The following is a 439,094-nucleotide window of genomic DNA, read 5'->3' on the forward strand; positions in this document are numbered from 1 at the left end:
ACACTTCGGTCTCCCGTCTTCGGTCTTCCAGCATTTAGAAAATCACTTTATGCCGTTTACTCTTTCTTCTTCTTCTTCAGCTCCGCTTTAGCCTCAGCTTCCGCGGCTCGGAATTTAGAGATATCGGTAATCAATTGAATCGGTAGAGGCTTATCTAGTGGGAATTGAATAGCGCCAGTTGAGGTCACATATTTCTTGAGCTCTTTTTTGAATTCAGTCACACCACTGCTTGTAGGGTAGAAGCCTATGTGCTTTTTGGCAGCAGAGAAATATACCAGTACCTCTGTAGTTTTATATGCTGGCATGTGATAACTGATAACTTCTTTAGCTTTTGGAATAGCTTTCAGAATAGTTGTGCGCATTTGTTCAAGCTTTTCTCTTACCTCCGGAGAGCACCAACTGAGGTATTCTTCAACTGAAGATGGTTTTGCGTTCATCATTTTCCAAAGATGTTAGATTTTAGACTTAAGACTCAAGACTTTTTCATTAAAAATCAGTCAAGCTTATTCGCCGCTGGAACAAATTTAGCTTTCAAATCTGGATCTGCCATCGCAGCATCTAACGGGAACATCGGACGGTTAATTCGCTTGTATCCTAATCTCTCCAAATCCTGATCAACTCCGCCCGGAGTCAATGCCATAATCCAATCTCCTCGCATATCATATAATTCCGGCACTAAATAGCCAATTTTCACTACCACAATATTTGCCTCTCTTGGCTTCAATCCAAGGTTTGTGAAGTCACTTTCTCTATGATAAGGCTTGCGCTTTTTGGTCACGATTACATGCACCGAGCCAACCTTCACTACTACTTCAACTTCAGCTGCGTTGTCGCCTTCTTTGATTGCTTCTACAGTTCCTTTCAGCATCACAGGAGGTGCAAACCTGTCGTCAATAGCTGCTCCAGCAGTTCCTTCCACTTTTCCTCCAACTCCAGCAGCAATTGCCTTCTCCACAAACTCAGGACCTGGGATAGACGCATAAATCAATATTGGACCGTCTTCAGATTTGAATTCAGGTCTTTTTAAAATTTCTGTCAATGTCCAAGTTACATCGCCAGCACCACCAGCAGTTGGGTTGTCACCCATGTCGCTAATCATGAAAGGCTTTTTGTCACTAGCTAATGCCATTTTCAAGCTTTCATCCAAGGTGGCTACAGGAGCAACAAATTCGAATTCATTCCGCACATCCCAGAAGCTCTTCGCAAGTTCCTCAGCCGATTCTGTCACCTGTTTCTCATCATCTCCAGTCACCATCACCACGGCATGATTTCTAGGCTCATCTGCCCAAGCATATCCAATCCATATCGCAGCATCGATCACTCCTTCTTTCTTGGTCATTGGGTCTACTTTTGCATAAAGACTCATGCCAGGGTCGATTCTAGTACTTGTCTTTTCGCCAGGTAGCAAAATAGGAACCGGAATCCAAGCTTTGTAAGCAGGTTTTCCTTTGCCACTTTCCAGCCTATCCAACATATTTTCTACTGCTCTTTGCTTCGATTCTAGCGCATCCTCATGGGGAGCCATTCTGTAGCAAGTGATCAAATCTGTGTTTTCTGCCAGCCTCCATGAAACATTTCCATGTAGATCCATAGAGGTGGAAATCAAAGTCTCTGTCCCTACAACTTCTCGAACTCTGATGATGAAATCCCCTTCTGGATCATCTAATCCTATCACGCTCATGGCACCATGGATATCGAAGAAAAGTCCGTCATAGGGTAGATTCTCTTCTAGCATTTTCAGCGTTTTACCCACCAACTCTTCATAAGCTTCCCGGGTCACTATTCCACCTGGAATGGCATGACCTCTAAGGGTTGGAAACCATTCGGCTCTCCCTCTATCCGCAGAAGCTGAATCAAGGAACGGGTAATAAGAGAATATATCGGCGCCTTCTCTAGTTCGGAAGGACTCTACATCACTTGTCGCTGGTGAAAAAGTGCTCGACTCAATCGCTATTCCTGCTATTGCAATGCGTGGAAGCTGTTTTGGTTCTTCCTTAGTAGAACAGGAAACAGAAATAAGTGAGGTAAAAAGAAGAATAATGAAATATTTCATGGCTTAACTTGTAGAGTTTGTGAATATCCAATGTGAGGAAATCCTCAGTCTATATACACGCCTCAATTTAAGCCAACATCTCGAAACATTATGTAAATTTTTCTAGAATTGTTTTTTGTAACCTGAAAATTTTTTAAAAGACTACTTACTTTTCTTTCTCCTTTTGTGCTAAAACCTGCGTAGTATGAGCAAATCTATCCAGCCAACCGCGTCGATCTTTTCTGATAAAAGTCACCATAACGGTTCCAAAAAACCAAATGGCTAAAAATAACATATATAGAAATAAGTAAAAATTGTCATCGAATCTGGTGTCAATCAAAAATTTAGATACTTCACCAACCAAAAAAGGGAGTATCAAAAATATGCCATAACGAGCAATTAAATCTTTGTAACTGAGTTTAAGCCCATCCATTCTGACGATTCGAATGCCCAATAGCTTCTTGCCAAAGGTCTGTCCATTGGTCAGTTTGCTTGTAAGAATAAAATAGAAATATAGCAGTCCGACTTTCATCAGAGAGAGTAGCCACACTTTCTCTGTAATCCCCTCAATAATATAGGCGGTAAACAAAATCACCAAAAGTGAATCAACAAATATTGCCAAAAATCGCTGTGTCAACGTGACCGAGCTTTGATTTAAAAGTGGCTTACTGGATACATTTGGAAGAAAAGTAGTATAGGATGCAATGGTAAATCCGACGAAACATCCAAACGTGTTGGTGATCAAATCATCCACCTCAAAATATCTGTATCGGCATGGATATAGTCCGTAAAGGGCTGTAAGTTGCGTGATTTCGAAGAATAGAGATGCTAAAAAACCTAGCAAAGTTGCTATTCCAATACTTTTAATTTGGAATAGATACTTTAGGAAAAAGCCCAATGGCATTAATAACAATACATTAAAAGCGGTAACCATAAAGGTGGTGCTTTGTACAATACTGAAAAGTGATATATTTCCTTGTACCTCTCTGAAGGTATTTATCACAAAACGAAATGGAAAAAATGTTGGAGGAACACTTCCTCTGAATTCACAGAATTTAGCTGAAATCGGTGGAAGAGGGAGAACAGTTAGGAAAAATGCTGTCATCAGATAAAATGCGAAGACATAAAAAACAAAGCCTCTGTTAACTTGAACATATCCTATCCTACGATATTGGAAATATGCATAGGGCACAAAGCTTAGAAAGGCAATAAGCGGAAAATAAAGAATGGAGGTTCTGATCGCTTCGAAATATGAATTCATAAAACCCTGATTTTGCTTTTAGCAAGTTTTAAAGACTTGCCTTGGGCATACCTAAAATTGAAACTGCTTTCTGCAAGAACCGAACCGATTAAACTTGATTTTTGCGGTGGAAACTAATAGATTGTTAATTTTGGTAAAACTCAAAAGTAATATGAAATCCGAAATTACCATCTCTGAAGCCCAACAGCAAGTAGATCATTGGATCAAAACTGTCGGTGTCCGCTACTTCAACGAATTGACTAATATGTCAATATTGATGGAAGAAGTCGGAGAGTTAGCCAGAATCATGTCCCGAACCTACGGAGAGCAATCCTTCAAGGAATCTGATAAGGGAAATGATCTAGGCGATGAGATGGCAGATGTGCTTTGGGTGTTGATCTGCTTGGCTAATCAGACTGGTGTTGATCTCACTGATGCGATGAAGAAGAATTTCGAAAAGAAGAATATTCGAGACATCGATAGGCACAAGAATAACGAGAAGCTGAAATAGTGAATGGGTTAATTCTATTCTGAAATTACTTCAGTAAAGGATTTCGATTGACTGAAAAAATTTATCCCAAATAACCTCCATGATAAAATGCCATTTACTTCGAGCTTTCCGTCACTTTCGTATACTCCTGATTGTTCCCAATCTAAACCTGACATAAAACCTGTAAGATTTGAATCTGTGTATTGCGTTAGGATTTCACCCGATTCTTTGTCACGGATAGAGACAATGGAAATATGGTTGGTCAAGGTTTTACCTGTTTCTACAATAGTTACCGTTGTGGGTTTATTGTAACTCATTTTAGGAGCGACAGAATCCTTTGATTTAGCTGAAAGTAAGACGAGTAAACCGACAACAAAAAAAATAGAATAAGGTCTTGAATTTCCTACCGCAATGTTTTTTCGTCTAAAAAAAAGGCTGAATCCAATCCACAGCCAACTTAGAATCAATAAAATATTTAGAACTCCCCAAATCAGATAAATCATAAACTTAAATTTTTGCTATGTTAGAAAATATAATTATTACTTAGTTTTAAGTAATTCCTTATTAATCAAACAATCCAGTATTTCCTTTTTCCAACAAGGGCATTAATTCAGTTACTATTTTCGGGTTTTGTTCGGCAATATTGATCGTTTCTAGCGGATCTGTCTGATGATCATATAGCTCAATAGTTGGCTCGACACTTCTAAAATACTTCGTTAATCTATAGCGATCGGTTCTGACCGAAATCCCTTTGTTGTAGTAGGAATAGGCGACATTTCCAGATTGAGATTCTTTGGTTTTTAATAGACTTGCGAAGCTGTCTCCATCCATATTTCCAGGCGTTTTCACGTCGAGTAGTTCCAAAAGTGTAGGATAGATGTCAACTGATTCCACAATTGACGAATCAATTTTACTAATAGTAGATCCGGGGATTTTGAAAATTAGCGCAGAATTTAATGCATTTTCAAAAAGCGTATGCTTTCCCCAAATCTGCTGCTCACCCAAATGCCAGCCATGATCTCCCCACACAATTACTATGGTGTTTTGATCCAGTTCAAGCGCCGTCAATTCGTCTAGAATTAAACCAATCTGGGCATCCGAATAAGACGCGGCAGCATAATAGGCATGCTTGATTTTTCTGGCATAATCATCGGATAGGATCTTATCCAATCCAGCTTTTTCTTCACCCAATTCATAGCCATTGAACTCACCACTTTCTTGGAGACTAGAATTTGCCACGTTTTTAGGCTTCCTAGGATTCTTTGCCACAGGAATTTGATCTTCGTCGTAAAGATCCCAGTATTTTTGTGGAGAGGTAAAAGGCAAATGTGGTTTGAATAGACCTACACCTAAGAAAAATGGCTGTGATTGATTTTTTAATTCCCGTAGTTTTTTGATTGCTAACTGTGTTGTCAATCCGTCCGGGTATCCCAAGTCATCTACGTCCGCTGCCTCGTAGGGCTTAACTTGCTTTTTCATGCTTTGGCGATTTTCCCCATTTGCGTAAGCAAAAAATGCATTCCAGCCAGTTTCCCATTGCCCATAGTCAAATGGCATTTCATCCCAGCTGTATGGCAATTCTCTTTGATTAGAAACTGCCTCCTCGTATCCATAAACATATCCATCTGCTGAATGGGAGATTTTGCCTATGCCTACAGTATGATATCCATTCCTTCGAAGATGATGGATAAATGTTTCTGGATTTTCTGATTCAGGTTTAATGGACCATTCATCGCCCATTATATTATTACCTAGTTCAACAATTCTGCTCGGTCTTTTCCCAGTGAGAAAAGCCGCACGAGAAGCTCCGCAGGTGGGAACTTGCACAAAATGGTGGCTAAAACTTACGCCTTCGGAAGCTAACTTATCGAGATTTGGCGTAATGATAGTGCTGTTTTCAAAGTGGCCTAATTCAGATCGAAGATCATCGACGGCGATGAAAAGTACATTTGGTTTGCTTGTCTGTGCATAACTTTTAAAAAATACTGAGGCCAGTAAAATGATAAGAAGTGTATGATTTAAAAATTTGTATCTCATAATCCGCTGTAGTTTCAGCCTGTCAATCTAGGCCATTTGTTGCGGAGATAAAAGTGTTGTCAGCTCATCTTTTAACTAAGGTCGCTGAATAATAAAAAGAGCTGGCAGTATTTGCCAGCTCTTGAAAAGTCTAAATGATTTCAGTCCAAACAGAAACTGATCCCGGAGCACAATGGAATTCTGCCCATCCGGACTCATTTACCCATACTTCATCTTGGATTTTACCTAGGATATCACGGAAACTTCTCCCTGAATATCTAGTCCCAATCTCCATTGAGATAGTGGCGCCATCGGCATTGGACATCACTACTGCACATCCAGAATGCTCCTCGTCTCCCTCTCTTGTCCAACCGATTGTATTCATGCTTTCAAAATAATCACGCTGAGTTCCAAAAGCGAAATCTTTTCTAACATAAAGCATTGCTTCCAATCCGTCCACTTTATTGATAAAAATCTCATAATCTTGACCATCGTCCCCTTTATCCCAATAGCTCGCACCAAAGAGATCAGGATAAAATACACATGGATAACCATCGTTGCGCAGCAAGATAAGTGCGTAAGCAAGCGGCTTGAACCATGGTTCAACTGGCGCTTCCAGTGACTGAAGTGGCTGCGTATCGTGATTGTCCACTAGTGTTACAGCCAATGCTTGGTTGTGCGCAACTAATGATTCATCGAAGATTGTTCGTAGATCAAACTCACTACCTGCGTTTGATGCTTTATGAAGATTGTGTTGAAGTGCAGAATCAAACACACTCATTGTGCTGTCAGTAGCATCAATATAGCGCTGGAGTAATTCTAAATAACCTGGGGCCCAATACTCACCAACTGCAAAGATTTCCTTTCCTGTCCGCTCTCTAAGTAGGTGAAGAAATTCTTTAAAATATTGAGGTGGTATGTGTTTTACGGCATCTAAACGCACTCCATCGAAATAGGTGAGTTCGTGTAGCCAAAGAGAATAATTTAATAACTCTTCACGTACTGCTGGATTTCTAAATTCTATATCGCAGAACATCAAGTAATCATAATTACCCTTTTCATCGTCGATCACGTTTTCCCAATCGTCACCATATTCGCTCAAAAAATTAAATATGCCGTTATCTTGATTTCTATGATCGTAATCTACTCCACTAAAGCATTGTTTATCCCATATAAATTTAGAATACATTCCATTTCTTCCAGGAAAAGTAAATTTAGTGAAAGCTTCAATATCATAAGGATCTGAGATGTTCTCCAAACGATTTTCTTCACTAACCTTTATGGCTTTGATGACTTCAGTTTCATCTCCTCCAGCTTTGTGATTAAATACTAAATCAACAATGACCTGAATTCCTTTATCATGAAGGGCTTGAGTCGCTTCAATAAATTCATCTTTAGTACCATACTTAGTCCTTACAGAACCTTTCTGGTCAAATTCCCCGAGGTCAAATAAATCGTAACTATCATACCCTACACTTCTTCCTCCTTGTTCAGCTTTCGAAGCTGGAGGAAGCCAGACACTTGTAATTCCTAGATTTCCCAGGTATTCTGCTTTCTCTTTTACTTCCTTCCAAATGGTATCCTCTGGGGAATACCAATGGAAAAATTGGATCATAGTTCCGTTTTTCATTGTTAAAAGTTGGTTGATGGTAGTTTAACTTATCGGTAAACGCCAAAAATCAAGGATGGTTCAAAAAAAAAAAATCTTTATAAAACCACCTATTTAGTCATGCCTAGAGCATAATAAGGTCAGATAATTATCAATACTTTAATCTGTTTTGAAGGGACTTTCGTACTTTTCAACGTGAGATTTATATTCCTGTTCCTATTTGTATCATTCAATTGCCTAGCTCAAAAAGCTGACTCCGATGGAATTGGAAAAAATGATAAACTTACAATTTCTGTATTGCCTCTGGTTTATTATACTCCTGAGACTAAATGGGTGTTCGGGGCGGGCGCAGTAGGTTCGTTCAAGCTCGCAAACATTGACACCTATGAGAGTCTAATAACAGCTGGGCTTGCCTATTCTCTGAGAAAGCAAATTTTAACCTATGCAAGTTGGAGGATTTTCACACCAGCGAACAAAGATCTTTTTATTGGAGAAGTGGGATGGTACAGCTATGTATATTATTTCTATGGAGTTGGAAATGATATAGCAGAAAGTGATCAAGAAAGCTATTCCGCCAAATATCCGAGGATTAGGTTTGATTATGCACGTAAAATTTCACCCAATTTGTATTTAGGTATTCGATATGGATTTGACAGTTATGATATATACGATCTAGATCCTACTGGTCAGTTAATCAATGGGGAATTTACAGGACCCCAAGGAGGTGTTGTAAGTGGGATTGGTCCCTTACTAGTTTATGATTCTAGAGACAATCAGCTATATCCCACAAATGGGAATTATGCGGAGGTTAGTTTTCAGCAATACGCTAAGTACTTAGGAAGTGATTTTAAATACAACCGTGTAGTAGTTGATCTGAGAAACCTATTTCCGATAAAAGATAATCAGGTATTTGCGACTAATTTTTACTCTGAACTTACTTCAGGAGGAGCTCCTTTTTTTTCGCTGGCAAATATGGGAGGGAACAAGCGGATGCGGGGTCTTTTCGAAGGGAAATATAGAGATCAAAATTCGGTGATACTGCAAGGAGAATATCGATATAAATTTCTTCCACGTTGGGGTGCAGCGTTTTTCTCGGGAGTTGGAAATGTATTCTCTGCTGAAAATAAATTTCAATTTCAAAACACAAAACTTACCTACGGAACCGGGGGGAGATTTCAACTCACTAAAAAGAAAAAGCTAAATCTGCGACTAGATTTAGCTCATTCTCCTGGAGAGGATCTTCAGTTTTATTTTACTTTTGGAGAAGCATTTTAAAGCTTTATACCAGTTAGAATCCCGTTTTCAACTTTGCCTACCAAGCTGAATAAATCCAGCGTAAGACAAAAGTCTATATCGGAATCGATGTTGTGATTTTGTAGACGTTTTGCATGGGAAGCCTGTGAAAGAAAATTCTTCAGGTCATGCCCTTCTTTTTCATACAAAGACTTCATAGCAATCGCTGCATCATCTTCAGAATAGTGAGTTGCCTCCAATGCTTTTACCAGTGCTCCGGCATAGAGAGAGTCTTCTAGGTTAAACTTTCCTTTCCATCCAGCACAATGAATTAGGACATCCATTTCTCGTGATTGAATGTAGCTAACAGTTGCCTGTAGATTTGGAAAAGCACCAATCAAAATCTCTTCGGCTCCAATAGATTTAGAAATTGCCAGCGTACCATTAGTAGTAGTCATCGCAAGTTTCTGGCCTTGATATTCACCGGTAAGATAGGCTAGAGGTGAATTTCCCAACTGGAAACCTTCCGCCATGATTCCATTTCTTTCCCCTGCAATTAAATAGTCCGAAGAAGCCATAGTTCGGCATTCTTCCAGGTCAGCGCAGGTTTTTATTTCTGAGATTCCATTTCCCAATGCCGCAACCATCGTGGAAGTGGCTCGAAAAATATCAACCACTACCACGATTTTGCCCTGTAATTCATGCAGGTGAATTAATTCTGGACTGAAGCAGATTTCTACGTGTTGCATTAGGCTTTCAAAAGTGGAAGTTTCTCCACCACTGCTTTTAAATTCTTGTTTCTTACTTGGATGAAAATCTCAGTTCCCACCTTACTGAATTCTGTTTTTACATAACCTAAGCCGATACCAACTCCCATGCTTGGAGATTGTGTGCCTGAGGTTACTTCACCAATTACCTCTCCAGCTGCATCCACGATAGGATAATGTCCTCTTGGAATACCTCTTTCTTGCATGATGAAGCCAACCAATTTCTTTGATACTCCAGCTTCTTTCTGTGTTGCAAGCGCATCAGAATTGGTGAAGTCTTTATTGAATTTGGTGATCCAACCCAACCCAGCTTCCAAAGGGGAAGTGGTATCGGTGATGTCATTTCCGTATAGACAATAACCCATTTCCATTCTGAGTGTATCTCTAGCACCTAGGCCGATTGGCTTGATGTCAAAGTCTTTTCCAGCTTCGAACACAGCGTTCCAAACTTTTTCAGCATCCTCATTTTTCACGTAGATCTCAAATCCACCGGAGCCTGTATATCCCGTTCCAGAGATGATCACATCCTGAACTCCTGCAAATTCTCCTACAGTGAAATGATAGAATTTAACCTCAGAAAGATTAACTGGCGTCAGGGATTGTACTGCTTCGATAGCTTTCGGGCCTTGAATAGCGAAAAGTGACATCCCATCAGAGATATTGGTGAGGGTAGCGCCCATGGTATTGTGCTGGTTTACCCAAGTCCAATCTTTGTCAATATTACCAGCATTTACGACAAGCATAAACTTCTCGTCTTCAAACTTGTATACGATAAGATCATCTACGATACCACCAGTTTCGTTTGGAAAGCAAGAATACTGCGCTTGTCCATCGACGATTTTAGAAGCATCGTTTGAAGTAACTTTTTGGATCAGGTTGAGAGCCTCTGGGCCTTCCACCATGAATTCGCCCATATGGGACACATCAAAAACGCCCACGCCATTTCTCACGCAAAGGTGCTCTTCATTATCAGAACTGTAACGCACAGGCATATTATATCCTGCAAAAGGCACCATTTTACCGCCAAGGGCAACGTGCAAGTCATTGAGTTGAATTTTTTTGATTTGCTCTTCCATAATCTGGGTTAATTTTCTAGTGGGCAAAGGTAAGGATTGAGGCGAAAAATGCACTAAAAAAGGCAACCCGATCAGGTTGCCTTCTTATGATTTGCAAGAATGCTAGCTTATACGGAGAAGCTTTCGCCACATCCGCAGGTTCTGCTAGCATTTGGATTGACGAATTGGAAACCTTTTCCATTCAGTCCGTCGGTGAATTCCAGTGTAGTTCCGGCTAAGTATAGTAAGCTTTTTCTGTCCACTAGGATTTTCACTCCTTTATCTTCAAATACATGGTCAGTTTCTATTTGAGCGCCATCGAAGCCTAAGTCGTACATTAGACCTGAGCAGCCGCCACCTTTCACCGAAACACGTATATTTTCATTTTCTGCGCGTCCTTCCTCTTTTTTGAGCTCTAGGATACGCTCTTTGGCTTTGTCAGAAACGATTATCATATTTTTATATATTACTTTGTCTTAAGTTGAATATTGGGAAAACAGGCTTGCTCCCAAAATGATTCACTGCAAATATAGCAAATTTAAAAATGAGGAAAATCGAGCATATAGGAATCGCTGTAAGCGATCTAGAAAAGTCTAATTCACTTTTTGCGAAGCTACTTGGAAAAGAACACTTCAAAACGGAGAAAGTAGATGGAGAGAAAGTAGCGACATCTTTTTTCCAAGTAGGAGAAACCAAAATTGAACTACTCCAAGCGACAGATGAAAGTAGTCCGATTGCTAAATATCTGGAGCGAAAATCAGAAGGTGTTCATCATATCGCATTTGATGTGGAGGATATCACGGCTGAAGTTGAAAGACTCAAAGGTGAAGGCTTCGAAATCTTGAATGAAAATCCGAAACTGGGAGCAGATAATAAATTAGTGGTATTTTTACATCCTCGAAGCACGAATGGTGTTTTGATTGAGTTGTGTCAGGAGATATCTTAACTTCAATATTCATTAGTGAACATTTATCATTAGATATTTTTGATGGAAAAAACTTGTCCGCCGGGGCGGATTGAAAGATCTGAAAATTGAAAAAGTTGGTTTAGAAGATGCTGAATTGTAGGAAGGTCTCAAAGTGGCGAGAGTTGTAGAAGAACCTCAACTTCACTTTAAATCTCGTAAATCTGAAATTCAAAAAGTGCCAATAGAATAAGTACATAAAACGCTGCGTTTCCCGATAGCTATCGGGAGCGCCGCCGCGAGAAATAATACTATGTCAGAAAAAAGAACAGAAATAAACGATTTGGGTGAATTCGGCTTGATCGATCATCTAAATAAAAAAGTAATTATTAAAAACTCCAGCACCTTAAAAGGTATTGGAGACGATGCTGCAGTGATTGAAGCTGGAAATATGGTCAAAGTCGTGACCACTGATCTTTTGGTGGAAGGAGTTCATTTTGATCTATCCTATGCACCATTGCCTCACTTGGGTTTCAAAGCTGTGGCTGTGAATGTATCTGACGTGGCAGCTATGAATGCTGTTCCAAAGCAGATCACGGTAAGCATCGCGCTATCTAACAGATTCTCCGTGGAGGCAATTGACGCTTTGTATGAAGGTATTCATGCAGCATGTGAGCATTATGGTGTGGATTTAATTGGTGGTGATACTACTGCTTCGAGAAGTGGCTTGGTGATCTCTGTGACTGCGATCGGCGAAGCAAAACCTGAGCAAATCTCTTATAGATCTGGAGCTAAAGAAAATGATATTCTTTGTGTGACTGGAGATCTTGGGGCAGCCTTGGTTGGATTGCAGATCTTAGAGCGTGAGAAGGAAGTATTTCTTGCCAATCCTGATATGAAGCCTGATTTGGGTAAATATACCATTATCACTGCTCGTCAATTGAAGCCAGATGCCCGAGTGGATATTATCCATGAACTACGGGAAATGGATGTAATCCCTACCAGTATGATAGATATTTCGGACGGACTAGCTTCGGAGATTTTCCATATCTGCAAAGCCTCAGGAGTAGGAGCTACGATCTATGAAGATAAGTTGCCAATTGATAAGCAGACTTTTGATACTGCTGTGGAATTGAATCTCGATCCGATTACCTGCGTCATGAATGGGGGAGAAGATTACGAATTGCTATTTACGATTGATCAGAATGACTTTGAGAAACTAGAAAAGCATCCTGATATTCACTTCATAGGTCATATCACAAAGTCGGAGGAAGGGAAATTCCTAGTCACTAAAAGTGGAACGGCTGTGCAGATTAAGGCTCAGGGCTGGAAGCATTTTTAAAAATCTGATTATCCCAAATGATGCCATTTATATTCTTTTCTTTGCTTACCGAGCTGGAAGACCGATGACCGGTGACCGAAGTTACTTTAGTGCGAGTGTTTACCATACATTAAGAAGCTTTTGTCTTTTACTGGTTCAGTTTCGGATTAAAAGATTTAAAAATAGCAAATACTTGGAAACCAAAAAACCTCTTCAAATTCAATTGAAGAGGTTTTTTTATGGTTAAGGATCTTTTCGGATTAACCGATAGATACTCTTTTAAATGCAGATACAGTCATACCTTTGCTTACGCTATCAAGATATTGAGCGATCGTCATGCTGTTGTCTTTTACAAAAGACTGGCTAAGAAGTGTGTTCTCTTTGTAGAACTTATTCAGTTTACCCAAAGCGATTTTCTCAAGCATTTCTTCAGGTTTGCCTTCAGCTCTTGCTTGCTCTTTTCCAACTTCGATTTCACGCTCTACAGTAGAAGAATCAACTCCGTCTTTGTCTAAAGCAACTGGGTTCATCGCTGCAATTTGCATTGCTACATCTTTTCCAGCTTCTTCTACATCAGTTCCGTTTGTATTAGTCAAGCCTACCAATACACCTAATTTACCATTAGAGTGGATGTAAGGAACTACAGTCTCAGCTTCTATTACCTCAAAGTGTGAGATCTCAAGTTTCTCTCCGATTTTGCCAGTCATCTCAACGATCTTAGCTGCTACGAGCTGATCTTCGAAAGGAAGTGCAAGAATAGCTTCGATCGTAGTAGCTGAGTTTTCGACTGCGATGTCCATCAAAGAATTAGCAAACGTCACGAAACCTTCGTTTTTGGCCACGAAATCTGTTTCACAAGTCAATGTAAGTAAATATCCTTTTGAGCCATCAGTAGTGATTCTAGTTAATGCTACACCTTCTTTAGTCTCACGATCAGCTCTGGAAGCAGATACTTTCTGACCTTTTTTTCTAAGGATATCAACCGCTTTTTCGAAATCGCCTTCAGCTTCAGTTAAAGCTTTTTTGCAATCCATCATACCGGCGCCGGTCATTTGTCTCAATTTGTTTACTTCTTGTGCAGTAATTGCCATGGTATTATCAGTTTGTATGATTAAACGATATAATTCAATTTCAAAAACTTCTAGCTCTCAGTGAAGAACGTAGACGTTTTGTGCTCGGTAATGGGGTGCATTGGTCTGAGTGAGAATTCTCAAAAGGCAAATGCAGGTAAAACAAAAAAATTGAACATAGGCCGAAACCTGATGTTCAATTTTTAATATATTTCAATCAAGTAGTGGATTAATCTTTTGTTTCAGCAGCGTCCACAGCTTTTTTCGCTTCTTCCTCTTCAGTAAGTTTAGCGTCTTCTTTGTCTCTCTTACGCTCTGAAAGACCTTCTTCGATAGCTGCGCCGAATGCTTTAACCAGTAAAGATACGGACTTGAAAGCATCGTCATTAGCAGGGATTGGGAAATCTACCTCGTTCGGGTTAGAGTTCGTATCTACTAATGCGAAAACAGGGATACCAAGCTTTTTTGCTTCAGCAATAGCAATGTGTTCTCTTTTGATGTCCACGATGAAAAGTGCAGCAGGTAATCTGCTCAAGTCAGCGATACCGCCAAGAACATCTTCCATCTTGTCTTTCTGACGAGAAACCATCAAACGCTCTTTTTTCGCAAGGTTCTTATAAGCTTCCTCTTTCATCAATTTGTCCAAGCCAGACATTTTCTTCAATGATTTACGGATAGTCGCGAAGTTGGTCATCATACCACCTAACCATCTTTCGGTTACGAAAGGCATGTTTAGTCTCTTCGCTTCTGCAGCTACAAGATCTTTCGCTTGCTTCTTAGTAGCAACGAACATCACTTTTTTGCCTGAGCGTACGATTTGCTTGATTGCGTTAGATGCTTCGTCGAGGCATACAAGCGTTTTGTTAAGATCGATAATGTGGATACCATTTTTCTCCATGAAAATGTATGGAGACATTCTTGGATCCCACTTTCTCGTCAAGTGTCCGAAGTGAACACCAGCATCTAGTAAGTCTTTATATTCTAATTTTGCCATAATATATTTTGTATATCCAGAAGTATATCCAGATTAACGTTTTGAGAACTGGAATTTTCTTCTTGCTTTTCTACGTCCTGGCTTCTTACGTTCCACCATTCTAGGGTCACGAGTAAGGAAACCTTCTTTTTTCAATGCTGGTCTATGCTCTATGTCGAACTCACATAGCGCACGAGAGATAGCCATACGAGCTGCCTCTGCTTGACCTGTACTTCCACCACCATCTACATTAATCTTGATGTCGTAGTTACCATCTACACCTACTAGTGTCAATGGCTGTTTTACTACAATCCGGTGAAGTTCAAAAGGGAAGTGAACTTCTAGAGATCTGTTGTTAACGGTGATTTCACCTTTTCCTGGGGACATATAAATTCTGGCCACAGAGGTTTTTCTTCTACCGATTTTGTTGATCATTTCCATAATAGACGATTAAAGAGTGATTGGTTTAGGCTGCTGTGCAATATGCGGATGCTCAGATCCTTCATATACGTACAAGTTGCCGTATAATTTTCTTCCCAATCTGTTTTTAGGCAACATGCCTCGTACAGCTTTCTCGATCAAGATAGTTGAAGATTTCTCTTTCAATAATCTTGGCGTAGAAATACGCTGTCCACCTGGATAACCTGTGTGTCTCACATAAACTTTGGAGTCCCACTTGTCACCAGTTAATCTGATTTTGTCTGTGTTAATTACGATGACGTTGTCACCACAATCAACATGAGGCGTGAAGCTTGGCTTCGTCTTACCTCTTAAGATTTTTGCTACCTCACTAGCCAATCTACCTAAAACTGCAGCTTGGGCATCCACTACCACCCATTGCTTTTCTACAGTTGCGGCATTGGCTGATACGGTCTTATAGCTCAAAGTATCCACTGTGTAACTGTTTAATATTTAGCTTGTTAAATTTATTTCACCCTCAAAAAGGGACACAAAGATAGGAGTATTTTGTTTTGGATGCAAAATATTTCCAATACTAAGTCCTAATTTTCACAGGCTTAGCTTTTTACTACCAATCATTTTCGGGTTTTTCTTCACTTTTTTCGATGGGGATCTCTTAGCTGGTTTTCTCTAGCTGAGTAACCAAAACCTTGAAATCCTTAGGATAGGGGGCATTTATGAACAAATCTGCTCCGTCCAAACCCTGAAATCCAATCGAATAAGCATGAAGCGAAACCCGCTGCATAATTGGTAATTCTTCTGTCTCTTTTTTTAAATTAAATCGACGCTTGATAGAAGAAAGGTATAAAGGGTTACCTCCATATAAAGTGTCTCCGCAAATCGGGGACTTGAGGTAAGCCAAATGAACCCTAATCTGGTGCAGTCTCCCAGTGATGGGTTTGCACTCGACTAATGTATGTGCGTAGTAGGTTTTCAACGTATTGAAAATCGTCTGCGCTGGCTTGCCATCTTTACTTACTTTGGCTATTCCTTTATTGTTGGCTGCGAGATTTCTGTCCACCAGCTCATCGCTGAATTCCTTGATCCCTTCCACCACTGCATGATAGACTTTGTTTACTTTTCTGCTTTCAAACTGCATGGCCAAATGCCTGTAGGCCGCTGGATTCTTAGCAATCACTAGACATCCTGAAGTTTCCTTATCCAATCGATGGCACAGTTGGGAATCGGGTGTGTGAGCCTTGGCTAAGTCTAGGATGTTCTGCGCTTCGTGCCTATCGTCTAAGCTTGATAGATACGGCGGTTTATTGATTACTAAATAATCCTCGTTTTCAAACAGAATAAGATTGTCAAAATCTACTTTCTTCATGGATTCTCCTGCCTCTTCAATTGAGGCTGCAAAAGTAGGGAAAAAAGGATGGGTAAAAAACTTCTCTGGATTTTATTCTTTATGGGTTACCACTTATGGTTATTCTTCGGTAGGATCGACTTTCACTAGAGGTAGCGAAAAGCTGAAAATAGATCCTTTACCCACGGTAGAACTTACAGAAATCTTGCTTTTGTGGCCTTCTAGAATATGCTTAACTATCGCTAATCCTAAGCCTGTGCCCCCTTCTTTTTTATTTCTGCTTTTCTCCACCCGATAGAAGCGTTCAAAAATTCGCTTTAAGTCTTCTGGAGGAATTCCCTGTCCATCATCTTTGATATCCACTTTGATGGTGTTTTTAAGAGTTTTAAGGGAGATGTTTACTTCTCCGCCAGTATGATTGTACTTCATGGCATTGAAGATCAAGTTTTGGCAAACTCGGTAAATCTTCTGTCTGTCTCCATTTGTCAAGTAGTGCTTAGTTGACTCTACTTCAAATTCTATGTGTATGTCCCGCTTAGAAGCCTTGTGTTCTAGCTCCTCCATTACTTCTTCGAGAAGTACTTTCATATCAAAATCCGTAAAATTGAATTTGATTACACCACTTTCCATTTGATTCAGCGTGAGAAGATCTTGAACAAGTATATCTAGTGAATCTAGACTTTTGGCAGCTCTTTTCAGAAAGCGCATTCTAACTTGTTTGTCGTCAATCGCTCCGTCTAAAAGGGTGTGAATATACCCTTGGGTAGCAAAAATCGGGGTTTTTAACTCATGTGAAATGTCGGCAATAAATTCCCTTCTAAATTCAGCGTTCTTCTGCAGGGTATCAATTTCTTTTTGGCGTGCTATCGCATAGGAATTTATGACTTTATTGATTTTCCTCAACGGAGAAATAGAACTTATTCTTCCTTTTTCACTGATTTCAGATAAATCTTTTCGTTGGATTTTCTCCAAAAGAGAATAGATATCTCCGATTTCCTTGAATATAAAAAACTCCAGTGTGAATGAAATTAGCAAGTAAGCCGATGAAAAAGCAACGCCCCAAGCTACCAGGAGCAATAGGTAAGTCGACTCATTCATCAAGGACAAAAATGCGACAACCAGGGCCGAGATGGCTAAAGCCAGGATCAAAGAGATTCCTCTGGAAGTGGTAAACATTTATTGTCCTAATTCGAATTTATAACCTACACCTTTTACGGTAGTAATGTAATCATCTCCAATTTTCTCACGTACTTTTCTGATGTGCACATCGACAGTTCGCGCCAACACATATACATCGGTTCCCCAGATATTTTGAAGAAGTTCATCTCTACTGAAAACGATATTAGGGCTTTTGGCTAGGAAATACAACAACTCAAATTCTTTCTTAGGAAGGATAATTGTCTTTCCTGCTTTGTCAATCGTATAGCTGCCACGGTCAATAATCAAATCTCTGATTTTGATCTGGATCTGATCTTGTTCCTTCTTGGACTCACGTCTGAAAAGCGCTGAAATCCTGCTCATCAATGCGCGTGGCTTGATAGGTTTGGTGATGTAATCATCTGCCCCAACGTCAAATGCCGCTACTTCTGAATATTCTTCCATGCGAGCTGTAAGGAAAATGATGAAGGTATTTTTGAGCTCGGGGATCTGTCTGATTTGAAGGCAAGTTTCTACGCCATCCTGATTAGGCATCATGATATCCAAAAGAATCACGTCAGGTAGGAACTTTGCTGCTGTTTTTACTGCTTTCAATCCATCTTCCGCAGTGGCTACATCATAACCTTCTTTGAGGAGATTATATTTTAGGATTTCAACAATATCAGGTTCGTCGTCAACTACCAGAACTTTGATTTTTTGCTTTTCGCTCATCAGGGATTTCTTAATGTTTGATTTAAAATTAAGAAATATTTAAGGATTGGGACCTAATAAATGAGCGCAGGGGGTGTTAAAAATGGATGCAAATGCCTAGAATGTTTGATAATAGCGACACTATGTTACCCCAGTGTTATGTACTTTTGGATTAATTGTTTTTCAAACCCTTGGCAGAGATGATGTCTAGATTGAGAGAGCCAATGAATAGATTGGCCTTGATTTTAACTGGGATTTTATACTGATCCTTTGTGACCCATACCTTCACAGGGAATTCTCCTCGAAAAAGTTTATTCTTAGGGAGCTGTGGAGAGAATATGTACGTTTCCTTTTTTCCAAGATTGGTATCTAGGGTTTCTGTGCCCTCGTAGATTAACTTAATGTTATATATTTCCTTATCAAAGAATCCGCGGATTAGAATAGATTCTCCGGGCTTCAAATCCCTTAAATCTTGAGATCTTAAGTGATAAAATCCGCTGACCAGATCCTGAACTTGACCAGGTAAATCAAAGTCTTTTGTGTCCTTTAGATTTCTGTTTTCCTTATCAAAAAGCTTCATAGTTGCTTTTTTGTTTTTTTGATCGAAGTGGACGTACTCGTGCTTTCGGTATTTGCCCTCTTCAATATGTCTATAGGATAAGGAAGGGAGGTTAGTTTCAATATCGAGGTAGGTTCCCCAGTTATCATTCACTTTCCCAAAAATCGTTGCTGCGCCTTTAGTTTTGCCGTACACATCAATTTTATAATGTGGTTTGTCATTCTGACTTTGCGGTTTTTTGGAAACTTGCATTTTGGCATCAGCAAGATTGAGCCATCCGTAGGAAACTTCAAAAGATAATTCCTCACCAAAAGTATAAGGATAGGAGCTTACTTGATCTTGTGCGGAGAGATCGAATAGGGTAAAGAATACAATGAGAGTAAGTGATCCGAGGATTCTTTTCATAAATTATAATGACAATACCTGACGAAAAGGATGGTATTCTATAGGTATTACGAAAAAACGTGCCGAAAGGCGATTAAAATTACGAATTTGCCTTTCCAAAACAATAGTTGTGGCTGTCTTGCTTATAAACTACTGTTTATTTACTTTCATATAACTATAGGATCTAACAAAATAATAGCATGAGTAATAACGCTGAAAAATTAAAAGCCCTGCAACTGACCATCGACAAGTTGGAGAAGACTTACGGTAAAGGCACGGTAATGAAACTGAGCGATAATAAGGTTGTGGATATTCCTGCCATATCCACAGGTTCGATAGGTTTGGATATCGCCTTAGGTGTAGGTGGGATTCCACGTGGACGTGTGATTGAGATTTATGGACCTGAATCTTCCGGTAAAACTACCTTGTCGCTGCATTGTATAGCAGAGGCGCAAAAAGCTGGTGGTATGGCGGCCTTTATAGATGCTGAGCATGCATTTGATAAGGCCTATGCAGAAAAATTGGGTATAGACACAGAGAATCTTCTGATCTCTCAGCCAGACAATGGGGAGCAAGCTCTTGAGGTTGCAGAGCATTTGATTCGTTCCGGTGCGATAGATATTATCGTGATTGACTCTGTTGCCGCTTTGGTGCCAAAGGCAGAGCTGGAAGGCGATATGGGTGATTCCAAAATGGGTTTGCAAGCTAGATTGATGTCTCAGGCTTTGCGAAAGCTAACTGGAGCAATCAATAAGACTGGCTGTTCCTGTATTTTCATCAACCAGCTTCGTGAGAAAATTGGTGTGATGTTCGGTAATCCTGAGACTACTACTGGTGGTAATGCATTGAAATTTTATGCCTCGGTACGTTTGGATATTCGAAGAATCGGTCAGATCAAAGAAAGTGCTGATAATATCCTAGGTAATAGAACCAAGGTGAAAGTGGTGAAGAATAAAGTTGCGCCACCATTTAAAGTGGTAGAATTTGATATTATGTACGGGCAAGGAATCTCCAAAGTAGGAGAAATAGTTGATCTTGGTGTGGAGCTGGATATAGTAAAAAAGGCTGGCTCTTGGTTCTCATACAATGGGGAAAAACTAGGTCAGGGACGTGAGTCTGTGAAAACCCTTCTGCTGGACAATCCTGAACTGATGGAAGAGCTGGAATTAAAGATCAAAGCTGCATCTGGCTTATCCTCCAAAGGAACAAGTGAAGTAGTGGAGAAAGAATAGGTTTGAATTATAAAGCATTTATATACAGAAAGAGGTTGATCATTCATTTGATCAACCTCTTTTTTGTATAGTGAATTAGCGTGTATTAATTCGTTCTAATAGCTTCTACTGGATCCATTCGCGCTGCGAGCGTGGCAGGAACGATTCCCGAAACTACTCCAATGATAGTGGATACTCCGAGACCTAAGATGACATTGCTTAAGGAAAGTGTGATTTCCAAAGTGCCTAATTGGATAAATGTCATGAAATAGACAATTATAATTCCAGTAATTCCACCGATCAAACTCAGAAGAACAGATTCAAATAGGAATTGAAAAAGGATAAAGTAATTTTTAGCTCCTAGCGACTTTTGAATACCAATAATATTGGTTCGCTCACGAACGGACACGAACATGATATTAGCGATACCAAATCCACCTACTAAAATTGAGAAGCCGCCAATAACCCATCCTGCCACGGAGATTACGTCGAAAATCGACCCGATGGCATTCTGAATAAACTCTGTTTTGTTTAATGCAAAATTATCCTCGTCTCGTGGTTTTAAGCCTCTTTTGGCTCGTAGCAAACCCGTCATTTCGTTTTCTAGTGCTACCAATCCTATGTCTTCTTCCATGCCTTGTACGGCAATGGTAGGTTCCATACCGTTTCTTCCGGTATAATACATCTTATTAAAAGCTCCATAAGGAATAAGGCATGCTTGATCCTTAGATGGTGCGTCAAATAATCCTTCCCCTTCTTCTTCAAATACACCGATAACGGTGAATTTCATTCCTTTAATTTTAATTGATTTACCGATTACTTCCTGTTGAGGATAAAGTGTATTGGCAATTTCTCTACCGATGATTGCCATGTTTCTTGAGGCGTTTATTTCGGACTGAGTGAAGAACCTACCTTCTTCAATTGTTAGCTCGTACACATCCTGATAAGAATAGACCGCTCCAGTTAGTTGCATGCCTTGATACGCGTTACTTCCTGCTTTTACAGTAGTGCTAGAGGATGCAGAGATGGTAACTGCTTTCGCAGAGGTCAGGTTTTGTTCGAGAAATTCGTACTCAGCTACTGTCCCTGGTGGTCTTCTGAAATATTTCCACCAAGGATAATCTTGGGGGCCATTTGCATAGGGAAATCTATCCACTCGCATAACATTAGTACCCAAAAATGAGAAGGATGATTTAATGTTTGCTTCTAATGAATCAACGAGTGTAAATACTGCTATAATAGCAAAGATGCCTACCGTAACTCCCAATAGAGATAATATGGTACGTGTCAGACTAGTTTTTAATGCAGATATTGCGAAGCGAAAACTTTCCCATGAGAGTTTAAGAAATAACATTTCTATAAAGTTGGTTTAAAACAATTTGTTAAGTTAGCAGTAATTGCCTGATATTGTTAGTATCTTTGCATTTTTTAGAGTTATTCTAAATCACTCAAGACATCTAAAATTTATCTATGAAATCGAGCATGTCGAAAACGACATTAATTGGTACGAATATCAGCCATGCGAGATTCCATATGGACTTTAAAAGACAAATAATAAACATATGAAATTATCGGATTTCAAATTTGACGTTCCAAAGAAACTAGTAGCTCTTTATCCTGCACCAAATAGGGATGAATCCAGATTGATGGTCCTCCATCGGGATTCTGGTAAAATTGAACACAGAGTTTTTAAAGATATCACCGAATATTTCGGTGAAGGTGATGTCTTTGTTACCAATGATACGAAAGTATTTCCAGCTAGACTTTACGGAAACAAGGAGAAAACCGGTGCTGAAATCGAAGTTTTTCTCTTAAGAGAATTGAACTCTGAATTGAAGCTTTGGGATGTCCTAGTAGATCCAGCTCGAAAAATTAGAGTAGGTAACAAACTTTATTTTGGAGATTCTGACCTAGTTGCGGAGGTTATTGACAACACCACTTCTAGAGGACGTACTATTCGTTTCCTATTTGACGGAACTGATGAAGAATTCCATAAGACCATAGATACCCTCGGTGAAACCCCTCTTTTGAAAGAATTTATCGAAAGAAAAGTTGAAGCTGAAGATAAAGAAAGATATCAAACAGTATTCGCTAAGAACGTAGGTGCTGTTGCAGCGCCAACTGCTGGCTTGCACTTTACGCCACATTTGCTTAAAAGATTAGAGCTTCAAGGCGTAGACGTAACTCCAATTACACTTCATGTAGGCCTTGGTACTTTCCGTCAAGTGGACGTAGAGGATCTGACTAAGCATAAAATGGATTCGGAGAATTACAGCATCCCTGAAGAGACTGTGGAGCTTGTAAATAGATCCTTGGATGCTAAAAAGAGAGTAGTGGCTGTAGGTACCACTTCCTTGAAAACTATTGAGTCATCTGTAACTGCCAACGGTAGATTAAAAGCAAGCAGCGGATGGACAGATAAGTTTATCATCCCTCCTTACGAATTTAAAATCGCTAATTCATTGATCACTAACTTTCACCTTCCAGAATCCACTTTGCTGATGACCGCATCTGCTTTTGGAGGATATGATTTGGTGATGAAAGCATACAAAGAAGCCATCAAAGAGAAATATCGATTCTTCTCCTATGGAGATGCGATGTTAATCCTCTAATACTGAAAGCTCCGAAAGGAGCTTTTTTTATGTTTTAACCATAGAATTAGCAGCAGTTCGGCAGGCTCACTAGTCAAGATTTACTTAGAGCGTACCACAGTAAGGAATGTTCTAATTCCTGAATATCTAGACATTGGGAGCTTTTATTTCCGTTTTTGAATTCGCTGTTTTTGGCTTTTAACAAAGACTTAATTTTGCAGTAAAACATTGAGGTGTTTGATTTCATACTTTTACATTAAAAACAGAATGAAAAATAAAGCAGCGATAATCGTAGCAGGGGGGAAAGGTTTGAGAATGTGTGGGCCAATCGCCAAACAATATTTACCTGTTGCTGGTCTTCCCGTGTTGATGCATACACTTGCTGTATTTAACCGGGTAGTTCCTGCTATAGATTTGATTTTAGTATTGCCAGCAAGTGATTTTCCATACTGGGAGGAGTTATGTGCAGAATACAAATTCACTCTACCGCATAGAGTTGTTTCTGGTGGCAACTCAAGATTTCAATCCGTGCGTAATGGCTTGGAAGCCTTGACGACAGAGGCCATATTGGTTGCAATCCATGATGGAGTAAGGCCATTTGTGTCAGATCAAGTAATACTGGAGAGTTTTGTAGAAGCAGAGCGAACTGGAAGCGCGGTAGCTGTGGTGGCGTTGAAGGATTCCATTAGGAAGCTTAGAGATGATGGGAAATCTTTTTTTGAAGAGCGACAATACTTCCGATTGGTACAGACTCCCCAGACTTTTCAAGTGGAGAAAATTAAAAAAGCATTTAAAGTGACAGAGCTCCAGCAATTTACCGACGATGCTACAGTCTATGAAAATCAAGGTTGGCAGGTGACCCTGATCCCTGGGAATGTAGAAAATATCAAAATCACTACACCGGAAGACATGGCCTATGCAGAGTTTATAGCATTGAGGAAATTAGCAGATAGGTAAGTTCTCCCCTTGTAATTTCACCGACTTTTTTGCTGGCTTCACCGACTTTTGGGAGTAGCTGACCTATTTCTTATTCCAGAGTTAGAGTCCTTGAGCTACTTTCGATCATCATTTAAAAAAAAAACTGATGAAACGAAATCGCATAAATAACAATGACGGAGGAATGATCTTCGGATTTATCATCCTCGGAGTAGGAGTCCTGATTTTACTTAGAAAGTTGAATGTTTTTTATCCTGTATGGTTGCTTTCATGGCCAATGATACTAATTGCCATAGGAGTGATCACACTTGTCAAGCATGAATTCAAGAGCTTATTTGGCGTGTTGATGCTTGGGCTAGGGATGTTCTTTCTTTTAGAACGGGAATTTAATTTCAATTTTGGCTTGCAAAACTATGTTTTCCCTATTGCATTGATTGTCGTGGGCATTTACCTAATTACGAAGAAGCAACAAGAAAAGCAGGCATTAAGTGATTTTCAGGAGAAGATAAACGCAAGAGCGTCTTCAGTCAAAAACTCGACAGAAACAACATCTTCTGATGCAGAATACGACAAAGAAGGAAAGACAGCTTTCTACAGCCAATCTACGGATAAAAAATCCTTCTCAGGAATGTCGGGAACATCTGGGACGAGCTATTCTGATAGTGTCTCCATAGATTCTATCATGAGCGGGATCAATAAGCGAATGCTAACTAAGAATTTCCAAGGTGGAAAACTGACAGCTGCCTTTGGAGGAATTGATCTGGATTTGACGCAATCAGATTTCACAGGAATGGTTACACTGCAGGTTGATGTGATATTTGGCGGGATCAAATTAGTAGTGCCGCCACATTGGGATGTTCGAGTAGAAGTGACCAATATTGCTGCGGGAGTAGAAGATAAGCGTTCCTATCGGCATGCTGATGTAGATTCAGAGAAAATCTTGCTTATCAGAGGTACAGTCTTCTTTGGCGGTTTGGAAATCAAATCATATTAACGTTATTCCTTCTTAACACTATTCGCTTGTTCTCAAAAGTATTTACTAACCCTTCCAAAAGTTATTTGATCATCCAAGGATCTGGACTCATCTGGTTCCTTGGTACGTTTGGTTTACTTATGTTTTATGGGGTTGATCAATCCACTGCGATTGTAGATGCCCTAGTTTTCGCCCTCTTTTTCTCTTTGGGCGTAAATATGTTAGATAGAGTTTTCGGATTCTATATCCCGAAAGGCAGTAATAATTGGTTGCTATTGGGATTACCTCTGATATTCAGTTTAGTGGCAGTTTTAGTACATCAATACTTATTGAAATGGATTTATTCTGATCAGGAAGGCTATCTTATTTTTCTAAAATCTCATTTCTATCTACGTTGGGCTATCTTGGGTGTCGCTGAGGTGTTAGTTGGCTTGATTGCCATCGTAGTTTCCAAGCTAGAGCAGCAAGATGAAGCGCAGAAAAGAGAAACCTTGATGAATGAGCTTTCTAGGGAAGCTGAGCTATCCCGGTTACGACAGCAGCTTCAGCCACATTTCCTGTTCAATAGCCTCAATTCTATCTCTGCACTTACGATCTCTCAACCAAAAAAAGCACGTGAGATGGTACTGCAGTTGTCGGATTTTCTGCGCGGAACGATTCAAAAAGATCATCAGCAATGGGTGAGTCTTGAAGATGATTTGGGCTATCTGAAAATGTACCTCGATATCGAACGGGTTCGATTTGGACATAGACTCGAAGTGGAATTTGATATATCGGATGATACAATGTCTATGCATCTTCCTCAATTATTGATTCAGCCACTTCTAGAAAATGCCATCAAACATGGCTTGTACGGCATTACAGAGGATGTCAAAATAATTCTTCACGTTTTCAAAGAACAAAACTATTTGATATTGAAAATCGAGAATCCTTTTGATCCAGAAGTAGCTGCGCCCAAAGGAACAGGATTCGGTTTGAGTTCTGTAGCTCGCCGCTTGTTTTTGCTTTTTGGGAGGAAAGACTTGCTAGAATCAAAAGCTTTAAACTCGCTTTTTACTGTAATTTTAAAAATCCCCCAACAGAAATGATCAAGACATTAATCATCGATGATGAGCCGTTGGCGGCATGTATTGTCCAAGAATTTTTAACAGACTTCCCACAATTTGAAGTTTTGTCTATTTGTAGAGATGGGTTTCAGGGTCTCAAAGCTATCCAAGAGCATGGGCCTGATTTGATTTTCCTGGACGTGCAGATGCCCAAAATAACTGGTTTTGAGATGTTGGAGCTACTTGATAAACCTCCAGCAGTGATCTTTACCACTGCCTTTGATCAATACGCATTAAAAGCTTTTGATGCCATGGCGATAGATTACCTGCTCAAGCCATTTTCTCAGCAACGTTTTACACAAGCAATAGAGAAATTTCTTTCCCTTCAGGGAGGATCTGAAGAGTCTGTTCATAAGCTGAATGAATTGGCTGAGAAAAGCAATCGTTTGGTTGTCCGTGTAAAAAATGAAATCAAAATCATTCCAACTCATTCAGTGAGTTACTTCGAGGCAGAGGATGATTACATTGCCATTCATACAGGTGATGGTAAATACCTGAAGAAAATGACCATGAAATCACTGGAGGATGCGCTCGACCCCACTAAGTTTGTGAGAGTACATAGGTCCTACCTGATCAACCTCAATGAGATCACGAAAATAGAGCCATATGAGCGAGATAATTACTTGGTCATGCTTCGGGCTGGCGCAAAAGTTCCCGTGAGTAAGGCGGGCTATACCAGACTGAGGCAGGTGCTAGGATTGTAAGGCGAAAAAAGGGATCAGTCGCAGTGTCAGTCTCAGGCTTGCACAAGCCTACAGACTGCTATTTCACCAATGTTAAAATTTAACACCGTCCGTAGGAACATTGCTTGAAAATCAATTCACGATGCGTAGCGGTGGTAGGCTTTCCCACTAATTGATCTCATTTCCTACAAATCAGATTTTCCTATGGAACATACAGCTAACACCTTCGAAAGGTTTTATGCTATGCTGAGAAATGCTTGCCTTAAGCAGCTTAATAAGAATAAACAAGTAGCTGTGCTTACTGCGATCCCGATAGCTGTAGAGACTCCTAAACTCAGAGACGCAAAATTTAAAATGAAAAAAGCCCTGATCACTCAGGGCTTTTTTCATTTAATATTCGTCTTCGTTGAAAAAGAAGTCGTCTTTGGTCGGATAATCTGGCCAAATTTCTTCGATGGTCTCATAAGGTTCGCCATCATCTTCTAATTCTTGTAGGTTTTCAACTACTTCCATTGGTGCGCCGGATCGGATGGCATAATCAATTAATTCATCCTTGGTGGCTGGCCATGGTGCGTCCTCTAGATAGGATGCTAATTCGAGTGTCCAGTACATAGTGTTTATTTTAAAGGAGTTCCGGAGATTAAGGGTTGCAAAATTATTCTTTTTTTATAATAATCAGCGGTGTATGACTAATTAAAAGAGAGTTGTTTCAAAATATAATTTTTCACATCTACTTTTCTCTTCACCGCAAATAGTTTTTTCTTCATCATTATGTCAAAATCAGCAGACTGAACGCGGAAATTCTCCGTATTGTTTTGCGCCGCTTCCAGCTCTGTTTGATCTCTACGCAATAAATCTTTTAGTAAAGCCGATTTTATTTGAATTTGTTCAGATTCAGGCTTTTCATCAAAATCATCATATTTACCGTGAACAAGTTTCTCAAGAAAAGCTTTCTCAAAAACGATATCGGAGAAGAATTGGAAGGATCTGACAATGAGATTTGCCTCTTTTGGCTTTCTCGGAGGAAGTTTTCTCCATTCTTCTTGTATCGCTTTTGCTTTTCCTACGAGTTCAAATGACGTAGGTTTTCCTGCCAGAATTTTTATTTCCTCGGTCAGTGTCTCTATTTTCTGCATAAGTTCCCTAGGATTCATTTGAGGGCCAGTTTGCAGCGTTCTTTTATACCTGGAGAAAATGCGATTGTTCAATTTTGAGAACTCATCCCAAAGCGGCTGCCGTTTTTCCGCAGGTACCTTTCCTGCTTCTTTCCATTGACGTTGGATTTTCTTAGAAATATCAAAAGCTGTTTTTGCGTCAGGGAAATCATGAGCCTCTCTTGCTTGTAACACAAGTGCTTCATAGACTTTGATGTTTTCTTCTGCTTGAAGAGCTAAACCTTCAAAGAAATGCCTTCTGTTTTCAAAGAAATGCTGAACAATCTCATTGAATGTTTCCTCTATTTCCTCTTGATTGTCTTTGTCAACAGGGCCAGTTTTGATCCAACGAAGTTTAAGTTCTTTATAAAATTCGGTAGTTTCTTTCCAGTCTGTATCATCCCTTTTCTCTTCAGCTTCTTGAATTAGAGCTTTCTTAACTTCAAGATTTTTACTGCGATTTACCTGAATGATTTCGTTTAAAAACTCCTCCTGTTCTTTCAGTTCATCAATTAAAGGCTCAAAATCACCCAATGCATCAGATTGCATTAGAGATTCTCTTAGGTGAATAAGCTTCATCAGAAACGATCCTTTGTTCTGATTTTCTTGAATATCATTTTTGAGTTTGCCTACTTTTTCTTTGAGTAATTCAAATCGATCCTCAAAATATTTAAGTGTAGAGGCCTCATCTTCTTTAACTTCGCCGATAATTCTATCATCCTGCCCTAAAAATCCCCTCAAATAAACTTTGTCGTTTTTGATATATCCATACGGATGCTCCATTGTTATAAGGTAGGTTAAGTGGCAGTTTTCAAATTTCCGCAAATTAATTAATTCAAAAGCACTTATCCTAAGAAAGCGGTTTTTTTGCCATCTTTGATATTTAAGTGCAATTCTAAAGTAAATAAATAAAGCATGAGTTCAGAAAAAATCATCTTTTCAATGGCAGGGGTTTCCAAAATCTACCCGCCACAGAAAAAAGTCCTCAAAGATATTTATCTCTCTTTTTTTTATGGAGCCAAAATCGGGGTTCTAGGTTTGAACGGATCAGGCAAATCCTCTCTTTTGAAAATCATAGCCGGTATGGATAAGGAATTCCAAGGCGAAGTTGTTTGGTCTGCGGGCTACACAGTTGGAATGCTGGAGCAGGAGCCAAAACTTGATCCCACTAAGACGGTGAAGGAAGTGGTAGAAGAAGCGGTTTCAGAGACGGTTGCTTTACTAAAGGAGTTTGAAGCAATCAATGAGAAATTCATGGATCCTGCTTTGATGGAAGATCCTGACGCTATGAATGACTTGATCGAGAAGCAAGGTGTGGTGCAGGAGAAGCTAGATGCAGCCAATGCGTGGGAACTCGATGTTATGCTTGATAAAGCAATGGATGCGCTTAGACTTCCTCCTAGTGACGCCAACGTGGCGAACCTTTCGGGTGGTGAGAAGAGAAGAGTAGCACTTTGTCGCTTGCTTCTGCAGGAACCAGACGTTCTTCTACTTGATGAGCCTACCAATCACCTTGATGCTGAGTCTGTGCATTGGTTGGAGCAACATTTGAAAAATTACAAGGGTACCGTAATCGCGGTAACTCACGATAGATACTTCTTGGATAACGTAGCCGGTTGGATTCTTGAACTGGATCGTGGTGAAGGTATTCCATGGAAAGGAAATTATTCTTCTTGGCTGGATCAGAAGCAAAACCGCTTGAAGCAGGAAGAAAAGACCGAGTCTAAGCGTCAGAAGACCCTAGAGAGGGAACTGGAATGGATCAGAATGACTCCGAAAGCGCGCCAGGCCAAAGGTAAAGCAAGATTGAGTGCATACGACAGATTAGTAGGAGAGGATTCTAAGGAAAGAGAAGCGAAACTGGAATTATTTATTCCTCCAGGGCCACGTCTCGGCGCGAAAGTGATAGAAGTAAATGGTGTGTCCAAAGCTTACGGAGATAAATTGCTTTTCGAAAACCTGACTTTTGCTTTGCCACAAGGTGGGATTGTAGGTGTGATCGGGCCAAACGGTGCGGGTAAATCCACACTTTTCAAACTAATCACTGGACAAGAAAAACCAGATGCTGGTAATTTCGAAGTAGGAGAGACAGTGCAGTTGGCTTATGTTGATCAAGGACATGATATCTTGGATCCAAACAAAACTGTTTATCAGACAATTTCTGAAGGAAACGAGTTGATGAAACTTGGAAATAGAGAGGTTAATTCCAGAGCCTACGTTTCCAAATTCAACTTCGGTGGAGGAGATCAGGAGAAAAAGGTAGGAATACTTTCCGGAGGAGAGCGTAACCGAGTTCATTTGGCACTTACGCTGAAAGAAGGCGGAAACCTTTTACTTCTCGATGAGCCAACCAATGATTTGGACGTGAACACACTTCGAGCGCTGGAAGAAGCCTTGGAGAACTTTGGTGGATGTGCGGTGGTGATTTCCCACGATAGATGGTTCCTGGATAGAATCTGTACTCACATTTTGGCATTCGAAGGAGATTCTCAGGTGGTGTGGTTTGAAGGGAACTTCTCCGACTACGAAGAGAACAAGAAAAAGCGTCTAGGTGACGTGGAGCCTAAGCGGATTCGATATAAGAATTTGAAATAAAGTCTGAATGCTGAAGTGAAAAAGCTGAAAAGCTATTTCCTAGGTTAATAACCTATGAGGTGTCACCCTGAGCGAAGTCGAAGGGACTTTTCGAAGGTTCATGCTTTTGGTGTTTTTCGATTAAATCTTAGAACCTCTTTCAATCTTGATAATCAGGCTTGGAGGAGGTTTTTATTTTTTATAGGTTTAGTTCAATGAACAGTTTTTTATCTAATTGCTCTTTATGTAAAAAATGGTAATCTAAATTGAATTTAATGAAGAAATCAATCAATCTGGATTTTGACAGGGTCAATAAGTACTATCAGCAATCAGATAGGACTGGCTTTTTTCAGGATATTTCTTCCAAGCTTTGGAATGATCTGGGGATGGAAGAAGTGTTTTTTAAAATAGATTATACCCTTACCAAATACGGGGAGCAATTCTTGTATTATTCCCTTCGATTGGTGAAAAAGGGGCCATTGGTAGACGAAAGTTTAGAATCAACAATTCAGTTACTCGATAAAAACCCAGGTTTTAAATCCTTTTTGAAGAACAAACTTGAAATCTTAGCAAAGAATGATTCCTATTTTTTGTGTAATGTTTTTCAAAGAGACACAGCTAAAAATCCTTGGTATATCCTCTTGTTTTATATTCTATCGGGACTTTCTGTCATTAGTGTAGTCTCGGCATTTTTCATACAATGGATGATTTTTCCAGCTATACTAGTGATCACCTGCAATTTCATAATTCACTATTGGAGCAAACTGACTGTGTCTCTAGAGTCAAGGACATTTGGCCAGCTTGGAGAAATGCTAGCCATTTCGCAGACCATTCTTAAAGAATCAAAAAATCAAAGAATTTTCCTGCCCAAACAGCCAGAAATCGAAAAGGTAGGGGGACTCATTTTTAAGGCATCTATGCTTAAACCGAGAATAAAAGGGTTTAGTGAATTAGCGGAATTGGCTGGGTACATTTTGGAGTTGATTAAGGCTGCGTTCCTGATAGAAACCCTGCTCTATTATTCACTACTTAAAGATATACGAGAGAAGCGAAGCGTTATAGAAGATAATTTTGAGTACGTTGCATACCTGGATTTTGCGCTATGCATTCTACAACTTAGGAGGTCAGACCCTTCGATTACCTTGCCTCAAGAGCATGATTTGCTGCAAATTGACGGCAAGGGTATGCTTCACCCTTTGCTTTCAGAATCTATTCGAAATTCTATTCTGATTGATCACAATGGCGTTTTGATCACTGGCGCTAATATGTCAGGGAAAAGCACCTTCCTAAGAATTATCGGTTTGAATTGCCTGTTGGTCCAAACCATTAATTGTGCTTTCGCCTCGGAACTGACGCTGCCCAAACTGAAAATTTATTCGTCTATCCAGACTTTTGATGAGTTGGAAAGTGACAAAAGTTATTTTTACAGTGAGGCCGAGACGATTAAAGGAATGCTTTCAGTTCAAAATGAGCAAGATTTTAACTTGGTTTTGATCGACGAGATTTTCAAAGGAACTAACAGTCGTGAGCGACTGGTGATTTCTTCAGAAGTTCTGAAACAACTAGCCAAAGAGAATTCTATTGTGATTGCCACGACTCATGACTTGGAGCTGGTTCATGGACTCTCTGGTTTTATGTTTTTCTACTTTACCGGACAGAATGTGGCTGGTAAATATCAATACGATTTCCAGCTCAGATCTGGAGTTTTGGATAGTACCAATGCTGTTTTTGTGCTGAGAGATATGGGATATCCTGCAGGCGTTTTAGATAAAATCAGGGGAAGGTTAGATAACTAAATTGAGAAAAAGGTTGAGTTTTTGATTCTAATTATTCTTTAAATCCTTTATACAGTATTTGCTTTGAATTTTAAATGATGAGAAAAATTAAAAATCATGTTATATCTGCGGAATTACTCGAGAAATTTAAACTATTTAACACTCAGTTTATTCAGGCACTAATAAAGTTAAATGAGAAATCTCCGGAGGTAGCCTTAAAAATAGCTAAACAGGGATGGTATTTAGGGTTAATTTCCCACATGGGGGCTCCATTAGAACTTAATGTTTTTCTTGAAAATAATCAGCTTAAGGAGCTTGATGAATGGATGATGGATGAAGTAAAAGGAAGAATGGAATGGATTGAGCAATCGCTTTTAAAACGAAACCCAGAGAGGAGGCTATTATTTCAAGAAGCTTTCGATAATCATAGAAAAGGTCGGTATTTCTCTTCAATAATTCTATTACTTTCTCAAGTAGATGGAATGTGTAATGAAAGATTTGGGAAATCATTTTTCAGTATAGACCGCGGTACGCAAAAGCCAGTTTTAAAAGAGCCTATTGAAAAAATACACCTTCATGACTTAAACTGGATGCGAATTGCTTTTAAGAGTTTGACAGCTATAAATGACAAAACCTCAAATTCACATAAATATCCCGATTTTTTAAACAGACATAATATTCTGCACGGCTTTGACACTAAATATGGCACGGAAATCAATTCATTAAAAATCATATCATTTTTGAATTGCGTAAATGATATGATCTACTTCGATTTAGAACTATAATAGCGCTAATAACTAAGACTTTTTAATTGATCAATCTAAAATATTTACCAGCAATCTTGAATTTTTAAATAAAAAAACATCAAAGGTCAGCTCACTTATTTCACTTCTGTCTGCGTCACCTAATACTTTTGATCATAAAATTTCCAACTGATGATTTTTCCAAGCAGCTCCTTCCAAAAATACAGAATGAGGAAGGCTCAAATCCCAAGTCCCAAGTCCCAAGCTTTTTTAAAAAGAAAGCATTCGCATGAATTTTCTTCAGGGCTACAGCATTTTGCTAAGCAGGGTCTACAGCCAAATTGTAAAGCATTGGCAGTCTGTCTGGAATGGTTACAAGTTTCCAAACTTTATGAAACTAAGTGCTCTCAAGATTTATCTAAGAGCTTAGCAGTGGAACCAGATAGATATGCCAAAATACTAGGAGCAGTTTTAGCTATAAATAAAAAAGTTGTTATGATTTAATATCGGACTAATAATGTCTGTTAGCTGAAACCATCGATACTGTCACTCTGTCTCAATCAACAGAATAAACTAGACGGTGTTCAAGGTTGATTCTTCTAGACCAGAAGCCAGAATAGTTATTTTTCAATCGATCTGGTTTACCTGTACCAGTTTCAGAATGCTGGATGAAATGAGAGATGAAGGAATTGAAATCAGGTTTTCCAAGCGGTCGAATTCCTTTGTTTTCGAGAATTGTAAAGGCTTAAATGTGTTTTTCTCACTTGAGGTTTTGGAGTCAAGTGAAAATAGGAATATCTCTGCCGGAAAAAGTTTGAATTATGTTCCAGCATCTAAAATTTTAGACGGAACTATGTTTTCTTTAACCTATGATCAGTCGGCAAAGAGAAAGGCTAGCTAACTTATTTGCTCGTGCTGAGATTGGGAATTCCGATGCCCGGAAAAGATTGGTGTAAAGCATAAATTGTTTAACTTATGGATAATTTTAAAGAGTTGACTTCATCTGAAATTAAATTTATTGATGGGGGTGGTTGGATTGCAGATGCTGTAGAATGGTTTGTTAGTGGGCTGATTTGCGGCTGCACAAATGATGCAAGAGAAGGTGCAAGAGGGTACGGAGGTGTTCTAGGGATGAATGATTATGTCCCAAATTCTGCCAAATAAATTATATAATTATGAAAAAAATTAAAATCGATATTATGGAAAATTTACTTGAAACCGAATTGTTATCAATTTCTGGAGGACAAAATTTACTTGGCCCAACTTTCTGGTGGTTGTATGTGTTTACGGAGGTTATGGAAGGAGTACAAAAGGGAGTGGTAACTGATTGTAGTGAAACTTGTACTAACTAACAAAAATAAATGGGTAGAAAATCATTTCTACCCATTCTAGATATTATGAATGAAAAGTTGAAGTTTGTGATAGTTTTTTTTGGACTTATTATCTACAATTTTGTTTTTGTTGATAAGATCTCATTCCATTTTGGTCTTGAAGGTAATACCAAAGCATTTTCAAGTTTAACTTTAATTTCCATTATATCGGCGATAGTGATTGCTCCAATATTGGAAGAAAGTATATTTAGGTGGGTGCTTTTAAAGAATGAAATGATTAAATATTATTTATATATTTTGTATAGTTTATGTATTATATTATTTATTGATGTCAATACTGGAGTGATTTTATTATTATTTTTTTCTGGAGGACTTCTTCTTTTACACAAAGTAAAAGAAGAAAGCAGTTTAATTTTTTATGTTTTTATTTTTTTCGGGGCAATAACTTTCAGTTTGATTCATATTCCTGTTATAAGTGGGTCGTCATTAAGAATTAATTTGATTATAGCAATATCGGCATTCCTTCCAATAGGCTTCTTTCTTTCTTTAATTAGAACTAAATTTGGATTAATTTACTCTATATTGTTGCATTGTGTTTATAATGTCATTATTTTATCTGTAAATGAAGTTGTATATTAAGTTTATTATTTATTCCATATTAACATTTTTTGCAATAAGTTCCATTGATTTAATAATTGAAGTTTTTTTACGGGGATTTTCATTTAAGGACTGGTTGAATAACTTTATAGTTATAAGAGTTAGAATAAACTTACTAGTTTCAATACTTTTTTCTTTTTACATAATAATAATGCGTAGATCTAAATAAATTTTTCAAACACGAATTTAATGGGTACTTATCTCTAAGCAAAAAGATGTTTATAGAGTTTAATTTCCACAACCCTGCTTAAGTTAGAGGAAGACTGGGAAGTCCAATTGATTGAAACAGCTCCCTCTCTCTTCCTAGCAAAGCAGCTAATATGCAGCGTCTGTACGAAATCCAAAAAGAGCTGGGTTTAACCCTCTCACTAAATGAATCTGTGAAACTAAGTGGAATAACATCTGATTACTGTGTGGATCCCACTCAGTCCAAAGGAGCATAGGACTACGAAGTATTGGTATTTGCCTATCAATACTCTATGCAGTATTCCTACAAAAGGAATGGATGATAGTATTAATACAGTTTGACTTACAAATTTTCTACGATCAGCTAAAATATCTCCCTCACGGGTTCCGGTAAGGGATTGAAATGTTCCGTTTAGAAAACGCACAATATCTTCGCCAAATAGAAAAACCAGTATGATCAACTTCGGAATCAACGACAATACCAGAAGATAGATAATCCTTCCAAAGTTGGGACTAGGACTATTTCGGCTGAAGCTCAGAAAACCGTAGGCAAACAAAAGGAATACGAAAATTAAAAAGACCAAATCACAATCTTGACCCAGCATTGCTCAGAAATTAGGGTTGTGAAAGCTTGATAGGAATACCAGTCAATTAGGAATAATAAGACTATGACAATTACAATGCGAACCAATAGGGAAAGATTTTTTAAACGAAAAAATATATTGCGATTTAAAGAAGACTCTAAAAAGTTAAGCCTAATAAAATTAGATCCTGTATGCAAAAAAAACAATTCATTGGTTGAAATAGATGCTAATATATTATGCATCAATGGTGAAAACATTAGTCGCCATTCTTGATTCTCCGTTCTAATTTGTTCTCGGCTGCGTCACCTGATATTTATAATCATACAATCCCAACTGGCGCTTTTTCCATTCATCCCCTTACAAGAATATAGGATGGGGAAGATTTACATCCCAAGTCCCAAGTTTTTTTAATAAGTAAGTAGTCTTATCAATGTTTTTCCAGAGCTAAATTATTTTCCTCAGAAGGATCTTCAGCCAAATTGTAAAGCATTGGCAGTCTGTCTGGAATGGTTACAAGTTTCCAGATTTTATGAAACTAAGTGCTCTCAAGATTTATCTAAGAGCTTAGCAGTGGAACCAGATAGATATGCCAAAATACTAGGAGCAGTTTTAGCTATAAATAAAAAAGTTGTTATGATTTAATATCGGACTAATAATTTCCGTTAGCTGAAACCATCGATACTGTCACTCTGTCTTAATCAATTGAATAAACTAGGCGGTGTTCATGGTTGATTCTTCTAGACCAGAAGCCAGAATAGTTGTTTTTCAATCGCTCTGGTTTATCTGTGCCAGCTTCATGATGTTGGACGAGTTGAGGGATGAGGAAATTGAAATCAGGTTTTCCAAGCGTTCAAATTCCTTTATTTTCGATAATTGTAAAGGCCTAAATGTGTTTTTCTCACTTGAGGTTTTGGAATTAAGTGAAAATAGAAATATCTCTACCGGAAAAAGTTTGAATTATGTTCCAGCATCTAAAATTTTAGACTGAACTATCTTTTCTTTAAGGTATGGTCAGTAGGGGTCAGGTTAAATTAAATTTTTAAAAAAATAGATAAATTTAAAGAGTTGAGTTTGGAGGAGATGCAAGAATTTAATGGAGGATTAACCTGGCTAGCTTTGGCTGGGGCTGTCGCATTAACCGTTGCATTGGAAGCATTAATGAATCCTAAAGCAACAATTGATGCAATGAGTAGTGGATGGGGTAAAGCAGAAGAACTTGAAAAGTATTCGGATAATTAATCTTAAAAAAAATGAAAGAATTACATGAATTAAAGGAACGTGACCTCCTTGAAATACAAGGTGGGGGCTTAAGTGAAATTACAGAAGCTTTCTGGGATGGAGTAGGTTATGTAGCTAGAGTTTACGTAATATGCTGTGAAATAGCAGTAAAAACTGACACATATCAAGACCCTATGTATTATAGTAAGTAGTTAATTAAGATTAATAATCACTGAGAATCATAATTCTCCAGTGATTTCTTTTTTTGCATGATATGATTAAGAAAAATTATAAGCGGGTTGTTCTTATTTTATTGCTATTCATCTTAGCCTTTCTTTTAGTTAACTATTATAGACCTTTCAAAGCCAAGCATGGTTTTTTTGATTTCGGATTGGCAGATAGTGGTTCAGGAATGATCTCAATTGTCATAGTTTATTTTTTTTTATCAAAAAAAAGTATGTCTTTTCTAGAGTCGCTAAAATTAGCATGCTTGATTTTCTCCTTGTATCTCACTCAAGAGATTTTGTCTTATTTTTCTCCGTTTATTGGAACATTTGATGTGAAGGACTTACTATATTATTTCTTTGGTTTGGTAATCGTTTTCTATTTTGATATTAGGAAAAGAGAAGTCTTTCCTGAAGAGAAAATGCACTAAATTATATAGGCTTGCTGATACTTAATTGGTCAAGCGTCAAGTCATCAAAGTGAAATAAAACTCGTTTTTCGAGTCCCGATTAATCTCGCGGATGTAAACTCGAAGTTTGATCGGAAGATTTGTAATCTTAAAAACTAAGTCTATTTTCCTAGTATTTCGGATTTGAAATCCTATTATATAGGTTCAGGATTGCAAATCCTGACCAGTATACCCTACTTCCTCTTCAACTTAATCACCGTTATTTCCGGCCAAATACCTACCCTCCCAGCAAAGGCTAAAAAACCAAAGCCACGGTTTATATATAAGTAGCGGCCTAGTTCTTCATACAGTCCGGCCCATTTAGGATAGCGAAGGGATACCGGGCTCCATTTGATAAAACCGGGAATTTCGATCCCAAATTGCATTCCATGGGTATGACCACTCAAGGTTAGATGGATAAATTGGGAGAAATTTTTTACTTCTTCATCAAAGTGAGAAGGGTCGTGGCTCATGAGTATTTTAAAACTTTGATCGCTGAGATTTGCAGTAGCTTTCTTGAGATCTCCATACTGCCCAAATCCCTTTCCCCAATTCTCTATCCCAATCAGGTCTATACTTGCGCCTTTTCTTTCAAGCTTGACATTTTCATTACGTAAGAGTGTAAAACCTAATTCTTTTTGGATTTTGTACAGGCGCTGCATATTGGCTGCTTTGGCCTCCTTGCTAGGCCATGATACATAGTCCCCGTAGTCATGATTGCCTAGGATGGAGTAGATACCCATGGGAGCTTCCAGCTTTTTAAACGTTTCTATCCATGGTTCCATTTCTATTGCTTGGTTGTTCACCAGATCTCCAGTAAATAGGATGACATCTGACCCTTGCTCATTTATTAACTCAATGCCATATTCCAGCTTCTTTTTATTATCAAAACTTCCGGAGTGTATATCTGAAATCTGCGTAATCGTAAAGCAATCAAACTCCTCAGGTAGGTCGTCAAATTCCAAGGTATGGTGTATTACCCGGTATCTATATTTGCCTATTAATACGCCATGCAATATTCCTAAAAAAGGAATTGCAGAAATTACCAATGCAGTTTGACTGATGAATTTTCTGCGCTCAGCTAGGAAATCACCTTCATGGTTTCCGGTAAGGTATTGATAGGTTCCGGTTAAAAAGCGGACGAGATCTTCTCCAAATAGAAATGCCAGAATGATCAACTTTGGGATCAAAGACAGCACAAGCAAGGAAATAAGCCTGCCAAAGTTTGGAGTAGGGCTGCTACGGCTGAAGGTCAGAAAACCGTAGGCGGCAAAAAGGTATACTGAAATCGAGAAGATCCAAAAGCCGATCTTAATCCAGTTTTGCTCCGGAAATAGGGTTGCGAAAGCTTGATAGGAATACCAGTCGATGAGGAAAACAAAGACTAGGAGGATTATAATGCGAAGCAATAGAAAGAGATTATATTGAACGAGGAATTATAAGATGATTTGCCAGAGAATTTAAAACCTAAGGCAAACTAGGATAAACCCTGTACGCAAAAGAATAGATTATTGGTTGACTTAGATGCAATTATTTATACTTCAAAGGTGAAAGGCCTAGTCTCCATTTTTGATTCTGAGTCTATTTTGTTTTCGGCTGCGTCACTTCGTATTCATGCTCATACAGGCTCAACTGCCGTTTTTTCCAAACTGCTCCTTCTAAGAATACAGGATGAGGAAGATTCACATCCCAGTTACCTAGCTTTTTCAATAGATAGGTAGTTTTGTCGAGGTTCTTCAAAGCCAAATCGTTTTGTTCGGATGGGTCATCAGCCAGATTGTAAAGCATAGGCATTCTATCTGGAATACTTACCAGTTTCCAATCACCCTCTCGAATTGCTCTGCTAATGGTGAATTTCCAAGTCATCTCCCGATTGGCAAGAGGAGCAGTTTTTCCAGTAAGGTGAGGGAGTAAATCCAATCCAGTAAACATATTCATGTCGGTTTCTTTGTCTCCAGCTAGTGCAAGAAAGGTAGGGACGATATCAAGTGAAGTCACTTGTTCATCATAGTTTAGGCCTTTTGGAAGTAAACTCGGTAAATTCATCACGAAAGGAACATGGATTCCGCCTTCAAGCAAAATTCCTTTCTGTCCCCGATAAGGCGCATTGTTAGAAGCATTGCTATCCGTTGGTCCACCATTATCGCTGATGAATACCACCAGTGTGTTTTCTTTGAGACCTTGGTCTTCCAGTGATTGCATGATTTTTCCCACATTCAAATCAAGTCGGTGCACCATCGCCGCATAGGTGCGTCGCTTTTTGTCAGCAATGTTTTGGTATAAAGCCAAATCCTCTTCTAGTGCTTGCATAGGAGTGTGAGGAGCATTGAATGCTGCAAAGAGAAAAAACGGCTCGTCCTTATGTCGAGTGATAAAATCCACGCTTTCATTTCCTACATCATCAGTGATATAAGTGATCGGAGCGGGAGTTTTGAAATTGCTCTCCAAAGGTTCTTTGTAACCTGTTCCATTAGGCAAGGCCTCAAAGTAATCGTGACCACCGCCAGTATATCCCCAGAATTCATCAAATCCTCTCTTCAGGGGATGGAATTGAGGTTCTTTTCCCAAATGCCATTTTCCGATCAAACCATTGACATAACCTAGCTTATTCAAATGATCAGCGATTGTTTGTTGGGTGAGTGGAAGTCCGTTGTATTCAGGGTCAAACCCAGGTTCAACTCCTCCCAGGTTATTGTCGTGGCCGAATTCCACTTGATTGATTCCTGTGATAAACCCAGCTCTAGAGGGGCTACAAACAGCAGAGGAAACGTAGCCTTGAGTAAAGGTGACGCCACTCGCAGCGAGTTTGTCTATTTTTGGTGTTTTGATCTGTGTGCTACCTGTAAAACCCAAATCTCCATATCCTAAATCATCAGCGACGATCAAGACCAAATTATAATGAGTGGGAGCAGGATTTTTTGTCAAAGTGTCGATCGTAGCTTGGCTAAAAAATGGATAAAGCACAAGTGCTAGCGTGATAATGTGGGTTAGTAGGGTTTTCATTTCAATGACTTTTGATACCATAGGAAACGTTAAGGATAAGACAAATTCCAGTGAAAAAGAATCTCAAATACAATTAGTGTTAAGGTGGGTATAAGTCATGATGTAAATCTTCCTTCTGAACTTTTGTTATTTTATTCCATTTTCTAGGCTTTTTCGTTTCTTTACACCCGAATTATTTTGCATTCAGCCTAACAAACCTATGAGACAGCTACTCCTCAGACCCGGAGCCGAAGAATTGACGTATGAAATTCGTGGAATTGTAAAAAAAGCCCGTCAAGTGGAAGCCTTGGGCTATACGATGACTTGGGAAAATATCGGAGATCCTATCCAAAAGAGCAATCGAGTGCCAGAGTGGATGAAGGAAATCATAGCCGATTTGCTGAAGGAGGATAAGACGTATGGCTATGCGGATTCCAAAGGAGTGTTGGAAACGCGTAGATTTCTCGCTGATCTCAACAATGCAAGAGGAGGGAGTCAAATCACTGCAGAAGATATTTTATTCTTTAATGGGCTAGGGGATGCTATCGCAAAACTGTATCAGTTTTTGATCCCGACAGCAAGAATTATTGGTCCTTCACCAGCATATAGTACGCATAGTTCTGCTGAAGCCGCTCATGCCAACGCTGCTCCGATTACCTACAAACTTGATCCGGATAATCAGTGGCTACCAGATATGGAGGACTTGTATTTGAAGGTTCGTTATAATCCTTCGATAGTCGGAATCTTGATTATCAATCCGGATAATCCAACGGGGATGGTTTATCCACGGGAGGTGTTGGAGGCTTTTGTGAAAATTGCCGAGGAGTTTAATCTGCTACTTATCTCGGATGAGATCTACCAAAATATCACCTACAACGGAATTACGGCTGTTCCACTTGCCGAAGTAATTGGAGATAGACCTGCAATTTCACTGAAAGGGATTTCCAAGGAATTTCCTTGGCCAGGATCACGCTGTGGCTGGATGGAATTTTATAACCGAGAGTCCTCCATAGAGTTTTCGAAGCTTTGCCAGACGTTGGAGAATGCCAAGATGATCGAGGTTTGCTCTACTATTTTGCCTCAGCTAGCAATTCCAAAAATCATGAAGCATCCAGCTTATTTCAAGTACAGAGAAGAAGCAAATGCTCAAATAGGTAAGCGTAGCGATTGGATGCGAGAGATTTTAGGAGATATTCCAGGGATTAAATTTAACCCTACTCAGGGAGCATTTTATAATACCATCGTATTTGACGAGGGCGTATTGAAGGAAGATCAATTTCTCCCAATTCAGGATGAGAAATTACAAGCATTGCTAGATACTTGGCTTTTGGAAAAAAACATGCCGATGGACAAGCAATTCGTCTATAATTTATTAGCAGCAGAACAGATTTGCGTAGTGCCGATTTCATCCTTTTGCTCGGATTTGAGAGGTTTCCGAGTGACGCTTTTGGAGGAAAATGAAGAGGTTTTCAAAAGTACGTTTAGGAGAATAGGGAAAGCGATTGAGAGTTATTTGAAGTAGTGAAATGAACTCTCCGAGGGTTCTAAAACCCTCGGAGAGTTTCGCGGTTAGAATTTCAATTTATTCTTCAGAAAGATCAAAATCTAGTTCAGCTGGAGATTTGTGAGCAGAAATCATCTCTTCTTTCCCTCCAAACCATTCTAAGACTTTTTCTCTTTCTAGATGAGTTTGCTTCTCAGAAAAGAAAGCCTTCCAAGAGCTATGTTTCCACTTAGAAAAGTCTTTTGCAAATCCGTGATGAGTAGGGTTTTGATGGATATATGTGATACACCTTGTGAAATATGAGTCATTACTTATCTTTTCTCTTTTTAAATTAGACATGAATAAACTCCCTTTTCTATGGTATTTCTTATTGTAGAATTGGCAATAAGAATTAAGAAGATTAGAAAAGGCTTTGCTTGTGGATAGTGCTGGATCTTCATTTACCTGAATCAAAAAGTGGAAATGATTTGGCATAAGGCAATAAGTGAAAGTCTTAACTGCAGGGGACAAATAGAAGGAATACTTCGATAGGAAAAAAAAGTAATTTTCGTCCTCTCTAAAAATATTTTCTTTTCCATTTGCATGAGTCCATACATGGTAATATGCGCCAGGTTCAAAAGGTGTTGTAGGTCTAGACATAGTAAAAGTTATTTGACTGAATAATTATTGTAATCCTCGGAGGGTTTTTGAACCCTCCGAGGGTTCTTTACATTTTCAATGGTCCCTCACTTTAATCCCTGCATCAGGCACTATCACTTCTTCAATACCTGATTCCTTTGAAAAAGTCGACAAATCCGGTTGCCCGGCATTAACCCAGGCAGTAAACCAAAAGTCAGCGATCATCTTGATAGACTTTTTCATTTGCCGCTCGATTTGGTTGTCTAGTGCTAGGGCATACGCTTCTGTGAATTCTCTAGAATAAACGCGCACAGTCAAAGTATTTCGCTCTTCGTAGCTATACTTCTGGTCTGGAGAGAAGCTTTTGGTCAACTCTTTTTCTATCCACAATACGCTGTCAACTTGATTGTGAGCTGCTGCCACGGCATCCCAGATGGCGAGTTGAGGCTTTTCTACATATTCGGCCTGCCCGATCCAAAGCGCATAATCTTTAGCCTGAAGCTCAGGAATTCTGCTTTCCCAGAAGCCATGAATTCCTATCTGATCAGTTAGCTGCCCATTATAATTTACCGTAGTGTGTAGAGGTACATATAGGTCTGCGAGATAATGTCCTAAGTCTGCTGAAAGCCGAAGTATGGCGTTAGAATTTTTAGTTTCGAACGCTTTTGTGAGGTTGAGAAAATTAAAATATGCCGACCAGGGACCAATTCCATACAATCGTAAACTGTCTTCAGAATATTTTTCTACTGCTTCATTCCAATATTTTGGGAGTATTTGCAAGGCTGAATCACCATAATAATCCAAATCTATGTAGTGCTTCTCTGCTTCACCTTCCACAGCATATCTCCTGCGATCAGGATTCACTGCATTCTCAGTAATGTACTGGATTTGAGGTTTGTAAAAGCCAATCATTTCCTCTGGAAGTGAGAAAACTGCGAGTCTATTAATAAGCGAATGCCCATAAAAACCCCAAACAATAGGTGTCGCTGAAATTAAAAAGAGAAGGACAATCCAGGTTAGAAAAAATCTCATACCTAAAAATAATCAAAATCTTTATCAGGTTAATGCCTAGATAAAAGGTATATTTGCACCCATAATAGGGGGCTAACCAACTTATTGTATTTGAAAAAGTACTGCAACTCGAGGAATGTTTGAAATTCGTTTGGCAGATTTAATAAATTACAATAACTTTGCACTCCGATTCGGAATAGGGACACGTAAAAGAAATTCAATTATAATTAAGATATGGCAAATCACAAATCAGCTCTGAAGAGAATTCGTGCAAACGAGGCTAAGCGTTTGAGAAACAGATATCAGGCTAAAACGACTAGAACTTTCATCAAAAGATTGAAAGCAACTACTGATAAAGTAGAAGCTTCTGAGCTTTACAAGAAAGTATCATCTATGTTGGACAAGTTGGCTAAGAAGAATGTGATTCACAAGAACAACGCAAGCAACAAAAAATCAAGATTATCCAAGATCGTTACTGCTCTAGGTTAATTTTCCAAGATTTTATTTCTCTAAAACCCTGCTGGTCGGGGTTTTTTTTGTGCCTCGAAGTAATTAAATTCATAGCTCACTTTTTAATGAAATGCTATGGATGTTTATTCCTCAATCAAGATTTCACAGCTAGCAGAAGAAGATCGACCTCGTGAGAAAATGCTTCTCAAAGGAAAATCTGCTCTAAGTGATGCTGAGCTCATCGCTATACTCATTGGATCTGGTACAGCATCGGTAAGCGCAGTTGATCTTTCAAAACACATACTATCAGCGGTAAATTATGATTTACGAGAGCTGGCAAAGATGTCAATCCAAGATCTGAAAAAATTCAAAGGAATAGGAGAGGCAAAGGCAATTTCAATTATTGCTGCAATGGAATTGGGGAGGAGGCGAAAAGATACGGAGCCTGTAGCCAAGCCTATAATTACCTGTTCCCATGATATTTATGATTTGATGAAACCGGAATTATTTGGTGAACAAGTGGAGTATTTTTACTTAATTCTACTTAATCGCGGTAATAGAGTAATGAAAAAGCAGTTAGTTTCACAAGGAGGCACTGCAGGGACAATTGTTGATGCTAAAGTCGTATTCAAAATTGCTCTAGAGCATTTGGCTCAGTCGATTATCTTGGTGCATAATCATCCTAGTGGCAATACCTCGCCTTCTGATCAAGATAGAAGACTAACCCAAAGGTTGATTAGTGTAGGCCGCGATTTGGATTTGCCAGTGCTAGACCATGTGATTTTTGCAGATAGTGGGTACTTTAGCTTTGCCGATGACGGTTCACTGTAAATTATATGAAATCAAACTTGACCGAAGAACCCAAAGTTTTATGCTCCCATAGTTAGAGAGACTATAAAAGCGAGGCTCTTCCGGGATCTGTTTGCCAAGAGGAGACCAGTCCCGGGATTGCCAACTGACTATAAAATTCCAAGACTATATAAATGAAAAATAATACTATTATAATTCTGATTATTTCCGTGGTGGTTTTGACCGCGGTTGTTTACACGCTGACAGAGACTGAAACTCCTGAAGATTATATTGAAAAGATAGAAGCTGAGCGTGAACGACAGTTTAAATTTATCCGTTTCAACTACGAATCACCATTGACAGATGAGCAAAAGCTGAAATTTAAAAAACTTGAGTTCTATCCAATTGATCCAGCTTACAAAGTCAAAGCTCGAATGATTTTAATAGAGGAAAGAAAAGTAAGAGAAGTTCCACTTACAGATGGGACAAAAGAAAAATATCTGGAGCATTCTTGGGCAGAGTTTGAATTAAATGGTAAGCCTGAAAAGCTGTTGCTACTTCAAGCGATCAGCGAACCTGACAAACGCAATTTCTTTTTGGCGTTTGCCGATAGTACCAGTGCAGTGGAAACCTACGGCGGCGGCCGATATATCAATGCCCGTCAAGACGGAAAAAACAGTATAACCATTGATTTTAATATGGCCTATAATCCGTATTGTGCTTATAATCCTGATTATGGCTGTCCACTTCCTCCAAGGGAAAATTTGCTAGAAATCGCTATTCCAGTAGGGGAGAAAAATTACGAGAAATAGCCTTTTGCCTAGCTCAAATCTTTTAAATTTGTGAGCATATTTGAATAAAGAGGGGTTTTCGAACCCCTTTTGTTTACTACGCAGGTCAATTTTGATTTGCTTTATTACCCAATTACTGATGAAATCGAGCCTGAAGGAACAAAACAACTAGGAGTTTTTAAAATTCCTACGAGTTTCCTTCCGATAGCTACTGATACTTATGGGGTCGGAAAGGTCGATGAAAATCAAATTATAAACACATGAAAATCTCAATCAATAGATTAAAAAAATATATACCTCATACAGAATCAGCGGAGGAAATAGGCGCATTGCTAACCCAATCTGGCTTGGAAGTGGAAGGAATCGAAGAATTTGTATCTATCAAAGGTGGACTTGAAGGGATAGTGATCGGAGAGGTGTTGACTTGCGAAAAGCATCCCGATGCTGATAAACTGAGTTTGACCACCGTAGATATAGGAGGCGATGAACCTTCTCAAATTGTTTGCGGAGCGCCAAATGTAGCTAAAGGCCAAAAAGTATTATTAGCAACCGTAGGTGCTACACTATATCCATCTACAGGCGATTCTTTTCAGATCAAAAAAGCTAAAATCAGAGGCGAAGTTTCTGAGGGGATGATCTGCGCTGAAGACGAACTTGGAATTGGCGCAAGTCACGCTGGCATTATGGTGTTGGATACAGATTTGCCTAATGGCACTCCAGCTTCCAAATTTATTGAAATTGGTCAAGATCAGGTTCTGGAAATCGGCTTGACACCTAATCGTGCTGATGCAGCTTCTCATTTGGGCGTAGCAAGAGATCTGAAAGCACTTCTTGGAAGAGATTTGGTAATTGATTCTGCACCAGAATTGAAGGTAGTTGCTTCTACTACTACTATTAAAGTGGAGGTTGAAAATTCTGACGATTGTCCACGCTACGCAGGCGTGGTAATTTCAGACTTGAAAGTTGGGCCATCTCCGACTTGGCTTCAAAATTTCCTAAACGCTTTGGATTTGGAGCCAATTAACAATGTGGTGGATATTACCAATTTTATCCTTCATGACTTGGGGCAGCCCTTGCATGCATTTGACACAGAGAAAATTTCCGAGGGAAAAATCATCGTAGGTAAGCGTCCAAAGGATTCGAAGTTTGTGACTTTGGACGAAAAAGAGCGCAAGCTTTCCGGAGAGGAATTAATGATCAAAGACTCAACAGGAGGACTTTGCATCGCAGGAGTTTTTGGTGGTGTTGATTCGGGTGTTTCGGATAGTACCACTTCTATTTTCTTGGAATCAGCTTATTTTTCTCCAGATATAGTGAGAAAAGGAAGTCAGTTTCATGGCTTGAAGACAGATGCTTCTTTCCGCTTTGAAAGAGGAACTGACCCAAATATGCCAGTTTATGCGCTGAAAATGGCTGTGAAACTGCTACAGGAAATTGCTGGCGGTAAGGTAAGTTCAGAGCTAATTGATATTTATCCAGAACCTGTAAAGGATTTTGTAATCGAAGTGAGTTACGGAAATATAAACAGGTTGATAGGTAAGAAAATTGAAGCATCTCAGGTGAAGTCAATTTTGGAGAGCTTGGAGATTAAAGTTACAAATGAAACTGCTGAAGGATTTACAGCTACAGCTAAGCCTTATAGAGTAGATGTGACGCGTGAAGCTGATATTATTGAAGAGATTTTAAGGATCTATGGCTTTCATAATGTAGAGCTTTCTGATAATTTGAGGACGGATTTTTTAGCGGAGCATCCATTAAAGGATCTGAATAAACTTCAGTACAGATTGACTGAGATTTTGACCGGTCAAGGATATTATGAGATGATTACAAATAGTTTGACCAAGTCAACCTATGCTGAGAAATCTGGCTTTTTGAATCCGGAGAAAAACGTAGTCATTTACAACAAACTTAGCGAGGATCTTGATGTGATGCGTCAGAGTCTCCTTTATTCTGGATTGGAAGTTCTGGCCAGAAATATAAACAGACGTCAGACCGATTTGAAATACTTCGAGTTTGGCACCGTTTATCATAAGGCTGAAGAAGGATATGCAGAAAGCAGAAGGTTGTCACTTTTCCTTACAGGTAAAAAGACCGGTGAAAGCTGGTTAGAGCCAACTAAGGGATTTGCCTTTGCAGATTTGTATTCAACAGTGGAAGCAATTCTAGAGAAGCTGAATATACAGGCTGGTGATCTTTCGATGATGGAGACTGCGCCTTACAACTACGGCTTGAAGATCATGCTTGGCCAGAAAGTACTGGCGACAATTGGATTGCTTGAGGATAGAATTTTGAAGCAAGCAGAAGTACGTCAAGAAGTTTGGTTTGCGGATTTGGATTGGGATTTGCTTTGCAAAAAAGCCTCTGGACTGAAAAAGTTTGAGGAGCTCTCGAAATTCCCTGAAGTTCGCAGAGATCTATCTTTGGTAATCGATAAAACTGTGAATTACGATCAGGTGAAAGCTGTTGCGATGAAGTTTGGAGGAAAATTATTAAAAAGAATTGGAGTTTTTGATGTATACCAAGGAGACAAAATTGATGCAAGCAAGAAGGCTTACGCATTAAGTTTTCACTTACAAGATCAGGAAAATACACTGACCGATAAGGTAATTGACAAAACTATGAGTAAATTGATTCAAGCCTTTGAGAAAGAGGTAGGTGCTTTGATAAGAACATAGAAATGATTCAAGAGGAACTGCAAAAATTAGAGAAACTAGCGCTACAGGCTAGTAGTAAATTGCTTGAAATACGTGAGGAGAATGAGCAATTGAAGCAAAAATTATCTGAAGTCAGTAGTACTTTGGGTAAAAGGGAGCAGGAAATCGAACATTTTAAAAATAAAATTAAAATTAGTAACATTGTAGACAACCAACGGGTGAATCCGGAACAGTCAACTGAAATGAGTGAACAAATCAATAATTATATACAAGAAATCGATCATTTAATTACCTACTTATCCGAGTGATATGGAGACTACACTTGCCATTAGATTGAAAATAGGGGATAGAGAATATCCTATGCGCGTTAAGATTGAGGATGAATCCAAAATCCGTCATGCTGGCAAGCAGATTAATGAAAAATTAAGAAAGTATAAAGAGGAATACGGCCTGGACGATAACCAGGATTTACTGGCGATGGTAGCCTTCGATTGCATGGTGGAATCGTTAGAGACCAATCAAGTAAATACGGATGATTCCGAGCATATTAAATCCAGTATTTCTCACATTAACGCCTTATTAGCTAAGGCGTTATAATTATTTACAACACAAAATTTAGATGATTTTTCAGATTCCCGAGGTTTAATTTATATCCAAAATACCTATGGGAGAAATACTATATATTGTCCTTGCAGCCCTAATCGGGACTGGAGCAGGAGCGGCAATTGCTGGCGCATTAATAAAAAATAAAAATTCTAAACTAGAGGAGGAAACTCGTGAGCGTGTGAAAACAATGCTTCGAGAAGCTGAGGTCAACGCGGAAACTATTAAGAAAGAAAGAATACTGGAGGCCAAAGAAAAGTACCTTAAGTTGAAGTCTGAGTTTGATGAGGAAATGGGTAATAAGAAAAATATTATCCTGACTAATGAGAATAAAGTAAAGCAAAGAGAGCAACAAGTTTCCAAGGAATTGGAGCAAGTAAAGCGCAAAGAAGCGGAACTTGATAGTAAGACTGAGAACCTAACTGCACAGCTACACTCCGTAAAAGTCAAAAAAGAAGAGCTCGATCGAGTAACAAATCAGCGTATCACCGACTTGGAAAAAGTAGCAAATCTGACTAGAGAAGAAGCCCGTGATCAGTTGGTAACTATGCTTACTGAAGAAGCTAATTCCAGAGCATCTTCCCAGATCAAAGACATTCTTGACGAAGCGAAACTTACTGCTACCAAGCAGGCGAAGAAGATCGTTTTGGATACCATTCAGCGTACTGCAACGGAACATGCTGTGGAGAACTGTGTATCAGTATTTAGCATCGAAAGTGACGATATCAAAGGTAAAATCATAGGTAGAGAAGGTAGAAATATTCGTGCGCTGGAAGCAGCAACCGGAGTTGAAATCGTAGTAGATGATACACCTGAGGCAATTATTATTTCTGGTTTTGATCCAGTTAGGAGAGAGATTGCTAGACTTTCGCTTCATAGATTGGTGCAGGATGGTCGTATTCACCCAGCTAGAATCGAAGAAGTCGTAGCCAAAACAGAAAAGAATATAGAGGAAGAAATCGTAGAAATCGGCGAGAGAACCTGTATTGATCTAGGAATTCATGGGCTACACCCTGAGTTGATCAGAATGGTGGGACGTATGAGATACAGATCTTCTTACGGTCAAAACCTTCTTCAGCACTCCAGAGAAGTTGCCAAGCTTTGTGCTACCATGGCAGCAGAAATGGGTCTTAATGCTAAGATGGCTAAGCGTGCCGGCTTGCTTCACGATATCGGAAAAGTATGGCATGAAGAGCAGGAACTTCCACACGCAATTTTGGGTATGGAGCTGGCTAAGCGATACAAGGAGCATCCAGAGATTTGTAATGCGATCGGAGCTCACCACGATGAGATTGAGATGACTACGATGATCTCACCTATCGTTCAGGCTTCGGATGCGATATCAGGTGCAAGACCAGGGGCAAGACGAGAAGTGATGGATAGTTACATCAAGCGCTTGAAAGACTTGGAGGAGCTAGCCCTAGCCTTTGATGGAGTGAACAAATGCTTTGCTATGCAGGCAGGTCGTGAACTTCGTGTGTTGGTAGATGCAGATAATGTAGATGACGTAACTGCAGGTAAGCTTTCATTTGATATCTCTCAAAAAATAGAGAAGGAAATGCAGTATCCTGGACAGATCAAGATCACGGTTATTCGTGAGATGCGGTCTGTTAATTACGCTAGATAAAGGAGCTGGAAGACCGAAGACCGAAGACCGAAGTAGCGAATATCAACTAGGCGATTGGTCTTTGTTTTGACTTATAAATCAAATGGCAGTTACTGAAAAGTGGCTGCCATTTTTTGTCACCTCGGCCTGTGTCTCACAGGCCGAAAACTTTCAGGCCATATGATATGTGCTGGCATTGCAGATAGACAGGCTTAATTGACCAATTATATATTAGGTCTGTGAGACACAGACCACGGCGGCAAGGGGAACATTGGTCTGTGTCTGCCTTGCAAGTAGGCATATCTCACAGACCGATTTAAATTAGGTACAAACCACCGATAGATTACCCTAGATAACCTTGCTATTAATTCTTATTTTGAGGGCAGTTACTGAAAAATAGCTGCCCATTTTATTCGCCTATGTTCTTACTTCATTCACTTTTATTTGAGATTTTCGAGTGGCTATCAGACGGAGTTGGCTATCTAAAAAGGAGAAAAATGACGAGTTCGGAGAAAGCAATTCTGGAAAATACTTTCCCATACTACCAGAGACTCAATCAAAAACATAAAGATGAGTTTGTGAGAAAACTGGAAATGGTATTAATTGGCAAATCTTTTATAGCTAGGGGAGATATCCGCGAAGTAACTCCAGAGATGAAAATACTCATTGGCGCAACGATTATAATGGTTACTTTTGGCTGGAAAGATCTTCGTCTGCTGCATTTCAAAAAGATCTTGGTCTATCCAAGTACTTACTATAGCACTATTTCAAAGCAGTATCATCGAGGTGAAGTTAATCCAAGGCATGGTATTATTGCGCTCTCGTGGAGTTGCTTCTTGGAAGGAATGGAGAATCAAAAGGATGGCGTAAATCTCGGAATCCATGAAGTTGCCCATGCATTGAAGCTGGAAAACCAAATTTACTACAATTCTGAAAGTGACTTTTTCAACCCAGAGGTTTATGACTCCTTCCAGCTATTAGCGAATAAGGAGATAGAAAAAGTAAAAGCCGGATACCTGACCGTGTTTAGGTCAAGTGCCGGCTTAAATGAAGATGAGTTTTTTGCGGTCGCGTTGGAAACTTTCTTTGAGAAATCGCATGAATTCTTTCAATACAACCCTGAATTGTACGGAACTTTAATTCGGTTGATGCGCCAAGATCCGCGGGTTTGGATTAAGTGAAAAGCAACCCATCCACCGCCTCCGTCACTGCGTCCACCAATCCATCATAAGCTCTCAAATCCTCCCCCCAATACGTTCTTTCGCTAAGCAGTTTGGCCACAGTCTCTTGAGTAGATCCAAGTGCCCAAGCTGAATTAAACTCAGTCATCAGCGTTGGATTGTCATTGACTGGAGTTTCTACTCCCTTATAATTTCCCTTGTAGAATACCAAGATCGCTGCAAATGAAAGAATCAGTTTCTCTGGCCATTCCTTTTTCAGTTCGTAATAGGCTAGGAGAGATGGTAGCACGCGAACTTTGAATTTGGAGATGCTATTCAGCGCAATAGACTTGAGTTCGTGTACGATAAATGGATTGGCAAATCGCTCCAAGACATCAGCTGCAAACTGCTCCAATTCTTCCTTGGGCATGTCTAGCGTAGGGATGATCTCGTTGTAAATAGCCTCTTTCAGAATCGCTCCGATTTCAGAATCTTCCACTGCCTCTCTTACAGTTCTAAGGCCTTTGAGATATCCATAAGGTACCATGGCCGTATGTCCTCCATTTAGGATTCTTACTTTTTGAGTTCGGAAAGGAGCAAGGTTATCCACAAATTTCACATTCAGCCCTGCTTTGTCCATCGGAAATTCTTCTTTCACAGTATCAGCTCCCTCAATTGCCCAAAAGTGATAAGGCTCCACTATCACAGCCATGTCATCTTTATATCCGATCTTCTCCTGAATCTCTTCAATAAAATCTTTTGGAAATCCCGGCACAATTCTATCCACTAGCGTATTGCAAAACGTATTGTGCCAATCAATCCAGTCTGAAAATCCCGCCGGCAATTTCCAGTATGAAATGTATTTCTGAATACAATCCTTCAGCGCTTCCCCATTTCCCTCGATCAATTCACAGGGAAGAAAAATTAATCCTTTGGAAGCATCTCCATTGAAAGTTTTGAAGCGGTGATAAAGCAAAGCTGTGAGCTTGCCAGGGAAAGTATTGGAAATACTGTCTGCTGAAGAATCGGTGGGTTCAAAGACAATTCCAGCTTCTGTAGTATTAGAAACTACAAATCTTAAATCTGGATTTTCACCGAGCTTCAGATATTCTTCATAGTCTTCAAAGACATTTGTAATCCCTGCCACACATGTAATTAGTGTTGTTTCCTGCACCAGTTTCCCATTTTTCAAGCCTTTCTCTATCACATGAAATAGGCAGTCCTGATCCTTCATAGGATTATTTGCGGACTTGCTATACACCTGGACGATGTGAATATCACCATTAAACACCTCAGCACGATTTGCCTTTTCAATCATCCAATCAGTAAATCCGCGTAGAAAATTCCCATTTCCAAATTGAAGGATTTTTATTGGGCGTGTTGAGGTGGTTAGCTTGGATTTGGAAAGAAGTTGCATGGAGAATTGGGTCTAAGTCGAGGTATTAATTTTCTTTGTTGATCGATGAATTCCGTATGATCAACTCAGGTTTAAGAATAGTTTTTTTCGGGATGATGCTTCCTTGATCCTTTTGGTTAAGGATTTCAAAAAAGGTTTCTGCAGTTATTTGCCCCATCGGAATACTTTTTTGATCCACGGTAGTTAATGTTGGCTCTGTGAAAGATGTAAATGGCTCGTTTCCAAAACCTACCAACTTTACATCTTGAGGAATATTTAAGCCATTCTCTTTTAACACCTGCATCGCTCCCATGACGGAATAATCTGAGGAAGAAAATACAGCATCAAACTCAATTTTCCTATCTAAAGTCTCCTGCATGATTCTTCTTCCATCTTCAAGCTGCATGTCACTAAAAAGTATCAATTCAGGATCTACGCCGATTCCATGTTTAAGTAAAGCATCCTCATAGCCTCTTTTGCGATCTTTATAGATGTTGATGTTTTGAGCACTTGTGAAATGTAAGATTCGTCTGCAGCCTTCAGTTATCAAGTGTTCAGTTGCTTGAAATGCGCCGTAATAATCATCAATGACTACCTGGCTGACATCCAAATCATTAGTCACTCGATCAAAAAGCACTAATGGAATTCCTTTTGAAATTATTTTCTTGAAATGATCGACGTTTTTTGTCGTCTTTCCCAGAGATGCAATTATGCCGTCCACCTGCACATTTAGCAAGGCTTCTATGGTTTGCTTCTCCTTTTCGAAGTCATCGTAAGATTGCGAAATCACCACTTTGTAGTTTAGCGAATTGGCAAATTCTTCAATTCCTCTGATAACTGAGGAAAAGAAATTTCTATTTGCTGTAGGAACTACTACTCCGATTAGCTTGCTTCTGCCGCTTCTAAGCGCTGCGGCAATATTGTTAGGCTGGTAGTTTAGGTCTTTTGCAGCTTTCAGTACTCTTTTCTTCGTAGCATCAGAGATTCTTGGATTGTCGTTCAATGCTCTCGATACGGTGGAAGCAGTTACCTTGAGTTTTTCAGCGATGTCATGAATGGTGGCTTTCCCGTTTCTCATTGCCTTGTTTAGTGTAGGAGAAAAATGATTGTTTAAAATCGAAGATAACTATTCACCCGCGGGTTTACCTAGTGTGGCGAGGATTCCCCCGTCAACATAGATTATTTGTCCGTTGACGAAATCGCTAGCGGAACTGGCTAAAAAGACTACTGCCCCTCCAAGATCGTCGGGGTTTCCCCAGCGACCAGCAGGAGTTCTATTTAGTATAAAGTCATTGAAAGGATGACCGTCCACACGGATCGGAGCGGTCTGCTCGGTGGCAAAATACCCAGGTCCTATGCCATTTACCTGAATGTTATACTTCGCCCATTCGGTCGCGAGATTTCTTGTCAGCATTTTCAAACCACCTTTAGCTGCTGCATAGGCACTTACTGTATCGCGGCCAAGTTCGCTCATCATGGAGCATATGTTGATAATTTTTCCTTGTCCATTTTTTACCATGGTTTTGGCTACTCGCTGAGATACTATGAATGGTGACACAAGGTCAATGTCTATCACTTTTCTGAAATCTTCCGGATCCATTTCTAAAGCTGGCACCCGCTGGATCATTCCAGCGTTATTAACCAGAATGGTTATGTCCCCTATTTCTGCTTCGATTTTAGAGATTGCCTTATCTACAGCTATGGCATCGCTGACGTCGAATAAATAAGAATGCACTGAGATTCCCTCGGAAGCATAATCTTTGATTGCGGCCTCCATTTTGGATGGCGTGTGTCCATTGATGACTAAGGTTGCGCCTTGATGTGCAAGTGCTTTGGTCATAGCCATACCTAAGCCATGTGTTGCTCCTGTGACTAGCGCGATTTTTCCTTTAAGGTCAAAATTAGGTTTCATGGATTTAACAAGTTTTTATAACAACAAAAGAAGCAGCTTTAAGGTGTGACTATGTCTTGATAGTTGTAAATGTAGAAGCATTATTTTTTTATTAAACTTCTAATTAATGTCGCTTAGGTCTTCAGTCTTCTAACCTTTTACTCAAAGAAAACAATGCAATTTGCATCCTTGAGGATAATCGGATTTAGTTATTTCAATTCAGAAGGCTTCACCATGTCCATGTCTCCATAATCCATGTTTTCACCAGCCATTCCCCAGATAAAAGTGTAATTGGAAGTGCCTGCTCCACTATGGATTGACCAGACGGGGGAAATTACAGCTTGATGATTTTTCAGCCAAATATGTCGAGTCTCGTCAGGAGCGCCCATAAAATGGGAAACCACATTTTCTTCTTTCAGATCAAAATAGAAATAAGCTTCCATTCTTCTATCGTGCACATGTGCTGGCATTGTATTCCAAACGGAGCCAGGTTTTAGCTCGGTCATTCCCATCTGTAATTGGCAGGTTTTTACAACGGAGTTAACAAGGAGCTTGTAGATCGTTCTATGATTTGAGTTTTCCAATGAACCAAGCGTGACCGTTTCTGCATCGGCTTGTGTGATTTTGCGTGTTGGGTAGGAGCAATGAGCAGGGGCAGAATTGAAATAGAGTAAAGTCCGACCATCAGAAGCAGGATGAAATACTACATTTTGAACACCCTTACCGATATAAAGCGCCTCTTTTCGACCCAAGCTTATTGATTCTCCATCCACTTCTATAATGCAGCTTTCGCCAACATTGATAATTCCTATTTCGCGTCGTTCTAAGAAGTAAGGTGATTTCAATTGATCGATAGTCTCCAGTTGCACAGGTTTATCAACTGGGTGTATTCCGCCTACGATCAGGCGATCTTCCATTGTATAGACACCAGTGATTTGATTTGGAACAAAAATATCTTCCAGAAGGTACTTTTCTCGAATTTCATCGGTGTTATAAATGCTGAAATCTTCTGGATGTGAAGAATACCGTGTTTGTATAGAAATGCTCATAATAGTTTGTGTAATCGGTTGCGCAATATATGGGATAATATATAGATAAAGAAAGAATTACGGATTTCATTGAAGGTTAACAATCAGCTTCGTTTTTGACTTTCAGGTAATTTAGAATCACTCAAATCAATGCTTTATTATGAATATTTTTTCGTTTCAATTTCTAATTTGTTATTAATCTGATTATCTATGCAATCGATTGTTTCATAAATTCTTTTAAACTTCTAACATAAACCACAAAATCTATGGATAATAAGTTTTCACGCCGCTCTTTTCTCTATGCCATTAGTATGCTGGGAGCAGGCGCGGCCATGCCGATTCCTGCTAATGCCTTTGGTAATAAGGAAAAACTTAGAGTTGTACTGGTCGGCACTGGTGTACGTGGTATTTCCTTTTGGGGCAAACGCCTTGTAGAACAATACCCTGACTTACTCGAATTTGTAGGGCTGAGCGATATCAACCCTGGCAGACTGGATTTTGCCAAAACATATATGGGAGTTTCTTGTCCTGTATTCATAGATTTTGATCAGATGATTTCTGAGACTAAACCTGACCTGATTATCGTCACCACGAAGGATTCCAATCACCACGAATTTATCATCAAAGGTCTGAATGCAAATATTGATGTTCTCACAGAAAAACCTTTAACGATTGATGAAACTAAAGCGCAGGCGATAATTGACGCAGAGAAAAAATCTGATAAAAATCTTATTGTTGGCTTTAACTACCGTTGGAGTCCATATATAACCAAAATTAAAGAGCTATTGAACAATGGTGAGATCGGAGAGATTACATCCGTAGATTTTAATTGGTATCTCAACAATCATCACGGTGCTTCATATTTCAGGAGATGGCATGGATTGATGGACAGCGGCGGATCTTTATGGGTGCACAAAGCAACGCATCACTTTGATTTGTTGAACTGGTTGCTGGATTCAGATCCTGTGGAGGTTTTTGCCTATGGGGATCTAGAGCATTACGGAAGTAATGGGCCTTTTAGAGATACAAATTGTCGTCCATGCGCACACAAAGCAGATTGCGCTTACTATTGGGACATCACCAAAAGTAAGCATGACATGGACCTATATGTGGCGAATGAACAGCATGATGGATATCTTAGGGATGGATGTGTGTATCGCCCGGAAATTGATATTTATGATAAAATGTCGGCCCAAATCAAATATGCCAACAACGCAGTGGTAAATTATTCTCTGACTACTTATTCGCCGTATGAGGGCTGGAAAATTGCTTTTAATGGTATGAAAGGTCGTATCGAAGCCTGGCTTGACATTCCTTTCATGAATAATGAAAGTATGAGTCAGGAGGAACTTCATGCAGCAGAAATGAACCAGAATTCTAATGAAGATATGATGTTTGAGCCTTTGGTACTTCATAAAAATTGGGAAGACTACAAGATCATTCAAGTGTCCAGCGAAAGAAGCGGCCACGGCGGGGGAGATAAGCGATTACATGATAAAATCTTTATAAATCCTGATGCAGCAGATCCGCTAAAGCATTCTGCAGGACTTCGAGATGGAGTTATGTCGGTACTTATTGGAGTCGCAGCGAGGAAAAGCATTACCTCCAATCAGCCTGTCAAAATCGCTGATCTCACTAGCATTAAGCCCACCGCGAACAGGACTTAATCTTCTTTTTTAGGTAAATCAAACAGCGGAGCTACAAACATGTCTCCGCTGTTTGCGTTTATTTGCCACTACATTTCCATATATCATTGCAATTTTGGATTGACATGAAGTTGTGCTCCGCTCTAATAAAATTAATTTAGCCAAATAGGATCTGAATAGAAAATAGAAAAACTATACAATGAAATTTGAACATTTTGCGCTTAATGTAAACGATGCTTCAGCAGCCTCACTCTGGTACGAGGAGAATCTTGGTTTGAAAGTAGTCAAGAAAATGACTGAGTCGCCATTCATGACTTTCTTGGCTGATGATAGCGGTACAGTGATGCTGGAGATTTACACCAATCCAAAAGGCGAAACCTTAGATTTTGATGCGCTACATCCACTTGCGGTTCATTTAGCTTTAGTGTCTGAAGATCCTACTGCGGATCGAGATCGATTAGTTGAGGCTGGAGCTCGAGTGATTACTGATGATGTTTTGCCTGATGGTTCTCAACTGGTAATGCTAAAAGATCCTTGGGGAGTAGCCTTACAACTTTGCAGAAGAGCAACACCAATGATTTAATTATCTCAATTTTAGTAGCAGAGCTTTTATAGTAGGCTTGAAACAAGTTATTATTGGAAACCCATGAACGATATTCTTATCCCATTTGAGGAGTTAGCAAAGGCACTTGAAAATATTCTATTAAAAAGAGGCTTCACAGCAAAACGGGCACAGCGCTGTGCTCATCTTTTCGCAAAAGCTGACCTTGATGGCGTGCGATCGCATGGGGCAAATCGCTTTTTACTTTTTCTGGATTTCATCAAAAAAGGCTTGGTTGACCCTGCTAAGGAACCAATCGCATTAAGCCAGCTTGCCATGTTTGAGCGCTGGGATGGTCAGTCTGGAGTTGGAAATCTAAATGCTGACTTTGCTATGAACCGAGCGATTAATCTTTCTAGGGAGTATGGAATTAGCTGCGTCACTTTACAGAACACAAATCACTGGATGCGCGGTGGAAATTTTGGATGGCAAGCTGTAGAAGAAGGTTGCATCGGAATTTGTTTCACGAATACGATTCCTAATATGCCGGCTTGGGGAGGAAGTGAACCTAAAATTGGAAATAACCCGCTCGTCATAGCGATACCAAGAGCAAATGGACCAGTAGTTTTGGATATGGCTTTTACCCAGTTTGCCTATGGAAAACTGAGTATCGCCAAAGCTAAAGGTGAGCAGATGCCGTATGAAGCAGGATTTGATACTGATGGCAACCTGACTAAAGATCCGGGAGCTGTAATCGATAATCTCTTAGGCCTACCGATTGGATTGTGGAAAGGCTCAGGTTTGAGCATGGTTTTGGACTTACTCGCAGCGGTACTTTCGGGAGGAAATGCTTCATTTGAAGTTGGAAAATCTGGTCACGAAAGTGCTGTTTCACAGGTATTCCTCTGCTTTGACCCGAAGAAGCTTGAACTCACAGATTGGATAGAAACCAAATCAGATGCCTTGATAGAAGACTTAAAAAGCTCAGCGACATTTATGGACAAATCAGTTAGATATCCGGGCGAAAATACCTTAGCAACACGAAATGTAAATCTTAAAACTGGGGTGCCGATCTCAGAGAAACTTTGGGCGGAATTACAAAATGAATTGGACTCATGACAAAACTTAAAATAGGAATAGTAGGGACTGGCGCTATCACTGGCAAACATGCCGATGCAATAGCTGAAATAGAAAATGCCGAATTGGTCGCACTTTGTAGCAGTTCATCGGAAAGAGCGCAAGCAGCAAAGGAGAAATTTGGAATTGATACTTACTCGGATATCTCTGCTTTTTTGACCCATCCCGAACTCGATATAGTGTGCATTTGCACTGCAAGTGGGCATCATATGGAAGCTGGATTATTGGCTGCCAAAGCAGGTAAGCATTTGTTGATCGAAAAACCTATTGAGATCAACCTTGGTAGAGCTGATCAGCTGATAGAAGCGTGTGAAAAATATGGTGTAAGGTTAGGGGTAATATTTCAAAATAGGTTTTCAGCTGACTACTTGAAGCTTAAAGCGGCGGTTCAAGAAGGAAGGTTTGGTAAGCTTCTCATGGGGAACGCACATGTGAATTGGTATAGAGCTCCGGAATATTACAGCGGCAGTCCATGGAAAGGCACCTTGGAAGGCGACGGTGGAGGAGCATTTATGAATCAAGGCATTCACACAGTTGACCTTTTACTGGACATTATGGGCGATGTGAAATCGGTTTTTGCAAAGGTAAAAACAGCACTTCATCCTATTGAAGGTGAGGATCTGGGCACTGCCTTGGTGACTTTTGAGAATAAGGCCTTGGGAAATATTACTGCTTCTACAGCGCTATATCCGGGCTTACCTGAGCGCTTAGAGATTTTTGGGAAATGTGGATCTGCCGTTTTGGAAGCTGGGAAAATAGTGCAATGGAGTATTCTAGGAGAGGAGCCAGAGCCGATCATTGCTGATTCCAATACTGGTTCAGGTGCCGCTGACCCGATGGCAATTGGTCATGGATTACATCGAGCACAGTGGGAGCATTATTTGAAGGCGGTAGAGAATAATGAGCCCTTGTTGGTAGAAGGAAATATGGCTCGAAAATCAGTTGAGCTGATCCGAGCCATCTATAAATCTTCAGAACTTGAGAAGGAAGTTGAGTTGCCTTTTGTAGATTATACTTAAAGCGAAACTCCTCTTTTCCATGGAATAAAGTCATCCTGGCCTAGTATCATAGCTTTGGATTTCTCTTCACCGCTTGCCACCTTAATTACTTTCTCTAGAATCTCTTCACCCATCTGCTGGATATTCTTCTCTCCTGAGATCACAAAGCCTGTGTTGATATCAATGATATCAGGCATGCGCTCAGCTAATTTGTGATTAGAGGAAATTTTAATCACAGGAGTAATCGGATTTCCGGTAGGCGTACCAAGACCCGTGGTGAAGAGAATCATATTTGCTCCAGCTCCGGCCATGGCCGTGGTGCTTTCCACGTCATTTCCGGGAGTACAAAGCAAAGTCAATCCTGGAGTGTTGACATATTCGCCATAGTCGAGCACATCAGTCACGGGAGAAGTCCCCCCTTTTTTTGCAGCGCCAGAGGACTTCATTGCATCTGTGATTAGCCCATCTTTTATGTTTCCTGGACTTGGGTTCATATCAAAACCAGACCCTGCAGCTTCAGCAGCGGCGGCATATAGACGCATCAATGTTGAAAAGCGCTCAGCTTTTTCATCAGAAACGCAGCGGTTTATAAGTTCTTGCTCTACACCACATAACTCAGGGAATTCAGACAAAATTGCTGTTCCGCCCAAGGCTACGACCAAATCGGCCGCGTAACCCACAGCTGGATTTGCAGAGATTCCAGAGAAGCCATCTGAACCGCCACATTCTAAGCCGACTACCAGTTTGCTCAGAGGGGCAGACTCTCTTGATTGCGTATTGGCTTCAGCCATACCGATAAAAGTTTCTTTGATAGCTCTGCTGAGTAATTTTTGCTCAGTTCCTTCTACTTGCTGCTCCAGTATGATCAATGGCTTATTGAAATTCGGGTTGATTAAGCGCAATTTTTCTTCCATATAAGAAGATTGTGCGTTTTGGCAGCCCAAGCTCAATATAGTAGCACCAGCCACATTCGGATTATTAATGTAACCTGCGATGAGAGCGCAAAGTGCCTGAGAATCTGTTCTAGTGCCTCCACATCCTAAATGATGATTTAAGAATTTGATTCCATCTATATTCTCAAAAAGTTTTTCTTCCGTTGTTTCTACCATAGTTTCTACAGAAACAGAGTCGAAAGCACGGGTCTGACCAGACTTATACAGATTTGCCATTTCCCGTACCATTTTCTTGAATGGATTTGGCTTACCAAAACCTAGTTCTTCGAGAAATGCATCCTTGATGATGTCCACATTTCTATTTTCGCAGAAAACCATAGGGATTACCAACCAATAATTTCCCGTTCCCACCTGACCATCAGGACGGTGAAAGCCCATGAACGTCCTGTCTTTGAATTTGCTGATGTCCGGTGCATCCCATTGATAATCACCCGTCTTTTCGCCAAAATCTTCAGCCTCATGAATTACATTTTGAGTGCTGAGCACAGCTCCCGAAGGAATAATAGAAAGTGCTTTACCTACGATCCCTCCATACATAAATACCTGATCGCCTTTTTTCAGTTCATTGATAGCAAATTTATGTTTTGCGGGGATACTTTCTTTGAGCGTGATAATTATTCCTTTGTGGTCAAAAGTCTCACCTGCTGAAAGGTCTTGTAAAGCAACTAGTACATTGTCTGTCGAGTGAATCTGTAGGGTTTTATGGTTCATTGGAAAAGGTTTATAGTCGGTGCAATCAGTTAGATGAAGGTTTGAGATTGAATGCAATAACGAAAATCGTTGGTTGATTTGAAACTATTGCAGAGTGGAACAAAGCCGAATTTGAGATTTTTGGAAAGTTTAGGATTTAAAATTAGGCTTTTTGTCCTAATTCTTTTCATTATCTAATTAGCTTTCTTGTCATATAACTAAATCGATTCCGTAAATCGACACGAACTATGAGTTCAGAAACAGCTATACTTGTGTAGTATGTTTTATTTTCAATAAACCCATGAGATTGAGTATGAAGAAAAACCTAAGCAATTGGAATGTCCCGATGACTATCGGAATAACCTACGAGATCCCATCTGAAAATTGAAAAAGAATAAACAGATGAAAATCCATAAACTTCAAATTCTTTCTTTTTGTGTTGTACTGACGCTATTTTTTTCTTGTCAGGGCACATCAGATAAGCGAATAATCAAACTCGGTCATGGCCTTGGGATCACACATCCAGTGCATGAAGCCATGCTTTTTTTAGCCGAAAAAGTAGCGGAAAAATCTGGCGGAAAAATGGTTGTGAAGATATATCCTAATCAACAATTGGGATCTGAGAGAGAGCTTGTAGAGCTTTTACAAATAGGAAGTCTAGGGATGACCAAAGTTTCCTCTGCAGCATTGGAAGGCTTTGCTCCCACGATGCAAGTTTTTGGAATGCCTTATTTATTTAGAGATGACGCCCATCAGCTTGCTGTTTTAGAAGGAGAGATCGGTAAAAAGCTTTTGCTTGATCCGCAGAAATTTTTGTTACGTGGTCTTTGCTATTATGATTCTGGGAAAAGAAGCTTTTATACTAAAACCAAACCCGTGGAAACTCCAGCAGACTTAGCTGGTCTAAAGATCCGTGTAATGGAGAGTAATACTGCTTCGAACATGGTGAAAGCCCTGGGAGGATCGCCTACACCGGTTTCTTATGGTGAACTGTACACAGCTTTGCAACAAGGGATCGTGGATGGAGCTGAGAATAATGCTCCAAGTCTATATACTTCCAAACATTACGAAGTATGCAAATATTATAGCATAGACGAGCACACTGCATTGCCGGATGTGATGATCGTGAGCACTAAAGTGTGGGAAAGTTTAAATGAGCAGGAGCAACAATGGCTTCAAGATGCTGCGGATGAATCTGCTATCTACGAATATAAAATCTGGGCTGAGGCTACTGAACATGCTTTAAGTGAAATGCAAAAAGCAGGAGTGATTATTTCTTATCCTGACAAGGAGCCATTTCGTCAAGCGGTAGAGTCTATGTACTCAGATCTAAAAGTGCAACAGCCAGAAATCTATAAAATTGTGGAGCAAATCCGCGCAGTAAAATAACAATCAACCCAACGATATAAACCTATGTTTTCACCCCATACCAAGTTAAGCCTTGATAAATGGATTGCCCATATCTTGGTCATCTTGATGGCTCTCATGGTGCTCAATGTGACCTGGCAGGTCACTTCTCGCTATGTTTTTCAAAGCCCGAGTTCGTTCACGGATGAATTGTCCCGTTATATGCTGATCTGGGTAGGGATGCTGGGAGCAGCTTATGTCGCAGGGAAAAATGAGCATTTGGCCATTGATATTCTCCTGACTAAACTGGAAGAAAAAGGACAGGATAAATTAATGATCTTGATAAATAGCTGTGTTTTAGTCTTCGCACTTGTAGTAATGGTTATTGGCGGGACTAACCTAGTTTATCTTACATTTATTTTGGAACAGAGATCTGCTGTGCTGCAGATTCCACTGGCATATATCTACGGAATAATCCCATTTAGCGGGCTATTGGTGATTTACTATCAGGTCGTGGCAATTAAATTTTTGACAAGTATTAAAGCTACGGTGTAATGGAGATTTTAAGCGTATTAATATTAGTGATTTCCTTTCTTTTCTTTTTAGGAATAGGAGTGCCAGTGGCTTGGAGTCTTGGGCTTTCCAGCATGCTGACCTTACTGGTGACAGTTCAAACTATGCCGGCAATCACCACCATCGCTCAGCGAATGGGTACTGGATTGGATAGTTTTTCCTTACTGGCGATTCCTTTTTTCATTCTCGCAGGAGAATTGATGAATCGTGGAGGAATAGCCAATCGACTGATTGAATTTGCAAAGGCCTTAACAGGAAGAATGCGAGGCGGATTGCTACATGTGAATATCATTGCAGCGATGCTTATGGGGGCGATTGCGGGTTCTGCAGTAGCAGCAGCATCCTCTATGGGAGGAATTTTGGGCAAGAGAATGGAGAAGGAAGGCTATCCAAAAGAACTTGGCGCGGCAGTGAATATTACTTCTTCTACTACCGGATTGATTATCCCTCCATCCAATGTATTGATCGTTTATTCATTGGCTTCGGGAGGTGTTTCAGTTGCAGCCTTATTCGTTGCAGGTTATTTGCCGGGATTATTGGTTGGCGGATTGTTAATGGTGACAGCTGCAATTATGGTAAGAGTTCATAAGCTACCAGCAGGAGAAGGTTCTTCTTTTGGTGTAATTCTGAAAACATTTTGGGCGGCCGTTCCTAGCTTATTCCTGCTGTTTGTAGTGATCGGCGGTATAATAGGCGGTGTATTTACTGCCACAGAAGCTTCGGCTATTGCGGTAGTGTACTCATTAGTCCTGTCGCTTATTTATCGCGAACTTAAAGTGAAAGATTTGCCATCAGTTTTGCTGAAATCAGCAGAGACTACTGCAGTAGTAATGCTACTCATCGCAACTTCCATGGCAATGTCCTGGGTGATGTCAAGTGAGGAAATCCCTCAAAATATTTCGAATTCTCTATTGGGATTGAGTGATAATATTTTTGTGATTCTTATTATGATCAATTTGTTACTACTAGTCGTCGGGATATTTATGGATATGACTCCAGCAGTACTGATTTTCACTCCGATATTCCTTCCAGTTGTGACGGCGCTTGGTGTGGATCCAGTTCACTTTGGTATTATGATGGTGCTTAATCTTTGCATTGGTCTTTGTACTCCTCCAGTAGGTTCAATCCTCTTTATTGGAGTGGGTGTGGCGAATACCACTATACAGAAAATCATCAAACCTATGTTGCCATTCTATGCAGCCATGGTCATAGCCTTGATTCTGATTATGCTTTTCCCTGAGATTACACTTTGGTTGCCTAGAGTATTTGGAGTGTAGGTAATCGTGGAATGATGCATGTCGGATGACTGATGAAAAATGAAAAAGGCGGTGGTTGTAAAACCTCCGTCTTTTTGCGTTAGGCTATTTACCATTACTTAAACCTTTTCATATTTTCTCAAATTACTTTTCAGTAAAAAAATTTTTGGACTCTAGTATTTTAAAGAAGTTAAGCCTATTTTTTTTATGCTTATCCACATTTGCGCCAGCAAAAGGCAAAAAGTGAATTAATATATGGTTAACATTTGCATATCCGGCTCTTCGGTCTTCCGTCTCCCAATAGCGATTGGGAGGTCTTTCAACCGGAGAAGCCATGAAAGAGAGTTTACTGCCCTCAATGCGGATAATCATTTTTCCTTTAATCTGTAGCGTTTTTAAGCCGCTTTCCGTCAGGATATAAAAGCACTATGAATTCACTTCTGAGAATCTATCTGGTTTTGATATTTACGAGTAGCGCTTTTAACGCTGGCTCGGAGAATGACTCAATCAACACGGGTTTTCCGGTAGAAGGACTTAATTTTGCGAAGGTTAATCATCCTCAGAATTTACAAGGAATGGCAGATTGCCTCACTACTGGAGATGTAAAAGAGTATAGAAAAATTTCTGAAGCTACTGCTGAAATCAGCTCCTCGAGCTTGAATTAAAAAAGCGCAGCTACAAAATGAAAAATTCCGACTCCAAGATGGAGATCGAAACCATAGATTAAAAGGGTTGAATTGAATTGGACTGATCAGGAGTTGATCGAAGGTTGCAAACGACGATCAGCGAAGTACGAAGAGGTATTCTACAAAAAATACTATGGCTATGTCATGGGGATCAGTCTGTCCTATTCCAAAGATAAGATGCTTGCAGATGAGATTACCAACGACTCATTTATCAAGTTTTTCGGATCGATTAAGAAATTCGAGGACTTCCAATCTGTCAAGGCTTGGCTTCGCAGAATCACCGTAAATACTGCGATAGACTATTTTCGAAAGCAGAAGAAATTCCAAAATCAATCCGATGTATCTGAAGAAACCGGAGTTTTTCACGAAGTGAATGCCTTGCAGGATTTGGCATTTCAGGATATCATAAATTTAATAAATCTGTTACCAGTAGATCATAGAATGGTATTTAATCTCTATGAGATCGAAGGCTATAGTCATAAGGAGATTGGCGAAAAGCTTGGCTTAACGGAAAGTTCATCCAGAGTCTATCTGGCTAGGGCAAAAGCTCAGCTCCGCAACTTAGTATCATTACACTTGAAAGAATATGAAGGAAGATAAGCTGGATAAAGAAATTGCTGCTTCCCTTAAAGAGAAGTTAGCAGAAGCTTCAGTGCCCTACGAATTGGGCGCTTGGGAGGCTTTTCAGAAAAAGCGTGGGCAGCGTAAGCGTAGACAAATTACTTATTGGGTATCGGGGATCGCTGCGTCTCTACTATTACTAGCAGTAGGATTAAATTCTTTTGATTTAACTGAGAATGGAATTACGAATTCACCAGAAATACAACTTGCAGATGGAACAACAAGAGCACGCGAAAATAAGGCAGAGCACCTTCCTTTAGTGGATAGAGAGGTAGTTGAGCCTAGTGCTGAACCTATGATTGATCAACAAACAGTTTCACCTAACTCTGGCACAAAACTATTGTTAGAAGGAGAGGAAGAGCAAAAATCTTCTAAAACTACGATCGATCCGAAAGTATTAAATAAATCTGTTCGAGCTGAAAAGGCTGAGATTAAGGAAGACGCTACCATTCTTCCTGTAAAGCCACTTACTCCAATCGAGAAAGGACGAGAACTGGATAAAGAACGAATAAGTATTCAAAAACCTCCGCTGATAGCCGAAACAAAAGTAATTGAAAAGGCTGAAAATCAAATGGTAGAGAGATCGGTAGAAGAGTCATTGGCTCTGACAATTGAAGAGTCTGCAACCAAGGTAGAAGAACCTCTCACTACGATTGCGCCTTCCGATAAGCAACAGTTTGTGGCTGAAAGTGATTTTCCAGAAATAGAAAAAGAAAAATCTAACGTGGGACTAGGTATGGGTCTTTCACCGGGTTTTGGAGCTATACAAAATGACAATCAAGTAGCAACGGCTCAGACAATCGGACTTGGGATGTTGGTGGATATTAAGTTGCCAGGCAAGTTTACGCTAGGTTCTGGTCTTGGTCTGAATTACCTCAGTCAGAATACCGAGCAACAGAGCACTGTGATGGCATTTGGAAATTCTTATCCGCAAACTGAAAAGTTGGAAATACGTCAAATGCAATTAGAAGTGCCAGTATTCATCAAATATCCGCTGACTAAAAACAACTCCATTTCGGTACAGGCTGGTTTTTCTAACTATTATGCGCTTAATGAGAGTGGGAGACAAGAAAATAGTTATGATCGGCAAGTGGCTAGTTACAGTGTAAATGCGGATGGATTTTCTTCTGTTTCTCTGAGTAGTAAATCAATGAATAGTGCCGCTTCTCTGGAAGCCACGGAAAGCAAATTCTATCCTTTTGCTACGATAAACTTTGGACTGAACCTACTTTTACTGGAATCCAAAAGTGCTAGCTACGTGATTATGCCTTTCTATAATTACCAGCTGAAGCAAGTTTCTGGCTATGGTGATACGTATGGTTTGTTCGGTGCAAGCTTTAAGATGAACTTCGGAGGGAATAAATAGAGACGAAAGATTTTTCATCCGAAGGTTCATGATTTTAATGAACAAATCTTAAATCGAAAAATGCCTTCTGTGTATCAGAAAGGCTATTTTTTTGCTATTTTTCGTAGAAACTATTTAAAGCGATTGGCTCACCACGGTAATTACACAAAGCTCACATAGATGACCTGCATTTTCATAAGCTGGACCGACTTGGAGTTTATAACATACCATAAATAGCTAAGCTATCATTTCCCTATTCGAACAAGATTTCCATCTCAAGTAGCCACCTGTATACCCAAACATTTCAATTGCTCATCAAAAGCAGAAAAGTGATCTTAACTGAAGGATACCTGTGACTTCATTCTATAAGTTGAGTCCATTGAATATTCTGAATTGCAAATTCCAATGATAGGAAGATGTAATAGGAAATCCCAACTCAGCGTTACTGCTTTGTTTTAAGAACAGTCTGTACGTGGAGGTGAGAACTACCTACTCATGATGTGAAATAATTGATGATAGTCTTTACAGGCAAAGTCATTCAGAATAGGAAATCATAAAAGCTGGCGATCTCTGTATCATCCTCTGTGCCCTACTGCGTTAAAAATAAAAAAATCCCGACCTAATTCAGATCGGGATTTTGCATTGTGGTAGTATGATTACTTAGTAATCTATATAGTTGGTAATTAATTGCAAATCAAGCTTTTTGGAGTTAACAGTAGAAAGTTCATATCCTCTTACCACCAGCGTATAAACTCTGCTACCTTTCAATTCAATGTTCGTAGCTGTCGCAAGGATTTCTCCTTTGCTAGAAACGACTGAAAGGTTATAGATAGAAGTGGCTATACTTTCAAATTCCGAGTTGGATTTGAAAGCAACATCGCTGAAGATAGGAGTCTCTAGTTTGTCGAGTTTTAACGATACAGAACCTGCATCAGGGGAAAGATTTACCATTCGAAGTTGAGCTTCAGTTGTAGTAGGCTCCGACCAATCGTCATCAACTAGGATTGCATCTAAAGCTCCAGCGACCTCTATTATAAACATAGAGTAAACAGAATCCACCTTGATTTCAAATTCTTTTTCCAAAAGGGAAGTAAGGGAATTCGGTTCAGAAAATTTAAAGAGTCTTTTACCCGGGTAGAAATTTTTGTAGGGTAAAACTTTTGAATAATTTAATGGAAAATCGTTTACCTTATTTTGATTGGCATATACAATCGTCCCCTCGTTACTGGGTGCTCCATTGTAAATAGAAATGTAGCCCGCATCTGGGTACTCGATTGGATCATTGTCATCCATGCAGCTAGTCAACCCAATCGTTCCAGCTAATAATGCTACTGTAGCCAAAGATTTAAGATTCTTTGTTGCAAATGATTTTACACTCATCATAATGTATTTATTGGTTTTAGTTTTAAATCAATACCAAGACGTCTTCGCTATTCTTTTCGCTACAGCACGCCAGAAAGTTTGTTTATTTGGCTTGATTCAAATGAAATAGAATGCTGTCGATTCCGCTGTTTTTCCATAGCAGATCTAAAATCTACCAAAGATTGTATAAGGTGAATCAAATGTAGAATTACTGTCATTTAGGATATTTCGTCTCATAGAGTTAGACTCGTTTGCATTAGTTTAGCTCAAAATTGAAATGTCGGGTGAAAGTCGGGTCAAAACCGAGCATACTACGTCTAAAGTCAAAATCTAATCAGAGAAATTGCCATGGTAAATCAAACTATACACAACATGAAGCAACCAGAATTAGGCAAGCGTATCTCTGAAATGAGAAAGGCAAAAGGACTGACACAGGAAGAGCTGGTCGAACTTTGTAATTTGAATGTGCGGACAATACAGCGCATAGAAGCGGGAGAAGTGACTCCAAGGAGTTATACCATCAAGACACTGTTTGAGGCTTTGGGAGCACAGTGGGAGAATATAGAGAAGGGTACGGCTACTTCTTATCCGAAGTCGATAGTGACTTGGCTATACGTAGGTTTTGGAGCTGGCTTGGTTTATTTCTGCTTAAGTTACTTTGAAATCAGTATGGAGATTGAGTGGATGGAAGGGAGTTATGTAAATACCCTGAATTTTGGGTTAGTGAAAGCGGGCGTTTTGATCACTTTTTCTCTATTTATTTTTGGCTTGATCAAAATGACCTCAGCTTTCCCAAATAAAATTTTACAGATCGCACTTTGGGTGATGCTTCTTGCAAATGCGCTGTGGGCGGGAGTAGATTTCCTTGCCTTAAATATGAGTAGCTTGGATCTTAAGGACTATTACGAAGTCAAGATCAGCACATTTGGTTTAGCCTATGCTTTTATGGGAGTTGGGTTTCTTAGCTATAAAAAGCTTTGGTCCAATATCCCTCAGGTTATTGGTGCTTTGGGATTAGTGTCTGGAGTATTGATGTTTACCGTTGTAGGAGCGCTTTTCGCGTTAATTCCGCTGACCTTATTCGAATTGGGAGAGCTTGGACTTTTGGTATGGAGCATAAATACAATCGGGAGAACTTCTTCTCCCGATTCTACTATTGGCGCTGAATTGCAGTCTTGATTTTTTCTTTTACGGATTTCAATATTTCTGCGTTTAGAGGGCTGGAAGTTTCGATTTCCAGAATTTTTGAATGAAGCGAATCTTCATAAAAGTCCTCCAATGAAGCTTCCAATTCTTCCTGATTCACGACTTTGGAATAAAAGAAACCAAACTCCGTAGCCAGATGCTGAGCTGTCAGATTTTGTCTCGTTTCGAAATACTCTTCCAGCTCAGGCTGATTTTTTGGCCCATCGATCAATCTAAATATGCCACCTGCGTGATTGTTGAGTAAAATAATACGAAGATTAGCAAAGGTGTAATTATGCCAAAACGCATTGCGATCGTAGAAGAATGCCATGTCACCGGTAATTAATGTGACGATCTCTTTTGTAGTAAAAGTACATCCTACTGCTGTGGAGTTGGATCCATCGATGCCACTTGTACCACGATTGCAGATTACTTCCTGATTTCTTTTACCCAGCAAATTCAAATAGCGAACAGCCATGCTATTGGCGACGTGGATTTTAGAATGAGAAGGAGTTTGACTTAGACAGAAAGCAAGTGCTGAATATTCCCCAAAAGTTTCCTTGTTTAAAATTTGAGGTAGATTCTCTGCAACTGATTTTTCCAACGTATGCCATGCTTGGTAGTAATCAGCGTTTTGAACACCAAGATTTTGATTTAACCAATGCAGGAAAAATGCTGGTGATGTACCAATATTCCTTGTCAGTCGCAGAAAAGTGTCTTTTGCCATACCGTCAGGTTGGACATGCCAATGCGAGGCTTGAGTCTTTCTGAGGAAAAGCTTGAGTGATTTTGAGATGACAGACTTTCCAAAACTAATAATCAAATCAGGCTTCAATTCTTCTGAAATGGCCTCGTTTCCAAGCCAGTGATCGTGAAGATTAATAGTTTGATCAGATTGAAGGTTGCTAATGGTATCTGTGACGATTACCACATTTAAGTCTTTAGAAAGATTATCCACTAAGATTTGAAGCTGCGCGTTTGGCCGCTGCTGTCCGGAAATAATCACGATTTTTTGAACAATTTCCAGTCTGTTTTTGAACTGGACCAGTGATTCATCAGTGGGAATAGTTTTGCTTTTTAAAACACTGAAAACCCGTGGCTTTTCTGGGAAAACCAATTGTTCATTAACCTCTGGATAGAAGGGCTCTCGTAGAGGAATATTGATATGAACTGGTCCTGCGGGAAATTGATTAGCTAAGTTGATTGCTTCATTGACAATGCGTGATGAGTGCCAAAGTTGATCCGGATTGCTAGATGAGTCCGGGAATTGGAAGCTCCCTTTCACGTGCTTTCCGTACACATCGGGCTGGAAAATAGTCTGTCCATCGTACTGATCAATCCATTCTGAAGGACGATCAGCAGTGAGGATCAGCAGTGGGATTTGTTGGAAAAATGCCTCTGCAATTGCTGGAAAATAATTCAAAGCCGCGGAACCACTAGTACATACCAGTGCTACAGGTTGCTCTAGTTGCTGTGCAATTCCCATTGCTATAAATGCAGCCGATCGTTCATCAGAAATTGATCTTGCATGAATGTCAGGATGTCTAGCAAATGCTAATGTCAATGGTGCGCATCTCGATCCTGGAGAAAGAATGACGTTAGATATGCCTTTTTTGGCACAAATAGCTACTAATTCGGTGATTTGAGTAAGAATCAAGCGCTTGGATTTTGAATGAATCTACCTATGATTTGGCATTTAAGCTCTGTTTCTTCCCATTCTTTTTCTGGGTCAGAATCTTCAGTAACACCCGCTCCCGCATACAGCGTGGCTTGATCGTCATGAAGACTGGCAGTCCTCAAATTAACATAGATCGAGGTGCTTCCCTGAATATTTACTGATCCCAAGAATCCTGAATAAAATGAACGATCGAACCCTTCAAATTCCTGAAGGAAATCATGCGCTTCTCGTCTAGGCATTCCGCAGACTGCCGATGTAGGATGGAGTAGTTCAAGCATGATGGATCCAAGTTCGGGGAATCCGGTTTCTTGCATGTTGATTCTGAAGTCTGATCGAAGATGCAGAAGATTGCCAGCCATAACTGTTTTTGGCCCATGCTCTTCGTATTCGCGTAAGCGTATTTTTTTGAAACAGGCAACTATATATCTACTGACTAGTGCTTGTTCCTCAATTTCCTTTTGTGTCCATGCAACAGACTTGAGTGGATTATCTCCACTTGCTTTTTGCGTTCCGGCTAGAGACATAGTATAAAATGTATCTCCTTTTGTCTCAATCAAGGTCTCGGGAGAAGCGCCGATCCAAGTGCCAACATGAGGCAAATGGAAGAAATTAATAAAGGCATTAGGATAAGAATCCATTAAGTTCAGCAGTGTACTGCCCAAGTTGAAATCCAAAGGAATAGAAATAGTCTTGGTTCGAGCAGGCACAACTTTTTCGAGCTGTTTTTGCTGAATCGCTTCGATACCTTTTTTCACCAGCTGTATGAAATGTGCTTTTTCCTCACTCGATTTAGAAGTTTTAGTCTTGTGAGTAAGGGTTTGCTTGGACAATAAATCCCGGATAGCATTAGGAGAAAGTCTCTTCTGATTTGTTAATTGGATTTTGGCCCACTCAGGTAAATCAGCAGTGGCTAATGGGTTGTCAAGCTCAAAGGAAAAGTACTTATTGGCCTTGATGAAATAGGCTTTTTTGTCCATCTGATCTGCAAATGGATGAACAATAAATCCTGGGTCAAGCTTTTCAATCGATAAATCAACTTTAACAGGAATGGTAGTCTCATCCAAGACAATTTCAATATTGTTGGTTTTGGGCTTTCGCCAAATGGCGAAAGAACCACCAGAAGTCATACCCAGCTGAAGCAGGAGTTGAAGGATTTCTGTATTTGTATGATTTGTGGCTACGTTGGTATGCATTACTTTTTATCTAAAATCGCCATGGTAATTCTGCTAATACAGCAAAGCTGCCCTTGCTCATTTGTGATTTTTATCTCCCAGACCTGAGTACTTCTTCCTAAGTGAATAGGTTTGGTAGTTCCAGTAACCACTCCTGACTTAACGCCTTTTAGGTGATTAGCATTTATTTCTAGCCCTACGCACACTTGTTTCGTCAAATCAATAGTTAGCGAGCTGGCTACACTCCCGAGCGTCTCAGCAAGCACGACATTGGCTCCACCGTGCAACAAGCCCATAGGTTGCTTAGTTCGTTCATCTACAGGCATAGTAGCGCTTAGGTGATCATCTCCAATATCTGTGAAAACAATTCCCAAGAATTCTGTCATTGTATTTTTACCAGTTAAATTAATCTGATCCAATGAAGGCTTTTGAACGAATACCATGAAAATTAGAGTAAATGAGTTTTCTTTGGGGCGAAGACAAAAATAGAGAATCTTGAATCGAAAAAAAATTTACCTAGTTAGGCACGGACAAACTGATTTTAATCTAAAAGGCGTAGTGCAGGGAAGTGGAATTGACGCGCCCATCAACGAGAACGGCAGAAGTCAGGCTGCAGCTTTTTTTGCAGCGTATAAAAACATTCCGTTTGATCAGGCTTATTACACTGGACTACAGCGTACGAAGCAATCAATTCAGTCATTTTTGGATTTGGGAATTCCAGCGATTTCCACCACCGATCTCAACGAGATTTCTTGGGGAGATTATGAGGGGCTACCGATGACACATGAAGAGAATCAATATTATTTGCACATGCTTGATCAGTGGCGCCAGGGAAACCTAGATTATTGTATCGCAGGCGGAGAAAGTCCAAATCTTGTAGCCAAGCGAATGCAGAAAGGAATCGATGCAATTATTGCAGGGCCAGGTAATACGATATTGGTCTGCATGCACGGGCGTGCGATGCGCATCTTTTTAAGTTTGATTATGAAGCGGGATTTGTGCCATATGGATGAGTTTGAGCACAAGAATCTTTGTTTGTATTTACTCCAAGAAAAAGAAGATGGGACTTTCGAGTTACTAAAAAGAAACGACACCCTGCACCTTAAGGAGCTGGGGTAGTACTTCGCTTATCGTTTTTCTTCTTTTGCTGATTTGCTTCAATAGCTATCAGGTAATTATCCAAAGATTTTTTATTAGCCGTCATGTCAATCAGTCGGAAAGCAATTTCCTGAAGCTTGATGTTTTCGCCTTTGTCCAGCGATACTAAAAACTGTCCGAGAAAACATGCATCAAAATCGCATTCCGGAATGTCTATGATCATCGCAAGCTCAGAATTTCCAGCATATGTCCTGATTTTAAAGTCAGAAGAAAATTGTGACTGAATTTCTTTCAACGAGGTATTCAGCGATTTTAATTCCTTTGATTTGAACAATACCAAAAAAGTTTTGGAGTCAGTCTCTGTAGCAAATACAGAGAGAGAGATAAATAGGGTGATAGCTAGAATTCCAAGACTTTTCATAGCTGTCAATATAGATAAATTATTGCGTTCTATACAAAAATCAGGACAAAAAGAAACCCCGAGCTTCAAGCTCGGGGTTTCTTTTATATGGATAATGCTGTATAAGCAGCTTACGCCTTAGTTGCCTTAGTAGCTTTAGTCGCTCTTTTTTTCTTTGGAGCTACTTCTTCTACTACTTCATCTTCTACGCCGGCAAGGATTCTACCGCAATGCTCACAAACGATTAGTTTTTTCTTCTCACGAATATCAGCTTGTCTTTGAGGGGGAACTGTGTTAAAGCATCCACCGCAAGCACCTCTTTTAACCAAGACTACTGCTAAGCCATTTTTGGCATTTGCTCTAATTTTGGTGTATGATTTAAGAAGTCTTTCGTCAACTTTTTTAAGCGATTTATCACGATCATTTTTAAGTTTCGCTTCATCAGATTCGCTTTCAGATACAATCGAAGATAATTCGTTGTTTTTCTGATCTAAATCTTTCTGGCGATCCTTTCTCACTGCACTTAATTCTTCTAAATCGACTTTTTTAGTGTCAATTCGGTAACCAGCTTCAGTGATTTTTTTCTTCGCAACCTGAATCTCTAGATCCTGAAGCTCAAGCTCCTTGGTGATCGCATCGTATTCGCGGTTATTGCGAACATTCATCTGCTGCTCCTGGTACTTTTTGATCAGTTTTTCAGAGTCCTTGATGCTTTCTTTAAGCGCCTTTATTTCGTTATCAAAAGAATCTATTTCACTTTGAAATTTCTCCAATCTAGTTTCATAACCAGCAATTTCATCTTCTAAGTCTTGAACCTCTTCAGGAAGAGCTCCGCGGACTTTAATGATGGCATCTAGTTTTGAATCTAAAAGTTGAAGGTTGTGAATAGCTTCGAGTTTCTGTGCTACTGTACTTTCCATGTACTATCGGTAGGATGAGGGATTTGTAACTACTTTTGTCAAATAGAGTGCAATATTAGGGAAATTTTGTGACAATAACTCGTGGAGCAATTCTTTTGTGAAAATTTCGCTCTCGTAATGTCCGATGTCACAGAGAATTAATGCTCCGTCTGCGTCGAAAAACTCATGGTATTTCACGTCAGCCGTGACAAACACGTCAGCTCTCGCTCTTTTTGCATCTCCAAGAAGAAAGATTCCTGCACCGCCACAAACGGCCACTTTCTTGATTTTCCTCGGTAATACTGCTGTATGCTTGAGTACATCTAAGTTCATTTTGTCTTTCAAGTAATCCAAAAACTCTTCACTGTCCATCTCCTCCGATAGTGTACCGATCATACCTGCACCGACTTCCTGATTTTCATTTTCAAGACCTTGCACATAATAAGCTACTTCCTCATAGGAATGAGCTTCACGCATTTTTTGCAATACACCAGATAGAAGATAATTAGAGACTAAGACTTCCACACGTACTTCTTCCAGCTCCTTCGCTTTCCCACGTTCCCCGATCGATGGATTTGCTTTTGCCGAAGGCGTAAAAGTTCCTGTCCCATTTACCTGAAAAGAGCAATCTGCGTATTCGCCAATTTTTCCAGCTCCAGCTTTATAGACTGCCTGAAGAACCTTGTCTTTTTCTGCCTCAGGTACATAAAAGACAAGTTTGCTGAGCAAATGCTTTTTTGGCACTAAGATTTTGGTATCCAAAAGTCCCAGTCGATCTGAAATCCGCTTGTTTACGCCCTGCGCTACGTGATCGAGATTAGTGTGAATAGCATAGATTGCGATGTCATTTTTTATCGCTTTGATGATCGTGCGCTCTACATAATTCTTTCCAGTGAGACTTTTTAGTCCTTTGAAAACGATCGGGTGATGAGCCACAATCATATTGGCTCCCAAAGCTATAGCTTCTTCGATAGTAGATTCTATGCAGTCTAGCGAACAAACAATTCCTGTGACGTCGGAATCTCTGTCGCCTGTAATCAAAGTTGCGTTATCGTAAGACTCCTGATAGGATGGAGGGGCGATTTGTTCCAAGTAGGAAATCACATCGCTAATCTTGTATCCCATAATTTTTCTGTTTATTTGATCAAAAATAGTAATTCTCTAATGAGCAGGTACGCTTTTTTGCTTTATCCTTTTGCTTTATTGTACCATTTGGTCACTTGGATACGTAATTGGTTTTTCGAGTTGGACTGGCTGAAAAGTGTACCTTCTCCAATTCCAAGCATCGTAGTTGGCAATCTGAGCGTGGGAGGCACGGGTAAAACACCAATGGTAGAATTTCTCATTCGAATGCTTTGCAAAGAGAAAAGAATTGCTGTTCTGAGTAGAGGTTATGGAAGGAAAACCAAGGGTTTTTTAGAGGCAAACCCGCAGATTTCTCCAGATGAAATAGGCGATGAACCCTTTCAGATATATCAAAAATTCGGGCAAGACATTTCAGTTTATGTAGGTGAAAATCGAGTAGCCGCACTACAGGAAATTGCTGCCAAGACAGATTTTGCTGAACTGGTAATTTTAGATGATGCTTTTCAGCATCGCTATGTAAAAGGTGACTTGAATATTCTTTTGACGACTTACCAAAAGCCTTTTTTCTCCGATTATTTATTGCCTATGGGCAGACTCAGGGAAGGTAGAGCTGGCGCAAAAAGAGCTGATGTTATCATTGTGACCAAATGCCCGGATGTGTTAGATCGTGTAGAAAAGGATAGTGTTACAAATGAAGTACGTGCCTATAGTCATGCCAATACGCCTGTTTTATTTTCTTCAATTTCCTATGGTATCCCTATTCCATTAGAAGAGATCAATACTTTTTCCCGAAAAATAATCTTATTAACTGGCTTGGCAAATGATCAGTCTCTGGTAAACTATGTGGCGGAGAATTATGAATTGTTGGAAGTGCTTAGATATGCAGACCATCATGACTATGTGGAGGCTGATTTCGAAAGGATTCGCGCAAAAGTGAAGCAACATGGTGCACAAAATCCCGTTGTGCTAACGACCGAAAAAGATGCAGTGAAAGTTAAATCCTACGCTCCCAAAGGTTTTCTGAAAGAAATTCCGATTTTTGCACTACCGATAGAAGTGAATTTTTCTACTGATGATGAGTTAACTTTGGCACAACTAATCCAACATAAAGCCTTCAAAAAGGCCGATATCTAAGTGAATATACGATTACTCTGTTTTATATTTTCCCTCAGCATTTCGAGTTTTTACGCCGCTTTTGCGCAGCGTACGGTACCTGTTACTGGCCAAAATCCTAATCAGCAACGAAATGGAGAAGGCCTTGACCCTGAAGAAGAGGAAGGTGGGCAGAGAAAATCATTACTGGATGATAGTACACGTATGGTCTATGGACCTAAAACAAGTTTGTACTTTTATGAAAAAGATATCAAGCGAAACAATCTGATTCTTTATCCTCAAGATACTGCTTTAAATAATTTTCATAATTACGATCCTGTTGCCAAAAGCAATTGGAAGTATCAGAATCTGGGTAATGTTGGTAGTGCGACTAAGCCAATGTTCTATGAGATCCCCGATGTAATTGGTACTAGATCAGGTTTCTCAGCGTATGATTTGTACTATCATGCTCCAGAAAACAATAAATATTTTGATACCAAATCTCCCTTCACAGAGATGTCGGCATTATTTGGTGGAGGCCAACGAAACATGTTGGATATCGCCTTTGCCCGGAATATTAATTCTAGATGGAATGTAGGCTTCGACTTTCATACCATTCGAGCTCGGAAAACCCTCAATCCTGTAGCGAGAGATGATAATATGGTGGTTCAAAATTCCTATTCTGTGCACACCAATTATCGTTCTGAAAATGGAAAATATTGGCTTTTGGCTAATTTTTCCAGAATGCTTCATAAGGTAAATGAAATCGGAGGTATTATTCCGCCTGATGTGGATAGTACCTCAGTTTATTTCACCTATGAAGATGCCAAAGTATGGCTCAGCAACACGCAAACGCGAGATTTGAGGCAGGAGCAAAGAGCTTATCATGAGTACAGCATCAGAGATGAGCTGCAGATTTATCATATATTTGACTATAAGAATAAGGATTTAGCATTTGATGCAGCCTTAAACACCTCGGATTCCCTATTTTATCCTAAAACTCGCTACAATGCCTTATTAGATAGCAGTCAGTTTGACACGACGATGAATAGGCATAATTTCAGAGAATGGGGAAATGAAGTTGGGTTCAAAGGAAGTTTCAAAGGTTTCTATTATAATGCTCACGCGAAATTTCGTGGAGGACGTATGAAAAGCCCCTTTTATCCTGAAGGTGAGAGTAACAACTTCAATGAGGTTTATCTAGGCGGTGAGCTAATCGGTAAAATTTCCGAGAAATGGTCGATTAGTGCAGACGGAGAGTATCTGATTCCAGGAGCTTTCAGATTGCACGGTTTGTTTATTTCTCCCTGGCTAGAGGTAGATTATACCAAGGCTGTTTACAAACCAGCTGCTATGGAGCAGATGTACTTTGGGAATCATTACCAATGGGATAATGCGTTTGATAATGTAGGTGTAGATCAGATTCGAGGGGTGGTGAAGATAGATTTCCAAAAGATCAAACTCAGGCCTTCCTTGACGATAAATCGTATCAATAACTACGTGTATTTTAACGAAGAGCGCATAGCCGAACAAGCGAGCGGAGAGGCATTTATGTTGATTCCAGGATTGAAAGCTAGCATGCGCATCGGCCAAAAGTTTCAGTGGGATACTGAGGTAATTTTCACCCAAATCACAGGAGAATCTGGTGATAACTTTAGAATCCCCAAATTATACGGGAACACCAAATTTTATTTCGATAGTCCAATGTTCAATGAGAACGTTTATGTCCAAATCGGTTTGGATATTCGCTATCATTCAGATTATTTGGCAACCGCCTATTCACCCGCCACTCAGCAATTTTACCTTCAGAATGATTTCAATGTCTATGCCTATCCTGTGGCGGATGTTTTTCTGAATTTTCGGATTAATCGAACCCGAGTTTTATTGAAATACAATCACCTGAATAGTGGGCTAATGAAAGACGAAGGATATTTTGTTACGCCAGATTACACGGGTTATAAATCGTTTATTGATCTGGGGATTACCTGGTATTTATTTGACTAACTATGAGTTGGGAAGAAAGCACACGCGAGAAAATGTTGCATTTGAAATTGCCCACAGACCCAAGATGGGCTGGTGTCGCAGCTTTGAAACTAGAGGACATCCTCACCGATCATGCATATTGTGAACAAAAGGCTGCTTCCTCAGGCATTAGTTTGATCGTGCGCTTTAATGATTATGTTGATGTGGTAGATACAATGATGCCAATTGTCGCAGAGGAATGGGGGCATTTTGAACGAGTACTTGAGCAGATTAGGAAGCGAGGGTTGACTTTTGGGCCGAATCGAAGGGACGAGTATGTTACTCAGCTTACTAGCTTTATGATAAAGGGCGGAAGTAGGAAACAGCAACTTACTGAGCACTTGTTGCTCAATGCATTAATAGAAGCGAGGAGTTGTGAAAGGTTTAAACTTTTGTCTACTCAATTGGAAGATCAGGAACTCCGTAAATTCTACTATGAACTGATGATTTCTGAGGCTGGACATTACGTCACCTATTTAGAATTAGCTCGCAAATATCAGGATGCTGATGAGGTAAATCAACGATGGAAAGAATGGTTGGACTTCGAAGGTGAGGTTATAAAGAATTTGAAAGTTCGTGGTGATAGAATTCACTGATCAGTTCTTTAATTATATAACTGGATAGTCATTTCCCAAGGAATTATTTATACTTGATATATCTAGTCGAAATTGGCTTATAATTTCGTTCTATTATGAACATACTATGAATTTGATCGAAAACGTACGTGAAGCAGTACGCTCTATAAAAGTTAATCTATTAAGGACTGTTCTGACGGGTGCTATCATTGCTATAGGTATATCCTCACTTGTCGGGATGCTTACCGCTATTGATGGAATCAAAGCTCAGATTGCCGATAGTTTTTCTGGCTTAGGCGCAAATTCATTTGACCTCAGAAATAAGGGATATAGTGGGGGTAGAGCTATTCAAGATGGTAAAACCGAGAAAACATATCCCAAGCTTACCTTTAGAGAGGTGATGAATTTCAAGGAAAAATACAACGATGTTGGTATTTCTACTGTGTACGTATCTGTCACAGGAAATGCAGAAATTAAGAGAGGTTCTAAAACTACTAATCCGAATGTTCGTGTTCGAGGTGGTGATGATAACTACCTAACTATTAAAGCGTTGAAGCTGGATTTTGGCAGGAATTTTAGCAGCATGGAAATTCAAAATGGCACTAATGTATGTATTATTGGTAAGGAGCTTAAGACCACACTTTTTGAATCAAATGAAGATCCAATAAACCAAAAAATCACTGTGTTAGGTAAACCCTACACCATAGTTGGGATCCTTGAGGAACAAGGGGGAATGGGGCCAGACCAAGGTGCTGACAGACAGATTCTTATTCCTATAGAGAACGCTAGCCGATTAGATAAAAGAGGGAATTTCACTTATAACATAACTGGCGTGGCATCTGGTCCTGAGCGGATAGATTATGAGATGGGTCAGGCGATTGGTATGATGAGAGAAATCCGTCAAGATCGCGTTGCGCAAGAAGATTCATTTGATTTGACTAAAAGTGAGTCAGTAGCTGAAAGTCTGGAAGAAGTTGCTGGATACCTAAGATTGGGAGGTTTCGGTATTGGTTTTATCACACTTTTAGGGGCTTCCATAGGATTGATGAATATCATGCTGGTATCCGTAACTGAACGAACAAGAGAAATCGGGATTAGAAAAGCGCTAGGCGCTACACCACTGAGAATCAGACAGCAATTTTTGCTCGAAGCCATTATGATTTGCATAATTGGCGGAGCAATGGGAGTTCTTTTGGGAATCTCCATTGGGAATGTGATAGCCTTAGTGATTGGGGTTGGAGGTTTCTTGATTCCTTGGATGTGGATGTTAATAGCCTTTGGGATCTGTATCTTAGTTGGATTGATGTCTGGTTATTTCCCAGCTTACAAAGCTTCCAAACTGGATCCTATCGAATCCTTAAGATACGAGTAAAAAAAATCAGTCCATAAAAAAGGCTTTCAATTAATTGAAAGCCTTTTTTATGTCAAAACCATAGTTTTCCAAATCAACTATTTCCCCATTTCCCCATTATTTTTTTGCTCTAATAGGGCTACCTGCTTTTCCATTAATTCCGTCATTCTGCTTAATAGCTCAATATTTTTTGGAGTTGTAACGGTTGCGTTTTTAGGATCTTCTGCTTTGTTACGAAGAGAATTCATCAGTTTGACTATAAGAAATACGGTGAAGCCTATGATTAAAAAGTCCACAGAAGCTTCGAGCAGTTTCCCATATCCTATAGCTATTTCCTCCGGATGACTAACTCCTTCTATTGTTATTGCCTCTCTTAAAATTATCTTTTTATTTTCCCAGTTAATTCCATTAGTCAAGAAAGATAGTGGCGGTAAGAAAATCTCTTTGACTAAGACATCTACCACTTTATTAAAGGCTGCGCCAATGATCACACCGATAGCGATGTCGATCATATTGCCTTTAACTGCAAATTCTTTGAACTCTTCTAGTAATTTTATTTTCATGTTAGCTTTAATTTTTCAAATGGCACTTAGTTCAAAGGTTAGCATCATTTTGAAAGTGTGTTGCCTTAATTTCTCCATTCTCAATTGTTCGATTCCAGATCAGGTTGGTTGCCAATGGGAATAAATGTGCGCTTGATTCGAAAAAGTGCATCATGTAGCCAGCTGTATTCACAAAAACCACCAAATCGCCGACCTGAGGAAGCTTTGGCAGATCGAGTTTTCTTTTTAGAAGGACATCTCGCTCCAGACAATAAGCTCCAGTGAAATATGCTTTGACTGCTAGTTCATTTTCATTAGACTCTTGATATATTACGAATGGGTCAAGCAAAAAGTCCGCGCTCCCGCTGAGCATTTGAGTCATGTTCATTTCTAGCCCCACCAGCCAATCATCAGAGGAATCCTTTTTGCGAAAAGCTACCTTTGCAACAGTAATACCTACTTGATCAAGCATTGATCTTCCAGGTTCTATCCTAATTTCAATTTCAAGTTTCTTCGCTATTTCCGCTAGATTTTCACCCGTATGAGTTTTGTGAGATAAGATTTTTCGGATAGAATCTCCTTTAGAAATGGTATTCCAGAAAGGATAAGTTTTCAATTCTCCACGCATGATTCCGTCCCAAGATTCAATGCCAAGCCCTTGATTTTCATATGTTATTGGATCAATTGCCCTCCCAACTGCTTTAAATAGTTGTTGGTTGAAGTGATCCCATTCCTTCTGATCTTTTAAGTAATTCATTAAAATCCCCCCACCAATGTCAATAAATTCTGTAATCATTCCCTTCTTTTGAAGTAACTCTGAAAATGACAGACACTGTGTCAATGCAAAGCTTCGCTCTTCTAGAGAATAGCCATTTAGGTGAAAATGTAATCCTTTGTATACAAGTCTATCGAATCGGTCTGAGGCGATTAGTTTCTCCGAAATGAAAGGCTCAATGTCTAGTAAATCAAATCCAAATCTGCTTTTAAGCTTTCTTTTGTTAACAAAAAAACCGCTTACTCTAAACCCTATGTTTGCTTTCTTATCAAGTGTTTCAGCCACAGATTGTAAAAGGATGCATTCATCTTCATTATCCAGAATTATAGTCGAACCATTATCTATTGCCTTTTCTATCAATTTGCGGTTTTTTACCGCAGCAGTCACAATTAAATTCGATCCATCAATACCCATCTCCAAACATTGCGCATATTCTTGATAACTAGCCGTGTCTATACCCATGCCTAACTGATGTGCTTTCTGAACAGCTCCTTTAGTCTTGTTTGCTTTTCTTGCGAAAAAGACTTTATGCTTTAATCCGAATTCTTCAAATACACTTTTGTAAGAATTGAAATTTTCTTCCATGGCATCTGTTTGATGAATATTGATCGGAGATTCATGCTTTTCTAGAAGTTCATTCAAGACATTTTTTTCTTCCATAAGATCGTGCATCCATGGAGAAGTAATAGGTGTTAATTTAGGTAAAGCAGACATTAGTGAGAAGATATAATAATTGGTGAGTTTGAGATTTTAGCAATTTATTTTGTTAAGTTTTTCGCCCATTCACTGACGAAATCATTCCTTTTGCGTGAAAGTGTGTCGTTGTCGTATGTCAGCCCTTCCGTCGGGGTGCCTGAAAACGTAATTGATTGATTTGCCAAACCTGTTTCATCAATAGGATGTCCTTTTTCATTGATTGAAACACAGCCTGGTTTAAAATCCAACCTTCCTTCCAACCGATTAACATAGGGATGAATAAGCTTTTCTTCCAGCATCTTACCATATAATTCTCCCGCATATCGGTGCAACTGAACCTTAGGAATCCGAGCTTCAATCAAGAATTCTGCTTCTGCCGAAGTCTCATTGGCCGTGAGAGTATAGTGTGATGTTTTTGTAATAGTTGGGTTTTGAGAAAATGAGAAATCGATCAATCCAGCTTTTGCTATCGCGTCTATCTTTTTCAAGTTTTCGATAGGAGGGCCGTAAGAAATTCTGTTAAAGTGACCTGCATATTTCTCTAAGAACACTTTTTGTGATTGCGGTTTCAATCCGCCGAATTTGTAAAGCTCATTGAAATCCTCACTTAGATGTCTCCATACGCTAGCCACTGCTGCATAGGGACTTATTTCTTCGCCTATTTCTGCCTCACGAATGCATTCTTGCAAATATTCAAGCATGTTCATATGTAAATCATGACTTGGAAGAGGCCCCGAAAGGAATTGATGAAAATCAAACTTTTTCAACTCAGGATACGCTTCATGGAATTGATCTATTTGAAAATCAACTTCTGAAAAATCTCTAGATAGTAAAAGTTTTTTTCCTCTCTCTGCAAATAATTTACTGTAATACACTGCTTTAAATTCCTGTTCAATTAGGGGTAGAAGTTGCCTCTCAAAATCATATTTCCCACTCATCGTCTCCAAATATTGAAAAGAATTTTTGCAGAAATAAATTGGCTCGTAAGAAGGTTTTCCATAGGTATTACCCCTTGGAATCATCATTAGGCCAGACTTGGAAAATGGATAAATCATCTTTGGCTCGTAACCCGATCTTAAATAGGTGAGATTTCCATTTTCATCTTCACTGAATTGACCTTGTCTTCCCTGGGTTAGCGCCAAAACTGCATCTATGAAAGTTAATCCCATCCCCTTAATAGCAACCGTGCTTCCTGAAGCAATACTAGCTAAACGCTTATCGGTGGGATATATAAAATCGACATATCTTTCTTCAGAAGTAGAATCTGGATCATTTACACATGGATGGCCTGTGCAAATAAGTATATCGTGAATACCTTCTACTTTGGTCGGTATAGCAGGTATTGAGTTTATAAAATGAAGGTTGTACTCATCTCCTTCTCGAACAATAGCAATTACTTCACCTACATGTTTGATAATGTCTACGTTTTCTGGACAATTGTCTACCAGGCCTTGAAATCCTTCTGAGAGATATTTGCCAACGGTTGCCCGTGATGAAAAAGTATATGCGTTAGAATTGGGAAATTGCTCCTGATGTTCAGCTACCCATTCAGTGAATGATTTTGGATGTGGCACTACAGGTTTTGGTGCGTTCTCTGACCACATATTAATATGTCCATTGACATAATTCATCATGAGATAGGTTGGTTGACATGTGTTGTATATGTCTCCCGTTCCAAAAGAATCTGTTTTATTGAAGAGATGTATTTCTACAAGGAATTTAAGCTCGGCTTCAGCCAAATTTGCAAGCACACGTTCTAATCCATAAAGCCCTTTTGGCCCTAACCCTACGATTGCAATTCTTTTAATACTGGACTCATCACTCATTTAAGATGTATTTAAGTTGAAAAAAATTCGTATTTAAACTAAAACCTCCATTTTCTGGCTAATATTTTTAGTAATCCATTCAGGATTATAAATGGTATCTAGGTATCGCTCGCCCCTATCACACAGGATCATTGCCACCGTAGCGCCGTATGGAAGGGAGTGCGCCATTTTCTGCACTGCAAAAGTCACTGCCCCAGAAGATCCACCGCAGAGAATTGCTTCCTTATTTAGAAGTCTATGGCAACCGTCCACACATTCTTCATCATTGACATGTACCACATCAGAAATTAATTTTCTATCCAAAAATTGGGATTTTCTTCCAGCTCCGTGCCCAGGGATTTTTCGAGCTCCTATAGGAGTTCCGAAAATGATGCTGCCCACAGCATCCACCGCAATAATTTTAGTTTTTAGCTTGTTCAAACGAACGTAGTCTGTACATCCCATTAAAGTACCACAAGTGCTAGTGGCAGCAAAAAGGTAATCTGGAGCATAACCAAGATCCTTTACTATTTCATGCATTGTCTGTTGATGAGCGGCTGGGTTTTGCAAATTGCCATACTGGTTAGTCCAAAAACTCCTAGGATTTTCAGCTAAAATCTCTTGAACTCGGTCTAGTCTCGCTTGCAAATAACCTCCCTCTAAAGCTGGATCAGTGACATAATTTACCTTGCCACCATACGCTTTGATAATCTTTACATTCTGACTATTAACCATGGGATCGACAACTACTTCTAGGTTCAATCCGAAGTATTTACAAGTTTGAGCCAGACCAATGGCCATATTACCCGAACTTGATTCTACCACTGTATCCCCTTTTTTCAGTTCTCCATTTTCCATGGCATGCGTAATAAGTTGTAGGGCTGTTCTATCCTTGATACTTCCGCCTGGATTAAAGGCTTCCATTTTACCGAATATCTTAAGTTGATTGTCAGGGTATAGTCTATTCAATCTTATCAAAGGAGTTCTTCCGACAGTATCTAGAATCCTAGCGTATTGAGGTGATTGTGATATTATCATTAGTGAAGGGTTAAGTATAGGATGGGATAAGTCCCTGGTTTTGTAATATTCCAAGGATTTTTTAATGCAAACATCTTGGGATGTGAGAAAGCCACATTTCCACATGATTTTAGGGAAGTGTCTACCGAGAAAGACCAAATATTCCGCCATTTAGAGCTTTCTATAAAATGTAGCTCAGACCTTGCTACAGTAGCTTTTTTGGGTCATAATTAGCTTGGGGGATAGATTTTCACAGGAAAAAAAATTCTCACTCTGTGCAAGAGACTCCTTTTATGAAATCTCAAGGAATTTTTTGATTGAAGGTTTGCAGCTTAAGTTGACAAAAGCATAGAAGTTCCTATGTGTTACCATAGGAGCTTTGTAAAAAATAAGTCGTTTACAAGAGATGAGAGCTTAAAAAGTTTTGGAGCTGACCTCCGGGAAATATAAATTAATTACTGTTCCTTCTCCTGGATTGCTAACTGCTGTAATATATCCTTTATGGTTTTTCATTATTTTCTTACACAAGGCTAAACCAACCCCAGAACCGCTGTACTCGGTAGCTAAATGAAGTCTGGTGAATACATTGAATATAGTTTCCGCATATTTCTGATCAAATCCTATTCCGTTGTCACTTACTGAAACCACCCAGAATTTCCCGTTATTCCCCGTTGAGTAGGGAATGGAATTGGCCCTTGAAGTGATTTCTATTGTTGGGGGTACGCCATCTTTAGCGTATTTAATAGAATTTGAGATCAGGTTCGAGAAGAGCTGTTTTAAGAAAAATGGGATACCCATTATGTGTGGTAATTGCTGAACCTCTATTTTAGCGGACAAGCTTAAATCATCATTGGTATCGGTAACAATTTCTTCAATAAGTTTCTTCAAATCAACGTGTTCAAAAGATTCCTCCGAATATTTTAAGCGTGTGTACTTTAAGATATCCTGAAGGAGCGTTCTCATTCTTTTGGCAGAAATGTTCAATCGTTGAAGTGAATTCATAATGCTAGGAGACAATTCCTCTTCACTAAGCAAATGTGAGGAAATGAGCTGCATTTTCCTTAAGGGTTCTTGGAGGTCATGAGAGCTGATCCAGTTCATGTTTTCCAACTCTGCATTTGCTTCCTTTAGCATTTCACTCAGCCTCCGGTACTTTTGCTCTTCTCTGGTTATTTTTATAAGATTTATTTGTCTTTGCAGGCCGTTAGCATAGAATGCTGCCATATCTATCTCCGGTTGGAGCCAAGGCTTACTTGTACAATTCACGATCTCTTTCCATAATTCAAAAGAATTGCGGGGATGAAGACCTTTTTCATTCTTAATAATAGATTTTTTAGGATCACCTGCCCACGTGACCTCTGACTTGGTTTCTGGCCTATACCATATGATGCAGTTATTTTCTTCCAGATCCAGCGAATGGTAAATAATACCTGCCGTGTTTTCACAAAGGCTCTTAAGATCTGGTAAAAAATTCACCAGTTTATTGGTGTGGAAGCTTGTTTTAATATTGGAATCGTTAAAGTGGTTAGCAAGAAATATAATTTCCTTTTCTGATGGCGTATGACCATGTTTGTATACTTTTCCCTCAATAACTATTGAGACTCCAGTGGAATTGCACAAGGACAATAGTTCTGGCTGTTTGATTAGCTCCTTAAATGATTCAGGTTCTCCTGTTAGATTAAATGAGTCAATTTTATCGATGGCACTATTTACCTTTCGAGATACTTCATATTCTTCTTTAGATTGCCTTACATCTATCTGCGAAGTGATGAAATGGCCTTGCAATTGTGCTGCAAGTCGTAATTCAGGGGTGAGGTTTTTTGGCGTATAATGATGGCAAGCAATAAGACCCCAGAGTCTTTGTTTATATATTAAAGATATCGTCATGGTAGCCCCTACACCCATATTACGTAGATATTCCATGTGAATTGGTGAAGCACTTCTCAGAATAGAAAGGCTCAAATCAAGATTTTTAATTTTACTATCATCGACGGTAAATATTGGAACTGGTGTATAATTAATATCTGTGATGATTCTCAACAGATTTTTCATGTACAGTTCTCTTGCTTGCGGTGGAATGTCGGTATGCGGATAATGAAGGCCTAGAAATGGTTCTAAATCCTCCCTAACACTTTCTGCATAAACCTCTCCATTTTAATTGTCATCAAAGCGATAGATCATTACTCGATCGTAACCGGTAATACCTCGCGTGCCCTCGGCCACTAAATTACAAAGCTCTTTAAGACTATTAGTGGAGTGCATGTAAGAAAGAAACTGTGAAGTACTATCATACACCTCATTCGCTAACTTAACCTGAAAATTTTCAGGCTGAAATTCAAGTATATAGATGTTTTCACTTTGGTGTACTGTGCATAGAAAATCATATTGTAAAAGTTTGATTTTCAACATCGATGATGAAAGCATCCGATTTTTAGAGATGTACTCAAAAAGTGATTCTTGTGCCTTTATACCAAAAATTGCATTAAATACACTACCCAATAAGTCTACATAAGGAATTCCTAAATATTCTTCAGTATTTGCACTGCAATAATCAATAATAAAGGAATCTTGTAATAGTCCGATAAGGAAACCATGCGGCTGAATACTTCCAGGAATATGAATTGGTTCTTGTTCACAATTAGAAAGATTGACTAAATCTCTATTTACAATGTCTTTTAATCTCATAGAAATTAACGTACAGAATTATTTATAAAATGGTCTTTGATAGCTGTAAAAGTATAATTGGCACCAGCGATAATGTCCTTTCCACTTTGACTTTGAACTTCAAAATTAGTAATAGCGGTCATAAACTGCTTCCATAATATTCCAGTCTGATCGCTATATCCAGCAAAGTATGACGCGCCTGTTTGCAAATCATATCCTAAAGTTTTATGAATATGTTTATAAATATATCTGCCTCCTAATGACGAACCTTCTATCACATACATCATTCCCATAGCAAACCCAATGGATATTTCATTTTCCAAAGCCTTAAATACCGGGCATACGTTATCCTTAGTGTATCCTAAATTTTTAAAATCTTTTTCTAGTAATGGGAGCTTACGGCGCTGATCCAAGTCACTAATTTCATTCTTTAGTACAGGAAACAGTGTTTTTTCTACTTCTCTAATGGCATCATACATCAAATCCAGATAAAGTATGTAGTTCTCTCTACTCACATCGTCCGACAGGAGAGCAGCAGAAATAGGTAAATTTTCTAATTCTTGATGAGGTTTTGAAGTGCTTGCTTTTAGTTGTAAAAGAAAGGAAGGAGAAAGGTGTGGTTCACTCATTGCTAGGGTTAGCTAGTTATTTTTTGTATAAAAAGCCATTAAAATCAGGATTAAAGCTGTCCCAATTAATTTCAAGGGCATATTGAATTGATGCTTTCAGCTTTAAAAAGCTATCTGCTTTTGGGATAAAGAAATTCGCACCTAATTCATGAGCTTTTCTAATGACTAACTGATCTTGAGTTGTTGAAAACATGATTATAGGAAGAAGTCCATAATTTTTAGATTTCCTTATATTTTCCAAAACTTGCATACCGGTCATTCCAGGCATATTGATGTCCAAAAACAATAAATACGGATTTGGGGGTGGATTTTCTAAAGCCTGAATTAATTGAAAACCATCTGTATAGGTGATTAATTCATACTTTTCACTAATTACTTCAATTATTTTTCTAAAAAAATCTAAATCGTCTTCGTCGTCATCAGTATAAAATATGGTTAGCTTATCTTTCATGGTAGGGATTCAAGACGAGGGAACGAGCTTAGGTCAGCACAAATATACTGAAAAGAAAAATAGGTGAAATATATGAGTACTAGATATGCAAATTCTTCTGGTATAATTGCTGATCCAAGATATCAACTTTAACGATACCCTCTCAAATAAGCTACTTCGCCCAAAATCAAGCAACTTAATGTAAAATTTTTTTTGCAGGTCATTGCTTTTCTGCCTATGTAGTTTTCAGTAAAATTATGCAGGAATATAGATGTCAAATGTAGCTCCCTTATCTAATTCACCTGATGCTTTAATAAAACCTTCATGATTGTCTACTATTTTCTTGACAATAGCTAGTCCAATACCAGTTCCTATATAATCTGCTTTGCCATGAAGTCTTTGAAACACTTCAAATATTTTTTCGCTGTAAATAGAATCAAACCCAATACCGTTATCTGAAACTGAAATGTGATGGTACATAATGTTTTTTTCAAGCTTGGGAACACTTGAGTCCTTACTAGAAACCAGTTTGCTATCGATCATTATTCGTGGCGATCTGGAGGGGTCTGAAAATTTAAGCGCATTACTAATTAGATTCATCAAAAGCTGCTTGAATTGAAACGGTATTACTCTAAGCTTATCCTCAGACTCTAAAATCAACTCAGCATCTTTTTGAAGAAGCTCTTCTTTCAAATCATCCTTAAGATCGTTGATTATCGAATTAAAACTCATTATTTCAAATTGCCTATCCTGACTAGTGGTACGGGAATAGGCTAATAAGTCCTGAATAAGTGTTTGCATTCTCTGTGCAGCACTTAGCATCCGCCCAAACATTTCTCTTCCTCTTTCGGTCATATTTGGGTATTCATCCTCCATTAGCATACTAGAGAACGTCTGGATCTTCCGAAGCGGCTCTTGCAAATCATGGCTTGATATGTATGCGAATGATTGCAACTCCTTATTCATTTTTTCAAGATCGTTATTTTTTAAATTCAGCTCTTTGGTTCTATCCTCTACCTGCTTTTCTAATTCTACTGTAAAGAGTTTTTGATCCTGAATATCTGTACTAGAACCCACCCACATTCTTATATTTCCCTGTTCGTCTCGTTGTGGAATGGCGCGACTTAGCTGCCAGCGGTAACTCCCGTCAGTTTTTTTAAATCTATGTTCAAAATGAAAATCTTTGCCAGTGGATATAGCCTGTTTCCACTTCTCAATATTATCTTTTCTCTCATCTGGGTGAACTATTTGAAGCCACCCTTCACCACTTATATCCTCGTATTTAAAACCAGTGAAATCATATAGAGCTTGATTGTAATAGTTCAAATTGCCTTCGCTGTCAGATGTCCAAATCATCTGAGGCATGGAGTCAGCCAAAAGTCTGAACTTTTCCTCCCGCTCCAATAGCAGCTTATGGAAACCCTTTGCATCGGTGATGTCTCTTATAGTACCAACCATTCGATCAGGCTGACCTTGATCATCAAGGAAAACTTTTCCTCGAACTTCAATCCAATTACGCAAACTGTTATTTTTTACGATTCTACATTCAAAAAGTAATGTACCAGATTTATAAGATTGCTCATAAGCTTCTTTGATCTTCTCAAGGTCATCTGGATGAAATCTCTCTGTCAATTGAGAGGTGGTAATAATCTCATAGCTTAAAAAGCCAAAAATTTCATTACACCTACTGGAAATTATACTTGTTTCATTTTTTATATCATACTCCCAGACACCTAGTTCACTGGCATTAACTACTATATTTAATCGCTCTTCGTTTTTCTCAACCTTTACTCTTGCTTCCACTTTGTCGGTTACGTCATTGACGGTGATCATCATACCCGATGTAAAACCTTCAGCGTCTAATAATGGGGCATATTCAAAATCCAAAAAGAATTTTCTGATCCCATCAGCTCCTCGCACTAATGCCGGAGACTCTTTCTCGCTGTGAGTTACACCGGTAGCATAAACTTTCCTGAGTAGTTCAGGATACTTCTGATCTTTAAGTTCAGGGAAAGCATCCAAGATTGAAACCCCTATCAACTCAGAAGGCTCTCTGCGCCATACCGATTCAAACATCGCTTTGTTTGCAGACTCTATAATGTACTGATCGCCTCTTAAGATAGTCATGGGTATAGGAGATTGCATGATTAAATTACGAAAGTGATTCTCGCTTTCTAGAAGCAAATGTTTTGCTTTCACAGTATCTGTGACCTCAGTAGCAACCGCCATTATTCCACTGATTTCTCCGTTTTCTTCCTTCAAAGGATGGTAGACAAAATTGAAATAGGAAACCTCTTGTTTTCGATACCTATTTAAGGTGACAGGAAATTCATTTCCGAAGAATGGCATTCCTGTTAATTTGATGTCTCTAAAAATATTTTCAATTACATCTTTTACTTCAGGGAGAGTGTCAAAAATTGGCTTTCCGATAAACTCTTCAGAAGTCTTATCTACCAAGCTTAGATAATTTTCATTGGCCATTTCCACGATATAATTATCTCCTCTAAGAATGGTAATGCCTAAAGGGGCCTGTTCAACGGAGTTTCTAAATCTTTTCTCGCTTTCTTCTACTTGTTGTTTTGCAAGATGAATATCGGTAACGTCTGCGGCGGTGTTCATCACTGCGTATACTTCGCCTGAAGTATTGTAGAGTGGGGTAAAGCTATAGTTATAATAAAATGGCTTCAATACTCCGTTTATTTCAAGGAAAACATGCATGTTTTTAGCATGAAAAGGAACTCCTGTAGAGAATACGCCCATAATCTGACTGAATACTTCAGTGTCCTTTAATTCAGGAAGGACTGATCTATAAGACTTGCCTATAATGTCATTCCCTTTACCCCAAACATCCTTGATGGTCTGGTTGGCTAGTGTGATAATGAGATCTTCACCTTCAAAAACCCCGATAGGAAAAGGAGAATTATCAATTATGGATCTAATACTTTGTTCCCTTTCTTCTATTTTATTTCTAGCAAGTACTTGCTCGGTGACATCTTCCAGCGTTCCATTTAGCCTATAGCAAACATTATCTTCTGTAAACCAAGATTTGCCCTTTGCGTGAACAATCCTTTTTTGACCTGTATCAGAATTTGTAATAGCATATTCTATATCATAGACCCCACCGGATTCTATTAAAAGAGAACGTTCTATTGAATTTATCACCCTGATTTTATCCTCGGGGTCAATTGCGTTTAATGCTACATCCAAATCTAACTCCTCATCAGTAGCAAGATTAAACCAGGATTTAAGTTTTTCATTCCCAGAAAAGGTTTTGCTGATAGGATTATAATCCCAAGTGCCCAGACCTGCAGATTCAATTGCAAAGAATAATTGATTCTTACTATCCTCTAGTTTCCCTTCAATTAGTTTCTTTTCCGTGATTTCCACAGCTGTACATAATATTCCTACTGTGTTTCCATCTAGATCTTTAATGGGACTATACGTAAAGTCGTAATTTTTTTCGCTTAAATGCCCTTGACTAATTGTCAAAATGGAATCTGGAATAAATACAGGTTCACCATTCAGTACCCTATGGAAAATAGCTTGAATACCTGCCCACTTTGTATGGTATGTTACTTCTGCACTTTTACTGAAAACATTGTTATGCTCTGGTTCACCGAGAAGATTCGCAAATCCGTCATTGTATAATTGGATAAAATCATTGCCCCAAAAAATGCACATCGGCATTGGATTCTCCATGATCAGTGAAACCGTGGAAAGTAAGCTCACTGGCCAGTTTTGAGGGTTTCCAAGGGAAGTATCAGCCCAATTAGTTTTTCTTAAAAGGTCTCTAAGTCTACTTTTTCCCGATAGGAACTGCCAGTTGAAATTTATTCTGTCCACAAAAATGTGTTTATGTATAAAAATGTGATTATGTATTTAAAGAAATTGTATCCAAAACTTATTATTCTAGTAGTGTTATGCTTTGCTCTGGATATAATCTACATGATATACGCTACTAAAACAGTGCGAGGGAATGTCGGATAAAATATAAAAAACAGATAGTTTATAAAAAATCAATGCAAGCCCTAACTATCGAGCACTTATTGGCGATTGGATGAAAAGATGGAGATTGATTTCTGCAACCAGTAAAAATATGACAGACAAAAATCTTAATATCTACTAAATTTTAATGTAGAAAATACTACGGATTACTGGGAGAATTTGCCCCAGTGTATTTGATTGAACTGCGAGATGAATTACAGTATTTATCTACTTTGACTATGAATTCACAGTTTTAGGTTAGCCTATTAATGCGATTTATACAAGATTAGGTTTAGTCATGACTTTTAAAGTAATGTTTTCAGCTGTAAGTAATTTGATACTTTAAGCACGAAAAGGATTGCCCAAAAATTGCAATAAAAAACTAACTGGAATTTTAAATGAAAACGCTTAATACTATCATCACCAAACTAATAGTTTATGAAATCAATCTGGAATGGCACCTTGGGATTCGGTTTAGTTAATATTCCCATCAAAATGTATTCTGCTTCCGAAAACCGAACTATCGATCTTGATATGCTTGATTCGGAAGATCATGCTCGAATTAGGTATCAGCGGGTGAACGAGAAAACAGGTAAAGAAGTAGAGTGGAAAAATATAGTCAAAGGATTCAAAATGGATGATAAATACATCATTCTTGAAGATGAGGATTTTGAAGAGGCCAATGCGAAAAAAAGTAAAGTAATAGAGATTGAGGCTTTTGTAGAGGAAGTCGATGTTGCTGATATGCTTTTCAAAAAGCCCTATTTTTTAGAGCCACAGAAGGAGGGAGGCAAAGCGTATAACCTACTTCGTGATGCGTTGAAGAAAACTAAAAAGCTTGGGCTCGCCACTTTTGTTATGCGTCAGAAAGAGAATCTCTGTTTAATTGGAATCTATAATGATGTACTTGTACTGCATGTAATCCGTTTTTCAGATGAAATACGAAACCCTTCAGATCTTAAAATCTCTACTTCGAAAACTACCAAAAAAGAAGTAGAAATGGCTGAATCTCTGATTAAGCAATACAGCGAAAAGTTTGACTTGAGCCAGTATAAAGATCAATACAACGAGCAGTTGATGAAAGTAATCAAAGCAAAATCTAAAGGTAAGAAGGCGGTGGTGAAAAAATTTGTGCCAGAAAACACTCCTTCAAAAGATCTCATGGCACAGCTCAAAGCAAGTTTGGAAAAACGTAAAAAAGCTTCCTGATGTCTCTGGAGGAATATAATAAGAAGAGGGATTTTAAGAAAACAAATGAGCCAAGAGGTGATATAGCCCCACAAAATGGAGAGCTTAGATTTGTAATACAACGACACGATGCAAGCCATTTACATTTTGATCTAAGGCTGGAGATAGATGGTGTATTAAAGAGTTGGGCTATTCCAAAAGGGCCTTCGATGAATCCGAATGATAAGCGATTAGCAGTCCAAACGGAAGATCATCCTTTGAAGTACCTGGATTTCCAAGGAATAATTCCCAAAGGAAATTACGGTGCTGGTGAGATGACTATATGGGATTCGGGCACATTTACATCGATGTCGGATGACATGGACATCTTGAAAATGATTGAAGATGGAGATTTGAAAATCACCTTTATCGGAACAAAGCTAAAGGGGGATTTTGCCTTAGTGAGAACAAATTTTGATGGCAAAAAACCGCAATGGCTCTTGATCAAAAAAAAGGATAAATATGCAACGGAGCTTGATTACGATGCAAACCTACACTTAAGCGAAACCTCTATTGATGGCTCCGCGCCACCATCCAAATCCTTTAAGCTTTCGCAACAAGTTGCTCCCATGCTAGCTACTACGAGTAAAGAGCTCAAATTTAGCACTTCAAAAAACTGGCTTTACGAGATCAAATGGGATGGGTATCGCATGATCTGCAATCATTCCTCAGCTACCACAACACTTTATTCTCGAAACGGAATTGATTATTCGAACGCATTTCCAAGTCTCGTCAAACATCTGAAAGAACTTTCCAAAAGTGCTATTCTTGATGGAGAAGTAGTGACTTTGGATAAAAATGGAGCTTCCAAGTTTCAATGGCTTCAGCATTACAGTGAGGAGCCAAAAGGGGATTTGATATACGTAGTGTTCGACTTGCTTTATTTGGATGGGCACAGCATTGCTCATTTAAAGCTAGAGGACCGCAAGGAATTATTGGAGGCTTTGGTAGAGGATATACCTCAAATTCGCTACAGTGATCATATAGTAGGAGGAGGAAAAGCATTTTTTGAAAAGGTGAAAGAACAAGGATTGGAAGGGATTATTGGGAAAAAAGCTGATTCCTTTTATTATCCAGGCGTACGGTCTGAGTCTTGGGTAAAGTTTAAAACGCAGGAAAGTATAGAGACAATTATCTGTGGCTATACCAAATCGGAAAATCGACCATTCGGCTCTTTGATTTTAGGTCTTTATAAAAACAATGAATTGAGTTATGTAGGTAACTGTGGCACTGGTTTTTCTATTTCCCAGCAGAGAGAAATGAAAAAAGAGTTTGACAAGATCACTCAATTAAAATCACCTTTTCCTGATAAAATAAATCTTGCCGGGAGACAAGCAGTCTGGCTTCAACCACATCAAGTAGCCGAAGTCACTTTTGCAGAGTGGACTGAAAAAGGGAGACTAAGACAGCCGGTTTTCAAGGGATTTAGAAGTGATAAAATCCCCCAAAAGTTAGAATTAGAAAGTCCTAAGTTATCTACTCATGCAAATAACACATCCGATAACTCCTTAGAAATAGATGGGATTAATGTGCCTGTGAGCAATTTGGAAAAGCCTCTTTGGCCAAAAGATGGGATTACTAAATATGATCTAATAGACTATTACATAGCTGTATCGGAGTACATTCTGCCCTTTTTGAAAGATCGTCCTCAGAATCTACACCGCCATCCCAACGGTATTGAAAAAGAAAGTTTTTATCAAAAAGATACGCCGGAAGGCTATCCTGATTGGATAGAAACGGTGAAATTATATTCGGAGTCTTCGGACAAGAATATTGATTACATGCTATGTCAAAAGGAAGCTACACTGATTTATATGGCGAATCTTGGCTGTATCGAGATTAATCCTTGGAACTCGAGAGTCGGTTCCTTAGAAAAACCAGATTACATCGTGATTGATTTAGATCCTTCTGAGAAAAATGACTTTCAGGAAGTTGTGGAAGTTGCTCAGTCTTTTCATCATTTACTCAATGAATTGGGGATAGAAGGATATTGTAAAACTTCAGGATCAAGTGGCCTTCATATTTACATACCAATGGGAGCAGTCTACACGTTTGAAGAAGCAAGAAATTTCTGCAAGTTGCTCTGTACCATAATACAGGAGCAACTTCCAAAACTTACCACCATGGAAAGGCCTCTGAAAGCGCGAAAAGGAAGGATCTATTTGGACTATCTTCAAAATCGATCCGCTCAGACGCTGGCATCTGTCTATTGTGTACGTCCCAAGCATGGCGCAACAGTTTCTACACCTTTGCTATGGAAGGAAGTGAATATGAAATTGGATAAAGGAGATTTTACCATTTTCACAGTTATGGAAAGGATTGAAAAATTTCCAGATCTTTTCAAAGAAGTTCTAGGGAAGGGCGTGAGCATAGAAAAAACACTGGAGAGGCTAGAGGGAGGATAAAAGTCATAGTTAAGCCCGAATTGGGAATATTTTTTCACAGTCATTTCGATTTACTTGTTGATTTCTGGCAGAAACTCACCTAATAGATTGATAATCGCATTTATCTGCCTATTTATTTTTTGGCTGTATGATTGGTTCTAAATACAGTTGAATTGCTAATCTTTATAAACTATGCACATAAAATCTTTGATGCCATTCTTAGCTCTGGCCTCTATATCCTTTGTTTCATGTCAGGAAAAAGTATCAAAAAGAGAGAAAAAGGAAATCTCACAATCCAAGCCTGATAGAGTTCAGACTGCAAATGGAGAAGTTATTTTACCACCGCCTTATTCATCTGAATCTGTTAGAAATGAGAGTAAATTAGTCGACTGGCCAGATGGAGAAACCCCCACTGCGCCCGCAGGCTTCTTAGTGACTAAATTTGCCGATAAATTGGATAATCCACGGAATACCTATGTGGGTCCAAACGGAGATATTTTTGTAGTCGAAAGTAATACTAAAAAGGGTGCCGATCGGATCACTGTTTTTAAGGACAAGGATAAAAATGGTGACTACGAGACTCGTGAGATTTTTAAGGAAGATCTATATCAGCCTTACGGGATGTTGGTTCTTAATAATCATTTCTATATCGCAAATACAGATGGACTATACCGATATCCTTACCAATCAGGACAATTGAAATTAAATGGTGAAGGAGAAAAAATAGTTGATTTACCCGCAGGTGGCTACAATAACCATTGGACTAGGAATTTGATAGCAAACGAAGATGGGAGCAAAATCTATATTTCCGTGGGATCAGCTAGTAATGCAGGTGAGCATGGCATGGAGGAAGAACATCGAAGAGCGGGAATTTTGGAAGTAAATCCTGATGGTACAGGAGAAATTATGTTTGGCAGTGGTTTAAGAAACCCTGTAGGCATGTCTTGGAATCCTATCACAAAGGAACTATGGACTGCAGTAAATGAGCGAGATGAATTAGGTGATGATTTAGTGCCGGATTATATCACTAGCGTGAAAAAAGGTGGTTTTTATGGCTGGCCTTATTCCTATTTTGGACAAATAGAAGATCCTAGACTATATGGTAAAGCTCCAGAAATGGTAGAAAAAGCACTAGTTCCAGATGTATCTGTTGGTAGTCATACTGCGTCCCTGGGTTTAACTTTTTATAATGGATCTACTTTTCCTGAAGCGTATAGAAATGGCGCTTTTGTAGGACAACATGGATCTTGGAATCGTGAAAAACTGGCAGGTTATAAAGTTTTGTTTATCCCATTCACCGAAGGAAAGCCTTCAGGTCAGCCGCAGGATTTCTTAAGTGGATTTGTCTCTGATATCAATAAATCAAAAGTTTATGGACGTCCAGTAGATGTGACGATATTACCTGATGGATCTCTTCTTGTCAATGATGATTCAGGTAACGTTTTATGGAAAATAGCATATACAGGCAATTAGTAGGGTCAGTTTCAAAATTTTCGCAACAATTATCATTACGAAATCCAAACTCATGTCAATAAGCAACACACGGAATGAAAGCTAAACAAATTCTATTTATCCTAACATTACTGATAGTAGGAACTTACTTTATGCTTCTAGGTACAATAGAGGCAGCAGGATTTCTGAAGCCCTTCGCAGTAGCGATACTTTTGACATTAATATGCATACCTCTTTGCAGAAAATTAGAGCGTTGGAAATTCTCAAGAGCGCTTGCTGCATTAACTAGTGTAGTTATAAGTTTACTTTTATTTCTTTCGTTTTTTGTAGTCTTATCCGCGCAAGTAGTAAATATCTCAGAGCGTTGGCCAGAAATAAAAACAAGTATTCAGCCCAAGTTGGAAGAGTTTAATAAATCTTTAGCTGAGAAAACAGGGTTGGATTTTGGGGAAGAACTTGGAGAATTTTTTCCTTCTCAAGATTCTAACTCAGTAAATCAATCAGCTAAGACTGAAACAGCTGCTGTGGCAAATAGTCCCAATCAAGATGCCTCTACCCAAGGATCTTCTACAGAAAAGATTGCTGCGAAAGCTGCATCTGAAGTTGGTTCATTACTTAAAAATTTTTTCAACTTTATCTCTAGCGCTGTTCTCACACTTGTTTATTTGTTCTTCCTATTGCTATACAGGAATAAAGTAAAGCTTTCCATCTTGAAGTTTTTTAATAGTCAAAATAGAAAAGAGGCAGAGGACGTGATGAATAATTCTATAGAACTTTCTTTAAATTTTATAGTGGGGAGATTAATCTTAATCGCTTTTTTAGCGGTCATCTATAGCATAGGATTATCTGTGTCGGGAATCGAAAATGCAATTCTTATAAGCGTGATAGCTGCAATCTTATCGCTTGTGCCATTTATTGGAAATATCATTGGATATGGATTGGCTATGGTCATGGCGCTATTTGCGGGTGCGGAAGTTGGCGGTATAATAGGCGTATCAGTCACTTTTGGGATTGCACAATTTGTAGAAAGTTACATTCTAGAGCCATATGTAGTAGGAAGTAAGGTGGAGGTCAATCCATTAGTTACGATAGTTGTAGTTATTTTAGGAGGATCTATTTGGGGAATTGTTGGAATGATACTAAGTATCCCAATTACCGGTATTGCCAAGATTATTTTTGATGCAACTCCTTCTTTAGAGCCATTGGGATATGCACTTGGTGAAGAAGACCTAGAAGGAGCAGATGAGCAAAATTTTCTAAGTAAGTGGGGACAGAAATTGTGGAGTAAAGTCAGTAAATAATGTATTGTGTATATCCACTATGATATCAGACAATCCACATCCCTTGCTTTGAATGATGTAGGACTTTCTGAAAGCTATCGGTAGAAGGGAGCGAAGGGGCAAAAAATATAGAATTTATTGCACATAGTGGGGAAATTCGCTTCAATGAGTACTAGCATAATTTTCATTTGACATCACTAAAAGCACTCTAAACTCTATACAAATAAGGTATTAGCGTGATTGGGTAAGATTTTGATTAGATATACAATTAATCTTTGCAATTAAATTTAAATAATATCATAATGAAAAAGCACTTAGCTATAATAGGATTGGCGTTATCTAGCATGACCTTCGCCTGCAACGAAAAGAAAGAAGATGGTAGTATTACAGAAGATGGAGTGATGCAGGTGGAAGAAGTTACTTCCGAAAATGGTCAAATATTGGCTGGTAAAGATTCCAGTATGAGATTGAGTGACGGGACTAGAATACCAGTTGAGATCACATCAGCAGATTCCATCAATCTCCCTCAGGAATTGCTTACGATGATAGAAAAAACGGACGATTTAGATCCAGGCAATATCGTAGCAAAGAGAAGATTCATTGAAAACAATATCACTTACTATGAACTTGAATTTAAAATGAGGGAGGGGTCCAACCAAACTTTCATTTTTGATGAGGATGGAAAGAGAAAATCGAAAGACGAATAATATTTGAATTCAATATCCCCTGGATTCCGAAGTTTGAATTCAGGGGATTTTTTTGGAAAACCTTCCATAGATTTTTATCCACGTTCTGAGGAATTTTTAAGACAAATCCCACATGGTTATATGGTAATTCAACTTTGAATTTTGAACAATATGTTTTTTTTTGGTACACTCCAATTCTCTTCGTTTCTCAGTTGATTCCACACAAAATATGTTTTTCGTGTTATTTACTATATCTGATTCTTTTAGGAAATTAAAATATCCAATGTGTTATTTTTAACTGGAATGTTTTTGGAGAACTATATTCTGATAACCACTAAATTATTTTATAATGATTGAAAAAGATAAGGCGCAAAATAATGCCACAAACCCAAAAATTGATGATCTCAAAATGAATTTGGAAGATGGGGCAGGTCAGCCTCTGACGACAAACCAAGGTTTGAAAATCAATGATGATCAAAATTCTTTGTTAGCAGGAGAGAGAGGTCCGACACTATTGGAGGATTTTCACTTTCGAGAGAAAATGACTCATTTTGATCACGAGCGTATACCTGAACGAATAGTTCATGCTAGAGGATCTGGTGCGCATGGATACTTCGAGTCATACGGTGATTTATCAGAATTTACTAAAGCAGGTTTTTTGAATAGTAAAGGCAAAAGAACTCCGGTATTTACTCGCTTTAGTACGGTAGCTGGATCTAAAGGATCTACCGATTTGCCTAGAGATGTGCGTGGATTTTCTGTCAAATTTTACACAGAGGAAGGCATTTATGATTTTGTAGGCAACAATATGCCGGTATTCTTCATACAGGATGCTATGAAATTTCCTGATTTGGTTCACGCCATAAAGCCAGAACCAAACAATGAAATTCCCCAAGCAGCTTCGGCTCACGATACGTTCTGGGATTTTATCTCACTAATGCCGGAAAGCATGCACATGATTATGTGGGCAATGAGTGATCGCGCGTTACCGCGGAGTTTGACAATGATGGAAGGGTTTGGCGTTCACACCTACAGATTTGTGAGCGAATCAGGAAAATCATCTTTCGTTAAATTCCATTGGAAACCAGTTGCGGGTACACACTCGGTCACATGGGATGAGGCACAGAAAATCTCTGGCCAAGATCCTGATTTCCATAGAAGAGATCTTTGGAATGCTATCGAAAATGGCAATTTTCCAGAATGGGAATTTGGCGTTCAGATTGTACCAGAAGAGGACGAATTTAAGTTCGACTTTGACTTGTTGGATCCTACTAAGCTTATTCCTGAAGAATTGGTACCAGTGAGACTGATTGGAAAAATGGTGCTAAACAGAAATCCTGAAAATTTCTTTGCCGAAACAGAACAAGTTGCATTCCACCCAGGACATGTAGTGCCTGGCATTGACTTTACAAATGATCCATTGCTTCAGGGTAGATTATTTTCTTACACAGATACACAGCTTTCCAGATTGGGTGGACCTAATTTTCATGAGATTCCGATCAACCGATCTGTCGCGCCTGTGCACAACAATCAACGAGGAGGTATTGCACGTCAGGCTATAAATAAGGGACAAACTAGCTACAGCCCAAATAGCCTAGGCGGTGGATGTCCATTCCAGTCCAAGATGGCCGAAGGCGGATTCACGCATCATCAAGAACGTGTGGAAGGTCATAAAATCCGTACAAGAAGTAAAAGTTTTATGGATCATTTCTCCCAAGCAAAACTTTTCTTTGAGAGTCAGACTAAGGTAGAGCAGGATCATATGGTGGAAGCACTAAGGTTTGAACTTGGAAAGGTGACCATAGAAGAAATTCGTGAGAGAATCGTCGGTATGCTAACCTACATTAATGAGGAGCTAGCTCAAAAAGTTGCTAAGGGTCTCGGTATAGAAAATATTAAAAAACCTGAGAAACCATTGAATCATAGCTTTGGGGCAGATGCAAATCCGGAAGATTATCAGCCTACAGAAGTTAAGAAATCAATCGAGAAATCTCCTAAGTTAAGTTTGATGGCTTCCCCCGGTAAAGGTATTAAGGGAAGGGTTGTAGCCATTTTGGCAAATGATGGAGTAGATGTAGCAAGTGTAAATTCTTACATGGCAGCTTTCAAAAAAGAAGGTGCGGAAGGTAAAGTAATCAGTTTGCACGCCGGAATGATTAGTGGATCAAATGGAGAGAAGATTAAAGTGGATCATAGCATTTTGACTACAGCTTCAGTGCTATTTGACGGTGTTGTGATTCCTGGCGGTGAAAAAAGTATCGATGCGCTAAGTGCAGATGCTGATATTATCCGCTTCGTAGATGAAAGTTATAAGCATTTCAAATTTATCGCCTATCAGGGTGATGCGAAGAAGCTTTGGGATAAAACATACGCCTCTAGAAATCAGAATGCAAAAGGTGTTCTTGTGGACAAGAGCCCACAAGATTACGTTTCCGCTCTGGAAAAGCATAGAATTTGGGAGCGTGAGGATGCCCAGCAAATTCCAGTTTAATACAGATGCAGGCGATCAAAATGAATCGCCTGCATTTTTTAATACGATTAACGCATGGATATTCAACACTTTATTATAACTATTCTATCGGGTATGGCTGGCACGATTGCTATGACCCTGATAATTTATATTTATGCCTATATAAGTCAGAACTTCACTAAGGTCGTCCATATTCTAGGCAATATGTTAGTGGGGGAACGTAACTTCTACACACCAACTAATAATGCATTTGTAGTAGGAACTATTGCACATTTTTCCGTCGGTATACTCTTTTCTTTCGCATACTTTCTACTTTGGAATTGGGGCGTATTCCAAATTGACCTGAAGGATTCTATTTTGATAGGAGTGACAAGTGGTATTTTGGCTATACTAGTGTGGAAAGGTTATCTAAGTCTTCATTCGAATCCACCTACTTTCTCCCACCTACATTACTTTATAGCACTATTTATAGCCCACATCGTATTTGCTGTCGTAAGTGTTAGTGTTTTCCAATTGATTACAGATAGTCCTGAGTTATGGTATCAGCTCCAGGATAAAGCCAAGCTCTCCATATGAATAGCATCAAACATATACTCACTCTTTTTATTATTGTTTGCATTTTTTTCACTTCATGTAACAATCAGACTTTACGGATTTTTAAATCCAGTTCTGCCCGAACCCAATATACAAATACCCTGAATAGCTCTGGGATTGGCGCTACAAAAATCGGTTTAGAATGGAAGAACTCAGCAAATGAGTCGATCTTAAAGGCTCCCGATCTTGCTGTTCCCGTCTCAATTCAAGGAAGTTTTAAGTCCAAAAGTATTGAAGCAAAAGCTTGGAAGATCAAGTTAGAGCAAGGTTCGTCAGTAAATATTTTTGTAAACTGGCAAGCGAGTGATAGTAGCAAATTGATTGTGGATTTATTGGAAGGGTCCGAGTGGAAAGAATTAGAATCTTTCACTATACAAAGTGACTCATTGAAATTTGAGGCGGAAAAATCGGGAAGCTACTTGCTTCGACTTCAGCCTGAATTACTTGGAGAAGGGAACTTTCAGATCAAAATAAGTGGTACTGCTACTTACGCTGTGTTTCCAGTTCAGGGAAAAAATAGCGCTGCTATCCAAAGTGTGTGGGGTGATGTACGAGATGGAGGTCAAAGATCACATGAGGGAGTTGATATATTTGCAACTCGTGGCACGCCTGTATTGGCACCTGTCGCGGGAGTAGTTACAGCCGTTCGGGATAGAGGTTTGGGAGGAAAACAGGTTTGGGTTCGAGATCCTGAGAGAGATTGGAATCTTTATTTTGCGCACTTGGATACTCAGCTTGTAAGCAATTTACAACGCGTAAATCCTGGAGACACTTTAGGTTTGGTGGGGAATACCGGTAACGCTCGCACGACGGCTCCACATCTTCATTTTGGTATATATCAAAATGGTGCTATTAACCCTTTTCCAGCTATTGAAGATAGGTTTAAAGCAGCACCTGAACTCAAAGCCGAGGAGCTACCACATCTAATGAAAGTTGGGACAAACCAAGCTAAAATGAGGCGTGAGCCATCTACCAATTCAGATGTGATATCTACACTTAAATTAGATATGATTATAATTACAGTAGCAGCTACAGCAGATTGGTATCAAGTAGAAACTATGACTGGCGAAATTGGATTCTTACACAGGAATTTAGTTGCGGCTAGCGAGTTTACTTCACTAGAATCCAAATTAAGCTATGCTTTCAGTAGCCCGATTTCTAATGCTGACAGCTTATATGTGAATTTGGAAGAATTTAATGTGATAGGAGAGGCACTGCCAGGTTACAATTTAATTGTAGATATGGATGGAAACTTACTTTACCTACGTTCTTCCACATCAAAATAACTTTGATTTATACCCGCTTCGGGGATTTTTTTACATATGCCTCCACAGTTTCAATGGCGTAAATTCTTTTGTTAATTTTTTAAATATGCTCAAAACCTAGCTTATAAATCTGCTATCCTTCATTTACGCTTTTTCAATTGAATTCCCTTCTATGAGGCATCCATGTTGCTTTTAACTAAGGAAATCAGAAAAGCTATGAAAACTAATAAGCCAGAAAACGAAAAAAGTCTTAAGGATAAAACCACTGAGGAACTTATCCAAGAAGCAAAAGTAACCAAAGAAGATCTTCAAGCTTTAGGGCCAAAAGATGCTAATTTAAGTCAGGACGGTGGAGATGATGAGCAACTTCTAGAAAGAAAGAGAAAAGTTGATTTCACTGGTGATGACCTAGATGTGCCAGGCAGTGAATTAGATGATGATCAGGAAAGAATTGGTTCAGAAGATGAGGAAAATAACTCTTATAGTAACGCAGACGAAGAGCAAAAATAATGATCGATAAAGAGACGAAGGAAGCACTTACTCATGCCCTGAAAACAGGGAAAGTTCTTAATCTTTCCCTAGGGGGAATCAACCGATTAAGGATAGAACGACGTCTACCTTTTCTTTTGATCTATCGTGAAGAAAAACAACACCATTTTAAGATTCCTGATTTGGTGAAAATGGAATCTTCCTATCTTATCACGGAAGCCAGCACAGATTTCAATTCTGACATTGCAATTCTTGCCAAGGATTTGGCAAAGGAAATTGCAGAGGAATATGGTTCTGTGATGGTATTAGAAGTTTGGATTGGAAAACCAGAAAGTAAAACTTTTGTGCTCAAAACAGCAAAAGAAAAAGCTCCTAATACGGTCAAAGCATTGCAAGATGGATTAGTACAGTTTTGTCAAACTCATCCAGAATTGAATGTAGTCGTGGAGGAAACTGGAATTCGTCATCCTGATCACTTGGCAGATTTCCTTACAATAAAACAATGTCAAGAATCGGGTATTTACCTGATGGGGTTGGAGATCCCTCCATTCTTTCAGAATCATGACAGTAAAGAATTTTATTACTTGGTTTTTAAAGCATTCAAACTTGCTTTTTCAGGTATTCTTAGAAAATCTGTTTATGAGTTCATACGTGTTCAGACCTCATTTGATATTCAGAATTATCAACGATTGGGTAGCACTATGGTCGATGATAAAGTATGGGAAGTAGATCGACGCCTCTCAGAAATTGAGGCTAAATATCAGTTCCTCCTTCTTATTTCTCCTGTGAATACTATGCAGGCTAAGGAGGAGTTCACTGCCAATAATTTTACTAAAAATCCGAAATTTCTTTACCGTAATTTACCTATAGATCCTGATCGATTGAAGGAAGAATTGTTTCGGATTGACATCCAAGGAATTGAAGACCCTACACTCTCTTTTCTCTATACAGAAAAGCGTGAAGAGTTGGAAAAGCAGATCACTATGCTTAAAGAGCGGGGTACGAAGAACTTTATGTACAGCAGCATTCGCTTGTACAGTTCTCCCGGAGTTGAGCTTTATGAAACTGCAAAGCATATTCTGAAAACCCTTCCTCCTGATCATTTTGAAGAAATAGAATGGATTGATGCATACGATATGGCGAAATATTGTGCGTCAGAAATTGAGCAATACAGAGAAAGCTTTCCAGATTTAGATGCTAAAGTGGAGGTGAAAAATGACATTGTAGGAATGCTCGTCTCTAGAGGCCAACTCTACATTGGTTCAAGTTTCAAAATTCCAAAGCAAAGAATCAAAGCCTTGGTTCATCATGAAATTGGTACGCACGTACTTACTTTTTATAATGGGAAGATGCAGTCTTTTGGACAGATGAGCAGTGGATTTGCAGATTATGATGAACTGCAGGAAGGGCTTGCTGTCTTAGCTGAATACCTCGTCGGAGGACTTACCAATAACAGACTACGAACCCTAGCTGCGCGAGTGATCGCCGGTAGAGCAGTGACAGAAGGTATGACTTTCGAAGAGACTTATCATGCCCTTACTGAAGAATACAATGCATCACCAGAGCAGGCGTTTCAGATTACAGCTCGAACTTATCAAGGAGGAGGCTGCACCAAAGACATTATTTATCTCAGGGGCTTGATCAAGCTCATCGAATATTTGCAGAATGAAGGCGATTTGGAATCGCTTTATGTAGGGAAAATTGGCTTCAAGCATATTCCCCTAATTCAAGAATTACGCATACGAGATATTATTAAACCATCTCCACTCATTCCTAGCTTTCTCAAAACAGATTTTGCACAGGAGCGATTGAAAAAATTAAAGGATGGACTGACATTATCAGAACTAGTTAATTAAACCACTAATCACAAAAAAAATGAAGATTGGATTTGTAGTAAACCAAATAGAAACCGAGACTGGAGGATATAGTACCACACAACTTTCCTCAGCAGCTGTACATCGCGGGCATGAAGTTTACCTTATCAGCGTAGGTCAGCTATGCTACCTCGAAGATGGTAAGATGGGAGCTATAGCAATAAAAGCCCCAACTACTAAGTTCCGAAGTTTGGATAAATACATGGAGGCGATCCACAGCCCAGAAGCAGAACGCATGCATATCTCCACAGACGATTTAGATGTGCTTTTCCTTCGAAATAATCCTTGTGAAGAATTTGGGGAAAGAGCCTGGGCTCAAACCGCAGGTATGGTTTTCGGTCAGGTCGCTAGCGTAAATGGAGTGTTAGTGGTAAACGATCCTTATGCGTTAATGTCTTCATTCAACAAGATGTATTTCCAGCATTTTCCTGAGGCTGTAAGGCCTAGAACAATCATCAGTCGGGATGCTGATGAGATCAAAACATTCTACAAGAAAGAGAAGAAGAAGATTATTTTGAAACCACTGCAAGGTTCTGGCGGAAAGGATGTTTTCTTAGTGGATAACGATAAAAATCTTAATCAGATTGTGGAAACGATCAATCGCTATGGGTTTGTGATTGCTCAGGAATATTTGCCTGCTGCCAAAAACGGTGATATACGAGTAATCATGATGAATGGAAAAATCCTCGAAATAAACGGAAAAGTAGCAGCTGTGAATAGAGTTAACAACAACGATATTCGAAGTAATCTACACTCTGGAGGCCAAGCCATTCGTGCAGAAATTACCGACGATGTGCGAAGATTGTGTGAGATCGTTGGCCCTAAATTGGTGCAAGACGGAATGTTCCTAGCAGGAATTGACATTGTTGGCGACAAAATCATGGAGCTAAATCTAGATAGCCCTGGTACAATCAATGCCATGCACAGACTTGAAGGTGAAGATTTCTCATCTGCCATTATTGATTCACTAGAGAAGAAAGTGGAATACCAAAAGCACTACGATGGTACTTTACCAAATGCTTTCTTGGCAACTATGAATCTTTAGTTTGGAGTGTCCTCGAGATATGTATTGATTATATTAAACTGCCTCCGTTCGTGAATAATGAATGGAGGCAGTTGTTTTATTTCACTTAAATTGACGCACTGAACTAACTGTTTTTCACACCCTACACAGTTGGTCGCTATACAGTTGAAAATAAAAAGGAAAAGCCATAATTAGCTTTTCCTTTTTATTTTACCGGCAGAGCCAATAAGATTTTTGTAGAGGGCAGATTTTTTATTATAGATGATTTTAGATTTTAGACATATCAATCACGCTTAGTGACTAGTCAAGTTTTCATGCATAGTGAAGTCAATGAGGCGAAAAGAATATTAAAGAGGTCAGATCTTTTCTGATCACGCTGGTTTTACGATAAAATAGCCGTCTGATCCTTGTGTCTGATATAGCGGAAGGAAGACTCGGCCATCGGTATCTGAAACAAGCTCTTCTCCATCCAAAGAAGCCAAGCGCTGCCCTTTTGTAATTTCGGTGAAATTAGCGAAGCCTGGATCCATTTTAAATTTCTGCTTCTCACCAATCTCTTGTCTATAAGTCACCTCAAAATTATCATTGGTAGGAGAGGCTTTCTCTAGAAGTTCGAAAAAGTGGTCATAAGCAATTGCTGATTTTTCCAGCATTCCAGTTTCTACTAAAATTACCCAGATCGCTGCCTCATGATAATCCACTGATTTTGGGTCATCGTGCTGACCCGCTTCCATGGTGAAACCTGCATGTCCTTTCAACGTCTGATAATGGTCGAAATGACCTGGTATATATTTTTCAATTCCTTTCACAACAGGCAGTGGCATCTGCTTCGCAAAAGCAAAACTGTCCTCACGGCGATTTACGCTGATGTAGGGTGCCGTACTGGATGACGTAGTGTGCAAATCCATAAAATGAAATTCGGTGTTACATCTTTCGTTTTCTAGTTTCTCGACGATAGCAAGCAACTCATTAAACTCTGAAGCCTCATGAAAGTCAAGTGTCTTTCCTTCTTTTAAATGCTTTTCATTCTCCAGCGTGCAAACCCTGTTTAGATCCTTGTCAATCAGGCGCACTCCTTTCTTCAAAGCAGCAATATTTCCAGCCACTCCTACCAATTTTCCTTTCAACTCTGGTTTACTCTCTTGAAGTTTCTTGAAGACCCGTTGCAAAGCTAGAACGCCGCTCGGCTCATTTCCATGGACTCCACCGCTTATAAGTAAGTAGGGGCCGGAAGTTTGATTTGTTGGTTCGTTAGGATAATCACCGAGTACTCGGGTAAGATTTTCTGAGTCTATTATTTCAGTGTTAGAATTCATGGTAAGCTAGTTTGCTGATGCTAGAAGTAGCCAAACATTATACCATACGATAGTGCTTATTATGAACTTGTGTCAATGTCCGTTTAAAGGGAAGATTAGGTGGTAAAGTTAAAAGTTGTACTAGTGAGTTTTTTTGATAAAAATGCTATTTAGGGTTTATTGAGAGCTATATTCCTCAACATGAGGAGTGTTTCTAAGGAAGGATTAGGCTAATCTGAATCCCTGGAATTAATATTTATGCTTTTTAAAGCTGACTTTTTAGCTCGTCTATTTTTCACATGTACCTTAATTGTTCTCAATAAACTAGTTTTAAAAGATTGAATATTCGTTCTATTTACTTCACTCTATTTTAGTATATGGTGAGGAATAAGATTCATATTTCTCTGGTTCAATTCTGACCTTACGAATTTAGTTTTGCAACTGTTAATGGAAAATTCTGTAAAAATCTATATTGAATTCTTTAGCTTCCAGTCATGAAATCTAATCAATTTGACGCAATCGTAGTAGGATCGGGAATTAGTGGAGGTTGGGCGGCAAAAGAACTTTGTGAGAAAGGCTTGAAAACTTTAGTGTTGGAGAGAGGAAGAGATGTGCAGCATTTAAAGGATTACCCTACCATGACAGCTGCACCCTGGGAGATGCCACACCGCAATCATATTCCTAGTGCAGATAAGCTTGAGAATCCTGTAGTCAACAAGTGCTATGCATACAAAGAGGACACTCAGCATTTTTTTGTCAAAGATTCAGAACATCCTTATGTACAAAAGAAGCCTTTTGATTGGGTACGAGGCTATCAAGTAGGTGGGAAATCACTGATCTGGGCACGACAAACTCAGCGATGGAGTAAATTTGATTTTGAAGGTCCAGGTCGTGACGGTTTTGCAGTAGATTGGCCGATTCGATATGATGACGTAGCCCCATGGTATAGTTATGTGGAGCGTTTTGTTGGGATAAGTGGGAGCTATGAAGGTCTAGAAACACTTCCAGACGGCGAATTTTTGAAAGCTTGGGAAATGAATTGCGTAGAGAAAGAGATTCAGCAGCGAATTAAATCGGCCTACGAAGATCGAAATGTAATTATTGGTCGCTGTGCTCATCTCACCGAACCTAAAGAGATTCACTTGGAGCAAGGTCGAGGTCAGTGCATGGCAAGAAATCAATGCTACAGAGGATGTCCTTTTGGTGGATATTTCAGTTCCAACTCATCCACTTTGCCTACTGCGGCTAAAACTGGTAACCTGACTATTAGACCTGATTCAGTGGTTCATTCCCTTATTTATGATGAGCAAAAAGGTAAAGTTACGGGAGTGAGGGTGGTAGACAGAATCACCAAAGAATCTTCAGAATATTTCGCTACCGTAATTTTTTTAAACGCCGCAGCCTTGAATACCAATTTGATATTAATGAATAGTACTTCTAAGCGCTTTCCAAATGGATTGGGAAATGACTCCGGAGTTTTAGGAAAATACATAGCCTTTCATAACTATCGCGGATCTATTAATGCGAATTATGAAGGTTTTGATGACAAATATTATTTTGGAAGAAGACCTACAGCGGTAATGATGCCTAATTTCAGAAATGTCCATCAACAAGAAATGGACTTCATGCGAGGATACATGACTTTTTATTCCGCTGGAAGAGCAGGAGCTGGGCACGCTGATGTTCCTCTTGGCGCTGAGCTCAAAGAAGCTAATTCAAAGCCTGGTCCTTGGTCGGTTTATATGATGATGCAGGGAGAAACTATACCCAAGGAAACCAATCGTGTCAGCCTAAGTTCTGATCAGCAAGACGAATGGGGAGTGCCTTTACTTCAGATTAATGTAGGTTACGATGAAAATGATGAGAAAATTATACGGGATTTCCATCAACAAGGAGAGGAGATGCTTACTAAGGCTGGTTGTGTGAATATCCGAATTTGGGATAGTCAGCAGTCGCCTGGCTTAGACATTCATGAAATGGGAGGAGTGAGAATGGGAAGAGATCCAAATACTTCCATGCTCAATGGATTCAATCAGATGCATTTGGCTCCCAATGTCTTTGTGACAGATGGAGCATGTATGACTTCGACAGGTACACAAAACCCATCAATTACTTACATGGCATTGACTGCTAGAGCTGTTGATTATGCCGTGAAAGAAATGAAGAAGGGGAACATAGGTTGATTAGGGAAGCTGGAGATCAGGATCATGAGTCTAGTGCCATCAGAAAGAAGATCGAGTCTTACTACATGTGGAAGATTTCACCGTTCATTTAGGCCTAATCCTTCAAGGATTTTTGGAGTGCACTTTTCAATTCTAGCTTCCCTTGTCTTAGCCTGTTTGGGAGATGAAAAATACAGAATATATCCTCGTTGCTTTCCGGGAGTCAATCTTGCAAAAGCGTCTTTCAATGTAGGAGATTCGGTAAGTTTATTGTGAAATTCTTCTGGAATAGGTTCAGGATTTTGTGTGAAAACCACCTTCAGTCCTTCCTTTTCTACCTCAATTGCTTCAAAAATATAGGCTTTTATAACAGATTTCAGCTCAGCAATTTCTTGCACTTTGGTAAACTTAATTAGTCGAGCCGCCTGTGTATTTTCTCCAGGTTTGGAAAGAATTTCATGCTCATCATTTAGCAAAGCGCCTTTGAAAAAGTTAATTGAGCAATATTCATTAAAGGCTGCCAGAATCAGAATAATACTTTTCTGAAAAGTGTAACAAGGAACACCCCATTTTGACTCCTCTGTCAGGCCACAGTCAAGAATGAGCATTCGTAAAAGCTTTAACTCTTCTGTCCAATTGTGAACCTTGCATTGTGGCGTTCCGCCAAATGGGCAGCGGCCACATCCGGCAGTGAAATAGGTGTCAACTGAGGTATTCATCTTCATGCGCTCTAGTTGTTAGTCAGTTTTCAACCAAGGAACAGAACCTATAATTTCATCTTTTCCTGAATAGGTTGGGGCTAAGGAATCAGTTGTGATCCACCAAGATCTACTTTTTATCAAATTCATTCCATCAATATCGATCAAATCGTCAGTACGAATTTCTTCAGCTTTGGACTCGAAATTCTTATTGAAAGCAAAGCCAACTAATTGAAAATCTGCCTTGTCGAAGTAGAAATGCCACTTTTCCTTCTCAAAATCTATTCTAACACGATAGGAGGGCTTTTGATAAAAACTTGTATCTGCGACGAATTCATGAACTATTCCGTCTTCGTTTTGAAGAGTCATGGGAAGGCCTAAGATAAAATGATAGAAGTTCTTTGTCCAGGCTGATTGCTCACAGCTTTTACTTCCACTTATTACCAAGCAGGTGGAATCAGAAAAAAGTATTTCTTGTCCTAAAGTCAGGTTATGGTAGGAAATTAATTGCTTTGCGTTGTCCAATCCGATTATGAGGCTATCAAGCGAAATACTTGGGTAGACAAAATCACTTTTCACATGGATACTTTCCAGCAAACTATTCCATTTATTATTAGGGTCATGAAAGTCTATGCTTTTTTTCAAAACCTGTTTTCCAGTTGGAGCTGAGCTACAAGCTGAAATAATGAAAAATAGGAAGAAATAACGTGTCATGAAATTTTGTAGTGATGTACTAAATAAGGTTGATAATCAATTGTCATCAACCTTATTTAGTTAATTGTTGTCTCCATAGTATAAGTATGGGATTTACAGCTACTCTTAAACTTTCTTCAATACCATTACTGTTCGATTGGGAACATACAATTGTAAACACTGATGCTTATCAGTCGGGTAGCTAATCGTTTGATCCAATCGCTCAAATCCGCTAAATTCCTTCTCATCGGAATTGAGTAAAATCTTATATTTCCCCGCTGTAGGTACCTGAATAGCAAGTCCGAAAAATGACTCTGTAGGGTGGAAGGAGAAGACGAATATCAATCCACTTCTCTCATATGCCAAAATCTTTTTATCTGGATCCAAATGCAGTTGTACTGCAGGTGCAGCAGCGAGAAGTAGGTAGTCTGTTGCAAGTTTGATGATAGCCTTGTCCCATGCATCAAGCTGTCCATACCGTAGTAATGGATCGTCAACAAGTGACCATAATCGTTGTGCATACTGATGGCTCCAGTTATTTCCTTCACGTGGAAAATCGACCCAGTCAGGATGCCCAAATTCGTTTCCAATAAAATTCAAATATCCTTCACCACCTAGGGTAAGAGTGACCAGTCTGATGAGTTTATGGAGGGCAATTCCACGATCTACTGTCAAATTTTGCTGCAGGACAGACATAGAAAAATACATCTGTTCCTTCATAAGCCTGAAAGCGAGTGTTTGATCTCCTACTAGTGCTTGGTCGTGACTCTCGGCATAGCCAATAGATCTTTCTGCCTGAGGTCTATTGGTGAGTTGATGCCAAAGTTCGAACATGTCCCACTCTTCATCTTGTTTATGTTTTAATGTTTTGATCCAAAAGTCAGGAACTCCCATTGCCATCCGGAAATCAAACCCAATTCCTCCGTCTGCGATCGTTCTTGCAAGACCTGGCATGCCGCTCATATCTTCAGCGATAGAGATATTTTCCTCCTTTAATGTATGGATAAGGGTGTTTGCAAGCTGCAGATATAATACTGCGTCTTCATCTACATTATCGTCAAAATATAAATCGACCGAATCAAAATCCATAAATAATCCGTGATGCGAATACATGATGGAAGTCACACCATCAAATCGAAACCCATCAAAATGGAACTCCTCTAACCAATAGCGAATATTTGAAAGCAAAAACTGCTGTACTTCCCGCTTAGCGTAGTCAAAGACTTTGGAGTCCCAGGCTTCATGATATCCTTTCTCGCCAGGATGAAAATATTGATGTTGGCTACCATCAAATTCATTAAGACCTTCATTTACATTTTTGATTGCATGGGAATGTACTATATCCATTACCACGGCAATTCCCATTTCGTGTGCTTTGTTCACCAAAGATTTCAGCTCCTCTGGAGTACCAAACCTGGAAGTCGGTGCAAAGAAATTGGAAACATGATATCCAAATGATCCATAATAAGGATGCTCCATTATTGCCATCATTTGAATGGTATTATATCCAGCAGCTTTGATTCTCGGAAGGGTAAATTCTTCAAACTCTTGATAGGTTCCCACCCCCATTTTCTCCTGAGCCATTCCCACATGACACTCATAGATCAGAGGTTGTTTAAGACTATTCTTGGTGGAAAAAGAATTGTCTGTCCATTTGAAATCGGCTGCAAACCAAAGTTGACCTGCCACGTCATGCGTATGCTCATCCTGAATCACTCTTCTGATATAAGCTGGTATTCTATCTAATTCCCCATTATCAGCAATCACGTGGACTTTTACTTTGCTGCCATGCAGGAAGCTGTCTTTGTATTGGTCAAAGGGTAGGAAAATTTCCCAATCGCCACGCCCGCTCTTTTTCATTGGATGTGAGCGTCGATCCCAATCGTTGAAGTCCCCAAAAAAATAGAGTTGCTTGGCTGCAGGTGCCCATTCCCTATAAACCCATCCTTTTCTCCAAACTTCGAAGTGAATCCCATAGAAATTATGGTTCGATGCATATTCGAGAATATTGCCACTGAATTCATCTATCCCTATTATAGCTTCTTGGTATCGGTCAAATCTTTGCTGGATTTGAGGTTCATATTCTGCTAGCCATTGTTCTTCTCTGATTAAAGCGAGTTTCTGCGAATCTTCCACGTATTATTTAATTAGCTGATCTGAATTTATAAAAATGTAGGAGGAAATTACCAATTAAGCACTTTAGAATTTTCTTTCTTTAAGTATAAAAAAAAATCAGCCTGAAGAAATTCGTCTTCAGGCTGTTTTGACACATTATATAGAGTGAACTTTAATGCTTTTCAAAAACCATTTCTGGCTCTAGCACTTCGACATTTCCTTTTTCATTGATTAGATCCAGTGTTACCACCTTAAGTTCATTGATTAGCATAGGGTCATATTTGGCTGCTACTCGAATGTAATTTTCGGTGAAGCCGTGGATTTTACCATCCTCTACATCTTCTTCGAAAAGCACGGTGAAAGTTTTTCCCAGGTTTTCAGTATAGAATTTCCTTCTTTTTTTCTCAGAAAGAATCCTAAGCATTTTAGATCGCTCATTTCTCTTCTTCATAGGAACTACCTCATCCATCTCAGCAGCTCTCGTATTAGCTCGCTCGGAATAGGTGAATACGTGCAGGTATGAAATGTCTAGCTCATTCAGGAAGATATATGTTTCGAGGAAAAGCTCATCTGTCTCACCTGGAAATCCTACAATCACATCTACACCTATGCAAGCGTGTGGCATTAAGGTTTTGATCTTCGTCACACGATCTACATAGAGCTCACGAAGGTATCTTCTGCCCATTTTTCTCAAAATTGTATTAGAGCCAGATTGTAGCGGGACGTGAAAGTGAGGAACAAAGCGCTTTGATTGTGCAGCAAAGCTTATGATCTCATTGGTAAGTAAGTTGGGTTCGATGGAAGAGATTCTCAAGCGATTGATGCCTTCGACCTTGTCAAGCGCATAGACTAGGTCTGCAAATCGCTCATTTCGTTTTCCGTCTACTATTCCAAAATCACCGATATTCACACCCGTCAACACGATCTCATTGACACCGGTAGCAGCGATTTCGTGTGCAGATTGCACTACGCTCTCAATTGTATTACTCCTGCTTTTGCCTCGGGCTAGAGGAATGGTACAGAATGCACAACCGTAATTACAGCCATCTTGTACTTTCAGGAAAGTCCTCGTGCGGTCATTTATTGAATAAGCATTATTAAAGACTGTAGCTTCTTGAATCTCTGAAGCCAAGACCTTAGTCTCTTGCACTGCTGCAAAATCATCCAAAAGTTCAATCAAGCGAAACTTCTCAGCTGCTCCAAGTACAGCATCGACTCCAGCGATCTCAGATATTTCCTTTGGTTTCAGTTGTGCATAGCATCCAATGATAGTCACATAAGAGTTAGGTGATATCTTTTTAGCCTCCCTTACAATTTTCTTACATTTTTTGTCGGCATTCTCCGTAACCGAACAGGTGTTGATGATAAAAATATCGGGATTATCCTGAAAATCAACTTTCAAATAGCCCTTTTCTTCAAATTGGCGACTGATAGTTGAGGTTTCGGAGAAATTTAGCTTACATCCTAGTGTATAAAAGGCTACTTTTTTCACAATTACGCTTCTGACAATGAGATTACAAAGGTAATTAATCTTAGCTTGTTTTCAATTTGCCAATTTTTCACCAGAATTAACCCTGTTTCGAGCTAAATGGTGTCTTTTTAAGATGATTTATTGAATTATGTGTAATTTTTATCAAAAATGAGGTCAAAAATTGACCAAATTCGTTTTGGAAAGCAGAATTTTCTATTATTGTGTATAATTTCAAACCACATATTGTAGAAATGGCAACACTAAGACAACAAGCATTATTAATGGTGCAGAATAGACAGCGAGTAGCTGTAAAGGCACCATCGACCAAAATCTCAGATTATTTCGGTGTGAATACCTTTGGTATCGCACAGATGAGGGTATCATTAGCTCCTTCAGTCTTCAAAAAGGTGATGGAAGCTATTGATAAAGGAATCAAGATCGACGGAACTACTGCAGAAGAAGTAGCTTCTGCAGTAAAGACTTGGGCATTGTCCAGAGGAATTACGCATTATACCCACTGGTTTCAGCCTCTTACTGGTTCTACTGCAGAGAAGCATGATTCATTTTTTGACGCTTTAAGTGGTATGGAAAAATTTAAAGCATCATCTCTTGTTCAGCAGGAGCCAGATGCGTCTTCTTTTCCTAATGGTGGGATTCGTTCTACTTTTGAAGCAAGAGGATATACGGCTTGGGACCCTACTTCTCCAATTTTTATCTTTGAAAATACACTTTGTATTCCAACTATTTTCGTGTCTTACACGGGTGAAGCTTTGGATTATAAAACTCCATTATTGAAATCTGTTGAGGCAATCAATGATGCAGCTGTAGCCATCTGTCAGTTGTTTGACAGAAACGTTAAAAAAATTACTCCCTCTCTAGGTATAGAGCAAGAATATTTTGTGATCGACAAAGCACTTTTCACAGCTAGACCAGATTTGGTAATGGGTGGAAGAACAGTTTTTGGTCATAGTCCTGCTAGAGGTCAGCAGTTGGATGATCACTATTTTGGTTCTATTCCTACCCGAGTGAAAGACTTTATGGTCGACTTTGAAACTGAAGCACTTAAGCTGGGCATTCCAGTGATGACCAGACATAACGAGGTTGCTCCAGGTCAATTTGAAGTTGCTCCTTTATTTGAAGAAATCAATAAAGCCACGGATCATAATCAATTATTGATGGATGTGATGGAGAAGGCAGCTGAAAGGCATGACTTGAAAGTGCTTCTTCATGAGAAGCCTTTTGCAGGAGTGAATGGTAGTGGGAAACATAATAATTGGTCTTTGATCACTGATACTGGAATCAATCTTTTTCAGCCAAGCAACTCTGCAAGAGAAAATCTCCAATTCCTTACATTCTTAGTAGCAACCATAAAAGCTGTATATGACCATTCAGATTTATTGAGAGCTAGTATTGCATCAGCAGGCAATGATCATAGACTTGGTGCTAATGAAGCTCCTCCAGCAATTATTTCAGTTTTCTTAGGCGCAACGCTTACTGAAGTGTTAAATGAGCTTGAGAAAAATGGCAATATCAAAATTGAGAAGGGAGATAATATGTATATGAAATTGGGTATCTCTAAGATTCCTGAAATCATCCTTGACAATACTGATAGAAACAGAACTTCTCCATTCGCTTTCACTGGAAATAAATTTGAATTCCGTGCAGTTGGATCGCAGGCCAATTCTGCAGGACCAATGACTGTCTTAAATGTGATCGTAGCTGAGGTATTGACGGAAATGGCTAAGGACATTGACAAGGAAATGAATGCCGGCAAGGAAAAGAAGATTGCTATCGTAAACGTATTGAGAAAATATATTAAGGATAGCAAGAAAGTTCGATTTGAAGGCGATGGTTATTCAGATGAATGGGCGGCTGAAGCACAGAAAAGAGGCTTGTCTAACTTAAAGTCTACCCCTGTGGCATTGGATGTTTATGCTACAAAAGCTACTAGAGAGCTTTTTGATAGACATAAAGTTATGAACAGTATCGAAGTTCATGCTCGTCACGAAATTATGCTTGAGAGCTTCATGAAGAAAATTCAGATTGAAGGTCGAGTGATGGGCGACTTGGCGTTGAACCATATTATTCCAACTGCAATCCTTTATCAAAATAAGATTATTCAAAATGCGAATGGTCTGATGGGACTAGGTTTAGATAATACTGCTGCTGTAGAGACGATCAAAGAAGTGTCTAAGCACATAGAGTCTTTGAAGTCTAATATCACAGCTATGGTGGAGGCTCGTAAGAAACTTAATAAGGAGACTGATATAGTGAAAATGGCGAAGGGCTACCAGACAGATGTCAAAGAAGCTTACTTTGACAAAATTCGATATGCAGTAGATAAGCTTGAGCTATTGGTTGACGATGAGTCATGGCCATTAGTGAAGTACAGAGAGATGCTTTTTCTTAGATAGTACTTCTTAATATGATATTGAAAGCCGTTCCGAAAGGGACGGTTTTTTTTTCAATATTAACTTATCTGTAAATTAACCTAATTCTTTAGTCTATATGAATAACTGTTATTTTTTACTACTCTGAGTAAGTACAATAACCTATTGTAAAGTGTTGATATTATGAAAATATAATAGGATAAATGCTTTACATAATAGAAAAAATGCATCAAAAGGGCTTCTTTTATAAAGAAAATGCAAACATCACCTTTGAATGATAGTTGTTTTCTCTAGCTTTATATCCCCAATTATATTGTGCTGAATCTTTATGTATATTGTCATAAATGGTTGGATTCAAGAAATTTAGTATAAAACCTAATTACAAATGTGATGGAAAACTTTTCACCAAAAATTCGACTAAAGAATCCATTTGTGATTCTTTAAATTGAAATCAGTTTATTGTAAACTTAAATTTATCAGCTATGAAAAAAATTTTATCAATTGCTTTTGCTCTGGGGTTTATGCTATGTGCAGTGCATGTAGTACAAGGCCAGAGTAGGGTTTTGAAAGGAGTAGTGACTGGGGCCCCTGATGGATTGCCTATGCCAGGGGTTACTATCTTTGAGAAGACTAGTAAAACAGGTACTACTACAAATGCGGACGGTGAGTATTCATTGTCAATTAGTCCAAATTCAGTTTTGGTTTTTTCTTTTATTGGTTACTCTTCTCAGCAGATCGAAGTAGGTAATCGTACCGAATTAAATGTATTATTAGAGGAAGATGCTAGTGAGCTTTCCGAAGTTGTAGTTACTGCTCTAGGCATTAGCAAGGACAAAGAAACCTTGGGTTATTCGGTGACTCAAGTAGGTAGTGAATCCCTTACTACTGCTCGTGAGACCAACGTTGCTAACTCTCTAGCTGGCCGAGTTGCCGGTTTGGTGGTAAAAGGCACAAACAGCGGTCCAGGTGGAACATCTAAGATCACATTGAGAGGTTTACCAAGTATCAGTGGTACTGGATCTCCACTATATGTAATCAATGGTATTCCTATGGATAACACGCAAAGAGGTTCCGCCGGTCAGTGGGGTGGAGCAGATGCCGGTGATGGTATAGGTAACCTTAGCCCAGATGATATCGAAACAATGACTGTTTTGAAAGGTCAGGCTGCTTCGGCACTTTATGGATCCAGAGCTTCCAATGGTGTTATTTTGATTACTACCAAAAAAGGAGCTAAAGGTGGCGATTGGTCTTTGACTTATACTATGAACGTAATGGCAGAAAATCCAGTGGATTTCACAGATTTTCAAAATGTATATGGTCAAGGTGTTGGAGGGATAAAGCCAACTACAGCGACTGATGCGCAAACATCTGGTCGTTTAGCTTGGGGTTCCAAGATGGATGGTAGCTCAGTTATTGGTTTTGATGGAAATCAGTATCCTTATTCTCCTTCTAATGATCGTTACATTGACTTCTACAGAACTGGAACGAATTTCACCAACACAGTATCTATCTCTAAAGGATTGGGTAGTGATGGATCTTTCAGAATGTCTGTTTCTAATCTTGATGCGAAATCAATCGTTCCAAATAGTGGAGTAGATAGATTGTCGATAAATTTGAATGTAGAGCAGAACATTACAGATAAGTTTACTGTAACTGCGATGGTAAACTACACGGATCAGCAATCTACCAATGTTCCGAACTTAAGTGATGGCCCTAAAAATCCAAACAACTTCTTGTTGCTAGCTCCAAATATTAGCCAAAGCATTTTTGCTCCTGGTTTTAACCCAGACAATGGAGCTGAGACGGTGTTTAGTGATGATATCTATGTTACTAATCCTTACTTCATATCAAATCAAGGTGTCAATGACATCGGAAGAAAGCGTACTATTTCTGCTGTATCAACTAAATATAGCTTTACGAAAGATATCTACGCGATGATCCGAATGGGGAATGACGCTTCCAATGATGACTTTTTCGGGGTAGATCCTTCAGGGCTTGCTTATTCTGCAAACTTACAAGGGGGTCTTAATGGAAGAGGTCAATCTACCAGATCTGAAACCAACATTGACGGTATTTTAGGTGCTAACTTTGATTTAACAAGTAAGCTGAATCTGGATCTATTGGCTGGTGCGAATAGAAGAAACAATAAGTATGAGGCAGTAGGAGTTGGCGGAAGTCGTTTCGTGATTCCTTACTTGTATTCTCCATTCAACGTAGAGAATTTCTCAAGATCTTATAATTACAATGAAAGAGAAGTTCAATCTGCATTCTATTCAGTTGGTATCGGTTATAACAACATCTTAACTTTGACCACAACGGGTAGATATGATGTCTACAGCACTTTACCTACGGACAACAATAGTATTTTCTCTCCCTCAGTGGCAGCAGCATTTGTTTTTGATCAGTTGATCGATATGCCGGCACTTGATTTTGGTAAGTTTAGAGCCTCTTATGCTGTGACAAGTGGAGAGCCATTTGATGCCTACCAAAGTACATTTTATTATAATTCTGCAAACTCTTTCAATGGAGTGCCAGCAGGATCTTCTCCTACATCTCTTCCTAATCTGAACTTAAAGCCGTTCACTACAAGTGAGCTTGAGTTAGGTTTGGATCTTAGTTTCTTCAATAACCGTTTAGGTTTTGATATAGCTTACTATGAGAAGGAGACGCATAATGAGATCATGAATGCTAATTTGAGTATTACTTCAGGTTTCAATAGCTCAGTAGTTGCTACTGGTTCTACTAGTAACAAAGGATTGGAAGTGTTGGTAACTGGTACTCCAGTGCAAACCACAAACTTCTTCTGGAAAACTTCATTCAACATGTCAAAAGTGAAAAATGAAATTCTAAGCACAGATCCTAATAATAATCCGATCAATTTGGGACAAAATAGAGGAACGCTTGGTAATGCTATCACTGCTTACGTGGTAGGAGAATCTGGACCTCAGATCAGAGCATATGATTATGCTTATAATACAGATGGAAGCATCCAGGTGAATGAGGCTGGACTTCCTGTTCGTGGTGAATTGATCAACATGGGTACAGTATTACCTACACTATATGGTGGATGGAATAACGAATTCAACTACAAAGGTATTTCTTTCTCTTTCTTGATAGATTACAACTATGGTAATAAGGTCCTTTCTGCGTCTGAGTTCTACTCCATTTTCAGAGGACTAAATCAAGTTACTCTTGAAGGAAGAGAATCCGGTGTGACAACTGGTGGTGTAACTGCACCTGCACAAGCCTATTACCAAGCTTTGGCACAAAATGTAACAAGCACAAGTGTTGTTGATGGTGATTTTATTAAGTTAAGACAGTTGACTTTGGGCTATACTTTCCCTGCAAAATGGTTTGGCAACACACCGATCTTGAAAGGTTTGAGTGCATCTCTAGTCGGTAGAAATCTTGGTTTTATAATGCGTAAAGCTAAGAACATAGACCCTGAAGCTAATTTTGGTTCTAACATTAGTTATACAGGTATTGAAGGTGGTAACCTTCCAAGCACTAGATCTTTTGGTTTCAACCTTAATTTCAAATTGAATTAATATGAAAAAATATATAAGCATATTTCTTACGGGTATTTTATTAGCCGTATCCAGCTGTGACGGGGATTTCGCCGATATCAATACGGACCCAAATCGTGCGTCTGCGGATGTCTTTGATCCTAATTTGATTTTGCCTACAGTTTCCCATAACTACGGAAACTTGATGACAGGCTACACGGGAGCTATTCTATTCCAAAGTATGTGGGTACAAGTAATGGCTTCTACTTCAACAGGAGGAGCAAATTACTATTCCAATGCAGATAAGTATGTAGCGTCTGGAAGTACAAACAGTTATATCCAAAGTGTTTGGAATGACGGATATTCTACTGCATCTAGAGTTTATCAAATGCAAGCTCTTGCTGAGAAAAAAGGCTTCACTAACTTAATTGCTGTAGGTGAAATCTGGAAAGTTCTCACTCTATCCTTCGTCTCGGATGTCTATGGAGATCTTCCTTATAGCGAAGCATTGATGGCAGAAGCTGGAATTACTCAACCAAAATACGATTCTCAGTCTGAAGCCTACATGGCTATGCTTTCTGATCTTGAAGGAGCTCTTTCTTCAATTTCTGATTCTGGAGATCCAATCAAGAATGATGTGCTCTACGGTGGTGATTTAGCCAAATGGAAAAAGTTAGGCTATTCTATTATGTTGCGTATGGCAATGAGATTGGTGGATGTTGATGCAAGTACTTCGAAATCATATGTACAAAAAGCTATCGCAGGTGGTGTGTTTGCTTCACCAGCAGATGAGGCAGTTTTGGTTTCAGATCAAAGTAATGGTTACGCTAATTCAAGTGCGAATGCGCTGAATGTAACGGATGATGTGTACGAAGTTCGTTGGTCAAAGAAACTGATTGATTTCTTGAAATCTAACAATGATCCACGTCTATCTATTATAGCTGAAGTTCCTCCTGCAGGCCTTGCTGCTAATAAAAGTGGTAGTGTTGTAGGCGACAATGATCCAATGGTTCAAATTGGTTTGCCAAATGGTTATGATTTGAAAGGCGGAGCTACTGATGTAACTAAAGAGCCAAATTATCCAGGACCAACTGGCTCTGGTGCAGATGTTGCTCCGATCGGAGCATATTCTAGACCCACAGCTGTATATAGAGACAGAAATGCTCCTGTGTTTATCCTTACTTATGCAGAGATTCAGTTTTTGCTAGCTGATGCAGCAGCTAGAGGTTATTCTGTACCTAAATCTGCTTCAGCATATTATGCTGCAGGTTTGGAAGGCGCTTTGACTACTATCGGTAAATTTGGTGGAGCGAGTGTTTCTCCAGTTGTAGCTGCTGATTTTGCAGTTGCTAATCCGTTGGATATTAGTAGTCCTGCTGCATCATTGAAAATGATCAATGAGCAAATCTGGGCTACTACAGGTACACTTGCAAACTTTGTAGAGTCTTGGAACAACTGGAAGAGATCAGGTTATCCACAATTAACTCCAGTTAATTATTCAGGTAACTTTTCTTCAGGTCAGATTCCTAGAAGACAACTTTATCCATCTGGTGAAAGCACTACCAACCCGCAGGGATTGGCTAATGCAATATCTAATATGGGAGGTGATACTTGGGTCAAGAATGTATGGTGGGATAAATAGAGTAGATTCCCCACCCTTTGATTTATAAAATAGTGATAGAGGCTTTGATTAATTTCAAAGCCTCTTTCTTTTTACACTATGTCCAGAAGATTTGAAGAGGTTGTTTATAGTGTTTAGTGGTCAGTTTCGCAAAGAGCGGATTTTTTGTTTTTCTCGTTTGGAAAGCGGTTTAATGAGCCCATAAAGAATAAATAAATATTTTCGGTATTATTTAGAAAGTTAAATTATTAGGCCTATAGGTCTAATAAGATAGTTAAAAAAACCTGACGCTTTACCCATGTTTTGGAAAATTTCTATAGATAAAATGATACATCTGTAAAATCTAATCACTCATTGCTGATGTTAAGGAAAAATGATCAATACCATCATATACTTAATTAAAAAATTACAATATTTTCTTCTCTTTTATAAAAAAAATGCTTTTGTGAGCTTTGATAGAAATTCTTTTTTTCTAGCTTTATGAGAAATTAACATCTTGGTCGCTGACTTATAGTAAGTTGACTGGATATTTTAATTCAAATAATTATTTTAAACCCTCATTACTGAACTATGGAACAACCTCTACTAGCAATTCATCATGAAAATCGGAAGATGGTTCATGGCTCCAAAATTTTATTATTGTTAACCTCAAATTACCAGCTATGAGAAAAATTTTATCAATTGCTTTTGCTCTGGTCTTAATGTTGGGCTATACAGCCACAGCACAGACACAAAAGCGAGTTTTGAAGGGAGTTGTGACCTCTAAGGAGGATGGACTTCCAATGCCCGGCGTTACGGTTTTAGACAAGACAAACCAGACAGGTACCACTACTGATTTAGATGGTAATTATTCTATTTCGGTAGGATCCACTTCCGTATTGGTGTTTTCATTTATTGGATATGAAGTCCAAGAGTACTTAGTAGGTAACCGATCTGAAATCAACATTAGCCTAGGTGAAGACACCAGCGAACTTGAAGAGGTGGTGGTCACGGCTTTTGGTATGGACAAGGCACAAAAGTCTTTAGGCTATGCCACAAGTACAATTAGGGCAGACGAACTGGTAAAAACAGGTACACCGAACGTAGCTTCTGCTTTGTACGGTAAGGCTGCTGGTGTGAAAATTAACACTGGTGCTGGGGGAGCAACATCCGCTGTCAACATCCAGATTCGTGGCATTAATTCTATCACGGGTAAAAGTCAGCCATTGATTGTGTTAGATGGTGTTCCTATCCGAAATGAGGAAGTAAAAAATAACGACTATTGGGGTGATCAGCGATTGAGAGGTAATGGATTATTGGATATCAATCCTGCTGATATTGACAATATCTCTATCTTGAAAGGAGCTTCTGCTGCTGCACTGTATGGCTCTGAAGCTGTGAATGGTGTTGTTTTGATTACCACTAAGAAAGGTAAGGCAGGCAAAAAAGGTATGCAGGTAGATTTTAATACCAATTACTCAGTAGATGAGATTGCGTATTTACCAAGATATCAAAATGTAAGAGGTCCAGGTTTACCCTCTCATGTGCAGAATTTGGAGCAAGCTGCGGATGGATTCAATTATACTGCGGATGGTATACGTACTGTACCAAACACCTCTGTGAACTATGGACCTAAATTCGACGGCCAACCTATGTTGGCATGGGATGGAGTTTCGAGACCTTACAATGCACAGATAGATAATTATTCAGCATTGTTCAATACGCCTGTTAGTTCTCAAGTCAATGTTTCGATTTCTAATGCAACTGATAAATCAGACTTCCGTCTTTCTTTGACTCGTCAGGACAATGAAGCGTTGAGTTTGAATTCTAAGAACAGTAAAAATATAATTAACCTCAATTCTGGTTATCAGGTAAGTAAAAGATTAAAGACTGACTTGATGATTAATTACATTAATCAAAACACTAAAAACCGTCCATATTCAGTCGATCGTTTGATCAATAACTTTGGTGGTATGATGACCCGTTTTGATAATGGAGCTTGGTATTTAGATAAATATCAGACCAGTAGAGGGTATCGTTATGTGACAGGAAATGGACAGAGTTTGACTCCTGATGAGAATATTACAGGCAATGGCTTTAGAGGGGATATTGCAGATTATGTTTGGAGAGTTAATAATAATCGCTCATCAGAGCTTAGTAATCGGGTGATTGGTAGTTTGACTAACACATTCCAAATTACTGAAGAGTTGAATTTGAGAGCACGTGTATCTACTGACTTTACAAGTAGATATTCTGAAAACGAAAACTCTACAGAAAGACCACTTGCATTTGGCCCATCAGGATCTTTTGGTATGCAATCTGAATTGTTCAATATCCTTTACGGAGATTTGATGCTTAATTACAAAACAGCAATTACTGACGAGATTACTGTAGGTGGCATGATTGGTTATACAGCTAGAACTGAAAGTTTCAGCAGCATAGGTAGAAGTACGAGTGGTGGTTTGAGTACGGAAAACCTTTTTGATGTCGTTGCTTCGACAAACCTTCCTAATAATAACTCCGAACGTTCCTACAGAACTATTGATGCATTTATTGGTACTGCAAACTTTGACTTCAAAAATATTTGGTTTGTAGAAGGTACAATTCGTAGAGATAGAATCTCTACTATGAATCCTGATAACAATGCGTTTATATATCCTTCTGTCAATACAGCGCTTGCTATTTCAGATGCATTCAAATTACCTGAATTTATTACTTTCTCCAAGTTAAGAGGCTCTTGGGGTATTGTAGGTAATTATCCTGACATCTATAGAGCGAACATTGCTTATTCTCAGAATACTCTGGGTGTGCAGCAGACTGGTGGAGCAAATGTGCTTTACACTACTTTGTCATCATCTTATGGGAATGACGTCATCAAACCAGAGCAAAAGCATGAGTTTGAATTTGGTTTAGATACAAGGTTCTTTAACAACAGATTTGGTATAGACATCTCGTATTATAATGCGCAGATCCGTGATCAGATCCTGCCATTGACCCTGCCTTCTTCTTCAGGAGCTACCTCAGTATTAACTAACATTGGTACACTAAGAAACACGGGAGTTGAAATTCAGTTGACTGGTGATATCATTGCAACACCTAATTTCCAGTGGAATGCTGTTATTAACTTAGCTAGAAATATAAACAAAGTAGAGCAATTAGCTAACGGTGCTACTGAACTATTGCATGCTGATTATGACGGAAACGCCGCTCAACTTAGATCTGTAGTAGGTAGACCAATGGGTGATTTCTACGCTCGCCCTATTGCACTTGATGCAAACGGTGATAAAATCGTGCAGCCAAATGGTCTTTACAAAATTGATGACCAAAGTTGGATTCAAGTAGGAAATGCTATGCCTGATGCCGTTGGAGGTATTATCAATAATGTTTCGTACAAGAACTTCAGTTTATCTGCAGTGATGGACTTTCAGATCGGAGGTTCTGTAATGCCAACAGGTATCAATTGGATGATCAGCCGTGGTCTAACAGAGGAAAGTTTGAACTACATGGATGAAGCTAGTGGAGGATTGGGTTATTATCAGCAAATCACTAAAGATGCTGAAGGTAAAGTAATTGAAACCAGAGGAATTCAGGTTGAGCATTCAACAGCTCAGGGTCCTAATGGCGAGACTGTTTTTCATGATGGTATGGTGATGGATGGTGTAGTAGCTGATGGGTCTAATAATAACAACGTAATCTCTCAAGCTTACTACTATTGGAATACTTACAATTGGGGTGGACCTCAGTATGGCCAGTCTAGATATGAATTGTATATCCAGGATAATGATTACATCAAAATGAGAGAATTGTCTCTGGCTTATACTATACCTAATCACATCACTTCTAAAATTGGAGCATCTAATGTGAATATTTCTGTATACGGCAGAAACTTGTTTTTCCTTTATAGAAATATCAAGGACCTAGATCCAGAAGTATTGACTGGTGGATCTAGATGGACTCAGACACTGACTAGTGCGGGTACAAACCCAGCTACCAGAACCTATGGTGTGATGTTAAGAGCTAGATTCTAATTGTTGGTTAAGTTAAAAACATATGAACATGAATTTTAAGAAAATATTTATATACACCCTATTGATCAGCGGCTTAGCCAGTTGTACAATAGATGACTTTGCAGATGATTATTCTGATCCATCCAAACTTGCTAATACTACGGTAGGAAAGCAGTTTACTGGTATGATCATGTCTAACCGCCAATCTGTATTACCGTCTTATTGGGATTACTTTGTAATCAAAAGAATTACGTCTAACAGATTTACTCAATCTGTAGGATGGGTGAACATTGAAAACCAATATGTTCCAGGTTCTGCTGCAGTAAATGATAGATGGAATAGTTACTACAATTTCATGGCTCAATACAGAGAGCTACAGAAAGTGTATGATGGATTGACTGATGTCAAAAAGCAAGAAAATCGTGTGTTTATGATTGCTGCTGCTACTTATTTCTACGATCATACGCAGCAAGTAGTGGATTTACATGGCGATATTCCGTGGACTGAAGCTGGTATGCTTAGTACAAATGGTGGTGATTATTCTAAATCTTACGCAGGCTATGATAAAGCAAGTGATATCTACACTAAGATGTTGGATGATTTGGCTGGCTTCGCTACAGAAATAGGTTCTTTGCAAATCAATGCTGCTACTGTTGTTGAATTCAAAACACAGGATCTGATCAATAATGGAAATATTGATATGTGGAAGAAATATATCAATTCCTTGAGATTGAAAATGCTTACTAGAGTAAGTGGCACGAGTGAATTCAGTGCTAGAGCTAAATCAGAAATTGCCTCTATTTTGTCAAACCCTTCTCAATTCCCTATTGTAGCAGATAATGCTAGTAATATCATGTGGGATATTTACTCTTTAGGTACTGTAATCGGCACAAATGATTTCCGTAGCGGTTTAGAAGACTGGAACGGTAATATTGCAGGCAAAGCAATTTTGGATCACATGGTTGTTAATGAAGATCCTAGATTGACTTATGTGTTTCAAACAGGTATCAAAGCAAACGGAGCTTATATAGGGCTTGACCCCTTGATGAATCCTACTGTTCAAAATGAATTGGTATTGACTCAGACGTTGAGTGTTTACAATTTCTCAACTATCAGCAGAAACCAATATTTTCCAGGTATTCTTATTACTGCCCCGGAGGTTCATTTGATGGCAGCAGAGTTTTACTTAAAAGAAGGACAGGATGCTACGGCAAAAATGCACTTTGAGGAAGCTGTAAAGAAATCAATTGGTTTTTATCAGTACTTGAGAAGTATCAGTAATAATGCTGAAGCAGGCGCGCCTGTTGTTCCAACTGAACAGTCAATCAGCAGCTATTTGTCAATGGATGAAATTTCTTGGAGTGCCGCTTCAAGTAAGGACGAAAAACTTTCGTTAATAGCAGATCAAAAATGGCTTCACTTCAATGTAATTCAGTCAAACGAAAACTGGCATGAATTGAGAAGACTTGGAAAAGTAGATTTGGACTTCTGGACAGATAACTCAAATCAGCAAAAAACTCCTCCTTCTCGCTGGATGTATCCAGGATCAGAGCAGACTTATAATATGGAGAATTATGTAAAAGTTCAGCCGCAGGATAAGCTGACAAACTCAATTTTCTGGGATATAAATTAATTATAGATTGGGTTACAATGACTAATAAAGGCCTCTCAAAAAATTGAGAGGCTTTTTTTGTATTACCTTTATTTGTAATAATGTGTTTTGTAAGGATAGTGAGAATTAGGTGCCATCGTACGCTGGTATGAAGAAAATTTATTTCTTATTATTGATATGGTGGATCAATTAAATCCTGCTGATAATGGACTTTTTCAGTCAGGGAAAATCAATAGAGGTTTGCCTTTTTTAGAGATCCAAGAATTGATGAAGGATTCTACCTATGTGCGATATTGGGATGATAAAGCTGCTGCTCCCTATCTTTACTCAGAAAGAAATTCGGCCTGGGTTACCTTCGAAGACGAAGAATCTATAGCAAGTAAAATGGATTTTAGTATTGATAAGGGTTTGGGAGGAGCAATGTTTTCGGAGCTTTCAGAAGACCCAAGTCGGTCACTTTTAAATACGATGTACCGTCAGTTGAATTCTGATCTAGAAAATTAAGTTGTAAGTTTGAAGACAAGTAAAAAATAGGAATCTTGAAGAAACTGATTGGAGTAGATATTGGAGGCTCGCATATTTCAGCAGCACAAGTTCAGTTGCAAAATAGAACTGCGGAAATATGTGATTTTCATGAGGATGATGTCGATACGTTCGATTCTGCCGAAAGTATAGTGTCTGCTTGGACTGCTGTGATCAAAAAAGCAGTTGGAGAGTCGCGTGATTTTGAAGTTGGAATTGCCATGCCAGGCCCGTATAATTATGAAAAGGGGATTTCTTTGATTAAAGATCAGGGGAAAATGGCATCACTATATCAGCTTTCTGTGAAGGCTCTTTTGTCAGAAAGTTTAAGGATTTCTCCCACCCAAATTGCCTTCACAAATGATGCAGAGGCATTTCTTGCAGGGGAAAGCATGGCAGGTGCTGGCCGGGATTTTCAGAGCTCCATTGGAATTACCCTAGGCACAGGACTTGGTTCGGCTATCAAAGTCCATGACGTGATCAAAGATGGAAAACTCTGGACAGCGCCTTTTCGGGATGGAATAGCTGAGGATTACCTAGGAACAGCCTGGTTTCGAAGCTATGCTCTCGAGCAATTTGGAATTAAGATTTCTGGGGTGAAAAACCTTTTTGATGAGGTTGTTGATTCAACTATTTCTAAGCAAATCTTTGAGACTTTCGGCCGAGCATTGGGTGAGTTCTTATTTCCATATTTGATCAGATTGCATTCTGAAGGAGTTGTGCTTGGTGGAAAAATCAGTTTAGCCGCTGATCATTACCTCCCAGCAACTCAGTACTTTTTAGAAAGCATGGGTTATTTTGTGCCTATTAAAGTTTCCGAACTCGGCGAGAAATCTGCTTTGATCGGATCTTGCTTGCCATTTAGCTCAAAATAATTAGCTCTAATAAAAGAAAGATTTAAGTGCAAATCTATCCGAAATCGCCAAAGCTTGGAATAAAGGAGGGCTTGCAGGTGAATTCACTACAGAACTGAAACTTACCCGGGAGCAAGTTTCAGTAGTATTGGATTAGCTATTGGATCCATTTGCAATTGAAGTGGATTGGCAAGGAAGAGTTTTCAATTAAGACAATTGAATTATTCTATTCTGCCATGTTTTCTCAGACCAGTTCCTTCAGAATTAGTTAAGGCATCTCCCATATCAGCTCTACCTTCATCTGCTAGTTGATGCATTTTGGTTAAAATCTCTGGATTGTTCTCGGAAACATCTGTAGTTTCATTTGGGTCTTTTGACAAGTCAAATAATTGCGGTGTTTCTAGCTCTACCATTTGATATATAACAGGAATACCATCATTGGTTAATTTGGCATCTATAGGGATTGTTCGATACTTGTGTGGGAAAACCAGCTTCCACTGACCATATATCACAGCTTGAAGCTCGTTTCTATTGTAATAAGCGAAATATGCTTTATCATCCATTTCTTTACCCTCAAGAAGAGGTAAAATACTTCTTCCATCAACTTTCAACCCAGGTAAGGAGGCGCCTGTAATCTCTGCCAATGTTGGCAATATATCAATTGTCATAGCTGCTTCGTCTATCACTTTCCCTGCAGGAAAATGTCCTGGCCATACGAATATCCCTGGTTCCCTAATACCTCCCTCCCAAGATGTTCCCTTTCCTTCTTTCAATCCGCCAGTCAATCCAGCCTGACCGCCATAAGAAAGCCAAGGTCCATTATCTGAAGTGAAAATAATAATGGTATTCTCGTCCAGTTCCAGCTCTTTTAGCTTTTTTCGCACTTCACCCACAGACCAGTCAATTTCCATCATGACGTCACCATAAAGTCCTTGCGTTGATTTTCCTTTAAACTTATCAGAAACGAAAAGTGGCACGTGAGGCATACTATGAGCGAAATATAGAAAGAAGGGTTTGTCCTTGCTGTTTTCTATGAATTTCAGCGCCTCCTCGGTATAATTAGTAGTTAGTTGACTTTGATCATCTAGCGTGTCAATCACAGCAATATTTCTATACAAAGGAAGTGGAGGGTAATAGTTTTTAGACTCTGGATGATGAGGCCACATATCATTGGAATAGGGAAGTCCATAATATGAATCAAAGCCTTGTTCTGTAGGCAAGAACTCGGGCATGTGTCCCAAATGCCACTTGCCTACCATGCCTGTTGCATATCCATCAGATTTGAGCATTTCAGCAATGGTTGTTTCTTCCGGATTTAGTCCATGCTTCGCAGTATGATCCAACGCTCCAAAAATCTCCAGTCTATTCGCATAAGTACCTGTAAGAAGTGCAGCTCTTGATGCTGAACAAACCGCATGAGGCACATAAAATTGTGTGAAACGCACACCATCTGCGGCTAGTTGATCTAAGTTTGGAGTTTTCCATTCTGTGGCTCCGTACACTCCCAGATCGCCATAGCCCATGTCATCAGCAAAAATCACAACTATATTTGGCTTGGATGTTTTCTTAACTTCCTCAGCTTTTTGGCAGGAAACTAAACAGCTTAGAAGTACGAAAGTGTTAAAAAGGTAAATGCCACTTTGAGTAATTTTCATATAGTTCTTTAGATTTATTTTTTAACTTTTCCCCAGATCATATCTCCAATTTTTTGACCTTGCTTGACTCCTTCTTCTATAGAATCTCGGAAATGAATTCCTCCATAAAGTCTCGAAATAGCTGCTTCTTCTGATGCTGATAGAAACGATGTAAAATTTCTTTCGGGAAGCCCAAAATAGATTTCTGAACTGTCGATAAAGTCAAAATTGTCGCCGAAATATCCTGTCAAAACAACAGCGGAGGTTCTGCTAATCACAGAGTGACCTGAGGTATATTCCGGAAAAGGAGGAGTTTGAAGTAATGGTTTCCATCGCTGATCTATTTTCTGATTGATCACTGTTTCCGGGCGGATTCGATCGGTGTCATATTTAGTTTTCCAGCAGGAAATAAAAGAATCGTGGAGTGCCATTCCCACTAGCGTATGTACATAGGTGGTCTCAGCAAATGAAAGCTTCGCCTTCTCCGCAGCAATTCCTGTGATCCCGATCCAATGCCCTCCAGGTGATATTTTCTTCACTCCAATAGCCATATGTCCGGAAAACTCAACTTTGAATGGATTGCAATCCCAGAAGTTGGCGATTAACTTTCGTTCTTCATTCAGTTCGTTGGTGGTGGTATATACTTCCATCATCTGCGTGTGAAATAAACTTCCTTCCGTCATATCAAATGAAGCCATGGGGGCAGCTTCATAGTCTCCCAAATTTTCAATGAAAAATGGTGTGATCGTTTTCCACTCTGGCTCTACTGCGGAGATATATGCCGGTGGCGTTGGGTACCAAAAGCCCTCTCCTTGCTGAGGAGTGTAGCGTGTAAGAGTGGAAAGTTGTAAGTATCCGTCTGTTTTTGCTACGTCCATTATTTTAGAAGCCACATCCGAAGCGAAATCAAGATGAATCTGTAGCGTCTTTTTGTTAATAATTTTAGCTTTCAATGCAGATTCAATCCACTGCGTCTGCCTTTCTTTCAACAGATAGCCAGAGGGCATAATTGCTTCTCCCACTTTTAGCATCGCATATATTGCAGCAAATTCAGGTGAATTTATTTCAGGACTCTTAAGTGTCCAATTTTGATTAGCTAAATAGGTTTGACTCAGGATATCCTGGTGATCAAAATTGCCACCAAATTCTTTTGCTATCAGGTAGGGCGCTAAGTTAGCGTAGGCATAGATTCTTGCAGCAACGGGTGGGCTTGCTACATCGGTTACCATTACTTCGGTAATATGAAAGAGCTCTTCAGCATATAACTTTGGCCAGTTTATTTCTTTTGGCTTCGCAAAAGAATTCGGAATCATTACGCAAATGAATATTAAAAAAGTGAAGGTTGATTTTGCGAATTGCCTCATCTGATGGTGTAACTTTGCACTGCCTGCTGATTGATTCCAAAAAGGAGTTGAATTCCTTGTTCTGTTTTGATAGGCAAGATAGATTTTATATCTCCTTTGATAGCCAATCCTGCTTCAGCGGGACTAAGCGGAGTGAAATTTCCACTCCCGTCACCGATTAGCACTAATCCCAGACCAGCGTCCATTAATCCAATTCGGATTCGGGCGTAACTTTGATTGCCTCCCATAATTAAGTCCATGTTCCCATCTTTATTTAGGTCAATTGGCAAGATGCTAAATATAGGAAATGACTGCGCTAATCTAGGTAGTGGCTTGACAGTGAAATTATTCCCATTGTAAATTAAAGCGATTGATTCCAAGGTGTTTGCTTCCAGCACCTGTGCATTTTCTAATTCCTTGGTGGTGAAAAGATCGCTCATTTTTGCCTTCGAATATGAAGCATAATCCGTGAATTTACTTCGCATACTTGCCATTTGATCAAGCAGTTCATCACGGCTTGCGTATGGATACATGCTGTCTCCCACGAAGCATTCGAGGATTGGATCAATTGATCCATTTTGGTCAAAATCAGCAGAATACAGGCGTAGTGTCTTATTCTCGTTTGCTTCAAATTGAGAGTTTAAACCAAAATTACCTGCAATCAAGTCCATATCTCCATCGCCATCCAGGTCAGCTTTTGAAAGTGTATTCCACCATCCAGAAAGTGTCGAACCGAAATATGAGTCTGATTGATCTATCAATGCATCGCCTGTGTTGATCAAGGCAGTTATTGACATGTATTCTCCTGCGAGGATAAGGTCCAGCTTGCCATCTGAATTCAAATCCATTAATTCTGAGGAAGTAATTAGACCGAGTTTCCCTTCATTAGGTAGATAGGTTTTACTCTGATCACTGAAGTTACCTTTACCATCGTTGATCAGCACTTTGCTCTCTGGGATCATAGGATATCGTCCCGGGATCATTCTTGCTCCAACAAATAAATCCAGCTTCCCATCTCCATCTACATCAAAAGCCTGGGCAGTTCCCGTGCTAAATTTGTATGCAGGAAAATTGGCTTGTAAAGTCATTTTGCCTGCACCATCATTCAAATAAAGTCTATCCTGAAGAGATTCATCAGAACCTAAATAATCATGATATCCGCCACTTCCTACAAATAAATCTTGGAGCCCATCTCCATTGAAATCCTCGAAAATAGCGACAGCATCGGTGAATTCATTTGAAGATCTATAGCCATAATAATCCTTCCAACCTCCGTTTTCGAATGACATGATTTTGCCAGCTTGACCTTTAGATCCGCCAATAAAAACTTCTGAATTTCCATCACCATTTAGATCTCCTTGGGACAGCACAGGACTTATGTAACTAGGCATGGTCAGCATCAAAGGCTGACGTTTGAAGTCGTTATATTGATTTGATTGAGCGTTGTATCCCGGAGCGAAATTAGTTTTTTTCAATAGCGGAGACAGTAGTGGTAATTCCTGAGCGCGATCTATGCTTTCCTTTTCAATGGTGAGGTGCTGATTAGCAGGGATGTTTTCAAGGAATTGCTGAGAATCATCTGACCATGTAATTTGAATAGAAGACACAGTATATGAATCAGCTAGCCCAAAATGAAGTCTGGGGCTCACGGAAGATTGAAAACCTCTGACGGGCTGTATTTCAAGCGTCTGTAATTCCCCGCCAGCTGTTACTTGAACTTTAGCGCCGATTGCAAAAGTATTTGCATTATTGTCTTTTAGTGACACTTGAATCCAGTTCTTAGTAGGACTTACATTGCGATAAATTGAAGCTTGCTCATTTAGGTTGTTTACCACCAAGTCTAATTTCCCGTCATTATCTAAGTCTGCATATGCCACACCGCTGGAAAATCCTTTTTCCTCAAAACCCCAGTCCAATGATCGGTCTTTGAAGTCTAAGTCTCCCAAGTTTTCAAAAATGTAATTATGAATAGGGGTGGAGGTCATGGTGGTGACCAGATGAAGCGTATCTGCCTTTTCTTTGGCTATTGCTTGTTTGAAATAGTAATCTCCCTTGTATCTCAGGAAATCTCTATTGGTATAGTCTCGATAGTAACCATTGGAAATAAAAAGATCCTTTTTACCATTATTAGTTGCGTCAAAAAATAAAGCTGACCAGCTCCAATCGCTATTAGAAATATTTGCCATTTGACCTACTTCTGAAAACAATCCTTCACCTTGATTAATCTGAAGCATATTTCTCATGCTCTGATGGTGAAAACCCTCCTTTATCATCAAGGCATACTGTTCGTAATTTTCGGGTCCGTAGAGTAACTTTTGACGTTGATTGTCAGCAGGAAGCATGTCCAAAGTGAATACATCAGGTTTACCATCGTTATTGATGTCCGAAATATCAGCACCCATAGAAAAGTGGGAAATATGCTGAAAATATTCTGTCAATCGATCAGTAAAAGTACCATCTCCATTGTTGATATAGAGGTAATCAGGTTCTATGTAGTCATTGGTGACGAGGATGTCTGGCCAGCCATCTTGGTTAAGATCTGAAGAAACTATTCCTAAACCAAAGCCCAATGCCGAGCCTTTAATACCTGCCTGCTCACTGATGTCGACGAATTTTACATTGTCGTTTCTAAAAAGTTTATCACCCGCGTATGGATGTCTGGTTTTTTTTGAATCACTAAATTCCAATTCATTTATTACCTGAATATTATGATTGAGTAGATATAGATCAAGGTCTCCATCCTTATCAAAATCAAAAAATAAACCTTGCGTGCTATTTGAAGGATCAGCTAGTCCATAAGTTTTCGCTTCTTCCTTGAATAAAAAATTACCTTGATTGATCCAAAGTTCATTCTCTCTGGATTCTGGATTTCCTTTACCAGAATAACAAATATAAATATCTAAAAGGCCATCCCCATTTACGTCGGCCATACTAACGCCTGTAGTCCAAGTGTCTTTTCCTGCTACTCCAGCCGATTTGGTTTTATCCTCAAATTTCCAATTACCAAGGTTTCGATATAATTTGTTGGAAGTCATGTTTCCAGTGAAAAAAACATCCTCCAAACCGTCATTGTCCAAATCTCCTACAGCTACTCCACCTCCGTTATAGAAATACTCGTAGCGTAGGATATTGTTTTTTTCATCTTCCTTAAGTTGGTTCTTGAATGAAATCCCAGACTTTTTGGTTGAGACCTTTTCAAACTTTGTCGAAGATTGAGCTAGAAGGAGAATTCCTGCATGAGGTGATAAGAAAGATCCTAGAATTAGTGCAATTACTGTTATGGATTTGTTGAGTAAACGCATGAGTTTATCGTGCTTTAGCCCAATCGGCTGATTATATCTTCAAAGAGCATTTCATTTACCACAGCAACTCCACCCAAAAGACCAACATCCTCACCTAATTGATAAAGTACTAGTTTGGATTTCTCTCGCGATTTGGCCATGCTGTAGATGTTCAATGCTTGTTGGATAGGGGTGATCAAATATTGATTGGCCTCAGCCACAGATCCACCAATGATTATTAACTCTGGATTTAGCACCTGAATAAGCATAGAGATACCTCTTCCGAGATCTAAGCCAGCTTCCGAAAGAATAGTAATAGCTCGCTGATCACCAGCCAAAGCCGCTTCTACCACAAGATTTGGCGCTATACCTCCTTCAAGGTTTCGAGCCATTCTTGCCAGTATACTGTCTTTGTCTAGTTTAATGGCAGCTTCAGCCATTTTCACAATCGCGGTACCTGATGCCACAGCTTCTAAGCAACCTTTTTTCCCGCAGATACAGGTAACATCTCTGGATTCGAAAATCGGTGAGTGACTAAATTCGCCCGCAAAACCTGAGGCTCCTTGGTACAGTTTCCCGTCAATGATGATTCCTAGTCCAATTCCCCATCCGATAAAAAGGCCTAGTACATTTTTATAATTATGATCAGTAGCGAATTTAAATTCTGCTAAGGTCATAGCTCGCGCATCATTCTCCAAGAATATTTTTTTGGAAAATCTGGCTTCTAAATTTTCAAGAAGCGTGTTTTTGCCAAACCTTAGGTAGGTGTAATTAACTCCACCAATAGAGTCTGTCAATCCAGGCATGGAAAAGCCAATAGCGATAACTTTATTCGGAGGGATCCCTGTTTTAAGCAGATATGTTTCTATCAGCTCACAGATCTGATCGAAGGTTTCCTTTTCGTTGTCTAAATTAATTCTATGACTTTCCTTTTCAGAAACAACGCTGTGAGTACATGAGTATAGCGCAAGATTTATGTTGAACTTAGACAGATCTACTGACAATACATAGAATGCATCTGGTGCCAATCTATATAGGTCTGGTTTACGTCCTCCTTGTGACTCTGCACGTCCTTGCTTGATTACTTCTCCACTTGTGATTAGGTCATTCAGCAAAGCATTTACGGTGGGTAAGGATATTCCGACTTCCGCACAAATCTCGCTTGCAGTATTTGCTCCTTTAGTATAAAGGTTCTTAATAATCTTAATTTTGTTGAGGTAGCTTTTTATTTCTACTACTCCATCCATTTTAGCGATTACTTCCTGAGGGTTTATTAAATGCATAGGTTTAAGTTATTCCTGAATTACGGTAATTTTTGATTTTCAAAAAAATACTTTTTTAAAAAAATAAGATAACATCGATTTTATTTGTTGCAATTTTATAGAATTCTTATCATGAGTGGTGTTATTTTCTAGAAAAGATTCCAAATGTAAGTAAAGTGTAGAGGATTATTTTTTTAGAATGATTTAATTATTTTTGAGAATTATATTTTAATTAAAATTATGGATGTGATAGATATCAATAGTGGTCTAGGTAAAGAGGACGTTTTTACAAGAGCAGAAGACTTTTTGACAGAAAAAGGATTTAGAATCTCAAAAGTTGATCAAACAAGACCATGGGGTGGTTTTTTTGTCTTAGATGAAAGTCAGATTCGTGAATTCAGCGCTATGTTTTTTTCTGACATTGTACTTTCAGAAGAGCAGCTAAAGCAGAAATTGAGTCCCAAATTCTTGTTGGTAGCTCCTGGAGCCCGCCTTTCTTGGCAGTATCACTTTCGTAGAGCCGAACTTTGGAAACTCATCAATGGTGAGGCTGGAATTGTTCGAAGCGAAACTGATGAGCAAGGTCAATTAAAGAAGATGGAACTTAGTGAGACTGTTTCTCTGAAGCAAGGTGAACGCCACAGATTAGTTGGCTTGGATAAGTGGGGGATAGTAGCAGAAATATGGATGCACGTAGATCCTGACCACCCATCTAATGAAGATGATATTGTGAGGCTAGAGGATGATTATTCTAGAAAATAAAAATAAGCTCGGGATAATCCCGAGCTTATTTTTTATAATAATTCTATCTTTTTTGCTATTTCTTCCGCTTCGGTAGCTAGTCGATCTGATTCTTTTCTGTTCACTTGCGATGCTTTGTGAGCCTCAGCTAGTTTTTTAGTATAGGCTTCCTGCAGCTTTTCTTTTTCTGATTTCTTGTTGAATAATCCAAACATAGGGTCTTTTCTAAGTAAACAGGGTGATGGTCTAAAATGTTATTGATCGATTAATTTGACTAAGGAAGAAAGTGATTCTTCCTGAATTTCATCGCCTTTATAATTAATTAAATCTTCTAGACGACCTGCAGGATTATAGTATCTCCACGCACCTTCTTTCCTTCCATCTTTCATCAAGCCTTCCGAAGCTTTTCTGCCATTTTCATGATAAAAAATCCAAGTCCCATCGGCTTTTCCTGAGACATAATTACCTTCAGACTCTTTCTTTCCATTTACATAATAAGTGATTCTCGTTCCGTCGCCATCCTTTAGCGTACCCTTGTCCAGGCTTTCACTTCCATCAAATGTTTTGTACTCACTTGTGTTCATCAGGCGACCATTATCCCAAAATTCTTCTTGAGTGAGTTGCTTATTATCATAAAAAAGACCCCAGATACCTGTTTCAAATCCAATATTATAGCTGCCCACAGATTTCAATTGACCACCATCGTAATAATAAACCCACTGGCCATTTTCTAAGCCAAGTGTATATTCTCCTTCAGCTACCAAGATTCCGATTTTATTAAAATATTTCCAAAGACCCGTTTTGAGATCATTTCTATACTCTCCGATGGAGTAGATTTCCCCATCAGGGAAAAAGTTTTTCCAAATGCCCGTTTTCATACCATTTTGATATTGACCGGACACGGATACATTGCCTGAGCTATGGTATTCTACATAATTACCTACAGGAACTCCTAGTTCATAGGTTTTACGCTTCGCTATTTCCTTATTTGGAAAATATTCTTCCCAAGTGCCCACCGCAATGCCATTTTCATATCTCTCAATTCTGGCTAGCCTTCCATTATCATAATAATATTTCCAAGTACCTATCCGATTGCTATTCTTGTCATAGAACTCCTCTGATTCTTTGGATTTTGTCCCTACAAAATATCTTGTCCATTCTCCTACCTTTTTTCCATCGGCATAATTCCCAATCTCTACTAAGAGATTTGGATAAGTCAATCGTTTAAACGTGCCTTCCAATTCCCCTGCTTTATACAACCCTTCTGTGATTAAGAGTCCATTTTGGTCGTATTCTAAAAATGGCCCTTCTCTACGCCCTTTTACATAAAATTCACGAACTGCAACTTCACCGTTGTCATAATATTGAACCCACTGGCCAGTCTTTTTACTGTCTTCATATTGACCTTCTATGGAAACCTGGGAGGCATCTATGTAAGTTGGGACACCAGTCCTTCCGAAATATTCCACGTATTTCCCTACGATAACAGAGTCTTGAAAAATCATTTCTTTTTTCAATGCGCCATCAGCATCGTATAATTTTGATGGGCCGAAGAGTATACCATTTCTATAATCTGCTACTACTTTTCTTCTACCATCTGGGTAAAAACTAGTCCAATTTCCATCCCGCAATCCATTTTTGAAGTTGCCTTCAGTTAAAAGTGTATTTACCTTGGGATTGAAATATTTCCAAAGCCCTTCTCGCAAGCCACCTGTAGAGATGATTCCGGTAGCCATGAGCGTTGAATCAGAATTATACTGGCGAACTACCGTGCTTTCTTGGGCAAAAAGTGGTGTGCTTAAGAGAATAAGTACGAAAAGGATATATTTCATGTGTTTGTAATTTCTTTTTTAAGGCCACTCGGAATCTTGCATAGGTGATGATCCGCTTAACTTATAAATCTTGCCTGCCTGTCACAAGCATAATCGATTTGATGTTTTTTTTGTTTTGAGTGTATTACCTGAATCAATCAAAAGGATAATCTGAATAGTTTACGAATGAATGAGATTCCTGTTTAAAAATAAGTTAATTCCGCGTTTATCCCATTTTTAGGATAATAAGAAAAACAATTTATTCAGTTCATCCAATATCTCCGCCTTTATTAATTCAATTTTTCCAGTAAGGTGAATCGGCTTATGCCATTGGTAGAAGCTTGATTTCTCTAGGCAAGCATGTACAGGAGAATTTGTTGACGCACCATTGAGAAGTATTTCAGGATAATCCCATGGTGTAGTAGATTGATCAAAGGACCAATTGTGTTCGAATAGATTGCGAAAAGGGGCTTTGGCGTGATTTTTCCCGATTAAAACAAATACGAAAACTCCATGCCCAAACCAGTTTAATATCCGAATATTTAGACCTTCGTTAAGATCAAAATCTCGAATTAAATCCAGGACTTGATAGGGAAAACCAGAGAGATCATTTCCTTTAGAAAGTTTTACGCCACGACTTGCAGGGTGAATTTGTAAGAGAGTTTTAGACTCTATGGAATTACCAACTGCGGCTAGAATCTCCCAAAATTCAGTTTTAAGTTTGTTCTGCCGTAAAATTATATCTTTATCGAGCCAGAGTTCTAAATCTAAATTTTCGGAGTTATCTGCCATTTACCATTGAAGTAAGGCAGATGCCCACGTGAATCCGGAGCCAAATGCAGCTAAGCAAATCATGTCGCCGTCCTTGATTCTGCCTTGTTCCCAAGCTTCGCTAAGCGCGATCGGAATAGTAGCAGCAGTGGTGTTACCCATGGTCATGATATTGTTGAATACTTTTTCATCAGGAAGTCCAAGTTGCTTCTGGATGTACTGACTGATCCGCAGATTTGCTTGATGGGGAACGAGTAAATCTATTGCAGATTGATCCAGTTGATTTGCTTCGAGTGCTTCTTTGATCACTTCCATAAATCTCACTACAGCGTGCTTGAAAACAGCATTTCCGTTCATCTTCAAAAAGAAGCTACCTGATTCAATCAGTTCTGGTGAAAGTCGCACTTCCCGACTACTTCCAGGGTCTTTACAATACAATTCTTCAGCATGTTCTCCCTGAGAATGTAAATGGGTAGAAAGTATTCCTGGTTGATTGGGTTCTACAGCTCCTACTACAGCCGCTCCAGCACCATCTGCAAAAATCACAGAACTAGAGCGCCCTTCATCGCTTTTGTCTAAGGCAGAAGATTGAATCTCAGCACCTACTACCAATATTTTTTTATACATACCAGTTTTGATAAACTGATCTGCGATGGAAAGTGCGTATATAAATCCTGAACATGCATTTCGGATATCGAGCGCACCTATTGTTCCTATTCCCAATTCACGTTGAAGTAAAACACCGTTTCCCGGAATAAAATAATCAGGAGTAATGGTGGCGAAAATAATGAAATCGATTTCAGATGCCTGTACTCCAGCTCTGTCCATCGCCATTTCTGAGGCTTTCTTGGATAAACTTGTGACCGTGTCTACGCCTGGTGTAAACCAATGTCTTGACTCAATCCCAGTTCTTTCTACGATCCATTCATTATTTGTATTCATCATCTCGGCGAGCTCATGGTTAGTCACACTTCGCTCTGGCACATAGTGGCCAACTCCTAGAATTCGGGATTTTTTCATGTGTTTATAGGTTGATTTTTATAGCCACATGGAATCTCGCATGGATAATTACTATCCTTGAGTCAAATGCTTGAATCCTGCTCGATTTCATGTCAATTTGGGTTTGCTTTCAATATGCTGCTAATATCGCTAGATCAATTTTCTCTTGCAAAAGGGTAATGATCAGCGGTAGCTCTAGCCGAAGAGTGTGTAATTCCCATGTTGATCCATAGCAGATGTCTTGCGTATGACAGCTGGGCTATCATTTTTGACTGAATTCACTAGAGGTGAAACAGTGAATCCTAGCATTGAATCTGCCGGATAAGGATTGAGTAAACCTAATAGCTCCTCTTCTTCAGTATAGGTATCCAGCCATTTTTTTTCAGTATTACTATCTAAAATCACAGGCATTCTGTCGTAGATTTCCGACACTACCGAATTGGGACTTGTAGTAAGTATTAGAAAAGTGTGTTGAGTTTCACCGTTAAGCGTTTCATATTCTTCCCAAATTCCTGCAAACGAAAATAGCTCATCCTCACGTAAAGTAAATCTATAAGGAACTGAAGTTTTCTTGCCCAAACGCTTCCATTCGTAAAAACCATCCGCCGGAATTATACAACGCCTTTGTCTAAAAGCTGTTTTAAAAGAAATTTTTTCATTGACAGTTTCCGCTTTAGCGTTGATGAGTTTTTGAGCTACAGGTCTGTTTTTTCCGAATTCAGGTGTAATGCCCCAGTAGAAATAAGAAAAGCCTTTTGGACTTTGTGAAGTGATCACCGGTACCAATTGTGTTGGAGCAATATTGTATCTGGGTTTCAGATCCGAAAGCATTTCTGCCTGAAACCGCTCCTCCAATTCTTCTTTACTCTTGCTAAGGGAATATCGTCCACACATAATTATATATCGCTGTAGTTGGCAGGAAGTTAGAGAACAGTGCTTATAAATTCAACTGCTCTTTGCTCTGAGTAGAATTGTTTTGATGAGTTTTCTGGAGAAAACCCTACATGACCTCCATGCTTTGGGAATTCAAAATAGACATGATCAAGTGATTTTGCCAAATTTTTTGGAAAGCACTGTTCACTTAGAAATGGGTCATTTATGGCGTTTAGAACCAATGTAGGGACTTTGATTTGATCTAGAAAGTAGAGCGAAGAATTTACTTCGTAGTACTCTTGCGCATCTGCAAAACCATGAAGTGGACCTGTAAAGAAATCATCGAAATCAGTCAAAGTTTTAATATTACTAAGCGTTTTCACGGGGATTTGACCTGGATGTGCCTCAGATTTTTCAAAAACTTTCTTTTTTAAGCTTCGCAAAAAGCGTTTGGAATACAGGGAGTTTTTAGTTTCAGAGATCTTTTTGGAGGAACTTCCAAGGTGTAAAGGGACTGATATGGCTACTCCTTTATTGATTTTCGAAATACGATCACCTATTTCACCCAAATACTTTAAAGTCAGGTTACCACCCAAACTGAAGCCTATCAAATTAATCTCTTCATATCGGTCAATTGCATGATTTACCACGAGATCCAAGTCATAAGTAGCGCCTGAATGATAGAAGATCACTTGCTTATTCATCTCATGACCACAACTACGAAAGTTCCAAGTAAGCACATCGTAGCCCTTTTGAAGGAAAGTTTTCACCATTCCGAGCATATAGGAGCGGGTACTATTACCTTCTAGTCCATGACTGATAAGGACCAATTTTGACTTGTTTTGTAGATACCATTCCAAATCTAGAAAGTCTCCATCAGAAGTTGATATTCTTTCTTGGGTGGGCTTGGGGACAGTTACTTTACGGAAAAGTGAGGGGTAAATTGTCTCTAAGTGTCCGTTAAAAAGCCACTTAGGTCTTACGTAAATGCTGTTTTCTAATAAGGGCATATTAGAAGAATATGTTTTGGAGGCTGAACTGCTTGGGGAAATTACTAGTTTTAAATTTGATTAAAGACATTATAAAAACTATTTTTGAACACTTTAAAAATGAATTAGCGCGGAATTACCTATGGCCGAAATAATAAGAATGCCTAAAATGAGCGACACCATGGAAGAAGGTGTGATTGCTGCTTGGTTGAAAAAAGTTGGAGACTCAGTGAAACCAGGGGATATTCTGGCGGAAGTAGAAACCGACAAAGCAACCATGGAGCTTGAATCCTACGATGAAGGTGTGCTTTTATATATTGGAGTGAAAGAAAAAGATGCTGTACCTGTTAACGGTGTGATAGCTATAATCGGAGAGAAAGGTGAGGATTATCAGCATCTGCTTGACGGTGGGGACTCTCCGAAAGCTGAAAAGCAAGAAGAGGCTCCGAAAGCTGACAATAAAGAAGATGCTCCGAAAGTTGAAGAGGAAAAAGCAGAAGCGACCAAATCTGAAGTTCCAGTTGAGAAAATTGATGTATCCAACATCAATGCTACTGTGATCACTATGCCTAAGATGTCCGATACCATGCAAGAGGGAACGATTGCGACCTGGTTGAAGAAAGTAGGTGATGATGTGAAATCCGGAGAAATCATCGCAGAAGTAGAGACAGATAAAGCGACGATGGAATTGGAGTCTTATGACGACGGAGTCTTGCTGTATATTGGAGTAGAAGCTGGTGACAGCGTAGCAGTAGATGGTGTGATCGCTGTGATCGGAGAAAAGGGAGCTGATTTCGAGACGCTTTTGAAAGCTCAGAAATCAGATTCTTCTGCTGCTCCTGCCGAAGCTAATCCTGCACCAGTAGCTGAAACAAAAAAAGAAGAAGCTCCAAAAGCTGCTGCTCCAGTAGCAAATAGTGCCCCAGCAACTACTGCTGAAGGCGATAGAATGAAAATATCTCCTCTAGCTAAGAAAATGGCTGAGGATAAAGGAATAGACATTAGAGCTGTAAGTGGTTCTGGTGACGGTGGAAGAGTGATCAAGAGAGACGTAGAGAACTTTATTCCTACTGCTGCTCCTCAAGCAGCTGCAGCTGTGGCAGCTTCCTCTGGACTTGGAGTAGAAAGCTTCAAAGAAGAGAAGGTTTCTCAAATGAGAAAAGTGATTGCGAAGAGGCTTGCTGAAAGTAAGTTCGGAGCGCCACACTTCTATGTGACCATGGAAATCAACATGGACAAAGCGATCGAAGCTAGAAAAAGTATGAATGAAATCTCTCCTGTGAAGATTTCCTTTAACGACATGGTGATCAAGGCAACAGCATCAGCTTTGCGTCAGCATCCTAAAGTGAACTCTAGCTGGCTGGGCGACAAAATCAGATATAATGACCATATCCATATCGGTATGGCAGTAGCTGTGGATGAGGGATTGTTGGTTCCGGTGATCAGATTTGCTGATAGCCTTTCACTATCTCAGATCTCTACGCAGGCAAAAAGCCTAGGTGGAAAAGCAAAAACTAAGGAATTGCAGCCAAAGGATTGGGAAGGAAACACCTTCACAATTTCCAACTTGGGCATGTTTGGAGTGGATGAATTCACTGCAATTATCAACCCACCTGATGCGTGTATCCTAGCAATAGGAGGTATCAAGGAGACGGTAATCGTGAAAGATGGCCAGATGAAAATCGGCAACTTGATGAAGGTTACTTTATCCTGCGATCACAGAGTGGTAGATGGCTCTATAGGTGCTGCATTCTTGATTACTTTGAAAAGCTTACTTGAAGATCCAGTGAGAATACTGGTTTAAGAATATTAAAAACTGCCAAAAAGTCCTGATTTCAGGACTTTTTGTTTTTTGTACACTTTTGGATAGTAAAGAAGTATTGCGTTTTTGAAGAAACTATTTCTTAAGCAAAAACTAATTAACCACACGAGAATAAAATTCACATGACAAGAATAAAATCAACAACCGTAGTTGCTATCAGACATAATGGAGAAGTAGTCATTGGAGCGGATGGTCAAGCGACTTTAGGGAATACGATAGCAAAAAGTAGTGTAAAGAAATTGCGAGTGCTTCAAGGCGGTAAAATTGTTACTGGTTTTGCTGGTTCTACAGCAGATGCGTTTACCCTTTTAGATAAATTCGAAGAAAAACTTGGTGCCTTTGGCAATAATATGAAGCGCTCAGCGGTTGAATTGGCCAAAGAATGGAGGACAGATCGCATGCTTTCTAAACTTGAAGCCATGATGATCGTGGCCGATCATGATGATATCTTGATTATTTCTGGAAATGGCGATGTAATCGAACCTGATATGGAGATTGCAAGCATTGGATCTGGTAGTATGTATGCACAGTCTGCAGCAAGAGCTATGAAGCAGTTTGCACCGCATATGACAGCAGAAGAAATGGTGAGAGAAAGCCTGAACATTGCTGCCGATATTTGTATTTACACCAATCATAATTTGGTAATAGAGAAAGTGAAAGGATAAACCTTTTCCTAACTACATTTCTAAACCGAAGCTAATCACTTCGGTTTTTTTTATGGAGTTTTTAAACTGCGAAGGGCACAAAAGTTTCGCAGAGGACGCAATTTTAGGGGTGGGTTGCCATAAATCAATGGAATAATTTTGTCTCTCCTTCATTACGCTGGTAAGTATCGCACAGGAAACTATTTATACTTTTTGCTAAATGGCCTGAAACCACTAAATATCAAAGCCCTGCCTGAAGGGCTGGGGTCAGACAAATTGCTTGGTTGTTTGAGCTCTGAAAGAGCAGAATAAGGATTATAATTTTTCATAATGATCTGTGTCGCTCAGACTACAAATAGACTTTGCCCTCTCAAATGTTTTTCGCTCTTTTCTAAACCTCTTGGCAAGCTTGGCTGTTAACCAATTGTATAAAAGCAATTCTATGGACACTACCACTGATAAGAAACTCACGAAGAAGAATTACAGAAAGCTGATTTTGGAAGGATTTAAAAAGCATGTGCTTGAGCATGGTGAAATGCCTAAGTCAGTGTTCAAGTTTGCAAAGGATTTGAAGATGAAAGAAGAGGATTTCTATATATACTTCACCTCTTTTGAATCTATTAAGTCAGCAGTTCTGGCAGATATTTTTGATGAGACATTAATACAAATTGCGGAGCAAGGTGTATTTGAAGAGTATTCAGCAAGAGAGAAGTTTTTAAGCTTTTTATTTACTTGGATAGAAGAATTGAAGAAAAATAGATCCTATCTGCTGAGCCTTTATGAAAGTAAGTCAAAAAGCCTTGTGACTTTATCTAAAGAGTCTGCGCAATTCAAGGAGAAATTCAAGGCTTTTGCGAATGAGATAATTCTCGAGGGTAAAGAGACTGAAGAAATTGCGACGCGTCCGGTGATCTCGGATCGATACGATGAAGCACTTTGGATTCAAGTTGGCTTTGTATTCAGGTATTGGTTAGATGATAGTTCTCCGAGTTTTGAGAAAACTGATGCTGCCATTGAGAAATCAGTTAATCTGGGCTTTGACCTGATGGGAAAAAGTGCGCTAGATTCTTTTATTGATTTCGCAAAATTCATGTATCAGTCCAAATAACTTATGACAGATCACTTAAATGAGCAGCAGGCTATTCCTGTTTCCAAGGTTCAGCGTGCCGCCAAATTTATCTCTACTGGAGCAAAAGTAGGAGGTAATTACGTGAAGCACTACGCCAAAAAAATGGTGAACCCATCGATGGATAAGGAAGAGCTTCACAAGAACAATGCGTCAGATATCTATTCCTCATTAAGCCAGCTTAAAGGTTCTGCATTGAAAGTAGCACAGATGATGTCCATGGATAAGAATCTTTTGCCAAGAGCTTATCAGGACAAATTCACGATGGCTCAGTATTCTGCGCCTCCGCTTTCATTCCCTCTGGTAGTCAAAACTTTTCAGAAATATTTTAGTAAATCTCCAGATCAAGTTTTTGATACATTCACCAGATCTGCAGTCAACGCTGCTTCGATTGGACAGGTTCACAAGGCTACTTTAGGCGAAAAAACTCTTGCAGTAAAAATACAGTATCCAGGAATTGCTGATTCTGTTAGCTCGGACTTGAAACTCGTTCGTCCTTTTGCACTTCGCTTGTTGAATATGAATGAGCGAGAATTGGATCACTACATGGAAGAAGTGGAAGAAAAGCTTCTTGAGGAAACAGATTACATTCTGGAAGTTAGACGTTCTAGAGAGATCTCTGGAGAATGTAGCCATATTCCCAACCTGAAGTTCCCCATTTATTATGATGAGCTCAGTGCAGAGCGAATCATTACAATGGATTGGATTGATGGAGTGCACATGAAAGAATGGTTAGTAACTAATCCTAGCCAGGAGTCCAGAAATCAGATTGGACAAGCACTATGGGATTTTTACGATCATCAGGTTCATAATCTTAAGACAGTTCATGCCGATCCGCATCCAGGGAATTTCATCATTCAGGAAAATGATCAGTTGGGTATTATTGATTTTGGTTGTGTGAAAGTTATTCCGGAGGATTTTTATCAAGGATATTTTGCCTTGATCAAAAAGGATCTGTTGATCAATAGTGATGAGTTAGATCAAGTGTTCTTTGACTTGGAATTCATATCAGATAAGGATTCTCCAGAAGAACAGGAGTATTTTAAATCCGTCTTTAGGGAAATGATATCTCTTTTAGGTAAACCTTTTCATTCGGATAAATTTGACTTTTCAGATGATAGCTTCTTCCAAAGGATCTTTGAATTAGGAGATCGGATTTCTAATGATAAGAAATTTAAGAAGTCCAATCAGGCTCGTGGCTCTAAGCATGGTTTATATGTGAATAGAACCTATTTTGGTTTGTACAATCTACTTAATCAGCTGCAAGCTGAAGTAGTGACGACCAAGCCGGATTGGTTGAAATAATTATTTAGGCAGTAAGACAGGTGACTGATTTTAGTAGTCAGCTGTTTTCAGCAAAAATATCCTATTCCTTTATCAGTGCGAGCACAAAATTTTTCTGAGATTGAGAATGGATTGAGAACACTTAGTTTAAAGTAGATGAGTAAAATATTTAATATTCCAGTTGAATTAATATTAGCCTAAAAAAGGGAAGCAGATAGCTTCCCTTTTTTACTAGTTATTTCGCAGAATAAGTAACCCTATAAATCACCCCGGCCATATCGTCGGATATCAATAAACTACCATCTTGCATTTCCTGTACATCCACTGGGCGACCCCATGCTTTCTGAGATGCCTCATCCAGCCATCCAGAAGCAAATTCTTTCTCTCCTGAAGCATTAGATCCTTCAACTTTAATAGATGTGAGAACATAGCCTGACTTTTTGCTTCTGTTCCAAGAGCCGTGCTTAGCTATGAATACCTGGTTTTGGTATGCTCCTGGGAACATATTTCCTTTGTAGAATCTCATTCCTAAGGGAGCTGTGTGTGCGCCTAGTTTTGCAGCTGGAGCAACATAATCACTTGCAGGCCCACCTTTATCTCCAAATTCCGGATCTTTTACCGATCCCTCATGCCAGTAAGGATATCCGAAATGCTGGCCAGCTTTTGTGACATGATTCAATTCACAATTGGGGACATCATCTCCCATCATATCTCGGCCATTGTCAGTAAACCACATATCCCCAGTTTTAGGATCCCAATCGAAGCCTACTGTATTTCTAACCCCGTGAGCTACTATTTCAGGAGTTGGATTTGGTGAATCCACATCAATTCTCGTGATCGATGCAAAAACCTCATTTTCTGACTCACAAATATTGCACGGAGCGCCTACTGGGATATATAATTTTCCATCTGGTCCAAAACTTATGAATTTCCAGCCATGATGTGATTCCGTCGGATAGCCATCGTAGACAACTTCATAGCTAGGATTATCAAGATTGTTTTTGATGTCTTTGAATCGAATGATTCTATTTACCTCTGCAACGTATAGATCACCGTCTTTATACGCCACGCCATTAGGCATATTGAGACCATCTGCGAGTGTGTATTTGGTATTAGCTTTTCCATCCCCATCTTCGTCAATTACCGCGAAAACTTTGTTTTCCTGACGATTTCCTACAAAAACGACCCCGTCTTCAGAAATTGCCAAGGAACGGGCGTTTGGAATATCAGCTGCCCAAACTTCTATTTTGAAATTTTCAGGTAACTTGATTTTATCAAGCTTTACCTCAGCATTAGCATTAGTAATATCATCTTTGCTTGCTCCATTCGCGCTGATAATTCCTTGTGCTTCAGCATTTTGATTTTGTTGACAACCTAATAGAAACAGGGAAATGCCTATTCCTAGAACTAGTGATACCTTAGATAAATATTTCATAATTGGTTGGTTAATATAGGTAGTAAGTTAAGAAATATTCAGAATGTTTGGGATTGAAAAGGTTATGATGTGGTTAATGGTTAATTTTGCGCAATGTTATCGATTTCCAATCTCTCTTACTTCATTGGTGGGCGTCCACTTTATGAAAACGCCAATTTACACATCAAACCTAAAGACAAGATCGGCCTAGTAGGTCAAAATGGTACGGGTAAATCCACTTTATTGAAAATTATCAATGGTGATTTCCAACCTAGTTCTGGAGAAGTTCAGAAAGCCAAAGACTGCACTATCGGGTTTTTGAATCAAGATCTACTTTCTTATCAGTCAGATGATAGTATTTTGAATGTTGCTTTGGCGGCCTTCAAGGAGACTTTGGAACTTCAGGAGGAGATAGATGTAATCTTGAAAAAGATGGAAACTGACTATTCTGATGAGATAATCAATAGACTTGCCTTTCTTCAGGAAAGATTTGAAGCTAATGAAGGCTATACGATCAAAGCTAAAGCTGAGGAAGTATTAGAAGGAATAGGTTTTAAATCTGCAGATCTGAATAAACCACTTCGTACTTTTTCCGGAGGATGGAGAATGCGAGTGATGCTTGCTAAGCTATTGCTTGAGAAGCCTTCACTTTTGATGCTCGATGAGCCTACCAACCACTTGGATCTTCCTTCTATCGAATGGGTAGAGAACTACATGAAGAACTATGAGGGTGCAGTGATTGTAGTTTCCCACGACCAGACTTTTTTAGATAATTGCATTAGCAGCACTGTGGAGGTGGCGAGTAATTCTCTAACGCTCTATTCTGGTAATTACTCTTATTATAAGGAAGAGAAAGTGGAGCGGATGGAGATCCAGCAGAATGCCTTTGAGAATCAACAGCAGATGATCAAGCAGACCGAGAAGTTCATCGAGCGATTTCGTGCAAAAGCTACCAAGTCCAATCAGGTTCAGTCAAGAATCAAAGCATTGGATAGGTTAGATCGTGTGCACGAGGTAGTGAGTGATGAGGTGTCTGTAAACTTCAAGTTCAAATTCTCCAAGCAGTCTGGCCGTGATGTGATCACGCTGGATAATATCTCCAAGGCATATGGAGATAATGTGATCTTAAAAAACGCAACTGCCCGAATCGAGCGAGGAGATAAAATTGCGTTGATCGGTGCAAATGGAAAAGGTAAATCTACACTACTCCGGATAATCGACGGTTCTGAAAAGAATGTACCTGGAAGATCTGAAGGATATAATGTCGTAAAATCCTTCTTTGCGCAGCATCAATTGGAAGCGCTCACGCTGGACAATGAGATCATTCAAGAAATGGCTCAAGCAGGAAGTGCAAAATCGGAAATGGAACTTCGAGGTGTACTAGGATGCTTTCTTTTCACAAATGAGGAGGTTTTCAAAAAGATCAAAGTTCTTTCTGGAGGGGAAAAATCCAGAGTTGCTTTAGCGAAAACCTTGATTTCAGAATCGAATTTTTTGCTTTTGGATGAACCTACCAATCACTTGGATTTTCAATCGGTAAATATTCTGATTCAGGCACTTCAACAATACGAAGGTACATTTGTCACAGTCTCTCACGATAGACACTTCATCAGAGGCGTGGCCAATAAAATTTGGTACATCGAGAATCATGAGATTAAAGAATACTTAGGGACATACGCTGAATACGAGGCTTGGAGAGAGAGACAAGTAGAAGTACCAGTAGTAGCTGCTCCGAAAGCAGTAAAGAAGGAGCAACAGAAGCCTAAAGTTCAGGTGAATAATCCTGAAGTTCAGCAGGCTAAGAAAGAGTTGCGAAAACTTGAAGAAGAACTTGATCGTGTAGAAAAGGAAGTAGAAAAGCTTGAAGAGAAAAAGCTGGGTCTAGAGCGAAAAATGGCTGATCCAGAATTGTATTCCCGTGAGGAAGAAGCACAGGAAATTCAAGAAAATTATCAAGGTCTTCAGGCAGCGCTCGTGGGTTCTAATGAGCAGTGGGAGCTTTTAGTAGACAAAATATCCAATTTACAAGAAGTCATTTCCTAGAATATTTTAGATTTGGTCTTCATTTTGCCTACTTTTCGGGATGAAGACCAAATTCTTTTTTTTATGTTTTTTGCTGAACATTGCTGCTATATTTCAGCTTTTTGCGCAGCAGCTAGAAGACAAAGTATATAAAGATCATATCCAGTCAGTTCGATTGTTTCCTGCTGGTGAGACATTCGATGCGTCCTTAGATGCTCCTGTAATTTCGATACGAGCTCTCACGCCCTTGGTTTTGCTGTTTGATGATTTGGCTTTTGACCCAGAGCTATATAGAGCTAGGTTGATCCATTGTGATGCTAATTGGCAGAGATCACAATTGAAGGACAACGATTTCTTGACAACGTTTAATGAGTTTAATATTCAGGATTACGAATATTCGGTCAATACGCGTATACCGTATATTCATTACCGTTTTGAACTTCCTCGTGTCACTAAATCAGGAAATTATCTAATTCAAGTGTATAGACAGAGTGATGAATCTGATGTTATTTTGTCTAGGCGTTTCATGATTTATGAGGAGATCTTCACAGTGGGAGCTTCGATAGTTCCACCTTCTCAAACAGCTAATCGCCAGAAATCACAACAAATAAATGTAATAGTCAATTACTCTGCGGGTGAAGTGACCAATCCGGCAGGGCAAATAAAGGTGCAGATGAGACAAAACCAACGCTGGGATAATGCGAAGTTTTTGTCAAAGCCAACGTTTATGAACGAGAGTTCGAAAGTTCTGCGATATGAGTCTTTTGATGGTTCTAATACCTTTGATGCTGGAAACGAGTTTCGTTTTGTTGACTTAAGATTTATCAGAGCCAATGGTGTCAATGTAGCAAATATGCGTGTTGAAACTGATGTGATTTTTGCAGATGGAGACATCAATAAGCTTAGGCCAGAGACGGTCTATTCTCAATACTTGGATCTGAATGGCCAATACCTTATTGAAACAATGGATCGTCCGGGGGGTAACCCAGAAACAGAAAGTGAGTACATGCTAATGACCTTTAGGTTAGGGGTGGAGCAAACTTCAAATCCGATTTATTTGCTTGGCTCTCTGACTAACTGGGGGAAGAATCCAGAAGCAAAGATGGAGTGGGACCCGAAGATGAACGTGTACACTACATCCGTTTTGGTGAAGCAGGGATGGTATGATTACCAATACGCTTATTCAGTAGATGGGAAATTTGAGCCTCAACACTTTGAAGGGAGTTATTTCGAAACTGAAAATGAATACGAGGTGCTCGTGTACTTCAGGAATTTAGGCGCTAGATATGATCAACTGGTAGGGTATATATATATGCAGCCAAACCGACGGAGATTGTGAGAAGAGTTATGTAAAGCTCGTAACTGGTGGGATGAATGTTTCCGCCACAGTTTGTTTAAGTAAGAAGGGAAATGCAGTAAGTAAAATGTTATTAGCAGAGAGATGTTGTATTTAGCTATGCCCTCTTCAAAAAGCATATATGAACTTCGCGGTTAATCATATAAAAGCAAAAATCCCTTTCGAATTAACGAAAGGGATTTTTTTATGATTCTTCTGTAGATGGAATGTCTGTAGAAGGGGAGTCTTCATTGTTCTCATCACCTGCTGGGGCAACGTTCTCTCTAACCCGCTCACTAGGCTTATAAGGTACAAATCCTTCTCTCTTAAACTTATAAGTTGTAGTTCTAGGGCCAGTTGGATGATTGGCCAAATCTAGCATTCCAAAACCCTTGTGAGTAAATGCTCCTAAACCGCATTTGAATACAAAGTCTTGAACTTCAGGCGCTGCATACAAAGTGATAGGAAGTGTATATCCTCTTACTTCGTATTTTACATCCATGTCGTAAACGGCATAGATTCTTGCGAATTTCTTCTGAGCTTCTTTAAGCTTATTTACATAAACCATGTCGGGAACTACTTGAAACTTGTAGAAAGTCTCCATTTGCTCCGGAGTGTACCAACCAGAACGCTCCATTCTAGTAAGCGTAGATTCATAAAGCAAATCGGAAAACTCATCACTATCTGGACTTATGAATCGCTTACCAGCTTCCTCATTGAAAGCAGGTGTGATCAATACTAGTGGAGAAATACAAACAAACTTGTTTGAAGTTTCCAAAATAGGCTCTACTTCTATTTCAGTGTATTCAGGGACCATGATTAGGTTGCCAAGTTCGATTTTTGGGGTGGCAAAAACCTGCTCAAGCAAATAGTCCATGAAGTCTTCACTTTGGGAAGACACTACTAGGGTGACTAAACTGGAATAGTAATGCAGACCACTTCTACTCACTTTAGTCTGACCTTTCAAGCCAGAGAAGTTGAAATAGTTGTAGTTGTAAAACTCTTCTCTTCCACCTTTCACAATTAATCCTTTAAGGAATTGCGCCAGTATATACTGATGATGAAATGGTAAATAGGAGCCCTTGTTTTTTAGGGAAAATATTAGTCTAACTCTCACGGTAAATTAAAAATAAAATGAGACAATAAATAAGATAAAATTGTAACTCTTGGGGTGAATTAACAATTACAAAATTATCATTTTTTTTTAGAAACTATTATACATTAAATCTAAAATGCATAATGTCACCATCTTGAACAACATATTCTTTCCCTTCGATGGCGATTTTTCCGTTTTCTCGGCAAGCAGCTTCAGTCTTGAATTTCTGATATTCAACTAGTTTAATTACTTCAGCTTTGATGAATCCTCTCTCAAAATCTGTGTGAATCACTCCAGCGGCTGCAGGTGCTTTCCATCCTTTTTTAATTGTCCAAGCTCTAACTTCTTGTACACCAGCGGTAAAATAAGTAATCAAGTGTAAAAGAGAATACGCGCCATAAATCAATTTGTTCAATCCACTTTCTTCAAGACCATATTCTCCGAGGAACATTTCCTTTTCTTCAGGATCTTCGAATTCTGCGATTTGAGCTTCTATAGCTGCGCAAAGGATGATTACTTCAGCGTTTTCATCTTTTACTTCTTCTTTCAATTGATCTACATATTTATTTCCAGTAAGTAAACTTTCTTCGTCTACGTTGGCTACATAAATCACTGGTTTGATAGTCAATAGGTGTAGGTCATAAACAGCTAGCAATTCTTCCTTGTCAACTTCTACAGATCTTGCATTTCTACCAGAAGTCAAGGCTTCTTTGAATAACAAAAGTGTTTCCAGTTCTTTTCTGGCTTTTGCATCTCCGGCTTTTGCAACTTTTTCAGTCTTCTGAATTTTTTTCTCGACAGATTCTAGATCCTTCAATTGAAGTTCCGTGTCGATTACTTCCTTATCGAAAATTGGATCGACACCACCTGCTACGTGAACGATGTTCTCATCGTCGAAACACCTGATTACGTGTATAACTGCATCCACCTCGCGAATGTTTGCAAGAAACTTATTTCCAAGACCTTCCCCTTTGCTTGCTCCTTTCACCAAACCAGCGATATCTACAAATTCTATCACAGTAGGAAGTACTCGTTGAGGATTGACCAGTTCTTCGAGGATCTGAAGTCTTTTGTCCGGAACTGTAACTACACCCACATTAGGCTCGATAGTGCAAAAAGGGAAATTAGCTGCTTCAGCTTTCGCACTTGATAGGGCGTTAAACAGAGTGGATTTTCCAACGTTGGGAAGTCCTACAATGCCACATTGTAATGCCATTAATTCTTTATTTTATTTGAAATATTCTATAAGATTTATACCCTTTGTAGAATTCCAAAATGAAAACTCTAAAAATGGTATAAACCGGTATGGCGAAAATCATCCCGACTACTCCAGCGATTTTTGCCCCGGCAAAGATAACAACAAATATTTCAAGCGGATGCGCTTTCACAGATTTAGAAAAGATCATCGGCTGAAGAAATATGTTGTCAGTAATCTGGACTAATCCAAATACTGAAAGTATTTTAAATATTAGGTAATTCAATTCGGCATTCGTATCAAAAGTTCCCGAAGAAATCCCGACGATTATACCAAATGTAGCGCCAAGTAATGGGCCTGCATAAGGAATAAGATTTGCCACTGCAGCAAATAGAGCTATTGTTAAGGCATATTCTACGCCCATGATCGTTAATCCGAAGCTTGCTAAAGAGAAAATAGCAAGCATTTGGAGCAAAAGTCCTGATAGATAATTTGATAGTAGCTTTTCTGCTTTTGTGAAAGTTGCAACTGAAAGCTCGAAATAAGGGTTTGGAATCAAATTGAGTAGATTCCTTCGCAATAGTCCATTCTCCAAAAGCAGAAAAAAGCTTATAAATGCGATAGCCATGGTTCCAATAAAAAGGCTACTTGTGGTATTGATGACTCCACCTATAAAAGAGGTGAAATCAAATCCTTTGATCATTTCGATCATACTGTATTTGAATCGACCGAAAAGATAGCCAGGCTCGTTTTCCAATAATTCATGCCTGAAAAGAAAACCTTCTACTCTAGTGACTGGAACTTGTATTTGCTCGTAGATTCCGTTCAGATCCAATTCACTTAAGATAATGATTTGGTTATTGATCAGTGGAAAGAAAAGAAAGCTTAATAAGACCATCAGCAGAACGATGGCTGAGTAGGATAGGAGTATAGCAGCCCATCTAGGTATATGTTGGCCTAATAAGTGAAAGTCATTCAGTTGATTGGTCAGCGGTCGCAAAAGCGCAGCTAGAATTAATGAAATGACTAAGTAGATAGTAATATTAGAAAAATACCAGCCAAATAGCAGGAAACCTACTATGAACAAAATAAGATAAATGAAAAATCTTTGCATATTCTGAAATAAGAAAAGGAGACATTACTGCCTCCTCTAATATACTATTTCTCTATTTTGAAACTAGAAATCCTGTCATTCTAAATGGATTATTCCCACTTTAATTCGTCGTTATAATCTGATTCAGAATCTTCTTTTTCGTATTGCTCAAAATCAACATCTGGAAGAAGTTCGTTTTTTACGTGATCAACAGATTCATTTAGAGCCTCTACAAATTTGAAGAAATCCTCTTTGTAAAGGAAGATTTTATGCTTTTCGTAAGTGAAGTTCTCTCCATTTACTTTTCTCTTACTTTCCGTGATCGTCAGGTAGTAATCGTTTGAACGAGTTGATTTGACATCAAAAAAATATGTTCTCTTACCTGCTTTTACTTTTTTAGAGAAAATCTCCTCTCTATCATAGCCTCTCTGATCTTCCACAATTCTTGTTATTATAAGTATACGGTTGGTTAAAATACGACCGAATATAAAACAATTCAATTCTAGAAATCAAATCCCAAGGCTAAAAATTTAACCAATAGGTGTTTTTCGTAGAAAATTATGTGTTAAAAAGAGGGAAGTGCAAGATCTTAGCAGAAACGAAAATTTACTCTCCGTGCATCATGGCTTTCTTCGCCAGGAGTACTTCTTCTGATTCTCTATGGTCAGGATCATCCACGCAGCAATCCACGGGACAGACAGCCGCACATTGAGGCTCTTCATGAAAGCCATTGCATTCTGTGCATTTATCAGTCACGATATAATAGAACTCATCCGACACTGGCTCTTGCTTTTCGTTTGCGTCTTGTACAGTACCGTCTTCTAAAGTAACTTCTTTCAAACTAGTACCGCCACCCCAAGTCCACTCTACTCCACCTTCATAGATAGCAGTGTTTGGGCATTCTGGTTCGCATGCACCACAATTGATACATTCGTCGGTAATCATTATAGCCATAACTTCAATTATTTTAAACCCAAAAGTACTAACCATATAACTGAGAGGCAATAAAAAAGTTGTCATACTAACTAATTTAATTCAATTCTAACTTTCCTTCTTTTCAAAAGAGCTAAATTTGGCCCATAAACTCTACTCAATGAAGCCAGCTGAACGAATTTCTGCATTTGTCAACCTAGGAAAAGCCATCGAAACCCTCAAACTTGAAGAGAAGGAGGAATTGTTATGGAGAGCCGAAAACAACAACAACTGGTTTACTAAGGAATCTGTGGAATCAGCGTTGAAAGGTATTAGCTTAATGCTTTCTGAAGAGAAATTGAACAGTTGGCTTTCCGCTTATGAATTGAAAGAAGTGGAATCTCCGATGTCTGTGGGTTTAATGATGGCAGGAAATATACCTGCCGTAGGTTTTCATGATTTGATGTGTGTGATTTTGTCGGGTAATGAAGCAGTGATCAAATTGAGTTCTTCCGACGAGATCATGATGAAATGGATCATCAAAAAGCTGATAGAGATTGAGCCAAGACTGGAAGCACAGATTCGAACTCAAGAAATGCTGAAAGGAATGGATGCTTACATAGCTACAGGAAGTGATAATTCTTCGCGGTATTTCAATTATTATTTTGGGAAATATGCACATGTAATCCGTCAGAATAGAACTTCTGTGGCAGTGCTTTCTGGAGATGAGACTACGGAAGATTACGTAGGTTTAGGGCGAGATATTTTCCAGTACTATGGCTTGGGATGCAGAAACGTATCAAAGATATATGTGAAGTCAAAAGCACAACTTCAAGATTTGCTAGGCGCTTTGGAGGTCTATTCGCCTATAGCCTCACACCACAAGTATCATAATAACTACGATTACAATAAGTCTATCTACCTAGTGAACCTAGAGGATCATTTGGATAATGGATTTTTACTAGTAAAGGAAAGTGAGGATTTAGTTTCTCCAATCTCAGTTCTTTACTACGAAGTATATGAAAACGAAAGCCTATTAGCAGAAAAGCTGGCGGGATTGAAGTCTAAAATTCAATGTGTTGTGGGTGGGGGAGTTGATCAGATTCCATTTGGCGCGGCTCAGAGTCCTGAACCTTGGGAATATGCAGATGAAGTGGATACGATGGAATTCCTGCTGGGATTAAGCCAAAATTAAAATAAGTTAGCTTACTGCTATAGGTAGTTTTATGCAGAATTTGGTGCCTTTTTCACCATCTGAGGAAACTGCTAAATGGCCGTTATTCTTCATGATATATTCTTTCACTAGTATTAGTCCAAGACCAGTTCCAGTCTCCTTATTTTGGCCTGTAGTGGTAAACGAAATTCCATTTTGAATTTTCAATAGGTTTTCAGGAGAAATTCCTATGCCATTATCTTGAATACAAATTTTCACAAAATCAATTGTGTCTAGTGTTCTAATGGTGATTTTGCTTCCATTTTCCGAGAATTTAATAGCGTTATTTAAAAGGTTTCTTACAACCAATTCGATCATGTTTTTGTCCGCTTTTACCTGAGATTCAGCTTGACCATCGATCAGTATTTCTACTTTCTTTTCATGAGCAATTCTCTCCAAAATACTCTTTTGTTGAATTAATATTTGTTGAATATCAAACTCTTGAGGAAATACTATCTCGCCCCCTTTGAGCTGAGAGCTTGACCATGCAAGAAGGTTTTCAAGCAACATAGCCACCTGCTCCATATTTTTAGAAACCTCTGGAAGCATGTCCATAAATTCTTCCTGAGAGACTAAGCCTGTATTAGTCATATGAATCAACTCTTTAATTCCAAACACAGGGCCTTTCAGATCATGGGAAATTATAGTGAAGTATTTGTCTTTTAGATTATTTAAACTTTGAAGTTCATCTGCTTGAAATTTTAACTTTTCGTTTATCTCAATTTGCACAGTAATATCTTCGAAGAGAAGAATAGTTCCTATTGATTTGTCCTCCTCAGATAGGTCAATTTTTTCCACATGAATATTTCTCTTTTCACCCTCTTGTTCTAGTTCATACCTAATGCATTTTTCTTCCGAATTTGTCATTAACATAAGCACTTCGCTATGATTTGGGAAGTGATCCTGCCCTGAATCGCCAGGTTTAATTGTAGTAGAGCCGGTCAGAAAAGATTTCATCATTGAATTGAAATCAACGATTTCAGATTTGGCATTCAATACTAAAACACCTCTAGTAAGCGCCTCTATAATCTTATTTTGTGCTATGGGCTTGATGTTGAATAAATTGTGTCTCGCAATTGAAGCCCCAATCACACCAAAGGAGATTAGAAATGAAAAAGGTGTGAGATCTATGGTGTCAAAAGGACGAAGTACACCTGATTGGTAGAATATGTTAAAAGCAATTGGAATAGAGCCTGCTAAGATGATTTGTTTGGTTTGCGTCTTGAAAAGCTGGTTGGAATGTCGAAACCGTCGCCATAAAATCACTAATCCAAGTAAAAATGTTGAATAGGAATAGGCTACTTGGACGTAATACCAGGGAGCTTTAACCAATACCATGTTGGTGAAATTGTCTTCCTGAATGAGTGTTATGCTTTTGTAAAAAAATGTTTGATTAGGACTTGTGATTACTAGTCCCACCGTAATAGTTGGGATTGCAAAAAGCATTACTAATATAAGATAGAATTTTTCGGATTTATAACTCGTGTATTGAAGGGCAAACAATACCCAAAATCCGGCGATAAAGGCAATACCAAAATACTGAAGATCTAAGAACAGTAACTTGAGAACAAGAGTGGAAGAAATCAATTCAAGGCCATAGAAAAACCCCCAAATTGAAGCACACCACATCGTAAAAACTACTGAGGTAGTCAGCTCTTTAATGCTTGTCATTATATAGATAGCAAGCATGCTGACTAATAAAGCCGAAAGGATTAGTGTGAACGAAAACAGATAGGTGGGAAATTCCATTGAATCAATAAATCAACTTTTGATTGGGTGAAAGACTAGCAAAAGTTGATTGATAAAACTACTACGAATAGTCTACCTAAAAAAGTAAAATGAACAATCAGCAGCAATTACTTATGTGATTGATTTTAGGGGCTTTGAGGTCCAAATTTCTGTATTCAAATATTTTGAAATATGCAGGTTTAAAAGTGAAAAATCTCCCAAGGGAAGCTAAAATGGTTTTAAATAAGGAGAAAGGGTGTGTCACGGCAGGTGAATGGTTACATATTATTGGGGTAACTTCCTATATTTGCAGTCGTTAAAATCGAAACTTTTACCAAACAAAAATCCCTATACAATGGCTTTTGATATTGAAATGATCAAGAAAGTGTATGCCAGATACCCTGAGCGTATCGAAGCGGCTCGTAAGGCTGTGGGGCGTCCACTTACTTTGACTGAAAAGATACTTTATGCACACTTGAGTGAAGGTGCTGCTTCACAGGCATATGGAAGAGGTGTTTCATATGTTGATTTTCAACCAGATAGGGTTGCAATGCAAGATGCGACCGCGCAGATGGCTTTGCTTCAGTTCATGCAAGCTGGAAAGACTCAGGTGGCAGTTCCTTCAACGGTACACTGCGATCACTTAATTCAGGCTGAAGTAGGTGCTGTACAGGATTTGACCAAAGCAAAAGATAAAAACAAGGAAGTCTATGATTTTTTAGCTTCTGTTTCTAATAAATATGGCCTGGGTTTCTGGAAACCAGGGGCTGGAATTATTCACCAAGTAGTTTTGGAAAACTATGCTTTTCCAGGTGGAATGATGATTGGCACTGATTCGCATACACCAAATGCTGGTGGATTGGGAATGATAGCAATTGGAGTAGGCGGAGCTGATGCATGTGACGTGATGGCTGGTCTTCCGTGGGAGTTGAAATTCCCAAAATTAATTGGTATAAAACTAACTGGTAAACTTTCTGGATGGACTTCTGCCAAAGATGTAATCTTGAAAGTGGCAGGCATTCTTACTGTAAAAGGTGGTACAGGTGCTATTGTAGAGTATTTCGGAGACGGCGCTAGATCTCTTTCCGCTACAGGCAAAGGGACTATCTGTAACATGGGAGCTGAAATCGGAGCTACAACATCTATCTTCGGATATGACGAGAAATCAGCTGCATATTTGAGCTCAACTGAAAGAGCTGATATTGCCGATTTAGCAAATGGGATCGCTGAGCACCTTACTGGTGACGATGAAGTTTACGCTAATCCTGCCACTTACTTCGACGAAGTAATCGAGATCAATCTTTCTGAGTTGGAGCCACATGTGAATGGTCCATTCACTCCAGATTTGGCTTGGCCTATCTCTAAGTTTGCTGCAGCTGTAAAAGAAAATGGCTGGCCAGTAAAATTGGAAGTTGGTTTGATAGGTTCTTGTACTAACTCTTCTTACGAAGACATCTCTAGAGCTGCTTCTTTGGCACAACAAGCTGTAGATAAAAAGCTTGTAGCAAAATCTGAATTTACTATTACGCCAGGATCTGAACAGGTAAGATTTACAGTTGATAGAGATGGATTTTTAGATACTTTTGGACAAATGGGCGGGGTAGTGCTAGCTAACGCCTGTGGACCTTGTATCGGTCAGTGGGCCCGTCATGGTGCTGAAAAGCAAGAGAAGAACTCAATCATCACTTCGTTCAACAGAAACTTTGCTAAGCGTGCCGACGGTAATCCAAACACGCACTCTTTTGTAGCTTCTCCAGAAATAGTCACTGCCATGGCAATTGCTGGTGATTTGACCTTCAATCCGATGACAGATAGCCTAATCAACGAAGAAGGTGTTGCGGTACGACTCGATGAGCCAAGTGGTCTTGAGTTGCCTACCAAAGGTTTCGCAGTTGAAGACGCTGGATATCAGCAACCAGCAGAAGATGGATCTTCAGTTTCTATTGTGGTAAGCCCTTCTTCTGATCGTCTCCAATTATTGGATTCATTTAAGCCGTGGGAAGGAGTAGATTTGAAAGGTCTAAAACTTCTGATCAAAGCAAAAGGAAAATGTACTACCGACCATATCTCTATGGCTGGTCCATGGTTGAGATATAGAGGTCATTTGGATAATATTTCTAATAACATGCTGATCGGAGCTATCAATGCTTACACAGATGCTACTAATTCAGTGAAGAATCAATTGACAGGTGCATACGATGAAGTGCCAGCTACTCAACGTGATTACAAAGCAAATGGAATCGGTTCTATTGTAGTAGGAGATGAAAATTACGGAGAAGGATCCTCTAGGGAGCATGCGGCTATGGAGCCTCGTTTTCTTGGTGTTCGTGCTATTTTGGTGAAATCTTTTGCTAGAATTCACGAGACGAACTTGAAAAAACAAGGAATGCTAGGATTGACTTTTGCTAATCCTGCTGATTATGATTTGGTACAGGAAGATGATTCAATTGATATTGTTGGACTTACCACATTTGCACCAGGAAAGCAGTTGCAAGTAGTTTTCAATCACGCGGATGGATCTACCGATACTATCCAAGTGAATCACACCTACAATGAAGGCCAAATAGAATGGTTTAAAGCTGGATCTGCTCTTAACTTGATCAAAGCTAAAGCCTAATAATAGTATTTAATTATAAGCCGTAGCGAATTTCGTTACGGCTTTTTTCTTGTCTAAAATTCATGAAAAAACAGTTTCAATACCCAATTATTTTCAGCTTAAGTTTTATGCTGATTACTTTCTGTTTTCAAGATTCTTTTGCCCAAAATGAATCAGATGAAAGAGCACTGATCAAGGTTAAAAATGGGATAAGTATATCTAAGGATTCTCTGTTTCTTTTAAACCTGAGGTTTAGAATGCAAAACCGTTTTGGTTTCACTACTGCTAGTGGGGAAGATCTTGAGATTGATCAAGTGGATTTCCGAGTTCGAAGACTGCGTCTTCGTCTTGATGGCTATGTGTTGAACCCACGAATTCAATATTACATCCAATTGGGATTTTCTAAGTCAGATTTGGATTTGGAGTCAGGTGGCTATGCTCAGCCTATTCGAGATGCAATTGTGTATTACTATTTTAATCCCAATTTTTATGTGGGTTTTGGGCAGTCAAAATTACCAGGAAATAGAGAACGGGTGGTAAGCTCAGGAAATCTACAATTTGCTGATAGATCCATTGCCAATGGCTTTTTTACATTGGATCGTGATTTTGGCTTTTTCGGATATTACACATACCAGACCAACGGACAATCACAATTTCAGCTGAAAGGATCTATCAGCACGGGCGAAGGTAGAAATCCATCTGTTGGTGATAAGGGGTTAAGTTATACAGGAAGGATAGAGTATTTGCCTTTTGGGAAATTCAAGAACAATGGAGATTATTCTGAGGGTGATTTGGAGTTTGAAGAGCTTCCAAAATTATCAGTTGGTATGACATACAACTGGAATGAGAATTCGCACCGCACAAGAGGGCAGTTGGGATCACTGCTTTACGAGGGTAGAGATATGAACGTGTTTATTGCTGATGCAATGTTCAAATATTCTGGATGGGGGGTTATGGCAGAGTTTTTTAAACGTGGATCAAACGACCCGATCACAATGAATGACAAGGGAGATATTAAGGTAGTATTTATTGGAATTGGTACAAATCTGCAGCTTAGTAAAATGATATCTAGAAAAGATGAATTTGCATTGAGGTATGCTTCAGTTCGGCCAGATAAAATAATTACTCAGCATGAAAATAGATTGGAGGAAACAGCGTTTGGATATACACGATATCTTAATGGGCATAGGATAAAACTTCAAGGAAATCTTGGATACGCTTGGAATAATGGACAAATCCAAGTTAATAATTTGCAGAATTATTGGTTTGGAACCTTCCAAGTTGAATTTGGTATTTAAATTTATTTTTCAAAATAATGTATTTATAAATCAAAAAGTTTGGCATGAAATGCAAATTGCTGTATGTTTACTTAAAATGTAAATGGTTTTGTAATTTATGATTTTATCAAGATCAAAACTAAACTTAAGCAAGTACTATTTCAATGCAAGAGAGAGGAATCAACAGCACATTTAGGAAACTAATTTACGAGGCATCAGAGATGGTGTTTCTTGCTGATGCTACCTTTCCATATCCTATTTTTTATTCCAATAAGTCATTTGAGGAGAATATAGGAGCGCATCTTACAGATAAAAGTCTTGTAGGACTAGGACTAGATATCGATAGTTTCTTATTAAAGGATAAGCTCATATTTGTTCATGATCGGAATGATTATGAGTTTTTTATCGAACATCCACAAGATGTCTCCTCAAATCATTTCCTTTTTTATAATGGAAAAAGAATTAAAACACAAGAGCTCCTCACTAACAAGGATTCCCAACAGTTTCTCTTAGAATCTCCAAATGCACAAATTATTGTGAATTTAGGTGGTGAAATTTTTCACGCGAATACTGAAGCATTAAGTCTTTTTGGAAAAACTTTATATAATTCAAATATTCATCTTCGCGAATTAGTAAATATGTTCGCTGGTTCTCAGGATTGGGAAACTTGGATCAGCTCCGCTATTTCTCTATCTGAAACACATCAATTTTCCTCTACACTGATTAGAGCTACTAGTGATCCTTTAATTCTCGAAATCGCTTCCAAGCACCTCTTAATCGAAGGGATTCAGTATGTAATTTTTTCATTCCAGAATAGTTTTGAAAGGGTTCTGCCTGAGAAAAACTTGAAGGATAGCAGTAATTTCTTGTGGAATCTTACTGAGCAAGTGCCTGGAGGCTTGTTCCAAGTTGTGATTAAAAGTGAAGGAGAAATGAAATTTTCATTTCTCTCCAAAGGCATTGAAAATGTGTTGGGTTTGAAGACTGAAGAAATTGAGAGTTTTACTCATATTTCAATGGCAATTTCCCGCGTTCACCCATTGGATTTGCAGCAAGTAATTATGAGCTCTATAGCTTCAGCTAATAATATGGAGCCTTGGCAGTTTCAGTTTCGGGTGAAATCGGATCTCAATTCAGAGGAGTATAAGTGGATAATGGGAGCTGCCAGACAGCAAGAGCTCGAGAATGAAGATGTGGTGTGGTATGGATTCCTTACAGATATAAGCCTCCAAAAAGAGTTTGAAGCTACGTTAGATGAGTCTAGGAGAACTGCAGAGAAGGCTAATCAAATCAAGTCTGATTTCCTTTCTATGATAAGTCATGAGCTACGAACTCCACTAAATGCAATTGCAGGCTCTATCTATTCTTTACTTCAAGATGAATCAATATTTCATCAAAGGTCAGAGTTAGAGACCATTAATTTCGCAGTAGATAATTTGATCATTATGATTAATGATTTGCTAGATTTTCAAAAAATTGAAGCTGGTAAATTGACCATCGAAAAGGCTCCTTTCCATCTTGGATCATCAATCAAACAAATTGTAAATGGCATGACCTTTCATGCTAGAGATAGTAATAATAAATTGACACTTATAGTTTCTGAGAGGTTGAACTTTGTGGTAGCCGGCGACAAAACGCGAATATCGCAAGTTCTGAATAACCTCATCACTAACGCTCTGAAATTCACAGATGAAGGCGAAGTGAAGGTAATAGTAGAATTAGTAGAAAGTCATAATGGTAAAGCGAGGGTTTATTTCGAAGTGAAAGACGACGGAATTGGAATAGCTCTAGAGCATCAAAAAATGATCTTCAATAATTTCGATCAGGTAAGACCTACTTTTAGCACTAAATATGGCGGGACTGGTTTAGGACTTTCTATCACGAAAAAGCTTTTAAATTTGATGGGAGCAGAAATTGGAGTTCAATCTAAGTTGAATGAAGGAAGTAGTTTCTTTTTCGAATTGGAATTTGAAATTGCAGAAATACAAGTAGAAAAGACTAGTATTACAACTGAATATTCAAGCCCGAGTTCCTCACTTCATCTGCTAGTGGCGGAGGATAACGATGTGAATGCCTTGGTTTTGGGTAAAATTCTCGATAAGTGGGGATTCACTTACGAGCATGTTTACAATGGACTTGAAGCTGTAAGGGCAGTGAAGCATACTAATTTTGATTGTATTTTGATGGATATTCAAATGCCAGAAATGGATGGTTTTGATGCAACTTTGGCAATTAAAAAAATATCAGAAACTCCCGTGATTGCACTTACAGCAGCAGCAAGACTTCAGATTTTAGATCGCATTGAAGAGTGTGATTTTGATGGTTTTGTAGCAAAGCCTATTGACGCCTCTAAACTACGGAAGATTATTCAAGAAGTGCTTCTCGAAAGAAATCAGAGTGTCTGAGCCTTTTCAAGGTACTCTTTTACTAAATCCATATCAGGGTAATTTTGATCCAATTCCACCAAGTATTGCAGAGCAGAAATATTATCTCCTTGCATTACATAGTAAATCCCCTTGTTTCTTAATGCAAAAGGATTCTTTGAGTCCATCTGTAAACTTTGATTGATCAAAGCAAGTCCTTCCTCTTGCTGATCCAAAAAGAGTAAATACAAACCTTTGTTATTGTAAAAATAAGCTTGGCTATTATTTAAAGAAATTGCTTTTTCTACAGCATCCAAAGCTTCTGCATAATTTTGCTCATCAAAATAAATCATTGATCTTAAGTTGTGCAGGTTAGGCTCTAATGGATTAACGTCCATCGCTTTAATTAAAATCTTTTTTGCACCTGCAAGATCCTTTTGATAATATAAGATGGTTGCTTGATTGACTAGTAGATCTGAATTCTCAGGATTGAGTTCTGCTGCATTGCTAAATGCTAATAAAGCAGCAGGGAAATTCATTAATTTTTCTTCCACCAATCCAGAAAGAAAGTGGCTTTTCCAGTTCTGATCGTCAAGAGCTACTAGCTTTTGCGCGTCTTCACGGGCGTTGTAGAATTCTCCAATATCGAGATAACTTAAGCCTCTTTGAAAGATTGCCTCATAATAATCGGGCTGATAATTAATAGCTAAACTAAGATCTTGAATACTTTCGAAAAGCTGGTTTAATTGTATATGAGCCAATGCTTTATTATAGTAGGCATCAGCAAATGTGGAATCCATTTCAATAGCTTCGGAATAGAATTCCATGGCACCTTTAGGATCATTTGCCTCCAACTTCTCATTACCTTTTAGAAGGAACCTGCCTTTTTTACTTTCGTCCGTATCACAAGAAAACACGAACAAGGACAATGCTACTAAAGTTAATTTTTTAATGTTTTTTTTCATTTTCAATCTCTTCAACCTCATCTTCATGCGCTTCTATTTTCTCTTCTTCTTTCTCCTCACCAAGCAATAATGCATATGGTCTAGTTGATTCACTCAGGTCGAATATTTCTCGCAAAATTGCCATCATGGGAATAATTAATATCATTCCTGCCACTCCCCAAATCGTGCCTCCTACAATCAATCCTAGAAAAGTGATGAAAGCATTGAGGTTCACATTTCCACCCACAATCTTTGGAGTCAGAAAATTTCCCTCAATCATCTGGATTATTTGGTAACTCACAAGCACACCAGCTGGATAAAACAAACTATCCTTGGTCAGGAATGAATATATCATTGGTAGCATAGCGCCGAAAAATGGGCCTACGTAAGGTATGATGTTCAACATGGCTCCTAGCGTTCCGAAAAACACTGCGTGCTTAATACCTAGCAGTGAGAAGGCAGTGATATTAAGGATAGCTAGAATACCCATCACTTTAACTACACCCACGATATAGTTCAGGATGACTTTTCGGAGGCTTACTATTCTCATTTTCACCAATTCAGGATCTTTATCCTTATAAATCTGGATAATTACATGTGTCAGGTGATTTCTATATAAGAGGAAGAAAAACATAAAAACCGGAATTAAAACGAGCCCAGTAAGTGACCCAACGGCATTCAAAGCAAAGTCTCCAATACTAGAACTGTTTCTGGTTAGTACATTTTTCAGGTAATCAGTATTAGCCTTCTCGCTCAGTTCTGGATCAACAGAAAATGTATTTATTGACCACTGATCGATATCTTCAGCATAATCAGTGAGTCGCCCCGATACATCGTCAAAATCCTGGGTGAAACTCGCCACATTTCCGATGACAAATGTAAGAATTCCGCCAACCAGAGCTATCATTACTAAAAGAGAAATGATACTAGAGAGTGTTCTTGGGACTTTCTTCGACTCCAACCACATGGAAAGTGGTGTTAGCAGAATAGCAAAAAAACCACCCATAAATAACGGGACTAGAAGACTTTTTCCTACAATAAGAAAAAACACGAGCACGATTATAAATATCATGACAGTGAGAGCTCTTATATAGGCAGGAAGTTCCAAGGTTTGAATTTTCATTAAGTTTTGGATTTAGAAATCAAGAAGTCTTAGATGGGATAATTGAGTAAAGAAAGTGAATTATTCCTATATCAATCCAGCTCTTTTCAGTAAAGCATTTTGTTTCGGTTCTCTCCCTCTAAATCGCTTATAGAGAATGGCCGGATGCTCGCTTCCGCCTGCAGCTAGAATGTTTTTCACGAAGGAATCAGCAGTAGATTTATCGAAAACGCCTTTTTCTTGGAACAATTCAAATGCATCAGCATCCAGAACCTCAGCCCATTTGTAGCTGTAATATCCTGAGGAGTATCCGCCTTGGAAAATATGTGAAAATGAAGTGCTCATAAGCGTTCCTGGTACTTTAGGAAGTAAATCGGTAGCCTTCATCACCCCTTCTTCAAAGTCGAAAATGCTACTGATTCCACTTGGATCGTTGCTATGATAGGACATGTCCAAGAGGCTAAAACTGATTTGTCTTACCGTCTGATAGCCCTGTTGAAAATTAGAAGCGTTCTTGATCTTCTCTATTAGGTCTTCAGGGATTTTCTCTCCTGTTTCATAGTGTTTTGCAAATAGATCCAAGCACTCTTTTTCATAACACCAGTTTTCGAAAATCTGAGAAGGCAACTCGACAAAATCCCAGAATACGCTCGTTCCGGAAAGTGACTCATATGTTCCTTTCGCCATCATCCCATGAAGTGCATGTCCAAATTCGTGGAAAAGTGTAGTCACCTCATTGAAAGTCAGTAAGCTTGGCTTAGACTTGGTAGGCTTAGTGAAGTTGCATACGATGGAAACATGTGGGCGGATATCTTCCGAACCCTTGATGCTTTGGCCTTTATAGCTCGTCATCCATGCACCATTTCTTTTGCCAGGACGAGGGAAATAATCCGCATAAAATACAGATAGATGTTTGCCATCTTTATCTTTCACTTCATATGCAGTGACATCTTTATGGTAAAGAGGAATTTCTGGATTTATGGTGAATGTTATTCCGAAAAGCTTCTCAGCTGTTTGGAAAACTCCATCTATTACCTTTTCTAACTGAAAATAGGGACGAAGCAACTCATCGTCGAGTGAATATTTTTCCTTTTTCAGTAATTCTGAATAGTAGGCAAAATCCCATTTTTTCAAGTCTTCGAGTCCATCTAATTCCTTTGCAAAAGCCTCCAATTCTTTCATCTCAGCAATAGCCTTAGGTTTGGCTTTTTCAAGTAAGGAATTCAAAAATGAGATGACTTGATCTGGGCTTTTGGCCATACGCTCTTCGAGCACAAAATCTGCGTGGCTTTTATAGCCCAGCAACACGGCACGTGTATGACGCAGCTTTAGGAGTTCTTTGATAATATCCTGATTATCCAGTTCATCACCTTTGGCGCATTTTGAACTACTAGCCATGAATAGTGTCTCTCGTAGCGCTCTATTTTTCGCATAGGTCATAGCTGGAATGTAACTCGGGTAATCTAGCGTAAAAGCCCATTTTCCTGACTCACCTTTTTCCTCGGCGATTTGAGCAGCAGCTTCTTTGATTCCTTCTGGCAGTCCATCCAAGTCAGATTCCTGAGCTACGATATGCACAAATTTGTTGGTCTCAGCGAGAACATTTTCTCCAAATTTCAGAGAAACTTGAGCTAATTCTTGGTCTATTCTTCTAAGCTGATCTATTTTTTCCCCCGTGAGTTTTGCTCCGTTTCTCACGAAAGATTTATAAGTCTTTTCGAGCAAAGTGGTTTGCTCTGTAGTTAGAGTTAGCTGTTCTTTTTGTTCAAAAACCTTTGCTACATGCTGGAATAAAACCTGATCAAGTAATATGTCATTGGCATGCGCTGTCAAGAGTGGTGATATTTCCCTAGCTAGCGATTGAATTTCTTCATTGGTTTCAGCAGAGTTAAGGTTAAAAAAAATACCTGTCAATATGCCAAGACGTTTTCCAGAACTGTCTAGTGCTTCAATCGTATTTTTAAAGGTCGGATGAGTTTCCCCTTTAATTTTAGAAATATCCTCTTTAGCTTCAACAATAGCAGCTTTTATAGCTGGAAGATAATGTGAAGGGCTGATTTGGTCAAAAGGAGCAGTTTTAAATGGAGTGGAGAAATCCACCAATAAAGGGTTGGTCATAGCACTTAAATAGTTTGCCTTATTTAAACTGGAGCTTTCCAAGAAGGTTCCATCAGATGGCCTACTTTATTCAATTCCGCCGCTAATTTACCCATTTGTGCTGTAAAGCTTTCCCACATCCAGATTGGATGCGAATTTATTTTGGCCAGCTCCATGTTTTTTTTATACTCAGCAAAATTTCCCAATCCAAAATTTGCTTCTGCTCTATTAGCAGAAATCCAAAATTTTTGGGCATTATAATATTCTTGTAATTCTTGACCGGCTTTTGTACCATCGCTTACTCTAGCGGCATCATTTTTTTCTTTTTCTAAGAAAATAGGCCAGTCTCTATCACATAAATACAGCACACGCCTCCAAGTTCTTTTTGCCATCACCAAATCAGCCATTCTTTCTATATCACTAGTTGCAAGTCCTGAATTTGCCCGATATACATTTACCAAGGCCAGGTTGATTCCATTATAGCGATTATTCAGTGTGTAATAGCTGCGCAAAAAATAGAGTAGGGATTCTTCCAAATGTATATCTCCTTCACCAGATTCATACAACTTTTTCTTGACTGTACCAGCTAAGGATACCGTTTCAGGGTCATTGGTATGTGCCAAATTGATTGATTCAAGCAGCTTCATTGATTCTTCAAGTGAGCTAATCAAGTTAGGCTTAGCTGTTTTGTAGGTTGCAAAGGCTAAGCGATGAACTAAATAGATATCTGGTTGCGTAGAATTTAAATTGGCCAAGACGACGGCAGTCTGAAATAACAGTTTAGCCTTTTCAAATTCTTTCTCTTCAATTAGGTCCTCTGCATCTTGAATAATTTTTGAAAGGGCATTTCCTGTTTCTATTGGAATAGCCTCTGTCTCAGTGATTTTCTCTACGGCTGCTTCTATTGCCTCTTGAATTTGTGGCGGAATCAGTGCATTCAGATAAGTATATACTGGACTGTCAGCTTCATCTTTGTTGATTACCGCATCGATCTGCTTGCTTAATCCCTCTTTAAAGCGCTCAGCTTCTTCAATATCTATAGCATCACCGAGATGGTTGTACTTATTGATCACCACATGATTTAGGTCAAATGGATATACAAGTTTGTCTTCAGATATCACTATCGTGGTAAAAGGGCGCAATGCATGTCGGATTCCGAGTTCATAAATTGCATTACTGTTGGAAGTGGAGAGATCAGCTATCACCAAGTCAGCCATCAAAAGCTCTTTGTACATTTGCACATCAATAGAGCCAGAGTGGAGTATTTCGTCAGCGCGTACGCATTCGATTCCTTTGGATTCCACCACAGGTTTGATCAGATATTTATAAGATTTATTTAGGTCAAGCTTTCTGCCACTTACGTAATCTGTTTTAGTGCCAAAACCCATCACAACAAAACACCTCTTTCTCGCATCAGTCATAAAAATATAAGATTATTGAATTCAATATAAACTTTATCTTTCTCGCGTTCAATTGATAAAAAAAATAAAAGCTGACAATTACGCCAGCTTTTATACTATTTCACTCAAACTCTACTAGAATTCAAAATCACAACTAATTTCAGACATACCTATCGGTGAGCCATCTGGGGCTTTTAAGGTTTCCTGTACAATTAGCTCCTCAGGTAGATTCAAAAAAGCATAGGCTTTTGCACCCAAATAATTTCGGTGCTGAGTAGAAGCTTTACCAGCCATGCCTACTACTTCTTTGGAGACTGCAAAATAACCTAATCTCCCTCTCGCAATCGCTCTGATGGTATTTGAGACATCTGCATTCTTGGCTAAAGCAATTAAATGATCTATATATTTTGATTGTGTCATGAGAATTAACTCTTGATTGATGTCCTCTGTGTTGTAAGCTTTGAAGAGTTGTTTTTCAACAGTGGTAAGCATCTCATTTAAACCAAATAAATTGTTTTGCTGCAAATGCTGAAGGTAAATTCTACTTACTCTAGCCCCATCTAGCATAAACTCAAATGTAAGATCTACTATGCTTTCAGCTGGTGCTATTGGATCAAAAATTGGATTAACTCTTGAAACAAATGTCTCTCTACTTCTACCATAGCCAAAAGGTCTAGGAGGAATTAATTTTAAGATATGATCAGGAACTCGGAGTTGATCTGGGGAAACAGTTAAGAGGAGAGCTTTAAGAGCTGCTTCCTGATCCGCCGAATTTACCCATCCGTGGTTTGGTTGATTGTCGCCTTTTATTTTATACCGATAATCCACGCCCCCCAACAATTTGCTAGCTGCTTCGATTTGAAATCTATGCATCAAATAAAGTGGCACAAAAACCTCCTCTAATAGTGCTGTGGGTTGTCCTTCTGGGATAGCATTCAAGCCAAAAGTTTTCATTCTATTTTCTCTAAGGCTCAGCATCCGTACCAATTCCTCAGAAGCAGAACCGCCGTTATCCCAAAGATGGGATGTAGGATGCGCTCCACTTTTACTTCTTGAGTCAGAATCGGTGATGAATTGATGACCAGCATCATAGGTGTCTTCCAGCATTTTGGTGAGGAAAGTAGCTTCTTCTTCTCCCTGAGGAATCGATGCATAACCGTATTTGACTGCCCATTTATCCCAATCTCCGATTTTGTCATCATAAGAACTGCCTAGATCAAGACTTCCATCTGCTGCTTCTGTGATCATAGGATAAGGGTAATCCATTACCGAAGAGCGATTATTAGCTGAGGTAGCATAGCTATGAGCTATACCAATCGTATGACCAATTTCGTGAGCGGATAGTTGTTTCAATCGAGCTACAGCAAGTTCGAGCATTTTAGGATTTGCCGGTGCGCCATCTTCGAAGGGCTGCAACAATCCCTGAGCGATTAAAAAGTCCTGTCTCACACGAAGCGATCCTAAGGATACATGACCTTTCATTATCTCTCCCGTTCGTGGATCTCTTATACTTGCGCCGTAAGACCAGCCGCGTGTAGATCGATGCACCCATTGGATCACATTGTATCTTACATCCATCAGGTCCATTCCTTCAGGGGCAAGTTCCACACGGAAAGCATTGATATACCCAGCGGCTTCAAAAGCCTGATTCCACCAGTTTCCTCCATCGATCAAAGCCGAAGCTACAGGTTCTGGAGTTCCTCTATCAAGATAATAAACAATTGGCTCGACGGCTTCTGACATCGCAGCGCTAGGGTCTTTCTTTTCCAATCGATGTCGGGAAATGAATCGCTTCATGATAGGTTCAGAGATTGGCGTAGTGAAATCCATGTAGGAAATACTTCCAAATCCTGCTCTAGGATCAAATACTCTAGGCTCATACTTGTCATCTGGGAGTTCGATGAATGAGTGACGCTGACGTACCGTAACTGCATCTGCCGAAGGTGTTACCGACCTTAGATTCGCACCCGTAGCTTGACCCGTCAAGGTAATTGTCATTTCCACTTCAGTATTCTGAGGGAAATTTTTGGTCATAGGGAAATACAAACCTGAGCGACTGGCATCAGGCCTAAACGTTCCTTGGCGACTTCTAGTCAAAGTTTCTCCTACTCCATGGACATCCTGAAGATAGAAATTGGTGGCATCTACGATTAATTTATCTCCATCTTTCTGTGCAATCTCAAATCCCCAAAGAATAGATTCTGCGAAAGCATCCTGGATAGATTGAACTTCTGCTGGATTATCAGAATAAGCTCTGAAATCGTAGTTTTTATGGACAAGGAAAAGCTTGTTCCCTGATTTCCTGAATTCCACAATTCTTGTGTCTCCCAATTGCCCGCGATCCAAGCCGATATCATTGGATCCTATACCAGCGGTAAGGGAGCTGACATAAAGAAATTCCCATTCCAGCTTGTCGATTTCTAAGTAGATTTTACCTTTTTCCTCATCTAGGTAAAAGGGGATGAATCCATCTTTCTTGCTCAATTTACTGATGTCAAGGTTTTGAGCATAAGCAAAATTCAGCGAAAAAAGGAGCAGGAAAGTAAGTCCAAGTGATCTTTTCATAATTCGATGTGGTTTGGGTACAAATTATTAAAAAAGAAGGCTCTGGCTGGTACCATTGATGGAAATTTATCGATGAAGCATGTAGCGAAGCAGCACAGTCGTTTCACTTTGTATGGAACCAGAGATCTCTTGTAGCCCTGAGCTGATGACTTCTCGGTCTGTGTAGGCTGTTCTTGAAAAACGAAAATAGGTCGTGAATTGCGAATTGATTTTGTATTGTGCTAGCAAATAGTAACGCATTCCCTGGCCCGAGAATGCTGGAATGGAGAATGTCCACAACACGTTGTTTTCGAAAGCATAGAGCCTTGTATCGTAATCATCGGTATCAAATAGTGCTACTCTGCCCGTGACTCTGAATTTACTGAAACTGTATTGCGCATCTTGGAGAATCATGAATCCACTGGATTTTTGATCATTGAAGTTTACTCTACTGAATAGGATTCTAGATCGAAAAAAGAATGTTTTGCTGACTTGATATTCCAGACTGAGCAATCCATTTATTTTATTCAATGGTCGGATTTGATAGGGCAGGGCAGGTTCTCCAGAATCTGATAGGTTTCGGTCTTTTTGTTCTTCTCGGATTTGAAGAAATGCAGTTAGATTTCTCTTGGGTTGGAAAGTCAACCTACCTAGCCATTCATAGCCTTTAGAAGGTGCATAAACTCGATATCGAAGCCAAGGGAATTTGAAATAGTCATAATAGAAATTAATTTTCCATTTGGGAATTGGTTTGATCGAAATTCCTAGATACACTGCTTGTTCATTGACTGGTCTCGTGCTTTCGGAAAATGAATTTGCATAGAAACTATGGAAGTCTTTGTCGTATTTTCTCCATAGTAGGGAGAAGTCTACCTCTTTGCTCAGACTGGATATAAAACCCAGCACGTTGCCTCTACCTGCTGATTGCGAGATAGCAGATTCTCCGAATAGAAAGAAGTTTTTCCAATTGTAATTCAAGTATATACTCCCCACCTGATTGCTTTTTCCCGCAAAATCAAACTGGTTATATAGCGTGGGTTCCTTGATCCATGAGCGATCAAATTTTGTAAATAGATAGTTGGAGCCAGCTTGAAGCTTGCCTGATGTAAATTGGATATTTCCCCCTAGGTTTATCTCTCTGAATTGGTTTTTGGTTTCCAGCTCACTGCTTGTACGATGCAATCCACTTTGATTGAATGAACTAATTGTCAAATCTTCCTTACTAAGTGTGTCTAGGGAGCTTGAAGTTCGACCGTCTCTTGGGGCATAAGATGCTATCAAACTGCTTTGCCACTTCCCACTTTGATAAGTAATTCCAGCTCCACGGAAAAAGCCAAATTCTAATGCAGCAGTATAAGGTAATATCCCAATACTACTTCTGCGAACGGTAGGTACTGTTTCAGCACCCTTGCCTAGTGAGTATCCTGCTCCAAATACCAGCCCTTGTCCAAATTGAGCTTGAAAATCTCCCAGGGCTATAGTTTTCCATTTACCTACATAATACTTGGTAAAGTGAAATGATAAAAAGTTGAAACCGTATCTCGCTGTTTTCCCATCCCAAGTAAATGGTTCGCCAGGATCTTTGTCCAAGGTAAAGCCAAGGCTGAAATCCCGGGAATGCTGGATTCGGAATCTAAGATAGAACTCGTTTGGATCTCCTAAATACCTGCTGGAGATCTTCCCTGTAGAACTTGTGTCTGGAGGAGTGAAACCTTTGCGTGTTTCCCATGTTCGACGATGGCGAAGTATGAAATATGCCTGCTCTTCTGTTGTAATACGCTTCCAAAAAGTTTGAGTTTGATTTGAAGATCCTGCGCCCAAAGTTAAAAATGGAAGAATCTGTTCGATAGTTTTTAGATCAAATCCTGGGACTGCTTGAAGTTCGTAGAGTGAAATCAACATTCCAAACTTGGCCCTATAGGAGATTAAGTTGCTGATCTGTAGCGGATCAAGTAAGTAGCTTCCTGCCAGTATTTCAGCACTTGCTCGATTGACATCAATGGGATTCAGATAAAGTTGAAGCAACACTTCATAAATGGATTCGTAATCCAAATCCTCATCTTGAACTGGAAATAGTCGCTCCATGAATGACTCTAAATTTATTTCCTGTTTTGGAGGTACTTGTGCAAAAGCATACGAAGTCAGAGAACAATATAGAATCGCTATGAGTATAAGCGACTTCATTTCTCAGCTAGTGAAAAGTTAAGGCTCAGGTGATTGGTACTGCCTATCGCTTGGTTTTGTCCGTATGCATAATCCAAAGTAAAGCGAGATGAATTCAACCCGATCCCAAAAAACATTCTACTCGGATTACTATTGATTCCTGTACGGAGGAATATCCAGTTTTTGATTCCGTACTCTAATCCAACTTTTACTACCGGTTTAATTTGTATGTCTTTTTCTATTTCGAGGTGTAGTTCAAGTTGAGGGATAGGTGAGTAGAATACGCCCAAACTCACACCTGTGGGTAGTCTTGTTTCAGAATCTTTGGAGATCTTGGAGCGGTTTAGATTTGAAATACTAGCTCCAATGGAGAACTGAGAACTTAGCTCTGCCATTCCTCCAAGACTAAAAATAATGCTATTGCCATTTCCAAACCCTTCTATTTGAGTCTGAAACCATTCCAGCTTGCCTCCGACACAGACTATGCCCAACTGATTTGCGAAAGCTAAGCCTAAGGATTGCTGGTTAAATAATTTCCCTCCAAACCTGGAAATTCCAAGCCCCAGTGTCCCATCTTTTATTTTCCAGGCACCCACTAAATCTACTGTGCTTAATTCATTTAGTCCAAATCGATTGTCATAGCCCACCGAAATCGCTGAAGCTTCCAGATGTGCAAGCCCGCCGGGATTATTGAAATAGCTCCAGGTATCCATTCCGTGCACGCGAAGATTGCCCATGGCCTGGCTCCTAGCTCCATGCACTTGAGTTAGTGGATCTGTCTGTGCTATTGTATAGAAATGCAGAAACAGCAGGAAGCAGGAAAAAGTCAATTGCTTCATAATGAATCGAAAAAAAAGTCTTAACTAATTTAGTTAAAATCTTAATATTCAATTCAAAAGAATAGGATAAATTTTATTTATATCAGCTACTGTTGCACTAGCCAAAATTATTGTAAATCTAAATTCATGAATGGTTCGAAAACTGCTACGCTTTTTAAAACTGAGATATCATGATTCTGAATTTGAAGCAATAGGATGTATTACCTAATTTAAAAAGCTTTCATTTCTTCATATACATCACTCTGAATAAACACATTAGATTTTACGATTAATTTTTAGTCAAACAGGTCGCAAATCTCAAAGGCAAATTATATTGAAAGTTATACGTCTTGTATTGCTAGACTTAGCGGAGTTGAAGTGATGATATGACCGTTGTAGGATACTTATTTTCAATTTGAATTTTCCAGAATAAATCTATTTAGAATGGCGCAGAAAAGTTGAAAAATAAGTTGCCTTCTTTGCTGTTATTCATAGAATATTCAAAACGGAAAACCATATCGTAAAAACCAATCAAATCTATTCCAGTGCCATATCCCATTAAGTATTTATTGGCAAGTCGTGAATTCTCAGGAATGTTATTTCGGTCTTTCACATAGCCATGGTCAAAATTTGCACTTAGGTAAAGACGAATTGGAATCGTACTGAATTGCTCAAGTTTCATCATGTTGGAAATATCTATTTCCCAATCGACAAATTTCCATCTAAAACTATTTTTGTGGACGTAGAGTTGTTGACCTTCTACCACGTTTAGCTCATAACCCCGAATGAAATTAGGACTATATCCTATACCTCTCACCAATGGGTATGGCTGACTTTCACTCAAAAACCAGTTTGCTGTAAGTCCTGTATTAAAGTGGAATTTATCAGAGATCTTTATATACTTGTTTGCTGTAATATTCACTTCTACTTCATCTAATTCGTCTGTGAATATGATTCCATACTTGGTAAGTGAAAACTGAAGTAGTTCCCCATCAGTGGCATAGGAGACATTGTCTCTTCTATCATGCCTGAAAGTATATGTTGCAAATGCGTATCTCAGATTATTGCCTCCGTGCTGGAAATATTCAGGGTTTTCTGTCAATATTTCATCAGCGACCCACGTTGAGCTATAACCTAAGCTCAAAAAGTGATAATTATAATAGCTTCGTCTATAAGTATATCTAAGAGCTGCAACAAAGCTTTTCTTAATTATATCCTCATTTTCATCCGTGTAAAATACCTGCTTATTGTATAGGGATTTTATCGCAACGGTTTTGTTTTCTTTATAAGAAAGCTGAACACCTAATCCATGTTTCTGTTTTTTGTCTATATATGGTTTGCTGTACTGAAGATCCAAAGCTTTGGTAAAGCCTAATTGACCTGCAAACTTTAGCTTCTCATTGCGACCTCCCACATTACTATGGCTTAATCGTAGGCCATAGTTTACTCTTGAAAAACTGTGATTCTGATTAGTCCACCATTCCGAGAAATTTCTGTCTGCAAGCTCAAAAATGATCTGTGGCAATATATACCAGCGCTCTTTTACTGTTAGAAGGATTTCCACTTCATTGTTCCCTGTTATCAATGGTGTAATTTCTACAGAGGTAAAAAGCCTAAGGTTGTAAATCTTCTTCTGATCAGCTGTTAAAATTTCTAATAAGGTATTCCAGTCGTAATAATAGTCAGTAGTAAAATCCAATTCTCTAAGAATTACAGACTTTTTTGTCTTTACATTTCCTATGATGAAAATATTATTGACTTTTACGCTATCAGGGGAATTGGTAATTGCGGGCGCTAAAGAGGTGTCGCCTTGAGCAAAGGAAATACTGTCTCCTGTCTCCAGAATGAGAGCTAAGAATAGTATGCAGAAATAAAGGATATTTGAGTTCTTGATTATCAAGAGGGAATTCAGAAAGGTTATTATTGGTTACTTACGCAGTTACCACAATTTTAGGACTAATTCATGGCAAAATCCATACTTCGAAAGATAGCTATATTTCCAGTACTGGTATATCAATACACCATTTCTCCCTTGCTTCCTTCCAGCTGTAGATTTACGCCGACTTGTAGTCAGTACATGAAGGAGGCTATATTGAAGCATGGAGTTTTCAGTGGAGGTTGGATGGGGTTAAAGCGAATAGTCCGTTGCCACCCTTGGGGAGGCCACGGGCATGATCCTATACCTTAGTTTTTGATAGGTTTAAGGCCTTTTTGAAGTGCTAGAACTACGAGCACTACTCCAGCGATCACAAGTGGAACACTAAGTATTTGCCCCATGTTGAAGGCCATACCTTCTTCGAAATCCACTTGACTTTCTTTGAAAAACTCCCAAATAAAGCGCATTCCGAATACTGATATAAGGAAAATCCCAAGTAAAATACCTTCCGGCAATCTTTCTTTGTATTTGTTCCAAAGGGCGTAAAGTACCAAGAAAATCACAAAATAGGAGAGTGACTCGTAGATTTGAGTTGGATGCTTAGATCTGCCAAATGTTTTGACTGTCACCAAATAGTGATCGCCTTTGTCAGCTATAGTCATATCCAGAGGACTTTCTATAGGCTCCGCCAAATATTCCTGACTGGAGCTGAACTGAGTCAAAGCATACTTAATATCTCTTCTCAGTGTACTTTCTAATTCTTCCAATGAATAAGATCCTTTGTTGATAGCTAGATCAATATTCAACGGTACTATGCCATTGCCTACCAACTCATTCTGCCGGTCATCAGGCTTATATGGGTCGATTGACTCAATTGGCACTTTCAATGTAGAGAGTAATTCTTCTGTGTCCCAAGCGTAAACTATCCCGTAATCAGAGCCAGTGTCTTTTCCGCCGATTTCCGAATTCATTAAGTTTCCAAATCGAATCAAAGCACCCGTCAGTGCGGTAACAATCACAATACGGTCAACTACCCATAGGTAACTCTGACCGGGAGTTTTTTTGGCATATAGCCATAATGCGATCAGAATAGCTATGGCTGCTCCATGACTTGCAAGACCACCTTCCCAAACTTTTAGGATATCGATCGGATTGCTTAGGTATTTTGCAGGCTCATAGAAAAGTACGTGACCAAGTCTAGCACCTACGATGGTGGCTACCACCATGTAAATAGTTAATTTGTCTACCAATTCGGGATTTTGACCCTCCTTCTTAAAGAAGTAAACCATGAACTGCTGTGAAATGACAAAGCCAGCAGCGAACAGCAGACTATACCAAGGTGGTCTTTCCCAGCCGTGAATGACAGCAGGATTAGCATCCCAGACCATATAATTCATGATTAAATCAAGCATAGTTGAATGTTTTAAAGTTGATCTAGTTGTGCAAGTTCTTCTGCAAATCCCCCAGACAAAATAGGGAATCTGTACCAGGTTTTTGGATCCACATTGAACTCATCCAAATGGAAGGAAGGAGCAAGACGTTCTCTTTTCCACTGATTGCGGGACCAAAGTTGGAAGAATTTTTTGATATAGCCTTTTAAAGTGGCCGAATCCAATTCGAGATCATCCGAAAGAATATGATAAACATCCATTGGGGAACGCCGATCTCGGATGGCAAGTTTTTCAATTTCTACGATTATAGCGTAGGGCATCAAATCTTTTTCATCCGTTTGGGTTCTCTCTAGTGGACGCAGTTCGGCTGAGGGTTGCAATGAATTTACTTTCGCGAGTCCAGGACGATCAAGGTTTTTCTCAGCCCAGCTTAGCCAGTTTAGGATGAATTGTTTATCTACGGCAGCTATCGGAGAAATACTTCCTGACGTGTCACCATCCATCGTAGCATATCCCACATCTCCTTCACTTCTGTTCGAAGTAGTGAGGAGTAAAGCATTGTTAATGTTTGCCAGCATCCAGATGATAGGTGAGCGGGTTCTGGCTTGAATATTCTGGAGCGTGATATCATCCAGCTCCCAAGTTAATTTCCTACCTATTGCATTTTCAATTTTCGAGGTGTAGGAATTCACTTCCTCATCGATTTCCCAATGATAGAAAGTTGCGCCAATACTTTCCGCCAAGAATTTAGCAGACGAAAATGTGTCGTTGGAGGAGTTTTTGGTTCCTTGATAAGCAGTTGTTAAAAGCTGTTTCATCAATTCTTGCTCTGGATTCTGTGAGATTGGAAAGTTTTTTATTCCAGCTTTTTTGCAAAAATCTTCCAGTCCCAATTCGCCTATTCCACGCTTCACCATTTCGGCTACCAAGATGGCTATCGAAGAAGAATCAGCACCTCCAGAAAGAGAAAGAACAAAACCATTGCTTCGACTTTTTCTCATATAATCGAAAAGTGCTAAAGCTGAAGCTTGTACAAATTCCTCATTTTTTGAAATAATAGGTGCTATTTTCTGCGTTTTGGGAGCTAGAAAAAAGCTACATACCTGAAAATCTTCAAATGAGAGTAGCCTGTTTCGTGAGAGTAATTCTCCTGATTTGGCAAGTAGGATCTCCCCGTCAAAAATCATCCGACCAGATTCATTCCCAAGCAAATTTGCATAGCAATAATAGCAGTCGAATGCAGCAGAACTTTCTTCAATCAACTCTTTGCGAAGCGCTGTCTTGCCCATTGCAAAATGACTTGCACTTGGATTGAAAATCAGATCAACTTTGCGATCACAAAGTTGATAGCCGGGTCTCAATTTACCTCTCCAGGCATCTTCACAGATCTCGAATCCATAGTGAATATTTTTGTGATGGAAAGTTAAATCTCCAAGCGGGATAAGCTGCTCTTGAAATTCGATCTCGATTATTTCATTTGCTTTCCAAGGAGTAAACCAGCGAAATTCATAATGAACTCCGTCGATAGCCATGAATTGCTTGGCTACAAAACCTTTAACTTCACCATCTTCGATGACAGCTACACAGTTGAAAACTTTATCCTGAATTCTTACCGGCAATCCTACTGCTATCGTTATTCCTTTGCAATATGGGAGCAATAGAGCGAGCTGAGACGTTGCTTTCTTTGGATACCAATAGCTTAAAAATAAATCTTCAGATCCATATCCTGTGATTGCCAGTTCTGGCAGGCAGAGGATTTCTACCGCTTGTTTTTTCGCTTCTTCGATAGCCAGAATAATTCTATTAAGATTTCCTGACCAGTCTAATGGCGTTTGATTGACGGTTGCTCCAGCGATTTTTATTGAAGACATGAATTGGATTAGTTGAACCTGAAATTACTCAGCTAGGTGGCAATTTTAAGTGTTTCGCAGGCATTTTTGGATGCTTCCTGTTCTGCTTTCTTTTTGGTACTCCCTTTTCCTTGAGCTATTTCAACACCTGCCACCTGCAAAGAGACATTAAATTCTTTGAATCGTTGGTTACCAATTACGCTAAGTACCACGTATTCCACATCCTTATTTTCCTTTTGTGACCACTCGATGATTTTGCTTTTGTAATTAGTGGTGGTAGCGATCATATTCTCCACATCAAAGTGAAGAAGGATTCTTTGGATGATAAATTTTTTGGTGAAATGGTACCCTTTGTCTAGATAAATGGCCCCAAGAAAAGCCTCAAGCATATCACCATACAGCGATTTATTTCCTGTAAAGTGGCGCTCTCCAATCTCCATGTCTAAGGCTTTTCGTAATCCAATTTTGATCCCAGTATCATTGAGTGTCTCTCTGTTTACCAGTTTAGATCGTGTTTCGGTGAGAAAGCCTTCGTCTCGGAAAGGATATTTCTGAAAAAGGAATTCGGCGATGACAGCCCCCAAAATTGCATCTCCTAAGAATTCCAAGCGCTCATTTGAAAGTCGAAAACCTTGGGACGTTTCCTCGCCAAGTCCAGATGGCGTAAGAGCAAGCCTGTAAAGCGATAAATTAAAAGGCCTGCTTCCGATCATCAATTTGATCGAAGTAGCAAGCCTTTTGTCTTTTTCACTTAAGAATAAATTATTAAACCCGATTCTTTGAAATAATTTCAAAATTCAGATTATTTATATTTTTTGAAAATTACTGAACAATTATGTCCACCAAATCCAAAAGTATTGCTCAACGCATAATTAATTTCTCTCTCTTGCGCTTTGTTGAAAGTCATATTTAATCTTGGATCAAAAGCTTCATCGTCCTCGAAGTGGTTGATCGTAGGAGGTACTATGCCTTTATTCATGGCAAAAATACATGCGATGGCTTCAATAGCACCAGCTGCCCCTAGCAAGTGGCCAGTCATTGACTTGGTACTGCTTATGTTAAGCTTGTAAGCATGATCGCCAAAGACTTGTTGAATTGCCTTTACTTCACCCAAATCACCAAGAGGAGTAGAGGTGCCATGTACATTGATGTAATCAATATCTTCTGGCTTAAGTCCAGCGTCTTCCAAAGCAATTTTCATTACACTACTTGCTCCCAAACCGTCTGGATGTGGAGCTGTAATATGGTGGGCATCAGCAGTCATTCCGCCACCCACAAGTTCTGCGTAGATTTTGGCACCACGTGCTTTAGCGTGCTCGTATTCTTCAAGGATTAAAGCTCCAGCTCCTTCTCCTAACACGAATCCGTCCCTGTCTTTGTCAAACGGCCTCGAGGCAGTTTGGGGGGATTCGTTACGTTGGGATAATGCCTTCATAGCATTAAATCCACCAACACCCGCTTCGGTAACTGCTGCTTCTGAACCACCGCTGATAAAAATATCAACTTTGCCCATTCTGATGTATGTGAATGCATCGATTAGGGCATTGGTACCGGAAGCACATGCAGAAACTGTCACAAAGTTTGGACCGCGAAAACCATATTTAATTGATAGAAAGCCAGCGCTGATATCAGCAATCATCTTTGGGATAAAGAACGGATTAAAACGAGGCGTCCCGTCTCCAGTGGAGAAGGCCGTTACTTCATCTTGGAAAGTTCTTAAGCCCCCAATTCCAGATCCCCAGATTACTCCAGCTCTTGATTTATCGATTTTTTCTAGATCCAATCCTGAGTCTTTCATGGCTTCCTCAACAGAAATCATGGCGTACTGAGTGAAAGGATCCATTTTCCGCGCTTCTTTTCTATCCATAAATTGCTCTACATCGAGGTTTTTAACCTCACAAGCAAATTGTGTTTTGAAGAGGGAAGCGTCGAATTTGGTGATCGGTGCAGCACCGCTCACACCAGTAGACAGACCGTGCCAGAATTCCTCTGCGGTATTGCCTATTGGTGTGAGAGCACCTATACCTGTTACAACAACTCTTTTTAAATTCATGGAATGAATTTAGGAATTATTATTTTACGTTAGCTTCCAAGTAGGTTACTGCTTGTCCAACAGTACCGATTTGTTCTGCCTGATCATCTGGAATAGAGATGTTAAATTCCTTTTCGAATTCCATAATCAATTCTACGGTATCAAGAGAATCAGCACCAAGGTCATTGGTGAAACTAGCCTCCAAAGTAACTTCAGACTCTTCTACGCCTAGTTTGTCAACTATGATGGCTTTTACTTTCTGTGCAATTTCAGACATTTTGTGATCAGTTTAGTTATTAACACTTCGCAAAGAAATATATTTAATGCCTAATTGACAAAGAAAAGATTCAAGTAAATTTTTATGCAATTGGTTGTCCGTAGAAGTTGAATTATATTTTCTAACTTTGTTTGGATAGATTTTTTCCCTGAATGAAGAAGGCCAAATTACTGATTGAACATACGTATGATTTCGAGCTTTTGGGGCTTGTATCGCCTGTTAAGGACCATAAAATGGCTTGGCTAATCAACAGGGATTTAGACCTTAATCTTATAAGATCCGAAGATCTTTTGCTTGAATTTATGACCCTTCCAAGCCTTAAAATCTCACAATATTTACTTTCTTTACCTCATGGATTTGTTCAACTTTTAAGAAATAAAGCCTTAAACTCAACAAATCAAGTGTCCTACCTGATACCAGAATTGAAATCAATGGATTATTTCCTTTTGGTTCAAGACGAGACCTTTCAAATAAGTATTAATACATTTGCCAATCAGCTGGCTAAAAATCGCTACATACAAAATGTAATGAAGCTGGATGTAAGCAAACTTAAATCAAAAGAAAACCTATTAACTTATTAATACCCTAATGAGCCATTTCAATAAGACAAAAATCCTAGCAACTATAGGCCCTGCTTCAAACAATTACGAAACTATCAAAAGCCTGGCTGCTGCTGGAGCTAATGTGTTTCGTTTGAATTTTTCGCACGGTACACATGAAATCCACGCTGAGGTAGCAAAAATCATCAGACAGATCAACAAGGATGAAGGTCTAAACCTCGGTATACTTCAAGATCTTCAGGGACCTAAAATCCGTGTAGGTGAAGTAGAAAATAACGGCGTTGAGATCAAATCAGGAGAATTGATCACAATTACCAATGACCCTGTGGTTGGAACCAGTAGTTTGGTGAGTACAGTATATCAAAACCTTCCAAACGATGTGCAGACGGGTGATCGTATTTTGATTGACGATGGTAACCTTGAAGTCAGAGTAAATGATACCGATGGCAAAAATGTAAATTGTACAGTGATCCACGGTGGAATTCTTAAGTCTAGAAAAGGCATTAACCTTCCTAATACTAAAGTAAGTGCACCTTCTCTTACGGAGAAGGATATAGAGGATCTAGCGTTTGGCTTGGAGCAGGAAGTGGATTGGATCGCACTTTCTTTTGTAAGATCAGCGGAAGATATCATTGATCTGAGACAAAGAATTGAAGCTAAAGGCAAGGTTTGTAAGATCGTTGCGAAAATTGAGAAACCTGAAGCGCTAGATAATATCGATGCGATTATCGAAGCAACTGACGCAATCATGGTGGCTCGAGGTGACTTGGGAGTGGAAGTTCCAATGGAAATTGTCCCTCTTTGGCAAAAAAGAATTGTAGAGAAATGTAAGGTTGCTTGTAAGCCTGTGATCATTGCGACTCAGATGATGGAAAGCATGATCGTAAATCCTCGCCCTACTCGTGCTGAGACTAATGACGTAGCTACTGCAGTGCTTGATGGCGCTGATGCGGTAATGCTTTCTGCTGAAACTGCCTCAGGAAAATATCCTGTAAATTCTGTAAAAGCAATGAGTAGCATCATTAGCTATTTGGAAGAAAATGCTGATATCTATCATAACCTCTATAAAATCCCTGAGGATGATGAAACATTTCTAAGCAACAACCTAGTTTTGATGGCTTCTAGACTTTCTAGAAATGTGAAAGCTAAGGCAATCGTAGGAATTACTTCTTCAGGCTTCACGGGCTTCAGAATAGCATCTCACAGACCTTCTGCAAGTGTTTTTGTATTTACCAGAAATAAGGCTTTGATTACTCAAATGAGTTTAGTTTGGGGAGTTCGAGCGTATTTTTATGAAGATCAAGTTTCTACAGACGCTACCTTCTTGGATATTGAAAATACTTTGAAGGAAGATGGACATGTGAACTCAGGTGATATCATTATCAATACTGGTAGTATGCCGCTAAAATCTAATGGCAGAACTAACATGCTGAAAGTTCATATTGTTGAATAAGCGGTAGAAATACATTAGCAAAAAAAAAGAGACTTCAGAAATGAGGTCTCTTTTTTTGCATTCGTATGAGTGAACGGCGGTAAGCATTCTGAAGACTTTCCACTATAGCAACTTATTACTTACTACTTACCTCCAACAACCAACAACCAATAACCAACAACCAAAGACTAATCACCTTTTCCAAAAATCTCTTCTGGCCCTTTGGGGATCACCATCAGCACCTTTTCCTTTTCTACTAACACAGAACCTGGCGGAGAACCTTTTACCTTTCTTACATATTTGGCTTCCGTGTGGATCACTGGAGCTAGGGATTCATTTTTATTTTTGGAGTAAAAAGCAGCGAGTGAAGCAGCAGTCTCTAGGACGGCCATAGGGATGCTTTTAAGCCCCGAGGTTTTGATAAGTACATGTGAACCTGGAACCATGCGTGCGTGTAGCCATATGTCGTCTTTCTTGGTGTAGCCGCGTAGCATGTCGTCATTTGCAGAGGCGGACTTGCTCACCCAGATTGGAAAGCCCTCAAATTCAAATGTCTTGAATGGCAAAACCACAGCATCCTTTTGCAATACTTTATCCTCCCCGTGAGATTTCTTATAGCTTTTCAATGCTCTGAAATCTTCAATAGCATTCAACTCTGCTATTTTTGATTCGAACCCGCTAGCCTGATTGATTTTTGCTGCAATGGTCTTATCCAGTTGTTCCCATTCCAGTTTCCTGTTCTTAGATTTTCTGTACAAAGAAGCTGCATGATCTTGAGGTTTCTGATTGGGTTTGAGTTTGACTTGGATAGATTCTCCGCTATAAAAATCCATCAATTCAGCCTCCATTCTTCCATTTTGAAATTCATGCAAATTAGCCATGATCACATCCGCAAGCTGCGAAGGTGGTGGGGAGTTACGAAGCTCTTCTAGCTTCTGTGACGATTTCTCTATGTATGAGTTGGTTCGCTTGAGCTGATCTTGATACTTTTTAAGTAGGCTGTTCTTATCTTTTTCGAAATTTCCTCGAACAAGCGCCAGATAAAACAATTCGTTGACGGCGTGGATAGGGTTGGAGAAGCTTTTGACTGGATTTTCCTCTGGTAAAAGGGTCAAGTGTATTTCCCCGGTTTTCTCTACCAATGAAAAAAGTGGTGTGTCTAGCATGTCCAAAAGCTCTTGCATTAGCGTCCATTTAGATTGAAGATCAGCTTCGGGGTAGCCTTTATCTTTCAACCAGTTCCTTGGAATAGCGCCTAAGGTAGGAAGGAACTTAGATGCATTTCCTTCTAGTTCCTGAAAGCTTTCCCAAGTTAATTCATTGGTTTTATTCAATGCAGCCCAATCCAATTCCCGGTCTTCGGCGATGCCATTTCGGAATAACTTTAATGGGGCTGTGCGATTCTTTTCGTACAGCAATACATTACTTCTATTAGCATGTAGTTTGAATAGAAGTATTTTGCCTGAGCTGAGCTTAAAATAAAAAGCTCGCTCAAAACTTAGTACAACGCATTCATTGATCTTATCCCCAATCAACTCTTTGAAAAGATCTATGCTATTACGTTTAGCACGTTGAAAAGTCTCTGGAAAAGATAAGTATATCTGAGGTGGGAGTAAATGAGCACGAATAAATCGAGTTTCATTTGCATCCTCAGTTTCTAAAATCAGCTCATCTTTGTTTTGGGAAAAACAAGCGATTATTTTTTTACCCAAGAATGCTTTTTCAAGCTCCGGGCAGAGGTATTTCAGGAAATGATAATTGAGATGCATTAGTCCAAAGTTAGCTGAAGCCCGTCATAGGCCAAGGCTATTCCTTCAGGTAATTCCAGATCTACGGAATTATGAAGCCCAAGTTTATGGGAGATATGAGTAAAATAGGTTTCTTTGGCTCCGATTTTTTTAGCTATCTCTACTGCCTCATTCAGCGTGAAATGGGAAATATGTGACTCTCGTTGGAGCGCATTTAGAACCAGGATCTCAGAGCCCTCTATCAACTTAAGCGAATCCTCAGGAATATGATTGGCATCTGTGATGTAGGTGAAATCACCTATTCGAAAACCCAGTATTGGAAGCTTATAATGCATGACAGGAATTGGTGTAATCGTAATTCCTTCAATAGTGAATGCATTTTCATCAATCTCAATGGTCTCTACTTGTGGGATTCCTGGATAACTTTTTCGGGCAAAAATATATTCAAATTCCTGTTTGACTTGATCCAGCACTTGACGCTTACCAAAAATTGGCATGTCTCGTTGTTGCTTGAAATTGAATGGGCGAATATCATCTAGACCAGCTGTGTGATCTTTGTGTTCATGAGTGAAAATAACCGCATCAAGTTCGGTAATTCCGGCTCTTAGGATTTGGCTGCGAAAGTCTGGGCCGGTATCAATCACGAGACTTAATTTCCCAACCTGAATGTAAACAGAAGCTCGGAATCTCTTATCTCGAAAATCTAATGAATTGCATACTTGACAGTCGCATCCTATTACGGGTACGCCTTGAGATGTGCCGGTTCCTAAAAAAGTTACTTTCAAAATTTTAATTGGGTTTGTCTCAGTTCAGTAAGGAAGTCATGATTTGCTTTGTCAGTGAAATCCTCAGGATCAAGATTTAGTTCGATGAGAATGTCAATAAGTGCATTGATTTTCCCTTCAAGAGGAAAATATTTATTTACAATTACGATTTTCGAGTCATTCAAGACACAGTAGCCGGATTTAAAATTCCCCTTTTCATATCTCAAAATGTATTCTGATGAAGCGAATAGGTTTTCGAGTTTATCCAAAAAATGCTTTGTGTGCTTTATGACCATCTCAGCCTAGGATTTTCTTTACAGTAGCAAGTAATTTATCGTAGTTGAGCGGTTTTTGAATGAAGTCGTCAAATCCCATTTTTCTAAATTCATCCATCGTATAGTTATTCATATTTCCGGAAATCGCAATTATAGGCAGCTTTGATTTGATAGGATCATCCATGTTTCGAATCATTTTTGTGCAGGAGGCTCCATCCAATACTGGCATATTGAGGTCCATCAGAATAAGATCAAATTCTTCTGTTTCTAATAACTCTAAAACTTGCTTTCCATTTTTGGCAGCCTTCATTATATAGTTTTCAAATGATAATATGCTTTTAGTCAAGTTTATTATCACTGAACTGTCTTCTCCTACCAGTATTTTTTTTGGGTTATTCATTGCTTAAAAGTAGTTTCTTCTTTGAGATATGTTTCAAATTTAATACGCTCATTTTTTAATTTTTTTAGTGTTGTTTCCAAAGAATCCCAGTCCTGAGATCGTGTGTTTTTATCTGCTTCATGAGACAATATATAAATAGCAGTTGCTCCTAAAGTACCTGAATTGCCTTTCAAGGTATGCAAGCTTTCCAGCAAAATTTGTAGATTTTTCTCCTGAAAAGCAACGTCAATAGGATAAATTAGCTGATCAAACTCATCTAAGAAATCGATATATATTGACCTTATTGTGTCTAAATTATTATATTTCAACAGTTGGTCAAAAACCAATCTATCTAACACATCATTGGCTTCACTTACCGCTGCAAATGTCGAACTCTCTTCGCTTTCTATGTCTATTTTACTGGTGATAAAAGTTAGAAATTCTTTAGGACGAATAGGTTTGATGATCATATCATCAAACCCCATTTCCATAAATAATTTTCTCGAGGTTTCTGCAGAATACGAAGTGATCGCTAGTATTGGACATTGATGCATAGCCTGTCGTCTAATTGTTTTCATGGCAGTAATTCCATCCATTTCTGGCATTTGGATATCCATAAGTATCAAATCATACTTTTCGCTGGAAGCCTTTTTTACCGCCTCAATGCCATTCTTAACTGCTTCAGTGCTATAAATCTGACCTATCAAGGTTTCAAATAACTTTCGATTTAAGTCATTATTCTCTACAATCAATACCTTTTTGCTTTTCATTCCTTTACTTTGGATTTTTGCTTAAAGCTAATCATACTCATTTTGTCTACTCAATCTTATTTGATCATGGTGGTAGGGCCTACCGCTGTAGGTAAGACCGATCTTTGTCTAAAACTAGCCAAAAATTTCAAGACTGAAATTGTATCCTGCGACAGTAGACAATTTTATCGCGAAATGAATCTTGGGACAGCTAAACCTAGTTTAGAGGAGATGAGTCAGATTCCTCATCACTTTGTTAATAGTTTGTCGATAGATGAAGAATATGATGTCCGTAAATTTGAACGTGATAGTTTGCTTTTGCTTGAGAAATTATTTGCTAAGCATCAAATGGTAATTATGACTGGGGGGTCAGGTTTATTTGCGGATGCGGTGGTGAATGGTTTGGACGAAATGCCAGAAGTAGCAGCAGAAGTTAGGCAGCAGATAATTGAGGAGTATGGGCGGAAAGGCTTGGAGTTTTTACAAGCTGAAGTAGCTGCAAATGATCCTGAATACTACGAAAAGGTGGATCAAAAGAATCCTCAACGATTGATGAGGGCATTAGAAATATGGAGAGGAACAGGAAAGAAATTCAGCTCTTTTCGCGTGAAATCTAAAAAAGAGCGGCCTTTCAAAGTGATTAAAATTGGCTTAGAAAGGGTCCGAGAAGAGTTGTATTCACGGATCGACTTACGTATGGATCAGATGATAAAAAATGGCTTGTTTGATGAAGCCGATGCGCTCTTTGACAAAAGACATCTAAACGCATTGCAAACGGTAGGCTACTCTGAGATCTTCGGATTTATGGAAGGAAAATATGATGTGGAAGAGGCAATTCGTCTTCTCAAAAGAAATTCTAGACGGTACGCTAAGCGCCAAATGACCTGGTTTAAAAAAGACGAGTCAGTCAATTGGTTTTCTCCTGAAGATCAGGAAGGTATTCTGGCTTTCCTTCCTGATCAAATTTTTTGAAAACGTGCAATAGTACCCACCCAGTTATAAGGAGGATTTTTTAATAGTGCATTATATTGAATTCGGTTGACTTTTAGTTCTCTGATGATGCTTAGCGCATTTTCAGTAGTCTGTTTGTCCAGCTGCTTATTTTTTAAGCGCTGCGTTAGCAGATCAGGATCTGTAGCATCACCTACCAAAAAGCCTAATTCAGGATTGAGCGAATTTAATTTACTAAGTAATTCTTTCTGCAGGTTCAATTTGCGAAGCAGGGCATTTTTCACAGTAAGGAAAAATAGGAGCCCTCCGGCTCCTAGCATGATGAATATCGGTATGAATCCCATCTTAAATACTCAAGATTTTCATTAATTTAAGGTGATCTTCGATCAGAGCTTTTGTCTTTCCTATGCAGTCTTCAAATGTGGTATAGACGACTTGTTGATTGATGACCCCTGTCATGTGAAACTGATGCCCAGCGATAAGTCCTTCTACTGCTGCCATTCCGCATCTGCTAGCTAAGACACGATCTCGTGCCGTAGGATTGCCACCGCGCTGAATATGACCCAAAGTGGTCACTTTAAAATCTTTGGTAGGATCGTTCAGCTTGGTTTTTACTTTTTCCATGATGGTTTGCGCATTACCTGCATCATCACCCTCAGCTACCACGATAATACTGGAGGATTTTGTTTTTCTAAGGTTTTTCAAGGATTTCACGACTACATCTAAATCCGTATGTGTCTCTGGAACCATAACGAATTCGGCGCCTCCACCGATTCCTGACTCTACAGCGATAAATCCCGCATCTCTTCCCATCACTTCGATGAAGAAAATCCTGTCGTGAGCCGCTGCTGTATCACGGATTTTGTCGATAGCTTCCAACGCCGTATTCACAGCTGTGTCAAAACCAATCGTATAATCTGTGCCAAACAAATCATTGTCGATGGTTCCCGGGCAGCCTATGGTAGGAACGCCATATTCTTCATAGAATAACTTCGCTCCTGTAAATGTACCATCTCCACCTATTGCCACCAATCCTTCAATACCGTGAGCCATCAGGTTGTCGTAAGCCTTCTTTCGGCCTTCAGGGGTTTTGAAGTCCATAGATCGGGCAGACTTTAAAATTGTGCCACCGCGCTGGACGATATTACTTACCGAATGTGAATGAAGTCGCTTGATCTCTCCATCAATCATTCCTTCGTATCCCCGATATATTCCATATACCTCTAATTCTCGGTAAATAGCTGTACGAACAACTGCTCTTACACAGGCGTTCATGCCAGGACTATCTCCTCCAGAGGTAAAAACTGCTATTTTTTTCATGTTAATAATTCTTTTTCAACGGTCATATGATATCTCGCATAGTTATTCCGATAGTTACCGGGACATCCTACTTAGTGAAGATTTAGTCATGCCTGTCTGCCGCAGGCAGGCTCGATTTCATGTACATAGGTTTTAAGAATTCAAAAATAGGGATTAAAGAAAGAATGCTTTCAGTTTCTTGCATTATTAAACCTTTAAAAATATTTGAGTTGGAGAAGAATTTGAATTCCTCCACCAATATCGTGAATTTGGGAAAATGGAGAAGATAAAATTACCTGCATTAGATTTTGAAATCAGCCCGATTGCACTAGGATGTATGTCGCTGAAAGGCAATATCAAATCAGATCAACAAATTATTGACGCAGCTATCTCGGGTGGAATCAATTTTTTGGATACGGCGGATCTATACCAAAAGGGGTTGAATGAGGAGATTGTTGGTGCTGCGGTAAAGGGCAGGCGAAAACATATTATCCTAGCTTCAAAAGTTGGAAATCAATGGAGAGAAGATGGCTCTGGCTGGGATTGGAATCCTAAAAAAGCCTACATTCTAAAGTGCGCGGAAGAAAGCCTTCAAAGATTGCAAACGGATTACATAGACCTTTACCAATTGCATGGCGGCACGCTCGAAGATCCCTGGGATGAAACGCTCGAAGCTTTTGAAATTCTTAAAAGTCAAGGGAAAATCCGTGCTTTCGGTATCTCCTCTATACGCCCTAATGTGATTCGGAAAGTGTTGGAATTGTATCCTCCTGCGACTATCATGATGCAATACAATCCCTTGGATCGAAGACCTGAGGAAACAGCTTTTCCTCTGATTGCCACATCTAAGGCCAGAGTTTTAGTTCGTGGAACTTTCGCAAAAGGCTTATTGATCGATAAATCTGCAGAATCCTACATGGACCATTCAGATGAAGAAGTAGGAAAAGTGCGTAAGTTGATTGCTGTTTCAGGGATGCTTCCTGAGGCTTTTTTAATTCGATTTGGGTTGAATCAGGCTGCCGTGGGCTCGCTTGTGATTGGAGCTAGTTCGGTGGAGCAAGTGGAGAAAATGCTTTTAGGTTATGAGCAAAACGAGATGATTTCTGAAGAACTACTGCAAGAAATCACTAAGCAGTTACCGCTAAACCTATATACACAACATCGGTAAAATTCCAATTGCCTATACTCTTCAAATAGCCTATTTTGGTACGATTGAATTTGCCCCGCCTTTATAAACACCCAACTATGAAATTTAGATTGCTATTTTTTGCATTACCGGTTTTAATCTGGTCTTGCGAACCTAAGGAGCTCAGCGAATCCGAGCGATGGGAAGACACTGCAAGTAGAGTGGAAATTCTCCGAGATGATTACGGGATTCCACATATTTATGGCAAAAGCGATGCAGATGCGGTTTTTGGATTACTCTATGCGCAGTGTGAGGATGATTTCAGGCGCGTGGAGCGAAACTACATTTGGGCAACAGGCCGCTTGGCTGAGTTAGAAGGGCCAGACGCGATCTTCAGCGATCTTCGCGCAAACCTATACATGACCGAAGCAGAAGCTAAAGCAGCCTATGAAACAGCTCCAGATTGGTTAAAGAAATTGTGTGTGGCTTTTGCTGACGGCGTTAATTACTATTTGGCAACTCATCCTGAAGTGATCCCTCAGGTGATTACTCGATATGAACCATGGATGCCGATGTTTTTCAGTGAAGGCTCCATAGGTGGAGATATTGAGCAGATTCCCACTCCAGGAATTAAAGCGTTTTATTCAGCCAAGGAAACAGATGTGATGGCATTAAATGAGCCTGCAGTGGATAGAGAATCTCTTTTAGATGAGCCAAAAGGGTCTAATGGAATTGCCATAAATGGAAAGATGACTGCTTCTGGCAATGCCATGCTGCTGATCAATCCCCATACCTCATTTTATTTTAGACCGGAAGTTCATGTAGTAAGTGAAGAAGGTTTGAATGCTTATGGTGCAGTGACTTGGGGGCAGTTTTTTATTTATCAAGGATTCAATGAAAAAACCGGTTGGATGCATACATCAACTCAGGTGGATTTCATCGATGAATTTGTGGAGGAAGTAACCGAAAATGACGGGAAATATGAATATCAATATGGCGACGAAAGTAGAGCTGTAGAAGAATTTCAGATTTCTCTAAAATACAAGTCAGGAGCAGAATTGAAGGAGCGGCCATTTACTTTCTATAGAACTCATCACGGCCCTATTACTCATCAAATCAATGATAAGTGGGTAGCGACCAAGATCAATTGGGATCCGGTGAATGCACTGATTCAAAGTTTTACACGAACAAAGCTGAGCAATCATGACGAATTCAAGAAGATGATGGACATCCGTACCAACTCTTCCAACAATACTGTCTTTGCAGATGCCGATGGAAACATTGCTTATTTCCATGGAAATTTTATCCCGAAACGAAACGATGGATATGACTTCTCCAAGCCGGTAGATGGCTCAGATCCGAAGTCCGACTGGCAGGGATTGCATCCAGTGGATGAAACAATAATGATCCTGAATCCGGGCACAGGTTGGATTCAAAACTGTAATTCTACGCCTTTTACAGCTGCTGGAAAGTTTAGTCCAAAAAAAGAGAATTATCCATTTTATATGGCGCCAGATCAGGAGAATTACCGGGGTATTCATGCGATGAAAGTTCTAAATGAAGCTTCAAAATTGACACTGGACGGTTTAATCAATTTAGCTCATGACCCATATTTGCCGGCATTTGCAGAATTGATTCCTATGCTAATAAAAGCGTATGAAGCAAAAGGAGTTGGAGACCCAAAATTCACTGAAGCGATTAAAGTTCTAGAAACTTGGGATTATCGCACTTCAAAAGAATCGGTAGCGATGTCACTTGCGCACTTCTTTGGGATGAATTTTATGAGGGATCATGGCAATATCAATAACCTGCTCACTTTCAATCAAGATGAAAACACCAAAATCCCTAATCCTACAGCTACCGAACTTCTCGCAACTTTTGGAAAAACGCTGGAGGAGATGAATGCAGATTTTGGTTCTTGGAATACACCTTGGTCTGAGATTAATAGGTTCCAACGTCTTACCGGAGAGATCGATGCGCCTTTCGATGATTCGAAGGAATATACTCCGGTGGGATTAGCTTCAGGTACTTGGGGGGCTCTGGCTGCTTTTGGTGCGAAAACCTATCCAGGAACAAAGAGACTGTATGGCTATAGAGGAAATAGCTTCGTGACTGCGGTGGAGTTTGGGGAGAAAGTGAAAGCTAAATCTATCCTTGCCGGAGGACAAAGTTCAGATCCGAATTCCCCGCACTTCTATGACCAGACGCAGGATTACGTGGATGGCAAGTTTAAGGATGTAGCATTTTACCGAGAAGATGTGGAGGCTAGGATGGAGGAGAGATATATCCCGGGGAAGAGATAGTAGTTTTTGTGAAAAGTAAAAAGTAAAAAGATTCAAAAAATAGTCAGCATATCAATTCTACTCTTAGTTCACACTTATTCTGTGAGCGTGGAAATGGATTTTTAGCTTAGTTTTTCATCGTGAATAAAACCCAACAAATAGGTATGAGAAAAATACTCTTTTGCATGCTCTTTAGCAGTTCAATAGCTTTTGCGCAGCAAGAAAATGCTAATCCGCTACGCAGGTCCATAGAAACGGATACACGTGTAATACGCCAAGATGTACCAATGACGAATTCTATTCGTAAAGCTTTTGATGAAGGCTCAAGAAACTTCTCAGGTACCCCGGGAGCTAATTATTGGCAGCTGGAAACTGATTTTACCATCAAGGCTAGCTTGGATCCAAGCACGCAGACGATCACCGGATCTGAGAAAATCTTGGTGCATAACAACAGCAAAGAGGACATGACTTCCATAGTCCTTCGATTGGATCATAATGTTTTCCGAGGAGATGTTCCTCGTGGAAGCTCAGTTCCAGCGGAAAATACCGAAGGAATGATCGTAACGTCTATAAAAGTAGCTGGTGAATCTGTGGATTTAAATGCTCCTCCCATTCAGCGAAGAAGAAATGAACCGGCGGCAGCTCCGAAATTAACCGTTAGAGGTTTGCAAAGCACTGTGGCAACAATCACACTGGTAAATCCAATTAAAGCAGGAACAACAGCTGAAGTAGAAATCGACTGGCATACCAAATTGCCTGGTGGTGACAATGGTAGAGGTCATAGAATGACTCAGCGTTTTGACAGCACTTTATTTCAGCCTACGCAGTGGTTTCCAAGATTGGCTAAGTTTGATGATCTAAGAGGATGGGAAACCAGCCTTTATTTAGGTCCCGCAGAGTTTCATAATAATTTCGGGAAATTTGATGTGTCTATTACTGTACCTGCAGGCTGGATTGTAAGTGGTACCGGTGTATTGCAAAACCCAACTGAGGTATTGACTCCGACTGTTGCGGAAAGATTTGCTAATGTATTAAAGTCAGATGGTGAAGTGACGCTAGTAGGAGCAGATGAAAAAGGCCCTGGCAAAGCAACAAAAGCTGGAGATCAACTGACTTGGCGCTTTGTGGCTGATAAAGTGAATGATTTTGCTTGGGCAACTTCGGATAGATTTATCTGGAAAGCTACCAAAGCTGATATTCCTGGTAAAGGCCCAGTTCCTATATACATGGTTTTCACCCCTGAGCGAGCTCAGTTATTTGAGAAAGCTGGAGAAAACACCAAACATGCGTTGGAATTCTATTCCAAACTTTGGGCACCATATCCTTTTCCACAACTAACCCTACAAGACGGCCCAAGTGCTGGTATGGAATATCCAATGGTGATCAATTCTAATCAAGGCGCAGCAGATCATGAAGCAGCTCATCAGTGGTGGCCAATGATGGTGGGTACCAATGAAACTCGCTACGGCTGGATGGATGAAGGTTTCAACCAATACATGAATATCCTTTCTAGTGCAGATAGCAAAGGTGTAGATTATAATCTCGATGGTTTGGGTCAAAGCTATGGCAGAATCTCTGGTATGGAAGATGAAGCGCCTCTGATGTGGAGTGCTAATGACGCAGGTAGCATGTATGGATTCCAGACCTATTCTAAAACTCCGTTGATGTTATCCATGCTGGGTGGAATCGTAGGAGATGAGGCTGTAATCAATGCGATGAAAAAATATACGGCAGCTTGGACTTTCAAACATCCTTCGCCCTGGGATTACATGTTTTTTATGAATAACGAGCTGGGTCAAAATCTGGAGTGGTTCTGGTATTACTGGTTGTTCACTACGGACGCTGTGGAAGGTTCTATACAAAATGTGAGTAATGCTAATGGCAAAACAACTGTGGCAGTACATCAGCCTGGAGAAATGCCTTCGCCAGTTGTGTTGAAAGTAGAGTTTGAAGCTGAAGGTCCAGCGATTAAGAAGTTGGCGAACGCTGAAATGATAGATGCTACTACTGCTGTAGTTACATGGCCAGTGACAGTTTGGTTTGACGGAAAAAGAACGTTCGATGCAGTAATGGACTTCGGAGATCGAAAAATCAAAACAATCACTCTTGATCCTTATGGACGTTTCCCTGACAAAGACAAGGCTGACAATGTTTACACAAGATAAATAGAATGAAAATGAGGCTCGAAAGAGCCTTTTTTTTTTGTTTTATTTAATGCTGAGGTCAAAGAGGATAGCGCAGTGTCCGCAATTTAGATTTGTAATGCTTCTCCAGAAGTTGGGCTTGGTATCAATTTTTTATTTCCGTTCGTCTTACACGAACTGTGGCGTGAAACGCTAACTTTTTCATGGAGGAAACGCGTGTCAGCCTGAGCGAAGTCGAAGGCTCTTTTAAATTTAGGTAAAATTTTGTCCTCGAACCTCTAGACTCCCGTCTCTCGGGTGCTCGGACTGACCAGCATTTCGTGCCCTCAAATCAATCCGCCATTGGTAGCGAAGTCGAAGTCTTTTTTTATTTCTGAGTTGTCCTACTTCTCAAGAATTTTGGCCTGGTAAAAGGGCTGAAAGTCCAAAATAGCCTAGCCCAGCTTAAGGGCTGGATAAAATTACGATCCAATTTTTATAGCTCTGAAGAAGCGAAATACTAGGTTATCTCCATTCGCGAACTCATACTATTCACGGATGATTTTTACAGAGAAGAATAACTTAGATTTAACATGAAAGAATCTTCATCCAATTCCATAGCAGGTAAGTTTGTTTTTTTGAATTGGGAATTTTCGAGCAAGATTTATTTCTTGAAGGTTCCTGCATAACTCAACCACTAATCACATGAACTCATACTTTCAGCTTACTCTTTGTTTTTGCCTTTTAGCCGGCAATGTTTTTTCTCAAAATTCCAATCCAATTCTTCCTACAAGTGGACTTTGTGCGCATAGAGGAGCGATGGAAACTCATCCCGAAAACACAATTCCTGCTTTCCAGGTGGCAATTTCCTCTGGGGCTCAGATGATAGAATTTGACGTATGGCTAAGTAAGGATTTGGAAATGATAGTCATGCACGATGAGACTGTAGATAGAACTACTGATGGGAGGGGAGAGATCTCAGGAATGACTCTGGCTGAGATCAAAAAATTGGACGCGGGGAGCTGGAAATCTGCTGATTTTGAAGGTGTCCTAGTTCCAACTTTGGAAGAAGTACTGGAAATCATGCCTTACAATATCTGGTTGAATATCCACATCAAAGGAGAAGGTGAACTTCCTGCAATGGTGGCAGAATTGGTGAAAAAGCAGAACAGACTCCATCAGGCTTTCCTGGCGTCTAGTTTAAAAGGAGCCAGAAAAGCGCAGAAGTCAGTACCTGAAATGATGATTTGTAATATGGATCGTCAGAACTCAACGGAGGCTTATGTCAAAGGAACTCTGCGTGCTGGGACAGAATTTATCCAGCTAAGAGATTGGGGAGATACTTATACTATCGAGCAACTTAAAAGCCTGAAAAATGCCGGTGTCAAAATGAATTACTTCAAAGCCAATGCACTTGCTGAAATAAAGAAAATGCTGGCTGATGGTATTGATTTCCCATTGGTCAATGACATTGTCTTATTTATGAAATCAGCTGAAGAATTGGGGATAAAGCCAGTTGTACCTCAGTTTGATTTGAATTTGAAGGATTAGTATGGGTTAATGAAACAGGAAGTCAAAATCTCTCTTGACTTCCTGTTTTAATAATAAATTTACTTCACTCCTGTATCGCTCATCTCCAATTTCAATTCTCCTCCTCCAGTAATCTGGCTATGCGAAAGCTCAAGGTGATCTAGAACTTGATTCTTCCAGTTAGCAGATTTTACATACACATTGGAAGGGTTATTCGCTTCTGCTTTGATGATGAATTCCTTGCCTGAGTAGTATTTTGGATTCAGCTCAATCGTGATTTTATCAAAAATAGGACTACCAATCTGATATGCTGGGTCAGCTTCAGTGCCCCCATTCATTTGGAACAAACCAATCTTCATCAACACAGCCAAGCTTCCCATCAGACCTTGATCTTCATCTCCATTGTAGCCATTTTCTGGGCTCAGATCCGAATAAACACTTTTCACTACCGCTCTAGACCAATATTGAGTAAGGTCTGGTCTTCCTAGTTTATGGAAGACAAAAGCTGTCTGAATAGAAGGCTGATTTCCGTAATTGACTGGAATTCTACGATACTCAGGATGAGTTTCCTGGGAATGGGAAGTGCCAGAGGTAAAACCAAGTTTCTCAGCTTCTTGGAAGGAGATGTTCAAACGCTCGATTGCTTTTTCTTTTCCTCCCATCAAATCTGCTAGTCCATCTAAATCATGAGGGACAAACCAAGTGTTTTGACTTCCATTTGCCTCGTTGAAGCCAGCATCGTATTCATAAGCATCGAATGGTGTCTTCCAATTTCCTTCTACATCTCTTGGACGCATCCAGCCAGACTCTGTATCGAAGGTGTTAGCATAATTGGTGGAACGTTTCATGAATTCCATCTCTCCAGCTTCATCTCCCAGCGCTTTTGCCATCTGTGCAAGAGTCCAGTCTTGATAAGCATAGTCCATTGTCAAACTTGGGCCGCCCTGGTGAAATCCAAACCTTCTTCCTTCTGGATTTGGCCATGGGACATAGCCGTTTTTCAAGTAATAGGATAATCCTCCGCCTTGAGAGGTTTTGTGCTCATAGCCTGCTTTGTCCATGATTCCACCAGGTCGGTGATTCTTTTTCAAACCCTCGTAGGCCAGTTCAACATCAAATCCACGAATGCCTTTCTGATATGCACTGACAATAAATGGTGTGCTCGAAGCTCCAGTCATCACGTAAGTGTAATTTCCTCCAGAAGGTCCTCTAGGGATCAAACCACCATCCACGTAGTAACGCAACATTGAATTCACAAACTCCTCCGTGATCTCAGGATAAACCAAGTGCCAAAGTGTATTGATCGTCCACTGAGCGCCCCAAAACGAATCCGAATTGAAGTGTCTGAATTTAGGTTTTCCAGCTTCGTTCAGCGGAATTTGCTTTGGTATAAGCGTTCCACTAGTCATGTCTGCGTATTTGCCATTCACATCTGAGATAGTTCTACGACCCTGAAGTGCATGAAACAAATCTGTGTAGAATCTTCTTCTATCTTTTTCAGTTGATCCCTCTACTTTTATTCTCCCCAGATAGCTATTCCATTCATCGAAGGATTCCTTTTTTGTTTTCTCAAAATCCCAATGCGCCAGTTCCGTATTCAGATTGAGCATTGCTTGCTCAGCACTTACATAAGAAATCCCAACTTTCATCAGTAGTTCTTCTTTTGAGTTCTCAAAAGATAGTAGTGCGCCAGAGTTTTCTCCCTTGATTTCAGATAAGGCGGAGGTTACTCCATTTTCTGACCAGCCTTTGATTTCTGCAATTGGCCGGTTTAGTTGGATTGCATAAAAAATAGCAGTATCAAAGGGGCGTCTGATAGTTTTCCCGTTGATAAGGTGCCCTTGAAGTGTGGTTTTGTTCACTTGGGTAATTTCCCCATCGATGATATTCGATGGACCAAGCATACCGCCAAGACGGATCATGACTTGTTGCTTAGCATTTTTTGGAAAAGTATAGCGATGAAATCCTGCACGAAGTGTGGAGGTGAGTTCCACTTTGATGTCGTATCTGTCCAGTATTAACTTGTGATAGCCTGGCTGTACGATTTCAGTATCATGGGAAAAAGGCGATGCAAAATCTGTGTTGTTCTTTAATTCAATGTCCGAAACTGGAAGGACCGAAAGCGCAGAAAGTTGCCAAGCATGAACGTGGCTTAATCCTTTGATTGAGTCACTTTCATATCGGTATCCAGAGCCCCAAGCTCCCCCAGTATCAGTGTCAGGGCTGAGATTCACCATTCCAAAAGGTCGAGTAGCTGTGTTGAAAAAGAACCAACGCGAGTTTTTACTATCCACGTAAGGGTTCACCAGATCGGCAGGGGTATCTTTCGTCTGGGCGAAAGCGACGAGAGAAATCTGTAAAATGAATAATGTGAGGCAGAGTTGGCGTATCATTATGTGGGTTCTTTGAATTGAAACTTTAAGTACGTTTCAAAAAATCATAAAACAAACTTAGGGTGTTGGGTATTTGTGCAAAGGATTTCGGTTAATAGGTTTATCATAGGGGACTATGTGCCTTTTTTAGTATGGTAATGCAAAACCTTAATACCTTCAGGTTTAAACTTTTTTGAGTTTTATTTGCATTTATCTAAACGATCGGTTAGTTTTGTCGTATAGTATTTAAGCATGGCGAGACAGAAGGCATATAACGAAGAGGTAGTGGTGGAGAAAGCCATGAATCTATTTTGGAGGAATGGGTTTGAGACCACTTCCATGCAAATGCTAGAAAAAGAAATGGGTATAAATAAATTTTCCATTTATGCCAGTTTCGGAAGCAAAAATGGCTTGTTTCTAGAAAGTTTGAAATGCTATATGGGTAAAATCAAATTCCTCCTGAATACGCTTGAGAACTCAGATTTGGGAATAGCTGGAATCAAAAAGTATTTCTATGATTTTATAGAATTTACTAGAGAAACAGATTTCGGAAAGGGTTGTTTGGTAACCAATACCGCCAATGAGATCAACGATGAAGCTGACGAGAAAATCAAGCAAGTCATCGGGCAATTTACAGGTCAGGTTCGTGAAGCTTTTGCTTCCATTCTCAAGCGGGATGATACAAAAGATCAAGTGTTAGTTGATCAGCAAGCAGATTACCTGATTATCGCCATGGTAGGGCTCTCTTCTGCTACGCGATTTTTCGCCCAATCGCAGCTGGATAATTACATAGAAAATGTTTTCAATTCCATCTAAAATAGAAATTGAAAAAAGGGAAACTAGCATCTCCTTTTTTTGACATAAAACTAACCAATCGGTTAGATAAGTAATCATTTATAAATTAATTTAAAAACCAAAATCATGAGTAACACAGAAACAAACCAACTAGTACAGATTCACAGTGTAGAAACAGCACCAGAAGGCAGCAAGGCTCTTCTTGAAAAGTCTCAAAAAGCGTATGGTTATGTGCCTAATTTACATGGCGTCTTGGCAGGAGCTCCAGGCTTGTTGGAAGCATATCAGACCCTCCATCAATTGTTTATCGATTCATCATTTAATAATGACGAATTAACAGTGGTGTGGCAGACCATCAACGTAGAGCACGCGTGCCATTATTGTGTACCTGCACATACGGGAATTGCCAAAATGATGAAAGTAGATGATGCGATCACGGAAGCTTTGCGTAATCAAACTGAAATGCCAACAGCAAAACTTCAGGTGTTGCATGAGACTACGCTCACTATAGTTCGCAACCGTGGAAATATCTCAACTGAAGAGGTAAACAATTTCTTTGAAGCAGGTTACACTGAAAGAAACCTTTTGGAAATCATCCTTGGTCTTTCCCAGAAGGTAATCAGTAATTACACAAATCACATTGCTAAAACTCCTGTAGATAAGGCATTCGAAAAGTTTGAGTGGAAGAAATAAACTTCTAGTAAAGCAAGTATGTTGAATATGATTGGCCCCTAAGTAGTGAGATACTTGGGGGCATTTTTTTGCTATGGAAAATTGGTTGTGGCTAATTGACTTACTGGCTGATCTGTGACCCAGTATAGTATATAAAGCCATCGTGACTTTCGTGTTCTGGGTTTCTTCCATATGGACTAGAATTTTGCTTATCTAGATTCGAGGCTGATAGTGGTTGTGTCGTTGGCACAATCGGAGCAAAAGATTTGGATGATGAGCCAAATATTTTGTTTGATATAATTGGGGCCTATCATTCCTTCCCTATCGAAATATTACACCGCTTGCCAAGGGTAAGATCAGTAAAAGCCCAGAAGGCAATTCTGAGTTTTGAGATGAAATAATAATTCCACGAGTACCAACGGCACGATCGGTATAACCTACCTCTGTGGCGCAGTAGAGATTTAAACTAAAAAAGGGTTGGATGCTAACCTGCTTCCAACCCTTTATCATTTACTCGTCTCCTTTCTAAAAAGGCAGATCAGCTTCCTCCTTCATCTTCGCAGTTTTCTCGCCCATCAACAAGATTTCATTGACCACGATCTCGGTGATGAAGCGCTTCACGCCATCCTTGTCAGTATAGTCCCGATTGCTGATTTTCCCTTCTACTGCGATCTCCGAACCTTTATCTGTGTACTTGTCTAGCACCTCTGCATTCTTGCCCCAGATGACGAGTCTGTGCCAGGTGGTTTCGGTGACTTTCTCACCCTTTTGATTTTTGTAGGACTCGTTGGTAGCGATGTTTACGTGGCCCACGATTTTGCCACTTTCTAAGGTTTTCAATTCTACTTTGGCTCCTAGGTGACCGATTAGCTGTACTTTGTTTCATCTGTTTATAATTGTTTTTCAGCTGTCATATAGCCTGTCCCGATTTTTCTTCGGGAGAATCTCGCTTGACTTACAATCATCAAGTGTGGGACATTTTTTTCACGCTCGATTTCTTAGCGCATTCATGATGTTTGTTGTTTTGGTTAGAAGATGTGTTTGTCGTTTTCGCTAGCCAAAAAACTTATGATCCAAAGTTGGGGGATCGGTCAGCGCTAAGTCGGTAGCTAGTCGTTTGTATTTGATAGTATCCGTTTGTGATCGGATAGAGTGGGTTTATTCACTTTAAAGGGTGATTGAGAATATAGAAAAGTTTAGTAGGTTTAGAGAAGGGGAGAGGGAGTTGCGTATATACAACCGTTGTAGGTAAGGCGGCCGGACACTTTTCCCCAAATAAATTAAAAACAATTGACAGTCATAAATGAGTCAGAAAAAGTTGATAGTAATATTTATAGTCTTCCTATTGGGCGGACTATACGGTGGATACTCAAATGACTTCATCCAAAACGATAAGGCACTTTCCGCGACATTCAAATGGTGTACTGTTCCGTCAGTCATTATTGGCTTATACTATGCCTATTGTTCGACTTTTGGGTATAACAAGAAAATCGCTGTTTGGAAAAACAGCTTAGGGTTGTTAATGTTAACAGCAATTTTCGGAATAATTTTTCTAAAGTCTTTTCAAGGCTATCTCGTGTTTTTCAATTGTAATCTTGGGTCACAAGAGACAGTATTAGTAACGGGACAAATAACGGAGTTGGACTATCCAAAAAACAAAAAACCATTTAACAACTACACAATAATAATTGAGACTCATAACAACGAGTACATTAAACTTGATGTTCCGACAAATAAATACTTTGTTGGACAACCATTCGATAAAGAATTGACTTTGGGCTCATTGGGTTTTTTGTATAGCCGACAATAGGGTATGATTAAAAAGGGTGTGAAAGCCGCCCTACCTACAACAATGCCTATAATTCATACCGGCGGAAACTAATTATTATTTATTAAATTGGTCCGCCGGCACGAAATTATAGGCTGGCGTTAGGGTATATTATGAAAATAACACCATACCATATTTTGGTACTGTTTAGAATAGTATTTTCAATAGTACTTACCTATATATTATTCCGCTATTTTGGCTCTGAAAGTGGATTTAAAAATTTCGGAATATTATGGATCATTACCTATCCTATTATACTAATCGTCATCATAGGAAATCTTTTGTTAAACTTCAAGCAAGTTCCAAAAGCCCTTAAATATTATAATTCTTTACTTTTATTGGTTTTCTTGGTGTTTCTTTTTCTTCCAGAAAGAATGGAAAAGGGTGTAATTCTAGAAGCTCATTTAAATGAAGAGAGGTCATCTTGGAACATAAAAATTTTTGAAAACAACAATTACCGAGTAAGAAGGTCAGATCTTGGAGGATTTAAGGATTATGAAGGGCGATATATACTTGTAAATGACACACTAAAAATAGAAAGGTTTGAATGCAATCAATGTAACTTTACTAATGAATGGATTTTAGGAGATAAAAAATTAATTCCATTGAATTCTAATTCTGAAAATTGCTATGGTTGTTTTGAGATAGTGTATAGGAAATAAAAACATGCCCTAACATCACCTTGGAATACAGCGGGCGATTTCGAGTAAATATGAAATTAAGTATCTTTAAAAAGCTTGGAGTAGGCTGGAAGAGAACGGATTTGAAAACCTGCCGTTTCCAAGCTGAATCACGTTATGGATTCCTAATCTAAACTTCACTACTTTTAATTGCCATTCTTACCAGAGCCGAGAGGTTTCCATCTTAATAAAACCATTTTGCTATCACCGAAAATCAGGAATTCAACTCTTAATTTTTTATATAAACTACCATTAGTATTACTTCTGATTCTGGGTATTTCTTGCCAAAATCCGGAGACTACTACCATCCCCTCAAAAAACCAATCTATAGGTCCCAGCAATGGGACTTTGCTAATAGGTGGAGGAGGGATGACTGATGACATGTGGCAAGTGTTCTTGGGATTAGCCGGTGGAGATTCTGCCAAACTTGTTGTCATTCCAACGGCTTTCGATGAGAACTCGATTAATTACGATCCGGAATTCAAGATTTTGGAAAGGGATTTTAAAGCGCGTGGATTTAATGATGTACAATTTATGCACACAAGAGATTCCCTGTTTGCGGATACGGGTGAATTTGTAAAACCTTTGAAATCCGCCACAGCCGTTTGGCTTGAAGGTGGCAGGCAATGGCGATTGGCAGATGCCTATTTGAATACCAAAACGTACACGGAATTAAAAGGCGTTTTGAATCGCGGGGGGATTATTGGCGGGCATTCCGCTGGTGCTTCCATCCAAGGCTCTTATTTGGTTAGAGGCGGAAGGGGTGATGATGGGAATTTCAAGATCATGGGAAATCCAGAGGTTGGTTTTGGCTTTGTGACAAATACAGCCTTTGACCAGCATCATCTTTACCGCAACAGGCAGTATGATATGTTTGATTTGCTGAAAATCCGGCCAGAATTATTGGGTGTTGGGATAGACGAAGACACAGGGATTTTGGTGCAGGGGAATGAATTTGAAGTAATAGGCAATAAGTATGTAGCTATTTACGATGGGACTTTTTGGTCGCCTTATTACAATGAGATTGATACGCTTGAAACTGGGGAAAATAAATTCTATCTCTTGAAAAATGGAGATAAATACAATCTGAAAGAGCGACGGATTCAACTAAATAAGTTTATAGAACCACAAGCAATTTCAACTGAGGAGTTACAAAAGTATGTTGGAAATTACTTGTATGAAAAAAGTAAGGTCTTCTGGAATAATATGCTGGTTGAGAACGATACCTTGAAATTTCAAGGATACAGACGAAATTTAGTCCTTGACCGCATTCCGATTTATGCGTACGAAAAGGATGTGTTTTTTGATACAGACGCGGAACTATGGTTTCATTTTGTAAGGGATACTTCGGGTAGAATTATTGGCTTTGATAAAAAGACCCATCAATTTATTGGCGGGCAAAACCAACGGTTCAATAGGACGACGGACTAGTGAGTTAAGATTTTCGCTTGAATGCGCTACTTGACTTTCCAACTGAAAAGGCTGGAAGTTCGAACTCCCAGCCTTTTAATATTTAACTTATCTTTTGACTTTCCTTAAAAAGGAAGATCAGCTTCCTCCTTCATCTTCGCAGTTTTCTCGCCCATCAACAAGATTTCATTGACCACGATCTCGGTGATGAAGCGCTTCACGCCATCCTTGTCAGTATAGTCCCGATTGCTGATTTTTCCCTCGACTGCGATCTCCGAACCTTTATCTGTGTACTTGTCTAGTACCTCTGCATTCTTGCCCCAGATGACGAGTCTGTGCCAGGTGGTTTCGGTGACTTTCTCACCCTTTTGATTTTTGTAAACTTCGTTTGTCGCGAGGTTGACATTACCTACAACCTTGCCACTTTCCAGGGTTTTAACTTCGATTTTGGCTCCTAGGTGACCGATTAGCTGTACTTTGTTTCTTAGCGCATTCATGATGTTTGTTGTTTTGGTTAGAAAATTTGTTTGACGTTTTCGCCAGAGGAAAAACTTATGATCCAAAGTTGGGGGATCGATCTGCGCTAAGTCGGTAGCTAGTCGTTTGTATTCGATAGTAGCCGTTTGTGGTCGGATAAAGTGGATATATTCGATTTAGAAGGTAGTTGAGAATTTATAAAAGTTTAGTAGGTTTAGGGAAGGGGAGAAGGAGTTGCGTATATACAAGTGTTAGCGAACATATGATGAAACCCATCTACATATTTTTGATTCTGATTATAGTTGCTAACCAATCAAAAGCGACCTCTCAAATTCCTGATGTTATATTTTTTGGAAAGGATACTTTAATTTTTTATGACTCTCCGCTAGATAAGTTTGAAGGAATAAGTGATAAAATCTTGAGATTAAGGAACGATGAATATGTAGTATCTTCTGATTGTTGGAAGGGCTTTCGAGCAGAATGGCGAATAATTGATGATGTTTTGTATTTATCGAATGTATTTGATTGCCATTCAGAAAAACATTTAAATCCACTGATAGAAGAAATACTAAGGACAAAATTTACCGATGGATTAATAAAAGCAGATTTTGTTGATGGAGTTTATTGGGCAGGGAAAAACCAAGTTTATGAACAGTCATTTTATACTCCTATTTTTAAACAGGAAATTAAATTTGCCATTAATAAAGGAAGAGTTGTCAATTCAACCAAAATAGAATCTATTCCATGTGAATATTCCGAGGAAGGAGATTTAAAGAATTTTATCTTAAAGAATCTCAACCATAATGAAATGAATGATATGAAGGGGGAGTCAATAACGATTTCAGCGAATATAAAATCAGACAGAACAGGGAGGGTAAGGGAAGTGAAAATTGAGCATTCCACGCATTCCGAAAGTAATGGCCTATTCAAAGAAGCAATAATGAAATTGCCATGCCGTCCAGTTTATTTTAATAAAGGAGAATATTGGTCTTGTAAAGAATCAATTTACTTTTCCTTTAAAACGAAGGAATTAAAAGAATACGTTCGCTAACATCACCTTGGATACAGCGGGCGGTACCGAGTAAATATGAAAAGCAGTATCTTTAGAAAATTAGGAGTAGACTGGAAGCGAACGGCTCCGAATGCCTGCCGTCTCCAAGCTGGATCACGTTGACAGCAATCTCCTAAGTACTATTTTTGATTTTATATAAACTGACTCTACGGGATTTTGCACGTAGCCAAATATTATTTGACAGCTTCCCGAAATTGTTCGGGACAAGTAGTGACAAGTAGTTCCTAAATAGGTCGAATTGGTTTTCCTTGGCTAAAAATACACAAAGCCATGAATATCATCGAGTTTATCCAGCATTTTCCAAACGAGGAAAGTTGTGAATCCTACTTGAAAGCGTACCGTGAGAAGACAGGGATCTATTGTAAAACCTGTAAAAGTAGCCCTAAGCAATACTGGTTTTCAGGAAAAAAATTCTTCGAGTGCAGTCAATGTAGAAGAAGAACTTCTCTAAAAGCCGGTACAGTTATGGAGTCGAGCAATCAGTCTTTACATACTTGGTTTACCGCTTTTCTATTGATGTCTGCAACCAAGAAAGGATTTTCTTGCCTGGAGTTTCAGCGACAGCTAGGATTAAAACGGTACCAAACCGCCTTCTCCCTGATGCATAAAATTAGAACTGTAATGGGTAAACGAGATGATTTATATTTTCTGAATGGTATGGTAGAATACGATGAAGCCTATGTGGAGAAAGCAACAAAAAAGGCACTCCAAGAACATCTCAAACGAGGAAAAGGGAGTCAGAAGCAGTCCATAGTAGCTGTAGCCTCAGAATCTACCCCACTGGAAAACCCTCAGACAGGTGAGAAAAGTCGGCATTGTGGATTCTTTAAAATGAAAGTGCTGCCAAACGTATCGGCAGATTCGGTAGAAAGATTTGTTCAAAAGACGATTGATCGAGAAAGTGTACTGTTCACAGACAAAAATCCCGCATACATAAACCTGGAAAAGATGGTAGAAAGTCATATTCAGATTAAATCTTCAAAGGACTCCACAAAAGCTAACTTACCCTGGGTTCATGTGGCCATCAGTAATCTGAAGAAAAATCTTCTGGGGATCTATCACATGGTAAGTGAAAAACACCTTCAAAACTATCTCAATGAGTTTGTCTACAAGCTCAACAGAAGATATTTTGGTGAACAGCTATTCAATAGACTAATTATAGCTTCTGTTTATCCTTACGTGCAACATTACGAATAGTCATATTATATAATTATAATTTTGATGTATCGTAATTCTATGTCTATTTTCCTTATGAATTCAACAGAACTATTTAAAGGAACTCTTACAACCATCCTACTTAAATTACTTGATGAAAATGGGAAAATGTATGGCTATGCCCTAACTCAAAAAGTAGAGGAACTATCAGACAATAAAATATTAATTAAAGAGGGTTCCCTGTATCCTGCCTTGCACAAGCTTTTGAGTGATGGTCTTGTGGAAGTTGAGACAGTGAATGTAGGAAAACGGATTCGAAAATATTATTCTATAACAAAACAGGGACAGGAAAGAAAGATCGTTTTATATAATGAGGTAAGTGAGTTTCTTAAGACAATTCAGCATATTGTATTTCCCCCTCAAAAAGCTTCTTTTCTATGACTTTAGAGGACAAAGAGGTGTCTTTCATGTAAGGGGAAATTGAAAAAAGTAAAATTTCTATCTCTGATCTTAAAGATGACTTGCTTGATCATTTTTGCTGCTTTATAGAAAACGAACTAAATAAAGGGGGTTCATTTGCATCTTCTTATATAAAAGCCTTGAAGTACATATGCCCCAATGAAATTAATGAAATTCAAAAGGAAACTATTTATTTGTTAAACCCTAAAAAGATAATTACTATGAAAATGATTATGTATTTAATTGGTCTTTTAGCCTCTATGAGCATGACCCTAGGTTGGTTATTTAAGTATTTAAACTGGAAAGGTGGAGGAGACATGTTAACTTATGGAATGATTTGCTTTTTACTTCTCTTTGTGCCAATGCTAGCTTTTAACAGATATAAAATGACCTTGGGTAAAGCTTTATCTGAAAATCTTGAAATCATTTTAGGCTTCAGTGGTGCTATTGTAACCGGTTTAGGTATCATATTAAGGACAAGCGGAATGCAATACGGTTCTTTACTAGTTATTATAGGGACATTAATAATTGCATTCGGATTTCTGCCTTTCCTATTTTTTAGAATGTACCGAAAATCACTAGAGCAGATTTAATTTAAATTCAAATGTACAGCAGTCAACATTGGCTAAGAGCAAGTGGGCGGAAAGTGCTAAATCGAAAGTGATTACCTTAATAAAATTTGGTCGCGACGGACAGCTAATCTTGATTTAATGCCCGCCTGCTCTCAGCCTTGGCCGTTCCTATCCAATCAATCCTTGACCGAGAGATTGCCTGCTTTTGGAAAATCCACTTTTATAGCCAATCGGGTACAGTTCACATTTCGGCTCTTTTGATACCATTTAGACTTTATTTTCCTCAACATTCAGAGCACTTGATGTGTTGAGAGACTAGTCTCGTTCCCTACCTACTGCCCAGACCAATAAACTTCAGAAAATTAACCAACCCATGACAAGCAAATTAGATTTAAGACCAATTATTAAAACAGAAGAGTTTGAAAAAAGCACGGATCAAGAAAAATTTCAAACCCTTACGCTTCGCCCTATTCTAAAACTTCAAAATGAGCTTTTACTTGGGCTATTTAAAAACCACATTGTTGAATCTAAGAGTACGTATTACTCTTTATCATCTGAAGGAAAAGTCCTCTTTATAGAAAATAGCTTGCAGAAAAACATCGTGTTAAAGAACAAACTGTTAGGGATTACACTTGGCATGCTGACCATAGAAGAATTTGCCGTTTACAGTACCGATATCAACTTATACAATAAGCGAATCATGAGTCTTATCATTGAGCGAATTAGAAGTCAGAGCACTTTGCTCTAGCGAGAATCCCCAAATGTTTTCTAGAGTACATTTTAAAAATTGTGATTTTAGGTTGGTAATATGTCGCTATTGAATTCAATACTTCTCCGAGAAAAAGCATAGTATTCAGCCAAATTCTGATTGCCTTGAGGATTAATAATTTGGTATGAGAGTAAATAAGTTAACCGAAACGACTTCAATTTTTTACCTTACCACAAGGAATTAATCGAATTTGATAACCAGAGATTTGCTCATCAAACAACGCTAGCATGAAAAGACGCCCATTTCTCAAAAACTTAACGCTACTTGGAAGCGGTTTGGTAGCCTTGCCCATCGCGGGCTTTCCTCTTACTGTTTCTAGAAGTCAGTATTTAGAAGATTTTCAACCAGTGTTTAAGTTTGTAACCGCTTCAGATGGACATTTTGGACAACCAGATACGGATTATAAAACTTCCCATCAAAACCTGATCGAAGCCATCAAGCGAGAATCTGATGTGGACTTGGTGGTGTTCAATGGCGATTTGATTCATGATGATCCATCATTGATGCCGGAAGTGAAAAAAGTCTATGATCAGTTGTCACCCTTGCCTTACTATGTGGCGAAGGGCAATCACGATATGGTATCCGATTCACGATGGCTTGAAATCTGGGGACAGACATCCAATACGTTTTTTACGGTCAAGAATAATTACGGTATGATCATTCTTAATTCTTCCAATGAGGCGGGTGATTACTTGTGCATAGATCTGTCTTTTTTGCGAACAGCTTTAGCAGAATTGCAAGCCTTGGAGCAGGTCTTCATCTTTATCCATATTTCTCAGAAAGATTGGACGCGGCATGGAATAGATTGCCAGGAAGTGCTGGATCTCATTGGCAGCTATCCGAATGTGAAAGCAACTTTCCATGGACATGATCATGATGTGGATGGCGTGATGTGGCAGCAGAAAAAGCCTTACTTCTGGTCGGGTCATTTTGGAGGGAGTTGGGGAAACCCATTTCCTAGCTATCGCATTTGCGAAGTGGATGAAAAAGGAAAAACGAGAACAGCATTGAAGCGGATTTCTGATGGCCTGATGCTGAATTCGCACCAAATTTAAAGTGTTAGGCTTTTCTCATAATCTTACTGTTTTGGGTATTTTCAGGCTTGATAAGAGCAGTATTTTAGAGCTGGGCCTCCTTAAATTCTGTATAGTTTTAACCTAAGAAATAACTTCTGATCATAAGTTGTAGGAAGGGAGTGCGCTAAGTAGGCCGCTAATTGTTTGTGTTTTATAGTATCAGTTTTGGTAAGATATAATGGGTTTTATGGATTTGTATAGGGAATAATTAGTTCGGAGATTTTTAGTAGATATAGAGAAATCATTGCTTTTGTTTAAACTGGTTTTGAAACCAATTCATCTTCTACTATACACCCCAGATTCAAAATAACTGGATTTATTATGTCATATTTTTTCAACTCAAGTAACTAATATAAGTAGAGGGTAAAAAACACTAAATGCAGAATACAATAAAAACAGATTTCGAACAGGTACTTGAGAACAATAAGGATAAAATCTACAGAATTTGTAAGATTTATGCTGCTAATCCAATTGAACCCGAAGACCTTTTTCAGAAAGTAACGATTAACCTTTGGAAGTCTTTTTTATCCTTTGAAAATAAATCAGGCATAAATACCTGGGTGTATAGAATAGCTCTGAACGTATGCATGAGATATAAGAATAAGTTGGAAAATCGAGATGGAAAGACGATTAGGTTAGAATCAATTCAATTTGAACCTACTGCATCTATTCCAAACAACTTCCAAGAAGAAAGATATAAAGCACTCTACAGTTGTATTCACTTACTCGACGAAGTAGATCAATCAATTGTCATATTGTCTTTAGACGAGCTGCCCTATAAAGAAATCTCCAAAATCACTGGTTTGACAGAAAACCATATAGCTGTAAAAATGAAAAGAGTGAGGAAAGTGCTATTAAGATGTATAACCGCTAAACTGAAATAAGATGAATAACAAGAAACAAGAATTTGATTGGCAGGAATTAAAAGAGATTTGGATAAATTCCGCTCAAACAAAGAAGATCCATATACAAGTATCGGACTTGCTGAACGAACTGAAAGGAAAGGTAAGCCAATTTGAAAAAGATTCGATCAAGTCGGATATAGGCATATTGAAGTCGAGCTGGATCCAAACCAAAAGTAAAGTGAGTCAATTTGAAAAAGATGCTATAAACCGTGATTTGGTGACTCTTACTAGGTTGCTTAAACGATTTCTAAACCTTTTCAAAAGTGGCAAATAGTTGGTAAAACCAATGCCTTCAATAGATCTGAAAATGTAACTAATCTGCAATTGGCGGGACTACATATCTTTCCTGTGAAAGGAGTAGATTCCACCGAGATATTTAAGATGGTTACCTTACTTGGCTATGATCAGCTGAAAGATTATAAATTGTACGATTTCACAAGATTGGGAGAATAGTATGATTTAATTGTAGACTGTAAAACCAGCAAATCTCTCTTTTCTTACCTGAAGGCGTTGAAGCCAAATGGGATTTATGTCACTATAGGCGGTATAATACTCGACTTAATTCATGTGCTATTTTGGAGTAAGCCCCAAGATCGATTCATTTTTTTGGAGAAGGTCTTTACAAATTAGAAATTGTAATGCGAATGCATTAAGATAGATAAAGTACATGTAACCCAAAGGAACTCCCTACAGCTAGAACCAAGGTTTAGCATTTTTTTTAAATAGAAATTTTCAATTAAGTAAACCCATTAACCCATGTGGTGGCAGTATCTTCTAGTTTTTCTTGGTGCTCTATTATTTGATATTGTTCCTTTTCCATTTCCGCCGGCATTTACGATCATGGTTTTTCTGCAGATCGTATTTAAGTTAAACGAATGGTGGGTTATTATTTTTGGCGTAGCTGGATCAGTGCTAGGCAGATATATTTTGCTTTTGTATGCGCCAGTTCTTGCTGTTAGGTATTTGAAAGAGTCGAAGAACAATGACATTCAGATCCTGGGTGATAAAATGAAGAAAAATAAGTGGACGGGCCAATTGATTGTGCTTTCCTATTCTTTGTTGCCGCTTCCTACTACTCCGCTATTTTTAGGGGCAGGTATTTCAAAATTGCATCCCATTTACATCATTCCCGCCTTTATCATCGGCAAATTCACAAGCGATACCCTTGCAATTTTTGCAGGTGCATACGCAGTTGATAATGCCCAAAATATTATTGATAACGCCCTGTCGTGGCAATCTATCTTGAGTTTATTTTTAGGCTTATTTCTACTTTTTTGCTTGTTTTTTGTTGACTGGAGAACATTAATTCTTCACAAAAAGCTGGTCTTTAACTTTAAAATTTTGAAGTAGATTTGCTTAGAAATTTATACTAAAACGAACCACTCTTGCTCACCAAAATCTTAGTCGGACTATTTATCGCCCTTATTCTATATTTGCTTTTTCGCCCGAAAAGCATAAAAAGTGGATTCAACGTCCCTGAGATCTTTCCAGAAAAATGGAGAGTTTATTTGCTTCAGGAAGTGAATTTTTATGCTTCTCTTGCTGCTGAAGATCAAGCGACTTTTGAGGCAGATGTTTTGCGTTTTCTGAAGCGGGTGCGAATCACCGGGATCAAAACAAGGGTGAATGATGAAGATCGCTTATTGGTGGCGAGTAGTGCTGTGATTCCAGTTTTTGCGTTTCCGGAATGGGAGTATAACAGTTTGCATGAGGTGCTTTTGTACCCAGATTTGTTCACAGAGAAATATGATTTCAAGGAGCAGGGAAGGAACATCTCAGGAATGGTTGGCAGTGGGGGAGTGATGCATCATGTGGTGCTCTTTTCGAAGCCTGCTTTGCATCAGGGTTTTGACAACGCGAGTGATAAAATGAATGTGGGAATCCATGAGTTTGTGCATTTGTTTGACAAGCAGGACGGGGAAATAGATGGTGTCCCTACTATTATTATGAAAAATCAGGCGGTGATGCCTTGGCTGCATTGGATTTCAGAGAATACCAAGGAAATGCTTGCTGGCAAAAGTGATATCAATGTGTATGGAGCGACGAATAAGCAGGAGTTTTTGGCAGTTGCCAGTGAATACTTTTTTGAGAGACCACAGCTTTTCAAGGAAAAACATCCTGAATTATATACTGTCCTCTCGGCTGTTTTTCAGAACGATTTGGCTGAAAGCCAATCAGGAGACAATAAGCTGAAGCGCACCATTGGCAGGAATGATCCTTGCCCATGCGATAGCGGAAAGAAGTTTAAGGACTGCTGTATGACTGATGATTGATTAACTTAGATGGAACAATAGAAAAATTCTTTAAACCATGAAAAACCTATTTTTAATCCTAACTCTCACGATTTGTTTTGATTGCTTTTCGCAGGAAACTGAGAAGACAGAAATAGCCGCGGTAGAGGTTGTTGTAAATCGATTTTTCGAATCCTTAGAAAAGCAGGACACTGTATTGCTTAAAGAAGTCGCTTTTATGGAAGGACAAATCTGGACGGTAAATAACACCGTCAGTCCTGCAAGACATAGAATGCGATATTTTAAAGACGATCTCAAGACTTTTCAATCTAAGAATACCTTCCAAGAGGAAGCCTACAAAATAGACGTGCAAATCCATGAGGGAATAGCTATGGCGTGGGGTCCGTATGAGTTCAGGCTGAACGGAGCCTTCTCTCATTGTGGCGTTGATGTGTTTACTTTGGTGAAAAATGAGGGGAATTGGAAGATTATAAATCTGTCCTATACCATTGATAAAGAGGGATGTGAGGAGCTGAAAAGCAAGAAATAAGTGGCTAGGCCGCATTGGTCATCGCGCATCGGTCATCGGTCCACTCAGACCCAACAGCAAGAATCAATTTTTAATTTTAAATTTCTCAATTTCAAATTCCCTAATCCTTTAATTCATACCAGTCAATCCCAGTAAGTGGCATTCTTCGACCATGAGATTCTTTTGGGCCATAATTCGTCGCTAGATAATCCAAGATTATAGATTCATTACCGCCAAGATCCCAAAGCCCTTGAGTCTCTTGCATCCACACGATCTTCTCATGCCATCCTTCTCGGGTGAATCCGCTTTGTAGAATCAGCGCGCTGGAGTGACAAGCAGTACAATTTCCTTTGACGATTTCGAGTCCATCTCCTGCGAGCAATCCTGTGTCCACGTCTTTTCCATCAATTATTTGATCTGTAAGCGCCGTATCGTTATCTGCAAGGGCAGGAGAAAGTTCTGAGGAAACTGTCGGCATCAGAGCCGAGATCTCCGGTTGAAAAACTAAAGCAAGGATCAATCCTACAAGTAGAACTACGATACCTATCAGCCCTGCTACGGATTTGAAGAGCGTATTTAGAAGTGGTTGATTTTTCTCTTTTGCAGAGTGGTGATGGCTGGGTTGATTGCGCATAGTTTAGCTAACTTTCACTGCGATTCTATGACATGCATTGTTCAGATATCCTTTTGGATTCCAGCCCGGCATCACCATGGTTTGAGATATTCCTTTTGAATCATTTGCTTTAGCCCAAATCTCATAATATCCTGCCTGAGGAAAACTCAAGTCAATGGACCATTGCTGCCAAGCCAGTCTATTGGCAGGTTTTTTCAAATTGCAGGTTTTCCAAGTTGCTCCAAAATCTGTAGTCACTTGCATCTCTTTTACCTCGAGATCTCCAGCCCAGGCATGACCTTGCACTTTCAATTTTTTGGATATACCAAACATGGCTCCCGTTTTAGGATAAGTGATTATAGACTTCACGGGCATGGATTCTATGATTTTCATGTCCTCATCCGGCACTTCTTGACCGGGAGCGACTGGATATTTAGGAACTCGATAGGAGTCACCCAGCATTTTCTCTCCATCATGAACTTTATTTCTAACGACGAGCTTATTCAGCCATTTTCCAGAAACTGAAGCTGGCCAACCACCGCAAACCAATCTAAGCGGAAAGCCATGAGCCAAAGGAATGTCTTTACCATTGAGTTGAAATGCCAATAGCGACTCATCCTCCATCGCTTTGGCAAGCGGCACGCCACGGGAGATAACGACCTTAGTTAGATCGCCATTGAGATGCTTGTCCGCACCATAATACCCAATGTAAACAGCGTCAGACTTGATGCCCACATCCGCCAAAACATCTTTTAATCTCACTCCAGTCCATTCAGAGCAATATACAGCACCCTCTTCCCATTGATTTCCGGCTGTTAGTGGGTAAAAGCCGGCACGGCCATTTCCACCACATTCCAACACGAGCTGATAGCTGTAGGATTTGAATTTGCTTTTAAGCTCCGCTAGGCTGTAAGTTTTTTCCTTAGTCACTGATTCTCCAGCGATCGTAAGCGTCCAGCTATTCACGTCTATGTCATCGGGAATCAAGCCATTATTTCTGATGAAAATGCTTGCAAAAGGAGTCACCGCATCATTTAATAGATGAGGTGCTGGCTCCACGTTCCAAGGTTTCTCGTTTCTAATAATCATTCCTTCGCTTTTGCCTTTCATCGGGTCAAAATCTGCAGGAAGTCCTACTGGAATATAATCTACAGGCATGGTAGACGCATGAACTATTTCCGCACCTAAAAATGCTGCCATGGCTGCAAGTGTACTTTTTTGCAAAAAAGCTCTCCTGTCTTGAGTGTTATCAGGTTTTTTCATCGAGCTATTAAAGTCTTTTTTTGACATGGCAATGTTGTGTTGAAAAGTGACTTGAGGCAAAATTAGAAATCTTAACGACTATTATCCCATTGCAAGTGATGATTTGGTGTTTCAGTAGCTAACAGGACAAAGTTTTATGTGCACCCAACCGGCGGAATACTGAGACTGATCTCTGTTCATACTGAATACTGTTTTATAAACTTTGCCCACCAGCGGACAAAAACGTTCGCTTGATTGTGAAAATGCTCTACTTGAAGGTCAAATAAGGTCTATTTTATCAGTTTTATACTGGCACAGAAATTTGATAGTAGGGAAAAGAGAAAACTATATTTAGAGGGCTTCGACTTCGCTCAGCCTGACAACGACTTCGTTCAGTTTGAAGGTGAGCACATCATTGCGTGGAAGGAGTTCTGACGACATATCAATCTGGCAGTTACTTCGGGACAGATTGCTTCGTTGCTCGCAATGACGAATAATGTTAATCTTCGAATTTTATAATTTTTCAATTTAGAAAAAATGCTAAAGAACTACTTTAAAATCGCTTGGAGGAATCTCAGAAGAAATAAGCTCAGGACAAGCATCCATGTTTTGGGTTTGTCGATAGGGATCGCTATCTGCTTTTTGATTTTCAATGTGGTGACTCATTCGTACAGTTTTGACCAGTTTCATCCTGATAAGGAAAGAATTTTCCGAATTAATACCCTGACCGATTGGGGAGATGGGGGCGGGAGTTTTCCTAATTCAGGGACTCCTGGACCTCTTGCCGAAGTGATCCAAGATGAAATCTCAGGCGTCGAAGTGAAGGGCAAACTCTATACGATGTATTCAACATTAGTAGCCTTGCCTACTTCTGACAAAGTATTTGGTAGATCTGATAAAGTGACTTTTGCTGATCCGGGATTCTTTGAGTTATTCCCTAGAGAATGGCTGGCCGGTAATCCAGAAACAGCTTTGATCCAACCCGAATCAGTGGTGATCTCAGCCAACAGTTTGCATAAGTATTTTCCGGGAACTGACCCCTCAGACGTCTTGGGTCAGGAATTGATGTTTGTGGATTCGGATTCGATCTATGCAAAAGTGACGGGTGTGATTGCGGACTATACAGAAAACACAGACTTTATTTTTCATGATTTTATTTCTTACAGTACCATTCGAACGCCAGAGCAACTCGACTGGTATGGCTTGCACGACTGGTCATCAGTAAATTCGAGTTCACAGCTTTTCGTCAAACTCGCAAAAGGAGTGACGCCTGAATCGGTGGATGAAGCATTTAAACCTTTGGTCACTAAAAATATGGAAGCTGGAGATGATGGAGAATACAATACGAGTTTCTTCGCAGAACCTTTAGCAGAGATGCATTTTGTGCCAAATTATGGAAGTACCAGTGTTTCTAAGGTATTCCTAAAAGGCTTAAGTACCATTGGCTTAATCATACTTGTGTTGGCTGCGCTGAACTTCGTCAACCTAGAAACTGCACAAGCCATCAGTCGATCGAAGGAAGTTGGGATAAGAAAAACTATTGGAGGGACTCGCCTGCAGTTGATTATACAGTTTCTCGCAGAGACATTTTTAATTGTGATTTTCAGCACTGTTCTCGCACTTGCTATGGTAGAAGGGATCAAAATCCTTTTTACAAGTTACTTACCTCAGGATTTCCGTATAGATTATTTCTCCGTTTACAATAGCTTGTTCTATGTAGGTTTCCCTGTTTTGATCTCGATGATTACAGGTATGTACCCAGCACTGATTCTTTCTAACTATGATCCACAGCGTGCATTGAAGGGGGATATGATCCGAAATGGGAAGTTTTCTTTGGGAGTATTCATGAGAAAAAACCTTACCGTGATTCAATTGTCTGCTTCCATGGCATTTATCATCCTGGTTTTGGTGCTGAACTATCAATTGAAATATGTGACCAGCCAGCCTTTGGGTTTTGATAAAGAAGCAGTGATGTACGCTCGACTGCCTTTCATGTCTGATCCAGATAAAATGATTCAGCTCCAAGATCGCTACAATCAGGAGTCAATCGTACAAAGCGCAAGCCTCAGCGGAAGCTTGGTGACCTCTACAAGCTTATGGACTTCCAATGCGAAAATCCCAGTGGATACGACAGAGATTGAGATTAATATCCAAGTGATGAACGTGGATTCAGCTTTTGTTCGGGTAAATGGTATTCCATTGCTGGCAGGTTCGGATAAGATAACTAGGTCGGATGAGATATTGATCAATGCTCAATTTGTGAATGAAGCGGGCTTTGAAAGTCCAGAGGAAGCGATAGGAACTGAGATCAGATATAGTGATAAGCAGGTGCGGATAATTGGAGTTGTTGATGACTTTCACTCCAGATCACTCCGGGAGAAAATCAGGCCCTTGCTTTTCACCTACAATCCATCCTATTTTCAGTCGGTAAGTGTAAAGCTTAATTCTGATCAAAATCTGGCAGCAAGTAAGGAGCGACTGGAGCAGATTTACCTCACGGTTTATCCTTATGAAGAAGCTTCCTTCAGCTTTTTGGATACACAAATAGATCAATTCTATCAGGAGGATGAAAAGATAAAAAATGTGTTGGGCTTCGCTTGTGCACTTGCAATTATGATTTCCTGCTTGGGATTATTTGGACTTTCCAGTTTTACCATTGCGCAGAGAACTAAAGAAATCAGCATCAGAAAAGTTTTGGGAGCAACTTTGCAGCAGATCCTTTTTCTAATCTCCAAAGAGTACATAATTTTACTGGGTCTGTCCTTTTTGATCGCAATTTTACCGGCCTATTATTTCTTGAATAACTGGCTTAATGGCTTCAGTACCAAAGTCGATATGCCTTATTTCATCTTTGTTGCTGCTGGCTTGGGGGTTATGGCAATTTGCTTGCTAATAGTTGGGATACATTCTTATATCGCTTCGCAAACTAATCCTGCTAAGGTGCTGAAAAGCGAGTAACTAACCTTTGTGGTTTTCTTAAAGCCCGAAGGTTTTGAATCTGAAAATTTCTCGTAACGGCGCAACGTTTCGAAAAATCTATAACATCAGATTACCTCCGCAAGCGCGCAAAGGCGCCACGGTAATGACTTACCTTTGGGGTTTTGTTTGAACCCCGAAGGTTTTGAATATGAATTACTCTCGCGGCGGCGCAATGGCGCAACGTTTTGAAACAAGTTTTTTCGCGATAACGAGCACCACAGGTGCGACCCATATTATAGCCCCGGTTTCAACCATGGGTAAATTGAATGGATAAAGTTTTTTTGGGTTTTGGCCGGGGGAATGTTAAATGATTAAATGCCAGTTCGCCAAAACGAGAGGAGTTAAAGATTTAAAATCTAAATGGAAGGACTTTGGGATCCTGTGGTGGAAAAAGTATCGGTGATGAGATATACATCGAACCTATTGTGAGGTAAGTCTTTAGCTTGTGTTCAACCCTTTCAGGGTTGCCGTTTCCATCAATTTCCCAATTGTCCACGGGTCCCGATAGCTATCGGGACACCCGAGTTTATTGAAAAGTTGGACCATCACGAAATTACTTCGCTCATCGGGTCTGTCGCTTCGTATTCGTTCGTATAAATCTAGAACTACAAGCATGACCCCGAATGGGGTCAAACCATTCATAACCATGGGTGCAACCCATGGTTTGAAACAACAACAAATATTCCCACGACCCCGAAGGGGTCGAACTGTTTTTCATCCAGCACAATCACTGACAATACCGCTCGTGCCGTTGGCACTCTGGTAGTTTCTCATCCTTCCCATCTCCCAGCATTTCGTTGCGCTCATACTGGGCAAGTAGGGTACGAGCTGTTAGCGCTTGAATATCTTCACCAATTCTGAACCTAAAATTTGGCTAAAGCCTAAAAACAATCTTGCTATCCCTTTTACCTCCAGCTAAAGCAGGAGGCAACGCAGCAAAAACTACCAGGAATTGCAATGTGGCTTCAGCCAAAATCCCCGCTACCCTATCTGCAATAGACAGGCCCGATGGGAGCCCGAACTCATCAGAATCTGTATTGATCTTCGGCTTAATCATTATTCACCTATTTGTTATTGGGTTTGTGTCTTCACGAACCTAGGGATGTAAGGGTGAATAGTTATTTACCTCTACCAATGAATCGTTTTTATCTTCTCCGAAAAAATAATCAAATAACCACCTAAGTAAATAAAATTTTTAATTAAGTTTTTTGACTCAAAATTGCCATGAAAAGCTAAATTGCATTTCAGTTTATTATTTTAAATCTTCTTTCTAGCAAATAATCACCTTCATGACGAGATTCAAAAATCTAATTTTTCCAGCCTTCCTGTTATCTGCTTTCCTCTTTGCTGCGTGCAATAGTCAAAAAATCCGTTCAGACGCAGGATACTCAGCCCTTTTCAATGGAGAAAACCTAGACGGCTGGGTAGGGAATAAGACTTCCTACAGAGCTGAGGATGGTATGATTGTCATTGATCCAAAAGGAACGGGTGGCGGAAATCTTTTCACGGAGAAAGAATACGGAGACTTTTCACTTCGCTTTGAATTTCAATTAACTCCAGGCGCAAACAATGGCTTGGGAATTCATGCACCACTTACCGGAGATGCAGCTTATATGGGTAAGGAGCTTCAAATTTTGGACAACACAGCTGATAAATTTGCCAACCTAGAAGTATATCAATATCATGGCTCGGTATATGGTGTAATACCTGCAAAGCGTGGATTTTTGAAGCCAGTAGGTGAGTGGAATTCACAGGAAGTAATCGTCAAACATCCACATATCAAAATCATCCTAAACGGAGAGGTTATTTTAGATGGAGATTATCTAGAAGCTAGCAAAAATGGCACATTAGATAAAAAAGATCATCCAGGTTTGCAGCGTAGTTCAGGGCATATTGGCTTCTTGGGCCATGGGGATGTCGTTCGATTTAAAAATATTAGTATCAAGGAATTAACAGCAACTAAGTAATAACTTCAATAAGAAATGAGTAAGAAAATAGCAAGTATTGATCGTAGAGACTTTGTCAAAAAAAGTGGCTTAGGGATTTTAGGAGCTGCTTTGGCACCTTCTCTTTTGGCTAGACTAAATGCCGGGGAGCGCCTAAGAACAGCCCATATCGGCCTTGGTAGTATGGGAATGGCAGATTTGGGGGCTATTTCATCCCATCCATTAGTGGATGTCACGGTACTTTGTGATGTGGATAGTGCGAATTTAGCGAAAGCCAAAGCACTTCATCCCAACGCAAAAACGTACAGTGATTACCGAACATTGCTTAAGGAAATGAGTGGTGAGATCGACGCTGTCATTGTTTCAACTCCAGATCATACGCATGCACCAGCATCTATGATGGCAATGGAAATGAACAAGCCGGTGTATTGTCAGAAGCCTTTGACTCACCATGTGAGTGAAGCTAGAGCGATGAATGAGCTTGCTGCGAAAAAGAAGTTGGTGACTCAGATGGGTATCCAAGTTCACTCTTTTTATGACTATAAATTAGCTACACTTTTGATCCAGTCTGGCATCATTGGTAAGGTGCATACTGTTCGTGCTTGGTCACCAAAAGACTGGGGTTACGATGGTCCGGAACCAGCAGGGTCTGATCCAGTTCCAGCTACCTTAGACTGGAACCTATGGCAAGGAACTGCTCCAGAGCGTCCTTATAAAGAAGGTTTTTATCATCCAGGCAACTGGAGAAAAGTAATGGACTACGGTTGTGGTACACTTGGCGATATGGGAGTGCATATTTTTGACACGCCATACAATGCCTTGGAACTAGACGTTCCGCGTACGATTATCAACGAGTGCCGCGAGCCTACGGGATTTGGTTTCCCAGCAAATAATATCGTGACTTACGAATTCCCAGGTACTAAGCAGACCGCAGAGACATTGAAGTGGGTTTGGTATGATGGAATCGGAGCTCCAGAAGCCCACGAAGATTTAGTTCTTCCTAATGGTGATGAATTGCCAGATCAGGGAGCAATGTTCATGGGTGAAAAAGGCAGGTTGTTATTGCCACACTTCCAGCAGTTGCCACGTAAAATCGTTGATGGAAAATATGTTGAGATGGACATAGAATCATTCAATTTGGGCAAACCAGTGAAGGATTATGCTGCTGAAAGCAATAAGCATTACCATCAGTTTGTGGATGCTTGCTTAGGCAAAGGCGAGACTACTGCACCATTCTCTTATGCATCTAGATTGACAGAAACGATCCTGCTAGGCGTGATTGCAGGTAGATTCCCTAACGAGACACTACACTGGGATAGCAAAAAAGCAAAATTTGCAGAGAAGAAAGCGAATAAGTTCTTGAAAGGGAAGTATCGCAAGTTTTAGTATCAAGGCAAAAGTATCTAGACACAAGAAATAAGACTCTGGTTATTGAAAATTGACAATTGAACATTGACAATTGATCATTGTGAATTGAACCTGGATAATTTGTTTTGTGCGCTAGCGAACAAAAATGTTCGAGATAGCAAAGCTAATAAAAGTATAGAAATGCCTCTGGAGTTAATTCAGAGGCATTTTTTTATGGCATAAAAGTGGAAAAGAGTAATAAGAGTTTAATATGTAGATTGAATATTATGTAATCTTCTAATTCACTAGGGGACTAATAAATCAAGTGTAACAATCTTCCTATTTCCAAATATTTCAATACAAAATGATAGAACTTAAGAAATTAGACAAATACATAGAATCGCGTTTTCAGCGTGTGTTTATTCTCAAAGGGATTGACCTTACGATCAAAGAAGGAGAGTTTATTACACTGATGGGACCAAGTGGTGCAGGGAAATCTACGCTGCTAAATATCCTAGGTTTGTTGGATGAGGAGTATGCTGGCGAATATTGGTTTGGGGATAGAGACCTGGCTAAAATGAAAGACAGAGAGCGTGCGGCATTACACAAAAGTGAATTTGGATACATCTTTCAAGCCTATCATTTGATCGATGAACTGACGGTTTATGAGAACATAGAGACGCCTCTTCTATACAGAAATGTATCTTCAAGTGAAAGAAAAAGCATCATAGCAAATCTTCTAGATAGATTCAATATGGTGGCAAAGAAAGATTTGTTTCCTGCACAGTTATCAGGTGGACAACAGCAGCTGGTAGGAATAGCCAGAGCCGTGGCAGGAAGACCACGGGTACTTCTGGCAGATGAGCCTACAGGGAATTTGCATTCTGGTCAGGCGAAGGAAATTATGGAAGTATTTCAGGAATTGCACCTCGAAGGCACTACCATTATTCAGGCTACACATGCAAGAGAAAATGCAGATTATGGCACACGATTAATTGATATGCTGGATGGTAAAATAGAAAACGATGAAGCGATTATTCATGGATAAAAAGTATATAATTCTACTTATTGTAGCGCTGTTATCTGGTGCGATTCAAGCTCAAGATACACTGAGGATAGACTTTCGTCAGGCGGTGGATCTTGCTCTGTCTGCAAATGTGGATTACCAAATGCAGACAAATTCTATGGAAGTGCTGAAAGTCGAAAAGCAATCGGCTTTCCTTTCTCACTTACCAAATGCCAATATAAATAGCTCATTTTCTCAGCAATCTGGACAGCAGTTTCAGCAAATTGAAGGAGAAATTGTAGTGACTAATGTGAGAAATGAAGTGGTCAATGCAGGTCTGAATATGAATATGCCAATTTTCAATTCTGGAAGAAGGATTTTGGATACTCAATCTGCTAAATTGGCTTACGAAGCTGGAGAGAAAGGCTTGGACAGAGCCTCGCAGCAAGTGATGTTTGATGTGGCAAGACGCTATCTTCAGGTGTTATTGGACGATGAATTAGTGAGAATCTCTCAGCAAAATCTGATAAACCAAAAAGAGCAATTTAGACAAATTGATGGTTTTGTTGAAGCTGGGTTAAGAACGCTTTCAGATAAATACAATCAACAATCTGAAGTTGCAAGGTTGGAATCTGTCCTGGTAGATGCAGAATTACAGTATCAGAATGACGTCTGGGATTTGTCTGAGTATCTACAGTTAGATCCGGGAGTAGTGCCTGTATTGGAATCAGTGAATCCAAGGTTGGATGAGTTGAGATATGATGGGATGAGTATGACAGAATTGTATGACCTAGCTAAAGTAAATCGGGCAGACGGTGTACAGCAAGAGCTTTTGGAGTTTTCCTTTAAAAAAGATATGCAAGCGATCAAAGCGATGTATTACCCTAGAATTGGAGCCTTTTATAATTATAACACCTTTTTCACATCCTTGGATGATAGGAATTTGCAAGATCAACTCTTTAATGTTTACCCTCAAAATACACTTGGCTTAAGTCTGTCAATTCCTATTTTCAATAATTTCCAAAACAGGTTGAATGTGAGCCGAAGTAGAGTGACATATAAAAATCAGATTTTGCAGAAGGAATCTGTTAATAGAAAAATCTATCAAGACGTAAAGCTAGCCCATCTTAATTATATGGCGGCAGTGAAAAAGGAGGGAAATACTAGCATTCAAGTGATGGCGGCTGAGGAAGCGCAAAATGCTATTTCTGAGCGTTTCCGTCTTGGTCTATCCAATTTCGTCGATCTTGCTACTGCAAATCAGCAATTGGTGGCTGCACAAGCAGATAAAGCTCAGGCGGTGTACACACTTTTCTTCCAAGAAGTATTGATGCAGCATGCGTTGGGTACGTTGGAGGTGTTGAAGTAGATAGGAAAATTAAGACGTTAGACATTAGATTCAAGGTAAAGCAGAATTAGAAGATTACTTGTCTGAATTCACCAGTCGTTCCTACGGAACGAAAAGTACTAACTATTTATACATTTTCTACAGACCAGACCTTCCTACGGAAGGTTGAATTTACGCTGAAAACTTGCCCCAAGGGGGCAATTGGTTTGTAGCTAGGAAGTCGCAATTCATTTAATCGTTCCAGCGGAACGAGTCGTGATTGTTCCGAAAATGTGAGAAAAAATATAGTCCAGCTTCTGGAGTAGCAGGACATAGTTTAGCGTTCTCTGCGAAAAACTCTGTGTCCACTGCGGTAAAAACATAAAAAAAGCAGGCTCTGGAGCCTGCTTTTCGGTTGTGGTGGTTAAAGTGGTTGGTTGATATTTGCTTATAGCATTGCGAAGAACATATCCAAATCAGGGATAAGTACTATTTTAGTTCTTCTGTTGATCGCCATGTTTTCAGGAGAATCGTTGTCCACAAGAGGCATGTAGCTAGCTCTACCAGCAGCTATCATTTTCTCTGGCGCTACACCAAATTCTTCTTGAAGTCTTCTCACGATACTAGTCGCTCTTTTCACTGAAAGATCCCAATTATCCTGAATTACTCCTGTAGAGATAGTTCTAGGATCTGTGTGTCCTTCGATCATTACTTGTAAGCTTGGTTCAGCATTGATCAATTTAGCTAATTTCTGAAGTAAAGGATCAGCTTTCGAATTCATTCTATAGCTACCTGTATTAAAAAGTAATTTATCTGAAACAGAAATCATTACTACAGTCTTGTCTATACTAATTTGAATATCATCTTGTTGTCCATCTTCAGAAGTTGAAGTAATGTTTTTCTTAAGATTATACTCTACTGCTAAATTTACAGAATCTTCCAAGGTTTTAGCCTGACCTAGTTTGTCCTGATCAACAAAAGCTAAGGTTTGCTTCATTTTATCCTTAGAATTTTTGGACATCACAGTTGCACCGTCTAAGCTAAGCATGCCATCATTCTGCATTGTCAATGCATCATTTGTATCACGAAGCGAATTTATTCTTGAATTATACTCAGCAACTCTATTCTCAATGATCTGCATTTTCTCTTCAAGCTCAGCTTTCTCTTGCTCAGTAATTGCAAGTTGGGATTGAGTGCTATAAAGATTGCCTTCTAATTCGGTGTACTTCTTTTTGGATACACATGACACCATCACAGAGGCGCTCAAAAGTCCTATAACAATAAGTGATTTTTTCATAGTTGATTTCTTAGTATTTAGATCAACTATTTCAAAGCAATTGCCACATCTGAAAACTACGAATGAATTCTTTCCATAATAGTTAAAATGATTGTTTTAGGTTATTAGGGCCATTTTTTTAAAAAAAAAGAAGCCCTAAATTATTTCTAGGGCTCCTTTAAATAAATGGGGAGTGACTACACAGATTGTCTAGTTAGATACTCATTGTAGTTGAAATTCATTCCAATTGTTTGATTAAAACCTTAAATTCATTCATGACTCTATAAGCTGCACGTGTAATGTCAGATTGGAAATTTGGAGAATCTGTATCAAAATTAGCTGCAGTGTATCCTTGCCAAATTGTGTTTCCTTTTTTACCGTCGATCACGTAAATAACAAGCATGCCTTGGTTTTTTGTGTATCGTACTAGATTGTAAGTTTCATCTCGTTCTAATTCCTTATCAATCTCTTCATCTAGGGGTGTGGGCATTGTTCCGGTGCGACGTAACCAAAAATCAAATTCAGGCTGCACATATCCACGATATTTGATAGAATCCAAGAAGATTTTATAGCTAACCAATAAATCAGGTTTAGTATCTTCTTCTCTAAATCCCTGTGAACCGAGTCTTGCGCCAATTGTCGCATTCAGCACAGGCGTAATCATTGTGGTGTCTTTTACCGATGGCACTACAAATGCAAAGGTCTTATACTTCTTAAATGATGCTTGATAATTGTAATCATAATCTGTCACATAATCTTTGGAGGAAAAGCAACCCCCACAGATGAAAAGAAGAAGTGCAAAAAGCAAGTATGTGTTTTTCATGGGATAAGGAGATGAGTGGTTGAAAGATGTTTTATTACTTACGAACTAAAGTGATTAAATGGATTTAACATAGATTAACATGCTGTAATCTGAAGTAAAATCTTGGAATTCAATAGAGTAGCCTATTAATTTACTATTTAATCAGTATTAAATTGACTATTACTCTTTATTCTTTCTTTTTTTCAGCTGAAATGAGTATCAAACTAAATCATAGATTTGTTAATGGATAGTTTTCACACATTAGTGACAAATGCTAGGGGATGTACTCTTTGCCAAAAGTTTCTGCCGCTAGGCCCTAGGCCGGTATTTTCCATCAATCCTAAAAGCAAAATACTGATCATCGGACAGGCACCTGGAACCAAAGTACACGCTACCGGGATCCCCTGGAATGATGCAAGTGGAAATGAACTTCGAAGATGGCTGGATGTGGATAGAGATCAGTTTTATGATCCTTCGATCTTTGGGATTATGCCCATGGGTTTTTGCTATCCTGGAAGGGGAAAAGGAGGTGATCTTCCTCCAAGACCTGAATGCGCACCCACTTGGCATCAGGAAATGATGGATCATATGCCTGAGGTGAAATTGACTTTGCTTATTGGACAATATGCTTTGAAGTACTATCTGGGAATAACTCGAAGAAAAACTTTGACAGAAACGGTAAGAAATTACGAGGACTACCTACCGAAATTTTTGCCTTTGGTGCATCCTTCTCCTCGTAATCTGATGTGGAGGCGAAGAAATTCATGGTTTGAAGAGGAAATTGTACCAGTGCTTCGAGAGCGTGTTCATGAGTTGATTAGGTAGTTAGAGCCATATTTTATAACCAAATTTTGTTAAATCGTAACTTGTTGGAGATTGCTCCTTATATTATTGGTTAGATTTATTGCCTAAACACCAGCTACACTTTGTACTCAATATATTTCTCTGAAATATTTTTCACTAGAAAGTCACTTTAAATGGCTGATGAATCCTATATATTGATTCAGAGAATTAGTGATGGGGATCAGATTGCTTTCAAAGAGCTTTATGATGTGTTCAGCGCGCGAGTTTACAATACACTTTTGAGCTACACGCAAAATGAAGAAGATGCGGAAGAATTGCTGCAGGATGTATTTGTGAAGGTGTTTCATGAAGCAGTCAAGTTTAGAAATGACTCGTCGGTAAGCACATGGATTTATAGGATTGCGGTCAATCGAGCCTTAGATTTTAAGAGAAATCAGCAAGCCACAAAGCGAAAGGGTTTCTTTTTCTCCCTTTATAAAAAAGATTCTGGAGATATTCAATATGACCAGACAGATTTTGTGCATCCAGGTGTCCAAATGGAGAATAAAGAAGATGCAAAACAGCTTTTTAAAGTGATTGAGACTCTACCTGAAAATCAAAAAACTGCTTTTATCCTAACCCAGATTGAAGGCCTTAATCAGACTGACGCCGGAGAGATAATGCAGGTATCTCGGAAGGCTGTAGAGTCCCTCCTTAAACGCGCAAAAGAAAACCTCAAAAAAACTTTAATTCATTTGTATCCGGAGCGAGGGATCAATTAGAATATAACGTCATAAGATTATGGAACATTGGACAGACAAAACATTGGAAAGTGTAAAAGGTATGCAAAGGGCATTGCCTCCAGAGGATGCGTTTGGGAAAATCCAAGCGCGTTTGGATAAGCCATCAGTTCAGCTTGAGTCTGTAGAGAAGCGGCCTATGATGGCTGCGGCGGCGGCTATAGCTTTGCTGATCAGTTGCAATCTCTATGTAGTGGCAGATTATTTCAGTACAAACGCACAAGCGCAGACCGAAACCCAATACGAAGGAATTATATCTGACTATAACCTCTATGCGGAATGAAAAGTAATTTGATGATTAAAATAGGTTTCGCTTCCCTGGTTCTTCTGAACCTTGTGTTGATCTTTTTACTCGTAGTCAAACCTGCAGGACCAGGGATGAAGGGTAGAAATGTAACTATGGAGAAGATTATTTCCGATAAGCTAAATTTCGATGAAGCGCAGAGATTGCTATTCATAGCTTCTGCCAAATCTCATAATGAGGAAATGATGAAATTGAATCATCAACAGATGAAAGCCATGAATGAGTACTTCTCTCTTTTGAAGTCGGAGCAAATCGATGAAGATCAAAAGGCAACAGCCTTTGAGAACTTAAAGGAAATAGAAGGAAAAAAGGTGAGTATTACCTTTAATCATTTTGAGGAATTAAAATCAATTTGTAAGGAAGATCAACTTTCTGAATTTGAGGAAGTTGTGAATCAAGTGATTCCTATGCTGCTAGGCAGCGGAAAAAATATTCCACCTCCACCGAGGGATAAATAGAAAGATGGGGTCTAAAGTAGTATATGAAAAATACTATGAAAACGATCAGACTTAGCCTACTATTAACCTTAGGAGTTTTTACTTGGATAGCTTGCACCAATGGCGGTGAAGATGAAATTCCAGAGACAATAGTTACAGAATTGCCAGCAGCATTTGCAGACTTTGATGCTGGAAACACAAGTGTATATCTTGACGGACAGCAGATAGTCATCGAGTCAAACGGGATGGCAAACCATCAATCTCCCTATTGGTCAAACACCCACGAGCGATCTATCTCAGGTCCAAACGGCGGTGGAACTATGGTGACCGCTGCAGCTGCAGTTGATCATCCTCTGTTCGTAGAACCAACTATTACAGATTATAATCTAATGGCACCAGGAAATATCGATGATTTCAATGGTTCCTACACTCTCAGAATCCCCGCTTCTCCACAAAAAGCTTCTTCCACTACTTCTACAGGACTAGGCCCTATAGGTATAGCTGTGAGTGGTGGAATGATCTATAATGATGAGGAAGGCCCTAATGTTCCTCTTGATGGTGCTGTGTCTTCTTTAGATTTCAACGGTGCACATACAGGCCCACAAAGTTATCATTACCACTTGGAACCGATTTCGTTTTCAAACGATGATGACAATTTGATTGGAGTGATTTCCGATGGGTTTTTATTGTACGGTAGAAAATGTGCTTCCTCGGGGACTTACCCTACAGATCTAGATGCATCTGGAGGACATACTGCTATTACCAAGCATTCAACCACGGAACTTTATCACTACCACACACAAAATGAACTGTACCTGAACAAGTACTATATTTTGTTCCCGGGAAATTATCAAGGAAGCTCCAATGCCATTTATTAAGCTGCTATTTATTACTCTGATCAACCTAGTGTTATCAGAGAGTGAAGTAGTATTTAGACAATTGGATACTACTCATATTTCTAGCGTCTCCATTAGTGGTGAAGTGAATGAGCGTGAGCTCTCACTTCATCCTAATGAGGGTAAGGTTTATTATCGTGACGAGCCATTCACAGGATTTAGCTTGAGTTTTTATGATAATGGCCAGCTGGCACAGAAGGCTGCTTATGTAGGAGGCAAGCGTCAGGGGACCGAACAAAAATGGTTTGATAACGGGGTGCTAAGCTACGAAGCAAGTTACGAATCCAATAAGCTTCACGGGAATACTAAATCTTGGTGGGCTAATGGGAATCAACGCTCTAAATCAAACTATGTGGATGGAAAAGTAGAAGGTGAGCAGTTGCAATGGTACACCAGTGGGAATCCTTTCAAAAGCATAAACATCATCAATGGGAAGGAAGAAGGGCTACAGCAAGCCTGGAGAGAAAATGGTAAGCTATATGCGAATTACGAAGCCAAAAATGGAAGAATCTTCGGATTGAAGCGAGCCAATTTGTGTTATGAACTTAGCGAAGAAGACATTCAATATGCGAACTAATATCCTTTCATTACTATTTGTATTTCTGCTTGTGGCCTGTCATTCTCCTCAGATTGAAACTAGCATTCTTGAGGAGGCTAGCATCGAGGGATCAACTACGCAGCAGGAAGAGCTTCCATATTATTCAGAAGCGACCTTTATGCCCCAGTGGTTTGAAACGGACGACACGATACCTCAAGACTTTCATTCTATTCCGGACTTTACCCTTGTCAATCAAAATGGAAAAGAAGTCACACTTCAAACTTATCAGGGTAAGATTCAAGTGGTGAGTTTTTTCTTCACAACCTGCCCAGGTATTTGTCCTAAGATGGCGAGCAATATGTATTTGATTCAAGAGGAATTTATTGAGGATGATCAGGTCAAGTTAATTTCTTTCTCTGTGACTCCAGACTATGACACAGTTTCCATCTTGCGTGAATATGCAGATAGAAAAGGAGCACTTGATGGGAAGTGGGATCTGCTGACAGGTGATAGATCTCAGATCTATAATTTGGGGAGAAATGCCTATTTTATTGAGGAGGATTTGGGAATAGAAAAGTCAGTTGATGATTTTATCCATACGGAGAATATTTTGCTTATCGATGGTGATCAGCATATTCGAGGGATTTACAATGGGTTAAATAAGGCATCTATCATGCAATTGATGGCTGATGTGAAGACATTAGAGGCAGTTTGAAGATTTAGTTAAAAATCCTTATATGGCTTGAGTTTCTTTAAGAATTTAGCTTTTTTAGGTATGATTTAAACTGTCATGCCTTTACGCTATTATTTTTCAATCCATAATTTTTATTTATGAAACTCAATTCAGTTCAGCTAGCACTCAGCGCATTAGCTTTTAGTGTGTTTTCCTGTGGTGAGAAAGCAGAAAAAACTAATGAACCCAAAACCTTTTCTCTGGAAATCACTGACTCAGTACAGGTAGATTATCTCGGCGAGATGATGTTGCTTGATTATGAGCCTAAGGCAGATAAATATTTGCTTGCAACAGATTCCTATTATGAATATCTGGAAGTGGATGAAAAGGGAAAGATTATTAACCATCATAAATTCAGTGAGGATGGAGTCGATCCAGTAGGGCAAGCATTAGGTCTAGGGTATTTCAATGGTGATGTGACTGTATTCAATCCGCCAAAGGGTTATTATAGATTTCAAGATTCCACCAAAGTTGGTGAATTTACAATCCCTTATCCGCATCAGGTTTTCATGATGTATCCAAAGTTGGGTGTGTTTGAATCTGGAAACAAAATTTATTATCCAAAGCCTTGGCCAGAATCACTTGCCGTAAATATGTTAGAAGGAGAGTTCTATCAGGCTATGTATAAACTTCCGATCATAGAAGCTCAGGATAAAACCACGGGAGATACGCTTGCTGCGTTAAGCTTACCTAGAAATTCAGATTTGCTTGGAGACCAGATACATGGATTCCCTATTCCTGTGTATACTCTGGATCAAGATAAGTTGATGCTAAGTATGTGGTTTGAGCCTCGATTCTATGTATATAATAAGGTCGGAGATCAATTTGTATATGAAAAGACAGTGGATGTGAATATTCCGGATTGGGTTCCGTATACGCCAGTTCCGCTAGATAGGCCAGAGCAATTTTTTGCAGAAAATCAGAAAAAAACACCTGGGAATCTAACCAATATGCTGGTGTCTGGAGACTATTATATCGCAGTTTATAACAAAGGACTTTCAGAAGCAAAGATGACAGAACTTGGGCCACCAACTGATGGTGGGCTTGCTAAGCGCAGAAATAACCCGAATTACGCAGCGATTTTCGATAAGGACTTCAATCAATTGGCTACAAATGTGCCATTTCCTTTGACTAGCAATTTCCCAATGGTAGTAAATAATGAGGGCGAACTAGTTGTCTCCAAAGTTGCTGGTTTGTCAGATACAGAAGACGATGGGATTGTACTTTACAAGCTTAAGCTGACGGAAAAATAGTCTATAACTTAAAGGGACATCGACTTTTAAAATCACTTTTATATAGCTTACAAAAACTGATTAAAATGAATTGTTGGATTTAAATTCATTTTATGTTTGTGTATATCCGCAATTCTACCAGTAAGCAGACTAAAGCAATACAAAATAAGCTCAACTCTAAATTTTAGGCCACTTCGGTCACCTGTCTTCGGTCTTCCAGCCGGATGAGCAAAGAATTAATGGCTGCTGGCAAGAATGCGGATAATCATATTATGTTTTTATATAAAAACCATAGATCTGAATTCATTTGAGGCTATTTTGAGAAGTTTTAAAATCAACCCTCGCATATGAAATTTTTATCCCTACTATTTTTAGTCCTATTATCATTTTCCTGCCAACAAAAAGACGAAAATGTATTCACCGCTGACTTGATCGTGTATGGTGGGACATCTGCTGGAGTCATGTCTGCAGTCCAGGCAAAAAAGATGGGTAAGTCAGTCATCATTGTCTCTCCAGACATACATTTAGGAGGACTTTCCGCAGGCGGTTTAGGCTTTACTGATACGGGTAATAAATCCGTGATTGGTGGATTGGCTCGCGATTTTTACCATAGAGTATATATGCACTATCAGCAAGACTCTGCATGGAAGTGGCAGAAAAAAGAAGAATATGGTAATAAGGGTCAGGGAACTCCAGCGATGGATGGAGAGAATAGGACTATGTGGATCTTTGAGCCTCACGTTGCTGAGCAGATATTTGAGGACTTGACCCAAGAAAATGACTTGGAAATCCATAGAGATGAATGGCTCGACAGAGAAGCTGGTGTGACGTTGGAGAATGGTAAAATCACTCAAATCAAAACGCTGTCTGGCAAAACCTATCGAGGAAAAGTATTTATAGATGCCACATACGAAGGAGATCTGATGGCGGCAGCTGGGGTAAGCTACCATGTGGGCAGAGAATCCAATGCGACGTATGACGAAACTTGGAATGGGGTGCAGGTGGGAGTCTATCAGCACAAGCATTATTTCAAGGAGAATATTAGCCCTTATGTGATTGCTGATGATCCATCGAGTGGATTGCTACCAGAGATTTCAGCTAGTCCATCGGGTGAAAATGGGTCAGGAGATAAAAGACTTCAGGCGTATAATTATAGAATGGCACTTAGTCGGCATCCTGAAAACCGTGTCCCTTTTCCTAAACCGGAGAATTACGATCCTGCTCGCTATGAATTGCTTGCTCGTGTATACGCTGCAGGCTGGGGCGAGACGTTTGAGAAGTATGATCCCATACCGAACCTCAAGACAGATACTAATAATCATGAGCCATTTTCTACCGATTACATAGGAAAAAACTATGATTACCCAGAAGCGAGCTATGCTGACAGAAAGGTGATGTTGAAAGAGCATACAGACTATCAGCAGGGCTTATTGTATTATATGTCTCATGACGAAAAGATTCCTGACTCAGTAAGATCAGAAATGGCACTTTGGGGATTGGCAAAGGATGAATTTGTAGATAATGGAAACTGGCCACATCAAATCTATGTGCGTGAAGCACGGCGTATGATCGGTGCATATGTAATGACAGAGCATGATGTTTTGGGTGCTAAGGCAGTCCCTCATCCTGTAGGAATGGGTTCTTATTCTTTAGATTCGCATAACGCACAGCGCTTTGTCACAGCAGATGGATTTGTGCAGAATGAAGGTGATATAGGAGTACATCCCGAAAATCCCTATTCAATTTCCTACGGTACGCTTGTTCCAAAAAAGGAAGAATGCACTAATCTACTGGTTCCTGTTTGTGTATCAAGTTCGCACACTGCTTTCGGATCAATCAGAATGGAGCCTGTGTTTATGATTCTCGGACAGTCAGCTGCGGCAGCCGCTTCTCTAGCAATTGATGGCAATGTGGCGGTGCAGGATGTGAAATATGAAGAGTTGAAAGTTATATTAGATCAAGAAAATCAGGTGCTAACCCAGAAAAAATAGAGTTTTTAGCCGTATAGAACATCTTGAAAATGCAATGTCACGGGTTTGCTTAACTGATTATTGAATTTGAAAATTGATCATTGAGCTTCAGTCCTTCTTTCCACCAGAGATTTTGTAGATCAAATAACCTATGCCCACTACAAAGTGGAGGATGACTATACCGACTATAATGTATAGGAATGTGTTGCTCATTGGGGAAGCTAGTAATCTTTAGAAAACACCATTTCGTGTGTTCATAAAAAGTAGAAAGCCATTCGGTTTAAGAATGGCTTTCTGTAGTTTTAAAATCCAAATATTGAAACTTGAACTAGCGGTTTATTTATTTAAAACCAATTTCTTTCAATCCATCGTGAGAGATTTTAATAGCTTCCATGGGATCCAAACCAAACGTATCGTCTTGCTCTACTAGGTAGAATTTCATTCCTGATTTATCTTTTTCAGCTAAAATTTTCTTGAAATCAATTGAACCAGTGCCTACAGGAGCGAATTTACCTTCCGCATTCATATCCTTCACGTGCCAAGCGATGAATCGTCCTGGATATTTTTCGAAGTATGCCAATGGATCAACTCCAGCTTTTGTCACCCAAAAAAGGTCCATCTGGAAATTGACAAACTTAGGGTCACATTTCTCTAGCAAAAGATCTTCGATGATGGTGCCGTCTGCCAATGCTTTGAATTCGAAATCATGGTTATGATACAGGAGTTTGATGCCGGCGTTAGCACATTTTTCACCTAGGGTGTTAATGATCGCTACCAATTCATCAGGAGTTCCTTTCATGCCCATTCCTTCAGGGCCATAGGTAAACATTCCCATTGGAGGAACAGGTAATACGAAATATTCAATTCCAGCAGCTTTCACATCAGCAATCAGTTGGTCCGCATTTTCCATATTGACCATGCCCATGTGAGCACTTTTGGCAGTAAGGCCAATTGACTCTAAATAAGTTTTGAATTCGGCTGGAGTCATTCCGTAGAACTTACCAGCTTCATAGTTTGCAGCTTCTACATAAGCATATCCAGCATCGGCAACTGCCTGCAAGGTTGCTTTTGGATTGTCCGCCATAGCATCTCTAACTGTGTAGAGCGCTAGGCCGCCAAAATTTGCAGCTTCTACTGCTACGACTTCAGTGCGTTCTACAGTGGTTTTCTCATTATTACACGCCGTAAAGCCAAGGGTAAGGGCTAAAAGTAGTGTAATGCTTAAATTGAAATTTCGTTTCATAGGTTTTTGTTATTTGATGCTGTGAAGATACCTAAATCAGGTTGAAATAGAATATTCTGAAGGCTGAAAGGCTAAATCAAGGCATGATCTGTAACTCTTATGTTTGGCTTTACATGAAAATAGAACCTCTAATCAGCAGTTGGATACTTTTTCAACACTCGCTTTACCAAAGGCCCAATCGTCAATCCCTGTACGATAATCGAGAATACTACGATCACGTAAGTCACAGTAAGGAAAAGTTCGCGATGCATCTGTGGTTCGAGAGACAGAGCTAGAGCTATAGAGATTCCTCCGCGAATTCCACCCCAAGTCATCAATAAGCCAGTTTTAGGAATGAAATCCAACCGGTTTTTGAAAAGTGCGACTGGTCCAGCCAAGGCTAGGTATCTGGCAAAAAGCCCTATTGGAATCGCTATTAATCCGAAAATAAGGTAAGTGCTACTCAGAGATATGATCATCAATTCCAGACCGATCAATACGAAAAGAAGTGCATTAAGCAGCACGTCAATTAATTCCCAAAACTTATCAACGTAGTTTTGAGTGTTTGCTGACCAAGCGATTTCTGGTGATTTATTTCCAATAAAAATCCCCGCTACTACCACGGCTAGTGGTCCGGAAACATGTAGGTATTGTGCCAAAGCAGTCACCCCCATTACTAGAGCCAAAGTGATCATTACTTCAGTTTCAAAATTGTTAATCACTTTCATCAGTCTAAATGCCAGCCATCCTGCGAGTAATCCCAGAACAATCCCTCCAACTACCTCTTCTAAAAATAGCAAGCCAACATCTCCAAAACTCATCGAGTCCAAACCCTGCTGAGCGATCTTGAATATCACAATAAACACTACTACGCCTACGCCATCATTGAACAACGATTCGCCAACAATCTTGGTTTCTAGCTTTTTTGGGGCATTTGCATCTTTCAAAATCCCCAATACTGCAATGGGATCGGTAGGAGATATCAGTGCTCCGAATAGTAAACAGTAGATGTAATCAATCGGATAGCTAAAAGCTGCAAACAAGAAATACATCATCGTACCGATCAGAAAAGTAGAGATCACTATTCCGATAGTAGCGAAGAGAGCTATGGGGCCCTTTTGCTTTTTCAAGGCATCTAGCTTGGTATGCAGAGCACCAGCAAAGAGTAGAAAACTCAGCATCATATCAAGCAGCACGGTTTCAAAGTCAATCGACTCGATCAATAAATCCGCTTCTTCCAGTATGATAGGATTGAACATTCCTAAAATATTGATCGCCACGGTGAAGACAATTGCGATTATCATCAGTCCTATGGTAAATGGCAGTTTCAAAAACTTGGTGTTGATAAATGCAAAAGCTGCAGATAAGACAGTCAGTATGGTGATGATTGTAAAAATATCCATTGAAAGAATTGATTTTGATAACTGTGGACAAATTATAATCTTTTTTTTTATAGCATCAAAAAAGGGCAGGTACCAATCTGAAAGAATGATGCCTGCTAGGAGTGTTTTGTTTTGCGAGCTTGCTAGCTCAACTTTTTAATTTAGGTACCAATCTATTTATTGGAATGAACATAGTCATCTTAGCAGCTACTAATAACCCGATACTTCCAATCACTAATGCGTAGTCTTGATGCTTGAATATTGCGAAAATGAATAGGTAAAACACCGAGTGAATTCCAGTGAAAATCCCTGTGGTTTTGAGCTACGTGAAAAGGCTTTCGGAGTAAAATGCTAGAAGTACAACCGTGGCCAAGCATGCGATTTGTTAGGCTGGTGAAAACCCAATTGTTCAGAAAGAGCGATTAATACCGCATACTATAAGACAATAGCAAAACTAACGAGCGAATTCTGAATGGGATGAATTCTCTATTTGGTAAAGGTCAGGACTGGTGTGAGGTGAAATTTTGGGAAGTTTTAAGGATTGTAGTTAATCCTCAACCATAGCCATGGTATGATTTCCTACCAAAAGGCATTTCCCATCAATTTCCACATAGGTTCGCATAAAATGATATCTAATAGGTGAAGGGCCTCGATCCACGATGGTAAATCCAGTAACAATCGCTGTATTGCCGGTGATTGCCACTCTCACGTCGCTTTGGATTCTGGAGCGCGTATTAGAAGTGCCAGCAGCCTTTTGGCGCTCAGCTCGCGCTACAGTCGATTGTTTGGTGTCGATCGTCGAAGCATGGTTGTGAACCCATACGAAATTCTCATCCACATTATTCTTGAAAAATTCCGGATCCGGATCAAGGTTTTTAGCCTCCCATTTTGCATCAAGTGCCGTGATGTTTGCTACAGTCATGCAGGTTTGCTGGGCAGATGCTGATAAAAAAGTAATAAAACTGAGGAGTATTACTAGGATAAATGATTTCATATCTGATTTAATTTGAGTGAAATTTAACCTATTAAAGAAATTGTACCTAATACTAGCGCTATAAATCCAACTAACCAAAGCAACCAAAAAGGCTTTTGTTTTAGCGGGTTTTTACCCCAAAATGCCAACGTGAGCTTCATCATGATTGGCCGATTCTTTGCAATCCAATTGTAGGAATGATCGTTTATTTTTTGAAAGAATCCTGATTTTTGATACCAGCGATGCCAATGTTTTTGTGGCTTTTTAAAATACCAGAAAGTACGATAGGCTGAATCCGGACCACCGTAAACAGAACCATCGGGTTCTATTAGTCTTGATGCTTTTTTGAATTCTTTGAGTGGAATATCAGGAAATTCCCCGGCAACTTCCTGAAATGTTTTGTAGTCCAAACCTTCTGTTTTGCTTTTCCAGATAATAATCCAATACTTACAAAACCCACATTCCCCGTCCCAGATAAATAGGGGCTGCTCGGGTGGGTTTTGTGTTTTTTGGATTTTTGTGAACATTGAAAAACTCTTATGGGTGGAATATGAGGATTGGATAAATAGCAGGATATCTCAAGAAGTTAGATTCGGAATGAGTTATTGCCTTGAAATTTTTAAATATTAATATACCAGTTATTGACAAATCTGCAATCTTTTTGTCAGTTAGAAAGAGTTTCTATTAGTTAGGACTCTAAAGCTTTTATCCCTTGATAGGAATATTCTTAGTTAAAAATTACACTTAAAGCAGGATTGTGATATTGAATTTTTAACTATATATTGAAAGAGGCTTTGTTAGTATTTTTATGTTAGATTTTTTCTCATTTACGCAGAGGTAGAAATCTTTTCTTGAAATGTGGGTCTAAGATTTCTTTTCTGGTTGGTTTTCGAAAAGAATCGGACAATACAAGCTGAAGATAACCTTGTCTTTTGGCAACCAATAGACTAGGTGTTTTTTACAGATTTTTAATTTGAACCTACTTATAGGTTAACCTTATCAATATGAAGCAAAACTCGATTACAATTCTGGTTCCTGTGATTCCTGATAAGGTTCATGATTTACTGTCCCAACTGAAAGAAGTAAAACTTAAATCCCAAGAGGGAATCTCAAAGGATTTGGATGGCCTAGGTATTATTCATTATGCACGATGGGTGGTGATCGATCATGGAAAATCATGGATAAACGATGAGCAGAAGCGAGCCCCTAAACTACTTTTTGTAGTTGATTACGATGGTAATGAGGCAGATATGCTCCATAAAGTATGCGAAAGCACTAGCACAATCTTGGATCTGATTTATGTTTTTTGCAATGATTACCCGCCGCTAAATTCTATTAATGAAAAAAGTAGAATTGATTACTTACGCTATCATATAATTAAAGATACCGCCGTCTATATCGGAGCTCCTGGTAGGTCAGTGTTGCAAATTCAAAACGAAAGAAAGCTTCGCAATTATATCCGTAATTTCTTAGACTCAAAGTCTTGGATTGGAATTCCTGCTCAAGAAGTTCTTCAGGAAATACAGTCGAAGGTCATGGACTCTGGTGACTTTGGTTTTTTGGAAACGAAAAATGTGTCATTCCCAAGAATCAATTATCCAGTTTTGATTTTAGTCGGATTACTTGTCCTGATTTTACTCCCAATATGGCTTCCTATCGTTTTAATTTGGATGTTTATCCTTCACTTTTTCTACGAAAGAAAGGATGAGAACTTCACACAAAAAAGAAGTCAGTTGGATGATGGTTATCTAACAGATCTAGAGAAATACGAAGACTGGAAAAATCAAAATCAGTTCACACAATTAGTGGATATGAAGGAAGGGAGTTTAAGACTTCTTTCGATCAAGTTCATGTTTATGTTAACTAATTTCTTGATCAAAATGGTCTTCAACCAAGGGAAGTTGATGGGAATTCCTACGATTCATTTTGCCAAATGGGTGATGTTTGAGAAGAATTCGAGAGTGCTTTTCTCCTCCAATTTTGATGGAAGCTGGCAGCAATATCTGGGTGATTTTATAGACAACAGTGGCTGGGGCCTCACGGGAATATTTTCTAATACCAAGGCTTTTCCTAAGACAAATTTTCTGATCACTGGTGGCGCATATAGAGAAGAGTACTTCCTCGCATGGAGTCGTAACTCAGAGTTAATTACCAATTTCTGGTATTCAGCCTATCCGGATCTTTCTATCAAAAACGTCAACAACAATACTAAAATTAGGGTGCAGCTGATGCAAGCTCTTTCAGATCGACAGGCCACCAAATTCCTTAAACTCCTTTAAACTATGGATATGACATTGCTTCAACTCGAAAATATCCAAGGATACCTAATCCGAGGATACGCTCATATGTTGTATTCGAGGTTTGTTTATATGAAAATATCGGATGCAGAAGCTGCTAAAAAATGGTTGGCCACCTCTTGGAAGGAGATGACGTCTGCAGAGCGAATTCATGATAAATCGAAGATTCCACCTACTCATCTGAATATTTCATTTACCCATGATGGCCTGAGAGCGCTAGGACTAGAGGAAGAGAACCTTCGCTCATTTTCACGGGAATTTCGTCAGGGGATGGTGTCTCTGCATAGATCTAGACTACTCGGCGATGCAGAGTTGAGCAGTCCTCATCACTGGAAGTGGGGAGCCAAGCATCACGATGAAATCCATCTTTGCTTGATGGTTTTTGGCAATGATAAGTCAGCTAAAAATGATCTGGAGAAAGACAAAATAGTATGCCTTGATTATTACTATGAGCTGGCGAGTAAGTTTGCTGAAAATGGTTTGCAGGAATTGTTTCACATCGATGGGCAGACTCAACCTGACAATAAAGAGCATTTTGGATTTCGAGATGGAATATCGCAGCCGATCATCGAAGGATCAGGGAGAGTAGGTAACAAGGATGATGTGATCAAAGCAGGGGAGTTTTTGTTTGGCTACAAAAATGAATTTGGAGTATATCCGGACACACCGCTTCTAGTGAAAGAACAAGGGAATACCAATCTGCTTTCCACCGATGCTGGGGGGTCAGGGCAGAAGGATATTGGTAAAGACGGGACCTTTATGGTAATGCGTCAACTTGAACAGGATGTGACTAAGTTTTGGGATTTTATGAATGAAAACAGCCAAAATCCAGATGGTAGTATCAATGTGGCAGCAAGCTTAAAGCTAGGAGCAAAATTTATGGGGAGATGGCAGAATGGCGCTCCTGTTACACTTTTCCCGGATGCAGATCCAGGTTTAAATAGTGACATCAATGATTTTGGCTACTTGAAATTTGATAAGGATGGATTGAAATGCCCTTTTGGCTCACATCTGAGAAGGCAAAATCCTAGGGACGCTGTTGATGATCATAATCGGCATACATCTCTCAAACTCAGTAAACAACATCGGATTATCAGACGGGCTAGACTTTATGGGGAGATTTATGAAGGTTCTCCGACGAATACCAGGCCAAATGGAGAAGTAGGCTTGTTGTTTATTTGTTTCAATGCGGACATCAGTAGGCAGTTTGAATTTCTCCAATATACTTGGGCTAATCTTCCAAAGAATAAGGAACTCTACAATGACCCTGATCCGATCTTGGGGGTAAAGGAGAATCCGATGATCGATGAAGAGCAAAATTTCACGGTTCAGGATACGCCCGTTAATAGAACATACAAAAATCTTCCTAGAGTCATCACCGTAAAAGGTGGCGCCTATTTCTTCCTTCCATCGATTAATGTCTTACGGTACTTATCTACGATTTAGAAGGTAATTGATAGAGTCTTAGACTAGTCAATTTTGCCCTGCTTCTCGAGAAGTAGAGTAGAGAAGTTGCTCTGAGTTTTGCTAAAATTTTGTGATTTCTAGGGTGAAAGTTCGATGACAAGAAACCACTTTTCCAACTTAATCTTCTAAAAAAGACTTTGCATTATTCAAGCCATTTTGAAGGTATTTTTTAAGGAAAAGCGGGGCAAAAATTGAGAGAAAGATTCTTGCCAATAAATTTTTATATGTGAAAGTATATACCCAACGAAGCCTAGTCTTATCATCCACCGTATCAAACCACATGTGACCATAGGTTTTGTTGGTGAAATGCTTGAACACATCGCTGAATTCTGTGGTTTGATAGGAGTAGTTAGAATAATGATGTACTGAGATGAGTTCTTCCACCAAGGTGGCGGAGTCTCCTCTTTCTACCAGTCTATTATCTCCAACTTTTGCCCAATCTCCCCGCAACTTGGTCACTTTGATGATGCCGTAAATAGGCCCGGTTTTCAGTAGCCAGCTTGATAGCTCCTCTACGCTAGACACGAATTCGTAAGCCTTCAGTTTGTCCACATCCACGATTACCTCAGCGGTAGTGAATATGACATTTTTTGAAGGTATCTGCTGATCTAAAGTTACTTTTCTGTTCAGTTTATTGAGTCCGTCAAGGAAGTCATCCGAATCCTTTGGCTCAACATCGGGTAATTTGTTTTTATCGTGTCGGAACTTTGACATGACTTCATAGACTCTTTTTCTCACTCTATTAAATCCTCCCAAAGGTCTATGCTCAGGTAAGGAATGCCAAGGGTTGAACGATAGGTTATCTCCATATGCGATCTGCTCATTTGAGTCAAAAACCTGTGGATGAATTGTCAAAGTAGCCACCTTGATGTTTTGCGAAGTCCACGCAACCGTAGGATCCTCTATTGGCATGGCGTCTGCATCCGTTTGAAACTGTACAAAAAAATCAAATTTAGCCTCGTTGTCATGCAAAGTTTGAGCAAGATTATATCTCAAGAAATTGTCATCCGTAGTGTTTTCTACTACTATTAAATTGCTGGGAGAGGGCCTAAGATGATATTTGACTGCTTGGCCTTTCCCGTATTGATAAGGTTGCGTACTCCAATAGGGGATTTCTAGAGGGTTTCTGCATTTAACCTTTCTTTTGATTGCTCGCCCTAGTGTAGGCCAGAGAAGTGGGTTTAGAAAAAAAAGGTTGCTTTTTATGAGATTCGCTGAAGTCATTGGTTTAAGCAGTTTGCTCAATTCCTTGACTGTTTTTGCAAAAAATGTCTCGGAACTCATTAATAGGAAATCCTGTGTTTCTGCATTTATCTCATCATTCAGAATCTTTTCTCCCTGTACTCCCAAGAGCTTGATCGCTACTCCACGAATATCTTTTTTCTTATCTTTTTCAGGTTTTGTGTTTCCGTTAGAAAAGCGAACCCAGGCATGATAGTTTTTTGGCTCTCCGGCAAAAACTCCGACTATCAATGCCTCTGGGAGATGTTTTTCCACATTAAAGGAAGCTTTCACGCAACCATGCATTTTGGTGTGAACCTGCCGAAGCATTTTCTTATCCTTGTACATTCTGGTTACCTGAGCTTCGAATTCTTGGATCATTTTAAATGCAATTTGATCCTCATCATTTTGCACATATTCACGGCCTATTATTTTTGGAGAAACAGTCGTATTTGCCATCACGGTCTTTTAAAAGGAGGTTAAAAAGGGCTAAAAATCAAATGGAATTTAATTAAAAATATGGTAAATCTCGTGTAATTTGAAATTTAATTTTGTGTTTTATTTACTAGAAATTGTATTAAATTTAGTAATCATGTTTTTTCAAAATAACCTATTGATAAAGTCTAAACATGTATCCTATAGTTAAAAAATTCTTTTTCGATGAAATGGCAAATTTTATACTCAGTTAATGATTCACATACGCAGCATCCAGAATCAGGCTTGAGTACTAGTTTTGTTTCCAAAAATATACTGCTGTCAACGCTCTCACAGATCGAATCATTAAAGGCTAATAATGAGGCTGCCTTTTTTAGCCTATCAATTCCTGGCTTTAGGAAAATCTTAGCATGTGAGAATAACGGCACTGAACTTAATTTGAAACTTCAGTATATAAAAGGGCAAACGCTAAAAGAGCTGCTGACTAAAAAACTTACTATTGGAGAGAAAGTCCAAATTTGTATTGACTTAGTGAAACAACTTAAGGAGGTCCATCGAAAGGAGTTTGTTCATCTCAATCTCACTCCAGAGCATATTTTAATTGAAGATGAAACGAGTCAAGTATTTTTCATAAGTCTTGGACTAGCTACTCGAATAAAGCGGAAAATTGGAATTGAGAAAAGGCTGGTTTTTTTTGAGGCTGACTATGATTTTATAGCACCAGAACAAACGGGGAGAATCAGTGCCGACATTGGATTTTACACCGATATCTATGCCCTTGGAATTATATTTTACTGGATTTTTGCGAAGCAAGTTCCCTTCGAGTCCAAGGAAGGTGCGGCTAAAATTCATGCACACATCGCCTTAACTCCAAAGCAGCCCATAGAATTATCCAAAATCCCCCAAGTTCTTTCTGATTTGATTATGAAAATGATCGAAAAGGACGTTCAAAACCGATATCACTCTACTCAAGGGGTGCTCTATGATTTGGAAATGATTCTTTACTCCATTCAAAAGGAGCTGGATATTGATGGGTTTTTACTAGGTACGCAGGATTCCTCAGGCTTGCTGATGTTTTCAGATCAACTTTACGCTAGGGAAAAACAAATCAAGGCGCTGAGAGAAGCATTTTCACGGACAGTGGAAGGAGAAAAAAATCTCCTCTATGTTTTAGGAAATTCCGGCGTCGGCAAATCAGCCTTGGTGGAGCGAATGTATAGACCTGTGGTTCAAGCTGGCGGATTTTTTATCTCCGGTAAGTTTGATCAATTGCGAGCTGATGTTCCTTATTCTGCATTTTCTCAAGCTTTGGGAAAGTTGATCTACCAGATTTTACTCCTAAATGAGACAGAGCTGAATAGATGGAAATCAAAGCTTCATGAATTGCTGCAGCCTATAGGAAGAGTATTGTTCGAGGTAATTCCGGGTTTGGAAAAGTTTCTTGACAACGAGCCTGAAATACCTGTATTGACCGGTGCAGAGGCTCAGCTGAGATTTAATTATGCCTTCATAAAGTTCTTCAAGGTGTTTGCTGAATTGGGCAAACCCGTATTTATATTCATAGATGATCTGCAATGGAGTGATGTATCGTCTCTTGACTTGATGAAAACTGTTCTTGTCAACAAAGAACTCAATAATATCCTGATCGTAGGCGCCTACCGTGACAATGAGATTACTCCAGGTCATCAATTTCAGCAGTTTAAATTGGAGCTGGAGCAAGATGGGCTAAAGCCTGAGGAGATTCTTTTGGAAAATTTACAGGAGGAAGATATCAGGCTTTTAGTTAAAAATGTACTTGGGAAATCTGAAAGATCCTTAGATGAGTTAGCGAGCATTGTTTATAAAAAATCAGTAGGCAATGCCTTGTTTGCCAATCAGTTTATTAAGGCGATTTACAAAAATGAGATGCTGTTTTTTGACAGTGATGCAGGCTCATGGAACTGGGATATTGATAAGCTGATCAGCTACAATGTGGAGGGGGATATTGTCAATTTGTTCCTTGAAACAATCAATGATCTACCTACCCAAACATTATCAATACTCAAGATTGCATCCTGTATAGGCAACAAATTCTGGCTGGGAGATTTGGTGAAAATATCCGAGCAAGAAAGTGAAATTGTCATCAAAGATTTTAATCTAGCCTTAGATTTAGACCTAGTTATTGAGAGTTTGGATGGTAGCTTTTACTTCGTCCACGACAGGGTGCAGCAAGCAATTTATTCGCTGATAGAAGATGCCGGAAGTAAAGAAAACCATCTAAAAATCGGTAGGATTCTTTTAAAAAACACCAAAGGGAAAGACCTGCGAGAACAAATATTTGATATTGTAAATCAGTTTAATTTTGGAAAGGATTTAATCTCTGAATCACTAGAAATCAAAAAGCTATGTGAGTTGAATAGCATAGCAGGACAGCGAGCACAAAATTCCACTGCCTACACGCTGGCAATGCAATATTTTGACAATGCATTGCAGCTTCTGCAGTCAGATTCATGGAAAAGTGACCGGGATTTCACGTACGACCTTTACCTGAAATCTGCTGTTGCAGCCTACCAGTGTAACAATCAAAAATTGTTTGGAGAGTTCACCAAGTTGTTAGATACCCATGCTTCAAGTGCGTTGGATAAGTTGAGACTTGCTGACTTGAAGATCCAGAATGCTAATGTAGAAAACGATCAAAAACGGGTTATAGAGATAGGATTGGAGGCACTTCATCTTATTCAAATAAACCTAAATCGTAATCCTACTCAGCTGCATGTGCTTTTTGGGTTTTTTCGCACAAATTTGAGATTGGCCTTGAGTTCAGAGGACAAGATTCTTAAACTTCCTGTGATCAAAGATGAGAAACTGCTAATAGGAATGTCTATTATGCACCACATGTCTTTGGCGGCTTATCTCACAGCGCCCAATTTACTGCCTTTGATCATGTTTGAGTTGATTAGGCTCACCCTGAAAAATGGTTTAGGCTCAAAAACTCCCGTTGCTTTTGTAGTCTTTGGCTATATCAATATCGCTTTTATGGGTAATATGGCCAAAGGGCTCAAGATGGGGCAGTTGGGCAACAGTGTATTCGAAGTTCTCCAAAACGAGAAAGAATTTGTCTCTTTCAAACAGGTTTATGTGATGTTCATTTCACATTGGTTGAAACATTTGGCTGATAGCATTCCTGAATTGGAGGAGGCCTTGAAAAAAGGACTGGAAACAGGAGATTTTGAATTCACCTCAATTATTGGGCAGTTGATCATTTATTGGAATTTCTATGGAGGGGAGCCGTTATCCAAGATTTTGCATCGCGGAGAATTGCTCAGCAAGCAAATCGCTCCATTAAATCAAATCATGCAAATTAAGCGGATTGATTTGTTTCGTCAGTCCACCAGCTGCCTGATAGAAGGAGTCGAGGATTTTGAATTTTTGAGTGGGGAGATTTTTGATGAGCGCGCAATTGAGTTTCCCGATGAACCTGCTTTCAGTTTGTATTTTCACAATTTATATGCTCAGAAGACAGTTTTGAGCCTAGTTTTCAACCAGAATGAAGCTGCTTGGAAGTTTTCCGGCCTGGCCAAATTGCATCTGATTCCAGTGAAGGGATCTATTACTGAGATGTTGTTTTTCTACTACGAAAACCTCTGCATTACCCCAATTTTTCATAGCAGGTCCGCATCTGAGCAAAAATCACTTTTGAAAATATGTAAAAAAAATCTGAAGCTAATCGGCGGGCTGGTAAGTCACTCTGAGATGAATTTCCAACATCGTTACGAATTCATGAAAGCAGAATACGAAGTGCTTAGAGGACATTTTGACTTGGCCGTCAAATCTTTTACCTATGCCATCAGATACGCGCGAGTTCATAAATATGTGCAGGATGAGGCATTGATGTGGGAGAGGGCAGGAACCTACTTTGCATCTCAAAAGCAACCCGAAGCTGCTCAATTCTACCTGTCAAATGCCTATAAATCCTATGAAAAATGGGGAGCAAAGGCAAAGTTGATTCAGATGAAGGAGGTTTATAGTGAATTTATTTCGGCTGAAGAAATTGGTCAAAATGCCAACATTCTTGACTTGGATACTATCTTAAAGACGATCAATCTTATCTCTGGTGAAATGAAATTAGAGAATATCCTCAGGGGCTTGATGCAGTTAGTGAGCGAAAATGCCGGAGCAGATCGGGCATTTCTTATTACTATCGAAAAGGAAAAGAAGCTGATCAAAGCTTCAATTGACAATTCCACCAATGAGATCGAGGTCATGCAAAATATCATATACGATGAATTTGAAGAAATCAGCCACTCAGTGATCAACTATGTGCTGAGATCTGGTGAGACCCTTGTGCTGGATGATGCCACGAAGACCTTGCCTTATTCCGATGAGGAGTACATCAGTACAAATGCTATAAAATCTATTCTCTGCATTCCTCAGAAACATTCTGGACTTGGTTTTTCGCTGTTATACTTGGAAAATAGCTCCCTTTCTGGAGCTTTCACCAGAGAGCGAATTGAGATCCTACAAGTGATGGCTACGCAGACTGCAATCTCACTTCAAAATGCCATGCTTCTGGAAAGTACCAATAAGCTGAATGAGCAATTGCTTCAGGAAGTAGAAGTAAGAAAAGAGGTGGAGGAAAATCTGATATTGAATGAGAAAAGATTGGAGGACTACAATGCAAATCTCGAATCAAAAGTGAAAGAGAGAACCTTGGATCTTCAGAATGAAAAAGAGAAATCGGATATCTTATTGTTAAATATCCTTCCGCTTGATATTGCTAGAGAGTTAAAGGAAAAAGGATTTGCCGAGTCCAAAAAATATGAGAGCGTGACCGTGATATTTACTGATTTCAAGGGATTTTCAATTATTGCAGAGCAAATGAATGCAGTAGATCTTGTCTCAGAAATTGATTTTTGTTTTAAGGAATTTGATCGAATCATTGAAAAGCATGGCATAGAAAAGATCAAAACTATAGGAGATTCTTACATGGCTGTTGGAGGGATTCCAGTGGAAAATAGCACACATCCAATCGATGTAATCCATGCGGCATTTGATATTCAAGATTTTATAGAAGTTCATAAGGAAAAATGCATTCGAGAAAAAAGGCCTGTTTTCGAGTTGAGGATAGGGATTCATACCGGAAATGTGGTGGCTGGAATTGTCGGCTTGAACAAGTTCGCCTACGATATCTGGGGAGATACAGTCAATCTGGCCTCTCGAATGGAAAGTGGTAGCGAAGCAGGCAAAATCAACATATCAGGTGCAACTTACGAGCTCGTCAAAGAGCATTTCACCTGCACTTACCGAGGAAAAATAGAGGCTAAAAATAAAGGAGAGGTGGATATGTATTTCGTGGAGAGGAAGTAGTTAATGCCTCGGCAATTTGGTTTCGTTAATAGCTTCATAGATGTCAAGTCAATAGGAATAAGACTTGATAGTATAACCTGCTTCTTTGACTAGATTTCGTGACAATTGATTGTTCGATTGAACTGCCTCCTGCTTTAGCTGGAGGACAATTGATTGTTCGATTGAATTGCCTCCTGCTTTAGCTGGAGGCGATGAAATGATTGGTATCCTTGCTGGGCTTTAGCCCAATTTTTCTTTGGCTAGAAATAATTTGAAGAATGGGCTAAAGCCCAATTCCTGTTGAATTGAAATCATCCTTTACAATGGGCTGAATGCAGTTTTTATAATCCTGCCCAATTCCTATTCCTTTGAATTTAATGCTTTAGCTGGAAGCAATGAATAGATTTAAATTTTATGGAATTTTAGCCCAAAAATTACTTTTTCCCGATGGTTCAATAAACTACCTTGAAAGTGCAAAACACTATTCTCATGAAAAAGCTATTTTCACTCTTCCTGCTTTTGTTTTCCTTTTCTGCTATTCAAGCTCAGCAAAAACCTTGGATGCTAGGGCCCTTTCTTAGAGCCAAGGCCGCCAAACCAATCATTGAGTGACAATTGATTGTTCTATTGAATTGCCTCCTGCTTTAGCTGGAGGCCATGAAATGATTTGTATCCTTGCTGGGCTTTAGCCCAATTTTTCTTCGGTTAGAAATAATTTGAAGAATGGGCTAAAGCCCAATTCCTGTTGAATTGAAATCATCCGTTACAATGGGCTGAATGCAGTTTTTATAATCCTGCCCAATTCCTATTCCTATGAATTTAATGCATTAGCTGGAAGCAATGAATAGATTTAAATTTTATGGAATTTTAGCCCTATTCCTACTTTTTCCCGATGGTTCAATAAACTACCTTGAAAGGGCAAAACACTATTCTCATGAAAAAGCTATTTTCACTCTTCCTGCTTTTATTTTCCTTTTATACTCTTCAAGCACAGCAAAAGTCTTGGATGCTAGGGCCTTTTCTTAGACCCGAGGCCGCCAAACCAATCATTGCCCCTCAAGCATCCACCAGCTTTGTAGATCCTATGTCTGGGAAAACCGTGTTTTGGGAATCTATGGCCACTTTTAATCCCGCAGCTATCGCTAAGGATGGAAAAGTATTTGTGCTCTATCGGGCGGAGGAAAAGTTGGGCGAAAAAGAAATTGGTGGTCATACATCGAGAATTGGAATGGCTATCTCCGCTGATGGATATTCCTTTGATAGAGAGCCAGAACCGTTTTTTTACCCAAAAGATGACAATCAAAAGGAATTTGAATGGACTGGCGGCACAGAGGATCCTCGAATCGTGGAAACCAAGGAGGGATTGTTCGTGCTCACCTACACACAGTGGAATCGCGATGTACCGAGACTTGCGGTTGCTACTTCCAAAGACCTCAGACATTGGGAGAAGCATGGCCCGATTTTCAAAGATTGGAAGGATGGGAAATATCATACTACCGAATCAAAATCCGGAGCAATCGTCACCGAACTGAAAGATGGGAAGTTGACAGCAGCCAAAATCGATGGAAAGTATTGGATGTATTATGGAGTGCCGCATATCTGGCTGGCCACTTCAGAGGATTTAATTCACTGGCAACCCGTAGAAAATCACGAAGGCAACCGAGTGCCTGTGTTGAGTCCGAGACCTGGATACTTTGATTCTTGGTTGGTAGAGGCTGGACCGCCGCCAGTTTTGACTAAAGATGGAATAGTCGTGCTATACAATGCCGGAAATTCCCAGCAAGTAGGAGTGAAGAACCTTGGAAACCGAGTTTACACTGGAGGACAGGCGCTTTTCTCTGCTACCGAACCTTGGAAGCTCTTAGATAGGGTAGAGGCTCCTTTTATCCAGCCAATGTTGTCATTCGAGAAGTCTGGGCAATATCCAGAGGGAACAACATTTTTGGAAGGGCTAGTTTATTTCCAAGGTAAGTGGTTACTCTATTACGGCACCGCGGATAGTATGGTTGGAGTTGTGTCTTGGGATCCAGAGAAATGAGTTTTATTTCAAAAAAGGAAGTATGTGTCTTATGAAATTAGATCCGACTACAGTAGGAATCCCTCCTCAATTCAATTAATCTTTCGACTAAACTAAGTAAGATCCTATTCAATTTGCAGGAGTATGGACCTCTGGCTAGGAGATAAATCATCCCTATGGGACTTTTAAGAAATAATGCTGCAAGCATGATTGATTATGTAGCCAGCCATTTCAATGGCTGGAAAAAGGTTGAACATCAGTTTCCGAAAATACATTGAGCATGACAGATAGTGGTTGACGAGATCTGATTTTAGTCATTGTTTAACTATGAAAAATTATCGTCCGTCCCGATGGGACTTTGTGAGACCTCTTTGTCATTCAACATCCAGAGGTTAAAACCTCTGGCTAGGAAATGAAGCGTCCCTATGGGACTATAAAGAAATAATACCGTAGTCATGCCAACTTAGTAGCCAGCCATATCAATGGCTGGAAAAAGGTTGAACATCAGTTTTCGAAAATGCTGTAGGCATGACTGATCTTGATTGACGAGATCTGATTTTAGTCATTGTTTATCTATGAAAAATTATCGTTTGTCCTGATGGGACTTTGTGAGACCACATATATAATTCAACATCCAGAAGTTAAGACCTCTGGCTAGGAAATGAAGCGTCCCTATGGGACTATAAAGAAATAATTCCGTAGTCATGCCAACTTAGTAGCCAGCCATATCAATGGCTGGAAAAAGGTTGAACATCAGTTTTCGAAAATGCTGTAGGCATGACTGATCTTGGTTGACGAGATCTGATTTTAGTCATTGTTTATCTATGAAAAATTATCGTTTGTCCTGATGGGACTTTGTGAGACCACATATATAATTCATCATCCAGAGGTTAAAACCTCTGGCTAGGAGATAAATCGTCCCTATGGGACTGTAAAGTAAAATGCCGTAGGCATGACTGATTAGGTAGCCAGCCATATCAATGGCTGGAAAAAGGTTGAACATCAGTTTTCGAAAATGCTGTAGGCATGACTGATCTTGGTTGACGAGATCTGATTTTGGTCATTGTTAAACTATGAAAAATTATCGTCCATCCTGATGGGACTTTGTTAGACCACATTTATAATTCATCATCCAAAGATTAAAACCTCTGGCTAGGAGATAAATCGTCCCTATGGGACTGTAAAGTAAAAATGCCGTAGGCATGACCGATTAGGTAGCCAGCCATTTCAATGGCTGGTGGAGAATATCAATTGAGAATTTAGCAGAATGCCGTAGGCATGACTGATTTTGTTTAAATTAGTTCATGTATTTAAAATGAATGTCCTATGCCAAATACCTATACAAAAATGTATTGCCAGGCTGTCTTTGCTGTCAAACACAGAAAAGCAGTTATTCAAGATGCCTTCAAAGGGGATCTTTATGCAGTTATAGGGAATCTGGTTAACGAGACCGAAGCAAAGATTTTAATAGTTAATGGGCATTTTGACCATGTCCACTGCTTATTCCAGTTTTTTCCAAAACAATCTGTTTCAGATATTATGAAAAATGCTAAAGCCAAATCTTCCAAGTGGATAAATGAATCTCAATTGCTTGAAAATAGATTTGAATGGCAATCAGCATTTGGAGCATTCACATATAGTGAAAAGGAAATACAAAAGGTTTTTGACTATGTGAAAAATCAAGAAATGCATCACCAAAAAATGACTTTTAGAGAAGAATATCTCATGATGCTTAAGGCTCATGCTATTGATTTCTCTCCAGAATATCTCTTCAAAGAGTTGGAGTAGAAATCGCCCGTCCCAATTGGGCTGTAAAGATATAATGCCGTAGGCATGCCAACTTAGTAGCCAGCCATTTCAATGGCTGGAAAAAGGTTGAACATCAGTTTTCGAAAATATATTGAGCATGACAGATAGTGGTTGACGAGATCTGATTTTAGTCATTGTTTAACTATGAAAAATTATCGTCCGTCCCGATGGGACTTTGCGAGACCTCTTTGTAATTCAACATCCAGAGGTTAAAACCTCTGGCTAGGAAATGAATCGTCCCTAAGGGACTTTAAAGAAATAATGCTGCAAGCATGATTGATTATGTAGCCAGCCTTTTCAATGGCTGGAAAAAGGTTGAACATCAGTTTCCGAAATTACATTGAGCATGACTGATTTTGGTTGACGAGATCTGATTTTGGTCATTGTTAAACTATGAAAAATTATCGTCCGTCCTGATGGGACTGTGTTAGACCACATTTATAATTCATCATATAAAGGTTAAAACCTCAGGCTAGGAAATGAATCGTCCCTATGGGACTTTAAAGAAATAATGCTGCAAGCAAGATTGATTATGAACCCAGCCATTTCAATGGCTGGTAGAGAATATCGATTGAGAGTTTAGCAGAATTCCGTAGTCATGGCTGATTAAAAAGAAATCGCGAAGCTCCTGTTTATAATAAAGGATTACAGCCAACCTATAGAAACACATTTCGCACTAAACCAATCCATTCCATCAGGATTCTGAAGGTCGTGGATTTCTTTGATCACCGTCATCGTATTGGTGTCAATTACTACCAGCTTTTTTCCTTTGCTTACCGTGTAGTATGCCCGAGGACGTACCGGATCGATGAAGATGCCTTCACCACCGGCACCCACGTCAATACCTTTGAGCTCCTTTCGTGTAGCAACATCCCAAACACGTAACTCATTGCCCTGAAGCTCATTCATCAAAAGGTATTTTCCGTCTTTTGTAAACTTAATACGGTTGTTCAATCCACCTTCAAAGGAAATTGTGCTGATTAGTTTTTTCTCCCGCACGTTAATGATCGATAGTTTCTTAGCATTCATGTGAAGAGCCCAAAATTCATTTCCATCGGGTGAAAGCGCCATTCCTTCCATGCGGGTGTCTCCGGGAAAAGTAGTAAACAATAAATTTTTCTGGCCTCTTTCATTGCTTACCCTATCGATAATTGCAATCAGGCTACCATTGCTGCTTGCTGTGAAAATGCGCTGCTCATCGGGAGTGACTAGCAACATGTGAGATCCACCCGGCAATCCTATGACTTCGTCAAACTTTTTTGTTGCCGGATCATAGCGTGAGATCAGGCGCTGGTTCTCATGGCCGAGATAAAGATGTGTTCCTGCAAAAGTAATGGCGTGAGCGGCTCCATATGCGCTGATGTCAATGGGCTCAACCCGCTTTTGGGCCATTACATCCACTACCGTAATTCCCGGAAGATTTGATCCTATATATACATACCGCCCATCGCTTGCCAGTTCATGAAGGTTTCCACCTGCTGGAATACGCGCAACAATTTCGAGCGTTTCTGGATCGATGATCACCAGGCGGCCAGCATCCTTCTCACCTACGAGCAAAGCCTCCTTAGGAGAAGGCCCAAAGCTCACTACCGGCGAATCCGGATCGACTGCTCGTGCTCCGCCTTGGGCAAGTACTGTCTGTAATTCGAGTAGGAATAGGCTTATTAAGAGCAGTAAAAAACCAGTTGTTTTTATCATGACGTGAATATTGAATAGTCATATTTTATGAATACTAATCTAAGAAATTGTCCTGTGGTGTCTTGAAACTTATGGATTCAATTTTCCCGTAAGTAAATGCAGTAGCGAATGGAAAATACTGCTTGGCTTTTTAATTTGGTATAGCTAGTGGCAAAAAATTCTTTTCAGCAAATCCCCGTTCCCCGATTAGAGGAAAGTAATCCCCGTCCGGTAATTGTTTGTTGAGGCGATTTAAGTGCAAAATTATAGGGAATCACATAATCGTTAGGGAAGGTAAAAGGCGTTGCAAACGTCAATAAATAGGCCAGGCTAGGCGGGAAGGAATTCAATTCCAATATCTATGCTGATGCTTACCCAACTGTTTAGATCCAGTCTGATCAAAATATCTCTACTGGCATGATTGTGGAAACCACGGACTTTAAAATAATATTCTTATGAATTTGAAAAGAATTTTCGGAGCCATACTTACAATTTTGGGTATAGTAGGACTTATTTATGCCGCTGTCACATTTGCAAATGACTCAGCAACTACTAAGCAAATGATGGTATTTGGAGTATTGGGGCTAATATTTTTTGTAGCTGGAATCGGCTTAGTCAAAACCACCAAAGATGAAGGCTTATAAGTACGTTTGGAATTAAGCCAAAAAATCAATGAGCTCTTAGCAAGGTTAATTTTATGAAGTTTGTTTGGATTATATAGCATCGATGGCTGAGGGAAGTTTGTAACTTCATCTTAGTATCGTTATCAATTTTTAATTGTTTGAGTGTCTGTATATTCGAGCTGAGTACTAAAAAATTCAAATTTTTACAGAAAGAAAGGTATATATACAAATTGAACCTAGGGTATTATTCTGAACTTAGGGGAGTTCAAATTCATTAAAATCGCTTTTAAATTCACTGCTAGCATTCACAAATTTGATTTAAAATAAACTCCCGAAGTTATAGAAATCGTGAGTAAAATGTTAGTCTTATTCATAAATGGATTTGTAAAATAATTATCGTGAACATCTCCTATAATCAAAGTAAGAGACCGTCAGCAGTAGCATGCTCTTTATACTTTATTGGGTAAAGTAGTGACATTTTTTATCCAATATTTCTTTTCCAATCCTCTAACATACTTTATCGAATTTTCTGAAAAGATTGGAGGGTTTTTTTTATCTTTTTTGGCTGCCTTGTTGTACAGGTAAATAAATGCGAATGGATTTTGAACGTTCTTTACTAATTGTTTTTTATAGCCATTTCTCACAATGATGTCTGCCATATAATAGCCTGGATTATGGCCGCTTGACCAATTAAAAAGGTTCCTGTAGTCTATTTCAGTTTTAAATAACTCACCATCCGATTGGGCAGATTCAGTTAAGTTAGCATCGAGCTGAATGACTATACTATCTGGATTGGTAAGTAGAAATTCTGTAAAAACAAGTTCAAATGGCAGTTTATCTTTGCTGTCTAAACTTATTTTCTTATCTATCATGTCAGCGCTACCTTCATTTAAAATTCCATTCAATGCATACAAAATGCCTATGTCCTGCTCCTGAATATTTTTAAATGATATGGGTTCTCTAAGGATGTGGTGCATCTCATGCCCAGTAAGGACGCCCATTTCTAATTTCTCATAATTGTAAGCCGACCATAGCGTCAAAATCATGAGTTCTCCACCAGCTATAGCGTCATTTTCTATCCCTAACAGATAAACATTAGTTGCAGGCGCTTTCCTATGTAAACGCTTAGGCAACCATTCCCACGCATTTTTATAAAAAGTATCAACGTAATCCGGTTGCTGGAATTTTTTTTGAAATTCTTTTAGTTCCCCTTCATTAATTTTATAGTTGCTTACTTTGTAGGTGAGCCAATTAGTAATAGGATCTTTTAGTAGTTCTTGCACGATACTGTCATTCCCAGGTTTATAAACCATCTCTATAGTTTTTCTTAACCTATTTAAATAATCTTGATCAAATGCTTGGTTCTTAATATAAATATCGTTTGCCTCTATTTCCAGAAACGCCAGCCACTCTTTATCAGCTAAAGTATGGCCTGATTTAAGTTTTTCTGTTAATTCCCAGTAGGCATCTAAAGGTGCTGTATTGATGGTTTGTGCTGTACTCGTTAAAGAGTAAGAAATTGTCAAAAAGGACAGGAATATTTTTACAATTGGTTTCATTCTTCTTCTTTAATATATTTTACCTAGCGGATTGCTACCATCCATTGTAGCTGATAGCTGTCAGAAAAGTGATGTTGAAGCTAGTATTGATGATATTTATTGTAAAGTTATTCGAAAGAGTTACATAATGTAGGTGCCAAGTGAATTTATTGTTTGATCGATTCCTTTTGTGAAAAAATTGTAAATATTACAAATCCCAGCTTGTTCCTACCGTCATGATTGTGGAGGCCACGGAACTTTAAAATATCTTTCTTATGAATTTGAAAAGAATTTTCGGGGCCATACTTACAATTTTGGGTATAGTAGGACTTATTTATGCCGCTGTCACATTTGCAAATGACTCAGCAACTACTAAGCAAATGATGGTATTTGGAGTATTGGGGCTAATATTTTTTGTAGCTGGAATCGGCTTAGTCAAAACTACCAAGGATGAAGGCTTATAAGTAGTTGTTTGTAACAAACAAAACAAGTATCCCTTTGCAGGTTTGAAGTTCTGGTAGGTTATTGGTAGAATTCTGGAGGACGTACTGGTGGAAATTTCAAATTCTACCTGATAGGAAGGTGTAATTACATCCGACTGCTGTACGGATTACACCTAAGCTGGCGATCTACGCCTAGTGGGGAATTGAAAATCTCTAATTCCGGCGCATCTTGACCCATTTAATTATTTATTAAAAAAATGGTTACTGAAGTAGCATTTTTTAGGTTTTAAGGTACTTGACTTTAATTGTGTTACAAATTCCAAACATTAAAAAAGCGTAGTTTTATACTACGCTTAGTTTGTCGATCGCTATACTTACCGCAGGGAAATTTAATGTTTACTTGAATAGTTTTTTTATAACCCAAAAGACAATAGCAATAACCAGCACAACAATGATAACCCCAACCCATAGACCGGCTTCAAAAATGTCACCGACTACACTGCAACCGGTCATAGTGATCATCAACACTAAAAAAACAAAAGCTTGAGTTAAGTGATTTTTCATAATATTAAAATTTATAGCAGTTTCCTTTATTAAATAATTTTAGTTTCTATTATTAAATATTTACAAAAACTTTACCATAAGATTTTTCTATCCATCTTTTCAATCAATTGGTCCTTTTCGGCTCAAACTATAACATAACAGTGCTTCTCTGTTTTCTGAACGGTGAAATGGTATTCAGAAAATGTAGCGTTGTGGGGAATCTTTTCCATTATTGATTTAATTGGTTAAAAGACAAAATTCTCATTAGGATACGTATCGCCTGAATTATAAATACTAAATGATAGAAAGGTGTACTTACATCGGACTACTGTACGGATTACAGCTAGGCTAGCGGAGAAAAGGAATTACAAATTCCTTCCAATATAAAAGCGTAGTTACAAGCTGCGCTTAGCCAAGTTCTCTACATCTAGAAGGGCATTACCCATAGGCTGGCGTTCTATACCTAGCGGAGGAATGTAATTTTAATAGGGTCCTCAGCGATACCGTCTGCTATCTTTTCAGAATGTTTTAATCAATCTCCTCGTAATAGTAAGAATAGTCTATTCCTTTCAGATACATTTCTCGGCTATCGATTTGATCAGTCAATGCTTTTTGCAACAATTCTTTCAGGTCGCTACTATTCACCGTACTCCTTACCATGGCACTCATGTATTCGGTCTTACCAATCATACTCCAATCCACGCATTTCTTTAGACGTTTTTTCAAGATCAAATCCAGCCAGATTCGGGTGGTTCTGCCATTGCCTTCCATAAAGGGGTGAGCAATATTCATCTCTACATATTTGTCCATTATTTCGTCAAAGGTGTTTTCGGGCATTGCACTTATTCGTTGTAGGGTAGTCTCTAGAAAGCGAGCCACGGCAAATTGAAAGCCACCCTTAGAGATATTCTTCTGCCTGATTTGACCCGAAAAATCATACAATCCGCCAAACAAATACGCGTGCATTTGTTGTAAACCGTTTATGCTTCCTACTTCTATGTTGGCGATTAATGAGCTTTCAAATAAGGCATAAGCTTTAGTTTTGCTTTTGCCATCAATGGACTTATCGCTGTAGGTGAACCATTCTATAAATCGATTGGCTTTGGTACCCGGAAAGGTCTTGCCCAAGGCTATGATGCCATCGTAATCGAGTACGTCAGCTGTGCGCTTTTTTCCGTCAGGGGCGAGTAATATCAACTGGGTAGTAGCACTAACCACTTGACTATTTTCTTTCTTGAGTTTGGCTTTGAGGTATTTCCAGTAGTTGCGGGTTTTGGAATAGTCGTCTTGGTCGGTAAGCACAGCTACTATATCCAATACCGAAAACCACCACTTAGCATTTTGCTCATCCCAAATTGCACGGACTTCACGGTCGTCAAAAAATCGAATGGATATTTTTTGCTGCTCTTTACTCATTCTCCAATTTCATCATTTTGGTATTCTGTTTCAACTTCACACCCCATATTCTCTAAATGGCTATCGGGATCTTTGTACTGTGTCATCGAAACTCAAACATTAAAACTTCAATCTCATTTATTTTTTATCGTGTACTTTTAGTATTGTGTATATCCGCAATTCTACCAGTACCCAGACTAAAGCAATACAATATAAGCTCAAGTCTAAATTTCAGGCCACTTCGGCCTGCCTACCGTTAGGCAGGTCACCTGTCTCCCGATAGCTATCGGGAGGTCTTCCCTGCCTACCGGCCAGGCAGGCAGCCGGATGAGCAAAGATTTAATGGCTACTGGCAAGATTGCGGATAATTATATTTAATATTCATCAAATCCAAAAAGATCAATGAATCTAGCTGCCATCGATATCGGTACCAATTCCATTCATATGATAATCGTCAAAGTCACCTCAAGACAAAGTTATGAGGTGTTGGTTCAGGAGAAGGAAATGGTCAAACTGGGTGCGGGGGTTTTTGCAAATAAGGTAATCAGTCAGGAAGCATTTGACAATGGTTTGGAAACCATTTCCAGGTATGTGCAGCTTGCCGACCAATATGGGGTGGAACATATCATCACTGCTGCTACATCCGCCACTCGTGAAGCCAAAAACGGCAGGGAATTTTTAGATAGATTGATCCAGGATGTGGGGCTATCACCCCAGATGATCTCCGGAAAAGAGGAGTCCAGACTGATTTTTTTGGCAGTGAATAAAACCATAGATCTAGGAAAAGAAAATGCCCTAGTCCTTGATATCGGCGGTGGAAGTACTGAGGCAGTGGTAGGAAATCGGGAAGAAGTACTTTTCATGAGCAGTATGAAACTCGGTGTCCTGAGACTATTAGATCTGGTAGGAAATCAGGATCCACTGGACAAAAAACAGCAAAAAGACCTGAAAGAACATATCCGTTCAATTGCTGGTAAAATCATTTCAAAAGCTTCACAGGTGGGTTTTTCCAAGGTAGTAGGCACTTCAGGTACCATCCGGACCTTGGGAGAGGCAGCTTTGGCCCTAAATGATAAAACCATCATCAGTTCCGTCAATGCTGAGGTGGTCAGAATAAAGGATCTTGAAAAAATCATCGCTAAGCTCTTGGAACTTGAGCCTGGAAAAAGAGCAGCTATTCCCGGCATCAGTGCCAACCGCGTGGATGCCATCCATCTGGGTGGACTTTTGCTTTTGGAGTTGTTGAAAATGTCTAAGGTGGAAGAAATCACCCTTTCGGATGCTTCCTTGAGAGACGGATTGATTATAGACTATTTGGAGAAAAATGGCCAGAAACTAGACCGCCTGGAGCAGGGTAGAGATGTCCGTGAAAGCAGTTCGCTGATGATGGCTCTGCGCTATGATACAGATATCGAGGAGAAAAAGCATATCTCGAAGTTAGCACTTCAGCTTTTTGACCAACTGAAAGACCTGCACGGCCTGGAGGATTCAAGCCGGGAGTTGCTTCACCATGCAAGTCTGATCTATGATATAGGTCAATTTGTGAATTTTAAGGATTTCCATAAGCATTCCAGGTATTTGATTTTGAAGGGAAGGCTGAGGGGCTTCAACAATGATGAACTAACAATACTAGCCCATCTGTCCAGATACCACAGGAAATCCGGCCCAAAAAAACGTCACAAAAAGTTCAAAAAGCTGGATAAGAATTTGCGAAGATTGGTCAAAGGACTTTCAGGAATTTTGAGGGTCGCGGTGGGATTGGATAAAACCAAAAATCAATGGGTGGAAAACGTCTATTGCATCCCTTCGGAGGATAAGCTGTGCATCAAGCTATTTGGCGAAGAGAGCCTGGACCTGGAGATCTGGGAAGCACAGCGTTTTTCGGATACCTTGGAAGAATTTTTAGGCTTGGAAGTGGAAATTGTCAAAGGTTGAGTCAATTACCTGAACTGAGAATCTCGCTTGAGTGATTCTTGCCTACATTTTAAAGATCTTCAATTGCTCGATTTCTTGATCTCTAACCTGATAGGCTCCTCCCATAGAATGAAAATAAATCTTATCGCCCGAATTGCTCCCGACTGCTGTACGGGATTCTTATAAAATAAAAGCGTTTTGCTCCCAACAATTGTCGCGGACTACGCTTAAGCTAGGATTCTACGCCTAGAGGAGGGGGAGACTTCAGTTTACTCTTTCAGTAATTTTATTTCGGACATAATGCTACTTACACTCTCTTTTTCTAGCCTAGAAAAGGCAAACCACTTTTTACCCAAATCTTTGAGAGATGCGCCTAAATGGTACACTTCTGCGCCGTCAATAATTAAGAATCGGTCGTGGCTTTGCGCAAAAGATTTGAGTGTAAAGTTTCCGTATTGTTCTTCAGCTTTTTGAATGTCTAAGCTTAGCTGTTTGCTAACGGTTTTGGTGAGCAGTAGCACTTGCACTTCTTTTCGTTTTTTAGATAAAAGCGTCAGTGTACTTTCGTCAATAAAGTTATCTATCAATACGATACTTTGCTTGGCAGATCGGATGATTTTAGAAGTTAAGGCATAGGCGTCAAACACTTGGCCGTTAAAAAACACGCCTTGATTGGGAATGAACTCCGTATTTATCTGTAATTCAAAATCGTTCACCTTGTTTTTCAAGATTTCAAATTTGTCTTCCAACCTATTCATACGGTTGTTTATGGAATAACCTTTCAGAAGGTAATCCTTCAAAACTCCATTTGCCCAAATCCGAAATTGTGTGCCTTGTTTGGATTTTACGCGATAACCAACTGAGATTATCACATCTAAGCTGTAGTACTCTATTTTTCGCTTGACTTTTCGATTCCCTTCTGTTTGAACTGTCAAGGAATCCTTGACAGTTGCTTCCCTTTCCAGCTCATTCTCTCTAAAGCAATTATTTATATGTAAACTAATATTCTGTTTAGTTTGCCCAAATAATGCAGCCATTTGCTGTTGTGAAAGCCAAACAGTTTCATCCTCAATTCTCACCTCAATATGCTCGGCAAGTGCATCAGGGCGATATAAGATGATTTCATTTTTCATATCCATAAAAAATTGAGTTTAAGATCTCAGACTTCTATTTCGGGAAGAAGTTGATTTTCTTGAAAAGTTTCGGAACAAAGTGGAATTTAAGGAGATAAAAAACCTTTTCAAATACTTGCTGTGGATCGGTTGAAAGGGGGAACTACAAGTTCCTGAAAAATATGAAAGCGTAGTTACAAACGCTTAGTCGAGCACGCTACGCCTAGCGGGGGGTGGGGATTATAGTGTTCCACTTGTCTTTCAACTAGCCTTCCATCTTCATTTTGAACTATCGCAAATTTTGCGACAGTTCCGCTTTCTTTCAGTTCACCCTCAGCAAAAACATTATTAATATGTTTACCAATAGTTTTTATATCTCGATTGAACAATCCAGAGATCTGATGACGGTTGAGCCAAACAGTTTCATCCTCAATTTTTACCTCTATGTGCTCGGCAAGTTCATCAGGACGATATAAGATAATTTCATTTTTCATGTGTTTATAATTTGTTTTTTAATGGCCACATGGAATCTTCGCAAGCATTACAATCATACCTCTGTGTGTCGTTTAGGATCATGCTCGATTTCATATCCATAAAAAATTGAGTTTTAGATCTTAGGCTACGACTCAGGGAAGAAGTTTATTTTCTTGAAAAATTCTGATTCTAAGTGGAATTTAAGGAGATAAAAAACCTTTTCAAATACTTTCTGTGGATCAGGTGAAAGGGGGGACTAGAAATTCTGCTCTTATCAGGGAGTTAGCTGGGTGATGTTTGTAACTTCACCCTAATATCCTTACCATCCCGTACAGCTGTCGGGATGTAACTGTTTTGGCTTTTATTACACTCGAGGGCACTATAATAAAATTACAAATTCCTAAAAATATAAAAGCGTAGTTACAAACTACGCTTAGGCTAGCGCTCTACGCCTAGCGGGGGGAATTACAAATTCCTGAATAATATAAAAGCGTAGATACAATCTACGCTTAGGCAAGCAATGAATGCAGCATCGACCCTTTCCTTTTTTTTAAGCTTGGGAAAGCCAATTCCATTTTAAAAAGTATCTTAGTTGAAAAATTATTCTTTAGATATAGTAGCAATGGAGATCAATATATTGAAACCTAGAAAGGCGCTCAATAAAGCTTTTTTGAAAGTAAAACCCAATCGGATTGAAATAGAAGGATTTAAAACCAATCTCATCAAGCTACTCGATAGTACAAATGAAACGGAATCGGAAGAGTTTCATAAAAACTTGGTCATAGATTTTTTGAAAAGAACCTACTATGACCCAAACCATTTCATCAATACCAAAGGTAGAAACGACCTAGTAATCCATAATGGGGACAAAGCTAAAAGCACGGTTGGCGTAATCATCGAAGCAAAGAAACCGACTAATAAAAGTGAGATGATGACGACTGATAAGCTGAATACCAAGGCTTTTCAGGAATTAGTACTCTACTATTTGCGAGAGAGAATTACCCATAAAAATCTTGATGTAAAGCACTTAATCGCAACCAACATCAATGAGTGGTTTATTTTTGATGAACATCTGTTTGAAAGACTTTTTGCTCAAAACAAATCATTGGTAAGACAATTTGAGAATTTTGAAGCGAGTAAAAAATCGACTGAAGTATTCTACAAAGAAATTGCCGAGCCGTTTATCGCAGAGATCACAAGTGAAATTGAGTTTACCTACTTCAATTTTCAGGATTATCAGAAGCCACTTCGGAATGATGATAGGACAGACGATAACAAACTGATCGCACTTTTCAAGTTGCTTTCACCCGAACATCTGCTTAAGCTACCCTTTACCAATGACAGCAACAGCCTTGACAAACGCTTTTACAGTGAGTTGTTGCACATTATTGGGTTGACTGAAACCAAAGAAGGAAGTAAAAAGCTGATCGAGCGAAACAAATCAGGTCAAAGAAACACGGGAACCCTCCTCGAAGACGCCATTATTCAGCTGGACAGTTTGGATAAAATCAGCAGACTAGCACGGCCAAGTCAATATGGTTCTACTAATCCCGAAAGGCTCTTTAATGTTGCCTTAGAACTTTCGATCACCTGGATTAATCGAATCCTCTTTCTCAAATTGATGGAGGGCCAACTCATCACGTATCACAAAGGAGACAAGTCGTATTCGGTTCTCAATCTTGACAAAATCAAAAGCTACGATGACCTGAACAGCTTGTTTTTTCAGGTGTTGGCGCGGAAAGCTGAACATAGAAATGAAGATGTAATCAAACTCTTTGAGAAGGTACCTTACCTTAACTCTTCCCTCTTCGAACCTACCGAAATGGAACAGGATACGATTTTCATCAGCAATCTGAGAGATGATAAAACCATTCCTATCATTTCCTCTACCGTGCTGAAGAATGAGCAGGGGAAGAAAAGAACAGGGAGCTTGACTACACTTCACTACCTTTTTGAGTTTCTGGACTCCTATGATTTCAGCAGTGAAGGCTCAGAAGACATCCAAGAGGAAAACAAATCTTTGATAAATGCTTCCGTACTGGGATTGATTTTCGAGAAAATAAACGGGTATAAGGATGGGTCATTTTTCACACCGGGTTTCATCACCATGTATATGTCGAGGGAGACCATTAGAAAGGCCGTCGTTCAAAAATTTAATGAAGCAAAAGGATGGGGTTGCAATTCCTTCGAAGAACTGAAGGAAGACATTAGGGAAGAGATAAAATTAGGTAATCGTAAGAGTGTAAGAAAGCTTGCAAATGAAATTATCAATAGCCTAAAAATTGTGGATCCTGCCGTGGGTTCGGGACATTTTTTGGTATCGGTTTTAAACGAACTAATTGCCATCAAAAGTGAATTGAGCATCCTAGTTGATACTGACTTTGAACCCATTAATAATTATACGGTGGAGGTGGTCAACGACGAGCTAATTATTTATGATGAGGATGGAATCTTATATCAATACAATTACAATAACAGAGAAAGCCAACGAATACAGGAAACCATTTTTCACGAGAAGCAAACTATCATTGAAAGTTGTCTTTTCGGTGTGGACATCAACCCCAACTCTGTAAAGATTTGTCGCTTGCGTTTGTGGATAGAACTATTGAAAAATGCCTATTATAAAAACGCTACCGAACTTGAAACGCTTCCAAACATTGACATCAACATCAAGTGTGGCAATTCCTTAGTGAGCCGTTTTGACATTGACGCTGATATAAAGCAAGCGCTGAAAAAAAGTAAGTGGTCGATAGACAGTTACCGTATAGCGGTAGACACGTACCGAAATGCAGAAAGCAAAGAGCAGAAACGAGAAATGGAGCGACTAATATCTGACATCAAGTCGGATTTCAGAAGTGAGATTTCTTTGAACGACCCTAAAGTAAAGAGGCTTCGTAAACTATCGGGTGAATTATTTCAAATGACCCAACAACAGCAGCTTTTTGAAATGTCCAAAAAGGAAAAAGCAGCTTGGAACAAAAAAGTAGCACAATTAACAGCAGACACTAGAAAGCTTGAAACTGAAATTGAGGAAATTAAAGCAAATAAAATTTTTGAAAACGCCTTTGAGTGGCGTTTTGAATTTCCTGAAGTGCTAAATGATGCCGGTGATTTTGTGGGCTTTGATGTGGTGATTGGGAATCCGCCTTATGTTGTATTGAGTTCATTTGAAGGACCTGAATTTAAGTATCTACAAGAAACTTATAAAACTGCTTATGGAAGAATAAACACCTTTGCAATTTTCCTTGAGAGAATTACAGCTTTGACAAGCAATAAAGGAGAATGTTCTGTAATAATTCCGGACTCCCTTTGTTTGATTGATTACTATTCCATGCTGAGAAAATATATACTTGACAAAACAACTATCAATGAAATAATTGAATTGGGAGATGGTGTATTTGAAGAAGCAGTTGTGCCAGCAATCATTTTTTCTTTTAGAAATAAGTATACTAAAAATAATGTAATCAAAATTGGTTTTGGGAAAGAATTACTGGAGAGTAATGATGCAACAACTATAAAGCAAGATTACTATTTAAAAACCCCTAAGTATTCTTTTAATCTTCAAGTTGATTCAATATTTATCAAACTACAATCATTGATTGAAGAAAATAAAGCACAGCGTTTGGTTGATGTGGCGACAATAAAAATAGGAGTTTGCACAGGAAGCAACAAAAAGTTTCTTGCAGATTCAGCGATATTCAGCAACTCAAAAAAAGTATTGCAAGGTAGAGACATAAACCGATATTCTTTAAACTATACAGGTCAATTTATTAATTACTCTCGTAACGACTTATTAAGAGCTAGAGATGAATCAATCTTTTTAAAAAAAGAGAAACTACTGATGCGACAGACTTCAGATAAATTAATCTTAACCTATGATGATTCTCAATTTTATACAATTGATTCTTTATTCATAATATTTAATGATGATGAAAAGATAAACTTGAAATACCTACTTGCATTACTAAACTCAAAACTCTTAAACAGACAGTACCAAAAATTGAATCCTGAAAAAGGAAGAGTATTTGCACAAGTCAAAATTGATTTTGTAAATGAGTTGCCAATCGTTGTTGCAAATATTAAAGAACAAAACGAAATTTCAATATTGGTTGAGAAAATAATAGTCTCAAAAAACAATGATATGCAATCTGATACAATAGACCTTGAGAACCAAATAGACCAATTGGTTTACCAGCTTTATGATTTGACGGAAGAGGAAATTGAGGTAATTGAGAACAGCTAATGGTAAGTTTTGAAGACATGTTAAAATCAATTCAGTTGAGCCAAAATATTCTGAAATCTTCAGGGCTCAGTTCTCAAATTTCAGAAATACTAAAATCCCAAGAAGGCATTACCAAAAGTTTAAGCGGATTTAATATGATGGCTGAAATTGCTAAAAGTATTCAATTTCAAAAAATGTTTGTAGGTCCTGATTTGTCAGCGATTGAAGCAAGGTCAAAATCAATTAGCCATCAAATAGAATTCGCAATTCCACAAACTACGATTGATTCAATCTCATCTATAAATAGACAACACGAGCAATTTATTAGCGGAATAAGAGCATTGGCAGAAACTGTAAGAATTCAGTCGCCAGTTTTGAGGCAATTTAACGAACTGAATTTTGCGCTAAATAGGATTTCAGGACAGATTGCAGCTCTAGCAGCACAGCAAAGAAATTGGGCAGTAATTGATGACTATGAAGAAATAACCGGACAAGCAATTGAATTTTCTGAAAGTCTAACAGAAGAAGTTACAGAAGAACAACAAAGACAGTTTCAAGTATTACTTACTTTAGTGTCGGCATTTATAAAGAAATATGGCGTTCAAGCTTATCTAATTATTGACATCATTTTACGATTTGCAGGGTTTCATCAATATTATGACTTTTTAAAAGAGAAACCTGTATTAGCAACAAAAGCAGAAGTCCATCAAATTTCGAACAAACAAGATTCAATAAGTCATTTTATACAAATACTTTCAGAACAATTAAAACAAACAAATGACTATCGAATTACAAATCGACATTGTGATGTGAAATTGAAACCCAAGACAAAAACTTTAACAGTTTCTAGACTACCTAAAGATTTTGAATTGGTTGTTTTACAAGTCAATCATAAATGGGTTTTAGTAAGCTTCTTTGACCCAAAAGATAACTTGCCACAGACAGGTTGGGTAATGAAAAAATATTTGAGCAGACCAGCTCTTTGAGGTTTGCCCCTTCAACCGCCTGCCAAGAGTTTTGTATTTCCTCAAAAAATCCCAAGTCCCCACTTTATCACCTTCACACCACCTCAGATCACATAGTTATCAGTTCAACACCGTTGGCTGGGTGAATCCCGATTATCGGGATGTAATTGGAATAGCATGCTTTTCCTATCGGAAAGCCTAGGTCATTAGAATTACAAATTCTAATTGATAGAAAGGTGTAATTGCAAATTGCACCTAGGATAACATTACACCTAGCGGGGGTAGAACCAGAAAAAATAGTTGGGCAGTAGCTCAGAGTCAAATCCTGAACACTACCATAACTTTATCTCGCCTAAGAAGAAAGGATACGAATCGATGCTTTCTTACTACCTCAAAACGCAACCTACAATCCAATGAACCACCGTATACGAGACCCGTACGTGCGGTGGTGTGATAGGCGCACCGTGGGCATATGACTCACGGCCGTCTCTCGATTGTGCAAAGTTCTTTCATAGTTTGAAGGGTTTAATTTCTTTTTGATTCACTACTTCAACTTGTTCAGCGACATCTGTAAAGGGAATTATATTTTTACTTTGAAGTTTGCTGCGTAGATTGATAAATTCAATATCTTGTTCTGTTTTAAGATTTAATATTTCTCTTCCTGCAATTCCTTTGGGTGTAATTTCATCTCTTTCGTTTTTGCCAAAATGAGCAAAAATAAATTTATTTTGATTAGTTTCAATATCGTCTAAAATCATTGAAAACTCAAAACCAACCCCACCCTTCATTGTGTCTGCTTTTTGCTTGTATGTTGGAGAAAGTATTGTTATTATTTTCTGATTAGAACTAAACGCTTCAATCATCATTTTTTTAAAATGGATAGCAGTTTCTTCTTGAGTTTTTAATCTATCCATCGATGCACTATAGCCTTTTTCTCTTAGAAAGTTTACAAATGAAATTACAGTGTCGTTATGTTGGTTATTCTCCCAAGCATACGTAACAAATACATCAATTTTCTCCCTAACTACTGTAGTATTAACTTCTTTTATATCGCTTTTCTGTGATGTTGGCTTAGCTGATTTTTGTAATCTCTTTAGGTGTTGTATAAGTTTCTCTCTTACTACTGTTAAAATATTTTGAAGGTTACTTTTTCCGAATTGATGAAAAGCTTCCAGTACGGTTATGTTAGGATTATTGTATTTAACGATGTGGTTCAATGAACTTACGAGTTCTTGTGGTAGCTGTCTCTTTAAAATATCTTTAGTAATATTTTTTAAGTTGTCTTGAATAAATCCTATACCATCAGGGATGTGAATGATTGTGAAATCAAAACCTGCTTGCTTAGAAGCTGTTGATAAATCAATAGGAGTATTGTTTTGAATACCATATGCAGTTTGAATTGTGCATATAATTTCACCTTTTATTTTCCTGTAGGATGGTATTTCTGCATTGTATCCGTTCAATTCGTAATTAACAAATTGTTCGAGGTCAGAATCATTATAGGATTCTGCATATTCATTAGCTTCGAGGAGTAATAAGTTTAATTCTCCATCTCCTATTAAAAGTCTTTGTATGAGTACATTCATTTTTTAAAATTTTGCACAACCTCTTTATTTATTCATCTTTTTGATAGAAAGTTATCAGAATTGGTCAAATAATCACACCTTTTTGCCTTCTATTCCCAAACCCCAATAACCCCAATTCTCCTCCCCCCCCACAATACCCTATACAGGGTATATTTTACAAAATCTGCATCTTTTTTCACTTCACCGCCTTCTCCATCCTCCCTTTTCCTCCCACGATCGGCAGGGTCAGCACCGTACCAACTAGATCTATCGTCAGTTCTGTGCCTGGCTTTGGAAGCAGCGTGTACTCTGCGTCTGAGGAGAAGATCATTAGTCCGATCTGCTGTCCTGCGGGGATGATCTGATCGTCTGGCTGTAGGTCGAAAGTGACCTCGTAAAACTTCCCTGGCACTAGTGGTTCGCCTTTTCGGATGGAGGAGTGGTTTTGTGGATCTGCCCAGCCTCGGGTGATGATATTGTCTGTGATTTTGGCATTTCTCCCTTCCGTCCAAGGCAAGGAAACCAGCCATACTGAAAGGTTAGCTGCAGGTTTATTCGAAGCGAGTTTTACGGTGATCTTCGGAATTCCAGAAATATGAATCGGCTCGGTTAGCACCGGGCTGAGATAGATCAATCTATGCTCGGTATAGTCTGCCTGCGCCAAGGCTGAACCAGAAAAGGAATAGTTGTCTACTAGCGTTTCTTGTTTGCCAGTAGTCTTTTTCTTCAGACTCATACTTCCTGCTGCCGGAGCTCCTGCTTTCAGGTAGAAGTTCACGTCTGAAGCCTCAGGATTTGGGAAGTCTTCATAAGGAGTTGGATTGCTTTGTTCGTCTCGCTCTCGGACGATATAGGCTTTTGGTCCTTCTTCCACACCGTTATCAACGCCATGAAGGTATTTGGTAAACCATTGATTCATCATAGCAAATGGGGGAGGTCCGCCATGGCCGTTTTGGTGATAATAGATTTTGGCAGGAATCCCTTTGGCGCGAGCCGCATCATAAATCCTATAGCTGTGTTCGGGCATCACGTTCCAGTCATTGAAGCCATGCGACATCAGCAAAGCTGCTTTCATCGGGCCCATATCATTGATGTAGTCACGGCCAGCCCAGAAGTCATTGTAGTCACCGGTAGCTCGATCCATGCCTTGCGCCATTTCGGTATCACGGACCGTCTTGTTGTTGTAGGCACGTTTTGACTCATCTCCACTATGGATGAAATCATACAAGACATCGATATCCTCTCCCAAATATCCGCCCGGTGAGCGAACTAGTCCATTGGATCGGTAATAGTGATAATAGGAGGTATTGGGAGCGATGGGGATAATGGCTTCCAGGCCTTTTACGCCGGTAGTTGCCGCTGCCAGTGGGAGCGTGCCATTATAGGAAGTTCCGGTCATGCCCACTTTCCCAATGGACCAAAAGGCCATCACTTTTTCATTTCCGTCGGGCGTGGTATAGCCATTGTCTTTGCCTGTTAGCCATTCGATCACAGCCTTTGGTGCCAAAGATTCATTGTCTCCACCGACGGTGGGCGAGCCCTGCGAAAGTCCGGTGCCGGGAGAGGAGGAGTGCACCACGATGTAGCCACGAGGAACCCAAAGCATAATTTCAGTATTGGATATAATTGGCCGCTTACCTGTGCGAACTACCTCTGCTTTGTTTCTTGGCTTGGCTACTGCACCAAGTTCATGCTTTACATCCCAAAAGATGGGAGCTGATCCAGCAGTTCCTGCATAATAAGGGCTGCTGGCATAGACCACAGGAAGCTTGAGTCCTTCCGTTTCGGTTTGTTGCGGACGGGTTACATCCACATGCATCCGATCTTTTTTGCCATCTCCATCGGTGTCAAACTCCGTTTCCACCCAGAGATCAGTACGAATCCAGTTGGCAGAATCCTTCAGTTCTGGGATGATTTGAGCTTCCCCATTTATAAAAATGGGTTTGACTTGTGCCAGTAGGTTGTGCGTTCCGAATACGAGTACCAGTAGAAAAAGTAGGGAGGGTTTGAAGAATTTCATAAAGCGGAATTTAATGTCGTTTTAATGGAATTCTTAAGATAAGGTAAAATGGGTTATTTGGAGAGGTTTCTTATTTGAATGATCGGTAGAAGGTAAATACCGATCGTGCCCTTGGCACTCTTGGTCTTTGTTTTCGATCTTACCCCGAATTTCGCTGCGCTGTATTCGGGGCTAATACGGGTTTTGCCTTTGGCAAAAGGGTAGTGCATAAGAAAATCCCTAATGTCTGTTGTGTTTCTTTTTTAAGATAAGGCAGAGGAAACAAAGTATTAATTTGCTGCCTCATAAAAAAACTTGCTGTGATTACTGAACCCTTGCCAAAGGCAAGGCTAGTAAAAGCCCAGAATATAATTCTGGGTTTGAAACATATGTGATTTATTTATAGAGTGCCAAAGGCACGATCGGTGCTAAACAATGTTACATCATCTATTTGGTTAACCTTTCCCCGAATTTCGCTGCGCTGTATTCGGGGCTGATACGGGTTTTGCCTTTGGCAAAAGGGTAGTGCATAAAAAAATCCCTAATGTGTGATGTGTTTCTTTTTTATGATAAGGCAGAGGAAACAAATTATAAATTTGCCGCCTCATAAAAAAACTTGCTCCGATTGCTGAACCCTTGCCAAGGGCTAGGCTGGTAAAAGCCTAGAATGTGATTTTGGGTTATGTTTCAGATTAAATTTTCGGAAAAAGGAAATACCGATCGTGCCCTTGGCACTCTCATAATCTTTCTTGTTGATCTTACCCCGAATTTCGCTACGCTGTATTCGGGGCTGATACGGGTTTTGCCTTTGGCAAAAGGGTAGTGCATAAAAAAATCCCTAATGTGTGATGTGTTTCTTTTTTATGATAAGGCAGAGGAAACAAATTATAAATTTGCCGCCTCATAAAAAAACTTGCTCCGATTGCTGAACCCTTGCCACGGCAAGGCTGGTAAAAGCCCAGAATATAATTCTGGGTATCGAAATCTAATCGATATATTTATAGAGTGCCAAAGGCACGATCGGTATTAAATATTTATAAGTAATAGGACTATGCCACAATCCCTTGCAAAAGTATATCTCCATGTTATTTTTTCAACAAAGGATAGAAAACCTTTTATTTCTCCAGAAACAAAACCAATCCTGCAGGCTTACATCATTGCTTTAGCTTCCGAACTTGGAATTTACACTCTAGAAATCTTCGCTAATCCAGATCATATACATTGGCTTTGTACTCTTCCAAGAACACTGAGCATTGCCGACATGATTCAAAAGATTAAAATTCCCAGTTCAAATAAGATGGCTAGAATTGGTCCCAAGGAATTTCATTGGCAGAAAGGATACGCCGCTTATTCAGTAAGTCAATCAAAATTGGAAACAGTTAAAAAGTACATTCAAAACCAGGAAGAGCATCATCGTAAAATAACTTTTCAAGAGGAGTATATTCAATTTTTGGAAGAATATGAAATCGAATATGATTTGAGATACGTCTGGGATTGAATTATCGAAAGTCAGTAAATACCGATCGTGCCCTTGGCACTCTTGAAAGAGAGGATGCTAAACTCACCCCGAATTTCGCTGCGCTGTATTCGGGGCTGATACGGGTTTTGCCTTTGGCAAAAAGAGCTGTCGCGTCATTGCCGAACCCTTGCCAACGGCAAGGTTGGTAAAAGCCCAGAATGCAATTCTGGGCTTGAAATATAGGAGATGTTTTTATAGAGTGCCAAAGGCTCGATCGGTGATAAACAATCTCGTATGATCTATTTGGTAAACCTTACCCCGAATTTCGCTGCGCTGTATTCGGGGCTGATACGGGTTTTGCCTTTGGCAAAAAGAGCTGTCGCGTCATTGCCGAACCCTTGCCAACGGCAAGGTTGGTAAAAGCCCAGAATGCAATTCTGGGCTTGAAATATAGGAGATGTTTTTATAGAGTGCCAAAGGCACGATCGGTACTAAACAATCTCGTATGATCTATTTGGTCAACATCACCCCGAATTTCGCTGCGCTGCATTCGGGGCTGATACGGGTTTTGCCTTTGGCAAAATAGCTGTCGAATTATTGCCGATTCCTTGCCAAAGGCAAGGTTGGTAAAAGCCCAGAATACAATTCTGGGTTTAAAATAAATTAGAATTTTTTTGTAGAGTGCCAAAGGCACGATCGGTGATGAACATTTTTTTCTCATGAGTAAATCAAAATTTTCAACCTCTATAAATTGAATTGAAATATATATGGGATTGGATTATGGTAGAATTTAATACCGATCGTGCCCTTGGCACTCTTGTTCTATGATTTCGAATTTACCCCGAATTTCGCTGCGCTGTATTCGGGGCTGATACGGGTTTTGCCTTTGGCAAAATAGCTGTCGAATTATTGCTGAACCCTTGCCAAAGGCAAGCCTGGTAATAGCCCAGAATGTAATTCTGGGTTATGTTTCTGATTAAATTATCGAAAAAAGGAAATACCAATCGTGCCCTTGGCACTCTCATAATCTTTCTTGTTGATCTTACCCCGAATTTCGCTTCGCTGCATTTGGGGCTGATACGGGTTTTGCCTTTGGCAAAAGGGTAGTCGAATTATTACTGAACCCTTGCCAAGGGAAAGGCCAGTAAAAGCCTAGAATGTGATTTTGGGTTATGTTTCTGATTAAATTTTCGGAAAAAGGAAATACCGATCGTGCCCTTGGCACTCGCATGATCTTTCTGGCTGATCTTACCCCGAATTTCGCTGCGCTGCATTCGGGGCTGATACGGGTTTTGCCTTTGGCAAAAGGGCAGTCGAATTATTGCTGAACCCTTGCCAAGGGCAAGGCTAGTAAAAGCCCAGAATGGAATTCTGGGTTTGGAACGTATGTGATTTATTTATAGAGTGCCAAAGGCACGATCGGTAATGAAAATTTTCATCCCATGAGTAAATCAAAATTTTCAACCTCTGCAAATTGAAATTCATTACATATAGGTTCGGGATTGAATTATCGGGGTCAGGTAAATACCGATCGTGCCCTTGGCACTCTTGTTCTATGATTTCGAATTTACCCCGAATTTCGCTGCGCTGTATTCGGGGCTGATACGGGTTTTGCCTTTGGCAAAAGGGCAGTCGAATTATTGCTGAACCCTTGCCAAAGGCAAGCCTGGTAATAGCCCAGAATGTAATTCTGGGTTATGTTTCTGATTAAATTATCGAAAAAAGGAAATACCAATCGTGCCCTTGGCACTCTCATAATCTTTCTTGTTGATCTTACCCCGAATTTCGCTTCGCTGCATTCGGGGCTGATACGGGTTTTGCCTTTGGCAAAATGGCAGTCGAATTATTGCTGAACCCTTGCCAAGGGCAAGGCTGGTATAAGCCAAGGATGTGATTTTGGGTTATGTTTCTGATTAAATTTTCGGAAAAAGGAAATACCGATCGTGCCCTTGGCACTCTTCTTCTATGATTTTGATTTTACCCCGAATTTCGCTTCCCTGCATTCGGGGCTGATATGGGTTTTGCCTTTGGCAAAAGGGCAATCGAATTATTGCTGAACCCTTGCCAAAGGAAAGGCCAGTAAAAGCCCAGAATGTAATTCTGGGTTTTGAAACGTATGTGATTTATCTATAGAGTGCCAAAGGCACGATCGGTGCTAAATAATCTCAATAGAACAATATTATTATTTATACTTACAGTACTATATAATACCTTTTCTTAAATTAATTTATGTATATCCGCTTTTCTACCAGTAAGACGTCAAAAGCAATGTAAGATATGTTAAACTTAAGAATTGAGGCCACTTCAGTCTTAGGTCATCCAACCTGATAAGCAAAGAATCTAAGGTGACTGGCATCATTGCGGATAATCATAATTAATAAAACTATTCTATTTCGCTAATGTCTGAATGTCTCGCTACCATAAAACAAAATATGCCATAGCCCAGCATACCCAACGCTACTGCTCCCATCAAAAAATTCCCATAGGGCAGACTAAGCAAATATTGTAAAGCGCCTTCCGTTCCCTGTAGTTCATCACTGTCATGAGCCAAAATAACTTTAATTAAAAAGAAGGAAATTACACCGAAAACTACTCCTCTTGCTATATACCCGTATTTTCCAGCTCGTTTTACCAGTTGGTATTCTTTATTGTTATCAGGATTTTCGTCTAACTTTTTCATGTGTTTTCCACTAAATCCTATATAGGCTTGCCAAATAGCATTTATTCCTGAGCCTATAGCAATTATCCAGATCACCCAAACTCCCCATTCCTTTTCGAGCAACATGTTTAATGCTGCTTTTTTAGAATCATCTCCTGATGAACCTCCACTAGTAAAGAGAGGTTTAGCAAAGGAATAAGCAATGAATGCGTACAAAATTCCCGAATAAGCGTATTTGATTCTAGAAGCAATTCTCTTTTTGCCTTCATCGCCGTTGGGGTCAACTGCAGCTTGATACAAACGCCATAAGCTATACGATAATAAGCCTAATGCAACAATGCTTGTAAGGATCACTCCACCAGGCAATTCTTGGAGGAAACGTACAATTCCAGATTTTCCTTTTATATCACCTCCTAAACCAAATGCGGCCATTGCAGCTAATATTCCGATCAAAGCATATACTAAACCTTTACTATAATAACCGAATTGTTTTACCTTTTTTACTTTGTCTTTCTTTGAGTTTTCCATATGCTAAAGCTGCTGCAAGGTTGATTATATTTATGATCCAAGGGTGCATGTGTTGTGCCAAATAAACTAGAGAGCAATTTAATTTGAGCCTCGTTCATCTAATCTTATATATTGGGATTTCAATTTAGCTATTTAAAGTTAAGGCTGTTTGCTCAAGACTAACTGCTTATTTGTTCCTTCTCGAGGTGATCTTGACTCCGCCATTGCGAGGAACAGTCTGTCCCGACATGTCGGGGAAGCAATCTCATTGATAATTCCTAATTCCTTAAAATACCTTTTCTTAAATTGATAAGGCTACTCCATTCCGCTAATAGCAGAATGTCGGGCAACCATAATACAAAAGATGCCAAAACCTAGCATTCCCAAGGCCACTGCTCCCATAAGAAAACTGCCATAGGGCAAACTCAATAAATAATGAAAAGCACCCTCTGTGTCTTTCAGAGCATTGGCATTATGAGCCAAGCTAACCAATACTAAAAAATATGAAATAACTCCAAAAACTACTCCTCTTGCCATATAGCCATATCTTCCGCTGCGTTTCACCAATTTGTACTCATTTTTGGTATTAGGGTTTTCATCTATCTGAATCATAAACTTGCCACTAATTCCCAGATATACCTGCCAAATAGCATTCCCGGCCATACCTATGGCAAAAATCCACATCACCCAGATTCCCCAATCCTTTTCCAACAGTATACTTAATGCAGCTTTTTGAGACTCACCTTCCGATGAAACTACAGAACTGAAAAGTGGTTTGGCAAACGAATAGGCTATGGCTCCATAAAAAAATCCTGAATAAGCGAATTGAATTCTTGGCCCAATTCGAGTTTTGCCTTCTTCGCCGTGGGGATCAACTGCGGCTTCATAAAAGCGCCATAGGCCATGTGCTAATAATCCTAAAGCTACAATTGCTGTAAGAACTATACCACCAGGCAAGTCATGAAGAAATTGGGCAATACCAGCTTTACCTTTAATATCTCCTCCCAAGCCAAAGGCAACTAGTGCAGCTAATATACCAATCAGGGAATACACCAAGCCTTTACTGTAGAAGCCGAATTGCTTCACCTTTTTTATTTTTTCTTTTTTTGATTTTTCCATTTCCTAATACTTTCTAAAGGGCTGTCTCTTTCCTCGGTTTAGGAGATGGACTGTAACTGTAAGGGGTTTAGCTTACTTAAATAAAGTAGTGTGGTTTACAGTAATTACGCATTTAATAGGTTATAAAAAATAATTAATACCTATTACACTAAGGATTGTGAGTTTATCAATTCGCCAGAGTTGTTAAATTCAGCCAGAATTGCTCAATTTTTAATATAGCACCTAGAAATTCATCCATATTTAGTGGTTTTTTCACATAACTGTTGCAGTGGTTATCATAGGCTTTATCAATATCCTTCTGACTGGATGAAGTCGTCAGCATTATGACAGGGATTTTTTTTAGGCCTGGATCAGCTTTGATTTGCTTTAAAACCTCATGTCCATTATATATGGGAATGTTGATGTCCAAAAGCACCAGGTCAGGTTTTTTGCTATTGATATATTCCCCTCTCTTAAATAAAAAGTCAAGCGCTTCTTGACCATTTTTGACGACAGTTATCTCTGCTTTTATTTTAAGATCTTCGAAAGATTCTAATATGAGAAATATATCACCTTCGTTGTCTTCCACTAAAAGGATATGGGCCATTTTCATTTTGTTATTATCCATTCTATTTGATTTTAGAAATTGTGAAATAAAATACTGTGCCTTCGCCGAGGATGGACTCCAACCAAATCTTGCCCCCTAAAAATGCTACATGCCTTTTGGCAATTGAAAGACCTATTCCTGTCCCAGCAAATTCATCCTTATTTTGTAATCTTTGGAACATGACAAATATTTTATCGTGGAATTGAGGATCTATTCCAACCCCATTGTCTTTGATTGAAAATTTCCATTCATGTTCGTATTCCACTCCTTCAATCTCGATTTGTACTGGATTATCAGAGTACTTCAGTGCATTGTCAAGCAGGCAATGAAAGATTTGCGTTACCACTGCTTTATACGTTTTTAAGGTTGGTAGTTCCTGAAGTGTAAAAGAGGCCGATTTCTCTGAAATGAGTTTTCTCCGTAATTGCTTAAAATCAGCAATTACTTGGTTTAGATTTAGCTCTTCTGTTCCTTCAGTAGGTTTACTTGCTCTAGAATACTCCAATAAATCAAGAATGATCTGCTTCATTCTTTTGGCGCCATCTGTTGCAAAGTGAATATACTGGTGTCCTTTTTCGTCCAATTGATCTCCGTATTTCCGCTTCAATAGATCCATAAAGCTTGCAATCATTCTCAGTGGTTCCTGTAGATCATGGGAAGCAACAAAAGCAAATTGTTCTAATTCTTCATTAGAACGCTCAAGTTCCTGCGTGTATTTTTGAAGTTCTTGATTCAGATCATTTAACTGAATTTGCATCACTTTTTGCTCCGTCACGTTAGCCATAGCTCCAACCATACGGACCGCTTTCCCTTCTATATCTCTGACTATAATTCCCCGATCGATTACATACAGTATTTCACCTTTTTCATTATATACTCTATATTCTAGTTCCCATCGGGAACATAATGGATCTGAAATAGCATCATCCAAGCTCGCCTGTATTTTGGGAAGGTCTTCTAGATGAAATTTATCTTTCCAGAATTCACTTTCCTTAAGAGAAGCGGAAGCTTCTTTTCCAAAAAACCTTTCAATTGAACTGGATCGGTAAAATGTATGGTTGACTAGATCCCAATCCCAAATAGAATCCTTGGTTGCTTCAGTTACTTTTTCAAATCGCTCGTGTGCTTGGAGGATACTTAATTCTGCTTTTTTACGCTCGGTAATATCCAGGATAATTGCTAAAAATCTTTTGTTGTACCCTTCTATTATAAATTGTAAATGGACTTCCACAGGGTAAGTACTTCCGTCTTTCCGTTGATGATTGGTGAAAAATATAATTTTCTTCTGATCATCAGTTACCAATGGATTTATAAGCTCTTTGAAAGAAGTAGATGTGAAATCGGGCTTTATATCAAGAGGTGATATTTCTTTTATTTCCTCCTCTGAATAGCCAAGATTATTAAGCGCACCTTTGTTGACATATATAAATTGGAGTGTATCAGCATCGAATATATAAATTTCATTTAGGCTGTTTTCTATGGTTGCCTGCAGACTAGACCTTTTCTCTTCCGCTTCCTTACGTTCTGTTATATCTCTCGTTATTCCCAATAATGAAGTGATAAGCCCTTGCTCGTTCTTCATCGGTACAGAATGTGTCTCTAACCAGCGGTGAGTGCCTTGAAGCCCTTCAATCTCATATATGAGTTTCCCAGCCTCTCCTCTAAATACATTTTTTATAAGATCAGCAAATGCTTTTCTATGATCCGGCAATAGAATATTTATTACAGCTTTCCCTAGCACTTGCTCCTCGCTCTCAGCTTCCAACATTGCCAAACCTGCTTGGTTCATCATTAAAAGTTTACCATCCGAGTCTAATAATTTTACGCATTCTGGTTCTGCTTCTAAAATAGTGCGAAACTTATTTTCGCTTTCCGCCAGTTTTATTTCTGATTTCTTTCGTTCATCAATGTCCTGAAAACTTCCAAAAATCCGTTTGCATTCACCTTCTATAAATTCAGAATTACCGGTGGCACGCACCCACAATTCAGTCTTGTTTTTAGTAATTAAAATAGCTTCATAATCAAATGGGGTTCCGAAGGAGATAGAATTTTCTATGTTTTGCTGTACTAATTCGCGAAAATCCTCTCTGAAGAAGTTGATACCTGTTTCTAATTTTGGTATAAATAATTTAGGGTCCGTTTCATGCATTTTATGAACCTCATCTGACCAAAAAAGGCTTTGATTCACTAAATCAATATCCCAACTTCCAATTTTGGCCAACTGATTAGCCTGACGATTTAATTCCCTAAGTTTCTTTTCTTCCGTAATATCCTTTGCAACCGCATAGATAATACCATGCTCCGGTGCTGAAGTTGCCGACCAGCTCAACCACACTATTTTGCCCTGTTTGGTGATGTACCGGTTTTCATAATTGGATTGTCTTCCCCCACTGTATAGATTGAATTGCTGATCTTTGGTCTTCAGCCTATCATCCTCATGAACAAATGATCTGATCGGCTGTGAGCACATTTCTTCTAATGAATATCCCAGTAATTCTAAACCAGCTGGGTTGATCCGTTTTAGATAGCCATCAAAACCTGCAACACAAATGATTCCAGGGATGAAGTCAAAAATCTGAGCCAATTCGATTTCAATTTTCTTACGACTTAGTTCGGCACCGATAGAAGACTCTAATTTTTGCAGTAGAGCTGAATAATGGACTAAAGCCGATTTCGTTTTTTGCGTACCTAACAGCAGCACACCTATAACCTCTTCTTTATCTTTCAATGGCACTCCCATCATGGCCACTATACCTGCATTCATCGCAGCCACTTTTCTGCTTGTAAGCCACTGACCCTCGAAATTCCCCCAAATCTCTGTCGTTTGATATTCCCAAACATAGCCGGGCATTCCCTCGCCTATGGCACAAGTCTTTATTTCTTTGGTCGCTTCATAAAAGGTATTTCCAGCCTTGCCTTCAGCGTAATTAGTGACCCGATTAATTGTTTTAGCGTCAATAGCAGGCAACCAAATTTCAGCGAAATCAAAGTCTCCAAACTTAGTTATGTGCGCGCAAAGTTTCGTCAGACATTTTGTCAAGTCATTGTCAATACTTTGATTGAATATTTTACTTATTTCATTAATCAGATCTTTTTCAAGTTCCTTGGTTTTTTTCTCAGTGACATCCCGTTCAATAGAAATCCAATGGGTGTACCAGCCATTTTCATCTGCTACCGGAGTCAACGAAAAGTTTATCCAAAATTCTTCTCCGCTTTTTTTATAGTTTATGGTGGTTAATTCGCAAGGCTCCCAATTTCTCATTTTACGGCCTAGCTTTGCCAGTTCTTCTCTATTGGAATTAGGTCCCTGAAGAATTCTTGGTGTTTTTCCTAGGACTTCATTGGCTGTATATCCAGTCATTTTGGTAAATGCCTCATTGATATAAATGATCTTGGGTCCAGGTTCGTCAAATGGCTCCGCTTCGGTTATCAAAACGGCATCATTTGTATTGGTAATGACACTTTCGAGGAGTTTTAGTTTCTGTTCCTCTTCTATTTTATCTGTGATGTCCCTTGAGTTCGCTACAATTCCTCTCACTACAGGATTATCCAACATATTAGTAACCACTGTTTCAACCCAACGCCATTCCTTTTTCTTGTTTAGAAAACGAAAGGGTTTTAAACTAATCCTGCTTTCAATTGCTATTTTCTGCAAACCTTCTGCTGTTCTTTCTACATCATCAGGGTGGATGAATTCAAATGCACTTTTACCAATAAATTCTTCTGGAGCAATTCCTAGAACAGCAATACTTGTAGGACTTACATATGTGTATCTTCCTTCTGCGTCTAGTATTCCTATTAGGTCAGAGCCATCTTGAACCAGCGCTCTAAATCGTTGCTCGCTTAGAAGAACTTTTTCTTCATGCTCAACTTTTTCCGTGATATCTCTTGAATTGACTACAATGCCGTTTATTGTAGGGTTATCGATCATATTTGATAACACAGTCTCAACCCATCGCCATTCATTTTTTTGGTTTTTAGCTCGGTACATGGGGACTGATACCCTTCTTTCGCTCGCTACTTTTTTTAGGCTGGCTAGGGTTCGTTCAGCGTCATCTGGATGAATAAACTCAAAAGCATATTTGCCAATAAATTCTTCTGGAGGAATGCCTATAATTCCTGTACTGGAAGGACTCATATAAATATAATATCCTTCCAAATTTATAATCGCGAAAAGGTCATAACCTTCCTGAACCAAGGCTTTGAACCGTTGCTCGCTTTGGAGAATCTTTTCATCCTGCTCAATTTTTTCCTTACCATCTCTGGCTACACAATACATCAGTTGAGTAGCTGGGTCCCATCTTACTGACCAAATATTATAAGCGATATCACCATTTTTTTTGATATACCTGTTCACAAAAGACCTAATGTCCTGACCACTTAGTATGCTTGCAGATATTTCAATGGTTTTGGGAAAATCCTCTTCCAAAACAAAATTCATGTAAGGTTTACCTACCAGCTCTGCGGGTGCGTAACCCCAATGATTTGTGCTGGCAGCACTAACATATACAAAGTTGCCATGTTTATTAATTGTACAAAAAACATCTAACGAGGAGTCTATCAATTGATTCGCTTCAGATCGTTGTTTTACTATCCGTGTGATATCTTTTGATCGGCAGGCAACGGCAAAAATCTTACTATCCTCTCCTGATACTGGTTCAAAAGTAGTTTGACCATATTGAATTTCATTTGCCTTGGGGTTGAAGTGATGATCTTCTATTTCAAAATACTCTCCCTTAAAAGCTCTCTTATAATAGGTTTTCCATTTTTCGATAACTTCCTCTCCAAAGTCTTCTATAAAGATAGATTCGTATAGTTTGTGTTCAGTCCCTCTGACTGTTTTCACAATGCTTAAATACTTTTTATTGGCGTAAATCAATTGGAAATCAAGGTTGATGATCCAAAAAAGGTCTCTGCTTTGATCAAGTAAGAGGTGGGGCAGCTGAGTTTGTTCCATGCTATAAACCTGTTTTTATAGTATTTATAAAAAGTTCAAGTGGAATCCAGTTGGATGAATCTTTCCGTGCAGGGATAATCTGAGCTTCCCCATTTTCAAAAATAGGTTTCACTTGTGCATGTAGATTATAACTTTCTATGAATAGTAACAGCGTAAAAAGTACGGTCTGTTTAAAGGACTTCATATAGCGTGCGATAAAGTGGTTTTAATGGAATTCTTAAGTTAAGGCAAAATGGGGTATAGGCGGGGTAAACGATTCAATTTTGCAGATATAATTACTTTTATGGAAGTTTTCTTCGTCTTTTCCATATGTAATTGCTATACATAGCTACCATGTTGTGATGTGGAATCAGTCAAAACAGAGCAATTCCAACGAAGCAATCTGACTAACACGAGCAGACCGCTTCTTCCACGAAGAATTGGGAAAGGAAGTAGCTCCTCGCAGTGACTAGGGTGAGAAACATTGAAATTAGCTTTCTGAATCTTTTTCACTCTCCTTCCGTTATTCTGATCTTTGCTATTCTACTTGCTTTAATGTGCTATTGAACTTCTCAATTTGGCAATTGCAAGGGGCAAAAGTATCTTTGTATTGAATTCATTTAAACCGAACTATTTTGGCAAATAAAACTGTAAAAGTGGGCTTAGTCCAGTTGACTTGTTCTGGAGACGTAGCCGAAAACATGACCAAAACCATTGCAGGTGTGCGTGATGCTGCGGCAAAGGGCGCTCAAGTCGTGGTACTTCAGGAGCTTTTCCGCTCGCTATATTTTTGTGATGTGGAAGATTACGAGAATTTTAAACTTGCCGAGTCTATCCCCGGCCCATCCACAGATTCTATGAGCTCATTGGCCAAAGAACTTGGTGTCGTGATCGTAGCTTCACTTTTTGAAAAACGTGCTGAAGGATTGTATCACAATACCACGGCTGTTTTGGATGCAGACGGCAGCTATCTGGGTAAATACAGAAAAATGCATATCCCAGATGATCCGGGATATTATGAGAAATTTTACTTCACTCCAGGTGATCTAGGGTATAAGGTATTCCCAACCAAATTCGGAAAAATAGGAGTGCTAATCTGTTGGGATCAATGGTATCCAGAAGCAGCTAGAATTACTGCACTTAAAGGTGCTGACTTCTTGGTTTACCCTACTGCTATCGGTTGGGCAGGTACTCAGGACGAAGCAACAAACGACGAGCAATATGGCGCATGGCAAACCATCCAACGCTCGCATGCAGTAGCGAATGGAATTCCAGTAGTGTCTGTTAACCGTACTGGAGTGGAAGGACCAATGCAGTTCTGGGGTGGAAGTTTTGTTTCCAATGCCTTCGGTCGGGTGACTTACAAAGCACCTCATTTGGAAGAGGAAGTTCACGTAGAAGAATTGGATCTGACAGGTTCGGATCGATACCGGACTCACTGGCCATTCCTTCGTGATCGAAGAATCGACTCTTACCAACCTATCACTCAGCGCTACCTCGACGAAGAATAAGCTATGGAAGATATTTTTGAACTCGCCAAAACAGGTGCGGCTACTCCCGCTAGTCTTGGATATTATTTTCCGGCAGAATTCGATCCTCAGGAGTCCATGTGGCTAAGTTGGCCGCATAAGGAAGCTTCTTGGCCTGGCAAAATCGAAACAATCTATGCCCCTTATTCTCTATTTATCAAGGAGGTTTCCAAAGGCCAAAAAGTAAATATCAATGTGGCTGATGAAGCTATGAAAACTTTTGCACTAGCACATCTGGAAAAAGCTGGAGTAGATCTAAGTCAGATCCGATTTCATTTTTTTCCAACCAATGATGCGTGGTGTCGTGATCATGGACCAGCGTTTTTGATCAATCCAAAAGCTGATGTGAAGAAAGTGCTCGTGAAGTGGAACTATAATGCTTGGGGTGAAAAATATCCACCTCACGATCTAGATAACCAGATTCCGATTAAAATCGCTGAAGAACTTGGGATTCCTTATTTCACTCCAGGGATGGTCATGGAAGGAGGCTCTGTAGAATTTAATGGTAAAGGGACACTCTTGACATCTGAAGCTTGCCTATTGAATGAAAATAGAAATCCGCATCTTAAACAAGCTCAGATTGAGCGCTACCTTCAGGATTTCTATGGAGTAAATCACATTCTTTGGGTAGGAGATGGCATCGTGGGTGATGATACTGATGGACACATCGATGACATCACACGATTCGTCAATGAAGATACTGTGGTGACTGTAGTGGAGGAAAATGTAGCCGATGAAAATCATGGCTTGCTTACCGAGAATTTGAAGCGTCTTAATAAGATGCGACTAGAGAATGGCAAGCAACTTAATGTGGTTGAGCTACCTATGCCAGCTCCAGTGATCTATGATGATCAGAGACTACCTGCTTCATATGCGAATTTCTACATAGCCAATGAATCTGTAATCGTTCCGACTTTCCGTGATAAAAATGATCAGAAAGCCTTGGATATCCTTACTGATTGCTTTCCAACGCGTAGAATTGTAGGGATTGATAGCACGGATATTATCTGGGGACTTGGGAGTTTTCACTGCTTGAGTCAGCAGGAACCTTCTGTTTAGAAAATTAGCCTCTCGCAAAGACTCTAAGGCGCAACGTTATATAACCTTCTAAGTCTATTCAGATCACTTTCTGAATTGACTTCGAAGGTTTTTTTATGCCATGAAATATTGTACATAAAATATAGATTTTCAGTTAGATGGGATGATTTGTAATCAAATGTTTCAGACCATTTTTGCTCAATAGAGAAAGCCAAATAGCCATTGCGGGATCTTTTTCTCAAAGCTAATTTCTAGTTCATCCAAAGCCCAGAAGCTATATTTTAATCCTTTGATTTGTTCTTCTTCTTTTGATTTGCCAATGATATAATATCGAAAAAAAGATAGCTAATCCATCCTAATGAGATTAGAATAAAAAGATTTTTTTCCATGGAAACTGTCTTGACTTCAATACAATTATGAAGTCCTTCAAAGCGGGCAAATACTTTTATCAGATACTAGACAGAATAGTGACAATCGAAATCAGGCATCGTCAATGCAACTAATAACAACTAACTCCTAACCTGCCCATTTCCTCTCACAATCCACTTGTAGCTGCAAAGTTCATTCAAAGCCATTGGTCCCCGCGCATGAAGTTTCTGGGTGCTGATGCCTATCTCGGCTCCCAAGCCGAACTGAGCACCATCGGTGAAAGCAGTAGAAGCATTTGCGTAAACAGCAGCAGCATCTACTTCGAGGAGAAAGCGATCTATGGTTTCCTGATTTTCTGCGATGATAGCTTCGGAATGCTTGGAAGAATAGGCCTCGATATGATCCAGCGCTTCATCCAGATTCCCCACCGTTTTTATGGATAATTTCAGTCCGAGGAATTCTGTTCCAAAATGGGATTCGTCAGCTTTAGAAATCAATTCGTTGGAATTTAAAGCTGCAAAGGCTTTTTCATCGGCAAATACCTGAACCTTGCTTTCCAGCATTGGTTGGATTAAGTCATTTAAGATTGGCAAATGATCTTCATGAACAATCAGGCAATCCAAAGAATTACACACGCTTGGTCGTCGGGTTTTGGCATTGAAGGCAATTTCTTTGGCCTTTTCCAGATCTGCAGATTCATCCACATAGGTATGCACGATTCCAGCTCCAGTTTCTATTACAGGCACTTTTGCATTTTCTCTGACGAAATTGATTAGCCCCTGAGAACCACGTGGAATAATCACATCTACAAAACCTACAGCTTCCAAGAGTGCTTTTGTCGCAGCTCGATCGGCAGGTAAAAGTTGGAATGCTGAAGTAGGTAATTCATTAAGTTCAAGTACCTGATGGATCAAACTCATGATCGCGCGATTGGAGAAATCTGCATCCGAACCGCCTTTCAGTACGAGTCCGTTACCGGATTTGAGTGCCAGAGTAAATACATCAAAAGTTACATTTGGCCTAGCCTCGTAGATAATTCCTATCACGCCAAGAGGCACAGTAGTTTTCTCCAGAGAAAGCCCATTTTCCAGCGTTTTACTTTCCAATACATGATGTAAAGGACTTGGTAAAGCAGACACCTGAATAATCTCTCCGGCGATATTTAGGATGCGTTCTTCTGTAAGCAACAAGCGATCATACATGGGATTGTCCTTATCCATGCGATCCAGATCTTTTTGATTTTCTTCCAGAAGAAAGTAGGTGTTCTCTACCGCCAAAATCGCCAGATTGTGCAAGACCTGATTGACTTTATTATTTGAGAGTCCAGTCAGTTTTCTAGCTCCTTTTTTTACTCCTTCAAAAATATGTTGATACTCAGTCATGATCGAAAATATAGAGGTAATCGTAGTGAATTAATGCTTTTTGGTTCTTTTGTCCAACTCGTTCATTGGCTACTTTGGAAGAATACTCTGCGCGGCCTAGTCCTATTTTGTGGCCAGACTCATCTCGAATCAGCAAGATATCGCCCTTGGAAAACTCACCCTCCAGTTTAATAATTCCAATTGGCAACAGACTTCGGATCACTTCGGCGGTCAGTGAGATTTTAGCTCCTTCGTTTATGGTCACTTCTCCCACGTAATACTGTTCGCCATGAGCGAGCCATTTCTTCGCACCCTGTTTTACTTTTTGAGGTTCAAACCATGTACAGCGAAGTGTTTTGTCTGCAAACTCACCCAACACATTCTCCCGCTTACCGTTTGCGATGACCACTTGTATTCCTAGATCGGCAGATTTCTTGGCCATGGCATACTTGGTGAGCATACCACCGCGCCCGAAAGAAGACTTAGAAGCTGAAATATAGTTGGAAACTTCGGGCATGCTCGACTCCACTTTTTCTATAAGTTTCGAATTAGGGTCTGAAGGGTTACCGGTGAAAATCCCATCCACATTCGTCAGCAGCATCATAGTATCTGCATTGATCATCGCAGCGGTGAGACTTGCGAGTTCGTCGTTGTCGGTGAACATCAGCTCGGTGATCGTAACGGTGTCATTTTCATTTATGATTGGCAAAATACCCTGTGAAAGAAGCGCCTGCACGCAGTTCTTCATATTTAGAAAATGCTTTCTGTCTCGAAAATCCTCCTTAGTAACCAAGATCTGAGCCACCGGCTGTTCGTGCTTTTCGAAGAAATTTTGGTACTGATTGATTAGACGTATTTGACCAGTAGAAGCCCAGATTTGTTTTTTTATTATAGGGTTGAGTTTCTCAGGAAGAGAGATGGCTTGCCGGCCAAAAGCTACTGCACCAGAACTCACCAAAGCGACTTTCTTTCCGCTTGAAATCAAAGCCTGGATTTGTGCCACAAGTTTCTCCATGCGGTCCAAATCAGGAAGTCCATTTTCCTGAGTCAAAACGTTTGACCCGATCTTGATTACAAGTAATTTGCTGTCTAGCATTATTGCGAAATTTGCATGAAAATAGGGAAGATGATGTGGAATAGCTAAGAAATGAACTGTTTCATTTACGAATTTAGGTTTGTCATTAGTGAGATATGTATATCTACTTTTGTACCATTAGCTAAATTTATAACATATCTATGTATCATGAATTTAATCCAGAGTTCGAAAAAGATCCGAAGGATTGAAACGATTCATGGACCTCGGCAAAGCCGGGGGTCGTGAACTTATATGCGTTTGTAGTCCTGAAAGGGCGAAACCGTGAAGCTGCACCCTTTCAGAGCTACAGTTTATAATTTCATCAACCTCCCTGAACTTACATACCGGGTCATGAATCGTTTGGCACGTCCGTAAAGTTATAGGGACGGCGCCACATGTAACTGCAAATTCAGAATCCTAAAAATATTATCATTTTGCTAGATCATATACTGATTAGGGTTCTGTACTGGCAAGATTGTGGATAATCATATTACGGGATCAACTCGCTAGTAGATTTCATTTTTTCCTAATTAAGCATCCGTATTAGGTGATGTCGTAAATCGTAATTCCTAATTACAATAACCCCATGCTCAGCGTACCCACCAGCATCAAAACCTTGGCAATTGTGCTCAATCTAGTGAAGTGGTCTTTGCGGTCAGCAATGTAAATCCTATACATAAAATAGGTGAAAAAGATCCCTAAGCCTCCAAAATAGTAATAAATCAATGGGCGATCTAGCTTGATAGTGACTACTAGGATCGCACAGACAAATACTGTTGCGATCAGAAATATAACTGCCTTAGTCTTTCGAAATCCTAGAACAATCGGCAATGTGCGACATCCGTGCTTTCTATCTCCTTGTCGATCCTCTATGTCTTTGATAATCTCTCGGATGAGATTTAAGAAGAAAGCGAAAATAGCATAAGTCATTACCAGTAGCTCTGATTTTTGGAAATAAAAACCAATCAAAAAAATGGAAATACCAGTAAGGAGTGCGACGGTAAAATTACCGATAAAAGGCTGTCTTTTGAGTTGATTGCTATAAACCCAAAGTAAAAATGCTGCAACAAAGTTGATCAAAGCGAAGCTTGGGCTTACAATTAATCCAATGGCAATGGCAGTGAAATTAAGTAGTGTATGAAGAAATAATACCATACGGCGTTTGATTCCTTTGCCTACTACTACATTTCTTGGGCGGTTGACATAATCGATTTTAACGTCATAATAATCATTGATCATGTAGCCTGCTGCGGTGATCATCAAGGTGGATACAATGATAAGGTAAAGGTTAGGATCTCTAAGGACTGGGAGACCAGAATTGGAAGTTCCAACTAAAAAATAGGCCGTCATTAACTGAGCAAAAGCCACCATCAGCAGATTAATCGGTCTGCTGATCCGAAAAAGTCCTCGGACCGAAATAATTCTTTCAGCACTCATGGTGTTCATCTGTATTATTTTGTTTTTTTGGTCAGATGGAATCTCGCATGGCTTAGAGCATGCCAGAGTGTGACGTTTTGGTCAAACTCGATTTCATACTTCAAAAATAGATTCAATTCCTTACACATTTATAGAAATGTCTCGGTATGTGGATTTATTACCGCAGAGCACACTGAGGTTTCGCGGAGGGCGCGCAAAAGGATATAATTTGATTATGTGGAGGTATCAACTGTTGATGAGAAAGTACGGTTGTAAATAAATGTACAGCAGTAACATTTTTTAAAACCTTTTCTTCCCATTTTCAGTCCAGATGGGGCAGGCTTGCAAAGCCATAGAAGTTGATTAATGAAATATTATTCGTTCGTGGAGACTCGGACAAAGGCGGTATTGAACTCTATTGAAAACCCATTGATGCTCAAAATGATAGATTGGATGTCCCTACTCATTTACGAAAACTTTGTGCCTCTTTGTGTTTAAAAAAAAACTTATTCATACTTCACACTCGTCTGCCTCTCCCGATTCACACTTAGCTGCAGCACATCAGGACGAGAATAATGCCCAACCGGATCAAAGTTTTGACGCTCTTCCAATACTCGATTAAAATCCAAGGTCGCTATCAGTAAGCCTTCTTTATTTTCCACAGGCTCTATGACCCATTTACCATCCGGTCCGGCAATACATGATCCACCGTCCGCCAAAACTTCAGGAGCATTTTTTAAAATTAAATCTAGATGAGGTGTGTCAGACGGAAAGTCTATTTTTCTCATCAAACTGGATACAGAAATCACAAAAGACCTGCTTTCCTGAGCGATCATTCGAGTGATGTTTTCTGTGTTTCTAACCGACCCAGGCCATACGGCGATATGCAGATTTTCCCCCAATCCATACAGTGCAGTTCTAGCTAGCGGCATCCAATTTTCCCAGCAGTTCAAACCACCAACTGTAAACTCTTTCAGTGGGTGAACTTGCAAGCCATGTCCATCTCCAGGTGCCCACGTGAGCCGCTCTTCGTATGTTGGCTGAAGTTTGCGATGCACAGATTTAATCTCCCCGTCAGAGTTGATATAGACTAAGGAGCAATAAATGCTGTGTCCACCACGATCAAATGGTCGCTCAATAATGCCTAAATAGATAGCTATTTTTAAGGATTTAGCGAGTTCTTGAATCTCCCGAAGCTCTCCATTCTCAATTTGAACAGCATTTCTCACATAATGTGCATGAATTTCTTTTTGCACTTGATCATCCCAAGCAGCTCCATTTGTCATGGCCAGCCAAAATGGATATCCTGGAACTGTGCCCTCGCCAAAAACAATCAGTTCGCAACCTTGAGCTGCGGCTTCAGTGATGGAGGTTTTTACCTTTTCAAGGGTTGCTGTTTTATTGAGCCAGATGGGTGAAATCTGTGCTATGGCTACTTTCAAGAGATTGGAAGGGATCATGTAAATCAAGTTTAATCGAAATTACCAGAATGTGATCTCCGATCAAAATTGAAGTTAGGAGTAAGAGTTGTGTCATGCAGGTGAACTTGTTGCTTAAATATTCTCAGTTGACCTCGGCATTGTATTACCTCTATCAAAAGATCGATATATAGGAAAAGCCAAACTGTGGTCTTATCATACTTTTTCCTCCCCATAACAAGACTAAATATCTCCGGACACCGAGCTTGTCGAGGTGCTAAAGAATATTATTTATCTATTGTCACGATTGCGTACAATCATATTATATAATATGTATATCCGCTTTGTTACCAGTAAAGAATCAAAAGCATAATAGGATTTGGTCAACTCAAGAATTTAGGCCGCTTCGGTCACCCTTCTTCGGTCTTCTGACCTGATGAGCAAAGAATTTTTGGGTACTGGCATGATTGCAAATAATCATATTATTTAATTCGTAGTTTTCCTATTAAACGCTTTTACACCTGCTTGTCCTTTAATTTCACTTTCAATCATGATTTCTACCCAACTACTTACTTTTTTTAATAAGTTCACTAACAGAAATTGCATATCAACAAACCAATCATTCGTATGAGATTAAAAAATATAACAGTTTTATCGGTCTTACTTCTCTGGAGTTGCCTGTTGGCGGCTCAAGACAAAAAGCCAATCCAACTCAGTGATATGGTCAAGATCGTGACGGTTTCTGATCCTGAATTTATGCCTGATGGCAAGAATGTTATTTTCGTAAAAAGCTTTATCGAGACAAACAAAGAGAAGGAATACGAGTACAAAAGCCAGGTGTTGATGATGGATGTAGCAAATCCTGAAATCGTAAAAGTTCTAAATAGTCCTTCTTACGATCTTTCCAGCTACAGCCTTTCTCCTGACGGAAAAAAACTAGCTTTTACCAAAGCATGGGAAGGCAAGTCTCAGGTTTGGATTTTGCCGCTTGACGGCGGTGAAGCGCAGGTGCTCACTTCTGAGAAGCACGGAGCTTCTGGGCCTACTTGGTCGCCAGATAGCAAGAAGATTTTATTTTCTATATCAATGCCGATGTGGGCGATGGAAGGTGCTCCAAGCTGGACTTATCCACGTCCAGGTCGCGAGTTTGGCGATGAGCCAAATTATGCAGCTATAAAAGATGGCCTATCCAAAGATTCCACCAAGACGGATATGGATGGAAATGTTGCCGAATTGAGAGCGTGGCTGGCTAAGAATGCCTCCAAAAATGACCCTACAGTAATCGATCGAGTGAATTTCCTAGGTGAGCGAGGGCTTTCCACCGATATAAGTTTCAGACATTTAGGAGTAATCGATGTAGCAACCAAAAAATCCGAGATCCTGACTTCTGGCTACCAAAGTTTCGGTGGAGCAGCATGGTCGCCAGATGGCACTTATATTTTGGCTAGTAGTATAAAAAGCGAAGAGCATCCTGACGATATTCAGGATTCGGATCTGTATAAAATCAATCTTTCAGACAAAGCTATATCTATATTTCTTCAGAAAGAGAATTACCGTCTCAGCAGTCCTCAATTTTCTCCTGACGGCAAACTGATTTTGATTTCAGGTCAGCAGACAGAAGATAGAGCATTCAACCAAAGTCTCATCGGTACAGTAAAGACGGATGGTTCTGGACTTAAGTGGTTTACTGAGGAATTAGATCGTAGAGTTGGCGATGCCAAATGGTCTGGAGATAGTAAGAGTGTATACTTCTCAGGAGCAAATGAAGGAGGTATTGCATTGTATCGTGCAACTGTTTCTAACGGAAAGGTAAATACGGTGATTTCTGGGCCTGTCGGCATTAATAGTTTTGATGTTCTGGGAGAGAAATTAGTTTATTCCAAAACAGAAGTCTCTAACCCAAGTGAAATATATGCAGCTACTATCGAAGGGAAAAATGAAAAAGTTCTAACTCATTACAACAGCGTTTGGTTAGCAGATCGATGGGTTTCTCAACCTATTGCACATCGATTCGAGCAAGATGGCTTTAATGTGGATTACTGGGTGATGCCTCCTTACGGCTTGAAAGAAGGTCAAAAATACCCTACATTACTTGAGATGCACGGTGGGCCTACAGCGATGTGGGGTCCAGGCGAATCAAGCATGTGGCATGAATTCCAGGTGTTGGCCGGTAGAGGTTACGGAGTTGTTTATGCCAATCCTAGAGGAAGTGGTGGATATGGAAAAAGCTTCCAAAAAGGAAATTATCAGGATTGGGGCGATGGTCCAGCGAAGGATGTTTTGACTGCCCTGGATAAAGCAGGAGAGGAATATTCTTGGATCGATGAAGATCAATTGGTATTAACCGGCGGATCTTATGCGGGTTATTTGGCAGCTTGGATTGTTGGTCATGACAATCGATTCAAGGCTGCGCTTGCGCAAAGAGGGGTCTATGAGTTGACTTTCTTTATGGGAGAAGGGAATGCTTGGAGACTGGTGCCAAATTATTTCGGTTACCCATGGGAAGAAGGGGTAAAGGAGATATTAGAATACAACAGTCCTCAGACTTATGTGCAGAATATTGAAACTCCACTGATGATTTTTCACGGAGACAATGACCTGAGAACAGGAGTGAGACAGTCTGAGTTGCTTTACAAAAGTTTGAAAATATTGGGCAAGCCAGTAGAATACGTCCGCTATCCAAATGAAGGACATGAGCTATCACGCTCAGGTGCTGTGCATCGCAGATTAGATAGAATGGGTAGAATTGTCGAATTCTTTGAACGCTATGTAGAGCATCCAAATTGATGCGCAATTAATTAATTCTTAGATATTTTAAAAGTTGTATGCCCCTCTAATTATCAAAATTATTGGGGCATACTTTTGTGTACACCTACTGATTAATCATTTCAATCGAACAAGTTTCCCTTTCCGTTTGACTATGTTTTTATAGTCCCATTGGATGTTTTTTGATTTCTCGAGCCAGTGAATCAATTTGTCTTCATCGATTTCTGCTATGGTGTTGTAAAAAATAGAAGCGTCTTTGAATTTTTTACCCTTCTTATTTAAATCCTCTTCTTCAAAATCTGCCCCACTCCAAAACATAAGACGAATGCCAGCCTTCTGTTTACTGTATCCTACAATTGGGTTTTCGTCTAAAAACCATACAGGATGTGCATGCCAAATTTTACACGTTGCATCTGTTAAGACAGAATCAATAGTCGCAGCTAAACTCTCGCAAATTACTTGGTCTGAAGGAGTTTGATTTTGGTTGTATGATTTGATTTCGGGATTCATTTAGTTTTACTTTCTCGCATCTATCAGTCTGAACAGTAACTCAGGCTCGTCGGTTGTGATGAAATCTGGGTTGTGGTCCAGTATCCAATTCAAATCAGCCTCAGAGTTTACTGTCCAGGCATTCACCGTCAAACCTAATTCCTGAGCTTCTTTGATCCAATGAGGATTCTTCTTTAGCACATTGATATTGTAGTCAAAACCGAAGAAACCGGCTTCTTTTAATTCAGCAGGAGTTTTGTTTCCTGTCAGGTAAGCCACATTTGCATTTGGATCCATTTCGATTGCTTTCAAACCTCCTTCGTAACTGAAAGTGATGTACTCCACCCATTTCTCGGCTTTCATTTTCTTCACGGCTAGCACAGATTTTTCGGCTATTTCTATACTTCTCTCTACTGAGATTTTAGAAGGCTTAAATTCAAAAATCAATTTGGTTACTTTCTGCTTTTTTCCAGCCTTCAGGTATTCTTTCACGGTAGAAATTTTTTCGCCGTTCGCATGTCTTTGGGTCAAAAGCTCCTTATAGGTAGAAGTTTCGATATCAATTCCCTCAAAATCCGCATCGTGATTCACCACCAAAATGCCATCAGAAGTCATCCAAACATCAAATTCCGAACCTTCACAACCCAGTTTTACAGCTTCTTTCAGCGAAGCCAATGTGTTTTGTGGAATGTCTTGTGTTTTCCATGCACCACGGTGAGCGATCACCTTATTTTTATTAAAGGAATTTTGTGCGAAAGTAGCTGAGCTGGCTATCAAAAAAGTAAGTAGTGTGAGGAAGATTGATTTCATGAGGTAAGGTTATTTACATTTAAACTAGGAAATCAAAGCTATAAAATCGGGGGATACGAACTATCCCGTTTGTCAGAATTCACAAAAACTTAATCATTTAGAGTTTCAACCGTAGTGGACACGGTGCGAAACGTGGAGATCAGAAATAGGTATTTGACCTATATGATCATTGAGTTTGAGCATTGACTAATGATGGTTTTAGGCTATTCCGGCTTCTGGATAAGCAGGAAAATCTCATAGCAGAAAATTCACAAAGCGGGACAAGTAGGGCAACATTGACTTGCTCCCACAGCAAAATCTCTGCGTGCACTGCTGTAATAAAAAAAACACCTTAGAATCTTTAGGCTCTAAGGTGAGTAGGTTAGTATTCCAATTGCACTGGGCTTAACTGCAATTAATTCTTTGGATAGGATTGTCGAATGGATAAGATTTCAACTTTTTTTAGTGTTGGAACCTCCACAAATTCATCAACAATATACTGATCATAGGAAGTACTGCTTTTAATAATATCTATTGACTCTACTTGCATTTTGCTTAGATCTGAAAGCAGGGGATAAGTGGTCTTTATCTCTGCAGGTAGTTCAAGACCAAAGGAAGAAGTGTTGCCTCGAACAAACCACCTCACATTTTTAATTGGCTCTGGGTAGCTGTATAAATTTGGATAATCAAATACGACGACAAAATCTGTTGCTTCTGGTGAAAGAGAGAAACTGAAATCAGTGATTTCTTTCTTCTGCACTTGGATTTCAGGGATATTAAGAAAGTTGATCTTTTCAGGCACATCACCAAGTTTATAATAATGAGAAGTAGTCTTAGCATCTTTTTGCGGAGATGCCTCAACTCTCGTGGAATAAATTTTAAATTCATTCAAATAACCTAGCTCTCGAGATGGACTACCAAACTTGTTACTACTTACTAAGTAGCTAGGAACATAAAATCCATTATTCTCAATCATTGCATTCACTGAATAATAAAGGTAGGTAGAGGATAGGTTTTCTATTTTAATCGTCTTGTCGTAAGATTTCAGAGATTCGAAATTGAAACTATATGACTTGTCTTTCTCCGGGTCTGTCAAAAAGGTGTATCGTGTTTGACCACTACTATTTCCCACAGACACTAAGTATTTCTTTTCATTAGCATAAAGAGGAGTAGTGAGGTGTATGTCGTACTCAAGGTTATAGGAGGAAGTTTGATACGTATTAAATGAAGATGACGCATAGGCAGAATTCCCATAATCGTTGAGCTTAATGGTCACATCAAAATTCCCAGTAGGTGCTGGGGTGCTTCTCCCTGCTTTTGCTAATCCAAAATTAATGTTCCTTGTGACTTTGATGTTTGTGAAAGTCTGGATGAAATTAATATCCATGTCGGATGACATATTCCTCATGAATAAACTTAAATGATATCTCTTCTCTCTATCCACATCAAATTCTGTCTCCCCGGCTGCATCAACTTTTGCGTAATCAATAGGTTTGCCATCCAAATCATGGAGAATAAGCCAAACTTCGTTTCTCGTAGATAGATAGGTTGAGGGAATATTTACGGTAAAAGGGCCTTGTGAAGGCACTTCAGGTTCATTGTCAATTATTGGGTCTTCATCTCCAGTTTCACATGAAAACAAAGGCAGAAATAGCAGAAAAATCAGCAAGTTTTTTTTCATTTGGGATGGACTATTTTGAGATTCAAATGTATAATTCAGTTCAAATTAAAAAACAATTCTAAACTAAAAAATTATACCAATTAAAAACTGATTTATCGTCGAACCTTAAATTTTCAATATCATGGATTTTTATAGCTTCCGATATTTATCATTAGACGCAGAGTTAGCCAAGAAAATTGCTAGGACTTATACATTCCTTAAAAAAAATCTTTGCGACAAACTCAGCGATCTTCGCGGTGAAAAAAGTTCAACCCCTTCAGGGTTACCATGTCCAAAATGGGTTTAACTGTTCCACGGGTTTCACCCGTGGCTATTGAAAGGTTCGACCACTTTGTGGTCATTTTAATAAAATCATTTTTCGGTGAACACCATTCTAATTGTGCTATTTCCAATTGATGATCCTGAAAGGATCGAACCATGAATAGCCATGTGTGAAACCCATGGTTTGAAAATCAATCAAAAGATTGGACGACCCCGAAGGGTGTCGAACACAAATAATTTTCAACTCTATGGTGGGAAATTAACATTTGAAGCAGTCCGAAGATAGCATAATCCTGGAGTCCAAATCTGAAGACTTGAGCCATAAAGGGAATTAAATCCCAATTTGTGGCCTCTGCGTTAACCTCAGTGTTCCCCGCTGTTTAATCCTTTTTTATTTTTAGCTATTTGTAATTCTTTTCAAAAAAGTTCAACCCCTTCAGGGTTGCCATGTCCAAAATGGGTTTAATTGTTCCACGCGTTTCACCCGTGTCTATTGAAAGGTTCGACCACTTTGTGGTCATTTTAACAAAATCATTTTTCGGTGACCACCATTCTCATTATGCTATTTCCAATTGATGATCCTGAAAGGATCGAACCATGAATAGCCGTGGGTGAAACCCATGGTTTGAAGATCAACCAAAAGATTGGACGACCCCGAAGGGCGTCGAACACAAATAATTTTAACTCACCCTATAATGTGAAATTAACATTGGAAGCAGTCCGAAGATAGCATTGTCCTGAGTCCAAATCTAAAGACATGAGCCATACAGGGAATTAAATCCCAATTTGTTGCCTCTGCGTAAACCTCCGTGTTCAAAGCAGTTTAATCTTTTTTTATTTTTAGGGATTTGTAATCCTTTTCAAAAAAGTTCAACCCTTCAGGGTTGCCATGTCCAAAATGGGTTTAACTGTTCCACGGGTTTCACCCGTGGCTATTGAAAAGTTCGACCACTTTGTGGTCTTTTTAACAAAATCATTTTTCGGTGAACACCATTCTAATTGTGCTATTTCCAATTGATGATCCTGAAAGGATCGAACCATGAATAGCCATGTGTGAAACCCATGGTTTGAAGATCAACCAAAAGATTGGACGACCCCGAAGGGCGTCGAATACAAATAATTTTCAATTCATTCTATGGTGGGAAATTAACATTGGAAGCAGTCCGAAGATAGCATTGTCCTGAGTCCAAATTTAAAGACTTGAGCCATACAGGGAGTTAAATCTCAATTTGTGGCCTCTGCGTAAACCCCTGTGTTCCCCGCGGTTTAATCCAAAAAAAAACACCTTGGAATACTTGAATCCCAAGGTGCTTAGATAAGAAGATCAAACGAGCTGAAACTTACTTCTGCTGCTGCAAATAAGTGATCAATGAAGCTAATTCCTCATAGGAAAGTGAATTGACCAAGCCTGCAGGCATCATAGATGTTTCCATGATCTTACGTGTTTTGATTGTGTTCTTGTCTAGTTTGGTAGCTGTGCCTGTAATATCTGTCAGCACCACTTCGTCTGCCGTTTCTGCTGTGACAAAGCCCATGTAGCTTTTATCGTCATTGGTAGAAATAAGCACAGAAGCAAAGCCCTGAGAGATGGATGCATTCGGCTTAAGGATAGACTCAGTGATCTGGGAGCGGTTCATAATGGAGCCGACTTGTCCCATAAATGGACCTTTCAGTGGCTGACCTTTTTCGATGCTATGACATGCTACACAACCTTGGCTGGTGAATAGTGCTTTTCCTTTGATAGGATCGCCTTTAAGATCTTGTACTGCAATCATCACATCTTCAATAGACGAGTTGCCCACTTGGCCTTTCTTGTTTTTGATTTTCTCCAAATCAACCTCAGTTTCTTGGATTACTAAATTGGATTGATCTTCACCAAACTCTTCAATATTCATTCTGTTACGCTCATTAAGCTCAGTGAAATATTGTCTTTTGGTAGGGTCTTCGTAGGAATTACGCTCTCCTAATAAAAAGTCCTTGATTTGGTCAGATGATTCCCAGGTTATTCCTTTATAATAAGGGCCATGAGTGTCAGGTCGAGTTCCCCACCACCAAGATCCATCGTAAGGAGCTTCTTTGGTGTATAATCTAGACAGCACACCCAGGATCTCTGCCTTCAGCTCCATGTCCTCTGTAGCTCCATAAGCTTTGATAAGTCCATTAACAGCCTTTTGATCGTGCATGTAACGTAAAGTCCATAGCGCAATTTTTGAATTCTCTGTGCCTATAGCATTCACAGTCTCATCGACTGCATTAAGCTCTACCAATGCTTTTACAGCTACGTGTGGAAGGATAATTGCTGAATTAGGAGTCGCATGTGGACCTTCAGTCCCTTTCTCAGGTTGCTTGAAAGAAGAGGGTACATTTACTTTTAATAGCTCTTTAGCAGCTTCTGGATTTCCTATTCTTCCCAAAGCTATGATAGCTGCTGATTTCACACGGTCATTTGGATCAGTGACCCCTTCGATGAATGGATCAATTGGAACGCCCTGAAGACATGTTTTACGATCAGCCATTGCGCGAAGTGCGAATTCTCTTACTTTCTCATCCTGGCTTAATTTTACTAATTCTCCATTACCACTTTCGCAAGTTGCCTGAGCATAGGTGTAAATGCCTGCTACTCGCACTGCAAGAGTTAAAGTCTTGTCAGTCGCTACAGAAAGTGCAGCTGCACCAGCTTCATTGGGGAAACGAGCTAGCAATTCACGCTGTGCGTGGAAGCGTGAAACTGAGTTGTGTGCTTTAAGCATGGCAGTCAATTCTTCTACTGTTGCTGCTTTCAAATCAGGAAAAACTTCATAAGTCCAATCTTTTGGCACCACACGAACTACGTAGCCTTTATCCTCACTACCGAAATATCCCGCTCCATCCCAAGCTGCTAGGAACATACGTCCAGAACCATCAACATCAAGATCTGAGATCTGTGGAAGTTTGATGAATTCTTCCTGCTGCTGTGTAAATCCAGCGCCATCCATCGTCACACGGTGAATGTATAAATGGCTTCTGCCCCAATCCGCCATCATCGGCACGTGATTGTACTTGGCTGGCCAGCGATCATCATCCATGAAATAACTGCCGGTACCCGATCCTCCTCCCACATCAACTAGTGCCGGGATCGTTTCTTCAGTGAAGTTTTTGAAAAAGTTAGGATAACCATACTCGCCTGATTGAGTGTAATGAATGAAACGAATGTTCCAGCCACCACCATCATTCGTGTTGCCACGTGTATAAATATTCATAAATGGATCGATGGCTACATCATAGATATTTCTAGTACCATGGATGTATTCTTCCATTTCGGTGCCATCAGGGCGAACTCGTACAATGCCTCCGCCAAGCATGGTCATTTTCTTGCCATCTCTATCGGTAGCATTGTGGAATCCAAAATCACCTACAGCTATATAAATCCAGCCATCGATGCCCATTCTGATTCCGTTAGTAGAGTGATCTGTGCCACGAGAACGGATAGATTCAGGTGAAGAAATGCTTTCTATCAGCATATTGGCAGGACCATCAGCCACACCATCATTGTCCTTGTCCTCAAAAACCACCAAGTTCATTCCTTCGGCTTTGCCGGTAGCCTTAGAAAACTGAGTGTGAAGCACGAAGACCTGATCTCTCACTGCGATAATTCCTCGAGGATTATCAACTTTCACGAATTCCGTATGAGAATCCAATTCTCCATCGTTATTGCTATCTACCAGGCGGACAATAGCTCCTTTTCCAGCTTCTTTACCCAAAGAACCCATCATATCCACCCCTACAAATACTTTTCCGTCAGAGGAAACTGCCAAAGCTGCTGGAGATGGAACGATATCCGGGCCGGCAAAATTGGTCATGATCAGCTCAGTACTGTCGGCACCGTGCTTCGCGGTGTCTAAGGGGTATTGCGGATAATAATTGATAAGCTCTTCTAAGTCGGCTTTTCTGGTATCGGGACTTGCGCATCCAAATGCCAGTATAGAGCCAATTAATGCTACTACTGGAAGTGAAATTTTTGACATATTAATAACTAGTGTAAGAGGTTTATTATGTTGAGGCTGCTGACTCTTTGCAGTCAAAGATACCAGATTCAATTTTTTTTAAAACTGGATCCACACCTTCATTTGTTTGTAGGAACTATGCTAGGATAAATGGCGTGTAGCTGGACCAGAATAGATGATCTTGTATTGAAAAAGCCGAAATGAATGATTTAAATCTTTCTATGGATACTAATGCAATTATTATTTTGCCTCTTAAAGGACAAAAGCATCAGACAATATCTTCTTTAAAGGATTTTGTCAAGTAGACATCTGACAACAATCATTTTTACCTTTTTATCTGATTTTCAAATAGAAAAATCCCGTTCTTATTTGCGATCACAATGTCAGGTTTTTGATCCTTGTTCATGTCTTGTACAGCGATGTTTAGACCAGCACCCGAGTCGTTATCAATGATGTGTTCTCGGAAAAAAGGGCTTATTGATGGAGTAAATTCTATGTAAAATAAGTAAGGAGTGTCATCATCTCCTGCATCATTGCCGTTGTGCGCCAAATACCTTTTTCCAGCTATCATTTCCATATCTCCATCGCCATTGAGATCGGCCATAAATGTGGCGTGAGTCTGTGAAGTGAGGTTGTTGATCAAGTGAGTTTGGAAGGTTGAATCATTGAGATACTCCTGCCACCAAACACCCATTGAATGTGCGGACGAGCTAACTACATCATTTTTTAAATCACCGTTTACATCCAAAATCTGCATGTGAGCGGCTTTGTCGCTGATGGCCGCAGGGTAAAAGATCCAATCCGCTGACTTCAGGTCTGTTTTACCTTTAAACCAGCCTTCGGAAATTATCACGTCATTGATTTTGTCACCATTGATATCGCCAAATCCAAGGCCATGAGAAAAGCGGTCTGTGCCAGGGACATTTTCTTCCGTTAGAGCAAATCGTTTCCATTCTGTCTCTCCAGGTTTTGTTGGGGCTTGTAGCCAGATGATTTGTCTGGTCTTGTAATCACCACATAGAATGTCAACTCTACCGTCTCCGTCCATATCCACAAATGCAGGAGATTCATTCGAAATCCCCACTGAGTCTGCGATGATATGCTTTTGCCAGTTGTTGCTTTCTGTTTTTGGATTTTCAAACCAATAAGCTGGAGTGCCAGGATAATCAATGATGATCACATCGTCCCAGCCATCGAGATTCACATCCATTGCAAGATTCAAGAAGGAATTGCTGTATTCCTTTCTTGGGTCAAAAGCCCGAGACGGTGAAAGTTGATGTTGTACCCAATGGGGAGCTTCGAACCAGTAATAACCCGCCACGATGTCGAGTTGACCATCGTTGTTAATATCAGCTACGGCTACACCTTCCGAAAGGAATTCTCGAGAGATCACTGTTTTTTTGAAATCTTGGTCTTGGCCTACAGCAAAATTTGAGAAGAGGAGTACTGCCATAAAACCGGTTAATCTCACAGTAACCTTTTTAAAAATTCTAATATTCATAACTATTAAGTTTAAAGGATTTGATTTTAGCACTTTAATTTATTTGCTGTTAAAGTAATTACAGGCCCGCCAAATCCCACTTTTTAATTATCTCTTGGATGAAGGCTGATACTTTTGCATTTACTTTTTTGAAATACTCATGTGCTTGTGCCTGATCAAAATTTGGGTATCCCTGACCTTCTTTGTAAAGTCCGATAGATGATGGGAAGGGGCTAGCAGACCAAGTTCCAGTTGCAGGATATGCAGTTGCCATGTCAGCACTGTATTTTTCCTTATGTACCAAAGTTGGGTCGATAGCCTGTATATAGGCAGTCTCATTGAGTCCGGCATGACCACCATCTTCTTTGAATACTTCCAAAGTTACATCCGAGGCAAATGACCACCAGTTCAGAACGAGGGTTCTTACGCCAAGTTCTGTGGCTACCTCAGCTGCTACTTCTTGCAAAACTTTGGTTTGACCACCACCATGGCCATTTAAGATGATGATGTTTTTGAAGCCATTTTTTGCCAGACCTCTAAGGATATCTTTGATGAAAGGGCGATAGGCTTCTTCGGTAATTTGAAAAGCACCTGGGAAAGCTGCCATGCTTCCCGTAATGCCATAATTAAGCGTAGGAGCGATGAGGGCATTTAGGTCATCTGCAATAGCTAAAGCCATTGCCTCAGGAGCCGTGTTATCTGCTCCATTGTTTATCACACCATGGGGTTCTAATGTCCCAGTCGGTAATAAAACGGAATTTATATTCCCAGGAACATATTCTGCAAACTCCATCCAATTGATTCGATTCATTTCTCGGGTAGAAATTTTTTGCTGAGCATTAATCTGTAAAAGCGTAAATATCAAAATACATGTTAAAACTAAATATTTCATGGTTATATCACTTAAAAAGCATGTTATGGATAAAGTAAGGGGAATGAGATACAGCGTATTAACTTAAAAATACTTATGAATTTTTGATTAATCTCAAAAAACTTTGGGCTTTACTAAATCCACTTGAGAGAAAGGCTTCGTAATTGTCTTTAAAGTACCAGGTCGATCAAAATAGATACTGTTTTTAGTATTTAAATATTATGAAAACCAAAACCGGATTATTAACCTAAACAATCAGAAAATGAAAAATGAATTAATTAAGCCGCAAGGACTGATTCAAAATGCTAATCGCCGACAGTTCCTTAGAACAGGCTCTCTTTCGGTAGCTGCCGCAGGACTGATCATGGTAGGCTGCAAGGATATTGTAGACATGGATCCAATGCCAACGGGCGGAGTGAAACTAGGCTCTGGCGATATTGGAATCTTGAATTATGCTTATGCTTTGGAGCAACTAGAAGCAGCATTCTACGCAGCAGTGATCACAGGTGGATACTTCGCCAATGCAAGCGCTGAAGAAAAGACAATTTTGGGAGATGTAGAGAAGCATGAAAGAGCTCATCGTGAATTTTTCAAAGCTGCTCTTGGCTCTGCTGCCATAGCAGGTCTTGAAGTAGATTTTAGCTCTATTAATTTTGGAGATAGAATGTCAGTGTTGAATGCTGCTAAAACCTTTGAAGATTTAGGGGTAGCTGCTTACAATGGTGCTGGACAACACCTAGAAAGTGTTGATTATTTATTAATTGCAGGAAAGATAGTCTCAGTAGAAGCAAGACATGCGGCTGCAATCAGAGATCTATTGAATCCAGGTTCTGCAGATTTTGCAGGAGATGATTTGATCGATGCAAATGGACTAGAGCGTACGTTGAACTTCTCGCAAGTTTTGACTGCCGCTAGTACTTACGTAAAGACGCCAATTGATTTCAGTCAATTGCCATCATAATCCACCACCATAAACTACAAAGACATGAACTTATTGAATTTATTAGATAAAATGTGCCCGGAAACAAATACTCCGGAAGAGAATGATATATTCTTCTCAAGAAGAGATGCTTTTCGCAAATTCGGAGATATGAGTAAGAAAGTAGCTATGGCTGCTGTACCATTGGGTATTCTATCAGCTTTGCCAAAAGTGGCTAAGGCAGATACTGCAAGTTTGATTGGCGTATTGAATTTCGCCTTAACCTTGGAGCATTTGGAGTATAGATATTATCAGATGGGTATTGAGTCAGGGGTCATTGCAGGAGCAGATGCAGCGATTTTCAACAAGATCAGAGATCATGAGAAGGCTCACGTGAAGTTCTTGACCGAAGTAATTACCAACGTTTTGAAAGGAACGGCTGTGGCAGAACCAAAATTTGACTTCACAGCAGGTGGAAATTTCTCTCCATTTACAGATTACCCTACATTTTTGGCACTTTCTCAGGCATTCGAAGATACAGGAGTAAGAGCTTACAAAGGTCAGGCAGGTAATGTAATGGAAAATGATGTAGTCTTGACTGCAGCGCTTTCAATACACTCTGTGGAAGCAAGACATGCTTCTATGGTAAGAAGATTAAGAACGAAGAAAGGACAGGATACCGTTAAAGGTTGGATTACTGATGGATCTAGAGGAACACTTCCTGCTCCTACACAAGCTATCTATACCGGCGAAGAAAACGTCACGCATGGGGGTGTTAATGTCGTTAATTTGACCGGTATTAGTGCTGCTGCTGTATCCGAAGGATGGGATGAGCCGCTTAACAAAGAACAAGTGTTAGGAATTGCTTCCCTTTTCCTAGCCTAATAAGGTTATTAGTTGGGGTTGAGTGGTTTAGATGTCACTTCCAGTTGGAGGTGGCATCTTTTTTTTTGATAAATAGTCTCTCGCCAAGGCGCAACGCCGCAAAGTATTATTGTTATCCTTCGTCTCCAGAAGCCGGATTTTACCTTAAATTAGCTGGGAATTGCCATCAGAACTCCTTGCCACAGACTGGTATGAGCAGAGAAAAATGAGCAGATTTCCGCTGATTTTCCCCAATTTTTTACCACTTACTACCTCTTACTACTTACAATTTTTCACCTCTTTATTTCCTTCTCTGAAAGCAGTTGCTGAAAAAAAGTCATAGTCTCCGGATCAGCATTCATAGCAGAAATAGCAGGTAAATCTGAAGGATGCCAAGTTCGGAAACCAAGTCGCTGACTTTGGAATAGGTAGGGTAAATTCATTGTTGAATTTAATAGTTTCAGAAAATAGTTGCTTGAATTTTTTGATTTTCAAAATCATTTAATACTTTAGTGTCATAATACACTATGACAGTATAACACTATGATCGTTTCAGTCAAAGATTTAAATTTTTCATATCCAAAACGGCCTCAGCTTTTCGATGGGCTTCATTGGTATATTCCAGAAGGTTCGGTTGTAGGACTACTCGGGAAAAACGGCACTGGCAAGTCCACCCTTCTTCACTTGCTGTCCGGACTGCTTTTTCCCAAAAGTGGCACCATTACTCTGGCTTCACATATTCCTCGAGAGAGGAAGCCGTCTTTCTTAGCCGAAGTTTTCTTTCTCGCCGATGATATTGCCTATCCTGGGAATATGAGCATTGGAGCGTATGAAAAAATAATGGGGGCATTTTACCCGGAATTTGATTCATCTCAGTTTGATCAGATTTTGGCTGACTTTGGTTTGGAAAAGAAAGTCAAACTGAAAGAGCTTTCTCTAGGCGAGCGGAAGAAGGTGTTTTTGTCCTTTGGGCTGAGTACGAATTGCAGGTTTTTACTTTTCGACGAGCCGACTAACGGGCTGGATATTCCTTCCAAAAGTATTTTTCGAAAAGTAGTGGCCGGCAATCTCACCGATGAGCAAACCTTGATTATTTCCACACACTTGGTTGCTGATGTGGAGAACTTGATAGATCGAGTGGCGATTTTGAATAATGGAAAGATACAGCTGGATGCAGATGTTTTGGAATTGTCTGATCGCTGGGTATTCGGTACTTCCTCCAATCTTCCTGATGAAGCTTTGCATACAGAAAAAGTTGGGACAGGCTACCAATTTATCAGGTCAAGAAAACACCAGGAGCCTCAGACTCCTGTTAGTTTGGAATTGCTTTTCAATGCAGTGCTCCACAATAGTATTAATGAGAATTCGATTCTACAAACTCAAAATTCCGAAGTCCTATGAATGCCAACACAATCAGTTCCCGCCGTGTTTTTAATCTATTTCGATTTGAGTTTTCAAAGAATCGAAAACTTTATTTAATGGGTATCCCCGGGACATTTTTAATATCTGCCATGTTATTCCTGGTCATTTTTTACTCGAATAAATATGCATCTAGTTGGGGTGCACAGAACTATGCGGTTTTGTATTATGCAGGTTTATTTTTCCTGACCTTGTTTGGCATAGGGTATAGTTTTATTGAGCTTAGGGACAAAAGATCAGCACAGCTTTACTTGATATTACCGGGCTCAGCGATGGAGAAGTATTTGATCCAATTCCTGACTCGAATTGTTTTGTTTCCAATACTTTTTACACTCCTGTTTGTATTGGGAGTAGAAGTTTCCAAAAGCATATTTCAAATCAGCTCAGTCACCATATATGGTAAGTCCCCCACACTTGTGGTAGATGATTTGGATGTTTTTAATATGCTATCTCTTTTTTATTTATGGAAATTGCCAATTCTTTATTACATGTTCATTGGTATAGGAGGGGTAATTGTCTCAATTATGTTCACCGGGGGAATAGTTTTTGGGAAATGGAATGTATTACTTATGCCGTTGTCTTTTTTAGGATTTACTTTACTACTATTCTTGACATCCATCGTGTTGTCATGGATAGTTATAGGTATACCTGAGGATAGTTCTGAGCTTTTTATTTCCCAAATTCGTTTTCAACAACCTGAAATTTTCACCGATACCCCCCTGATTGTTTTTGTAGTCACAGTTTTGATGTGGTTGGCGATTCCACAGTTTTTTTTGGTTGCTTATTTCAAACTCAAAGAATACGAGGTTTAGGATGGAGTTTAACGAAACAAAAAACATCTTCCTTCAGATCCGGGATTGGGTAGCTGATCAGATTCTTCAGGGTAAAATCCTAACCGGAGAGAAGATTCCCTCTGTGCGGGATCTTGCGGTGGATATGGAAGTTAACCGAAATACAGTGATGAGAAGTTATGCGCTGATGGAGGAGGAGGGAATCATCGAAAATAAGCGGGGTATAGGTTTTTTCGTAGCTGCTGACGCAAAGCGAAATCTGCTTAAGAGGCAAAAGCAGACATTTCTGAACGATGAACTGCCCTCGATCTTGCATCAAATAGAAGTTCTTAAACTCAATTCCGAGGATTTACAAATCCTGATTCAAACCATTCAATCAAACGATCATGAAATCAAGCCTGACTAAAAAGTCACGAGCTAGGATGATTATCATCCCTGCGAGATTCCACCCCGACAGATCGGGGCAAGTTATGACCATTAAAAAAAAATATAAACACATGAAAACCAGTAATAAAATAATCGTTTCCTTTTTGACTTTCGCTTGGCTTCTTTTTATCGCCACCCTCCTGATTTCACATCAATTCGCTGATTAATATAATGTAACTGGAAAGCGCAGGGTGATCAAAACCAAGACAGCTTTAGAAGATTTTTCGGTAAAAAATCGAAGAAGCTTCTCGCCTGCACCTCTTTCCTGGCGATAGCAACCGTTTGGATTACGACGAATTATTTGGAGATGGAATTAAGCCTCCTAAGACCGAACCAATTCAAGATTATACAGTGAAAAATGACACCCTGTTTATTAAAAACCTGCGTAATGCGATTAATGGCGGTTACACTTTGAGAGTAGGTAATCTAAAGCATCTGATAGTGAAAAATGTTGGTGAGATTGATTTAGTAGGCTTTTCACAGGATTCACTTTTAATTAACTCTGAAAACAGCAACGTTATTATTTCTAAAAACTCTGAATTTTCTTTTCTGCATCTAAAATCAGGGCCAAAATTCGATCTGACTTTTAAATCTGTTAAAGGTTTTAGCTTGTCATTAAAAGAATCTAATTGTAATGTTTCTGGTGATATAGAGGAGATTTCAGGAACAATAGGGAATTATGCAGGACTAGGTATTCCTAGAAAAACAGAAAAAGTGGATGTTGATACCTCGATCAATGGCAAGCTACACTATGTCTTTAAGTAGTTTCAGAATTTGATATCTCACTTTAAAAACAATTACTTATCCTCCAACTCCACTATCACCTCTATTTCCACAGCCATATTATTAGGTAAAGCAGCCACACCAACAGCGGAGCGGGCATGCTTGCCTTTTTCTCCAAAAATCTCTACCATGAGATCCGAAAAGCCATTGATTACGGCAGGTTGCTTGTCGAAGTTAGGATCAGAATTTACCATTCCCAGCACTTTCACAAACTGTTTGACTCTGGTAAGATCGCCACCTGTGGCCACCTTCAAAACTGCGATAATTTCTAGTCCGGTTTCCCTCGCTGCCTGGTAGCCTTCATCGATCGTGAGTTCAGCTCCCACTTTGCCGAAGACATCTGGCCCAGATCCGGATAGATAGAGCAGATTGCCCACTTGCTTCCACTTTACGTAATTGGCAATTGGGATTCCTACTTCTGGGAGAGATAGTCCGAGTTTCTCCAATTTCTGATCGGGAGTTTGGGCGTTTGCTATGAAAGCGACAAAAAGTAAAGGCAATATGATGGTAAGATTTCTAAGTTTCATAAGAAGGAGGGTGGTGTTTGGATGACCAATCTAAGCGATTCTTTTTACTTTTGTCTTTCCCGCCACAAAAGTTTTATATGGAAAATATTAAGATTATACCCTATTCATCTGAATTAGGCCCATTTTTCAAATCCATAAACCAACCTTGGGTGGAGGAGCTTTTTGCAATAGAAGCATTTGATCAAGCACAATTTGATAATCCAGAAGATACGATCATCAAACCAGGAGGGGCGATCCTGTTTGCTGCTTTGGGAGAGGAGATAGTTGGGACTGTAGGACTCCATAGAATCTCTGATGGGAACTATGAGTTAGTCAAAATGGGTGTGATGCCAACAGCTCAGGGTAAGGGAGTAGGAATGCTGCTTGGTGAAGCTATTTTAGAAAAAGCCAGAGAAATGGAAGGTAAAAAGGTGGTTCTATACAGTCATTCCAAGCTTATTTCTGCGCTAAAGATATATCGAAAGCTAGGTTTCAAAGAAGCAGAACTTGAAGAAGGAAAATATTGCAGATGCGATATTAAGATGGAGTTGCAGCTCTCAAATCTGTGATTTCAAATTTGAGAATGCTTTTACCAGAACCTGAAGGCTTTCTCGTTTACTCTGTTTCTAAGGAAGAAGTTGTCCCAAATATCTGGAGAAAGATAGATTTCTATTCCTAAGTTGAAAGTCATATAGCCATCGTATCGATGTGTAAGTCCTGAACCTCTACGGATTCTGCCTCCATTTTTTAATATTTTAGGAATATCAGGAAAGCCATTATCATCTAAGAAATCTGGGTTTCGAACAGCAAGTCTAAGACGGTCCGGATTCTTTCCTGTGACATAATCATCAACTAGATCAAGGTAAAACTCGCCGATGTTATAGGCGGATATATCGTCCATGTAATCAGTAAGAGTAAAACGATAGTTTCCTTCAAAAGTCAAATCCGTATAAACGTTCAGCTTATATTTTAAACCTAAGCCCATTGGGAACACTAAGATATTTCGCTCATACGGGTTGTTTTCTAACTGTAGTGGTCGAAGATCGACCCAATTACCATCGAGCTGAGTTTCTGGGGTATTGGTGGACATCCCTAAACCTGCAAAAATGTAGGGGTTCCAGAGGTTTCTGTGGATATTTGGAACCTTAACAGGAAATAGATAATATTCTATCATCGCCGTCCCTTCCCAGTTTTGTGCTCTGAAGTTTAAGTTACGTATTGCTCTATTAGCACGTGGGTCAGAGGGAGGGTCTTGCCCAGATATTTTAATGTAAGAAAAATCTAATCTAGCCCTCAAATTAGTGCCGAATGTATAATGGATGGCCACGTTAGCATTCCAATCTGGTTGTACACCTTCATTATATTTCCAAAAAGAATACAACTCTCCGAAATATTGGGTAGGTCCTATGCTTGCAGATAATGACCAAGGCTCTTCAAACTTGAAACGATAAAAACTCTGGGAATAGGCCAGTGAAGAGGAAAGAAAAAGTAAAATGAAGAGTAATTTTTTCATAGTTGGCCTTCACAGGATATCACCAAAAATGGGATCATGGGTGAAATTTAGGCTAATTTTCTAACTTATCAAACCCAGATTTGAGATGCAGATCGCGTTGAGGAAATGGGATTTCAATCCCTTGCTCTCCGAATTTTTTGAAGACCGCATAATACAACTGGCTTTTCAGCACTTTGGGACGGTTAATGTATTCCGAAGACCACACCCGCAGTATGAAGTTGATACTATTATCACCATAGCTGTCGAATAGTACGTCTGGAGCAGGGGTACTCAATACGCCACTATTTTCTTTGGCTGCTTCAATTAGGATCGCTTTTACCTTTTCTGGGTCTTCTTTGTAAGATACTCCCACAGGGAAATTGAATCGGATGTTTCGGTCGTTATGGGACCAATTGATTACAGGACTATCTATGAATTGACTATTTGGTACAATTATCGTGATGTTATCATTGGTGACAATGGTAGTAGACCGAGCCGATATTTTGATCACATCACCAGATACATCGCCCACTTCTATACGATCGCCCACCTTAATGGGCTGCTCGAAGAGAATGATCAATCCAGAAATGAAGTTGTTGGTAATGTTTTGTAAACCAAAACCAATACCCACACCTAGTGCTCCAGCTAGAATACCAAAAGCACTTAAATCAACACCGTTGGTTTGTAAAATGGAGAAAATCCCTGCCATTACCAAGATGTATTTGACAATCATCCCAATGGAAGATCGAGTGCCTGATTCGATCTGATATCGGGTCAGTACCTTGTTTACCAATAATCTGCGTATCCATTCTGTAATAATGAAAAGCGCAACAAAAGATATGATTAGCGTAAGAATTAAGCCTATAGTAAGCTTAGACTCCCCTAAGCTGACGAGGCTGTAACTGAATATTTCTTGTGCCCATTCTATAAACCCCTTGGCTTTTTCCTGAGCTACTTCTTTTAATTCTTGTTGCATTTAGTAAATTCTAATTTTTTTCTCGCAGTTCTAAATCTATTCACATTTGTTTTTAAAAACACATATTTCTATCACAACCTGATATTTAGCTCAATGTTCCCTTTCTTTTCGATAGGATTGAGTCTGTGGGAATATTTAATTGAATTTGGCTAATTTTGAACCATGAGTAAGCAAAAAGAAGAATTAGAACATAGACTAAAGCTGAGGAATGTAAAGCTTTCGGACTATGAGGATATACAGGAAATCATGAGTTCCATCTACAAAAATCAAGGTGGAGCATGGACTAAACAGGAGTTTAAAAATCAACTCAAAGCATTTCCTGAAGGACAGATAGGTATCGAAGATAATGGTAAGCTAGTTGCTGCAGCACTGAGCATTGTAGTCGATTACACTAAGTTTGGTGACAATCATACATACGATCAGATCACCGGCTTTGGCAAATTCGACACCCATGATATGGAGGGTGACACCCTGTATGGGACAGACATTTTCGTTCATACCGAATATCGAGGCATGCGTATCGGGCGAAGATTGTATGATGTGCGAAAGGAAATTTGCGAGAATCTGAACTTAAGATCTATTATTGCCGGTGGGAGAATTCCCGGATATAAAAACTACGCGGATGAAATGACGCCGCGAAAATACATTGACCTTGTTAAGAATAAGGAGATCTATGATTCCGTTTTGTCATTTCAGATTGCAAATGAATTTCACGTACGTAAGGTTATCACAAAGTACTTGCCCTCAGACACGGATTCAAGAGCCTATGCTACTTTGCTGGAGTGGATCAATATTTACTACGAAAAAGACGAAAAGTTAATTGGTAATAAGAAGTCTATTGTTCGTCTAGGTCTGGTGCAGTGGAAGATGCGTCGCTTCTCCAATGTGGATGATTTGATGCAGCAGGTAGAGTTTTTCGTAGATACAGTATCTGGTTACAAATCAGATTTCTGCCTACTTCCTGAGTTTTTCAATGCTCCGCTTCTGGCAGAATTCAATGACATGGATGCTTCCGAAGCGATTCGTAATCTCGCGGACTATACGGATGAGATTATTAGCCGAATGAGCGATCTGGCTGTTTCTTATAATGTGAACATCGTTGCTGGCTCCATGCCGGAATATGATGGTAAAAAACTCCGGAATGTGAGTTACCTCTGCCGTAGAGACGGTACACAGGATAAGCAATACAAGCTCCATATCACTCCTGATGAGGCTTCTTACTGGGGTTTGCAGGGCGGAAATGGTATCAATGTCTTTGAGACCGATGCAGGAAGAATTGGGATTTTGATCTGCTACGATGTGGAATTTCCCGAGCTGGGAAGAATTCTGGCTGAGCAGGAGATGGATATACTATTCGTGCCATTCTGGACGGATACCAAGAATGCTTTTCTCCGGGTAAATACATGCGCCAAATCTCGTGCAATCGAAAACGAGTGCTACGTGGCCATCACAGGTTCTGTGGGTAACCTTCCGAAAGTGGAAAATATGGATATCCAGTATTCTCAAGCAGCGATTTACTCGCCTTCCGACTTCTCATTTCCGCATGATGCTGTAGTAGCAATGGCTTCTGAGAACGAGGAAACAATCATCGTTGCCGATGTGGATTTGGATCTTTTGACCAAACAGCGAAAAGCAGGAAGTGTACGAAACCTCGAGCAAAGAAGGCTCGATCTTTATTCAATCCAATGGAAACAGAAAAAATAATAGCTGATTACTTTGCACATATTTCGGAAGAAGTCTGGGAAAAAGCCGCTAAAATTAAACTAATCATTACCGACATTGATGGCGTGATGACGGACGGTGGAATTCTATATGATGATAATAAGTTGGAATTCAAAAAATTCAACGTAAAGGATGGTTTAATCGTCTATCATCTACGAAAGAGTGATTTTATAGTAGGGGCTATCACAGGAAGAGAATCTTATGTGGTGCAAAATCGCTGTGAGGAGCTAAAGTTTGATTTCCATTACCATGGCGTGAAAAACAAGGGCAAGAAGTTTGACGAAGTGCTAGAGACATTAGAGCTAGAAGCTGAGGAGGTAGCTTTTATTGGAGATGACCTAATTGACCTTCAGATTTTGGCGCGCGTAGGATTTGCTGTAGTTCCCAGCGATGCAGTCGAATATGTAAAGCCCTTCGCTCATTATGTTTCGAGATTTGCTGGAGGCAAAGGTGTTTTTCGTGAAGTTGGAGATTTGCTCCTTCACGCCAAAGGACTATTAGTCCCAATTATTCATACTTTATCCCATAAGGAAAATGACAAGAAATAATCAAGCCATGCGCATCACTGATTCGGTGATTTTGGGTAAAGATAAACCTGTTTTGTTCTCTGGGCCTTGCGCTGTGGAGAGTTATGATATATGCCTGGAAATAGGCACTAAGGTTAAAGAATGGGCTGAGTTACATGGCTTTTCTTATGTATTCAAAGCTTCTTTCGACAAGGCAAATCGTACTTCCTCTGGATCATTTCGAAGTATAGGGATGGACAAATCATTGGAAGTTTTGCAGCGCGTAGGAAATGCGCTTAATGTTCCTTTGGTGACAGATATTCATGAGAGCTACCAAGTAAAAGATGTGGCAGAAGTGGTGGATGTGCTTCAGATTCCGGCATTTCTTTGTCGGCAGACAGATTTGCTTTTGGCGGCAGGCGAAAGTGGAAAAGCAGTGAAAATCAAGCGTGGCCAATTCATGGCACCTGAAGACATGCAGTATGCGGTGTCTAAAGTGAGATCAACTGGGAATGAGAATGTGTGTTTGACAGAAAGAGGCTTTTCTTTGGGTTACCACAATCTGGTTGTGGATATGAGGGGATTGCCAATCATGCGCCAATTTGCGCCGGTGGTGTTTGATATCACGCATTCAGTGCAGCAGCCAGGCGGGCAAGGTGGAACTAGTGGAGGTCAGCGCGAGTTTGCGCCGATCTTGGCAAGAGCAGCGGCGGCAACTGGAATTGATGGGTTCTTTATCGAAACTCATCCAGACCCATCTGTAGCGCTGAGCGATGGGCCAAATTTGATCCCACTTCATAAAATGGGTGTATTCCTAGAAATGCTGAAGGAAGCTTGGGTTCTCGGTAGAAAATACCAGGATTTTGACGTAAACAATTAATAGAAAATTATGCATAAGCATTTGTTATTAATATTGCTCCTGAGCTTGGCTCCGGGGCTTTTTTGTGTGGCTCAAGGTACTGATCTTCAAGATAATATTCGGATCCGACTGGAGCAAGATCAGCCAGATATTCCGCTAAATGTGAAGCAACAAGAACTTTTCGCAAAGAGTGAGATTCACCAGTTCTATACTGATCGGTTGTTTTTGCAAGCTTGGTCTGAGGGTGGGAGATTGACAGAACTTGCGTATGAACTCAGATTTGAGATCATGCAAAGCGAGTTTGATGGACTCAATCCACATGATTATCACCTGAATCTGATCAATGTATTTTTCACTCAATTTGAGGCAAATAAAAAGCAGAATATTAACAATGAATTAGATGATCTGGCAGATATAGATTTACTGCTTTCTGATGCATTTTTTCATTTGGCAGCACATCTGGAAATAGGTAAGGTGGATCCAAAGTCGCTGGTGGGTGACTGGCAGATTACTTCCAAAACTTCAAAAGTATCATACAATTCATTGCTCGAATTAGCACTACAGAAGCAGCAGATTAGGCAAACACTAGAAACACTTTATCCTAGTATACTAGTATATAAAAAGGGACGTGAAGTGATACGAGAATTGGATGAAATCCGTAAATACGACACGCTCAACTGGAAGAATGTGAAAGTTTCGAAAACTATTAAAGTTGGTGAAACAAATGGTGGAGTGCCAAATTTGCGGGAGAGGCTTGCCTTTTGGAAGTTTCTAGAGCCCTATCAATACGAGGATGAGAAAGCATACGACTCTACGATGTTTGCTGCCGTGCAAAGATTCCAGCAACGAAATGGATTGGAGCCTGATGGAGCTTTAGGTAAAAATACTGTCAATGTTCTGAATCAATCTCCATCGGATTTAATAGATAAGGCCTCCGTTAACATGGAGCGTCTTCGCTGGTTGCCGGATACCTTACGAGGTGCTGAGATGATTATGGTGAACATTGCTAATTATCAATTGGATTATCTCAATAATCGGGATACGCTATTTTCTACTAGAGTCATAGTAGGGAAGAAATATCATGAGTCTCCTATCTTTTCTTCTGCGATGAGCTACATCGTATTCAGTCCCTATTGGAATTTGCCTACTTCCATAGTAAGAAATGAAGTGATGCCCGCTGTGCGTAAAAACCCTAATTACCTAGCGCAGAAAAATATGGAAGTAGTTACCTTCTCAGGCAAGCCTGTGGATCCAGCTTCGGTGAATTGGAGCGGCAAATCTATTCCTTATATGGTTCGTCAGAAGCCGGGAGAGCATAACTCCCTAGGCTTGGTAAAATTTATGTTTCCCAACGAACATAGTGTTTATATTCACGATACGCCAGCTAGAAGTCTTTTTACTAGAGAAGATCGGGCACTAAGCCATGGTTGTATTCGGATTCAGGATCCTGCAATTTTTGCATCCCTACTGCTTAAGAGTAATAGTGCGTGGACGCCAGAAAAGATTAATTCTGCTATGCATCAAACTCGAGAGCAGATTGTGACCTTAGATCGCAAAATACCAGTAGTGCTACTTTACATGACTTTTTGGGCGGACTCAAAGGGCCAAGGTCATTTCAGGCAAGATATTTACGATAGGGACGAGGAGGTTTTGGCGGCGCTTCGCAAATAGTGGTTTTATAAGCGTAAAGACCGCGAAGGGAGCGCAAAGGGTAGGGACCTTTTTGAATTATACCTAATGTTTTCTTTATTGTTGCTCTTCTATCCTCTGCACATCTTTGTTTTTTTGCGGTTAAAAAGGATAATTTATATCAGTTCATATCACACCAACGGTGCCGAAAAAACTGTAGTATTTCATGCTATACGAACAGGATTTAGATTAAAGCCTGTGCCCCAAATTGGGCAATTCAAGACTCATTGAAAATTGATCGTTTTACGACTTTTGGAAATCATATTATTTCAACTTATTGATTATAAGAAGAATGTATTGGAGTGGACAAATTTTCTGCAAGTAGAAAATTAAGCGTACGAAGTTTGAGTGAGTGCATGCATCACAATACTCCTTTATGAACAATAAGATAATAATTTCAATTTCTGCAGTTTTACTTCTAGCAGTAGGACTTATTTGGTTTTTAAACCAACGCAGGTCTGATTTGACAGATGAACTTCAAGCAGCTCTAAGTGGAGAGAAAATTAGTGTTCTAGCCAACTCTAAATTTTCAGATGAGATTCAAAGTTTCTATGCCGATAGAGAGTACATGGAAGTTTGGCATTTTAACGGATCGCTTTCCAAAACTGGAAAGGAAATGTTGGCACAAATTGAAAATTCAAAATTTGATGGTTTGCAGCCAGAAGATTATAATCTGGCCAAGATTTATGAATTTTCTTCAAATCAGGAAAAAGAGAATAAGAAATTCAGAAACCTCTCTGCTGAGGAAAAAGTTACACTAGAGCTTCTTTTAAGCGACAGCTTTTTCAGCCTAGCTCATGATTTAGAGAAGGGTAAAGTAAACCCTTCCAACTTGGATGCGAATTGGAAATTTGAAGAGAAAGAGACTGATGTGAATTATACAAATCTATTGGAAAATGTAGCAAATGGAAGTTCAGTAGAGAAGGCTTTTGCAAGCTTGTATCCAAGTTCAGATTTATATGCTCATGGTAGAGACGCTATTAAGGAGCTCTATCGAATTCAGGAAAATGATACACTTACATGGGAGTTTGCTGCGGTGGAAGGAGCTATCAAAGTTGGAGAGAAACATTCTGCTATTCCTGCATTGAGAAAACGATTAATATTTTGGGATGTTTTAAAGCCTTATGATACGGAAGATCCTTTACTTTTTGACTCTACCATGTTTACAGGACTTCAGAATTATCAAGCATCGAATGGTATGAATCCAGATGGTGTGATCGGAGCTTTGGTTGCTGAGTCATTAAATAATTCGCCACAAAATCTAATTGATATCGCATCTATCAATATGGAAAGATTACGTTGGATGCCTGCAATAGACTGGGATCAAGAAATGGTGCTTGTGAATGTTGCCAATTATCAGTTGGACTATATGCAGAAGTCGGACACAGCGTTTAGTGCTAAGGTGATCGTAGGAAAAGAATACAATGAGTCACCAGCATTTACTGCACCTATGAGCTACATCGTATTTAGCCCGTATTGGAATATTCCGGAGTCAATTACGAACGAGGAAATTATCCCATCAATAAAGAAAAACTCAAATTACCTTTCTCAGAAAAATATGGAAGTGGTCAATGGATCTGGAGAAGTTGTGAAAGCTTCCAATGTAAATCTGTCCAAGGATCAAGGATATAGAGTTCGTCAGAAGCCAGGAGGAGACAATTCCTTAGGATTGGTGAAATTTATGTTTCCCAATGAATATAATATTTATATCCACGATACGCCTGCTAGAAGTCTTTTTGAGAAAGAAACAAGGGCTTTAAGTCACGGTTGTATCCGAATTCAGAATCCAGATCAGTTTGCAAAAATCTTATTGGATAACTCAGATTGGGATGATGAAAAAATACAAGATGCTATGCATCAGGATAAGGAAGAAGTGGTGAAACTTGATAGAGATATCCCTGTAATGATACTATATATGACTTTTTGGGCAGATAAAAATGGTAAAGCTAATTTCAGATCTGATGTTTATAATCGAGATGCGGCACTTCTAAAAGCTTTGCGCATCAACAAATCAGGCCTTGATCAGGCTTGATTTGTTGATGTAATTTTCATCTTTTCCGAAAATGAAAAGTAGAGAACCATCTTTAATCAGATCAATTGCTTTTGCTGATAGCTCGCTTGGCAAAGCTGGACAACCAAGACTCCGGCCTAATCTTCCAACTGATTCGGCAAATTCTTCACGGGCATAATCTGCTCCGTGAATTACTATAGCACGGTTTCTTGCTTGATCGTTAAAGCCCTTTTCCAAACCATCTAATCTCAGGGAATAGCCGTGTTTGCCAGAGTAAGTTTCAGCAGTTTTGTAAAAACCTAGACTACTTTTAAAGGATTCGGGAATATTAGAAAAATTATTCGCCATTAAATCTCCTGAATTTCTACCATGGGAAACTACTGAATTCAGTAAAATCACTCCGGATACAGGATCTATAATCCACATGCGCTTGGCGGTAGAAGGAAGGCTGAAATCTATGACAGTCAAAACCTTTGTTTTAAGCTTATCTTTCATTTTACTCCAACCTTGTGCTGCCATCATGAAAACTTCTTTGGAAGGCAGCTCATCACTATTTCCCTGTAATCCCTCGTAGATAGTTGAAATTGGATCGATGGAAATGATTTCGGTGGTTGTGGATTCTTTAATTTCTGGACTTGGGAAAATTCCTATTGATAATAGGAGGGTAATCGTAATAGTCTGATAGAGCATAAGCATTTGGGTGATTTTGCAAATTTAATATGTAATCCATTAAGTCAAACGAACATCTAGTCAGTCTCTTATAAATTTGCTCATAAAAGATGTGAAATTTTGCTGGGAACCTTCCTATTGGCATTTTTGGTTCTTGATAACACAGGCAGTTTTGGTGATTTTAAAACCAATAGATTATTCTGTAATTTTATTTTCCGAAAATTATTCCACTGAAATTCAGTTGGCTTGTAGTTCTATAACAGTTTATTACTAAAATAATTCAAACAAAAGTTGAAAAACTGCTGTTTCACCAACTCATGAAAGTATCAGTTTTTAGAAAAGAACATTTTAATGCGGCGCATCGTCTTCATAACGCGGAGTGGTCTGACGAGAAGAATCAAGCAGCTTTTGGCAAGTGTAATAATCCCCATTTTCATGGGCACAACTATGAATTAATAGTGAAGCTTCGTGGGGAAACTGACACTCGAACTGGCTATGTATACGATATGAAATTGCTCTCTGATTTAATAAAGGAGCATATATTGAGTAAATTAGATCATAAAAATTTAAATCTTGATACCGATGAATTCAAAGAACTTAACCCAACCGCTGAAAACATTGCAGTGGTTATTTGGAATATTTTAAGGGAAAAAATTGATCGCAAACTCGAGTTAACTATTCGACTTTATGAAACAGAAAGAAACTTTGTTGAATACGATGGGAATTAATATCGCTAGAGCATCTTCAGAAGATATAGGAGATGAACACGTAGGAACTTCCCTTGAGACACCTCTGAGAGAGGATGCTTTCGAAATGGATGACGAGCTAAAAATTGAATTGATCGAAAAGCACTTTAGAGAGATCATGCATGTTATGGGACTGGATCTCACTGATGATAGTCTAAAGGGCACTCCACATCGTGTAGCAAAGATGTATGTTAAGGAAGTTTTTAGTGGATTAAATCCTAAGAATAAGCCTGTTGCAAAACTTTTTGAAAATAAATATAAATACAGTGAAATGCTCGTGGAGAAAAATATCACGTTCTTTTCACACTGTGAGCATCATTTTGTACCAATTTATGGCAAGGCACATGTTGCCTATATCTCAAATGGTTCTGTGATCGGATTGTCAAAGATCAATCGTATCGTGCAGTATTTTTCTCAGCGTCCACAAGTTCAGGAGCGCTTGACTATGCAGATCGGTAATGAGCTGATAGAAGCGCTGGGAACGGATGATGTGGCTGTAATCATGGATGCAGATCACATGTGTGTTAGTTCTAGAGGTGTGAAGGACACAACAAGTTCTACGCTAACCTCGTTCTACGGAGGTAAGTTTGAGAAAGACGAGCAAACTCGAAATGAGTTTCTTAAGTATATCAGCTTAGAGAGATAAATTTTGAATTACTAAACCAACATTGAAACCGGGCTGTGATGCTCGGTTTTTTTTATGCTTTTTTTAAACCGCGAAGAGCGAGAAGAAAACGCGGAGGAGCGCGGGGTTTGTTGTGTTATTTATCTAAGAAGGAGGGCTTGTTTAGGGGAATTTAGAAGGTGTTTGCCAACTTTTGTATATCCCCAATTGGTGATATATTTAATTTTTAAAATTGGGGATATCTCCCGTAAAGGTTTGATATGCGTAAGACCATTTCTTTTGCTGACCTAAAATAAACTGTTTTCAGGTATTTAAATTAAGAAATTCGTCGAAGGGAAAGGTTAGCTCTATTTTATTCCTTTGCGAAAAACTCAGCGAACTTTGCGACTTGGCGGTAGGTACAAATCGATCAGGTGATTGTGAACTATCCTTATTGTTTGGTAATAGAGGTAAATGAACGGTTTTTACTAGTAACTGGGTGCCGATGTGAGTATTCTTGTCGATACTGATCAAGTGAGTGATGACACTCACTGGGGCGTTAGGGAATATGACAAAATAGACGTGAGCAAAAGTGATTTTGCAGTGGAAAAGGACATACAGGTAGTTTATTTTTATGAGTTGAAATAAGAGAAATTTCAAACAATCCCCCTCTCAAAATGCTTTAACCTAAAAGCATTTAACCACATGAAAGGAAAGAATATTGTAATCATCGGAGGGAATTCAGGGATTGGAAAAGCTGTGGCTGAACTTGCAGAAAACAACGGAGCAAATTTGTTTCTCTATTCCAGAAGTGGAGAGGGGAATTATCAATTTGACGTCACAGATGAAGCTTCAGAATTGCAGGATTTGCCTGAGGTAATTGATGGCTTAGTTTACTGTCCAGGTTCTATCAACCTCAAACCATTCCATAGAATATCGCTGGAGGATTTTAAGGCTGAGATGGATGTTAATTTTTTTGGCGCGGTAAGAACACTTCAAGCCTGTTTGAAAAATCTAAAAAAGTCAGAAGCTCCTTCGGTGGTTCTTTATAGTACTGTTGCGGTGCAAACAGGAATGGGATTTCATGCTGGAATAGCATCCGCAAAAGGAGCTGTGGAGGGATTGGTTAGATCCTTGGCTGCAGAATGGGCACCAAATCACATCAGAGTTAATGCCATTGCTCCATCATTGACGGACACACCGCTAGCACAGCAGTTGTTGAGCACCGACGAAAAGCGAGCTGCATCTGACAAAAGACATCCACTTGGTCGCATAGGTACACCACAGGATATTGCTGAGGCGACTTTGTTTCTTTTGGATGATAAATCATCTTGGGTCACAGGCCAGATCCTTCATGTGGATGGTGGAATGTCTTCTCTGAAGTAGGAAATCAAGATTATCCTCAATGAGGTCAGCACCCATAATTTCTTTGCTCAATCGGAAAGAAGACCACTGCCCGAGCTGCAGGCGGGGAAGACAGGTGACCGAAGCGGCCTAAAAGTTAGTCATATCCTATGTCTATAATGCTTTTGTGGTACCACTGATAGAAAAGCGGGTTTTCATATAATAAGAATTAAATCAATTGAAATTCAGTTGATTTTATCTGGAGCAGTTGCTTAGTTTTATAGATGAAGCATATTCTATTTCTTGGGTTAAGCTTTTTGCTCTTAGGTTTTTCCTGCTCAAATCCTGAGTCTCAAACCACCTACATCAATACCGTCACTGGCCCAATTCCTATAGCTTCCATGGGGATCACACTGATTCATGAGCATATGTTGGTGGACTTTATAGGAGCAGATTCAGTATCGTCTGAACGATATAATCAGGAAGAGGTGATTGCCAAAGTCCTGCCTTATTTACTTGAAGTGAAGAAATATGGGGTAAAAACGATTTTTGATTGTACTCCTTCCTATTTGGCAAAAGACCCAGTTCTGCTCAGAAAACTCAGTGAGCAGTCGGGAATTCATCTCGTCACAAACACTGGTTTTTACGGTGAAGTAGGAGGTAAGTATCTGCCGGATTTTGCTTTTACGGAAACTGCTGAAGAACTGGCAAATCGCTGGATAGATGAATTTGAAAATGGAATCGGAGCTACAGGAATCAAACCTGGATTCATCAAGATCTCTGTAAATGAAGAAAAACCACTTCGGGAAATAGATGCAAAATTGGTTAAAGCTGCTGGTTTCACTCATCGGGAAACAGGTTTGCAAATAGCTTCTCACACGGGCACTTGGACTACAGCAAAGCAGGAGATTAAAATTTTGCAGGAAATGGGAATTGATGCTTCAGCTTTTGTTTGGGTGCATGCGCAAGCTGAAGAGGATTTTCAGAATTACTTCGAAGCTGCTAAACTTGGCGTTTGGATAAGCTTGGATGGAATTGGTTGGAGCGTGGATGAATATGTAGCTCGCTTACTCTTCGCCAAAGAAAATGGTTTCTTAGGTCAAGTGCTGATTTCCCACGATGCAGGTTGGTACGATCCAGCCAAACCCGATGGTGGAGATTTTCAGCCCTTTACCAATATTTTCGAAAAGCTGATGCTAGCATTGAATGCGAAGGGATTTGATGAAGCAGATTGGGAAATGTTTTTAGAAAAGAATCCTAAAAGAGCTTTTGGAAATGAGCAATGAGCAATGATCAAGTTCAATTTTCAATAATCAAATTCAAGTATGGGAAGGTGTATATTCGATTTTCAGTTTGAACCCATCAAATAACAATCGCTCCCCCGTTGCGCCTCCCGATAGCTATCGGGAGCGAGATTTTATTAAAGCTGGGGCACTTGAGCCTTGATAGCTTCTTTGGCCAGTACTATTCTCCTCAATGTTTTTTCATCATCAGCAGGAACCAAGTCCTGTATCGAATTCATAGTCTTCACATAATAATCAGCCCACGTGTCTAGGATCAATTGCTCATCTTTGGTTGATCCACCGTCTGCAATAACTTTTTTGCTAAGCTGAACTTCTGTCAGCAATCGTATGTGAGCTTTTGCTGCAATCATAGCTATCAATTGATCTACCGTTTTCGTATCTGCATTCAATAAAGTAAAAGCAGAAACTAAAGCCGCTGTTCCTACATTGACCATTGTTTTTTGAGAAACTTTATCCAGGCGATCATTGTCCGTGTGGTAGAACTGATCGGTAAAATGCCAAAGTAGTAATCCAGGAATATCTGCTTGAAGGAATGGTGTGTGATCGGAGCCACCTTCAAAAGGATTGGTTTTCACCACCCAGTCAGCATACTCGCCTTGAGCTTCGAAGTTGGTCAGGATAAAGTCATTCAAATAATGAGGCTTCATATCTTCCACTTTCAATGGTCGACCGCCCCATTCGCTGTGTTTGTCTTCTCCACGAGTCCAGATTGCACTTGGATCAGGCATCTTTTCGATTAGGAAAGTTCCACCTGTGACGTCAGTATTTTCACCCACCATATCCAAGGAAATTCCCCAGTTGATTTCGGCTTTACGCTTATCTTTTTCTTCTATGTACCTTTTCGTAGAAATAATCTCATCTCCCCAAAGGAAAGTCAAGGTGCGCTTCAGGTCAAGCTTTCCTTTTTTTATCAAATCTGATGTGATGCTCGCCATTTCCAATTGAGTGCCCACTCCAGTAGCGTTATCATTTGCGCCAGGCTCTTGGATGTGAGCTGAGAAAACTAAGCTTTCCAGAGGCAAGTCAGATCCTTTTACATTCGCTACTACAGTGAGTTCCTCGGATTCATAGATCTTAGTTTCTGCCTTCACTGTTACTTCTACCTTGCCTTTTGCTAGCTCAGCTTTCAGTTTTTCTTTGGCTTCGAAAGAAAGTGCAATCGCCCAAGCTGGATTCTTAGCATCGTGTCTCAAACCTCTAAACTGAATGGAGGTAGTATTTTTCTCAGGTTGCAAATACGCAGGCAAATCATAGGTCAACACGCCCAAAGCGCCTTTGTCTGAAACGGATGATTGTAAAGTCCTGTAACTAACCTGATCCGAAAAGAGGATTTTCCCTTTCACATCTATAGCAGAAAGCGCTTCCTTGCTCTCCACATAAATCACTTCTCCAGTAACCCCATCCGCCGGAGTGGAGGAGGAATACTGATAAATCATATTTCGGTTGGTCTCCGATGAAAGTAAGTTTTCAGTGGCGCCGACGATTTTCAAGGAAGCGGAAATTGGCTCCCAAGTAGGTTGACGCATCTCCCGAGTTTCGATTCTATAGGTGAATCTATCCGAGTCGCTAGCTTTCTCTTCGAGGACATAACCCGCAGCTTCCAGTTTCTCAGCGATTCGATATACGGTATTATTAAAACCAGTATTTCCCGCGATTCTCCAGTATTGCTCCACAAAAGCTACCGTTTCATAAGCTAAATCACCCTTAAATTCTGGTCTTACGAGCTTAAAATAAGGATCGGTAACTTTCTGAAGAGGAGCGTTTTGAGCAAAGGAACTTATGCTTAGAAGTAGTAAATACAGGGAAATAGTTGGTTTTATAATCATGTAGTAGTCTTGAATTCAATCGCTTTAAGGCCGCAAGTTAGCTGATTATGATTATTTCTTACCGACTTTAAATCTCATTTTATACGTAGCATTGAGGTACCATGGTATGGAATTGTCCGCTCCGAATGCAGAAAGGCTCACTGCATTTTTTCGATTAGGATTCTTAGAATTCCACTCAGCTTCTAATTCCATGAATAAGCCGATACGTTGATACTTGTTTACATAATAACTTGTAGAAGGTGCTTCTGAAATAAAATCGGAGCGTATGAAAGTTTCTCCTCCAAGCTGAAGTGAAGGTCCAGCTGAAAAAGCCAAGTTGAAACCAGAAGGGCGTTGTATGATGTCGTATTTGAACGATGGGGTAATAAAAATACCAGAGGACTGTTCATTATTCTTTCCATTTGAATACTCAGGCAATGTTTTCTCATTGTAACTGCCCAGCGATTGATAGAAGGAGAGACCAGCATTGAAAGAGGTTCTTTTGCCAAGCCTCACATTTAGCTCATTGGTGAAATTGAGCCCATAAAGATCATTCATTCCGTCAATTGAAGAGCCGAATCCTACGGTGTATTGTAAGTTAGGCTTTACCTGTGCATGAGTAGCTAATGGTAGCAAACTGCAAAATAGAAGGATCAGAAGTAGTCGATGTGCTTTCATTTTTTAAAGGTTTTAAAAGTTGATTTATCGAATTACTACTAATCTTTTGTAATACTAAAGTATCTTTAGTTTATTTAACTAAAAGTTTGTTAAAATACTATTGGTCAATACATTGGTGGTTGTTAAATGATGTGATTCTATTTTTCAATCCACTACGGATTTCAAATAATTACAATTACTCAATTCAAAAACAGTAAAAGTCTAAGCAACCTTATTACGGTATGAACTGGAACCACTTTCCAACATTACCACCTTCCAACCTTTCAACTCTTTCTGTCCTTACAACATTCAACCCTAATTCTCCAACCCTTCGACTTCGCTCAGGGCTACCAAACATTATTCTGTAAAATTTCACAGATCATTTCCTCAGTTTGCCTGCCCTGATTACCTTTGCGCATGGCAGAACAAATCTTGATCCTCGACTTCGGTTCCCAGTACACACAACTCATCGCCCGACGAGTTAGAGAACTGAACGTTTATTGCGAAATCCACCCTTATAATAAAGTTCCAGAGATTACCTCCGATATAAAAGGAGTAATCCTTTCAGGTTCTCCATGCTCAGTGCGAGATGCAGGTTCTCCTGATCTGGATTTGGACGCTTTGAGAGGTAAACTTCCACTTTTGGGTGTTTGCTATGGCTCTCAACTTTTGGCTCAAAAATATGGTGGAGAAGTAGCTCCATCAGAGATCAGAGAATATGGTCGTGCAAATCTGAGTCATCTAGATAACCACTACGATTTACTCAGAGAAATGACTCATGGTTCTCAGGTGTGGATGTCTCATGGCGATACTATCAAGAATCTGCCGGATAACTTCGATGTGATTGCCAGCACTGAATCTGTTCGTGTGGCTGCATTCAAAATTCAGAACGAAGAAACTTACGGGATCCAGTTTCACCCAGAAGTAACACACTCTTCAGAAGGCAAAAATCTTCTTAGAAATTTCGTGGTAGGAATCTGTGGTTGTGCTCAGGATTGGACTTCTGATGTGTTCATCGATGCGAGCATTGCAGATTTGAAAGCGAAAATCGGTTCGGATAAAGTCGTAATGGGTTTATCTGGAGGAGTTGATTCTTCTGTAGCTGCGACTTTGATCCATCGTGCGATAGGAGAGAATTTGATCTGCGTATTTGTTGATAATGGTTTGCTTCGCAAAAATGAATTCGAAGAAGTACTTGATTCGTACAAGCACATGGGATTGAATGTGATTGGTGTAGATGCTAAGCAGAAATTCTATGATGCATTGGCTGGTGTCACCGACCCTGAAGCAAAAAGAAAGGCAATTGGAAATGCATTCATCGAAGTTTTCGATGAGGAATCAAATAAATTGGAAGGCGTAAAATGGCTTGGTCAGGGTACGATTTACCCAGATGTGATCGAGTCTATTTCTGTAAAAGGCCCATCTGCTACGATCAAATCTCACCACAATGTGGGTGGATTGCCGGACTTTATGAAGCTCTCAGTGGTGGAGCCATTGAACACACTTTTCAAAGATGAAGTAAGAGAAGTAGGTAGAGCTTTGGAAATTGTAGAGAAAATTATTGGGCGTCATCCATTCCCGGGTCCGGGGCTTGGCATTCGTATTTTGGGAGATGTGACTGCCGACAAGGTGAAGACACTTCAGGAAGTTGATTATATTTTTATCCAAGGACTAAAAGATCATGGTCTTTACGATCAGGTTTGGCAAGCTGGCGCAATGTTGCTTCCAATTCAGTCTGTAGGCGTAATGGGAGACGAGCGTACCTATGAGAAAGTTGTTGCTTTGAGAGCTGTAGGTTCTGTAGATGGCATGACTGCTGACTGGATTCACCTGCCTTATGAGTTTCTAGGTAAGATTTCCAACGAAATAATCAATAAAGTAAAGGGGGTCAATCGCGTTGTATACGATATCTCATCAAAGCCACCTGCTACTATCGAGTGGGAATAACCTCCTTTGAGGTTTACAAAACCTCGAAGGTGTTGTAAACCTTTCACCGGTAAATATTCAAAAACCCGAAGACTATTCTTCGGGTTTTGCTTTTTTTATAGAGCAGTATAGATCTTAAGAATTAATGTGAATAAAGCACTGAGGCTACTTCTGTCTCCCCCGCCTACGGACGGGCAGGCGTCTTCTGTCTTCGGTCTAAGAAAATAAGGAAAATGAGGATATTGATATCTATTAAGATAATCATATTCCTTCATAAGGCTTTTCGGCCTGAACTTTGGGTTTGAAAATAATGGGTTAAATTTGCACACCTTGTTTAATATATGATTCCGACTATAAAATGAAAAAATCTCTTTTAGTAATACCGGTATTTTTCATCTTGAGTTTAGCAATTGCTCAAACTCCAACACCGGATGCTTATCGCAAGGCTCAGTCAGAGTTAGAAGCCAAAAACTATTGGGATGCTATCCCGCTTTTCAAGCAATTCACTGATTCGAAAGAGTATGGGAATTTAGCGAATTATGCTGCATTTCATTTGGGTGAAGCATTACTTGGTGCTAATCAGCCTGCTCAGGCAGTTGCGGCTTTGAAACCAATAGTGGGTGGAAACTGGGCGAAATCAGACGATGCTAAATATCTTTTGGCAATAGCTTATTTCAAAAATCAACAGAATATACAAGCTCTTCAGATAATCAATAAGATCAAAGATGATGGGGTAATGAAGATGGCTGAAAATGCCACCTATGAAAATTTAAAGAAAGTTAGTGTCAGTTTTATGATTGCTAATCTTTCAGAATTCAAAGATAATAAAGGATATGGAGAGGCACTGAAGGATGTATTGGAAAGTCAGACCATCCTTTCTGCTGCTGAACGAAATGCCTACTATGAATTGCAAGGCAAAGCGAATGAGACGAGAAAAGGAGTGAAGGATCAGATTTTGGATATAGTGGTGATTTTGCCATTCACCAATTCTTCCCGAACTAATTTGTCGAGCATTCCACAAAATGACTTTGTATTTGAATTATACCAAGGTTTGAAATACGGTGTGGAGCAATTGGAGATCAATGGAACCAAAGTCAATATGCTGACTTTTGATTCTAAACGTGATGTGTTGCATTTACAAAAGCTATTAGCAGATCCTGCTATTGCTTCCGCTGATATTATAATAGGTCCTATTTATCCTGAAGAAACTGATTTGGTGAGTAGCTTCGCTGAAACAGCCCGGATTCCATTCGTTCATCCACTATCTAATTTGGGAGATAGATTTGAGGAATTAAACTACAGTTATTTGTTTCGACCTGCTGCCAGTTCTATCGCTTCGGGAATTGTGGAAGGATTAAAAAAGCAAAACTGGGGTAAGAAAGTAGCGATAGGATATAGTGCAAGTTCCAGAGACGAGATGCTTGCTAAAATGCTGCAAGATCAATTAGGAAAGGCAGGATTTCAATTATTGAAGTTTGAGCAAATCACTCCAAGAAATACGAGTACCTTTTTACAAGGATTAGGGATCAGAAGCGGTCAGTCAAGGTCCACCGTAGATCAGGTTATCTTGCTTTCAGATGACCCATCTATTGCTCAACCAGCGTATTCTCTAATGGAGTCAATTTCTGCTTCTATTCCAATTTTAGTTATGGACTCTTGGTTGGGGTTTAACTTTGCCAACTATGAAATGCTAAAATCTTCTAACTTCTATTTTATAGGTAATAATTCATTGAATTTCTATGGAGAGTCAATGCAGCAATTTCGAAATAGGTTTTATTCTAAAAATCTTATCTATCCAAGTTTGAATACTGCACTTGGAGCTGAACTCATAAACTGGGTTTCTTCCAATATGTCAGATTCAAAAGGTTTTGATTTGAGAAGAAATCTTGATCAGAACGCATATCAAGCAGGTAAATTAACTTGGGGATTCAACTTCCAAGGCACTCACAATAATCAATATGTACCTCTGTTCACATTAGAAGCAGGGGAATTGAAACCATTAGATTAATCATGAATATTTCTAAGAGTAAGGCGCTTTTTGCAAGCGCTCAAAATTCCATTCCAGGCGGAGTGAACTCACCGGTTCGTGCATTCCGTGCAGTTGGCGGAGAGCCACTTTTTATCAAGAAAGCTGACGGCGCATTCTTGTACGATGAGGATGGGAACAAATTTATAGAACTGATCAATAGCTGGGGGCCGATGCTCCTAGGTCACAATCACCCGAAGGTGAAGGCTGCAGTGATTAATGCAATGGAGGATGGCACATCATTCGGAGCACCGACTGCGCGTGAAGTTGAGATAGCAGAGTTGATCGTAAGTATGGTTCCTTCCATTGAGAAAGTACGAATGGTGAATTCTGGCACGGAAGCGACTATGTCTGCGATCCGTGTAGCAAGAGGTTTTACGGGAAGAGATAAGTTCATTAAAATGGAAGGGCATTACCATGGACATGGTGATTCATTTTTGATTGCTGCCGGTTCTGGTGCGATGACTATGGGTGATCCCGATTCTCCTGGAGTGACCAAAGGCACAGCGAAGGATACCTTGATCGCTCCTTACAATAATCTGGAAGCTGTAGAAGCATTAGTAGCTGCAAATCCAAGAGAGATCGCAGCCTTGATTTTGGAGCCAGTTCCAGGGAATATGGGACTTTGTCTTCCGAAGGAAGGTTATCTACAAGGTTTACGGGATATCTGCACCAGAGAAGGGATTATCCTGATTTTTGATGAAGTGATGACAGGTTTCCGCTTGGCAAAAGGTGGCGCTCAGGAAGTTTTCGGAGTGACTCCAGATATGTGTACGTTAGGCAAAATTATAGGTGGAGGTATGCCGGTGGGAGCTTATGGAGGAAAGAGAGAGTTGATGGAGTTTGTGTCTCCTGCTGGGCCTGTTTATCAAGCTGGAACACTTTCGGGTAATCCAATTGCCATGGCAGCTGGCTTGACGATGCTCAATTATTTAAATGAGAATCCTGACGTCTATGCAGAATTAGAGCATATCGGATCGAAGCTGACAGAAGGGATAAAAAATATTAATCAGGAATTAGGCTTAAAATACACAGTAAACCACATCGGTAGCATGTATTCTTTGTTTTTCACTGATCAACCAGTGTTTGACTTCTATTCTGCTAAGACTGCGGACACAGCGTTATTTGGAAAATACTTCCAGGCTATGTTGAAGCGTGGAGTTTATTTGGCTCCATCACAGTTCGAGAGTTTGTTTCTTTCTACTGCCTTAAAGGATGACTTGATCGATCAGATTTTAGTTGCTCATAAGGAAGCAATGGTGGAGATTATGGGATTATAGCTTTTTGTAATATGATTATCCGCAATGATGCCAGTCACCTTAGATTCTTTGCTTATCAGGTTGGAAGACCGATGACCGAAGACCGAAGTGGCCTCAATTCTTAAGTTTAACATATCTTACATTGCTTTTGACGTCTTACTGATAGAAAAGCGGATATACATATTTTGTAATTATTCTTATTTGAGTCAGTTACATTATCGCGTTAATTTAAAGGTTGGAAGACCGGAGACGGGAGACCGAAGTGGCCTAAAGTAAAGTGTTAACCAGACCGCATAATCTTTTCTCTCTTTACTAGTAGAAAAGCGGGTCTTAATAAAATATTTAAAAATACACCTCATGTCCATCAAAGTTTACGGAATAAAGAATTGCAATACGATGAAGAAGACCTTCGATTTCCTGGCGGAAAAAGAAGTGGAATATGATTTTATCGACTACAAAAAGCAAAAGCCAGACGCAGCACTTTTAGAAGGATTTTTGAAAAAAACTGAATTAAGCTCACTAGTTAATAGGAAAGGAACGACTTATCGAAAGATGACAGATGTGCAGAAGTCAGCCTTAGAAAATGAGGAGACAGCTATTCCAATTTTGGAAGAAAACTCAAGTATGATTAAGCGTCCTGTCATTGTTTATAAGGATGGGAGTTTGAGTCTGGGCTTTGATGAGGACGTGATTGCGGGGCATTTGAAATAAAGTCTCATGCAAAGATGTGGTAATAAAGTCTCTCGCTCCCGATAGCTATCGGGAGGCGCGGCGGCGCAACGTTTTATTGTTGCTGTTTGGGTAGGACTATTCGAGATTTGTAACTTGAAGGATTTATAATCCATTAATAAAGCATAGTAGTTTCAAATATCAAGTACAGATTGATCCAGGAGAGTATTTCAAACGTTGCGCCGCCGCGAGATATAGCCGAGAAATAAACTAGTACACAATCGTATCCGTAGCCAAAGGTGGCAAATTGAGATTCCCTGTTTCTAAGTGAAAGCTAAACTGAGAATAGTTACCCGAATCAGCTGCTGATGTGTTAAAAGCGAATATTTTCTCTAACGTTGGATGCCCATCAAGTGCTCCTAGCTTTTCAAAACCGACCTTGGTGTCATTGATATAAAGAAGTTTCAAGTTTTTGTTACTTACTAACTTTTCGAAGCCTGCACCAGAAACAGCAGTCTTACTCAACTTTAAGACTGTCAAATTCGGAAGCATAGCTATTTTCTCTACAATTGCATCCGTTATCTCTGTTTCAGTGAAATCTAAGTAAACAATTTGGTCCTTTGCAGCTTGAAGTAAATACCAATCTGAATCTGAAAACTCTGGAAAATTCACACAGCTGATAGATAGAAATGGAGAGCCTTCTTTAATTACTTCTGCAAAAAAACCATGGTCTCGAAGCTTTGCAATGGAATCGAGCGGAAGCATAGAGATTTCAACTGTTGGATAAAATGGCTTCTCATTCTTTTTAAAAAATGGCTCGATCAAGCGCTCGGTAATTTTCGATTCACCGAGTTTTGCTTTATCAGAAGCACCAGTTTCAATCCAAGCTTTAATCAACGCTATTTCTTCCTTTCTAGGCTGACGTTTATCCTTCGGAGGCATGTGATCTTCATGATCTTCTGGTAATACCAATCGTGTGAACAGTGCGCTCTCTTCAAAGTTTTTAGCCACTAAAATTTTGCCTTCTTCGCCCCCTTTTTGAATTGCTTTGAAGGAACTCAGATCTAATTCACCCTTCAGCTTTTTAGGATTGTGACAGCTTATGCAGTTCTGATCCAGAATTGGCTGGATTGCTCCAGTATAGAATTCAATTTCTTCCCAGTTCTCATAGGGAAGTTCGAGTGGCTCGGTATTGCTAAATTCAACACCCAATAAAGATTGCAATTCTGGAGGTAAAACTTCCGTAAAGTAACCTTCTCCATGCGTGATATTTCCGCCCAGATGTCCGGTCAGCATAATTATCGTCAGGAGAACCGCGCCTTTGATTCGTAAATGTACAGGAGTTAAAACTGCTTTTTTCAAGTGGTACCATAATCCACAAGAAAGGAGCGTGGTGAGAATTCCTAGAATCAAGTGAAACTTAACAGTATCCCAGGTATATCCTTCATTTTGGTAGTGCAGAAAACCACTGAGGCTTGCTAACAGGGCAGATATTCCACCAAGCAAAAAAGCTAATTGTATAATTTGTGAATAGGTTTCATACTTTTTCCCAAACAAAAAAATCAAAATCACTCCAAAAACCAGAAATCCAATAGGCAAGTGGACCAAGACAGGGTGAAATCTCCCGAATAATGGTAGAATAAAATTAATCATTTGCGAAGCGTTCTTTTATGGCTTTCATGATAAAAACATTGGCTTCCCACTGATCAGCAATGGGCACATTGGAAAATGGAACGGTAGGTAGATAGGGTGGAGGTCCAAATTCAGTGGTGATCGTGAAAACTTTATGACTCGAATTCTGAATTATATGCTCCCAAATATCCAAGTGAGTAGTAAGTGTGGATTGCCATTCAGGAGCTGTAGGGTTATTCACTTGTGGGCCTTGTGCGAAGCCTACTCTTGCATGAATGTGATCTATGCGCGGAAGGATTTGCTGTAGCAAAGCATCATTCAATCCTATCACACGCTCATGAACAACCATCCAATGACTGATGTCAAGATTCAGGCGTAAGTCAGGGGCTTGATTGATCATCTCAAGGGTAAGTGGGACTGTATATGAAAAGCGGCCACGGTGTGTTTCATGAACGATGGGAATTCCCGATGCCTTACTAGCTTTGTTGGCTATATCTATGAATGCCTTATTCTCTTCCAATGTCCAGTAATCGGATCCTGTATGGGAATTAATTTTAACCGGCTTCCAAGCGATTATTTGTTGTAAGTTTTCCTCATAAAGGTTGAGCGCCTCTTCGTATGTAAGCCCTTTATTTGTTCCGACAAGAAAAATCACTTTTAGATCATATTTAGCTAAACCCGCTTTTAACTTTTTTTGAGCATCCACGTCATATGGAAACCAAGTTTCTATTCCGTCATACCCATCGTTTTTAGTACGCTCTAGAAAGTCATTTATAGCTAATTTATTTCCCCAGTCCGTTTGGAAAAATTCGAGTTTTTGTTGCGCAAAAACTGGTGAAAATAAGAATAAGAATAGAAAGGCAAGATGGGTGATCCGAGAAAGCATGGAGGGTTACGCTAGTATTTTGTTAATTAACTCACCTTCCACATCCGTCAATCGGAAAGGTCGGCCTTGGAAATCATAGGTGAATTTTTCATGATCAAAACCCATCAGGTGTAAAATCGTCGCATGGATGTCATGGACAGATACTTTATCCTCAATTCCTGAAAAGCCGAAATCATCAGTTCGGCCATAGGTCAAACCTGGCTTGATACCGCCACCAGCCATCCACATCGTGAACGCATCTACGTGATGGTCTCTGCCCAAAAATCCTTGGGTTTTGCCGTCGCGGTTTTCTTGCATAGGAGTTCTGCCAAATTCGCCTCCCCAGACCACGAGTGTGTCTTCTAGCATTCCTCTTCTCTTCAAATCAAGCAATAATGCTGAGATCGGTCTATCAATCTCACGGCATTTGTTTCGAAGACCCATATCGATTGAGCCGTCATGATCTGTACCATGAGTGTCCCAGCCCCAGTCGTAAAGTTGTACGAATCGTACTCCTTTCTCCACCATTTTTCTAGCCAAAAGGCAGTTATTTGCAAAGGATTCTGCACCAGGCTGCGTACCATACAATTCATGAATTGATTCAGGTTCATCGTTAATATTCATCACCTCAGGCACTTCGATTTGCATTCTATATGCCATCTCATACTGATTGATTCTAGAAAGAATCTCGGGATCGCCATAGGCATTGAATTCCTCCTGATTTACGGTGTTGATCGCGTCAATGACATTTCTTTTGAGATTTCTGCTCATGCCTTCAGGGTCATCCAAGTACAAAACCGGATCACCTTTGGATCTACATTGTACGCCTTGATACACGGAAGGCAGAAATCCAGATCCCCAAACACTTTTTCCTGCATCTGGAGTTTTTCCTCCAGAAGTAAGCACGACGAAGCCAGGTAGATTCTGATTTTCTGTTCCTAATCCATAGGTCACCCAGCTTCCCAAACTTGGTCTTCCCAATCTTGCACTGCCAGTTTGCATGAAAAGCTGAGCTGGACCATGATTGAATTGATCCGTATGCACAGCTTTCAAAAAAGAGACTTCGTCAGCGAGTTTTGAGAAATGTGGAAGATAATCTGATATCCAAGCGCCTGATTCTCCATGTTGAGAGAAGTTTGCCTGAGGACCTAGAATGTTGGGAGTTCCTTGGATGAAAGCAAATTTTCTTCCTTCCAAAAGCGAATCAGGACAAGGCTTATTATGGTATTTTATTAGCTCTGGTTTGAAGTCAAAAAGCTCCAATTGTGAGGGAGCGCCGGCCATGTGGAGGTAAATGATCGACTTAGCTTTAGCTCCGAAAGGCGGTGGTAAGGGTGCAAGTGGGTTGAGATCGCGCTGACTCAAGTTTAAACCTTTGGATGCGGCAGATGACCCAGTATCGCAACCAAACATTAAAGGAGCCATCGCAAGTCCACCAACTTTAGATACACAGTCCATTAGGAAATGTCTTCTTGTTTGAGTTGCCAGCTTTTGCTGTGCAAACTCGACGAGCATTTTGTCTAAACTTTTCATGTGCAGGTTGTTTTATCTTCAATCATGCTAATAGGTACTATTTATATTGCTTGATTTCATGTCAGGGTTTGGTTAAAAACTCATCCAAATTCAACATGGCGTTGGCCACTACGGTCATCGAAGCTTGCTCTGCAGTTATGGTTCTGTCCTTCCATCCGAAAAAAGAGTTGAGTTCAGCAGGATTTTTTTTATACTGTGCAGAAGCCTCAGTATGAAGTTTTTCTAGAGCTGCTAGTTTAGGCTTAGAGATCGGAGCTAAAATCAATTTTTGGTAGCCATAGCTGATTGCTTTTTCAGGATTGGAATCACCATGAGCTAGCATGTCTTCGGAAAGGAAATATGCAGCTTCGAGATATACTGGATCGTTTAATGTCACTAGAGCCTGTAATGGAGTATTAGTTACTAGTCTTCTACTCAGACATATCTCGCGGCTACCTGCATCAAAGGACAAAAATGATGGGTAAGGACTAGTTCTCTTTAGGAATGTGTAAACTCCCCGACGGTGCGCGTCTTCGCCTGTGCTTTCTGTCCAAGTTCCACCATTATAGACCGTCTGCCAAATCCCGTCTGGTTGTGCAGGCATTACACCTGGACCGTACATTTTATCACTCAATAAGCCAGCTACCGCCAATGCTTGATCTCTAACCTGCTCGGCACTCAACCTAAATCGTGGTCCCCGAGCATAGTATTTATTTTGTGGGTCTTTGGTAAAAAGCTCTGTTGATATCACTGAAGATTGCTTGTAAGTTTTGGATGTGACGATTTCTCGAATAAGGCTTTTTATGCTCCAATCGTATTCATTCATCGTTTTCCAAGCCAAATAGTCAAGTAATTCTGGATGGGATGGTGGATCAGATTGAGTACCCATATCTTCCAAAGTACTCACTATTCCTCTTCCCATAAGTTGATCCCAGACACGATTGACAAGTGTTCTGGAGGTCAGCGGATTTTCCTTATCTGTTAGCCAGTAAGCAAAACCAAGTCGGTTATTTGGCCATTCCTCTTTCCAAGGATTTAGTTCTTTTGGAGTTCCCGGTTGGACTTTGTCACCTAAAATCATCCAATTGCCACGTTCGAAAACACGAGTTTCTCTGGTCATGTAGTCCGGATTTTCTATCAAGATAGGAAGCTTTGTTCCTCTGAAATTCAACTTTGCTTCCCAGCTTTTTTGAATTGCTGCATAACCACTTTTATTTTCCCCTTCTAGTTTCGGCACAAAGGCAAACCAAATAAACCTAGCAGCAGTTTGGTCAGGTTTGGCATTTGGATTTTCTATTTCTAAATACAGATCAACTGTTCCTTTTATTTCTTTAAATGGGATAGGACGGATGATTTGCCCAGTAGAATTGATTGGAAATGATGCAAGAAGTTCACCTTCAGGTCCTCCATTTCGGATCGTCATCTTACTTCCATCAAGTCCGGCTGAATACTCCATCAAGAGTTGGTCTGAGCCTTGTGTATTTATATTTCTTAAATAAGCTGAGCCATTACCCTCAATTCCTAGCCATTTGCTGTCTAGCAGAGTAGCGTTCACAAAGTCCACCGCTGAGTGAGAAGGATATTTGGGTTCCAAATATGTCAGAAAATCTTCCCTGGCTTTAGCTGCATTTTCTCCTTCGTTTTCCTTTACCCATTTGGTGATAGATGCTATTTCCGTCTTTTCATCTGGGGAAAAAAAACGAAGTCTAGGTTCCTCGTCGTGCGTATCTTCATCACGGGAATTATTGAAAAATGCTGCAGACTGATAAAATTCTTCATGTCTAATCGGATCATAAGTATGGCTATGACATTGCACACAGGCCATGGTGGTACTTTGCCATACTTCATAAGTAGTACTTACTCTATCCAATACCGCAGCCACTCGGAATTCTTCATCTTGTGTACCACCTTCATCGTTGTTCATGGTATTGCGATGAAATGCGGTAGCAGTGAGCTGATCTTGTGTAGGATTAGGTAATAAATCTCCGGCTAGCTGCTCAATTGTAAATTCATCGTAAGGCATATCTTTGTTGAAGGCCCGAATTACCCAATCCCTATACGGCCACATGGTCCGGTTCACATCTCGTTCGTAGCCCTTGGTATCTGCATATCTTGCCATGTCTAGCCACCAAGTTGCCCACTTCTCGCCGTAGGTAGATGCAGCCAGCATCTGGTCCACTGCTTCTTCGTAGCTAATCTTTTTTGAAGAATAAGCTTCTGTAATTTTTTGAGTAGGAGGCAAGCCCGTGATGTCGAGTGAAGCTCTACGAATTAATTTTAGATAATTTTCCTCTGGTGAAAATTCAAGTTCTTGTTCTTCTAGCTTTTGAGAAACAAAAAAATCTATAGAATTAGAGGCAGTCACATTACCTTCAGGAGATATTCCAGCAGTAAGTTTTCCTTCAATTTCTTTTGGTTTCTGTACGGTTTGATATGCCCAATGCTTACCCCATTTAGCTCCCTGCTTAATCCAAGTTTTTAGTAAATCTATTTCATCCTTCGAAAGCGGCTCTTTTTCATAAGGCATTCTCAATTCAGGATCTGAAGCTGTCAGTCGCTTGATTAATTCACTTCCATTTGGATCTCCAGGGATAATTGCCGCGTGACCAGATTCAGTAATCGCAAATGCTTCCTCTTCAAAAAGCACTGAGAAGCCACCGTTTTTTTTGACTCCACCGTGACAGGTAATGCAGTGTTTATTAAGTATAGGTTTGATCTGCGTGCTGTAGTCTACTTCCTTTTCTGAACCAAATATCAAAAACCCGAGAATCGCTATGACGAAAGCAAGGGTAAGAAAGCCGGCTATTTTAAGATTATTCATGGGCTAGTGAATGATCCTGAAAAGTAAAGAATTCTGAATTACTACGAAAACCACTTATATCATTAAGGTAAAATTGTATTAGGATTTGCTAATATTCTGAAATTCTGGTCTGGGCAACTTAGATAAATAGAAGATGTAATTTTGGATGGTTTCGCGATAAGTAATAATAATCGGTTATAAAATTCCCCTTGCCCCCTTTGTCAAAATCTCGTTTCCAGATTCTATCTAAAAGTCAAGGAGGAGTTGATCCAATTCTGGAGTGCCTTCCGAATGACTCTAAAGGTTTAAGATAAATAATTGCCGCTTTCACATTAAAATAAGTAGTAAAAAAGCGATGAATGAGAGCGTGTAGGTCCTGCTTCTGGAGAAGAGGGATAGTCCTGAACTACGGTCTGTGTTTTCCTCTGTGCACACCGTGGTGAAATATACTTTAAAAAAAATACCCCACTTGAGAGAGCAGGGTATTGAAATTAGAATTTGAAGTTTGGAAGATTTTCCAAAATATCTTTGGTCATTCGGGCAAGATCATAATCGTGTTTCCATCCCCAATCTTCTCGTGCGCATGTATCATCGATACTATCTGGCCAGCTGTCAGCAATAGCCTGACGGAAATCAGGATTGTATTCGATTTTGAAATCTGGAATGTGTGTAAGTATGCACTGATAAATTTCCTCGGGAGTGAAATTCATCGCCGCAAGATTGTAGCTTGAGCGTATTTTAACAATTTCGCGTGGAGCATTCATTATGTCTAAAGTCGCCTTAATTGCATCTGGCATGTACATCATCGGCAAAGAAGTGTCCTCACGAAGGAAGCAGTCGAACTTCTCACCAGCCAAAGCTTTGTGATAAATATCAACCGCGTAATCAGTCGTACCACCGCCTGGAAGTGATTTGTATCCGATCAATCCTGGATAACGTAGGCTTCGAACGTCTACATTGAATTTCTGAAAATAGTATTCACACCATCTTTCTCCAGCTTGTTTCGAAATACCATAAACAGTATTCGGCTCTTTCACACAATACTGTGGCGTATTGATTTTAGGAGTATTTGGTCCAAAAACGGCGATAGATGACGGCCAATAAACTTTGTTTAGCTTGAACTCTTTGGCGAGTTCTAGGACATGAATCAAACTATCCATGTTGAGCTCCCAAGCGAAAAGGGGTTTTTTCTCACCTACTGCAGAAAGAACTGCCGCCAAATGATAGATCTGTGTGATATTTTCGTTTTTGACCAGATTTCTCAATCCATCCTTATCCATTACATTAAGAACTTCAAATCGGCAAAAATCAAATTTAGATCGAGCAGATTCATTTAGATCTGTTGCAATTACTTGCTCTGCGCCATACTGATCTGCCAGTGACTTAGTGAGTTCTGAGCCTAACTGCCCTGCAGCGCCTATTACTAGGATTTTTTCCATGGATATTTCTTTCAAATAGAACCTAAAGAAGAGCTCTAGGTTTTTGTTTATATTTGGGTTTGCAGTCGCAAAAGTACAAAAAAAAGTACGCTCTGAGTGGAATTTTTGACCAGTAGAATCAGACGTTTTTGAAAAATATTTAATCAACTAGCTATCATGTACGATCAATTCAAATCCAAATTACAAGAGGAACTAAAAGGAATAGAAGAAGCCGGGCTTTTCAAAAAGGAACGCGTCATTACTTCTCCTCAAGCAGCACAAATCACGATTGCAGGTGGTCAGAAGGTATTGAACTTCTGTGCAAACAATTACTTAGGACTTTCCTCGCACCCAAGAGTGATAGAAGCAGCTAAGTCAGCGATTGATTCTCATGGTTTTGGAATGTCATCTGTACGATTTATTTGCGGTACTCAGGATATTCACAAGGAATTGGAAAGGAAGATTTCAGAATATTTAGGCACTGAAGACACGATACTTTATGCTGCAGCTTTTGATGCAAATGGGGGAGTGTTTGAGCCTCTTTTAGGAGCCGAAGATGCGATTATCTCTGATGCTTTAAACCATGCATCCATTATCGATGGTGTTCGGCTTTGCAAAGCCATGCGTTTCCGATACGAGCATAATAATATGGAGGATTTGGAAACTCAGTTGAAAGACGCAATTGCTAAAGGAGCAAAGCAGAAAATTATTGTGACTGATGGTGTTTTCTCAATGGATGGCACCATTGCACAATTGGACAAAATTGTAGAACTAGCTGAAAAATACGAAGCATTAGTGATGACAGATGAGTGTCATTCTACTGGTTTCATGGGTAAAACTGGACGTGGTGTTCACGAGCATTGCAATGTGATGGGTAAGATTGATATCATCACGGGTACGCTAGGTAAAGCATTAGGTGGTGCTTCTGGAGGATTTACTTCAGGTAGAAAAGAGATAGTAGAATTGCTTCGTCAGCGGTCTAGACCCTATTTATTCTCTAATACCTTGGCTCCTTCGATCACTGGTGCTTCAATAGCAGTTTTTGATTTGTTGTCTGAGACGACAGAATTGAGAGATAAGCTGGAAGAGAATACCAAGTATTTCCGTGAGAAGATTACTGCAGCTGGATTTGACATCAAGCCTGGAGAGCACCCGATTGTTCCGATAATGCTTTATGATGCTGTGCTATCTCAGAAAATGGCTGAGAAAGTTTTGGAGAAAGGTATTTATGTGATTGGTTTCTACTTCCCAGTGGTACCAAAAGGACAAGCAAGAATTCGGGTACAGATATCAGCTGGTCATGATCGTGCACATTTGGATCAAGCAATTGCTGCTTTCACTGAAGTTGGAAAAGAGTTGGGGGTGATTGATTGAGAAGTAAATTAATTTTTAAGTAATGAAGCTATTTCTTATATATAACAATGCCGGAATTCAAATACAGAATTCCGGCTTTTTTGATTGTTAATCAAATTATAGTGCAGGGACCTAGTTAATTGAGCCTTGATAATAAAGTTTGTTAGGTGATTATTGACGGTTACCTAACAGTCACATGATAACAACTCTGGTTCCTTTCTTTTATGAAGAGAATTTTATCTGATTTTTGATATTCATCTAGAATCATTTCAAGCTTTTTTTGTGCGTCTCTATTGCCACCTTTTTTTCCATTAAATCTAATATAGGAGATATCAAATGAGACTCCATAGGAATGGGAGCTTTCACCAGAAGTTGCATTTCTATTACGTTTTCTGAGACTTTGCTGCTGCTCAGGAGTCCGGGTAACTGATGTGATTGTAAAGAAACTTTCAGTATCTGTTAACATCTGAAAGGCTTGTCCAAGTTCTTCAAGTACTATTTTAGAATAGGGAGTAATGTACGGATGGCTATGTGTCAATTTCATTACATCGTATCCGGCTCCCTGACTTACTAGCACTAACTTATTCTCTTTGATAAGACTCTCAAAATGACTTTCACTCGATATTAAACCTATTCCATTACTTTCTCCTGCAAACAAATGTTTGTCATATTCTTTGGTGATAATTCCTTCAGGAATAGGTAGTATAACTCTAGGAGCAGGTAGTTCAAGTTTTACAGGTGGGACTTCTCTATCGACTGGTATTGCTGTTTCTGTGTTGCTGGTTAAGCTAGAATATGTGTTTTTCAACTGTTGCTTCAACTCGGGCATGTAGGACTGCGTTGCCAATGCGCCTGCTGAAAAAAGTATGAATATTGAGGCAAGTTGTATGAAAGGGGGTTTTTTCATAGGTAAAGGATACTTTATTTTTTTATTTTTTCTGAGAAGCTTGGTTTGGGCGTAGCAAAGATTAATCCATAGTTCTTTCTAAGAGTAAAACTGACTTCAATTTATAGATTAGTCAACTTGCTATTTGGGTGAAACAAATCTCAGATGAAATTTTTTCTTTAGGCTGCTAGGCTTATAAACGGTAGTTTAAGGAGAATAGTACAGGCTGACATCAAAAATACATGCTAGTCTTAAAAAATTTTAGTAGTTCAATTTATTTTTAGAATTCTTAAAAATAAATAAGAAAATGGATTGCAAAGCGTCAGGTCCAGAATTTAAAGCGACTCGATTTAAGAAGAGCTTTTAGCAAGATTAATAAGCAGAATCTGCTTTAGTTAATTAGAAAAATGTTCAACGAATGAAAAATTCTGAAGCAATACCGCTGAAGAATACGATCCTATAATTGTTCAGTTCTTTAGGCTTAGCCCAGATGTCGTAAGTCAAAAATTACAAAATAGATGGAGTAAGTAAACTAGGCCAGGATTTGTTCAACTTCATCTTACAAGGTCTATTTGTTAATATTAATCTCACACTCATCAACATGGGCGGCAGCTTTATGGTAATTTCTGGGAAAGGAGATATCCAGCCTAGTTATTTGGAGAATGGGTTATATTTTCTGCTTAGGCTTGTAGCAAATCTGTATTTACTTGTCGTTGCTATGATTTCTTGGAATATATATCGTATCAATAAATGCTTGCCACTGAAATACGCTCTAAAGATTAACTTTTTGAAATAAAAAAAACGGTAAATGGGAGCTTGCCGTTTTCTATGTGGATGTCCTACTCGTCATGGCGAGTTTCCTTCGTTTTTTCGATTCGTATTCTTCAATGTCCTCGAATCGAGTATCTACATCGAGGTTATTTAAATAATCATTAATTAATTCTCTGATTTCTTGGAAGGACATATTATGAATTATCTTACCATTTTTTGACATAGACAACTGCCCAGTTTCTTCTGAAACTATCAGTACTATCGCATCAGTGGTCTCTGACATTCCTATTGCAGCCCGGTGACGCAGGCCAAACTGAGCAGGGACTTCACGTTCAGTAACTGGCAGGATGCAACGAGCGGCTTTGATTTTACCGTTATGGATGATTACAGCGCCGTCATGGAGTGGGCTATATTTGTTGAAGATCGAAATAAGTAATCTTTTCGATAGTTCTGCATCGAGAATATCTCCACTTTCAGCATAGAACTTTAGTTCAGTGCTTTTAGAAATCACCATCAAAGCTCCTGTATTACTACCAGCAAGTGTTTTGGACGCATCAATGATAGGACTGATATTGAAGAGTGAATTGTCTTTTTTTCTCCAAAAGAAAAGCATGTCTTTCCATACATTGTCGTCCGAAAGGAGAGAAGATCGTCCGATTAGCAATAGGAATTTCCTGATTTCTGGCGCGAAAATAATGATGGCAGCTATCACCCCAACTCCCATAAACTGACCTAAGATGGCCGTAAGTAACTCCATACGAAGTGCCCGAACTAGTAGATAGATCAGGTAAATAGATAGGAATCCGAGAAAGATTTTGATTGCAACACTACCTTTCAGCAGCTTATATACTTGATATAATAGGGCCGCAACCAAAGCTATATCGATGATATTAACGATGGAGATATCTAAAAATCCTATTTTGAAAAGTAATGTCAAGGGTATAAAGTGTTGAATAATTTTAAGGTTTCGTTTGCTTCTTTAACGTCATGAATTCTCAGGATGTTTGCACCATGACATAAAGCAAACATGTTTAATGCAGTTGTTCCATTTAGTGCTCGACCGGCCTCAACATCCAAAGCTTTTGAAATCATCGATTTTCTCGATATTCCCACAAGTATAGGGAGGGAAAGAGTTTGGAATTGATGAAGATTTCGGAGTAAGTAATAGTTCTGTTCGAGAGTTTTTGCAAATCCAAATCCAGGATCAATTATTACATCTTTGATGCCAGACTTTCTAAATTGTTCCAGTTTTTCAGCGAAATAATACAATATTTCTATTAAAATATCTGAATAATTCGACTTTTTCTGCATGTTTTGAGGATTTCCTTTCATATGCATTGCAATATAAGGGACTTGAAGCCTAGCTACAGTCGAGATCATATCTTGATCCAAGTCTCCTGCCGAAATATCATTTATGATGTGTGCTCCGGATCGGATTGCTTCTTCTGCGACCTTTGCGCGAAAAGTGTCAATTGAAATTAAGATGTCCGGGTAAGTAGCAGTGATCCAACTTACCGCTGGTATAACTCTGTCGAGTTCCTCTTGTAAACTAACATCTGAAGCACCTGGTCTTGAGCTGTATCCCCCAAGATCAAGTATACTAGCGCCGTTAGTAATATGGGATTTGACTAAAGCTGCTACTTTTTCTAGTGATTTCTCAGTTCTGCTCCCCTCAAAAAATGAATCTGGAGTTAAATTTACTATTCCCATCAGCTGAGGTTTGTTCCAGCTGATTAGCCTTCCATCGATTTGAAGGGTGTTTTTATGGGGAAATGATTTATCTTCGATTTTGGAAGAATTACCCGGATGAGGAAACATTAAATTAAAAGACTTTGGAGACGCAAACGAGTAACGAATATAAGGAAGTTATTAGCCGTTGTAAAGAACTATTTCGTAAGAAGACTATAGATTATGGTACAGCATGGAGGATTTTTCGCTTACCATCTATTACAGACCAGATTTTCATTAAAGCACAACGCATTCGATCTATTCAAGAAAAAGGTAATCAAAGAGTAAATGACCCGATTGAGGATGATTTTGTTGGAATTATTAATTATTGTCTAATTGCGTTGCTCCAAATAAGCTATCTAAAAGATGAGCGCATGGATATTCCTTTTGACGAATTGGAGCCTGCTTACGATCATTGGGTGAATGAAACTCGCGGTCTTTTGGAAAATAAAAATCACGATTATGGAGAAGCATGGCGTGAAATGCGGGTGAGTTCCATGACTGATATTATCTTAATGAAATTGCTTCGCACAAAGCAAATTGAGGACAATCAAGGCCTAACCTTGGTGTCTGAGGGTATCGAGGCGAATTATCAAGATATGATCAATTACGCAGTATTTTGTTTAATTAAATTAGAATATAATGTTTAAGCAGGGGTTTTTGTGGGTGATCAGATTTATAGTCGGTGGCCTTTTTATTTTTTCAGGACTTATTAAAGTCAATGATCCTGTGGGAACGGCCATTAAGTTGGAAGAGTATTTCGACGTGTTTGCAAATGATATCGCGGGCTTTTTTATCTATTTAAAGCCTTTTGCATTAGAGCTTGGGATATTTCTTGTGGTTGTAGAAGTAGTTCTTGGAGTGATGTTGATTTTGGGAGTGAAGAGCCGTTTTACTGTATGGGCGCTTACTTTGATGATTTTATTTTTCACTTTTCTCACATTCTATTCTGCTTATTTTAATAAAGTAACGGATTGCGGATGTTTTGGAGATGCGATAAAACTGACCCCATGGCAATCGTTTTACAAAGACTTAATTCTATTGGTTTTAATTTCAATACTCTTATTGTTTCAAATAGATTTGCCTAAGACTTCTCCAAAATGGGCCAAAGTGGTTACTATAGCCTCTATAGTGTTGTCATTTGTAATTGCCATTTTGGCTGTAAGAAACCTTCCATTCATTGACTTTAGAGCATATAAAGTGGGGGTGAATATTCCTCAAAATATGCAGCCTTCTGCGCAATTGCAATATTCTTATGTGATGAAAAAAGATGGAGAATTAGTAACCTATGATCAGTACCCATCAGATGAGAGTTTAGAGTTTGTCGAAATGAAATTGTTAAACCCTGATGCTCTGCCAAAGATTTCTGATTTCGCCGTCTGGAATGAGGATGGGGATTTTTCTGAGGAAATTTTCACCGGGAATAAAGTACTAATCTTGGTAAATAGCATAGTGAAAATCAACAAATCAAATCTTGATCACATTGACCAACTGGTTAAGTCGCTTACAGGATCACCTGTTCAGCCTGTTTTCGTAGCAGCAGCTTCGCAGGAAGAGATTGATAATTTCGTCACCGCCAGAGGATGGGATGTGCTAACACTTCAAGCGGATGCGACTGTAGTGAAAACGATTATTCGTGCAAATCCCGGAATACTGGTTTTAAAGGAGGGAGAAATTTTAGCAAAGTATCATCACAATAATACCCCCGAAGCAGGGGCTATACTAGACCTCTTCATGAAATAGGGTATGGGTAAGGAATTGAAAATTGTCTTAGTAGGTTTGCCTGGTTCTGGTAAAAGCACTTTTGGGAGACAGTTGGCGGCTGTTCTCAAATTCCCTTATTATGATTTAGACCACCTGATAGAAAATCGGTTTGCGATGAAGATAACTGATATATTCTCCCAACATGGAGAAGGGAAATTCAGAGATTGGGAAACTGACGAACTCAAGTCGTTTTTAAATCGAGAAGGTTCATATGTGCTAGCTTCTGGCGGAGGCTGTCCATGCTTTAACGATAACATGGATTTAATCAATGAAAAAGCGGTGTCAGTGTATTTGGATGTTCCGCTAGAAGAGATCTCTGTCAGGTTAGGTTTGTCCAAAGCTCACAATAGACCAATGTTTTCAGGACTTGACCAGGGAGAGATTACACTAAAATTAAAAAGTTTGCTGGTTTTGAGAGATTACTTTTATAGGCAAGCAAAAATAAAACTCAGCGGAGAAGACTTCTCCGCTGAGTTATTAGTTTCTGAGTTGATTCGCTTGATCAAAAACTAAGTCCAAGAGTAAGCACTCCATTTAACTGATTGTTTTTAATTTCAGTCAACGGACCGGTATTGTTTCCCTGTGTATCCAAAACTTGGTAGCTGCTGTAAAGGGTATTAAACTTTGAGTTTACTAAAGCAAAATCAACTGAGAGCTTTTTTATTTTCACACCTAATCCTCCACTGATTTGCTGGGTACTTCTGTCATAGTCAGAACCTAAAACTGGATCTCCATAGTAACCATATCCACCTCTGAATCTGAAATTGCTAAATTTATATTCTGCGCCAAATCGAAAGTTTATAGTGCTGCCATATACTTTTTTGATTTCCAAATTGTCAGGTCCTTCATCAAAATCATTTGAGTTAATCCTTGCGGCACTGTAATCTACCCAGTCCACATCAGCTGAAAGGAAACCGTTTTTCCCCAAAAATACGGTGGCTCCACCACCAATTTTAAGTGGAGTATTCAAATTGTACGAGCTTATTATAATGTCTGAAAAATCTTCTACTTTCCCTAATATTATGTCTTCTGGTTTGTAATCGAAATTATCGTAATTAGCAACCATACTTGAACTGTACTCTTCATTTAATACATGCCAAGTTGGAGTTTGCAAAGTAAATCCTAGGTTAAGGTAGTCTATAGGCTTATAGATTAAGCCAAGATTAAGATTTATACCACCTCCATTGATGAATAAATTTTCTTGAAGATTTGTGTTAATAAGTGGACCTTCAGAGAATTCCTCATTGTAAATTTTTCTAGAATTAAAATTCAGTGATCGAATCCCAATTGAGCCACCGATGAAAAGTTTATATTTGAAATTAGCTCCATACGCAAAAGTGATTTGACTTGAACTTCCTTCTTGAATAATGTTTTCATCTTGGAAAGGTGCGATGAAGCCATTAATAGGTAGATACTCACCTATAATAGCATTTCCATCACTATCCAATCTTGGATTAATTTGGTAGGTGTTATATGCCATACCAGTTATGCCAAAACTAGCAACTTGATTTTCAGAGAATCCATTTGCATCCTGTAAGTAAAAATCTATGATGGAGGTTTCTCCTGGCTGGTCCGAATAAAAGCCATATTCACTATTAAAATTAGCTATCCTCTGAATACTGACACCAAAAGCACCTCCTTTAAAAGATCCTCTATCTAATTCACCTTTAGGGCGTGCCATTACAATACTAATGTTTGGCAAAGAGAAATTTGTAGTATTATAGCTTTTACTCTGCCCCATATAATTTGTCTCTACTCCCCAATCCGTATACCCAAGTGTAGCGCTCGCCTCTGAAGATCTGAAGAAACCTAAACCTGCTGGATTGCCTGCTATATTAGAAACATCACCACCTAACGACCATTGCGTGCCACCTACCCCTATTATTCGGGCAGAACCTGCAGGTTTTACTTGACTGAAGCGATAAGCATCTTCATAGTAGCCACTTTGGGCCATTAGTGTAGACGTAGATAGTAGACAAAGGGATAAAACCAGAATGGATATTCTCATTTAGATTGTATTTGGATATAGTAAATAAACGTAGTGAGTTGATGAAAATGTTTCTTTAAGTCCATATTCTTGCTAGAAAATTCTCAAATTATTTAAGAATCAATCTTTACGCAAGAATAGGTATCAACAAATAAGGCAGTGAACTCACTGCCTTATTTGTTGATAATGAAATCATTGATTAATTACCTCTTACTCCTCTTGTAGGAGTGGTAGTAGTTGTTCTAGTCGATCCTCCTGAAGTACCTGTGTTACCTGAGCTTCTACTTGGAGTGCTGTAAGTAGGTGTGTCGTTTCGAGTAGGTGTTGTTGTTCTAGTTGGTGAAACTGTTCTTGTATTTGTATTCACGTCACCTCTATTGTAAGTAGGGGAGGTTGTTCTACTTGGAACATTACTTCTATTATAAGAGGGACTAGATGTTCTGCTATTGGTAGGATAAGAACTTCTAACATTACCACCTCTTCCTGCATCGATACTTCTAGAATTGGTTGATGTGCCTACGTTTGGTCTAGCAGATGGCATTGCGCTTCTGGTAGAAGAAGATCTATCCATTGCAGGTGAACTTACATTTCTAGTACCAACAGTTCTTGAGGTAGTATTATAATAATCATTTTGAGATGAGCTGAAGTCTCTTGCAGAAACTCTTGAATTGTCAGAATTGGAAACCACTCTTCTAGAGGTAGCACTACTACTATTATTCAAAACGTCTCTTCTTGCATTAGCTCTTGCAGTACTAGGTTGAAGTGCTGCATTTGAAACATTTACACCTCTAGATGAAGCAGCAAGAGATGAACCTCTTGTAGGTCTAGCTCCAGTTACTACTCTGCGATCTCCATATTCACCACCTGGCAGGATATAAACCGGATTGCTTGCGTACATTGGGTTGTAACCATAGCCTGGATATCCAAGGCCATATCCGCCGCCGTAGCCATATACAGGTCTGAATGGATCATAAAAATTTCCATATCCATACATTGGTCTGTAGAAAGGGCTACCAAATCCGAAACCGATGTTCATACTGAAACCTGGTCTAAAGCCATATCCGCCACCCCAAAACGGGTCGTAAAAACTACCCATTCCAAACGGACTCATTCCAAATGAATTCATTCCGTACATCATTCCCATGCCGAAAGCCATGGAAGAATTGAAGTTGGAATTAGTGCCTGAATTGCCTACTCTATAGTTATCGTATGCATTGATATCTGGATTACTTCCATCTTCCCCAGCCTCGTCAAAATAGACGATTTCTTCTTGTGAAGTGTTTTCTTCCGCTTGATATCTAGCGATATAATCTGGATTGACATTTCTTGAACTAAAGCTTTCCTGCGGAATAGTTTCTGTAGCTGATGAAATGGTCTGGAATTGCTCCCGATTATTATTTTGTACAGCATACTCTGTTGCTACCTTAGCATCAGAGGACATGAAATACAAATTATCATTGGTGTCCATAGTTGCTAATTTGTTCGTGTTACACGAAACTAATATCAGCGATCCAAGGATAAATGATGATGTAATTATTGCAGAATTCTTCATAGTAGAAGTTTAAATGTTACTTTCTTATACGAGAGCAAGGGTGAAGGGTTATACTTTTTGGTTTATATTTGCCACGCATAAGTTAGCAAAAATAACCGTAATCTGTATCACAACCAACCACAATGAGTAAAGGACTACCTACTAGAAGCGAGGATTATTCGCTATGGTACAACGAATTAGTGAAGAAAGCCGATTTGGCAGAAAATTCAGCTGTTAGAGGATGCATGGTCATCAAGCCATATGGATATTCCATTTGGGAGAAAATGCAAGCAGAACTTGATCGGATGTTTAAGGAAACAGGACACTCTAATGCTTATTTCCCACTTTTTATTCCTAAATCCTTCTTAAGCAAAGAAGCTAAACATGTGGAAGGTTTTGCTAAGGAATGTGCTGTGGTAACCCATTACCGACTCAAAAATGCTGAAGATGGAAGTGGTGTAATTGTAGATCCAGACGCAAAATTGGAGGAGGAGTTAATCGTACGTCCTACCTCTGAGACGGTAATATGGAGTACTTATAAAAATTGGGTTCAGTCCTATAGAGATCTTCCACTTTTAGTGAATCAGTGGGCAAATGTTGTCCGTTGGGAAATGAGGACGAGATTGTTTCTTCGAACCACAGAATTTCTTTGGCAAGAAGGACATACTGCTCACGCTACTAAAAAAGAAGCCGAAGCTGAAGCCTTGCAGATGATGAATGTTTACGCTGATTTTGCTGAAAACTTCATGGCATTGCCAGTAATAAGAGGTAGAAAAACAGAAAGTGAGCGTTTTGCAGGTGCTGAAGATACCTTGTGTATAGAAGCTTTGATGCAGGATGGGAAGGCACTACAAGCTGGTACTTCTCACTTTTTGGGTCAAAATTTCGCGAAAGCATTTGATGTGAAATTTGCTACCAAAGAAGGAGGACTTGAATACGTTTGGGGTACTTCTTGGGGTGTAAGTACACGTTTGATGGGTGCATTGATTATGGCTCATTCAGATGATAATGGATTGGTTTTGCCTCCGAAATTGGCTCCAATTCAAGTTGTGATAATTCCTATTTACAGAAAAGATGAGGAACTGGAAGCTATCACCGAAAAAGTCAATGGCATTATGGCTGAACTTCGTAAAGTTGGGGTGTCAGTGAAATATGACAACCGTGATACCTACAAGCCAGGATGGAAATTTGCTGAACACGAGCTGAAGGGTGTTCCACTAAGAATTGCTATTGGTCCACGAGATTTAGAAAATGGAACTATTGAAATTGCCAGAAGAGATACCTTAACCAAGGAGCAGTTTGAGTTGGCTTCTCAGCCGATCTCCGAGAAAATAACAGGCATGTTAGAAGATATTCAAACTAGTATTTATTCTAAGGCATTAAATTTCAGAGCTGAGAAAACCACTGAAGTGAATTCTTGGGAGGAGTTTAAAGAAGTCTTGGAGGGAAAAACAGGTTTCTTATCAGCCCATTGGGACGGTACTTCAGAGACTGAAGAAAAGATAAAAGATCTTACTAAAGCTACAATCAGATGTATTCCTTTAGATAGAAGAGAAGAAGATGGAATTTGTGTTTACTCTGGCAAGCCATCTACCGGTAGAGTTCTATTTGCAAAAGCTTATTAATCAGTTGGCCCGGAAATATCCGGGCTTTTTTTTATACGTATGTGGCGAGAGATAACTAGGAAAAATGTATTTTAGGCTCTTATACATTTTCTAAAAAGTCAATGACTATCCTAGTACTATCCAGCCTACTAATTATAGGTCTAATCCTGTTGCTTGCCGAAGTGCTTTTTGTGCCTGGGACTACAGTTGTTGGTATCTTTGGACTTGCTGTCAGCTTAGCTGGAGTTGCCTATGCGTTCCTAAGCTTTGATGCTGAGACTGCATGGTGGGTTACATCTGTAGCGGTCATTCTAAATCTGGCGGCTATTGTGTATGGATTCAGCTCAGGGGTTTGGAATCGTTTTTCACTTAAGTCTTCTATGCAAGGAGGAACCTTTGATGGTCGCACTGATGGCTTGCAATTAGGGATGTCAGGTAAAACTATTTCGGATCTCAAACCAATTGGAAAAGCTAGCTTTGACGATAAAGTCTATGAGGTGAAATCTGAAAATGGATTTATTTCCGTAGAAACTGAGGTTACCATTATCAAAATTGAAAACAATAAAATTTTAGTTAAATAATATGGAGAATTTAGATCCGAACAGTTCAATGTTCATCCTAGTGGCCGCAGTCGCAGGAATTGTCCTTCTTTTCATCTTCTTGTACTTTGTTCCGGTTAATCTCTGGATCACTGCTCAATTTTCAAATGTGAAAGTTGGTATAGGTGAACTCATTGGAATGAGAATCAGAAAAGTACCGCCAAGTATTATAGTGAATTCGTTAATCACGGCTACCAAAGCTGGACTTGAGATGACTACTAATGATCTAGAGACTCACTATATGGCTGGTGGGAATATTCCAAATGTGATTCGAGCCTTAATTTCAGCTGATAAAGCCAATATAAATTTGACATTCAAACAGGCTACTGCTATTGATTTGGCAGGTAGAGATGTGTTTGAAGCAGTTCAGATTTCTGTGAATCCAAAAGTAATCAACACTCCAAATGTAGCAGCTGTAGCTGCGGATGGCATTCAGTTGATCGCAAAAGCTAGAGTGACTGTCCGTGCAAATATCGCACAGCTAGTCGGTGGTGCTGGTGAAGAAACTATTTTGGCTAGAGTAGGTGAGGGGATTGTGACATCTATAGGCTCTGCAGCTACACATAAGAGTGTGTTGGAGAATCCTGACAAGATTTCAAAACTCGTACTTCAAAGAGGCTTAGATGCAGGAACTGCCTTTGAAATTCTTTCGATTGATATCGCAGATATCGATGTAGGAACAAACATCGGAGCGAAATTGCAAATCGATCAGGCTTCTGCAGATTTGAAAGTTGCCGAAGCAAGAGCAGAAGAAAGACGTGCGATGGCAGTAGCGCTAGAGCAAGAGATGAAAGCTAAAAATGTAGAGATGAGAGCTAAAGTTATCGAAGCTGAAGCAGAGATTCCAAAAGCTATAGCAGAAGCATTTAGAAGCGGTAAACTAGGTATTATGGATTACTATAGAATGGAAAACATCCAATCTGATACGGCTATGCGAGAATCAATTGCCGGTTCAGACGAATCTAAGGATTCTTCGAAAGGCAAAAACGAGAAAAAATAAAATAAAGAAGGGGCTTAGGCCCCTTTTTTGTTTTTCTTTCCCGATTCCTCTACTACTTGTATTACAGTAGGGACATAGTTAGTTTTTGTAAAAATCAGATTATTTTCCCAATCAACTAATATTTTTTCATAAGCCAAAGGAATAACGACTTCCCCTGATTCGGTAATCACACCAGTAAGGCCATCTTTTTGAGCGATAATAAAATCCTTTCTTTCTCTACGAAGCTTTTCAAATACTGCAGGGATAACTTCACTACCCTCACTATTAAGAAGACCGGTTTTGCCTGATTTCTCGATCATGAAATATCCGTCAGTTGTTCTGAAGACATTGTCAAATCCTTCTGTGTTTATAGAACTTCCAGCTTTGTTTAATAAATAGAACTTTCCAGAGCTTCTAGCGATCGCAATTCCTTTATCAAAAGGTTTGATTTCGTCCCAGCTGGCAGTCCCGATTGCTTCTCCAGATGTGCTTATTAAACCCCAATTTTGACTGGTTCTGTATGCTGCTATTTTTTCAGAGAATAATGTTGTTTCGGCATATTGAGGTTTTATTATCCAGGTTCCAGCTGAATTCACAAAGCCAAAATTACCTTTTGACTTGGCTGGAAAAAGCGCCTCATTTCCAAACTTGATTTCTTCAACCTCAAGCATTGGTTTCACTAGCCATCCTTTTTTTCCCAACAGACCAATTTTAGCATCACGGTAATGGACGTTGTATAAATCCTTCCCGATTTTATTGACAGAAGTAATTCCCACATCATCCAGCAAAATTCCATCATCTTCCATTACACGCCGGAGTTTACCATGGATATATTCCAGCATGATGTCATTTTCAAAAGTGATCTTATGAAAAGAATTATAGCGGATATTTGATTTGATGTCATTTCCTTCAATCAACACATATTGTTCTTGGTTGAATCCATAATAGAAGTTTCCGTGAGTATGCTGTAGTGCCTCGATGATAGGATCTAGCACATAGTCCCCTTCACGGTTTATCAAACCAAAACCACTTGCCTCCTTTGCCAAAACAAATTCACCTTCATTATCTGAAAGAAAATCGAAGATTTTGTCAGGATTGAAAGATAATGGCAAAGAATACTCATTTCCTCTTCGGATAATGAGTAAACCTGTATTTGTAATCTTTGCTTCTTCAAGCTCTCCCAAATAAGTTGTTTTGTTTTTTCCTCGCTCAAAGAGCCAATATTCTTTTCCTTTGCTTGCCAAAAGCATGTTGAAATAGGTGTCTATTTTCTCGTATTCCAATGGCAAAACCTGTTGGCCGTATTCGTGAAACGCACCGATTCCTGTAGGGCCTTTTACAAGAATCCATGGCGCAAAATATTGGTATATTTCTGTCCCGACTAGTTGAACAGCCGGATTTAAATCATTGGTTAATAAGGAGAGTTGAGTTCCTGTTTTACCTATTCTCACAGTCTCACTGAGAATGTCCACATCATCATAGATCAATCGAGACTGAAGCTGAAGCTTGGTGTCATAAACTTCCCATGATTGCGAATACGCAACCTCAGGGATCAGAAGACTGGAAATTAGGCCTACGAGTAGCGTAAAGTTTTTATACATCTAAATGTTGATTATACTGAATGGTGCTAAAGATAAAATGACCAAAGGTTTGAATCAATCCTTTGGTCATTTTTAGTAGTGTAAAAGTGCTACCTATTCTGCTTTTACTTTTTCTAGATCAAACAGTTCTGAAATTATTTGAATCATTTCCTCTGCTTGATCTCGCTGGCAAGCAGCTCGAAGTTGGACTACCGGTACTTTAAGTACTTTCTGCATCATGCTTTTGGTAATTTTGTCCATCACCGCATATTCCTTTGTGTCAGCATTTTTAGCGAATCTTGCCATTTCCTGCTGACGGATTTGTTCTAAGGATTGCTTGAGCTTATTGATAGTCGGTGAAGCAATCATTTCCTTTTTCCAATCGAAAAATTCACTGATACTTTCTTCTATTATTTCTTCCACCCTAGGAACAGACGCGAGCCGCTTCTCTAAGGTTTCTGAAGCTTTGCTTCGAATGTTATCTACATTATAAAGTACCACGCCGGGCACATCTTCTACAGAGGTTTCAATACTTCTCGGAACTGACAGATCTACAAGCAATTTATAACTGTTGATCTGGAATTTTTTGACCAATTCCTTAGTAATAAACGGCTCAGAGCGCTGAATGGAACAAACAATTACATCTGCTTCTTCCATCGCTTCAAAGCAATTTTCAAAAGGGATCACCTCGAAGCCCATAACGGCTGCAATAGGTTCTGCTTTTGATTGAGTTCGATTTGTGATTTTGACTTTTGCAGTAGGGAGGTGTACCATATTTTTGGCCACATCTTCACCTATTTCTCCAACTCCAATAAGCAAAATTCTAGGCTCATAGGTATTAGATGTCAGACTTTCAATTAATTCAATTGCTGCATATGACAAAGATGCCGCTCCATCTCTAAAGGCTGTTTCTTGTACGATTCGCTTGTTGGTAAAAAAAACGGTGTGCATCAAGCGATGCAGGAATGGACCAGTCATATTCAGATCAGCAGAAGTCTGATAGGCTCTTTTTATCTGATTTGAAATTTGAATATCTCCCACTACCTGAGCTTCGAGTCCCATTGAGACTCTAAATAAATGCCTGATGGCTGATCTATCCTCGTTGAAAATCTCAAAGTACTCTAGGTAATTGACAATGTCAGTCAAGCCTTTTTCAAGACCAATTAACTTAATTATCTCGGTACTAATATCTTTACCGTGAGCATAATAAACTTCAGTCCTGTTGCAGGTTGAAAGTATCAGAGTATCAGTCAAGCTAAAAAAGTCCTTTATTTTCAGCAAAATTCCATGTACAGCTTGCTCATCCAGAGAAATGATTTCCCGGATTTGAACAGGTGCATTTTTATGTGATAAACTGAGTGCTCGGAATTTAACTGGCATCGTATAGAGGCTTGGACTGCAAATTTAACAGACAAAGACAAGGAAGTGTCTATTTCACCAAGGTATGTTTTAATTTGGAATGTATCTAAACAACCGTTCGTGTTAATCATGCAATTTAGTGACTATTGATTTATTAATCTAATACTATTAACTTATACCATATTGGTAGAATCTATCATCTTTTTTAAGGTCCTATGAAAGCTAGATTTTTTTATTGGCTGAAAGTTTATTTGGGATTCTCACGGAAGGAATCAAAAGGATTCGTGTTGCTTATACCTGTACTGATAGCTCTGCTTATTTCTATTGGTGTATTTAAACAGATAAGAAGAGTGAATGCACAGAATTTTCACATTCAATACGAAGCAACTTTAGACAGCCTTCAAGCTTCAGGAATTCTAATAGTCAATTCTCCTTTTCCAGTTTTTAATCCTCAAGATACTGTTGTTAGAAAGTCAAGTTCCAAGCAGTTAGAAAGCCTAAATCGAATTCCATTTGCAGAAGCAGATTCCATCGTCTTACAAATAGTGCCAGGAATAGGTCAAAGTACAGCTAGTAGAGTCGTGAAGTTTAGAGAATCTATTGGTGGCCTTCATAGCAAAAATCAACTTACAGAGGTCTATGGTTTGAAACCGGAAACGATCGATGCAATATGGGAGTATTTCGATTTTACCCCTGCTATTTTCAAAAAGGTAAAAATCAATCAAGTTGAATTGGAAGAATTGGCCAAGCATCCATATTGTAGTTATGCAGAAGCAAAAGTTTTAATTGCGTATAGAAAGCAGCATGGAATATTCCAGTCACCAGATGATTTTTTGAAAATCAGGATATTTAAGCAAGAGTGGATAGACAAAATATCACCCTACCTTGATTTTCAATAGGGAGACGATTCACTTTTCCAAAACGAGCTATTTTCCGCATCTTTGAACCATGGATTCAAAGATGGAACAAATCCAATTACCTCACTTAAATCTTCCTCATTTCGAACCACAGCTCTTAGAGAAGGAAGGCAAGTTCTGGATTTTCGATGCACTTCGCAAAAAACAACTGGTCTTGACACCTGAAGAATGGGTTCGGCAGCATTGGATCAATTTCTTGGTCACTCGGCTTAAATACTCAAAAGGACTTTTAGCTATGGAAAAAGGGTTGATGTATAACAAATTACTCAAGCGAACTGATTTGGTGGTCTGGAATAAAAGTGGGAATCCTTACTTGTTGATCGAATGTAAAGCGCCTAAAGTGAAGCTTACTCAAAAAACGATTGAACAGGCGTGCATGTATCACAAGGAATTGAAAACGCCTTTTCTGATCATTAGCAATGGTTTACAGCATATATGTTTGAGCTACGATGTGCCAACTGAGAAGTTTACTCAAGAGAATAATTTCCCATTACCGCCAGTTTAATTCGTATGTTGTGAATTTACAGGTTAAGAGCCATTTGAATTCAACCTTATTAAATATGTCAAAATCATCATCCATCCACCCCTGTGATCTTTGTGCTAGTCGTAAATTCTCTATGTTTTCTGAACTTACGGAAGACCAAGCATGCAATATTTCGGATAATAAGAACATGATTTCCCATCGGAAGGGGCAGATTCTTTATTATGAAGGAGCAAAGCCACTGGGAGTTTTTTGTTTGAATTCTGGGGTAGTAAAAGTATTTAAAACTGCATCAAACGGTAAGGAGCAAATCATCAATCTAGCCAATGAAGGTGGGCTTTTAGGCTATTCAGCATTGCTAGGAGAGGAGAATTACACCAATTCTGCCATGGTGATCGAAGACGCTAAAATCTGTTTTATTCCTAAGGAATCATTTATTAAAACATTAGTAAGTAGCGGTCCCTTTTTTAGAAAACTAACTAAAGCACTTAGTCATGAAATCGGTGTGATGGAAGAAAAGTTGGTGGATGCTTCGCAAAAAAGTATTCGTGAACGATTGGCTTTACTTCTTTTACAACTTGCCAATACCTATGGATTAGACGGCGGAGGGCATCAGCAGATTGATTTGGTGCTTAGTCGTGAGGAAATTGCAAGTTTGATCGGCACGGCAACAGAATCTGTAATTCGTCTCCTCTCGGAATTCAAAAAGGATAAATTAATTGACTTAAAAGGTAAGAAAATAGTGGTTTTGAATAGAGATGGATTGGTGAAGCTATCCGATTTCTACGCTTAACTTGAACATCCTGATCATTATTTGAGTTGAAAGGATATGAAGTTATTATATGCCAAAAATTTTTTCTCAGTAGCGATTTTGCTAGTGTTTTTCCATGTTTCTTCCAGTCTAACTGCTCAATCAATTGCCTATAAGGCGTTACTTTCCACACTTTACGATTCTGATTTTCCAGTTTTGAAACCAGATCAATTGTCTGATTTAAGCAAGTATCAGGTATTGGACACCCGTGAGAAAGTCGAGTTTGATGTTAGTCACCTGAAAGGCGCTGAATGGGTCGGTTACGATACTTTTAATCTAGAAAATGTTGAAGCTTTAGATAAAAACAAACCTGTTTTGGTGTATTGCACAGTAGGCGCGAGATCTCAGAATATCGGTAAAAAACTTATAGAAGCAGGATTCACCCAAGTTTATAACTTATATGGCGGCTTGATCGAATGGTCAAATAAGGAAAAGCCAATTTTTCAAGGTGATTCACCTACCAAGAAAGTTCATACCTACACTAAGTCTTGGGGTATTTGGTTGACCAAAGGGGAAAAAGTTTATTAATAATATCTTTTGGTCTTCTTTCCGACCAATTCTTGATTCTATACATCCTTATTTTGGATAGGATCGTAAATCAATCCTAAATATACCTCATGAAAAATATAAAACTGTACTTACTCGTTTTCCTAAGTGTCACATTTTTAAGTTGTAGAAGTTCAGTGCCAGGAATGGCAGATACTTCTCCGCCAAGTCATAAAGCTTGGAATGAGTTGCTCAAAGCTAACGTGAGCGCTGATGGGAAAGTCAATTACAAAGGCTTTATAAAAGACAAAGCAAAGCTTGAAACCTACCTGAAAAGCATCAGTGAGAACGCTCCAGATCGCAAAACTTGGTCTAAGGATGAGCAGCTAGCTTATTGGATTAATGCCTATAATGCCTTTACGGTAAAACTGATTACTGATAATTATCCTGTTAAAAGTATCAAAGATCTCGGGCCAAAATTGAAAATTCCTATGATCAAGGATGTGTGGCATTATAAATTCTTCAAGATTGCCGGCCAAGAGTCAAGCTTGGATGAAATTGAACATTCGATTTTGAGAAAAGAATTCGAAGAACCTAGAATCCACTTTGCGGTTAACTGTGCTTCAATTTCTTGTCCACCATTGCTAAATGAAGCTTTCGAAGCGAAGACAATTGATGAACAATTGGATAAAGTTGCTAAAAACTTTATCAATTCGTCAAGAAATAAAATTACCCCTGATGCTATTCAGATCTCTTCAATATTTTCTTGGTTCAAAGGAGATTTCACTAAAAAAGGTAGCTTGACTGAATTTTTGAATAAATACAGCAAAGTCAAAATCAAGCCAAATGCTAAAATTTCTTACTTGGATTATGATTGGAATTTGAACGAATAGAACTGAGTTTTAGGTAAATTTCAATTTCTGTCTTATTTAACCCACCCCAATGAGTTCAAACCGCCATGTAGTCGTCATCGGCAACGGAATAGCAGGAATAACTTGTGCACGTCAGCTTCGAAAACTCGATGGGTCGGTTAGAATTACTGTGATTTCTGGTGAGTCAAAATACTTTTTCTCCAGAACAGCCCTGATGTATGTGTTTATGGGACATATGAAATTTGAGCATACACAGCCATATGAGAATTGGTTTTGGGAGAAAAATAAAATAGAACTCAAAGAGGCCTGGGTCAAATCAATTGATTTTACTGGGAAGAACCTCTCTTTCCAAATTGGAGAAAGCATGCCTTATGATGAATTGGTCATTGCGACAGGTTCAAAACCGAATAAGTTTGGCTGGCCAGGAGAAGATCTGCAAGGAGTTCAAGGCTTGTATTCCAAGCAAGACTTGGAGCTGATGGAAGAAAACACCAAATCTAGAGTACAGCGCGCTGTGATCGTAGGTGGAGGTTTGATTGGAATTGAGATGGCTGAAATGCTAGCATACAAGAAAATCCCAGTGACCTTTCTTGTTCGTGAAGAAAGCTTTTGGAATAATATTTTGCCGAAGGAAGAATCCGAATTAGTCAGTCGTCACATGAGAGAGCATCACATTGATTTGAGACTAAATGAAGAATTGAAAGAGATAATCTCCGATTCAAGAGGCAAGGTAAAAGCAATCAAGACAATGTCTGGAGAGGAAATCACCTGTCAATTTGTAGGGTTGACGGCAGGGGTTACTCCAAGCATTGATTTTCTCCGAAATACTGAATTGGAAGTTAAGCGAGGCGTGAAAGTTGATTTCGGCTTCCAGACGAATATCCCACATGTGTATGCTATCGGCGATTGTGCTGAGTTTCATGAAGCTCCAGCTGCAGATCGAAGACCTGTAGAGCAAGTTTGGTACACTGGAAGGATGCATGGAGAAACTTTAGGATATATCCTCGCGGGTAAAGAACTTAGTTACAAACCTGGGATTTGGTTTAATTCTGCCAAATTCCTTGATATAGAATATCAAACTTACGGAACGGTCCCAGCGAAATGGGATGCTGACCAAATAAAGTCTTTCTATTGGGAACACTTCGGAGGGAAAATTTCTTTCCGAATGTTAATGGATTTGGAAGGAAGAATTTTGGGAGTAAACAATTTTGGGTTTCGTCTGAGGCATGAGTTTTTCGATCAGGCGATCCGAGAGAAGTGGGCTGGAGAGAAAGTAGTTTCCAAACTTGATAAGGCAAATTTTGACCCCGAGTTTTTCGCGCCTTATTACATAGAAATTCAAAAGGCTTTTAAAGCTCAATTCGGTGGAGATGTTACCATTTCTAAGAAAACATTTATCCAGAAACTTTTCGGAGCAAGCGTATGAAATCGAACATGATAATAATGTCAAATAAAGGAATGATTAATAACCATGTGAGATTCCCCCGAAACGAGTTCGGGACAGGCAATGTGTCCTATAAAAATTAAATTATAATCACATGAAAATTATTCAAAGTATAGGTATTTTGCTCTTTTTGGTAGGCTTGGCTGTTTTTACAGTAATGCCTTTTTTAGGCAATTATACACTTACAAAAGAAGTGGTTTTGTCCAGTACAAAGGATATTCATCAAGAGAAAATGGTTAATATTCTCGAGCCTATGTATGGTGAAACTTACTCTTCCAATTTCTCTTTTCTTTCTACGTACAAAGAATATTTTAATGAATATAATGAACATCTAAAAGCAGAATCCAAGTGGGATGATGTGATCTGGGATGATTATAGTCTTTCGCTCGCGCAAAGTTCTCTCAATAGTCCAGTCCGGGATAGTCCATGGCTATTCTTTGGCCTCTCCATAGGTTTGGCAGTCTTGGGAGGATTGATGTACAATCTTCCAAAGTATCGAGGCGAACCAGAAGGAATAAAAAACAACGGGATTTTTCATTCTGCTATGAAAAACCGTGGCTGGATGGGAATGATTACAGGAGCATATTTAATTCTTTTCTACATTATTTTGTATTGGTTTCCAGCCTATATCGTCAATCAAATATGGATGGTAACGCCGCTCAGTATGCTTCTGAGTGGTAATCCAGCTAGTCAGTGGTTTCTCTACGGTACGCTTTACACACTTGCAATCACAGTGATGGGCGTGCGGATGTTTAGAAAATATAGAGGAAATAAATATCAACAACTTCGCACAGCGTCGGTGATGTTTTTCCAGACGGCTTTTGCATTCCTGATTCCAGAAATTTTGGTTTTGCTTAATCAGCCTTATTTTGATTTCAAAAACATCTGGCCACTTGATTACGATTTCTTCTATGATTATCAAATCGATACCTTTTTGAGTTCGGGTGGAGTAGGGATGTTTATGTTGATTTGGGGGATTTTACTTATAGTGATTGGAGTTCCTGCTTTCACTTATTTCTTTGGAAAAAGGTGGTATTGTTCGTGGGTATGCGGCTGTGGTGGTTTAGCAGAGACTTTGGGAGATCCTTATCGGCAGCTTTCTGATAAGTCAGTTAAGGCTTGGAAATATGAGCGAGTGATAATTCATAGCGTCCTGGTTTTGGCGGTGGTGATGACAGCTTTGACCATTGTCAATTACTTTTCTGGTTTTGCACTTTTGGGGAATGTCACGAACCAATTGCATTCAATTTATGGTTTTGCGATTGGTTCGGTATTCGCAGGCGTGATCGGAACAGGATTTTATCCGTTCATGGGCAACCGTGTTTGGTGTAGATTTGGTTGTCCTTTGGCTGCTTATTTAGGCTTAGTTCAGCGATTCAAATCCAGATTCAGGATCACCACCAACGGCGGTCAGTGTATCTCTTGCGGCAACTGTTCAACTCATTGTGAAATGGGAATCGACGTTCGTTGGTATGCGCAACGAGGACAGGAAATTGTTCGATCCAGCTGTGTAGGGTGCGGAGTTTGCTCATCTGTGTGCCCTCGAGGAGTACTGAAATTAGAAAATGGGTCAACTGAAAATCGAATCAACGAAATGCCAATTATTATTGGAAATGATTCCATCAAGATAAATGCTTAAATGATTCTCTTATATATTTTGATTGGGATTTATGCCCTGGGAATGCTGTTTATTTTCATATACAGCCTCGCTCAAGGGCATTTGCTTTTGAGGTTTCTTCGTGCCAAAAAGTCGCTCAATCTAGTGCCTCATGCTACTCCTGAGGTGTGGCCAAAAGTTACTGTTCAGCTTCCTGTCTATAATGAGTTGTATGTGGTGGAACGTTTACTTTCGTCAGTAGCCAAAATGAATTACCCTTCGCATTTATTGGAAATACAAGTCTTGGATGATAGTACTGATCAGACCGCTGAATTGATTCAGAAAAAAATAGCGGAATTCCCTGAAGTTAACTTCCAATACATTCATCGTATTGTACGGTCAGGATTTAAAGCGGGAGCTCTGAAAGAAGGTTTGGTGAAAGCTTCTGGTGAGTTTATTGCAATTTTCGATGCGGATTTTGTCCCTGATCCTGATTTTTTGCTTAAAACACTTCCTTATTTCTCTTCGGAGAAAGTCGGGATGGTTCAAACGCGTTGGACTCATTTGAATAAGAATTATTCTCTTCTGACTCGTTTGCAGGCTTTCGCATTAGATGCTCATTTTCTAATTGAGCAGATTGGTAGAAATAGTCAGCATGCATTTATCAATTTTAATGGAACGGGCGGAATATGGAGGAAATCATGCATTATCGATGCTGGAGACTGGCAGGATGATACCTTGACAGAGGATTTGGACTTGAGTTATCGAGCTCAGCGTAAAGGATGGGAGTTTATCTACCGACCAGAAATTAAATCTCCTGCAGAGCTTCCACCGATCATGTCAGCTGTGAAGTCTCAGCAATTTCGATGGACCAAAGGCGGTGCTGAATGTGCTAGCAAACATGCCATGGCAGTATTAAGTGAAGATTTTCCAATTTCCACTAAAATCCACGCAATGGCACATCTATTCAATAGTAGTATTTTTATCGCTGTTCTATTAGTCAGTTTAAGTAGCATAGGAGTATGGTGGGCTGGAATAGAAGGGATGATTTCAGCGAATTTATTTAGGGTCGCGGGTCTTTTCATGATTGGCTTTGTGATCATTGCAGGGGTTTATTTGGTTTCCTATTTCTACGAAAAGCGAAATGTTTGGAGGAGTTTGCTTCAGGCACTCTACATGTTGCCTTTATTCCTTTCGGTATCTATGGGATTGGCTTTGCATAATGCACAGGCAGTTTGGGAAGGTCTTTCGGGAAAAAAATCTCCGTTTATACGAACACCAAAGTTTAACCTTGAAGGTGGTGTAGGATTGAAAACCAATTCTTATATCAAGTTTAAAATCCCTGCAACCACTTGGATGGAAGGAGTCTTGATGCTGGTTTTTTCAGGCATGGTGGGTCTTCATATTTATTGGGGCACATTTGAGATGCTGCCTTTTCACCTGATGCTAGCTGTCGGCTACGGCCTAGTATTCTTTTCCTCATTCAAAGCCTACAGTTTAGGTAAGTAACTCCATGCATACTCCACCCATCGTCGATGTAATCATTCCCGCTTACAATGAGGAAAAATCCATTCCAAAGGTAATTGGAGACGTTCCGTCACTTGTCAGAAATATTGTAATTGCGAATAACAACTCCACAGACAACACTGGAATTGTAGCAGAAGCAGCTGGTGCAAAAGTTGTTTTTGAACCACAGAAAGGCTACGGAAAAGCCTGCTTGACAGCCATGGATTGGATCAAAAATCAGCAAGTTCAGCCTGATATTGTGGTTTTTTTGGATGGAGATTATAGTGATTACCCAGAAGATTTACTGGATTTGATTCAGCCGATTTTGGATGGAAGATCTGATATGGTAATTGGATCAAGAGCTTTGGGAGAAAGAGAAGCTGGCTCCATGACGCTACCTCAGGTGTTCGGGAATTGGTTGGCTACGACGATGATGAAGTATATGCAAGGTGCCAAATTCTCAGATTTAGGCCCTTTTCGTGCGATTGTTTGGTCGAAGTTGCTTGAATTGAATATGATCGATCAGAACTTTGGCTGGACTATAGAGATGCAGATCAAAGCTCATAAAGCTGGACTTAGATATACGGAAGTGCCTGTAAACTATCGCAAGCGAATAGGAGTATCCAAAGTCAGCGGAACGGTGAAGGGAGTATTTGGAGCTGGGTATAAGATTATCTACACGATTTTTAGATATTGGTGATTATGAGTAGCTAGAAGTAAGACATTAGTATTAAGATTCTTACAACTTGCTTGATTTTAGTAATTTTACCCTTATGAAAAATTTATTCATTCTTGGATTGGTTATAATTATCATGTCCTCCTGTGATTCTACAGGCAGGAAAGCGATAGTTGAGAAGCAATTCGCTTCGCATTGGTATCAGGACAGAGCTGAGATCAATGTTTTTGACCTGAAACAAATGCGCTATGGAGAAGTGCGAGAAGGGAACGCTGTGATGATTTTCGTGACGGAAGATATTTCCAAACGAAAGCAAGTGAAACTTGATGATCCCGCTGGATCAGGCAAGGATGCGATGAAGGTGATGAAGCTGAACATGACTCGTGAATTCGTCACTGGAATTTATCCCTATAATACTATGCTATCGGTTTTTACGCCCGTTTATGATGATCTGAATTCTCCAAAAATTACAGCCTCCATGACCGAATGGTGTGGTCAGTCTTTTGCGCAGCTTAACTGGAAAAATAATAAGTACCAAGCCAATATATACTCCTATTTTGAGGCTGAAGGGGACCAGGACTTTTCTATAGCTGCAATGTCTGAGGATGAGATCTTCAACTTGATTAGATTAAATCCTGATTTGGTGCCTACGGGAAACAAGAAATTAATTCCAAGTTTAATTTTCAATCGATTTACGCACATTCCTCTTGAGGCAGAAAGTGTAGTGATTTCCAAACGAAAAGCAGGGGCTAATCAAGCAGAAATTGAGGTAATCTACGAGGAGATAGGAAGGAAATTTTTGGTGAGATACATGGATTCTTTTCCCTATGAAATTATGTCTTGGCAAGAAACACAGACTACCAAAGAAGGCAAAGAAGAAGTGACTTCTGCTGTAAGAAAAAGTGTTCAGATGATTGATTATTGGAAGAAAAATGGACTTCAGCATGAGCCGCTTCGCAAAAGCCTAGGACTTTGAGTCAGAAGCTCAAGCAGCTTTTAATCCCGTTTATTTGGCTGCTGATGGGAGTTGGCTTTTTTTCATTGGCATACATAATTCCCCGAGAAGCCTTTTGGCTTAACTTCCTTATATATTCCTCTTTATTTGCTGGGATGCTCGGCGTTTATTTTTTGAGAAATCAGATTTATTGGAAATGGATTTTCATTGGAGGCTTACTTCTTCGTTTATCTCTTTTGACAGCTATTCCAAGCTGGTCGGATGATTATCCGCGCTTCCTTTGGGATGGGGAAATAGTGAAAATGAGCCAAAATCCCTATTTGGAAACTCCAGAAGATTGGCTTCAAAATCATCCAGAACGCACAAGTCTTTATTTGGAGAATCTATTTGAGCTGATGAATTCACCCGCATACTTCTCGGTTTATCCCCCTTTGAATCAAGCGATATTCTATGTCGCTGCTTTGGGTGCAGATCTTGACACAAAGAGCGGAATACTGATACTGCGAGCTATACTGATTCTTGGAGAAATAGGCGTTTTCTTTATTTTACTGAAGCTCTTCGAGCATTTTCAGCTTTCCTCAAAGAAGCTCATTCTGTATTGGTTGAATCCACTGGTGATCATGGAGATCACAGGGAATCTGCATTTTGAGGGTTTGGTTTTACTTCTTTTGCTTGCATCTCTGTTGGCTATTGTTAAGCAAAAGGATGGGTTTTCGGGAGCTTTTTGGGGATTGTCTATTGGTATGAAATTGCTGCCTCTGATGCTGATTCCCACTTTCTTTTCTTTTCATAAAACTCGTAAATCTATAGCCTTTTGGATAGGATCTGCTCTAGCTATGATTGTGAGTTTTAGCTGGCTTTTGATCGATGATTCTTGGACTTACTTCTTCCAAAGCTTAACCCTCTATCAAGGGAAGTTTGAGTTTAATGGGTCGATCTATTACCTGCTTCGAGAAGTTGGTTTTTGGATAAAAGGATATAATGTGATCGGTGAAATAACACCGATTTTGAGCGGAATTTCGTTGCTTGGAATTCTCTATTTTTCTTGGAAAAGAAAACCAGAAAATTCGATACAACTTATAGATCTTTGGGTGTTGATTTACCTGTTTTACTTGGTGTTACAGCCTGTCGTTCACCCTTGGTATCTGATTCCAGCATTTGGATTGAGTTTGTTTACTGATAAAAAAGCCTTCCTAATCTGGACATTCGCAGTGATTTTCTCGTACCAAGCCTATAGCAACTCTACTTATCAAGAAAGCCCGGTATTTCTTTTCTTAGAATATTCCATCCTAGCTCTAGGTATTTATTGGGACTATTTTAAAACAACAAAATCACAAATACCTACATGAATTTTAGATTACTTCAAACTTTTGCTTTATCACTTCTCATTTTCGCATGTTCTCCTAGCCCAGAAAAGCAGGCTCAGGAACTCATCGAAAAGTCAGTCGAAGCGCATCAAATTTCTAAGAAATGGGATAAGGTTTCCAACATCAAATTTAAAAAGTGGACACGATTGATGAATGAGAGTGGAGAGATCGAAAGTGAATCTGATCAATGGGTTGAATTTCGTCTGAAGCCTTATTTTGAAGCGAAACTGATCTGGACAAAAGACAGTATTCTTCATGTTGTCAATTTCAATGGAAGTAAGACCAGTTATCAGATGGGCGAAAATTCCATTCAGAATGAAGGTTTTTTGAAAGCTAAACGAACTGAAATTGATGCAGCTTACTTTGCTTTTGCGCAGCCATGGAATCTGATCGATGAGGATGCTAATTTGGCCTATGAAGGCCAAAAGACCTTAGAAGGTGGCAAAACCATTGAATCAATCCGCGTAGATTATGGCCCTGAATCGGATGTGTGGTGGTTTTACTTTGATCCAGTTTCTGCACAAATAGTAGCCAATGAATTACATGCAAAAGACCACAAAAGTTTAATTGAAAACCTCTCTTACGATGAGTCATCAGGTTTGATATTTGCCAAAGAAAGGAAGAGTTATAGGATTGATGAATCTGGAGAAAAGTTATATCTACGTGCAGAATATCTATATTCTGACTATGAAGTAACCTTTGAATAGTATCAACGTGTCCTCAAAAGAGTATTTATTCATTAAAACCAAGTATACATGAGATTACATCATTTATTGTTTCTAGTAGGTCTGTTTTTATTTGCCTCCTGTGATTCGAGAACTGAAGCTGAGAAAATTGTCGATCGAGCAATTGCTGCTCATGGAGGTGATAAATATGAGAATTCAAAAATTGAATTTGACTTTAGAAATATCCATTATACGATCTTCAAAACTGAGAATAACTTTGAATACATTCGAGAATTTTCAGATTCAACAGGCAATGTAGTAGATATGTTAAATAACGAAGGCTTTGTGCGAACAGTAAATGGTGCTAAAATCGATACACTTTCCGAAGAATGGATTGGAAAATATTCTCGTTCGGTAAACTCAGTGGCTTATTTTGCATTTTTACCTTTTGGGCTAAATGATGCTTCAGTATTCAAATCTTCCATGGGAGAAACAGAAATCAATGGCGAAAAATACGATTTGATCAGAGTTACTTTTGCTGAAGAAGGTGGAGGTGACGACTTCGATGACGTGTTTTTATATTGGATAGGTAAGGAGGATTCAATGATCGATTTTATCGCTTATAGCTACCATACGGACGGGGGTGGAGTAAGAATGCGGGAAGTGAGTATGGTAAATGAAGTCGGTGGAATTCGCTTTCAAAACTATTTAAACCTTAAGCCAGCCGATGAAACTATGCCGGTAGAAAAGATGCAGGAGCTTTATGAAGCTGGGGAATTAAGCTTACTTTCAGAGATAAACCTAGAGAATATCAAAGTGGAATCCCTGAATAACTAATACGACATGAATCCAAAACGACTGAAATTTAAGAATAGGGATGGGATTGAATTAGCAGGCCATTTATACTTGCCAGCAAATCAAAAACCACAATTTTACGCGCTTTTTGCACACTGTTTTACTTGCTCAAAGAATTTCTCAGCAGTTACCCGTATCTGCAGTGCTCTTTCTCAAAATGGTATCGCAACTTTAAGCTTCGATTTCACAGGTCTTGGGATGAGCGAGGGTGAGTTTGAGGAGTCAAGCTTCAGCGGAAATATCAGCGATCTCATTGATGCCGCAGATTTCCTAGCTGCGGAATATGATACTCCGAAAATGCTGATTGGCCATTCTCTGGGTGGAGCTGCAGTATTATATGCTGCCATTGATTTGCCAGATGTCAAAGCAGTGGTGACTATAGGTGCCCCAGCGTATCCTGGACATGTTCAAAAACTCTTTACTGAAAGTATTGAAGAAATTGAGGAAAATGGAAAAGCTAAAGTATCAATTGGTGGAAGGCCATTTACCATTAGTAAGAGTTTTGTGGATGATCTGAAGCAGAAGCCGTTGGATACATTTTTGAAAAAGCTAAGAAAATCATTATTAGTGATGCATTCTCCGCAGGATGAAATCGTGGATGTGTCCAACGCCGCTGAGATTTACAATGCGGCTCTTCATCCTAAAAGTTTTATTTCTTTAGATGGCGCTACCCATTTGGTTTCTGATGCTAAAGACAGCGAATATATTGCAGAGGTTGTCGGGAGTTGGTCTAGACGATACGTGCTTGTGGAGGAAGAGAAAAAGGAGAATGATACCCGAGGAAATCAGGTTTTTGTACGCCTTTCCGGAGAAAAATATACCACAGAAGTGATGACTCCTAATCATCATATAATTGCTGATGAACCTACTGAGGTAGGAGGGGCGGACTTGGGACCAAATCCTTATGATTTATTGATGGCATCTTTGGGAAGTTGCACAGCGATGACTTTGAAGATGTATGCGGAGCGCAAGAAGTGGCCGCTGGAGCAAGTATCAGTTTTTCTCAACCATGAAAAAGTGCACCTAGCTGACAGTGAAAATCCAGAGGATAAAGCTTCAAAAGTAAGCCAGTTTACCCGAATCATAGAGATAGAAGGTGATTTGGATAAAGAACAAAGACAACGGTTGCTTGAGATCTCCAACAGATGCCCTGTTCATAAGACACTTCAAGAGGAAATCGTCATCCAGACTATGCTAGCAAAATGAAGAAGATCTGGTCAAGGAGTTATTTGCTGAGTTCAGTGCTAGTAATCCTAACATTGAGCTTGTGGGCAGTATTTCCTTTGCAACCAGATCTAGTGAAAGCAAAAGAAAAATGGAAAGGTGTATGCTGGGTAGGGAGTAGATCTCCGCTTTTAGGACAAGAATTAGAAGCCTTGAAAGCCACGGGAGCAGATGCGCTTTCTCAGACTCCTTTTGGCTGGCAAAGTGATAAGAATTCTCCTGAACTATGCTGGAACAGAGGGGATGACATGAAATGGTGGGGAGAATCTTCTCAAGGTATTAAGGCAACGTTTGATTCTTCGGCAAGGCATGGAATCATGAATATGTTAAAGCCACATATTTGGCTACGAGGAAGCTGGCCAGGAGAAATAGAAATGAGGTCTGAAAAGGATTGGGAACTTTGGTTCGAATATTATCGAGGATTTATTCTGGACTATGCTGTGATGGCTGAAGAACATCAGATCCCTATGCTTTGCGTTGGCACTGAACTCGAATTGACTACTAAAAGAGAGTCCGACTGGCGAAAAGTGATCGCTGCCGTTCGGGAAGTCTATTCGGGAAAAATTATTTATGCTGCAAATTTCACTGAGTTTGAGCATGTCAAGTTTTGGGATGCACTGGATTACATCGGGATACAAGCTTATTTTCCGCTTACTACCAAAGAAAATCCTAACCTGTCAGATCTGAAATCTGGTTGGAAGAAGAATATGCCTAGAATAGAAAAGGTAGTTCGAACATATCAAAAACCAGTAATGTTCACAGAAATTGGCTATGTCAATACGGTAGATGCTGCAGTAGAGCCTTGGGTTTGGCCAAGTGAACGGAGGGAGACAAAATTATCAGAGGATATGCAAGCCCTTTGTTATGAAGCATTTTTTGAAACTGCTTGGAAGGAGTCTTGGATGGCTGGTGTTTTCTTTTGGAAATGGTATCCTGATGGGAAGCATAGAGATCCGGATTTTACTCCTCAAGGGAAAAAGGCTGAGCAGGTGATGCAGAAATATTTTTCAATGGACTGAATTGTAAAACCAAGAATCCATACCTTAAGAGTATTAAAATCAAAATATTACATCTTCAAAACTCCACATTATAGAATATTTGTTGGTTAAGTGGAGTAATGTAATACGCTAGTTTGATTCGATACTTATTATTTAAGCTATGAAAACGATTCGAATTTTTATTGCTTCTTCAAGTGAGCTGAAAGAAGATAGAGAGAAGTTTAAGCTTTTTATTGGTTTGGAAAATGACCGATTGGTAAACAAAGGAATCTACCTGAAATTAGAACAATGGGAATATTTCAAGGATTCGATTTCAAGTACACGTCTACAGGATGAATACAATGAAGCAATTAGGAAAAGTGATATGGTTATCTGCCTTTTCTACACCAAAGTAGGAAAATACACAGCAGAAGAATTTTATACTGCATACGAGATTTTCAAAGCTCAAGGTAAACCACGCATCTGGACATATTTCAAGAATGCTGATATAAAAATGGCCTCCATAGTAAAGGAAGACATGATTTCATTATTTGCTTTGAAAGAAAAATTCGGAGAACTCGGCCATTTCTATACTGAATATACTTCCATTGATGACCTGCTAGTTAAATATGGAAGGCAGTTAAATATGATTTTGCCTGAATATGAAACAAGTTCCGATGCTGAGTTTGTCGGCAAATCAAAAGAAGATCACAGTAAACAACAGACAGATGAAATTGAGAATACTTTCAATGACGAGCTAACGCCCAGGTTACTTGTGGCGATAAGTAATTTTAACAAGAAAGCAGCTGGATTTTTGGAAGCCAATAGTGATTGGAAAGAAAATGAAGCGTTGGTAAAAACGGCTAAGCGAATTATTATCAGTGAGTACGTTGGGGTCATCGGTAGTCAGATTCGCAAACTGATGTCGATTGGTGCAGAGGACTTTTCAGAAAGCAAGATGTTGAGGTACTTGGAGAATTGTCAAATCACTGCGATAAGGGGATTGCAGCTCGTATGCTATGCATTGATTTCCACGCTTTGGGATCATCAGCTAGCTAAAAAAATCGAATTTTCCTCCTCCCAAAATGATGTGTTAATTAAGTTTTTCAGGAATGCTGCTGAGGAAGATATTCTTGGATTTACAGAATTACTCAAGCATTTATTAGAAATTTTTTCAATCAGAAAATTGGAGTTTCTCATTTCTGAATCGTCTGAATTACTTCCAAAGCTCCAAGAGGGAAGTGGCTTTCTCTCAGCTTGCACACAGCTGAATGACTTATCACAGTTGTTGAAATCTGCTACTTTTCAACTCAATGATTGCCTAGCCGCTGAGAGAAATGTGGCAACTGTATTAGAAAGTTTAAGTTTCTTGGCACAGTACCGGATGATTTCCATCAACGAGATAGATTATAATCAGCAGCGAAATGATGAGGAAGGTTTGTACCTGCACAACTACACTTTGCTAATAGGGGAAAGCTTGGCCAACGATGACAGCCAAAGCAATGTGCGACGTGAATCCTCACCGGTGATTTCCCATGCGGTAATTATCTTCAAGGATAACTATAGAAAAAATATAAATCTAGATCCCTTTATCATTGACTTTAATGGCCTTAAGCTAGTAGGTGGGTCGAAGATTTGTTTTTATTCTCATGCTGATACATATGATGACCTCAATCTGAACTATCGTTTTATAGAAGATAATAGTAAGGAATTCATTAGAAAATCTACAAATCCCAAGCCGAACGATTCTAGTTTAAATGTCCTCAATTCATGGCTTTCCAAAAAGACTAACCGGATAGACATGAATTTCGACAAGGTTTATAGTTTGTTTTTCGAAGCTAAAAAAACCTTGACTGGAATTGAAGAAGAGTCCATCGAAGACATGTTTTGATTTTCTCAATCTACAAAAGCGATAACTCATGAAAAAGTACCCTTTTAAATTTCTTGACTCCTATCAAAGAGAAGATCGAGGTGTGTTTTTTGGGAGAGATGAGGAGATCAATGCCTTGTACGAAATGGTGTTTCAATCTTCGGTAGTATTGGTCTATGGCGCTTCAGGGACAGGAAAAACCAGTTTGATAAATTGCGGACTTGCAGGTAAATTTCAGCGGCATGATTGGCTGGATTTGATGATCCGAAGAGGGAGTGATATCAACAATTCCTTAGCCACTACCCTGGAGAAAGCTGGCGGTAAGGTTGGTACGGATTACGAGGAGGAAAAGTGGGTAGGCGAATGGGATTTCGATACCGAAGGACCACAATTGACTCCGATAAGTATAGTCATCCGAGCAGTATATCAAAAATCTTTTAGGCCTGTTTACTTGATATTCGACCAGTTTGAAGAACTTTTTATTCTTGGGTCACTTTCAGAGCAAGAGATTTTTCTCGAATCAGTAAGAGGGATTCTTCAGTCTGGTCAGCCAGTGAAGATGATTTTTTCTATACGTGAGGAATACTTGGGCTTTTTAGTAGATTTTGAGCGGGCTATACCACAGTTGCTACGTAAAAAGCTCCGCGTAGAACCTATGAATCTTACGAAAGTGAAGCAAGTGATTATTGGTGCTGCATCAGTAGAATATTCAAATATTTCCATCAAGCAAGGCGAGGAAGATGCGGTGGCAGAAAGTATCTTCCATAAGATCAAAGGAGATAAAAAGTCACTCACGATTCAATTGCCATTTTTACAGGTATTTCTTGATAAGCTATATCTAAACATCACAGGAGATAAAAATAGGGAGACACCTGCTGAGTTTACTCTAGCAAAAGTGAATGAAATGGGCGATATCGGAGATGTATTAAGTGAATTTTTAGAGGAACAGGTTGCTAATATATCTCAGGAACTGCAAGAAAAATTTTCAGAGCTACAACCTGAGCTTACTTGGAAGATGCTTTCGCCATTTGCCACTTTAGAAGGTACCAAAGAGCCAATAAGTAAGAAAGAATTATTCGATCGCTTGCCTGACCTATTCGAAGATATGATCGATAGTGTGCTTGAGGCATTTATTAATTGTAGAATGCTTCGATATAATGAGAATACGGATACGTATGAGATTTCCCATGACTCTTTATCCAAATGCATTGCTCAGAAAAGGAGTGTGGAAGAAACGGCTTTGCTTGAGATCAAACGACTAATCAAGAGTCAGATAAGCGTTAAAGTTGAGGCTAGAGAGTTCTTCTCTGAAAAGCAGTTGCGCTACATTGAACCTTATCTGGATAAGTTCAAACCAAGTGCGGAAGAGATTGCTTGGATTGGTGAAAGTGAAAAATTCATACAAGTACAAAAAGAGATAACAGCAAGGGAAAAGTTAGTAGAAAGAAATAAAAAGAGAAATGAAAGAAGAAGATGGGTAGGGTTAATACTTGGTGTATTGTTGATTAGTGTTGCTTTCGTTCTTTACAAATCAATGGAGTCTAAGCGAAAAGAGATCAGTAGTCTGCAAGGAAAACTTGATGATCAATTAAAGCTTGATCGAACAAATGAATTATTAAAGCTTGTCATGAAAGGGAGAGGGGAGCAATATGAAAATCTAAGCGATTCTGTTCTGAGCCAAATTCTATATAAGGAAAGGACATACCCACTAGACAGTTTAATAGAAATTAAAGCATCAGTAAGCCCGTCTAATGCAGGTGGAGAAAATAAAAATTATTCACTTTGGGTAGATGTTCCTTCTTTCAGAAAAGATGAAATTAAAGAAGTTCAATATAATTTTTGTAGAGGATTTATAGATCGACTTAGAGTCTCAAAAGATGCTACTTCCTCCTTTTCCATTGGTTATCTAGGCTGGGGATTTTGTCCAACTTTGCGAATTGATGTTATTCTTGAAACAGGTGATACGATTCATAGAGATTTTTCATTCGAAAAATACTTTGTAGTAAATCCTCCAATAAGATGAGCTATGGCTTAAACTTTTACTGAATAATCTGAGATAATCCTGCACTTTTCAAATGATCCGATACAGTAAGGCTTCCACTCAGATCCAGTTCTGGTACTTCTCCGATGTCATTTTGATGGAAATGATAAACGAAAACAGATAGCGTTTTAATTGGAAGGTTTTTGGTTTTCAAATCAACAGGAAGCGCATCATAGCTATTTTCTAAGATTTGTCCGGCAAAACCTGCACTCATGCCCTCATTACTTATAGCAGCAGATTTTGATGCGATGATTAATGCAAACATTCGGTATTCCGATTCTATGTTGAAAAACATTGACTTGAAAGTTTCATAGAATGAAAACTTTCCTTCTCCACCCAGGTTTTTGATAAAGCGTCTTTCGATAGGGACTGCTGAGCCATCTTTATTGAACTTCTCCAACGTAGTAGTCAGGGCAAATCCATCCATAGCATAATAGTAATGGAGCTCGTTTTTAAATCCTGCACCGTTGAAGTTCGTGCTCAAAAATGAATCCACCTGGCCGAGTGTCGATAAGGAAGGTTTATAATTGGAGATGATTAGTTTCGCAGACCCAAGTGGAGCTGGATTAGGGAAAAAATAATTTTGCATATTAGTAGGCGGTAGATTTACCATAGCCATTGGAGGCATTGCATTTGCCATTTCGTCTAATTCCTTATCACGGGGAAACTTACTCGTGAGCTCATTGAGCAGCATTTTGCAAACTCTAGAATTTAGCTCTTCCCTGATGAATTGATCATTCTCCATTCTTACCTGTCTTATGAAATCATCGTAGGCGTCATATAAAAAAGTTTTATTGAAATTTCGAGAAACTCGAGTTTTTTTAGAGGCTAAGTATTTTAGTTGAATATATCGTGAAATTATATCCAGTCTGGAATCTGCGATATATTCTGGTTTGATAAAATTTGAATTCTCAAAAGAAAATGGTTTGAAGTCGGGCGTATTTCTTAAAATTTCCCTGCTTAATGGCATGTCATAGATGTTAGAAAAATAGGATAAGGAATCTAAATAGAAGCTGTCAGAATTCTTTGCTGCGAGAAATACTCGTTTGAAATCAGGAAATATATCCTCATTAAATAGGGTGTTGAATTTACTTTTTAAGCTTCTTATCTCAGAATTCAATTCGTTGTTTGATTCAGAATCGAATTTAATCATCTCATAAAGCATAGACCTTTCTTTTTGAAATGTGCCGAATTGGTCAATTTTTGCAGCATTGTAATAGGAAATACCTCTCCCTAAATTGCTTTTCAGCCTGCGTAAAAAACTTCGAGTGATTTCGCCTTGTTCGTGAAAATAGAACTTCGATTGATTTTGATAAAACAGTGCATTTGTGAAATTGTATAGAGTAGAATTTACACGGATAAAGGTCCTATCATTAATCGATTTGAGCTCGTCATTTTCGAAGGCAAGAATTTTCTTTATACGAGCCGACGGTAAGCTGTCAAAATATGTTTCTGTCAGATAAAGATTGATATATGCTTGTGCCAATGTACTTGTGTCAGTCTTGACAGGTACAGGTATTTCTTGAGCACCCAAAGCACAGATAAAAGATAGTATCAGAAAAAAAGGCAGGCAAAATTTGAAAAGTTTCATGGCAAAAGATTAAGTGGGACTTCAATTAAAAAGAAGTGAAATACGCTGAATATATCCCGATCATCCTTTAATGTACAGTTTATTTTTGACTTGTCCCGTATTTTAAACCGTTTGATTGTCAGGATTATACGTGAAAATTAGTGTTGAAATAGTCACTAGTTCTATAGTTTAAAGACTTATTGTAATGCCTAACAATATAGGATTTTGTAAGTCGGATGACTTTTTAATTAATTCTTTAATTTGATGTGCAGATTGATTGTTCTGGAGCTCACTATGTGCTGAATTCCAATTAATTATATGACCTATGTCAAATTTCAATTGGGGGTATGGTCCTATCTTTGCATAGATGAAACCAAACAGTCCTTCATTTAAAGTTTGTTGAATAAGTGTAAGTCACCCATATTTTTTCAAATAAATTCTATTTACTGAATTGTAATCTTTATATAATTAGATAGATGATAGTAATTGAAACCAGTATTTAGAGATAGCCGAAGGCCAAAAGCTTTCGGTTTTTTTATTCGAAAGGTGGCAATACTTCTTTGAATTTTTTATTAATTAGCCAAGTCATTACAATAAAGCTATTATGAAAAATAACCAGAGAAGAGAGTTTCTAAAATCTACCGGATTGGTTGGTTTGGGGCTTTTTGGAGCGGGAAGTACGCTCGCCAGTGAATTTGAGTCCCTTCACTTACAAGCTAAAAAAGGGGTTAATCGAATCCAATCCTTTAATATGAGTGGTTTTGCTGCTCCCAAGATTAATACTGTTCGCATAGGAATAGTAGGTCTTGGTATGAGAGGGCCTGGTGCTGTTGATAGACTGAGTAAAATAGAGAATGTTGAGATTAAGGCACTTTGTGACCTTATTCCAGAGCGTGTAGAAAAAGCCAAAGAGCGATTAAAAGGCACATCACATTCACCTGACGGCTATTCAGGCAATGCCTATTCCTTCAAAGAAATGATGGATCGTGATGATTTGGACTTGATTTATATCGCTACACCTTGGGAGTGGCATGTACCAATGTCTGTCTATGGAATGGAAGCGGGCAAACATGTGGCCTGTGAGGTTCCTATTGCTGTGACATTAGATGAGTGCTGGCAACTAGTAGAAACCTCCGAACGCACCAAAAAGCATTGTATGCAATTAGAGAACTGCTGCTATGATTTCTTCGAGCTGATGACTCTGAAAATGTCTCGTGAGGGATACTTTGGCGAAGTGCTACATGTAGAAGGCGCCTATATTCACGATTTGCTCTCTTTGAATTTTAAAAAAGAAGGAGGGTATCAGGATATGTGGAGACTTAAGGAAAACTATAGAGATGGTAATCTTTATGCTACACACGGACTTGGACCGGTATGCCAAATCTTGAATATCAACCGTGGAGATCAGATGGATTATTTGACTTCGACGTCTTCCAATGATTTCTCCATGCATGCGGAAGCCATAAAGCTAGCTGAGCAGGACAATTTCTTCTCTTCTTATGCTCAGAAAAAATTCCGTGGCAACATGAATACTTCTATGATCAAGACGAAGAACGGAAAGACGATTATGATTCAGCATGATGTCTCTTCCCCACGTCCATATTCTAGACTTCATGTAATCAGTGGAACTGAAGGTTACGCTCAAAAATATCCTGAAGCAAAAGTTGCCAAAGGCCACGGCTGGTTAAAGGATGAGGAATTTAAGGATCTTGAGACGAAATATACTCCTGAGATTATTCAGAAGGTTGGCGAACTAGCCAAGAAAGTAGGAGGCCACGGAGGAATGGATTTTATGATGGATTGGAGATTGATCGATTGCCTACGCAATGGCCTACCTCTTGATCAGGATGTATATGATGCAGCACTTTGGAGCTGTGTTTCACCCTTGAGTGAGTGGTCTGTAGCTAATAGATCTAATTCAATCGATGTACCTGATTTTACAGGCGGGAATTGGAAAACTAATGCTCCTGTGAATATTACGCTATCTGGTGGAGGAACCACCGGTGTGAGAGTTTAACGCATTATTGCTAAATAATAAGCAACTGTCTTAATTCTGAGCGTGCCGATCATTATCGGGGTAGCATACGGATAGTTACAGTTGGAATTAAAAAAGCCCGCTGATCAGAATGATTAGCGGGCTTTTTGTTGAAAAACCTTATTATTTAGAATGAGCTGGCTTAGCAGCTAGCCCTTTCTTTACTACTTGATTTAGTTTTTTCTGATCTCCCAAATATTGGGTTAGGTCAATTAATCGTACGGTTCTGAAGTCTATAGGATGACTTTCACTCTGGAGTGAAATATACCCTCCGGTGAGCATCTGGCCATCTTCTTTCACTATTGGGTCTACAGGAGATACCGCTCCACCGCCGATTTGAGATTTAGTGTAGCTTAAAACAGTGTCTTGACCAACTAGATGATGCACGTCACCATTTCCTAAAACAATAAAATTGGCAGTCACCCACTGGTCGCCATGATAGGTTTCTGAAGTGGAATTTACGCAGTGAGGAGTAAATAACTTTCCGTCCATCTCCACATTAGTACCAGGGGTACATAAGTTACAAGTGCTTCTTTCGTCTTTACCATTTCCGCCCAGGAATTGAGCTTCAATAGAAATCGGAAAGTTTTGGTCTTTGAGCATAGTTTTGGGGTCCTGAGAATGCAGCATCGCACCAGAATTCCTGAAAGCCCAGCCTTCTCCACCGTTTGCTTGATCTCCTACAAACCTGTATTCTACTTGTAAAAGATAATTTGAATAAGGTGTATCGTAGAAAATATGGCCGTATTGCTGGTCAAATTGATCATATCCATCGTACCTCACTTTCATCAATCCATCTTCTACACGGAAAGTATTGGCAAAATTATCATTCAATTCATGTGTACGGATCTTAATAGTCCATTCATCTATGTCTTTGCCATTAAACAAAGTTTGCCATTTAGGTTTTTTGGCGTCCTCATTTGCATGTTGAAAGGCGAAACCCAAGCCAGCTAGGCAAAGGACTCCAATTAATACAGTTTTTTTCATCGTTTTTAAGGGGTTTTTAATCGTAGGGTGACCAAAACAGGGTAATGGTCAGAAAATGGAACCTTAATTACTTTGTAATTAACAAGCTCAAAATTCTCAGAATCATACCAAACATAGTCGATTCGCTTTCCATCCTCAGAATTGAAGGTAGGGGAGTCATTATTGGCTATGAAACCTGCATCGCTCCATTTGGAACTGATACTTTTGTATTCATGTGAAGAAGGGTCAAAATTCAAATCGCCTACCCAAATTGCTGGTCTAGATAATGAGTCGGCATAATGAGTAAGTGCTGCTAGTTGTGCAATCCTATTTTCTGGAAATTGATGGCAAAGATGCGTAGCACCAAAGTATAGTTCTTTGCTGTTTTTCAACTCTATTTTCGCCCAGGCAGCGGATCGAGGCTCTCCACCAGCAGGCGTAGGTAATGCTTGTGTGTGGTAGTCCAACGCTTTTTTCACTAAAACAGCTTCACCATATCCGCCTTCAGCATAATCCATTGCCTTAGCAAAATAACTAGTGTAGCCAGTCTTTTTTGCCAGTTCAGCAACCCAATTTATTTTGGAGCCATATATCCTTTCTAGCCTAGTGGTCATACTATCCACTTCCTGAAGTGCCACCACTTCAGGCTGAAGAAGAATAATCAAATTTGCTATTTCCTCTAGGTTTGGTTTTCCGGGTAAATCCGGCTTTTCACCATGATAAATGTTATAAGTCAAGACCTTGAACTCCGCATTGCTTACTTGTGCCACGGCATTCAAAGATAAACTGAGTAAAAAAGTAATAAGTACTAAGTATGTTTTTTCCATGGTTGTACAATTTCTTCTTTCTTGTTTTTATCCGTCTCTGGTAGGACAAATAGTAAATAAATAAGGGTGGAAGTTAAGGATTTTAAAGGTTCATGAGAATTAAAAAGATTTGCCAAAAGGCTGTTTTTATTTTTGTGGTTAATTAATTCTATCATAGGAATATGTAATCAACTCAGGACGTCAAAAAAAAATCTAAAGTTATTTATATGTTTTTGAAACTATTCTCTTACAAATCCTTTAGATTCATACGTGCTTCACTAATTTAGTTTAAAACCACATCTCCTTGAAAAAATTACTTTTGGCTCTGGGAATACTGATTCTCCTTGGATTGGGTTCAATACTCTTATTAGAACATTGGTTGGTGAATTCGCTATCTGAAAAGATTAATACCGACGAAGATCGCGCATATGATATACTTTATGAATCTATTGATGCTCATATTTTTAGAGGTAATATAGAGCTTCAGGGGATTTCTGTTCAACCCGTCAAAGATGGAATGGCAACCACGATCACGGGCACCATGAAAACATTAAGGTTAGGTGGTATAAATATATTCGGCCTTATTTTCGGGGATATTGCTGAAGTCTCCGAATTAAGATTAGAAGATCCCAAATTCATCTTGATAAGGAATGATTCTATTTCTAAACAGCCTAAAGATTTGTCTCAAGCTTTTCAAGCTTTGTTTGGTGATTTAGTATCCAGAGGAGTAATACACAATTTTACGCTCAACAATGGATCGGGAGATTTTTATAATCTATCTGATTCCGCTAGAAAGTTTGGGAATTTCGAACAGCTTTATATATCAGCATCTAATCTAGAGACTGATTCTGCTAGAGCGAATTATGCTATTCCATTTAAGCTAGAAAGTATAAAGACAAGTTTGAAAAATTTTCAAATCATATTAAGCGATGAGCAGACATTTACAATGGGCTCAATGAGTTATGATTCGAAGCTAGACGCGTTTGATTTTGATAACATGCAATTGAAGTACAAGGAGTCAAATCTGGTTACCGCGAGGCAGTCGAATGTTCAGAACGATTATATTGAAATTGATCTTAAAAAACTAAAAATAGAAAGAATCAATGCGCGAAGTAGTATCTACGGTAACTGGTCTATAGTAGCTGGTCTGATTACTATCGATAGTCTAAATCTCCATGATGTAAGGAATAAAAATAAACCACGGCCTATATCTGAGCCGGTAAAACCGATGTTTGAAGGGATGGTTGAGATGATTTCTTTTCCTCTTGAAGTAGACACGATACGGGTTTTAAATTCCAAAATAACTTACTCACAGATTTCTGAGGGAAAACATGAGCCTGGAAGTCTGATTTTTGAACAGCTATCTGCTTTGGTTACACATGTGGTCTCAATAGACTCCCTACAATCAGGTGAAATGAAAATCCATGGAAAAGCGATGCTGAATGGATTTGCCCCTATGCGAATGGATGTGACTGTGCCGTATACTTCGGATTCTACTAAGGAGAATTTCCATCTTACGGCTAGTGTAGCTCCTTTTAAACTACCATCTCTCAATGGGATTTTGGGCGATTTGGTCTCAGTGAATATAAATTCTGGGACTATGGAGAAGTTGGAAATCACCATGAATGCTACACGTTTTTCGTCGACTAATTTTATGAAATTCCATTATCAGGATTTAAAATTGGAACTTAGAGATGAGGAGCAAAAAAAGAAGAAGATCAAGTCTACATTGGCAAATATTCTTACATCAAGTAGTAATCTTCCAGAGGATCGGAATTATAGAACAGCTACTTATAAAACGGAGCGAAATATCTATCGAGGCACATTCAATCTAATTTGGGAATCTTTGAGGGAAGGAATGCTGGAAATTGCGCCTAGCGAATTGATGCAGATGCTAATGAAGGAACAAGATCCCTCTGATAAAGGAAAAAGAAGATAGTAACAATAGCTCGCTCAACTCTCGGTTAATTTGTTGTATTAGGTAACCGCTTGCTTATCTCCAAGATGTAGATATAGTCTACCTTTTTCAAGGATATTTAGTCCTGGCAAACAGACTTAGATCTCAAGGTTAAATTCTCAAAAACATCCTGAGTTGGTGGGGAGGGCTTATCGCAGAAAAAACTAAAATTAAAAAAAAGGCTCCCCAGTAATTGGAGAGCCTTACAAATTATGAGAGTCTGCTTATTCACTTAAAGCACTTTTTTTGTCATATCCGTAGTAAGAATTCACTTCATGGATAAATTCATGTTGAGGTCCTGTTGGCCAGCTATCATCGTCAAAGCCTGGAGCATTTTCGAGCTTTTCCTTGTCGACATTTACTATAATTACATCACGTTGTTGACCGTGGAAATCAAATGCAGCCCAAGGTAGCGCTAGAAGTTTACTTCCAAGATTCAGGAAACCAGCATCGACAGCTAAAACAATGTAAGCTACCTCGCCAGTTTCAGTATCTAGCATCACATCTTTGATAGTTCCAACTGCCTCATCTTTTATTGTTTTAACGGTACATTTTGTAGCAGTGGAACTACTGATTGGTAAATTATACGCAGTATTCATGGTTAAAGGGTTTAGTTTGTACTTGTGCTTGGCGTAAGACAATACTAATGCTGTGCCATGCATGTAAGAGTGAAATATAAGGAGCTTAGGAATATTTTTTAAAAATTTTATGTGTCGTCAAAGGGCGAAATGGGCAAGCTCTTACTCTAGAAAAAGCTATTGGCCAGCACAGGCATATACTAGAAAGATTTCAAGTTGAGACGATGCTTATCACTTACGCTGACTGCAACAAAATGTTCTCGGTTTAGTAATGAGTATTAGTTTGAGTATTAAGGTAAAAATTCGAACTTAGGTAGTTGAAGGTTTTGTCTTCTATCTCCCATCGATTCATTTTTAAAAATAGTAGTTTCGCTAAATGGAAAATCAAAGTACAGACAAGCTAGAGCTGGCAGCAAAGTTTGTCAACAATACCGGAGCACCGATTTTTTTAACAGGAAAAGCAGGAACAGGTAAGACCACTTTTCTGAAAAATCTAGCATTACAGACGCACAAAAATCACGTGATAGTAGCACCGACAGGAATTGCTGCACTGAATGCAGGCGGAGTAACGATACACTCACAATTCCTTTTTCCACTAGGTTTTTTCTTACCAGTCAACGAACCCGAGGGAAATTTCTCTGATCAATACGGCTGCTTTACTCAACATACTCTGACTCGTAAGCATCCGCTGAACGCCCTGCGAAAGAACGTGCTTAAATCCATCGAATTACTCGTGATAGATGAAGTAAGTATGCTTCGGGCTGATGTGCTAGATGCGATTGATTATAGATTGAGATCTGTTAAGAGGAATTTTACTACACCCTTTGGCGGAGTGCAAGTGTTAATGATCGGGGATCTATTCCAACTTCCGCCTATTGTGCGTGATAATGAATGGCAGATATTGAGTCGTTTTTATCCAAGTATGCACTTCTTCGAAGCTAGAGTACTGCAGGAATCAGGTTTGGTTTTTTTAGAACTGGACAAGATTTTTCGCCAGCAAGACGAAGAGTTTATTGAGGTGCTTAATCACCTGCGCGAGAATTCCGTGACGCCTCAGGACATTGCTTTGCTGAATAAACATTACAAGACCCAAGATGAGATCGCAGAGATTAAGGACTGCATCACAATTACAACACATAATTATAAAGCAGACCAAATTAATCGAGATCAATTGATTGCGCTGAAGGGCACTTCGAAATTTTACGAAGCTGACATTGAAAATGATTTTCCAGAAAATATTTATCCATTGCCCAAAACCCTAGAATTGCGAGTGGGTGCTCAGGTGATGTTTATCAAAAATGACTCTTCTGGAAATCAGGATTATTTCAATGGAAAACTGGCTACAGTAGAGGAATTGGAAGACGATAAGATCAAAGTGTTGTTGGAGGGATCCAAATTTACCTATCAGCTGAAGAAGGAAGTATGGGAAAACAAAAAGTATGTTATCAATGCTGATACTAAAGAATTGGAAGAGGAAGTGATCGGTACTTTTAGCCAATATCCTATCAAAACAGCTTGGGCAGTGACAGTACATAAAAGCCAGGGTTTGACATTCGATCAGGCGATTATCGATGTAGGAAATGCCTTCGCTCCTGGGCAAGTATATGTGGCCTTGAGTAGGCTAAGAAGTTTGGATGGCCTAATCTTACGAACCAGAATTCAGAACCATGGGATGCAGTCCGATTCTCAGGTGCAGACTTTTGTAGAAAGTGCGCAAAAGAATTCTAAACTGGACGAGCTCCTCGGTGCATATCAGCAACGATACCTCTCACTTTTGTCTGGTGAGACATTTGATTTAACCAGTCTACTTCAGGAGATTAGTAGTTTTCAGAGAAAGAATGATAGTTCGCTGGAATTTGAAGATCCTGAGATGCAGAAAGCAGTTGGAGAAATCGCTGGCATGATCAGAAAAGAATTGGAGACGGCAGGAAAGTTTGGTAATCAACTTCGCTTCCTTTTGCAGCAAAATGACAAGGAGAAGTTGATGGAGAGATTGGAAAAAGGATCTTCCTATTTCAAGAACTTCCTGAAGCAAGCCTTGGAGAAAATCCTTGTTCATCGTGCAGAGGTGGAGCGATTTTCCAGAACCAAAACCTATGCAAATAGCCTAGAAGAATTGGAAGTTAGTTTGCTGAGAAAATATGGAGAGATCAATAAAGTAAGTCATTTGATTGCTGCAATCTTGGAAGGGAAAATCCCGGGTAAAATGAATGATTTGGAACAGGATAAAATCAACTTAAGACTTCGATTGGCTGAGTCGGCCAAGCAAGCAGCGGCGGACAATCCTAAATTTGCCAGTAATAAAACAGGTAGAAAAAAGGCTGGAAAATCCAGTTTGAAAAGAAAAGTGGGAGAGACCTATGAGCTCACTTTTGGTATGATCAATTCAGGCAAAAGTATTGGAGATATTGTGGTGGCGAGAGGATTGGCAGAATCAACGATCAAAAGTCATTTAGTCAAAGGAATCCAAGAAGGTCGGGTAGAATTGGAAGATTGCCTTCCTGTAGAAATTATTTCCGAAATTAATTCTCAGATTGAAAATATTAAGAATATTCAGGCACTTCGAATTCATTTTGAAGGAAAATACGATTATAACACGATCAAAATGGTGGTGGCAGGAGCAAATCAATAATAAAATATCGGATGAAAAAACTAGTGAAATCACTGATTTTTTTAGTTGCCCTAGGCTTTTGTCAGCTGTCAGAAGCCCAGCAATTAAAAGTGACCACCAATGGAAGATATTTGGAGACTGACAAAAAAGAACCATTTTTTTGGTTAGGCGATACAGCTTGGGAGTTGTTTCACAAACTGGATCGCGAGGAAGCCAGACATTATTTAAAAACTAGAGCTAGTCAGGGTTTTACGGTGATCCAGGCAGTTGTATTGGCCGAAAGAGATGGTCTAAAAACACCAAATGCTTATGGTGAACTTCCATTTCATGATTTGGATCCAACCAAGCCTAACGAAGCATATTTCACTCATGTTGATTTTATTGTAGCGGAAGCTAATAAATATGGTTTGGTGATGGGTATGTTGCCCACTTGGGGCGACAAAGTTTTCAGCGAGCATCCAGGTGCAGGACCCATTATTTTTAATGCTGTGAATGCGGAAGCTTATGGTCAATATTTAGGTAAAAGATATAGAAATGCTAACCTCGTATGGATTTTGGGCGGTGATCGCTCAGTAGCGAATGATGAGGTAGCCAAAACGTGGGAAGCCATGGCCGCCGGCTTGGACGAAAGCGGAGATGGAACTCACTTGATGACCTATCATCCAAGAGGATCTAGTTCAAGTTCGGATTCCTTTGAAAATGCAGATTGGATAGATTTTAATATGTACCAAAGCGGTCATGTGAAGAAATTCAATGAAGTATATCGTTATACCCAAAAAGACTTAGCATTAAGGCCGATCAAACCAACAATTGAAGGTGAGCCGGCCTACGAGGATATTCCACTTAAATTCTGGGATTATATGAAGTTCGAGCCGGGTGAGTTTTCGGATTTTACGGATGAAAATGGAAATATGAAGGACCTAAGTCCTTTCCAGGAGGGATTTTTTACTGGCTATGATGTAAGGGTATTGGCTTATTGGAATATGTTGGCGGGTGCGGCTGGATATACCTATGGAAACAACGCCGTTTGGCAGATGCATAAGATTGGCGAAACATTTGTGATTCCCACCTTATCAGATTGGAGAGGAGCCTTGAAACGTCCTGGAGCTGAATCCATGAAGCATTTTAAAAAGTTTTTCCAGGAAATTGATTTCACAAAAATTGTTTCGGATCAGGAATTGATTCTCTCCGAAAATCCAGAAAATGAAAACCAAATTCGATCCGCTAGAGCAAGTGACGGCTCTTTTTTGCTTGCTTATTTGGCAAAGCCACAGGAGATTACCTTGGATTTATCAGAAATGACTGGTGAAAAGCTTTCTGGCTTTTGGTACAATCCGAGAAATGGTAAAAGTACGGCTATTCCAAAATTCAGTCCCACTTTGCCTTTAACCATTCAACCTCCAACAACTGGAGCGGAAGATGACTGGATGATTTTGATACTGGATAAAATCGAGATAAGACGCAAAAAATAAATTTGCAATTGGAAATTAAATCAACCATCGCCGTTTCCATAAAGACAGCGATGGTTGCTTTCTTATTTCAAAGACTTGATAAGCCTTTCATTCAATCCCACATAATCTTGATTTCCTGCTTCCTCTGCCAAATTTATAGAAACTTTAGCTGTTTCTACAGCATCAGTTTTTTTGCCTAAAGCTGCTTCTATCTTTGCTTTTAAATGCATTGTCCAATATTTAGAATCTTTTTCTACCGATTCATTGATCCAGTTGTAGGCCAGATTCATGTCCTTTTTGTTGGTGTAATAATAACTAGCAGCAGAGTAAAGTAAACTTGGATCAGTACTGTTTCCATCAATTATTAATTCCTTGATTTGAGCCATTACCAGTGGGTCTACTTGTGTCTCTATCCTGAAGTCAACTTTGGTATTCTCCCACTCTAGCGACAAATCTGATCCTGTGTCTGTCATATTTGCAAAGCTGATTTCGAAGGTTTCATTCTTCTTTTTTAGCTTCTCTGGTGTTGTTTTGAATCGGATCACATCATCAGCTTGTTGGTAACCGATAGCTCCCCAAAGCTTAATGTTTTTTGAAAGAATCATCGTCCATTCAGATTTCCCAGGAATGGCATAAAGCGCATATTGTCCAGCAGGAATTGACTTACCGTCAATAATGACATCCGTAGAGAATGAGAGTACCGTCGCACCATTTGCGCCAGTTCTCCAAACTTGGCCGTAAGGAACAAGTTCTCCAAAAATCTTACGATCCTTGGTGCTTGGCCTACTGTAATCTACTGTTACATCTGTTAGACCTACTTTTTGCGCGATTTTAGCCGAAGGAGATGCCTGCGGCATTTGGATTTGCTGTGCAAAAGAGAGTAGGCTGCACATTAAAAAGGCCAAGGTGAACGCTATTTTTTGTTTCATAGGATATGTATCTATAATTTGGTTAGAAATTACTTAAGCGTAAAATTTGAAAGTAGGTTCTGAAAAGTTTAGCAATTTGTAGGTTTTGAGCCCGTAAGTTAAAATCGACTTTTCATTACGTAGTAATAACTAGAAGTTTTTCTGTTGTTTTTCATCTCCAATTTATATCATCCGTATAGATCATTATGAGTTTAGCAATTATTAGTCCTGGTAAAAATCCAGACGTTTGGATCAAAGAATTTAGAACCCTTGCACCGGATTTGGTCATTGAAATCTATCCACAGATCACGGAACCCGACAAAGTGGAATATGCTTTCCTTTGGCAGCATCCCGAAGGAATTCTTTCTGACTTCCCAAATCTTAAGATGATTAGCTCAATGGGGGCTGGGGTTGATCATATTTTGCGAGATAAATCCATTCCTTCACATATACCCATAGTGAGAATAGTAGATGATAAACTCACTTTTTCCATGACCAACTATGTGGTGATGGCTGTGCTGAATTACCATAGAAGATTTCCTCGCTTTCAAATGAACCAGACGAGAAAAGTTTGGGACATGAGCTACCCTGAAATTGATGTGACAGTGGGAGTGATGGGGGTAGGAGCTCTGGGGAAAGATGTGATGGACAAACTTAATAATATGGGGTTCCCGGTAGTTGGATTTGGCTTTTCTGATAAAACTGATTTTGAATACCCGTATTACACTAAGGATAGACTCGATGAGTTTTTGAAGGAAGTGAATGTGTTGGTTTGCTTACTTCCGCTGACTCCAGATACCGAAAATATTCTTAATCTAGCATTATTTGAAAAATGTAATCCCAATACATATCTTATCAATGTAGCTCGTGGTAAGCATTTGGTAGATGATGATTTAACAATAGCCTTGGAGCAAGGTTTGCTATCTGGCGCCATGTTAGACGTGTACAGAGAAGAGCCATTACCTAAGGATCACCCATTTTGGGAGAACTGGAAAATCACCATGACTCCACATATTGCGAGTGTCACAAATCCTGAAGCTGCAGCTCCGCAGGTGATAGAAAATATCAAGCGTTCCAGAGAAAATAAAGAATTGGTAAATGTTGTAAACCGAACCAAAGGTTATTAAGGAGCTTACTATGGCACAAACTTTTAAAATATTATGTCCCACAGATTTTTCTGAATGCTCATTGAATGCCATTGAGTATGCTAGTAGATTGGGAGAAAAGTACAAGGCGGATTTGGTTCTTTTTCATGTGCTGAACCGGGAGGATTATGTGAAATTATCTCCTAGTGATCCGACAGGTAAACATCAAATGGATTTTGTGCTGGAAAAACTTCAAAACTTACAGGAAGCAGTACTTAAGGAAAGTTTAACAAATGGTTTGAAAAGCTGTGTTTCTGTGTTGAGGGAAGGTAGCATTGTAAAAGAAACGCTAAGCTATGCCTCTGAAATAAAAGCTGGATTAATTGTAGTTGGCACCGAAGGAGTAAATGATTTTAGAGAAAACATCATCGGTTCCAGAGCAAGCAGAATCGTTGAACAGTCTGAGCGTGATATCTTGGTAGTCCCAAGGAAAGTGTATTTTAAAGCTCCTCGCAAGCTTGTCTATGCGAGTGATTACCTGGAGGAGGACAAAATAGCAATTCAGAAAATCGTAGAAGTTGCCAAGTTTTTTGATTCTGAAATCGATGTAGTTCATGTTACTACCACTCACAAAGCGCTTGATAAATCCCTACACATGACAATGGTTGCGGAGATCGAGCCTTTTGTTAAGTACGAGAAAGTCAACTATGTGCTGAAATCTTTCCGTGACGATGTTGCATTGGGGCTGGAGAATTATCTACAAACTGCTAAGGGCGATATACTAGTTACCCTCAGTGAAAAGAAGTCTTTCTTTGATCAGATATTTTCAAAAAGCCTCTCCAAAAAAATGGCTTATTTCATCAATAAGCCGCTGTGGGTAATTAAGTCTTTTTGATTTTGTATCAAGGTGTGTTAATCCCATGGATCGCGAAGGTAGCCCAAAGGGGAAGAACGATTCTCATTACTTGATCGCTAAGGAATTAAACCAAAAATAGCACCGTATGTAGTGCGGGGTATGAATTGATGCTGATTATTAATCGACGGCGAAGCTGTCGAACTAAAAACCTTTTCAACCCCTTTAAGGCTTTTGATCTACCAGGATTATTTCAAATCCATAATTTGCACCCATGGCTATTTATGGTTAGATCCCGATGGTTTTATTTTTTAAAAGCCCACCAATTCCGCGATGGGTACTTGAATTTTGGGTAGAATAAGAAGTAGTAGTTTTTAACGAATACCAACGGCCCAATCCATATTATTCACTTTTCCCCCTGATCAATTTTTTCAAATAATTACCAAATTCCTTTCTTGCCTCAGCATTGGTGAAAACAGAACCGAATGTGTTCAAGAAATGATTAAAACTCATTTCCTTTTTCTGATTTGAAAAAACAGGTTTTTCGCTTGCCTTTTTTCCTATTTCTGGGAATTCAGAATTTTCTTTTGAATTGGGAGTATTTGAAGTTGAATTTTCAGCCGGTTTATAGCCAACAAGGTCATCAGCTTTATTATAGCTCTTTTTCGATTTGGCCTGATAGCCCATTTTTTCCTCAACCATCCCTTTATTGTTGTGTGAAACAGCATCTTCAGGATCCAATTCTATCGCTTTTTCATAGTCTTCGATCGCTCCTTTCAAATCTCCTATACGGTCTTTGAAGTACGCGCGACTACTGTAGCGATATGGGTTTTTAGGGTCTAGATTTGCGGCTCTATCGAGTTCTGTCAGCGCTTCCTCATTTCTTTTGAGTAAGTGCAAAACTACCGCTCGGTCTGACATGAAGTCGGTATTATAAGGTTCTAAAGCCGTGATCAGATCAAAATCAATCAGTGCTTCCTCTGTCCTCCCAAGTCTGGAAAGTATCCTGCCTCGATTGAGATGAAGCTGTGACTGGTTAGGATTTGATTTCACCAGTTGGTTGAATATGGCTAAGGCCTCTTCAAATTTTCCTGATTTATAAAGTTCTATTCCTTTTTCGAAGCTCATATTCTTTTCTTTTTTTTACCTCAGAGTTCGCGGAGGTTAACGCAGAGGACGCAATTTTTATATTTTATTTATCAATTGGTTGGTTGTCTGTCGAAGTCCACATAAGAAAACTTACTTCTTACTACTTTTTACCTCTCACTTTTGACTTACTATTCACCTTTCACTACTTACTACTCAAAATTTTTACCTCACACCGCTTACACAACCTTCCTACTTCCAACTCCCAACCTCCTAACTACACAAAGACAAAGTTAAACGCTGAATAGTTTACCAAAGAATCTTTCTCTGGTTTTTGCCAGCTAATCGATACTGATGTTATCTTTAAGCTCTCAAGAATTCATTGCCAAATGCCTCAAAATCCACAAACGGTACTAAAAGACCTGAAAGCGAAAAAATTTGCTCCTATTTACTTTTTGGACGGGGAGGAGCCATTCTTTATAGATGAGATTGTGAATTTCATAGAGAAAAATGCGATTGCAGAACATGAGCGTGGATTTAATCAGGTCATTTTGTATGGAAAAGACTCAAATGTTGGTTTGATTCTCAATAATGCGCGAAAATTCCCAATGATGGCTGATCGCCAAGTGGTGATCATTAAAGAAGCTCAAAGTTTAGGGGATTTGGGGAAAGAAGACATGCAAAAATTGTTAATCAGCTATGTCAAAAATCCACTTCCAAGTACGATTCTGGTTTTTGCACACAAGTATAAAAAGCTGGATGGAAGAAGTGCACTTTACAAAGAGTTGGACAAAAAAGCTGTTTACGTCAGGTCGGATAAGATCAAAGATTACAAATTAACGGATTGGATAGAGGGTTTTATAAAGGAAACTGAGCACTCAATAGATAAGCGTGCAGCACAACTTTTGTCAGATTCTATTGGGAATAATCTAGAGGTTCTTTCCAATGAGATAGGAAAAATGCTGATCAACTTTCGGGAGCCTACTAAAATCACCAACGAACACATTTCCAGGTACATCGGAATCAATAAGGATTACAATAACTTTGAATTTTTAAATGCGATAGGTTTTAAGGATGTGATGAAAGCGAATAAGATAATTCACTTTTTCATCCAAAATCCAAAGGCAAACCCGGTGATTCCTATGTTTTCGTTGTTATTTAACTATTTCACGAAAATAGCCCTGATTCATCAGGCAAAGAGAAATGGTGCAAATGAACAGCAACTTGCGAGCCTTTTGGGACTTCCTCCTTTTGTAGTCAAAGAATATATGGTGGCCTCCAGAAACTATAATTTGGGCAAGGTAATTGATGTGTTCGCCTACATCAAAGAGGCTGATCTTCGTTTCAAAGGAGTAGATTCCGGAAGCATGAGCGAAGCAGAAAACCTCCGCGAGCTTGTTTACAAGATTTTGCACTGATTACCTAAGCTCTCTATGAAATCTAGCATCACTACACGCGTGATAGTAGGAGGGTGATTTACATCATGCGAGATCCCATTCCGATATATCGGAATAGGTATGCCCAATGAAAGTCAATTAAAAACATATGAAATATTATCTTGTATTCCTTGCGAGCCTGCTCGTCTCGAGTCTTGGATTTAGTTTGAATGGGTATTCCCAGTCAAGTTTATATCAGACTAGCCCACAACAGAAGCTAGATCACAATCTGGAGCTTTTCGACAAGAAGTTTTTTTCTGCAAGTATTTACGATAATACACGACTGCTTGAAAAACCAGTCAACTCAGGTCAAGCAAAAACAGCTGAGCTGAATCGCGCAATGGCAGCATTGCAGCTGGAAAGTCCAGACGGTGCCGGCTTGATGAAAAAGTACATTTTTGATCATGGTAATGACCCTTCAGTGACTACTGCAGGTCTGTATTTAGGGGATCATTTTTTCTTCAAAAGGAATTTCAAAGAAGCGATTGATAGCTATAAGCTAGTTGATACGAAAAAATTGACCGTAGAAAATCAGGCAGATGTACTTTTCAAGCAGGGTTATTCTCATTTCCAACTTAACCAGTATGCTGAAGCTGCTCCTTATTTCGATCAAGGAAAAGCACTAAACCAGCAAGCTAGTTTTGATTCCTATTATTACAGCGGTTTTATCGCCATGGAAAATGGGAATAACGAAAAAGCTATTTCAGATCTTCAAACTGCCTCTCAATCTCCTGCTTACGCCAACAAAGTGCCGTATCTATTAGCGGCACTATATTACAAGCAAGGAAGCTATGACCAGTTGATCTCTTTTGCTGAGCCAAAGATGACGACAGGTCAAAACCTCGAGAAAAAGGATCTTATTTATTTGTACTTGGCAGAAGCTTATTATGCCAAGAAGAATTTCCCAAAGGCAGCTGAAAACTATGATGCTTTTATTAATTCACGTAAAGGTGAAGAGCTCGGAAGAAATGAGATTTACAAAGCAGGTATTTCCCAGTTTGAAATTAAAAACTACCAACGCGCTACTGATTACCTGAAAGTATCGGCTTCTTCTTCTGACGAAATCGGACAAGCTTCTAGTTATTACCTGGCTCAATCGTACTTAAAATTAGAAAATTACCAATTTGCTTCCACTAGCTTTCAGTCGGCTGCAAAATCAGATTTCAACCCAGCAATCAAGGAGGAGTCTATTTTTAATTATGCGAAGGTAAACTTACAAAAAGGCAGCTTCCAAGATGCGATCACCGCTTTGGACGAATATATTGATTCTTATCCTTCGGGAAAATATAAGGTAGAAGCTGAGAATTTGCTTTCGGAAGCATTGGTCAATACCAACGATTACTTGCGTGCCATCGATCAGATGGATAAAATATCCAACAAGTCGCCAAGAATCCGGGAAGCTTATCAAAAAGTTGCTTTTTATCAGGCGATGGTGTATTACCGTGATCAGAAATACAATCCGGCATTGGCCTACCTTGATAAGTCTCTGCAATATCCAGTTGATAAGAGTTTAGTATTAGACGCGCATTTTTGGAAAGGAGAAATCAATTCAGCTGCAAATAATTTGCCGCAGGCGATCAAATCTTATGAGGCTGTATTAAGCAATCGTCCTTCTGGAGCTAACGGCACAGTTGCCAAATCATATTACGGACTTGGGTATGCCTACTTCAATTCCCAGCAATATCCAAAAGCCGAGGAGCAGTTTAGGAAATTTACAGAGAACAGGCAGGTCATCGCGAATAAGCAGCAATACGATGATGCGGTTTTGAGATTAGGCGATTGTTACTATGTGCAGAAGCGTTTTGGAGAAGCTGCTTCCACTTTCCAGAGAGCGATTAACGAAGGGAATTCAGGAGTAGATTATGCGTATTACAGATTGGCTGTTGTACAAAATTTCCAGTCAAGCAATCAGCAAGCTTTAAGCCAACTGGATGTGCTAATTTCCCGCTATCCGAATAGCTTGTATCTAGAAGATGCTTTGTATCAGCGTGGGCAGATTTATATGGAGGAGACGAACTACCAGGCTGCTTCTGTTTCTTTCTCTGACCTGCTAAACACCAAGCCAAATAGTCCATTTGTACCGTATGCCTTGGAAGGCAGGGCTGTTGCGAATTTCTCACTTCAGAAATATGAGCAAACCATAAAGGATTACAGTACAATTTTGAATAATCATCCCAACTCTGAAAACTCTGAAACAGCATTAAAAGGACTTCAGGAGACACTCGCCCTTCAAGGAAGATCTGGGGAGTTTTCTGATTATCTGACCAAATACAAAGGTTCAAATCCTAGTAGCGGTAGTGTTCAGTCATTGGAGTTTGAAGCTGCAAAAGGTGCATTTTTCGATAAAAATTATTCTCAGGCGGTTAGAAGTTTTGAGAATTATTTGAAAAGCTATCCTCAATCAGCTCAGCGTGCAGATGCATTGTATTTCTTAGGAGATAGCTACCTGCAAGTAGGTGAAACAGAAAGAGCATTAGCCCAATTCAAAACATTAGAAATAGAGCCGGCTTCTCCACAGCGAATTCGTGCTATGCAGAAGCTTGGAGTGATAGAGTTGGAGCGAGGAAATTTCGCCCAAGCAATTCCTTACTTAGAGACATCCGTTCAGAACGCACGAAGCAAACCAGAGGAAGCTGAAGCTGTTCAAGGTTTGATGGTTGCGAATTTTGAAACCAAAAAATATCAGCAGGCAATTGTACAAGCAGAGCGCTTAGCCACGCTGGATGGAGTAATTCCTGAATCTTCTCCTAAGGCATTGCTGATCAAAGCAAAATCTCAAAAAGAATTGAACCAAAAACCTCAATCGGAATTGACATTGACAGCTTTGGTCGCAGATTACAAAACGGCGCAGGGAGCAGAAGGGCTTTATTTGTTGGCATTAGCGTCACAAGAGAAAGGTGATATTAACCAATCAAGCGAGTTGATTTTTGACCAAGCGGGAGCATTCGCCAATTACGATTATTGGTATGGGAGGATATTCTTGCTTTTGGCTGATAACTATTTAAAAAGCGGGGAGGAGTTCCAGGCGAAAGCTACTTTGGAATCAATCGTGGTGAATGCAACCAATGCTGAAATTAAACAAATGGCACAATCCAAACTTCAAACTCTTAAGTAAGCATGAAGAAGCTAGCGAAAACTATCCTTTTGACAGGAATAATAGGTTTGACATACGGAGGAATTTCGGCACAGACGCAGCAACGCGGAGCTGTAACTGATCAGGAATTTGTGATCCGAAAAGACCGAGTACTCACTGTACCGGTGCAGCCAAGAATGTACGAGAAACTACCTGTGCTACCTAAGCCAACCGGCTTGAATGAATATAATTACTTGGTGAGCAGCTATCCTTTGAATTTAAAACCTTTGGATCTCAAAGCTGAACCTTCACAGAAAGTGTATACGCCAGAGCGACTAGACCTATATCCAGGCTACATACGCGCAGGTTACGGTAATTTTGCATCTCCACTATTAGAGGCGAGATACATGAAGACTGATATTGCTGACTTCAATTATTCGCTGCAATTGAATCATCAAAGTTTTGGTAAAGGACCTGTTCTGGCTGAGGAATCAAAAGAGTCTCATACGAACTTGGGCTTTGACGGAAGCTATTTCACAGATCTATTTGAAGTATTTGGTGGACTAAGTTGGAATCAGGATAGTTATCAGTTCTATGGTGAGGATCCAAATTTCTTGACTGACGAGAATGGGTTATTTAAAGGATTTGATAGTAATGTCCTTCAAGCCATTGAAGTGAAAGCTGGTATTCGTGAGTTGGAGAAAGTTGGACCTTTCTCATACGAAGGGCAATTGAGCTTTAGAAATTTCACAGATAGTTATCTAGTGAAAGAAAACCAAGTGGGGATAGAAGCTAGCGGTACATTCAGGCCTATGGATGACTGGGCAGGTAGAATAGGATTGTCTTATTTTTCCACTAAACCACAGGACTTGAATTACTCTTTGACTCGTACATATTTTGCCATCCGCCCTACGGTTTCTTATCAATACGACGCCTTCAACTTCACAGCGGGTGTAAATATTGTTTCGGAAAATGATTCCCTAGAGAATAAGGCAAGTGATTTTCATGTATTTCCAGTGCTCAAAGCGAATTATAAGTTTGCAGAGGAATTTGGCTTTTTTGCTGAGTTTTCAGGAGATGTGCAGCGGAATACGTATTACAGTTTTGTGAATGAAAACCCCTATTTAGGACCAAGTGATCAGCTGCTCAATACAGTTCAGAATTATAAATTTGAAGCAGGTATAGAAGGTCAGTTTAATGGGGCATTTAGCTATCGTGGTGCAGTCAACATGAGCCGCTATAACCAGATGCACTTCTTTGTGAATAATTACAAAAACAATTTGGTAATAGCAGATTCGGCTAGATTTAGCTTGGCATATGACGACAAGACGACAGTTTTTAATATTAATGCAGAGTTAGGTTATAAGTTCTCTGACCTTTACACGCTGAATAGCAGATTGGATTTGTATCAGTATGACTTGAGTACTCAGGCAGAAGCATGGAATAAGCCAGCTTGGGAACTGAGAGTGAATAATCAAATCACTCCACTAGCTCGCTTGATCGTACAGGCGAATTTGAATTTGATGGGTGGGCTGAAAGCTAGAGGGAATGCGATGGGCGATACGGTAGGAAATCATGGACCTTATGAGGTAGTGAAATTAAAAACAATAGCTGATTTGCAACTGAAGGCCGATTATGGAATTACCGATCGAATATCTGTTTTTGCCGTAGGCAATAATATATTCAATGCTACAAACATGCGTTGGTTGAATTATCCTGTGCGAGGAATTCAGTTTATCGGCGGGGCATCGTTTAAATTCTAAGATTGTTTGAGGCTCGGGTTGGGGTTTAGACTCAATTCATTTAGTTTCGTAACATTCCCCACAAGCAATGACTGATAAAACCACAGATACTAAGCAATGGACTGATCCAGCTGATTTTGGACTTCCTTTTGTAAAAGTTGTTCCGCTTAATCAAGCTACAATTTCTAAGAAAGAGGAGAAAAAGGTGGAGCCAATCAATGTGGCTGAAATTAAGAAGAAGACAATTCATGCAGTAAAACCTATTTATTCAGATACAGAAGAAATAGCCAAACCCAAGCCTAAAATCGCAGCAAAAAAGTACAATAATTCATGGATATGGATTGCTGCACTATTGGCTCTAGCGGTTGTGTTGCTGATTATTTGGCAAATGAATCAATCGGTAGTTTCTGGTTTTGATCCTGAGACAGTTGTAGCTGAAACGTCAGATGCATCAGATAGTACTGATTACCCTGCTGCGGCCATTAATTCTACCCCAAGTGAAGAAACGCAAATCACTGAAAATCAATCAGCTATTTCAGATTCAGCAAGTTCTGATTCGCCAGCTCCTGGAATAGGCCAAACTGGTACAACTATTGCGTCTACGGTGTCTGGAACGTTGGTTCGAGTTACAGAAAAAGCGGATCGAGCTCAATTTTATATTATCATTGGAAGCCTCCCAAATGAAGCTATGGCTTTGGAGGAGGCGAACAAGTATATGAATAGAGCAGAGACAGTTTATCTGATATTACCATACGAAGATGTAACAAATTATCGTTTGGCAATAGGGACTTCAAGAGGCTGGACTGCCATCAATGAAGAGCTTGCTCGTGTCAAAGATCAGTACACAGAAGATTTATGGATTTTGAAATATTAATATGATTTTACTTCAAACACTCTCTACAGACTCCCTTGCTGTAGCAGATGGCCTGGCGATGGGTGCCACTAAAGACAATATTGGACTTCTTGATCTTTTGATCAAAGGCGGATACATGATGGTGCCGCTTTATCTGTTGTTCATTCTTGCTATTTTCATCTTTGTAGAGCGATTAATCACACTTAATAAAGCTTCGAAAACTTCCTCCTATCTCATGGATCAGGTGAAGGTTTTGGTTCAAAGTGGTCAGACTGAAAAAGCAAAAATTCTATGTGCAGGCGAGCATACACCTGTAGCAAATATGATAGCTAAGGGGATTGAGCGTATTGGTTCGCCCTTGAAAAATATTGAAGTAGCGATTGAGAATGTTGGTAAAATCGAGATTTATAAGTTAGAGAAGAATCTAAATTTACTAGCTACTGTTTCTGGAGCTGCACCCATGATTGGTTTCTTAGGAACAGTTGCAGGTATGATTCAGGCGTTTATTGCTATAGCGCAAGAGGAGGGGATGGTTTCACCAAAGCTTCTTTCTGAAGGCATCTATGAAGCGATGATTACAACTGCTGCAGGTTTGGTAGTAGGTATCATTGCTTACCTAGGTTATAATTTTCTAGTATCGAAGGTGTCTAAACTTGTACACAACATGGAATACACTTCTATAGAATTTATTGACTTGCTTCAAGATAAATAAAATGGGACTTCAGTCTAAAAACAAAGTAGATCCATCATTCAGCATGTCTTCGATGACAGATATTATATTTCTGTTATTAATCTTTTTCATGCTTACTTCTTCCTTCATCACGCCTTCTGGATTGCCAGTAAATTTGCCTTCTAGCGAAACTTCAGACATCATTATGCAGGAAGTTAGCGTTACTATCACCAAGGATCTCAAATATTCTGTAAATGATAGGATAGTTCCAAGGGAACAAATCAAGGCAGAATTAGCTTCTTTGCTTAAGGATAAGAAAGGTCAGGTCGTTTTACACATTGACAAAGATGTACCTGTAGAATACTTGGTAGAGATAGGAGGAATAGCAGCAGGGTTGGAAGCAAATGTTTCGATCGCAACAAAACCATTTTAAGAAATCGAGCATGATTTAAGCGTCATACTGGAAAGATCCTAATTAGAGATTCCTCCCGATAGCTATCGGGATGGCCATTAAAAGACAAATTATAAGCAGGTGCAATGGAATACTGGAACGCAGAAAAAATAGAGAGCGAGAGCAAGAAAAAATCGTGGGTAATCACAATTATCTTCAACGTATTGCTTCTCATTGCGCTCTACTTTATCGTGGTTTGGAAACAGCCCATTCCACCTTTGCCTACTTTTGGTTTGGAGCTAAATCTTGGTTTTACTCCTACGGGTTCGGGCGATAGAAATAGCCCAAATGCTCCTTCAGAAACTATAACACCTATGGTAGAAGCAGCAGCGCCAGGAGACATAGCTGAAGCTGTGACTAAACCAGCTTCTCCACCCCCAAGTCCAAAGACAGAAACGGCAAAGCCTGCAGCGCAGCCTAAACCATCTGTGAATAAGGCCGTGACGACAAAGCCATCTCCAATCAAAGGAGAAGAGAAAGCAACAGAGCAAACCAAAAAACCTGAACCAGTAAAGAAAGAAGTGGCTAAGCCAGTCGAAACTCCTGCGAAAGCAGCGGAAAAAGAAACAGTTCAGAAGGCTCCTGAAAAGCCAAAAATTGATCAACGAGCAGTAATGGGAGCTGGTGGTACTTCAGGTACAGGTACAAAACCGGCTTCGGGTGGGGCACAGGGGTCATCTACTGAAAAAGGAGATGAAGGTGATTCGAAAGGAACAGTCGATGGCCGTGCGATCATGGGAGTTGGCTCTGGAAAAGGGTCTAATTCTGGTGATGGCTATAGCTTAGATCTTGCAGGTTGGGACTTTGCTCAGAGGCCAAGTATTAATGATAGAGTTTCTACCAGAAATGGTAAGATCGTTTTTAAAATCACTATTGACGATGCGGGCAGAGTAGTGCAGGCAGTTCCTTTAGAATACAATGTATCTAACGACGTTCTTGCCTATTATCGTCAAGTAGTCAATCAGATATCCTTTAAGAAACAAGGTGGAGCGGCCGCAGAATTCTCTAGCGGCAAGATTACCTTTGTTATTAAGGTGGATTAAGCAATGAATTACCAGGAGACACTGGATTATTTGTTTAATTCACTTCCCATGTTTCAGCGTGTGGGAGCATCTGCATTCAGAAAGGATCTGAGAAGCACAATCCTTCTTTGCGATCATCTCGATAATCCTGAAAATAAATTCAAATCAATTCATGTGGCAGGTACTAATGGGAAAGGAAGTTCCTCCCATAGTTTGGCTGCTATTTTTCAGAGTGCAGGATATAAAACTGGTCTTTACACTTCTCCACATCTCAAGTCTTTCACGGAGCGAATTAGAATCAACGGCCTAGAAATAGAATCTGAGCTGGTGGTTCAGTTTGTGAAAGAAAACAAAAGCTTTCTAGATGAACTGAAACCTAGTTTTTTTGAGATGACGGTAGGTATGGCCTTCTGGTTTTTTGCACAGGAGAAAGTTGATATTGCCATTATAGAAGTTGGGATGGGTGGCAATTTTGACAGCACAAATATCATCACTCCGGAGCTCTCCTTGATTACCAATATCGGATATGACCATGTACAGTTCTTGGGAGATACGCTGCCCTTGATAGCAGGGGAAAAAGCCGGAATTATCAAATCTAATATTCCTGTAGTCATCAGCGAAACTCATGAGGAAACAAAGGATGTTTTTGTTGAAAAAGCAAAGGAGATGAGTTCTCCGATCACCTTTGCTGATCAAAACTGGATGGCTGTCAAACTGTTTGAGGAAGACGGAAAGGCGAATTATAGGATTATACATGGAGATAGGTTGAAATGGTCTGTGGAGACAAAAACCACGGAAGAGTTAAATCGGTCTGTGGAGATAAATACAGAATCAGAGGATAGTTTAAATCAGTCTATAAAATCACAAAACACGGCGGAGAATGACAATACCTTCAATTTGACTTTTGGACTGAATGGTAACTATCAGAAATATAACCTAGCGGGAATTCTGGAATCAGTCGCTCAGATGAGGCAAATGGGTTGGGAATTGCCTGATGTGGCGGTTCGTGAAGGTTTAAATAATGTCACAGAACTAACAGGATTGAAAGGCAGATGGCAGACGCTTTCGTCGAATCCACTAGTTATCTGCGACACAGGGCATAATGAAGCGGGATTTCGCGAGATACTTTCCCAACTAGAAACCTACACTTTTACGAAGCTATGGCTTGTGATCGGAATGGTGCAGGATAAGGATATTTCCAAAGTGCTTGCCATGCTTCCAAAAACTGCAAATTATATTTTTTGCGAAGCGAAACTTCCGCGAGCTTTGCCTGCTGATCAATTGGCAGAAAAGGCGAATTCAGTAGGCTTAATTGGAGAGGTTATTCCTGATATTAATGATGCTTTAGCTTTTGCTAGAAAAAATGCTTCAAAAGATGACTTGATTTTTGTGGGAGGGAGTACTTTTGTAGTTGCAGAAATCGAAGAGCTTTAGATGAGTAGAAAAAAACTGGTTCGCTTTCAAGAAAACGACGAGAACCCAAATGTAATCCAGGCAGGTAAGCCACTTTTTGACACAATTAAAGGAAACTGGAATGATGTGCAGTTCCAAAATCACAATCCTATTGTCGTAGAACTAGCTTGTGGAAGAGGTGAATTTACAGTAGGGCTAGCCCGCAATTTTCCCAATCAGAACTTCATCGGTGTTGATATTAAAGGCAGTAGAATCTGGAAAGGTAGCTCTACAGCTACCGCTGAAGGTATTCACAACGTGTCTTTCCTTAGAACTCAGATCGAGCTTTTGGAGAAGTATTTTGCTGCAGATGAGATATCAGAACTTTGGATCACTTTTCCTGATCCATTTCCTAGAGATGGAGATGAGAAGCGTAGATTGACATCTCCACGCTTTTTGGAAATGTACAAGCCGATGCTAAAGAAAGATGGCTTTTTACACTTCAAAACTGATAACACTGATCTTTTCAATTATTCACTGGACCTTTTTCAAAGCCGAGAAGACATTGAGATAATTGGTTTTACACATGATTTCTACCAGAGCGAGTGGAAGGATGATCACTTTGGAATTCAGACACGGTACGAGAAAATGTTCTCTGACAAAGGAGAAAAGATCAAGTATCTGAAGTGTAGATTTATTTGAGACAAAGTAATTTCAGATAGGTTTCACGCATACGCTCGCTGATTACTAGCGCAAATTTGTGCAAGGGATTTTGCGGGTATTTTTAAATAGTAAGTTAGAAATCAGCGACTATTTGCTTTTTTCTAGCTTAATTCTGAGGGTTTTTTCGTCTAATTCATTGTAGTTTACCTTAGTCTTTTATACATCCAACATCCAATCATTATGAGCAAAAAGAAACACTTGGTAGTTCTCAGTGGAGCGGGGATTTCTGCAGAGAGCGGAATCAAAACTTTTAGAGATTCGGGTGGACTTTGGGAAGGCCATGATGTGATGGAAGTGGCTTCCCCCGAGGGTTGGAGAAACAATCAAGAACTCGTTCAGGATTTTTATAACCAGAGGAGAAAGCAATTGCTTACTTGTGAGCCTAATCAGGCGCATTATATTTTGGCAGATCTCGAGAAGGATTTTGAAGTATCGATCATCACGCAAAACGTCGATGATCTGCACGAGCGGGCTGGTTCTTCGCATGTAATTCATCTTCATGGGGAATTGAAAAAATCGCAGAGTACTCTTGATCCAACATTAGTTTATGACCTTGATCACTGGGAAATAAAGAAAGGCGATAAATGTGAGAAGGGAAGTCAACTACGTCCGCATATTGTATGGTTTGGTGAGCAAGTTCCAAAGATGGAGGAAGCTATGGAATTAGCCGCTTCGGCAGATCTTTTCGTGGTGATCGGGACTTCGCTACAAGTTTATCCGGCCGCAGGTTTAGTCAGCTATGTTGCTGCTGGAAGTAAGATTTATGTGATTGACCCAATAATGCCAGAAGTTAACTTCAGGAGGAAGGTGATTACTATCTTGGAAAGTGCCACGAATGGAGTGAAGACTTTGGAGAAAATGATAAAGTCTGAAATATAATTTTTGATCAGAAAAGAAAGTCTATAAATTGAGAGATAAACCTTTATTTATGGCATCTAAAAAGAATTCTTGGCCGGTATTTCAATTTGAAGAAAATAAAGATACCATTTATCTCTTGCATCAGTGGACACAAATCGTGGGCAAAGTTCGGCTCAAAAAATCTCCCTGGCAAAATCACTCCTGGCACGTGGCCTTGTATGTGGATGCGCAGGGTTTGAGTACAGGGAATATCCCCTATGATGGTGGTCTCTTTGACATCAGGTTTGATTTTATTAATCATGAATTGCGGATTAAAACTAGCAATGGTACTCGAGATCGCTTTGCATTGGGAGGGCAGACAGTAGCTAGCTTTTATGAACATTTGATGGAAAAGCTTAAGTTTTTAGGTATAGCTGTGAAAATTCATGAAAGCCCCAATGAAATTGCTGATCCTATTCCATTTCATAAAAACAAAAAGAGGCTGATATACCAAGCCAATGCGGCACAAAGCCTTTGGAAAACCTTAGTCCAAATTCAAAAGGTGTTTGGTGTTTTCAGAACCAAATTCACAGGCAAAAATAGCCCAATCCACTTTTTCTGGGGATCTTTTGATCTGGCTTACACACGTTTTTCTGGAAATAAAGCTCCAGCGTTTTCTGGACAAGTTCCCAATATCCCTTTATCTGTCATGCAGGAAGCCTATTCCCACGAAGCATTTAGTGTAGGATTTTGGCCAGGAAGTGAAGAATTCAAAACACCGATTTTTTATGCTTATTGTTATCCAAATTTTCCTGATTTTCAGAAGGCTAACATTTCTCCAGATAAAGCCTATTGGAGCCAAGACATGGGTGAATTTATGCTGAACTACGAAGACGTCTGCAAATCCTCCGATCCGTCAAACACACTTCTTGAATTTCTACAAAGCACCTATGAAGCCGCCGCCACAGCCGGAAATTGGAATCGTGAGGACTTAGACTGCGATTTTTCGGAGTTTGACCAAAATAAATAGACAACCGAATGAAGCAAAGAATCGCAGTAATAGGAGTCGGGCCATCTGGAATCACAGCATTGAAAAATCTTGTGGACCAAGGGTTGGAAGTGGTTGCGTTTGATCGGAATAGTGAAGTTGGAGGCAATTGGATTTACTCAGATGAGGAAAGTCATTCGAGTGTTTTCGAGACTACGCATATCATTTCTTCTAAAACCCTCTCTCAATACGCCGATTTTACGTTCGATGATTTCGACCCTACCGTTTCAGATTATCCTTCGCATGATGAGTTGAGGAATTATTTCCAGGCTTACGCCAACAAGTTTAATCTCTATCAATTCATTCAATTTGACACCCTAGTCGTTCACTGTGAACTACTCGATAAAGGCACTTGGGAAGTAACTATAGAAAAAGGAGGAGTACGAAAAGCTGAGAGATTCTCACAATTAGTGGTTTGCAATGGACATCATTGGAAACCAAGATACCCTGACTATCCGGGAGAATTTACTGGAGAGTTTATCCACTCTCACAATTTTAAGAAAGCAGCCCCATTTGCAGGAAAGAGAGTATTAGTCATCGGAGGTGGAAATTCTGCCTGCGATGTAGCGGTTGAGACGAGTCGCGTATCGGCCAAAACTGCGATTTCTTGGCGAAGAGGTTACCGGATTGTTCCTAAATTCTTTTTTGGAAAACCTACCGATGTAGTTGCTGAAGGAACTAAGTGGCTACCAATTAAAATAAGGACACTCTTCAGCCAAATCTTGCTGAGAATCATGCTTGGTGACAATAAACTTTACGGTCTTCGTCCTATCACAAATAATTTCGGCTCTCTTCACCCTACGATTAATGATGAGTTGCTGCATAAAATCCGCCATGGAAAAGTAAAGCCAAGGTTGGATATAAAGCGATTTGAGGGGAAAAAAGTTATTTTTGAAGATGGGAAGGAAGAGGAGTTTGATACCATTGTAGCTTGCACCGGCTACTGGTTGAGTCATCCGTTTTTTGATAAAAATCTGATTAATTATTCTGATGGACCAGTTCCGCTTTGGCTAAAGATGTTCCATCCCACTATTTCCAATCTCTATTTTATAGGCATGTTTCAGCCGCTGGGATGTATCTGGCCAGGAGCCGAGCTTCAGAGTAAATTGATGGCGCAGGAATTAGGTGGGAAGTGGAAAAGACCCGAAAACATAGCAGCTCTTTGTCAGAAGGAAATGGCAGACCCACATTATAAACAAATCAATACGCCTAGGCATACGATCACGGTTGATTTTCATCTTTTTGTAAAAGAACTTAAACAGCATTTACCAAAAAATTATCTGTCTAAAGTTTCTATGGCCAAAAGGCAAGAGAAGGAATTAAATCATTCGCAATGAAAGTAAAGGCTCAAAAAATCAGACATGTACTAGTTCTGCTGATTCTGTGGGCGATAGGTTTTTTGGCTTGGGAGTGGTGGTATAGTTTTCCAAAGGTCACCCTTGCGAAGATTGCGCCTGAGGAAAATTTGCATGGAAAAATTGATTCTATACTCTACCAAGCGATTACTGACTACAGACTTCCAAGTCTTTCTTTGGCAGTGGTCCTAGATGGCAAAGTTTCCTATTTGAATGCGATTGGATATGAGGATTTGCAGACAAAAAAGCTGCTTACTATTGATACCCCAATTCTGGTGGCTTCAGTGTCCAAAATATTTACTGCTCTAGGCGTTGCTAGCGTGTTTCAAGACAAAGGGATCACTGCGCAAGATTATGTTCGATTGCTAGATAGCGATGCTAGAGGAGATAGTACCATGCTCGACAGTCTTACTTATCACCGCCTTTTAACTCATCAATCGGGACTTCGTGATAAGAATTTTTCAGAGATGATTTTCTCTTTTTCAAAATCTCAAAGCTTGCAAGACTGGGGAGCAGATTTTTTGAAAAATGGCAATAAATTTCAAACTGGATCAGTAACCTATTCTTATGCTGATACTAACTTCGACTTACTTGGATATTTGCTAAGTCGATCAGAAAATCTCCCCTTTGATTCGATTATCCAAACAAGTGTTTTGACCCCATCAGGAATGGTGAATTCTAGGTTTATAAACAGCTGGCCGTTGGAGGGAAATGGACTTACTGGTTATCAGCGAACCTTTCTTTGGAAAAGATTGGAACCAAAGCGGATTAGGTTCCGAATATTTCCGTCCCCTTCCTCTGGTTTGCTCACCACCACCAAAGACATGAGTTTGGCGCTGATTCACCTTCTCAGAGGAGAAATGGGAATATATCATAAAGCTCTGGACTGGCTTTCAGCTGGAGAAACCGAGGCGCCTTTAAGTTTCCAAAAAAGGCAAATAAATGGGGCCGAATGGATCGGTCATTTTGGAGGACAGGCTGGATATTCTAGTCTTCTTTTTTATTCGAAAGAGGTAGAAATGGGAATTTTTCTGTTTGCTAATGTCAATGACGACGAGAATTTTCGGGTTGAAATTGCTAACCAAGTCATCTCAGCTATTTCTCAATGAAGCTTTCTTTTCCACATCCCATCATCATTCTATTAGGGTTTATAATTCTAGCTGGACTCTCTACATATTTTATCCATTCAGGTTCATTTGATCGTGTTTTAGATGAGGAAACCGGGAGAGAGATTGTCGTTCCGGGTAGTTTCAGAGAAGTTGAAGATATAAATGTTGGGGCCTATGACATTTTGCTGTCCATACCTGCGGGTATCATAGATCGGGCTGATTTGGTGGTTTTGATATTGCTTCTGGGTGGCGCTTTTTACGTGATTGAAAAGACTGGTGCACTGCAAGTTGGGATTGAGTCTATGATCTATCAATTCAGAAATAAGCCTTTTTTGCTCTTTTATTTGCTGGGATTTATTTGTTCAATTTGCGGAGGAATTTTTTATATGTCTGAGGAGTTCATTGGCTTGATTCCAATTTTTATTCTTTTGGCGAAAAAAACGAATTATGATCTACGCGCCATCCTTTCCATAGGAGTAGGTTCTGCGATGATAGGAGCCGCTTTTTCACCATTCAATCCTTTTGGGTCCTTGATTGCCATGAAAATTGCACAAGTGGATCCGGTTGAAGAGATTACTTTTAGAATGATCTTTTTCGGATTGGCTGTCTTTATCTGGATAGCTTATCATATCAGAAATGGTAAATTAAAATCCGAAATACTATCATCCACGGAAATCAAAAAGGTAAGTATATCTCTGAGGCATCGCCTGATCCTTTCCCTCACCACCATCGGAATTGGGCTGATGATCTGGGGAGTTGCTGTACAAGGTTGGGATTACAATCAAATGAGTGCAATGTTTTTAGTGATAGGCTTTAGCTGTGGGATGATTGGTGGTTTGGGACTAAATGAAACAGCCCGAACATTTTCCGCAGGCTTTTCAGAAATGATTTTTGCTGGGGTAATCATCGGCTTAGCCCAAGCCATTTACCTGATATTACAGCAAGGAATGGCAATAGATCCGATTATCCATACGCTTCTTCAACCGCTAGAATCTCTTCCTAGGCAAATCGCCAGCATTGGTCTATATCTTTCACAGGCAATCATCCATATTCCTGTTCCTAGCACTTCTGGCCAGGCAGTTTTGACAATGCCGCTGGTGATACCGTTAACTGACCTTCTGGGGATGTCTCGAGAAATAGCTGTATTATCCTTTCAGTATCCCTCAACGCTGATGGATATGGTAACGCCTACCAATGGAACAATCCTAGCTATTTTGGCTGCCGCTGATATAAAATTCAACGATTGGTTTGCGTATGTTTGGAAATCTTGGCTATTAATCTTCGGCTTAGGTTTGATTGCGGTAATTATCGCCTTATTTTCGATCGCTTAATCAACTAATCAAACCTAAAATAAATGGATATCAACGAGCATTCCCCACTTTTACCTTATCAGCCTGCGACTGACCGTTATCATCAGATGAAGTACCGTAGATGCGGAAATAGTGGTCTAGTTCTGCCAGAAATCAGTCTGGGCTTATGGCATAATTTCGGTCACAATGCGGATTTTACTTTGGGTAGATCCATTCTTCGTAGAGCGTTTGACCTCGGAATTTGTCATTTTGATCTTGCAAATAATTATGGACCTCCATTCGGTTCTGCTGAAGAAAATTTTGGCAGAATGATGAAAAAGGACTTCTCATCTTTAAGAGATGAATTAATTATCTCTTCCAAAGCCGGCTGGGATATGTGGCCTGGGCCTTATGGGAATTATGGATCTAAAAAATATTTGGTTGCTAGTTGTGACCAAAGTTTGAAGCGGATGGGCTTGGATTATGTGGATATTTTCTATCATCACAGACCAGATGCAGAAACTCCACTAGAGGAAACTATGGGAGCGCTTGATCTTCTCGTAAGACAAGGAAAGGCACTTTATGTGGGTATTTCTCAGTACTCTGCAGAGGATACTGCTAAAGCTTACGCAATTCTAGAGCGACTAGGTACACCACTTTTGATTCATCAACCGAGATATTCAATGATTGATCGTTGGGTGGAAAATGGCCTGATGGATGTGCTGGGAGAAAAAGGTGTTGGAAGTATTGCATTTTCACCTCTCGAGCAAGGGCTGCTTACCGATAAATATCTTAAAGGAATTCCTGCAGATTCCCGTGCTGCTAAAGATGGTAGATACTTGAAAGCTGAACAGATTTCTGATGAAAAGATCAGCATGATTTCAAAGCTGAATGACATTGCTATCGGTAGGGGGCAGACTCTAGCGCAGATGGCAATTGCATGGTTGCTGAAAGATCAGCGAATAACTTCAGTTTTGGTAGGTGTCTCCAAACCTGAGCAACTGGATGACAATGTAGCTGCTGTAAAGAATTCTGTTTTCAATGCAGAGGAAGTCACTACTATCAGAGGAATCCTAGGAGCTTGAAGTCCCAACTAACATCTCGAAGTGCCCTGATTTTGATCGTTATTGCTCAATTTTTGGGCACTTCGTTGTGGTTTGCAGGGAATGCTGTGGTTCCTGAAATCAGCCAGCTCCTTAATAATCCAGGAATTTTGGCTACCATAACTACTGCAGTGCAATTGGGTTTTATAGTAGGGACACTTCTTTATGCATTTTTATCAATCCCAGATCGCTTTTCACCCAGCGATGTTTTCTTTTTTAGTTCAGTTTTAGCAGCAGGATTCAATCTTCTGATAGTCGTTTTACCCATGCACTTGACCATGATTGTGGTTTGTAGATTTATGGTTGGTTTTTTTCTAGCTGGAATTTATCCTGTGGGAATGAAGATCGCATCTGACTATTTTCAAAAAGGCTTAGGAACTGCTTTAGGGTTTTTGGTAGGTGCATTAGTTATGGGTACTGCTTTTCCTCATCTCCTGAAAGGATTGGATCTGAATTTCTCATGGAAGATCGTGCTCTGGTGTACTTCCGGTTTGGCATTAATTGGTGGAGCCATAGTAGGGTTATTTGTGCCCGATGGCCCCTTTCATAAATTCAATTTAAAATTTGATCTGAGTTTAATACCTAGACTTTCAAAGATCAAAGCATTAAAAAGTGCTGCTTCCGGCTATTTTGGGCATATGTGGGAGCTTTATACCTTTTGGGCTTTTGTCCCGGTTCTGATAGTTTTTTTCAGAGGGTCAGAGACAATGGATTCAAGTGATAGTTTACTTTCATTTATTGTCATAGCCATAGGAGGCCTTTCTTGTGCCGTAGGGGGAATTATAGCTGAACGAATAGGCAGTAAAAAAGTCGCTCATTTCGCACTAGTAGGCTCAGGGATTTGCTGTGCTTTAACATTGTTAGTAGGTGGATTGCCAAGTTGGATTTGGGTTGGTTTGCTTCTAATCTGGGGGATACTTGTGATTGCTGATTCGCCTCAATTTTCTACGCTTGTCGCTCAAAGTGTTCCTGCTGAATACAGAGGAACGGCACTGACTCTGGTGAATTCTATGGGATTTGCCATTTCTATTGTAAGCATACAGTTAGCTCAATTTCTTTTAAAATGGCTTCAAATTGATCAGGTCTTAGCGCTTTTGTTTATTGGGCCATTGCTAGGGATTGTATTGTTTAAGGCATTTGATAAAGGGAAGACGGTAGTTAAGGTGTGACATAAATAAAACCTTCCATTTTTATTCTTCTTACTCAGCCTGGAAACATATTTTCCTCCTCAATCCCAGCCTTGCATGCTGGCCTTTGATAATTTAGACTGTCAGCCTCATGCCTACTTAGAGATGAGGGTCATCATTCATATTATTCGTTAATAAGAAATTCTGTAAGTGAAAGTGCCCTAGTGAAGCTGAAGAGCTCCGTGCTCTAGGCGATTTAAAAAAAAAGCCAATCCATGTGGATTGGCCTGTTAAAATCCTTAAGGCTTATTAATTTTCGATAGTGATATTTCCGGAGGAGATGGATCCTTTCACCCATTTAGAAGAATCGTTGTTGATTTCAAGGTTTTTACCTGTGTTGATTCCTCCCACTTTAACATTACCTGAAGATGCTTTCAGGGAGAAATTGTAGTCTTTTAGGTCAGAAGGAGTCTGGATTTTGAAATTACCAGAAGTACCATTGAAATTCGTGTTTCCGCTCAAACCGGCATTGGTAGCCCGGATGTTTCCTGAGGTAAATTTCATAGCACCCAAAGAACCAATATTACTCAATTTGGCATTGCCTGAGGTAATTGAGACGCTAAGTTCACCTTTCACTCGATCTGCTGTCAGAGATCCACTGGTAGATTGATAAGACACACCGCCGCCCACATTACTTATATCAACATTTCCAGAAGTGACACCAGCTTCTACATCACCGGATACTTTATCAATAATAAGCGCTCCTGAACTCGCTTTGATATTCAAGTCTCCCGATATATTTGTCGCGGTGATTTTACCTGAAGAAACTCTTAGCGTGGTATTATCACCAACAACTTTGTCCACCGCTAAAGATCCGGATGAGTTTTTCATGTTTAAATCTATATTCATTGGTCCGCTGATTTTGATATAGCCTTTGCTGCTGGTCTTGCCCCAAGAGGAATTAGATGAACTCTGCTCATGAGAGATTTTTAGCACATCGCCTACAGTCACGAAGACGATATCCTGTTTCTCATTTGTTGATTCTAAGAAAGCTTCCACTTTTACCTCAGATCCCGAACCTCCGACAAAGGAAACGTCCAGCCAGCCGCCACTTACTTCGATAGCTTTGATGTTAGAATAACTTTTATTGGTGTCTACCAATACTTTTTGCGCAAAGCTGACAATTGAGATCAGCATCATGGCTAATGCCAAGCTTGATTGTTTGATGAAATTTTTCATAGTTAGTTTTTTTTATCTGATAGTGACTCCAAAGCTTAATGCTTGGACTTCTGGGCCTAAGTTTTCTTGGAAGAGATTATTTAAATCGTAATTAAAGAATAGTGTGACGTCGGCGACTCCAATTTCTGCCCGAGCTCCATAGCGCAAGTTTTCTACGTACATATTGGACTTTTCAAACTGCTTTTGCTTTTCGCCATTCACGTCGTCATACACGAATTTCCCTCGGCCACCAATCCTGAGGCCAGCATATCCGCCAAGTCCAAGTCTGAGCTTTTGATTATTGGTCAGGATAGTTGGCACTAACGTGAAGTTGAGGTAGGATGCTGAAATTTTGGATTTCGTGCCTGTGCCAGGCCCGGCAAACTCTTCCCAGACGATCCCTTCAGGAGTTTTTACGGCTATGAGACTTCTGTCTTCCAGTTTGAAATTGTACCAGTTCACCCCGATGCTGGAGTAAATTTGGAAGTTTTTTGAGACTTTGGTCTTACCTAAAACATTGATGGCATAGTACCAAGATCCCCATGGTTTCACTGTTGGCATTTGATCGGATGGAATTACTTGATTGATTCCGATTTCAGTGTCCAGTCCAGCCGTAAATCTACTTTTTTTGTGAATTTCACTGATTTCCACTTCGTCATTTTCCTGTATTTCGAGAATCCATTTACCATCATCTTGTTGTTTATAAGTCCACGAGTTCCCAAAAGCTGAGATGACTTTGCTTTTAGTGTAAATGACCGTGTCTGGTTCACCCTGAGCAAGAGCCTGGCTGATACAAAGGAAGAATAGTAATAGTGGTAGTAGGCTAGTTTTCATTGTTTAAAAATTTTGAATCGAGCTTTTCATTTGTATACTTTTTCACCTAAATAAAAGAGCTAAATCAACTTACTGGACAGTAATCATTTCCATTGAAACTACTTCTGTTACCCGTCTATCCCCCAATCAAGCATGCAAATAAGTATATTGGCATTATCGCGGATAAACACAATCATTAAAACACTATTCCGAAAGTGATTGGGTTAAGTTCAGGGCCTTTGCCTTCTTGAAAGAGCTCGTTTAGATCATAGGTAGTGAAGAATGTTACTCTGCCTATTCCAAGTTCTCCTCGGATACCATACCTGAAATTCTGAAGGTAAAGTCCAGTATCCTGCTTGTCTTTGCTACGATTAGATCCATCTAATTCACGGTAAACATATTTGGATTGCCCACCAAGTCTGTATCCTGCATAAGGTCCTGCTGCAAGCCTTACTCCCTGGCGGCCATTGTCATTCATTTTGCCAAAGTCTAGCTCAAGAAGCGTCATTGCAGTAAGATAGGAAGCAGAAATTTTACTTTTAGATCCGTCCACATCTAGTCGCTGAATAAAGTCGATAGTGTCATCTCCTTTCACAGCTTGGAAGTCTCTGTTTTCAAATTTGAAGTTGTAGAACTGGAAACCTAACCCAAAATTCCAGTAGAATCCTTTCGAAATGCGTTGCGATGCCATGAAGTTTAGTCCAACTTCCCAGCTACCCCAGCCTTTTACAGCATAAGGCTTGTCTGAAGTAGGGAACTTGCCATCCTCTAAGTAATTGTTAACTCCCAAGTCGAGATTAAAATACGTTATGAATGGAGGGTCACTGTTTTTTTTCACACCTGGTTCAAAGCGAACCTTCGTATTTTCTCCAGTCTCGTCCACCAATAATCGCATATTTCCGATATAGACTTCTGTTTCGGCTCCATCCTCTGTCACTTTCACGACTTGCTTGGAAGATCCATCCTTTCTCTTGATTTCTACGATTGTGGTTTCTCCACTTTCTTCATTTTCTTCCAAATCAAGCTCGCGGATAATCTGATTGATGTTCATCAGTTTTAGCTTTTCAAAGTCTTCTTTGCTGTCTACCAGGATCACGATTCGTCCGGATTTCCCGAATTCTATCACTACACTATCGCTTGCGACTTTATGGTCTGGAGATGGCATGGAACTGGCGTATCCCAGTTGCACGATCGCCATCATACTAAATAATAATAGGTATTTTTTCATCTTAAATTTCGATTAATGGGAGTTTGAGAGTGTTAATCCTCGGACTTTGGCTTTCGTGTGGTGATACTGGCGAAGAGGTTGTTTTTTGCATCCTGCAGGTCTGCAAATCCCTGGTCCACTTTACCGAGTAATTCCTCTACTTCAGTTACTGTCTTGCCGATACCGGCTAGTAGGTTTTTTTCTTTTGTCTCTTCTTTAAGTCCACTAGAATAGATTTTAACGGTGTAAGTAGGTTCTGTTTCAAGAGGCTTATTGTCTACTGCTATAGCTTTTTCTAATTCTAAAGGAGGCAGAGCTACCTGGGTGGAAAGAGGCATCTCTATCGGGATCGTTGGAATTTGTTGTGTTACAACTTTTACTGGATCCGATTCCTCTTTTTGCTCATTTAATGCAACCAGATTTTGAGGAGTTTTGGGCTGAGCTTTTTGAGTTTTGAGAAAAGTGTCAGCAGGTTTAGCGCTCGGTTGAGTAATAGTTGGTTTAGTTTTCAATTCCTCAGCCAACTGCTGATTTTCTTCTTCTAGTTGTGTTTTTACCGTTTCTATATGCGTACTATTTTCTGTCTGTGCTGGATTTTCCGGGATTGTTTCAGTTTGATTATCAGAAAGGAGTGGCTTGCCAACAGGCACATCTCCTTCTCGCAACATCAAGTAGCCTATAGTGAATACGATTGTCAGTGAAGCCGCCGCCGCCCACCAAATTCCTTTGTAGGATTTAGATTTTTGCGGTAACTGAGATTCCAATCTTTCCCATGCGAGCGCGCTTGGTTTTGCTGTATGGTTTTCTAGTTTTTCTTTGAAAAACTGATCCAGATTATTTTTCTTCTTAGCCATTATTTGTCCTTTCTTTAGGTGTTTGACTGGCAATTTTTTCTTTCAATGTGTTCCTAGCCCGATTAAGTTGGGATTTGGAGGTGCTTTCGCTGATTCCCAGAAGCTCACCAATTTCCTGGTGTGAGAAACCTTCGATTGCGAAAAGGTTGAAAACGGTTCGATACCCCACTGGGAGGCTAGCTACCATTCTCAGTAAATCTTCAGTTTCCATGTGATTGAGCTCATAATTGTGATCCTGATACTCAGTCTCATTTTCCATGTTGATCTCCATCATGAGGTGACGGTGACTTCTCAGCGTCATGAGAGCTTGTGTGACGATGATCCGTTTCATCCAGCCTTCGAAACTTCCTTTAGACTGAAACTGAGGTAGTTTTTCGAAGATTTTCATGAAGCCTTCGATCATCACATCTTCCGCATGTTCCCGATCTTTTAGGTATCGGATGCAGATGGCCAAAAATTTTCCCGAATATTGATCATACAAGTGGCGCTGCGCCATTCTGTCTCCTTGAAGACATCCTTGTAATAATCCTGATTCGGTTGAAAAATTGACTCTGCTGAACATTTGATATAGCTTTCAATTAGGTAGATGCCCGTATTGAAAAAATGGTTGCGTGGGTAAGTGAAAAAAAGTTAATATTTTTTGATTATTGAACTGTTTAAAGCGAGTTGTAATCGTAATTACCTTAAAATAAGGATTTTACAACTTATATAAAGATCACGTTTTTTATGACTTAATATTGTGTCGAATTTAAGGATTAATGAAATGGTTTCTTGAATATGGATATCCAGATTTATATCAGTGTACAATTTTCTTCGCTTCAGTTTTAACAAACTCTATTCTTTTTCTTTAAAAAATCCGGTGGATTGAAACAATTCATAACCCTCGGCAAAGCCGGGGGCATAGAAAAACGTCAGAAGACAAAGCCCCGAAAGGGTGTTAATGTATTATGTCACGCCCTTTCAGGGCTCTAGAATAGGTAAGATCTCCTATACCCTGCACTTCGTACAGGGCTATGAATGGTTAGGCTCCTTCGGAGCTTGTCCGCCGACAGACGAGCTTGCCGAGGCCATTCGTTAAATATCATTCTAATGGCATCCTATTCACATATGAGAGTGACACTTTGAAAATTCAGGCTTAAGAAAAACAAATATGGTAAGTGATATTCTCCTTTATTCCGCTCTTTCAGAGCTTTTAGATGATTCGCTATCTTAATTACCCAGCCCTTCAGACTGGGCTAAGTTATTCTGGGCTTGCAGCCCTTTATAGCCAATAACTAGAAATAATTTATGCCCTTTGTGAAATACTCCATGACCACAATGGTTAGGTGTTTTCATAAAAAAAAATCTCCGCCTGATCAAATTTATTGTCATGCGGAGACCTAAAATTAGTACTCGATTTTCTCAAATTAGAAAGCCGCCTTATAATTCACTATGATATCCAGCAAAGTCCACTCACCATCTTTCACAGTGACAGGCTGTATGTTCCCATCCCCATCGAATATGCTTGCGAAAAGACCGCCTTCTTCGACTGTAAGAACAGAATATCTACCAGGACTAAGGCTGACTGTATATTGCCCGTTTTCGTCAGATTGAATCTCGGTTATTGGTTTGGCAGCGACAGATTTGAAAAGACCATTTTCTAAATTCACATCAGAGATTTTCATCAATGGATAGATGCGTACAGTTCTTATCACGGGTTCGCCTACCGTTGCTTTCTTGCTCTTCTTTCCTTCCTGAACTATCATAGGCATCTGATTGCCTTCGAGCCATGTGACTTGACCGACCACGCCTTGGCCTTCTGGCTGATATGGAGCGCATTGAAAAAGGATTAATGCAAAAGATGATGCGAATAGGAGTTTGACTAGTTTGTTCATGAATAGATAGTTTAATGATAATTTGAGCAGGGTAATAGGCTAGCTCATCAGATTCCTTCAAACAGAATAAATGATTCCAAATAATTCGGGATGACGGCATTCCAGCCTAATTCATCCTTAAGCTTTTGCGCTAGCACTCCAGCACTTTTTTCTTCGCCATGGATGATAAAAGCAAGCTTTGGCTTCACATTAAATCCTTCTGCCCATTCTATCAATTCATTTTGATCTGCGTGTGCTGAAAGACCTTGTACACTGTAAATTTTGGCTTTTACATCTACCTGTTGACCATAGATATTCACCATTGGTTCACCATTAACTAGCCTTCTTCCTCGAGTTCCTTCGGCTTGATATCCTACAAAAACAACCCCATTCCTTTCATTTGGTAAATGGTGAAATAGATGATGTAGCACACGCCCACCTGTAGCCATACCGCTGGCAGAGATGATGATGGCCTTACCTTTAAGATCATTTAATGTTCGGGATTGCTCCTGCTTACGAAAGTAATGAAGCTGAGAATGCTGAAAGGGATGCTGATCGGTATCGTCCAATACTGCGATAAGCTGGTGATCTTGGTGGAATTCCTTGTATAATTTAGACACGTTGATTGCCATAGGGGAATCCAGATAAATTGGCACATTTGGAATTTTTCCTTTTTTCACCAATTGATATAAATAGTACATAACGAGCTGTGTACGGCCCACTGCAAAAGCTGGGATGATCACTAGACCATCTCTGTCAAATACGTCATTAATGGCTTTGGCGAGTTCTTCTTCAGGTTTTATGGTATTGGCAACACGATCTCCATAGGTGGATTCGATCCACACGACATCAGCCTCAGGGATTAAGGTGGGAGGGAATAGAAGAGGATCATGGTATCTACCCAAATCACCTGAGAATACTAATTTCTTACTTTGGGAATCTCCCTTGATTACGATCTTTGCGATAGCTGCTCCTAAAATATGCCCTGCATAGTAATAGGTGACTTCTACAGCAGGGTGAATGAAAAATGGTTTTTTGAAATCCTGAGAAACTAAAAGCGGGAATACAGCTTCAGCATCTTCGACAGTATAAAGTGGTTCAGGATTTTCATGTTTGGAGTAGCCTTTCTTTTTGGCGTATTCAGCTTCTTCCTCTTGAAGCTTTCCTGAGTCCAGAAGTAAGATTTTCGTTAGTTCGGCAGTCACCGCAGTACAATAGATGGGTCCTTTAAAGCCATCTTTGACAAGTTTTGGCAGATAACCGATATGATCCATGTGTGCGTGGGTGAGCACAATTGCTTCCATTTCGGTAGGAGGCATTGGGAATTTGTCCCAGTTTCTTCGGCGTAGTTCTTTTCTGCCTTGAAAGAGACCGCAATCTACCAGGAATTCAAAATCCCCCAGATCTAATAAATATCGTGATCCAGTGACTGTGCCCGCACCACCTAAAAACTTTACCGTAACATCCATATTCTTTTTGGTTTAAATCAAAAGATACAAAAGGTTCATCGATTGAGGTTTTTCAAGGCAGATTGAAATGAATGATTTTTATCATGGTATGATCAAAATGCCTGATTGATAAGTGAATGGGTTGAGTCAAATGTATGATTATGAATCATTGATCGTGCCGTTGGCACTCTATAAATATGAAAAAACTATCAAACCCAGAATTGCATTCTGGGCTTTTATTGGCCTTGCCGTTGGCAAGGGTGCTCCTATATATAATAGATCAATAATTTAAAGTGGTAGCATAATAAATCCAAAACAACCGAAATCGCATGATAACATTGTCTTACAGGGAATGCTTTTTTGCCAAGTTCAAAACCCATATCAGCCCCGAATACAGCGCAGCGAAATTCGGGGTTTTAGATCCACAAGTTTGATTTACCAGAGTGCCAAGGGCACGATCCTCCTTCATATCAATTCGATCTCTATAAAAGCAAAGTTTTTCAGCAAAACAGAACAAAGTTTTCGGGCAGAGGTAAATTGAAGATTGGTTAAGATTCCGCAAACGTGATTTTTGATCGTGCCGTTGGCAAGGGTACTCCTATATAATAGATCAATAATTTAAAGTGGTAGCATAATAAATCATATACAATCCGAAATCACATGATAACATAGGCTTACATGGAATGCTTTTTTGCCAAGGGCAAAACCCATATCAGCCCCGAATACAGCGCAGCGAAATTCGGGGTTTTAGATGCAAGTTTGATTTACCAGAGTGCCAAGGGCACGATCAATAATATATTACCAATCTAATTCAGTCCCATACATATTTTGTGTCGTAATCAATTCCATACTCTTCCAAAAACTTGATGTATTCTTCTTGAAATGACATATGCTGATGATGTATTTCCTGATTTTGAATATACTTTTTGACAATTTCTAATTTTGATTGACTGACTGAAAATGCACCATATCCTTTTTGCCAATGGAATTCTTTTGGTCCAATTTCAGTCATTTTATTAGAACTCGGAATTTTAACCTTCTGAATCATATCTGCAATTGTCAAGGTCCGAGGGAGTGTACACAACCAATGGAGGTGATCAGGATTTATATAAATTTCTTCTGTGTAAATGCCAAGATTGAAAGCTACCGAAACTAGGTAGGCTTCAAGGGTTGGTTTGTTCTTCGGGGATACAAATGGTGTTCTATCCTTTGTAGAAAAAATAACATGTAAATATACTTTTGCGAGGGACTGTGGCATGATCGTAAATATTATGGTTTAAAAAAACATGGATCGTGCCGTTGGCACTCTATAAATATAAGAAAACCGATTAAACCCAGAATTGCATTCTGGGCTTTTATTGGCCTTGCCGTTGGCAAGGGTTCGAATATTATTTATCTCGCTATTAAAAATTGGTGGTTTAAAAAAAACCAATAAAAACAGGAATTGTATGAAAATAAGGATGTCGTTCGACGACCTTTTGCCAAGGGCAAAACCCATATTAGCCCCGAATACAGCGCAGCGAAATTCGGGGTTTTAGATGCACAAGTTTGATTTACCAGAGTGCCAAGGGCACGATCCCTTCATATCAATTCGATCTTTATAAAAGGAAAGTTTTTCAGCAAAACAGAACAAAGTTTTCCGGCAGAGGTAAATTGAAGATTGGTCAAGATTCCGCAAATGTTAAAATATGGATCGTGCCGTTGGCACTCTATAAATATAAGAAAACCGAACAAACCCAGAATTGCATTCTGGGCTTTTATAGGCCTTGCCGTTAGTAAGAATGCTCCTATTTATAATAGATCAATAATTTAAAATGGTAGGAAAATAGTTTTAATACTTTCCGAAATTTCTTGATGACATGGCCTTACATAGAATGCTCTTTTGCCAAGGGCAAAACCAATTAGCCCCGAATACAGCGCAGCGAAATTCGGGGTTTTGGATGTAAGTTTGATTTACCAAAGTGCCAAGGGCACGATCCATACTGCAAGAGTATTCCCCCAAGTATTATATAAAAGTAGTTTCACCACGGAGTCATACTAGTGAGAAAAAAATAGAGGCAACCTTTCGGATGCCTCTTAAACTGGTTTACTTAATTAAGTCCGGCAGCATTATTTGGATTACGCTTCGGCTCGTTAAATTTTGCCCTACTGATACTGTCCAGTTGCTCGCGATTGTAATCTCCTGTGTCTGGTTTTTCCACTTCAAAATTCACTCCCTCTGTATCATCATCGGGTTCTACTTCCTCTTTGCAGGTCAGACAAACCAAGCCCTGCTGATTGAATGCCCAAACTGTGTTTTCAGATACATCACTTGTGCTGAATCCATTTCTATAGATGGTATTTCTCAGAATTTCAAGTAGTGATCGTTCCATGATAAACGGTTTTTCATATGGGATCTCTAAGAATAAATTCAGTCTTTGGTCTCGGAATGTACTTATATTGGAGATGTCATAGCCTTCGTCAAAGGTGATGATAGAGTCCAAAACAGTATAGTTATAGCCTATCATTTTGGCATTGTTCATCGCTTCTGCTTTAGTTTTTCCTCTGGAGAAAAAATCCTCACGAAGCATGACCACAGTATCTGATGTACCTTCAATCTTCAGATTTACGGTATTGAAACTTGATTCTTCGCTGATTGGATTCATTCTCAGGATCATGATTCCATCGGTAATAGGAAGGGGATACTCCATTTTATGCCAGTTTTCCTCCTTGAACTGCGCAACAATCAAAGGAATTTGGAAAGCACAGATTCCCACACACAGCAACCACAGGCCTAGTGCTACAAATCCAAATCTTGATCCTATCAGGTTCTTTTGCATCAAGACACTCAAGCCTAAAAGGATGATGATGATACCTGGGATTATTAATAAGAAAGATGCCCCGATTACTAGCCAGATAGGAATAAGGTTGGAGAACAATTCTACCGGAAAGTTATCCATCAGCACTCTATAATCGTCGTTGGTGAAAACTCCCATATACAAGGCCAAACTAACCAGAGGAGCAATGGTCAATCCCAATCCAAGGAAGAAAACAAACAAGCCGAAGATCACTCGAATCACATTTAGAAATAATATTCCGAGTGGACCTAAAGCACTTCCTATTGCCTCGATCACCTGTCCAATCACTCGAAACGGAGTTAACAGAATCTGTCTGGTCTTTGACTCAGGCGCTTTCGGCATAGGGTTGATGTTCTCTTTCAACGTAGAGTCTATATTATCCAAAGTGATTTCTCCACCTTTCATCCGGATACGTTCCGTAATAGAACTGGCCACAGGGGTAATGATCCAAAGTATCAGGTAAATAAGCAATCCCGATCCGCCAGCTAACATCAATAGAACTAGAGCCAAACGGGTATAGATTACTTCTACACCAAAGTAGGCCGCCAATCCACTGGCCACACCGCCTAATACCTTGTCATCTGGGTTTCTGAAAAGTTTTTTGATGTTTTTGTCCTCTTCCAATTCATAAGAAACAGGGAGGATAACCCATAGAACGATGTAAGCTATCGCAGCAAAGAAGCCAAAACCAAGGTGAAGCCTAAAGTTATCAAAAGGCCAAAAATCTAAGAATGCATAGTTCAATCTCAGATTGCCACTGAAAAGCAAAAGAATTGCTATCAATCTAGTCCAAAGTGGATCGATCTTGAAATAATGTGCAATACCAGCACATACACCGCCCAGGATTTTTCGGTTTTCAAGACGCTCCAATTTCTTGTAGCCCTTCTGAGTAGCATCGGGTGGGGTTACATATTTGTAGAAATCCTGATCATTAGAAACATTCTCATCGGCTGGATCAAACTCAGATTTCTCATCCTCTACAGAAGCAAAATCCGCGATAGTGCCCATTTTCTCAATGAGCTTGTCCACGTTTTCTGCTGAAATCACTTGCTTATTGTTTTTCAGATAGCTTAGAAAAATCTCCGCAATACGATTTTCAATATCAGACAGGATCTCATGATTGTCTTTATAGGAAGAAAAGTGTTTGTTGATCCCATCTAGATATTTGCGAAGCGTATCGTAGCCGTCTTCTTCGATGTGGAAAAGGATTCCACTGATGTTTATACTTATCGTCTTTTTCATGTGTTTATAATTTTCTCTCCGTGCACTGCCAATAGCAAACTCGATTTCATGATCAATTCTTTGAGGTGATAAGAAGTGTGGAATTGACTAATGAATCCCAAGTAGTAGAAAGCGTGCTTAGAAAGGTTTTACCTTCTTCCGTGATGGAATAGTATTTTCTCGGTGGTCCCGATTCAGACTCTACCCAGCGATATTCGACTAGCAAGGCAGACTTCAGGCGGTTGACAAGAGGGTACAAAGTGCCTTCCACTACGATCATTTGAGCTTGTGTGAGTTCTTCGATCAGGTCTGAAGTGTAAATCTCGCCTCGAGAGATTATATGCAACACGCAAAACTCCAAGAGTCCTTTGCGCATTTGAATCTGTGTGTTGGCGACATTCATTTAGTAGGTGATTAGGTGTTCATGTTTCAGGGAATTCTTATCCCTTTCACTTCTAGGTAAAGAAAAACTATACCAATCTTTTCCCAGCTACCTTGTATAACCTATTTCCTTGTGATAAACAGGTAGTAGGTATACTAATATAACCCGAAAATCGCCCTTATTTAGCTCCTAATGATGATCTGAGAATTTGTAAAGAGAAGTGAAATACTTGTTCTCGAAAAAATAGGGGAGATTCAAGTTTGATATTATATTGAAATTATGAACATGTATATGTACGATAGTGGACAGGTTCAGGAATGATTTTCAGGTTTTTTAGTTCATTTTATATTAGGATTGATAAAATGGCTTATTTTGGAGGGTGAAATATAGAATTAGGGGACAATATTTTTTCTGGATATTACTACTGTCATGTTGGACTGGCCATGCTCAGCTGTTTTCTCAAGATTTAGCTCCCAAGTATTCCAATGAATTCTTGAGCATAGGAGTAGGAGCTAGGGCTTTGGGAATGGGTGGCGCGCAGGTGTCTGCGGTCCGTGATGTGACTGCAGCCTATTGGAATCCAGCCGCGTTGATGGGCGTGCAGCATAAGTACGAATTTAGCCTGATGCACTCTGAGTATTTCGCTGGAGTAGCGCAATACGATTACCTGAGTTTTACTACACCGATTAAAGACCAAAGCCAAGTGGCAGTTTCGCTAATTCGCTTTGGAGTAGATGATATTCCTGATACGAGATTTCTCTACGATGCCAATGGCGCGTTGAATTATAATAACATTCAGTTCTTCAATGCGGCTGATTATGCCCTTCTATTAAGCTATGCACGAGATCTTTCTGATAAATTCAAAGTGGGCATGAATGTCAAAATCATTCATAGAAACGTCGGAAAGTTTGCGCAGGCCTGGGGTTTCGGATTGGATGTGGGCGGGATTTATGTGAAGGATAAACTGACACTAGGGCTGATGGTTCGTGATATCACGACTACGTTCAACGCCTGGTCACACAATGCCGAGCTTGTACGCGAGATCTATTCGAAAACTGATAATGAGATTCCAGTGAATTCCATAGAACTGACCTTGCCTCGTGCGATTTCCAGTGTTACCTATGATTTTCAAATCGGAAAGCAGTTTAGCTTGCTGACCACGCTGGATTTGGAGATGACGTTTGATGGGCAGAGAAATACGGTGATTAGCACTCCATTAGTAAGTATTGACCCTAGATTTGGATTGGAAGCTGGTTTTCAGAATATCGCTTTTCTCCGTGCTGGTATCGGGAACTTCCAGTACATCAAAGATTTTCAAGGAAATGAAACGTTGAATATGCAGCCTAGTATGGGGATAGGAGTTTTCGTAAGCGAGCGTTTTCAGATCGATTATGCACTCTCCGATATCGGGAATGTATCCGAAACTCCCTACTCACATGTATTTAGTATTAAGGTGAGTTTAGAGAAATTGGATTCGGATTTCAGAAAATTCAAAAGCTGGAAAGACAAATGATAAAAAGACTACTCCTTATTTTTCTAGCATTTATCATGCTCTCCGGACTGGTTCAGGCACAACAGCCAGTTTGGTACAACTATGACCAAACCTACTATAAAATTCCTACTGCTACAGATGGGATTCACCGAATTTCAGCAACTACACTAAGCAGCTCAGGCATCAATCTGAATAGCTTGGATCCAAGAAATATCCGTCTTTACCACAGGGGAAAAGAAGTTGCAATTCATATTTCCGGAGAGAATGACGGCAGGTTTGATTCGGGTGATTTTATTGATTTCTATGGAATGAGGAATGACGCCACCTTGGACAAATTGCTTTATACAGATTTTGACCAGCTTCCAAATCCATATTTCAATACCACGTCTGACACCACAGCTTTTTTCCTAACAGTCACTACTGGACAGAATGGAAAAAGAATGAATGTCAGAACTGCTCCAGAGCTCACTTTACCACAAGCTGCCAGCTATTCTTCTGAGTCCTTAATAGCATTAGGAGAGCAATATTCTTTGGGCGTGGGCTATGCTTTTGAATTTAGATTATCCAAGTTTGACCAGGGGCAAGGCTGGATGTCAGCAGTGATCACCAAAGGAAATACCCGACAACTTGTTTTCAAAGATTTAGGTGCCATGGCAAATTCTGGTGCGGCAAAATTGGAGATTGGGCTGGTGGGTAGATCTTATAATGCGCATAGTACCCGGATTTTAGCCGGACCTACTGCTGCAAACCAACGCTTAATCACTACAGTTGCCAGCAAACAATTTGAATACCCACAGCTTACGTTAGATCTAATTGCAAGTGATTTCAATGCTGACGGAAGTATTGTAATCGGTGTGAATGCTGCTGGAGCAGAAGCTGCTGATAATGTATCAGTAGCCTTTGCCAAGATTACTTTTCAAAACAGCGTGAGTAAAGGAGATTTTACTTCGGAGCTTTTTATTTCCCCTGCGGGAAATCAGCGAATTCTAATGCCACAGGTTGCTGGAAATTATTCGGCGATTGAAATTTCTGATCCAGGAAATCCTCAGAAAGTATTGCTTACCAAAAACGGTCAAGAACTTTCGTTTCGATCCGCAGTGGCAGGCGACTCCAGTAAAGTATGGGTGCAAAATGAAACGAGTATCCTTGTGGCAAAAACTATGGAGCGAGTGAAATTCAGAAATTACCTTGCTCAGCCTGCCAACTATATCTTGGTGGGACATCAGGCGCTGGAGCAACCTACCACTCAATTTACCAATCCGCTAAAAGCATATGCTGAACATAGAGCTTCGCCTGCCGGTGGAGGCTTCGATACGCTGACTGTAAAAATGGCCGATTTGTACAATCAGTTTTCCTATGGAGAATATACTCCAACAGCTATCTATGAGTTTCTGAGAGCATATTACCCTATTCATAAACCAACACACATGCTGCTTGCTGGAAGATCTTTGGCGATGTATTCTACCTCCCAAGTGTCTGGCGTGACCCATTTTTACAGAAATAATCCTGCTGCTTTTAGCTTTAGAGATTTGATTCCAGCTGGAGGATATCCATTCTCAGATAATATTTATACGCTGGACCTTGATCCTTCCAAACCGCTGGTTCCTGCCTTGGCAATAGGAAGAATACCTGCAAGAAATGCACAGCAGCTAGCTGATTATCTAGATAAAGCGATAGAAAAAGATGCTGTGGGAATCTCAGAATCCTGGCAAAAAGAATTGGTGCATTTGAGTGGAGGTGAATCAGAATTCGAATTGGAAAGGTATTTCAACTTTATGAATGGTTTCAAGACCATCGCTGAAGGACCATATCTTGGAGGCAAGGTGACCACTTACCGTAAGCGATCAAACTCGACAATAGAAGTGATTGATATCACGGGCGATCTGAATGAGGGCAGATCAATGCTTACATTTTTTGGACATGGAGCGCCTACTGTCATTGACATAGAAATTGGATTTGCGTCCGACCCAACCTTGAATTATCAGAATAAGGGCAAGTATCCCGTAATGCTTTTCAATGGTTGTGACTATGGAGCTGCTTTTGGGAATAGCTATACGCAGGGAGAAGACTGGGTGATCACGGCAGATAAAGGAGCTGTGTCCGTGATAGCAAATTCCTCAATTGGCGTTGATGTTTATTTGAGAAGGTATTCTGATATGTTTTACAGAAAGGCTTTCTCGGATAGCAGCTTGATTTATCGCACGCTTGGAGAAGTGAAGCAAGAAGCTGAAGAAGCATTTATTAGTGAGTATGGCACGACTCCGATCAACTATTCCCACATGGAGCAGATGATCAATTATGGTGATCCTGGGCTTAGGATTTTTCCTGCGGACAAAGCTGATTATGCCATCAAAATTGAAGAGGTTTCTGTCGAGAGCTTTGATGAAATTCCAGTTTCGGTGCTTTCAGATAGTTTGAAATTGAGTTTTGTCCTGCGGAATATTGGTCGTGTGGATACAGATTCCATTGAATATAAAGTCACTCGAAGGTTACCTGATGGTTCAACGGAATTCTATGATCCTGTGAAGATTCCCTACATCGCCAGAATTGATTCACTCTTTTTTACCATCCCAAATACAGGCCTTAATTCCGCGGGGGAGAACTCCTTTACTATAGAAGTTAATTCTGCCAGAGATGTGGAGGAAATGACTTTTGCGAACAATTCAATATCCTACATCAAGTTTATTCCGCTTAGTGGTACGCTGAATCTATATCCATTGGATTATGGGATTGTAAATGGGACGGAAGCAAAACTCATAGCTCAGGTGCCGGGTAAAACTACAGAAGATCGTACGGTTATCATTCAGGTGGATACGGCAGCGACCTTCAATTCCGCGTACCGCAAAGAAGTTCGTGTCACCACGCGAGGTTTGGCAGAGATGCCTTTGTCACTGACTGCATTTTCGGATAGTATCACATTCTATTGGAGGTCAAAATTCCAAGAAGCTAAGCCGGGCGAGACGGATACTTGGACAAACTCCAGTTTTTCCTACATTCCATCAGGCCCTAATGGCTGGACACAAAGAACTTCCTATCAGTTGGGCGAGGATCAGTTGACAAATCTAGAGATCAAGGAGTCTGATAGAACCTGGAAATACACTGAAATCCAAGAAAAAATTGAAGTGTTCACTGTCGGTGCAGCTGTGGATACTTTATCGTTCAGAAATACACAGTTCTATTTGGATCAGATCCCTCAGATCATTGATAATGTAAACAACGCCAACAGCCGTCTGTGTCCAAATGGCTCGCTGGGATTAGTGGCTTTTGAGCAAAAAAGTCTAGTGCCATATTTGGCGATTCCTGTTCCGGGTTTTGATATACTAGATGGACGCGCTTGCGGTAGACTTCCGCAAATGATCCAAAGTATACAAAATGCCTGGATTACTACGCCGGGTCAGACGATGCTGGTGGACTATGTGAACAAAGTGAAAACAGGTGATTACGTCATAATTTTCTCTGTGGGAAATGTCACTTTCGAAGCTTTTCCTGATATCGCTATCGAGAAACTGAAGGAATTTGGAGCCAGTGAAGCTACGCTGAGAGCATTGAAATCGGGTGACCCTTACATTCTTTACGGGCGAAAAGGGATGCGTCCAGGAGAGGCGATCGAGATTGTTGGAGATAAGACCATGGCAGTTCCGGCAAATCAGCAGACGCTTTCCTTCGATACCGAGCTTTCGGGTTACCTGACTTCGGGGATGATCTTGACTCCGAGAGTGGGGCCAGCATCGAATTGGGAGCGTTTCTTTCAACATGTCAATTCCAGAAATTGGATCAATGAGGAGGAGAAAACCTACTTTGATATCATAGGAGTGAAGGAAAATGGCGAGGAAGATCTGCTGGTCGAAAATACCTTCAATAGTGAAATGGATTTGTCATTTATTAGCACGGACACTTATCCTTACCTGAAACTGCGCTACAGCATGAATGATACTGAGTCAACCGCTCCAGCTCAGTTGGACAAGTGGCAGGTGAATTATACCGGCGTGCCTGAGGGAGTTTTGATCTTGAAATCTGCCAAGGATCAGGTCAATCTTCGAGAAGGAGAAGCAGGGCTTTTAGAACTGCAGTTCAAGAATATTTCCAAGTACAACTTTCTGGATTCTATTCAGGTGGATTGGAAAATAACTAATCTGACAAGCAAGAAAGTAGAGAATTTCTCTAAAAAATTCCCTGCGCTGAAAGCTGGAGAGGCATTTGACTTTACGATAGAGTTTAATTCCATTGGGAATACCGGTGAGAATAGCTTAGAGATTTTTGCAAATCCTAGAATACAGCGGGAGCAGACTTTCCGAAATAATCAGGTGGATATGGGTTCGTACTTCTTAGTGGAGGGAGATAATTCTACGGCACTGCTGGATGTGAACTTCGACGGAATTTACATCATGGATGGAGATATCGTCTCGCCAAATGTGCTGATCACAGCTTTGCTGAAAAATAACCAGACACTACTTTATAAGAAGGACACCGTCGGGCTGGAGCTGTTTCTCAAGCAAAACTGTGAATCCTGTGACTTCAAGCGGGTGAATTTTTCCAATCCCAACTTGACTTGGACACCAGCTTCGGAAGATGAGGATTTCAAGGTTTCTCTTCTTGCAGGCCCGCTGGAAGATGGGATTTACACACTTCGAGTAGCCAATGAGGATTCTACCGAACCTTATGAGATTACCTTCGAAGTGATCAACGAATCTCAAATCACTAATTTTTACCCATATCCGAATCCATTCAGTACGAGTGTGCGCTTTGTCTTTACGGTCACGGGAATGGAAGTGCCCGATGAAATCAAGATTCAGATCATGACTGTGACCGGGAAAGTCGTGCGGGAAATTTTGCAGAACGAACTTGGCCCAATCCGAATAGGAAATAACCTGACCGAGTACGCATGGGATGGCAAGGATGAGTTTGGCGACCAACTCGCCAACGGAGTCTATATCTACCGCGTCCTAGTCCGCAAAAACGGCCAATTTATGGAGCATAGACCAACTGCTGGCGACAAGGCATTTAAGAAAGGGTATGGGAAGATGTATTTGTTGAGGTAATTGTCGTCATTGCGAAGGACGAAGGAGGGAAGCAATCTCGTTTGAGATTAATTAAGAAGAGTAACAAACGTGGATCTACTTGACTGATTTGGGCGAGTAGAGTGAAGAAAGGTTAGTCAATGAATAAGTTAGCATTTATCTTAAAAAATGGAAAGAGCAGAAGTAGAATCTAATATTTTAGGAGGTTATCCTAAGTATTTAGAAAAGATAAATTATCTTATAGAATTATGTGTCTCGAAAGCGACAGATATTTCAATTATAAATCCAGATTGGATAAGTAATAATGATGCTCGTTTTGCCATTTATGGTAAATACGTTTCTACATTAAATGCCACTAAGATTTTATTATACAATACTTTGAGTTTTGTAAACCAAGATGATTGGGTTAAAAAATATAATGATGAGTTTGCAATAGGAGGACGAATTGATGATTTTGTATACTTAAAGGAGTTGGATACTCAACTACGATTTGCCAATTATATGAGTTTTGTTTCAGAGTTTGAATCTTCCCTTTTAATTATTATAAGATTCCTAAAAGATGAAAATAAAAAATGTGCTGAAAATTATACTAGCTTTATTACTGATAATTTGAAAATTATAACTTATGTCGATTTTTTAAGATTGGTAAGACATCTAAGGAATTCTATCCATAATAATGGAATCCATATGCCAACTGAGTCCAAATATAATAGTGATCCTATAAAATTTAAAGGGATGGATTTTAATTTTCAAAAAGGTGAACGAATTGACTTAAAATGGATAGATTGTTTTGTGATTTATGAAGAGTTAATCGGGCTAACGGAGATAATTTTTAATGAGGACATGATATCAAGGTATGAGTTGATTACAGATATAGTCTTGGAATAATAAAAAACAAATTAGGGTTTTATCGGTATGCAAGTTTTAAAGCTCGCTTCAATTTCCGTGTAACTTGATAGGAGTGAATCACGAAATCGGCAACTATTCTTATACTAATCGTTGTGGATAATGATTTGTTAATATTTAGAATTAACTAAAATATAAAATGGCAAGGAATAACATATTAAAGGGCGGTTATATTCAATTCTTGACGTCAAATTCAGAATTGAATGTTGACAAAATAAAAACATATAAAGTTTTAAAAGTTGAGTCTTTTAAACGGCGTATGGGTGAAGTTATTGATTTTGTTATCTTTAAAGATGATTTTGGTAGAGGGTGTAGGGTAAAAGTAGATGAAAATATAGTGAGTTGTGTGGATGTTAAATCCGATAGAAAAAAGAAACTGAGCGTTTATTGTGATGAATCTCAAATATTAATCTCTCTCCAAGAATATTCATATCGAAGGGATGACCGTAGAAAGGAGATACACAAACTTTTAAAAAAATTATGGGATATTGGTGAGTCCTCAAAAAGTGTTGAATTCAAAAATGTTGTTGATAAATTGAATGCAGATAATTATAACGAAGAAATTTCTAAAAAGGCATTGAAGGATTTAGAAGATATTATTGATAGAAACGCACCAGGTTTCGAAACAAAAAATAATGATTATTTAGAGTCAGATGTTGACGATACAAACTATGAAAAAACAATTATGAACGCCTTTAAAAATGGGGAGCAGGATAGATTAGGATATTAAATTGAATTGAATTGAAAAATGGATTAAATCTCTCCCCCAATGAGCGTAGTGTAGGCATGACTGTCGCAAAGTCTAATTTGTGATCACTTCTATCAAATTTAATTGGTATTACTTAGCAATCGTGAAACAGTTTAAATATACATATAAATAAAAATTTACGAAAATGAAAATTGACGAATACTTTAAAGCATGTAATGGTCATTTCATAGCTATTGACCAAAACCAAGAGAAAATTCTTATTCTAGACATAAATCAAGTTGTTGTAAAAGAACTTTATCCTAGCGCTTCTGTACAGAATCTAGATCTCACCTTTGAATCAATTTTCAAAGACTATACAAATGTCAACGGACTCACTTCTCAACTCAGTGTAATGACATCTGGTCATGATGGTAAAGACTGGTTATTTCTATCACCACATGTCTTAAGTCTTTAAAGCAGAAACGTAGTCTAGGCATTGTGGTTGTTAGGTGTAATTTGTATCTACACCTTTCTATCATTTAGAATTTGTGATTCGATTTTATTCGTGTGAGTTTTTGTATTGATGAAACTTCTAAAGACTCCCCAGAAAGACTATTATCATGGCCACAGTAGCTTAGCTCTTCAAAGTTCTAATATTAAGAAAATGAAATCGTACAGACGAAGAAAAATTCATATTTTAAACTTTAACCATAGAACAATTTGTGGTTTAAAAGCCGATAATAAGGATATCGTTATTGAATATGATTTTAAGATCTTGTCATTTGCAGAAACATGCAGAAAATGCAAACAAATATTTATTAAGAATCCTGGAAAATTTGATTACTAGTTCCTTTCTGAGCACATATTGATGTCGACCTCGTTTGGGTATATATTGAGTGTTAGTTGAGAATAAGTAGTTCGTAATTCAATACAAATAAATTTACAGTTCATAATAAGTTTTTTCAAAGAAGCTACATCAAGAAAGTATAAGAATGATAGATACAATAAAAAGGAATAGAAATAAACTACTTTCAATAAACAATTTAAACTAATGGAAAATTATTCTCATAAACCAGAAAGATTGTTTTACGGCGAGGCAGACCCTGTTGCTTGCTCTATTTTAGGATTGACATTAAACTTTTCGCTACATAGTGAAATAGAAGACGGACTAAATGAATTCTTCGAGTGTGACTTCCATTCATTTGAAAAAGTTATCCCCCTCTGAGCGTAGTCTAGGCGACGAGGTGTCTAGGTGTAGATTGTATCTACACCTTCCTATCCTTATCAATTTGCAATTGATTCCCTTAATATTCTCCTTATCAATTTGAAATTGATTCATAAGTTGAAATTGTATTAAGAATAGAATTCCCCATGGAACTACTAATAAAAACTGATACTGTAAGATGAACTATATAATTTGTAACTGTCTTGTGAGACTATTTAGCTGGAGCGCTGTAACCCCCATTGTTGCAATTGTTGTTTCAATTATAGCTTTGTTTGTAAATAGATCAATTGCTCAAAGAAATACGCGTCTGACAATTCAGCAAGCTCTTTTCAAAACCGTGACTGAAAAAGTAAAGGATTGCAATGCTTTATGGGATAATCGACCAGAAAACCAACGAGGTTCAACTTCTCCAAACTTTAAAATCATGTCTGAGTTAATAATCTCAATTGAGATAATTGACAAGTCTCTATCATTATTTGAGAAGAACTATAAGGCCATAAGAATAGAATCTGAGGACGATTACTATAATTTGTTTTACGGACAACTGCGGACAGATTTAAGAGAATGGATTAAATCAACGAAAACAATTGCAAAAAAACAAAATAGTAAAATCTACGACAGTCAAGTCGAACTTCTTTTTAGGAAATTTGAAAGACATTTTGAGAAAGTAAATTAATACAAACGGAAAGACAGACACCCCCACTGAGCGTAGTCTAGGCGTCGAGGTCTCTAGGTGTAGATTTCCTGCCCTGCATCCTGGCCTATCGCTAAAATGCTTTACCAAAGCATTTTTAGACGCTCGATCCTACCTTCCTATCCTTATCAATTTGAAATTAATTCTCACGCTGAGCTTATTTAAGAATAGAGTTCACTAGTAGCATTCCCCTGAATTAAAAACGATATTGTATTCATGAGATTTTAAATCTAGAATTATGACGAAGGACACTGCAATAAAATTGTTTCAAGACCAAAGAGTTCGCGTTGAATGGGATGGCGAACAAGAAAAGTGGTTTTTTTCGATTGTTGATATAATTAGGATCTTGACTGCTAGCCCTAATCCAAGAAAGTACTGGAGTGTGCTTAAAACTAGGTTAAAAAAGGAAGGAAGCGAGTTGGCTACAAATTGTAGTCAACTGAAAATGCGATCAGCAGATGGGAAATATTACAAAACTGATGTAGCTGATACAGAGCAATTACTACGATTGATTCAATCCATTCCTTCGCCTAATGCAGAACCGTTTAAAGTATGGCTAGCCAAAGTAGGATACGAGCGAATCGAAGAAACGGAAGACCCAGAAAAGGCTTTTGACCGAGCGATGGAGACCTATTTGAAAAAAGGATATTCTGCAAATTGGATAAATCAACGACTTAAAAGTATTGAAGTTCGCAAAGAACTCACGGATGAGTGGGATATACGTGGTGTGAAAAAGGGGATGGAATATGCAATACTAACAGATGAGATTACTCAAGCCTGGGCGGGATTAACTACAAAAGAATACAAAGAGCTAAAGGATTTGAAAAAAGAAAATCTACGGGATAATATGACTAATCTTGAGTTAGTTTTAAATATGCTTGCTGAAGCTACTACAACAGAAATTTCAAAAGAAAAGAAACCTAACTCATTTTTAGAAAATAAGGAAATAGCAAATCAGGGTGGGACTATTGCTGGAAATACAAGAAAGGAAATTGAAGAGAAGACAGGAAAGCCTGTGATTTCACCCTTAAACGCAAAGGAACTTGGTCTTAAATCAGAAAATGAAAAGTTGGACGAGTAAAATCCTCAAAGCTAATTTGAGTATAAAACCCTCAATTTGATACAATAATAAAAGTTTTAAAAGCTGTTGGTGGTCAAATTAAAATAAATCCTATATACACGTAATATAACGATGCCCTAACATTACCTTATATACATCGGGCGGTTCCATGTGAATATGAAAATCAAGAACTATAAGAATTTAGGAGTGGGCTGAAATAGAATGTCTCCGAAGGCCCACAGCCTCCAAGCCGAATTACGTTATAAGGCGGCTTAAAATTCTACAACAAACGAACAGACAGATAAGAAATGAAATCAGAAAATAAACTCGCAGGAATTGGAATATTGACAGCATTTTCGGCTTCACTTTGCTGTATTACTCCTGTTTTGGCACTGTTGGCGGGAACAAGTGGACTTGCATCAACTTTTTCTTGGCTTGATCCTTTGAGACCTTATTTAGTGGGCTTGACAGTTTTGGTGCTCGGCTTTGTGTGGTATCAAAAATTGAAGCCGCAAAAACAGATTGACTGCAACTGCGAAACGACAGAAAGAACCCCACTCATTCAGACAAAAACCTTTTTAGGTATTGTGACAGTTTTTGCGGGACTAATGCTTGCATTTCCGACCTATGCACACATCTTTTTCCCAAAGACAGAGACACAAATAATAGTAACAGAACAATTTAACATTCGGACAGCGGAATTTACAATTAATGGAATGACTTGTTCGGGTTGTGAAGAGCATGTAAATCACGAAGTGAATATGTTGAAAGGAATAGTTAACACGAGCGTTTCATACGATAATGGAAATGCAATCGTGGAGTTTGACAAGACCCAAACTGATATTCAAGAAATAGAAAAAGCCATTGCAAAAACAGGCTATTCAGTAACCGACAAGAAAGAAATTAAATGAACATACTACTGCAATCAACAATCACTTGCCCCGACTGTGGAAACAAGAAAGAAGAAACAATGCCGACAGATGCTTGCCAATATTTTTATGAGTGTGAAAATTGCAGGAAAGTTTTAAAGCCTAAACAGGGCGACTGTTGCGTGTATTGTAGCTACGGGACAGTAAAGTGTCCGCCAATTCAAGCAGGAACAAATTGCTGTAATTGACAATGAAACGACCTCTTTTGAGCGTAGTCAAGGCTACTAGGTGTAATTCGTAAATACATCTAGCTACCTTAATCAATTTGAAATTGACCTACTTATCTTACTTGGGCGAATAACGCTAGCAAACACCATCTCCTCACCACAACCATCGACCCACAAAAAGAATGGCACTAAGCTGGAACGAAATAAAAATAGCGCTTTAAATTTTTCCAAGAAATGGGCTGATACATCCAATGAAGAAACGGATGCAAAGCCATTTTTAGTAGAGTTTTTTTAACGTGTTAGGTATATGCCGCAAACGGGTTTCAACTTTCATACATCTTGTAAAAAAAGTGACGAGAGAGATGGTTACATTGACCTGCTTTAAAAAGGGACGATTTTAATAGAAATGAAAAGTCCCCCGTTGGGTTCGTGGGGAAGTCAAAAGGATTGTCGTTTTCCACGGGTTACACCCATGGCCCTACCTACCGGACAGGCAGGTACTCATGGTTTGACCACTTCGTGGTCGGTCCTTTTAAAAATTCTAAATGGGATACCTCATAGTATATTTTCATGATCCTGAAAGGATCGAACCATGAATAGCCCCCGGTGCAAC

Annotated in this window: 366 protein-coding genes and 1 pseudogene; 204 read left to right on the plus strand and 163 right to left on the minus strand. The window is 39.4% G+C overall.

Annotation, left to right across the window (positions count from 1 at the left end):
* Positions 1–56: 56 nt before the first annotated feature.
* The 3 genes from BVH02_RS00005 to BVH02_RS00015 all read right to left on the minus strand — a co-directional run bounded on the left by BVH02_RS00005 (position 57) and on the right by BVH02_RS00015 (position 3,293).
* The gene (locus BVH02_RS00005; protein WP_223271783.1) at positions 57–440 is read right to left on the minus strand and encodes an iron chaperone; all 384 of its coding nucleotides are present in this window, start codon (positions 438–440) and stop codon (positions 57–59) included.
* A 53-nt stretch (positions 441–493) separates the two neighbouring features.
* A complete protein-coding gene (locus BVH02_RS00010) occupies positions 494–2,053 on the minus strand; it encodes a M81 family metallopeptidase (protein ID WP_086497693.1) in 1,560 nt (519 codons plus the stop codon).
* A gap of 145 nt (positions 2,054–2,198) precedes the next feature.
* Complete coding sequence (locus tag BVH02_RS00015) at positions 2,199–3,293, minus strand: VanZ family protein (protein ID WP_086497694.1); 1,095 nt, start codon at positions 3,291–3,293, stop codon at positions 2,199–2,201.
* 151 nt (positions 3,294–3,444) lie between these two features.
* Between BVH02_RS00015 and BVH02_RS00020 the strand changes: the two genes are divergently transcribed.
* Positions 3,445–3,783, plus strand: a complete 339-nt coding sequence (locus tag BVH02_RS00020; protein ID WP_191278297.1) for a nucleotide pyrophosphohydrolase — start codon at positions 3,445–3,447, stop codon at positions 3,781–3,783.
* Positions 3,784–3,797: 14 nt separating this feature from the next.
* Here the strand turns inward: BVH02_RS00020 and BVH02_RS00025 are convergent, their stop codons facing one another.
* The 3 genes from BVH02_RS00025 to BVH02_RS00035 all read right to left on the minus strand — a co-directional run bounded on the left by BVH02_RS00025 (position 3,798) and on the right by BVH02_RS00035 (position 7,408).
* The gene (locus tag BVH02_RS00025; protein ID WP_086497695.1) at positions 3,798–4,265 is read right to left on the minus strand and encodes a hypothetical protein; all 468 of its coding nucleotides are present in this window, start codon (positions 4,263–4,265) and stop codon (positions 3,798–3,800) included.
* Between the two features lie 61 nt (positions 4,266–4,326).
* Complete coding sequence (locus BVH02_RS00030) at positions 4,327–5,799, minus strand: sulfatase (protein WP_086497696.1); 1,473 nt, start codon at positions 5,797–5,799, stop codon at positions 4,327–4,329.
* A 130-nt stretch (positions 5,800–5,929) separates the two neighbouring features.
* On the minus strand, positions 5,930–7,408 hold the full coding sequence (locus BVH02_RS00035) for an alpha-amylase (RefSeq protein WP_086497697.1): 1,479 nt from the start codon (positions 7,406–7,408) through the stop codon (positions 5,930–5,932).
* Between the two features lie 174 nt (positions 7,409–7,582).
* On the opposite strand from BVH02_RS00035, the gene BVH02_RS00040 reads away from it, so the two are divergent.
* Positions 7,583–8,662 carry a BamA/TamA family outer membrane protein gene (locus tag BVH02_RS00040; protein WP_158093837.1) on the plus strand — a complete coding sequence of 360 codons (1,080 nt, stop codon included), beginning with the start codon at positions 7,583–7,585 and terminating at the stop codon, positions 8,660–8,662.
* On the opposite strand, the gene BVH02_RS00045 is transcribed toward BVH02_RS00040, so the two are convergent.
* The 3 genes from BVH02_RS00045 to BVH02_RS00055 all read right to left on the minus strand — a co-directional run bounded on the left by BVH02_RS00045 (position 8,659) and on the right by BVH02_RS00055 (position 10,897).
* Positions 8,659–9,369, minus strand: a complete 711-nt coding sequence (locus BVH02_RS00045; RefSeq protein ID WP_086497699.1) for a 2-phosphosulfolactate phosphatase — start codon at positions 9,367–9,369, stop codon at positions 8,659–8,661. The two genes, BVH02_RS00040 and BVH02_RS00045, sit on opposite strands and share 4 nt — an antisense overlap.
* Positions 9,369–10,463, minus strand: coding sequence for a glycine cleavage system aminomethyltransferase GcvT (gcvT, locus tag BVH02_RS00050; protein ID WP_086497700.1), 1,095 nt, complete (start codon positions 10,461–10,463; stop codon positions 9,369–9,371). The genes BVH02_RS00045 and gcvT overlap by 1 nt, the downstream gene beginning before the upstream one ends.
* 107 nt (positions 10,464–10,570) lie before the next feature.
* Positions 10,571–10,897 (minus strand): HesB/IscA family protein, encoded by a 327-nt coding sequence (locus tag BVH02_RS00055; protein ID WP_086497701.1) that lies wholly within the window; start codon positions 10,895–10,897, stop codon positions 10,571–10,573.
* 89 nt (positions 10,898–10,986) lie between these two features.
* Here BVH02_RS00055 and mce point away from each other — a divergent pair, with 89 nt between their 5' ends.
* On the plus strand, positions 10,987–11,388 hold the full coding sequence (gene mce / locus BVH02_RS00060; RefSeq protein WP_086497702.1) for a methylmalonyl-CoA epimerase: 402 nt from the start codon (positions 10,987–10,989) through the stop codon (positions 11,386–11,388).
* A 271-nt stretch (positions 11,389–11,659) separates the two neighbouring features.
* On the plus strand, positions 11,660–12,688 hold the full coding sequence (gene thiL, locus BVH02_RS00065) for a thiamine-phosphate kinase (protein ID WP_086497703.1): 1,029 nt from the start codon (positions 11,660–11,662) through the stop codon (positions 12,686–12,688).
* Positions 12,689–12,927: 239 nt separating this feature from the next.
* Here the strand turns inward: thiL and tsf are convergent, their stop codons facing one another.
* The 8 genes from tsf to BVH02_RS00105 all read right to left on the minus strand — a co-directional run bounded on the left by tsf (position 12,928) and on the right by BVH02_RS00105 (position 19,287).
* Complete coding sequence (gene tsf, locus BVH02_RS00070; RefSeq protein ID WP_086497704.1) at positions 12,928–13,758, minus strand: translation elongation factor Ts; 831 nt, start codon at positions 13,756–13,758, stop codon at positions 12,928–12,930.
* 208 nt (positions 13,759–13,966) lie between these two features.
* A complete protein-coding gene (rpsB, locus tag BVH02_RS00075) occupies positions 13,967–14,731 on the minus strand; it encodes a 30S ribosomal protein S2 (protein ID WP_086497705.1) in 765 nt (254 codons plus the stop codon).
* Between the two features lie 33 nt (positions 14,732–14,764).
* Complete coding sequence (gene rpsI / locus BVH02_RS00080; RefSeq protein ID WP_086497706.1) at positions 14,765–15,151, minus strand: 30S ribosomal protein S9; 387 nt, start codon at positions 15,149–15,151, stop codon at positions 14,765–14,767.
* 9 nt (positions 15,152–15,160) lie between these two features.
* The gene (gene rplM / locus BVH02_RS00085) at positions 15,161–15,604 is read right to left on the minus strand and encodes a 50S ribosomal protein L13 (protein ID WP_086497707.1); all 444 of its coding nucleotides are present in this window, start codon (positions 15,602–15,604) and stop codon (positions 15,161–15,163) included.
* A 181-nt stretch (positions 15,605–15,785) separates the two neighbouring features.
* Positions 15,786–16,496, minus strand: a complete 711-nt coding sequence (locus BVH02_RS00090; RefSeq protein ID WP_086497708.1) for an RluA family pseudouridine synthase — start codon at positions 16,494–16,496, stop codon at positions 15,786–15,788.
* A gap of 99 nt (positions 16,497–16,595) precedes the next feature.
* Positions 16,596–17,651, minus strand: coding sequence for a sensor histidine kinase (locus tag BVH02_RS00095; protein WP_086497709.1), 1,056 nt, complete (start codon positions 17,649–17,651; stop codon positions 16,596–16,598).
* On the minus strand, positions 17,652–18,344 hold the full coding sequence (locus BVH02_RS00100) for a response regulator (protein WP_086497710.1): 693 nt from the start codon (positions 18,342–18,344) through the stop codon (positions 17,652–17,654).
* A gap of 151 nt (positions 18,345–18,495) precedes the next feature.
* Complete coding sequence (locus BVH02_RS00105; RefSeq protein WP_086497711.1) at positions 18,496–19,287, minus strand: DUF3108 domain-containing protein; 792 nt, start codon at positions 19,285–19,287, stop codon at positions 18,496–18,498.
* Between the two features lie 179 nt (positions 19,288–19,466).
* Here BVH02_RS00105 and recA point away from each other — a divergent pair, with 179 nt between their 5' ends.
* Complete coding sequence (gene recA, locus BVH02_RS00110) at positions 19,467–20,498, plus strand: recombinase RecA (protein ID WP_086497712.1); 1,032 nt, start codon at positions 19,467–19,469, stop codon at positions 20,496–20,498.
* Positions 20,499–20,583: 85 nt separating this feature from the next.
* On the opposite strand, the gene BVH02_RS00115 is transcribed toward recA, so the two are convergent.
* Positions 20,584–21,831, minus strand: a complete 1,248-nt coding sequence (locus BVH02_RS00115; RefSeq protein ID WP_086497713.1) for an ABC transporter permease — start codon at positions 21,829–21,831, stop codon at positions 20,584–20,586.
* Between the two features lie 208 nt (positions 21,832–22,039).
* Between BVH02_RS00115 and queA the strand changes: the two genes are divergently transcribed.
* The 5 genes from queA (at position 22,040) to BVH02_RS00140 (ending at position 26,787) form a co-directional block, all read left to right on the plus strand.
* Positions 22,040–23,089, plus strand: coding sequence for a tRNA preQ1(34) S-adenosylmethionine ribosyltransferase-isomerase QueA (queA, locus tag BVH02_RS00120; RefSeq protein ID WP_086497714.1), 1,050 nt, complete (start codon positions 22,040–22,042; stop codon positions 23,087–23,089).
* 246 nt (positions 23,090–23,335) lie between these two features.
* Complete coding sequence (locus BVH02_RS00125; protein ID WP_086497715.1) at positions 23,336–24,025, plus strand: 2-C-methyl-D-erythritol 4-phosphate cytidylyltransferase; 690 nt, start codon at positions 23,336–23,338, stop codon at positions 24,023–24,025.
* 127 nt (positions 24,026–24,152) lie between these two features.
* Positions 24,153–24,998, plus strand: coding sequence for a LiaF transmembrane domain-containing protein (locus BVH02_RS00130; protein ID WP_086497716.1), 846 nt, complete (start codon positions 24,153–24,155; stop codon positions 24,996–24,998).
* A gap of 26 nt (positions 24,999–25,024) precedes the next feature.
* Positions 25,025–26,065, plus strand: coding sequence for a sensor histidine kinase (locus tag BVH02_RS00135; RefSeq protein ID WP_223271782.1), 1,041 nt, complete (start codon positions 25,025–25,027; stop codon positions 26,063–26,065).
* Positions 26,062–26,787: a LytR/AlgR family response regulator transcription factor gene (locus tag BVH02_RS00140; RefSeq protein WP_086497717.1), complete on the plus strand. Its 726-nt coding sequence runs from the start codon at positions 26,062–26,064 to the stop codon at positions 26,785–26,787. The genes BVH02_RS00135 and BVH02_RS00140 overlap by 4 nt, the downstream gene beginning before the upstream one ends.
* A 369-nt stretch (positions 26,788–27,156) precedes the next feature.
* On the opposite strand, the gene BVH02_RS00145 is transcribed toward BVH02_RS00140, so the two are convergent.
* Together BVH02_RS00145 and BVH02_RS00150 are read right to left on the minus strand one after the other, a co-directional pair.
* The gene (locus tag BVH02_RS00145) at positions 27,157–27,378 is read right to left on the minus strand and encodes a DUF2795 domain-containing protein (RefSeq protein ID WP_024284896.1); all 222 of its coding nucleotides are present in this window, start codon (positions 27,376–27,378) and stop codon (positions 27,157–27,159) included.
* A 77-nt stretch (positions 27,379–27,455) separates the two neighbouring features.
* Positions 27,456–28,703, minus strand: a complete 1,248-nt coding sequence (locus tag BVH02_RS00150) for a DUF349 domain-containing protein (RefSeq protein WP_086497718.1) — start codon at positions 28,701–28,703, stop codon at positions 27,456–27,458.
* Positions 28,704–28,835: 132 nt separating this feature from the next.
* Between BVH02_RS00150 and ettA the strand changes: the two genes are divergently transcribed.
* The 4 genes from ettA to BVH02_RS00170 all read left to right on the plus strand — a co-directional run bounded on the left by ettA (position 28,836) and on the right by BVH02_RS00170 (position 33,516).
* Positions 28,836–30,515 (plus strand): energy-dependent translational throttle protein EttA, encoded by a 1,680-nt coding sequence (gene ettA, locus BVH02_RS00155; protein WP_086497719.1) that lies wholly within the window; start codon positions 28,836–28,838, stop codon positions 30,513–30,515.
* Positions 30,516–30,769: 254 nt separating this feature from the next.
* Positions 30,770–32,290, plus strand: coding sequence for a MutS-related protein (locus BVH02_RS00160; RefSeq protein ID WP_086497720.1), 1,521 nt, complete (start codon positions 30,770–30,772; stop codon positions 32,288–32,290).
* Between the two features lie 77 nt (positions 32,291–32,367).
* A complete protein-coding gene (locus tag BVH02_RS00165; protein ID WP_143244161.1) occupies positions 32,368–33,054 on the plus strand; it encodes a hypothetical protein in 687 nt (228 codons plus the stop codon).
* A gap of 150 nt (positions 33,055–33,204) precedes the next feature.
* Positions 33,205–33,516, plus strand: coding sequence for a hypothetical protein (locus BVH02_RS00170; RefSeq protein WP_086497722.1), 312 nt, complete (start codon positions 33,205–33,207; stop codon positions 33,514–33,516).
* A 52-nt stretch (positions 33,517–33,568) separates the two neighbouring features.
* On the opposite strand, the gene BVH02_RS21705 is transcribed toward BVH02_RS00170, so the two are convergent.
* Positions 33,569–33,643 (minus strand): type II toxin-antitoxin system YoeB family toxin, encoded by a 75-nt coding sequence (locus tag BVH02_RS21705; protein ID WP_280530871.1) that lies wholly within the window; start codon positions 33,641–33,643, stop codon positions 33,569–33,571.
* A 3-nt stretch (positions 33,644–33,646) separates the two neighbouring features.
* Here BVH02_RS21705 and BVH02_RS00180 point away from each other — a divergent pair, with 3 nt between their 5' ends.
* The 4 genes from BVH02_RS00180 (at position 33,647) to BVH02_RS00190 (ending at position 34,982) form a co-directional block, all read left to right on the plus strand.
* The gene (locus tag BVH02_RS00180) at positions 33,647–33,913 is read left to right on the plus strand and encodes a hypothetical protein (RefSeq protein ID WP_240507381.1); all 267 of its coding nucleotides are present in this window, start codon (positions 33,647–33,649) and stop codon (positions 33,911–33,913) included.
* 74 nt (positions 33,914–33,987) lie between these two features.
* Positions 33,988–34,176: a hypothetical protein gene (locus BVH02_RS00185; RefSeq protein ID WP_086497723.1), complete on the plus strand. Its 189-nt coding sequence runs from the start codon at positions 33,988–33,990 to the stop codon at positions 34,174–34,176.
* 11 nt (positions 34,177–34,187) lie between these two features.
* Positions 34,188–34,364: a hypothetical protein gene (locus tag BVH02_RS21335; RefSeq protein ID WP_158093838.1), complete on the plus strand. Its 177-nt coding sequence runs from the start codon at positions 34,188–34,190 to the stop codon at positions 34,362–34,364.
* A 9-nt stretch (positions 34,365–34,373) separates the two neighbouring features.
* Complete coding sequence (locus BVH02_RS00190) at positions 34,374–34,982, plus strand: CPBP family glutamic-type intramembrane protease (protein ID WP_086497724.1); 609 nt, start codon at positions 34,374–34,376, stop codon at positions 34,980–34,982.
* A 404-nt stretch (positions 34,983–35,386) separates the two neighbouring features.
* On the opposite strand, the gene BVH02_RS00195 is transcribed toward BVH02_RS00190, so the two are convergent.
* Positions 35,387–35,791 (minus strand): hypothetical protein, encoded by a 405-nt coding sequence (locus tag BVH02_RS00195; RefSeq protein ID WP_086497725.1) that lies wholly within the window; start codon positions 35,789–35,791, stop codon positions 35,387–35,389.
* Between the two features lie 673 nt (positions 35,792–36,464).
* Positions 36,465–36,539: a type II toxin-antitoxin system YoeB family toxin gene (locus BVH02_RS00200; protein WP_280530870.1), complete on the minus strand. Its 75-nt coding sequence runs from the start codon at positions 36,537–36,539 to the stop codon at positions 36,465–36,467.
* A gap of 296 nt (positions 36,540–36,835) precedes the next feature.
* Here BVH02_RS00200 and BVH02_RS21340 point away from each other — a divergent pair, with 296 nt between their 5' ends.
* Positions 36,836–37,009, plus strand: coding sequence for a hypothetical protein (locus tag BVH02_RS21340; protein WP_158093839.1), 174 nt, complete (start codon positions 36,836–36,838; stop codon positions 37,007–37,009).
* A gap of 11 nt (positions 37,010–37,020) precedes the next feature.
* Positions 37,021–37,200, plus strand: coding sequence for a hypothetical protein (locus BVH02_RS00205; RefSeq protein WP_086497726.1), 180 nt, complete (start codon positions 37,021–37,023; stop codon positions 37,198–37,200).
* A 655-nt stretch (positions 37,201–37,855) separates the two neighbouring features.
* On the opposite strand, the gene BVH02_RS00215 is transcribed toward BVH02_RS00205, so the two are convergent.
* The gene (locus tag BVH02_RS00215; protein ID WP_086497728.1) at positions 37,856–39,070 is read right to left on the minus strand and encodes a metallophosphoesterase; all 1,215 of its coding nucleotides are present in this window, start codon (positions 39,068–39,070) and stop codon (positions 37,856–37,858) included.
* A gap of 172 nt (positions 39,071–39,242) precedes the next feature.
* The gene (locus BVH02_RS00220; RefSeq protein ID WP_086498192.1) at positions 39,243–40,664 is read right to left on the minus strand and encodes a sulfatase-like hydrolase/transferase; all 1,422 of its coding nucleotides are present in this window, start codon (positions 40,662–40,664) and stop codon (positions 39,243–39,245) included.
* A 199-nt stretch (positions 40,665–40,863) separates the two neighbouring features.
* Between BVH02_RS00220 and BVH02_RS00225 the strand changes: the two genes are divergently transcribed.
* On the plus strand, positions 40,864–42,165 hold the full coding sequence (locus BVH02_RS00225) for a pyridoxal phosphate-dependent aminotransferase (RefSeq protein WP_086497729.1): 1,302 nt from the start codon (positions 40,864–40,866) through the stop codon (positions 42,163–42,165).
* 60 nt (positions 42,166–42,225) lie between these two features.
* On the opposite strand, the gene BVH02_RS00230 is transcribed toward BVH02_RS00225, so the two are convergent.
* Positions 42,226–42,786: a transposase gene (locus BVH02_RS00230; protein WP_086497730.1), complete on the minus strand. Its 561-nt coding sequence runs from the start codon at positions 42,784–42,786 to the stop codon at positions 42,226–42,228.
* A 75-nt stretch (positions 42,787–42,861) separates the two neighbouring features.
* Positions 42,862–43,797 (minus strand): zinc dependent phospholipase C family protein, encoded by a 936-nt coding sequence (locus tag BVH02_RS00235; RefSeq protein WP_223271781.1) that lies wholly within the window; start codon positions 43,795–43,797, stop codon positions 42,862–42,864.
* Positions 43,798–44,010: 213 nt separating this feature from the next.
* On the opposite strand from BVH02_RS00235, the gene rpsT reads away from it, so the two are divergent.
* The 8 genes from rpsT (at position 44,011) to BVH02_RS00275 (ending at position 51,850) form a co-directional block, all read left to right on the plus strand.
* The gene (gene rpsT / locus BVH02_RS00240; RefSeq protein WP_086497731.1) at positions 44,011–44,265 is read left to right on the plus strand and encodes a 30S ribosomal protein S20; all 255 of its coding nucleotides are present in this window, start codon (positions 44,011–44,013) and stop codon (positions 44,263–44,265) included.
* A 96-nt stretch (positions 44,266–44,361) separates the two neighbouring features.
* The gene (gene radC, locus BVH02_RS00245) at positions 44,362–45,057 is read left to right on the plus strand and encodes a RadC family protein (RefSeq protein WP_086497732.1); all 696 of its coding nucleotides are present in this window, start codon (positions 44,362–44,364) and stop codon (positions 45,055–45,057) included.
* A gap of 152 nt (positions 45,058–45,209) precedes the next feature.
* On the plus strand, positions 45,210–45,827 hold the full coding sequence (locus BVH02_RS00250) for a DUF1684 domain-containing protein (RefSeq protein ID WP_086497733.1): 618 nt from the start codon (positions 45,210–45,212) through the stop codon (positions 45,825–45,827).
* Between the two features lie 239 nt (positions 45,828–46,066).
* Entirely contained in the window at positions 46,067–48,481 is a 2,415-nt protein-coding gene (pheT, locus tag BVH02_RS00255) for a phenylalanine--tRNA ligase subunit beta (RefSeq protein ID WP_086497734.1), read from the plus strand.
* Positions 48,482–48,483: 2 nt separating this feature from the next.
* Positions 48,484–48,768: a hypothetical protein gene (locus BVH02_RS00260; RefSeq protein ID WP_086497735.1), complete on the plus strand. Its 285-nt coding sequence runs from the start codon at positions 48,484–48,486 to the stop codon at positions 48,766–48,768.
* A 1-nt stretch (position 48,769) separates the two neighbouring features.
* Positions 48,770–49,057: a cell division protein ZapA gene (locus BVH02_RS00265; RefSeq protein WP_086497736.1), complete on the plus strand. Its 288-nt coding sequence runs from the start codon at positions 48,770–48,772 to the stop codon at positions 49,055–49,057.
* 67 nt (positions 49,058–49,124) lie between these two features.
* On the plus strand, positions 49,125–50,690 hold the full coding sequence (rny, locus tag BVH02_RS00270) for a ribonuclease Y (RefSeq protein WP_086497737.1): 1,566 nt from the start codon (positions 49,125–49,127) through the stop codon (positions 50,688–50,690).
* A 398-nt stretch (positions 50,691–51,088) separates the two neighbouring features.
* Positions 51,089–51,850: a zinc-dependent peptidase gene (locus BVH02_RS00275; protein WP_223271780.1), complete on the plus strand. Its 762-nt coding sequence runs from the start codon at positions 51,089–51,091 to the stop codon at positions 51,848–51,850.
* Here BVH02_RS00275 and BVH02_RS00280 read toward each other — a convergent pair.
* The 4 genes from BVH02_RS00280 to kduI all read right to left on the minus strand — a co-directional run bounded on the left by BVH02_RS00280 (position 51,843) and on the right by kduI (position 56,165).
* Positions 51,843–53,246, minus strand: coding sequence for a tagaturonate reductase (locus BVH02_RS00280; RefSeq protein ID WP_086497738.1), 1,404 nt, complete (start codon positions 53,244–53,246; stop codon positions 51,843–51,845). The two genes, BVH02_RS00275 and BVH02_RS00280, sit on opposite strands and share 8 nt — an antisense overlap.
* A gap of 25 nt (positions 53,247–53,271) precedes the next feature.
* Positions 53,272–54,303 carry a LacI family DNA-binding transcriptional regulator gene (locus tag BVH02_RS00285; RefSeq protein WP_086497739.1) on the minus strand — a complete coding sequence of 344 codons (1,032 nt, stop codon included), beginning with the start codon at positions 54,301–54,303 and terminating at the stop codon, positions 53,272–53,274.
* 48 nt (positions 54,304–54,351) lie between these two features.
* Positions 54,352–55,137 carry a gluconate 5-dehydrogenase gene (locus BVH02_RS00290; protein ID WP_086497740.1) on the minus strand — a complete coding sequence of 262 codons (786 nt, stop codon included), beginning with the start codon at positions 55,135–55,137 and terminating at the stop codon, positions 54,352–54,354.
* A gap of 188 nt (positions 55,138–55,325) precedes the next feature.
* A complete protein-coding gene (gene kduI / locus BVH02_RS00295; protein ID WP_086497741.1) occupies positions 55,326–56,165 on the minus strand; it encodes a 5-dehydro-4-deoxy-D-glucuronate isomerase in 840 nt (279 codons plus the stop codon).
* A 245-nt stretch (positions 56,166–56,410) separates the two neighbouring features.
* Between kduI and BVH02_RS00300 the strand changes: the two genes are divergently transcribed.
* The 4 genes from BVH02_RS00300 to BVH02_RS00315 all read left to right on the plus strand — a co-directional run bounded on the left by BVH02_RS00300 (position 56,411) and on the right by BVH02_RS00315 (position 60,487).
* The gene (locus tag BVH02_RS00300) at positions 56,411–57,811 is read left to right on the plus strand and encodes a Gfo/Idh/MocA family oxidoreductase (protein ID WP_394363976.1); all 1,401 of its coding nucleotides are present in this window, start codon (positions 56,411–56,413) and stop codon (positions 57,809–57,811) included.
* Between the two features lie 178 nt (positions 57,812–57,989).
* Positions 57,990–58,373 (plus strand): VOC family protein, encoded by a 384-nt coding sequence (locus BVH02_RS00305; protein ID WP_086497743.1) that lies wholly within the window; start codon positions 57,990–57,992, stop codon positions 58,371–58,373.
* Positions 58,374–58,436: 63 nt separating this feature from the next.
* Positions 58,437–59,450 carry a 3-dehydro-L-gulonate 2-dehydrogenase gene (gene yiaK, locus BVH02_RS00310; RefSeq protein ID WP_086497744.1) on the plus strand — a complete coding sequence of 338 codons (1,014 nt, stop codon included), beginning with the start codon at positions 58,437–58,439 and terminating at the stop codon, positions 59,448–59,450.
* Positions 59,447–60,487, plus strand: a complete 1,041-nt coding sequence (locus BVH02_RS00315; RefSeq protein WP_086497745.1) for a Gfo/Idh/MocA family protein — start codon at positions 59,447–59,449, stop codon at positions 60,485–60,487. Before yiaK ends, BVH02_RS00315 begins: the two co-directional genes overlap by 4 nt.
* On the opposite strand, the gene BVH02_RS00320 is transcribed toward BVH02_RS00315, so the two are convergent.
* A complete protein-coding gene (locus BVH02_RS00320; RefSeq protein ID WP_086497746.1) occupies positions 60,484–62,130 on the minus strand; it encodes a UxaA family hydrolase in 1,647 nt (548 codons plus the stop codon). The two genes, BVH02_RS00315 and BVH02_RS00320, sit on opposite strands and share 4 nt — an antisense overlap.
* 381 nt (positions 62,131–62,511) lie before the next feature.
* Between BVH02_RS00320 and BVH02_RS00325 the strand changes: the two genes are divergently transcribed.
* The 6 genes from BVH02_RS00325 to BVH02_RS00355 all read left to right on the plus strand — a co-directional run bounded on the left by BVH02_RS00325 (position 62,512) and on the right by BVH02_RS00355 (position 67,958).
* Positions 62,512–63,498, plus strand: a complete 987-nt coding sequence (locus BVH02_RS00325; RefSeq protein WP_086497747.1) for a TRAP transporter substrate-binding protein — start codon at positions 62,512–62,514, stop codon at positions 63,496–63,498.
* A gap of 24 nt (positions 63,499–63,522) precedes the next feature.
* A complete protein-coding gene (locus BVH02_RS00330; protein ID WP_086497748.1) occupies positions 63,523–64,011 on the plus strand; it encodes a TRAP transporter small permease in 489 nt (162 codons plus the stop codon).
* Positions 64,011–65,306, plus strand: a complete 1,296-nt coding sequence (locus tag BVH02_RS00335; RefSeq protein ID WP_086497749.1) for a TRAP transporter large permease — start codon at positions 64,011–64,013, stop codon at positions 65,304–65,306. Before BVH02_RS00330 ends, BVH02_RS00335 begins: the two co-directional genes overlap by 1 nt.
* 407 nt (positions 65,307–65,713) lie before the next feature.
* Positions 65,714–65,950, plus strand: coding sequence for a hypothetical protein (locus BVH02_RS00345; protein ID WP_086497751.1), 237 nt, complete (start codon positions 65,714–65,716; stop codon positions 65,948–65,950).
* Positions 65,951–66,022: 72 nt separating this feature from the next.
* The gene (locus BVH02_RS00350; protein ID WP_086497752.1) at positions 66,023–66,571 is read left to right on the plus strand and encodes an RNA polymerase sigma factor; all 549 of its coding nucleotides are present in this window, start codon (positions 66,023–66,025) and stop codon (positions 66,569–66,571) included.
* Positions 66,558–67,958 carry a porin family protein gene (locus BVH02_RS00355; protein ID WP_086497753.1) on the plus strand — a complete coding sequence of 467 codons (1,401 nt, stop codon included), beginning with the start codon at positions 66,558–66,560 and terminating at the stop codon, positions 67,956–67,958. The genes BVH02_RS00350 and BVH02_RS00355 overlap by 14 nt, the downstream gene beginning before the upstream one ends.
* Before the next feature lie 639 nt (positions 67,959–68,597).
* Here BVH02_RS00355 and BVH02_RS00360 read toward each other — a convergent pair.
* Positions 68,598–69,320 (minus strand): DUF4397 domain-containing protein, encoded by a 723-nt coding sequence (locus BVH02_RS00360; RefSeq protein WP_086497754.1) that lies wholly within the window; start codon positions 69,318–69,320, stop codon positions 68,598–68,600.
* A 351-nt stretch (positions 69,321–69,671) separates the two neighbouring features.
* Between BVH02_RS00360 and BVH02_RS00365 the strand changes: the two genes are divergently transcribed.
* A complete protein-coding gene (locus BVH02_RS00365) occupies positions 69,672–70,478 on the plus strand; it encodes a helix-turn-helix domain-containing protein (protein WP_086497755.1) in 807 nt (268 codons plus the stop codon).
* Here the strand turns inward: BVH02_RS00365 and menD are convergent.
* From menD to BVH02_RS00380, 3 genes are read right to left on the minus strand one after another with little or no spacing between them, the layout of a single operon-like run.
* Positions 70,453–72,141, minus strand: coding sequence for a 2-succinyl-5-enolpyruvyl-6-hydroxy-3-cyclohexene-1-carboxylic-acid synthase (gene menD / locus BVH02_RS00370; RefSeq protein ID WP_086497756.1), 1,689 nt, complete (start codon positions 72,139–72,141; stop codon positions 70,453–70,455). The genes BVH02_RS00365 and menD overlap by 26 nt on opposite strands.
* Positions 72,138–73,355 carry a chorismate-binding protein gene (locus BVH02_RS00375; RefSeq protein WP_086497757.1) on the minus strand — a complete coding sequence of 406 codons (1,218 nt, stop codon included), beginning with the start codon at positions 73,353–73,355 and terminating at the stop codon, positions 72,138–72,140. Before BVH02_RS00375 ends, menD begins: the two co-directional genes overlap by 4 nt.
* Positions 73,355–73,777 (minus strand): hotdog fold thioesterase, encoded by a 423-nt coding sequence (locus BVH02_RS00380; protein ID WP_086497758.1) that lies wholly within the window; start codon positions 73,775–73,777, stop codon positions 73,355–73,357. The genes BVH02_RS00375 and BVH02_RS00380 overlap by 1 nt, the downstream gene beginning before the upstream one ends.
* Positions 73,778–73,829: 52 nt before the next feature.
* Here BVH02_RS00380 and BVH02_RS00385 point away from each other — a divergent pair, with 52 nt between their 5' ends.
* Entirely contained in the window at positions 73,830–74,453 is a 624-nt protein-coding gene (locus BVH02_RS00385; RefSeq protein WP_086497759.1) for a histidine phosphatase family protein, read from the plus strand.
* Here the strand turns inward: BVH02_RS00385 and BVH02_RS00390 are convergent.
* The 3 genes from BVH02_RS00390 to BVH02_RS00400 form a co-directional block, all read right to left on the minus strand.
* Positions 74,437–74,853 carry a hypothetical protein gene (locus BVH02_RS00390; protein ID WP_086497760.1) on the minus strand — a complete coding sequence of 139 codons (417 nt, stop codon included), beginning with the start codon at positions 74,851–74,853 and terminating at the stop codon, positions 74,437–74,439. The genes BVH02_RS00385 and BVH02_RS00390 overlap by 17 nt on opposite strands.
* Before the next feature lie 110 nt (positions 74,854–74,963).
* The gene (locus BVH02_RS00395) at positions 74,964–75,752 is read right to left on the minus strand and encodes a zinc ribbon domain-containing protein (protein ID WP_086497761.1); all 789 of its coding nucleotides are present in this window, start codon (positions 75,750–75,752) and stop codon (positions 74,964–74,966) included.
* Between the two features lie 3 nt (positions 75,753–75,755).
* Positions 75,756–76,856, minus strand: coding sequence for a Nif3-like dinuclear metal center hexameric protein (locus BVH02_RS00400; RefSeq protein ID WP_086497762.1), 1,101 nt, complete (start codon positions 76,854–76,856; stop codon positions 75,756–75,758).
* Positions 76,857–76,895: 39 nt separating this feature from the next.
* Here BVH02_RS00400 and lpxK point away from each other — a divergent pair, with 39 nt between their 5' ends.
* The 4 genes from lpxK (at position 76,896) to BVH02_RS00420 (ending at position 81,878) form a co-directional block, all read left to right on the plus strand.
* Positions 76,896–77,951, plus strand: a complete 1,056-nt coding sequence (lpxK, locus tag BVH02_RS00405; RefSeq protein WP_086497763.1) for a tetraacyldisaccharide 4'-kinase — start codon at positions 76,896–76,898, stop codon at positions 77,949–77,951.
* Positions 77,952–79,913, plus strand: coding sequence for a putative porin (locus tag BVH02_RS00410; RefSeq protein ID WP_223271779.1), 1,962 nt, complete (start codon positions 77,952–77,954; stop codon positions 79,911–79,913).
* Positions 79,914–79,915: 2 nt separating this feature from the next.
* On the plus strand, positions 79,916–80,527 hold the full coding sequence (gene miaE / locus BVH02_RS00415) for a tRNA-(ms[2]io[6]A)-hydroxylase (protein WP_191278295.1): 612 nt from the start codon (positions 79,916–79,918) through the stop codon (positions 80,525–80,527).
* Between the two features lie 106 nt (positions 80,528–80,633).
* Entirely contained in the window at positions 80,634–81,878 is a 1,245-nt protein-coding gene (locus tag BVH02_RS00420; protein ID WP_086497764.1) for an ABC transporter permease, read from the plus strand.
* A gap of 77 nt (positions 81,879–81,955) precedes the next feature.
* On the opposite strand, the gene mscL is transcribed toward BVH02_RS00420, so the two are convergent.
* The 9 genes from mscL to BVH02_RS00460 all read right to left on the minus strand — a co-directional run bounded on the left by mscL (position 81,956) and on the right by BVH02_RS00460 (position 94,258).
* Positions 81,956–82,420: a large conductance mechanosensitive channel protein MscL gene (mscL, locus tag BVH02_RS00425; RefSeq protein ID WP_086497765.1), complete on the minus strand. Its 465-nt coding sequence runs from the start codon at positions 82,418–82,420 to the stop codon at positions 81,956–81,958.
* Positions 82,421–82,451: 31 nt separating this feature from the next.
* Positions 82,452–83,888, minus strand: coding sequence for a type III PLP-dependent enzyme domain-containing protein (locus tag BVH02_RS00430; RefSeq protein ID WP_086497766.1), 1,437 nt, complete (start codon positions 83,886–83,888; stop codon positions 82,452–82,454).
* A 44-nt stretch (positions 83,889–83,932) separates the two neighbouring features.
* A complete protein-coding gene (locus BVH02_RS00435) occupies positions 83,933–85,696 on the minus strand; it encodes an FAD/NAD(P)-binding protein (protein ID WP_086497767.1) in 1,764 nt (587 codons plus the stop codon).
* A gap of 33 nt (positions 85,697–85,729) precedes the next feature.
* Entirely contained in the window at positions 85,730–86,713 is a 984-nt protein-coding gene (gene sbnA, locus BVH02_RS00440) for a 2,3-diaminopropionate biosynthesis protein SbnA (protein WP_086498203.1), read from the minus strand.
* A 393-nt stretch (positions 86,714–87,106) separates the two neighbouring features.
* On the minus strand, positions 87,107–88,744 hold the full coding sequence (locus BVH02_RS21990; protein ID WP_205635688.1) for an ATP-binding protein: 1,638 nt from the start codon (positions 88,742–88,744) through the stop codon (positions 87,107–87,109).
* A gap of 102 nt (positions 88,745–88,846) precedes the next feature.
* The gene (locus BVH02_RS21605) at positions 88,847–89,377 is read right to left on the minus strand and encodes a phytochrome family protein (RefSeq protein ID WP_205635689.1); all 531 of its coding nucleotides are present in this window, start codon (positions 89,375–89,377) and stop codon (positions 88,847–88,849) included.
* A gap of 5 nt (positions 89,378–89,382) precedes the next feature.
* Positions 89,383–89,985 (minus strand): biliverdin-producing heme oxygenase, encoded by a 603-nt coding sequence (locus BVH02_RS00450; RefSeq protein WP_086497768.1) that lies wholly within the window; start codon positions 89,983–89,985, stop codon positions 89,383–89,385.
* Between the two features lie 16 nt (positions 89,986–90,001).
* The gene (locus BVH02_RS00455; protein ID WP_086497769.1) at positions 90,002–90,436 is read right to left on the minus strand and encodes a response regulator; all 435 of its coding nucleotides are present in this window, start codon (positions 90,434–90,436) and stop codon (positions 90,002–90,004) included.
* Between the two features lie 234 nt (positions 90,437–90,670).
* Positions 90,671–94,258 (minus strand): PAS domain-containing protein, encoded by a 3,588-nt coding sequence (locus BVH02_RS00460; RefSeq protein ID WP_086497770.1) that lies wholly within the window; start codon positions 94,256–94,258, stop codon positions 90,671–90,673.
* 579 nt (positions 94,259–94,837) lie between these two features.
* Between BVH02_RS00460 and ku the strand changes: the two genes are divergently transcribed.
* The 11 genes from ku (at position 94,838) to BVH02_RS00515 (ending at position 109,165) form a co-directional block, all read left to right on the plus strand.
* Positions 94,838–95,608, plus strand: coding sequence for a non-homologous end joining protein Ku (gene ku, locus BVH02_RS00465; RefSeq protein WP_086497771.1), 771 nt, complete (start codon positions 94,838–94,840; stop codon positions 95,606–95,608).
* Positions 95,608–98,031: a DNA ligase D gene (gene ligD / locus BVH02_RS00470; RefSeq protein WP_086497772.1), complete on the plus strand. Its 2,424-nt coding sequence runs from the start codon at positions 95,608–95,610 to the stop codon at positions 98,029–98,031. Before ku ends, ligD begins: the two co-directional genes overlap by 1 nt.
* 171 nt (positions 98,032–98,202) lie before the next feature.
* Positions 98,203–99,483: a PQQ-dependent sugar dehydrogenase gene (locus tag BVH02_RS00475; RefSeq protein WP_191278293.1), complete on the plus strand. Its 1,281-nt coding sequence runs from the start codon at positions 98,203–98,205 to the stop codon at positions 99,481–99,483.
* A gap of 74 nt (positions 99,484–99,557) precedes the next feature.
* Positions 99,558–100,763: an AI-2E family transporter gene (locus BVH02_RS00480; RefSeq protein WP_086497774.1), complete on the plus strand. Its 1,206-nt coding sequence runs from the start codon at positions 99,558–99,560 to the stop codon at positions 100,761–100,763.
* Between the two features lie 281 nt (positions 100,764–101,044).
* Positions 101,045–101,449, plus strand: a complete 405-nt coding sequence (locus tag BVH02_RS00485) for a hypothetical protein (protein ID WP_086497775.1) — start codon at positions 101,045–101,047, stop codon at positions 101,447–101,449.
* A 328-nt stretch (positions 101,450–101,777) separates the two neighbouring features.
* Positions 101,778–103,919, plus strand: coding sequence for a catalase (locus BVH02_RS00490; protein ID WP_086497776.1), 2,142 nt, complete (start codon positions 101,778–101,780; stop codon positions 103,917–103,919).
* A gap of 54 nt (positions 103,920–103,973) precedes the next feature.
* The gene (locus tag BVH02_RS00495; protein WP_086497777.1) at positions 103,974–104,474 is read left to right on the plus strand and encodes a hypothetical protein; all 501 of its coding nucleotides are present in this window, start codon (positions 103,974–103,976) and stop codon (positions 104,472–104,474) included.
* Complete coding sequence (locus tag BVH02_RS00500) at positions 104,471–105,778, plus strand: peptidoglycan DD-metalloendopeptidase family protein (RefSeq protein WP_086497778.1); 1,308 nt, start codon at positions 104,471–104,473, stop codon at positions 105,776–105,778. Before BVH02_RS00495 ends, BVH02_RS00500 begins: the two co-directional genes overlap by 4 nt.
* Positions 105,779–105,973: 195 nt before the next feature.
* Entirely contained in the window at positions 105,974–106,267 is a 294-nt protein-coding gene (locus BVH02_RS00505; RefSeq protein ID WP_143244162.1) for a hypothetical protein, read from the plus strand.
* The gene (locus tag BVH02_RS00510; protein WP_086497780.1) at positions 106,267–108,102 is read left to right on the plus strand and encodes a flavohemoglobin expression-modulating QEGLA motif protein; all 1,836 of its coding nucleotides are present in this window, start codon (positions 106,267–106,269) and stop codon (positions 108,100–108,102) included. The genes BVH02_RS00505 and BVH02_RS00510 overlap by 1 nt, the downstream gene beginning before the upstream one ends.
* A gap of 19 nt (positions 108,103–108,121) precedes the next feature.
* A complete protein-coding gene (locus tag BVH02_RS00515; RefSeq protein WP_086497781.1) occupies positions 108,122–109,165 on the plus strand; it encodes an ATP-grasp domain-containing protein in 1,044 nt (347 codons plus the stop codon).
* 350 nt (positions 109,166–109,515) lie between these two features.
* Here the strand turns inward: BVH02_RS00515 and BVH02_RS00520 are convergent, their stop codons facing one another.
* Positions 109,516–110,460, minus strand: coding sequence for a succinylglutamate desuccinylase/aspartoacylase family protein (locus tag BVH02_RS00520; RefSeq protein WP_086497782.1), 945 nt, complete (start codon positions 110,458–110,460; stop codon positions 109,516–109,518).
* Positions 110,461–110,933: 473 nt separating this feature from the next.
* On the opposite strand from BVH02_RS00520, the gene BVH02_RS00525 reads away from it, so the two are divergent.
* Complete coding sequence (locus tag BVH02_RS00525; RefSeq protein ID WP_086497783.1) at positions 110,934–112,622, plus strand: GMC oxidoreductase; 1,689 nt, start codon at positions 110,934–110,936, stop codon at positions 112,620–112,622.
* Positions 112,623–112,699: 77 nt separating this feature from the next.
* Here the strand turns inward: BVH02_RS00525 and BVH02_RS00530 are convergent, their stop codons facing one another.
* The 4 genes from BVH02_RS00530 to mtaB form a co-directional block, all read right to left on the minus strand.
* The gene (locus BVH02_RS00530) at positions 112,700–113,326 is read right to left on the minus strand and encodes a YdeI/OmpD-associated family protein (RefSeq protein ID WP_317045407.1); all 627 of its coding nucleotides are present in this window, start codon (positions 113,324–113,326) and stop codon (positions 112,700–112,702) included.
* Positions 113,327–113,338: 12 nt separating this feature from the next.
* Positions 113,339–114,013: a DUF6503 family protein gene (locus BVH02_RS00535; RefSeq protein ID WP_086497784.1), complete on the minus strand. Its 675-nt coding sequence runs from the start codon at positions 114,011–114,013 to the stop codon at positions 113,339–113,341.
* A gap of 105 nt (positions 114,014–114,118) precedes the next feature.
* The gene (locus tag BVH02_RS00540) at positions 114,119–116,128 is read right to left on the minus strand and encodes an alpha amylase C-terminal domain-containing protein (RefSeq protein ID WP_086497785.1); all 2,010 of its coding nucleotides are present in this window, start codon (positions 116,126–116,128) and stop codon (positions 114,119–114,121) included.
* A 151-nt stretch (positions 116,129–116,279) separates the two neighbouring features.
* Entirely contained in the window at positions 116,280–117,599 is a 1,320-nt protein-coding gene (mtaB, locus tag BVH02_RS00545; RefSeq protein WP_086497786.1) for a tRNA (N(6)-L-threonylcarbamoyladenosine(37)-C(2))-methylthiotransferase MtaB, read from the minus strand.
* A 230-nt stretch (positions 117,600–117,829) separates the two neighbouring features.
* On the opposite strand from mtaB, the gene BVH02_RS00550 reads away from it, so the two are divergent.
* From BVH02_RS00550 to BVH02_RS00580, 7 genes are all read left to right on the plus strand, one after another.
* Positions 117,830–119,992, plus strand: a complete 2,163-nt coding sequence (locus tag BVH02_RS00550; protein ID WP_086497787.1) for a glutamine synthetase III family protein — start codon at positions 117,830–117,832, stop codon at positions 119,990–119,992.
* A 458-nt stretch (positions 119,993–120,450) separates the two neighbouring features.
* Complete coding sequence (locus BVH02_RS00555; protein ID WP_086497788.1) at positions 120,451–123,516, plus strand: SusC/RagA family TonB-linked outer membrane protein; 3,066 nt, start codon at positions 120,451–120,453, stop codon at positions 123,514–123,516.
* Between the two features lies 1 nt (position 123,517).
* Positions 123,518–125,116 (plus strand): SusD/RagB family nutrient-binding outer membrane lipoprotein, encoded by a 1,599-nt coding sequence (locus BVH02_RS00560; protein ID WP_086497789.1) that lies wholly within the window; start codon positions 123,518–123,520, stop codon positions 125,114–125,116.
* 641 nt (positions 125,117–125,757) lie between these two features.
* On the plus strand, positions 125,758–129,102 hold the full coding sequence (locus BVH02_RS00565; RefSeq protein WP_086497790.1) for a SusC/RagA family TonB-linked outer membrane protein: 3,345 nt from the start codon (positions 125,758–125,760) through the stop codon (positions 129,100–129,102).
* 28 nt (positions 129,103–129,130) lie between these two features.
* Positions 129,131–130,714: a SusD/RagB family nutrient-binding outer membrane lipoprotein gene (locus BVH02_RS00570; protein WP_223271778.1), complete on the plus strand. Its 1,584-nt coding sequence runs from the start codon at positions 129,131–129,133 to the stop codon at positions 130,712–130,714.
* A 156-nt stretch (positions 130,715–130,870) separates the two neighbouring features.
* Positions 130,871–131,197: a glycosyl hydrolase family 18 protein gene (locus tag BVH02_RS00575; RefSeq protein ID WP_086497792.1), complete on the plus strand. Its 327-nt coding sequence runs from the start codon at positions 130,871–130,873 to the stop codon at positions 131,195–131,197.
* Between the two features lie 35 nt (positions 131,198–131,232).
* Complete coding sequence (locus tag BVH02_RS00580; protein ID WP_158093840.1) at positions 131,233–132,090, plus strand: ROK family protein; 858 nt, start codon at positions 131,233–131,235, stop codon at positions 132,088–132,090.
* Positions 132,091–132,290: 200 nt separating this feature from the next.
* Here BVH02_RS00580 and BVH02_RS00585 read toward each other — a convergent pair whose 3' ends face one another.
* Genes BVH02_RS00585 through BVH02_RS00600 form a run of 4 tightly spaced genes read right to left on the minus strand, consistent with a single transcriptional unit; the run spans position 132,291 to position 139,610 of the window.
* Positions 132,291–133,724: a sulfatase family protein gene (locus tag BVH02_RS00585; protein WP_086497794.1), complete on the minus strand. Its 1,434-nt coding sequence runs from the start codon at positions 133,722–133,724 to the stop codon at positions 132,291–132,293.
* A gap of 14 nt (positions 133,725–133,738) precedes the next feature.
* Positions 133,739–135,016 carry a vanadium-dependent haloperoxidase gene (locus tag BVH02_RS00590; RefSeq protein ID WP_223271777.1) on the minus strand — a complete coding sequence of 426 codons (1,278 nt, stop codon included), beginning with the start codon at positions 135,014–135,016 and terminating at the stop codon, positions 133,739–133,741.
* Between the two features lie 47 nt (positions 135,017–135,063).
* On the minus strand, positions 135,064–138,348 hold the full coding sequence (locus tag BVH02_RS00595; RefSeq protein ID WP_086497796.1) for a VCBS repeat-containing protein: 3,285 nt from the start codon (positions 138,346–138,348) through the stop codon (positions 135,064–135,066).
* Between the two features lie 14 nt (positions 138,349–138,362).
* Positions 138,363–139,610 (minus strand): ROK family transcriptional regulator, encoded by a 1,248-nt coding sequence (locus BVH02_RS00600; RefSeq protein WP_086497797.1) that lies wholly within the window; start codon positions 139,608–139,610, stop codon positions 138,363–138,365.
* Positions 139,611–139,829: 219 nt separating this feature from the next.
* Here BVH02_RS00600 and BVH02_RS00605 point away from each other — a divergent pair, with 219 nt between their 5' ends.
* On the plus strand, positions 139,830–140,351 hold the full coding sequence (locus BVH02_RS00605) for a cupin domain-containing protein (RefSeq protein WP_086497798.1): 522 nt from the start codon (positions 139,830–139,832) through the stop codon (positions 140,349–140,351).
* A gap of 32 nt (positions 140,352–140,383) precedes the next feature.
* Here the strand turns inward: BVH02_RS00605 and BVH02_RS21155 are convergent, their stop codons facing one another.
* The 6 genes from BVH02_RS21155 to BVH02_RS00630 all read right to left on the minus strand — a co-directional run bounded on the left by BVH02_RS21155 (position 140,384) and on the right by BVH02_RS00630 (position 145,794).
* Positions 140,384–140,545 (minus strand): Lacal_2735 family protein, encoded by a 162-nt coding sequence (locus BVH02_RS21155; RefSeq protein ID WP_111357086.1) that lies wholly within the window; start codon positions 140,543–140,545, stop codon positions 140,384–140,386.
* Positions 140,546–140,584: 39 nt separating this feature from the next.
* Positions 140,585–142,162, minus strand: a complete 1,578-nt coding sequence (locus BVH02_RS00610) for a toxin-antitoxin system YwqK family antitoxin (RefSeq protein ID WP_086497799.1) — start codon at positions 142,160–142,162, stop codon at positions 140,585–140,587.
* A gap of 216 nt (positions 142,163–142,378) precedes the next feature.
* Positions 142,379–142,933, minus strand: coding sequence for a hypothetical protein (locus BVH02_RS00615; protein WP_086497800.1), 555 nt, complete (start codon positions 142,931–142,933; stop codon positions 142,379–142,381).
* Entirely contained in the window at positions 142,934–143,932 is a 999-nt protein-coding gene (locus BVH02_RS00620) for a 3-oxoacyl-ACP synthase III family protein (RefSeq protein ID WP_086497801.1), read from the minus strand.
* Positions 143,933–144,106: 174 nt separating this feature from the next.
* Positions 144,107–144,805, minus strand: a complete 699-nt coding sequence (locus tag BVH02_RS00625) for an SOS response-associated peptidase (protein ID WP_086497802.1) — start codon at positions 144,803–144,805, stop codon at positions 144,107–144,109.
* A 29-nt stretch (positions 144,806–144,834) separates the two neighbouring features.
* Entirely contained in the window at positions 144,835–145,794 is a 960-nt protein-coding gene (locus BVH02_RS00630; protein WP_086497803.1) for a YheT family hydrolase, read from the minus strand.
* A 121-nt stretch (positions 145,795–145,915) separates the two neighbouring features.
* On the opposite strand from BVH02_RS00630, the gene BVH02_RS00635 reads away from it, so the two are divergent.
* From BVH02_RS00635 to BVH02_RS00650, 4 genes are all read left to right on the plus strand, one after another.
* Positions 145,916–147,577 (plus strand): pyruvate dehydrogenase complex dihydrolipoamide acetyltransferase, encoded by a 1,662-nt coding sequence (locus BVH02_RS00635; protein ID WP_086497804.1) that lies wholly within the window; start codon positions 145,916–145,918, stop codon positions 147,575–147,577.
* Positions 147,578–147,717: 140 nt separating this feature from the next.
* Positions 147,718–148,260: an ATP-dependent protease subunit HslV gene (hslV, locus tag BVH02_RS00640; RefSeq protein WP_086497805.1), complete on the plus strand. Its 543-nt coding sequence runs from the start codon at positions 147,718–147,720 to the stop codon at positions 148,258–148,260.
* Between the two features lie 421 nt (positions 148,261–148,681).
* Complete coding sequence (locus tag BVH02_RS00645; RefSeq protein WP_086497806.1) at positions 148,682–149,347, plus strand: TetR family transcriptional regulator C-terminal domain-containing protein; 666 nt, start codon at positions 148,682–148,684, stop codon at positions 149,345–149,347.
* A gap of 3 nt (positions 149,348–149,350) precedes the next feature.
* The gene (locus BVH02_RS00650; protein ID WP_086497807.1) at positions 149,351–150,670 is read left to right on the plus strand and encodes an ABC1 kinase family protein; all 1,320 of its coding nucleotides are present in this window, start codon (positions 149,351–149,353) and stop codon (positions 150,668–150,670) included.
* A 214-nt stretch (positions 150,671–150,884) separates the two neighbouring features.
* Here the strand turns inward: BVH02_RS00650 and BVH02_RS00655 are convergent, their stop codons facing one another.
* Positions 150,885–152,084 (minus strand): PQQ-dependent sugar dehydrogenase, encoded by a 1,200-nt coding sequence (locus BVH02_RS00655; protein WP_086497808.1) that lies wholly within the window; start codon positions 152,082–152,084, stop codon positions 150,885–150,887.
* A gap of 93 nt (positions 152,085–152,177) precedes the next feature.
* On the opposite strand from BVH02_RS00655, the gene BVH02_RS00660 reads away from it, so the two are divergent.
* Positions 152,178–154,106, plus strand: a complete 1,929-nt coding sequence (locus BVH02_RS00660) for an ABC-F family ATP-binding cassette domain-containing protein (RefSeq protein WP_086497809.1) — start codon at positions 152,178–152,180, stop codon at positions 154,104–154,106.
* Between the two features lie 40 nt (positions 154,107–154,146).
* A complete protein-coding gene (locus BVH02_RS00665; RefSeq protein WP_086497810.1) occupies positions 154,147–155,424 on the plus strand; it encodes a type IX secretion system plug protein in 1,278 nt (425 codons plus the stop codon).
* Between the two features lie 202 nt (positions 155,425–155,626).
* Here the strand turns inward: BVH02_RS00665 and cas6 are convergent, their stop codons facing one another.
* The 5 genes from cas6 to BVH02_RS00690 form a co-directional block, all read right to left on the minus strand.
* Positions 155,627–156,538: a CRISPR-associated endoribonuclease Cas6 gene (cas6, locus tag BVH02_RS00670; protein ID WP_086497811.1), complete on the minus strand. Its 912-nt coding sequence runs from the start codon at positions 156,536–156,538 to the stop codon at positions 155,627–155,629.
* A gap of 97 nt (positions 156,539–156,635) precedes the next feature.
* Positions 156,636–157,733, minus strand: coding sequence for a redox-regulated ATPase YchF (ychF, locus tag BVH02_RS00675; protein ID WP_086497812.1), 1,098 nt, complete (start codon positions 157,731–157,733; stop codon positions 156,636–156,638).
* A gap of 7 nt (positions 157,734–157,740) precedes the next feature.
* On the minus strand, positions 157,741–158,826 hold the full coding sequence (locus BVH02_RS00680) for an AI-2E family transporter (RefSeq protein ID WP_086497813.1): 1,086 nt from the start codon (positions 158,824–158,826) through the stop codon (positions 157,741–157,743).
* An 89-nt stretch (positions 158,827–158,915) separates the two neighbouring features.
* Entirely contained in the window at positions 158,916–159,245 is a 330-nt protein-coding gene (locus BVH02_RS00685; RefSeq protein WP_086497814.1) for a DUF3276 family protein, read from the minus strand.
* 166 nt (positions 159,246–159,411) lie between these two features.
* The gene (locus BVH02_RS00690) at positions 159,412–159,759 is read right to left on the minus strand and encodes a 4Fe-4S binding protein (RefSeq protein ID WP_086498207.1); all 348 of its coding nucleotides are present in this window, start codon (positions 159,757–159,759) and stop codon (positions 159,412–159,414) included.
* 139 nt (positions 159,760–159,898) lie between these two features.
* Between BVH02_RS00690 and BVH02_RS00695 the strand changes: the two genes are divergently transcribed.
* Positions 159,899–160,912 carry an acyl-CoA reductase gene (locus BVH02_RS00695; RefSeq protein ID WP_086497815.1) on the plus strand — a complete coding sequence of 338 codons (1,014 nt, stop codon included), beginning with the start codon at positions 159,899–159,901 and terminating at the stop codon, positions 160,910–160,912.
* 6 nt (positions 160,913–160,918) lie between these two features.
* Here the strand turns inward: BVH02_RS00695 and BVH02_RS00700 are convergent, their stop codons facing one another.
* The gene (locus tag BVH02_RS00700; RefSeq protein ID WP_086497816.1) at positions 160,919–162,679 is read right to left on the minus strand and encodes a sensor histidine kinase; all 1,761 of its coding nucleotides are present in this window, start codon (positions 162,677–162,679) and stop codon (positions 160,919–160,921) included.
* 334 nt (positions 162,680–163,013) lie between these two features.
* Between BVH02_RS00700 and BVH02_RS00705 the strand changes: the two genes are divergently transcribed.
* The 3 genes from BVH02_RS00705 to BVH02_RS00715 all read left to right on the plus strand — a co-directional run bounded on the left by BVH02_RS00705 (position 163,014) and on the right by BVH02_RS00715 (position 168,936).
* Positions 163,014–165,275, plus strand: coding sequence for an aconitate hydratase (locus BVH02_RS00705; RefSeq protein ID WP_086497817.1), 2,262 nt, complete (start codon positions 163,014–163,016; stop codon positions 165,273–165,275).
* A gap of 62 nt (positions 165,276–165,337) precedes the next feature.
* On the plus strand, positions 165,338–166,552 hold the full coding sequence (locus tag BVH02_RS00710) for a porin (RefSeq protein WP_086497818.1): 1,215 nt from the start codon (positions 165,338–165,340) through the stop codon (positions 166,550–166,552).
* A 143-nt stretch (positions 166,553–166,695) separates the two neighbouring features.
* Positions 166,696–168,936, plus strand: coding sequence for an ATP-binding protein (locus BVH02_RS00715; RefSeq protein WP_086497819.1), 2,241 nt, complete (start codon positions 166,696–166,698; stop codon positions 168,934–168,936).
* Here the strand turns inward: BVH02_RS00715 and BVH02_RS00720 are convergent.
* The 8 genes from BVH02_RS00720 to BVH02_RS00755 all read right to left on the minus strand — a co-directional run bounded on the left by BVH02_RS00720 (position 168,924) and on the right by BVH02_RS00755 (position 181,862).
* Complete coding sequence (locus tag BVH02_RS00720) at positions 168,924–169,859, minus strand: tetratricopeptide repeat protein (protein WP_169712824.1); 936 nt, start codon at positions 169,857–169,859, stop codon at positions 168,924–168,926. The two genes, BVH02_RS00715 and BVH02_RS00720, sit on opposite strands and share 13 nt — an antisense overlap.
* The gene (locus tag BVH02_RS00725; protein ID WP_086497820.1) at positions 169,843–170,961 is read right to left on the minus strand and encodes an AI-2E family transporter; all 1,119 of its coding nucleotides are present in this window, start codon (positions 170,959–170,961) and stop codon (positions 169,843–169,845) included. Before BVH02_RS00725 ends, BVH02_RS00720 begins: the two co-directional genes overlap by 17 nt.
* Before the next feature lie 66 nt (positions 170,962–171,027).
* Positions 171,028–173,058: a M3 family metallopeptidase gene (locus BVH02_RS00730; RefSeq protein ID WP_086497821.1), complete on the minus strand. Its 2,031-nt coding sequence runs from the start codon at positions 173,056–173,058 to the stop codon at positions 171,028–171,030.
* Between the two features lie 23 nt (positions 173,059–173,081).
* A complete protein-coding gene (locus BVH02_RS00735) occupies positions 173,082–174,458 on the minus strand; it encodes a tetratricopeptide repeat-containing protein (RefSeq protein ID WP_143244163.1) in 1,377 nt (458 codons plus the stop codon).
* A 114-nt stretch (positions 174,459–174,572) separates the two neighbouring features.
* Positions 174,573–177,002: a zinc-dependent metalloprotease gene (locus BVH02_RS00740; protein ID WP_086497823.1), complete on the minus strand. Its 2,430-nt coding sequence runs from the start codon at positions 177,000–177,002 to the stop codon at positions 174,573–174,575.
* A gap of 66 nt (positions 177,003–177,068) precedes the next feature.
* Complete coding sequence (locus BVH02_RS00745; RefSeq protein WP_223271776.1) at positions 177,069–179,066, minus strand: helix-hairpin-helix domain-containing protein; 1,998 nt, start codon at positions 179,064–179,066, stop codon at positions 177,069–177,071.
* A gap of 95 nt (positions 179,067–179,161) precedes the next feature.
* Positions 179,162–179,983: a PorV/PorQ family protein gene (locus BVH02_RS00750; protein WP_086497825.1), complete on the minus strand. Its 822-nt coding sequence runs from the start codon at positions 179,981–179,983 to the stop codon at positions 179,162–179,164.
* Between the two features lie 418 nt (positions 179,984–180,401).
* Positions 180,402–181,862, minus strand: a complete 1,461-nt coding sequence (locus tag BVH02_RS00755; protein ID WP_223271775.1) for a POTRA domain-containing protein — start codon at positions 181,860–181,862, stop codon at positions 180,402–180,404.
* Positions 181,863–181,925: 63 nt separating this feature from the next.
* Here BVH02_RS00755 and yidD point away from each other — a divergent pair, with 63 nt between their 5' ends.
* A complete protein-coding gene (gene yidD / locus BVH02_RS00760) occupies positions 181,926–182,150 on the plus strand; it encodes a membrane protein insertion efficiency factor YidD (RefSeq protein ID WP_086497826.1) in 225 nt (74 codons plus the stop codon).
* Here yidD and BVH02_RS00765 read toward each other — a convergent pair.
* From BVH02_RS00765 to BVH02_RS00785, 5 genes are read right to left on the minus strand one after another with little or no spacing between them, the layout of a single operon-like run.
* The gene (locus BVH02_RS00765) at positions 182,147–183,250 is read right to left on the minus strand and encodes a prolipoprotein diacylglyceryl transferase (protein WP_086497827.1); all 1,104 of its coding nucleotides are present in this window, start codon (positions 183,248–183,250) and stop codon (positions 182,147–182,149) included. The genes yidD and BVH02_RS00765 overlap by 4 nt on opposite strands.
* An 11-nt stretch (positions 183,251–183,261) precedes the next feature.
* Complete coding sequence (gene nadE / locus BVH02_RS00770) at positions 183,262–185,100, minus strand: NAD(+) synthase (RefSeq protein ID WP_086497828.1); 1,839 nt, start codon at positions 185,098–185,100, stop codon at positions 183,262–183,264.
* 32 nt (positions 185,101–185,132) lie between these two features.
* Entirely contained in the window at positions 185,133–185,873 is a 741-nt protein-coding gene (gene rnc / locus BVH02_RS00775) for a ribonuclease III (RefSeq protein WP_086497829.1), read from the minus strand.
* Positions 185,874–185,881: 8 nt separating this feature from the next.
* Positions 185,882–187,132 carry a beta-ketoacyl-ACP synthase II gene (gene fabF, locus BVH02_RS00780; protein ID WP_086497830.1) on the minus strand — a complete coding sequence of 417 codons (1,251 nt, stop codon included), beginning with the start codon at positions 187,130–187,132 and terminating at the stop codon, positions 185,882–185,884.
* 19 nt (positions 187,133–187,151) lie between these two features.
* A complete protein-coding gene (locus BVH02_RS00785) occupies positions 187,152–187,388 on the minus strand; it encodes an acyl carrier protein (protein ID WP_057940051.1) in 237 nt (78 codons plus the stop codon).
* Positions 187,389–187,540: 152 nt separating this feature from the next.
* On the opposite strand from BVH02_RS00785, the gene BVH02_RS00790 reads away from it, so the two are divergent.
* A complete protein-coding gene (locus tag BVH02_RS00790) occupies positions 187,541–187,969 on the plus strand; it encodes an IPExxxVDY family protein (RefSeq protein ID WP_086497831.1) in 429 nt (142 codons plus the stop codon).
* A 7-nt stretch (positions 187,970–187,976) separates the two neighbouring features.
* Positions 187,977–189,401, plus strand: a complete 1,425-nt coding sequence (gene pyk, locus BVH02_RS00795; protein ID WP_086497832.1) for a pyruvate kinase — start codon at positions 187,977–187,979, stop codon at positions 189,399–189,401.
* A 167-nt stretch (positions 189,402–189,568) separates the two neighbouring features.
* On the opposite strand, the gene BVH02_RS00800 is transcribed toward pyk, so the two are convergent.
* Genes BVH02_RS00800 through BVH02_RS00820 form a run of 5 tightly spaced genes read right to left on the minus strand, consistent with a single transcriptional unit; the run spans position 189,569 to position 193,316 of the window.
* Positions 189,569–191,149, minus strand: a complete 1,581-nt coding sequence (locus tag BVH02_RS00800) for an NFACT RNA binding domain-containing protein (protein WP_086497833.1) — start codon at positions 191,147–191,149, stop codon at positions 189,569–189,571.
* Positions 191,149–191,913, minus strand: a complete 765-nt coding sequence (locus BVH02_RS00805) for an MBL fold metallo-hydrolase (RefSeq protein ID WP_086497834.1) — start codon at positions 191,911–191,913, stop codon at positions 191,149–191,151. Before BVH02_RS00805 ends, BVH02_RS00800 begins: the two co-directional genes overlap by 1 nt.
* Positions 191,910–192,188, minus strand: coding sequence for a hypothetical protein (locus tag BVH02_RS00810; protein WP_086497835.1), 279 nt, complete (start codon positions 192,186–192,188; stop codon positions 191,910–191,912). The genes BVH02_RS00805 and BVH02_RS00810 overlap by 4 nt, the downstream gene beginning before the upstream one ends.
* A 1-nt stretch (position 192,189) precedes the next feature.
* Positions 192,190–192,567, minus strand: a complete 378-nt coding sequence (locus BVH02_RS00815) for a response regulator (protein ID WP_086497836.1) — start codon at positions 192,565–192,567, stop codon at positions 192,190–192,192.
* Positions 192,564–193,316, minus strand: coding sequence for a response regulator (locus BVH02_RS00820; RefSeq protein ID WP_086497837.1), 753 nt, complete (start codon positions 193,314–193,316; stop codon positions 192,564–192,566). The genes BVH02_RS00815 and BVH02_RS00820 overlap by 4 nt, the downstream gene beginning before the upstream one ends.
* A 42-nt stretch (positions 193,317–193,358) precedes the next feature.
* Between BVH02_RS00820 and miaA the strand changes: the two genes are divergently transcribed.
* Positions 193,359–194,267, plus strand: coding sequence for a tRNA (adenosine(37)-N6)-dimethylallyltransferase MiaA (miaA, locus tag BVH02_RS00825; protein ID WP_223271774.1), 909 nt, complete (start codon positions 193,359–193,361; stop codon positions 194,265–194,267).
* Here the strand turns inward: miaA and BVH02_RS00830 are convergent.
* Together BVH02_RS00830 and pfkA are read right to left on the minus strand one after the other, a co-directional pair.
* Positions 194,255–194,590 carry a hypothetical protein gene (locus BVH02_RS00830; RefSeq protein WP_086497839.1) on the minus strand — a complete coding sequence of 112 codons (336 nt, stop codon included), beginning with the start codon at positions 194,588–194,590 and terminating at the stop codon, positions 194,255–194,257. The two genes, miaA and BVH02_RS00830, sit on opposite strands and share 13 nt — an antisense overlap.
* Position 194,591: 1 nt before the next feature.
* Positions 194,592–195,566, minus strand: coding sequence for a 6-phosphofructokinase (gene pfkA / locus BVH02_RS00835; RefSeq protein ID WP_086497840.1), 975 nt, complete (start codon positions 195,564–195,566; stop codon positions 194,592–194,594).
* Between the two features lie 256 nt (positions 195,567–195,822).
* Here pfkA and BVH02_RS00840 point away from each other — a divergent pair, with 256 nt between their 5' ends.
* The 4 genes from BVH02_RS00840 to BVH02_RS00855 all read left to right on the plus strand — a co-directional run bounded on the left by BVH02_RS00840 (position 195,823) and on the right by BVH02_RS00855 (position 202,627).
* A complete protein-coding gene (locus BVH02_RS00840; RefSeq protein ID WP_086497841.1) occupies positions 195,823–196,713 on the plus strand; it encodes an aldo/keto reductase in 891 nt (296 codons plus the stop codon).
* 77 nt (positions 196,714–196,790) lie between these two features.
* A complete protein-coding gene (locus BVH02_RS00845) occupies positions 196,791–198,974 on the plus strand; it encodes an acylase (protein ID WP_086497842.1) in 2,184 nt (727 codons plus the stop codon).
* 143 nt (positions 198,975–199,117) lie between these two features.
* A complete protein-coding gene (locus BVH02_RS00850) occupies positions 199,118–201,118 on the plus strand; it encodes a M1 family metallopeptidase (protein ID WP_086497843.1) in 2,001 nt (666 codons plus the stop codon).
* A gap of 663 nt (positions 201,119–201,781) precedes the next feature.
* Positions 201,782–202,627 (plus strand): glycerophosphodiester phosphodiesterase, encoded by an 846-nt coding sequence (locus BVH02_RS00855; protein ID WP_086497844.1) that lies wholly within the window; start codon positions 201,782–201,784, stop codon positions 202,625–202,627.
* A 59-nt stretch (positions 202,628–202,686) separates the two neighbouring features.
* Here BVH02_RS00855 and BVH02_RS00860 read toward each other — a convergent pair whose 3' ends face one another.
* Positions 202,687–204,999, minus strand: coding sequence for a GH92 family glycosyl hydrolase (locus tag BVH02_RS00860; protein WP_086497845.1), 2,313 nt, complete (start codon positions 204,997–204,999; stop codon positions 202,687–202,689).
* 231 nt (positions 205,000–205,230) lie between these two features.
* Between BVH02_RS00860 and BVH02_RS00865 the strand changes: the two genes are divergently transcribed.
* Both BVH02_RS00865 and BVH02_RS00870 read left to right on the plus strand, forming a co-directional pair.
* On the plus strand, positions 205,231–205,794 hold the full coding sequence (locus tag BVH02_RS00865; RefSeq protein WP_086497846.1) for a TetR/AcrR family transcriptional regulator: 564 nt from the start codon (positions 205,231–205,233) through the stop codon (positions 205,792–205,794).
* Between the two features lie 105 nt (positions 205,795–205,899).
* Positions 205,900–206,466 carry a carboxymuconolactone decarboxylase family protein gene (locus BVH02_RS00870; RefSeq protein WP_086497847.1) on the plus strand — a complete coding sequence of 189 codons (567 nt, stop codon included), beginning with the start codon at positions 205,900–205,902 and terminating at the stop codon, positions 206,464–206,466.
* Between the two features lie 504 nt (positions 206,467–206,970).
* Here BVH02_RS00870 and BVH02_RS00875 read toward each other — a convergent pair.
* Positions 206,971–207,315, minus strand: a pseudogene (locus BVH02_RS00875) (single-stranded DNA-binding protein); the annotation flags it as partial.
* 433 nt (positions 207,316–207,748) lie between these two features.
* Here BVH02_RS00875 and BVH02_RS00880 point away from each other — a divergent pair.
* The 3 genes from BVH02_RS00880 to BVH02_RS00890 all read left to right on the plus strand — a co-directional run bounded on the left by BVH02_RS00880 (position 207,749) and on the right by BVH02_RS00890 (position 210,384).
* On the plus strand, positions 207,749–208,255 hold the full coding sequence (locus BVH02_RS00880) for a hypothetical protein (RefSeq protein ID WP_086497849.1): 507 nt from the start codon (positions 207,749–207,751) through the stop codon (positions 208,253–208,255).
* Positions 208,256–208,386: 131 nt separating this feature from the next.
* A complete protein-coding gene (locus BVH02_RS00885; RefSeq protein WP_086497850.1) occupies positions 208,387–208,935 on the plus strand; it encodes a hypothetical protein in 549 nt (182 codons plus the stop codon).
* Between the two features lie 168 nt (positions 208,936–209,103).
* The gene (locus BVH02_RS00890) at positions 209,104–210,384 is read left to right on the plus strand and encodes a cyanophycinase (protein ID WP_205635690.1); all 1,281 of its coding nucleotides are present in this window, start codon (positions 209,104–209,106) and stop codon (positions 210,382–210,384) included.
* Positions 210,385–210,488: 104 nt separating this feature from the next.
* Here the strand turns inward: BVH02_RS00890 and BVH02_RS00895 are convergent, their stop codons facing one another.
* The gene (locus tag BVH02_RS00895) at positions 210,489–210,860 is read right to left on the minus strand and encodes a single-stranded DNA-binding protein (RefSeq protein ID WP_086497851.1); all 372 of its coding nucleotides are present in this window, start codon (positions 210,858–210,860) and stop codon (positions 210,489–210,491) included.
* A 242-nt stretch (positions 210,861–211,102) separates the two neighbouring features.
* Between BVH02_RS00895 and BVH02_RS00900 the strand changes: the two genes are divergently transcribed.
* The 11 genes from BVH02_RS00900 to BVH02_RS00950 all read left to right on the plus strand — a co-directional run bounded on the left by BVH02_RS00900 (position 211,103) and on the right by BVH02_RS00950 (position 219,629).
* Positions 211,103–211,891, plus strand: a complete 789-nt coding sequence (locus tag BVH02_RS00900) for a hypothetical protein (RefSeq protein ID WP_111357084.1) — start codon at positions 211,103–211,105, stop codon at positions 211,889–211,891.
* Between the two features lie 291 nt (positions 211,892–212,182).
* Positions 212,183–213,109, plus strand: coding sequence for an IS1595 family transposase (locus BVH02_RS00905; protein WP_086497853.1), 927 nt, complete (start codon positions 212,183–212,185; stop codon positions 213,107–213,109).
* A 54-nt stretch (positions 213,110–213,163) separates the two neighbouring features.
* Positions 213,164–213,508: a PadR family transcriptional regulator gene (locus BVH02_RS00910; RefSeq protein WP_086498215.1), complete on the plus strand. Its 345-nt coding sequence runs from the start codon at positions 213,164–213,166 to the stop codon at positions 213,506–213,508.
* Between the two features lie 80 nt (positions 213,509–213,588).
* A complete protein-coding gene (locus tag BVH02_RS00915) occupies positions 213,589–214,119 on the plus strand; it encodes a hypothetical protein (protein ID WP_086497854.1) in 531 nt (176 codons plus the stop codon).
* A gap of 352 nt (positions 214,120–214,471) precedes the next feature.
* Positions 214,472–214,846 (plus strand): hypothetical protein, encoded by a 375-nt coding sequence (locus tag BVH02_RS00920; RefSeq protein WP_086497855.1) that lies wholly within the window; start codon positions 214,472–214,474, stop codon positions 214,844–214,846.
* Positions 214,847–215,094: 248 nt separating this feature from the next.
* Complete coding sequence (locus BVH02_RS00925; RefSeq protein ID WP_086497856.1) at positions 215,095–215,922, plus strand: metallophosphoesterase family protein; 828 nt, start codon at positions 215,095–215,097, stop codon at positions 215,920–215,922.
* 398 nt (positions 215,923–216,320) lie between these two features.
* Complete coding sequence (locus BVH02_RS00930) at positions 216,321–216,827, plus strand: RNA polymerase sigma factor (protein ID WP_086497857.1); 507 nt, start codon at positions 216,321–216,323, stop codon at positions 216,825–216,827.
* A 1-nt stretch (position 216,828) separates the two neighbouring features.
* Positions 216,829–217,122, plus strand: coding sequence for a hypothetical protein (locus BVH02_RS00935; protein WP_086497858.1), 294 nt, complete (start codon positions 216,829–216,831; stop codon positions 217,120–217,122).
* Positions 217,123–217,604: 482 nt separating this feature from the next.
* A complete protein-coding gene (locus BVH02_RS00940) occupies positions 217,605–218,198 on the plus strand; it encodes a hypothetical protein (protein WP_086497859.1) in 594 nt (197 codons plus the stop codon).
* A gap of 35 nt (positions 218,199–218,233) precedes the next feature.
* Positions 218,234–219,121 carry a zinc-dependent peptidase gene (locus BVH02_RS00945; protein ID WP_086497860.1) on the plus strand — a complete coding sequence of 296 codons (888 nt, stop codon included), beginning with the start codon at positions 218,234–218,236 and terminating at the stop codon, positions 219,119–219,121.
* Positions 219,122–219,158: 37 nt separating this feature from the next.
* Positions 219,159–219,629: a nuclear transport factor 2 family protein gene (locus BVH02_RS00950; RefSeq protein WP_086497861.1), complete on the plus strand. Its 471-nt coding sequence runs from the start codon at positions 219,159–219,161 to the stop codon at positions 219,627–219,629.
* Between the two features lie 100 nt (positions 219,630–219,729).
* Here BVH02_RS00950 and BVH02_RS00955 read toward each other — a convergent pair whose 3' ends face one another.
* Together BVH02_RS00955 and BVH02_RS00960 are read right to left on the minus strand one after the other, a co-directional pair.
* Complete coding sequence (locus BVH02_RS00955) at positions 219,730–220,242, minus strand: hypothetical protein (RefSeq protein WP_223271773.1); 513 nt, start codon at positions 220,240–220,242, stop codon at positions 219,730–219,732.
* Between the two features lie 3 nt (positions 220,243–220,245).
* On the minus strand, positions 220,246–221,511 hold the full coding sequence (locus BVH02_RS00960; protein ID WP_086497862.1) for a sulfite oxidase: 1,266 nt from the start codon (positions 221,509–221,511) through the stop codon (positions 220,246–220,248).
* 489 nt (positions 221,512–222,000) lie between these two features.
* Here BVH02_RS00960 and BVH02_RS00965 point away from each other — a divergent pair, with 489 nt between their 5' ends.
* Positions 222,001–224,421, plus strand: a complete 2,421-nt coding sequence (locus tag BVH02_RS00965) for an ABC transporter permease (protein ID WP_086497863.1) — start codon at positions 222,001–222,003, stop codon at positions 224,419–224,421.
* Between the two features lie 895 nt (positions 224,422–225,316).
* Here the strand turns inward: BVH02_RS00965 and BVH02_RS00975 are convergent.
* The gene (locus tag BVH02_RS00975; RefSeq protein ID WP_086497865.1) at positions 225,317–225,499 is read right to left on the minus strand and encodes a hypothetical protein; all 183 of its coding nucleotides are present in this window, start codon (positions 225,497–225,499) and stop codon (positions 225,317–225,319) included.
* A gap of 232 nt (positions 225,500–225,731) precedes the next feature.
* Between BVH02_RS00975 and BVH02_RS00980 the strand changes: the two genes are divergently transcribed.
* The 4 genes from BVH02_RS00980 to BVH02_RS00995 all read left to right on the plus strand — a co-directional run bounded on the left by BVH02_RS00980 (position 225,732) and on the right by BVH02_RS00995 (position 230,110).
* Complete coding sequence (locus tag BVH02_RS00980) at positions 225,732–226,409, plus strand: 3-keto-disaccharide hydrolase (RefSeq protein ID WP_086497866.1); 678 nt, start codon at positions 225,732–225,734, stop codon at positions 226,407–226,409.
* A gap of 15 nt (positions 226,410–226,424) precedes the next feature.
* Positions 226,425–227,774, plus strand: coding sequence for a Gfo/Idh/MocA family protein (locus tag BVH02_RS00985; protein WP_086497867.1), 1,350 nt, complete (start codon positions 226,425–226,427; stop codon positions 227,772–227,774).
* 325 nt (positions 227,775–228,099) lie between these two features.
* Complete coding sequence (locus BVH02_RS00990; RefSeq protein WP_086497868.1) at positions 228,100–228,783, plus strand: ABC transporter ATP-binding protein; 684 nt, start codon at positions 228,100–228,102, stop codon at positions 228,781–228,783.
* Positions 228,761–230,110, plus strand: a complete 1,350-nt coding sequence (locus BVH02_RS00995; protein WP_223271772.1) for a TolC family protein — start codon at positions 228,761–228,763, stop codon at positions 230,108–230,110. Before BVH02_RS00990 ends, BVH02_RS00995 begins: the two co-directional genes overlap by 23 nt.
* A 406-nt stretch (positions 230,111–230,516) precedes the next feature.
* Here BVH02_RS00995 and BVH02_RS01000 read toward each other — a convergent pair whose 3' ends face one another.
* Together BVH02_RS01000 and BVH02_RS01005 are read right to left on the minus strand one after the other, a co-directional pair.
* Entirely contained in the window at positions 230,517–231,365 is an 849-nt protein-coding gene (locus tag BVH02_RS01000) for an OmpA/MotB family protein (RefSeq protein WP_086497869.1), read from the minus strand.
* A gap of 217 nt (positions 231,366–231,582) precedes the next feature.
* Complete coding sequence (locus BVH02_RS01005; protein ID WP_086497870.1) at positions 231,583–232,167, minus strand: DUF4136 domain-containing protein; 585 nt, start codon at positions 232,165–232,167, stop codon at positions 231,583–231,585.
* 222 nt (positions 232,168–232,389) lie between these two features.
* Here BVH02_RS01005 and BVH02_RS01010 point away from each other — a divergent pair, with 222 nt between their 5' ends.
* The 9 genes from BVH02_RS01010 to BVH02_RS01050 all read left to right on the plus strand — a co-directional run bounded on the left by BVH02_RS01010 (position 232,390) and on the right by BVH02_RS01050 (position 239,860).
* Positions 232,390–232,971, plus strand: a complete 582-nt coding sequence (locus BVH02_RS01010; protein WP_086497871.1) for a uracil-DNA glycosylase family protein — start codon at positions 232,390–232,392, stop codon at positions 232,969–232,971.
* Between the two features lie 152 nt (positions 232,972–233,123).
* On the plus strand, positions 233,124–233,711 hold the full coding sequence (locus BVH02_RS01015; protein ID WP_086497872.1) for an RNA polymerase sigma factor: 588 nt from the start codon (positions 233,124–233,126) through the stop codon (positions 233,709–233,711).
* A 19-nt stretch (positions 233,712–233,730) separates the two neighbouring features.
* On the plus strand, positions 233,731–234,012 hold the full coding sequence (locus BVH02_RS01020; RefSeq protein ID WP_086497873.1) for a hypothetical protein: 282 nt from the start codon (positions 233,731–233,733) through the stop codon (positions 234,010–234,012).
* On the plus strand, positions 234,009–234,491 hold the full coding sequence (locus tag BVH02_RS01025) for a hypothetical protein (RefSeq protein ID WP_086497874.1): 483 nt from the start codon (positions 234,009–234,011) through the stop codon (positions 234,489–234,491). Before BVH02_RS01020 ends, BVH02_RS01025 begins: the two co-directional genes overlap by 4 nt.
* Positions 234,492–234,526: 35 nt before the next feature.
* Complete coding sequence (locus tag BVH02_RS01030) at positions 234,527–235,348, plus strand: YHYH protein (RefSeq protein ID WP_205635691.1); 822 nt, start codon at positions 234,527–234,529, stop codon at positions 235,346–235,348.
* A gap of 28 nt (positions 235,349–235,376) precedes the next feature.
* Positions 235,377–235,943, plus strand: coding sequence for a toxin-antitoxin system YwqK family antitoxin (locus BVH02_RS01035; RefSeq protein WP_205635692.1), 567 nt, complete (start codon positions 235,377–235,379; stop codon positions 235,941–235,943).
* On the plus strand, positions 235,906–236,619 hold the full coding sequence (locus tag BVH02_RS01040) for an SCO family protein (RefSeq protein WP_223271771.1): 714 nt from the start codon (positions 235,906–235,908) through the stop codon (positions 236,617–236,619). The genes BVH02_RS01035 and BVH02_RS01040 overlap by 38 nt, the downstream gene beginning before the upstream one ends.
* Positions 236,620–236,735: 116 nt before the next feature.
* Complete coding sequence (locus tag BVH02_RS01045; protein ID WP_111357080.1) at positions 236,736–237,890, plus strand: hypothetical protein; 1,155 nt, start codon at positions 236,736–236,738, stop codon at positions 237,888–237,890.
* 326 nt (positions 237,891–238,216) lie between these two features.
* Positions 238,217–239,860, plus strand: a complete 1,644-nt coding sequence (locus BVH02_RS01050; protein ID WP_086497879.1) for an FAD-dependent oxidoreductase — start codon at positions 238,217–238,219, stop codon at positions 239,858–239,860.
* A 319-nt stretch (positions 239,861–240,179) separates the two neighbouring features.
* Here the strand turns inward: BVH02_RS01050 and BVH02_RS01055 are convergent, their stop codons facing one another.
* The 5 genes from BVH02_RS01055 to BVH02_RS01070 form a co-directional block, all read right to left on the minus strand.
* On the minus strand, positions 240,180–241,082 hold the full coding sequence (locus BVH02_RS01055; protein ID WP_086497881.1) for a sugar phosphate isomerase/epimerase family protein: 903 nt from the start codon (positions 241,080–241,082) through the stop codon (positions 240,180–240,182).
* A gap of 128 nt (positions 241,083–241,210) precedes the next feature.
* Positions 241,211–242,464, minus strand: a complete 1,254-nt coding sequence (locus BVH02_RS01060) for a cation:proton antiporter (protein ID WP_086497883.1) — start codon at positions 242,462–242,464, stop codon at positions 241,211–241,213.
* 127 nt (positions 242,465–242,591) lie between these two features.
* Positions 242,592–242,750, minus strand: a complete 159-nt coding sequence (locus BVH02_RS21995; protein ID WP_111357078.1) for an inner membrane CreD family protein — start codon at positions 242,748–242,750, stop codon at positions 242,592–242,594.
* Positions 242,751–242,990: 240 nt separating this feature from the next.
* Positions 242,991–243,437, minus strand: coding sequence for a nuclear transport factor 2 family protein (locus BVH02_RS01065; protein WP_086497884.1), 447 nt, complete (start codon positions 243,435–243,437; stop codon positions 242,991–242,993).
* 23 nt (positions 243,438–243,460) lie between these two features.
* A complete protein-coding gene (locus BVH02_RS01070; RefSeq protein ID WP_086497887.1) occupies positions 243,461–243,943 on the minus strand; it encodes a thiol-disulfide oxidoreductase DCC family protein in 483 nt (160 codons plus the stop codon).
* Between the two features lie 477 nt (positions 243,944–244,420).
* Between BVH02_RS01070 and BVH02_RS01075 the strand changes: the two genes are divergently transcribed.
* Together BVH02_RS01075 and BVH02_RS01080 are read left to right on the plus strand one after the other, a co-directional pair.
* Positions 244,421–245,695: a hypothetical protein gene (locus tag BVH02_RS01075; protein ID WP_086497889.1), complete on the plus strand. Its 1,275-nt coding sequence runs from the start codon at positions 244,421–244,423 to the stop codon at positions 245,693–245,695.
* Between the two features lie 3 nt (positions 245,696–245,698).
* Positions 245,699–247,159, plus strand: a complete 1,461-nt coding sequence (locus BVH02_RS01080; RefSeq protein WP_086497890.1) for a Dyp-type peroxidase — start codon at positions 245,699–245,701, stop codon at positions 247,157–247,159.
* Between the two features lie 138 nt (positions 247,160–247,297).
* Here the strand turns inward: BVH02_RS01080 and BVH02_RS01085 are convergent, their stop codons facing one another.
* Positions 247,298–248,860: a hypothetical protein gene (locus BVH02_RS01085; RefSeq protein WP_086497892.1), complete on the minus strand. Its 1,563-nt coding sequence runs from the start codon at positions 248,858–248,860 to the stop codon at positions 247,298–247,300.
* A 201-nt stretch (positions 248,861–249,061) separates the two neighbouring features.
* Here BVH02_RS01085 and BVH02_RS01090 point away from each other — a divergent pair, with 201 nt between their 5' ends.
* The 3 genes from BVH02_RS01090 (at position 249,062) to BVH02_RS01100 (ending at position 256,199) form a co-directional block, all read left to right on the plus strand.
* Complete coding sequence (locus tag BVH02_RS01090; RefSeq protein WP_086497894.1) at positions 249,062–254,182, plus strand: adenylate/guanylate cyclase domain-containing protein; 5,121 nt, start codon at positions 249,062–249,064, stop codon at positions 254,180–254,182.
* 468 nt (positions 254,183–254,650) lie between these two features.
* Positions 254,651–254,773, plus strand: coding sequence for a hypothetical protein (locus BVH02_RS21865; RefSeq protein WP_262481330.1), 123 nt, complete (start codon positions 254,651–254,653; stop codon positions 254,771–254,773).
* A gap of 322 nt (positions 254,774–255,095) precedes the next feature.
* The gene (locus tag BVH02_RS01100; protein ID WP_086497897.1) at positions 255,096–256,199 is read left to right on the plus strand and encodes a glycoside hydrolase family 130 protein; all 1,104 of its coding nucleotides are present in this window, start codon (positions 255,096–255,098) and stop codon (positions 256,197–256,199) included.
* Positions 256,200–257,010: 811 nt separating this feature from the next.
* Here the strand turns inward: BVH02_RS01100 and BVH02_RS21345 are convergent.
* Positions 257,011–257,181: a hypothetical protein gene (locus BVH02_RS21345; protein ID WP_158093842.1), complete on the minus strand. Its 171-nt coding sequence runs from the start codon at positions 257,179–257,181 to the stop codon at positions 257,011–257,013.
* 323 nt (positions 257,182–257,504) lie between these two features.
* Between BVH02_RS21345 and tnpA (BVH02_RS01105) the strand changes: the two genes are divergently transcribed.
* Positions 257,505–257,966 (plus strand): IS200/IS605 family transposase, encoded by a 462-nt coding sequence (gene tnpA, locus BVH02_RS01105; RefSeq protein ID WP_086497899.1) that lies wholly within the window; start codon positions 257,505–257,507, stop codon positions 257,964–257,966.
* Between the two features lie 666 nt (positions 257,967–258,632).
* Here the strand turns inward: tnpA (BVH02_RS01105) and BVH02_RS01110 are convergent.
* Positions 258,633–259,685 (minus strand): YncE family protein, encoded by a 1,053-nt coding sequence (locus tag BVH02_RS01110; RefSeq protein WP_086497901.1) that lies wholly within the window; start codon positions 259,683–259,685, stop codon positions 258,633–258,635.
* A gap of 434 nt (positions 259,686–260,119) precedes the next feature.
* On the opposite strand from BVH02_RS01110, the gene BVH02_RS01115 reads away from it, so the two are divergent.
* A complete protein-coding gene (locus BVH02_RS01115; RefSeq protein ID WP_086497904.1) occupies positions 260,120–260,308 on the plus strand; it encodes a hypothetical protein in 189 nt (62 codons plus the stop codon).
* Positions 260,309–260,736: 428 nt separating this feature from the next.
* Here the strand turns inward: BVH02_RS01115 and BVH02_RS01120 are convergent, their stop codons facing one another.
* The gene (locus BVH02_RS01120) at positions 260,737–261,846 is read right to left on the minus strand and encodes a DUF5700 domain-containing putative Zn-dependent protease (RefSeq protein WP_086497906.1); all 1,110 of its coding nucleotides are present in this window, start codon (positions 261,844–261,846) and stop codon (positions 260,737–260,739) included.
* Between the two features lie 254 nt (positions 261,847–262,100).
* Here BVH02_RS01120 and BVH02_RS01125 point away from each other — a divergent pair, with 254 nt between their 5' ends.
* On the plus strand, positions 262,101–262,289 hold the full coding sequence (locus BVH02_RS01125; RefSeq protein WP_086497904.1) for a hypothetical protein: 189 nt from the start codon (positions 262,101–262,103) through the stop codon (positions 262,287–262,289).
* 375 nt (positions 262,290–262,664) lie between these two features.
* Here BVH02_RS01125 and BVH02_RS21535 read toward each other — a convergent pair whose 3' ends face one another.
* Positions 262,665–262,832, minus strand: coding sequence for a hypothetical protein (locus BVH02_RS21535; protein WP_169712825.1), 168 nt, complete (start codon positions 262,830–262,832; stop codon positions 262,665–262,667).
* 507 nt (positions 262,833–263,339) lie between these two features.
* Positions 263,340–264,227: a protein adenylyltransferase Fic gene (fic, locus tag BVH02_RS22000; RefSeq protein ID WP_086497908.1), complete on the minus strand. Its 888-nt coding sequence runs from the start codon at positions 264,225–264,227 to the stop codon at positions 263,340–263,342.
* Positions 264,228–264,608: 381 nt separating this feature from the next.
* Here fic and BVH02_RS01135 point away from each other — a divergent pair, with 381 nt between their 5' ends.
* On the plus strand, positions 264,609–266,141 hold the full coding sequence (locus BVH02_RS01135) for a Ppx/GppA phosphatase family protein (RefSeq protein ID WP_086497910.1): 1,533 nt from the start codon (positions 264,609–264,611) through the stop codon (positions 266,139–266,141).
* A gap of 248 nt (positions 266,142–266,389) precedes the next feature.
* Here the strand turns inward: BVH02_RS01135 and BVH02_RS01140 are convergent, their stop codons facing one another.
* On the minus strand, positions 266,390–267,259 hold the full coding sequence (locus BVH02_RS01140) for a virulence RhuM family protein (RefSeq protein WP_205635693.1): 870 nt from the start codon (positions 267,257–267,259) through the stop codon (positions 266,390–266,392).
* Between the two features lie 167 nt (positions 267,260–267,426).
* Positions 267,427–267,726, minus strand: a complete 300-nt coding sequence (locus tag BVH02_RS01145; protein ID WP_086497912.1) for a hypothetical protein — start codon at positions 267,724–267,726, stop codon at positions 267,427–267,429.
* A 602-nt stretch (positions 267,727–268,328) separates the two neighbouring features.
* Here BVH02_RS01145 and BVH02_RS01150 point away from each other — a divergent pair.
* Together BVH02_RS01150 and BVH02_RS01155 are read left to right on the plus strand one after the other, a co-directional pair.
* Entirely contained in the window at positions 268,329–271,949 is a 3,621-nt protein-coding gene (locus tag BVH02_RS01150) for a DUF7149 domain-containing protein (RefSeq protein WP_086498252.1), read from the plus strand.
* 17 nt (positions 271,950–271,966) lie between these two features.
* Positions 271,967–272,914 carry a hypothetical protein gene (locus BVH02_RS01155; protein WP_143244165.1) on the plus strand — a complete coding sequence of 316 codons (948 nt, stop codon included), beginning with the start codon at positions 271,967–271,969 and terminating at the stop codon, positions 272,912–272,914.
* A 488-nt stretch (positions 272,915–273,402) separates the two neighbouring features.
* Here BVH02_RS01155 and BVH02_RS01160 read toward each other — a convergent pair whose 3' ends face one another.
* Complete coding sequence (locus tag BVH02_RS01160) at positions 273,403–274,479, minus strand: AbiTii domain-containing protein (protein WP_086497916.1); 1,077 nt, start codon at positions 274,477–274,479, stop codon at positions 273,403–273,405.
* 175 nt (positions 274,480–274,654) lie between these two features.
* Complete coding sequence (locus BVH02_RS01165) at positions 274,655–276,478, minus strand: Xaa-Pro dipeptidyl-peptidase (protein WP_086497918.1); 1,824 nt, start codon at positions 276,476–276,478, stop codon at positions 274,655–274,657.
* A gap of 1,030 nt (positions 276,479–277,508) precedes the next feature.
* Here BVH02_RS01165 and tnpA (BVH02_RS01170) point away from each other — a divergent pair.
* Entirely contained in the window at positions 277,509–277,955 is a 447-nt protein-coding gene (tnpA, locus tag BVH02_RS01170; RefSeq protein WP_086497921.1) for an IS200/IS605 family transposase, read from the plus strand.
* Positions 277,956–280,299: 2,344 nt separating this feature from the next.
* On the opposite strand, the gene BVH02_RS01180 is transcribed toward tnpA (BVH02_RS01170), so the two are convergent.
* The 5 genes from BVH02_RS01180 to BVH02_RS01200 form a co-directional block, all read right to left on the minus strand.
* Positions 280,300–281,103 (minus strand): DUF1206 domain-containing protein, encoded by an 804-nt coding sequence (locus BVH02_RS01180; protein WP_086497924.1) that lies wholly within the window; start codon positions 281,101–281,103, stop codon positions 280,300–280,302.
* Positions 281,104–281,397: 294 nt separating this feature from the next.
* A complete protein-coding gene (locus tag BVH02_RS01185; protein WP_086497926.1) occupies positions 281,398–282,201 on the minus strand; it encodes a DUF1206 domain-containing protein in 804 nt (267 codons plus the stop codon).
* A 166-nt stretch (positions 282,202–282,367) separates the two neighbouring features.
* Positions 282,368–282,808, minus strand: coding sequence for a response regulator (locus BVH02_RS01190; RefSeq protein WP_317045408.1), 441 nt, complete (start codon positions 282,806–282,808; stop codon positions 282,368–282,370).
* 1 nt (position 282,809) lies between these two features.
* A complete protein-coding gene (locus BVH02_RS01195; protein WP_086497928.1) occupies positions 282,810–287,744 on the minus strand; it encodes a PAS domain S-box protein in 4,935 nt (1,644 codons plus the stop codon).
* 1 nt (position 287,745) lies between these two features.
* Entirely contained in the window at positions 287,746–287,928 is a 183-nt protein-coding gene (locus BVH02_RS01200) for a hypothetical protein (RefSeq protein ID WP_086497930.1), read from the minus strand.
* Positions 287,929–288,358: 430 nt separating this feature from the next.
* Here BVH02_RS01200 and BVH02_RS01205 point away from each other — a divergent pair, with 430 nt between their 5' ends.
* Together BVH02_RS01205 and BVH02_RS01210 are read left to right on the plus strand one after the other, a co-directional pair.
* The gene (locus tag BVH02_RS01205) at positions 288,359–289,234 is read left to right on the plus strand and encodes a carbon-nitrogen hydrolase (RefSeq protein WP_086497932.1); all 876 of its coding nucleotides are present in this window, start codon (positions 288,359–288,361) and stop codon (positions 289,232–289,234) included.
* A 3-nt stretch (positions 289,235–289,237) separates the two neighbouring features.
* On the plus strand, positions 289,238–290,311 hold the full coding sequence (locus BVH02_RS01210; protein ID WP_086497935.1) for an agmatine deiminase family protein: 1,074 nt from the start codon (positions 289,238–289,240) through the stop codon (positions 290,309–290,311).
* Between the two features lie 488 nt (positions 290,312–290,799).
* Here the strand turns inward: BVH02_RS01210 and BVH02_RS01215 are convergent, their stop codons facing one another.
* The 4 genes from BVH02_RS01215 to BVH02_RS01230 all read right to left on the minus strand — a co-directional run bounded on the left by BVH02_RS01215 (position 290,800) and on the right by BVH02_RS01230 (position 295,971).
* Positions 290,800–292,041 (minus strand): glutamate-5-semialdehyde dehydrogenase, encoded by a 1,242-nt coding sequence (locus BVH02_RS01215; RefSeq protein ID WP_086497937.1) that lies wholly within the window; start codon positions 292,039–292,041, stop codon positions 290,800–290,802.
* Positions 292,034–293,116 carry a glutamate 5-kinase gene (gene proB, locus BVH02_RS01220; RefSeq protein WP_086497939.1) on the minus strand — a complete coding sequence of 361 codons (1,083 nt, stop codon included), beginning with the start codon at positions 293,114–293,116 and terminating at the stop codon, positions 292,034–292,036. The genes BVH02_RS01215 and proB overlap by 8 nt, the downstream gene beginning before the upstream one ends.
* 552 nt (positions 293,117–293,668) lie before the next feature.
* A complete protein-coding gene (locus BVH02_RS01225) occupies positions 293,669–294,541 on the minus strand; it encodes a geranylgeranylglycerol-phosphate geranylgeranyltransferase (protein ID WP_111357076.1) in 873 nt (290 codons plus the stop codon).
* 476 nt (positions 294,542–295,017) lie between these two features.
* Positions 295,018–295,971, minus strand: a complete 954-nt coding sequence (locus BVH02_RS01230) for a carbon-nitrogen hydrolase family protein (RefSeq protein ID WP_086497942.1) — start codon at positions 295,969–295,971, stop codon at positions 295,018–295,020.
* 585 nt (positions 295,972–296,556) lie between these two features.
* On the opposite strand from BVH02_RS01230, the gene BVH02_RS01235 reads away from it, so the two are divergent.
* The gene (locus tag BVH02_RS01235; RefSeq protein ID WP_086498259.1) at positions 296,557–298,716 is read left to right on the plus strand and encodes a S9 family peptidase; all 2,160 of its coding nucleotides are present in this window, start codon (positions 296,557–296,559) and stop codon (positions 298,714–298,716) included.
* Positions 298,717–298,812: 96 nt separating this feature from the next.
* Here BVH02_RS01235 and BVH02_RS01240 read toward each other — a convergent pair whose 3' ends face one another.
* The 6 genes from BVH02_RS01240 to BVH02_RS01270 form a co-directional block, all read right to left on the minus strand.
* Positions 298,813–299,205, minus strand: coding sequence for a DUF1801 domain-containing protein (locus tag BVH02_RS01240; protein WP_086497944.1), 393 nt, complete (start codon positions 299,203–299,205; stop codon positions 298,813–298,815).
* A gap of 6 nt (positions 299,206–299,211) precedes the next feature.
* Positions 299,212–299,994, minus strand: coding sequence for a glycerophosphodiester phosphodiesterase (locus BVH02_RS01245; protein WP_086497945.1), 783 nt, complete (start codon positions 299,992–299,994; stop codon positions 299,212–299,214).
* A gap of 394 nt (positions 299,995–300,388) precedes the next feature.
* Positions 300,389–301,654, minus strand: coding sequence for a hypothetical protein (locus BVH02_RS01250; protein WP_086497947.1), 1,266 nt, complete (start codon positions 301,652–301,654; stop codon positions 300,389–300,391).
* Between the two features lie 1,601 nt (positions 301,655–303,255).
* The gene (locus BVH02_RS01260; protein WP_086497951.1) at positions 303,256–305,919 is read right to left on the minus strand and encodes a DUF7133 domain-containing protein; all 2,664 of its coding nucleotides are present in this window, start codon (positions 305,917–305,919) and stop codon (positions 303,256–303,258) included.
* Positions 305,920–306,223: 304 nt separating this feature from the next.
* Positions 306,224–307,399, minus strand: a complete 1,176-nt coding sequence (locus BVH02_RS01265; protein WP_086497953.1) for an FG-GAP repeat domain-containing protein — start codon at positions 307,397–307,399, stop codon at positions 306,224–306,226.
* 58 nt (positions 307,400–307,457) lie between these two features.
* Positions 307,458–308,270 (minus strand): creatininase family protein, encoded by an 813-nt coding sequence (locus BVH02_RS01270; RefSeq protein WP_086497955.1) that lies wholly within the window; start codon positions 308,268–308,270, stop codon positions 307,458–307,460.
* Positions 308,271–308,511: 241 nt separating this feature from the next.
* Between BVH02_RS01270 and BVH02_RS01275 the strand changes: the two genes are divergently transcribed.
* Positions 308,512–309,210, plus strand: coding sequence for a ferritin-like domain-containing protein (locus BVH02_RS01275; protein ID WP_086497957.1), 699 nt, complete (start codon positions 308,512–308,514; stop codon positions 309,208–309,210).
* Between the two features lie 24 nt (positions 309,211–309,234).
* A complete protein-coding gene (locus tag BVH02_RS01280) occupies positions 309,235–310,053 on the plus strand; it encodes a ferritin-like domain-containing protein (RefSeq protein WP_086497959.1) in 819 nt (272 codons plus the stop codon).
* Positions 310,054–310,325: 272 nt separating this feature from the next.
* On the opposite strand, the gene BVH02_RS21180 is transcribed toward BVH02_RS01280, so the two are convergent.
* Positions 310,326–310,475 carry a GNAT family protein gene (locus BVH02_RS21180; RefSeq protein ID WP_143244166.1) on the minus strand — a complete coding sequence of 50 codons (150 nt, stop codon included), beginning with the start codon at positions 310,473–310,475 and terminating at the stop codon, positions 310,326–310,328.
* Positions 310,476–310,575: 100 nt separating this feature from the next.
* Here BVH02_RS21180 and BVH02_RS01285 point away from each other — a divergent pair, with 100 nt between their 5' ends.
* From BVH02_RS01285 to BVH02_RS01305, 4 genes are all read left to right on the plus strand, one after another.
* On the plus strand, positions 310,576–311,433 hold the full coding sequence (locus BVH02_RS01285; protein WP_086497961.1) for an ATP-binding cassette domain-containing protein: 858 nt from the start codon (positions 310,576–310,578) through the stop codon (positions 311,431–311,433).
* Between the two features lie 110 nt (positions 311,434–311,543).
* On the plus strand, positions 311,544–312,263 hold the full coding sequence (locus tag BVH02_RS01290) for a hypothetical protein (RefSeq protein ID WP_143244167.1): 720 nt from the start codon (positions 311,544–311,546) through the stop codon (positions 312,261–312,263).
* 1 nt (position 312,264) lies between these two features.
* Positions 312,265–312,648, plus strand: a complete 384-nt coding sequence (locus tag BVH02_RS01295) for a GntR family transcriptional regulator (protein ID WP_086497964.1) — start codon at positions 312,265–312,267, stop codon at positions 312,646–312,648.
* A gap of 371 nt (positions 312,649–313,019) precedes the next feature.
* Positions 313,020–313,433, plus strand: a complete 414-nt coding sequence (locus BVH02_RS01305; protein ID WP_143244168.1) for a hypothetical protein — start codon at positions 313,020–313,022, stop codon at positions 313,431–313,433.
* A gap of 32 nt (positions 313,434–313,465) precedes the next feature.
* Here BVH02_RS01305 and BVH02_RS01310 read toward each other — a convergent pair whose 3' ends face one another.
* Positions 313,466–313,978: a RidA family protein gene (locus BVH02_RS01310; protein WP_086497968.1), complete on the minus strand. Its 513-nt coding sequence runs from the start codon at positions 313,976–313,978 to the stop codon at positions 313,466–313,468.
* Positions 313,979–314,055: 77 nt separating this feature from the next.
* Here BVH02_RS01310 and BVH02_RS01315 point away from each other — a divergent pair, with 77 nt between their 5' ends.
* Positions 314,056–314,526 carry a GNAT family N-acetyltransferase gene (locus BVH02_RS01315; RefSeq protein WP_086497970.1) on the plus strand — a complete coding sequence of 157 codons (471 nt, stop codon included), beginning with the start codon at positions 314,056–314,058 and terminating at the stop codon, positions 314,524–314,526.
* Positions 314,527–314,546: 20 nt separating this feature from the next.
* Here BVH02_RS01315 and BVH02_RS01320 read toward each other — a convergent pair whose 3' ends face one another.
* Both BVH02_RS01320 and BVH02_RS01325 read right to left on the minus strand, forming a co-directional pair.
* On the minus strand, positions 314,547–315,470 hold the full coding sequence (locus tag BVH02_RS01320) for a DUF6089 family protein (RefSeq protein ID WP_086497971.1): 924 nt from the start codon (positions 315,468–315,470) through the stop codon (positions 314,547–314,549).
* Between the two features lie 52 nt (positions 315,471–315,522).
* Positions 315,523–316,425, minus strand: a complete 903-nt coding sequence (locus BVH02_RS01325) for a mechanosensitive ion channel family protein (RefSeq protein ID WP_086497973.1) — start codon at positions 316,423–316,425, stop codon at positions 315,523–315,525.
* A gap of 162 nt (positions 316,426–316,587) precedes the next feature.
* Here BVH02_RS01325 and BVH02_RS01330 point away from each other — a divergent pair, with 162 nt between their 5' ends.
* From BVH02_RS01330 to BVH02_RS01350, 5 genes are all read left to right on the plus strand, one after another.
* The gene (locus BVH02_RS01330) at positions 316,588–318,129 is read left to right on the plus strand and encodes a bifunctional GNAT family N-acetyltransferase/carbon-nitrogen hydrolase family protein (protein ID WP_086497974.1); all 1,542 of its coding nucleotides are present in this window, start codon (positions 316,588–316,590) and stop codon (positions 318,127–318,129) included.
* The gene (locus BVH02_RS01335; RefSeq protein WP_086497976.1) at positions 318,111–318,695 is read left to right on the plus strand and encodes a KdsC family phosphatase; all 585 of its coding nucleotides are present in this window, start codon (positions 318,111–318,113) and stop codon (positions 318,693–318,695) included. The genes BVH02_RS01330 and BVH02_RS01335 overlap by 19 nt, the downstream gene beginning before the upstream one ends.
* Positions 318,682–319,533 carry a 3-deoxy-8-phosphooctulonate synthase gene (kdsA, locus tag BVH02_RS01340; RefSeq protein ID WP_086497977.1) on the plus strand — a complete coding sequence of 284 codons (852 nt, stop codon included), beginning with the start codon at positions 318,682–318,684 and terminating at the stop codon, positions 319,531–319,533. Before BVH02_RS01335 ends, kdsA begins: the two co-directional genes overlap by 14 nt.
* Positions 319,534–319,542: 9 nt before the next feature.
* Positions 319,543–321,183, plus strand: coding sequence for a L,D-transpeptidase family protein (locus BVH02_RS01345; RefSeq protein WP_086497979.1), 1,641 nt, complete (start codon positions 319,543–319,545; stop codon positions 321,181–321,183).
* A 394-nt stretch (positions 321,184–321,577) separates the two neighbouring features.
* Positions 321,578–323,233, plus strand: coding sequence for a L,D-transpeptidase family protein (locus BVH02_RS01350; protein WP_086497980.1), 1,656 nt, complete (start codon positions 321,578–321,580; stop codon positions 323,231–323,233).
* Here the strand turns inward: BVH02_RS01350 and BVH02_RS01355 are convergent.
* On the minus strand, positions 323,213–323,902 hold the full coding sequence (locus tag BVH02_RS01355; RefSeq protein WP_086497983.1) for a murein L,D-transpeptidase catalytic domain family protein: 690 nt from the start codon (positions 323,900–323,902) through the stop codon (positions 323,213–323,215). The two genes, BVH02_RS01350 and BVH02_RS01355, sit on opposite strands and share 21 nt — an antisense overlap.
* Positions 323,903–324,198: 296 nt before the next feature.
* On the opposite strand from BVH02_RS01355, the gene BVH02_RS01360 reads away from it, so the two are divergent.
* The 5 genes from BVH02_RS01360 to BVH02_RS01375 all read left to right on the plus strand — a co-directional run bounded on the left by BVH02_RS01360 (position 324,199) and on the right by BVH02_RS01375 (position 327,861).
* Entirely contained in the window at positions 324,199–324,609 is a 411-nt protein-coding gene (locus tag BVH02_RS01360; RefSeq protein ID WP_086497986.1) for a 6-pyruvoyl trahydropterin synthase family protein, read from the plus strand.
* Complete coding sequence (folE, locus tag BVH02_RS01365) at positions 324,569–325,273, plus strand: GTP cyclohydrolase I FolE (RefSeq protein ID WP_086497988.1); 705 nt, start codon at positions 324,569–324,571, stop codon at positions 325,271–325,273. Before BVH02_RS01360 ends, folE begins: the two co-directional genes overlap by 41 nt.
* Before the next feature lie 465 nt (positions 325,274–325,738).
* Complete coding sequence (locus tag BVH02_RS21350) at positions 325,739–325,879, plus strand: hypothetical protein (protein ID WP_158093843.1); 141 nt, start codon at positions 325,739–325,741, stop codon at positions 325,877–325,879.
* Between the two features lie 57 nt (positions 325,880–325,936).
* Positions 325,937–326,617 (plus strand): SDR family NAD(P)-dependent oxidoreductase, encoded by a 681-nt coding sequence (locus tag BVH02_RS01370; RefSeq protein WP_086497991.1) that lies wholly within the window; start codon positions 325,937–325,939, stop codon positions 326,615–326,617.
* Between the two features lie 242 nt (positions 326,618–326,859).
* Positions 326,860–327,861: a phosphotriesterase family protein gene (locus BVH02_RS01375; RefSeq protein WP_086497993.1), complete on the plus strand. Its 1,002-nt coding sequence runs from the start codon at positions 326,860–326,862 to the stop codon at positions 327,859–327,861.
* 134 nt (positions 327,862–327,995) lie between these two features.
* Here BVH02_RS01375 and BVH02_RS01380 read toward each other — a convergent pair whose 3' ends face one another.
* Both BVH02_RS01380 and BVH02_RS01385 read right to left on the minus strand, forming a co-directional pair.
* On the minus strand, positions 327,996–329,705 hold the full coding sequence (locus tag BVH02_RS01380; RefSeq protein WP_223271769.1) for a M28 family peptidase: 1,710 nt from the start codon (positions 329,703–329,705) through the stop codon (positions 327,996–327,998).
* 51 nt (positions 329,706–329,756) lie between these two features.
* Positions 329,757–330,362: a hypothetical protein gene (locus tag BVH02_RS01385; RefSeq protein WP_086497995.1), complete on the minus strand. Its 606-nt coding sequence runs from the start codon at positions 330,360–330,362 to the stop codon at positions 329,757–329,759.
* 396 nt (positions 330,363–330,758) lie between these two features.
* On the opposite strand from BVH02_RS01385, the gene guaA reads away from it, so the two are divergent.
* The 4 genes from guaA to BVH02_RS01405 all read left to right on the plus strand — a co-directional run bounded on the left by guaA (position 330,759) and on the right by BVH02_RS01405 (position 336,263).
* Positions 330,759–332,288, plus strand: a complete 1,530-nt coding sequence (gene guaA, locus BVH02_RS01390; protein WP_086497998.1) for a glutamine-hydrolyzing GMP synthase — start codon at positions 330,759–330,761, stop codon at positions 332,286–332,288.
* A 337-nt stretch (positions 332,289–332,625) separates the two neighbouring features.
* Positions 332,626–334,275, plus strand: coding sequence for an ABC transporter substrate-binding protein (locus BVH02_RS01395; RefSeq protein ID WP_086498000.1), 1,650 nt, complete (start codon positions 332,626–332,628; stop codon positions 334,273–334,275).
* A gap of 2 nt (positions 334,276–334,277) precedes the next feature.
* A complete protein-coding gene (gene hemL / locus BVH02_RS01400; RefSeq protein WP_086498002.1) occupies positions 334,278–335,573 on the plus strand; it encodes a glutamate-1-semialdehyde 2,1-aminomutase in 1,296 nt (431 codons plus the stop codon).
* 336 nt (positions 335,574–335,909) lie between these two features.
* Complete coding sequence (locus BVH02_RS01405; protein WP_086498004.1) at positions 335,910–336,263, plus strand: Spx/MgsR family RNA polymerase-binding regulatory protein; 354 nt, start codon at positions 335,910–335,912, stop codon at positions 336,261–336,263.
* Positions 336,264–336,491: 228 nt separating this feature from the next.
* Here BVH02_RS01405 and BVH02_RS01410 read toward each other — a convergent pair whose 3' ends face one another.
* The 5 genes from BVH02_RS01410 to BVH02_RS01430 all read right to left on the minus strand — a co-directional run bounded on the left by BVH02_RS01410 (position 336,492) and on the right by BVH02_RS01430 (position 344,469).
* Positions 336,492–337,874, minus strand: coding sequence for a c-type cytochrome domain-containing protein (locus BVH02_RS01410; protein WP_086498006.1), 1,383 nt, complete (start codon positions 337,872–337,874; stop codon positions 336,492–336,494).
* Positions 337,867–338,739: a sugar phosphate isomerase/epimerase family protein gene (locus tag BVH02_RS01415; protein ID WP_086498008.1), complete on the minus strand. Its 873-nt coding sequence runs from the start codon at positions 338,737–338,739 to the stop codon at positions 337,867–337,869. The genes BVH02_RS01410 and BVH02_RS01415 overlap by 8 nt, the downstream gene beginning before the upstream one ends.
* A 6-nt stretch (positions 338,740–338,745) precedes the next feature.
* Complete coding sequence (locus BVH02_RS01420; RefSeq protein WP_086498010.1) at positions 338,746–340,251, minus strand: DUF1501 domain-containing protein; 1,506 nt, start codon at positions 340,249–340,251, stop codon at positions 338,746–338,748.
* A 61-nt stretch (positions 340,252–340,312) separates the two neighbouring features.
* On the minus strand, positions 340,313–343,051 hold the full coding sequence (locus BVH02_RS01425; RefSeq protein WP_086498012.1) for a DUF1553 domain-containing protein: 2,739 nt from the start codon (positions 343,049–343,051) through the stop codon (positions 340,313–340,315).
* A 470-nt stretch (positions 343,052–343,521) separates the two neighbouring features.
* Positions 343,522–344,469, minus strand: coding sequence for an NAD-dependent epimerase/dehydratase family protein (locus tag BVH02_RS01430; RefSeq protein WP_086498262.1), 948 nt, complete (start codon positions 344,467–344,469; stop codon positions 343,522–343,524).
* Positions 344,470–344,625: 156 nt separating this feature from the next.
* Between BVH02_RS01430 and kbl the strand changes: the two genes are divergently transcribed.
* Positions 344,626–345,822 carry a glycine C-acetyltransferase gene (gene kbl, locus BVH02_RS01435; RefSeq protein WP_086498014.1) on the plus strand — a complete coding sequence of 399 codons (1,197 nt, stop codon included), beginning with the start codon at positions 344,626–344,628 and terminating at the stop codon, positions 345,820–345,822.
* A 160-nt stretch (positions 345,823–345,982) separates the two neighbouring features.
* Here the strand turns inward: kbl and BVH02_RS01440 are convergent, their stop codons facing one another.
* From BVH02_RS01440 to folP, 3 genes are all read right to left on the minus strand, one after another.
* Positions 345,983–346,708, minus strand: a complete 726-nt coding sequence (locus BVH02_RS01440) for a DUF5715 family protein (protein WP_205635694.1) — start codon at positions 346,706–346,708, stop codon at positions 345,983–345,985.
* 805 nt (positions 346,709–347,513) lie between these two features.
* A complete protein-coding gene (gene cdaA, locus BVH02_RS01450; RefSeq protein ID WP_086498018.1) occupies positions 347,514–348,395 on the minus strand; it encodes a diadenylate cyclase CdaA in 882 nt (293 codons plus the stop codon).
* Complete coding sequence (folP, locus tag BVH02_RS01455; protein ID WP_086498020.1) at positions 348,392–349,276, minus strand: dihydropteroate synthase; 885 nt, start codon at positions 349,274–349,276, stop codon at positions 348,392–348,394. Before folP ends, cdaA begins: the two co-directional genes overlap by 4 nt.
* Before the next feature lie 14 nt (positions 349,277–349,290).
* Between folP and BVH02_RS01460 the strand changes: the two genes are divergently transcribed.
* From BVH02_RS01460 to BVH02_RS01470, 3 genes are read left to right on the plus strand one after another with little or no spacing between them, the layout of a single operon-like run.
* Positions 349,291–349,836 (plus strand): DUF1599 domain-containing protein, encoded by a 546-nt coding sequence (locus BVH02_RS01460; RefSeq protein ID WP_086498022.1) that lies wholly within the window; start codon positions 349,291–349,293, stop codon positions 349,834–349,836.
* The gene (locus tag BVH02_RS01465) at positions 349,829–350,929 is read left to right on the plus strand and encodes a BT_3928 family protein (protein ID WP_086498024.1); all 1,101 of its coding nucleotides are present in this window, start codon (positions 349,829–349,831) and stop codon (positions 350,927–350,929) included. Before BVH02_RS01460 ends, BVH02_RS01465 begins: the two co-directional genes overlap by 8 nt.
* 3 nt (positions 350,930–350,932) lie before the next feature.
* Positions 350,933–351,463, plus strand: a complete 531-nt coding sequence (locus BVH02_RS01470) for a shikimate kinase (RefSeq protein ID WP_086498027.1) — start codon at positions 350,933–350,935, stop codon at positions 351,461–351,463.
* Here BVH02_RS01470 and BVH02_RS01475 read toward each other — a convergent pair.
* Together BVH02_RS01475 and BVH02_RS01480 are read right to left on the minus strand one after the other, a co-directional pair.
* Positions 351,453–352,958, minus strand: a complete 1,506-nt coding sequence (locus BVH02_RS01475; RefSeq protein WP_086498029.1) for an OmpP1/FadL family transporter — start codon at positions 352,956–352,958, stop codon at positions 351,453–351,455. The genes BVH02_RS01470 and BVH02_RS01475 overlap by 11 nt on opposite strands.
* Positions 352,959–353,136: 178 nt before the next feature.
* Positions 353,137–354,489: a hypothetical protein gene (locus BVH02_RS01480; RefSeq protein WP_086498031.1), complete on the minus strand. Its 1,353-nt coding sequence runs from the start codon at positions 354,487–354,489 to the stop codon at positions 353,137–353,139.
* A gap of 122 nt (positions 354,490–354,611) precedes the next feature.
* Between BVH02_RS01480 and proS the strand changes: the two genes are divergently transcribed.
* The 3 genes from proS to floA all read left to right on the plus strand — a co-directional run bounded on the left by proS (position 354,612) and on the right by floA (position 357,671).
* The gene (proS, locus tag BVH02_RS01485; RefSeq protein WP_086498033.1) at positions 354,612–356,093 is read left to right on the plus strand and encodes a proline--tRNA ligase; all 1,482 of its coding nucleotides are present in this window, start codon (positions 354,612–354,614) and stop codon (positions 356,091–356,093) included.
* 101 nt (positions 356,094–356,194) lie between these two features.
* Positions 356,195–356,653 carry an NfeD family protein gene (locus tag BVH02_RS01490; protein WP_086498035.1) on the plus strand — a complete coding sequence of 153 codons (459 nt, stop codon included), beginning with the start codon at positions 356,195–356,197 and terminating at the stop codon, positions 356,651–356,653.
* Between the two features lies 1 nt (position 356,654).
* On the plus strand, positions 356,655–357,671 hold the full coding sequence (gene floA / locus BVH02_RS01495) for a flotillin-like protein FloA (RefSeq protein ID WP_169712826.1): 1,017 nt from the start codon (positions 356,655–356,657) through the stop codon (positions 357,669–357,671).
* Between the two features lie 14 nt (positions 357,672–357,685).
* Here the strand turns inward: floA and BVH02_RS01500 are convergent, their stop codons facing one another.
* Together BVH02_RS01500 and hemA are read right to left on the minus strand one after the other, a co-directional pair.
* Positions 357,686–359,251: a WG repeat-containing protein gene (locus BVH02_RS01500; protein ID WP_086498037.1), complete on the minus strand. Its 1,566-nt coding sequence runs from the start codon at positions 359,249–359,251 to the stop codon at positions 357,686–357,688.
* Positions 359,252–359,344: 93 nt separating this feature from the next.
* Entirely contained in the window at positions 359,345–360,610 is a 1,266-nt protein-coding gene (gene hemA / locus BVH02_RS01505) for a glutamyl-tRNA reductase (protein ID WP_086498039.1), read from the minus strand.
* Between the two features lie 194 nt (positions 360,611–360,804).
* Between hemA and BVH02_RS01510 the strand changes: the two genes are divergently transcribed.
* From BVH02_RS01510 to BVH02_RS01590, 17 genes are all read left to right on the plus strand, one after another.
* A complete protein-coding gene (locus BVH02_RS01510) occupies positions 360,805–361,488 on the plus strand; it encodes a ComEA family DNA-binding protein (RefSeq protein WP_086498041.1) in 684 nt (227 codons plus the stop codon).
* Between the two features lie 49 nt (positions 361,489–361,537).
* Positions 361,538–362,011 carry a type I restriction enzyme HsdR N-terminal domain-containing protein gene (locus tag BVH02_RS01515; RefSeq protein ID WP_086498043.1) on the plus strand — a complete coding sequence of 158 codons (474 nt, stop codon included), beginning with the start codon at positions 361,538–361,540 and terminating at the stop codon, positions 362,009–362,011.
* A 55-nt stretch (positions 362,012–362,066) separates the two neighbouring features.
* Complete coding sequence (locus BVH02_RS01520) at positions 362,067–362,780, plus strand: Crp/Fnr family transcriptional regulator (RefSeq protein ID WP_086498045.1); 714 nt, start codon at positions 362,067–362,069, stop codon at positions 362,778–362,780.
* A gap of 36 nt (positions 362,781–362,816) precedes the next feature.
* Positions 362,817–363,326, plus strand: coding sequence for a rhodanese-like domain-containing protein (locus BVH02_RS01525; protein WP_086498048.1), 510 nt, complete (start codon positions 362,817–362,819; stop codon positions 363,324–363,326).
* Between the two features lie 89 nt (positions 363,327–363,415).
* Positions 363,416–364,177, plus strand: a complete 762-nt coding sequence (locus BVH02_RS01530) for a DUF547 domain-containing protein (RefSeq protein WP_086498050.1) — start codon at positions 363,416–363,418, stop codon at positions 364,175–364,177.
* A gap of 49 nt (positions 364,178–364,226) precedes the next feature.
* Positions 364,227–365,582 carry an NAD(P)/FAD-dependent oxidoreductase gene (locus tag BVH02_RS01535; RefSeq protein WP_086498052.1) on the plus strand — a complete coding sequence of 452 codons (1,356 nt, stop codon included), beginning with the start codon at positions 364,227–364,229 and terminating at the stop codon, positions 365,580–365,582.
* Positions 365,583–365,694: 112 nt separating this feature from the next.
* Positions 365,695–367,239 carry a 4Fe-4S binding protein gene (locus BVH02_RS01540; RefSeq protein ID WP_086498054.1) on the plus strand — a complete coding sequence of 515 codons (1,545 nt, stop codon included), beginning with the start codon at positions 365,695–365,697 and terminating at the stop codon, positions 367,237–367,239.
* Positions 367,240–368,706, plus strand: a complete 1,467-nt coding sequence (locus tag BVH02_RS01545) for a cellulose synthase family protein (protein WP_086498056.1) — start codon at positions 367,240–367,242, stop codon at positions 368,704–368,706.
* Positions 368,707–368,710: 4 nt separating this feature from the next.
* Positions 368,711–369,403 carry a glycosyltransferase family 2 protein gene (locus tag BVH02_RS01550; RefSeq protein ID WP_086498059.1) on the plus strand — a complete coding sequence of 231 codons (693 nt, stop codon included), beginning with the start codon at positions 368,711–368,713 and terminating at the stop codon, positions 369,401–369,403.
* Positions 369,404–369,476: 73 nt separating this feature from the next.
* A complete protein-coding gene (locus tag BVH02_RS01555) occupies positions 369,477–370,355 on the plus strand; it encodes a hypothetical protein (protein WP_086498061.1) in 879 nt (292 codons plus the stop codon).
* On the plus strand, positions 370,352–371,683 hold the full coding sequence (locus tag BVH02_RS01560) for a glycosyltransferase 87 family protein (protein WP_143244169.1): 1,332 nt from the start codon (positions 370,352–370,354) through the stop codon (positions 371,681–371,683). The genes BVH02_RS01555 and BVH02_RS01560 overlap by 4 nt, the downstream gene beginning before the upstream one ends.
* Positions 371,680–372,408 (plus strand): DUF6503 family protein, encoded by a 729-nt coding sequence (locus BVH02_RS01565; RefSeq protein WP_086498065.1) that lies wholly within the window; start codon positions 371,680–371,682, stop codon positions 372,406–372,408. Before BVH02_RS01560 ends, BVH02_RS01565 begins: the two co-directional genes overlap by 4 nt.
* A 48-nt stretch (positions 372,409–372,456) precedes the next feature.
* Positions 372,457–373,203, plus strand: coding sequence for a DUF6503 family protein (locus BVH02_RS01570; protein WP_086498068.1), 747 nt, complete (start codon positions 372,457–372,459; stop codon positions 373,201–373,203).
* Positions 373,204–373,209: 6 nt separating this feature from the next.
* The gene (locus BVH02_RS01575) at positions 373,210–374,427 is read left to right on the plus strand and encodes a bifunctional alpha/beta hydrolase/OsmC family protein (protein WP_086498071.1); all 1,218 of its coding nucleotides are present in this window, start codon (positions 373,210–373,212) and stop codon (positions 374,425–374,427) included.
* Positions 374,424–375,464, plus strand: a complete 1,041-nt coding sequence (locus tag BVH02_RS01580) for a glycoside hydrolase family 113 (protein WP_223271768.1) — start codon at positions 374,424–374,426, stop codon at positions 375,462–375,464. Before BVH02_RS01575 ends, BVH02_RS01580 begins: the two co-directional genes overlap by 4 nt.
* Positions 375,465–375,603: 139 nt before the next feature.
* Positions 375,604–377,313 carry a hypothetical protein gene (locus BVH02_RS01585; RefSeq protein WP_086498074.1) on the plus strand — a complete coding sequence of 570 codons (1,710 nt, stop codon included), beginning with the start codon at positions 375,604–375,606 and terminating at the stop codon, positions 377,311–377,313.
* Positions 377,314–377,341: 28 nt separating this feature from the next.
* Entirely contained in the window at positions 377,342–379,315 is a 1,974-nt protein-coding gene (locus BVH02_RS01590) for an ATP-binding protein (RefSeq protein WP_086498077.1), read from the plus strand.
* Between the two features lie 16 nt (positions 379,316–379,331).
* On the opposite strand, the gene BVH02_RS01595 is transcribed toward BVH02_RS01590, so the two are convergent.
* Positions 379,332–380,924 (minus strand): hypothetical protein, encoded by a 1,593-nt coding sequence (locus BVH02_RS01595; protein ID WP_086498080.1) that lies wholly within the window; start codon positions 380,922–380,924, stop codon positions 379,332–379,334.
* Between the two features lie 583 nt (positions 380,925–381,507).
* On the opposite strand from BVH02_RS01595, the gene BVH02_RS01600 reads away from it, so the two are divergent.
* Positions 381,508–382,920: a Gfo/Idh/MocA family protein gene (locus tag BVH02_RS01600; protein WP_086498083.1), complete on the plus strand. Its 1,413-nt coding sequence runs from the start codon at positions 381,508–381,510 to the stop codon at positions 382,918–382,920.
* A gap of 141 nt (positions 382,921–383,061) precedes the next feature.
* On the opposite strand, the gene BVH02_RS01605 is transcribed toward BVH02_RS01600, so the two are convergent.
* Positions 383,062–383,925 (minus strand): 3-keto-disaccharide hydrolase, encoded by an 864-nt coding sequence (locus tag BVH02_RS01605; protein WP_086498085.1) that lies wholly within the window; start codon positions 383,923–383,925, stop codon positions 383,062–383,064.
* A 5-nt stretch (positions 383,926–383,930) separates the two neighbouring features.
* Positions 383,931–384,731 carry an endonuclease/exonuclease/phosphatase family protein gene (locus tag BVH02_RS01610; RefSeq protein WP_086498088.1) on the minus strand — a complete coding sequence of 267 codons (801 nt, stop codon included), beginning with the start codon at positions 384,729–384,731 and terminating at the stop codon, positions 383,931–383,933.
* Positions 384,732–385,014: 283 nt separating this feature from the next.
* Here BVH02_RS01610 and BVH02_RS01615 point away from each other — a divergent pair, with 283 nt between their 5' ends.
* Complete coding sequence (locus BVH02_RS01615; protein WP_086498090.1) at positions 385,015–386,649, plus strand: hypothetical protein; 1,635 nt, start codon at positions 385,015–385,017, stop codon at positions 386,647–386,649.
* 242 nt (positions 386,650–386,891) lie between these two features.
* On the opposite strand, the gene BVH02_RS01620 is transcribed toward BVH02_RS01615, so the two are convergent.
* Positions 386,892–387,266, minus strand: a complete 375-nt coding sequence (locus tag BVH02_RS01620; protein WP_158093844.1) for a PRC-barrel domain-containing protein — start codon at positions 387,264–387,266, stop codon at positions 386,892–386,894.
* 355 nt (positions 387,267–387,621) lie between these two features.
* On the opposite strand from BVH02_RS01620, the gene BVH02_RS01625 reads away from it, so the two are divergent.
* Positions 387,622–389,877 (plus strand): helix-turn-helix domain-containing protein, encoded by a 2,256-nt coding sequence (locus BVH02_RS01625; protein WP_086498094.1) that lies wholly within the window; start codon positions 387,622–387,624, stop codon positions 389,875–389,877.
* Positions 389,878–389,888: 11 nt separating this feature from the next.
* Complete coding sequence (locus BVH02_RS01630; protein WP_086498096.1) at positions 389,889–391,328, plus strand: apiosidase-like domain-containing protein; 1,440 nt, start codon at positions 389,889–389,891, stop codon at positions 391,326–391,328.
* 62 nt (positions 391,329–391,390) lie between these two features.
* Here BVH02_RS01630 and BVH02_RS01635 read toward each other — a convergent pair whose 3' ends face one another.
* Positions 391,391–392,236, minus strand: a complete 846-nt coding sequence (locus BVH02_RS01635; RefSeq protein ID WP_086498098.1) for a DUF2911 domain-containing protein — start codon at positions 392,234–392,236, stop codon at positions 391,391–391,393.
* Positions 392,237–392,421: 185 nt separating this feature from the next.
* Between BVH02_RS01635 and BVH02_RS01640 the strand changes: the two genes are divergently transcribed.
* The gene (locus BVH02_RS01640; RefSeq protein ID WP_086498100.1) at positions 392,422–393,342 is read left to right on the plus strand and encodes a 2-hydroxyacid dehydrogenase; all 921 of its coding nucleotides are present in this window, start codon (positions 392,422–392,424) and stop codon (positions 393,340–393,342) included.
* Positions 393,343–393,352: 10 nt separating this feature from the next.
* Positions 393,353–394,195 carry a universal stress protein gene (locus BVH02_RS01645; RefSeq protein ID WP_086498102.1) on the plus strand — a complete coding sequence of 281 codons (843 nt, stop codon included), beginning with the start codon at positions 393,353–393,355 and terminating at the stop codon, positions 394,193–394,195.
* Positions 394,196–394,555: 360 nt separating this feature from the next.
* Here the strand turns inward: BVH02_RS01645 and BVH02_RS01650 are convergent, their stop codons facing one another.
* A complete protein-coding gene (locus BVH02_RS01650; protein ID WP_086498104.1) occupies positions 394,556–395,281 on the minus strand; it encodes a tetratricopeptide repeat protein in 726 nt (241 codons plus the stop codon).
* A 347-nt stretch (positions 395,282–395,628) separates the two neighbouring features.
* Here BVH02_RS01650 and holA point away from each other — a divergent pair, with 347 nt between their 5' ends.
* The 16 genes from holA to BVH02_RS01730 all read left to right on the plus strand — a co-directional run bounded on the left by holA (position 395,629) and on the right by BVH02_RS01730 (position 414,511).
* Positions 395,629–396,657 carry a DNA polymerase III subunit delta gene (gene holA, locus BVH02_RS01655; protein ID WP_086498107.1) on the plus strand — a complete coding sequence of 343 codons (1,029 nt, stop codon included), beginning with the start codon at positions 395,629–395,631 and terminating at the stop codon, positions 396,655–396,657.
* A gap of 127 nt (positions 396,658–396,784) precedes the next feature.
* A complete protein-coding gene (locus BVH02_RS01660) occupies positions 396,785–399,790 on the plus strand; it encodes a tetratricopeptide repeat protein (protein ID WP_086498109.1) in 3,006 nt (1,001 codons plus the stop codon).
* Positions 399,791–399,792: 2 nt separating this feature from the next.
* Positions 399,793–401,511, plus strand: a complete 1,719-nt coding sequence (locus BVH02_RS01665; protein ID WP_086498111.1) for a TonB-dependent receptor — start codon at positions 399,793–399,795, stop codon at positions 401,509–401,511.
* 67 nt (positions 401,512–401,578) lie between these two features.
* On the plus strand, positions 401,579–402,364 hold the full coding sequence (locus BVH02_RS01670) for a hypothetical protein (RefSeq protein WP_086498113.1): 786 nt from the start codon (positions 401,579–401,581) through the stop codon (positions 402,362–402,364).
* Between the two features lies 1 nt (position 402,365).
* A complete protein-coding gene (locus BVH02_RS01675) occupies positions 402,366–403,055 on the plus strand; it encodes a MotA/TolQ/ExbB proton channel family protein (protein WP_086498116.1) in 690 nt (229 codons plus the stop codon).
* A 1-nt stretch (position 403,056) separates the two neighbouring features.
* Positions 403,057–403,446 (plus strand): ExbD/TolR family protein, encoded by a 390-nt coding sequence (locus tag BVH02_RS01680; RefSeq protein ID WP_086498117.1) that lies wholly within the window; start codon positions 403,057–403,059, stop codon positions 403,444–403,446.
* Between the two features lie 104 nt (positions 403,447–403,550).
* Positions 403,551–404,507: an energy transducer TonB gene (locus BVH02_RS01685; RefSeq protein WP_086498120.1), complete on the plus strand. Its 957-nt coding sequence runs from the start codon at positions 403,551–403,553 to the stop codon at positions 404,505–404,507.
* Positions 404,508–404,510: 3 nt separating this feature from the next.
* Positions 404,511–405,920, plus strand: coding sequence for a bifunctional folylpolyglutamate synthase/dihydrofolate synthase (locus tag BVH02_RS21715; RefSeq protein ID WP_223271767.1), 1,410 nt, complete (start codon positions 404,511–404,513; stop codon positions 405,918–405,920).
* Positions 405,921–406,580 carry a tRNA (guanosine(46)-N7)-methyltransferase TrmB gene (gene trmB / locus BVH02_RS01695; RefSeq protein WP_086498121.1) on the plus strand — a complete coding sequence of 220 codons (660 nt, stop codon included), beginning with the start codon at positions 405,921–405,923 and terminating at the stop codon, positions 406,578–406,580.
* Between the two features lie 201 nt (positions 406,581–406,781).
* Positions 406,782–407,480: an SIR2 family NAD-dependent protein deacylase gene (locus BVH02_RS01700; protein WP_086498124.1), complete on the plus strand. Its 699-nt coding sequence runs from the start codon at positions 406,782–406,784 to the stop codon at positions 407,478–407,480.
* A 49-nt stretch (positions 407,481–407,529) separates the two neighbouring features.
* Entirely contained in the window at positions 407,530–408,468 is a 939-nt protein-coding gene (locus BVH02_RS01705) for a DUF5996 family protein (RefSeq protein WP_086498126.1), read from the plus strand.
* Between the two features lie 8 nt (positions 408,469–408,476).
* Positions 408,477–409,823: a flavin-containing monooxygenase gene (locus BVH02_RS01710; RefSeq protein WP_086498127.1), complete on the plus strand. Its 1,347-nt coding sequence runs from the start codon at positions 408,477–408,479 to the stop codon at positions 409,821–409,823.
* Positions 409,820–410,950 (plus strand): serine hydrolase domain-containing protein, encoded by a 1,131-nt coding sequence (locus BVH02_RS01715; RefSeq protein WP_086498129.1) that lies wholly within the window; start codon positions 409,820–409,822, stop codon positions 410,948–410,950. The genes BVH02_RS01710 and BVH02_RS01715 overlap by 4 nt, the downstream gene beginning before the upstream one ends.
* The gene (locus BVH02_RS01720; RefSeq protein ID WP_086498131.1) at positions 410,947–412,281 is read left to right on the plus strand and encodes a YfcC family protein; all 1,335 of its coding nucleotides are present in this window, start codon (positions 410,947–410,949) and stop codon (positions 412,279–412,281) included. Before BVH02_RS01715 ends, BVH02_RS01720 begins: the two co-directional genes overlap by 4 nt.
* Positions 412,282–412,304: 23 nt before the next feature.
* Entirely contained in the window at positions 412,305–413,324 is a 1,020-nt protein-coding gene (mgrA, locus tag BVH02_RS01725) for an L-glyceraldehyde 3-phosphate reductase (protein WP_086498133.1), read from the plus strand.
* The gene (locus BVH02_RS01730) at positions 413,321–414,511 is read left to right on the plus strand and encodes an MFS transporter (RefSeq protein WP_191278291.1); all 1,191 of its coding nucleotides are present in this window, start codon (positions 413,321–413,323) and stop codon (positions 414,509–414,511) included. The genes mgrA and BVH02_RS01730 overlap by 4 nt, the downstream gene beginning before the upstream one ends.
* Positions 414,512–414,778: 267 nt before the next feature.
* Here BVH02_RS01730 and BVH02_RS01735 read toward each other — a convergent pair whose 3' ends face one another.
* From BVH02_RS01735 to BVH02_RS01780, 10 genes are all read right to left on the minus strand, one after another.
* Complete coding sequence (locus tag BVH02_RS01735) at positions 414,779–415,708, minus strand: DUF4097 family beta strand repeat-containing protein (protein WP_086498135.1); 930 nt, start codon at positions 415,706–415,708, stop codon at positions 414,779–414,781.
* A gap of 12 nt (positions 415,709–415,720) precedes the next feature.
* Positions 415,721–416,521, minus strand: coding sequence for a hypothetical protein (locus tag BVH02_RS01740; RefSeq protein WP_086498137.1), 801 nt, complete (start codon positions 416,519–416,521; stop codon positions 415,721–415,723).
* Positions 416,522–416,696: 175 nt separating this feature from the next.
* Positions 416,697–417,728, minus strand: a complete 1,032-nt coding sequence (locus tag BVH02_RS01745) for an outer membrane beta-barrel protein (protein ID WP_086498139.1) — start codon at positions 417,726–417,728, stop codon at positions 416,697–416,699.
* A 32-nt stretch (positions 417,729–417,760) separates the two neighbouring features.
* A complete protein-coding gene (locus BVH02_RS01750) occupies positions 417,761–418,561 on the minus strand; it encodes a hypothetical protein (RefSeq protein ID WP_086498141.1) in 801 nt (266 codons plus the stop codon).
* A complete protein-coding gene (locus BVH02_RS01755; RefSeq protein WP_086498145.1) occupies positions 418,554–419,123 on the minus strand; it encodes an RNA polymerase sigma factor in 570 nt (189 codons plus the stop codon). Before BVH02_RS01755 ends, BVH02_RS01750 begins: the two co-directional genes overlap by 8 nt.
* 844 nt (positions 419,124–419,967) lie before the next feature.
* Positions 419,968–420,435, minus strand: a complete 468-nt coding sequence (locus tag BVH02_RS01760) for a hypothetical protein (protein ID WP_086498147.1) — start codon at positions 420,433–420,435, stop codon at positions 419,968–419,970.
* A gap of 47 nt (positions 420,436–420,482) precedes the next feature.
* The gene (locus BVH02_RS01765; protein WP_086498149.1) at positions 420,483–421,883 is read right to left on the minus strand and encodes an MBL fold metallo-hydrolase RNA specificity domain-containing protein; all 1,401 of its coding nucleotides are present in this window, start codon (positions 421,881–421,883) and stop codon (positions 420,483–420,485) included.
* 790 nt (positions 421,884–422,673) lie between these two features.
* Entirely contained in the window at positions 422,674–423,120 is a 447-nt protein-coding gene (gene tnpA, locus BVH02_RS01770) for an IS200/IS605 family transposase (RefSeq protein ID WP_086498152.1), read from the minus strand.
* Positions 423,121–423,952: 832 nt separating this feature from the next.
* Entirely contained in the window at positions 423,953–425,941 is a 1,989-nt protein-coding gene (locus BVH02_RS01775; RefSeq protein ID WP_086498154.1) for a PspC domain-containing protein, read from the minus strand.
* Positions 425,942–425,993: 52 nt separating this feature from the next.
* Positions 425,994–426,323, minus strand: coding sequence for a PadR family transcriptional regulator (locus tag BVH02_RS01780; RefSeq protein WP_086498156.1), 330 nt, complete (start codon positions 426,321–426,323; stop codon positions 425,994–425,996).
* 358 nt (positions 426,324–426,681) lie between these two features.
* Between BVH02_RS01780 and BVH02_RS01785 the strand changes: the two genes are divergently transcribed.
* The 9 genes from BVH02_RS01785 to BVH02_RS21720 all read left to right on the plus strand — a co-directional run bounded on the left by BVH02_RS01785 (position 426,682) and on the right by BVH02_RS21720 (position 438,502).
* Positions 426,682–427,815 carry a putative type IX sorting system protein PorV2 gene (locus BVH02_RS01785; RefSeq protein WP_394363977.1) on the plus strand — a complete coding sequence of 378 codons (1,134 nt, stop codon included), beginning with the start codon at positions 426,682–426,684 and terminating at the stop codon, positions 427,813–427,815.
* Positions 427,812–432,833: a putative type IX secretion system sortase PorU2 gene (gene porU2, locus BVH02_RS01790; RefSeq protein WP_086498158.1), complete on the plus strand. Its 5,022-nt coding sequence runs from the start codon at positions 427,812–427,814 to the stop codon at positions 432,831–432,833. The genes BVH02_RS01785 and porU2 overlap by 4 nt, the downstream gene beginning before the upstream one ends.
* A 147-nt stretch (positions 432,834–432,980) precedes the next feature.
* Entirely contained in the window at positions 432,981–433,700 is a 720-nt protein-coding gene (locus tag BVH02_RS01795; RefSeq protein WP_086498161.1) for a hypothetical protein, read from the plus strand.
* A gap of 157 nt (positions 433,701–433,857) precedes the next feature.
* On the plus strand, positions 433,858–434,448 hold the full coding sequence (locus BVH02_RS01800) for a hypothetical protein (protein WP_086498166.1): 591 nt from the start codon (positions 433,858–433,860) through the stop codon (positions 434,446–434,448).
* A 163-nt stretch (positions 434,449–434,611) separates the two neighbouring features.
* Positions 434,612–434,881 (plus strand): hypothetical protein, encoded by a 270-nt coding sequence (locus BVH02_RS01805; protein WP_086498169.1) that lies wholly within the window; start codon positions 434,612–434,614, stop codon positions 434,879–434,881.
* Positions 434,882–435,809: 928 nt separating this feature from the next.
* A complete protein-coding gene (locus BVH02_RS01815; RefSeq protein ID WP_086498174.1) occupies positions 435,810–436,307 on the plus strand; it encodes a hypothetical protein in 498 nt (165 codons plus the stop codon).
* A 256-nt stretch (positions 436,308–436,563) separates the two neighbouring features.
* Positions 436,564–437,406 carry a BRO-N domain-containing protein gene (locus tag BVH02_RS01820; RefSeq protein ID WP_086498176.1) on the plus strand — a complete coding sequence of 281 codons (843 nt, stop codon included), beginning with the start codon at positions 436,564–436,566 and terminating at the stop codon, positions 437,404–437,406.
* 287 nt (positions 437,407–437,693) lie between these two features.
* Positions 437,694–438,296, plus strand: a complete 603-nt coding sequence (gene merTP / locus BVH02_RS01825; protein WP_086498178.1) for a mercuric transport protein MerTP — start codon at positions 437,694–437,696, stop codon at positions 438,294–438,296.
* Entirely contained in the window at positions 438,293–438,502 is a 210-nt protein-coding gene (locus tag BVH02_RS21720; RefSeq protein ID WP_086498180.1) for a GDCCVxC domain-containing (seleno)protein, read from the plus strand. Before merTP ends, BVH02_RS21720 begins: the two co-directional genes overlap by 4 nt.
* The last annotated feature ends 592 nt before the right edge of the window (positions 438,503–439,094 follow it).

It is taken from the genome of Algoriphagus ratkowskyi (assembly GCF_002150505.1).
In the GTDB taxonomy this organism is placed as follows: domain Bacteria; phylum Bacteroidota; class Bacteroidia; order Cytophagales; family Cyclobacteriaceae; genus Algoriphagus; species Algoriphagus ratkowskyi.

Bases quoted from the DNA above. Each gene is read 5' to 3' on its own strand.
- BVH02_RS00610 (WP_086497799.1), bottom strand. From the start codon at position 142,162: ATGAAATATATCCTTTTCGTACTTATTCTCTTAAGCACACCACTTTTT.
- BVH02_RS00300 (WP_394363976.1), top strand. From the start codon at position 56,411: ATGGATAATAAGTTTTCACGCCGCTCTTTTCTCTATGCCATTAGTATG.
- gcvT (WP_086497700.1), bottom strand. From the start codon at position 10,463: ATGGAAGAGCAAATCAAAAAAATTCAACTCAATGACTTGCACGTTGCC.
- BVH02_RS00325 (WP_086497747.1), top strand. From the start codon at position 62,512: ATGAAAATCCATAAACTTCAAATTCTTTCTTTTTGTGTTGTACTGACG.
- BVH02_RS21345 (WP_158093842.1), bottom strand. From the start codon at position 257,181: ATGTTCAACCTTTTTCCAGCCATTGATATGGCTGGCTACCTAATCAGT.
- ku (WP_086497771.1), top strand. From the start codon at position 94,838: ATGAAATCAATCTGGAATGGCACCTTGGGATTCGGTTTAGTTAATATT.
- BVH02_RS01380 (WP_223271769.1), bottom strand. From the start codon at position 329,705: ATGATTATAAAACCAACTATTTCCCTGTATTTACTACTTCTAAGCATA.
- BVH02_RS00810 (WP_086497835.1), bottom strand. From the start codon at position 192,188: ATGGTCATAAAGCACACAAAGCATTTTTTGGATAAACTCGAAAACCTA.
- BVH02_RS00955 (WP_223271773.1), bottom strand. From the start codon at position 220,242: ATGCGCAATCAACCCAGCCATCACCACTCTGCAAAAGAGAAAAATCAA.
- BVH02_RS01540 (WP_086498054.1), top strand. From the start codon at position 365,695: ATGAAAATTATTCAAAGTATAGGTATTTTGCTCTTTTTGGTAGGCTTG.
- BVH02_RS01550 (WP_086498059.1), top strand. From the start codon at position 368,711: ATGCATACTCCACCCATCGTCGATGTAATCATTCCCGCTTACAATGAG.
- BVH02_RS01180 (WP_086497924.1), bottom strand. From the start codon at position 281,103: ATGGAAAACTCAAAGAAAGACAAAGTAAAAAAGGTAAAACAATTCGGT.
- lpxK (WP_086497763.1), top strand. From the start codon at position 76,896: ATGAGCAGGTACGCTTTTTTGCTTTATCCTTTTGCTTTATTGTACCAT.
- BVH02_RS01385 (WP_086497995.1), bottom strand. From the start codon at position 330,362: ATGAAAGCACATCGACTACTTCTGATCCTTCTATTTTGCAGTTTGCTA.
- BVH02_RS00905 (WP_086497853.1), top strand. From the start codon at position 212,183: ATGAATATCATCGAGTTTATCCAGCATTTTCCAAACGAGGAAAGTTGT.
- BVH02_RS00585 (WP_086497794.1), bottom strand. From the start codon at position 133,724: ATGAAAATTACTCAAAGTGGCATTTACCTTTTTAACACTTTCGTACTT.
- trmB (WP_086498121.1), top strand. From the start codon at position 405,921: ATGAGTAGAAAAAAACTGGTTCGCTTTCAAGAAAACGACGAGAACCCA.
- hemL (WP_086498002.1), top strand. From the start codon at position 334,278: ATGAATATTTCTAAGAGTAAGGCGCTTTTTGCAAGCGCTCAAAATTCC.
- BVH02_RS00500 (WP_086497778.1), top strand. From the start codon at position 104,471: ATGAATAGCATCAAACATATACTCACTCTTTTTATTATTGTTTGCATT.
- kdsA (WP_086497977.1), top strand. From the start codon at position 318,682: ATGACAAGAAATAATCAAGCCATGCGCATCACTGATTCGGTGATTTTG.
- BVH02_RS21180 (WP_143244166.1), bottom strand. From the start codon at position 310,475: ATGAATTTACCCTACCTATTCCAAAGTCAGCGACTTGGTTTCCGAACT.
- BVH02_RS00170 (WP_086497722.1), top strand. From the start codon at position 33,205: ATGATTTTTCCAAGCAGCTCCTTCCAAAAATACAGAATGAGGAAGGCT.
- BVH02_RS01720 (WP_086498131.1), top strand. From the start codon at position 410,947: ATGAAGCTTTCTTTTCCACATCCCATCATCATTCTATTAGGGTTTATA.
- BVH02_RS00880 (WP_086497849.1), top strand. From the start codon at position 207,749: ATGAGTCAGAAAAAGTTGATAGTAATATTTATAGTCTTCCTATTGGGC.
- BVH02_RS00475 (WP_191278293.1), top strand. From the start codon at position 98,203: ATGCACATAAAATCTTTGATGCCATTCTTAGCTCTGGCCTCTATATCC.
- BVH02_RS00850 (WP_086497843.1), top strand. From the start codon at position 199,118: ATGAGAAAAATACTCTTTTGCATGCTCTTTAGCAGTTCAATAGCTTTT.
- BVH02_RS01660 (WP_086498109.1), top strand. From the start codon at position 396,785: ATGAAATATTATCTTGTATTCCTTGCGAGCCTGCTCGTCTCGAGTCTT.
- sbnA (WP_086498203.1), bottom strand. From the start codon at position 86,713: ATGATAATATCACAATCACCTCAATACGCTAGGATTCTAGATACTGTC.
- BVH02_RS01705 (WP_086498126.1), top strand. From the start codon at position 407,530: ATGGCATCTAAAAAGAATTCTTGGCCGGTATTTCAATTTGAAGAAAAT.
- mgrA (WP_086498133.1), top strand. From the start codon at position 412,305: ATGGATATCAACGAGCATTCCCCACTTTTACCTTATCAGCCTGCGACT.
- BVH02_RS01440 (WP_205635694.1), bottom strand. From the start codon at position 346,708: ATGAAAAAACCCCCTTTCATACAACTTGCCTCAATATTCATACTTTTT.
- BVH02_RS01280 (WP_086497959.1), top strand. From the start codon at position 309,235: ATGAACTTATTGAATTTATTAGATAAAATGTGCCCGGAAACAAATACT.
- tnpA (WP_086497899.1), top strand. From the start codon at position 257,505: ATGCCAAATACCTATACAAAAATGTATTGCCAGGCTGTCTTTGCTGTC.
- BVH02_RS01260 (WP_086497951.1), bottom strand. From the start codon at position 305,919: ATGTCAAAAATTTCACTTCCAGTAGTAGCATTAATTGGCTCTATACTG.
- BVH02_RS01715 (WP_086498129.1), top strand. From the start codon at position 409,820: ATGAAAGTAAAGGCTCAAAAAATCAGACATGTACTAGTTCTGCTGATT.
- BVH02_RS00570 (WP_223271778.1), top strand. From the start codon at position 129,131: ATGAATTTTAAGAAAATATTTATATACACCCTATTGATCAGCGGCTTA.
- yiaK (WP_086497744.1), top strand. From the start codon at position 58,437: ATGAACGATATTCTTATCCCATTTGAGGAGTTAGCAAAGGCACTTGAA.
- BVH02_RS01395 (WP_086498000.1), top strand. From the start codon at position 332,626: ATGAAAAAATCTCTTTTAGTAATACCGGTATTTTTCATCTTGAGTTTA.
- BVH02_RS01270 (WP_086497955.1), bottom strand. From the start codon at position 308,270: ATGAAATATTTAGTTTTAACATGTATTTTGATATTTACGCTTTTACAG.
- BVH02_RS00355 (WP_086497753.1), top strand. From the start codon at position 66,558: ATGAAGGAAGATAAGCTGGATAAAGAAATTGCTGCTTCCCTTAAAGAG.
- BVH02_RS01555 (WP_086498061.1), top strand. From the start codon at position 369,477: ATGAAAAATTTATTCATTCTTGGATTGGTTATAATTATCATGTCCTCC.
- BVH02_RS00885 (WP_086497850.1), top strand. From the start codon at position 208,387: ATGAAAATAACACCATACCATATTTTGGTACTGTTTAGAATAGTATTT.
- BVH02_RS00235 (WP_223271781.1), bottom strand. From the start codon at position 43,797: ATGAGATTTTTTCTAACCTGGATTGTCCTTCTCTTTTTAATTTCAGCG.
- BVH02_RS21720 (WP_086498180.1), top strand. From the start codon at position 438,293: ATGAACATACTACTGCAATCAACAATCACTTGCCCCGACTGTGGAAAC.
- BVH02_RS00525 (WP_086497783.1), top strand. From the start codon at position 110,934: ATGAAATCTAATCAATTTGACGCAATCGTAGTAGGATCGGGAATTAGT.
- BVH02_RS00815 (WP_086497836.1), bottom strand. From the start codon at position 192,567: ATGAATAACCCAAAAAAAATACTGGTAGGAGAAGACAGTTCAGTGATA.
- BVH02_RS00680 (WP_086497813.1), bottom strand. From the start codon at position 158,826: ATGCAAAGATTTTTCATTTATCTTATTTTGTTCATAGTAGGTTTCCTG.
- BVH02_RS00660 (WP_086497809.1), top strand. From the start codon at position 152,178: ATGTTATCGATTTCCAATCTCTCTTACTTCATTGGTGGGCGTCCACTT.
- BVH02_RS00855 (WP_086497844.1), top strand. From the start codon at position 201,782: ATGAACTCATACTTTCAGCTTACTCTTTGTTTTTGCCTTTTAGCCGGC.
- BVH02_RS00985 (WP_086497867.1), top strand. From the start codon at position 226,425: ATGAGTAAGAAAATAGCAAGTATTGATCGTAGAGACTTTGTCAAAAAA.
- BVH02_RS01120 (WP_086497906.1), bottom strand. From the start codon at position 261,846: ATGAAACCAATTGTAAAAATATTCCTGTCCTTTTTGACAATTTCTTAC.
- BVH02_RS00710 (WP_086497818.1), top strand. From the start codon at position 165,338: ATGAAAAAACAGTTTCAATACCCAATTATTTTCAGCTTAAGTTTTATG.
- BVH02_RS00565 (WP_086497790.1), top strand. From the start codon at position 125,758: ATGAGAAAAATTTTATCAATTGCTTTTGCTCTGGTCTTAATGTTGGGC.
- BVH02_RS01245 (WP_086497945.1), bottom strand. From the start codon at position 299,994: ATGAAATCAATCTTCCTCACACTACTTACTTTTTTGATAGCCAGCTCA.
- BVH02_RS00315 (WP_086497745.1), top strand. From the start codon at position 59,447: ATGACAAAACTTAAAATAGGAATAGTAGGGACTGGCGCTATCACTGGC.
- BVH02_RS00590 (WP_223271777.1), bottom strand. From the start codon at position 135,016: ATGATTCCGAATTCTTTTGCGAAGCCAAAAGAAATAAACTGGCCAAAG.
- BVH02_RS00740 (WP_086497823.1), bottom strand. From the start codon at position 177,002: ATGAAAAGATCACTTGGACTTACTTTCCTGCTCCTTTTTTCGCTGAAT.
- BVH02_RS00960 (WP_086497862.1), bottom strand. From the start codon at position 221,511: ATGTCAAAAAAAGACTTTAATAGCTCGATGAAAAAACCTGATAACACT.
- BVH02_RS01415 (WP_086498008.1), bottom strand. From the start codon at position 338,739: ATGCTTTCTCGGATCACCCATCTTGCCTTTCTATTCTTATTCTTATTT.
- BVH02_RS00020 (WP_191278297.1), top strand. From the start codon at position 3,445: ATGAAATCCGAAATTACCATCTCTGAAGCCCAACAGCAAGTAGATCAT.
- BVH02_RS00935 (WP_086497858.1), top strand. From the start codon at position 216,829: ATGAATAACAAGAAACAAGAATTTGATTGGCAGGAATTAAAAGAGATT.
- BVH02_RS01650 (WP_086498104.1), bottom strand. From the start codon at position 395,281: ATGAGCTTCGAAAAAGGAATAGAACTTTATAAATCAGGAAAATTTGAA.
- BVH02_RS00330 (WP_086497748.1), top strand. From the start codon at position 63,523: ATGTTTTCACCCCATACCAAGTTAAGCCTTGATAAATGGATTGCCCAT.
- BVH02_RS00665 (WP_086497810.1), top strand. From the start codon at position 154,147: ATGAAGACCAAATTCTTTTTTTTATGTTTTTTGCTGAACATTGCTGCT.
- BVH02_RS21990 (WP_205635688.1), bottom strand. From the start codon at position 88,744: ATGAAAAATCTGTTGAGAATCATCACAGATATTAATTATACACCAGTT.
- BVH02_RS01590 (WP_086498077.1), top strand. From the start codon at position 377,342: ATGAAAAAGTACCCTTTTAAATTTCTTGACTCCTATCAAAGAGAAGAT.
- BVH02_RS01515 (WP_086498043.1), top strand. From the start codon at position 361,538: ATGGATTCAAAGATGGAACAAATCCAATTACCTCACTTAAATCTTCCT.
- BVH02_RS21335 (WP_158093838.1), top strand. From the start codon at position 34,188: ATGAAAAAAATTAAAATCGATATTATGGAAAATTTACTTGAAACCGAA.
- BVH02_RS01575 (WP_086498071.1), top strand. From the start codon at position 373,210: ATGAATCCAAAACGACTGAAATTTAAGAATAGGGATGGGATTGAATTA.
- BVH02_RS01800 (WP_086498166.1), top strand. From the start codon at position 433,858: ATGGCAAGGAATAACATATTAAAGGGCGGTTATATTCAATTCTTGACG.
- BVH02_RS01420 (WP_086498010.1), bottom strand. From the start codon at position 340,251: ATGAAAAGTTTAGACAAAATGCTCGTCGAGTTTGCACAGCAAAAGCTG.
- BVH02_RS01345 (WP_086497979.1), top strand. From the start codon at position 319,543: ATGCATAAGCATTTGTTATTAATATTGCTCCTGAGCTTGGCTCCGGGG.
- BVH02_RS01125 (WP_086497904.1), top strand. From the start codon at position 262,101: ATGAATTTGAAAAGAATTTTCGGGGCCATACTTACAATTTTGGGTATA.
- BVH02_RS00830 (WP_086497839.1), bottom strand. From the start codon at position 194,590: ATGGGATTCATACCGATATTCATCATGCTAGGAGCCGGAGGGCTCCTA.
- BVH02_RS00450 (WP_086497768.1), bottom strand. From the start codon at position 89,985: ATGAGTGAACCACACCTTTCTCCTTCCTTTCTTTTACAACTAAAAGCA.
- BVH02_RS01210 (WP_086497935.1), top strand. From the start codon at position 289,238: ATGGAAGATATTTTTGAACTCGCCAAAACAGGTGCGGCTACTCCCGCT.
- BVH02_RS00150 (WP_086497718.1), bottom strand. From the start codon at position 28,703: ATGGAGCATCCGTATGGATATATCAAAAACGACAAAGTTTATTTGAGG.
- ychF (WP_086497812.1), bottom strand. From the start codon at position 157,733: ATGGCATTACAATGTGGCATTGTAGGACTTCCCAACGTTGGAAAATCC.
- pfkA (WP_086497840.1), bottom strand. From the start codon at position 195,566: ATGAAAAAAATAGCAGTTTTTACCTCTGGAGGAGATAGTCCTGGCATG.
- BVH02_RS01045 (WP_111357080.1), top strand. From the start codon at position 236,736: ATGAAACTCAATTCAGTTCAGCTAGCACTCAGCGCATTAGCTTTTAGT.
- BVH02_RS00100 (WP_086497710.1), bottom strand. From the start codon at position 18,344: ATGAGCGAAAAGCAAAAAATCAAAGTTCTGGTAGTTGACGACGAACCT.
- BVH02_RS00095 (WP_086497709.1), bottom strand. From the start codon at position 17,651: ATGTTTACCACTTCCAGAGGAATCTCTTTGATCCTGGCTTTAGCCATC.
- BVH02_RS00290 (WP_086497740.1), bottom strand. From the start codon at position 55,137: ATGAAACCTAATTTTGACCTTAAAGGAAAAATCGCGCTAGTCACAGGA.
- BVH02_RS01585 (WP_086498074.1), top strand. From the start codon at position 375,604: ATGAAAACGATTCGAATTTTTATTGCTTCTTCAAGTGAGCTGAAAGAA.
- BVH02_RS01510 (WP_086498041.1), top strand. From the start codon at position 360,805: ATGAAAGCTAGATTTTTTTATTGGCTGAAAGTTTATTTGGGATTCTCA.
- BVH02_RS00015 (WP_086497694.1), bottom strand. From the start codon at position 3,293: ATGAATTCATATTTCGAAGCGATCAGAACCTCCATTCTTTATTTTCCG.
- BVH02_RS01595 (WP_086498080.1), bottom strand. From the start codon at position 380,924: ATGAAACTTTTCAAATTTTGCCTGCCTTTTTTTCTGATACTATCTTTT.
- BVH02_RS01025 (WP_086497874.1), top strand. From the start codon at position 234,009: ATGAAAAGTAATTTGATGATTAAAATAGGTTTCGCTTCCCTGGTTCTT.
- BVH02_RS01815 (WP_086498174.1), top strand. From the start codon at position 435,810: ATGAACTATATAATTTGTAACTGTCTTGTGAGACTATTTAGCTGGAGC.
- BVH02_RS00205 (WP_086497726.1), top strand. From the start codon at position 37,021: ATGAAAGAATTACATGAATTAAAGGAACGTGACCTCCTTGAAATACAA.
- BVH02_RS00840 (WP_086497841.1), top strand. From the start codon at position 195,823: ATGGAGAAGATAAAATTACCTGCATTAGATTTTGAAATCAGCCCGATT.
- BVH02_RS00990 (WP_086497868.1), top strand. From the start codon at position 228,100: ATGATAGAACTTAAGAAATTAGACAAATACATAGAATCGCGTTTTCAG.
- BVH02_RS00595 (WP_086497796.1), bottom strand. From the start codon at position 138,348: ATGCGTTTACTCAACAAATCCATAACAGTAATTGCACTAATTCTAGGA.
- BVH02_RS01700 (WP_086498124.1), top strand. From the start codon at position 406,782: ATGAGCAAAAAGAAACACTTGGTAGTTCTCAGTGGAGCGGGGATTTCT.
- BVH02_RS01685 (WP_086498120.1), top strand. From the start codon at position 403,551: ATGGAATACTGGAACGCAGAAAAAATAGAGAGCGAGAGCAAGAAAAAA.
- BVH02_RS00430 (WP_086497766.1), bottom strand. From the start codon at position 83,888: ATGTCTGCTTTACCTAAATTAACACCTATTACTTCTCCATGGATGCAC.
- BVH02_RS00930 (WP_086497857.1), top strand. From the start codon at position 216,321: ATGCAGAATACAATAAAAACAGATTTCGAACAGGTACTTGAGAACAAT.
- BVH02_RS00900 (WP_111357084.1), top strand. From the start codon at position 211,103: ATGATGAAACCCATCTACATATTTTTGATTCTGATTATAGTTGCTAAC.
- pyk (WP_086497832.1), top strand. From the start codon at position 187,977: ATGAGCCATTTCAATAAGACAAAAATCCTAGCAACTATAGGCCCTGCT.
- floA (WP_169712826.1), top strand. From the start codon at position 356,655: ATGGAGAATTTAGATCCGAACAGTTCAATGTTCATCCTAGTGGCCGCA.
- BVH02_RS01150 (WP_086498252.1), top strand. From the start codon at position 268,329: ATGGAGATCAATATATTGAAACCTAGAAAGGCGCTCAATAAAGCTTTT.
- BVH02_RS01600 (WP_086498083.1), top strand. From the start codon at position 381,508: ATGAAAAATAACCAGAGAAGAGAGTTTCTAAAATCTACCGGATTGGTT.
- BVH02_RS01190 (WP_317045408.1), bottom strand. From the start codon at position 282,808: ATGGATAATAACAAAATGAAAATGGCCCATATCCTTTTAGTGGAAGAC.
- BVH02_RS01020 (WP_086497873.1), top strand. From the start codon at position 233,731: ATGGAACATTGGACAGACAAAACATTGGAAAGTGTAAAAGGTATGCAA.
- BVH02_RS00220 (WP_086498192.1), bottom strand. From the start codon at position 40,664: ATGAAAACCCTACTAACCCACATTATCACGCTAGCACTTGTGCTTTAT.
- BVH02_RS00035 (WP_086497697.1), bottom strand. From the start codon at position 7,408: ATGAAAAACGGAACTATGATCCAATTTTTCCATTGGTATTCCCCAGAG.
- BVH02_RS00980 (WP_086497866.1), top strand. From the start codon at position 225,732: ATGACGAGATTCAAAAATCTAATTTTTCCAGCCTTCCTGTTATCTGCT.
- BVH02_RS00345 (WP_086497751.1), top strand. From the start codon at position 65,714: ATGAATTCACTTCTGAGAATCTATCTGGTTTTGATATTTACGAGTAGC.
- BVH02_RS00130 (WP_086497716.1), top strand. From the start codon at position 24,153: ATGAAACGAAATCGCATAAATAACAATGACGGAGGAATGATCTTCGGA.
- BVH02_RS01640 (WP_086498100.1), top strand. From the start codon at position 392,422: ATGAGTTTAGCAATTATTAGTCCTGGTAAAAATCCAGACGTTTGGATC.
- BVH02_RS01780 (WP_086498156.1), bottom strand. From the start codon at position 426,323: ATGAATGTCGCCAACACACAGATTCAAATGCGCAAAGGACTCTTGGAG.
- holA (WP_086498107.1), top strand. From the start codon at position 395,629: ATGCCTCAAAATCCACAAACGGTACTAAAAGACCTGAAAGCGAAAAAA.
- BVH02_RS00335 (WP_086497749.1), top strand. From the start codon at position 64,011: ATGGAGATTTTAAGCGTATTAATATTAGTGATTTCCTTTCTTTTCTTT.
- BVH02_RS01775 (WP_086498154.1), bottom strand. From the start codon at position 425,941: ATGAAAAAGACGATAAGTATAAACATCAGTGGAATCCTTTTCCACATC.
- BVH02_RS00865 (WP_086497846.1), top strand. From the start codon at position 205,231: ATGGCGAGACAGAAGGCATATAACGAAGAGGTAGTGGTGGAGAAAGCC.
- BVH02_RS00030 (WP_086497696.1), bottom strand. From the start codon at position 5,799: ATGAGATACAAATTTTTAAATCATACACTTCTTATCATTTTACTGGCC.
- BVH02_RS00720 (WP_169712824.1), bottom strand. From the start codon at position 169,859: ATGAAAAAAAACATTAAAAAATTAACTTTAGTAGCATTGTCCTTGTTC.
- BVH02_RS00630 (WP_086497803.1), bottom strand. From the start codon at position 145,794: ATGCCCTTATTAGAAAACAGCATTTACGTAAGACCTAAGTGGCTTTTT.
- queA (WP_086497714.1), top strand. From the start codon at position 22,040: ATGAAATTATCGGATTTCAAATTTGACGTTCCAAAGAAACTAGTAGCT.
- BVH02_RS00195 (WP_086497725.1), bottom strand. From the start codon at position 35,791: ATGCTGGGTCAAGATTGTGATTTGGTCTTTTTAATTTTCGTATTCCTT.
- BVH02_RS00870 (WP_086497847.1), top strand. From the start codon at position 205,900: ATGAGTAACACAGAAACAAACCAACTAGTACAGATTCACAGTGTAGAA.
- BVH02_RS01295 (WP_086497964.1), top strand. From the start codon at position 312,265: ATGGAGTTTAACGAAACAAAAAACATCTTCCTTCAGATCCGGGATTGG.
- BVH02_RS01620 (WP_158093844.1), bottom strand. From the start codon at position 387,266: ATGAATACTGCGTATAATTTACCAATCAGTAGTTCCACTGCTACAAAA.
- BVH02_RS01000 (WP_086497869.1), bottom strand. From the start codon at position 231,365: ATGAAAAAATCACTTATTGTTATAGGACTTTTGAGCGCCTCTGTGATG.
- BVH02_RS01225 (WP_111357076.1), bottom strand. From the start codon at position 294,541: ATGAACACCATGAGTGCTGAAAGAATTATTTCGGTCCGAGGACTTTTT.
- BVH02_RS01275 (WP_086497957.1), top strand. From the start codon at position 308,512: ATGAAAAATGAATTAATTAAGCCGCAAGGACTGATTCAAAATGCTAAT.
- BVH02_RS00520 (WP_086497782.1), bottom strand. From the start codon at position 110,460: ATGAATTCTAACACTGAAATAATAGACTCAGAAAATCTTACCCGAGTA.
- BVH02_RS00055 (WP_086497701.1), bottom strand. From the start codon at position 10,897: ATGATAATCGTTTCTGACAAAGCCAAAGAGCGTATCCTAGAGCTCAAA.
- BVH02_RS00005 (WP_223271783.1), bottom strand. From the start codon at position 440: ATGATGAACGCAAAACCATCTTCAGTTGAAGAATACCTCAGTTGGTGC.
- BVH02_RS00025 (WP_086497695.1), bottom strand. From the start codon at position 4,265: ATGATTTATCTGATTTGGGGAGTTCTAAATATTTTATTGATTCTAAGT.
- fic (WP_086497908.1), bottom strand. From the start codon at position 264,227: ATGAGTAAAGAGCAGCAAAAAATATCCATTCGATTTTTTGACGACCGT.
- BVH02_RS00510 (WP_086497780.1), top strand. From the start codon at position 106,267: ATGATCGATAAAGAGACGAAGGAAGCACTTACTCATGCCCTGAAAACA.
- BVH02_RS00745 (WP_223271776.1), bottom strand. From the start codon at position 179,066: ATGGAGCGACTATTTCCAGTTCAAGATGAGGATTTGGATTACGAATCC.
- BVH02_RS00940 (WP_086497859.1), top strand. From the start codon at position 217,605: ATGTGGTGGCAGTATCTTCTAGTTTTTCTTGGTGCTCTATTATTTGAT.
- BVH02_RS00010 (WP_086497693.1), bottom strand. From the start codon at position 2,053: ATGAAATATTTCATTATTCTTCTTTTTACCTCACTTATTTCTGTTTCC.
- BVH02_RS01200 (WP_086497930.1), bottom strand. From the start codon at position 287,928: ATGAAGTCCTTTAAACAGACCGTACTTTTTACGCTGTTACTATTCATA.
- BVH02_RS01805 (WP_086498169.1), top strand. From the start codon at position 434,612: ATGAAAATTGACGAATACTTTAAAGCATGTAATGGTCATTTCATAGCT.
- BVH02_RS01090 (WP_086497894.1), top strand. From the start codon at position 249,062: ATGAAATGGCAAATTTTATACTCAGTTAATGATTCACATACGCAGCAT.
- BVH02_RS00160 (WP_086497720.1), top strand. From the start codon at position 30,770: ATGAAGAAATCAATCAATCTGGATTTTGACAGGGTCAATAAGTACTAT.
- BVH02_RS01310 (WP_086497968.1), bottom strand. From the start codon at position 313,978: ATGAAACTTAGAAATCTTACCATCATATTGCCTTTACTTTTTGTCGCT.
- BVH02_RS01325 (WP_086497973.1), bottom strand. From the start codon at position 316,425: ATGCAACAAGAATTAAAAGAAGTAGCTCAGGAAAAAGCCAAGGGGTTT.
- BVH02_RS00845 (WP_086497842.1), top strand. From the start codon at position 196,791: ATGAAATTTAGATTGCTATTTTTTGCATTACCGGTTTTAATCTGGTCT.
- BVH02_RS01330 (WP_086497974.1), top strand. From the start codon at position 316,588: ATGAGTAAGCAAAAAGAAGAATTAGAACATAGACTAAAGCTGAGGAAT.
- BVH02_RS01755 (WP_086498145.1), bottom strand. From the start codon at position 419,123: ATGTTCAGCAGAGTCAATTTTTCAACCGAATCAGGATTATTACAAGGA.
- BVH02_RS01185 (WP_086497926.1), bottom strand. From the start codon at position 282,201: ATGGAAAAATCAAAAAAAGAAAAAATAAAAAAGGTGAAGCAATTCGGC.
- BVH02_RS01570 (WP_086498068.1), top strand. From the start codon at position 372,457: ATGAGATTACATCATTTATTGTTTCTAGTAGGTCTGTTTTTATTTGCC.
- BVH02_RS00800 (WP_086497833.1), bottom strand. From the start codon at position 191,149: ATGCATCTCAATTATCATTTCCTGAAATACCTCTGCCCGGAGCTTGAA.
- BVH02_RS00485 (WP_086497775.1), top strand. From the start codon at position 101,045: ATGAAAAAGCACTTAGCTATAATAGGATTGGCGTTATCTAGCATGACC.
- BVH02_RS00965 (WP_086497863.1), top strand. From the start codon at position 222,001: ATGCTAAAGAACTACTTTAAAATCGCTTGGAGGAATCTCAGAAGAAAT.
- BVH02_RS21715 (WP_223271767.1), top strand. From the start codon at position 404,511: ATGAATTACCAGGAGACACTGGATTATTTGTTTAATTCACTTCCCATG.
- BVH02_RS01465 (WP_086498024.1), top strand. From the start codon at position 349,829: ATGTTTAAGCAGGGGTTTTTGTGGGTGATCAGATTTATAGTCGGTGGC.
- BVH02_RS00650 (WP_086497807.1), top strand. From the start codon at position 149,351: ATGACAGATCACTTAAATGAGCAGCAGGCTATTCCTGTTTCCAAGGTT.
- BVH02_RS00735 (WP_143244163.1), bottom strand. From the start codon at position 174,458: ATGACTGATGCGAGAAAGAGGTGTTTTGTTGTGATGGGTTTTGGCACT.
- miaE (WP_191278295.1), top strand. From the start codon at position 79,916: ATGAGTTGGGAAGAAAGCACACGCGAGAAAATGTTGCATTTGAAATTG.
- BVH02_RS21155 (WP_111357086.1), bottom strand. From the start codon at position 140,545: ATGTTTGGATTATTCAACAAGAAATCAGAAAAAGAAAAGCTGCAGGAA.
- BVH02_RS00305 (WP_086497743.1), top strand. From the start codon at position 57,990: ATGAAATTTGAACATTTTGCGCTTAATGTAAACGATGCTTCAGCAGCC.
- BVH02_RS01140 (WP_205635693.1), bottom strand. From the start codon at position 267,259: ATGGATATGAAAAATGAAATCATCTTATATCGCCCTGATGCACTTGCC.
- BVH02_RS00395 (WP_086497761.1), bottom strand. From the start codon at position 75,752: ATGGAAAGTACAGTAGCACAGAAACTCGAAGCTATTCACAACCTTCAA.
- BVH02_RS01005 (WP_086497870.1), bottom strand. From the start codon at position 232,167: ATGAAAAACACATACTTGCTTTTTGCACTTCTTCTTTTCATCTGTGGG.
- BVH02_RS00530 (WP_317045407.1), bottom strand. From the start codon at position 113,326: ATGAAGATGAATACCTCAGTTGACACCTATTTCACTGCCGGATGTGGC.
- BVH02_RS01335 (WP_086497976.1), top strand. From the start codon at position 318,111: ATGGAAACAGAAAAAATAATAGCTGATTACTTTGCACATATTTCGGAA.
- BVH02_RS00620 (WP_086497801.1), bottom strand. From the start codon at position 143,932: ATGAAAAAATCCCGAATTCTAGGAGTTGGCCACTATGTGCCAGAGCGA.
- BVH02_RS00365 (WP_086497755.1), top strand. From the start codon at position 69,672: ATGAAGCAACCAGAATTAGGCAAGCGTATCTCTGAAATGAGAAAGGCA.
- BVH02_RS00230 (WP_086497730.1), bottom strand. From the start codon at position 42,786: ATGTCTAGACCTACAACACCTTTTGAACCTGGCGCATATTACCATGTA.
- BVH02_RS01285 (WP_086497961.1), top strand. From the start codon at position 310,576: ATGATCGTTTCAGTCAAAGATTTAAATTTTTCATATCCAAAACGGCCT.
- BVH02_RS00695 (WP_086497815.1), top strand. From the start codon at position 159,899: ATGAAGCCAGCTGAACGAATTTCTGCATTTGTCAACCTAGGAAAAGCC.
- BVH02_RS00895 (WP_086497851.1), bottom strand. From the start codon at position 210,860: ATGAATGCGCTAAGAAACAAAGTACAGCTAATCGGTCACCTAGGAGCC.
- tsf (WP_086497704.1), bottom strand. From the start codon at position 13,758: ATGGCAATTACTGCACAAGAAGTAAACAAATTGAGACAAATGACCGGC.
- BVH02_RS01795 (WP_086498161.1), top strand. From the start codon at position 432,981: ATGGAAAGAGCAGAAGTAGAATCTAATATTTTAGGAGGTTATCCTAAG.
- BVH02_RS00715 (WP_086497819.1), top strand. From the start codon at position 166,696: ATGCAAGAGAGAGGAATCAACAGCACATTTAGGAAACTAATTTACGAG.
- BVH02_RS01315 (WP_086497970.1), top strand. From the start codon at position 314,056: ATGGAAAATATTAAGATTATACCCTATTCATCTGAATTAGGCCCATTT.
- BVH02_RS01065 (WP_086497884.1), bottom strand. From the start codon at position 243,437: ATGAAATCATTTATCCTAGTAATACTCCTCAGTTTTATTACTTTTTTA.
- BVH02_RS01765 (WP_086498149.1), bottom strand. From the start codon at position 421,883: ATGGATGTTACGGTAAAGTTTTTAGGTGGTGCGGGCACAGTCACTGGA.
- BVH02_RS00285 (WP_086497739.1), bottom strand. From the start codon at position 54,303: ATGAGAAACGGGAAAGCCACCATTCATGACATCGCTGAAAAACTCAAG.
- BVH02_RS01160 (WP_086497916.1), bottom strand. From the start codon at position 274,479: ATGAATGTACTCATACAAAGACTTTTAATAGGAGATGGAGAATTAAAC.
- BVH02_RS00275 (WP_223271780.1), top strand. From the start codon at position 51,089: ATGTTCTTACTTCATTCACTTTTATTTGAGATTTTCGAGTGGCTATCA.
- thiL (WP_086497703.1), top strand. From the start codon at position 11,660: ATGTCAGAAAAAAGAACAGAAATAAACGATTTGGGTGAATTCGGCTTG.
- BVH02_RS00435 (WP_086497767.1), bottom strand. From the start codon at position 85,696: ATGAGTGATGAGTCCAGTATTAAAAGAATTGCAATCGTAGGGTTAGGG.
- BVH02_RS01745 (WP_086498139.1), bottom strand. From the start codon at position 417,728: ATGAAAAAATACCTATTATTATTTAGTATGATGGCGATCGTGCAACTG.
- BVH02_RS00910 (WP_086498215.1), top strand. From the start codon at position 213,164: ATGAATTCAACAGAACTATTTAAAGGAACTCTTACAACCATCCTACTT.
- BVH02_RS01490 (WP_086498035.1), top strand. From the start codon at position 356,195: ATGACTATCCTAGTACTATCCAGCCTACTAATTATAGGTCTAATCCTG.
- folP (WP_086498020.1), bottom strand. From the start codon at position 349,276: ATGTTTCCTCATCCGGGTAATTCTTCCAAAATCGAAGATAAATCATTT.
- ligD (WP_086497772.1), top strand. From the start codon at position 95,608: ATGTCTCTGGAGGAATATAATAAGAAGAGGGATTTTAAGAAAACAAAT.
- BVH02_RS01070 (WP_086497887.1), bottom strand. From the start codon at position 243,943: ATGTTCACAAAAATCCAAAAAACACAAAACCCACCCGAGCAGCCCCTA.
- hemA (WP_086498039.1), bottom strand. From the start codon at position 360,610: ATGCCAGTTAAATTCCGAGCACTCAGTTTATCACATAAAAATGCACCT.
- BVH02_RS00535 (WP_086497784.1), bottom strand. From the start codon at position 114,013: ATGACACGTTATTTCTTCCTATTTTTCATTATTTCAGCTTGTAGCTCA.
- BVH02_RS01410 (WP_086498006.1), bottom strand. From the start codon at position 337,874: ATGATTAATTTTATTCTACCATTATTCGGGAGATTTCACCCTGTCTTG.
- folE (WP_086497988.1), top strand. From the start codon at position 324,569: ATGAAACAGAAAGAAACTTTGTTGAATACGATGGGAATTAATATCGCT.
- BVH02_RS00730 (WP_086497821.1), bottom strand. From the start codon at position 173,058: ATGACCAACCCTTTATTGGTGGATTTCTCCACTCCATTTAAAACTGCT.
- BVH02_RS01060 (WP_086497883.1), bottom strand. From the start codon at position 242,464: ATGGATATTTTTACAATCATCACCATACTGACTGTCTTATCTGCAGCT.
- BVH02_RS01215 (WP_086497937.1), bottom strand. From the start codon at position 292,041: ATGACTGAGTATCAACATATTTTTGAAGGAGTAAAAAAAGGAGCTAGA.
- BVH02_RS01135 (WP_086497910.1), top strand. From the start codon at position 264,609: ATGAATCTAGCTGCCATCGATATCGGTACCAATTCCATTCATATGATA.
- BVH02_RS01155 (WP_143244165.1), top strand. From the start codon at position 271,967: ATGTTAAAATCAATTCAGTTGAGCCAAAATATTCTGAAATCTTCAGGG.
- BVH02_RS01265 (WP_086497953.1), bottom strand. From the start codon at position 307,399: ATGAATATTAGAATTTTTAAAAAGGTTACTGTGAGATTAACCGGTTTT.
- BVH02_RS00605 (WP_086497798.1), top strand. From the start codon at position 139,830: ATGGATGTGATAGATATCAATAGTGGTCTAGGTAAAGAGGACGTTTTT.
- BVH02_RS01500 (WP_086498037.1), bottom strand. From the start codon at position 359,251: ATGTATAAAAACTTTACGCTACTCGTAGGCCTAATTTCCAGTCTTCTG.
- BVH02_RS00550 (WP_086497787.1), top strand. From the start codon at position 117,830: ATGGCAACACTAAGACAACAAGCATTATTAATGGTGCAGAATAGACAG.
- mscL (WP_086497765.1), bottom strand. From the start codon at position 82,420: ATGAAAATAAAATTACTAGAAGAGTTCAAAGAATTTGCAGTTAAAGGC.
- BVH02_RS01735 (WP_086498135.1), bottom strand. From the start codon at position 415,708: ATGAAAAATTTCATCAAACAATCAAGCTTGGCATTAGCCATGATGCTG.
- BVH02_RS01580 (WP_223271768.1), top strand. From the start codon at position 374,424: ATGAAGAAGATCTGGTCAAGGAGTTATTTGCTGAGTTCAGTGCTAGTA.
- BVH02_RS00140 (WP_086497717.1), top strand. From the start codon at position 26,062: ATGATCAAGACATTAATCATCGATGATGAGCCGTTGGCGGCATGTATT.
- BVH02_RS01250 (WP_086497947.1), bottom strand. From the start codon at position 301,654: ATGAAAAAAAACTTGCTGATTTTTCTGCTATTTCTGCCTTTGTTTTCA.
- BVH02_RS00925 (WP_086497856.1), top strand. From the start codon at position 215,095: ATGAAAAGACGCCCATTTCTCAAAAACTTAACGCTACTTGGAAGCGGT.
- BVH02_RS21865 (WP_262481330.1), top strand. From the start codon at position 254,651: ATGAAAAAGCTATTTTCACTCTTCCTGCTTTTGTTTTCCTTTTCTGCT.
- BVH02_RS00125 (WP_086497715.1), top strand. From the start codon at position 23,336: ATGAAAAATAAAGCAGCGATAATCGTAGCAGGGGGGAAAGGTTTGAGA.
- BVH02_RS00560 (WP_086497789.1), top strand. From the start codon at position 123,518: ATGAAAAAATATATAAGCATATTTCTTACGGGTATTTTATTAGCCGTA.
- BVH02_RS00390 (WP_086497760.1), bottom strand. From the start codon at position 74,853: ATGAAAAGTCTTGGAATTCTAGCTATCACCCTATTTATCTCTCTCTCT.
- BVH02_RS00400 (WP_086497762.1), bottom strand. From the start codon at position 76,856: ATGGGATACAAGATTAGCGATGTGATTTCCTACTTGGAACAAATCGCC.
- proS (WP_086498033.1), top strand. From the start codon at position 354,612: ATGAGTAAAGGACTACCTACTAGAAGCGAGGATTATTCGCTATGGTAC.
- radC (WP_086497732.1), top strand. From the start codon at position 44,362: ATGGATGTTTATTCCTCAATCAAGATTTCACAGCTAGCAGAAGAAGAT.
- BVH02_RS01670 (WP_086498113.1), top strand. From the start codon at position 401,579: ATGACTGATAAAACCACAGATACTAAGCAATGGACTGATCCAGCTGAT.
- pheT (WP_086497734.1), top strand. From the start codon at position 46,067: ATGAAAATCTCAATCAATAGATTAAAAAAATATATACCTCATACAGAA.
- guaA (WP_086497998.1), top strand. From the start codon at position 330,759: ATGGCAGAACAAATCTTGATCCTCGACTTCGGTTCCCAGTACACACAA.
- BVH02_RS01665 (WP_086498111.1), top strand. From the start codon at position 399,793: ATGAAGAAGCTAGCGAAAACTATCCTTTTGACAGGAATAATAGGTTTG.
- BVH02_RS01080 (WP_086497890.1), top strand. From the start codon at position 245,699: ATGGATATGACATTGCTTCAACTCGAAAATATCCAAGGATACCTAATC.
- BVH02_RS01535 (WP_086498052.1), top strand. From the start codon at position 364,227: ATGAGTTCAAACCGCCATGTAGTCGTCATCGGCAACGGAATAGCAGGA.
- BVH02_RS01050 (WP_086497879.1), top strand. From the start codon at position 238,217: ATGAAATTTTTATCCCTACTATTTTTAGTCCTATTATCATTTTCCTGC.
- BVH02_RS00090 (WP_086497708.1), bottom strand. From the start codon at position 16,496: ATGAAGAAAGTAGATTTTGACAATCTTATTCTGTTTGAAAACGAGGAT.
- BVH02_RS00690 (WP_086498207.1), bottom strand. From the start codon at position 159,759: ATGGCTATAATGATTACCGACGAATGTATCAATTGTGGTGCATGCGAA.
- BVH02_RS01010 (WP_086497871.1), top strand. From the start codon at position 232,390: ATGGATAGTTTTCACACATTAGTGACAAATGCTAGGGGATGTACTCTT.
- nadE (WP_086497828.1), bottom strand. From the start codon at position 185,100: ATGTCTTCAATAAAAATCGCTGGAGCAACCGTCAATCAAACGCCATTA.
- BVH02_RS01075 (WP_086497889.1), top strand. From the start codon at position 244,421: ATGAAGCAAAACTCGATTACAATTCTGGTTCCTGTGATTCCTGATAAG.
- BVH02_RS01040 (WP_223271771.1), top strand. From the start codon at position 235,906: ATGAACTTAGCGAAGAAGACATTCAATATGCGAACTAATATCCTTTCA.
- BVH02_RS01525 (WP_086498048.1), top strand. From the start codon at position 362,817: ATGAAGTTATTATATGCCAAAAATTTTTTCTCAGTAGCGATTTTGCTA.
- tnpA (WP_086497921.1), top strand. From the start codon at position 277,509: ATGCCACAATCCCTTGCAAAAGTATATCTCCATGTTATTTTTTCAACA.
- rpsT (WP_086497731.1), top strand. From the start codon at position 44,011: ATGGCAAATCACAAATCAGCTCTGAAGAGAATTCGTGCAAACGAGGCT.
- BVH02_RS00635 (WP_086497804.1), top strand. From the start codon at position 145,916: ATGGCCGAAATAATAAGAATGCCTAAAATGAGCGACACCATGGAAGAA.
- BVH02_RS01030 (WP_205635691.1), top strand. From the start codon at position 234,527: ATGAAAACGATCAGACTTAGCCTACTATTAACCTTAGGAGTTTTTACT.
- BVH02_RS01750 (WP_086498141.1), bottom strand. From the start codon at position 418,561: ATGGCTAAGAAGAAAAATAATCTGGATCAGTTTTTCAAAGAAAAACTA.
- BVH02_RS01165 (WP_086497918.1), bottom strand. From the start codon at position 276,478: ATGAAATTCTTCAAACCCTCCCTACTTTTTCTACTGGTACTCGTATTC.
- BVH02_RS00655 (WP_086497808.1), bottom strand. From the start codon at position 152,084: ATGAAATATTTATCTAAGGTATCACTAGTTCTAGGAATAGGCATTTCC.
- BVH02_RS00725 (WP_086497820.1), bottom strand. From the start codon at position 170,961: ATGAAAATTCAAACCTTGGAACTTCCTGCCTATATAAGAGCTCTCACT.
- BVH02_RS00455 (WP_086497769.1), bottom strand. From the start codon at position 90,436: ATGAAAGATAAGCTAACCATATTTTATACTGATGACGACGAAGACGAT.
- BVH02_RS01055 (WP_086497881.1), bottom strand. From the start codon at position 241,082: ATGAAACGAAATTTCAATTTAAGCATTACACTACTTTTAGCCCTTACC.
- BVH02_RS00265 (WP_086497736.1), top strand. From the start codon at position 48,770: ATGGAGACTACACTTGCCATTAGATTGAAAATAGGGGATAGAGAATAT.
- recA (WP_086497712.1), top strand. From the start codon at position 19,467: ATGAGTAATAACGCTGAAAAATTAAAAGCCCTGCAACTGACCATCGAC.
- BVH02_RS01680 (WP_086498117.1), top strand. From the start codon at position 403,057: ATGGGACTTCAGTCTAAAAACAAAGTAGATCCATCATTCAGCATGTCT.
- BVH02_RS01625 (WP_086498094.1), top strand. From the start codon at position 387,622: ATGGAAAATCAAAGTACAGACAAGCTAGAGCTGGCAGCAAAGTTTGTC.
- BVH02_RS01320 (WP_086497971.1), bottom strand. From the start codon at position 315,470: ATGAAAAAATTACTCTTCATTTTACTTTTTCTTTCCTCTTCACTGGCC.
- BVH02_RS01475 (WP_086498029.1), bottom strand. From the start codon at position 352,958: ATGAGAATATCCATTCTGGTTTTATCCCTTTGTCTACTATCTACGTCT.
- fabF (WP_086497830.1), bottom strand. From the start codon at position 187,132: ATGAATTTAAAAAGAGTTGTTGTAACAGGTATAGGTGCTCTCACACCA.
- BVH02_RS00645 (WP_086497806.1), top strand. From the start codon at position 148,682: ATGGACACTACCACTGATAAGAAACTCACGAAGAAGAATTACAGAAAG.
- BVH02_RS00115 (WP_086497713.1), bottom strand. From the start codon at position 21,831: ATGTTATTTCTTAAACTCTCATGGGAAAGTTTTCGCTTCGCAATATCT.
- BVH02_RS01740 (WP_086498137.1), bottom strand. From the start codon at position 416,521: ATGAAAACTAGCCTACTACCACTATTACTATTCTTCCTTTGTATCAGC.
- BVH02_RS01115 (WP_086497904.1), top strand. From the start codon at position 260,120: ATGAATTTGAAAAGAATTTTCGGAGCCATACTTACAATTTTGGGTATA.
- BVH02_RS00505 (WP_143244162.1), top strand. From the start codon at position 105,974: ATGAAAACTAATAAGCCAGAAAACGAAAAAAGTCTTAAGGATAAAACC.
- rny (WP_086497737.1), top strand. From the start codon at position 49,125: ATGGGAGAAATACTATATATTGTCCTTGCAGCCCTAATCGGGACTGGA.
- BVH02_RS01470 (WP_086498027.1), top strand. From the start codon at position 350,933: ATGGGTAAGGAATTGAAAATTGTCTTAGTAGGTTTGCCTGGTTCTGGT.
- BVH02_RS00950 (WP_086497861.1), top strand. From the start codon at position 219,159: ATGAAAAACCTATTTTTAATCCTAACTCTCACGATTTGTTTTGATTGC.
- BVH02_RS01360 (WP_086497986.1), top strand. From the start codon at position 324,199: ATGAAAGTATCAGTTTTTAGAAAAGAACATTTTAATGCGGCGCATCGT.
- BVH02_RS00615 (WP_086497800.1), bottom strand. From the start codon at position 142,933: ATGGCAGATAACTCCGAAAATTTAGATTTAGAACTCTGGCTCGATAAA.
- BVH02_RS01425 (WP_086498012.1), bottom strand. From the start codon at position 343,051: ATGAATAATCTTAAAATAGCCGGCTTTCTTACCCTTGCTTTCGTCATA.
- BVH02_RS01290 (WP_143244167.1), top strand. From the start codon at position 311,544: ATGTTATTCCTGGTCATTTTTTACTCGAATAAATATGCATCTAGTTGG.
- BVH02_RS00380 (WP_086497758.1), bottom strand. From the start codon at position 73,777: ATGGTATTCGTTCAAAAGCCTTCATTGGATCAGATTAATTTAACTGGT.
- BVH02_RS00765 (WP_086497827.1), bottom strand. From the start codon at position 183,250: ATGCTTGATTTAATCATGAATTATATGGTCTGGGATGCTAATCCTGCT.
- BVH02_RS01195 (WP_086497928.1), bottom strand. From the start codon at position 287,744: ATGGAACAAACTCAGCTGCCCCACCTCTTACTTGATCAAAGCAGAGAC.
- BVH02_RS00920 (WP_086497855.1), top strand. From the start codon at position 214,472: ATGACAAGCAAATTAGATTTAAGACCAATTATTAAAACAGAAGAGTTT.
- BVH02_RS01545 (WP_086498056.1), top strand. From the start codon at position 367,240: ATGATTCTCTTATATATTTTGATTGGGATTTATGCCCTGGGAATGCTG.
- BVH02_RS00750 (WP_086497825.1), bottom strand. From the start codon at position 179,983: ATGAAGCAATTGACTTTTTCCTGCTTCCTGCTGTTTCTGCATTTCTAT.
- BVH02_RS01405 (WP_086498004.1), top strand. From the start codon at position 335,910: ATGTCCATCAAAGTTTACGGAATAAAGAATTGCAATACGATGAAGAAG.
- merTP (WP_086498178.1), top strand. From the start codon at position 437,694: ATGAAATCAGAAAATAAACTCGCAGGAATTGGAATATTGACAGCATTT.
- BVH02_RS00575 (WP_086497792.1), top strand. From the start codon at position 130,871: ATGGTGGATCAATTAAATCCTGCTGATAATGGACTTTTTCAGTCAGGG.
- yidD (WP_086497826.1), top strand. From the start codon at position 181,926: ATGGCAAAATCCATACTTCGAAAGATAGCTATATTTCCAGTACTGGTA.
- BVH02_RS01015 (WP_086497872.1), top strand. From the start codon at position 233,124: ATGGCTGATGAATCCTATATATTGATTCAGAGAATTAGTGATGGGGAT.
- BVH02_RS00190 (WP_086497724.1), top strand. From the start codon at position 34,374: ATGGGTAGAAAATCATTTCTACCCATTCTAGATATTATGAATGAAAAG.
- BVH02_RS01100 (WP_086497897.1), top strand. From the start codon at position 255,096: ATGAAAAAGCTATTTTCACTCTTCCTGCTTTTATTTTCCTTTTATACT.
- BVH02_RS00260 (WP_086497735.1), top strand. From the start codon at position 48,484: ATGATTCAAGAGGAACTGCAAAAATTAGAGAAACTAGCGCTACAGGCT.
- BVH02_RS00320 (WP_086497746.1), bottom strand. From the start codon at position 62,130: ATGAACCATAAAACCCTACAGATTCACTCGACAGACAATGTACTAGTT.
- BVH02_RS00600 (WP_086497797.1), bottom strand. From the start codon at position 139,610: ATGCATTTAATAAACCCTCAGGAAGTAATCGCTAAAATGGATGGAGTA.
- BVH02_RS01760 (WP_086498147.1), bottom strand. From the start codon at position 420,435: ATGAACAAACTAGTCAAACTCCTATTCGCATCATCTTTTGCATTAATC.
- BVH02_RS00975 (WP_086497865.1), bottom strand. From the start codon at position 225,499: ATGATTAAGCCGAAGATCAATACAGATTCTGATGAGTTCGGGCTCCCA.
- BVH02_RS00480 (WP_086497774.1), top strand. From the start codon at position 99,558: ATGAAAGCTAAACAAATTCTATTTATCCTAACATTACTGATAGTAGGA.
- hslV (WP_086497805.1), top strand. From the start codon at position 147,718: ATGACAAGAATAAAATCAACAACCGTAGTTGCTATCAGACATAATGGA.
- BVH02_RS01085 (WP_086497892.1), bottom strand. From the start codon at position 248,860: ATGGCAAATACGACTGTTTCTCCAAAAATAATAGGCCGTGAATATGTG.
- porU2 (WP_086498158.1), top strand. From the start codon at position 427,812: ATGATAAAAAGACTACTCCTTATTTTTCTAGCATTTATCATGCTCTCC.
- BVH02_RS01355 (WP_086497983.1), bottom strand. From the start codon at position 323,902: ATGCTCTATCAGACTATTACGATTACCCTCCTATTATCAATAGGAATT.
- BVH02_RS00225 (WP_086497729.1), top strand. From the start codon at position 40,864: ATGAGACAGCTACTCCTCAGACCCGGAGCCGAAGAATTGACGTATGAA.
- BVH02_RS00785 (WP_057940051.1), bottom strand. From the start codon at position 187,388: ATGTCTGAAATTGCACAGAAAGTAAAAGCCATCATAGTTGACAAACTA.
- BVH02_RS01630 (WP_086498096.1), top strand. From the start codon at position 389,889: ATGAAAAAACTAGTGAAATCACTGATTTTTTTAGTTGCCCTAGGCTTT.
- BVH02_RS01710 (WP_086498127.1), top strand. From the start codon at position 408,477: ATGAAGCAAAGAATCGCAGTAATAGGAGTCGGGCCATCTGGAATCACA.
- BVH02_RS00420 (WP_086497764.1), top strand. From the start codon at position 80,634: ATGAATTTGATCGAAAACGTACGTGAAGCAGTACGCTCTATAAAAGTT.
- BVH02_RS01370 (WP_086497991.1), top strand. From the start codon at position 325,937: ATGAAAGGAAAGAATATTGTAATCATCGGAGGGAATTCAGGGATTGGA.
- BVH02_RS01480 (WP_086498031.1), bottom strand. From the start codon at position 354,489: ATGAAGAATTCTGCAATAATTACATCATCATTTATCCTTGGATCGCTG.
- BVH02_RS00490 (WP_086497776.1), top strand. From the start codon at position 101,778: ATGATTGAAAAAGATAAGGCGCAAAATAATGCCACAAACCCAAAAATT.
- BVH02_RS01820 (WP_086498176.1), top strand. From the start codon at position 436,564: ATGACGAAGGACACTGCAATAAAATTGTTTCAAGACCAAAGAGTTCGC.
- BVH02_RS00145 (WP_024284896.1), bottom strand. From the start codon at position 27,378: ATGTACTGGACACTCGAATTAGCATCCTATCTAGAGGACGCACCATGG.
- BVH02_RS01230 (WP_086497942.1), bottom strand. From the start codon at position 295,971: ATGATCCCTTCCAATCTCTTGAAAGTAGCCATAGCACAGATTTCACCC.
- BVH02_RS01375 (WP_086497993.1), top strand. From the start codon at position 326,860: ATGAAGCATATTCTATTTCTTGGGTTAAGCTTTTTGCTCTTAGGTTTT.
- BVH02_RS00165 (WP_143244161.1), top strand. From the start codon at position 32,368: ATGAGAAAAATTAAAAATCATGTTATATCTGCGGAATTACTCGAGAAA.
- BVH02_RS01605 (WP_086498085.1), bottom strand. From the start codon at position 383,925: ATGAAAAAAACTGTATTAATTGGAGTCCTTTGCCTAGCTGGCTTGGGT.
- BVH02_RS01635 (WP_086498098.1), bottom strand. From the start codon at position 392,236: ATGAAACAAAAAATAGCGTTCACCTTGGCCTTTTTAATGTGCAGCCTA.
- mce (WP_086497702.1), top strand. From the start codon at position 10,987: ATGAGGAAAATCGAGCATATAGGAATCGCTGTAAGCGATCTAGAAAAG.
- BVH02_RS01240 (WP_086497944.1), bottom strand. From the start codon at position 299,205: ATGAATCCCGAAATCAAATCATACAACCAAAATCAAACTCCTTCAGAC.
- tnpA (WP_086498152.1), bottom strand. From the start codon at position 423,120: ATGCCACAGTCCCTCGCAAAAGTATATTTACATGTTATTTTTTCTACA.
- kbl (WP_086498014.1), top strand. From the start codon at position 344,626: ATGTACGATCAATTCAAATCCAAATTACAAGAGGAACTAAAAGGAATA.
- ettA (WP_086497719.1), top strand. From the start codon at position 28,836: ATGAGTTCAGAAAAAATCATCTTTTCAATGGCAGGGGTTTCCAAAATC.
- BVH02_RS00625 (WP_086497802.1), bottom strand. From the start codon at position 144,805: ATGTGTGGACGATATTCCCTTAGCAAGAGTAAAGAAGAATTGGAGGAG.
- rpsB (WP_086497705.1), bottom strand. From the start codon at position 14,731: ATGGCAAAATTAGAATATAAAGACTTACTAGATGCTGGTGTTCACTTC.
- BVH02_RS00495 (WP_086497777.1), top strand. From the start codon at position 103,974: ATGGATATTCAACACTTTATTATAACTATTCTATCGGGTATGGCTGGC.
- BVH02_RS00700 (WP_086497816.1), bottom strand. From the start codon at position 162,679: ATGGAATTTCCCACCTATCTGTTTTCGTTCACACTAATCCTTTCGGCT.
- BVH02_RS00375 (WP_086497757.1), bottom strand. From the start codon at position 73,355: ATGCATACCAACGTAGCCACAAATCATACAAATACAGAAATCCTTCAA.
- BVH02_RS01235 (WP_086498259.1), top strand. From the start codon at position 296,557: ATGAGATTAAAAAATATAACAGTTTTATCGGTCTTACTTCTCTGGAGT.
- BVH02_RS00820 (WP_086497837.1), bottom strand. From the start codon at position 193,316: ATGAAAAGCAAAAAGGTATTGATTGTAGAGAATAATGACTTAAATCGA.
- BVH02_RS01350 (WP_086497980.1), top strand. From the start codon at position 321,578: ATGAACAATAAGATAATAATTTCAATTTCTGCAGTTTTACTTCTAGCA.
- BVH02_RS00045 (WP_086497699.1), bottom strand. From the start codon at position 9,369: ATGCAACACGTAGAAATCTGCTTCAGTCCAGAATTAATTCACCTGCAT.
- BVH02_RS01675 (WP_086498116.1), top strand. From the start codon at position 402,366: ATGATTTTACTTCAAACACTCTCTACAGACTCCCTTGCTGTAGCAGAT.
- BVH02_RS21605 (WP_205635689.1), bottom strand. From the start codon at position 89,377: ATGAGATTAAAAGACATTGTAAATAGAGATTTAGTCAATCTTTCTAAT.
- BVH02_RS00105 (WP_086497711.1), bottom strand. From the start codon at position 19,287: ATGAAAAGAATCCTCGGATCACTTACTCTCATTGTATTCTTTACCCTA.
- BVH02_RS01520 (WP_086498045.1), top strand. From the start codon at position 362,067: ATGTCAAAATCATCATCCATCCACCCCTGTGATCTTTGTGCTAGTCGT.
- BVH02_RS00515 (WP_086497781.1), top strand. From the start codon at position 108,122: ATGAAGATTGGATTTGTAGTAAACCAAATAGAAACCGAGACTGGAGGA.
- BVH02_RS00280 (WP_086497738.1), bottom strand. From the start codon at position 53,246: ATGCAACTTCTTTCCAAATCCAAGCTAACCACCTCAACACGCCCAATA.
- BVH02_RS00995 (WP_223271772.1), top strand. From the start codon at position 228,761: ATGAAGCGATTATTCATGGATAAAAAGTATATAATTCTACTTATTGTA.
- BVH02_RS01145 (WP_086497912.1), bottom strand. From the start codon at position 267,726: ATGAAAAATGAAATTATCTTATATCGTCCTGATGAACTTGCCGAGCAC.
- BVH02_RS01565 (WP_086498065.1), top strand. From the start codon at position 371,680: ATGAATTTTAGATTACTTCAAACTTTTGCTTTATCACTTCTCATTTTC.
- BVH02_RS00360 (WP_086497754.1), bottom strand. From the start codon at position 69,320: ATGATGAGTGTAAAATCATTTGCAACAAAGAATCTTAAATCTTTGGCT.
- BVH02_RS00705 (WP_086497817.1), top strand. From the start codon at position 163,014: ATGGCTTTTGATATTGAAATGATCAAGAAAGTGTATGCCAGATACCCT.
- BVH02_RS01110 (WP_086497901.1), bottom strand. From the start codon at position 259,685: ATGATAAAAACAACTGGTTTTTTACTGCTCTTAATAAGCCTATTCCTA.
- BVH02_RS01610 (WP_086498088.1), bottom strand. From the start codon at position 384,731: ATGGAAAAAACATACTTAGTACTTATTACTTTTTTACTCAGTTTATCT.
- proB (WP_086497939.1), bottom strand. From the start codon at position 293,116: ATGCTAGACAGCAAATTACTTGTAATCAAGATCGGGTCAAACGTTTTG.
- BVH02_RS01430 (WP_086498262.1), bottom strand. From the start codon at position 344,469: ATGGAAAAAATCCTAGTAATAGGCGCTGCAGGGCAGTTAGGCTCAGAA.
- BVH02_RS01645 (WP_086498102.1), top strand. From the start codon at position 393,353: ATGGCACAAACTTTTAAAATATTATGTCCCACAGATTTTTCTGAATGC.
- rpsI (WP_086497706.1), bottom strand. From the start codon at position 15,151: ATGGAAATGATCAACAAAATCGGTAGAAGAAAAACCTCTGTGGCCAGA.
- BVH02_RS01530 (WP_086498050.1), top strand. From the start codon at position 363,416: ATGAAAAATATAAAACTGTACTTACTCGTTTTCCTAAGTGTCACATTT.
- BVH02_RS00860 (WP_086497845.1), bottom strand. From the start codon at position 204,999: ATGATACGCCAACTCTGCCTCACATTATTCATTTTACAGATTTCTCTC.
- BVH02_RS00790 (WP_086497831.1), top strand. From the start codon at position 187,541: ATGAAGAAGGCCAAATTACTGATTGAACATACGTATGATTTCGAGCTT.
- BVH02_RS21535 (WP_169712825.1), bottom strand. From the start codon at position 262,832: ATGAAAAATCACTTAACTCAAGCTTTTGTTTTTTTAGTGTTGATGATC.
- kduI (WP_086497741.1), bottom strand. From the start codon at position 56,165: ATGAGCATTTCTATACAAACACGGTATTCTTCACATCCAGAAGATTTC.
- BVH02_RS00185 (WP_086497723.1), top strand. From the start codon at position 33,988: ATGGATAATTTTAAAGAGTTGACTTCATCTGAAATTAAATTTATTGAT.
- BVH02_RS00250 (WP_086497733.1), top strand. From the start codon at position 45,210: ATGAAAAATAATACTATTATAATTCTGATTATTTCCGTGGTGGTTTTG.
- BVH02_RS00555 (WP_086497788.1), top strand. From the start codon at position 120,451: ATGAAAAAAATTTTATCAATTGCTTTTGCTCTGGGGTTTATGCTATGT.